Annotated in this window: 438 protein-coding genes, 6 tRNA genes and 2 pseudogenes (2 of these 446 running past the window's edge); 240 read left to right on the top strand and 206 right to left on the bottom strand. The window is 68.1% G+C overall.

Annotation, left to right across the window (positions count from 1 at the left end):
• Positions 1-95, bottom strand: partial view of an amino acid adenylation domain-containing protein gene (locus E0H45_RS30720; protein WP_165546646.1) — the 5' end (the start) only. Its footprint begins 2,800 nt before the window's first position; only the first 95 of its 2,895 coding nucleotides appear in the window; it begins with the start codon at positions 93-95; its stop codon lies beyond the left edge, outside the window.
• 125 nt (positions 96-220) lie between these two features.
• Here E0H45_RS30720 and E0H45_RS30715 point away from each other — a divergent pair, with 125 nt between their 5' ends.
• The 7 genes from E0H45_RS30715 (at position 221) to E0H45_RS30685 (ending at position 11,633) form a co-directional block, all read left to right on the top strand.
• Positions 221-2,098, top strand: coding sequence for a condensation domain-containing protein (locus E0H45_RS30715; RefSeq protein ID WP_131343649.1), 1,878 nt, complete (start codon positions 221-223; stop codon positions 2,096-2,098).
• 143 nt (positions 2,099-2,241) lie between these two features.
• The gene (locus E0H45_RS30710; RefSeq protein ID WP_165546645.1) at positions 2,242-2,919 is read left to right on the top strand and encodes a response regulator transcription factor; all 678 of its coding nucleotides are present in this window, start codon (positions 2,242-2,244) and stop codon (positions 2,917-2,919) included.
• Positions 2,920-3,201: 282 nt separating this feature from the next.
• Entirely contained in the window at positions 3,202-6,708 is a 3,507-nt protein-coding gene (locus tag E0H45_RS30705) for a non-ribosomal peptide synthetase (protein WP_131343645.1), read from the top strand.
• A gap of 9 nt (positions 6,709-6,717) precedes the next feature.
• Positions 6,718-8,139: a condensation domain-containing protein gene (locus E0H45_RS30700; protein ID WP_131343643.1), complete on the top strand. Its 1,422-nt coding sequence runs from the start codon at positions 6,718-6,720 to the stop codon at positions 8,137-8,139.
• Positions 8,136-8,420 carry an acyl carrier protein gene (locus E0H45_RS30695; protein ID WP_131343641.1) on the top strand — a complete coding sequence of 95 codons (285 nt, stop codon included), beginning with the start codon at positions 8,136-8,138 and terminating at the stop codon, positions 8,418-8,420. The genes E0H45_RS30700 and E0H45_RS30695 overlap by 4 nt, the downstream gene beginning before the upstream one ends.
• Positions 8,401-10,101 carry a condensation domain-containing protein gene (locus E0H45_RS30690; RefSeq protein ID WP_131343639.1) on the top strand — a complete coding sequence of 567 codons (1,701 nt, stop codon included), beginning with the start codon at positions 8,401-8,403 and terminating at the stop codon, positions 10,099-10,101. Before E0H45_RS30695 ends, E0H45_RS30690 begins: the two co-directional genes overlap by 20 nt.
• The gene (locus tag E0H45_RS30685) at positions 10,098-11,633 is read left to right on the top strand and encodes an amino acid adenylation domain-containing protein (protein WP_131343637.1); all 1,536 of its coding nucleotides are present in this window, start codon (positions 10,098-10,100) and stop codon (positions 11,631-11,633) included. Before E0H45_RS30690 ends, E0H45_RS30685 begins: the two co-directional genes overlap by 4 nt.
• Before the next feature lie 14 nt (positions 11,634-11,647).
• Here the strand turns inward: E0H45_RS30685 and E0H45_RS30680 are convergent, their stop codons facing one another.
• Positions 11,648-12,217, bottom strand: coding sequence for an N-acetyltransferase (locus tag E0H45_RS30680; protein ID WP_131343635.1), 570 nt, complete (start codon positions 12,215-12,217; stop codon positions 11,648-11,650).
• Positions 12,218-12,248: 31 nt separating this feature from the next.
• Here E0H45_RS30680 and E0H45_RS30675 point away from each other — a divergent pair, with 31 nt between their 5' ends.
• From E0H45_RS30675 to E0H45_RS30660, 4 genes are all read left to right on the top strand, one after another.
• Positions 12,249-12,455 carry an MbtH family protein gene (locus E0H45_RS30675; protein WP_131343633.1) on the top strand — a complete coding sequence of 69 codons (207 nt, stop codon included), beginning with the start codon at positions 12,249-12,251 and terminating at the stop codon, positions 12,453-12,455.
• The gene (locus E0H45_RS30670) at positions 12,452-13,660 is read left to right on the top strand and encodes an ATP-grasp domain-containing protein (protein ID WP_131343631.1); all 1,209 of its coding nucleotides are present in this window, start codon (positions 12,452-12,454) and stop codon (positions 13,658-13,660) included. Before E0H45_RS30675 ends, E0H45_RS30670 begins: the two co-directional genes overlap by 4 nt.
• A gap of 150 nt (positions 13,661-13,810) precedes the next feature.
• Positions 13,811-14,509, top strand: coding sequence for a response regulator transcription factor (locus tag E0H45_RS30665; protein WP_238155385.1), 699 nt, complete (start codon positions 13,811-13,813; stop codon positions 14,507-14,509).
• Positions 14,506-17,082, top strand: a complete 2,577-nt coding sequence (locus E0H45_RS30660) for a DUF4153 domain-containing protein (RefSeq protein WP_131343629.1) — start codon at positions 14,506-14,508, stop codon at positions 17,080-17,082. The genes E0H45_RS30665 and E0H45_RS30660 overlap by 4 nt, the downstream gene beginning before the upstream one ends.
• A gap of 138 nt (positions 17,083-17,220) precedes the next feature.
• On the opposite strand, the gene E0H45_RS30655 is transcribed toward E0H45_RS30660, so the two are convergent.
• The 6 genes from E0H45_RS30655 to E0H45_RS30630 form a co-directional block, all read right to left on the bottom strand.
• On the bottom strand, positions 17,221-18,093 hold the full coding sequence (locus tag E0H45_RS30655; RefSeq protein WP_131343628.1) for an LLM class F420-dependent oxidoreductase: 873 nt from the start codon (positions 18,091-18,093) through the stop codon (positions 17,221-17,223).
• 118 nt (positions 18,094-18,211) lie between these two features.
• A complete protein-coding gene (locus E0H45_RS30650) occupies positions 18,212-19,180 on the bottom strand; it encodes an aldo/keto reductase (protein WP_131343626.1) in 969 nt (322 codons plus the stop codon).
• A 38-nt stretch (positions 19,181-19,218) separates the two neighbouring features.
• Entirely contained in the window at positions 19,219-20,313 is a 1,095-nt protein-coding gene (locus E0H45_RS30645; protein ID WP_165546644.1) for a low temperature requirement protein A, read from the bottom strand.
• Positions 20,314-20,347: 34 nt separating this feature from the next.
• The gene (locus E0H45_RS30640) at positions 20,348-21,217 is read right to left on the bottom strand and encodes a helix-turn-helix transcriptional regulator (protein WP_131343622.1); all 870 of its coding nucleotides are present in this window, start codon (positions 21,215-21,217) and stop codon (positions 20,348-20,350) included.
• Positions 21,218-21,308: 91 nt separating this feature from the next.
• On the bottom strand, positions 21,309-21,632 hold the full coding sequence (locus E0H45_RS43005; protein ID WP_202872578.1) for a type 1 glutamine amidotransferase family protein: 324 nt from the start codon (positions 21,630-21,632) through the stop codon (positions 21,309-21,311).
• Positions 21,560-22,405 carry a helix-turn-helix domain-containing protein gene (locus tag E0H45_RS30630; protein WP_131343620.1) on the bottom strand — a complete coding sequence of 282 codons (846 nt, stop codon included), beginning with the start codon at positions 22,403-22,405 and terminating at the stop codon, positions 21,560-21,562. Before E0H45_RS30630 ends, E0H45_RS43005 begins: the two co-directional genes overlap by 73 nt.
• 140 nt (positions 22,406-22,545) lie before the next feature.
• On the opposite strand from E0H45_RS30630, the gene E0H45_RS30625 reads away from it, so the two are divergent.
• Positions 22,546-22,887: a carboxymuconolactone decarboxylase family protein gene (locus tag E0H45_RS30625; protein WP_131343618.1), complete on the top strand. Its 342-nt coding sequence runs from the start codon at positions 22,546-22,548 to the stop codon at positions 22,885-22,887.
• 84 nt (positions 22,888-22,971) lie between these two features.
• Here E0H45_RS30625 and E0H45_RS30620 read toward each other — a convergent pair whose 3' ends face one another.
• A complete protein-coding gene (locus E0H45_RS30620) occupies positions 22,972-23,445 on the bottom strand; it encodes a MarR family winged helix-turn-helix transcriptional regulator (RefSeq protein ID WP_202872577.1) in 474 nt (157 codons plus the stop codon).
• Between the two features lie 68 nt (positions 23,446-23,513).
• Between E0H45_RS30620 and E0H45_RS30615 the strand changes: the two genes are divergently transcribed.
• The 3 genes from E0H45_RS30615 to E0H45_RS30605 all read left to right on the top strand — a co-directional run bounded on the left by E0H45_RS30615 (position 23,514) and on the right by E0H45_RS30605 (position 25,615).
• Positions 23,514-24,305, top strand: a complete 792-nt coding sequence (locus E0H45_RS30615) for an SDR family NAD(P)-dependent oxidoreductase (RefSeq protein ID WP_131343616.1) — start codon at positions 23,514-23,516, stop codon at positions 24,303-24,305.
• A gap of 40 nt (positions 24,306-24,345) precedes the next feature.
• Positions 24,346-25,314, top strand: a complete 969-nt coding sequence (locus E0H45_RS30610) for an amidohydrolase family protein (RefSeq protein ID WP_131343614.1) — start codon at positions 24,346-24,348, stop codon at positions 25,312-25,314.
• Positions 25,315-25,399: 85 nt separating this feature from the next.
• Positions 25,400-25,615 carry a PNPOx family protein gene (locus tag E0H45_RS30605; RefSeq protein WP_131343612.1) on the top strand — a complete coding sequence of 72 codons (216 nt, stop codon included), beginning with the start codon at positions 25,400-25,402 and terminating at the stop codon, positions 25,613-25,615.
• Positions 25,616-25,637: 22 nt separating this feature from the next.
• Here E0H45_RS30605 and E0H45_RS30600 read toward each other — a convergent pair whose 3' ends face one another.
• Complete coding sequence (locus E0H45_RS30600) at positions 25,638-25,991, bottom strand: winged helix-turn-helix transcriptional regulator (RefSeq protein WP_202872576.1); 354 nt, start codon at positions 25,989-25,991, stop codon at positions 25,638-25,640.
• A gap of 196 nt (positions 25,992-26,187) precedes the next feature.
• On the opposite strand from E0H45_RS30600, the gene E0H45_RS30595 reads away from it, so the two are divergent.
• The 5 genes from E0H45_RS30595 to E0H45_RS30575 all read left to right on the top strand — a co-directional run bounded on the left by E0H45_RS30595 (position 26,188) and on the right by E0H45_RS30575 (position 30,557).
• Entirely contained in the window at positions 26,188-26,481 is a 294-nt protein-coding gene (locus E0H45_RS30595) for a DUF1330 domain-containing protein (protein WP_131343610.1), read from the top strand.
• Positions 26,482-26,546: 65 nt separating this feature from the next.
• A complete protein-coding gene (pdxR, locus tag E0H45_RS30590; protein ID WP_131343608.1) occupies positions 26,547-27,953 on the top strand; it encodes a MocR-like pyridoxine biosynthesis transcription factor PdxR in 1,407 nt (468 codons plus the stop codon).
• 96 nt (positions 27,954-28,049) lie between these two features.
• Positions 28,050-28,544 carry a hypothetical protein gene (locus tag E0H45_RS30585; RefSeq protein WP_131343605.1) on the top strand — a complete coding sequence of 165 codons (495 nt, stop codon included), beginning with the start codon at positions 28,050-28,052 and terminating at the stop codon, positions 28,542-28,544.
• A gap of 3 nt (positions 28,545-28,547) precedes the next feature.
• Positions 28,548-29,738, top strand: coding sequence for a methyltransferase (locus tag E0H45_RS30580; protein WP_202872575.1), 1,191 nt, complete (start codon positions 28,548-28,550; stop codon positions 29,736-29,738).
• A 411-nt stretch (positions 29,739-30,149) separates the two neighbouring features.
• Positions 30,150-30,557, top strand: coding sequence for a hypothetical protein (locus E0H45_RS30575; protein WP_165546643.1), 408 nt, complete (start codon positions 30,150-30,152; stop codon positions 30,555-30,557).
• 288 nt (positions 30,558-30,845) lie between these two features.
• Here E0H45_RS30575 and E0H45_RS30570 read toward each other — a convergent pair whose 3' ends face one another.
• Positions 30,846-31,307 carry a nitroreductase/quinone reductase family protein gene (locus E0H45_RS30570; protein ID WP_202872574.1) on the bottom strand — a complete coding sequence of 154 codons (462 nt, stop codon included), beginning with the start codon at positions 31,305-31,307 and terminating at the stop codon, positions 30,846-30,848.
• 371 nt (positions 31,308-31,678) lie between these two features.
• Positions 31,679-31,894, bottom strand: coding sequence for a hypothetical protein (locus E0H45_RS30565; protein ID WP_131343601.1), 216 nt, complete (start codon positions 31,892-31,894; stop codon positions 31,679-31,681).
• Positions 31,895-32,236: 342 nt separating this feature from the next.
• On the opposite strand from E0H45_RS30565, the gene E0H45_RS30560 reads away from it, so the two are divergent.
• Positions 32,237-32,896: an SGNH/GDSL hydrolase family protein gene (locus E0H45_RS30560; protein ID WP_131343600.1), complete on the top strand. Its 660-nt coding sequence runs from the start codon at positions 32,237-32,239 to the stop codon at positions 32,894-32,896.
• Between the two features lie 3 nt (positions 32,897-32,899).
• Here the strand turns inward: E0H45_RS30560 and E0H45_RS30555 are convergent, their stop codons facing one another.
• The 5 genes from E0H45_RS30555 to E0H45_RS30535 all read right to left on the bottom strand — a co-directional run bounded on the left by E0H45_RS30555 (position 32,900) and on the right by E0H45_RS30535 (position 39,259).
• Positions 32,900-34,120 carry an MFS transporter gene (locus E0H45_RS30555; RefSeq protein ID WP_202872573.1) on the bottom strand — a complete coding sequence of 407 codons (1,221 nt, stop codon included), beginning with the start codon at positions 34,118-34,120 and terminating at the stop codon, positions 32,900-32,902.
• Positions 34,121-34,180: 60 nt separating this feature from the next.
• Positions 34,181-34,897, bottom strand: a complete 717-nt coding sequence (locus E0H45_RS30550) for a DUF4386 domain-containing protein (protein WP_131343598.1) — start codon at positions 34,895-34,897, stop codon at positions 34,181-34,183.
• Positions 34,894-35,190 (bottom strand): hypothetical protein, encoded by a 297-nt coding sequence (locus E0H45_RS30545; RefSeq protein WP_131343596.1) that lies wholly within the window; start codon positions 35,188-35,190, stop codon positions 34,894-34,896. The genes E0H45_RS30550 and E0H45_RS30545 overlap by 4 nt, the downstream gene beginning before the upstream one ends.
• Positions 35,191-35,323: 133 nt before the next feature.
• Entirely contained in the window at positions 35,324-38,050 is a 2,727-nt protein-coding gene (locus tag E0H45_RS30540) for a winged helix-turn-helix domain-containing protein (RefSeq protein ID WP_131343594.1), read from the bottom strand.
• Between the two features lie 138 nt (positions 38,051-38,188).
• A complete protein-coding gene (locus E0H45_RS30535) occupies positions 38,189-39,259 on the bottom strand; it encodes a serine hydrolase (RefSeq protein WP_165546642.1) in 1,071 nt (356 codons plus the stop codon).
• Between the two features lie 211 nt (positions 39,260-39,470).
• Here E0H45_RS30535 and E0H45_RS30530 point away from each other — a divergent pair, with 211 nt between their 5' ends.
• Both E0H45_RS30530 and E0H45_RS30525 read left to right on the top strand, forming a co-directional pair.
• Complete coding sequence (locus E0H45_RS30530) at positions 39,471-40,418, top strand: hypothetical protein (protein WP_238155384.1); 948 nt, start codon at positions 39,471-39,473, stop codon at positions 40,416-40,418.
• A gap of 16 nt (positions 40,419-40,434) precedes the next feature.
• Positions 40,435-41,409 (top strand): hypothetical protein, encoded by a 975-nt coding sequence (locus tag E0H45_RS30525; RefSeq protein ID WP_131343590.1) that lies wholly within the window; start codon positions 40,435-40,437, stop codon positions 41,407-41,409.
• A gap of 22 nt (positions 41,410-41,431) precedes the next feature.
• Here the strand turns inward: E0H45_RS30525 and E0H45_RS30520 are convergent, their stop codons facing one another.
• Both E0H45_RS30520 and E0H45_RS30515 read right to left on the bottom strand, forming a co-directional pair.
• Positions 41,432-42,616 (bottom strand): flavin-containing monooxygenase, encoded by a 1,185-nt coding sequence (locus E0H45_RS30520; protein WP_131343588.1) that lies wholly within the window; start codon positions 42,614-42,616, stop codon positions 41,432-41,434.
• A 19-nt stretch (positions 42,617-42,635) separates the two neighbouring features.
• Entirely contained in the window at positions 42,636-43,658 is a 1,023-nt protein-coding gene (locus E0H45_RS30515) for a methyltransferase (RefSeq protein ID WP_131343586.1), read from the bottom strand.
• A gap of 89 nt (positions 43,659-43,747) precedes the next feature.
• Between E0H45_RS30515 and E0H45_RS30510 the strand changes: the two genes are divergently transcribed.
• The gene (locus E0H45_RS30510) at positions 43,748-44,911 is read left to right on the top strand and encodes a helix-turn-helix transcriptional regulator (RefSeq protein ID WP_131343584.1); all 1,164 of its coding nucleotides are present in this window, start codon (positions 43,748-43,750) and stop codon (positions 44,909-44,911) included.
• Between the two features lie 96 nt (positions 44,912-45,007).
• On the opposite strand, the gene E0H45_RS30505 is transcribed toward E0H45_RS30510, so the two are convergent.
• Positions 45,008-45,613, bottom strand: coding sequence for a TetR/AcrR family transcriptional regulator (locus E0H45_RS30505; protein WP_131343582.1), 606 nt, complete (start codon positions 45,611-45,613; stop codon positions 45,008-45,010).
• 70 nt (positions 45,614-45,683) lie between these two features.
• Between E0H45_RS30505 and E0H45_RS30500 the strand changes: the two genes are divergently transcribed.
• Both E0H45_RS30500 and E0H45_RS30495 read left to right on the top strand, forming a co-directional pair.
• Complete coding sequence (locus E0H45_RS30500; RefSeq protein WP_202872572.1) at positions 45,684-46,133, top strand: pyridoxamine 5'-phosphate oxidase family protein; 450 nt, start codon at positions 45,684-45,686, stop codon at positions 46,131-46,133.
• Positions 46,134-46,875: 742 nt separating this feature from the next.
• A complete protein-coding gene (locus E0H45_RS30495) occupies positions 46,876-47,373 on the top strand; it encodes an ester cyclase (RefSeq protein ID WP_131343580.1) in 498 nt (165 codons plus the stop codon).
• A gap of 336 nt (positions 47,374-47,709) precedes the next feature.
• Here the strand turns inward: E0H45_RS30495 and E0H45_RS30490 are convergent, their stop codons facing one another.
• The 4 genes from E0H45_RS30490 to E0H45_RS30475 all read right to left on the bottom strand — a co-directional run bounded on the left by E0H45_RS30490 (position 47,710) and on the right by E0H45_RS30475 (position 53,935).
• Positions 47,710-49,002: a glycoside hydrolase family 15 protein gene (locus E0H45_RS30490; protein WP_131343578.1), complete on the bottom strand. Its 1,293-nt coding sequence runs from the start codon at positions 49,000-49,002 to the stop codon at positions 47,710-47,712.
• 321 nt (positions 49,003-49,323) lie between these two features.
• Complete coding sequence (locus tag E0H45_RS43435) at positions 49,324-51,468, bottom strand: discoidin domain-containing protein (protein WP_165546641.1); 2,145 nt, start codon at positions 51,466-51,468, stop codon at positions 49,324-49,326.
• Between the two features lie 559 nt (positions 51,469-52,027).
• Positions 52,028-53,269 carry an ROK family protein gene (locus E0H45_RS30480; RefSeq protein ID WP_131343576.1) on the bottom strand — a complete coding sequence of 414 codons (1,242 nt, stop codon included), beginning with the start codon at positions 53,267-53,269 and terminating at the stop codon, positions 52,028-52,030.
• A gap of 171 nt (positions 53,270-53,440) precedes the next feature.
• Positions 53,441-53,935: a DUF4913 domain-containing protein gene (locus E0H45_RS30475; protein WP_131343574.1), complete on the bottom strand. Its 495-nt coding sequence runs from the start codon at positions 53,933-53,935 to the stop codon at positions 53,441-53,443.
• A gap of 219 nt (positions 53,936-54,154) precedes the next feature.
• Here E0H45_RS30475 and E0H45_RS30470 point away from each other — a divergent pair, with 219 nt between their 5' ends.
• On the top strand, positions 54,155-54,607 hold the full coding sequence (locus E0H45_RS30470) for a hypothetical protein (protein ID WP_131343572.1): 453 nt from the start codon (positions 54,155-54,157) through the stop codon (positions 54,605-54,607).
• A gap of 77 nt (positions 54,608-54,684) precedes the next feature.
• Here the strand turns inward: E0H45_RS30470 and E0H45_RS30465 are convergent, their stop codons facing one another.
• Positions 54,685-55,653 (bottom strand): quinone oxidoreductase family protein, encoded by a 969-nt coding sequence (locus E0H45_RS30465; protein WP_131343570.1) that lies wholly within the window; start codon positions 55,651-55,653, stop codon positions 54,685-54,687.
• 278 nt (positions 55,654-55,931) lie between these two features.
• On the opposite strand from E0H45_RS30465, the gene E0H45_RS30460 reads away from it, so the two are divergent.
• Genes E0H45_RS30460 through E0H45_RS30440 form a run of 5 tightly spaced genes read left to right on the top strand, consistent with a single transcriptional unit; the run spans position 55,932 to position 62,853 of the window.
• Positions 55,932-57,260, top strand: coding sequence for an ABC transporter substrate-binding protein (locus E0H45_RS30460; RefSeq protein ID WP_165546640.1), 1,329 nt, complete (start codon positions 55,932-55,934; stop codon positions 57,258-57,260).
• Positions 57,257-58,195, top strand: coding sequence for a carbohydrate ABC transporter permease (locus E0H45_RS30455; RefSeq protein WP_131343566.1), 939 nt, complete (start codon positions 57,257-57,259; stop codon positions 58,193-58,195). Before E0H45_RS30460 ends, E0H45_RS30455 begins: the two co-directional genes overlap by 4 nt.
• Positions 58,192-59,013, top strand: a complete 822-nt coding sequence (locus E0H45_RS30450; RefSeq protein ID WP_131343564.1) for a carbohydrate ABC transporter permease — start codon at positions 58,192-58,194, stop codon at positions 59,011-59,013. Before E0H45_RS30455 ends, E0H45_RS30450 begins: the two co-directional genes overlap by 4 nt.
• Positions 58,958-60,115 carry a LacI family DNA-binding transcriptional regulator gene (locus E0H45_RS30445; RefSeq protein WP_131343562.1) on the top strand — a complete coding sequence of 386 codons (1,158 nt, stop codon included), beginning with the start codon at positions 58,958-58,960 and terminating at the stop codon, positions 60,113-60,115. The genes E0H45_RS30450 and E0H45_RS30445 overlap by 56 nt, the downstream gene beginning before the upstream one ends.
• 56 nt (positions 60,116-60,171) lie before the next feature.
• Positions 60,172-62,853 (top strand): family 78 glycoside hydrolase catalytic domain, encoded by a 2,682-nt coding sequence (locus tag E0H45_RS30440; RefSeq protein WP_475009183.1) that lies wholly within the window; start codon positions 60,172-60,174, stop codon positions 62,851-62,853.
• 15 nt (positions 62,854-62,868) lie between these two features.
• Here E0H45_RS30440 and E0H45_RS30435 read toward each other — a convergent pair whose 3' ends face one another.
• The gene (locus tag E0H45_RS30435; RefSeq protein ID WP_131343557.1) at positions 62,869-63,420 is read right to left on the bottom strand and encodes a small multidrug efflux protein; all 552 of its coding nucleotides are present in this window, start codon (positions 63,418-63,420) and stop codon (positions 62,869-62,871) included.
• 192 nt (positions 63,421-63,612) lie between these two features.
• Here E0H45_RS30435 and E0H45_RS30430 point away from each other — a divergent pair, with 192 nt between their 5' ends.
• On the top strand, positions 63,613-64,548 hold the full coding sequence (locus E0H45_RS30430) for a LysR substrate-binding domain-containing protein (protein ID WP_337590425.1): 936 nt from the start codon (positions 63,613-63,615) through the stop codon (positions 64,546-64,548).
• A gap of 21 nt (positions 64,549-64,569) precedes the next feature.
• Here the strand turns inward: E0H45_RS30430 and E0H45_RS30425 are convergent, their stop codons facing one another.
• Entirely contained in the window at positions 64,570-65,322 is a 753-nt protein-coding gene (locus E0H45_RS30425; RefSeq protein WP_131343553.1) for an SDR family NAD(P)-dependent oxidoreductase, read from the bottom strand.
• 121 nt (positions 65,323-65,443) lie between these two features.
• Here E0H45_RS30425 and E0H45_RS30420 point away from each other — a divergent pair, with 121 nt between their 5' ends.
• The 5 genes from E0H45_RS30420 to E0H45_RS30400 all read left to right on the top strand — a co-directional run bounded on the left by E0H45_RS30420 (position 65,444) and on the right by E0H45_RS30400 (position 70,230).
• Entirely contained in the window at positions 65,444-66,448 is a 1,005-nt protein-coding gene (locus tag E0H45_RS30420) for an AraC family transcriptional regulator (protein WP_131343551.1), read from the top strand.
• A gap of 105 nt (positions 66,449-66,553) precedes the next feature.
• The gene (locus tag E0H45_RS30415; RefSeq protein ID WP_131343549.1) at positions 66,554-68,080 is read left to right on the top strand and encodes an alpha/beta hydrolase; all 1,527 of its coding nucleotides are present in this window, start codon (positions 66,554-66,556) and stop codon (positions 68,078-68,080) included.
• Positions 68,081-68,145: 65 nt separating this feature from the next.
• On the top strand, positions 68,146-69,348 hold the full coding sequence (locus E0H45_RS30410; protein WP_131343547.1) for a sensor histidine kinase: 1,203 nt from the start codon (positions 68,146-68,148) through the stop codon (positions 69,346-69,348).
• Positions 69,345-70,001, top strand: coding sequence for a response regulator (locus tag E0H45_RS30405; RefSeq protein ID WP_202872569.1), 657 nt, complete (start codon positions 69,345-69,347; stop codon positions 69,999-70,001). Before E0H45_RS30410 ends, E0H45_RS30405 begins: the two co-directional genes overlap by 4 nt.
• 67 nt (positions 70,002-70,068) lie before the next feature.
• Positions 70,069-70,230: a hypothetical protein gene (locus E0H45_RS30400; RefSeq protein ID WP_202872568.1), complete on the top strand. Its 162-nt coding sequence runs from the start codon at positions 70,069-70,071 to the stop codon at positions 70,228-70,230.
• Positions 70,231-70,292: 62 nt separating this feature from the next.
• On the opposite strand, the gene E0H45_RS30395 is transcribed toward E0H45_RS30400, so the two are convergent.
• From E0H45_RS30395 to E0H45_RS30380, 4 genes are all read right to left on the bottom strand, one after another.
• Complete coding sequence (locus tag E0H45_RS30395) at positions 70,293-71,132, bottom strand: alpha/beta fold hydrolase (protein ID WP_131343545.1); 840 nt, start codon at positions 71,130-71,132, stop codon at positions 70,293-70,295.
• A gap of 79 nt (positions 71,133-71,211) precedes the next feature.
• Positions 71,212-71,868, bottom strand: a complete 657-nt coding sequence (locus E0H45_RS30390) for an NAD(P)H-binding protein (protein WP_131343543.1) — start codon at positions 71,866-71,868, stop codon at positions 71,212-71,214.
• Positions 71,869-72,255: a GNAT family N-acetyltransferase gene (locus tag E0H45_RS30385; protein WP_131343541.1), complete on the bottom strand. Its 387-nt coding sequence runs from the start codon at positions 72,253-72,255 to the stop codon at positions 71,869-71,871.
• Between the two features lie 57 nt (positions 72,256-72,312).
• Positions 72,313-72,867 carry an NADPH-dependent F420 reductase gene (locus E0H45_RS30380; RefSeq protein ID WP_131343539.1) on the bottom strand — a complete coding sequence of 185 codons (555 nt, stop codon included), beginning with the start codon at positions 72,865-72,867 and terminating at the stop codon, positions 72,313-72,315.
• 357 nt (positions 72,868-73,224) lie between these two features.
• On the opposite strand from E0H45_RS30380, the gene E0H45_RS30375 reads away from it, so the two are divergent.
• From E0H45_RS30375 to E0H45_RS30365, 3 genes are all read left to right on the top strand, one after another.
• A complete protein-coding gene (locus tag E0H45_RS30375) occupies positions 73,225-73,746 on the top strand; it encodes a hypothetical protein (RefSeq protein WP_131343538.1) in 522 nt (173 codons plus the stop codon).
• Positions 73,668-74,057, top strand: coding sequence for a hypothetical protein (locus E0H45_RS30370; protein WP_131343536.1), 390 nt, complete (start codon positions 73,668-73,670; stop codon positions 74,055-74,057). Before E0H45_RS30375 ends, E0H45_RS30370 begins: the two co-directional genes overlap by 79 nt.
• 96 nt (positions 74,058-74,153) lie before the next feature.
• A complete protein-coding gene (locus tag E0H45_RS30365) occupies positions 74,154-75,191 on the top strand; it encodes a glycoside hydrolase family 43 protein (protein ID WP_131343534.1) in 1,038 nt (345 codons plus the stop codon).
• Here the strand turns inward: E0H45_RS30365 and E0H45_RS30360 are convergent.
• The 5 genes from E0H45_RS30360 to E0H45_RS30340 all read right to left on the bottom strand — a co-directional run bounded on the left by E0H45_RS30360 (position 75,106) and on the right by E0H45_RS30340 (position 82,643).
• Positions 75,106-77,247, bottom strand: coding sequence for an autotransporter (locus tag E0H45_RS30360; RefSeq protein ID WP_131343533.1), 2,142 nt, complete (start codon positions 77,245-77,247; stop codon positions 75,106-75,108). The two genes, E0H45_RS30365 and E0H45_RS30360, sit on opposite strands and share 86 nt — an antisense overlap.
• A 166-nt stretch (positions 77,248-77,413) precedes the next feature.
• Complete coding sequence (locus E0H45_RS30355; protein WP_131343531.1) at positions 77,414-80,029, bottom strand: RICIN domain-containing protein; 2,616 nt, start codon at positions 80,027-80,029, stop codon at positions 77,414-77,416.
• A gap of 151 nt (positions 80,030-80,180) precedes the next feature.
• Entirely contained in the window at positions 80,181-80,969 is a 789-nt protein-coding gene (locus tag E0H45_RS30350) for a hypothetical protein (RefSeq protein ID WP_131343529.1), read from the bottom strand.
• Positions 80,966-81,496 (bottom strand): SigE family RNA polymerase sigma factor, encoded by a 531-nt coding sequence (locus E0H45_RS30345; RefSeq protein WP_131343527.1) that lies wholly within the window; start codon positions 81,494-81,496, stop codon positions 80,966-80,968. Before E0H45_RS30345 ends, E0H45_RS30350 begins: the two co-directional genes overlap by 4 nt.
• Before the next feature lie 130 nt (positions 81,497-81,626).
• Positions 81,627-82,643 (bottom strand): expansin EXLX1 family cellulose-binding protein, encoded by a 1,017-nt coding sequence (locus tag E0H45_RS30340; RefSeq protein ID WP_131343525.1) that lies wholly within the window; start codon positions 82,641-82,643, stop codon positions 81,627-81,629.
• An 843-nt stretch (positions 82,644-83,486) separates the two neighbouring features.
• Between E0H45_RS30340 and E0H45_RS30335 the strand changes: the two genes are divergently transcribed.
• On the top strand, positions 83,487-83,780 hold the full coding sequence (locus E0H45_RS30335) for a hypothetical protein (RefSeq protein ID WP_131343523.1): 294 nt from the start codon (positions 83,487-83,489) through the stop codon (positions 83,778-83,780).
• A gap of 74 nt (positions 83,781-83,854) precedes the next feature.
• Here the strand turns inward: E0H45_RS30335 and E0H45_RS30330 are convergent.
• The 3 genes from E0H45_RS30330 to tenA form a co-directional block, all read right to left on the bottom strand.
• Positions 83,855-83,927, bottom strand: a tRNA-Lys gene (locus E0H45_RS30330).
• Between the two features lie 60 nt (positions 83,928-83,987).
• Positions 83,988-85,535: a phytoene desaturase family protein gene (locus E0H45_RS30325; RefSeq protein WP_131343521.1), complete on the bottom strand. Its 1,548-nt coding sequence runs from the start codon at positions 85,533-85,535 to the stop codon at positions 83,988-83,990.
• The gene (gene tenA, locus E0H45_RS30320) at positions 85,532-86,194 is read right to left on the bottom strand and encodes a thiaminase II (protein ID WP_131343519.1); all 663 of its coding nucleotides are present in this window, start codon (positions 86,192-86,194) and stop codon (positions 85,532-85,534) included. Before tenA ends, E0H45_RS30325 begins: the two co-directional genes overlap by 4 nt.
• Positions 86,195-86,286: 92 nt before the next feature.
• Between tenA and E0H45_RS30315 the strand changes: the two genes are divergently transcribed.
• A complete protein-coding gene (locus tag E0H45_RS30315; RefSeq protein WP_131343517.1) occupies positions 86,287-88,008 on the top strand; it encodes an aminotransferase class V-fold PLP-dependent enzyme in 1,722 nt (573 codons plus the stop codon).
• 138 nt (positions 88,009-88,146) lie between these two features.
• Here the strand turns inward: E0H45_RS30315 and E0H45_RS43795 are convergent.
• A pseudogene (locus E0H45_RS43795) lies at positions 88,147-89,157 on the bottom strand (ankyrin repeat domain-containing protein); the annotation flags it as partial.
• Between E0H45_RS43795 and E0H45_RS42990 the strand changes: the two are divergent.
• Entirely contained in the window at positions 89,147-89,299 is a 153-nt protein-coding gene (locus E0H45_RS42990) for a hypothetical protein (protein ID WP_202872567.1), read from the top strand. The pseudogene E0H45_RS43795 and the gene E0H45_RS42990 sit on opposite strands and share 11 nt — an antisense overlap.
• Here E0H45_RS42990 and E0H45_RS30305 read toward each other — a convergent pair.
• Positions 89,283-90,236: an SMP-30/gluconolactonase/LRE family protein gene (locus E0H45_RS30305; protein WP_131343516.1), complete on the bottom strand. Its 954-nt coding sequence runs from the start codon at positions 90,234-90,236 to the stop codon at positions 89,283-89,285. The two genes, E0H45_RS42990 and E0H45_RS30305, sit on opposite strands and share 17 nt — an antisense overlap.
• Before the next feature lie 143 nt (positions 90,237-90,379).
• Here E0H45_RS30305 and E0H45_RS30300 point away from each other — a divergent pair, with 143 nt between their 5' ends.
• From E0H45_RS30300 to E0H45_RS30290, 3 genes are read left to right on the top strand one after another with little or no spacing between them, the layout of a single operon-like run.
• On the top strand, positions 90,380-91,582 hold the full coding sequence (locus tag E0H45_RS30300; protein ID WP_131343514.1) for a sensor histidine kinase: 1,203 nt from the start codon (positions 90,380-90,382) through the stop codon (positions 91,580-91,582).
• Positions 91,579-92,199: a response regulator gene (locus tag E0H45_RS30295; RefSeq protein WP_131343512.1), complete on the top strand. Its 621-nt coding sequence runs from the start codon at positions 91,579-91,581 to the stop codon at positions 92,197-92,199. The genes E0H45_RS30300 and E0H45_RS30295 overlap by 4 nt, the downstream gene beginning before the upstream one ends.
• A gap of 13 nt (positions 92,200-92,212) precedes the next feature.
• Positions 92,213-93,205 (top strand): cation diffusion facilitator family transporter, encoded by a 993-nt coding sequence (locus E0H45_RS30290; RefSeq protein WP_202872566.1) that lies wholly within the window; start codon positions 92,213-92,215, stop codon positions 93,203-93,205.
• A 30-nt stretch (positions 93,206-93,235) separates the two neighbouring features.
• Here E0H45_RS30290 and E0H45_RS30285 read toward each other — a convergent pair whose 3' ends face one another.
• Positions 93,236-93,586, bottom strand: coding sequence for a thioesterase family protein (locus E0H45_RS30285; RefSeq protein WP_131343510.1), 351 nt, complete (start codon positions 93,584-93,586; stop codon positions 93,236-93,238).
• A 35-nt stretch (positions 93,587-93,621) separates the two neighbouring features.
• On the opposite strand from E0H45_RS30285, the gene E0H45_RS30280 reads away from it, so the two are divergent.
• Positions 93,622-93,909: a MarC family protein gene (locus tag E0H45_RS30280; protein ID WP_238155382.1), complete on the top strand. Its 288-nt coding sequence runs from the start codon at positions 93,622-93,624 to the stop codon at positions 93,907-93,909.
• Positions 93,910-93,961: 52 nt separating this feature from the next.
• Here E0H45_RS30280 and E0H45_RS30275 read toward each other — a convergent pair whose 3' ends face one another.
• The 6 genes from E0H45_RS30275 to E0H45_RS30250 form a co-directional block, all read right to left on the bottom strand.
• On the bottom strand, positions 93,962-94,735 hold the full coding sequence (locus E0H45_RS30275) for a hypothetical protein (RefSeq protein ID WP_131343508.1): 774 nt from the start codon (positions 94,733-94,735) through the stop codon (positions 93,962-93,964).
• A gap of 14 nt (positions 94,736-94,749) precedes the next feature.
• A complete protein-coding gene (locus E0H45_RS30270) occupies positions 94,750-95,238 on the bottom strand; it encodes a SigE family RNA polymerase sigma factor (RefSeq protein WP_131343506.1) in 489 nt (162 codons plus the stop codon).
• Between the two features lie 294 nt (positions 95,239-95,532).
• A complete protein-coding gene (locus E0H45_RS30265; RefSeq protein WP_165546638.1) occupies positions 95,533-96,606 on the bottom strand; it encodes a lipocalin-like domain-containing protein in 1,074 nt (357 codons plus the stop codon).
• Positions 96,607-96,973: 367 nt separating this feature from the next.
• Entirely contained in the window at positions 96,974-97,864 is an 891-nt protein-coding gene (locus tag E0H45_RS30260; protein ID WP_131343502.1) for a PhzF family phenazine biosynthesis isomerase, read from the bottom strand.
• Positions 97,864-98,244, bottom strand: a complete 381-nt coding sequence (locus E0H45_RS30255; protein WP_131343500.1) for a RidA family protein — start codon at positions 98,242-98,244, stop codon at positions 97,864-97,866. The genes E0H45_RS30260 and E0H45_RS30255 overlap by 1 nt, the downstream gene beginning before the upstream one ends.
• Positions 98,241-99,179 carry a DMT family transporter gene (locus E0H45_RS30250; protein ID WP_131343498.1) on the bottom strand — a complete coding sequence of 313 codons (939 nt, stop codon included), beginning with the start codon at positions 99,177-99,179 and terminating at the stop codon, positions 98,241-98,243. Before E0H45_RS30250 ends, E0H45_RS30255 begins: the two co-directional genes overlap by 4 nt.
• 96 nt (positions 99,180-99,275) lie before the next feature.
• On the opposite strand from E0H45_RS30250, the gene E0H45_RS30245 reads away from it, so the two are divergent.
• The gene (locus tag E0H45_RS30245) at positions 99,276-100,199 is read left to right on the top strand and encodes a LysR family transcriptional regulator (protein WP_131343496.1); all 924 of its coding nucleotides are present in this window, start codon (positions 99,276-99,278) and stop codon (positions 100,197-100,199) included.
• Here E0H45_RS30245 and E0H45_RS30240 read toward each other — a convergent pair whose 3' ends face one another.
• The 5 genes from E0H45_RS30240 to E0H45_RS30220 form a co-directional block, all read right to left on the bottom strand.
• The gene (locus E0H45_RS30240) at positions 100,200-100,610 is read right to left on the bottom strand and encodes a tautomerase family protein (protein WP_131343494.1); all 411 of its coding nucleotides are present in this window, start codon (positions 100,608-100,610) and stop codon (positions 100,200-100,202) included.
• A 29-nt stretch (positions 100,611-100,639) separates the two neighbouring features.
• On the bottom strand, positions 100,640-101,341 hold the full coding sequence (locus E0H45_RS30235; protein ID WP_131343493.1) for an alpha/beta fold hydrolase: 702 nt from the start codon (positions 101,339-101,341) through the stop codon (positions 100,640-100,642).
• A 252-nt stretch (positions 101,342-101,593) separates the two neighbouring features.
• Positions 101,594-101,669: transfer RNA gene (locus tag E0H45_RS30230), tRNA-His, on the bottom strand.
• Positions 101,670-101,748: 79 nt separating this feature from the next.
• A complete protein-coding gene (gene orn, locus E0H45_RS30225) occupies positions 101,749-102,369 on the bottom strand; it encodes an oligoribonuclease (protein WP_131343491.1) in 621 nt (206 codons plus the stop codon).
• Positions 102,370-102,420: 51 nt separating this feature from the next.
• Positions 102,421-103,320, bottom strand: a complete 900-nt coding sequence (locus E0H45_RS30220) for a class I SAM-dependent methyltransferase (RefSeq protein ID WP_131343489.1) — start codon at positions 103,318-103,320, stop codon at positions 102,421-102,423.
• A gap of 77 nt (positions 103,321-103,397) precedes the next feature.
• Between E0H45_RS30220 and E0H45_RS30215 the strand changes: the two genes are divergently transcribed.
• Positions 103,398-103,877 carry a GNAT family N-acetyltransferase gene (locus E0H45_RS30215; protein ID WP_238155381.1) on the top strand — a complete coding sequence of 160 codons (480 nt, stop codon included), beginning with the start codon at positions 103,398-103,400 and terminating at the stop codon, positions 103,875-103,877.
• Positions 103,878-103,899: 22 nt separating this feature from the next.
• On the opposite strand, the gene E0H45_RS30210 is transcribed toward E0H45_RS30215, so the two are convergent.
• From E0H45_RS30210 to E0H45_RS30200, 3 genes are all read right to left on the bottom strand, one after another.
• On the bottom strand, positions 103,900-104,103 hold the full coding sequence (locus E0H45_RS30210; RefSeq protein ID WP_130381366.1) for a cold-shock protein: 204 nt from the start codon (positions 104,101-104,103) through the stop codon (positions 103,900-103,902).
• A 97-nt stretch (positions 104,104-104,200) separates the two neighbouring features.
• Positions 104,201-104,455, bottom strand: coding sequence for a hypothetical protein (locus tag E0H45_RS30205; protein ID WP_202872564.1), 255 nt, complete (start codon positions 104,453-104,455; stop codon positions 104,201-104,203).
• A gap of 22 nt (positions 104,456-104,477) precedes the next feature.
• Complete coding sequence (locus E0H45_RS30200) at positions 104,478-105,032, bottom strand: dihydrofolate reductase family protein (RefSeq protein ID WP_131343487.1); 555 nt, start codon at positions 105,030-105,032, stop codon at positions 104,478-104,480.
• A gap of 180 nt (positions 105,033-105,212) precedes the next feature.
• Between E0H45_RS30200 and E0H45_RS30195 the strand changes: the two genes are divergently transcribed.
• Both E0H45_RS30195 and E0H45_RS30190 read left to right on the top strand, forming a co-directional pair.
• Positions 105,213-106,184 carry a 2-dehydropantoate 2-reductase gene (locus E0H45_RS30195; RefSeq protein WP_131343485.1) on the top strand — a complete coding sequence of 324 codons (972 nt, stop codon included), beginning with the start codon at positions 105,213-105,215 and terminating at the stop codon, positions 106,182-106,184.
• 158 nt (positions 106,185-106,342) lie between these two features.
• Positions 106,343-107,323: a LacI family DNA-binding transcriptional regulator gene (locus E0H45_RS30190; RefSeq protein WP_131343483.1), complete on the top strand. Its 981-nt coding sequence runs from the start codon at positions 106,343-106,345 to the stop codon at positions 107,321-107,323.
• 165 nt (positions 107,324-107,488) lie between these two features.
• On the opposite strand, the gene sucD is transcribed toward E0H45_RS30190, so the two are convergent.
• Positions 107,489-108,382: a succinate--CoA ligase subunit alpha gene (sucD, locus tag E0H45_RS30185; protein WP_131343481.1), complete on the bottom strand. Its 894-nt coding sequence runs from the start codon at positions 108,380-108,382 to the stop codon at positions 107,489-107,491.
• A gap of 15 nt (positions 108,383-108,397) precedes the next feature.
• A complete protein-coding gene (gene sucC, locus E0H45_RS30180) occupies positions 108,398-109,543 on the bottom strand; it encodes an ADP-forming succinate--CoA ligase subunit beta (RefSeq protein WP_131343479.1) in 1,146 nt (381 codons plus the stop codon).
• A 140-nt stretch (positions 109,544-109,683) separates the two neighbouring features.
• Here sucC and E0H45_RS30175 point away from each other — a divergent pair, with 140 nt between their 5' ends.
• Positions 109,684-111,027 (top strand): MFS transporter, encoded by a 1,344-nt coding sequence (locus E0H45_RS30175; RefSeq protein WP_131343477.1) that lies wholly within the window; start codon positions 109,684-109,686, stop codon positions 111,025-111,027.
• A gap of 520 nt (positions 111,028-111,547) precedes the next feature.
• Here the strand turns inward: E0H45_RS30175 and E0H45_RS30170 are convergent.
• Positions 111,548-111,805 (bottom strand): hypothetical protein, encoded by a 258-nt coding sequence (locus E0H45_RS30170; protein WP_131343475.1) that lies wholly within the window; start codon positions 111,803-111,805, stop codon positions 111,548-111,550.
• 122 nt (positions 111,806-111,927) lie between these two features.
• Between E0H45_RS30170 and E0H45_RS30165 the strand changes: the two genes are divergently transcribed.
• The 5 genes from E0H45_RS30165 (at position 111,928) to E0H45_RS30145 (ending at position 119,218) form a co-directional block, all read left to right on the top strand.
• Complete coding sequence (locus E0H45_RS30165) at positions 111,928-113,637, top strand: thiamine pyrophosphate-binding protein (protein ID WP_131343473.1); 1,710 nt, start codon at positions 111,928-111,930, stop codon at positions 113,635-113,637.
• 90 nt (positions 113,638-113,727) lie between these two features.
• A complete protein-coding gene (gene frc, locus E0H45_RS30160; protein WP_131343471.1) occupies positions 113,728-114,954 on the top strand; it encodes a formyl-CoA transferase in 1,227 nt (408 codons plus the stop codon).
• Between the two features lie 32 nt (positions 114,955-114,986).
• Positions 114,987-117,134: an acetate--CoA ligase family protein gene (locus E0H45_RS30155; RefSeq protein ID WP_131343468.1), complete on the top strand. Its 2,148-nt coding sequence runs from the start codon at positions 114,987-114,989 to the stop codon at positions 117,132-117,134.
• A 63-nt stretch (positions 117,135-117,197) separates the two neighbouring features.
• Complete coding sequence (locus tag E0H45_RS30150) at positions 117,198-118,697, top strand: Nramp family divalent metal transporter (RefSeq protein ID WP_131343466.1); 1,500 nt, start codon at positions 117,198-117,200, stop codon at positions 118,695-118,697.
• A 2-nt stretch (positions 118,698-118,699) separates the two neighbouring features.
• Positions 118,700-119,218, top strand: coding sequence for a hypothetical protein (locus E0H45_RS30145; RefSeq protein ID WP_131343464.1), 519 nt, complete (start codon positions 118,700-118,702; stop codon positions 119,216-119,218).
• Between the two features lie 531 nt (positions 119,219-119,749).
• Here the strand turns inward: E0H45_RS30145 and E0H45_RS30140 are convergent.
• The 4 genes from E0H45_RS30140 to E0H45_RS30125 all read right to left on the bottom strand — a co-directional run bounded on the left by E0H45_RS30140 (position 119,750) and on the right by E0H45_RS30125 (position 123,059).
• Positions 119,750-120,505, bottom strand: a complete 756-nt coding sequence (locus E0H45_RS30140) for a GntR family transcriptional regulator (protein ID WP_131343462.1) — start codon at positions 120,503-120,505, stop codon at positions 119,750-119,752.
• Between the two features lie 101 nt (positions 120,506-120,606).
• Complete coding sequence (locus E0H45_RS30135; protein ID WP_131343460.1) at positions 120,607-120,786, bottom strand: hypothetical protein; 180 nt, start codon at positions 120,784-120,786, stop codon at positions 120,607-120,609.
• A gap of 105 nt (positions 120,787-120,891) precedes the next feature.
• Positions 120,892-122,043 carry an NAD-dependent formate dehydrogenase gene (locus E0H45_RS30130; protein WP_131343458.1) on the bottom strand — a complete coding sequence of 384 codons (1,152 nt, stop codon included), beginning with the start codon at positions 122,041-122,043 and terminating at the stop codon, positions 120,892-120,894.
• A gap of 44 nt (positions 122,044-122,087) precedes the next feature.
• A complete protein-coding gene (locus E0H45_RS30125; RefSeq protein ID WP_131343456.1) occupies positions 122,088-123,059 on the bottom strand; it encodes a LysR family transcriptional regulator in 972 nt (323 codons plus the stop codon).
• Positions 123,060-123,228: 169 nt separating this feature from the next.
• Here E0H45_RS30125 and E0H45_RS30120 point away from each other — a divergent pair, with 169 nt between their 5' ends.
• Complete coding sequence (locus E0H45_RS30120) at positions 123,229-123,996, top strand: alpha/beta fold hydrolase (protein ID WP_131343454.1); 768 nt, start codon at positions 123,229-123,231, stop codon at positions 123,994-123,996.
• Here E0H45_RS30120 and E0H45_RS30115 read toward each other — a convergent pair.
• The 7 genes from E0H45_RS30115 to E0H45_RS30085 form a co-directional block, all read right to left on the bottom strand.
• Positions 123,978-125,054: an acyltransferase family protein gene (locus E0H45_RS30115; RefSeq protein ID WP_131343452.1), complete on the bottom strand. Its 1,077-nt coding sequence runs from the start codon at positions 125,052-125,054 to the stop codon at positions 123,978-123,980. The genes E0H45_RS30120 and E0H45_RS30115 overlap by 19 nt on opposite strands.
• A gap of 174 nt (positions 125,055-125,228) precedes the next feature.
• A complete protein-coding gene (locus tag E0H45_RS30110) occupies positions 125,229-125,930 on the bottom strand; it encodes a YdcF family protein (protein ID WP_238155379.1) in 702 nt (233 codons plus the stop codon).
• Entirely contained in the window at positions 125,923-126,696 is a 774-nt protein-coding gene (locus tag E0H45_RS30105) for a maleylpyruvate isomerase family mycothiol-dependent enzyme (protein WP_131343450.1), read from the bottom strand. The genes E0H45_RS30110 and E0H45_RS30105 overlap by 8 nt, the downstream gene beginning before the upstream one ends.
• Positions 126,697-126,755: 59 nt before the next feature.
• Positions 126,756-127,889: a DNA polymerase III subunit beta gene (dnaN, locus tag E0H45_RS30100; protein ID WP_131343448.1), complete on the bottom strand. Its 1,134-nt coding sequence runs from the start codon at positions 127,887-127,889 to the stop codon at positions 126,756-126,758.
• 111 nt (positions 127,890-128,000) lie between these two features.
• Positions 128,001-128,843, bottom strand: coding sequence for a S1 family peptidase (locus E0H45_RS30095; RefSeq protein ID WP_131343447.1), 843 nt, complete (start codon positions 128,841-128,843; stop codon positions 128,001-128,003).
• 72 nt (positions 128,844-128,915) lie between these two features.
• Positions 128,916-129,539 carry an AAA family ATPase gene (locus tag E0H45_RS30090; RefSeq protein ID WP_131343445.1) on the bottom strand — a complete coding sequence of 208 codons (624 nt, stop codon included), beginning with the start codon at positions 129,537-129,539 and terminating at the stop codon, positions 128,916-128,918.
• 151 nt (positions 129,540-129,690) lie between these two features.
• Positions 129,691-129,764 (bottom strand) — tRNA-Arg (locus E0H45_RS30085).
• Between the two features lie 162 nt (positions 129,765-129,926).
• Here E0H45_RS30085 and E0H45_RS43705 point away from each other — a divergent pair.
• The 3 genes from E0H45_RS43705 to E0H45_RS30070 all read left to right on the top strand — a co-directional run bounded on the left by E0H45_RS43705 (position 129,927) and on the right by E0H45_RS30070 (position 136,777).
• On the top strand, positions 129,927-131,414 hold the full coding sequence (locus tag E0H45_RS43705; RefSeq protein WP_131343443.1) for a PrsW family intramembrane metalloprotease: 1,488 nt from the start codon (positions 129,927-129,929) through the stop codon (positions 131,412-131,414).
• 627 nt (positions 131,415-132,041) lie between these two features.
• Positions 132,042-135,101, top strand: a complete 3,060-nt coding sequence (locus E0H45_RS30075; RefSeq protein ID WP_238155377.1) for a GTPase family protein — start codon at positions 132,042-132,044, stop codon at positions 135,099-135,101.
• Positions 135,098-136,777 (top strand): GTPase, encoded by a 1,680-nt coding sequence (locus E0H45_RS30070; protein WP_131343439.1) that lies wholly within the window; start codon positions 135,098-135,100, stop codon positions 136,775-136,777. The genes E0H45_RS30075 and E0H45_RS30070 overlap by 4 nt, the downstream gene beginning before the upstream one ends.
• Positions 136,778-136,827: 50 nt before the next feature.
• On the opposite strand, the gene E0H45_RS30065 is transcribed toward E0H45_RS30070, so the two are convergent.
• Both E0H45_RS30065 and E0H45_RS30060 read right to left on the bottom strand, forming a co-directional pair.
• Entirely contained in the window at positions 136,828-137,445 is a 618-nt protein-coding gene (locus E0H45_RS30065; RefSeq protein WP_165546636.1) for an SRPBCC family protein, read from the bottom strand.
• Positions 137,446-137,526: 81 nt separating this feature from the next.
• On the bottom strand, positions 137,527-138,021 hold the full coding sequence (locus E0H45_RS30060) for a single-stranded DNA-binding protein (RefSeq protein WP_131343437.1): 495 nt from the start codon (positions 138,019-138,021) through the stop codon (positions 137,527-137,529).
• Between the two features lie 149 nt (positions 138,022-138,170).
• Here E0H45_RS30060 and ettA point away from each other — a divergent pair, with 149 nt between their 5' ends.
• The 3 genes from ettA to E0H45_RS30045 all read left to right on the top strand — a co-directional run bounded on the left by ettA (position 138,171) and on the right by E0H45_RS30045 (position 140,800).
• Positions 138,171-139,853 (top strand): energy-dependent translational throttle protein EttA, encoded by a 1,683-nt coding sequence (gene ettA / locus E0H45_RS30055; RefSeq protein WP_131343435.1) that lies wholly within the window; start codon positions 138,171-138,173, stop codon positions 139,851-139,853.
• Between the two features lie 129 nt (positions 139,854-139,982).
• Positions 139,983-140,324: an ArsR/SmtB family transcription factor gene (locus tag E0H45_RS30050; protein ID WP_131343433.1), complete on the top strand. Its 342-nt coding sequence runs from the start codon at positions 139,983-139,985 to the stop codon at positions 140,322-140,324.
• Positions 140,321-140,800, top strand: coding sequence for an SRPBCC domain-containing protein (locus tag E0H45_RS30045; protein ID WP_238155375.1), 480 nt, complete (start codon positions 140,321-140,323; stop codon positions 140,798-140,800). The genes E0H45_RS30050 and E0H45_RS30045 overlap by 4 nt, the downstream gene beginning before the upstream one ends.
• Positions 140,801-141,000: 200 nt before the next feature.
• On the opposite strand, the gene E0H45_RS30030 is transcribed toward E0H45_RS30045, so the two are convergent.
• The 3 genes from E0H45_RS30030 to E0H45_RS30020 are packed head-to-tail and all read right to left on the bottom strand — an operon-like array spanning position 141,001 to position 143,150.
• Complete coding sequence (locus E0H45_RS30030; RefSeq protein ID WP_131343432.1) at positions 141,001-141,756, bottom strand: hypothetical protein; 756 nt, start codon at positions 141,754-141,756, stop codon at positions 141,001-141,003.
• A gap of 39 nt (positions 141,757-141,795) precedes the next feature.
• Entirely contained in the window at positions 141,796-142,668 is an 873-nt protein-coding gene (locus tag E0H45_RS30025) for an aminoglycoside phosphotransferase family protein (RefSeq protein WP_131343430.1), read from the bottom strand.
• Between the two features lie 41 nt (positions 142,669-142,709).
• Positions 142,710-143,150, bottom strand: coding sequence for a MarR family winged helix-turn-helix transcriptional regulator (locus E0H45_RS30020; protein ID WP_131343428.1), 441 nt, complete (start codon positions 143,148-143,150; stop codon positions 142,710-142,712).
• An 82-nt stretch (positions 143,151-143,232) separates the two neighbouring features.
• Between E0H45_RS30020 and E0H45_RS30015 the strand changes: the two genes are divergently transcribed.
• Positions 143,233-144,597, top strand: coding sequence for an FAD-dependent oxidoreductase (locus E0H45_RS30015; RefSeq protein ID WP_131343426.1), 1,365 nt, complete (start codon positions 143,233-143,235; stop codon positions 144,595-144,597).
• Here E0H45_RS30015 and E0H45_RS30010 read toward each other — a convergent pair whose 3' ends face one another.
• The gene (locus E0H45_RS30010; protein ID WP_131343961.1) at positions 144,598-145,056 is read right to left on the bottom strand and encodes a MarR family winged helix-turn-helix transcriptional regulator; all 459 of its coding nucleotides are present in this window, start codon (positions 145,054-145,056) and stop codon (positions 144,598-144,600) included. It abuts the gene before it with no gap.
• A gap of 148 nt (positions 145,057-145,204) precedes the next feature.
• On the opposite strand from E0H45_RS30010, the gene E0H45_RS30005 reads away from it, so the two are divergent.
• The gene (locus E0H45_RS30005) at positions 145,205-145,774 is read left to right on the top strand and encodes a YceI family protein (RefSeq protein WP_131343424.1); all 570 of its coding nucleotides are present in this window, start codon (positions 145,205-145,207) and stop codon (positions 145,772-145,774) included.
• Positions 145,775-145,801: 27 nt separating this feature from the next.
• Here E0H45_RS30005 and E0H45_RS30000 read toward each other — a convergent pair whose 3' ends face one another.
• On the bottom strand, positions 145,802-147,370 hold the full coding sequence (locus E0H45_RS30000) for an alpha-amylase family glycosyl hydrolase (RefSeq protein ID WP_131343422.1): 1,569 nt from the start codon (positions 147,368-147,370) through the stop codon (positions 145,802-145,804).
• An 11-nt stretch (positions 147,371-147,381) separates the two neighbouring features.
• The gene (locus E0H45_RS29995; protein ID WP_165546635.1) at positions 147,382-148,107 is read right to left on the bottom strand and encodes a sulfite exporter TauE/SafE family protein; all 726 of its coding nucleotides are present in this window, start codon (positions 148,105-148,107) and stop codon (positions 147,382-147,384) included.
• A 63-nt stretch (positions 148,108-148,170) separates the two neighbouring features.
• Between E0H45_RS29995 and E0H45_RS42620 the strand changes: the two genes are divergently transcribed.
• Entirely contained in the window at positions 148,171-148,797 is a 627-nt protein-coding gene (locus tag E0H45_RS42620; RefSeq protein ID WP_165546634.1) for a Crp/Fnr family transcriptional regulator, read from the top strand.
• On the opposite strand, the gene E0H45_RS29985 is transcribed toward E0H45_RS42620, so the two are convergent.
• Positions 148,790-149,389 (bottom strand): TetR/AcrR family transcriptional regulator, encoded by a 600-nt coding sequence (locus E0H45_RS29985; RefSeq protein WP_131343418.1) that lies wholly within the window; start codon positions 149,387-149,389, stop codon positions 148,790-148,792. The two genes, E0H45_RS42620 and E0H45_RS29985, sit on opposite strands and share 8 nt — an antisense overlap.
• Before the next feature lie 74 nt (positions 149,390-149,463).
• Between E0H45_RS29985 and E0H45_RS29980 the strand changes: the two genes are divergently transcribed.
• Genes E0H45_RS29980 through E0H45_RS29970 form a run of 3 tightly spaced genes read left to right on the top strand, consistent with a single transcriptional unit; the run spans position 149,464 to position 152,606 of the window.
• The gene (locus E0H45_RS29980) at positions 149,464-150,609 is read left to right on the top strand and encodes an acyl-CoA dehydrogenase family protein (RefSeq protein ID WP_131343416.1); all 1,146 of its coding nucleotides are present in this window, start codon (positions 149,464-149,466) and stop codon (positions 150,607-150,609) included.
• A 24-nt stretch (positions 150,610-150,633) separates the two neighbouring features.
• Complete coding sequence (locus E0H45_RS29975; RefSeq protein ID WP_131343414.1) at positions 150,634-151,854, top strand: acetyl-CoA C-acetyltransferase; 1,221 nt, start codon at positions 150,634-150,636, stop codon at positions 151,852-151,854.
• Positions 151,854-152,606 (top strand): SDR family oxidoreductase, encoded by a 753-nt coding sequence (locus E0H45_RS29970; RefSeq protein WP_131343412.1) that lies wholly within the window; start codon positions 151,854-151,856, stop codon positions 152,604-152,606. Before E0H45_RS29975 ends, E0H45_RS29970 begins: the two co-directional genes overlap by 1 nt.
• Here E0H45_RS29970 and E0H45_RS29965 read toward each other — a convergent pair.
• Positions 152,603-153,178 (bottom strand): TIGR03086 family metal-binding protein, encoded by a 576-nt coding sequence (locus tag E0H45_RS29965; protein ID WP_238155374.1) that lies wholly within the window; start codon positions 153,176-153,178, stop codon positions 152,603-152,605. The two genes, E0H45_RS29970 and E0H45_RS29965, sit on opposite strands and share 4 nt — an antisense overlap.
• Positions 153,179-153,232: 54 nt before the next feature.
• Here E0H45_RS29965 and E0H45_RS29960 point away from each other — a divergent pair, with 54 nt between their 5' ends.
• Positions 153,233-154,204, top strand: a complete 972-nt coding sequence (locus tag E0H45_RS29960) for a helix-turn-helix transcriptional regulator (RefSeq protein ID WP_131343410.1) — start codon at positions 153,233-153,235, stop codon at positions 154,202-154,204.
• On the opposite strand, the gene E0H45_RS29955 is transcribed toward E0H45_RS29960, so the two are convergent.
• On the bottom strand, positions 154,195-154,725 hold the full coding sequence (locus E0H45_RS29955) for a hypothetical protein (RefSeq protein ID WP_238155373.1): 531 nt from the start codon (positions 154,723-154,725) through the stop codon (positions 154,195-154,197). The two genes, E0H45_RS29960 and E0H45_RS29955, sit on opposite strands and share 10 nt — an antisense overlap.
• Before the next feature lie 247 nt (positions 154,726-154,972).
• On the opposite strand from E0H45_RS29955, the gene E0H45_RS29950 reads away from it, so the two are divergent.
• Complete coding sequence (locus tag E0H45_RS29950; protein WP_131343408.1) at positions 154,973-155,875, top strand: GNAT family N-acetyltransferase; 903 nt, start codon at positions 154,973-154,975, stop codon at positions 155,873-155,875.
• 91 nt (positions 155,876-155,966) lie between these two features.
• Positions 155,967-156,851 carry a GNAT family N-acetyltransferase gene (locus E0H45_RS29945; protein ID WP_131343406.1) on the top strand — a complete coding sequence of 295 codons (885 nt, stop codon included), beginning with the start codon at positions 155,967-155,969 and terminating at the stop codon, positions 156,849-156,851.
• Positions 156,852-156,858: 7 nt separating this feature from the next.
• On the opposite strand, the gene E0H45_RS29940 is transcribed toward E0H45_RS29945, so the two are convergent.
• Both E0H45_RS29940 and E0H45_RS29935 read right to left on the bottom strand, forming a co-directional pair.
• On the bottom strand, positions 156,859-157,314 hold the full coding sequence (locus E0H45_RS29940; protein ID WP_131343405.1) for a MaoC family dehydratase: 456 nt from the start codon (positions 157,312-157,314) through the stop codon (positions 156,859-156,861).
• 12 nt (positions 157,315-157,326) lie between these two features.
• A complete protein-coding gene (locus E0H45_RS29935; protein WP_131343403.1) occupies positions 157,327-158,082 on the bottom strand; it encodes an SDR family oxidoreductase in 756 nt (251 codons plus the stop codon).
• Between the two features lie 90 nt (positions 158,083-158,172).
• Here E0H45_RS29935 and E0H45_RS29930 point away from each other — a divergent pair, with 90 nt between their 5' ends.
• The 4 genes from E0H45_RS29930 to E0H45_RS29915 are packed head-to-tail and all read left to right on the top strand — an operon-like array spanning position 158,173 to position 159,904.
• Positions 158,173-158,598 (top strand): acyl-CoA thioesterase, encoded by a 426-nt coding sequence (locus E0H45_RS29930; protein ID WP_238155372.1) that lies wholly within the window; start codon positions 158,173-158,175, stop codon positions 158,596-158,598.
• Complete coding sequence (locus tag E0H45_RS29925; RefSeq protein WP_238155371.1) at positions 158,598-159,014, top strand: acyl-CoA thioesterase; 417 nt, start codon at positions 158,598-158,600, stop codon at positions 159,012-159,014. The genes E0H45_RS29930 and E0H45_RS29925 overlap by 1 nt, the downstream gene beginning before the upstream one ends.
• Positions 159,015-159,029: 15 nt before the next feature.
• Complete coding sequence (locus E0H45_RS29920; RefSeq protein ID WP_131343401.1) at positions 159,030-159,449, top strand: globin; 420 nt, start codon at positions 159,030-159,032, stop codon at positions 159,447-159,449.
• A 23-nt stretch (positions 159,450-159,472) separates the two neighbouring features.
• Positions 159,473-159,904: an OsmC family peroxiredoxin gene (locus tag E0H45_RS29915; RefSeq protein ID WP_130381255.1), complete on the top strand. Its 432-nt coding sequence runs from the start codon at positions 159,473-159,475 to the stop codon at positions 159,902-159,904.
• Positions 159,905-159,953: 49 nt separating this feature from the next.
• On the opposite strand, the gene E0H45_RS29910 is transcribed toward E0H45_RS29915, so the two are convergent.
• Entirely contained in the window at positions 159,954-160,937 is a 984-nt protein-coding gene (locus E0H45_RS29910) for a chitinase (RefSeq protein ID WP_131343399.1), read from the bottom strand.
• A 138-nt stretch (positions 160,938-161,075) separates the two neighbouring features.
• On the opposite strand from E0H45_RS29910, the gene E0H45_RS29905 reads away from it, so the two are divergent.
• The gene (locus tag E0H45_RS29905; RefSeq protein WP_131343397.1) at positions 161,076-161,771 is read left to right on the top strand and encodes a GNAT family N-acetyltransferase; all 696 of its coding nucleotides are present in this window, start codon (positions 161,076-161,078) and stop codon (positions 161,769-161,771) included.
• Here the strand turns inward: E0H45_RS29905 and E0H45_RS29900 are convergent.
• Positions 161,719-162,447, bottom strand: a complete 729-nt coding sequence (locus E0H45_RS29900; protein WP_238155370.1) for a mechanosensitive ion channel family protein — start codon at positions 162,445-162,447, stop codon at positions 161,719-161,721. The genes E0H45_RS29905 and E0H45_RS29900 overlap by 53 nt on opposite strands.
• Before the next feature lie 101 nt (positions 162,448-162,548).
• Here E0H45_RS29900 and E0H45_RS29895 point away from each other — a divergent pair, with 101 nt between their 5' ends.
• From E0H45_RS29895 to E0H45_RS29865, 7 genes are all read left to right on the top strand, one after another.
• Positions 162,549-163,553, top strand: a complete 1,005-nt coding sequence (locus tag E0H45_RS29895; protein ID WP_131343393.1) for a hypothetical protein — start codon at positions 162,549-162,551, stop codon at positions 163,551-163,553.
• Positions 163,554-163,606: 53 nt separating this feature from the next.
• On the top strand, positions 163,607-165,724 hold the full coding sequence (malQ, locus tag E0H45_RS29890; RefSeq protein ID WP_131343392.1) for a 4-alpha-glucanotransferase: 2,118 nt from the start codon (positions 163,607-163,609) through the stop codon (positions 165,722-165,724).
• A gap of 117 nt (positions 165,725-165,841) precedes the next feature.
• Positions 165,842-166,441 carry a lytic polysaccharide monooxygenase auxiliary activity family 9 protein gene (locus tag E0H45_RS29885; RefSeq protein WP_131343390.1) on the top strand — a complete coding sequence of 200 codons (600 nt, stop codon included), beginning with the start codon at positions 165,842-165,844 and terminating at the stop codon, positions 166,439-166,441.
• Positions 166,442-166,522: 81 nt separating this feature from the next.
• Positions 166,523-167,026 carry a hypothetical protein gene (locus tag E0H45_RS29880; RefSeq protein WP_131343388.1) on the top strand — a complete coding sequence of 168 codons (504 nt, stop codon included), beginning with the start codon at positions 166,523-166,525 and terminating at the stop codon, positions 167,024-167,026.
• Positions 167,027-167,094: 68 nt separating this feature from the next.
• Positions 167,095-167,385 (top strand): aa3-type cytochrome oxidase subunit CtaJ, encoded by a 291-nt coding sequence (ctaJ, locus tag E0H45_RS29875; protein WP_131343386.1) that lies wholly within the window; start codon positions 167,095-167,097, stop codon positions 167,383-167,385.
• A complete protein-coding gene (locus E0H45_RS29870; RefSeq protein WP_238155369.1) occupies positions 167,372-167,773 on the top strand; it encodes a DUF5130 family protein in 402 nt (133 codons plus the stop codon). Before ctaJ ends, E0H45_RS29870 begins: the two co-directional genes overlap by 14 nt.
• A gap of 1 nt (position 167,774) precedes the next feature.
• Positions 167,775-168,371, top strand: a complete 597-nt coding sequence (locus E0H45_RS29865; RefSeq protein ID WP_131343384.1) for a GNAT family N-acetyltransferase — start codon at positions 167,775-167,777, stop codon at positions 168,369-168,371.
• Here E0H45_RS29865 and E0H45_RS29860 read toward each other — a convergent pair.
• The 3 genes from E0H45_RS29860 to pepN all read right to left on the bottom strand — a co-directional run bounded on the left by E0H45_RS29860 (position 168,353) and on the right by pepN (position 172,430).
• Positions 168,353-168,904 carry a hypothetical protein gene (locus tag E0H45_RS29860; RefSeq protein WP_131343382.1) on the bottom strand — a complete coding sequence of 184 codons (552 nt, stop codon included), beginning with the start codon at positions 168,902-168,904 and terminating at the stop codon, positions 168,353-168,355. The two genes, E0H45_RS29865 and E0H45_RS29860, sit on opposite strands and share 19 nt — an antisense overlap.
• Before the next feature lie 343 nt (positions 168,905-169,247).
• Positions 169,248-169,778, bottom strand: a complete 531-nt coding sequence (locus tag E0H45_RS29855; protein WP_131343380.1) for a hypothetical protein — start codon at positions 169,776-169,778, stop codon at positions 169,248-169,250.
• Between the two features lie 78 nt (positions 169,779-169,856).
• Entirely contained in the window at positions 169,857-172,430 is a 2,574-nt protein-coding gene (gene pepN, locus E0H45_RS29850) for an aminopeptidase N (RefSeq protein ID WP_131343378.1), read from the bottom strand.
• A 111-nt stretch (positions 172,431-172,541) separates the two neighbouring features.
• On the opposite strand from pepN, the gene E0H45_RS29845 reads away from it, so the two are divergent.
• The 3 genes from E0H45_RS29845 (at position 172,542) to E0H45_RS29835 (ending at position 174,483) form a co-directional block, all read left to right on the top strand.
• On the top strand, positions 172,542-173,156 hold the full coding sequence (locus E0H45_RS29845; RefSeq protein WP_131343376.1) for a mycothiol-dependent nitroreductase Rv2466c family protein: 615 nt from the start codon (positions 172,542-172,544) through the stop codon (positions 173,154-173,156).
• An 81-nt stretch (positions 173,157-173,237) separates the two neighbouring features.
• The gene (locus E0H45_RS29840; RefSeq protein ID WP_131343374.1) at positions 173,238-174,005 is read left to right on the top strand and encodes a serine hydrolase; all 768 of its coding nucleotides are present in this window, start codon (positions 173,238-173,240) and stop codon (positions 174,003-174,005) included.
• A gap of 10 nt (positions 174,006-174,015) precedes the next feature.
• Positions 174,016-174,483, top strand: coding sequence for a ribose-5-phosphate isomerase (locus E0H45_RS29835; protein WP_131343372.1), 468 nt, complete (start codon positions 174,016-174,018; stop codon positions 174,481-174,483).
• On the opposite strand, the gene E0H45_RS29830 is transcribed toward E0H45_RS29835, so the two are convergent.
• Positions 174,447-174,629, bottom strand: coding sequence for a hypothetical protein (locus E0H45_RS29830; RefSeq protein WP_131343370.1), 183 nt, complete (start codon positions 174,627-174,629; stop codon positions 174,447-174,449). The two genes, E0H45_RS29835 and E0H45_RS29830, sit on opposite strands and share 37 nt — an antisense overlap.
• A gap of 10 nt (positions 174,630-174,639) precedes the next feature.
• On the opposite strand from E0H45_RS29830, the gene E0H45_RS29825 reads away from it, so the two are divergent.
• The 10 genes from E0H45_RS29825 (at position 174,640) to E0H45_RS29775 (ending at position 183,079) form a co-directional block, all read left to right on the top strand.
• The gene (locus E0H45_RS29825; RefSeq protein ID WP_131343368.1) at positions 174,640-175,467 is read left to right on the top strand and encodes an Fpg/Nei family DNA glycosylase; all 828 of its coding nucleotides are present in this window, start codon (positions 174,640-174,642) and stop codon (positions 175,465-175,467) included.
• A gap of 63 nt (positions 175,468-175,530) precedes the next feature.
• Positions 175,531-176,625, top strand: a complete 1,095-nt coding sequence (locus E0H45_RS29820; RefSeq protein ID WP_131343366.1) for a PP2C family protein-serine/threonine phosphatase — start codon at positions 175,531-175,533, stop codon at positions 176,623-176,625.
• 156 nt (positions 176,626-176,781) lie between these two features.
• A complete protein-coding gene (locus tag E0H45_RS43420) occupies positions 176,782-177,840 on the top strand; it encodes a hypothetical protein (protein ID WP_238155368.1) in 1,059 nt (352 codons plus the stop codon).
• A 193-nt stretch (positions 177,841-178,033) separates the two neighbouring features.
• A complete protein-coding gene (locus E0H45_RS29810; protein WP_131343364.1) occupies positions 178,034-179,053 on the top strand; it encodes a hypothetical protein in 1,020 nt (339 codons plus the stop codon).
• A 63-nt stretch (positions 179,054-179,116) separates the two neighbouring features.
• On the top strand, positions 179,117-179,770 hold the full coding sequence (locus E0H45_RS29805) for a class F sortase (RefSeq protein WP_238155367.1): 654 nt from the start codon (positions 179,117-179,119) through the stop codon (positions 179,768-179,770).
• 11 nt (positions 179,771-179,781) lie between these two features.
• The gene (locus E0H45_RS29800) at positions 179,782-180,243 is read left to right on the top strand and encodes a hypothetical protein (RefSeq protein ID WP_238155366.1); all 462 of its coding nucleotides are present in this window, start codon (positions 179,782-179,784) and stop codon (positions 180,241-180,243) included.
• A gap of 17 nt (positions 180,244-180,260) precedes the next feature.
• A complete protein-coding gene (locus E0H45_RS29795) occupies positions 180,261-180,680 on the top strand; it encodes an SRPBCC domain-containing protein (RefSeq protein WP_131343360.1) in 420 nt (139 codons plus the stop codon).
• A gap of 60 nt (positions 180,681-180,740) precedes the next feature.
• Positions 180,741-181,181, top strand: coding sequence for a nitroreductase family deazaflavin-dependent oxidoreductase (locus tag E0H45_RS29790; protein WP_131343358.1), 441 nt, complete (start codon positions 180,741-180,743; stop codon positions 181,179-181,181).
• Between the two features lie 174 nt (positions 181,182-181,355).
• A complete protein-coding gene (locus tag E0H45_RS29785; protein WP_131343356.1) occupies positions 181,356-182,078 on the top strand; it encodes a CDP-alcohol phosphatidyltransferase family protein in 723 nt (240 codons plus the stop codon).
• 164 nt (positions 182,079-182,242) lie between these two features.
• Positions 182,243-183,079 carry a DMT family protein gene (locus E0H45_RS29775; RefSeq protein WP_202872561.1) on the top strand — a complete coding sequence of 279 codons (837 nt, stop codon included), beginning with the start codon at positions 182,243-182,245 and terminating at the stop codon, positions 183,077-183,079.
• Here the strand turns inward: E0H45_RS29775 and E0H45_RS29770 are convergent.
• From E0H45_RS29770 to E0H45_RS29760, 3 genes are read right to left on the bottom strand one after another with little or no spacing between them, the layout of a single operon-like run.
• The gene (locus tag E0H45_RS29770) at positions 183,076-184,227 is read right to left on the bottom strand and encodes an AAA family ATPase (RefSeq protein ID WP_131343354.1); all 1,152 of its coding nucleotides are present in this window, start codon (positions 184,225-184,227) and stop codon (positions 183,076-183,078) included. The two genes, E0H45_RS29775 and E0H45_RS29770, sit on opposite strands and share 4 nt — an antisense overlap.
• Positions 184,228-184,257: 30 nt before the next feature.
• Entirely contained in the window at positions 184,258-185,430 is a 1,173-nt protein-coding gene (locus tag E0H45_RS29765; protein ID WP_131343352.1) for an ROK family protein, read from the bottom strand.
• A gap of 24 nt (positions 185,431-185,454) precedes the next feature.
• On the bottom strand, positions 185,455-188,877 hold the full coding sequence (locus E0H45_RS29760) for an alpha-N-acetylglucosaminidase TIM-barrel domain-containing protein (protein ID WP_131343350.1): 3,423 nt from the start codon (positions 188,875-188,877) through the stop codon (positions 185,455-185,457).
• 163 nt (positions 188,878-189,040) lie between these two features.
• On the opposite strand from E0H45_RS29760, the gene E0H45_RS29755 reads away from it, so the two are divergent.
• The gene (locus E0H45_RS29755) at positions 189,041-189,973 is read left to right on the top strand and encodes an NAD-dependent epimerase/dehydratase family protein (RefSeq protein ID WP_131343349.1); all 933 of its coding nucleotides are present in this window, start codon (positions 189,041-189,043) and stop codon (positions 189,971-189,973) included.
• A complete protein-coding gene (locus E0H45_RS29750) occupies positions 189,973-190,947 on the top strand; it encodes an RNA polymerase sigma-70 factor (protein WP_131343348.1) in 975 nt (324 codons plus the stop codon). The genes E0H45_RS29755 and E0H45_RS29750 overlap by 1 nt, the downstream gene beginning before the upstream one ends.
• Here E0H45_RS29750 and E0H45_RS29745 read toward each other — a convergent pair.
• From E0H45_RS29745 to E0H45_RS29725, 5 genes are all read right to left on the bottom strand, one after another.
• Complete coding sequence (locus tag E0H45_RS29745) at positions 190,936-192,825, bottom strand: ABC transporter ATP-binding protein (protein WP_131343347.1); 1,890 nt, start codon at positions 192,823-192,825, stop codon at positions 190,936-190,938. The genes E0H45_RS29750 and E0H45_RS29745 overlap by 12 nt on opposite strands.
• Positions 192,822-194,486: an ABC transporter ATP-binding protein gene (locus E0H45_RS29740; RefSeq protein ID WP_238155412.1), complete on the bottom strand. Its 1,665-nt coding sequence runs from the start codon at positions 194,484-194,486 to the stop codon at positions 192,822-192,824. Before E0H45_RS29740 ends, E0H45_RS29745 begins: the two co-directional genes overlap by 4 nt.
• A 320-nt stretch (positions 194,487-194,806) precedes the next feature.
• Positions 194,807-196,027 carry an MFS transporter gene (locus E0H45_RS29735; RefSeq protein WP_165546633.1) on the bottom strand — a complete coding sequence of 407 codons (1,221 nt, stop codon included), beginning with the start codon at positions 196,025-196,027 and terminating at the stop codon, positions 194,807-194,809.
• A gap of 396 nt (positions 196,028-196,423) precedes the next feature.
• Positions 196,424-198,205 carry a vWA domain-containing protein gene (locus E0H45_RS29730; protein ID WP_238155365.1) on the bottom strand — a complete coding sequence of 594 codons (1,782 nt, stop codon included), beginning with the start codon at positions 198,203-198,205 and terminating at the stop codon, positions 196,424-196,426.
• On the bottom strand, positions 198,198-199,259 hold the full coding sequence (locus tag E0H45_RS29725) for an ATP-binding protein (RefSeq protein WP_131343342.1): 1,062 nt from the start codon (positions 199,257-199,259) through the stop codon (positions 198,198-198,200). Before E0H45_RS29725 ends, E0H45_RS29730 begins: the two co-directional genes overlap by 8 nt.
• A 140-nt stretch (positions 199,260-199,399) precedes the next feature.
• Between E0H45_RS29725 and E0H45_RS29720 the strand changes: the two genes are divergently transcribed.
• The 4 genes from E0H45_RS29720 to E0H45_RS29705 all read left to right on the top strand — a co-directional run bounded on the left by E0H45_RS29720 (position 199,400) and on the right by E0H45_RS29705 (position 204,897).
• Positions 199,400-201,265, top strand: a complete 1,866-nt coding sequence (locus E0H45_RS29720) for a phage tail protein (RefSeq protein ID WP_131343340.1) — start codon at positions 199,400-199,402, stop codon at positions 201,263-201,265.
• Between the two features lie 345 nt (positions 201,266-201,610).
• On the top strand, positions 201,611-202,675 hold the full coding sequence (locus E0H45_RS29715) for a globin domain-containing protein (RefSeq protein ID WP_337590422.1): 1,065 nt from the start codon (positions 201,611-201,613) through the stop codon (positions 202,673-202,675).
• On the top strand, positions 202,672-203,355 hold the full coding sequence (locus E0H45_RS29710) for a DivIVA domain-containing protein (protein WP_131343337.1): 684 nt from the start codon (positions 202,672-202,674) through the stop codon (positions 203,353-203,355). The genes E0H45_RS29715 and E0H45_RS29710 overlap by 4 nt, the downstream gene beginning before the upstream one ends.
• 3 nt (positions 203,356-203,358) lie before the next feature.
• Positions 203,359-204,897, top strand: a complete 1,539-nt coding sequence (locus E0H45_RS29705) for a nitric oxide synthase oxygenase (protein WP_238155364.1) — start codon at positions 203,359-203,361, stop codon at positions 204,895-204,897.
• Between the two features lie 139 nt (positions 204,898-205,036).
• On the opposite strand, the gene E0H45_RS29700 is transcribed toward E0H45_RS29705, so the two are convergent.
• Positions 205,037-205,107, bottom strand: a tRNA-Gly gene (locus E0H45_RS29700).
• A 105-nt stretch (positions 205,108-205,212) separates the two neighbouring features.
• Here E0H45_RS29700 and E0H45_RS29695 point away from each other — a divergent pair.
• The 6 genes from E0H45_RS29695 (at position 205,213) to E0H45_RS29670 (ending at position 211,628) form a co-directional block, all read left to right on the top strand.
• Positions 205,213-205,285: transfer RNA gene (locus E0H45_RS29695), tRNA-Pro, on the top strand.
• A gap of 77 nt (positions 205,286-205,362) precedes the next feature.
• The gene (gene tig / locus E0H45_RS29690) at positions 205,363-206,754 is read left to right on the top strand and encodes a trigger factor (protein ID WP_131343335.1); all 1,392 of its coding nucleotides are present in this window, start codon (positions 205,363-205,365) and stop codon (positions 206,752-206,754) included.
• Between the two features lie 378 nt (positions 206,755-207,132).
• Complete coding sequence (locus E0H45_RS29685) at positions 207,133-207,756, top strand: ClpP family protease (RefSeq protein WP_131343333.1); 624 nt, start codon at positions 207,133-207,135, stop codon at positions 207,754-207,756.
• 30 nt (positions 207,757-207,786) lie between these two features.
• Entirely contained in the window at positions 207,787-208,398 is a 612-nt protein-coding gene (locus tag E0H45_RS29680) for an ATP-dependent Clp protease proteolytic subunit (protein WP_131343331.1), read from the top strand.
• A gap of 212 nt (positions 208,399-208,610) precedes the next feature.
• On the top strand, positions 208,611-209,909 hold the full coding sequence (gene clpX, locus E0H45_RS29675; protein WP_131343329.1) for an ATP-dependent Clp protease ATP-binding subunit ClpX: 1,299 nt from the start codon (positions 208,611-208,613) through the stop codon (positions 209,907-209,909).
• Positions 209,910-210,029: 120 nt separating this feature from the next.
• The gene (locus tag E0H45_RS29670; RefSeq protein ID WP_131343327.1) at positions 210,030-211,628 is read left to right on the top strand and encodes an alpha/beta hydrolase; all 1,599 of its coding nucleotides are present in this window, start codon (positions 210,030-210,032) and stop codon (positions 211,626-211,628) included.
• Here the strand turns inward: E0H45_RS29670 and E0H45_RS29665 are convergent.
• Genes E0H45_RS29665 through E0H45_RS29635 form a run of 7 tightly spaced genes read right to left on the bottom strand, consistent with a single transcriptional unit; the run spans position 211,591 to position 220,291 of the window.
• Positions 211,591-212,892: an aspartate aminotransferase family protein gene (locus E0H45_RS29665; protein WP_165546632.1), complete on the bottom strand. Its 1,302-nt coding sequence runs from the start codon at positions 212,890-212,892 to the stop codon at positions 211,591-211,593. The genes E0H45_RS29670 and E0H45_RS29665 overlap by 38 nt on opposite strands.
• A gap of 16 nt (positions 212,893-212,908) precedes the next feature.
• Positions 212,909-214,276 (bottom strand): hypothetical protein, encoded by a 1,368-nt coding sequence (locus E0H45_RS29660; protein WP_131343323.1) that lies wholly within the window; start codon positions 214,274-214,276, stop codon positions 212,909-212,911.
• Complete coding sequence (locus E0H45_RS29655) at positions 214,273-215,070, bottom strand: amidohydrolase family protein (protein WP_131343321.1); 798 nt, start codon at positions 215,068-215,070, stop codon at positions 214,273-214,275. Before E0H45_RS29655 ends, E0H45_RS29660 begins: the two co-directional genes overlap by 4 nt.
• The gene (locus E0H45_RS29650; protein ID WP_131343319.1) at positions 215,067-215,825 is read right to left on the bottom strand and encodes an amidohydrolase family protein; all 759 of its coding nucleotides are present in this window, start codon (positions 215,823-215,825) and stop codon (positions 215,067-215,069) included. The genes E0H45_RS29655 and E0H45_RS29650 overlap by 4 nt, the downstream gene beginning before the upstream one ends.
• Complete coding sequence (locus E0H45_RS29645) at positions 215,818-217,953, bottom strand: heparinase II/III family protein (RefSeq protein ID WP_131343317.1); 2,136 nt, start codon at positions 217,951-217,953, stop codon at positions 215,818-215,820. The genes E0H45_RS29650 and E0H45_RS29645 overlap by 8 nt, the downstream gene beginning before the upstream one ends.
• The gene (locus tag E0H45_RS29640; RefSeq protein WP_238155363.1) at positions 217,950-218,993 is read right to left on the bottom strand and encodes a Gfo/Idh/MocA family protein; all 1,044 of its coding nucleotides are present in this window, start codon (positions 218,991-218,993) and stop codon (positions 217,950-217,952) included. The genes E0H45_RS29645 and E0H45_RS29640 overlap by 4 nt, the downstream gene beginning before the upstream one ends.
• Before the next feature lie 2 nt (positions 218,994-218,995).
• A complete protein-coding gene (locus E0H45_RS29635; RefSeq protein ID WP_165546631.1) occupies positions 218,996-220,291 on the bottom strand; it encodes an ABC transporter substrate-binding protein in 1,296 nt (431 codons plus the stop codon).
• A gap of 190 nt (positions 220,292-220,481) precedes the next feature.
• On the opposite strand from E0H45_RS29635, the gene E0H45_RS29630 reads away from it, so the two are divergent.
• Genes E0H45_RS29630 through E0H45_RS29615 form a run of 4 tightly spaced genes read left to right on the top strand, consistent with a single transcriptional unit; the run spans position 220,482 to position 224,599 of the window.
• Positions 220,482-221,363, top strand: coding sequence for a carbohydrate ABC transporter permease (locus E0H45_RS29630; RefSeq protein WP_131343313.1), 882 nt, complete (start codon positions 220,482-220,484; stop codon positions 221,361-221,363).
• Positions 221,363-222,211, top strand: a complete 849-nt coding sequence (locus tag E0H45_RS29625; protein WP_131343311.1) for a carbohydrate ABC transporter permease — start codon at positions 221,363-221,365, stop codon at positions 222,209-222,211. The genes E0H45_RS29630 and E0H45_RS29625 overlap by 1 nt, the downstream gene beginning before the upstream one ends.
• 43 nt (positions 222,212-222,254) lie before the next feature.
• Positions 222,255-223,778, top strand: a complete 1,524-nt coding sequence (locus E0H45_RS29620) for a hypothetical protein (protein ID WP_131343309.1) — start codon at positions 222,255-222,257, stop codon at positions 223,776-223,778.
• Positions 223,775-224,599 carry a fumarylacetoacetate hydrolase family protein gene (locus E0H45_RS29615; RefSeq protein WP_238155362.1) on the top strand — a complete coding sequence of 275 codons (825 nt, stop codon included), beginning with the start codon at positions 223,775-223,777 and terminating at the stop codon, positions 224,597-224,599. Before E0H45_RS29620 ends, E0H45_RS29615 begins: the two co-directional genes overlap by 4 nt.
• An 82-nt stretch (positions 224,600-224,681) precedes the next feature.
• Here E0H45_RS29615 and E0H45_RS29610 read toward each other — a convergent pair whose 3' ends face one another.
• Entirely contained in the window at positions 224,682-225,533 is an 852-nt protein-coding gene (locus tag E0H45_RS29610) for an SDR family oxidoreductase (protein ID WP_131343307.1), read from the bottom strand.
• Positions 225,534-225,654: 121 nt separating this feature from the next.
• On the opposite strand from E0H45_RS29610, the gene E0H45_RS29605 reads away from it, so the two are divergent.
• The gene (locus E0H45_RS29605) at positions 225,655-226,554 is read left to right on the top strand and encodes an AraC family transcriptional regulator (RefSeq protein ID WP_131343305.1); all 900 of its coding nucleotides are present in this window, start codon (positions 225,655-225,657) and stop codon (positions 226,552-226,554) included.
• Here E0H45_RS29605 and E0H45_RS29600 read toward each other — a convergent pair.
• A complete protein-coding gene (locus E0H45_RS29600; RefSeq protein WP_131343303.1) occupies positions 226,544-227,578 on the bottom strand; it encodes a helix-turn-helix transcriptional regulator in 1,035 nt (344 codons plus the stop codon). The genes E0H45_RS29605 and E0H45_RS29600 overlap by 11 nt on opposite strands.
• Before the next feature lie 122 nt (positions 227,579-227,700).
• On the opposite strand from E0H45_RS29600, the gene E0H45_RS29595 reads away from it, so the two are divergent.
• The 4 genes from E0H45_RS29595 (at position 227,701) to E0H45_RS29580 (ending at position 231,353) form a co-directional block, all read left to right on the top strand.
• A complete protein-coding gene (locus E0H45_RS29595; RefSeq protein ID WP_131343301.1) occupies positions 227,701-228,063 on the top strand; it encodes a cupin domain-containing protein in 363 nt (120 codons plus the stop codon).
• Positions 228,060-228,434 (top strand): DUF1304 family protein, encoded by a 375-nt coding sequence (locus E0H45_RS29590; RefSeq protein ID WP_131343299.1) that lies wholly within the window; start codon positions 228,060-228,062, stop codon positions 228,432-228,434. Before E0H45_RS29595 ends, E0H45_RS29590 begins: the two co-directional genes overlap by 4 nt.
• A gap of 127 nt (positions 228,435-228,561) precedes the next feature.
• Positions 228,562-230,109, top strand: coding sequence for an alkaline phosphatase D family protein (locus E0H45_RS29585; protein ID WP_131343297.1), 1,548 nt, complete (start codon positions 228,562-228,564; stop codon positions 230,107-230,109).
• A 2-nt stretch (positions 230,110-230,111) separates the two neighbouring features.
• Positions 230,112-231,353 (top strand): hypothetical protein, encoded by a 1,242-nt coding sequence (locus tag E0H45_RS29580; RefSeq protein ID WP_131343295.1) that lies wholly within the window; start codon positions 230,112-230,114, stop codon positions 231,351-231,353.
• Position 231,354: 1 nt separating this feature from the next.
• On the opposite strand, the gene E0H45_RS29575 is transcribed toward E0H45_RS29580, so the two are convergent.
• Both E0H45_RS29575 and E0H45_RS29570 read right to left on the bottom strand, forming a co-directional pair.
• Entirely contained in the window at positions 231,355-231,957 is a 603-nt protein-coding gene (locus tag E0H45_RS29575) for an anti-sigma factor family protein (protein WP_131343293.1), read from the bottom strand.
• Complete coding sequence (locus E0H45_RS29570; protein WP_131343291.1) at positions 231,954-232,454, bottom strand: sigma-70 family RNA polymerase sigma factor; 501 nt, start codon at positions 232,452-232,454, stop codon at positions 231,954-231,956. Before E0H45_RS29570 ends, E0H45_RS29575 begins: the two co-directional genes overlap by 4 nt.
• Before the next feature lie 86 nt (positions 232,455-232,540).
• On the opposite strand from E0H45_RS29570, the gene E0H45_RS29565 reads away from it, so the two are divergent.
• Positions 232,541-233,050 carry a COG4315 family predicted lipoprotein gene (locus E0H45_RS29565; RefSeq protein WP_131343289.1) on the top strand — a complete coding sequence of 170 codons (510 nt, stop codon included), beginning with the start codon at positions 232,541-232,543 and terminating at the stop codon, positions 233,048-233,050.
• Here the strand turns inward: E0H45_RS29565 and E0H45_RS29560 are convergent.
• The 5 genes from E0H45_RS29560 to E0H45_RS29540 all read right to left on the bottom strand — a co-directional run bounded on the left by E0H45_RS29560 (position 233,044) and on the right by E0H45_RS29540 (position 239,466).
• Positions 233,044-235,089 carry a beta-galactosidase gene (locus E0H45_RS29560; protein ID WP_202872559.1) on the bottom strand — a complete coding sequence of 682 codons (2,046 nt, stop codon included), beginning with the start codon at positions 235,087-235,089 and terminating at the stop codon, positions 233,044-233,046. The genes E0H45_RS29565 and E0H45_RS29560 overlap by 7 nt on opposite strands.
• A gap of 60 nt (positions 235,090-235,149) precedes the next feature.
• Positions 235,150-236,001: a carbohydrate ABC transporter permease gene (locus E0H45_RS29555; protein WP_202872558.1), complete on the bottom strand. Its 852-nt coding sequence runs from the start codon at positions 235,999-236,001 to the stop codon at positions 235,150-235,152.
• A complete protein-coding gene (locus E0H45_RS29550) occupies positions 235,998-236,939 on the bottom strand; it encodes a carbohydrate ABC transporter permease (protein ID WP_131343287.1) in 942 nt (313 codons plus the stop codon). The genes E0H45_RS29555 and E0H45_RS29550 overlap by 4 nt, the downstream gene beginning before the upstream one ends.
• Entirely contained in the window at positions 236,936-238,315 is a 1,380-nt protein-coding gene (locus E0H45_RS29545) for an extracellular solute-binding protein (protein WP_131343285.1), read from the bottom strand. Before E0H45_RS29545 ends, E0H45_RS29550 begins: the two co-directional genes overlap by 4 nt.
• A 107-nt stretch (positions 238,316-238,422) precedes the next feature.
• Positions 238,423-239,466, bottom strand: a complete 1,044-nt coding sequence (locus E0H45_RS29540; protein WP_202872557.1) for a LacI family DNA-binding transcriptional regulator — start codon at positions 239,464-239,466, stop codon at positions 238,423-238,425.
• Between the two features lie 230 nt (positions 239,467-239,696).
• Between E0H45_RS29540 and E0H45_RS29535 the strand changes: the two genes are divergently transcribed.
• On the top strand, positions 239,697-240,512 hold the full coding sequence (locus tag E0H45_RS29535) for an oxidoreductase (protein ID WP_165546630.1): 816 nt from the start codon (positions 239,697-239,699) through the stop codon (positions 240,510-240,512).
• A 72-nt stretch (positions 240,513-240,584) separates the two neighbouring features.
• A complete protein-coding gene (locus E0H45_RS29530; RefSeq protein WP_131343281.1) occupies positions 240,585-241,175 on the top strand; it encodes a TetR/AcrR family transcriptional regulator in 591 nt (196 codons plus the stop codon).
• Positions 241,176-241,311: 136 nt separating this feature from the next.
• Here the strand turns inward: E0H45_RS29530 and E0H45_RS29525 are convergent, their stop codons facing one another.
• From E0H45_RS29525 to E0H45_RS29515, 3 genes are all read right to left on the bottom strand, one after another.
• Complete coding sequence (locus tag E0H45_RS29525) at positions 241,312-242,595, bottom strand: phosphodiester glycosidase family protein (RefSeq protein WP_131343279.1); 1,284 nt, start codon at positions 242,593-242,595, stop codon at positions 241,312-241,314.
• 76 nt (positions 242,596-242,671) lie between these two features.
• Entirely contained in the window at positions 242,672-243,133 is a 462-nt protein-coding gene (locus E0H45_RS29520; RefSeq protein WP_131343277.1) for a nitroreductase/quinone reductase family protein, read from the bottom strand.
• A complete protein-coding gene (locus tag E0H45_RS29515; RefSeq protein WP_131343275.1) occupies positions 243,130-243,561 on the bottom strand; it encodes a PPOX class F420-dependent oxidoreductase in 432 nt (143 codons plus the stop codon). The genes E0H45_RS29520 and E0H45_RS29515 overlap by 4 nt, the downstream gene beginning before the upstream one ends.
• A gap of 71 nt (positions 243,562-243,632) precedes the next feature.
• On the opposite strand from E0H45_RS29515, the gene E0H45_RS29510 reads away from it, so the two are divergent.
• Positions 243,633-244,160, top strand: coding sequence for a MarR family winged helix-turn-helix transcriptional regulator (locus tag E0H45_RS29510; protein ID WP_165546629.1), 528 nt, complete (start codon positions 243,633-243,635; stop codon positions 244,158-244,160).
• Positions 244,161-244,228: 68 nt separating this feature from the next.
• A complete protein-coding gene (locus E0H45_RS29505; protein WP_131343271.1) occupies positions 244,229-245,155 on the top strand; it encodes an AEC family transporter in 927 nt (308 codons plus the stop codon).
• Positions 245,156-245,227: 72 nt separating this feature from the next.
• Here the strand turns inward: E0H45_RS29505 and E0H45_RS29500 are convergent, their stop codons facing one another.
• Both E0H45_RS29500 and valS read right to left on the bottom strand, forming a co-directional pair.
• On the bottom strand, positions 245,228-245,896 hold the full coding sequence (locus tag E0H45_RS29500; RefSeq protein WP_238155361.1) for a hypothetical protein: 669 nt from the start codon (positions 245,894-245,896) through the stop codon (positions 245,228-245,230).
• 140 nt (positions 245,897-246,036) lie between these two features.
• Positions 246,037-248,577, bottom strand: a complete 2,541-nt coding sequence (valS, locus tag E0H45_RS29495) for a valine--tRNA ligase (protein WP_131343269.1) — start codon at positions 248,575-248,577, stop codon at positions 246,037-246,039.
• Between the two features lie 74 nt (positions 248,578-248,651).
• Here valS and E0H45_RS29490 point away from each other — a divergent pair, with 74 nt between their 5' ends.
• The 12 genes from E0H45_RS29490 (at position 248,652) to E0H45_RS29435 (ending at position 259,629) form a co-directional block, all read left to right on the top strand.
• Positions 248,652-250,010, top strand: coding sequence for a bifunctional folylpolyglutamate synthase/dihydrofolate synthase (locus E0H45_RS29490; RefSeq protein ID WP_131343267.1), 1,359 nt, complete (start codon positions 248,652-248,654; stop codon positions 250,008-250,010).
• Positions 250,007-250,351 (top strand): DUF4233 domain-containing protein, encoded by a 345-nt coding sequence (locus E0H45_RS29485; protein ID WP_131343265.1) that lies wholly within the window; start codon positions 250,007-250,009, stop codon positions 250,349-250,351. The genes E0H45_RS29490 and E0H45_RS29485 overlap by 4 nt, the downstream gene beginning before the upstream one ends.
• A gap of 37 nt (positions 250,352-250,388) precedes the next feature.
• Positions 250,389-250,799, top strand: a complete 411-nt coding sequence (gene ndk / locus E0H45_RS29480) for a nucleoside-diphosphate kinase (protein ID WP_131343263.1) — start codon at positions 250,389-250,391, stop codon at positions 250,797-250,799.
• Between the two features lie 185 nt (positions 250,800-250,984).
• Complete coding sequence (gene mreB / locus E0H45_RS29475; RefSeq protein WP_272949009.1) at positions 250,985-252,013, top strand: rod shape-determining protein; 1,029 nt, start codon at positions 250,985-250,987, stop codon at positions 252,011-252,013.
• Positions 252,014-252,024: 11 nt separating this feature from the next.
• Positions 252,025-252,969 (top strand): rod shape-determining protein MreC, encoded by a 945-nt coding sequence (gene mreC, locus E0H45_RS29470; RefSeq protein ID WP_131343261.1) that lies wholly within the window; start codon positions 252,025-252,027, stop codon positions 252,967-252,969.
• Position 252,970: 1 nt separating this feature from the next.
• Positions 252,971-253,504, top strand: a complete 534-nt coding sequence (gene mreD, locus E0H45_RS29465) for a rod shape-determining protein MreD (RefSeq protein WP_131343259.1) — start codon at positions 252,971-252,973, stop codon at positions 253,502-253,504.
• On the top strand, positions 253,501-255,555 hold the full coding sequence (gene mrdA / locus E0H45_RS29460) for a penicillin-binding protein 2 (protein ID WP_131343257.1): 2,055 nt from the start codon (positions 253,501-253,503) through the stop codon (positions 255,553-255,555). The genes mreD and mrdA overlap by 4 nt, the downstream gene beginning before the upstream one ends.
• A complete protein-coding gene (gene rodA, locus E0H45_RS29455; RefSeq protein ID WP_131343255.1) occupies positions 255,555-256,721 on the top strand; it encodes a rod shape-determining protein RodA in 1,167 nt (388 codons plus the stop codon). The genes mrdA and rodA overlap by 1 nt, the downstream gene beginning before the upstream one ends.
• A 70-nt stretch (positions 256,722-256,791) precedes the next feature.
• Entirely contained in the window at positions 256,792-257,508 is a 717-nt protein-coding gene (locus E0H45_RS29450; protein ID WP_131343253.1) for a sensor domain-containing protein, read from the top strand.
• A gap of 55 nt (positions 257,509-257,563) precedes the next feature.
• Positions 257,564-258,007: a carboxymuconolactone decarboxylase family protein gene (locus E0H45_RS29445; protein WP_202872556.1), complete on the top strand. Its 444-nt coding sequence runs from the start codon at positions 257,564-257,566 to the stop codon at positions 258,005-258,007.
• Positions 257,956-258,825 (top strand): sigma-70 family RNA polymerase sigma factor, encoded by an 870-nt coding sequence (locus E0H45_RS29440; protein ID WP_202872555.1) that lies wholly within the window; start codon positions 257,956-257,958, stop codon positions 258,823-258,825. The genes E0H45_RS29445 and E0H45_RS29440 overlap by 52 nt, the downstream gene beginning before the upstream one ends.
• A gap of 18 nt (positions 258,826-258,843) precedes the next feature.
• Complete coding sequence (locus tag E0H45_RS29435; protein WP_131343251.1) at positions 258,844-259,629, top strand: inositol monophosphatase family protein; 786 nt, start codon at positions 258,844-258,846, stop codon at positions 259,627-259,629.
• Here the strand turns inward: E0H45_RS29435 and E0H45_RS29430 are convergent.
• The gene (locus E0H45_RS29430) at positions 259,626-260,036 is read right to left on the bottom strand and encodes a DUF2000 domain-containing protein (RefSeq protein ID WP_165546628.1); all 411 of its coding nucleotides are present in this window, start codon (positions 260,034-260,036) and stop codon (positions 259,626-259,628) included. The two genes, E0H45_RS29435 and E0H45_RS29430, sit on opposite strands and share 4 nt — an antisense overlap.
• A gap of 79 nt (positions 260,037-260,115) precedes the next feature.
• Here E0H45_RS29430 and E0H45_RS29425 point away from each other — a divergent pair, with 79 nt between their 5' ends.
• Positions 260,116-260,568, top strand: a complete 453-nt coding sequence (locus tag E0H45_RS29425; protein ID WP_131343247.1) for an Lrp/AsnC family transcriptional regulator — start codon at positions 260,116-260,118, stop codon at positions 260,566-260,568.
• Positions 260,569-260,677: 109 nt separating this feature from the next.
• A complete protein-coding gene (gene pcaD, locus E0H45_RS29420) occupies positions 260,678-261,421 on the top strand; it encodes a 3-oxoadipate enol-lactonase (RefSeq protein ID WP_131343245.1) in 744 nt (247 codons plus the stop codon).
• Positions 261,422-261,430: 9 nt separating this feature from the next.
• Here pcaD and E0H45_RS29415 read toward each other — a convergent pair whose 3' ends face one another.
• The gene (locus E0H45_RS29415; protein WP_238155360.1) at positions 261,431-264,001 is read right to left on the bottom strand and encodes a S8 family peptidase; all 2,571 of its coding nucleotides are present in this window, start codon (positions 263,999-264,001) and stop codon (positions 261,431-261,433) included.
• Positions 264,002-264,136: 135 nt separating this feature from the next.
• Here E0H45_RS29415 and E0H45_RS29410 point away from each other — a divergent pair, with 135 nt between their 5' ends.
• Positions 264,137-266,068 (top strand): TIGR03960 family B12-binding radical SAM protein, encoded by a 1,932-nt coding sequence (locus E0H45_RS29410; RefSeq protein ID WP_131343243.1) that lies wholly within the window; start codon positions 264,137-264,139, stop codon positions 266,066-266,068.
• Positions 266,069-266,157: 89 nt separating this feature from the next.
• On the opposite strand, the gene E0H45_RS29405 is transcribed toward E0H45_RS29410, so the two are convergent.
• From E0H45_RS29405 to E0H45_RS29390, 4 genes are all read right to left on the bottom strand, one after another.
• Positions 266,158-266,526 carry a hypothetical protein gene (locus tag E0H45_RS29405; RefSeq protein WP_131343241.1) on the bottom strand — a complete coding sequence of 123 codons (369 nt, stop codon included), beginning with the start codon at positions 266,524-266,526 and terminating at the stop codon, positions 266,158-266,160.
• A 50-nt stretch (positions 266,527-266,576) separates the two neighbouring features.
• Positions 266,577-267,896 carry an HAD-IA family hydrolase gene (locus tag E0H45_RS43415; RefSeq protein WP_131343239.1) on the bottom strand — a complete coding sequence of 440 codons (1,320 nt, stop codon included), beginning with the start codon at positions 267,894-267,896 and terminating at the stop codon, positions 266,577-266,579.
• Between the two features lie 5 nt (positions 267,897-267,901).
• Positions 267,902-269,221 (bottom strand): M28 family metallopeptidase, encoded by a 1,320-nt coding sequence (locus tag E0H45_RS29395; protein WP_131343237.1) that lies wholly within the window; start codon positions 269,219-269,221, stop codon positions 267,902-267,904.
• A 322-nt stretch (positions 269,222-269,543) separates the two neighbouring features.
• The gene (locus tag E0H45_RS29390) at positions 269,544-271,814 is read right to left on the bottom strand and encodes a DUF8189 domain-containing protein (RefSeq protein WP_238155359.1); all 2,271 of its coding nucleotides are present in this window, start codon (positions 271,812-271,814) and stop codon (positions 269,544-269,546) included.
• 287 nt (positions 271,815-272,101) lie between these two features.
• Here E0H45_RS29390 and E0H45_RS29380 point away from each other — a divergent pair, with 287 nt between their 5' ends.
• Entirely contained in the window at positions 272,102-272,323 is a 222-nt protein-coding gene (locus tag E0H45_RS29380) for a hypothetical protein (RefSeq protein ID WP_131343235.1), read from the top strand.
• Here E0H45_RS29380 and E0H45_RS29375 read toward each other — a convergent pair.
• Complete coding sequence (locus tag E0H45_RS29375; protein WP_238155358.1) at positions 272,318-273,199, bottom strand: GNAT family N-acetyltransferase; 882 nt, start codon at positions 273,197-273,199, stop codon at positions 272,318-272,320. The two genes, E0H45_RS29380 and E0H45_RS29375, sit on opposite strands and share 6 nt — an antisense overlap.
• A 154-nt stretch (positions 273,200-273,353) precedes the next feature.
• Here E0H45_RS29375 and E0H45_RS29370 point away from each other — a divergent pair, with 154 nt between their 5' ends.
• Complete coding sequence (locus E0H45_RS29370) at positions 273,354-273,770, top strand: NUDIX domain-containing protein (RefSeq protein WP_131343233.1); 417 nt, start codon at positions 273,354-273,356, stop codon at positions 273,768-273,770.
• A gap of 84 nt (positions 273,771-273,854) precedes the next feature.
• On the opposite strand, the gene E0H45_RS42985 is transcribed toward E0H45_RS29370, so the two are convergent.
• The 4 genes from E0H45_RS42985 to E0H45_RS29355 are packed head-to-tail and all read right to left on the bottom strand — an operon-like array spanning position 273,855 to position 276,184.
• On the bottom strand, positions 273,855-274,133 hold the full coding sequence (locus E0H45_RS42985) for a hypothetical protein (RefSeq protein WP_202872554.1): 279 nt from the start codon (positions 274,131-274,133) through the stop codon (positions 273,855-273,857).
• Positions 274,121-274,468, bottom strand: a complete 348-nt coding sequence (locus E0H45_RS42980) for a P-loop NTPase family protein (RefSeq protein ID WP_202872553.1) — start codon at positions 274,466-274,468, stop codon at positions 274,121-274,123. Before E0H45_RS42980 ends, E0H45_RS42985 begins: the two co-directional genes overlap by 13 nt.
• The gene (locus tag E0H45_RS29360) at positions 274,469-275,347 is read right to left on the bottom strand and encodes a prephenate dehydratase (protein WP_131343231.1); all 879 of its coding nucleotides are present in this window, start codon (positions 275,345-275,347) and stop codon (positions 274,469-274,471) included.
• A 39-nt stretch (positions 275,348-275,386) separates the two neighbouring features.
• Positions 275,387-276,184, bottom strand: coding sequence for a lysophospholipid acyltransferase family protein (locus E0H45_RS29355; protein WP_130381086.1), 798 nt, complete (start codon positions 276,182-276,184; stop codon positions 275,387-275,389).
• Between the two features lie 180 nt (positions 276,185-276,364).
• On the opposite strand from E0H45_RS29355, the gene E0H45_RS29350 reads away from it, so the two are divergent.
• The 9 genes from E0H45_RS29350 (at position 276,365) to proB (ending at position 288,173) form a co-directional block, all read left to right on the top strand.
• The gene (locus E0H45_RS29350) at positions 276,365-278,605 is read left to right on the top strand and encodes a M64 family metallopeptidase (protein WP_131343229.1); all 2,241 of its coding nucleotides are present in this window, start codon (positions 276,365-276,367) and stop codon (positions 278,603-278,605) included.
• Positions 278,606-278,707: 102 nt separating this feature from the next.
• Complete coding sequence (locus E0H45_RS29345) at positions 278,708-279,208, top strand: anthrone oxygenase family protein (protein ID WP_131343227.1); 501 nt, start codon at positions 278,708-278,710, stop codon at positions 279,206-279,208.
• Between the two features lie 60 nt (positions 279,209-279,268).
• Entirely contained in the window at positions 279,269-280,144 is an 876-nt protein-coding gene (locus tag E0H45_RS29340) for a hypothetical protein (protein ID WP_131343225.1), read from the top strand.
• 23 nt (positions 280,145-280,167) lie between these two features.
• Positions 280,168-280,995: a TIGR03936 family radical SAM-associated protein gene (locus E0H45_RS29335; protein WP_131343223.1), complete on the top strand. Its 828-nt coding sequence runs from the start codon at positions 280,168-280,170 to the stop codon at positions 280,993-280,995.
• 153 nt (positions 280,996-281,148) lie between these two features.
• Positions 281,149-284,571, top strand: coding sequence for an Rne/Rng family ribonuclease (locus tag E0H45_RS29330; protein ID WP_131343221.1), 3,423 nt, complete (start codon positions 281,149-281,151; stop codon positions 284,569-284,571).
• 171 nt (positions 284,572-284,742) lie between these two features.
• On the top strand, positions 284,743-285,060 hold the full coding sequence (gene rplU / locus E0H45_RS29325) for a 50S ribosomal protein L21 (protein WP_131343919.1): 318 nt from the start codon (positions 284,743-284,745) through the stop codon (positions 285,058-285,060).
• Between the two features lie 12 nt (positions 285,061-285,072).
• Positions 285,073-285,333 (top strand): 50S ribosomal protein L27, encoded by a 261-nt coding sequence (gene rpmA / locus E0H45_RS29320; protein WP_112245816.1) that lies wholly within the window; start codon positions 285,073-285,075, stop codon positions 285,331-285,333.
• A gap of 140 nt (positions 285,334-285,473) precedes the next feature.
• Positions 285,474-287,057: a GTPase ObgE gene (gene obgE / locus E0H45_RS29315; protein WP_131343219.1), complete on the top strand. Its 1,584-nt coding sequence runs from the start codon at positions 285,474-285,476 to the stop codon at positions 287,055-287,057.
• Between the two features lie 3 nt (positions 287,058-287,060).
• Entirely contained in the window at positions 287,061-288,173 is a 1,113-nt protein-coding gene (proB, locus tag E0H45_RS29310; protein ID WP_131343217.1) for a glutamate 5-kinase, read from the top strand.
• On the opposite strand, the gene E0H45_RS29305 is transcribed toward proB, so the two are convergent.
• Positions 288,170-288,610, bottom strand: a complete 441-nt coding sequence (locus tag E0H45_RS29305) for a hypothetical protein (RefSeq protein WP_131343216.1) — start codon at positions 288,608-288,610, stop codon at positions 288,170-288,172. The two genes, proB and E0H45_RS29305, sit on opposite strands and share 4 nt — an antisense overlap.
• Positions 288,611-288,748: 138 nt before the next feature.
• On the opposite strand from E0H45_RS29305, the gene E0H45_RS29300 reads away from it, so the two are divergent.
• The 4 genes from E0H45_RS29300 to E0H45_RS29285 all read left to right on the top strand — a co-directional run bounded on the left by E0H45_RS29300 (position 288,749) and on the right by E0H45_RS29285 (position 291,675).
• Positions 288,749-289,258 carry a flavodoxin domain-containing protein gene (locus E0H45_RS29300; RefSeq protein WP_131343214.1) on the top strand — a complete coding sequence of 170 codons (510 nt, stop codon included), beginning with the start codon at positions 288,749-288,751 and terminating at the stop codon, positions 289,256-289,258.
• Positions 289,259-289,275: 17 nt separating this feature from the next.
• Positions 289,276-289,683 (top strand): spore germination protein GerW family protein, encoded by a 408-nt coding sequence (locus tag E0H45_RS29295; protein WP_131343212.1) that lies wholly within the window; start codon positions 289,276-289,278, stop codon positions 289,681-289,683.
• Entirely contained in the window at positions 289,680-290,153 is a 474-nt protein-coding gene (locus E0H45_RS29290) for an HXXEE domain-containing protein (RefSeq protein WP_131343210.1), read from the top strand. Before E0H45_RS29295 ends, E0H45_RS29290 begins: the two co-directional genes overlap by 4 nt.
• Before the next feature lie 259 nt (positions 290,154-290,412).
• On the top strand, positions 290,413-291,675 hold the full coding sequence (locus tag E0H45_RS29285; RefSeq protein WP_131343208.1) for a glutamate-5-semialdehyde dehydrogenase: 1,263 nt from the start codon (positions 290,413-290,415) through the stop codon (positions 291,673-291,675).
• A gap of 65 nt (positions 291,676-291,740) precedes the next feature.
• On the opposite strand, the gene E0H45_RS29280 is transcribed toward E0H45_RS29285, so the two are convergent.
• Positions 291,741-292,319, bottom strand: a complete 579-nt coding sequence (locus E0H45_RS29280) for a PadR family transcriptional regulator (RefSeq protein WP_202872552.1) — start codon at positions 292,317-292,319, stop codon at positions 291,741-291,743.
• Between the two features lie 65 nt (positions 292,320-292,384).
• On the opposite strand from E0H45_RS29280, the gene E0H45_RS29275 reads away from it, so the two are divergent.
• On the top strand, positions 292,385-293,272 hold the full coding sequence (locus tag E0H45_RS29275) for an alpha/beta fold hydrolase (protein ID WP_131343204.1): 888 nt from the start codon (positions 292,385-292,387) through the stop codon (positions 293,270-293,272).
• Here E0H45_RS29275 and E0H45_RS29270 read toward each other — a convergent pair.
• Positions 293,259-294,122 carry a winged helix-turn-helix transcriptional regulator gene (locus E0H45_RS29270; RefSeq protein ID WP_131343202.1) on the bottom strand — a complete coding sequence of 288 codons (864 nt, stop codon included), beginning with the start codon at positions 294,120-294,122 and terminating at the stop codon, positions 293,259-293,261. The two genes, E0H45_RS29275 and E0H45_RS29270, sit on opposite strands and share 14 nt — an antisense overlap.
• A gap of 81 nt (positions 294,123-294,203) precedes the next feature.
• Between E0H45_RS29270 and E0H45_RS29265 the strand changes: the two genes are divergently transcribed.
• Positions 294,204-295,409, top strand: coding sequence for an MFS transporter (locus E0H45_RS29265; protein WP_131343200.1), 1,206 nt, complete (start codon positions 294,204-294,206; stop codon positions 295,407-295,409).
• Here the strand turns inward: E0H45_RS29265 and E0H45_RS29260 are convergent.
• Positions 295,342-295,791 (bottom strand): Lrp/AsnC family transcriptional regulator, encoded by a 450-nt coding sequence (locus tag E0H45_RS29260; protein ID WP_131343198.1) that lies wholly within the window; start codon positions 295,789-295,791, stop codon positions 295,342-295,344. The two genes, E0H45_RS29265 and E0H45_RS29260, sit on opposite strands and share 68 nt — an antisense overlap.
• Positions 295,792-295,935: 144 nt before the next feature.
• Here E0H45_RS29260 and E0H45_RS43700 point away from each other — a divergent pair, with 144 nt between their 5' ends.
• From E0H45_RS43700 to E0H45_RS29240, 6 genes are all read left to right on the top strand, one after another.
• Positions 295,936-296,064 (top strand): hypothetical protein, encoded by a 129-nt coding sequence (locus tag E0H45_RS43700; protein WP_272949008.1) that lies wholly within the window; start codon positions 295,936-295,938, stop codon positions 296,062-296,064.
• 87 nt (positions 296,065-296,151) lie between these two features.
• The gene (locus E0H45_RS42610; RefSeq protein ID WP_165546626.1) at positions 296,152-296,310 is read left to right on the top strand and encodes a hypothetical protein; all 159 of its coding nucleotides are present in this window, start codon (positions 296,152-296,154) and stop codon (positions 296,308-296,310) included.
• 57 nt (positions 296,311-296,367) lie between these two features.
• Positions 296,368-296,943 carry a nicotinate-nucleotide adenylyltransferase gene (nadD, locus tag E0H45_RS29255; RefSeq protein WP_238155410.1) on the top strand — a complete coding sequence of 192 codons (576 nt, stop codon included), beginning with the start codon at positions 296,368-296,370 and terminating at the stop codon, positions 296,941-296,943.
• Positions 296,944-296,970: 27 nt separating this feature from the next.
• Positions 296,971-297,357, top strand: coding sequence for a ribosome silencing factor (gene rsfS, locus E0H45_RS29250; RefSeq protein WP_131343193.1), 387 nt, complete (start codon positions 296,971-296,973; stop codon positions 297,355-297,357).
• The gene (locus E0H45_RS29245) at positions 297,294-297,998 is read left to right on the top strand and encodes a histidine phosphatase family protein (RefSeq protein WP_238155357.1); all 705 of its coding nucleotides are present in this window, start codon (positions 297,294-297,296) and stop codon (positions 297,996-297,998) included. The genes rsfS and E0H45_RS29245 overlap by 64 nt, the downstream gene beginning before the upstream one ends.
• A gap of 344 nt (positions 297,999-298,342) precedes the next feature.
• Positions 298,343-298,415: transfer RNA gene (locus tag E0H45_RS29240), tRNA-Ala, on the top strand.
• A 59-nt stretch (positions 298,416-298,474) separates the two neighbouring features.
• Here E0H45_RS29240 and E0H45_RS29235 read toward each other — a convergent pair.
• The 3 genes from E0H45_RS29235 to E0H45_RS29230 all read right to left on the bottom strand — a co-directional run bounded on the left by E0H45_RS29235 (position 298,475) and on the right by E0H45_RS29230 (position 300,746).
• A complete protein-coding gene (locus E0H45_RS29235) occupies positions 298,475-298,924 on the bottom strand; it encodes a tyrosine-type recombinase/integrase (RefSeq protein ID WP_202872551.1) in 450 nt (149 codons plus the stop codon).
• Positions 298,854-299,246: a hypothetical protein gene (locus tag E0H45_RS42975; protein WP_202872618.1), complete on the bottom strand. Its 393-nt coding sequence runs from the start codon at positions 299,244-299,246 to the stop codon at positions 298,854-298,856. The genes E0H45_RS29235 and E0H45_RS42975 overlap by 71 nt, the downstream gene beginning before the upstream one ends.
• A 207-nt stretch (positions 299,247-299,453) precedes the next feature.
• The gene (locus tag E0H45_RS29230; RefSeq protein ID WP_165546625.1) at positions 299,454-300,746 is read right to left on the bottom strand and encodes a chloride channel protein; all 1,293 of its coding nucleotides are present in this window, start codon (positions 300,744-300,746) and stop codon (positions 299,454-299,456) included.
• Positions 300,747-301,035: 289 nt separating this feature from the next.
• Between E0H45_RS29230 and E0H45_RS29225 the strand changes: the two genes are divergently transcribed.
• Together E0H45_RS29225 and E0H45_RS29220 are read left to right on the top strand one after the other, a co-directional pair.
• Positions 301,036-302,097 (top strand): hypothetical protein, encoded by a 1,062-nt coding sequence (locus E0H45_RS29225; RefSeq protein WP_165546624.1) that lies wholly within the window; start codon positions 301,036-301,038, stop codon positions 302,095-302,097.
• 117 nt (positions 302,098-302,214) lie between these two features.
• Positions 302,215-302,754, top strand: coding sequence for a potassium channel family protein (locus tag E0H45_RS29220; protein WP_131343186.1), 540 nt, complete (start codon positions 302,215-302,217; stop codon positions 302,752-302,754).
• Positions 302,755-303,073: 319 nt separating this feature from the next.
• Here the strand turns inward: E0H45_RS29220 and E0H45_RS29215 are convergent, their stop codons facing one another.
• Positions 303,074-303,703 carry a tyrosine-type recombinase/integrase gene (locus E0H45_RS29215; protein WP_272949007.1) on the bottom strand — a complete coding sequence of 210 codons (630 nt, stop codon included), beginning with the start codon at positions 303,701-303,703 and terminating at the stop codon, positions 303,074-303,076.
• On the opposite strand from E0H45_RS29215, the pseudogene E0H45_RS43925 reads away from it, so the two are divergent.
• Positions 303,630-303,800, top strand: a pseudogene (locus E0H45_RS43925) (TIGR02391 family protein); the annotation flags it as partial. The gene E0H45_RS29215 and the pseudogene E0H45_RS43925 sit on opposite strands and share 74 nt — an antisense overlap.
• A gap of 919 nt (positions 303,801-304,719) precedes the next feature.
• Here E0H45_RS43925 and E0H45_RS29205 read toward each other — a convergent pair.
• The gene (locus E0H45_RS29205; protein ID WP_131343180.1) at positions 304,720-305,130 is read right to left on the bottom strand and encodes a hypothetical protein; all 411 of its coding nucleotides are present in this window, start codon (positions 305,128-305,130) and stop codon (positions 304,720-304,722) included.
• 107 nt (positions 305,131-305,237) lie between these two features.
• Between E0H45_RS29205 and E0H45_RS29200 the strand changes: the two genes are divergently transcribed.
• Together E0H45_RS29200 and E0H45_RS29195 are read left to right on the top strand one after the other, a co-directional pair.
• Complete coding sequence (locus tag E0H45_RS29200) at positions 305,238-305,618, top strand: hypothetical protein (protein WP_131343178.1); 381 nt, start codon at positions 305,238-305,240, stop codon at positions 305,616-305,618.
• A 104-nt stretch (positions 305,619-305,722) separates the two neighbouring features.
• A complete protein-coding gene (locus tag E0H45_RS29195; protein WP_131343176.1) occupies positions 305,723-306,070 on the top strand; it encodes a hypothetical protein in 348 nt (115 codons plus the stop codon).
• Positions 306,071-306,182: 112 nt separating this feature from the next.
• Here the strand turns inward: E0H45_RS29195 and E0H45_RS29190 are convergent, their stop codons facing one another.
• The 4 genes from E0H45_RS29190 to E0H45_RS29175 all read right to left on the bottom strand — a co-directional run bounded on the left by E0H45_RS29190 (position 306,183) and on the right by E0H45_RS29175 (position 310,377).
• Positions 306,183-306,665, bottom strand: a complete 483-nt coding sequence (locus tag E0H45_RS29190) for a hypothetical protein (RefSeq protein WP_131343174.1) — start codon at positions 306,663-306,665, stop codon at positions 306,183-306,185.
• 137 nt (positions 306,666-306,802) lie between these two features.
• Positions 306,803-307,837, bottom strand: a complete 1,035-nt coding sequence (locus tag E0H45_RS29185) for an FUSC family protein (protein WP_131343172.1) — start codon at positions 307,835-307,837, stop codon at positions 306,803-306,805.
• A 703-nt stretch (positions 307,838-308,540) separates the two neighbouring features.
• Positions 308,541-309,086, bottom strand: a complete 546-nt coding sequence (locus tag E0H45_RS29180; RefSeq protein ID WP_165546623.1) for a P-loop nucleotide/nucleoside kinase family protein — start codon at positions 309,084-309,086, stop codon at positions 308,541-308,543.
• Between the two features lie 361 nt (positions 309,087-309,447).
• Positions 309,448-310,377, bottom strand: coding sequence for an aminoglycoside phosphotransferase family protein (locus E0H45_RS29175; RefSeq protein ID WP_131343169.1), 930 nt, complete (start codon positions 310,375-310,377; stop codon positions 309,448-309,450).
• Positions 310,378-310,564: 187 nt separating this feature from the next.
• On the opposite strand from E0H45_RS29175, the gene E0H45_RS29170 reads away from it, so the two are divergent.
• The 3 genes from E0H45_RS29170 (at position 310,565) to E0H45_RS29160 (ending at position 312,747) form a co-directional block, all read left to right on the top strand.
• Positions 310,565-311,152 (top strand): GNAT family N-acetyltransferase, encoded by a 588-nt coding sequence (locus tag E0H45_RS29170; RefSeq protein ID WP_131343167.1) that lies wholly within the window; start codon positions 310,565-310,567, stop codon positions 311,150-311,152.
• A 117-nt stretch (positions 311,153-311,269) separates the two neighbouring features.
• Entirely contained in the window at positions 311,270-312,103 is an 834-nt protein-coding gene (locus tag E0H45_RS29165) for an AraC family transcriptional regulator (RefSeq protein WP_238155355.1), read from the top strand.
• 65 nt (positions 312,104-312,168) lie between these two features.
• Positions 312,169-312,747, top strand: a complete 579-nt coding sequence (locus E0H45_RS29160) for a dihydrofolate reductase family protein (protein WP_131343165.1) — start codon at positions 312,169-312,171, stop codon at positions 312,745-312,747.
• 27 nt (positions 312,748-312,774) lie between these two features.
• Here E0H45_RS29160 and E0H45_RS29155 read toward each other — a convergent pair whose 3' ends face one another.
• Positions 312,775-313,263, bottom strand: coding sequence for a GNAT family N-acetyltransferase (locus E0H45_RS29155; protein ID WP_131343163.1), 489 nt, complete (start codon positions 313,261-313,263; stop codon positions 312,775-312,777).
• A gap of 116 nt (positions 313,264-313,379) precedes the next feature.
• Here E0H45_RS29155 and E0H45_RS29150 point away from each other — a divergent pair, with 116 nt between their 5' ends.
• From E0H45_RS29150 to E0H45_RS29135, 4 genes are all read left to right on the top strand, one after another.
• Positions 313,380-314,327 carry a cyclase family protein gene (locus E0H45_RS29150; protein WP_131343161.1) on the top strand — a complete coding sequence of 316 codons (948 nt, stop codon included), beginning with the start codon at positions 313,380-313,382 and terminating at the stop codon, positions 314,325-314,327.
• Between the two features lie 131 nt (positions 314,328-314,458).
• Entirely contained in the window at positions 314,459-315,940 is a 1,482-nt protein-coding gene (locus E0H45_RS29145; protein ID WP_131343159.1) for a serine hydrolase domain-containing protein, read from the top strand.
• A 186-nt stretch (positions 315,941-316,126) separates the two neighbouring features.
• Complete coding sequence (locus E0H45_RS29140) at positions 316,127-316,615, top strand: DUF1269 domain-containing protein (RefSeq protein WP_131343158.1); 489 nt, start codon at positions 316,127-316,129, stop codon at positions 316,613-316,615.
• A 156-nt stretch (positions 316,616-316,771) separates the two neighbouring features.
• A complete protein-coding gene (locus E0H45_RS29135; RefSeq protein ID WP_131343156.1) occupies positions 316,772-317,563 on the top strand; it encodes an aminoglycoside phosphotransferase family protein in 792 nt (263 codons plus the stop codon).
• A gap of 165 nt (positions 317,564-317,728) precedes the next feature.
• On the opposite strand, the gene E0H45_RS29130 is transcribed toward E0H45_RS29135, so the two are convergent.
• Genes E0H45_RS29130 through E0H45_RS29100 form a run of 7 tightly spaced genes read right to left on the bottom strand, consistent with a single transcriptional unit; the run spans position 317,729 to position 323,115 of the window.
• Positions 317,729-318,160 (bottom strand): GNAT family N-acetyltransferase, encoded by a 432-nt coding sequence (locus E0H45_RS29130; RefSeq protein WP_131343154.1) that lies wholly within the window; start codon positions 318,158-318,160, stop codon positions 317,729-317,731.
• Entirely contained in the window at positions 318,160-318,768 is a 609-nt protein-coding gene (vanX, locus tag E0H45_RS29125; RefSeq protein ID WP_131343152.1) for a D-Ala-D-Ala dipeptidase VanX, read from the bottom strand. The genes E0H45_RS29130 and vanX overlap by 1 nt, the downstream gene beginning before the upstream one ends.
• Complete coding sequence (vanA, locus tag E0H45_RS29120; RefSeq protein ID WP_131343151.1) at positions 318,765-319,826, bottom strand: D-alanine--(R)-lactate ligase; 1,062 nt, start codon at positions 319,824-319,826, stop codon at positions 318,765-318,767. The genes vanX and vanA overlap by 4 nt, the downstream gene beginning before the upstream one ends.
• The gene (locus E0H45_RS29115; RefSeq protein WP_202872549.1) at positions 319,819-320,814 is read right to left on the bottom strand and encodes a D-isomer specific 2-hydroxyacid dehydrogenase family protein; all 996 of its coding nucleotides are present in this window, start codon (positions 320,812-320,814) and stop codon (positions 319,819-319,821) included. Before E0H45_RS29115 ends, vanA begins: the two co-directional genes overlap by 8 nt.
• 9 nt (positions 320,815-320,823) lie before the next feature.
• Positions 320,824-321,396 carry a VanZ family protein gene (locus E0H45_RS29110; RefSeq protein ID WP_202872548.1) on the bottom strand — a complete coding sequence of 191 codons (573 nt, stop codon included), beginning with the start codon at positions 321,394-321,396 and terminating at the stop codon, positions 320,824-320,826.
• Between the two features lies 1 nt (position 321,397).
• Positions 321,398-322,528, bottom strand: a complete 1,131-nt coding sequence (locus E0H45_RS29105) for a lipid II:glycine glycyltransferase FemX (RefSeq protein ID WP_131343149.1) — start codon at positions 322,526-322,528, stop codon at positions 321,398-321,400.
• A complete protein-coding gene (locus E0H45_RS29100) occupies positions 322,525-323,115 on the bottom strand; it encodes a M15 family metallopeptidase (RefSeq protein WP_131343147.1) in 591 nt (196 codons plus the stop codon). The genes E0H45_RS29105 and E0H45_RS29100 overlap by 4 nt, the downstream gene beginning before the upstream one ends.
• Before the next feature lie 87 nt (positions 323,116-323,202).
• On the opposite strand from E0H45_RS29100, the gene E0H45_RS29095 reads away from it, so the two are divergent.
• The gene (locus E0H45_RS29095; RefSeq protein WP_131343145.1) at positions 323,203-323,880 is read left to right on the top strand and encodes a response regulator transcription factor; all 678 of its coding nucleotides are present in this window, start codon (positions 323,203-323,205) and stop codon (positions 323,878-323,880) included.
• Entirely contained in the window at positions 323,873-324,997 is a 1,125-nt protein-coding gene (locus E0H45_RS29090; RefSeq protein WP_131343143.1) for a sensor histidine kinase, read from the top strand. The genes E0H45_RS29095 and E0H45_RS29090 overlap by 8 nt, the downstream gene beginning before the upstream one ends.
• Before the next feature lie 2 nt (positions 324,998-324,999).
• On the opposite strand, the gene E0H45_RS29085 is transcribed toward E0H45_RS29090, so the two are convergent.
• The gene (locus tag E0H45_RS29085; protein WP_131343141.1) at positions 325,000-325,647 is read right to left on the bottom strand and encodes a dihydrofolate reductase family protein; all 648 of its coding nucleotides are present in this window, start codon (positions 325,645-325,647) and stop codon (positions 325,000-325,002) included.
• 186 nt (positions 325,648-325,833) lie between these two features.
• Here E0H45_RS29085 and E0H45_RS29080 point away from each other — a divergent pair, with 186 nt between their 5' ends.
• Positions 325,834-327,147 carry a family 43 glycosylhydrolase gene (locus tag E0H45_RS29080; RefSeq protein ID WP_131343139.1) on the top strand — a complete coding sequence of 438 codons (1,314 nt, stop codon included), beginning with the start codon at positions 325,834-325,836 and terminating at the stop codon, positions 327,145-327,147.
• Between the two features lie 7 nt (positions 327,148-327,154).
• On the opposite strand, the gene E0H45_RS29075 is transcribed toward E0H45_RS29080, so the two are convergent.
• Genes E0H45_RS29075 through E0H45_RS29055 form a run of 5 tightly spaced genes read right to left on the bottom strand, consistent with a single transcriptional unit; the run spans position 327,155 to position 332,505 of the window.
• Complete coding sequence (locus E0H45_RS29075; RefSeq protein WP_131343137.1) at positions 327,155-328,651, bottom strand: sulfatase family protein; 1,497 nt, start codon at positions 328,649-328,651, stop codon at positions 327,155-327,157.
• A complete protein-coding gene (locus tag E0H45_RS29070) occupies positions 328,648-329,652 on the bottom strand; it encodes an aliphatic sulfonate ABC transporter substrate-binding protein (RefSeq protein WP_131343135.1) in 1,005 nt (334 codons plus the stop codon). Before E0H45_RS29070 ends, E0H45_RS29075 begins: the two co-directional genes overlap by 4 nt.
• A gap of 9 nt (positions 329,653-329,661) precedes the next feature.
• On the bottom strand, positions 329,662-330,480 hold the full coding sequence (locus tag E0H45_RS29065) for an ABC transporter ATP-binding protein (RefSeq protein WP_131343133.1): 819 nt from the start codon (positions 330,478-330,480) through the stop codon (positions 329,662-329,664).
• Complete coding sequence (locus tag E0H45_RS29060) at positions 330,477-331,295, bottom strand: ABC transporter permease (RefSeq protein ID WP_131343131.1); 819 nt, start codon at positions 331,293-331,295, stop codon at positions 330,477-330,479. The genes E0H45_RS29065 and E0H45_RS29060 overlap by 4 nt, the downstream gene beginning before the upstream one ends.
• Positions 331,279-332,505, bottom strand: coding sequence for an ROK family transcriptional regulator (locus E0H45_RS29055; RefSeq protein WP_131343129.1), 1,227 nt, complete (start codon positions 332,503-332,505; stop codon positions 331,279-331,281). The genes E0H45_RS29060 and E0H45_RS29055 overlap by 17 nt, the downstream gene beginning before the upstream one ends.
• Before the next feature lie 201 nt (positions 332,506-332,706).
• On the opposite strand from E0H45_RS29055, the gene E0H45_RS29050 reads away from it, so the two are divergent.
• A complete protein-coding gene (locus tag E0H45_RS29050; RefSeq protein WP_131343127.1) occupies positions 332,707-334,152 on the top strand; it encodes an FAD-dependent oxidoreductase in 1,446 nt (481 codons plus the stop codon).
• A 71-nt stretch (positions 334,153-334,223) separates the two neighbouring features.
• Here the strand turns inward: E0H45_RS29050 and E0H45_RS29045 are convergent, their stop codons facing one another.
• Both E0H45_RS29045 and E0H45_RS29040 read right to left on the bottom strand, forming a co-directional pair.
• Positions 334,224-335,246: a zinc-dependent alcohol dehydrogenase family protein gene (locus E0H45_RS29045; protein ID WP_131343125.1), complete on the bottom strand. Its 1,023-nt coding sequence runs from the start codon at positions 335,244-335,246 to the stop codon at positions 334,224-334,226.
• Positions 335,231-336,445, bottom strand: a complete 1,215-nt coding sequence (locus E0H45_RS29040; RefSeq protein WP_131343123.1) for a multidrug effflux MFS transporter — start codon at positions 336,443-336,445, stop codon at positions 335,231-335,233. The genes E0H45_RS29045 and E0H45_RS29040 overlap by 16 nt, the downstream gene beginning before the upstream one ends.
• A gap of 101 nt (positions 336,446-336,546) precedes the next feature.
• Between E0H45_RS29040 and E0H45_RS29035 the strand changes: the two genes are divergently transcribed.
• Positions 336,547-337,413, top strand: a complete 867-nt coding sequence (locus E0H45_RS29035; RefSeq protein ID WP_131343121.1) for a helix-turn-helix transcriptional regulator — start codon at positions 336,547-336,549, stop codon at positions 337,411-337,413.
• Between the two features lie 21 nt (positions 337,414-337,434).
• On the opposite strand, the gene E0H45_RS29030 is transcribed toward E0H45_RS29035, so the two are convergent.
• Entirely contained in the window at positions 337,435-338,109 is a 675-nt protein-coding gene (locus E0H45_RS29030; RefSeq protein ID WP_131343119.1) for a DUF4097 family beta strand repeat-containing protein, read from the bottom strand.
• Between the two features lie 147 nt (positions 338,110-338,256).
• Between E0H45_RS29030 and E0H45_RS29025 the strand changes: the two genes are divergently transcribed.
• Together E0H45_RS29025 and E0H45_RS29020 are read left to right on the top strand one after the other, a co-directional pair.
• Entirely contained in the window at positions 338,257-339,192 is a 936-nt protein-coding gene (locus tag E0H45_RS29025) for an ATP-binding cassette domain-containing protein (RefSeq protein WP_131343117.1), read from the top strand.
• Entirely contained in the window at positions 339,189-339,932 is a 744-nt protein-coding gene (locus E0H45_RS29020; RefSeq protein ID WP_131343115.1) for an ABC transporter permease, read from the top strand. The genes E0H45_RS29025 and E0H45_RS29020 overlap by 4 nt, the downstream gene beginning before the upstream one ends.
• Here E0H45_RS29020 and E0H45_RS29015 read toward each other — a convergent pair.
• From E0H45_RS29015 to E0H45_RS29005, 3 genes are all read right to left on the bottom strand, one after another.
• Positions 339,916-343,026: an AfsR/SARP family transcriptional regulator gene (locus E0H45_RS29015; RefSeq protein ID WP_238155352.1), complete on the bottom strand. Its 3,111-nt coding sequence runs from the start codon at positions 343,024-343,026 to the stop codon at positions 339,916-339,918. The genes E0H45_RS29020 and E0H45_RS29015 overlap by 17 nt on opposite strands.
• Before the next feature lie 76 nt (positions 343,027-343,102).
• Entirely contained in the window at positions 343,103-343,525 is a 423-nt protein-coding gene (locus tag E0H45_RS29010; protein WP_131343111.1) for an iron chaperone, read from the bottom strand.
• 217 nt (positions 343,526-343,742) lie between these two features.
• A complete protein-coding gene (locus tag E0H45_RS29005) occupies positions 343,743-346,055 on the bottom strand; it encodes a PQQ-dependent sugar dehydrogenase (protein ID WP_202872547.1) in 2,313 nt (770 codons plus the stop codon).
• Between the two features lie 124 nt (positions 346,056-346,179).
• Between E0H45_RS29005 and E0H45_RS29000 the strand changes: the two genes are divergently transcribed.
• Complete coding sequence (locus E0H45_RS29000) at positions 346,180-346,689, top strand: NUDIX domain-containing protein (RefSeq protein WP_202872546.1); 510 nt, start codon at positions 346,180-346,182, stop codon at positions 346,687-346,689.
• 90 nt (positions 346,690-346,779) lie between these two features.
• Here E0H45_RS29000 and E0H45_RS28995 read toward each other — a convergent pair whose 3' ends face one another.
• The 6 genes from E0H45_RS28995 to E0H45_RS28970 all read right to left on the bottom strand — a co-directional run bounded on the left by E0H45_RS28995 (position 346,780) and on the right by E0H45_RS28970 (position 353,010).
• Positions 346,780-348,834, bottom strand: coding sequence for a PQQ-dependent sugar dehydrogenase (locus E0H45_RS28995; RefSeq protein ID WP_131343106.1), 2,055 nt, complete (start codon positions 348,832-348,834; stop codon positions 346,780-346,782).
• A gap of 174 nt (positions 348,835-349,008) precedes the next feature.
• Positions 349,009-349,824 (bottom strand): MauE/DoxX family redox-associated membrane protein, encoded by an 816-nt coding sequence (locus E0H45_RS28990; RefSeq protein ID WP_131343104.1) that lies wholly within the window; start codon positions 349,822-349,824, stop codon positions 349,009-349,011.
• 1 nt (position 349,825) lies between these two features.
• On the bottom strand, positions 349,826-350,422 hold the full coding sequence (locus E0H45_RS28985) for a cell wall protein (protein ID WP_131343101.1): 597 nt from the start codon (positions 350,420-350,422) through the stop codon (positions 349,826-349,828).
• A gap of 12 nt (positions 350,423-350,434) precedes the next feature.
• Positions 350,435-350,668 (bottom strand): septal ring lytic transglycosylase RlpA family protein, encoded by a 234-nt coding sequence (locus E0H45_RS43410; protein ID WP_238155351.1) that lies wholly within the window; start codon positions 350,666-350,668, stop codon positions 350,435-350,437.
• A 285-nt stretch (positions 350,669-350,953) separates the two neighbouring features.
• Positions 350,954-352,465 (bottom strand): MFS transporter, encoded by a 1,512-nt coding sequence (locus E0H45_RS28975; RefSeq protein ID WP_131343097.1) that lies wholly within the window; start codon positions 352,463-352,465, stop codon positions 350,954-350,956.
• Positions 352,462-353,010 carry a TetR/AcrR family transcriptional regulator gene (locus E0H45_RS28970; protein ID WP_165546622.1) on the bottom strand — a complete coding sequence of 183 codons (549 nt, stop codon included), beginning with the start codon at positions 353,008-353,010 and terminating at the stop codon, positions 352,462-352,464. Before E0H45_RS28970 ends, E0H45_RS28975 begins: the two co-directional genes overlap by 4 nt.
• A gap of 316 nt (positions 353,011-353,326) precedes the next feature.
• Here E0H45_RS28970 and E0H45_RS28965 point away from each other — a divergent pair, with 316 nt between their 5' ends.
• Positions 353,327-354,313, top strand: a complete 987-nt coding sequence (locus E0H45_RS28965) for a TerC/Alx family metal homeostasis membrane protein (RefSeq protein WP_131343095.1) — start codon at positions 353,327-353,329, stop codon at positions 354,311-354,313.
• An 86-nt stretch (positions 354,314-354,399) separates the two neighbouring features.
• Here the strand turns inward: E0H45_RS28965 and E0H45_RS28960 are convergent, their stop codons facing one another.
• Positions 354,400-355,641, bottom strand: a complete 1,242-nt coding sequence (locus E0H45_RS28960; RefSeq protein WP_131343093.1) for an MFS transporter — start codon at positions 355,639-355,641, stop codon at positions 354,400-354,402.
• 247 nt (positions 355,642-355,888) lie between these two features.
• Positions 355,889-356,155: an N-acetyltransferase gene (locus E0H45_RS28955; RefSeq protein WP_131343091.1), complete on the bottom strand. Its 267-nt coding sequence runs from the start codon at positions 356,153-356,155 to the stop codon at positions 355,889-355,891.
• A gap of 26 nt (positions 356,156-356,181) precedes the next feature.
• On the opposite strand from E0H45_RS28955, the gene E0H45_RS28950 reads away from it, so the two are divergent.
• The 6 genes from E0H45_RS28950 (at position 356,182) to E0H45_RS28925 (ending at position 364,521) form a co-directional block, all read left to right on the top strand.
• A complete protein-coding gene (locus tag E0H45_RS28950; RefSeq protein WP_131343089.1) occupies positions 356,182-357,066 on the top strand; it encodes a phosphotransferase enzyme family protein in 885 nt (294 codons plus the stop codon).
• A gap of 346 nt (positions 357,067-357,412) precedes the next feature.
• A complete protein-coding gene (locus tag E0H45_RS28945; protein WP_131343087.1) occupies positions 357,413-358,411 on the top strand; it encodes an ABC transporter permease in 999 nt (332 codons plus the stop codon).
• Positions 358,408-359,349, top strand: a complete 942-nt coding sequence (locus E0H45_RS28940; protein ID WP_131343085.1) for a carbohydrate ABC transporter permease — start codon at positions 358,408-358,410, stop codon at positions 359,347-359,349. Before E0H45_RS28945 ends, E0H45_RS28940 begins: the two co-directional genes overlap by 4 nt.
• Before the next feature lie 30 nt (positions 359,350-359,379).
• On the top strand, positions 359,380-361,047 hold the full coding sequence (locus E0H45_RS28935; RefSeq protein WP_131343083.1) for a type 2 periplasmic-binding domain-containing protein: 1,668 nt from the start codon (positions 359,380-359,382) through the stop codon (positions 361,045-361,047).
• Positions 361,048-363,324, top strand: a complete 2,277-nt coding sequence (locus E0H45_RS28930) for a glycoside hydrolase family 95 protein (RefSeq protein WP_131343082.1) — start codon at positions 361,048-361,050, stop codon at positions 363,322-363,324.
• Positions 363,325-363,507: 183 nt separating this feature from the next.
• Complete coding sequence (locus E0H45_RS28925) at positions 363,508-364,521, top strand: ABC transporter substrate-binding protein (RefSeq protein ID WP_131343080.1); 1,014 nt, start codon at positions 363,508-363,510, stop codon at positions 364,519-364,521.
• Here E0H45_RS28925 and E0H45_RS28920 read toward each other — a convergent pair.
• The 3 genes from E0H45_RS28920 to E0H45_RS28910 are packed head-to-tail and all read right to left on the bottom strand — an operon-like array spanning position 364,518 to position 366,119.
• Positions 364,518-365,069, bottom strand: coding sequence for a dihydrofolate reductase family protein (locus E0H45_RS28920; protein WP_131343078.1), 552 nt, complete (start codon positions 365,067-365,069; stop codon positions 364,518-364,520). The two genes, E0H45_RS28925 and E0H45_RS28920, sit on opposite strands and share 4 nt — an antisense overlap.
• A gap of 4 nt (positions 365,070-365,073) precedes the next feature.
• Positions 365,074-365,496 (bottom strand): carboxymuconolactone decarboxylase family protein, encoded by a 423-nt coding sequence (locus E0H45_RS28915; RefSeq protein WP_131343076.1) that lies wholly within the window; start codon positions 365,494-365,496, stop codon positions 365,074-365,076.
• 20 nt (positions 365,497-365,516) lie between these two features.
• The gene (locus E0H45_RS28910; protein WP_131343074.1) at positions 365,517-366,119 is read right to left on the bottom strand and encodes a hypothetical protein; all 603 of its coding nucleotides are present in this window, start codon (positions 366,117-366,119) and stop codon (positions 365,517-365,519) included.
• A 225-nt stretch (positions 366,120-366,344) separates the two neighbouring features.
• On the opposite strand from E0H45_RS28910, the gene E0H45_RS28905 reads away from it, so the two are divergent.
• Positions 366,345-367,274, top strand: a complete 930-nt coding sequence (locus E0H45_RS28905) for an endonuclease/exonuclease/phosphatase family protein (protein WP_420323353.1) — start codon at positions 366,345-366,347, stop codon at positions 367,272-367,274.
• Here the strand turns inward: E0H45_RS28905 and E0H45_RS28900 are convergent.
• From E0H45_RS28900 to E0H45_RS28890, 3 genes are read right to left on the bottom strand one after another with little or no spacing between them, the layout of a single operon-like run.
• The gene (locus tag E0H45_RS28900) at positions 367,263-367,907 is read right to left on the bottom strand and encodes a response regulator (RefSeq protein WP_131343072.1); all 645 of its coding nucleotides are present in this window, start codon (positions 367,905-367,907) and stop codon (positions 367,263-367,265) included. The two genes, E0H45_RS28905 and E0H45_RS28900, sit on opposite strands and share 12 nt — an antisense overlap.
• On the bottom strand, positions 367,900-369,021 hold the full coding sequence (locus E0H45_RS28895; protein WP_131343070.1) for a sensor histidine kinase: 1,122 nt from the start codon (positions 369,019-369,021) through the stop codon (positions 367,900-367,902). The genes E0H45_RS28900 and E0H45_RS28895 overlap by 8 nt, the downstream gene beginning before the upstream one ends.
• Positions 369,018-369,503, bottom strand: a complete 486-nt coding sequence (locus E0H45_RS28890) for a hypothetical protein (RefSeq protein ID WP_131343068.1) — start codon at positions 369,501-369,503, stop codon at positions 369,018-369,020. Before E0H45_RS28890 ends, E0H45_RS28895 begins: the two co-directional genes overlap by 4 nt.
• Before the next feature lie 165 nt (positions 369,504-369,668).
• Here E0H45_RS28890 and E0H45_RS28885 point away from each other — a divergent pair, with 165 nt between their 5' ends.
• The 9 genes from E0H45_RS28885 to E0H45_RS28845 all read left to right on the top strand — a co-directional run bounded on the left by E0H45_RS28885 (position 369,669) and on the right by E0H45_RS28845 (position 380,534).
• Complete coding sequence (locus tag E0H45_RS28885; protein WP_131343066.1) at positions 369,669-371,348, top strand: sodium:solute symporter family protein; 1,680 nt, start codon at positions 369,669-369,671, stop codon at positions 371,346-371,348.
• Positions 371,349-371,371: 23 nt separating this feature from the next.
• On the top strand, positions 371,372-371,620 hold the full coding sequence (locus tag E0H45_RS28880; RefSeq protein ID WP_131343064.1) for a hypothetical protein: 249 nt from the start codon (positions 371,372-371,374) through the stop codon (positions 371,618-371,620).
• A gap of 96 nt (positions 371,621-371,716) precedes the next feature.
• Positions 371,717-372,484, top strand: a complete 768-nt coding sequence (locus E0H45_RS28875) for a phytanoyl-CoA dioxygenase family protein (RefSeq protein ID WP_131343062.1) — start codon at positions 371,717-371,719, stop codon at positions 372,482-372,484.
• Positions 372,481-373,401: a helix-turn-helix domain-containing protein gene (locus E0H45_RS28870; protein WP_238155349.1), complete on the top strand. Its 921-nt coding sequence runs from the start codon at positions 372,481-372,483 to the stop codon at positions 373,399-373,401. Before E0H45_RS28875 ends, E0H45_RS28870 begins: the two co-directional genes overlap by 4 nt.
• A 101-nt stretch (positions 373,402-373,502) precedes the next feature.
• Positions 373,503-374,363 carry a S1 family peptidase gene (locus E0H45_RS28865; protein WP_131343060.1) on the top strand — a complete coding sequence of 287 codons (861 nt, stop codon included), beginning with the start codon at positions 373,503-373,505 and terminating at the stop codon, positions 374,361-374,363.
• Positions 374,364-374,591: 228 nt separating this feature from the next.
• The gene (gene leuS / locus E0H45_RS28860; RefSeq protein WP_420323352.1) at positions 374,592-377,060 is read left to right on the top strand and encodes a leucine--tRNA ligase; all 2,469 of its coding nucleotides are present in this window, start codon (positions 374,592-374,594) and stop codon (positions 377,058-377,060) included.
• The gene (locus E0H45_RS28855; protein WP_131343058.1) at positions 377,060-377,464 is read left to right on the top strand and encodes a YjbQ family protein; all 405 of its coding nucleotides are present in this window, start codon (positions 377,060-377,062) and stop codon (positions 377,462-377,464) included. Before leuS ends, E0H45_RS28855 begins: the two co-directional genes overlap by 1 nt.
• 101 nt (positions 377,465-377,565) lie before the next feature.
• Entirely contained in the window at positions 377,566-377,760 is a 195-nt protein-coding gene (locus E0H45_RS28850) for a hypothetical protein (protein WP_131343056.1), read from the top strand.
• Positions 377,761-377,981: 221 nt separating this feature from the next.
• Entirely contained in the window at positions 377,982-380,534 is a 2,553-nt protein-coding gene (locus tag E0H45_RS28845) for an ATP-binding protein (protein WP_238155348.1), read from the top strand.
• Between the two features lie 625 nt (positions 380,535-381,159).
• On the opposite strand, the gene E0H45_RS28840 is transcribed toward E0H45_RS28845, so the two are convergent.
• Positions 381,160-381,678, bottom strand: a complete 519-nt coding sequence (locus E0H45_RS28840) for a pyridoxamine 5'-phosphate oxidase family protein (RefSeq protein WP_131343052.1) — start codon at positions 381,676-381,678, stop codon at positions 381,160-381,162.
• Positions 381,679-381,731: 53 nt separating this feature from the next.
• Here E0H45_RS28840 and E0H45_RS28835 point away from each other — a divergent pair, with 53 nt between their 5' ends.
• The 3 genes from E0H45_RS28835 to E0H45_RS28820 all read left to right on the top strand — a co-directional run bounded on the left by E0H45_RS28835 (position 381,732) and on the right by E0H45_RS28820 (position 387,862).
• Positions 381,732-382,574, top strand: a complete 843-nt coding sequence (locus tag E0H45_RS28835) for a DegV family protein (protein WP_131343050.1) — start codon at positions 381,732-381,734, stop codon at positions 382,572-382,574.
• A 961-nt stretch (positions 382,575-383,535) separates the two neighbouring features.
• Positions 383,536-384,858, top strand: coding sequence for a ComEA family DNA-binding protein (locus E0H45_RS43405; RefSeq protein WP_238155347.1), 1,323 nt, complete (start codon positions 383,536-383,538; stop codon positions 384,856-384,858).
• A gap of 745 nt (positions 384,859-385,603) precedes the next feature.
• Complete coding sequence (locus E0H45_RS28820; RefSeq protein WP_238155346.1) at positions 385,604-387,862, top strand: ComEC/Rec2 family competence protein; 2,259 nt, start codon at positions 385,604-385,606, stop codon at positions 387,860-387,862.
• Here the strand turns inward: E0H45_RS28820 and E0H45_RS28815 are convergent.
• Positions 387,852-388,403 carry a cysteine hydrolase family protein gene (locus E0H45_RS28815; protein WP_131343046.1) on the bottom strand — a complete coding sequence of 184 codons (552 nt, stop codon included), beginning with the start codon at positions 388,401-388,403 and terminating at the stop codon, positions 387,852-387,854. The genes E0H45_RS28820 and E0H45_RS28815 overlap by 11 nt on opposite strands.
• 69 nt (positions 388,404-388,472) lie before the next feature.
• Here E0H45_RS28815 and holA point away from each other — a divergent pair, with 69 nt between their 5' ends.
• Positions 388,473-389,471: a DNA polymerase III subunit delta gene (gene holA, locus E0H45_RS28810; protein WP_131343045.1), complete on the top strand. Its 999-nt coding sequence runs from the start codon at positions 388,473-388,475 to the stop codon at positions 389,469-389,471.
• Positions 389,472-389,580: 109 nt separating this feature from the next.
• Here holA and rpsT read toward each other — a convergent pair whose 3' ends face one another.
• Together rpsT and E0H45_RS28800 are read right to left on the bottom strand one after the other, a co-directional pair.
• Positions 389,581-389,841 (bottom strand): 30S ribosomal protein S20, encoded by a 261-nt coding sequence (gene rpsT, locus E0H45_RS28805; protein WP_131343044.1) that lies wholly within the window; start codon positions 389,839-389,841, stop codon positions 389,581-389,583.
• Between the two features lie 144 nt (positions 389,842-389,985).
• Positions 389,986-390,453 carry an SRPBCC family protein gene (locus E0H45_RS28800; protein WP_165546621.1) on the bottom strand — a complete coding sequence of 156 codons (468 nt, stop codon included), beginning with the start codon at positions 390,451-390,453 and terminating at the stop codon, positions 389,986-389,988.
• 153 nt (positions 390,454-390,606) lie between these two features.
• Here E0H45_RS28800 and E0H45_RS28795 point away from each other — a divergent pair, with 153 nt between their 5' ends.
• Positions 390,607-393,603 carry a S8 family serine peptidase gene (locus E0H45_RS28795; RefSeq protein WP_131343041.1) on the top strand — a complete coding sequence of 999 codons (2,997 nt, stop codon included), beginning with the start codon at positions 390,607-390,609 and terminating at the stop codon, positions 393,601-393,603.
• Between the two features lie 49 nt (positions 393,604-393,652).
• On the opposite strand, the gene E0H45_RS28790 is transcribed toward E0H45_RS28795, so the two are convergent.
• Genes E0H45_RS28790 through E0H45_RS28780 form a run of 3 tightly spaced genes read right to left on the bottom strand, consistent with a single transcriptional unit; the run spans position 393,653 to position 396,219 of the window.
• Positions 393,653-394,765, bottom strand: a complete 1,113-nt coding sequence (locus tag E0H45_RS28790; RefSeq protein ID WP_131343040.1) for a hypothetical protein — start codon at positions 394,763-394,765, stop codon at positions 393,653-393,655.
• Positions 394,762-395,271, bottom strand: a complete 510-nt coding sequence (locus tag E0H45_RS28785; RefSeq protein WP_131343039.1) for a SigE family RNA polymerase sigma factor — start codon at positions 395,269-395,271, stop codon at positions 394,762-394,764. Before E0H45_RS28785 ends, E0H45_RS28790 begins: the two co-directional genes overlap by 4 nt.
• A 33-nt stretch (positions 395,272-395,304) precedes the next feature.
• Positions 395,305-396,219 (bottom strand): phosphotransferase family protein, encoded by a 915-nt coding sequence (locus tag E0H45_RS28780; protein ID WP_131343037.1) that lies wholly within the window; start codon positions 396,217-396,219, stop codon positions 395,305-395,307.
• Between the two features lie 104 nt (positions 396,220-396,323).
• Here E0H45_RS28780 and lepA point away from each other — a divergent pair, with 104 nt between their 5' ends.
• From lepA to E0H45_RS28750, 6 genes are all read left to right on the top strand, one after another.
• A complete protein-coding gene (lepA, locus tag E0H45_RS28775; protein WP_202872544.1) occupies positions 396,324-398,213 on the top strand; it encodes a translation elongation factor 4 in 1,890 nt (629 codons plus the stop codon).
• Positions 398,214-399,122: an aminoglycoside phosphotransferase family protein gene (locus E0H45_RS28770; protein WP_131343035.1), complete on the top strand. Its 909-nt coding sequence runs from the start codon at positions 398,214-398,216 to the stop codon at positions 399,120-399,122.
• Between the two features lie 68 nt (positions 399,123-399,190).
• Positions 399,191-399,769, top strand: coding sequence for a TetR/AcrR family transcriptional regulator (locus E0H45_RS28765; RefSeq protein WP_202872543.1), 579 nt, complete (start codon positions 399,191-399,193; stop codon positions 399,767-399,769).
• A complete protein-coding gene (locus E0H45_RS28760; protein WP_131343033.1) occupies positions 399,766-401,151 on the top strand; it encodes an MFS transporter in 1,386 nt (461 codons plus the stop codon). The genes E0H45_RS28765 and E0H45_RS28760 overlap by 4 nt, the downstream gene beginning before the upstream one ends.
• A 40-nt stretch (positions 401,152-401,191) precedes the next feature.
• A complete protein-coding gene (locus E0H45_RS28755) occupies positions 401,192-401,818 on the top strand; it encodes an MOSC domain-containing protein (protein ID WP_131343031.1) in 627 nt (208 codons plus the stop codon).
• 175 nt (positions 401,819-401,993) lie between these two features.
• A complete protein-coding gene (locus E0H45_RS28750) occupies positions 401,994-403,226 on the top strand; it encodes an MFS transporter (protein ID WP_131343029.1) in 1,233 nt (410 codons plus the stop codon).
• Here the strand turns inward: E0H45_RS28750 and E0H45_RS28745 are convergent.
• From E0H45_RS28745 to kduI, 3 genes are read right to left on the bottom strand one after another with little or no spacing between them, the layout of a single operon-like run.
• Positions 403,205-403,960, bottom strand: coding sequence for an IclR family transcriptional regulator (locus tag E0H45_RS28745; RefSeq protein WP_131343027.1), 756 nt, complete (start codon positions 403,958-403,960; stop codon positions 403,205-403,207). The genes E0H45_RS28750 and E0H45_RS28745 overlap by 22 nt on opposite strands.
• A gap of 20 nt (positions 403,961-403,980) precedes the next feature.
• The gene (locus tag E0H45_RS28740; RefSeq protein ID WP_131343025.1) at positions 403,981-404,736 is read right to left on the bottom strand and encodes an SDR family oxidoreductase; all 756 of its coding nucleotides are present in this window, start codon (positions 404,734-404,736) and stop codon (positions 403,981-403,983) included.
• Positions 404,733-405,557, bottom strand: coding sequence for a 5-dehydro-4-deoxy-D-glucuronate isomerase (gene kduI, locus E0H45_RS28735; RefSeq protein ID WP_238155344.1), 825 nt, complete (start codon positions 405,555-405,557; stop codon positions 404,733-404,735). Before kduI ends, E0H45_RS28740 begins: the two co-directional genes overlap by 4 nt.
• 150 nt (positions 405,558-405,707) lie before the next feature.
• On the opposite strand from kduI, the gene E0H45_RS42605 reads away from it, so the two are divergent.
• The 5 genes from E0H45_RS42605 (at position 405,708) to E0H45_RS28715 (ending at position 408,565) form a co-directional block, all read left to right on the top strand.
• Positions 405,708-405,881 carry a hypothetical protein gene (locus E0H45_RS42605; protein WP_165546620.1) on the top strand — a complete coding sequence of 58 codons (174 nt, stop codon included), beginning with the start codon at positions 405,708-405,710 and terminating at the stop codon, positions 405,879-405,881.
• A gap of 63 nt (positions 405,882-405,944) precedes the next feature.
• Entirely contained in the window at positions 405,945-406,265 is a 321-nt protein-coding gene (locus E0H45_RS28730; RefSeq protein WP_131343023.1) for a hypothetical protein, read from the top strand.
• Positions 406,266-406,357: 92 nt separating this feature from the next.
• Positions 406,358-407,119 carry a sodium:solute symporter family transporter gene (locus E0H45_RS28725; RefSeq protein ID WP_238155409.1) on the top strand — a complete coding sequence of 254 codons (762 nt, stop codon included), beginning with the start codon at positions 406,358-406,360 and terminating at the stop codon, positions 407,117-407,119.
• A gap of 53 nt (positions 407,120-407,172) precedes the next feature.
• Complete coding sequence (locus E0H45_RS28720; protein ID WP_131343021.1) at positions 407,173-407,358, top strand: tautomerase family protein; 186 nt, start codon at positions 407,173-407,175, stop codon at positions 407,356-407,358.
• Between the two features lie 181 nt (positions 407,359-407,539).
• Entirely contained in the window at positions 407,540-408,565 is a 1,026-nt protein-coding gene (locus E0H45_RS28715) for an aspartate-semialdehyde dehydrogenase (protein ID WP_420323346.1), read from the top strand.
• Positions 408,566-408,671: 106 nt separating this feature from the next.
• Here E0H45_RS28715 and E0H45_RS28710 read toward each other — a convergent pair whose 3' ends face one another.
• Positions 408,672-410,267, bottom strand: a complete 1,596-nt coding sequence (locus E0H45_RS28710) for a peptide-N4-asparagine amidase (RefSeq protein ID WP_131343019.1) — start codon at positions 410,265-410,267, stop codon at positions 408,672-408,674.
• A gap of 108 nt (positions 410,268-410,375) precedes the next feature.
• Here E0H45_RS28710 and E0H45_RS28705 point away from each other — a divergent pair, with 108 nt between their 5' ends.
• Positions 410,376-412,211 (top strand): AMP-dependent synthetase/ligase, encoded by a 1,836-nt coding sequence (locus tag E0H45_RS28705; RefSeq protein ID WP_131343017.1) that lies wholly within the window; start codon positions 410,376-410,378, stop codon positions 412,209-412,211.
• Position 412,212: 1 nt separating this feature from the next.
• Here the strand turns inward: E0H45_RS28705 and E0H45_RS28700 are convergent, their stop codons facing one another.
• The 3 genes from E0H45_RS28700 to E0H45_RS28690 form a co-directional block, all read right to left on the bottom strand.
• The gene (locus E0H45_RS28700) at positions 412,213-412,890 is read right to left on the bottom strand and encodes an IMP cyclohydrolase (RefSeq protein ID WP_131343015.1); all 678 of its coding nucleotides are present in this window, start codon (positions 412,888-412,890) and stop codon (positions 412,213-412,215) included.
• Positions 412,887-413,762 (bottom strand): alpha/beta fold hydrolase, encoded by an 876-nt coding sequence (locus E0H45_RS28695; protein ID WP_165546619.1) that lies wholly within the window; start codon positions 413,760-413,762, stop codon positions 412,887-412,889. Before E0H45_RS28695 ends, E0H45_RS28700 begins: the two co-directional genes overlap by 4 nt.
• Before the next feature lie 157 nt (positions 413,763-413,919).
• A complete protein-coding gene (locus E0H45_RS28690; protein ID WP_131343011.1) occupies positions 413,920-415,932 on the bottom strand; it encodes an MDR family MFS transporter in 2,013 nt (670 codons plus the stop codon).
• Positions 415,933-416,114: 182 nt separating this feature from the next.
• Between E0H45_RS28690 and hemW the strand changes: the two genes are divergently transcribed.
• The 3 genes from hemW (at position 416,115) to E0H45_RS28675 (ending at position 421,226) form a co-directional block, all read left to right on the top strand.
• Positions 416,115-417,326, top strand: coding sequence for a radical SAM family heme chaperone HemW (gene hemW / locus E0H45_RS28685; RefSeq protein ID WP_131343009.1), 1,212 nt, complete (start codon positions 416,115-416,117; stop codon positions 417,324-417,326).
• Positions 417,327-417,420: 94 nt separating this feature from the next.
• Positions 417,421-419,793 carry a polysaccharide lyase 8 family protein gene (locus E0H45_RS28680; protein ID WP_131343007.1) on the top strand — a complete coding sequence of 791 codons (2,373 nt, stop codon included), beginning with the start codon at positions 417,421-417,423 and terminating at the stop codon, positions 419,791-419,793.
• Positions 419,794-419,873: 80 nt separating this feature from the next.
• A complete protein-coding gene (locus E0H45_RS28675; protein WP_131343005.1) occupies positions 419,874-421,226 on the top strand; it encodes a M60 family metallopeptidase in 1,353 nt (450 codons plus the stop codon).
• An 83-nt stretch (positions 421,227-421,309) separates the two neighbouring features.
• Here E0H45_RS28675 and E0H45_RS28670 read toward each other — a convergent pair whose 3' ends face one another.
• Genes E0H45_RS28670 through E0H45_RS28655 form a run of 4 tightly spaced genes read right to left on the bottom strand, consistent with a single transcriptional unit; the run spans position 421,310 to position 426,123 of the window.
• Positions 421,310-422,569, bottom strand: a complete 1,260-nt coding sequence (locus E0H45_RS28670; RefSeq protein ID WP_131343003.1) for an alpha-L-fucosidase — start codon at positions 422,567-422,569, stop codon at positions 421,310-421,312.
• Positions 422,566-424,218 carry a type 2 periplasmic-binding domain-containing protein gene (locus E0H45_RS28665; RefSeq protein WP_131343001.1) on the bottom strand — a complete coding sequence of 551 codons (1,653 nt, stop codon included), beginning with the start codon at positions 424,216-424,218 and terminating at the stop codon, positions 422,566-422,568. Before E0H45_RS28665 ends, E0H45_RS28670 begins: the two co-directional genes overlap by 4 nt.
• A gap of 10 nt (positions 424,219-424,228) precedes the next feature.
• On the bottom strand, positions 424,229-425,137 hold the full coding sequence (locus E0H45_RS28660; RefSeq protein ID WP_238155342.1) for a carbohydrate ABC transporter permease: 909 nt from the start codon (positions 425,135-425,137) through the stop codon (positions 424,229-424,231).
• Positions 425,134-426,123, bottom strand: a complete 990-nt coding sequence (locus E0H45_RS28655; RefSeq protein WP_238155340.1) for an ABC transporter permease — start codon at positions 426,121-426,123, stop codon at positions 425,134-425,136. The genes E0H45_RS28660 and E0H45_RS28655 overlap by 4 nt, the downstream gene beginning before the upstream one ends.
• A gap of 153 nt (positions 426,124-426,276) precedes the next feature.
• On the opposite strand from E0H45_RS28655, the gene E0H45_RS28650 reads away from it, so the two are divergent.
• The 5 genes from E0H45_RS28650 (at position 426,277) to E0H45_RS28630 (ending at position 433,196) form a co-directional block, all read left to right on the top strand.
• Positions 426,277-427,380 carry a hydroxyacid dehydrogenase gene (locus E0H45_RS28650; protein WP_238155339.1) on the top strand — a complete coding sequence of 368 codons (1,104 nt, stop codon included), beginning with the start codon at positions 426,277-426,279 and terminating at the stop codon, positions 427,378-427,380.
• A gap of 215 nt (positions 427,381-427,595) precedes the next feature.
• Positions 427,596-429,476, top strand: a complete 1,881-nt coding sequence (locus tag E0H45_RS28645; protein WP_238155337.1) for a DUF2264 domain-containing protein — start codon at positions 427,596-427,598, stop codon at positions 429,474-429,476.
• Positions 429,436-430,536 (top strand): LacI family DNA-binding transcriptional regulator, encoded by a 1,101-nt coding sequence (locus E0H45_RS28640; protein WP_131342997.1) that lies wholly within the window; start codon positions 429,436-429,438, stop codon positions 430,534-430,536. The genes E0H45_RS28645 and E0H45_RS28640 overlap by 41 nt, the downstream gene beginning before the upstream one ends.
• A 212-nt stretch (positions 430,537-430,748) precedes the next feature.
• Positions 430,749-432,071, top strand: a complete 1,323-nt coding sequence (locus tag E0H45_RS28635; protein WP_131342995.1) for an extracellular solute-binding protein — start codon at positions 430,749-430,751, stop codon at positions 432,069-432,071.
• Positions 432,072-432,176: 105 nt separating this feature from the next.
• The gene (locus E0H45_RS28630; RefSeq protein WP_131342993.1) at positions 432,177-433,196 is read left to right on the top strand and encodes a LacI family DNA-binding transcriptional regulator; all 1,020 of its coding nucleotides are present in this window, start codon (positions 432,177-432,179) and stop codon (positions 433,194-433,196) included.
• Between the two features lie 19 nt (positions 433,197-433,215).
• Here E0H45_RS28630 and E0H45_RS28625 read toward each other — a convergent pair whose 3' ends face one another.
• From E0H45_RS28625 to E0H45_RS28615, 3 genes are read right to left on the bottom strand one after another with little or no spacing between them, the layout of a single operon-like run.
• Positions 433,216-433,638 carry a VOC family protein gene (locus E0H45_RS28625; RefSeq protein ID WP_165546618.1) on the bottom strand — a complete coding sequence of 141 codons (423 nt, stop codon included), beginning with the start codon at positions 433,636-433,638 and terminating at the stop codon, positions 433,216-433,218.
• 37 nt (positions 433,639-433,675) lie between these two features.
• Positions 433,676-434,512 carry a hypothetical protein gene (locus tag E0H45_RS28620; RefSeq protein ID WP_131342989.1) on the bottom strand — a complete coding sequence of 279 codons (837 nt, stop codon included), beginning with the start codon at positions 434,510-434,512 and terminating at the stop codon, positions 433,676-433,678.
• Between the two features lie 3 nt (positions 434,513-434,515).
• On the bottom strand, positions 434,516-435,157 hold the full coding sequence (locus tag E0H45_RS28615) for a hypothetical protein (protein ID WP_131342987.1): 642 nt from the start codon (positions 435,155-435,157) through the stop codon (positions 434,516-434,518).
• Between the two features lie 134 nt (positions 435,158-435,291).
• Here E0H45_RS28615 and E0H45_RS28610 point away from each other — a divergent pair, with 134 nt between their 5' ends.
• Positions 435,292-437,868, top strand: a complete 2,577-nt coding sequence (locus tag E0H45_RS28610; protein ID WP_131342985.1) for a DUF3376 domain-containing protein — start codon at positions 435,292-435,294, stop codon at positions 437,866-437,868.
• Here the strand turns inward: E0H45_RS28610 and E0H45_RS28605 are convergent.
• The 4 genes from E0H45_RS28605 to E0H45_RS28590 form a co-directional block, all read right to left on the bottom strand.
• On the bottom strand, positions 437,843-438,667 hold the full coding sequence (locus E0H45_RS28605) for a DUF3097 domain-containing protein (protein WP_131342983.1): 825 nt from the start codon (positions 438,665-438,667) through the stop codon (positions 437,843-437,845). The genes E0H45_RS28610 and E0H45_RS28605 overlap by 26 nt on opposite strands.
• A 35-nt stretch (positions 438,668-438,702) precedes the next feature.
• Positions 438,703-440,238, bottom strand: a complete 1,536-nt coding sequence (locus E0H45_RS28600; RefSeq protein WP_131342981.1) for an NCS1 family nucleobase:cation symporter-1 — start codon at positions 440,236-440,238, stop codon at positions 438,703-438,705.
• 102 nt (positions 440,239-440,340) lie between these two features.
• Positions 440,341-441,111 carry an MBL fold metallo-hydrolase gene (locus E0H45_RS28595; RefSeq protein ID WP_131342979.1) on the bottom strand — a complete coding sequence of 257 codons (771 nt, stop codon included), beginning with the start codon at positions 441,109-441,111 and terminating at the stop codon, positions 440,341-440,343.
• A 23-nt stretch (positions 441,112-441,134) separates the two neighbouring features.
• Positions 441,135-441,521 carry an EF-Tu/IF-2/RF-3 family GTPase gene (locus E0H45_RS28590; protein WP_131342977.1) on the bottom strand — a complete coding sequence of 129 codons (387 nt, stop codon included), beginning with the start codon at positions 441,519-441,521 and terminating at the stop codon, positions 441,135-441,137.
• A 94-nt stretch (positions 441,522-441,615) separates the two neighbouring features.
• Here E0H45_RS28590 and E0H45_RS28585 point away from each other — a divergent pair, with 94 nt between their 5' ends.
• The 6 genes from E0H45_RS28585 to E0H45_RS28560 all read left to right on the top strand — a co-directional run bounded on the left by E0H45_RS28585 (position 441,616) and on the right by E0H45_RS28560 (position 446,805).
• Positions 441,616-442,257, top strand: coding sequence for a ThuA domain-containing protein (locus tag E0H45_RS28585; RefSeq protein WP_238155336.1), 642 nt, complete (start codon positions 441,616-441,618; stop codon positions 442,255-442,257).
• A complete protein-coding gene (locus E0H45_RS28580; protein WP_238155334.1) occupies positions 442,254-443,357 on the top strand; it encodes a Gfo/Idh/MocA family protein in 1,104 nt (367 codons plus the stop codon). The genes E0H45_RS28585 and E0H45_RS28580 overlap by 4 nt, the downstream gene beginning before the upstream one ends.
• Before the next feature lie 51 nt (positions 443,358-443,408).
• Positions 443,409-444,431: a heat-inducible transcriptional repressor HrcA gene (gene hrcA / locus E0H45_RS28575; RefSeq protein ID WP_131342974.1), complete on the top strand. Its 1,023-nt coding sequence runs from the start codon at positions 443,409-443,411 to the stop codon at positions 444,429-444,431.
• 25 nt (positions 444,432-444,456) lie between these two features.
• Positions 444,457-445,599: a molecular chaperone DnaJ gene (gene dnaJ / locus E0H45_RS28570; RefSeq protein ID WP_131342972.1), complete on the top strand. Its 1,143-nt coding sequence runs from the start codon at positions 444,457-444,459 to the stop codon at positions 445,597-445,599.
• A gap of 36 nt (positions 445,600-445,635) precedes the next feature.
• Positions 445,636-446,352: a 16S rRNA (uracil(1498)-N(3))-methyltransferase gene (locus E0H45_RS28565; RefSeq protein ID WP_131342970.1), complete on the top strand. Its 717-nt coding sequence runs from the start codon at positions 445,636-445,638 to the stop codon at positions 446,350-446,352.
• 123 nt (positions 446,353-446,475) lie between these two features.
• Positions 446,476-446,805 carry an ArsR/SmtB family transcription factor gene (locus E0H45_RS28560; RefSeq protein ID WP_131342964.1) on the top strand — a complete coding sequence of 110 codons (330 nt, stop codon included), beginning with the start codon at positions 446,476-446,478 and terminating at the stop codon, positions 446,803-446,805.
• Positions 446,806-446,809: 4 nt separating this feature from the next.
• On the opposite strand, the gene E0H45_RS28555 is transcribed toward E0H45_RS28560, so the two are convergent.
• Together E0H45_RS28555 and E0H45_RS28550 are read right to left on the bottom strand one after the other, a co-directional pair.
• Positions 446,810-447,946, bottom strand: coding sequence for a Gmad2 immunoglobulin-like domain-containing protein (locus E0H45_RS28555; protein ID WP_131342962.1), 1,137 nt, complete (start codon positions 447,944-447,946; stop codon positions 446,810-446,812).
• The gene (locus E0H45_RS28550; protein WP_238155333.1) at positions 447,943-448,452 is read right to left on the bottom strand and encodes a SigE family RNA polymerase sigma factor; all 510 of its coding nucleotides are present in this window, start codon (positions 448,450-448,452) and stop codon (positions 447,943-447,945) included. The genes E0H45_RS28555 and E0H45_RS28550 overlap by 4 nt, the downstream gene beginning before the upstream one ends.
• A 274-nt stretch (positions 448,453-448,726) precedes the next feature.
• On the opposite strand from E0H45_RS28550, the gene E0H45_RS28545 reads away from it, so the two are divergent.
• The 8 genes from E0H45_RS28545 to E0H45_RS28510 all read left to right on the top strand — a co-directional run bounded on the left by E0H45_RS28545 (position 448,727) and on the right by E0H45_RS28510 (position 455,095).
• Positions 448,727-449,653 (top strand): PhoH family protein, encoded by a 927-nt coding sequence (locus tag E0H45_RS28545; protein ID WP_238155408.1) that lies wholly within the window; start codon positions 448,727-448,729, stop codon positions 449,651-449,653.
• A complete protein-coding gene (gene ybeY, locus E0H45_RS28540; RefSeq protein WP_131290828.1) occupies positions 449,650-450,126 on the top strand; it encodes an rRNA maturation RNase YbeY in 477 nt (158 codons plus the stop codon). The genes E0H45_RS28545 and ybeY overlap by 4 nt, the downstream gene beginning before the upstream one ends.
• Before the next feature lie 7 nt (positions 450,127-450,133).
• Positions 450,134-451,438 (top strand): hemolysin family protein, encoded by a 1,305-nt coding sequence (locus tag E0H45_RS28535; RefSeq protein ID WP_131342958.1) that lies wholly within the window; start codon positions 450,134-450,136, stop codon positions 451,436-451,438.
• 11 nt (positions 451,439-451,449) lie between these two features.
• Positions 451,450-451,785, top strand: coding sequence for a cytidine deaminase (locus tag E0H45_RS28530; protein WP_131342954.1), 336 nt, complete (start codon positions 451,450-451,452; stop codon positions 451,783-451,785).
• Positions 451,769-452,698, top strand: coding sequence for a GTPase Era (gene era, locus E0H45_RS28525; RefSeq protein WP_131342952.1), 930 nt, complete (start codon positions 451,769-451,771; stop codon positions 452,696-452,698). Before E0H45_RS28530 ends, era begins: the two co-directional genes overlap by 17 nt.
• Positions 452,698-453,366, top strand: a complete 669-nt coding sequence (locus tag E0H45_RS28520) for a GNAT family N-acetyltransferase (RefSeq protein WP_131342950.1) — start codon at positions 452,698-452,700, stop codon at positions 453,364-453,366. The genes era and E0H45_RS28520 overlap by 1 nt, the downstream gene beginning before the upstream one ends.
• The gene (locus E0H45_RS28515) at positions 453,363-453,998 is read left to right on the top strand and encodes a DEAD/DEAH box helicase family protein (RefSeq protein WP_131342948.1); all 636 of its coding nucleotides are present in this window, start codon (positions 453,363-453,365) and stop codon (positions 453,996-453,998) included. Before E0H45_RS28520 ends, E0H45_RS28515 begins: the two co-directional genes overlap by 4 nt.
• 143 nt (positions 453,999-454,141) lie before the next feature.
• Entirely contained in the window at positions 454,142-455,095 is a 954-nt protein-coding gene (locus E0H45_RS28510) for a hypothetical protein (protein ID WP_131342946.1), read from the top strand.
• Positions 455,096-455,149: 54 nt separating this feature from the next.
• Here E0H45_RS28510 and E0H45_RS28505 read toward each other — a convergent pair whose 3' ends face one another.
• Positions 455,150-456,139: a GNAT family N-acetyltransferase gene (locus tag E0H45_RS28505; protein ID WP_238155332.1), complete on the bottom strand. Its 990-nt coding sequence runs from the start codon at positions 456,137-456,139 to the stop codon at positions 455,150-455,152.
• 41 nt (positions 456,140-456,180) lie between these two features.
• Positions 456,181-456,394, bottom strand: the 3' end of a protein-coding gene (locus E0H45_RS28500) for an oxidoreductase (RefSeq protein ID WP_131342944.1). Its footprint extends 770 nt past the window's final position; the window shows 214 of its 984 coding nt (coding positions 771-984); the start codon falls outside the window, past its right edge; the stop codon is at positions 456,181-456,183.

Raw genomic sequence — 456,394 nt, 5'->3', positions numbered from 1 at the left:
TGCTCGCGCCGCCGGCGGAGCTCGGCGAGCAGTTGCTGCTTGCGGTCGGACAGGGTCGTCGCGCGCGGGGTGCTGTCAGTCGCGTTCGATTCCATGGTGGGCTCCAGAGGACCGCTCGACGGATCGGCTCGGCACACAACCGACCGGGGGTTGACGTGATGACTATAGTAAAGTCCGACATTGATTATAGTCATACATCCTTGTTGGGGGAGGTCGACGGATGACGCAGTTGACCGAAGAGCTGGCCGCCTTGCCGCCCAGTCGCCGCGCCGCTCTGCTGGCGAGATTGCGGGCCGGCGGCTCCGGCCACGACACTGACATTCCGCGGACGGACGCGTCCCAGGTCGAGGCGCCGCTGACCGCGGCCCAGCGCAGCCTGTGGTTCGTCGAGCAGTTGAATCCGGGGACACCGACGTACAACCTGCCGCAGTACCTGCGCCTGCGCGGTCCGCTCGACGTCGAGGCGCTGCGCCGAGCCCTGGTCCGGGTAGTCGAGCGCCACGAGGCACTGCGCAGTCTCCTGCTGGAGCGCGACAGCGGTCCCGTTCAGCTGGTCCTGCCGCAGATCCTGGTCGAGCTGCCTGTGCACGACGCGGCAGGCAGGTCCACCAGCGACGTCCTGTCCGAGGCTGACCGGGTCTACGGCAGAACGGTGTTGCCTCTGGATCGGGCGCCGTTGTGGCGTGCGGCTCTTTACCGGCTCGCGCCCGACGAGCACCTGTTCGTCTTCGTCGTTCACCACGCGATCTTCGACGGACTGTCGTTCGGCGTCTTCGACCGTGACCTCGCGGCCTTCTATGCCGAGGAATGCGGCCGGGGGCCTGCCAATCTGCCGAGCCTTCCGGTCCGGTACTCCGACTACGCGAGATGGCATGTGGGCCGGCTCTCCGACGAGCGGCTGCGCGTGCTCCAGGACTTCTGGCGGACCGAGCTCGGCGGCGCCGAGACCGCGGAGCTGCCGACCGATCGGCCCCGGCCGGCCAAACCGACCGCGGCGGGTGCGGTGGCGGTCGGCCGGATCCCGGCCGACGTGTGCGCCGCGGTCCGGGAGCTGTCCAGGCAGCGGCGTACGACGGTCTTCGTGGTCTGCCTCGCGGCCTTCTGGGTGTTGCTGCACCGGCGTACCGGCGGGCAGGACGTCATCGTCGGTTCGTCGACGGCCGGCCGGAACCATGCGGCCGTCGCGAACTCGATCGGCTACTTCGTCAACGTGGTCGCGCTGCGCGGCCGGTTCGCCGACCGCCCGACCTTCGCCGAGCTGGTCGACCAGGCCACGCGCTGCATCACCGAGACCCTGGCCCACGGCGACCTCGGCTTCGAGGAAGTGGTGCGGGTGGTCGCGCCGGATCGGGACAGCGGTCGTTCACCGCTTTTCCAGGTCTCCTTCGCGGTCGGCGGAGACCAGGCCGGGCCGCCCCTGGCCGGCCTGCAGGTCGAGCCCTTGCAGATGCACCACGGCACCGCGCGCTTCGACATGGCCTGGGGCGTCACTTTCGGGGAGCATGCCGACGTGGGGGTGGAGTACAGCACCGAACTCTTCGACCTCGAGCATGTCGAAGGCCTGATCGAGGAGTACGCCGAGATCCTGCGGGCGTTCGCGCGTTCTCCCGAGGTACCGGTGTCGTCTCCGCATCCGGAGGACTCGTCGATCGACCAGTCCGTGCGGGAGGCGTGCCGACGGCATCCGGACGCGGTGGCGATCCGATGCCGCGACGGTGAGCTGACCTATGAAGGGCTGCTCGACTGCCTCGAGGCCGGGAGCGCTGCGGACGGCTGGCCGACGATCGTGCGCCAGTGTCTGGGATCGGCTGGAGACGTCGGCGAGGTGATCGCGGAGGCGCTGAGTCTGCGACCGGGTGACGAGTTGGCCGTCGATCTACTCGACCACGCCGAGCCCGGCCCGGAGCGTCTTGCGGCGGTCCGCCTGGCCCTGCTGGCCGGTGCGACCGTCCGGCTTCTCGACGGTGCGGAGCGCGGGTCCGCGGCTCCGGTGTTCCTGATCCGCCGGGCAGCGGCCGGCCCCACCGAGACGTGGACAATTCCCGCACGACCGGTCACGGTCCGTGAGGTTGCAGCATATGACACTTGTGTTGAATAGCATGCGCTCGTAGCCTGCTACGAACGCGGGCACACTCTCCGAGCTATAACAGTGGTAAATAGCTGATCAGATAAATGTTGTTCAGCGGTAGTTCTTGTGAGGCAAGAACGTTTTCCGACGTGTTTTCGGAGCAAGGGGGAACAATGTTCGGCAGTACTCGCTACAATGATTCGAGCCCGCCCCGGCCCATCAAGGTTGCGGTCGCCGCCGAGCATGCGCTGATCGCCGGTGCGATCACCACCCTGCTGCGGTCCGAACAGGGGATCGAAGTTGTCGCCGACCGAACGAGCGGCGGTCCGGCCGATCGAGGTCCGGCCGACATGACCGTGGTCACCGGTGGGCCGTCCGTCCTCGAGGAGTTCTGCCGGCCGGCCAGCGCCGATGCGTCGCACCCGGTGGTCGCGATCGCCGGGCCGGTGCCGCACCATGTCGTGCTGGGTGCGATCCGGCAGGGTTGCCGTGGAATCGTCAGCGATGCGGCGGTCGACACCGAACTCGCGCTGGCGGTGCGGTCGGTGGCGGGCGGCGGTGTGTTCCTGTCGCCGCTGATGGCCGGGCCGCTGCTGGACTGGCTGGCCGCCCAGCTGCCGGTCGATCGGACGCCGTTGCTGCACGCCAAGCTCTTGCTGACCGACCGGGAGCAAGAGGTGCTGAAGCAGTTGGGGGCCGGCCGGACCAACGCCGGTATCGCCGCCGCACTGGTGATCTCCGAGGCCACCGTCCGCACCCACGTCTACCGGATCCAGACGAAACTCGGTCTGCAGAGCCGGACCGAGGCGGTCATCCTGGGCTACCAGTTCCGGCTCGGCGTGGCTGCCTGACGACTGCCGTACGCACTCTGTTGACACGGCGTCGGCGGCTCGTTGACAAAAGCTCAGCAAAATCAATGACAGAAAGATCAGCGATCAGGCTGACGACTGTTTACAGGTCCCTTTCATAGAGTAATTGCCATCGACACGGACATTCTTCCAAAAATGTCCGACGGCTCTCTGAGAAAGGTGATCCAGATGTTTCCGATGGACATTGACTGGCCCTGGTAGACACCTCGCGGCCGCCGGCCGCACGACATCATTTCATCCGATGCCGCTCCAGGAGGTGTGGCCATGGCCGAGCTTGTGACAGTCCCGATCCGGCCCCGGCAGTCTGCGGTCTGGCTGGCTGAGCAGCTGACCGGGGTTGCTGGAATCTGGAACCGCAGTCGATCGATCCGCGTGACCGGTCGTCTCGACACCGATCTCCTCGACCGTGCGGCCGGCCATGTGGCCGCCCGGTACGAGGAGCTTGCCGTGGGCTTCCACGACGTCGACGGCCGTCCGGCCGCCGGCCTGAGGACCAGCCCGGCCATCCCTGTTCGTGTGGTCGACGCAGGCGACGACTGGTGTGAGCAGGCGACGTACGACGCCTGCTCGGCCTTCGACCTGGCTACCGGGCCGTTGGCCCGCCTGGTGGTGTACCGGCTCGGCCCCGAGGACCATGTGCTGGTCCTGACCGTGCACACGATCGCCGTCGAGGCACCGGCTGTGCCGGCGCTCCTGGCGGATCTCGGTCTCGCTTACCGAGCCCTGAGCGAGAGCGGAAACCTGGATGTCGTCCTGCCGCACCGGGGCGGCACCGAACCCGCGGCGAAGGACGGAGCCGACGTACTGTCGTACTGGCTCCAACGGCTCTCGGGCGTCCCGACCGTCACGAACTGGCCTTCGGACCGGTCCGCCTCGGAGTTCGGGAGCGGTGGTGCCGTTCGCAGCGTGCTGCCACGCGAGTTGTTCGCGCAGATCGAGTCACTCGCCGCCCAGCTCGATGTGCCGTGGCCGACGGTTCTGCTGACCGGACTCCGGGTGCTGTTGTACCGGCACACGCAGCAGACCGACCTGTTGATCGGCGTCCCGGCCGAAGCCGATCTGCTCGCCTGTTCACCTGACACTCTGTTGCCGGCCAGGCTGGACCTGGTCGATGACCCGGCGTTCCGCGACGCTGTTCTGGCTGAGGCCGCCGGGCACTGCGCGGATCGAGCCCGGACCGGATTGTCGCTGTCGTTGCTCTCGCGCGCGCTGCGTCCCGAGTCCGACCTCCTCTCCAACTCGCTGGTGCAGGTGGCGTTCACTGTTGCCGCCCCGGTGGACAACGGCACCTGGGGCGGTCTCGATGCGATGCCTGTCCAGCTGCCGGTACGGCGATCCGAGTCCGAGCTCGGCGTACAGGTCTCGGTGCTCGACGGCTCGGCGGAGATCGAGTGGACCTTCTCGGACAGCGTGCTCGACACCGGCACGGTTGAGGGATTCGCTGCCCGGCTGACTGTGCTGCTGGCCGACGCAGTGCGCGATACCACGCGAGCCGTGTCCGCTCTCGAGCTACTGACGTCGGCGGATCACCGCTACCTCGCGGAGGTCGAGGGCCGCAACACCGCGATCCGGCGGCCGAAGTCCATGGGTGAACAGATCGGTGTGTGGGTCGACTCCACGCCCGATGCCGTCGCCGTACGGCACAACGAAGCGCAGCAAACGTACCGGGAGCTGGCCGCCGTCAGCGACGCGGTGGCCGGGAACCTCGCCGGACTCCAGCTTCCGCCCGAGACCCCCATCGGTCTGTTGTTGCCTCGCGCTGTGGAACTGCCCGCCGTGATCTGGGGTGTGCTGAAAGCCGGCCATGTGTGCGTACCACTCGACCCCGAGCACCCGGTCGATCGCATCCGTTACGTGCTGGACGATGCGGGCGTTTCGCTCGTCCTGACAGCGGCGGAAGGGCGGCTGGATCTGCCCGAGGTGAAGCAGCTCGATGTCAGCGAGCTGGTCGTTCCGCAGACCGACCGGGTAGCGCGGCCGGTCGTCCAGCCGGACGCGCTCGCGTACCTGCTGTACACGTCCGGTTCGACAGGCCGCCCGAAGGGCGTCGGAGTGACGCACGGCGGGCTCGCGAACAACCTGTGGGCCACTCGGGAACTGATGCGGGTCGGGCACGGCCAACGCGTGCTCGCCGTCACGACGATCTCGTTCGACATCGCCATGCTGGAACTGTTCCTCGCGCTGGTCTCCGGCGGCGAGACAGTGATCGCGTCCCGCGAGGAGGCACGTGACGGTCAGGCGCTGATGGCGGCGCTCGACCACTGGCGGCCCGACATCATGCAGGCGACACCGTTGACCTGGCAGATGCTGTTCCTGTGCGGTTGGACCGGGGCTCCCCAGCTGACGGTGTCCTGTGGTGGCGATGTCGTACCGCCGCCGCTGGCGGCCCGGCTGACCGCCTGCACGAAGTCGTTCTGGCACACGTACGGGCCGACCGAGACGACCATGTACACCGCCTGCCAGCCGATCGAGACGGGTGACCAACCGCGGATTCTCCCGATCGGGCGGCCGCTGCCCAGGACCTGGCTCCGGATTCTCGACGGAAGCCTCCGTCCGGTACCGCCCGGGGCCGTCGGCGAGCTCTGCATCGGCGGCGCGGGCGTGGCCCGGGGGTACACCGGCCGCCCGGGTCTGACCGCGCGGCAGTTCGTGCCCGATCTCGACGTACCAGGCGCCCGGATCTACCGGTCCGGCGATCTGGCTCGCTGGCGGCCGGACGGCCGGCTCGAGCTGCACGGCCGCAACGATCGGCAGGTCAAGATCCGCGGGCACCGGATCGAGCCCGGCGAGATCGAGACCGTGCTGGCCTCGCACGCGGACGTCGAACTGGCGGCGGTCGCCGTCACCGGCCAGGGGGACGCCCGCCGCCTCGTGGCCTACCTGCAGGTACGGCGGGGCACGCAGCCGGCCCGGCTCCGCCAGGAGATCAAGGCGCTGGCGGTGGACCGGCTGCCCGCGGTGATGGTCCCCTCGGCGTTCGGCATCGTCGATCCGATGCCCGTGCAGGTGAACGGCAAGATCGATCGGGCCGCCCTGTCGCGGATGCTGCCGCCCCGGCCGGACGATGCCGGCTCGGAGGCGCCGGACGCCGACGAGGCCTGGGTGCTCGGCGCCTGGTCGCGGGTTCTCGACGACGACGTCCAAGGTGGGGATTTCTTCGCGGTCGGCGGGGACCTTCCCCGTGCGGCTCAGGTCCGTCACCTCGTCCGCCGGGAACTCGGACTCGACCTTCCGCTGCGGACCTTCGTCGAGGCCGCGACCGCGACGGCGCTGGCCCAACGACTTCGCCAAGCCCGGTTGGCGGGCGCGGTCCCGGCACCGGGGACGATCCGCTGGCTGACCGATGGATCCGGGCAGACCCCACTGGTGGTGGTCACGTCCGACGAACACGGCCGCGGCCTCGCCGAGAAGCTGGCAGGGAACGCGCAACGTCGCGTCGGAATCCTGGACCTGGCGGTCGACGACCCGGTCGCCGTACTCGCATCCGGATCGACAGCCGTCCTTGTCGCGGTCGGCGCTGACACGCCTGCGGTGCTCGCCATCCGGGACCAGCTCACGGAGCGCACTGGCCTGACCCCGCCGGTCCTGGTCGTGGACGCGCCGCCGCGGAATCCCTTGGGGCCAGGGCCGATCGCCTACGCGGCCGTCGAGGGACCCGACGAATGGATGGAGCAGTGGCGCGGGGCGACCGGCGAGGTCTTGATCGCACGAGTGCCCGACGACATCGACGTACCCCGACGACTTGCTGCCCTCGCGGCAGCCGTGGAGTGAGGAAGAGCGATGGCCACCGAGCTGATGGAACGTCTGCTGGCCCTGCCCGCCGACGAGCGTCGGGAGATCCTGCACCGCAGTCGCAACCCGCGCTCCGAACAGGTCGCGGTCGTGGAGCGTCCGAACCGCTTCCGGGCGTTGCCGACGCAGCAGGCGCAGTGGTTCCTCTGGCGGCTGGCCCCGGCCAACGCCGCCCACCATGTGCCGATGTGTCACGACGTCCGTGGCCCTCTCGATCTGAAGATCCTCGGGCAGAGCCTCGAGTACGTCGTTGCCCGCCACGAGATGCTCCGAACGAGGTTCGACGTCGACGGGACCGACCTGTTCCAGGTGGTCGGCGAACCTGGTCCGGTCGAGATCGGGTACGACGTCGTCGGGGACCGCGCGGCCGCCTTCGATCTCCTGAGCCGGCAGGCCGATCTACCGTTCGACCTGTCGTCGGGACCGCTGTTCCGGGTGCACGTCTGCCGGTACGCGCCGCAGCGGTACCTGCTGCTGTTCGCGTTCCACCACATCGCGATCGACGAGCACGGGTCGGCGGTACTGGAAGCCGAGCTCGGCCAGGTGTACAACGCGATCACGGCAACGGGCGAGCTTCCGGCCCTGAGCCCGCTGCGTGCTCAGTGCGGCGATGTGGCCGAGCGGATCACACCGGAGCATCTCGACGAAGGGGTCCGGTACTGGGCGGATGCGCTCGCCGGAGGTGTGCCGGTGTCGTTGCCGACCGACCGGCCGGCCGGTGCACGGCTCGTGCTGCCGGGCGCGGTGCTGCGGCAGCCGTTCCCACCGGGTGCGGCCGAGGCGCTCCGATCGTCGGCGGCCGCCGGGGGAGTGACCCGCTTCGCCGCGGTCGCTGCTGCCTTCGCGCGGTTCCTCGGTCGCTACAGCGAGGCTTCCGACATCGTCTTCGGGACCCCGGTCTCCTGTCGCGAGCAGGAAGGCGCCGACGGGCTGATCGGCTACTTCCTCAATTCGCTGCCGGTTCGGCTGCCGGCCGACGCCGACCTTCCGTACGGCGAGGCGGTCACCGTGGCCCAGCACACGCTCAACCAGGGACTGCGCCGTCGCGACGTCCCCTTCGCCCGGATGGTCGAGGCCGTCGGCGGTGCCCGCGGACCGTTCGACAACCCGTTGTTCGACACGATGCTGACCTACCTGCCGGTGGAGTCGGTCGGCCGAAGCCTGTCCCTCAGCAACAGCCTGGTGATCGAGTCGGTCGAGCTGCCGCTCTCGGGTGGCGTGCCGTACGTCTCCTTCACCGTGCTCGACCGGGGCGACGAGCTCGAGCTCGCCGTGCGATACCCCGTCGACCAGTACGACGAGACCACGATGCGCGGCTATGCCGTCGAGTACGCCGAGTTGCTCGCCGAGCTGTGCGGCGTACAGCACCAGACCCAGGACCCGCCAACCGATCGGACGGAATCGAGATGACAGACATTTCCCCGGCTGCGACCAGCGCGGCCGCACTGCCCGGTGAGCTCCGCGAACACTGCTACCGGCCGGTGCTCGGCGACACCCCGGTCGGTGCCACCGACGACTTCTTCGCACTCGGTGCCGACAGCATCGACCTGATGCGGGTCGTGACGGCCGCTCAGGACCACTACCGGGTCGAAATCGACGTGGCCGAGTTCTTCGAAGCGCCCACTCTCGACCGGCTCGCGCAGATCGTCGGGCGGGAGCTCGCCGCCGGTCGTGTCCAAGCCGCCTCCTGACCCGACCCGCGTACCGGAGCTGATCGCGATGTATCCATTGTCCTTCGGGCAGGAGCAGATGTGGCTCGTCGACCAGCTGCTCGGTCCCGCCGCACTGTCCGCGCCGGCGCTGAGCTTGCGGGTCACCGGCCCACTCGACGTACCCGCCCTGAGGCAGTCCTTCGCCACCATCACGGAGCGGCATGCCGTACTGCGGAGCACGTTCCACTTCGGCGGCGAGACCTGCCGGCAAGAGGTCGACGCCAGTACCGAGCCCGATTTCGCGCTGGTGGAGCTGTCCACCGATCCAGGCATCGTCCGCGAGAGGTGCGTGGACGAGGTCCGCCGCGGGTTCGACCTGACCCGCGACCGTCCGGTCCGCGTACGGGTGTACCGGCTGTCCGAGCAGGAGCATGTGGTCCTGGTCGTCCGCCATCACATCGTCTGGGACGCGGAGTCCGGCGTGATCTTCGCGCGGGAGCTCGAGAGCCTCTACCGGCGGGCGGTCGCCGGCGACGGGCCGGAGTTGCCTGTGCTGTCCACGCAGTACGGCGAGATCGCCCGGAGCCAACGGGACGAGCTGAGCGGCGAGCGGCTGGCGAGTCTGCTCGGCAAGGCCCGGGACGCGGTAGGCGAACCGCCGCCGGTTCCGCTCTCCAGCCGGCCGGGCCCCGCCGCGGGCGGCCTTCAGTCCATGCCGCTTCCGGACGAGGTCGCGGAGCGGGTCCTCGATGTTGCGCGCAGCTGCCGGCTGACGCCGTACATCGTCCTGGCGGCGCTTTTCCGGAGCTGGTGGGCCGGGGCGGTCGGCGTACCGGCCGTGCTGCTCGGTACGCCGGTTTCGGCCCGGACGAAGTCCGCCCACCAGGACCTGATCGGGTACTTCGTGAATCTCGTCGTCAGCCGGGTCGACGTGGAGGGTGCCACGACCGTACGCGAGCTGCTCGCGTACGAGCGCGCGGCCGTCCTCGGGACGTTGGCGACGCGAGAGCTGCCCTACGAACTGCTGGCGCGGTCGTACGGCCGGAGCGCGGACGACCCGTTGCTGCAGGTCTCCTTCACCTATCAGCAGGTCGACCTCCCGGCGCTCGACCTGCCGGGACTGCAGACCTCCCTGTTCGATCTCGAGGCGCCGGGGCTGCCGGCGCTACCGCTGATGGTCGCGGTGGGACGTACCGAGACCGGGATGCTGATGGAGTGGGCGCACCGGGACGAGCGCGATGCCGAGCTGGTTCGCCAGCTGGCGGCCGGATTCGTCGATGGGCTCGGAGCAGCGCTGAGCGATCTCGATCGCCGTCTCGACGAGCTGTCCTGGTCGCCCGTGGAGCTCACCGGCGGACTGTCGCCGGACCGCGGCGGAACGACTGTCACCTGGCTGGCGGACGATGCCGGCGCACCGCCGGTCACGCTGCTGGAGAAGGAACTGGCGGCCGCCTGGTCCGAGCTGATCGGGGTGGAGGTCGAGGGAGTGGAGACGTCGTTCTTCGGCCTCGGCGGCCATTCGCTGCTGGTTGCGAAGCTCGCCGTACGACTGTCGGAGCTCTTCGGAGTCCCGGTGCGGATCGCAGATCTGATGGAGCGGCCAACGATCGCGGCGCAGGCCGTCCTGATCGAAGGCCTGCTCGAGGCGCAGATCGCGAGCCTCGAGGTGGACGAGGTGGATCGCCTGGTCCAGGAGCTCGCCGCTCGGGAGATCCGATGACCGCCGAGGTCCTCGACGACCAGCAGCGGTGGCAGGGCAGCCACCTTTCCTTTGTGGACCGGTCGATTCCGGACCGGTTCGCCGAGCGGGCCGGGGCTCAACCGGATGCCGTAGCCGTTGCCGCAGGCACCGAAAGCCTCAGCTACGCGGAGCTCGATGCCGCATCGGCCGACCTGGCTGCGCGACTGCGAGCTGCGGGTGTACGTCGTGGCGCACGGGTCGCGTTCGCCGTACGGCGGGATCCGTGGCTGGTCGTGGCGATGCTCGGGATCCTCCGGGCCGGTGCGGCGTTCGTACCGCTGGAGCGTGGCATGCCGGCCGCTCGGGTCCGCGCGATCCTCGCCGACGCGGAGCCTTGTGCGATCGTGACCGACGACGAGGACACGGATGTCTTCGGATCGATTCCACGGCTGCCGGCCCGGTCCGCCGGCGGTTCGGACTCCGGCCCGGTGGAGGAACTGGCGGGCGACGACGTCGCCTACGTCCTCTACACGTCGGGCAGCACGGGAACGCCGAAAGGCGTCGTCGTGTCGCACCGGTCGGTGGTCGCCTTCGTCGCGGCGGTGGAGCAGTTGTTCCAGCTGACTGCTGCTGACCGGATCGTCGCCTTCGCGGCATCGGTGTTCGACGTATCGATCTTCGACGTCTTCGGGGCCTTGCTCACCGGGGCGCGGATCCAGGTCGCGACCGACGCCGACCGGCTGAACGTACGGCGCCTGCAACGGCTGCTCGAGGACGAGGCGATCACCGTCGCCGATCTGCCTCCGGCCGTGCTCGGCATGCTCGATCCGGTTCGCCTGCCCGACCTGCGGGTGGTGTTCGTCGGCGGCGAGGCGTACCCCGGTTCACTGGTGAACGCGTGGAACCGAGGGCGCCGATTCGTCAACGGCTACGGACCGACCGAATGCACCGTGACCATGGTGACCCACGACTGCGACGGCGTGTGGGACACCTCGCCACCGATCGGCCTGCCGATCGCGAATCACGTCGCCTACGTCCTGGACGAGAACCTCGAGCCGGTGCCGGACGGCGCTCCGGGTGAGCTGGTCATCGGCGGGACCGGCCTCGCGTACGGCTACCTCAACCGTCCGGGACACACCGCCCGCGTGTTCGTCCCCGACCCGTTCGGCGCCGACCCGGGCGCTCGGCTCTACCGGACCGGCGATCGGGTCCACCGGCTGCCGAACGGACGGCTGGTGTTCCTCGACCGCATCGATCGTCAGGTCAAGCTGCACGGTGTCCGGGTGGAGCCCGGCGAGGTGGAAGCGGCGTTGATGCGCGATCACGAGATCGCGCAGGCCTACGTCACCGTCTGGATCGACACGGACGGCCGCAAGCGTCTGGCGGCGTATGTCGCCTCCCGGGACGGGGCTGCGGTGGATCCACGACAGCTGCGGTCGCGGCTGTCCGAGCGGCTGACGAGCTCGATGATCCCGGCCGTGATCACCGTCCTGCCCACGCTCCCGCTGACCAGCAGCGGCAAGATCGATCACCGTGCGCTGCCCGCTCCGGTGTTCGGAGCGACGCCGTGAGAGCCCTGGTCAGATCAGTCGAGCAGTCGCTGCATCACGACGCGACGTCCGGACGCCGGGCGGATGTGCTCCTTGAACCCGTTGCGTTCGTACAGCTCGATGGTGCCGGTGTAGAGGGCGCCCGGCTTGCTGCCGCCTTCGGTGTCGACCGGGTAGCCCTCGATCGCCCGTGCGCCGCCCTTCCGGGCAGCCTCGACCGCGGCGGCCAGCATCGGGTCGAGGAGACCCTTGCGACGGAAACCGGCGCGGACGAAGAAGCACACCACCGACCAGACGGACTCGTCCTCCGGGTCGGCCGGAGCGATGGTCGTGGACCGGATCACCTTCGGGAACGTCGGACGCGGAGCCACCGAACACCAGGTCGCCGGCTTGCCGTCCGCATAGCCGATCAGGCCCACCTGCTGCCCGGATTTCACCATCGACTCGAGCTCGGCGCGATTCCCTGCGTTCCCGTTGGCAGTGAACTCCTTGCTGGTGAGCCGCCAGGTCATGCACCAGCAACCTCGGTACGTCCCGTTCGGACCGAACAACTCGGCCAGATCGTCCCATCGGGTCGCGTCCACCGCTTCCACCACCACATCCACCCGGACATGCTCTCATGAGCCAGGAGGCACGATGAGCGACCACAGCCAGCGCACCGTCGTACGCAACGAGGAAGAGCAGTACTCGATCTGGCCCGTCGGCCGTGAGCTGCCGCAGGGTTGGACAGAGGTGGGTGTGAGCGGTCCCGAACAGGACTGCCTGGACTACATCGAGCGGACCTGGACGGATCTGCGTCCGTTGAGTCTTCGCCGCGCAGTACAGGCACCGGACCAGTTATGACCGCGCGGAAGCCGACGCTGGCGGTCGTCTACGACCGTGGAGCGGTGCTGCCGTTCGAGATCGCGCGCAGCCTGCGGCCGCTCGCCGAGCTGGTGTTCGTCGTCCCGCCGTCCGACCATGCGCAGCAGGCATCGAAGGTACTGCGGGCCCTCGGCGAGGTGCGGGCGCTCGATGACGCGATGTCAGGCTCGCGACCGGACGGCGTGGTGACCTTCAGCGAACGGATGCTCGGCGCCACATCACGACTCGCGGCTGACTGGGGTCTGCCCGGCCACAGTTCTGACGTCGTCGAGCTGGTGACGGACAAGTATGCGCAACGGCGGCGACTGGCAGCCGCGGGTGTCGATCCGGTGCGCTGTCACCAGCTCACGCGTGCCGGGGACTGGGCGGCGGCATGCGACGACGTCGGTCTGCCTGCGGTGCTGAAGCCCAGTCATGGCGAGGCCAGCCGGGATACCTTCCTGGTCCATGATCGGCGAACCGGCGCCGACCTGGTGGATCAGCTGCTCAGGAGGACACCTGCGCTGGTCGTCGAGGAGTACCTGTCCGGCCGGCCCGCGCAAGGGGTCGGCGACTACGTCTCGGTCGAGAGCATCACGTCGTACGCGCAGACCCGCCACCTCGCCGTGACCGGGAAGTTGCCGCTCGTGGAGCCCTTCCGCGAGACGGGCCAGTTCTGGCCGTGCCAACTGTCGTCCGACGAGCAGGACGAGATCACGGCGTTGACCGGCAAGGCTCTCGAGGCTCTCGGGATCACGTTCGGCATCAGCCACACCGAGGTGAAACTCACCCCGCACGGGCCCCGCATCATCGAGGTCAACGGCCGCCTCGGCGGACATCTCGCCGACCTCGCACTCCGGTCGAGCAACCTGGATCTGGTCGCACTGGCCGCCAAGGTCGCGCTCGGAGAGAATCCCCGTTTCGAGAGCAACGCACCGACGGCCGTCCACTTCCAGCACTACAGCAGTGGCCCGGCCGACCGGGTCCGCGTGCAGTCGATCCCCGACGGCCGGGAAGTCTCCGCCCTGGAAGGCGTGGACCACTACCGAACCTTCGTCCAGCCCGGATCGATCGTCGCCGGAGGCACCGCCACCAACCAACTCGACTTCCTCGCCGGCCACGCACCGACCCACCCCGAAATGCTCACGATCCTCGACCAGGCGATCCCTCTGCTGACATTCGAATTCACCACTGACGTGAAGTGACGCACGGTCACGATCAGATCGAGGTCCTGCGGCCGGTGGCGTTCGGCGGCCTCGAGTTCGATGATGCTCGGGCGGCCGGTCCAGCAACCTGCACAGAACCTTCACGAGTCGTCGTGTCTGTCTGACCAGGTCGGCTCCTATGGTCGGAGCGTGGTAGTTGACGGAGTGGGCCGCCGGATTCTGGTGGTCGAGGATGAGCCGGTGATCAACCAGGCGGTGACTGACCGGCTGCGTGGGTCCGGGTACGACGTCGTGCAGGCGTGGGACGGGCCCGGAGCGGTCGAGCAGTTCGCGGCGAGCGCGCCGGACCTGGTGCTGCTGGACGTGATGCTTCCTGGGTTCGACGGGCATGAGGTGTGCCGGCGGATCCAGGCTGAGCGGCCGGTGCCGGTACTGATGCTGACCGCGCGCGACGACGAGGCGGACATCCTGGTCGGGCTCGGGCTGGGGGCGGATGACTACCTCACGAAGCCGTTCCGGATGCGGGAGTTGGTGGCTCGGGTGGCGGCTCTGCTGCGGCGGGTCGAGCGGGCTGCCGAGTTGGCTGCCCGACCGGCTGCCGAGGTGGGCAACTTGCGGATCGACTCGGCCGCGCGCCGGGTCTGGGCCGCTGGGGCCGAGGTCCATCTGACGCCGACCGAGTTCGATCTGCTGCTCTGTCTGGCGGCGACGCCGGGTGACGTCTTGACCCGGGAGAACCTGTACGCCGAGGTGTGGGGCTGGCCGGGTGCGTCCGGGACCCGCACGGTCGACAGCCACGTGAAGGCATTGCGAGCCAAGATAGGCGCCGACCGCGTGCGAACGGTCCACGGCGTCGGCTATGCCCTCGAGCCCGGGAGCACGACGTGAGCGGCCCGCTGATGGATCAGGTCACGTCGGTCAAGGTCAAGCTCGGCCTGCTCGTAGCGATCAGTGTGACGGTGGCTTCGATCGTCGCCGCGGTGGGGGCCGTCGGCGACGTACCTGTCTGGCTCAGCATCCCGGTCACGGTGGCCCTGGCCCTCGGCGTGACCCAGTTGCTGGCAGTCGGCATGACCTCACCCCTCCGCGAGATGACCGCTGCGGCCCGGCAGATGGCACGAGGCGACTACTCCGGTCGAGTCACCGCGACCTCGAGCGACGAGGTGGGGGAGCTGGCACGGGCCTTCAATCGGATGGCTGAGGACTTGGAGGCCGTCGACCGCCAACGCCGTGAGCTGGTCGCCAACGTGAGCCATGAGTTGCGTACGCCGCTCGCCGCGCTGTGTGCCGTACTGGAGAACTTGGTCGACGGAGTCGCCGAGCCGGACCCCGTCGCATTGCGGACAGCGCTCGACCAGGCAGAGCGGCTCTCGGCACTCGCCTCGGATCTATTGGATCTGGCCCGGGTGGACGCCGGTGCGGCTCGACTGTCCACCACACAGGTCGCGGCCGCGGAGTTGCTGGAGCAGGCCGTCGCCGAGGCTCGAGTGACTGGTCGTGAGGTGCGGTACGACGTGCGCGTCACGCCGCAGGACCTCAGTGTCCCGGCAGATCCAGCACGGCTGCACCAGCTGATCGCCAACCTGCTCGACAACGCGTCCAGGCACAGTCCTGCCGGTGGAGTCGTCCGGATCACCGCCGAGGCCACAGCCACCGGATGGCGCTTGGAAGTCTTGGATGACGGGCCAGGTGTCCCTGCCGTCGACCGGGACCGAGTCTTCGAGCGGTTCGGGACGCTGACGGAGGCGGGCGGTGGCGGTGGCACAGGTCTGGGTCTCGCGATCGCCCGCTGGGTGACCGATCTCCACGGCGGCACCATCCACTTCGTCGACCCCGCACCGGGTAGTACGGGTGCCCGCGTCCGCGTCGACCTACCGCACGAACCACGTCAACACATTCAGGTCGTCAAGCACGAACAACGGCAACACACTCAGGTCGTCAAGAGGGAGCCCGCCATGCCTAAGCCGGTCGAGACGCCCGCACCCGCTGCAGCGCCAGTGCGGGTGTCGGAGCCAGCGATGGATACGCTGTTCGGCAGGTTCTGGCCGGAGACCGGCCTGCCCGGCAACCTCCGTGCGGTCCTGTCCTGCTTGGGAGTCGGTCTGCTGGCCGGCATCGTCCTGCCATTCCGCGACATCGGTATCGGCACGTTCGTCGTACTGCTGGCAGCCGGGGGAGTGATCCTCGGCTTCAGCGTCAACCGCCGGTCCCGCTTCACGCAGGCCTGTGCTGCGCTCTGCGCGCTCTTGGCAGCGACAGCCGTACTTCGGGATGCGGAATGGATCGTGGTCCTGTGCCTGCTGGCGGGCGTCGCGGTCTGCATGGCCGGACTGGTGAACGGCCGCTCGCTACCGAGCTTCGTGCTGGCCGGCTTGGCCTGGCCGCTCGCTGGGCTCCGGGGACTGCCGTGGCTGGGTCGCTCTGCACAGGCCGTGAGAGGTCTGCGTACGAGTGCTGCGGCGCTGCGGACTGCGGTGTGGTCGTTGCTGGGGGTCCTGGTCTTCGGACTGCTGTTCGCGTCGGCCGATGCGGTCTTCGCCGAGTGGGCGGGCGTCGTCGTACCGGATCTGAATCTCGACACGTTCGTACTGCGTGCGTTCATTACCGTGGCGGTAGGTGGCGTCGTACTGGCAGCGACGTACGTGGGGCTGAATCCGCCCAGCGTCGAGCCTGCGGGCGCTCCGGTGCGGCCGGTCGCGCGCCGGTACGAGTGGCTGGTGCCGGTGCTGCTTGTGGATGCGGTGTTCCTGGTCTTCCTGGCAGCGCAGGCTACTGCGAACTTCGGTGGTCACGAGTACCTGGAGCGCATCACTGGGCTGACCTACGCGGAGTACGTCCACCAGGGCTTCGGTCAGCTCACTGTGGCCACTGCACTCACTCTGCTCGTGGTCTGGGCCGCCGCTCGCAAGGCACCGCGTGCCACGCCTGCTGACGTGGCCTGGCTGCGTGGGTCGCTCGGTCTGCTCTGCTTGCTGACCTTGGTGGTGGTCGCGTCCGCGCTCTACCGGATGCACGTCTACCAGGAGGCCTACGGCTTCACCGAGCTCCGGCTGCTCGTCGACGTCTTCGAGGGCTGGCTCGGTCTGCTCGTGATCGGAGTGATTGTGGCCGGCGTGACCATGAAGGCAGCCTGGCTGCCCCGGGCCGCGCTGCTCAGCGGCGCCGGCCTCCTTCTCGGGATCGCGGCCATCAACCCAGACGCATGGATCGCCCAGCACAACGTCGACCGCTACGCCGCGACCGGCAAAGTCGATTGGTACTACCTGCAAGGGCTCTCCGACGACGCCGTACCAGTACTCACGACGCTGCCGGACGACGTCGTTTACTGTGCTCTGACCGCTCGTGAGCCCAGCAAGAACGACTGGCTCGAGTGGAACCTCGGCCGCCACCGCGCCGACCCCCTCATCCGCGCCCACGCCGACGCCACTCCAGTGACCTGCCGAAGCGAGCCTGCGGGGTAGCAGGTTGGTCTCGGCATCAGGATGGACGACCCGCTCGTTGTCCAGGGAGGTTGGATCGTTTCCCGTCCGCGATGCGCTCCTCGAGGTGGGAGATCTCGTGCCCGTCGGTTCTCGTCGCAAGGGGCATGGAGTGGGTGGTCAGAAGGCTGCGGTGACTGGGATGACGTCCGAGCCGATGCGCTCCAGTACGTCGAGGCGTGGGACCTGCGGGACCATGCCGATGGCAGCGCTGAAGCCGAGGCCGTGGAGGCGGCCGAGTTCGTCGATCAGTTCGCTGGTCTTCTCGCCGTTCTCGCCGGTGTCGATCAGGTGGTAGACGGTCTTGGTGATGTCGTCGTAGTCGCGGCCCTCGTTCTCGCAGTGCTGTTTGAGGACGTCGAGTTTGTGTTCGAGATCAGGGGTGTTGAACACATTGCACGCCTGTGCGTACTTTGCGACCAGGCGCAGCGTCTTCTTCTCGCCGCCACCGCCTACCATGATCGGCGGATGCGGCTTGCTGAGCGCTTGAGGAACGTTCATCAGCCGTTCGGCCTGGTAGTGCTGTCCATTGAACGGGCCGTCGTTGTCGGACCACATCTGCAGCAGGTACTGGAGCGTCTCCTCCAGGCGCTCGAATCGCTCGGCGACAGGCGGGAACGGGAAGCCGAGACCACGCGATTCCTCCTCGTTCCAGCCGGCGCCGAGCCCGATCATGGCGCGCCCCCCGGACAGTACGTCGAGCGTGGTCATCGCCTTCGCGAGCAGGCCCGGATGCCGGTAGTGCACGCCGGTGATGACGGTGAGCAGTTTGGCGCGTTCGGTGTGAGCGGCCAGGAATCCGAGCGTCGTGTACGCCTCGAGCATGTCGTGCTCCGCCGGCCCCACACCGCGGATCTGGAAGAAGTGATCCATCACCGCGACGTAGCCGAAGCCGGCCTGGTCGGCCGTCCGGGCGACAGCCGCGAGCTCCGGTCCGAGCGCGGCCGCGCCGTTCGGCCAGGTGAAGTCAGGAATCTGCAGACCGAGTTCCATCCGGGGTGTCCTTCCGAAGTGCCAACGAGCTGATGTTGTCTCCACCTAACACCCGCGCCGAACCTCGTTCAATCGACGGCTTGGGTGGTACTGGCCGAGCGCTACTTCCCTGGAAGCGTCAATACCAATAGGGCTTCTGCGGGACGTAGGGCATCTCGAGCGTTTGGATCTCCTGGTCGGTGAGGTGGAGGTCCAGTGCGGTGACCGCTTGGTCGAGGTGGTGGGTTTTGGTGGCTCCGACGATCGGGGCTGCGACGACCGGTTTGGTGAGGAGCCAGGCGATGGCGACCTGGGCCATGGGGGCGCCGCGGGTTTCGGCTATCTGTTGTACGGCGTTGACGACGGGTTCGTCGGCGGGGCTGTCGAAGGTTCGGGCGACCTCGTCGGTCGATGAGCGCACCGTCTGGGTTCCCCAGGGACGGGTCAGGCGCCCCTTGGCCTGGGGTGAGTAGGGAATGCTACTCACTCCCAGGTCTGTGCACAGGGGCAGCATTTCGCGTTCTTCTTCGCGTTTGAGCAGGTTGTACTGATCCTGCATGGACACGAATGGCATCCAACCGTGGAGGGCGGCTGCGTGCTGGAGTTTGGCGAACTGCCAAGCCCACATCGATGAAGCCCCCAGGTAGCGGACTTTGCCGGCCTTCACCAGGTCGTGGAGCGCCTCCATGGTTTCCTCGACTGGGGTGTCGGGGTCGAAGCGGTGAATCTGGTACAGGTCGATGTAGTCGGTATCGAGCCGGGTGAGGGAGGCTTCGACTTGTTCGAGGATTGCCTTGCGGGACAGTCCTTGCCCGCCGGGTCCGTCGTGCATGTGCCCGAAGACCTTGGTTGCGAGCACGATGTCCTCGCGGCGGGCATAGCGTTTGACGGCGCGGCCGACGTACTCCTCGGAGCTGCCGCGCTGGTAGGTGTTGGCTGTGTCCCAGAACGTCACGCCGAGTTCGATCGCCTGGCGGAAGAACGGCTGTGCGGCGTCCTCGTCGAGGGTCCAGTTGTGCAGACCGTGGCTGGGGTCGCCGTAGCTCATGCAGCCCAGTGCGATGCGGCTGACCTTGAGCCCCGAGTTCCCGAGTCGGCTGTACTGCATGCGTACTCCTCAGTTGGTGGCAACAGCGGCGAGCTTGCTCATGTGGTCCGGTGCAGGGTTTGTGGGACGACGCGATGCTCGACGACGTTCAGGACGATCAGCAGCGCTGCCAACAGCGTGACGGAGGCGAGCGCGGGGATTGTGGGCGCCACTGCGATGAGGCTGAGACAGGCCGCGGCAGCGACCAGTCTGGGTGTGGCCAGAGTGTGGAACATGTGCCACCGTGTGAAGGCAAACGCACCGAGGTAGATACAGGTGCCGGCGAAGAGCAGGGTCGCGGCGTCGAGGTGCAAGGGTTCTGCTGGGTCCCGTACGGCGGCACCGATGGCTGCGGCGACGCCGATGATCCCAGCGATGAGCATCAGATGTCCGTAGGACAGTACGGGTCGGATGATCTCGATGCGCACTGTGGACGACTCGATCGCGTGGTGGATGGCTGTAGCGGAGAAGGCGAAGTACACCCACCACAGGCCGCAACAAACGGCGAACGCGGCGGCGAGGGCAGCGAGCCCGAGGGCGTCGAGCTGGTGTTCCGCGGCGGCGGCTCCGGTCGCGACCACCGTTTCGCCCAGGGCGATGATCACGAACAGCCCGAACCGCTCGGCGACATGGGATGCGTCGAAGGGCGCGGAGCTCAGGCGTTTGCGTGCCAGGAACGGAACGCTGAGGTCGGTCAGCGCGGCGACGGCCCAGACCGCCGTTCGCCCCGCCGGCGGCAGGAGGGCTCCGGCCACAAAGAGTGGTCCGGTGAGGAACGCACCCACGGTGAACGTGGTGAAGGCGGCGCGATGGGGCAGACCTTGGATCGCGAGCAGCAGACCGAATCTGGCTACCCAGTACGTTCCGCCGAACCAGAGGGCGGTGCCCTCGAACGCCCCAGGCAGGGACAGGGCGAGGATCAGGCCGCAGAAGGCGACACCGAACATTCCGAGTCGTCCTCGCACAGTGTCGATCTCGTGCAGGTTCGCGTGCATCGTGCCTCCGACCCACACCCAGAAGACCGGGATGAAGACGATGAGCGCACGGCAGACGCCGAGCCACGAATGATCGTGGTGCACCAGCTCCGACGCCGAGGTGACGGCGAAGACGAAGACGAGATCGAAGAACAGCTCGAGCCAGGTCACGCGCTTCACAGGGCCGACCTCCGCTGTGACTGGCAGCGTGACGTCACGTCGGGTTGCCGGTGGCCATGTGGGCGGGGTCGGCGGCCCAGGAGGCCAGCAGACGTAGGCCTTCGTGCGACGGCGTGCCCGGCTCGGCGGTCCAGACGATGATCTGGAGATCGGGATCGGCCGCCCAGGTGACGGCGTTCCAGTCGAGGTGCAGGTCCCCGACGACGGGGTGGTGCAGGTGTTTCGTGCCGGTGTCGCGGGTTGCTACATCGTGCGCTGCCCACCACCGTCGGAACTGGGCGTCCTGGATCGAGAGTTCGCCTACCAGTTCGGCCAGCTTTGCGTCGCCCGGGTTGTTGGCGTTGTGCATCCGCATCTGGGCAATGGCGAGCCGGGTGACTCCCTCCCAGTCCGCGTAGAGCTCGCGCATGGCCGGGTCGGTGAGCAGCAGCCGGATGTAGTAGCGCTGCTGGTCGGGGATCTTCCCGAAGTCGGTGATCATGGCGGCGCCCAAGGCGTTCCAGGCGACGATCTCGGTGCGCGGACCGATGACGAAGGCGGGTGTCAGCGCCATGTCGTCGAGCATCCGCTGAAGTTGCGGCTGCACCTTGGGACGCGGGCGGCGACGGTGTGGGCGGTAGTCGTCCTTGGCCGCGAGCTCGTACATATAGGCGCGTTGATCGTCGTCCAGGCGCAGCACCCGGGCAAGCGACTCCAGTACCGGCGGCGATGCCTGGATCCGTCCCTGTTCGAGGCGGGAGTAGTAGTCGGTGCTGATGGCGGCCAGTACGGCGACCTCCTCGCGGCGCAGCCCCGCGACACGCCGCGGGCCCGCCGCGGGCAGGCCGACGGCGGCCGGGTCGAGTTCGGCGCGGCGTGCCTTGAGGAATGCGCCGAGGTCGCTGCGGTGGAGATCGCGGTTCATGCCCTCAGCGTCGCATCGGTGATCGAGGTTGTCACAGGGAGAGTTCTGTCCCTCCCTGGCCGGGGGCCCGCGGCAGGGACGCGGCGCGGCGTCAGCCGAGAGCCTTGAGCAGTTCCTGGGCGAGCGGGACGGCCGAGCCGGGATTCTGGCCGGTGTAGAGGGTGCGGTCCACCTCGACGTGCGGGGTGAATGGCGCGGTATCGCGGTACTCGGCGCCGAGGTCGGCGACCAGGCGGTAGCCGTGGAACGGGGACTTGCCGTCGGCGTCGACGGTGGCCAGGAGTGCTGCTGGACCGTGGCACGCGGACCGTCCACAGGTGGATGAAGCGGGCGTCGGCCTCGTCAGTCCCCTGCTACCCAGGACGCCAGGACGCGTAGTGAGTCGGCGGAACGGCTGCCGGGTTCGGCGGTCCACACGACCAGATGCTGCTCGGGGTCGGCCGCGCTCGTGAGGGTGTCCCAGTCGAGAGTGAGCGCGCCGACCACCGGGTGATTCAGGTCCTTGGCTCCGACCCCGCGGCCGGCGACGACATCAGCGGCCCACCACGTTCTGAACTGCTCGTCCCGCGTCGACAGTTCGCCGACCAGGGTGCTCATCCGCGGATCGCCCGGAGTGCGTGCCGCCTCGGTCCGCAGTTGCGCCACAGCCCTCCGGGCGACGTTCTCCCAGTCCGGGTAGAGCGTGCGCATGGCGGGGTCGGTGAACAGCAGCCTGACGTAGGTTCGGTGCTTTTGCGGGATCTGTCCGAAGTCAGTGATCAGGGCAGCGGCCATCTCGTTCCACGCGAGGATGTCGGTGCGGCGACCGAGCACAAAGGCAGGGATCCCGGGCAGATCGTTCACAAGGCGCTGTAGGTGGAGCTGGACCGTCTGCCGGGCGCGCCGGTAACGGCGATGGAAGACATCGTTTCCGGCGAGTTCGAACAGGTAGCTGCGCTGGTCCTCGCTCAATCGCAGCGCCTGGGCGAGCGTGCCGAGAACCGGGCCCGTGGCCGGTGCTCGGCCCTGTTCGAGACGGGTGTAGTGCGCGGTGCTGATGGCCGCCAGGAGAGCCACCTCCTCGCGGCGCAATCCGGGCACCCGCCGTGGCTGCCGGCTGTCGGGCAGTCCCACATCTCCGAGAGCGAGTTCGGCCCGGCGAGCCTTGAGGAACTCTCCCAATTCACGGAGGTTCGAGCTCCTGGGCATGTGCTCCACGATGACATCCGACGCGGCTCGTGTAAGGGGGACAGTTCCCTCCCTGTTCCGTTTCGGCCAAGCACACAAAGATGGAACGCCGGAAGGAACCGACACCATGACGTCCTGGACCGACGACGAGGAGATGCAGCATGTCCGACACCAACGCCGGTCAGGAACCGTCTGGCGCGCAGAAGATGTTCGGTGAGTTCGCCCCGGGGCTCGTCCGCTTTACCGACGATGTGCTCTTCGGTGAGGTCTGGGAGCGCAGCGAGCTAGGCGCCAAGGAGCGCAGTCTCATCACGGTCGCCGCGCTGACCGCAGGCGGCAACACCGAGCAGCTCGTCTTCCACCTCGACTACGCCAAACGGAACGGCGCCACCGAGAGCGAGCTCATCGAGGCCATCACCCATCTGGCCTTCTATTGCGGCTGGCCCAAGGCCATGTCGGCGATGAGCGTGGCCAAGCAGGTCTTCGCCGCCGCAGACAAGTAGTCACAGGCAACAGGAGACATTCCCCTGCGAGGAACCCTCATCCACGCCACAGAGGTCCCTCACCTGCTTGCTCGAAGTTGCTCGTCAGGATGGTTCCGGGGGAGTCCACTCAGGGAGCGCTTGGATGACCTGGCCGAGGAGCTTGCGGAGTTGGCCGTACCGCTGGGGGCCGAGGGACTCGCGGACGTGTCTTTCCAGGTCGCTGATGATGCGTTCGGCCTTCTCGAGTTCCGCGTGGCCGTTCTCGGTGAGGTGAAGCTCCTGCACGCTGCGGTGCCGGGGATGCAATCGCCGTTCGATCAGCCCTCGCTCAATCAGCTTGGCCGTCAGGAGAGCTACCGCCTGCGGCGTGATGCCGACCAGGCGGGCGAGTTCGGCTCCGGTGATGCCAGGCGTGGTCCGCAGGGTCATCAGCACGGCGTAGTTCGAGCCGGACATGCCTACTGCGCGCAACGGCGGCTCCTTCACCGCCTGCATGGCCAGATCCGCCCTCCGCAACGCCCAGGTCACACGATCCAGCGTGTCAGGGTCATCGGTCGTCGAGCGGGACGTGTTCATGGACTCACTCTATTGCACCTGCGAAGCATCAAGTACTTGATAGATATCAAGTGCTATAGTCCATTGCCATGACACCTCGACCCAAGGCCTTGGTCACCGGCGCCAGCGGCGGAATCGGTGCCGCGTTGGCGCTGGCCTTCGCGGAGCGCGGCTACGACCTGGTACTGCTCGCGCGGCGGAGTGATCGCCTCGAAGAGGTTGCTGCCGGCACCGCTAGGTTCGGTGCCTCGGTGGAGACCCTCGTCGCCGATCTGTCCACTCCCGGCGGGCTGGCCGGCGCGGCCGAGCGGGCCGCGGCAGGCGACATGGATCTGCTGATTTCGAACGCCGGCGCTGCGGGCTATGCCCCGCTGCGCGATGTGTCCGCCGCCGAGGTCGATGCGCTGTGGCGGCTCAACTCGACTGCCCCGGTCACCCTCGCGCACGCCGTACTGCCGTCGCTGTTGGCCAAGGGCGGCGGCTCCATCGTGACGATCGCCTCGTTGCTGGCGTTCAGTTCGGGCGTGACCGCAGCCGCGCTGCCGGCCCGTACCCTCTATGTCGCAGCGAAGTCGGCGACGGTCGCGTTCACCCGCACGCTGGCGACCGAACTGGTCGGCACTGGAGTCCAGGCCACGGTGGTCTGCCCGGGGCAGGTTGCGACCGAGTGGTCTGGCGGCGCCAACCGCAACCGCCCGGACGCGATGTCCGCCGAGGACGTCGCCACTGCGACCGCAGTCGCGGTGGCCCGAGGCGAAGCCGTGTGTGTGCCGGGGTTGTCCGGACCCGAGGCGCTGGACCGACTACAGCAGGCTGAGCGCGCTCTCCTCACACAAGGAAGCCAATCCTCACTGGCCCACCGGTATGCCAAGTCGCTATGACCGCGCCCCCGTCCGTCATGACCGATATGCCGCAGGCGCCATGACGTCATCTGAGTCCCAATTCATCGACGTCCACGCGCATTTCGTCACGGAGTCGTACGTCCGCCAGGCGACCGCCGCCGGCCATGTCCATCCCGACGGAATGGACCGGTGGCCGGTCTGGTCGCCTGAGGCACACCTGGAGTTGATGGACCGCAACGCCATCCAGGCCGCTCTGCTGTCGATGTCCTCCCCGGGCGTGCACTTCGGAGATGACGACAGCGCCCGCAGGCTGGCCAGGGAAGTCAACGAGGACGCCGCTGGTCTGGTCGCCGATCATCCGGACCGGTTCGGGTTCTTCGCGTCTGTCTCGCTGCCCGATGTTGGGAGCGCCCTCGAAGAGATCGCCTACAGCTTCGATGATCTCAGCGCGGATGGCGTCGTACTGATGACCAATGCTCGCGGCAAGTACCTGGGGGACGGCAGCTTCGAGCCGGTCTTCGCGGAGCTGGACCGACGCCGGGCCGTCGCCTTCCTGCATCCCACCTCACCGGTGGGCTGGGAACAGTCGGCGCTCGGGCGGCCACGCCCAATGGTCGAGTACATCTTCGACACCGCGCGGACCGTGACGGATCTGCTCATGTCGGGAGTGCTCGAGCGATATCCGAACCTGACAGTGATCGTCCCGCACTGCGGTGGCGCGTTGCCGGTCCTGGCCGACCGCATCAACGAGTTCATGACGCAGTTCCTGGGCTCACCACAGCCGGACGCGCCCGACGCCGTGGAGCAACTGCGTCGCCTGTACTACGACATCGCCGGCCCAGCCTTCCCGCGCCAGCTTCCGGCGCTCCTCGAACTCGCCCTCCCGGACCGCCTGCTGTTCGGCAGCGATTACTGCTGGACTCCAGCCCCGGTTACCGACACACACATCGCGACCGTCGACGCCACCAGGCCGCCGGTCGAGGGAGCCACCTGGCGGTCGCTGACGACTGCCAACGCGCGGCGCCTGTTTCCCCGACTCGCCGGCTGAACGGAAACACGAGCGCGTCCACCATCGTGCAGATTGCGCTGACCGGCGTTGCTGCACTGAAATCCCACCCCTGGAAAGGCACCTCATGTCCATCACCGAGGCCGAACTCGAGTACCTGTCCACACAACGGCTAGGGCGCCTCGCCGAGCCCACCGACTCCGCCTGGGCACACGACCTCGCACAGACAGGGTTCGATGGCGCCATCATCCGCATTCACCCGAAACGGATCATCAGCTTCGGTATCGACGAGGCCGGAACCGATGTCTACGAGTACAAGGTCAGCAAGCGAACCATCGGCTGACCGGCGGTCAACGGCTCGACCTTCATGCGTCCGCAGGATTCTGATCGTTCTGTTCTTGCGCCTGCGCCCAGGTGATCGCCCATTCGTCGAGCGGTCGGAGGGCGTGACTGAGTGCTGCCCCCAGGCGAGTGAGCTCGTAGCCTTCGGCTGAGGGGGCGATGATCCCGCTTGCCGTGAGTTCGCGAAGTCGCTGGTAGAGGACGCTGGATGACATTCCTTCGCAATGTGCCAGCATCGCGCGGGCGCCGAGTGGACCCGCACGCAGCTCCCAGAGAATGCGCAGCGCCCACCGACGACCGAAAAGGTCCATCGCGGCCATGATCGGACGGCCGGTCGTCGATCCACGAACCGGTGTTCCTGGGCGCGGCGTCGGCATGACCCTCCTTGTGTTTCGTTATTCGAAACACTAGCATCTCTGAGGTTGTTTCGAATTTCAAAACAACCTCAACGGGAGCGCCGATGTCGCGAAACAGCCCTGCCGGAACCGCCGTACGCCGACCAGGCCGGCGCGCTGCTCGGGCGCCATGGCGATCACGACGCTCAGATGCACTCATCCCAACACTGGAGGTTCCATGCCCAAGGGCTACTGGGTCAGCGTTTACCGCACCATTTCAGACCCTGAGAAGCTGGCGGCTTACAACAAGCTGGCCGGTCTGGCCGTCCGTCCTGCGGGCGGGCGGACCATCGTCCGTGGCGGTCGGGTCGTCGCCCACGACGCCGGAATCGCCGAGCGCACCGTCGTGGTCGAGTTCGACAGCTTCGAGCAGGCCGTCGCGGCGCGCGAGAGTGCGGCCTACCAGGAGGCCCTGGTCGCCCTCGCCGACGGCGTCGAGCGCGACTTCCGCATCGTCGAAGGCATCGACTGACCTCGGCTCGCCCGCGCTGCAGAGGACGCTTCACCCTGAGGCGGTCCGTTGGCGAGAATGCCGGAATGGATCTCCATCTGCACCTGGGCGAGGAGGGCGGGCTGGTTGAGCAGATCTACGCACAGCTGTACGAGCGAATCAGCACCGACGCCTTGCCCGCAGGAACCGTGCTGCCGTCCTCTCGTGAGCTCGCCGCCCGGTTGTCGGTGTCGCGGGCGACGGTGGTCGCGGCGTACGAGCGGCTCGCCGCGTACGGGCTGATCCGCTCGCGCGCCGGAATCGGAACGATCGTCACCGAGCGACGCAGCCATGCGCCGGTCGCACCTGCCGCGTCCCCGCTCCGGCCGCGGCCGATCTGGGCCGCCGAGCAGCTCGCAGTTCCGGATCTCGCCGGATCGGAACCCGAATTCGACTTCGCGCCCGGCATCCCCGGGCGCACCCAGTTCCCGTTCGCACGATGGCGAGCGCTACTCAATGACCAGCTGCGCATGCGTACCGAGGTCAACTACGCCGACCCGGCGGGCTCGGCCCGGCTGCGTGACGTGCTCGCGCGACATCTGGTGGTGAGTCGTGGTGTCCGGACCGCGCCTGAGCAGCTCGTGATTACGACTGGTGCGCAGCAGGCGTTCGACATCGCCGCGCGCGTTCTGCTCGAACCGGGCGACACGGTGGCAGTCGAGGATCCCGGTTACCTGCCGGCCTACCGAGGATTCCTCGCGCACGGAGCCCGCGTCGTCGGGGTGCCCGTCGACAGCGAGGGTCTGGTTGTCGACCAACTCCCGGCTGAGGCGCGGATGGTCTACGTGACGCCGTCGCACCAGTTTCCGCTCGGCATGCCGATGTCCGAGTCGCGCCGTACCGCGCTACTCGCGTGGGCCGCCCGGCAGGACGCGGCGATCGTCGAGGACGACTACGACTCGGAGTTCCGCTTCACCGGACGTCCGCTCACGCCGCTGCAGGCGATCGACAGTGAGGGCCGCGTCCTGTACGTCGGGTCGTTCTCCAAGACGCTGCTGCCGGCTCTGCGGGTCGGGTTTCTCGGCGTTCCGGCGACGTTGGGTGAAGCCGCGCGCCGCGCGAAGCTCGTCGCCGACTACGGCACCGCCGGCCACCTGCAGGCCGCGCTCGCAGCCTTCATCGAGGAGGGCGGCCTGGCTCGCCACATCCGGCGGATGCGGCGAGCGTACGAGCGTCGGCATCACTTGCTGATCGGCACTCTGCGCGAGCAGTTCGCCGGCATCCTCGAGCCGATCGAGTCCATCGGCGGGACGCATATGGCCGCGCTGCTCACGCCCGGACAACCAGATGACACGGTCCTTGCCGCGCGCGCTCTCGCGGCGGGCGTGAGTGTTGGCACGATCTCGCGCTGGGGGATCGACCGCTCCGGCCCGAACGGCTTCATCTTCGGGTACGGCGCCATCGCGTCCGACCGGATCCCGGACGGACTCGCCGCGCTGCGACGCGTTATCTGATCGAGACTGGACTGGCGCAGAACACCTCGAATCGGCCGTACCACCGGCTCGGCGCCGTTCCTAAGCTGCCGCGGACACCCATTAACAGGAGGCCCGATGAGATCCCTGCGCATCGCCGCGTTCGCGATCGCCTGTGCCTGCGCCGTCGTCAGCACATCCCTGGCCAACGCGTCACCCCGCTGCCGGCAGATCGACGCGACGATCTACGACAAGGTCGTCACGGAGGGCTGCCCGCCCCCGGCCCAAGCCTGCGTCATCGGCACCGTCCGCGGTGAACACGGCTTCGACGCGAAGACCGTGTTCGTTCTCGGCTCCCGTGCCGATCCACCGTCGACATCACCCGGCTATCGCGCAGTCAGCGGCACGATCACGTACGCCTTCAAGGACGGGGCGACGCTCACGGCCCTCGAGACCAGCATCGGCAACATCGACACCGCCACCGGCCTCGGCCACGCCGGCGGCACCCAGGAGTTCACCGGCGGCACCGGCCGCTACGAAGGCGCAACCGGCTTCACCTACCTCAACCAACACTTCGAGACCGACCACTTCGTCACCCGAATCCAAGGCGAAGCCTGCCGCGCAAAGAGCTAGCCGATGGCAGCCGACCGCGGGACGGCCGCACGGCACGCGCAGCTGGTCGCGTCGCCGCATTACGTGCACTGCGACTACAGCGGGGTGACAGGTCCGGCGCGTTTGTCCAGACACCAGACCTCCGCGGAGCCCCTGCTGCTCGCTGACTCAGAAACGGAGAAATCTATGGCGCAGACCCAACTTGACCCCTCTCACGTAATGCAGGTGGGCATGGGGTTCTGGCCGTCGAAGACGCTCCTCTCGGCGGTTGAGCTCGAACTCTTCACAGAGCTCAGCGACGACGCGATGACCGCCGAGGCGATCCGCGTGGCGCTTGGACTTCATTCGCGCGGGATTCACGACTTCCTCGACGCGCTCGTCGCGCTCGGGTTCCTCGAACGCGACGGGGAAGGAAGCGAAGGCCGCTACTGCAACACCGCGGAAACCGCGGCCTTCCTCGACAAGCGAAGCTCCACGTACATCGGCGGCATCCTCGAGATGTCAAATGCACGGCTCTACGGCTTCTGGGGCGACCTGACAGAGGCGCTCAAGACGGGCAAGCCGCAGAACGAGGTGAAGCACACTGGCAAGCCGGTGTTCGAGGAGCTCTACAGGGACGAGGCGCGACTCGAGCAGTTCATGGACGGGATGACGGGCATATCGCTCGGCAACTTCCACGCGCTCGCCGAGACGTTCGACTTTTCACGCTATGAGACCGTCTGCGACGTAGGCGGCGCAACCGGACAGCTGTGCGCCGTGCTCGCCAGTCACCATCCACACCTGCGCTTGACGTCTTTCGACCTTCCGGTCGTAGCGCCGATCGCCGAGCGGGCGGTCGCTGCAGCCGGCCTGGACGACCGCATCAGCATCGCCTCCGGTGACTTCTTTGCCGACCCGCTTCCGAAAGCGGACGTGATAACGATGGGCCTGATCCTCCACGACTGGAACCTCGAGCGGAAACTGCAGCTGATCCGGGCGGCCTACGAGGCGCTCCCCGACGGCGGCGCCTACATAGTCATAGAGAACCTGATCGACAACGCCCGGCGCGAGAACGCATTCGGACTGATGATGTCACTCAACATGCTGATCGAGTTCGGTGACGCGTTCGACTTCACCGGCGCCGATTTCGCCGGGTGGTGCCGCCAGGCAGGCTTCCGCGACGTCGAGGTTCTGCCCCTCACCGGTCCCGCGAGCGCAGCGGTCGCCTACAAGTAGTGCGATTCTCTCGGCCGGGTTCAAGAGGCGTCCGCTGCTGATGACTCTCTTGTCATGGGGTAGCAGCAGCCATGGGGGAGCAGGAACGGTGGAACTGGTCTGATCGTCAGTAGATGCGTTGGCTTGACGCGGCAGCGGTTCTGCAGGGTCAGTCGTTCAGGAACGTCGTGCTGATCAAGTTGCAGATGCCTGATGCAGTATGGGTCGACGGCCGGCCCGGGTGGCAACGCCACGGACGTCGCTGCTGCTTTCGTGGGGCTGGCTGAGTTGGGTGAGGCACTCGGAAATGCCGCTCAGCGCCGAGAGGCGGCTGCGGGCGTAGTCTCAGAGGGCAGTGTGCGAGTGGCAGTGACCGTGAGCAGCGAGTTCGTGGCCTGCAGGCAGCGCGCATTGCCGATGAGAGGGAAGCCGATGGACGAGCTACCCACACCTTCAGCGCGGCCAGATGATTCAAGTAGCGCCGATGGGCGCGAGCACGACGCTGACTTGAGAGACGCGGCGTTGGACACGCGCGAGAAAGCCGTCGAGGCCCGGGAGTCTGCGCAGGTGGGCCGCGACCAGGAGAATCAAGCCATCATTGCGGCCGCCGACGAGCGCGATAGGGCGGCTGACGGCCGCGACGCGGTCGCCGATGAGCGCGACAGGGCTGCCAGCCTCGATTCATTCCTTCGTGACGCGAACTACAGCCCTGGACACAAGGCACGGATGTCGGCGGGTTTGGACCGGATGGATTCGAAGGACGACCGACTCTCGGCCGCCGATGACCGCAGCAATCTGACCCGAGATGACGTGGTGAGGCCAGAGCCCGAGGATGACTAGCCTCATTGGCCGGACACGTGAGCCGGTCGGGGATCGCCCGCCCCCGGCAGCATCTCCACCAAGAGACGGCCGTGCTTGCTGATGCGTCCACCGCGCAGGACGTCGTCAACCTCGTACTCGTCGCGCCCCTAACGGCCGTGCTTGGGGTGTTGGCGTCGCGCGGATCCTTGCGGGCCTACCTGTGGTGGCTTGGTTTTGTGGCGTACACCGTCTACAACTCTGCGATTTAGGCGGAGGGGCCCCGATCCCTCGGGGGACGTGACACTCAGGAGGGACCATCCGCCGTACTCACCGTTCGTTCGGCTCCGCGTCCAGGCCTCCGGCAGGTTCGAGGACGACGACGGGGATCTGACGGTCGGTGCGTTGCTGGTAGCGCCCGTACCCTCTGTGGATCTGGACGATCCTTTCCCACAGCGCCACTCGTTCGGGGCCGGTCGCGGTGCGCGCGATCAGGGTGCGTGTCGTCCCGCGCAGCGTGACCTGGACCTCGGGATCGGCGCGCAGGTTGTGGTACCACGCGGGATGCCGGTCGTCGCCGCCGAATGACGCCACCAGCACGACGCGGTCGTCCTCGGCAATCGGCGCCGTCAGGACCGTGGTCCGTCGCTGCCCCGTCTTCCGGCCGATGGTCACGAGCCCAACCACCGACATACCCGCGGCCCGGCCGAACACCCGGCCCTTCGACCGGAAGAGCACGGCCCCGTGCAGCTTGGTAAAGGCTCTGTAGAGGGCGTCCTTGGCTCGCATCATGATCACATCAGTATGGCGGCGTCCGGATGCCGGCTGTCGCCGCGTGTTGGTCAGCGGCCCAGGAGTTTGTCGAGCCAGCTGCCGCCTTGGCGTTCAGCCTTCGGGTGGCCAGGGCACCACAGGTCGGCGGGGACTGTCGCCTTGACTTGTGCGACGTGCTGCCCGCAGCCGGCCCAGGTGGTCTTGGAACAGGTCTTGCAGGTGACCGGTCGGCACATGGTGGTTTCTCCTTGTCGCGCTCGAGTGTACGACGTCAGGCTTGCGGGTAGCGCGGCTGATGAGCCACCTCACGAGCAGCCGCGGGAGTGCTGTCCACATAGCGTCCCGCGACAGCGAACTTGCCGTGCCTCGTCGTGCTCCAGAGACGAACATCACCGGTCGGTGGTGTCACCAGTCGGCTTCTCGTCGCCCGATTGGCCAGCAACTTCGGTCTCATCGGCGGAGGCCTCGGTGCGCCGGCGTTCCTTGTACAGCTCCACGCCCAGGTGCCGCAGGATGGCTTGCTCGGGTGACGAACCGATGGTCCTCCGGCGGGCCACGGTGCGCCGTGCGTCGCTCTGGATGCGGCTGTTCTCGATGTCGCTCATGGCCGGCTCCTTCCTCGCATTCTCAGCACACACCTGTCGCGAACAGTTCGGCAGGGCAGAAGTGCCCGCGGTGGGCGGACCGGACGACCCTGGTGACGAGCTTGCTGTCCTCCGACGATGGCGACGAGGACAGCGAACGAGGTCTGGAATTTTCCTGGTTTTCGGCCAGGTGAGTAGATCGGCGACCTGCTTGCGCGACATGCCGGCCGCGTGGCGCCTGCCTGATCGTCAGCATCTACCCGTTGCTCCACCGGGGCCGCGGCAAGTCCTCGACGCCCGAGCACCCGCAGAGGCAAGATGAACGAATCAACCGCCCCAACTGCCTCACCCCGCGGAGGCGACATGAACGAATCGACCGACCCGTACTGCCTTGCCCCCGGTGAGAGCGAGGCACTGCTCGGCGGCCATCCCTGGCGGCGCTTCGTCGTCCTCGGCGACAGCGTCGTCGAGGGTCTGTGTGAACCGGTCGACGGCTACAGCGACCTGCAGTGGACCGACCGCATCGCCGCCGAACTGCGCGCCGTACGCCCGGAACTCGCCTACCTCAACCTCGGCGTCAGCGGCCTGCGCAGCCGCGAGATCCTGGCCACCCAACTCGACCCGGCGCTGGCCTTCGGCCCCGATCTCGCCCTGGTCGTCGGCGGCGGCAACGACGCCTTCCCGGCAACCTACGACCCCGACCGGGTCGACCGCGCCCTGACCCTGATGATCACCGCGTTGCAGGACGCCGGCGCCGACGTGATGACGCTGGGCATGTTCGACATCTCCTACAGTTCGGCCGTCGCCGACTGGCTCAGACCAGGCCTCAGGGAACGAATGCAAACCCTGTCGACCCGGACCGCCGCCCTCGCCGACAAACTCGGCACCATCCACATCAACCTCACCGTCCACCCGCTGTCCACCGACCCCGGCCTCTACAGCTCCGACGGCCGCCACGGCAACGCCCGCAGCGACGCCATCGCCACCGCCGAGACGGTGCGGGCGCTCGGACAGCGGCTCTGAGGATCATCGGACGCGCTTGACCGGCAGGATGGCGGCGGCTCCGACGATGGCGCTGATCCCCGCGACGGTGTAGAGCACGGCGTAGCTGCCGCCGCCGATCGCCAGGATGGCCGGTGCGATCGCGGGCGCGACGAAGAACGGGAGCGCGCTGGCGATGTTGAACACGCCGAGATCCTTCGCAGCCGTGGCCCTGTCCGGCAGTACGTCGGCCACGAGCGCGAGGTCGACCGCCACGTAGAGGCCGAAGCCGAGTCCGCTGATGGCCATGCCGACGAGAAAGCCGTTGAAGTCGTCGGCGAGGGCGATCACGAACAGTGCCACGCCGTACACGATCGACGCGGTGACGACGAGGATCTTTCGTCGCCCGGTCCGGTCGGAGACCCGGCCACCGATGAGGGACGCGGCAACGAGGACGACGGACTGGACGAGGGTGCCGAGGAAGACCTGGTGCGGTACGTCGTCCTCGCTGCTGCCGAGCTGGTCGAGCAGGTAGTAGGCCTGGTAGGTGGTCAGGAGGGCGTAGGCCAGCAGAAGCATGAACCGGCTGGCGAAAGCCCAGGCGAAGTCCGGGCTCTTGCGGGGGTTGACGTAGAAGGTGCCGGCCAGTTGCCGCAATGACCAGGTTGGCTTGTCCGCGGGGTCGAGCCGGCGATCGTTCAGCGTGCTCACGAACAGCAGGACGAAGAACCCGCCGATCGCGCACGGGACCAGGAACATGGCCAGTCGGTTGCCGGTGAACAGTTGGACCAGGAAGGTGGCGCTCACCGACGCGATCGGCAGACCGATGCCCAGAACACCAGCGACCGAACCGCGTTGGGTGACGGGGATCTGGTCCGGCAGCACCGCCACCAGAGCGGCGAGCAGGGCGTTGAGGGACAGCTGGGCGAGGCACCATCCGATCAGGACGACCAGGACGTTGGGTGCCAGCGCGACGATGAGGATGCCCAGTGACCCGCCGACCAGGCCGGCGACCATCCAAGGCCGCCGCATACCCAATCGCGACGACGTACGGTCGCTCAGCTTGCCGAAGAACGGGTTTCCGACCATCGCCACGATGGAGCCGATCCCGGCGACGAGCGCGAGGCTGTTCGGTGCCTGCTCGATGCCCACCAGCGAGTTGACCTTCAAGGCCAGGGAGACCAGCAGTGGTGCGAGGAATATCAGCGAGGTCCCCATGGAAGCCAACGCGTACAGCGAGATGAAGCCCCAGCCAACGCGATTCACAGGCCCTCCGCACGGCAGTCGAGAACTGGCGTTTGGAGGGCCTGCTCCTCACGATAGCGGTCAGTCGACCTTGACGATGCCGGCGGTGACCGGCGAGGGCCTGAATCCCTTGACGAGCATCCAGGTGCCGACCGACAGCTCCCAGAAGGCGACCGGGACCGTCGCGAGCATCGTGATGGCGGAATCCTGCTCGTTGTGGCCGAACAGGGTCGCGACGTTGGCGGCGACGAGCAGCGGAGCCCCGATGAGGCCGACGGTGGGGATGATCCGCGGAACGAGACGCGACTGGTACATCAGCGTGCCGAGCAGGACCGCATTGATGGAGGCCATGAAGCCCGGACCGAACAGGAACGTCCACTCGCGGACGGCGACCAGGGCCTGGGTGCTGTCGACCGAGCCGGCACCGTGCTGGTCGAGGGTGACGACGGCGAGGAGGCTGACGACGCCGGTCATGATGATCGCCGCCTCGACGAGCCGGGAGGTGACGATGCCGAGGGCGAGAGCCTGGTTCTGGCGCTTGAGGATCGGGAACAGGGCCACGGCGCTGCCGACACCGGTGAGGGCGGTGACGAAGTCCAGGAGGCCGGCCCCCAGGAGTTCGGTGTCGTGCCCGGCAGCGATGGTGAGGTCGGGGTTCACCGCCGACCCGATGAAGAAGAAGGCCGGTAGGGACGCCGCGAAGGTGAGCAGGTAGAAGAAGCCCGCGGCGCGGGCGTGATTGCGGGTGGGGTCGCCGGAGGCGCGGGTGGCTGTCGTCGGTCGAGCTGTGGTGGTCATGGCTTGTCTCCAGTGTTCGAGGTGCGCGGATCTTCGGTGTTGGGATGCGACGCGGGGTCGGGCTCCACCTGGGCGACCGAGATGAGAGGGAGGCCGAGGTCGCGGAGGCCTTGCAGCAGCCCGTGCAGGGCGGCCTGGTCCACGACGGGGCCTCGGATGGTGGTGGTGCCGTCGGCTCCGGCGGTGAGGGTGAGCCCGTCGAACCACACCGACCACCGCGAGTCGAGACGCCCCTGGAGGCGGATCTCGTACCAGCTGCGGTCCTGCGGCCGGCCGGTGGCTGTGTTGCTCACGGGGTGCTCCTCTTGTCGATCCCGGCTGCCCGCCCTGTGGTGCGGGCCTTCCGGGTATCTGCAAGCTAGGAGCCGATGTGATGAATGAGCCTCACATCATGTGATGAAGTCGGTGATGATCTTCGGCCCGGCCTCAGCGGGCGGGGCTGTGCGACAGCAGGTTGAGCTGGTGAGCCCGGCGTACGGCGGCGCGGCGGTTGTTGACGCCGAACTTGGCGTAGATGTTCCTGGTGTGGGTTCGCACGGTGTTGAGCGACACGACGAGCTCCCGGGCGATGGAGGGGCCGTCGAGGTCACTGGCGAGCAGCCGCATGACGGCCAACTCGCGTTCGGTCAGCGGCTCGATGAGGTCAGCCCGGTGCGTGCCGACGTGCACGTCATGCGGCCCGAACGCTGCGTCCAGGAGTTGGCTCACGTACGCCCGGCCGGGACCGTGCCGGTCGAGGCTGGTGAGCAGCCTGGTCATCGGCGCCCCTTCGCTGACAAAGACCCGGACGTAGCCTTCGGGCTCGGCCAGGGCCAGCGCGCGTGCCAGCATCGCCGGTGCCTCGTCGTCACCGTCTGCCTGCCGCGCGAGCGCGAGGAGCGCCAGGAGTTCGATGACGGTACCTCTCCGGCCGCCGTCCTCGGCCGCCGTGAGCAGCCGTTCGAGCAGCCCGGCGGCATCGCGCAGCGCCTGCTGCGAACCCTCGGTGTTGTGCTGGGCGAGCAGGATCCGGGCCAGCGTCACGTGTTCGTACTCACGCAGGTACGACGCCTCGTCGTGCACGGTCACGCCGTACTGGCTCGCCCATTTCAGCGCGGCGACCACATCCCCGTGCGACGCCAGTACTCGCGCGCGCAGTGCTGGGACCGGTCGCACGTTGGGTGCGAAGTCGCCCAGGTACACGCGTTCCGCCTCCGCGAGCAACCCGAGCGCAGCGTCGACGTCGCCCTCGGCCTCCCGGAGCAGCGCCATCGCGACGCGCCACCGGTACGGGTTCTGCGGCAGGCCGGCCTGCTCGCCGAGGTCGTCACTACGCCGCAGGTACTCCGCGGCCGCGGCAAGATCGTTGCGCTCCAACGCGACCTGACTCAGACCGACGTACATGTCCCGGGTGCCCCGGAGGCCTGGATCGCGGACGGCGAGCTCGAGCGCGTTCTCGTACGTCCGTTGTGCCTGAGACAGCTTGCCCTGCGTGATCTCGAGGTCGGCGAGCGTGATGGAGCACCCCAGTACGTCGGCGATGTAGCCGAGCCGATGGAGCCCGTTCGCAGCGTCGGTGTAGCTGCGATGTGCGGCGTCGAGGTCGCCTGTCGTCCAGGAGGCGATCCCTGACACGGCATCGGCCGAAGCCCGGGTCAGGTCGTCGTGCTCGGGAGCACGGTCGACCGCCAGACGAGCATGCTCCAAGGTGCCGGCCGGGTCTCCCCCGATGAGCGCCAGCGCGGCCCAGTACTGCTCGACGCAGCCCGGTAGCCGGGCGAGCTCATCCTGATCGACAACCACGATCTCTGCCGACCCGGCCCCGGGTTCGGAGCCGCCGTCGAAACCAAGGCCGGTCAGCAACCGCTCGATGTCGCGTAACCGACGCTCGATGTCGCCGAACTCATTGCTGGCCATCAGTGCGCCGACGAACCCCATGGCGAGCACCGGCCGGTGTTCGACAACGGTGTCAGGAAGTTCGTCGATCCATCGGCGCAGGGTTGCTTCCTGCCGATTCCGTCGCAGCTCCGGAACGGCGAGCTCGACGAGATCGGCGGCGCGGTCGATGTCGCCGGCGGCCAGTGCGTGCCGGACCGCGGGCACCGGTTCGCCGGCTTCGTCGTACCAGTTGCCGGCTCGTCGATGCAGGTCTGCGACCTCGCCGCGCTCCTCGAGCAGATGGGTGCGGAGGACGTCTCCGAAGAGGTGGTGGTAGCGGTACCAACGCCGTTGATCGTCGAGCGGGACGAGGAAGAGGTTTGCCCGGTCGAGCTGCTCCAGCATCGCCTTGCCGTCGTGCTCACCAGTCACGGCGTCGCACAGAGGGCCGGTGAGACGGTCGAGGACGGACGTCTCCAGCAGGAACCGTCGTACCGGACCGGGCTGCCGATCCAGCACCTCTTCCACGAGGTAGTCGACGACGAACCGGTCGTCACCGGCGAAGCCCGCGATGAAGCCGGCGGCATCGCCACGGCCCTGGAGCGACAACGCGGCCAGTTGCAAAGCCGCGACCCACCCTTCAGTGCGTTCCTCGAGCGACGCGATGTCCTCGGCCGTGAGATGCAGGCCGGTCACGTCGTTGAGGTAGGTGGCCGCCTCGGCGCGGGTGAAGCGAAGATCGGCGGCGCGGACCTCGATGAGCTCACCGCGGGCGCGCAGGCGGGCCAGCGGCAGGCCAGGGTCCGCTCGGGTGCTGATCACCAACCGGACCTGCGGTGGCAGGCGGTCGACGAAGAAGCTCATCCCGGACCGGAGGCCAGGACCGTCGGCGAGGTGGTAGTCGTCCAAGACCAGCGTGACCTCACCCGGTAGCACGCTCAGCTCGTTGAGGACCACGACGAGCACCGCCTCGGTCGAGCTCTGCCCGGCCGCGAGCAACGGAAGTGCGCCGGCACCCACGCCGGGAACGGCACGGTCGAGCGCGGTCACCACGTAGGTCCAGAACGCGGAGGCCTCCTGGTCCCCCTCATCAAGAGAAACCCACGCAACCGCATGGTCGGAGGTGAGGCGGGTCAGCCAGGCGGCGAGGAGGGTGGTTTTGCCGAAGCCGGCTGGTGCTGAGATCAGGACCAGGCGCCCGGCGCGGGACAGGCGGCCGTCGAGCCGTGGCCGGGCGACCAGCCCGGTGCGTGGCGCAGGGGAGAACAGCTTGGTCTCGACGAGAGGTCCCGCCATCGCAACGCCCCCTTTGCGGTCGTCCCTCTGCGCACGAGCGTAGGACACCCTCGCCCACCACCCCCTACCCTGCCGCCCCAAGCTGGCGGAGGGAACGCCCATGACCAAGGCGACCGGACTTCGAGTACGGCAGTCGGATCAACCTTGGTCAGTGGCTTTCGGCCGTTCGAAGTGGTCGACGATCACGCGCCCGATCCGGCCGATCCGATCTTCTTCCTGCTCGTAGACGCCGCCGAGATCGTTCGCGAACACGGCGACAACGATGGGTCCCGAGGGCGAGTAGATGATGCCGACGTCGTTGGCGTCCCACGGCGGGTTGTCGCCTGTCTTGTGGCCGACCGGATGCTCGACGAATTGCGGCAGGCGGCGCTCACCTAGCTGCTGTTGTCGAAGTGCTCCCCGCAGCTCCGCACTGCTCTTGCCGGAGACGGCTGTCGCGTGCTCGATCGACTCCAACATGCGGCCGGCCTCGCGCGGCGTCATCTGACCGAAGTGCAGCGGCAGGCCGCGCTCCTGTGCCAACGCGCGCACCTCGCCGAGTGGTCGTGCCGCCAGCGAGGCCACCTCGCGCTCGATGGAATCAAGCCACTCCTGCGTCGTCCCGGCCCACTGCGGATCGCCGTTTCGCAACGCGTAGACCTGGGCGCGCGTGAGGGAGGCGTGACGCGCATCCGCGAGCACGTACGGGAGTCGATCGGCATCGAGGAGGCTCTGCGCCATGCGCGTCTGCGTGTACCCGGACGCGGCCAGCCAGGCGTTGAGATCGGCGACGCCCCCGACCCTGGCGAGCAGCAGATCGGTCGCGCTGTTGTCGCTCACCACGATCATCGCAGTCAGCAGATCCCGCACCGTCGGCTCCAAGCCTTCCTGGAAGTACCGGATAACGCCCGAGCCGCCGACAATGTCCGACCTCGTCACGCGGATCCGCTCGTCGAGGTCCAGCCGCCCGTCATCAGCGAGCTGATAGCACCTGATCGCGACAGCCAGCTTGATGACGCTTTGGGTCTCGAAGACGACATCGGCTCGAACCGCGGCCTCCTCGCCGGTCGTCAACCGCTTGACGTAGATCCCTATGCCCAGAGGCTTGCGTTCGCGCAGCGACTCAAGTTCCACGACGCCCGCTGGTGCCGTGTCGTCCGGAACCTGCAAGGTGAATCGCGCAGCTTCAGCTTCGAGCAGCCTTGTCAGCTCACTCGTCCGAATGCTCATCGAGGCATCATCGCATCGATCCCGTCGCTTCCGTTGTGCGTCGAGATGCGTAGCGCTTGAGAGGTGAAGAACGCGGGACATGCGCCGGATCGCGTCCTGGGCGGCTGTCCCTGCGATGCTGTCCGAGCGGGTAGCAACTTTTCGTGCCTGCCCGGTATCTAGTGGATAGAGCGTCCGGGGACGCCGAGGGGCGCGGGGAGGACTGGCGGACATGAAGCGACGAATGGTGGTTTGGGCTGGGGGCGCCGCGCTCGCGGCCGCCGCCCTCACGCCGGCCGCGGCCCAGGGCGCTGAGACATCAGGGACGGCGGGCACGACCGGGCAGCGTGCCGCCGCGGTCTGTGAGATCTGGCAGGGGTCGGTCACTGCGTCCGGGCAGCACACGTCGTCGGACGTGGCCGCGACCGCCCCGCCGTCGGTTCTGGACCAGCGGATCACCGAAGGGGCGTTCCAGCCCGGGCAGATCCGGCTCAGCGCCCGGACCACCAGCGAACCGAACGTCGCCGGCCCGGACCGGTACGGCTACGTGGTCATCGGTGACGCCCTCTACTGGAGCAACTACGCGATCAACGCGGCAACCGGCCAGATCGACCCCGACGAGCAGCACCTGCTGCGGCGGGTCGGCGGTGGTTGGACTCCGTTCACGATGCTGGAGACCTCGACGTACGAGACCATCGACGGCGACTTCAGTCGCTCGGTCGCCTACGGGATGCGCGAGAACGGCGTGCTGTACCGGTGGAAGATCGTCAACGGGACGTGGGCGAGCAACGGTTCGTACGCCGGGTTCGCCGCGGTCAAGTCGATGACGCTGATCAGCAAGGCCCCGACGTACGACACGTTCCTCGCGAACACCCGTGGTGGCGCGCTCTACACGATCCGGATCCCGTCGTCGGTGCCGATGCAGCCGATCGTCAAGCCGGTCCGGACCCGCACCTGGCAGGGCTTCGAGGTGCTTTCGGCTATGGCGTGCGGCCGGAACAGTACGCTCCTGGTCGGCATCGACAAAGACACCAAGTCCGGCTACCTGTACGCCGTCGGTCACGCGAACGGCCTGTCGACGCTGATCCAGTCCCTCGGCAAGGTCACCGGGACGTTCGGCGACCCGGTGTACTTCCGCTGGGTTCCGATTCCCGTCTACGACATCGCCAACGGCGACTGATCGAAAGGACCACGAGATGTTCCGCAAGGCCATCGGCCTCACCGGCGCCGCCGGTCTGGCACTGACCCTCGGCACGGCGATCCAACCGGCCCAGGCGGTCCAGACGAGTCAGGCGGCGCCGGCTACGGCCGCGGTGCCCACCACCGCCTCCGGAGCATCAGGGGCCTCCGCGGCCTGTGTCCTGGCAGTCGGCTCGTTCAACGCGCAGTGGGGTCAGAACAAGCAGATCGTCACTGCCACCGCACCACCGACGGTCGGGCCGGCGCTGCGCACCTCCAACATCTACCAGTCGCCGTTCGGCGTCGGTGTCACGCCCACGACCTTCAGTGAGACTCCGATGACGGGTGCGCGGATGGCCCGGGTCGGCAAGATCGTCATGGGCGGGTACCTGTACGACAGCTCGGCCATCGTCCGCTCCGACGGCTCGCTGATGCGGGGATCGAACGTGCTGAAGAGGTACGGCGGTGGCTGGGGCAACCTGCGCTTCCTCGTCCAGGCGCGGTACAAGGCGACGGCCGCGAGCAAGCCGTCGCGTACGACGCTGTACGCGCAGGACGCATCCGGCCGGTTCGGGCGCTGGACCGATCTCGGCACGGGTTTCCGCAACACCGGCTACGTCGGCGGACTCAGCACGATGAAGGCGTTCGCGCTGATCGCCACGACGGCGACGTACGACATGTTCCTGGTGAACAACCGGGCCGGCGGGCTGTACACGCTGAAGATCCCGACCACCAGCCCGCTCAAGCCGGTCGCGACCCCGGTCCGCACGTCGAGCTGGCAAAGCTTCGAGAAGATGATCGCGGCCCCGTGCGGCACGGGCTCGGTCGTCCTCGCGATCGACCGCGACAACGGCGGCTATTGGCTGTACACCGTCGGCCACGCGAGCGGTACCAAGACCGTGATCAAGGGCCTCGGCCGATCCACCCTCAGCTGGGGCGACTTCGACCACTTCCGCTTCGCCCCGGCGTACGACCCATTGAACGGCGGCTGACCAGCAAGGTCTCCAGGCCGGCTCACCCACCGACCCGGCCCGTGTTGCCGCGGATCGGGTCCTGGCTGCTTTGCTCGCTCCGCCGCAGTTCCTGGGCAATCGCTTTTGCCGCGCGTCGGGCTTGTTTGGCAGTGAATCCGATCTGTGACGGTCTCGGCACGAACCCGATGAACCGCAGGCCGTCCGCGGCGGGCTCTTCGCCAGTGGTCTTCGGCCAACCCCGCTCGTCGAGCACGCCGAGGTGCCCAACCAGCTGCGAGAGGCCTCTCCGGAAGCCGGTCGCGCAGACCATCGCGTCCGGGTTGATTCGCGTTCCGTCCGCCAGCGCCACGCCTGCGGCGTCGAGGGCCTCGACGCCGCGGACGATCTCGATGGACTTGTCCCGGATGGCCGCGATGACGTCCTTGTCCAGGATCGCCGGGGCCACGCCGAGCCGCGAGCTCCGCGCGAAGATGCCTTCGGCGGGCACCGGGAGTCCGAATTCGTGCAGGTCCCCGATGTCCATCCTCCGGCTGAACCGAGCGATCGCATCGGCGATCCGGACCGGGGCGTGGTAAAGCGGCGTCGCGATGAAGTCGCCCGGTATACCCCCGGGTCCCTGGCGGAGCATGATGTTGGGCGGCGTGCGAACGGCGAGCCACACCTTGGCCGCACCGCCCGTGGCCAGGTCGTAGGCGATCTCCATGCCGGAACTGCCCGGTCCTACCACCAGGACCCGTTTGCCGTTGTATGGCAACGGATTCCGGTACTGCGAAGAATGAATCAGACCGCCTGGCCACTCGTCGCGCCCCGGCCAATCGGGGATGAAGGGCTCGTGATCGAAGCCAGTGGCAACCACCACCTGGGAAGCTTCGACGTCGCCGGTGGAAGTTGCCAGCCGCCAACGCCCGTCGGCTCGGTCGAGCCGTGCTGCCGTGCAGCCCATGCACAGTTCGATTCCGTCTTCGTTCGCATGGCGCTCGATGTGGTCGATCACCTGGTCCCGTGTGGGAAAGGTCGGTGTCCCACTCGGGTAGGGACGGTTCGGCAGATGCGAGAACTGCCTGCCGGTGTTCAGACGCAGCCGGTCATAGCGACTGCGCCACGACGAGCCGACCTGGTCGGCCCGGTCGACGAGCAGCGGCTTGATGCCGCGATCGGCAAGGGCCACGGCCGCCGAGACACCGGACGTGCCTGCGCCGATGATCGCTACCTGGTGCGAGATCATCGCGAAACGCCCTTCCTGTTCAAGCGGTCTCGGCGACGATGACGCTGATCGGTCCGGCCAGCAGCCGGTGATCGAGACAGCGCCAGCCCGTGTCGTGCAGCCATGCGGTGCCTTCCTCGACGCTGTAGACGTCGCCGTCGTTGACGTGGATCGCGAACTCGCCAGCCATCAGCGCGGCCGGGAGCGGCTGGGTGTGGGTCGGGTCGGTCCAGAAGTCGGCGAGCAGCAGGCGGGCCCCGGGTTCGGCAGCGGCGCGGATCCGGTGCAGGATCGACTGGTTGGTCTCCGGAGCGAAGCAGTGCACCAGGTTGGCAAGCAGGAAGGCGTCGTACCCCCGCGGCAGGTCGTCGGCCACGAGGATGTCACCGACGTGGACGTCGAGGCGGTCCGAGTACGCCGTGGCGCGCAGCTGTTCCCTTGCGACGGGCGCAACGAAGGGGAGTTCGAAGACGGTCGCGGTGAGGGCCGGGTCGGCCGCGGCCAGGGCGATCGACCAGGAACCGGTGCCGCCGCCGATGTCCAGCAGCCGGCTTCCTGCAGGCAGCGCGGCCGCCTCGGGAAGGGCATGGCAGGCCGCGGCGGTGGCGGCGGCGATGCCGGCCGACATGATCGGTACCAGGTCGTCGTCGATCTCGAAGATCTCGTGGGCCGGCCGGCCGCGGCCGAGGGCGCCGGCGAGGTCCTCCCAGGCGGGGTAGCTGAGCCGGTCCCAGAACCTGAGCAGCGGCCGGAAGTCGGCCGGGGTCGCGCCGGACAGGAAGGTGGCCGCCACCGAGCTGTTCGCGTAGCGGTCGCCATGCCGCTCGAGCAGGCCGATCGCGACCATGGCGTCCGCGCTGATGCGTGCCGTACGCCGGGTGAGACCGGTGCGGGCGGCGAGACCGGCGAGATCCACCGGCCCTTCGCCCAGCGCCTCGAACACGCCGAGCTCGCACGCCGCGAACAGGTGCTTGCTGGCCATGAAGCCCTGCGCGATCTCGAAGATCCGGTTCGGCGTCATGTCGTGGAGATCCCCCGTGGGGGCTGTGTCTGTGGTCGTCATGCCCTCAGCGTGCGGAGCGGCTTCAGGTGGCCGCAATCCCACGATTCTGGGGGTGCCGCCGGACAGGGGCCGCGCCGTACTCTGCAGAGGTGACCGGGACTTTGGCACCGCGGATCCGCGACGAGATCCAGCGGCTGGGTGGCGGCGGAATGACGTGGGTGGACTTCGGCGCCGCTGTAGCCGATGTGCTCGCGACCGCCATCCCCTTCCACGCCTGGTGCTGCCACACGGTCGACCCGGGAACGATCCTGTTCACCGGCAGCGTCAACCGGAACGTCGGCTGCTCCGGCTCGTGGCTGGCCCATCACGAGTACGTCATCGAGGACGTCAACAAGTGGTCCTTCCTCGCCCGCAGCGGCCGGATCGCCGGTGCGACCAGCATCGACACCCACGGCGAGCTGTCCCGCTCGATTCGGCACCGGTCCCAAGAGAACCACGGATTCGGCGACGAGCTGCGCGTGTCGCTCGTTGCCGATGGCATCTACTGGGGCGCGGCGGCCTTCCTGCGTCGCGCCGACGAAGCCTGGTTCACCGAGGGGGAGGTGCGGACGCTGGCCACGTTGGCTCCCGTGATCGCGACCGGTCTGCGCCGCGCCATGCTGGCGCGGCCGATCTCGCCGTACGTCGGAGGGCCGGTGGACCACGGCCCAGGGGTGGTCGTATTCGACGAGCACGGCGAGCCGGAGTCGATCTCCGGCGCCGCGGAGCGGTGGATCGGCGAGCTTGTCGAAGACCCTCCACCGAGTTCACCGAGCGAGTCGAAGACGGTGCAGGCGATCGCTGCCCGGGCCCGCGCGATCACGCCCGGCACCGACCCCCTCGAGCTGGCCGCCCGAGCCAGGGTCCGGACCCGCTCCGGCGCCTGGCTCCTGCTGTACGGCACCCGGCTCAGCGGAGGCACCGGCGACAGGACCGCGGTGATCATCCATCCCGCCACCCCGCAGGACGTCGCGCCGGTCATCGCCCTCTCGTACGGCCTGACCGACCGGGAGTGCCAGGTGGCCGTGCAGTGCGTTCAGGGTCGGGTCACCAAGGAGATCGCCCGCGCCTTGACCATGTCGCCGTACACCGTGCAGGACCACCTCAAGTCGATCTTCGACAAGACCGGTGTGCGCAGCCGGGGCGAGCTGGTCGGGCAGATCTTCCTCGACCACTACGCGACCCGCTGGGAGGCCCCGGCCGGCGCGACACCTGGCCTGCTGGTGCGCGGCATCTCACCCGACGAACCCTCCGGTGGTTGCGCGGACGTCTGAAGACTGCGACCGGTGAGTCGAGATTCGACGTGCGTTCAGACATAGCGCGTCACGTCAGTTCACCGCGATGCCTCGGCAGTTCTTGGAGTGCATCGGCTAGGGATGTTTGCCGGCGGGCGGTGACGGCAGTTGGCCTGTGTCGGTCGCGATGGTGGTGAGCAGGGTCGCCGCGCGCCGGACCAGTTCGGTGCGGTTGGCGGCGCCGGCGTGGATCTGCATGGCGACTCCGTCCAGGACAGAAGTGATCAGTCGCGCGCGCATCCTGATCTCCTGATCGGTCAGTCCTGGGGACACCTGTCGGATGAGGACGCCGAGCTCACGGTAGAAGGCCTCGTAGATCTCATGGTTGAGTCGGCGGAATCGTGCGTCGTGGTACGCGAGCAGTGACATCGTGCCGAAGATGCTGCCTGCCCCCGTGGTCCAGTTCCGGACCAGTTCGTGTGCGGCCTCCGCCAGACCGTCGAGGGTCGTGGCCCGCCGTACGGCTGCAAGATCGTGCTCGAACTCGGCTCGGATGAGCGCCTCGAGCAGGTCGTCGCGGGTCGCGAAGTAGTACTGCAGGTTTCCCAGCTTCATGCCGGCCTTCGCCGCGACCCGCCGCAGGACGAACTGGTCGAACCCGTCCTCGACCAGCAGTCCTCGCGCCACGGCCAGTACGGCGTCGCGCCGCGCGGCTCCACGGTCGCTGAACAAGGGTGTCACCTTCGCACCTTACCGTCGGCTAGGTCGTTGACCTATAATTAGGTCAACGACCTAGAGGAGAGGTATTCGGATGCCAGATCGTATGACCCGGGCCGAGCGGGAGGCCTTTCTCATCGACGTACGTGTCGGGGTGCTTGCTGTCACGTCGGACGATCCGGACCGTGCGCCGGTCAGCGCGCCGGTGTGGTACGACTACTCGCCGGAGAACGGCGTGACCGTGATCATGAATGCGAAGTCCCGCAAGGGCGTCGCCATCGAGGCCGCTCGGCGGTTCGTCCTCGTCGTCCAGTCGGAGGCGACTCCGTACCGCTATGTCACGGTGGAAGGCCCGGTCGCCGAGATCCGGCCGCCCGACGTCACGAAGGATCTGCTTCCGATGGCGATCCGCTACCTGGGTGAGGACTTCGGTACGACGTACACGAAGGAATGGGAGGAGGCAGGCGGGCCGGAGAGCGATCTCCTGTACGTGATGAAGCCGCAACAGTGGAACACCGCGGACTTCACCAGCGACTTCGCCTGACGCATCGATCGGCTGTTTGCGTGCCGTCGAGGTCTGATTGGTCCTGATCGGGTCAGGACAGTCGTTGCGGTCCGCAATCCGACTGCTCTTCGTGGACGGACGCTGACAAGACCCTGGATCGGTAGTGCAGAGTCTCCGGAGTCGCGACTGTCCGGAGACAGACGGGGTGCGCTTCCCCGACACTCCGCCTGCCTTCATCTGCGCGACCGACGTCGCATCCCGGATCCGAACCCGAACCTTGAACTGATGTGATGTGATGTGACGCATAGTCACGATCCGGTGAAGGTCGCAGAGGGCAGCTGAGCCATCTGCCGGACGCACGCGATGGTGAGTCAGAAGGGCAAAGTGGTCAGTTTGTGGTTTGTTCCAGACACATCGAAGCCCAGGGCACCTTGGTGACCTGGGCTTTTGTGCGCCGCCAGGGACTCGGACCCCGAACCCGCTGGTGATCGGACGGCTCTACCTGATGTTGCGCCTCGTTGCCGAAACCTCTTTGCTACAAGTGTTTTGGAGGAAGTCGCGACCTTCATCGCTACCGTTCGACTCCAGACGTTACGCGTTGATTCCCGGCCCGTAAGTCAGTCCACGTGGTGGACCGTGTCTGCCCGGGTGTGGTCGCCGCTGATGCACGAGGCAAGGCATCTGGACGTGTCGTGGTCGGCGGCGGCTTCCCGGACGGTCGGGAAGGGATTCTCTGTCGGTCGGGAACGGTGCCCGGTGACGCTAGGTGCTGTCGGCGTCGGTGGTCGACGCCGCGGACTCCGAGGTGGTGACAGACATGGAAGACCGCAATCAGACCGAGCGGAACAAGGCCGTGATCAGGCGGTTCGTCGAGGAAGTCCAGAACGGCAAGGACTTCGACGCTTACGACGAACTCAACGACCCGGATTTCGTCAACCTCAGCAGCCCTCCGGGCGTCCCGTCGGATCGGGAAGGTGGCAAGGTGTTTCTTCAGGCGTTCGCCCAGGCGTACCCCGACGCAACGTTCACCATCAACGACATGATCGCCGAGGGCGACCAGGTCGTGACCAAGAAGACGATGTCGGGTACCAACACCGGGGAGTTCGCTGGCGTTCCAGCGACTGGCAGGCGCGTGACCTTCGAATACGTCGACATCATGCGTGTGCGCGACGGGCGGATCGTCCAGCACTGGAACATCCTCGACCAGCTCAGCTGGCTAACCCAGTTGGGCGTCATTCCGACACCTTCCAACGTGGCGACCGGGACGCTAGCAGATTAGGCGCGCGCTACGTGTCAAGCGCGACGCCGCGGACAGGATCATCGAATCCAACTCCTGAGGGCGGCTCGTGCGCGAGCTGAACGAACCCACAGCGCACGATCGTCAGTCGAAGCCTGGAGAAGGTGTGGACACAATGTGCGTGCTCGGTGAGCCGGTCACCGAGCACGGAGTCACCGAACGCCCATTCCACTTGGCGGCTGATGTATCCGGGAGGGTTGTGACACCACGCTCGGCGCGGGGTGGCTCACTTTCCGGCGATCGGGCCGCGGCGGTGGCGGGTGTGTGGGCCGCAGGTCCTCAAGGTATCCGTGGAGATTTGGGCCCCGCCGTGCCGCTTCAGTCGGCATGTGGCGGTGTCTTGATGCTGTGCTCTTGGAGTTGGGTGAGCGTAATGATCAACAGGGAGCCGGTCCAGCCGAGCGGCACGGTAGACGCGGGGTTGCCATCGCCGTCGACAAGTTCGGGCAGCTCGCCGAGGGTGTTGCGTTTGGAGAGCACCCAGTCGAGCACCGGCTGCGCCTTGCGGGTGTCGGCAAGGCCCGCCCAGGCCAATGCGAACAACGATGTGCTCGGGGTCCAGGTGGACTCGCCCCAGTCGAAGTCTGGATCGTTGCCGGGGACAACACCGCCGTTGGGCCGAACGAGTGCCTGATACGTCGTATCGAGCGCGGCGGCCAGGTCGGCCGGCGCGTCGTTGAATGGGGGCGCCATGAACGCCGCGGCGCTGTCGTGGCCGTGCTTCCCGTCGATGGTGCGCTGGTATCCGAGTGGGGCGAAGTGCTTGCTGATTGCGGTGGATAGGCGGCCGGCGGCGGCGGCCCACCAGGTGGCGTCGGCGGTGTGGCCGAGCGCGCGGGCGAGGTCGACGGCCGAGTTCAGCCCGCTGAGCAGGGGCGCTGCGGTGCCGATGTTCGCGGTCTCGGTGCCGAGTTCCCAGTAGTCCGGCGACGCGGGCGGCAGGCCTTCGGCATCGAGTGAGCCCGCGGTGTAGTTTGCGGCACGTTGGATCATCGGGTACAGGAACGCGAGCCGCGCCTGCCGGTTCTCGGCCGGGGCGGTCTGGTACCACTGCCAGGTTGCCCAGGGCACCCAGCCGTTGCCGTCGAGTTGCCATTCGCGACCGTCCGGCGGCCCTGACCCGTCCAGTTCGGTCCGGGCCTCCCAGGTTCCGTCGGCTCGCTGCGTAGCCGCGTTGTAGGTGAGGATCTGGTACGCCTCGCTCGAGTGTCCGGTGTGCGCGAACGCCGCCGACACGAAACTGGAGTCACGTGGCCACGAGTACTTCCAGATCGAGTGCCAGGCCGCTGCCGAGGCGCCGTTCGGCTGCACCAGCGCACGCATGGACAGCAGGGCCCGGGCGGCCGCGTCCCGCTGCGGGCCGAGCTCGCCGGGTACGCTGCCGCGCTCGAGCCACGCCCTCGATTCCGCGATCTGACGCAACGCGCCAGGCTCATTCGCCTCGACCGTGACCGGCTGCGTTCCGCCGGCCGGCATGTATCGCCAGTGCCCGCTCGGAAGCTGCAGCACGTTGCTCTGTGGGATGTAGCTCGCGCCATGGGCCTCAACGGGTGTGATTGCCTCGGTGGTCGTGCCGTTGTCGAACAGCCCCGCGGTGGACGCGGCGAGCACCGACGCAGGGACGCTGTGGTCGCACGTGGGGGGACCTCCGACGCCCTCGCCGCTCTTCGGATTGATGGGTCTCACTCTCCTTCGTTGGAGTGGTCATGGTGCTCGCGGTGCATCAGTAACGCTGTCCTCATCTGCGGGACCGCCTCGCGGCCGCGCGGGGCCGTTCTTGCGGCCACAGCTAGTTCGTCGCCGGCGCGCCTCAGGAGCGGCCCGATCTCGGCAGCCTGGGTTGCTGGCGGGAAGTGTGTCCGAGGTCTCCGGTCATCGGCCGTCGACCAACCATCCGACCGAAGCCCTCGGACACGATGCACGGCATCGCTGTCAGGTACCGCTGGCTGCGAAGTTGGTGATGTGGACGCCTGTGTTGTCAGAGTTGTAGGTCAGATTGACCCGCAGATAGCGTGCCTGAATGTCGACCGGATAACTGTCGCCCGCTGCGGTGGCCACCGTCGTCGTGTCCTTTGTCGCGATGGTTGTCCAGTTGGTGCCGTCGGTGCTGGCTTGGATGTTGTACTTGTAGTAGCGGGAACCGTCTGCGTAGTTGGTGATGGAGACATGGTTGAGGCTGTAGACGCGTAGCAGGTCGACCTGCCACCACTGCGGATAGGGGTCCGCGGCCCAGTAGGTGTCCGGGTCGCCATCCACGGCCAGGTCGGCGGTGTTCGCATCCTGCTCGCTTTGTGCGGTGGTGGGTTTGAAGAGCGCGATGTCCTCTTCAGCCGGGCTGGTTCCCACTGCGGTGAAGGTCAGTGTTTGCTCGGACTCCTTGCGGTGGCCGCCGATGGAGTTGCCTGTGGTGTTGGACCAATAGCGTGGTGGGGTGGTTTCGACCCGGCGACGGGAGTCGGCGGACATGGCCAGTACGAGCCCGCTGTATCGGTTAACGAGCCGGTAGGTGTTGGATGTGTTCGTGTTCTTGATGAAGAACCATTGCTGGCCGACGGTCGCCCGGTAGGGGGCGACGTATGGCGTGGTTCCCCACGCCCTGCTGGTCCTGATGTTGGAGTCGATGCCGAGCGCCTGGCCGGTGGCGGCGTTGGTGATCCGGTAGGAGCCGTCACCGTTGGAGGTGAAGGCCCATGCCGCGAGGTCAGAACCCTTCCGTGCGTCCACCGACGTAGTCACTGAACTGCCTGACACCTGGGTCAGGGCCAGGCCACCGCGGCTGCTGATCCGATAGGTCTTGAACGGGTCCACCGGTGGCGCGGCAGGATCACTGGACTCGATGGTGATGTTGCGGTATTCGGCGGCGCCGGACGGGCAGTTGTACTCGCAGTAGTTGCGGAACGTCTGGCCCACGATGTTGCCACTGCTGGCATTCACGCTGTCGGCGTACCAGTGGTACCAGTAGTCCCCGTACAGGGTGGAGCCGGTGTCGCCGATCTTGCGCCACTGCTGCGTCGACAAATCGTCGGTCACATAGAGCGGCTCGGCGTGCTTGGAGTCGTTCGGGTTGAACGGGTTGGCGCTGGCCATGTACAAGCCGAGATGAGCGTTGTAGGCGACGCTCATGTACAGCAGCGGCGATTGGGCCGGCAGAGTCCCGGCGGCGAGCTGTTCGCTGACGTAGCCCGGGTTCATGGGCTTGTAGTCGTCAGCTGGATCGGTGTATCCGTTGGGGTTGTCGGCGTCCACTGGAACGATGTTGCTTTCTCGGCCACCCACACCCGGCTCTGACCACGTGCCGTCGTACCACTTCCGCCAAGTGCCTGTGGCCATCTTCCCCGAGATCGGGGCACGGGCCACGTGCTCCAAGCGGTGGATCGCGCCGCCGCCGCCCGGCTTGTCGATGACCGACGAGCCGTAATAGACGTAGAAGTATCCAGAGGCCGTGTCGACGAACAGGCGCTGGTCGCCGTCGCCGTACTTGTAAGTCTTGTTCGGGAACGCCGCTGTGTCACCGCGCTTGGTGCTGTACGGCGAGGTCAACACGTGGCCGATGATGGTCCACGTGCGTCCCTGATCGGTGGACTTTGCGTAGTCGATGGAGTCGTAGTGCATCCCATCGCCGAACGGCTGCGGCGTGAACTCGTTGTGTACCAGGCCGATCCAGTTCCCGGTGTCTGGATCCACCCACATCCCCATCAGGTCGCAGTAGTTCGGCTGCGAGTAGCCGGACGGGGGTGGCGCGTAGGTCGACTCCACGCCGGTTGGGCTGTTGTTGCACCGCCACGTGGTGTTGCTGTTCTTGTCCACCGGATTGGCCGGGTCCGCCCAGTTGTTGAGCGTGGTGTTCGGTCCCGCGTCGTCGTAGTTCGTGCCGGAGAAGAACCGCCAGTGCCGTGGGTCATTGAGACCGTACAGCGCCGCGGCCTGCTGGGCGTAGAACGTGCCGTCCTTGTCGATGATTGGATAGGCAGGCGTGTCACTCGTGAACTGGTGCGACTTGGCTGGGCCGACTTCGATCGAATAGGTGGCGCCGGTCGAGGGTGTAACCGATTGACTTGCGTGGGCGACACCGCCCACCGCCGTCACCCCCAACGCGCTTAGCACCGCTACTAGCGTTCTTCCTGACCATGCCATGGGTTGTCCTTCCTGTGACGATGTACCGCCTGCTAACGGACCCCGCGGACTGGCGCAGCGGTCTACCTACGCCCAACGGGCCGTCGGCGGGAGCCGGCGTGATGACGCCGCCGGTCGACGTGGCGTGGGTAATGCGCATGTCAACGTGGCTCAGCCGACTAACCGCCCACGCCACGGCGGAGGGTGTGCCCGTCGTCGCGCCCCGAATGAGCGACTATTTGATGTCAGATAACTAACTGAGATAAGATAAGTGCCTTACATATAGGTTCGTCAAGTGGCAGCGCGAACTTGGCCGATCCCGCATCACGCCGGCGTGCCCGGGCGATGCGTGTCGTTGCGCGACCGCGCAAACCGGCCTCGCCTTCGAAGGACCTGCGCATTCGGACCAGGTCATGGCCACCGTCGGTGGCCCGGGAAGGTTCCGCGACGATGGCGAGTCCGGGCAGATGTCGCAGCCCCCGCCGGCAGGCAGCACCCGGGTGCGACAGCGGATGGGTGGCTGTCAATACCCCCGGATGGCGGCGGGGATCAACGGCGTCGCACTGTCCAGCGACGTCATCCGCTGATTCACGGTGTCCAGGGCGAGCCTCAGCGCACCATAGGCGACCGCATTGTCGCCCAGTTCGGAGGCCGCTAGCCGCGGTGTGTGCAGGCAGGTCTCGGCCAGTAGTGCTTCCAGTCGGGGCAGCAGCAGGTCGGCAGCATGGGAGAAGCTGCCGCCGAGCACCACCAGCTCCGGATCGACGGTGAGGACCATCGCTGCGACGCCCCGCGCCACATCGGCGGCAAACCGGTCCACCGCCGCGAGCGCCGCTGGATGTGCGTCACGGGCGGCCTGAAACACCCGCATGGCCGCCAGGTCAGAGTCCTCGGCGCTCATGGTCAGGGCGTCGATGGGGGTGGCGGCGAGCCGCCTGGCCGCGTCGTGCCAGCCCAACTCTCGCAGCATGCCGATTTCACCCGCGGCCCCACCCGAACCGGTATGCAGGCTCCCTCCGACGACAAGCCCCGCCCCAAGCCGCATCCCAACGAGCAGGTAGATCATGGTCTCGGCGCTGAAGCCGCGCCATCGTTCGGCGAGCGCGGCCAGGTTGGCGTCGTTGACCACCGCCACCGGGCAGGGCAGCGCCGCCGCCAATCGGGTTCCCGGATTGAGCCCTGTCCAGCCGGGCAGCAGGACCGACGTGATGGTGCCGTCGGGGGCAACGACACCCGATGTTCCCAGCGCCGCTGCCCACACGTCGTCCGGCTGAATACCGGCGGCCGAAAGTGCTGCGCGTAGCACCTGCTCTGCAATCGCGAGCCTGGCATCCGCAGTGTCTTCGGGCGAGACATCCACCTGCTGGCTCGACACGACGGTCGCAGCCAAATCGGCGATGATCACCCGGACCTGGCGCGGTCCGACGTCAAGCCCGACCGCGTAGCCGACCTCAGCACGAAAGCGGTACCGGCGGGCCGGGCGCCCCATTCGCTTGTCGCCAGCGTCGGCCTCGGTTTCGGCCAGCCAACCTTGCGCGCCAAGCTTCTCAGTCACGACCTGTGCGCTGCGCCACGACAGACCCGTGGCATCAGCGACTTCACGGAGCGGCCGTGGTTCGTTGCCCCGCAGCGCCGCTAGCACCGACAGTTCGTTGACCCGCCGTAACAGGGTCTGATCGGTGGCCGCGCGCGGAAACGATCCTGTCACGACAGCGGGACCCTCCAATTTGGCGTCGACGACAAGCAGCCATGTAATGATAAGCACTTAGATACCTCAGGTACAAAAGGCGCTGCGGCAACTATTTGCCGATCGATCAAGACACGCCTGCGACACACCATGCACTTCTGTACCAACGGACCAGTCCGTTAACTGGTTTGTGGAGAACTTGACCCGGGCGATCGCATTTCGGCGCGCATCGCGACTGCGGGGACCTGGTCAACCGCCGTACGTGAGTGGGTCGTACAGCTCGGCCGGGGGCGTGGCCCAGGACAGCGGCTCGAGCCCCTCGCCGCCGGAGTGGTGTCCGGCGACCGTGCATTTGCTGAAGGTGCCAGCGGGATTCATCAGGCTGTTCATGTGGAGGTAGCAGTGGTCGCGCCACCACACGCTCATGCCGGTGCCGGGTTCGAGCCGGAGCGCTTCCCAGGCACGCCAGAGCGCGGACAGCACGCACACGGCCTCGCAGTGCTTCCACCACTCGCGGCACCACGGTGTCTGGGCGCTGATGTTGCGCCGGTAGGCCTTGATCAGGAACTGGTCGACGAACTCGGGCAAGGTCTTGAAGTACGTCGCCGGCTCGGACTCGGCGGCGGCGTCCAGCGCGTCGCCGGCCGCGGCTGCTTCCGCCTCGAGCTCCTCGGCCTGGTCGTCGTCGAGCCCGTCGTGGTCGCCGCCCGTGGTGTCTTCCCACTCGGTGTCGGACAGCGTCACGGAGCCTCTCCTGTCGTGCGATGGTCGGGGCGGCGGTACGTCGGGCGCCGGGGCCGAACTGCAATGCCGCGAAGTCGATCTGATCGCCGGTGTGCGCAGCGAATTGTTCGGGCAGGTTCGCGAACAGGGGAGGGAGCGCCGGCCCGCCGGTGCCCTCAACACCGTTGGCCAGCACCAGCTTCCAGGCGGTCTCCACGACCTCGTCCACGCCACCGTCCGGTGGGTCACCGCGAGGCGCAGTACAAGATGATCCTCGGCCGGCGCAACACCGATCAGCCTCGTACGGTGGCGGACGGCAACATCCACCGTCCGCTCGAACCACGTGACGTAATCGGCCCACACCGTCCGCGGGATCCGCACCAACTCGTCGTAGGCCGCCTCGCCGTACAGCCGCTCGTACCACGCCCGGAACTGAGCTCCGGAAACCCGAACTCCGGCTCCGGCCAGACCTTCGGCGTCCGCAACGTCCGCATCCGCGCCGTCGTCGTCCACACGCCGGCCTCGCCCGGAGCCGCGGCGTCGATCACCGACGCCCGCCCGATCCCGGCCCGCCGCAACGCGAACCCGATCCCGAGCCCGGCTTGCCCACCACCCACGACCACAACGTCATGGTCGAACGGCGTTGCACGTACCCAGTTGGCGGGAGCCGGCCCGAAGTATCGCAGCAGATGATCCGTCACAACCACCAACCATAAGTCTACTGATCGAGTAGACATTCAAGGTTCCAGATGATGGTCAGAACGAACAGCTCACAGTGCTAGTACGAGCTTGCCGCGGTTGGTTCCGGCGGCGAGGCGGTCGAGCGCGACGCCGGCCTCGGGCAGCGGCAGTACGTCAGTGACGTCGATGCGGACCTGCTTCGCGGCGACGAGGTCGAGCGCGGCCCGGCCGAACTTGCTGACGAGTTCCGGAGCGCGCCGCGCCAGGTCCCCGATGTTGAACCCGCCGACAAACTTGTTGCTCTTCCACAGCGGGCGAACGGCCAGGGTCAGGTCCGGATAGTTGCCCGCGTCCCCGAACGCCGCCAGGCGTCCGAACACAGCCAGCACCTCAAGACTGTCCGCACGGGTCTCACCACCGACTGAGTCCAGCACCAGGTCGACTCCACGACCGCTCGTGAGTTCACGGACCCGTTCCGCGAACCCGGTACGCAGTATGACCTCGTCGTAGCCGAACTGCTGCGCATACTCAGCTTTGTCCGCGGTGCTGACGGTGCCGATGATCTGACCTGCTCCCAGCGCTTTGGCGATCTGAACGGCGACCGTTCCGACACCCCCGGCTGCTGCATGGATCAGCACCGTGTCCCCGCTGGCCAAGCGACCGGTCCCGGCCAGCAAGCCGTACGCCGTCGTCAGCACCGTCGGCGCACCGGCCGCGATCACGGGATCGAGGTCCCCGATCGGATAGGTGAATGCCGCAGGAGCGACGGCGTACTCCGCGTATCCGCCGAAGTTCGGCAGGTACGCCGTCACTTCATCACCGATATCGAACCCGTCGACCTCCGCGCCGACGGCCGCGATGACGCCGGCGGCCTCGAGCCCGGGGACGTCGCCGTCCGGCTCAGGTTCGCCGAAGTCGCCGCGCCGATGCTGAACCTCCGCGAAGTTCAACCCCGCATGAGACACGCGGATCAGCACCTCACCGACCAACGGCTCCGGCACCGGCCGCTCCAGCTCCACGATCTCACCGTTGATCTCCTTGAACCCGAATGCACGCATCCGATCACGGTTTCACAAGCCCTGGCAGACACCCGTGCAGTCTCGCCAGTCGATCACCACCGCGACGCCCTGTGTGTGTCAGTCGGGGCGACCGGATCCGGTCATTCTGCGGTGTTGACAGCGACTGATACCGGTAACAAGATGTTACCGGTATCAGCGCTGCTGCCGACGACCGTTCGGGGTCCGTTGAGGGCAGTGTTGCGCAGGATGTTTCCGGGCGGTTCGGAGGATCGCGGTCGGAATCTCCGTCGATGCCGTTCGGCGAGGAAGGGAAACCAATGCCAAAAGCAGGCGTACGAAATCGGCTGACGCGCCGCCGATTGCTCGGGCTGGCCGCGGTCTCGGCCGGCGCTGCGTTCTCCGGGCCGGTGCTGACCGGTTGCGGTAAGGATTCAGCGAAAGGCGGCGGCGGTTCGACCTCGCTGACGTTCATGAACCAGTCCCGCGGCCAGGCGAAGGCGCTGGACAAGTTGGTCGAGACCTACCAGAAGCAGACCGGCGTACGGGTGACGATCGACAGTCCCGGGCCGACGAATTTTCCGGCGAAATTGCAGTCGAAGTCGCAGTCGGGTGATATGCCGGACGTCTACTCGACGCTCACGCTGCCCGAGATGATTCCGTACTACAAGGCCGGCTGGGCGATGAATTTGGAGCCGAAGCTGACCGGTGAGTGGAAGGGCAACTTCTCGCCGATCGCGCTGGATCTGACCAGTGTGAGGGCCGGGTCGGTCAGTGGCCTGGACGCCGGTATCTACTCGGCGCACTGGGAGATCCAGACCATGGGGCTGCTGCTGAACACCAAGACGTTCGAGTCGGCCGGGACCGATCCGAAGGCTCCGCCGGCCACGACGGACGCGTGGATCGAGCAGCTGAAGACGGTCTCGGCCAAGTCCGGCAATGGTGCGTTCCTGATGGCTGCGTCCCTGGCGGATCGGTTCCTGCTGAGTCATGCCTCGAACTGGCTGACCGACGCCGAGATCGATGCGACGCTCGCGGGAAAGGCGAGTTGGAAGTCGGACGGCTGGCGTAAAGGTCTGCAGTTGCTGGCTGAGTTGAGGGACGCGGGAGTCATCGTCAACAAGACCCTGCCAGGCGGCAACGACGACAACCCGACGGTGGAGAAGGGCTTCTTCAACGTTCAGGACACGCCGGCGATCTTCGACGCGTCGGTCGCGATCGGGGTCGCGCGGGCCACCGCGCCGGACTTCACCGAGTACGTCTCGATGGGGATTCCGAAGGCGGCCGACGGCACGCAGAAGCCGCGGGTGTACGGCGGTGTCGGCAAGGGGGCGTGTATCAACCCGAAGGGGAAGAACGTCGATGCGGCGGTGAAGTTCGTGCAGTGGCTGACCGAGCCCGAGCAGGCGAAGGTGTTCGTCGACATGGTCGGGCTGATCCCGGCGAACCCGAAGGTCACCGCCGCCGATCTGCCGCCGCAGGTCGCCGGTTTCGCGTCGCTCGCCGACGCGATCGAGGTTGTTCCGTCACCGTTCAGCCCCGACGCCCGGACGGCATTGATCAGCGGGGTGCAGAGCCTGGTGCTGAAGGAGAAGACCGTCGACCAGGTGCTCGACGACATGGAGACGGCGCAGAAGAGGGCCAAGTGACCGCCCGTCCACTCGAAGCAGTCGAACTCGCTCGAGCGCACTCGAGAACCCGTCGTCGCGGTCCGCTCGCGCGGCGCCGGGAACTGATGGCGTACGCGTTCCTCTTGCCGGCGGTGCTCCTGCTGGCCGTCTTCACGCTCGTACCGTTCGTCCAGGCCGTCGTGCTGAGCTTTCAGCAATGGGACGGTGTCAGCACGGCCAGCCCGTTCGTGGGTCTGTCCAACTACAAGTTCGTCCTGCACGACACCGTCTTCTGGTCGTCGATGCGGAACGTGCTGATCTTCGGTGTGGCCGGATTCGTCCTCGGCAACGCGCTGTCGTTGGGGATGGCGATCGCGGTCAACCGGGTACGTCGCGGCAAGGCGTTCTTCCGGACAGCGTTCTACCTTCCAGGTGTCTTCTCCGTGGTGGTCATCGGGATGATGTTCTCGTGGCTGCTCGCTCCGAACGCAGGCATCGTGAACCGGCTGCTTGGTGGCGTCGGGTTGTCCGGCCTGCAGCACAACTGGCTCGAGGATCCCGGTACCGCGCTGCCGGCGGTGGCGGCGGTCTTCCTCTGGTATCACTGGGGATTCGGCTTCATTCTGTACCTGGCCGGCCTGCAGGACGTGCCCGTGGAGTTGTACGAAGCGGCCGACCTGGACGGCGCGGGCGGCTGGGCGAAGTTCCGGTACGTGACCTGGCCGGACCTGCTGCCGGTGACGGCGATCGTGTCGTTGCTGACGCTGCTCGGAGCGTTGCAGGTGTTCGGCACCGTGCAGGTCCTCACCAATGGTGGTCCGGGCGACCACACGATGGTGCCGACGCTGCGCATCTATCAGGAGGCGTTCACGAACCAGCGCTTCGGATCCGCGGCGGCGATGTCGGTGATCTTCGGCGGCGCGCTGGTCCTGCTCGCGATGCTGCATCTCTGGCTGTCGCGGAGGCGGAAATGAAGGGTCTTGCGAGCCGCGGTGGTCTGTACGGTCTGCTGGTGCTGGCCGCGGTCGGGGCACTGTTCCCCATGGTGTGGTTGCTGATCGGATCGCTGCAGACGAGCAGTGAGTTGTACCGCGGCAAAGATCTACTGCCGGCGAAGCCGCAGTGGTCGAATTACGTTACTGCGTGGACCGACGGTGACCTCGGCACCTATCTGCCGAACAGCATGATCTACACGGTGTCGGCGGTCGTCGGCATCCTGGTGGTCTCCAGTCTGGCAGGGTACGCGTTGGCCCGGATCGAGTTCCGAGGCAAGGCAGCGGTGACGTTCGCGTTGCTGGCGGTGATGATCATTCCGGCGCCGGCGTCGTTCATCGCGCAGTACAAACTGATGGTGATGCTCGGGTTGACCAACAGCCGGCTCGGCTATGTGTTGATTCTGATCTCGGCGGGCATTCCGATCTCCGCGCTGATCATGCGCGGGTTCTTCGCGAATCTGCCGAAGGATCTGGAGGAGGCGGCGGCGATCGACGGCAGTTCGGCGCTGAACACGTTCGCGCGGGTGATTCTCCCGTTGGCGCGACCGGGTCTGATCGCTGTCGCCGTGATTCAGGGACTCGCGGTGTGGAACGAATACCTGTTGGCGCTGGTCCTGTTCGACGACGACACGTTGATGCCGGTGCAGCGCGGGTTGATGAACTTCGTGTCCGCGGAGACACCGGTGCAGAACATTCTGCTGGCCGCCACGGCGATCTCCGTCCTGCCCGTGGTGGTGTTCTATGTCTTCGCCCAGCGGCAAGTTGTGCAAGGCATCAGCAGCGGAGCGGTCAAGTAGGCTTCGTGGGTCGGAGGGAGGTGGAGAAGAGTTGGCCGAGGAACCTGTGCCTGTAGTGCGGGCTACTCTCACCGATGTTGCGCTCGCTGCGGGGGTATCCAGGCAGACGGCGTCACGGGTCGCTCGTGGCGGCGAGAACGTGAACAAGCGGACGGCGGCCAAGGTCCGGCGCGTGATCAAGGCGCTCGGCTACCGGCCCGATCCGATCGCGCGGGCGTTGTCCACCGGGCGAGGACTCAGCGTGGGCCTGCTGACCCATCAGCTGACCGACCGGCAAATGGGGCTCGGTGCGATCTCGATCATGATCGGCGTCGAGCAGGCCGCGGCCGAGCTGGGGCTCGGCGTCAGTGTGGCCACGTTCGCGAGCTTCGATCGGGCGACTGTGCAGGACGGGATCGATCGGCTCGCCCGGGCCGGATGTGACGGGGTGATCTTCATGGCCCCGTGGGTGTCGGCCGCGAAGACGTTGGGCGCGCTGGACACCACGTTGCCGTTGGTGTCGACCAGTGAGGTCCCCGACTACGACGGTCCCGCCGTTCACGCTGACGCAACCAGGGCTTCCGCGGACGTGGTGGATCATCTGCTGTCGCTCGGGCATGAAACCGTTCATCACGTCGCCGGTCCGCTCGACTGGACCTCCAGCCGGCTTCGTCGACGCGGCTGGGAGAACGCGCTACGGAACGCCGGTGCCGAGATTGCCGAACCGTTGGCCGGCGACTGGACCGCTCACTCCGGGTACGAGGCCGGCCGACTGTTGGCCGATGATCCCTCGGTGACGGCGATCTTCACCGCCAACGACGAGATGGCCTTGGGGGTCGTCTACGCACTCAACGAGGCCGGACGCCGGGTTCCAGAAGATGTCAGTGTCGCAGGCTTCGACGACGCTCCTGGGTCGGACTACTTTCGTCCTCCCCTCACCACTGTCAGGGTCGACGACGCCGAGTACGGTCGCCAGGCTGTCGCGCAACTGATGCTTCAAGTCAACGGCGAGTCCGCGGCCCCTGCGACCATCCTGCCCCACGAACTGATCATCCGCGCCAGTACCGCACGCAGTCCGCGCCGGGCACCGCGCAAGGCAGCTGCACGTCGCGTTCCGCGCTGACGTCCACATCACGACCCATCCCGCGACTCGGCCGGTTCCGGCCGAGTCTCCGAAGCATGCCTGTTCAGCAGAGTGAGGAACACATGAGTCGTTCTCCGGACCGACTACGGATCGACAGCGGTGGCGACCAGTTCACTGTGTCCGGCCCGTCGCCAAGACTCTCGTGGCGGGTTCCACGGGCGTTTGCCGGCCAATCGGCGTACGAACTGGAAGCGGCCGTCGACGGCGCCCCGCTCGCTCGCGTTACGCAAGCGTCGGGCGAGCACTTGTTCATCCCGTGGCCGTGGGCGCCGCTCCAAAGCTGTCAGCGGGTGACGTGGCGCGTACGGGTGCGCGGCGACCAGGGCTCGTCGGACTGGTCCGATCCAGCCAGGTTCGAGGTCGGCCTCCTCGACAGCGACTGGATGGCTCAATGGATCTCTCCGGTCGAAGGTGCCGACGAGGGCTATGGCAAGCGACCCGCGTACGCGCTGTCGACGCGGTTCGAGCTGTCGGCCGACGTGGCGTCCGCACGGCTGTACGCCACCGCGCTCGGTGTCTACGAGGCGTTCGTGAACGGCCGACGGGCCGGAACCGCTGAGTTGACGCCGGGCTCGACGTCGTACGATCGCACGCTCTACGCGCAGGCGATGGATGTCACGGAATCCCTGCAGCCGGGCAGCAATGAGCTCGAGGTCTTGCTGTCGGACGGCTGGTACCGCGGCAAGACCGGCGGCTTCCGCCTGCCGTCCGGATGGGGTACGACGACGGCCGCGCGGCTGGAACTCCACGTCTGGCACCACGACGCATCCCGGCAGGTCGTTCGCAGCGACGCCACGTGGACGAGCTCACGATCGAGGATTGCCCGCGCCGACCTCATGGACGGGCAAGCGGTCGACCTCGGATCGCCGTCCGACGTACGACATCCGGTTCTGGTCGACCAGGTCGTTGCTCCTGACATCGATTGGTCGCCGGCGCCGCCGGTGCGGCGGATCGAGTCCCGGCCGCCGGTCACGATGCGGCAGACCGGCACCGGAGGCTGGGTGGCGGACTTCGGCCAGAACGCCTCGGGCTGGATCTCGCTTGCGGACCTCGGCCCGGCGGGAACTCGCACGATCATCGACTACGGCGAGTTCGTCGGGACCGACGGCGACCTGACTACCGCCCATCTGGACTCCGTCCTGCCAGAGGGCGGGCCGGTCCGGTTCCTGCAGCGCGACGAGGTCGTGTCCGCGGGCGACGGCGCGGTGTTCGAGCCCCGGCACACCGTGCATGGGTTCCAGTACGCGCGATTGCGGCGCGACGACGGTCGGGTCATCGACCCAGCGAGTGTGACGATGCACGTGGTGCACTCGGATCTCACCCGGACCGGAACATTCGAATGCAGCAGTGCCGACCTCAACCGCCTGCACGACATCGCGGTCTGGAGCTCTCGTGGCAACGCGGTGGATGTGCCCACCGACTGCCCGACCCGGGAGCGGATCGGCTGGACCGGTGACTACCAGGTCTTCGCTCCCGCAGCGACGCGGCTGTACGACGTTCACGGATTCACCCGGAAGTGGCTTCGCTCGGTCCGGGACGACCAACTGCCCGATGGACGGATCGCGAACTTCTCCCCGGACGGCCGGCGTACCAAGCTCAATCTCGAGGATCGCCTGGCCAGGACGACCGGATCGGCCGGCTGGGGCGACGCGATCGTGGTGGTCCCGATGGAGCTCTACGAGGCCTACGGCGATCGCGAGGTTCTGTCCGAGAACTGGGCCGCGATGGTTCGCTGGGTGGAGTGGTGTCTTGATGCCGCCCGCACCCATCGGCACCCGACCCGGATCGAGCGCTCAGCCGACCCGCTGCCTCACGAGCAGTTGATCTGGGACGGCACCTACCACTGGGGCGAATGGGCTGAGCCGACGCCCAAGGCGCCCGATGGGACGCCGATCGAGCCGCTGAGCGACCCGGTGGAGTCCGACAATGGCGAACTCGGTACTGCCTACCTCTACAGGTCGAGTGCGACCCTCGCGCGGATCGCCGAGATCCTTGGCCGGCCCGCGGAAGCGGCGCGTTACGCCGGGATCGCGAGTCAGGTGCGTGATGCCTGGCGCACGGAGTTCCTCGACGAGTCCGGGCGGACGGCAGGCGATACCCAGGCCGGCTACGTGCGGGCTTTGTGGTTCGGCCTGATTCCGGGGGAGTTGCGACAGAGCGCCGTACGGCGGCTGGTCGAGCTGATCCGGGCCACGGGCAACCATCTGGGGACCGGATTCCTGTCGACGGCGCAGTTGCTCCCGGTGCTCGCCGACCTGGGGTACGCCGATGTTGCCTATGACCTGCTCTTCCAGCGCACGTCCCCGTCCTGGTTGACGATGCTGGACCGCGGGGCGACGACGATCTGGGAAGAGTGGGACGGGATCGACGACGACGGGAACCCGCACGCTTCACTCAACCACTACAGCAAGGGCGCGGTCGTCCACTTCCTGCATACTCACGTCCTCGGCCTCCGGCAGGCCGAAGATTCCGTTGCCTGGGAATCATTTGTCGTTGCGCCGGTTCAGCATCGGGAGATCACGTGGGCCCGGGGCTCCTACGAAAGTCCTCAGGGTCGCATCGACGTCGCCTGGCGCATCGAGGGCGGAACCTTCCAGATCACTGTCGACATACCGCCCGGCTCCACCGCCGAAGTCGTCTTCCCGGACGGCGAAAGTACGACGCTTCCGCCCGGGCAATTCAGCGCGACCCGTCCTGCTCCAACTGGAACCTTCTGAAGGGATGGCGGACGGTCATTCGGCCTCGATCACGGTGACGAGGCCGGTTGCGGCCAGGGTGAGTAGGGCTGCCCACAGCACGATCGCGATCACCTGCCAGAGGATGACCCAGCGCTTGCTCACGCCCGTGGCGACCAGGGTCGCGGCGGTGAGATGGGTCGGCAGCGCCAAGGGACCCAGGAGGCTGGCACCGGGGACGCCGAACCGGACCAGCAACCGGCGCAGTCGCTTGTGGCCGTTGGATTGCTTCTCGGCGCGCTCACTCTCGTGCGCTTGCTCGTCCGTCGAGAGTGCTGCGGCGCCGGGGCGGCGGCTACGGCGCGCGAGGGCGGTGGCGCGGGCCCGGGAGCTGAGCAGTACGACGAGCACGACGGCGATGATGTTGCCCACCGCACCCGATATGCCGGCGACCACCGGGTGAATGCCCGCGAAGACGCCCAGTGCCGCCGATCCTTCGCCCTCGATGTACGGGATCGCGCCGGCGAGCGCGACGACAAAGGGCTGGACGAGCTCGGGTACTTGTCCAACGAGATCCTGGAACCACTCGTAGGGATTGGAACCTGACATTGGATGTCTTCCTGTTTGGGGCGCGTGGGCCCGTGACGCGTACCGCAAAGGTCGGACTCGACGTGATTCCTTCTGCGTAATGGGTTCTGTGTCATGGGATGGGCGGGCTGGGCCCGTCCCGTGGCGTGTTACGACGCTAAGGCGGTTGCCCTGCGGGCGTCCAAGACTTGTCCCGGCACCGGACGATAGGATCTGTCTATCGACATCAGCCCCCGCCTCCTGCGCTACTTCCTGGCCGTGGCCGAGGAACTCCACTTCGGTCGCGCAGCCATGCGTCTCTACATCTCGCAGCCGTCCCTGAGTCATCAGATCCGCAAGCTCGAGGAGGCGCTCGGAACCCCGCTCTTCGTGCGTTCGAGCCGTTGGGTGCAGCTCACCGCCGCAGGCCGGACGCTGCTCAAGGAGGCGCCGATCGCGTTGGCCGCACTGGAGCAAGCCCTGCAGCGCACTCGACTGGCCGGGTCAGGAGCCGCGGCGACGATCCGGTTGGGCTACACCCCGATCTCGAGCCTGGACACGCTCACGAAGCTCCTGGATGCCCTTCAGGAAGACCACCCCGATCTGACGGTCGAGGCCCGAGAACTCTTCAGCGCCGAGATCCCCGAACGAGTCTGCGCCGGCGACCTCGACATCGGTCTCGCCCTGGCACCGCAGCCCCTCGACGGGGTAGCTGGCGAGATCCTGCGCCAGGAGACGGTGTCCGCGCTCCTGAGCACTCGCCACCGCCTCGCTGCCGCGCCGACGATCCCGTTGACGGACCTCAGCGACGAGACGCTGCTGCTGTTTCCCCGCCGCCTCGCCCCGGCGTACTACGACGGCATCGTCGCCGCGTGCCACGAAGCGGGCTTCGCGCCCGATATCCGCGCCTTCGAGGACCCTCCGGTGAACGCGATGCTCGCCCGGCTCTCCAGCGGACGTGAGGTCGGCCTGGCCCCCGCGTCGTTCGCCGAGCACGCCGCGAAGGCCAGCACCAGCGTCACCGTTCGCGACGTCGTCGATCCGCCGATCCCCGCGGAGCTCTCGGTGCTATGGCCGACGAACGATCCTTCCCCTGCCATCGCAGGTGTTCTGGCCACCGCCCGCCGATGTGCTGAACGCCATGGATGGCTACGCAGCCCCATCGCGTAGCAGCGCCTGGCTCAGCGGCGCTCAGATCTGGTTCGTACCGCCGTCGACGTAGATGTTCGCGCCGACGACGTAGCTGCTTTGTTCCGAGGCCAGGAAGGCCACGACTGCGGCGGCCTCGTCAGGTTGACCCATGCGGCCCTTGGCCACGGTCGCGGCGACGTTCTGCTTGACGGCCCGGGCGGTTTCCTCGTCGCCGAAAGCGGCGGTGCCTCCGGGGGTCTCGATCCATGCCGGCGAGATCACGTTGACCCGGATGCCGCGGCCTTTGAGTTCGTTGGACCACGTGCGCGCGAAGGACCGGACGGCTGCCTTCGACGCCGCGTACGCGCCGAACGCTTCTACTCCACGGTCGCCGGCTGTCGAGCCGACCAGGACGATCGAGGCGCCGTCGTTGAGCAGCGGCAACGCCTTCTGCACGGTGAACAGCGTGCCTCGGACGTTGACCGCGAAGGTCTGGTCGAAGTGCTCCTCGGTGGTCTGCTCCAACGTCACGAACGTACCGACCGCCGCGTTCGCCACAAGCACGTCCAGGCCCTTGCCTCGGACCCGGACCGCGTCGTAGAGCCGGTCCAGGTCGGCCACGTTGGCGATGTCGCCGGCCACTCCTGTCGCCCGGTCCGTTCCGATGGTCTTGACGGCGGCCTCCAACTCGGCCTCGCGCCGGCCGGTGACGAACACGTACGCGCCCTCGTCTGCCAGCCGTACGGCGGTGGCCAGGCCGATGCCGGTGCTTCCTCCGGTGACCACCGACGTCTTGCCTTCCAGCTGTCCCATATGGGTGTCTCCATCACTTCTCGATGCCGATCCGTTCGACTTCGATACTGCGGGAGAGGGCGGATACGATCCATAATGCAGAGTCCATAGTTCTTTACGTATCGTCCAGGAGGTGTGCTCGGTGCTCGGCTTTCGGGATCCGGTGGCTGACGCGATCGGCCTGCTCCGTCCCCGCACAGTGATCGGGCCCAACCTCCGGGCCGCGGGAGAATGGGCGTTGCGCTTCGACACGTTCCTGCACGTGCGGATCGGCGGCCTCGTGCGCGGCACGTGCTGGTTGATCCTCGACGGGCACGAGCCGGTGCTGCTGCAGGAGGGTGACACCTTCATGCTGGGCAACCCTCCGCCGTACGTCCTGGCCAGCACGCTCGACGCGAGCCCGCGCCCCGCGGCGCCGGTGCTGGCGGGTGCCGAAGACGGGTTCGTGCGGATCGGCCCGGCCTCCGAGGAGGACCTCTACGTCTGCGTCGGGCACATCGCGTTCGACGACCAGAACGCGGCCCTCCTGACCGATCTCCTGCCGCCGCTGGTGATCGTCCGCGAGACCGATCCTCATGGCCGGCGGCTCGCGCAGTTGATCGATCTCCTGGCCACCGAGGTCGGCCTCACCGCTGCCGGCGGCCCGCTGGTGCAGAACCACCTTGCACAGATCCTGCTCGTGCACATGCTGCGCGCTCACGCCGCCCAGACAGACCGGCCCACCGGCTGGCTGGGCGCCCTGAACGAGGACGGCATCGGCGCCGCGCTGCGCGCCGTGCACGCGGACGTGGCGCACTCCTGGAGCCTCAAGGAGCTCGCCGAGATCAGCCACATGTCGCGTTCCGCGTTCGCCCAGGCCTTCAAGAGCCACGTCGGGATCCCGCCCCTGGAGTACCTGATCCAATGGCGCATGAGCCTCGCCCGCGACGCCCTCGCCCGCGACACGCTGTCGATCTCCGAGCTCGCACGGGCCACGGGCTACCAGTCCGAGAGTGCGTTCAGCACCGCGTTCCGCCGCGTGGTCGGCTCATCGCCCGTTCAGTTCCGGAACCAGGTACGGCAGGCCCGTCGATCGCCGGCCGGTACGACGGTTGTCCGTTCATCGGCCCAGCCTGGTGACGACCCTCGTGATGAAGCAGTGGCCTAGTACTTTCGGCCAGGTGCGAACCAGTCGCGCGCTTGATGTGGGAGGACGGCTCTGATCGGCAGAGTGAAGGCCGTCAGAACGTGTGCAGGCTGGAGGGAAGTCAGGATGCGAAAGGTTGTGACCATCGCCGTGGCTGTTGCCGCAGTGGCAGCAGCAACGGTCTCGGGGGTTTCGCAGGCGAGGACGGTGACCGCTGCGGACACTGCGACGCCCAAGCAGGGCATCAAGTGGGGGGAGTGCGACAAGGACGTCGGCGACGGGCTGCCGTTGCCGGAGGGAATGCAGTGCGGGACGTTGAAGGTCCCGCTGGACTACCAGAGGCCTGAGGGCCGCATGATCGACGTCGCGGTCTCGCGGTTGCCCAGTAAGAACCCGGAGAAGCGCCGGGGCATCTTGTTGACCAACCCGGGCGGTCCGAGCCCGGGGCTCGGTTACCTGGCCTTCCTGGTGACGGCGAAGCTGCCGCAGGCCGTGCTGGACAGCTACGACCTCGTCGGTTTCGACCCGCGGGGGATGGGCCGGAGTACGCCGGTGAAGTGTGACCTGACCGAGGAACAGCAGTTCTTCGGCAACATCCCGCCGTACGCGCGGAACGCGGCCGACGTCGCGAAGCGGGCCGAGCAGTCTCAGCAGATCGCCGAACAGTGCGCGGCCTCGGACACCGCCTGGATGCTGCCGTACGTCAGCGCCAAGAACACCGCGCGCGACATGGACAGCATCCGGACCGCGCTGGGCGAGGAGAAGGCGTCGTTCCTCGGTGCGTCCTGGGGCACCTACCTCGGTTCCGTCTACGCCACGATGTTCCCGAAGCGCACCGACCGTGTCGTCCTGGACAGCAACCTGGGTCCGGCCGGCTGGGACTACGAGAGTCAACGGCTGTGGTCGCAGGGTATGGACGACCGCTTCCCCGACTTCGCGAAGTACGTCGCCGCCAACCACCGCGAGTACGGGCTCGGCCGGACGGCGGCACAGGTGAAGGCAAAGTACTTGCAGCTGGCCGCGCGCCTGGACAGGACGCCGGTCAAGGGGCCGGACGTCGTGTGGGACGGGGCGCTGCTCCGGCTGATCACGTTCGGCTACACGTACGGCGCGACGCAGCTGGCCACACTCGCCGAGGTCTTCAAGGCCCTCGAGGCGAACCAACCGCCTCCGCCGCTGCCCGCGGGCGAGACCGCCAAGGCGACGGCGGCCGGCGTGGACAACCTCATCTCCGCGCGGTACTACATGATCTGCAACGACTCGCACTGGCCGACGTCGCTGCAGTCGTACCAGCGGAACGTGGCGATCGACCGGATCCGGCACCCGCTGTTCGGTGCGGCCGGAGCGAACATCAGCCCGTGCGCCTACTGGCCGAAGCCGGTCGAGGAACCTGTGAAGGTCGGCGACAACGGCCCGTCGAACGTGCTGATGGTGCAGAACCTCCGCGACCCCGCGACACCGCTGGCCGGCGCCAACGAGCTGCGGAAGGCGTTGGGCGACCGGGCCCGGATGGTGACGGCCGACCAGGGCGGGCACGGCGTGTACCTGCTGAACAAGAACCAGTGCGCGAACACGGCGGCGACGTCGTTCCTGCTGACCGGCCGGCTGCCGGAGCGCGACTACCACTGTTCCGCGGACGCAACACCCCGCTGATCGGTTCGTGACGCGTGGGCCGCGATGATGGTTGTTCCGCACGACGAGGAAGGACGGCGTACCCGGTGATCCGAAGCACCAACCGGACCTTGGGCCGCATCCTGGTCGTCCTCGAGGTGGTGGCCCTGGCGGGCTTCAACGGTGACGAAGCGGTACGCCGGTTGTTCGTGGACGACCAGGTCACGCCGGGCGGTGTCGCGTTCTTCGGGTCCGGGGCGGTGATCAGCACGCTCGCGCTGCTGCGGCGCCGGTACCCGGGAGCGATCGCGCAGCTCGTCGCGTCCGCGTTCGCGCTCTCGCTGATCTGCAGCGCGGCCGGCTTCTTCGCGAAGCCGGCCGCCCCGTTCGGAGGTGACGCCGAGACACTCGCGCTGGTACTGCTGATCGGAGCCGGTTGCCATCGGCTGCGATCCCTGGCGGCGGTCGCGGTCGCGATCGTCGGTGGCCTGGCGCTCGTGACGGCGCCGATGCTCCGCTACGGTAGGGATTCGACGACGCTCACCCTGGCGGTGTTCTGGACCATCCTGTGGGGCTGCGGCGTCGCGATCGGTCTGATGCTGCGGGATGCCGACGCGCGACGCGAGGCCGCCTTTGCGGCGGCGCGGAACCGGGAGCGGCTCGCGCTCGCCCGGGAGCTGCACGACCTGGTCGCCCACCACATCACCGGGGTGGTGGTCCGGACCCAGGCCGCCCAGGTGGTGCTTGCGGACGGCCCCGAACAGGGGTTGCTGCGCGAGATCGAGGGTGCCGGCGCCGAGGCGCTGGCCGCCGTACGACGTCTGGTGGCGATGCTTCGGAGCCCTGAGCAGACTGTGCCGCTCACCTCCGACGGGTTGGTGGAAGCTGTGGAGTCGGCCGTTGAAGGTCACGCGAACGTGGACCTGCGGCTGGCGCCGAGCCTGGAAGACCTGACCGTTGCACCGGAGACGGTGTCGACCGTGCATCGCGTCGTCCTGGAGTCGTTGACGAACGTCCGCAAGCACGCGCCGGACGCGCGGACGGTCACGGTTGCGGTAGAGCCCACAGTCGGGCAGGGCAAGGCTCTGCTGCGCGTCGAGGTCAGGAACGACGGGATCCGGCCGGGACGTGCGCGGCGCTCGACCGGTGGTTACGGACTGATCGGCATGGGGGAGCGGATCGGTGCGCTCGACGGCACGCTCACGGCTGGAGAAGAGGACGACCACGGCGAGCGCGGGTGGCGCGTCCTCGCTGAGCTCCCACTGCCTGGTGGAGTGGGAGCGGGACCGGAGAGGGGAACGGCACCGTGACATCGCGGACTGTGCGGGTGCTGCTCGCGGACGACCAGGCGCTGGTGCGTACCGGCTTCCGGCTCATCCTCGAGCGCGAGGCCGACATCGAGGTCGTCGGCGAGGCGGAGGACGGCAATCAGGCGGTAACACTCGCTCGTGAGCTGCGGCCGGACGTCACGCTGATGGACATCCGGATGCCGCACCTGGACGGCCTCAGCGCGACCCGGTTGCTCGCCGGACCGGAGGCGGTCGAGCCACTGCGCGTGCTGGTGGTCACGACCTTCGACCTCGACGAACTCGTGCACGAGGCGCTGCACGCCGGCGCGCGCGGCTTCCTGCTGAAAGACGCCGGCCCGCGGCTGCTCGTCGAAGCCGTGTACGCCGCCGCTAACGGCGATTCCCTGGTGTCGCCGTCGATCACAACCCGGCTCCTGAAGCACTTCAGTACGCCGAGCAGCAAGACGCGCCGCGCCAAGCCGCCGCTGACCGAACGCGAGCTCGACGTGACGCGGGCGGTCGCGCGCGGCCGGACGAACGCCGAGATCACCGACGAACTGGTGATCTCGCTGTCGACGGTGAAATCACACCTGTCCTCGATCCAGCGCAAGATCCAGGCCCGCAACCGCACCGAGATCGCTGTCTGGGCTTGGGAATCGGGCATCGTCCGCTGAGCGGCAACCGCACCGTACTCAGGTCAGCGGAACACCCGGAGGGTCGCGGTCCACGGCCGGGTCTGTGGTGGGTGGGCACGAACGCTCGACGAACCGCCGCCTCTCCCGCGGCGACGTGCTTCTGCTCGGCTACGACGCGTATCACCTGGTCGACCAGCTCATGACGCAGCCGCTCCAAATCATCCTCGCGGTCGATCGGCTCGTCGACTTCTACTCGGACCATCTGTAGGTCGGAGGGCGGTTGTGGAGGCTTGCCGGCTTGACGGGGTGATCCCTCCTTGTCGAAAGGATCTACGAGAGGAATGCGCTCAGTGCGGTGTTGACCTCGTCCGCGTGGGTCCAGAGGAGACCGTGCGGGGCGCCCTCGATCTCGACGTACTCTGCCTCGGGGAACGCGGCGTGGAAGCGGCGGCCGGTGGCATCGATGGGAAGGATGTTGTCGTTGGTGCCGTGCAGGATCAGCGTCGGCTTGCCGCTGGCGCGCACTGCCTCGAGGTCACCGCGGAAGTCCTCGATCCACGCCGCGACGACGGCGTACGCAGCCACCGGGGCGCTGCTGACCGCGACATTCCAGCTGCCGGTGACGGCCTCCTGACTGATGCGGGAGCCAAGGTTCTCGTCCAGGTTGTAGAAGTCGGCGAAGAACTGCGTGAACCATGCGTACCGGTCGCTTTTCGCTGCTGCCGCGATACCGTCGAAGACCTTCTGCGGTACGCCTTCGGGATTGTCGTCCCGGGCGACGAGGAACGGTTCCAGCGACGCGAGGAACGCAAGTTTCGCCACACGGTCGTGGCCGTACCGTGCCACGTAGCGGGCGAGTTCCCCGGTGCCCATCGAGAAGCCGACCAGCACGACATCACGGAGGTCCAGGGTTTCCAGGACCTTGTTCAGGTCTGCGGCGAACGTGTCGTAGTCATACCCGGAGGCGACCTTCGACGACTGCCCGAATCCACGACGGTCATAGGTGATGACCCGGTATCCCGCGGCAAGCAGCTCGCGTGTCTGACGCTCCCAGCTGTGCCCGTTCAGCGGATACCCGTGGATCAGGATGATCGGCTGACCCGACCCGTGGTCCTCGTAGTACAACTCGATCGGAGTGCTGTTCTCTTCACCGACGGCGATGTAGCCCATGATCTTCTCCTTTCGTGCGACCGGCCCACTGCGGTCGATTGCTGCAAGTTGCTGTTCCGTGGTTGGAACAGGGCAGGGTTCACACACTCCGGACGTTCGCTGCGACGGCCTCGTCGATGGGCGTCGTACCGCGATTCAGCTCGAGGATCTGGCGCGAGATCCGGGGCTCGCAGAGCAGCTGCGCCAAGGTGTCGGCGACGTCCTCTCGGGTGATGTCGTCGTGCACTTCCGCAGGACCCAGCGAGACTGTCCCAACTCCTGGGTCGTCCAGCAGGAGCGAGGGTCTCAGGATCAACCAGTCGAGCTCGCTCCGCGTGACCGCCACGTCCGCGGCCTTCTTGACCGCGAAGTAGTGCTCGACCTCTTCGCCCAGGTCGCGCTCACGCCACGATTCAGGGAATACCGACACCAGCGCGAACCGTCTGACACCTGCCTGTTCGGCCGCCTTCAAGGCGGTCGAGACCCCGTTGCCGTCGATCGCGTCGGTGATGTCACGCGCTCCGCCGTTGGAGCCTGCGGTATACACGATGACGTCAGAGCCTTCGAAGGCCTGGGCGAGCTCTTCGACCGACATCGCGCCGAGGTCGCCGACTGTGGCCTCGGCACCCTTCGACCGAAGATCGGCCTGCTGGCTCGCGCGACGCACGAGCCCACGGACCACGGCGCCGTGGTCGCGCAGCTTGTCGGTGAGGAGGTCACCGATGGCGCCGCTGATCCCGACGATGAACACTCGCATTCACAGCGCCTCTGCTACTGATCTTTTGACCAGTGCGATGTCGGCGGGTGTCGGCCGGTGGAACACCCCGCCATCGGCGACGAATTCCTCGCCGTGCTTCCTCAGGTGGCGAGCGAACAGCGGGCACACAGGCACGACGGTGAGGTTCTTGCGAATGCTGTCGGCGAGCGCCTCGCGCACCAGCAGCCCAGCCAGACCCTGTCCACCGAACTCCTGGTCTATCTCGGTGTGGAAGAAGATCCGGTCACCGTCGGGAGAATCGACGAAGTCGGCCCTACCGACGGGTGATTCGTCGGCGAGGTTCACCGTGTAGGAGCTGATCGGGCGAGTCACCTGGAGGCTGACGGTCACGGATGCACCGTTGTTGTCGATCAATCCATCAGCCACCTGGCCGTCCTTTCGTGAGACGCTGTCGCGGCTTGAGTCGACGTTCGCTGGCGAGAGTCAGAGCTGTTCTGGTGGTGCCATCCGGTAGACGAATTGGCCGAGCCCGGACTGGGCGATGGCGATGAGCAGTCCTGCCAGACCTTCTTGAGTGGCGGCCATACTCAGGTCGCCCACACGCACCGCCTCGTATCCGGCATCGAAACTCAGCTGGCTGACGATGCCTTCGGCTTCGTCGTCGCCGGACCACAGGTTGCTCGGCCGTACGCGGGCTTCGGCGATCTGCCCGAACAGAGAAGCGAAGTTGGTGTTGAACGCCTTCGCCGTTGGCCCTCCTGTGACCGACTTGACGTACTCGGCGTTGGACGTGAACCCGGCCGGAGGCCGGGCGTCGCCGTAGAGGTTGGTGGCGTCGAGCACCGTCTTGCCATCGAGCCCCTTGACGGACGACAGAGCCGCCTCCATGGCGGTACCCGGGACAGCGAGCAGCACCGCTTCGGCGGCGTCGGCGTCGCCGCCTGCACGCCCCAGCCGCGTCACCTTGTGCCCGGCACCTTCCCACAGGTCGGCCAGCCCGCCGCCGATGTTGCCTCGTCCGATCACAGTGATGTTCATGCTGCGCTCCTTGCCAGGCTGATGTGCGACGTAGACCGACCAGACCGGATCTGACCAGACTCCACGGGTCAGGCCGGAGCCCTGTTCCCGTGGCGTGGAACGACGCTACGACGGCCGTCCGGCGGGCGTCCAAGACCTGTCCTGACCCGGGACGATAGGATCTGTCTATCGATATCAGCCCTCGCCGTCACATCGGTGACCTGTCGCCGACCAGGCGCAGATGCCGGTGGCGGTGACGGCACGGACCTCGCCATCGTGGTCGTGGAACCTGGCGTGAGCCAGGTGCTTGACCCTTGACGTCGCGAAGGACCTCCAGGACGACCAGTTCCGGTACCTGAAGGTCCAGATATCAAACAGTTGCCGGACGTTCTCTACGGGATCGTGCGGGGCGTGTTCGAGCTGACCGAGTTCCACATCTACGGCGAACGGCACCAGATCGACAACCTGGTGAAGTCGGCCTCGATCACCTCCGCACAGGCCATCGCCGGCAAGATCATGACGGGCGACACCGTCGACGTCTCGGTCACCGCGAAGAAGCCGCTCCACCAGGTCACCGTCACCGTCCAAGGTCTGTCAGCGAAGGCGAATTCGGCGGACGGCGTCAACTGGACTGCCGCCGTCAAGCTCGACAACGTGCCCCCGGGCAACATCCGGCTCGCGGTCGACTACCTCGACGCCACCGGCAAGTCGGGACCGACCATGTACGGAACCACCGACGGATCGAAGCTCTACATCGCAGGCGATCCCGCACACTTCATCGACGTAGGCAAGGTCGCCACTGTTACCGCGTCCGACAAGCAATGGCCGGCACCGGGCTGGGCGCCGACGAGGTCGGTTACCTGCTGTTCGACCGCAACCCCGACACCTACAGCGACCTGAACAGTGGGACTGGCGCCTACTACGTCCTCGACGTCGGCGTGAACGCAACCGTCCAACCCGAGGAAGTGCTGTTTCTTCCGCGGGCCAGCCACCCACAGCGGGCCAACGGGACCGTCGTGCAAGGGTCGAACGACGGCCAGACCTGGACCGACCTCACCAAGCCGGTCACCGGAGCGGTAGCGAACACCTGGAGCGATCACGAGGCATCAGGCAACAGTCACTACCGGTACCTGCGCATCTACAACCCGGCGAACTGGTTCGGGAATCTGTCCGAGGTCGAGCTCTACGGAGAGATCAAGCCCGCTGGGTAGGTCGACCTTCGAGACGACCATCAGGGCGAGCGCCTACCGGGCTACGGTGGGCGCTCGCCCAGCACATCAGCGCTTTCAGCAAGCTCAGAAGGTCAGATGACGAACAACGGCGCGGATCGACGGCAACTACGCTACGTGGGCTACCTGTACGCGCATTTCAAGCGCGAATCGGTCGACGGCGAGCAGATCTACTTCGCCTTGAGCGAAGGTAACGACCCGCTGCACTTCGACGACCTCAACGGTGGCAAGCCGGTACTGCGCTCGTCCGTGGGAGAACGGGGCGTCCGCGACCCGCACATCGTTCGTGCTCCGGAAGGTGACCGGTTCTACCTCGTCGCGACCGATCTACGCCTCTACGCCAACCACGATTGGGATCGGCACCAGCGATGGGGCAGCCGCTCGATCGTGGTCTGGGAGTCGACGGACCTGGTGGACTGGGGTGAGGGGCGACTCGTCCAGGTCGCACCGCCCGAGGCCGGCAACACCTGGGCTCCGGAGGCGGTCTGGGACCCCGAGCAGGAGGCCTATCTGGTCCACTGGTCGTCGACACTGTACGACAACCCCGAACATCAGGGTGAGAGCTACAACCGGATCATGGGCGTGACCACTCGCGACTTCCGCGAGTTCTCCGAGCCGCACGTGTGGATCGACCGGGGATGGCAGACGATCGACGCCACCGTGATCGACCACGACGGCGTCTACTACCGGTTCCTCAAGGACGAACGCGGCCGCAGCGGCGACGCGCCGCATGGCAAGTCGGTCTTCTCCGAGACCGCGACGTCCCTGACGGCCGCGGAGTGGACGCCGCTGACCGAGGGCATCGGCCTCGGCGCGATCAGCCAGGGGGAGGGACCGTTGGTGTACAAGTCGAACACCGAGAACCGGTGGTACCTCTGGATCGACGAGTTCACCCCGCAGCGTCGCTACGTCCCGTTCGAGACAACCGATCTCGCCGGCGGTATTTGGACCCCCTGCAGGGATTACCGGCTGCCGGAAGATCCTTGTCACGGCGTCGTACTGCCAGTGACCGCGGAAGAGTACGAACGGCTCAGAGCCGCGTGGACCTCTGCGTCAACCGCCGACGTCCTCCGGGCCGCGGGCGAGCGCGTCGGAGGCGGACGACGATCAGGATGAAGGCGAGGAGCGCGAGGGCTCCGGTCGCGAAGGTGGCCGGGAGGCGCAGGGAGAAGCCGTCAGCCGCAGTCGTGGTGGTTGCCGGGGGCGTGTTGTGCGCGGTGGGCTGGTCGAGCGCTGCCTTCGCCTTGACGGGCTTCAGCGTGACGTCGTTGCCGTCGCCGCCCTTGTAGGTGATCTGGTACCCCGCGCTCCGGGCGCCTTCGGGGACGTTGGTGAACGCGCCGGCGATCGGGTCGGTGCCGTCGTTGGCGATCAGCAGGGTTTCCTTGGTGAGCTTGGCCGGCGGGGTGAGGTCGAGCTTTCCGGCCAGCGATACCCTGCCGGACACGCGGACCGGCGTACCGGTCGCTCGGGTGGACAATCGACCGTCGGGAGTCTGCTCGAAATCGCCCTTGACGGTGAACGTCCCGCCGGTGGTGCCGGCGTTGACGAGCCGGCCGCCCTGGAGGGTGCCGGAGAGCTTGGACTGACGGCTCAAGGTGAGCGTGGCGCGATCGCCGTACAGGACTGTGGTGCCGGAGGCCTGGCTGAGGTTTCGGAGTGTCTGGTTGCCGGCCTTGGTCAGATCGAGCTTGGCGCCGGACGTGGTGAGTATCACGGCGCTGCTGGACGTCAGGCTGCCGCCGGTGAGCGCTAGGACTCCGCGCGAGATCGTGGTGGTGCCGGTGTAGGTCAGCGCCCCGGCGAGGCGAGTCGTCGCTGCGCCGGCCTGAGTCAGTGAACCGGTGCCGCTGATCTTCGACAGCGTGATCGCCTTGCCGGCGTTGCGAACCACCAGCGAACCCTCGTTGACGACGCGGAACAACGCGGCCTTCGTCAACAGGCTGCCGTCACCTCCGGGCCGTCCACTTCCGAGGCGAAGGGTCGCACCCTTCTCGATCGTCGTCGAGCCGTCGTAGTACTGGTCGGCGGCGAATGTCACGTCGTTGCCACGGACCGCCTTGATCACGACGTCACCGGCGCCAGGCGACTTCAGGGTGTCGTGAAAAACACCGCCACCGATCGGGGCGCCGAGCGTGACCGGGCCGTTGTAGGCGAAGGTGAGTTTGGAGCGGAACCGCGCGGCCAGCAGGTTGATGTAGACGGTGTCCGCGGTGCCTGGCATGAAGATCTTGTGCGTACTGCCGTCGCCCCACTGGACGTCGGCGCCCTTGATGTTGGTGCCGCGCTTGTTCAGGTCGTGCGGGATCTTCCGCCAGTTGATCGCCGGGTCGCTCAGCGACGGGTCGGTGTCGCCACCACGGTCCGAGTAGCTGTACTGGCCGGTCAGGATCACTTTGCTGCCGGGGCGGGACTGGACGTTGATGTCGCTGCCGTACTCACGTTGGTAGAAGTTCTGCCGAATGGTGACGGTCTGGTGCAGCGGGGTGTCGATCGTCCAGGTGCCTTGGTTGAGGATGGCCCGGGCGTTCGGCAGCGCGACAGTGGTCTCCGGTTTGCCGGCGGACGCCTGGGTGCCGTTGTCGATCACGCCCGAGAACGGATTGGTGCCCGCCAGATCAAGGGTGCCCCAGAGGAACCGTGGTTGGCTGATCAGCCCGGAGCCGCTGATCGTGCCGAGGTTGAAGGACCGGGTGAGCGACAACCGCAGGGTGCCGTTCACCTCGATGTTGTCCTGGTTGAGCTGGTAGCCGGGCGTGCCGTACGGGAATCTGCCGATCAGTCCGGTGCCGCCGCCGTTGCCGTACTGCAGAGTCGCGCCCTTGTCGACGACGACCGCCGGCGGATCGGGGCGCGTGACCACGACGTACGGGTGGTTGCCACCGAGGATCCGGACCGTCTGCCGTTGACTTGCCTTGGGCAACGAGAAGTCGCTGTCCTTGGTGAGGATCAACGTGCCGCTGCCCGCGATCCGCAGCGTTCCTTCGCCGCGGATCGCCCCGTCGTACGTCGTGGTTCCATCGGGCACGTTCACCAAGGCATCACCGGTCAGGGTGACGTCACGGTTCGCCAGGATGTCGAGCGTGATGTCACCGCTCCCAGCCGCGGCAGCCGGCACGGGCTGTAGCCCCAGAGCGGCGAGCACAACCACAGCCCCGATCAGGCGTCTCAAGTCTGTCGTCCTCCTCGAATCCGGCGCCCACCCTAGTCAGCAATGCGACGCGGCATCGATGGATTCGGCAAAGCCTTTGGACAGCCTTGATGTCCGGCCATGACCGCAGCAGCCGCGCTCCGGGTCAGCCTGCTGGCAGGCTGGCCGGAGCTCAATGGGTTGTGGCTCAGGACGGGTCGCCGTACTGCAGGCCGCGTCCGTTGGTGCCGATGTAGACGCGGCCGTAGGTGTCGGGGTCACCGGTGATGATGCCAACTCCGCCGATGCTGCCCCACTGGTGGGCGTCGTCGTTGATGCGGACCCAGGTGGCGCCGTTGTCGGTGGAGCGGAAGACTCCGGTGACGTTCTTGACGGTGCCGATCAGGTACAGGGCCTGGTAGGTGGTGCCCGGCGCGGCCTTGCCGAAGCCGAGGGTGGACGCGGACTGCACCGAGGTGAGCGCGGTGAAGTTGCGGCCCCCATCGGTGGAGTGCAGCAGTCCCTTGCCGCCGCCGGAGATCCACAGGTCTCCTGCGATGCCGGGGACGGCCGTGAGCCGGCCGGCAGGCAGATTGCCCGCGCGGGCGGTGAAGGTCGCGCCGCCGTCGGTGCCGGCGTAGAGCGTGCCGCCCGTGAGTGAGTAGAACGTATTGGCCGCGGAGCGGTCGGCGACGACCACGGCGTCGGTGCCCAGGCCGCTGACCTTCGACCAGCTCGCTCCCTTGTCGGTCGAGCGGTACGGGGCCTGGCCGGCCTCGGTCCAGACGATGGTGGAGCCGTCCGCCGCGAGCGCGACATGGCCGCTGTTCGCGCTGCCCACCGGCTCTGCCATGAAGCCGTTCCAGCTGCTGCCGCCGTCGGTGGAGTAGGCGCCGTCCTGCGCGCCGCCAGTGCCGACGCGGACCATCACCGCGGGGGCCGACTGGGCGAAATCGATGTCGGTGCTGCTGCCCATCAGCGGGTTCTTCAGCCGTCCGGCGGGCACCTCGGTCAGGGAGTCGTGGCGGAAGCCGCCCTGGTCGCCCATGGAGGTGATGACGGCGGCGCCGCCGGGAGGGGCGATCGCGTCCGCCAGCGAGGTCTCCTCCAGCCCCCGGGCCCCGGCGGTCCAGTGGCTGGTACCGCCGCTGTCGGAGGCGCTCGCGTCCTTGCTGCGCCAGATACCGTTGCCGGTGCCGTACAGCACGTGCCCGGAGTCGAAAGGATCGATGGCCAGCGCGGTCATCCAGTGCCCGATGCCGGTACCGACGTAAGGAGCGGCGGAGGCGTCCCGCACCGACTTGTCAGCCAGCGCCTTCCAGGTCGTACCGCCGTCGGTGGTCCGGTACAGCTCGTCTTGGGGCCACCAGCGGTCGAGGGTGGTGACCATCACCGTGGACGGCTTCTGCGGGTCGACGGCCAGACCGGAGAACCCGTAACTGCCCTGGGACGGGGAGATGTTCTTCCACGCGCCGCCGGACGGCGTGTACTTCCACACCGAGCCCGCAGTCGCGTCGTTGGGGCCGATGTCGTTGCTGTACGTCAGGTACAGCGAACCGTCACGGGAGACGACACCGTGCTGCGGCATCTGGCCGGTGGGCCGCCCGGAGATGGCCTGCCAGCTGTTGCCGCCGTCGGTGGAGCGATACAGGGATTTGTCCTTGTCGTTGACGCCGACGTAGACCGTGTTGCTGCCGGCCGGGCCGTACGTCACGAAGGAGACGCCCGCGCCGCTGCTCGCCCCGTCCTTGACGGGGAACGAGGAGACCTGACTCCATGTCGTGCCGTAGTCGGTGCTGCGCCACAGGCCGTTCTTGCGGGTGCCCAGTAGCAGGGTGCCGTGGTCCGCGGGGTCGATCACGAGCCGCTCGCTCGCCCCGCGGCCGGGTTCGTTGCTGCCCAGCTTGAACGGCAGATCGGTGCGCTGGAAGGTGCGGCCCCGGTCGGTGGAGCGCAAGATCGCGCCGTTGCCGGCCCACTCGTTGGTGTAGGTGCCCGTCGCGAGGTAGAGCCGGTTGGGGTCGACGGGGTCGGTGGCCAGCGCATCTATGCCCAGCAGGTTCCAGTCCTTCTCGCCGAGCCAGTCGGTCAGCGGGATCCACTGCTCGGCCGCGGTGTCCCAGCGGTAGGCGCCGCCCATGTCTGTGCGCGCGTACAGCAGGCCCTTCTCGCGCGGGTTGAACACCAGACCGGTGACGTATCCGCCGCCCACCACCTGCGCGTTCTTCCACGCATAGGGTCCGGACCCGGGCGTCTCGGGCTGGTCCAACTTCACCAGCTTCCATTGCTGGTTGGTGCCGCCCGTACCCGGGAACTGGATGACTGCAGCCCCCTGCGCGGTGGAGTTTCCGGAGACGTCCAGGAGCTGGCCGCTCTTGCGGGAGGTGAAGGTGACGGCGTCGGATCCGCTCACCTCATTGAGCTTCCACTCCTGGGCGGTGGAGGGGCTGTCGGTCTGTTGCTCGGCGGTCGCCGCGTTGGCGGTCGAATCGCCCGCTATGCCCAGCACTTTGCCGCTGTTACGGTTCACCAACTCGTAGTAGCCGTTCCCGGTGGCCCTCAGCGTCCACTGCTGGTTGGCAGTGTGCTGGTCGGTCCACTGCTGGATACGGGCGCCGTCGGCGGTGGAGAAGCCATTGACGTCGAGCACCTTGCCGCTGCGCACGGAGACCAGCTGATAGTAGGCGTTGCCGTCGATCGTCGCGGCCTGCGAGTCCTGCTGCGCGAACAGGAGGCACGGTACGACGATGGCGGGCACGCCGACCAGCAGACCGGTGGCGGTCCAGCGGCCGCGGTAACGCCCGCGGCGCGTGGGGTTGTCCATGGAGGATGTACTCCTTGCCTGTCATTCACCGGAGGAAGACGGATCCAGGCAACGGAGCGGCCTGATCCGCCCCCTAGTGGTCACAGGCACGGCAAAGGTTGCCGCGGGCCGGGATCTTTTTGCTGCCGGCGATGAACGTGCGGGACCGTCCTCACCGGGGCGAGGCGAACCCTCCCCAGACTGCGACGGAACGACCTGAGCTCTGGGCGTGGACGTGGTAGCTGTCGCGCTTGACCTTGCGGACGCCGGTGGCGTGGTTGTACTGGACGGCGAACTCGTGTTGTCCGGCCGGCACGGTGCGGCCCGGCTTGAGGGCCCAGCGGTAGAGCAGCGCACCGCCGGACTCCTGAACGGTGACGGTGAAGTCGTCGCTCGGCAGGGTCTGCCAGTTGCCGGTGTTCCGCACGCCGCCGGTCTGGGCAACGCGCAGCTCCGCGGTGAGCGAGGTGAGCGGCTCGGTGGTCTTGAGAGTCAGGTTGTTCTGGGCCCAGTAGATGGTGCTGTGCACGTCCAGCGAGCCTTCGGACCACAACGGCCCGTCACTGACCCGGCTGCCAGCCGGCGGAGTCGGGCGCACGCTGCGCGAGGTGGTGGTCGGGGCCGGACCGGTAGTGGTGGTGCGGGTTGATGGCGTCGGAGCGGACGTGACAGTTGGGGAGGGGACTGTCCGGGAAGGGACCGTGGGAGTGGGGGCGGTGGCCGGCGGCGACTGAGCTCCGCCGATGGCGGCGACAGCGGCGGCGAGACCACCGGTCGCCAGGGTGGCGGCGGCGATGAGACCGACGATTGCCGCCCGGGGCCATGATCTCGCGATCGAAGGTGTGCGGTGCCGGACGTTGGGGTCGGCCGCGCCGCGCTCCACGCGCGCCAGGATCCTTGCGCGGTTGGGCTCGTGAGCCTCGGCGGCATCTCGCAGTCGTCGGCCGATCTCGTCGTTCACCGGTTCCTCCTTCCTGCCGCCAGTTCGCCGACCGCTTCCGCGCCGAGCACCGATTCCAGCTCGGCCATCCCCTTCGAGGTCTGGCTTTTCACCGTACCGACCGAGATGCCCAGCGCAGCAGCGGTGTCCTTCTCCGACAGGTCGAAGGCGTGGCGCAGGACCACGCACGCCCGCTTGCGGAACGGCAGCCGGGAGAGCGCGGCCCGGACGTCGAGCACGCCCGCAACGTCCGGCCCATCCACCAACTCCGTACTGCGGGACCAGAACAGCGCTACTCGCCGTCGCTCGCGGACCCTGCTCCGGATCCATTCCCGTGCCAGGTTGGCCACCACGCCGCGGGCGTAAGCGACCGGGTGTTGCGCTGCCCGCAGCCGGTCCCAGCGATGCCACAGAGCGACCAGCGCATCGGCGGCGAGGTCGTCGGCCACGTCCTTCTCGCCCGTCAGGAGGTAGGCGAGACGCGCCAGTTCGGCGTAGTGGCGTTCGAAGAAATCGTGGAACTCCGCGGCCGCGTCGTCGACCAGCATCTCCCGCGGCTGCCCTCTCCTTGCAATGTGCGCGTTGACAATCGGGCCGAGCGTAACAGTGCCCCTCACCGCCTGCCGGAGGGCGATCGCCCGTGGAGGAGACAGTCCTGACGATGGACGGGCGGCACGGTCAATGCCGGGCGAACTGGACTCGGGTCGGCTGCGCGACGTCCGGTTTGAGGGCGATCCCGTCGATGGTCAGCCGCTCACCGTAGACGTCGGTGACCCTGATCGCTCTGCCGCATCCGTCGCCGTCGGGGGCGAGGAAGTAGTTGTAGCCGGTGCGGTGGAGCTTTCGCCAGCCTTTGGCGGTCCGGACCTCGAGCGCGGCCACCGGGTTGCGGTGGCCGATCACCTGGACGCCGCACCAGTACGGACTGGAGCCGGACTTGTACCGGATCGAGACAGTGCCGGACGCGGCGGGGCTCACCAGCGTCCAGGTGATCGGGAGCCGGCCGACGGAGAGGTTGGCGAGTCTGGAGAACGCTTGTTGACTGAGGTCGAGTTGCCCGGGTGCACAGGGCAACGGGCACTCGTTGACAATCCGCACCGTGATGGAAGCCCCGTTGGCGGCGCGGACCAGGACGTACGCTCCGCATGCCTTGGCCGACTCGTAGTCGGTATGGTTCATCGCCGCGATCATGAGGTCGCCGGACGGGCCGTAGAGGCAGGCACCATTCCCGTCACCCGCCTCGTAGGCGGTCGCGACGCCCCGGTAACGGATGGCGGGCTTGATCCGTCCGGCCAGAGACCCCGTGGACACCGCGGATTCTGGACGCGGGGTGCTGGAAGGCGTGCGCGGGCTGTTGGCAGGCGTGCGCGGGCTGCGAGACGCGGTTGGCGGCCTGCTGGCGGTCGACGGGGTTGGGGTACCGCGGGGCGATGGCGGCGGGCTCGTTACCGGCGCCATCGTCGGTGCCGTCGTGGCGTCGGCCGCCATGGTCGGTGAGCCGGAATCGGCCGCGACGCTCGCCGAGGCAGCAAGAACGGACTCGTCGGCCGTACGCCGGGTATCAGCGCCGCCCTTGATGAGGAGCGCCGCGGCCAGGCAGACCACAACGCCGACGGCCAGCAGAACCAGCGGAATGCCGATGGCCCGCCGGCGCTTGCGCAGCGGCTCCGCCGCGCCGTGCATCGTTGTCCTCATGTCCATCCGTTCGGTAGATCCAGTCGACGTTCCACAGCGCAGTTGCCACCGGAACCGAAAAGGTTGCCGCCCGTGCCGACATCGCCACGGACATGGGTGGAGCAGCGAGGAACACCCGCCCACTGCGATCGTCAGGGCTGCCAAGGGCTGCACACTCGCAGGCGAGGTTGTAGAAGCGGCGAAGGGAACGCGGCCTCACTCGTCCTGATCGCGACCGGTGCTCTGCTGCCGCTGATCGCCTGGGCAGAGTGGATGAGGACAGAGCGTGCCCTCTGCGCGGGCCGGCCTCTCTCGGATGCACACCTCGGCCTCGCGCTCGCGGTCACAGTCGTTGGTGCTCAGGTCGCCTGCGCGGTGACGCCGTACGTCGCGGCGAGTCGGTGAGCGGCCATGCCCGCGCTGAAGTCGCGGGCGAGGCCGATGGACGGTCCTGCCGGATTCGCGCGCCGGCGCGACCCGCTCCTTCTTGACCATCAGCTCGTTGCCGGCTGACCAGCTCGTTCAAGGGTGACATCGAGCGTACGCGTGCGGCTTGGGCCGGCAGACCAGCATGCTCAGGTCCTGCGCGACGTACTGCCCCGCTTGCGCTAGCTGCAGGGACCGGTCGCAGACCCGGGGCACTGCACGGGAGCGGGTCTCGAGCGGCTTGGCCGGCTACGCGCCGAACTCGCGCCCTGCCGCCGTGTGCGGATGCGGACTTGAGATAGGCGCGTACGACGATCGGCTGTGCGCGTAGCCCCACCCCTGCGCCCCCGCCAGCACGGAAGAGGCGTTCGGCGGCCATTGTCCTGGATTGCGTGATCCTGGTTCTGCGGCGGGGGTTGGGAAGGCAATCTTCGGGTCATGGATGCTGAGAAGCTGGACGTTGAGACTGATGCTGCGCGAGGGCAGCTGCACTCTCAGGCCGAGCTGAGTCATTCTGCATCGCGTGCCCGTACGCTCATCGAGTTGATTGATGAGGTGCTCGATTCAGCGGCGGGGCTCAGCTCATTCCGGGAAGCCCGCTCGCCGATCGGCTCGGAGCTTCGCCGCAACCGTGGTCGCGTGCTCAAGGAGGGCCGTCTGGTCGCCCGCCTGACTCAGAAGCATCCGCGGCTTCCATCGGGTGCGCTCAGAACCGGTGCCGGTGATCGGTGATGAGGAAAACCCATCCCATAATGTGTACCAAGGATGAGTTCCTGGAGGCGGAAGGCCTCTGACCTGCAGTTTTGTGCGCCGCCAGGGACTCGAACCCCGAACCCGCTGATTAAGAGTCAGCTGCTCTGCCAATTGAGCTAGCGGCGCTTGGTGTTGCTTTCGAACGAAGAGGATCGTAGCAGGGGGATCGGGGAGATGCGAAATCGGTTAGCGGGTGAGGATGGTCATGGCTGCGTTGTGGCCGCCGAGGCCGGAGACGGCGCCGCCGCGGCGGGCTCCGGAGCCGCAGATCAGGAGGTTGGCGACGTCGGTTTCGGTGCCCCAACGGCCGGCGTCGGAGGGGTCCGTGGCCCAGGGCCATTGGAGGTCGCCGTGGAAGATGTGGCCGCCGGGCATGCCGACGGATTCCTCGATGTCGTACGGCGTCTTGGCCTCGATGCACAGGTTGCCGTCGGCGTCCCGGGCGATGCAGTCCTCGAGCGGCTCGGCAAGGTACGACTCCAGTCCGGCCAGCACACGCCGCGCGGACTCGGCCCGGGCCGAATCGTTGTCGGAGGCAAATAAACGGGCGGGGAAGTGCACGCCGAAGACGGTCAAGGTGTGGTGGCCGGAGGCAACGAGGTCGGGGGAGAGGATCGACGGGTCGGTCAGCGAGTGGCAGTACACCTCGGACGGCGGTACGGCGGGCAGTTCGCCGCCCGCGGCGGATCGGTACGCCGTCTCGAGTTGGCTGTAGTCCTCGTCGATATGGAACGTGCCGGCGAACGCCCGCGCCGGGTCGTCACCGGACTTCAACGCCGGCAGGTGACGCAGCAGCAGGTTGATCTTCAGCTGCGATCCCTCCGGCTTCTCGACACCGGTCTGACCACGCAGCGCTGCCAGCGTCGACGGCGCGACGTTCGACAGCACCCAGGAGCAGTCGACGGATCGCTCACCGTCGCCACCGAGCCACGTGACCGATCCACGGGTTCCGTCTGCTTCGACCGCGGTGACTGCTGCGTTGGTGACCACTGCGGCGCCAGCGCGCCGGGCAGCAGCGGCCAGGGCGTCGGTGACCGCGCCCATGCCGCCGACAGGCACGCGCCACTCGCCGGTGCCGTTGCCGATCAGGTGGTAGAGGAAGCACTTGTTCTGGATCAGTGACTCGTCGTGCAGCCCGGCGAACGTCCCGATGACGCCGTCTGTCGCGACCACCCCACGGACGGTGTCGTCGGCGAAGCGTCGCTCGACGGCCTCGCCGAGCGGCCGCTCGATCAGCTCGTCCCACAGTGCGCCGTCGACACGGGAGCGGAGGTCGGCCGCCGGCTGGAGCGGCTCCAGCAGAGTGGGGGCGACAGCAGCGGCCAGCGAGCTGACAGAACCGTAGAAGTCAGTCCACGCCTTGTACTCCGCTTCGCTACCGGTGAGCGCGCGGAACGAGTCCCTGGTGCCGGCGCCTTCCGGCCGCTCGACCATCAGGCCGACGTCGCGTCCAGAGCGGCGTACCGGGGTGTACGACGCGACCGCGCGGGACCGGAGCTCCAGGTTGAGGCCCAGGTCTGCGGCGATCTTGTCGGGCAGCAAACTGACCAGGTACGAGTAGCGCGACAGCCGCGCGTCCACACCCGGGAACACGCGCTCGCTGACCGCTGCGCCGCCGGTGTGCGACTGCTGCTCCAGGATCAGCGTGGAGAGCCCGGACTGGGCCAGGTACGCGGCGGCGACGAGACCGTTGTGCCCACCGCCGACTATGACGACGTCGTAGAAGTCCTTCATCCCACCGGCCAATCGAGCTTGTGGTACGCGGCGTCCCAGAACATCCATTCGTAGCGGCACGTCGTAGCGAAGTGCTGGTGACAACGTTCCCGCTCCGCGGCTCCCACGTCCAGCCCGTCCGTGACAGCGAGCACTGACTCGACAACCGCGTCGAACTCCTCAGACCCGTACGTCTCGATCCACTTCCGGTACGCCGGGTCCGGTGACGACCGCTTGAGCAGCTCCCGCCCCACGTCCCGGTAGATCCAGTAGCAGGGCAGTACGGCGGCCACTGCCTCGGCGTACGTACCTGTGGCGCACACAGCCGTCAGATAGGACATGTACGCCGTGGTGGTCGGACCGGATCCGGCCGCGTCCACGTCCTCCCCGGTCAGCCCCAGTGACGCCAGCAACGAGGTGTGCAGCTCCCGCTCGACCGCGATCGCGTTGGCGGCGTGCAGTGCGAACATGCTGACCGCGTCCTCGTCGAGTGCGCGGCCGGCGACCAGGCTGAGCGCCCGCGAGTAGGCGCGGAGGTAGTGGCTGTCCTGGACGATGAAGTACCGGAACGCGTCGTGGTCGAGGGTGCCGTCGGTGAGCCCGGTGATGAACGGGTGCCGGACGATCTCGTCGTACACGGACGCGGCCCCGCGGTCCCACAGCTCGCTGGAAAACGTCATCCCCACTCCTCGCCGTCGACTGGCACCGACCCTATCCAGAGGGCACGCACTCAGGACGAGACGCAGATCACTTCCTGGCCATACTCTGAGACATGAACACCCAGGGGGAACCAGCGGGGATGCCGCCGGAGTCGCCGTTGCTGCGGCGGATCCGGGCGTCGGTGATCGGTGACGACCAGGTGATGCCGGGGCCGTACGGTTCGCGCCGCGTCACGTACGCCGACTACACCGCGTCCGGGCGCGCGCTGACCTTCCTGGAGGACTTCATCCGCGAGGAGGTTCTCCCGCGGTACGCGAACACTCACACCGAGTCGAGCGGCACCGGCTTGCAGACGACCCGGCTGCGTGAGGACGCCCGGCGCATCATCCACAACAGCGTCGGCGGTGACGACGAGACCGCGCTGATCTTCTGCGGCTCCGGCGCGACCGGGGCGATCGACAAGCTGATCGGGATCATGGGCCTGCGGATCCCGGCCGAACTCGACGACACGTACCACCTGACCGACCAGATCCCCTCGGATCAGCGACCGGTCGTTTTCATCGGGCCGTACGAGCACCACTCGAACGAGCTGCCCTGGCGTGAGTCGATCGCCGACGTGGTGGTGATCTCCCAGGACACGGACGGTCACATCGACATCGACCAGCTCGAGGCGAGACTGCAGGAGTACGTCGACCGCCCGCTGAAGATCGGCTCGTTCTCGGCCGCGAGCAACGTCACCGGCATCGTCAGCAACACGCAGCGCGTCTCCGCCCTCCTGCATCGGTACGGCGCGCTGTCGTTCTGGGATTGCGCCGCGGCCGCGCCGTACGTCGAGATCGAGATGTACGGCGGACGCGACCAGGACCCGTTGTCGTACAAGGACGCAATCTTCCTCAGCCCGCACAAGCTGATCGGCGGCCCGGGGACGCCCGGCGTCCTGGTCGCTCGCCGCGAACTGCTCCGCAACCGGGTGCCCGACGTACCGGGTGGGGGCACCGTCGCGTATGTGAACCCGCTCGAGCATCGGTACCTGGACGACCCGGTGCATCGCGAGGAGGGCGGGACGCCGGCGATCATCGGGTCGATCCGCGCCGGGCTGGCGTTCCAGCTGAAGCAGGCGGTCGGGATCGACGTGATCCGCGCGCACGAGGACGCGTACCTGCGGCGCGCGGTCGAGGCGTGGAAGGCGGAGCCGAACCTGCAGATCCTCGGCAACCTGGACGCCGAGCGCCTGTCGATCGTGTCGTTCGTGGTCAAGGCGCGCTCGGGGCGGTACCTGCATCACAACTTCGTGGTCGCGCTGCTGAACGACCTGTTCGGCATCCAGTCCCGCGGCGGCTGTTCGTGTGCCGGCCCGTACGGTCACACTCTGCTCGGGATCGACCTCGACCGGTCACACGAATTCGAGGAGGAGATCCTGCACGGCTGCGAGGGGATCAAGCCCGGCTGGGTGCGGGTCAACTTCAACTACTTCATCTCCGACGCCGTCTTCACGTACGTCGTCGAGGCCGTCAAGCTCGTCGCCCGCGAGGGCTGGCGGCTGCTCGGCGACTACCGTTTCGACCCGGCCAACGGCCTCTGGCGGCACCACCGCGGCCCCGTCGAGCCGCCGATGCGGCTCTCCCAGGTCGGGTACGACGCCGACGGCAAGCTCAGGTACCCGCGCCACGACCACACGGCTCCCGAGTCCGCCCTCGACGACTACCTCGCCGAGGCCCGCGACCTCCTGTCGTCCTGCCAGCAGGACAGCACCGACCCCGAGGGCCACGTCAACACCGACTTCGACCACCTCCGCTGGTTCGAACTCCCGTCCCGCTGCCTCGCCCACGACTGAAGCGGTTGCACGGAGAGGTGGTGCCTGCTCCGCGCGACTCCTACGCGCTCCGGCGGCGCGGAGGGTTTTTGCGATCTTGTCGTAGCCGTGGGACTCGGCGTGGTGGAGTGGGGTGCCGCCCTCGGCGTCGGGCAGGTTGGGGTTGGCGCCGGCGTCGATGAGGGTCTTGACGATGTCCTGCCACTGCTGCGTGCCGTTGCCGAGGATGATCGCTTCGAGCAAGGCGGTCCAGCCGAGGTTGTTGACGTGGTTGACGTTGATCTTCGTCTTGACGACTCGCCGGACGTAGTCGACGTGGCCGCGTTCGCTCGCCGGGATGACTGAGATGCCGCCGAAGCGGTTCCTCAGCGTCAGGTCCGGGTTTGCGGGCAGCAGCGTCTCCAGCATCGCGACGCTTCCGGTGACGCCGGTGACCAGCCAGGCGGAGTCCTGCCGGTCGTCCTGTGCGTCGGGATCGGCACCGAGCGCGACGAGCAGTCGGGCCACCTCGACCCGGTCGTTGAGCGAGGCGAGCAGCAGCGCCGTACGGCGGTGGTCGTCGCGCGACTCGATCGGTGCACCGGCAGCCAAGGCTGCGGCGACCTTGTTGGCGTCGCCCGATGCCGCAGCGGCCAGCAGCGCTTCGGTCGCGGCGCGGGTGTCTCGGAGCTCGCCCGCAGTGTCGAGTGCGGCGCTGACCTCTGTCTGGCCGCGGTCCTTCGCGGCCTGCACTGGTGTGGCGCCGTCTTTGACGGCGGGCTTCGTGCGGTCGGCTCCGCCGGCGATCAGGAGCCGGACGGTATCGACGTAGGCCGGTGTGCCCTTGCCCAGGATGACTGCCTCGTGCAGGGCGGTCCAGCCGAGGTTGTTGACGTGATTGACCGCCACGCCGGCCTTGATCAGCCGGCCGACCACTGCAGCGTGACCACGCTCGGCCGCCCGGATCAGCGCCGTACCGTCGTAGCTGTCGAGGCTGCGGAGGTCGGCGCCATGAGCGAGGGTCAGGTCGAGGAGCTCGAGATAGCCCTCGCTCGCGGCGATCAGGAACGCGCTCTGGACGGTGTCGTCGACCGCGTTGACGTTCGCGCCCGCGGTGATCAGGCGCTTGGCCTCGGCCACGTCGTTCTTCCAGGCGGCGGCGATCAGCTGACTGTCGAGGGTGGACGGCACCGAGGCGCTCCTAGAAGGCGAGGGCGAACTGGTAGGTGATGCAGCAGACGTGCTGCTGGTCTCAGTGGAACACGCGGTGGTCACCGCCATCAGCAGGACGGCGACCACGGCGATCGGACGGCGGTTCATCGGCGCGGGTTGAGGGTGATGACCTGGTACGGCGGGACCGCGGTTGCCTCGTCGAACTTGCTGTCGACCACCAGCAGCCGTCCCTGGGCGAGCTTCGCGGTCGTCAGCACTCGGTCCGGGTCGGTCGGCGTCGCGGACACCAGCCTTGCGGTCCGGCCGTCGGCCGACAGCCGAAGCGTGCTCAGCACCTTGGAGAAGTTGCGTACGACCCAGAGGCTGTTGCCCTGCTGGACCAGGCCGTCGGCGTTCACGAGGTCCGCGCCGGCGGTATCGATCGCGGTGGCCTTCGCTGTCCGCAAGTCGAACCGCCACAGCTTGCCGACGTTGCCCTGGGCCACGACCAGCGCCCTGCGGTCCGGTGAGAGCACGATCCCGCCGAGGTTGAAGCCGGTCGCGGTCTCGATGGTCCCGGTCGCGTCGGCCCAGGTCGAGACGGTCCACCGGCCGTGCTGCTCGGAGACTCGGAAGATCTGCGGAGCGTTCGAGTTCGTGAAGTACGCCGCGCCGTCCGGCCCGATCACCAGGTCGTTCAGGAACGCGTTCGGAACGCCGGTCCGTAGGGCGGCGAGCAGCTGCCCGTCGCGGTCGTAGACCCACAGGTCCGGCGCGCCCGGGTGGTCGATCCCGTTCGGCCCGCCGGCGACGTACACCCGGCCCTGGGAGTCGACGTTCACACCGCGGGCGGTCCAGCGGCCGTCGGTGCCGTCGCCCTTCAGCCACTCGACGGCGTCGCCGGAGCGGAGCTGGCCGCGGTGGATCTCGCCGCCGGTGGTCTCGGACACGTAGTAGTTCTTGCTACGCGCGTCGTACCCGATGCCCTCGAACTTCGACCCGCCGGCGTCACCGGGCAGCTCGTACGTGGTCGGCCGGGTGGCGAAGGCCGTCGAGGCTCCGGCGCCGAGCAGCGTGGCGGACAGCGCGAGGGCGGCGGACAGCGAACGGACAGACATCTGGACCCCTAAACGGTCGGTGGACTTCGAGCTGCCTCCAGCCTCCGTCCGCCGGGCTCTCCGTACGACGGGTGTTCGGCCACCAATCGATAGCCGAACGGATGATTCGGAACCGGGTCTGAGCGGCCTACGATCAACTGAACATGTCTACTGCACACACCCCGTCGATCCTGAGTCACGCGACCTGCCTGGTGACCGCACTGCACGCGGCACTGGTGGTTCTCGTGCTGGCGTCAGCGATTCGGTACCTCACCGGTCACGGGTTCGACGACCGGGGACCGTGGGTGCTGATCGGGGCAGCGCTGCTGCTGGCGACGTACTCCGCGTACCGTCTGCTGCCCAGCCGGGTCTGGCTGGCGTTGCTGGTCGTGGAGTGGTGTGTGCTGGTGCTTCTGGCGCCGTCGTTCGCCTGGTGCGCAGTGCCGCTGTCTTTCGTTGCCCTGCGCATCCTGCCGTTCCGCCCGGCCTGTCTGGTCGTTGCGGGCATGGTGGCGGTCACCGTGGTGCAGTGGACCCGGATGACCGACCGGCTGGACCCGACGATCGTGCTGGGGCCGGTCTGCGTCGCAGTGCTTGCCGTGGGCGCCTATCGGGCGCTGGAGCGGGACGCACTGGCCAGACAGGCTCTGCTGGACGAGCTGCACGCAGCACAGGGCGATCTGGCCGACGCGCAGCACCAGGCCGGCGTCATAGCCGAGCGGGCGCGGTTGTCGCGCGAGATTCACGACAGCGTGGCGCAGGGCCTGTCGAGCATCAACCTGCTGCTGCAGGCGGCAGAACGCGAGTGGGACGACAGACCGGCCGCCGCACGCGAACACGCAGCCCAGGCCGCAGCCACAGCACGCGACGGGCTGGACGAGGCCAGGAGAGTGGTCCGCGACCTGGCACCGGCTGAGCTCGCTGCTGGTCTACCGGAAGCACTCCGCAAGACCTGTGAGCGTCTGGCGGCCCACGTCGACGTCGACGTCCGCGTGCAGGTCCACGGAACGCCGGTCACGCTCGACTCGGAGGTGGAGACAGCACTGCTCCGCACAGCCCGTGGAGCACTCGCCAATGTCCTCGAACACGCGCACGCCAAAGCGGCCGTGGTGACGCTGACATACCACCCGGACGCGGTGGTTCTCGACGTTGTGGATAACGGCCGAGGCCTTCCGCGATCTCATGTCAAGATCGATTCCGACCGTGGCCATGGACTGGCCGGGATCCGAGAACGGCTGAGACAACTGGGAGGAACGCTGGTGCTGGAGAGCGAACCGGGAGACGGTACGGCGCTGGCCGCATCGATCCCCCTATCTACGATGTCACTACCAACGATGGCGCCACCAACGACGCCGGAGCACCCATGATCCGGGTTGCCCTGGTGGACGATCATCCCGTGGTGCGCGCGGGAGTCCGGGCGCTGCTCGAAGGCCAGGAAGATCTGACCGTCGTCGGCGAGGCCTCGGATGCGCACAGCGCGGAACAGCTCGTCGCGGCCCTGCACCCTGACGTCGTACTGATGGATCTCAACCTCGGGGCCGGTGCCGGCGGAGCCGAGGTGACCGCGCGTCTGCGTGCCTTGGCGGAACCGCCGTACGTGCTGGTGCTGACGACGTACGACACCGAGGCCGACATCCTGAGCGCGATCGATGCGGGGGCCTCCGGCTACCTGCTGAAGGACGCGCCGCCGGAGGACCTTTTCCGCGCGATCCGCGGCACCGCCCGCGGCGAAACCGTGCTCGCTCCGGCCGTCGCAGCACGGCTGGTACGACGCTCCGGCCCGACGCTCACCGAGCGTGAGGTAGAGATCCTCGGCCTGCTCGCCACCGGCAAGTCGAACCGCGACCTGGCGAAGAAGCTGTATGTCAGCGAGGCGACGATCAAGTCCCACTTGGCGCACATCTACACGAAGCTGGAGGTGGACACCCGGGCGGCAGCCGTGGCACGCGCGATCGAGCAGCGCATCATCCGGCCGGTCAGCTGAGTAAGGTCTGACTGTGAGCAGCTCGGAGGACGACGCGTCCGGCGGCGAGAGCCTCCTGACAGTGCTGGTCGCGCTCGCCGCGAACCTGTTGATCGCACTCGCCAAGACGGTGGTCGCGGTGATCACCGGATCCGCCTCGATGACCGCGGAGGCGGCGCACTCCTGGGCTGACACCGGCAACGAGGTGTTCCTGCTGGTGGGCGAGCGGCGGGGGCGGAAGCCGGCCGACCAGTCGCATCCGCTCGGGTACGGGCGGGTCGGGTACATCTGGTCGATGTTCGCGGCGTTCGGGCTGTTCACGGTCGGCGCCGCGGTCTCGGTGTGGCACGGCATCCAGTCGCTGCAGCACGGTGAGGCGGAAGGTACGTCGTACGGCTGGGCGTACGCCGTGCTCGCGGTCTCGTTCGTGCTCGAGGGGATCTCGTTCACGCAGGCGTTGCGGCAGACCAAGGCCGGTGCGCTGGAGCGGATGGTGCGCCCGTGGCGGTACGTGCGGCTGACGTCGAACCCGGTGCTCCGGGCGGTGTTCGTCGAGGACCTGTCCGCGCTGATCGGCATCCTGATCGCGACGCTGGCGATCCTGATGCATCAGCTGACCGGCAACGCGGTCTGGGACGCGATCGGCTCGATCGTGGTCGGGATCCTGCTCGGCGGGGTCGCGCTGTTCCTGATCGGCCGGAACATGGACTTCCTGACCGGTGAGGCGGTCACGCCGCTGGCCCGGAACCGGGTGCTCCGCGCGCTGCTCGCGCACCAGGACATCGAGCGGATCACCTTCCTGCACATGGAGTGGGTCGGAGCGGACCGGATCTTCCTGGTCGCCGCGGTCGACGTCGTCGGCAACGACGTCGAGTCCGAGGTCGCCGCCCGCCTCTACGCGATCGAGGACGCGCTGAACGCCCGCCCGGAGATCCAGCAGGCGATCCTCACACTCTCCCGTCCCGGCGACCCGACCGATCTCCAGCCCGGCGAACTGCCCGCCTGGTACGTCGAGCGGCCCGTCTAATGTGCTGAGCCGGGAGCTCGACGGACGACACTAGGGCACGTTCGCGAGGAAGCGTTCGCGGTCGACCACGACGCGTTCGAGCTCGCCGTCCGCGATCAGTTGGCCGGCTGAGTTGGTGGCGCGGACCTGGAAGCGCAGGTGGCGGCCGTCCACCTCGGGACCGTCCGCGGCGACGTCGACGGTGTCGCCGACCCGGGTCGGCAACCGGTGGCGGATGCGGACCGACGTACCGACCGAGGTTTGACCGGGACCGAGCGCGCTCAGGGCGAGTTGGGCGGTCGTGTACTCCAGCCAGGTGATCAGGCGGGGAGTCGCGAGGACCTCGACGTCGCCGCTGCCCACGGCGAGTGCGGTGTCGGCGGCGGTCACCTCGTGGCGCACGGCAGGTCCTCTCTGAGCCGCGTACGCTCCCGACCGTGGAGCCCGTACACGTCGCGGTTTCGGCGGTGGCTGCATTGTTGCCGATCATGAACCCGATCGGCGCGTTGGCCACCTTCGCAGGTCTGACCGACGGCGTCGAGTGCGCCGCGATGAAACGCCAGGCGGTGATGACCGGCGTCTACGTCCTGGCGATCCTGACCGTCTTCGCCCTGCTCGGCACGTCCGTGCTGGAAGGGCTGGGCGCCCTGAGCCGAGTCATCGGCTTCCTCACGCTGGCAATTGGCGTCGAACTAGTAACCCACGGCGTACTCGCGGCGAAGTAGCGAGCCCATCGCGTCCTCCAACGAGGCGACGCGATGGGCTCACACCCCACCTCTACTTCATGCCCTTGGAGGGGGAGACCGGGGGGAGTTTCCATGCCTTGCTCTTGGCGAGGGCCGAGAGGTCCTCGACCGAGAGGAGCGGCTTGGGGCGGGTGTGCTGCTTGCCCTTCTCCGCTGGGCCGTTGTAGCTGGTCAGGCTGATGACGCGGCCGTCGTGGCGGTACAGCAGCACGTAGTTGTTGATGACGCCGTACTCCGCCTGGCGGCTGTCGCTGTACTCAGGCGACTCCTTGGAGGCGTAGAGGACCGACCCGTCAGGCAGGGTGGTGCACCCCGCGCGGTTGGGGACGCACGGGTTCTGCTCGCCTCCGCCGGACAGCAGTACGTCGACCCGGGCGGCGCCGTGACCGTCATTGACGACGTACGCCGCACCGGCGTAGTCGCCGCCGCCCCACGTCTCGGGGTTCGAGAAGGTCCGGCCGGGCGCCGAGACCAGGGTCTTGAGCGTCGCCAGCGTCTGCTTCGGGTTCACCGCAACAGGCTTGGCCGTCGGGGTGGCCTTGGCCGAGGGCTTGACCGAGGGTTTGGCGATCGGCACGGGCGAACCGGCGACCGCGGCGTTCGTGGGGGAGCCGGCCAGATGGATCCCGCCGGCGATCAGCCCCGCGGTAGCCAGCACGGCCCCAGCGCCGGACGCCGCGGCGATCGCCGTACGCCGGCGGCGCAGCCGCAACCCCTGCGCAACGCTGCGTTCGAGCAGATCAGGTGTGACGGGCTCGAGGTTCTCGGTGGCCCGGTGCATCAAATCGGTGAGTTGGGTGTTCATGGTTCTCCTCAGCGTCAGAGCGCGATCAACTGGTCGGCGCCGTCACCGAGAACCGCCCGCAGGCGGTCCAGGGCGCGGGCGGTGCGAGTGGTGATCGCACTGGTCTTCTTGCCAAGATCGAGCGCCACCTGCTCGACGCTGCGGTCTTCGAAGAACCGCAGCACCAGCACGGCCCGATCCAACGGCGCCAGCTCCGCCAAAGCGCTCTGCAAAGCCATCCGCAGTTCCGGATCCCCAACCCGCTCCGCAGTCTCCGGCAGGTCCGCGGTAGGCCGCTCAGACCAACTCTTCCGCCGCCGCTGCGAGATGTACGTCCGCACCAACGCAGTCCGCGCATAGGCGGCCGGACTGTCGATCCGCTGCCAAACCTTCAACAGATTGGCCAGCGTCTCCTGCACCAGGTCCTCAGCATGATGCCGATCCCCAGCCAGCAACCAAGCAGTCCGGTACAGCCGCGGTATCTGCACCCGCGCAAACTCCTCGAAGTCTTCAGTCGTACCCATCCACACCTCCTGTAGCTGCCTCTGCCACAAGAGACGCACTGAGGAGGCGGCCAGATCACACCCGAATCAGAAAACCTTCGAAAGAACCCATACCGAGAACGCCAAGAACCCCACCACAAACGTCACAAGTACAACGACGCCATACCCGAACCACGTGCTCCCGCTCAACTTCACCAGAGCATCCTCCCACGAGGCGAATCAGCTCCAAACGACCCCAGCCACCGACGCCGCCTAGGCCCCGTCCCCGGCTCGCTCGCGAGCCGGCCGAGAGCGACGTGAGGTCGCGCTGCTGAGCTATCGCCAGTCGCCGAGTTGTTCGACGTAGGCCTGCCCGGCGACCCGCTTGTCCCGGTACCAGCCGGTGACGCTCGCCGCACCTTCGAAGATGCCACCGAACGACTGGATCTCCTGTCCCTGCGGATTGGCGACGACGGTGAGGCTGGCATCCAGTGCGGGGATCTTCACGGTCCACCGGGTGCCGTAGCGCTTTCCGGTCGTCGGGCTGGTCCAGAAGGCGGAGGTGGTGTCGGCGAGTGGGTTCACAGCGAGGACCTCGTGGGTGCCGTCCGGGTGCAGCACTGTCGCGTAGGAGTGCTCGTTGCCTTGGGCAAATATATCCCAGAGGTTCACCCGGTCGCCGTTGGACAGCTGCACTGCCATCCACGTCCATTTCTGTGCGGTGGACCAGTCCCAGGTACCCCATTGGCGGTCCAGCCACGACTCGCCGGTTACCTGGTAGGTGTGGTTGTTCACGGTGAGGGTTCCCTGTGACGCCACGCTGGGCAGCGAGTAGTAGTAGCTCGTACCGCCGAGAAAGGGGATCAGCCCGGTCCCGTTGTTGTACATCACGGGGCCTCGCGCGTTGAGGGTCAGATCTATCGTGCCGGCCGGCAGCGTTGCGTGCAGGCGCATCCCATCCATTGGCCCGGACAGCGTCGCCGACGGTACGCGTGCGTCGAGCTCGGTGGTGGAGAAACTGGTCTGGTCAGGCGAGTAGGCCTGGCTGTGCGTGTAGTACTCGCCGGTGGTCTTGTCAGTGATCGCGATCAATGCCTGCGGTGTCTGGCCGTTGGTGATCTGGACCTCGTAGCCGAACCGGTGGCCGCCGGCGTTGAGGTGGCCGACGACGTACCACCATTCCTGGGTGGCTGTCGGATGCGCCGCCTGGTCGGCCGGCAGTTGCACGAATGTCGGAAACGCGGGTGCGGTCGATGCGGCCACCGACTTGCTGGTGGCTGCCGGGTCTGGACCGAGCTCGGCTGTCGCCTGCACCGGCAACACTGCGCCGGTCACGAGTGCACCGAACGCCAGAGCGGCGATCGCGACAATTGAACGGCGGTGCGAATTTCGCATGATGATGTTCCTCATCTCATAGTCAGCTACACAGGTGACGAGACAGCCGTGCAGAGCCGTGACACCGACCGCGTGTGACCTACACCTCCCGACCACCTGGTGGGAGTCGTACGCCGGGACGCTCAAGGCGTGGCTTCGAAAGGAGCCGTGATCTCCGAGGCGTGAGTGTGGACGAGCTGGGATGCGGTCGTCGATCTGGTCGCCGCAAAGCCTCGCGCCCACTGGTAGCCGACTGAGTAACCGAACACATCCACCTTCGCGCGGGTACTTCAGGGGGACGGATGTCAGAACGATCGGAGGCATAGGATGAAGATACGCAATATTCACATATATATGAAAGATGTGTAGATAGTGAACACAGTCCGGAAGGCGCGGGTGCAGGTCAGAGGTGCAGCTCGGCCCGGAACGCGATCGCCGCGTCACCGGCGATGGACGCCAGGACCTGACTCCCGCGGGTTCGGACGGTCACCCGGACCTCGCCGGGGCGGCCCATTGCTTCCCCTTGACGTCCGGTGAATGTCAGTACGCCGTCGGCGGCCGGGACGAGGCCGTGCCGAACCAGGTAGGCGCCGAGCGGTCCGTGCCCGTTGCCGGTCACCGGATCCTCGGAGATCCCGATCGCGGGTGCGAACATCCGGGACCAGGTCAGCAGCCGGGCCTCGCCCGTGGCCCGGGTGAAGGCGAAGTAGCCGTTGCTGCCCACCTCCTGGCTGAGAGTCGTCAACGCGGCCGCGTCGGGGCGGAGCCCGTCGACGACGTCACGGTCGCGGAGTTCCACCAGGACCTTCGAGTGCCCGGTCGACACGACCTGGACGGGACCGGCGCCGAGATCAGCGCGCCCACATCCCAGCGCGGACAGGAGCCGGTCGACCTGGTCGGGACGCAACTCGGGCCCGAAGGACGCGATGCCCTGGTCCATGCCGATGCTGACCCGGTCTCCCGCGCGCTGGATCTCGATCCCTTGGAGCAGCCCGGTTCCGGTCTTCTGGACCAGCGCCCCCGACGGGAGCCCGTACTCGACGGCCCGGGCGAAGTGGGTCGCGACGGTGGCGTGCCCGCAGGTCGGGACCTCGACCGTCGGGGTGAAGAAGCGGACCCGGACGTCGTGGTCGGCCCCATCGGCAGGCAGAACGAACGCCGTTTCGGAGTTGTTGAGTTCGCGGGCAACGGCCAGCATCTGTGCGTCGGACAGGCCCTCTGCCGACAGTACGACGCCCGCCGCGTTGCCCGTGAACGGCGTACGGGTGAACGCGTCGACCTGGTGCAGGATCATCAGCGGTGAACCCGCCACGCGACGGCGTCTGCGGCGACCTTGAAACCGTGGTGCAGTCCCGCCACCTGGAGCACCGCCCGGGCCGGACGGTGCGTGCCGAACTCCTCGGCGAAGACCGCATCGACAGCGTCCCAGTCGCCGATGTCCGTCACGTACAGCGTCACCTTGGCGATCGACGCGACCGTGCCGCCGGCGGCTTCGACGATCGACAGGAGCTGCAGTATCGCTTGACGCGCCTGGTCCGGTACCGGGGAGTCGGTACGGACGCCGCCGCCGACCGGCAGTTGTGCCGACACCCAGATCGTTCCGTCCGGCGAGATGGTCGACGGCGAGTAATGGCCGAACGGTTCGGGAGCACCCGAACCAGGTGTGTGCGTCACGCACTGGTTCCGATCTTGGGTTGAGAGGTCGGCGGGGCGACCGACGGAGGCTTGCGTGCGCGCCGGGTCATCGCGACGCCGATCAGGACGACGAGCATGCCCGCGGCGATCCGGACGCTGAAGTCCTCGCCGAGGATGACGGTGCCCAGTAGCACTGACACCACCGGCAGCAGGTAGCCGACCGACGCGGCGTTGGTGGCGCCCTCGTCCGCGATGATCCGGTAGGTGAGGTGGAAGGTGACGCCGGTGCTGAACACGCCCAGCACGATCACCGCGAGCACGGCCTTCAGGTCGAGATCGACCGGCGGCCGCAGACCGCCTGCCGGCAGCGAGAGCGCGGTCAGCGCCGTCGCGGCGCAGAGCTGCGCGGCGGACAGGGAGATCGTCGGGATCCCGCGGCCGGCCAGCTTGCGGCCCATGTAGGCGAACCCGACGGCGTAGCTCGCGGCGGCCGCGACGATGGCGAGCGCGCCGGCTCCCACCTGTCCGGTCTGCTGCCACGGCGCGAAGATCAGTGCCACACCGCCGAAGCCCAGGACCAGCCCGAGCAGCCGGATCGGGCGGATTCCCCGCTCGGTGCCGATCAGGACGCCGATCACCAGAGACCACAGTGGCGTGGTCGCGTTCAGGACACCGGCCACGCCGGAATCGATGGTCTGCTGGCCGATGCTGAACATCATGAAGGGGAAGGCGTTGCAGAAGAACGCCGCCACGATGACGTGTCCCCAGATCGCCCAGCCCCGGGGGAGCCGCCGACGGGTGCCGAAGCAGACCGCGAGCAGCGTGAGTGACCCCAGCACGCAACGCGCGAATGTCACTTGGACCGAGGACAGCGCGTCCAGGGCCAGCTCGATCCAGAGGAAGGTCGCTCCCCAGAGCAGAGCCAGTGTGGCGAGCCGCACCAAGGCTCCCGTCCTGCCGGTGGCGCCGCTCATGTGCTGTCTCCTTCACTCGGGCCTTCGCAGGTACGGTGCCTTGAGCAACCTGGAAGGACAAGCGAAAAGTTCCGAAGGTGGATTAAGCTCTGCTACATGCTTGATGCTCGGCGTCTGCAAGTCCTGCGGGCGGTGGTCAGCAGCGGTTCGGTGACGGCCGCCGCGGCGCACCTGGGTTTCACGCCCTCCGCGGTCAGCCAGCAGATGGCGGCGCTGGAGAAGGAAGCCGGCATCGCCTTGCTCGAACGGGTCGGCCGGGGAGTTCAGCCGACCGCGGCCGGCCGGCTGCTCACCGGACACGCGGCCGTCATCGGCCAGAATCTCGCCGAGGCGGAGAGCGCCTTGCGCGATCTGCGGGCCGGCCGGACGGGCAAACTCTCGATCCGCTACTTCAGTTCGGTCGGTCCGACCTTGCTCGCCCCCGCGCTGGCGCGGCTCCGGCAGGAGTACACCGGGCTCACCATCGACCTCAAGCTGACCGACAGCGACGACCCGTTCAAAGGCGTACAGCAAGACGGCACCGACCTGACACTCCTGGTCGGCCCGGGGGGCGCGGGGCGACCTGGCGTCCGTGTGGAACGTCTGCTCGACGATCCCTACCGGGCGGTGCTGCCGGCCGGGCACAGGCTCGCCGGCCAGCGGGTGCTGAACCTCGCCGACCTCGCCGAAGAGTCCTGGGTCGGCAGCGAACCGCCCGGCCCCTGCCTCGAGCCGGTCCTGAACGCCTGCGCCGCCGCGGGTTTCAGCCCCAACTTTGTTGCCAGGAGCGAGGATCACACGACGGCGCAGGGCTTCGTTGCCGCAGGCATCGGAGTCAGCCTCATCCCTCAGTTGGGCCTGAGCACGACCAGGCATCCTGGCCTCGCCGTCCGAAGAGTCCGCAACCCCGAGCCGATCCGGGCGATCTACACCGCGGTGCGCGACATCGCCCTGACCCAGCCCGCCGTACGCGCCCTCCTCGACGCACTCAACGACGCGGCCGGACGCCCACGCAGTCCCGTCGCGCAGCGCCCACTCTGATCACGGCTCGACGCGCGCTCCCGGCACAGTACCGAGCTCGACCAGTTGCGCCCGGCCGTTGCCCACGGACCAGTTGTCCAGGGCGTTCTCGACGAGAGTGATGACCACGTCCTCGGGCCGCACGCCGGCCTCGGCCAACAGGTCGGTGATCCGCCGGTACAGGTCCAGCTTGAGTTCCCGCGAACGCCCTTGGACGAGGGTGATCTGGACGTAGACGACATCCCGGCGGGCCACGCCGAGGTAGTTCGGGTCGAAGATCAACTCCTCCGGATCGTGCGGGGTGACGATCTGGAAGCGGTCGTCGGCCGGGATGCCGATCGCGTCGACCAGAGCCTGGTGCACCCCGTCTGCGATGGCGCGCCGCTGGAACGGCGACCGCTGGGCAGACAGGTCGATGTGAACGAGAGGCATGACGGTGTTCCCTTCCGAAGTTCCGCGATCTATCTATCCGTCTTCGTGCTCTCGTTCGTGAGTGAACTTTCCAGCAGGATCCGGGCGATGGTTTCGGGATCGGTGAGCATGAGGTCATGTGGACCGCTCAGGGCACGCGTCCGGTAACCGACGTCCGCGCCGAACCGGTTGAACGGATAGGTCAGCGGCTCACAGTAGAGAGCTGTTCCGGGGATTCGGTCGACTGCTCCGGTCAGGACAGTGGGCTCGGTGAAGGTGCGCAGTGGTTGTGGGAGCGTCCGCGCAGCCAGCCACGTTGCGGTGTCGGTGTCGCGGATGCCGAACGCCAGTGGAGGGGGAGCCGGGATTCGCCATCCGTCGCCCGCGGTCTTGGCCGCCGCACGAACCGCGGTGACGAACGACTCAGGGGCCAGGCTCACCAGGCTGGCGCCGTCGGCTCCTGCCCATCCGTCCACCAGGACGATGTGGCCGACGGAACCGGGTCGCGCGTCGGCCGCCTCCCGGACGACGAGACCCGCATAGCTGTGCCCGACCAGTACGACGTCGTCGTCCGGCGCAACCGAGTCGAGGACGTCGATGACAATCCGCGCATCGTCATGGAGCCCGTGGTCGCCGACGGCGCTGAGATCCGGGGTGAGCGTACGAGCCCCGGCGGCGTGCAGCAGCGGCACCACCAGGTCCCAGGCCCATGGACCGTGCCAGGCACCATGGACGAGAACGAAGGTCGTCACTGGTCGATCTCCTTCGTCGCGGAGGGCATGGCTGGAGCAGTGACGCCCAGCGCGATAGGGGTGCCTGTCATGGTGAGCTCCCGTTGCAGTGTGGTGTCTACAGACACTCGACGGGCTAGCCCGGTCAGCTGTGACGTGGCCGAATGTGACATGAGTCGCCCGCTGACACAGTCGGATTGAACCGTCCCAGGGTGTGTACGAAAAAACCCCAGGGCACGAGCCCTTCCGGGCCCCCGCTCTGGGGTTTTCTGTTGGGGTGAGTGACGGGACTTGAACCCGCGACCACCTGGACCACAACCAGGTGCTCTACCAGCTGAGCTACACCCACCATTGCCGTCCGAACCGCGACGGCTGAGCAATCATAGCGACGAACTGTCCGGACCAGAAATCGAGGGTGGACCAGCAGGTCAGGCCCCGGTTGTGCTGTCCTCGGCGGGTGCTGCGACGAGGCTGGCGGCGGCCCGGGCGGTGGAGGAGTCGGGGCCGGGTTGGGGCACGAACACGGTCTCCCGGTAGTACCTCAGCTCGGAGATGCTTTCGGTGATGTCGGCGAGGGCGCGGTGGTTGCCGGTCTTGGCCGGCGTCGCGTAGTACACGCGCGGGTACCACCGGCGTACGAGCTCCTTGATCGAGCTGACGTCGACGTTGCGGTAGTGCAGGTGTGATTCGACGCGGGGCATGTCGCGGACCAGGAAGGTCCGGTCGGTGCCGACCGAGTTGCCGGCGAGGGCCGCCTTGCGCGGCTCTTTGACGTACGACGTGATGAAGTCGAGCACCTGCTCCTCGGCGTCGGCGAGCGGGATGCCGCTGGCGAGCTCTTCGAGCAGCCCGGACGCGGTGTGCATGTCGCGGACGAAGTCACCCATCTGGTCGAGCGCGGCCGGTGGCGGCGCGATCACCAGGTCGATCCCGTCGCCGAGCACGTTCAGTTCGTAGTCGGTGACCAGAACCGCAACCTCGATCAAGGCGTCGTTGGCCAGGTCGAGGCCGGTCATCTCGCAGTCGATCCACACCAGCCGGTCGTTCATGGGCACCCACCTTACGGTGACGGGCCGACAGTGCGGCGACGGCGTGCCCTGTCAGCGCGGCGCGTGCCCCAGGTGGACGCTGCGGACGGACAGTACGGCGAGGTCGGAGCGCCGCCCGAGGTAGTGCGGTCCGTCCGGATCCAGCAACTGCCGCCAGGCGTCCAGATCCTCCGGAGTCAGCCACTCCTCGTCGGAAACTACGTGCCCGTGACCATGTCCGTGACCGTGTCCATGTCCCTGCTCGGAGCCGGTGAGCCGCTCGATCCGCGTCCGGAACGCACCTACGACGCCGTCCAGCCGCTCCGGTGACAACGGCGCCGGCGTCTCGGTCAGAACGCTCCGCGTCGTTGCCTCGGTGAGCCCGGCCCGGGTCAGCGCCTCGGTCCACCCGTACGGCATCGGCACCGACCCCGGCAGTGAGTCGCGCATCGCCTTGAACCACCGGTCCTGGGCCAGGTCGAGCCGTAGCTCCAGCCCGGGCTCGCCGACTCCGAGATCCCAGGGCAGGTGCCGTGCGGGCAGGCCGCCTTCGGCGAGCGCCAGCCGCCCACCGGGCGCGAGCAGCGAGGCCAGCGCGTCCACAGCGGCCTGCTGATCGGCAGCGTGGTGGACGGAGGCCGATGCCCAGATCAGGTCGGCCGGAGCGTCGATTGCCCGACGCAACGGCGCCGCCCCGTCGTCCATCGACGCCAGCTCGCACCGCACGAGGCCCGCAGTGTGCTCCCGTGCCTGCTCCAGTACGTCGGGATCCGCGTCGATCGCCACCACCGTCGCACCGGGCAACGCCTCCGCCAGCGCCTTGGCCATCCCGCCACCGCCGCAGCCGATGTCGGCGACGACCTTGGTGCCGTCCCGCACCAGACTGCGAGCCACTGCCGCGTTCCAGTCGGTCTCGCCCTCGGCCGATGCGCGCAGCCGTCCGGCCTCTCCAGCCCAATCGATCTCGATCATGACGACAGTCTCGTCCCCGTCGCCGACGCTGCCCACATCATGTTGCCGGTCCGGCAAATGGCGTTACCGTTGCGCGGGTGATCGCCACTGACCGTCTGGCGCTGCTGCCGCTCGAGGTCGAGTACGCCGCCCCGATGGCAGAGGTACTGTCCGACCCCGCCCTCTACACCTTCACCGGCGGCGAACCGCCGTCCGTAGCGGCTCTGGAGGCACGCTACCGCCGCCAACTGGCCGGTCCGGGACGTCCGGACGAGCAGTGGCTCAACTGGGTGATCAAGTACGAGGACACGCTGATCGGCTACGTCCAGGCGACCGTCATCGACGGTACGGCGGAGATCGCATGGGTGATCGGCACCGCTTGGCAGGGCCGCGGTTTCGCGAAGGAGGCCGCCCAGGGACTGGTCACCTGGCTACGGGCTCAGAGAATCGGCCGGATCATCGCACACGTGCATCCGGACCACACTGCGTCGGCTGCTGTCGCGGCCGCGATCGGTCTCGCTCGCACCGACGTACTGGAAGACGGCGAGTACCTGTGGAACACGGCAGACCCGGCGTGAACCGGGTCTGCCGTTTACAGCATCAGACCGGGCGGACGTTCTCCGCCTGCAGGCCCTTCGGGCCCTGCGCGATCTCGAACTCAACCCGCTGGTTCTCGTCCAGGGAGCGGAAGCCCTGCGTCTGGATCGCCGAGTAGTGCACGAATACGTCGGCGCCGCCGTCCTCCTGGGAGATGAAGCCGAAGCCCTTCTCGCCGTTGAACCACTTCACTGTTCCCAAAGCCATGATTTTCTCCTGATACGACAAAACGCCCGGCGGATCACAAATCCGCGGGCGCTTCGACACGAACGTGGAACTGCAAAACTGCTATCGAGCCAAAACCCTAGCACGCTGGATGAGCCGTCAGCCACCCCTTGCCACGCCGTACGTCGTACTCGTCCGGCGTACCCGGCCACGTGACCGCGCAGCCGGCGGTCCCGCACTCGCACGCGAACGGGTACGGCGGGAGCTCGGCCAGCCCGATGTCCGCCTGCCACAACCGCCCCTGACGACGCGCCGCGAGGTTCTCGTACCGCCGCTGCCGACTCGCCCTCAGCGGCCTCTCGGCGTACCAGCTGAGGGCGTCCCGCGCCAGCAAGCTCAGTCACCGGCCCAGCTTGCTAGGGCCGCACGTACGTCGCCAGCGATGCCGCGCCGGTCTGGACGACTGAGGCGAGCTGGAAGTGGACGGGTGTGTCGGATGGACCGAACAACTTCTCGCCGGTGCCGACGATCGACGGGAAGGTCATCAGCCGGTACTCGTCGACCAGATCGGTTGCCTGCAACGCCCGGATCACGCTGAGACTGCCGGTGACCGCGACGGTCCGCGACTCGGTCCGCACGTAGTCCGTCAGTGCGCCGTCCATCAGGGTCGAGTTGGGGAAGGCCGACAGGTCGGTCAGCGAGTGCGACGCGACCACCTTGGCCATCTTGTTCATCCGGGTCGAGAAGTCGTCGGTGCGGTTCGGCCAGAGCCGGCTGAACAGCTCCCAGGTGGTCCGGCCGAGCAGCAGTACGCCGGTGTCCATCAGTTCGCCGAGCCGGAACTTGTCGCCGCCGACGGTCTCGGGGCCGTGGCGGAACGCCCAGCCGCCGGCCGGCGTACCGCCGGAGCCGTCGGGGTCGGTGACGATGCCGTCGAGGCTGACGAATCCGGTGACGATGACGTGGCCCATGGTTCCTGCTCCCTGTGTCGAGTGATTCACGCAGGTACTTACCGCCGAGCAGGCCCCGATTCATCGCTGCGCATCGAACAGTTTTTGGCGAGCGCTTGCCAGGGAGTGTGATCTTGACCGCATTCAGCCTCCAGCCTACTGTATGCCGTATACAAGCCTCCCGGAAAGCAGGGACCTTTTATGAGAGTTGCGGTTCTCGGCGCCGGTGCGATCGGTGCGTACGTCGGCGCGGCGCTGCACCGTGGTGGGACAGAGGTCCACCTGGTTGCCCGCGGCGCGCATCTGGAAGCGATCCGGTCGAACGGTGTCACGGTGCTCAGCCCACGCGGTGACTTCACGGCCCGGACGCCGGCCACCGACGACCCGGTCGGGATCGGCCCGGTCGACTATGTCTTTCTCGGCCTCAAGGCGAACTCGTACGCGAGCGCCGGCCCGCTGCTCCAGCCCCTGCTGCACGACCACACGGTGGTGGTGGCAGCGCAGAACGGCATCCCCTGGTGGTACTTCCACGGTCTGAAAGGCCCGTACGAGGGCCGCCGGATCGAATCGGTCGACCCCGGTGGCGCCGTCACCCAGGTACTCGACCTCGACCGCGCGATCGGCTGCGTCGTGTACTGCTCGACCGAGCTCGAAGGTCCAGGCGTCGTACGGCACCTGGAAGGCACCCGCTTCTCGATCGGCGAACCCGGCGGCGGGCAGTCGGAGCGGTGTGCAGCCTTCAGTACGGCGATGATCGCCGGCGGGCTGAAGTGCCCGGTCGAGGACGACATCCGCAACGACATCTGGATCAAGCTGCTCGGGAACGCGGCGTTCAACCCGATCAGCGCGCTGGCCCGGGCGACGATGGTCGAGATCGCGAAGCACCAGGGCACCCGGCAGATGGTACGGCTGATGATGGAGGAGTCGCTGGAGATCGCCGCCGCGCTCGGCTGCCACCCCGAGATCTCCGTGGACAAACGGCTCGACGGCGCCGAACGTGTCGGCGAGCACAAGACCTCGATGCTGCAGGACCTCGAGAAGGACAAGCCTCTCGAACTCGACGTCATCCTCGCCGCGGTCGTCGAACTCGCCGACCTCACGGGCGTCAAAGCTCCCACCCTCCGCGCCGTCCACGCCGTAGCCGATCTGTTGGCGAGCAAGGTCGGCGTCTGAGCCAGGTGGGTCCGGCAAACAGCGACGCCGGACCCACCTGTTCCAGCTCGTCCGGCTCGCCGTACGACCGGCGTGTTGACGCAAACATGTCTAAACTCCTGCACCACGGGAGGTGCCGGGTGGAAGGAACCTTGGGGAGGCGGCGGCGAGGTCCGTCGATGGCTGATGTGGCGCGACTGGCCGGGGTGTCCGGACAGACCGTGTCCCGCGTCGCGAACGGCCGGCAGAACGTGGACGCAGTCACCCGGGCCCGGGTCAAGGACGCGATGCGCCAGCTCGGCTATCGCCCCAACGGCGCCGCCCGCGCCCTGCGAAGCGGCGAGTTCCGCAGCATCGGCGTGATCGTCTTCGAGCTCTCCACCTTCGGTACGACGCGGACGCTCGACGCGATCGCCACGGCTGCGACGGCGCGTGGCTACTCGGTCAACTTGATGCCGGTGCTCGCGGTCAGCCGCCAGGCCGTGGCGGACGCGTTCACCCGGCTGGGGGAGCAGGCCGTGGACGGCGTCATCATGATGATCGAGGCGCAGGTGCTCGACGACGTACAGCTGCCCGTCGGCTTGCCGGTCGTGGTCGTGCACGCGGGAGTCCACTACGACCACCCGGTCGTCGACACCGACCAGATGCAGGGTGCCCGGCTGGCGACCGAGCACCTGCTCGGGCTGGGGCACAAGACGGTGTGGCATCTGGGCGGACCGCCGTCGTCGTACGCCGCGGACCAGCGCCGCCGCTCGTGGGAGCAGACGCTCCGCGACCACGGTTGCGACGTACCGCCGCTGCTCATCGGCGACTGGTCGTCGGCGGCCGGGTACGACGCCGGCTGCCGGCTCGCCGCGGACGACGCCGTGACGGCGATCTTCGCCGCCAACGACCAGATGGCGCTCGGCCTGCTCCGCGCCCTGCACGAGCACGGCCGGACGGTGCCGAACGACGTGAGCGTGGTCGGCTTCGACGACATGGAAGAGGCGGCCCAGTTCTGGCCGCCTCTCACCACAGTCCGTCAGACCTTCGCCGACATCGGCCGCCGCAGCGTCGACACCCTCCTCGCCGAGATCCACGCCACGGACGACCACGCCCCGGTAGCAGTCCCCACCGAACTGATCATCCGCCACAGCACCGCCCCACCCCACTCCCGCTGACCGATCACCTACCCCAGCTGTCTTCGTACTGAGGTGTGGGTGATCGGCAGCTCGACAGGATGTGTCGGGTGGCTGGGTAGTGCACCTGAGCGTGAACGTGTTCGTGCGTACAGCGCTCGCCGGTGCTCTACCTGTCGAGCTGCAGGTCAACCCTGAAGGGGGGCGTCAGGCTGGCTGGTGGGTGGGGGAGAGGGCGGTGCGTAGTAGGTCTGCGGTTTCGGTGGGGGTTTTGCCTACGCGTACGCCGGCTGCCTCGAGGGCCTCCTGCTTCGCGGCCGCCGTACCGGACGAGCCGGAGACGATCGCGCCGGCGTGGCCCATCGTCTTGCCCTCCGGCGCGGTGAACCCGGCGACGTACCCGACGACCGGCTTGGTCACGTTCTCCTTGATGAACGCGGCCGCCCGCTCCTCGGCGTCACCACCGATCTCACCGATCATCACGATCGCGTCGGTGTCCGGGTCGTCCTGGAAAGCCCGCAGCGCGTCGATGTGCGTGGTCCCGATGATCGGGTCGCCACCGATCCCGATCGCGGTCGAGAACCCGAAGTCCCGCAGCTCGTACATCATCTGGTAGGTCAGCGTGCCGGACTTCGACACCAGACCGATCCGCCCGGGTCCCGCGATGTCGGCGGGAATGATCCCCGCGTTGGACCTCCCGGGGCTGATGATCCCCGGACAGTTCGGCCCGATGACGCGCGTCCCGTTGGCCTGTGCGTGCGCGAAGAACGCCGCGGTGTCGTGAACGGGGACGCCCTCGGTGATCACCACCACCAGCGGGATCCCCGCGTCGACGGCCTCGATGACTGCCCCGTGGGTGAACCGTGGCGGCACGAAGACCACCGACACGTCCGCGTCCGCCGCCTTCACCGCGTCCGCACACGACCCGTACACCGGGATCGAGCGTCGCGCGAAGTCCACCGACTGCCCGCCCTTGCCGGGCGTCACGCCGCCGACAACATTGGTGCCGGCGGCAAGCATCCGGCTGGTGTGCTTCTGTCCCTCGGACCCGGTCATGCCCTGCACGACGACCCGGCTCTTCTCGGTCAGGAATATGGCCATCTCGAACAGTCCCTTCTAAGCGGCGAGCTCGGCGGCGCGCGCCGCTGCGCCGTCCATCGTGTCGACCACGGTCACCAGCGGATGGTTGGCCTTGGCAAGGATCTTGCGGCCTTCCTCGACGTTGTTGCCGTCCAGCCGGACGACGAGCGGCTTGTCGGCCTGGTTGCCGAGCAGTGCCAGCGCCTGCACGATGCCGTTCGAGACCGCGTCGCAGGCGGTGATCCCGCCGAACACGTTCACGAAGACGCTGCGCACCTGCGGGTCGGACAGGATGATCCCGAGCCCGTTCGCCATCACCTCGGCCGAGGCGCCGCCGCCGATGTCCAGGAAGTTGGCCGGTTTCACGCCGTACGGCGAACCCGCGTATGCGACCACGTCGAGCGTCGACATCACCAGACCCGCGCCGTTGCCGATGATCCCGACCGAGCCGTCCAGCTTCACGTAGTTCAGGCCCTTGGCATGCGCCTCGGCCTCGAGCGGATCGCCGGCCGCCTTGTCGTCGAAGCCGGTGTGATGCGGGTGCCGGTACGCCGCGTTGTCGTCGAGCGTGACCTTCCCGTCGAGCGCCTCCAACGACCCGTCGCCGAGCTTCACCAGCGGATTCACCTCGACCAGCGACGCGTCCTCCGCGATGAACACGTCCCACAACCGCTGCACGACGGTGGCCGCTTCGGCCGGGAACCCGGCGGCCGTCACGATCTCCGCGGCCTTCGCCTCGTCGACGCCGGTCGCCGGGTCGATCCGCACCTTCGCGATCGCGTCCGGGTTGGTGTGTGCGACCTCCTCGATCTCCACACCGCCTTCGGTGCTGGCGATACACAGGTACTCGCGGTTCGCCCGATCGACCAGGAACGAGAAGTAGTACTCCTGGGCGATGTCCGCGGCCGGCGCCAGCAGCACGCGCTGCACGGTGTGACCCTTGATGTTCATCCCGAGGATCTCGGCCGCCTTCGCCTGCGCCTCGTCCGGGGTCGCGGCCAGTTTCACGCCGCCGGCCTTGCCGCGCCCACCGGTCTTCACCTGCGCCTTCACCACCACGCGCCCGCCGAGCGCGCGGGCCGCCTCCGCGGCGTCGGCCGCGTCCTCGATTACCCGCCCCAGCGTCACCGGAACGCCGTGCCGGGCAAAGAGCTCCTTGGCTTGGTACTCCATGAGGTCCACGTCGTCGCCTCCCAGAATGTGTGGTGACGACTGTATGCGGTATGCAATCGCGTCACAAGAGTGACGCCCCAGGTCTGGACAAGCTCCGGCGCGGAGGAGTACCACAGACTTCATACGGTATGCAGTAGTCAGGAGGCGATATGAATCACGTGACGCCCCGGGACCTACGTGACGTCTACGGCCGGCGGTACCGGATCGGCGAGGACGCCCGTGAACTGACCGGCCACTCGCGCCGCTGGCAACTCTGGGCGGCTTGGGCCTGCATGGTCGCGATCAGTCCGTTGCAGTACTCGTTCGGCACCGCAGCGCTCGGCCTGGCCTCGGACCGCGGCTGGGGTGCGGCCCAAACCTTGTGGCTGCTCGCAGTCTTCGTCGCCTGCCAAGCCCTCGTCGCGATCCCGGCCGCCTGGGCCCATCGGGTACGGCGGGCAACGCCGACGCAGCTCGTCATCGGTGGTGGTGTGCTCGCGGCGATCGGCCTCGTCACCCTCGCCCACGTGCACAGCTACGGCGCGGTCGTCGTCGGCTACTCGCTCCTCGGTGGCACCGGGGCGGGCCTCGTGTACGCCGCCTGCATCACCACGTCGGCGCGCTGGTTCCCGGACCGGCGTACGGCGACGATCGGATTCGTCACGGGAGGATTCGCGGTCGGCGCCGTACCGAGCATCTTCTTGCTGACTCGGGTGGAGCAGTCGATCGTGTACGACCTGACCGCTCTGGTGGCGGTGCTGGTCGTCCTGGTCGCCGGCGGTCTGCTGAAGGATCCGCCGCGGCACTGGTGGCCTGCGGACATCGACGCGCAGGCGTGGGCGATCGATCGGAAGCTGAACCGCAGCATCCCGCACAACGCGCCCGCGGTCCGGCAGTACCGTCCGGGTGAGGCGATGCGGACCGGCGCGCTGCCGCTGATGTGGTTGCTGCTGGCAATTAGTACGGCGTTGTCGCTGCTCGGCATCGGCTTCGTGGTGAGCTACGGCGTCAGTGCGGACCTCAGTCTGACGGTGGCTGCGACGGCTGCCGGAATGCTTGCCGCTGTCAACGGTCTTGGAAGATCGCTGGCAGGTCACCTGTCCGATCGATTCGGTCGCCGTCGGGTGCTGGCCGCCGTACTGATGATCGAAGGCTTCGCCCACGTCGGTCTGGTGGCAGTCGATGCCGGCTGGGCGTTCGTGGTCTGCGCGATGTTCGCGGGCCTGGGTGGCGGCGCGTTCTACGCGATCATGGCGAACCTCGTGCTGGAGTTCTTCGGCGAGAACAGCCTGCTGCAGAACCAGGCCATCCTGTACTCCGCGAAGGCGGTCGGCGGCCTGGTCGGCATCGGCGTCGCCGCTTCCGTGATCGCCGTCGTTGGTTACCGGCCGCTGTTCCTCGGAGCCGGGCTGCTCGGCGTACTGACTGCGCTGAGTGTGCGCCTCCTCAAACAACCCGGTCGGCCGGCGTTGCCCATGCGGCCCCAGCTCGGTACGCCGGTGGCGGGCGAGTGAACGGCTACGGGACGGTCCAGCGACCCGATCCGTGCGTGATGGAATTGGTGTCCCGCCTCGCGCGCGAACCGTGGACGGATCGCCCCGCGTGCGTGCATCCCGTCCTTAGTTCGGTCGCACGGGCAGCCCACGACCACAGCAGCTCAGCCGGTCGTCGGCAACTGCTGCCGCTCGCGCCACGCTTCATCAACACGAGCAGCGTTGGTTTCGAGGCATCGGCCCGTCTCGTCGCGTTGTGCGTCTCCACTGCGCTCGCGAGTGGCGAGCTGACCGGTGACGAGCGGCGGAGGATGGCGGCGGCCCATCGGACTGCGCTGCACCTCCTTGGTTCCGACGACGATCCTGGCGGAGCAGCGCGCTGGTGGTTGCCAACGCTCGGACGGCTGGGCTGGAGCGAGCCGTTCTACCGCACGTTCGTCGCCACGGAACAGGCAGCAGAAGCAGTCGCGGTCACCGCTCGTACTGCGAGAGGTGACCGCGACGTACGCCTGCGAAGCCTTCTGAAGCTGTGCCTCGCAACTCAGCCCAAGCCTTCGTGTTCGGCTTCCGCCCAGAAATCGTGGTCGTAGTCGTCGTCCGGGATCGTCACGAGTTCGTGCCGGCGAGGGGCGCGAACCTGCTGTTCGAGGCGCCGAAGGTCCGCCGTACACCGCTCCAGATCGTCGATCAGCCGCAGTACGTCGAGATGCGGGCCGACGCGATTCCTCAACGCCACAAGGGACTTCTCCAGTGCGAGGAGTGCGGCACGGGTCCGGTCGAGCTCGTCGGAAATCGTCATCACAGCCTCCTGCGTACGAACTCTGGACAACGGCTAGGCGCTGGGATAAGACTACGACTACACCATACGGTATGCAATCTACATCAAGCCGGATCACGGCCCTTCCGAGGAGTTGACTGCAGATGGCGCAGACAGTGTCGGAGACCCAACCCACAGCGGTGGTCAAGGAGCCGGAGACCATCTCCGGTGGTCACCTCGTCGCGAAGGCCTTGAAGGCCGAGGGGATCGACGTGATCTTCACGCTCTGTGGCGGTCACATCATCGACATCTACGACGGCTGCGTGGACGAGGGCATCGCGGTGGTCGACGTGCGGCACGAGCAGGTCGCGGCGCACGCCGCCGACGGGTACGCACGGGTCACCGGCAAGCCCGGCTGCGCGGTCGTCACCGCCGGCCCCGGTACGACGGACGCGGTCACCGGTGTCGCGAACGCGTTCCGCGCCGAGAGCCCGATGCTGCTGATCGGCGGCCAGGGTGCCCTGAACCAGCACAAGATGGGGTCCCTGCAGGACCTGCCGCACGTCGACATGATGACGCCGATCACCAAGTTCGCCGCGACCGTGGCGCACACCGCGCGGGCCGCGGACATGGTCTCGATGGCGTTCCGCGAGTGCTACAACGGCGCGCCCGGCCCGTCGTTCCTGGAGATCCCGCGCGACATCCTGGACAACTCGGTGCCGGTCGAGTCCGCGACCGTCCCCGAGGCCGGGCACTACCGGGCGTCCACGAAGAGCATCGGCGACCCCGCGAGCGTCGAGGCGCTGGCCGACTTGCTCGTCCGGGCCGAGAAGCCCGTCGTACTGCTCGGCACCCAGGTGTGGACCGCTCGCGGCAGCGACGCGGCGACCGAGTTCGTGCGGACCCTCGACGTACCGGCCTTCATGAACGGCGCCGCCCGCGGCACGCTGCCGCCTGGCGACCCGCATCACTTCCACCTGTCCCGCCGGTACGGCTTCAACAACGCCGACCTGATCCTGATCGTCGGTACGCCGTTCGACTTCCGGATGGGGTACGGGCGCCGGCTGCCGAAGTCCGCGACCGTCGTGCAGATCGACATGGACTACCGCACCGTCGGGAAGAACCGCGACATCGACCTCGGCCTGGTCGGCGATCCGGGCGCGATCCTGGCCGCCGTCACGCAGGCAGCGTCGGGCCGGCTGCACAAGACCGATCGCAAGGCCTGGTTCGCGGAGTTGCGCGCCGAGGAGGACGCGGCGTACCAGAAGCGGCTGCCGCGGCAGCTGTCCGACGCGAACCCGATCCATCCGCTGCGGCTGGCGCACGAGATCAACGAGTTCCTCACCGAGGACTCGATCTACATCGGCGACGGCGGCGACATCGTGACCTTCTCCGGTGGCGTCGTACAGCCGAAGTCGCCCGGCCACTGGATGGACCCGGGTCCGCTCGGCACGCTCGGCGTCGGCATCCCGTTCGTGCTCGCAGCGAAGTACGCGCGACCGGACAAGGAAGTGGTCGCGCTGTTCGGCGACGGCGCGTTCTCGCTGACCGGTTGGGACTTCGAGACGCTGGTCCGCTACAAGCTGCCGTTCGTCGGTGTCGTCGGCAACAACTCCTCGATGAACCAGATCCGCTACGGCCAGGAAGCCAAGTACGGCAAGGACCGCGGCCGGGTCGGCAACACCCTCGGCGACGTGAAGTACGACGAGTTCGCCCGGATGCTCGGCGGGTACGGCGAAGAGGTTCGCGACCCGAAGGACATCGGGCCGGCGCTGCTGCGGGCCCGCGAGTCGGGGCTGCCGTCGCTGATCAACGTCTGGGTCGACCCGGACGCCTACGCCCCCGGAACCATGAACCAGACCATGTACAAGTAAGGGGACCCGCATGAACGAGCGAAGCGAGTTCATCATTCAACACAGCCCAACTCGTGCCTCAGCCGCGCCCGGAGCGAAGCGAGGACGCGGATGAGTTCGGCCCTCGAGGGTGTCCGTGTTCTCGACATGACCCACGTGCAGTCCGGACCGTCCTGCACCCAGCTCCTCGCCTGGCTCGGCGCCGATGTGATCAAGCTCGAGGCACCGACCGGCGACATCACCCGCCAGCAGCTGCGCGACCTCCCGGACGTCGACAGCCTCTACTTCACGATGCTCAACTGCAACAAGCGCAGCATCACGCTGAACATGAAGTCCGACCGCGGCAAGGAGATCTTCATCGACCTGGTGAAGAACTCCGATGTCCTGGTCGAGAACTTCGCTCCGGGCGCGATCGACCGGATGGGCTTCACCTGGGAACGGCTCCAGGAGCTCAACCCCGGCCTCGTGTTCGCGTCGATCAAGGGCTTCGGCCCCGGCCGGTACGAGAACTTCAAGGCGTACGAGGTGGTCGCCCAGGCGATGGGCGGCGCGATGAGTACGACGGGGTTCGAGGACGGACCGCCCACCGCGACCGGTGCGCAGATCGGTGACTCCGGCACCGGCATCCACCTCGTCGCCGGCATCCTCGCCGCGCTGCTCCAGCGGACGCACACCGGCAAGGGCCAGCGGGTCACCGTGGCCATGCAGGAAGCGGTCCTGAACCTGACCCGGGTCAAGCTGCGCGATCAGCAGCGGCTGACGCACGGTCCGCTGCGCGAGTACCCGAACGACAACTTCAACGGCGAGGTGCCGCGGTCCGGGAACGCGTCCGGCGGCGGCCAGCCCGGCTGGGCGCTGCGTTGCGCACCCGGCGGACCGAACGACTACATCTACGTGATCGTGCAGCCGCCGGGCTGGGCGCCGATCGCCAACTTGATCGGCAAGCCGGAGCTGGCCGAGGACCCGGACTGGGCGACGCCGGCCGCGCGGCTGGACAAGCTCGACAAGATGTTCGCGCTCATCGAGCAGTGGACCGAGCAGCACACCAAGTTCGAGGTGATGGACAAGCTCAACGCCCTGAACGTCCCGTGCGGGCCGATCATGTCGACAGCCGAGCTGATCGCGGACGAGACGCTCGCCGACCTCGGCGCGGTGGTCGAGGTCGAGCACCCGCAGCGCGGCACGTTCAAGACCGTCGGCTGCCCGATCAGGCTGTCCGACTCCCCGGTCGACGTCCAGACGTCACCAGGCCTCGGCGAACACAACTCCGTCATCTACGGCTCGCTCGGTATCGACACGGCCGAGCTGTCCGAACTCAAAGCCGCCGGCGTGATCTGAAATCCGGCGTGATCTGAAATGGAGTGCGACGCATGACTTATGACAAGGCAGCAGTCCGGACCATCCTCGACCAGGCTCTGGCGGACGGCCGCACCTCGCTGAGCGCGCCGGAGGCCAAGCTGGTCGCCGACGCGTACGGCATCCCGACGCCGGGCGAGGGGCTGGCCACGACTGCCGAGGGCGCCGCCGGCCTCGCGGCCGAGATCGGTTTCCCGGTCGTGCTGAAGATCGTCTCGCCGGACATCCTGCACAAGACCGACGCCGGCGGCGTGGTCGTCGGGGTCGACACCGAGGATGCCGCGCTGGCGGCGTACAAGCAGATTGTCGACAACGCGACAGCCTACAAACCAGATGCAGACATTGTCGGCGTGCAGGTGCAGAAGATGCTGGTCACCGGCGGTGACGTGCAGGAGGTCATCGTCGGTGCGGTCACCGACCCGACGTTCGGCAAGGTGGTCGCGTTCGGGCTGGGCGGCGTACTTGTCGAGGTGCTGAAGGACGTGACCTTCCGGCTGGCTCCGCTGTCCGACGACGAAGCGCGGGCGATGGTCGACGGGATCGGCGCGCGCGAGATGCTCGAGGGCGTTCGTGGCGCGCGACCGGTCGACAAGGAGATTGTCGGCAATCTGATCAAGCGCGTGTCCGACCTCGTCACGGACTTTCCGCAGTTCGCGGAGGTCGACCTGAACCCGGTGCTCGCCGGGCCGGACGGCGCCACCGCGGTCGACTTCCGGATCATCGTGGACGCCGAGGCCGGGAAACCGGTCGAGCGGTACAGCCAGGAGGAGATCCTGACCGCGATGACCCGGATCATGAAGCCGCGCGCGGTAGCCGTGATCGGGGCGTCCAACGAGGACGGCAAGATCGGCAACTCGGTGATGAAGAACCTGGTCAACGGCGGGTACGCCGGGGACATCTACCCGATCAACCCGAAGGCCGACGAGATCCTCGGTCTGAAGGCGTTCCCGTCGATCACCGACGTACCGGGTGACGTCGACGTCGCGGTGTTCGCCGTACCGGCCAAGTTCGTCGGTGGGGCGCTCGAGCAGTGCGGTCAGAAGGGAGTCGCGGGCGCGATCCTGATCCCGTCCGGGTTCGCCGAGACCGGCGAGCAGGCGCTCCAGGACGAGGTCGTCGCGATCGCCCGCAAACACAATGTCCGCATTCTGGGACCGAACATCTACGGCTACTACTACCTGCCGGAAAGCCTGTGCGCGACGTTCTGCACGCCGTACGACGTGCGCGGGTCCGTCGCCCTGTCGTCGCAGTCGGGCGGGATCGGGATGGCGATCCTCGGGTTCAGCCGGTCCAGCCGGATGGGGGTTTCCGCGATCGTTGGGGTAGGCAACAAGGCCGACATCGACGAGGATGACCTCCTGACGTTCTTCGAGAGCGACGACAACACCAACCTGATCGCCATGCATCTTGAGGATTTGAAGGACGGCCGGGCGTTCGCCGAGACGGCGGCCCGGGTGTCAAAGAAGAAGCCGGTCGTCGTCCTGAAGGCCGGCCGTACCTCCATGGGCGCGCGGGCGGCCAGCTCGCACACCGGCGCCCTGGCCGGCAACGACAAGGTGTACGACGACATCCTGCGGCAGAGCGGGGTGGTCCGGGCGCCGGGGCTGAACGAGATGCTCCAGTACGCCCGCGGTATCCCGCTGCTGCCGACACCGAAGGGCGAGAACGTCGTCATCATCACCGGCGCGGGCGGTTCCGGCGTACTGCTGTCGGACGCCTGTGTGGACAACGGTCTGACGCTGATGGACATCCCGGCCGATCTGGACGCTGCGTTCCGGAAGTTCATCCCGCCGTTCGGTGCGGCCGGCAACCCGGTCGACATCACCGGGGGCGAGCCGCCGTCGACGTACCGGAACACGGTCGCGCTCGGGCTGTCCGACGAGCGCATCCACGCCCTGATCCTGGGCTACTGGCACACGATCGTGACGCCGCCGATGGTGTTCGCGAAGCTGGTCGCCGAGGTGGTCGAGGAGTTCCGGGCCAAGGGCATCGACAAGCCCGTGGTCGCCTCGCTGTCCGGTGACGTCGAGGTCGAGGAAGCGTCGCAGTACCTGTTCGACCACGGTGTGGTCGCGTACCCGTACACCACCGAGACCCCGGTCCAGGTCCTCGGTGCCAAGTACCGCTGGGCCCGCAACGCCGGGCCGCTCGGCATCAGTTGATTGGAGGCAGGAGCACGCGGGGGAAGTTGATCCGCTAGTTGGCGTCGAACTAAGGAGTCCGCCTTGGACGTCACGAGCAAGACCTCAGAAGTTCCCGAAGAGCCGGCCGCGGCAGCCGTGACCGAGAAGGTCTGGAAAGCGGGCAGGCTCGAACCGATGCCGATCCGGAAACTTCCGGACGCACCGCCCTCCATCCACATCCTCGGTCCGACCGTCTTCCTGGTCGCGCTGGGCGTGGGGATGGGGGAGTCGTACATGTGGCCCCGGCTCGTCCTGGTGTTCGGGCCGGACATCCGCTGGTTGTTCATGGTCGGTGTCACGCTGCAGGCGTTCGTGCTGCTGGAGATGGCGCGGTACGCGATGGCCACCGGGGAGAGCATCTTCTTCGGCGCGGCCCGGATCTTCAAACCGCTGATGTGGTTCTTCTACGCGGCGGCGATCCTGATCTACATGTGGCCGGGCCATCTGTCCGCCGGTGCGGCCGCGTTCGAGGAGATCTCCGGCGTACCTTGGCAGGTCACCGCGTGCGTGGCTCTGGTGTTCGTCGGTGTGCTGTTCAGCCTGCTGTCGGTGATCTACAACTTCCTCGAGAAGCTGCTCGGTCTGCTGATCGGGTTGCTGGTCGTCGGTACGTCGGTGATCGCGGCGATCGTCGGCAACTTCGACGACCTCGGCCGCACCCTGTCCGGGATGTTCGCGTTCGGGTACTTCCCGGACGACGCGATGACGTCGGCCTGGTTCCCGGTCGTGGTCGGTTCGATCGCGTTCGCCGGGCCGTCCGGGATGCAGCAGATGTGGTACACGCTGCAGCTGCGGGACAGCGGCGCCGGCATGGGCGCGCACATCCCGAAGATCCGCGGGCTGCGGGCCGCGAACGAGGCGGAGTCGATGCCGTCGCGCGGGTTCATGTTCGACACCGAGGATCCGGCCGAGATGGCGAAGTGGAAGGGCTGGCGCAAGTGGGTCACGTTCGACGCGCTGCTGCTCTTCTGGGGCATCACGATGCTGGTCACGGTCTCGTTCACCGTGCTGGCCATGTCGGCGGCTCGCGAGAACCCGAACGTCGCTTCGCTGATCGAGGGAGGTGACCGGGAAGCGGCGCTGAAGGCGATGTCGGACGCGTTCGCGTCGGCCGGTTCGCCGATCCTCGGGAAGCTGTTCTTCGCGTTCATCGCACTGATCGGGCTGAACGCGACCCTCGGTCTGTTCGACTCGTTCTCCCGCGGTCAGGCGGACATGACGTACTACTTCGTGCCGGGTGCCAAACGGTTCTCGATGTCGCGGCTGTATGCCGGGTTCCTGTGGGGCGTGATCCTGTTCGGCATCCTGATCCTGCTGTTCGGTCCCGCCGACGGCCCGGCCGGGATCCTGGACACGCTCGCGTTCCTGTCCACCTTCGCGATGGGCGCGTACTGCATCGTGTTGCTGCTGACGAACAACATGCTGCTGCCCAAGAAGATCCGTCCCGGCCCGGTGCGGAACGTGATCATCGGGTTCGGAGCGGTGTTCTACCTCGGGATGCTGTTCTACTGCCTGTTCCGCTTCGGCGTGGCTGTGGGCTGACCATGACTGATGTGAAGCAGTTGGCGGAGTACTGCGTTCCGGCCGCGTCGGTCGGCGCGGCAGCCGGACTCATCGCCGGTGGACTGGCCGCGTTCGTCGGCCAGCCCGCCGGTTGGGCAGTCGTCACCGGGCTCGGTCTCGGCGTACCACTGATCCTGTTCGGCTCCGGGTACGCCGTACTCGTTGCGCTGGGCAAAGTCCCCGCGGGCGTGTTCGCGCCGGCGGCGGTCTACTGGGTGATCGCGTTCCCGCTGGCGCTCCTGGTGCACTCGGTGGTCACCGCCTGGGTGATCACCGGTTCACCCGGCCTGCCACCGGAACCGTGGAAGTTCCTCGCCTTCCGTGCCCTGGTGAGCATGGGATTCGCGATCGGCTTCCTCTGGATGCAAGAACAGATCGGCCGCCTCTGGTGGCCACACATCCTCGACCGCAACGTCTACGCGCGGCGGGTCGTGGAGCAGTACACCCACCTGGCCACCGCCCTGGCAGCCCGCAAAGCCGCCACCGGCCGCAACCGCTAACCCCCACCAGTCGCCCGCAACCACCAGGCTGCGGGCGACTGGTGTGTGCTGAAGGGACACCGCTGCGCGGCGGCAGCTCGATTGCCGCCTTCGGCGGGTGCGCTTCTCGTGCTGACGGCGACTGTGACCGGCGCCGGGTACCGGGTTGGGTTTGAAAGAACACGCGTCACGGCGGCTCGCACTACCCGCTGGCCTGCAGCGGGGCTTTCCGGAACATTCTTGCCGCTCCGTGACGATTATGTTCCGGAAACACGGCCTGTTCGTCTTGCGGTAAGGGCAGCCGCCGCGGCGCCGCAAGGGCACAGGTGGGCGGAACCGCTGGCACTCACTAACCCCGCGGCAGGGTCACGAGTAACGACATCGCACGCCTGATCCCGGGCGTCCGCCACCGGTTACTGAGTGGCACACGTCCGGCCCGTTGCCACCGGGCCCTTGGTCGGAACGGGCCAGCGAACACCACTGCTATCGCGGAGTGATTCAGCTGGTTGTTGACCCGACGGGCAACGCCATGCCCCGGTCGCTGGATCGGCGTCAGTTCGTGCGGCGGCGGCGACGGGGGGAGGTGTCGGGTTCGGGGGTTTCGGCCGGCGCGGTTGTTGCTTGGAGGTCGTGGTAGGCCTTGCGGGTGTGTTCGGTGTGTTCGCGCATGATCTGGGCGGCCTTGTCTTCGTCGCCTTCGCTGATGGCCTTGACGAGACGGTTGTGCTCGCGCCAGGAGGCTGCGCCGCGGACGGGGGCGACGGGGGTGTAGTACCAGCGGACGCGGCGGTCGACCTGGGCGGCGAAGTCGACCAGGAAACGGTTGCCGGACATCTGGGTGATCAGGCTGTGGAGCTCGGCGTTCGTCCGGACCGTGCCGTCGATGTCGCCGGCCTCCTGGTACGCCGTGCCGATCTTGCACAGCTCGCGCAACTTGGCGACGTCGTCCTTCGACGCGTGCCGGGCCGCGAGCCGCGCGGACTCCGACTCCAGCGCCGCACGGGCCGCCAGCAACTGGTCGACCTCGTCCTCGGCCGGCACGTGCACCATCGCACCGAACCCGGGCCGCAGATCGACCCAGCCTTCGTTGTTCAAGCGCTGCAGGGCCTCGCGCACCGGCTGCCGCGAGACGCCCAGGATCCCGGCGAGCTCGACCTCGACCAGGTGCCGCCCGCGCTCGAGCGTGCCGTCGATGATCATCTCCGTGAGGGCCTCGTACACCGACTCCCGCAACGGCGTCGGCCGCTTGACGTGCCGCACACCGGCCGGTTCCGCGCCCGCCCCTGGCCCCGCACTGATCGTCGTCATGAGGTCCCTTCCGGTCCTACAGTCATGGCACTTGGTAGACAGTCTACCAAGTGCCATGCTCTGACATATACCGCCGGCGCCGGTTGCCCGGTACGCCGGGGTCAGGCCGCGGACTCGTCCGCGTTCCGGCGGCCGTCGTCGTGGGCGCCACGGGCATCCTGAGTGGTCAGCCCGGCGAGCTCGGCATCGAGATCGACCGGCTTGTTCAGCTCCTGCAGCTCCGGGGCATCCGGGAACTGCGGGCGAGCCGCCAGAGCGCCGAACCTACGTGTGAAGATCATTTCTACCCTTCCTTGAATTCTGGCTTCTGTATACATTCAACCAGGCGTACTGACCGGTTCTGCCCGCGTCTCACGTGATCCCGGTTACGTACGCCGTGATCCCGCTTACACCGTGGTGGAGTACGCGTGCGCTCCGGCACCGGCCAGTCGCCCTCCGTCGACGATCAGGTACTCGTCGCGGATCGGCGTACCGCTCAGCCAGGACTCCAGGATCTCCCGCGTGCCCGCGGCGTACCGGGTCTGCGCGGACAGCGACGAGCCGGAGATGTGCGGCGTCATCCCGTGGTCGGGCATGGTCCGCCACGGGTGGTCGGCCGGCGCCGGCTGCGGGTACCAGACGTCACCGGCGTACCCGGCCAGCTGCCCGCTCTCCAGCGCCCGCACGATCGCGTCCCGGTCGGCGATCTTCGCGCGGGCCGTGTTGATCAGGTAGGTGCCGCGTTTCATGCTGCCGAGCAGTTCGTCGCCGAACAGCCCCTCGGTCTCCGGGTGCAAGGGCGCGTTGATCGTGACCACGTCGCAGTGCGGGACCATGTCGGCTGCGCTCGGGTGGAAGGTGAGGTTGAGTTCGCGCTCCACCGACTCCGGCAGCCGGTGCCGGTCGGTGTAGTGCAACTGCACGTCGAACGGCGCCAGCCGCCGCAGTACGGCGGTCCCGATCCGGCCGGCCGCGACCGTGCCGACGTGCATCCCCTCGAGGTCGTACGAGCGTGCGACGCAGTCCGCGATGTTCCATCCGCCGTCGACCACCACCTGGTGCGACGGGAGGTAGTTCCGCACCAGCCCGAGGATCATCATCACCACGTGCTCGGCGACGCTGATGCTGTTCGAGTAGGTGACCTCGGCAACCGTCATGCCGGCGTCGATCGCGGCGTCCAGGTCGACGTGGTCGGACCCGATCCCGGCGGTGATCGCGAGCTTGAGCTTCGGCGCCTTCGCGATCCGCTCGGCCGTCAGGTACGCCGGCCAGAACGGTTGCGAGATCACCACATCGGCGTCGGGAAGCTCGCGGTCGAGGGCAGCCTCCTTGTCGGAGATGACGACGAGCGTATGGCCTTGGCTCTCGAGGAAACTGCGCAAGCCGAGCTCACCGGACACGCTTCCGAGCAGGGCGCCTGGTGTGAAGTCGATCGACTTAGGCGATGGCGCGGTCTGGCCGTCCGGGTAGCGTTCGATCGCAGGGATATCGTCGCGCGCGTAGGACGTCGGGTAGCCGGCAGCGGGGTCGTCGTACAGCACGCACACTAACTTCGCCATGGTAGGAATCTCCTTGTTCTGAAGGGATTTCCACCATCGCCGGGTCAAGGACCGACGGTCAAAGACTTGCTCGCTATGTCGAGATAGCCCGAACCCATCAAGTGCACGTCGAGCAGGCTGTCGAGGGCCTTGTGGACGCCGGCCTGCCGGGCGACGTCGAGCAGCGCGCGGGCGAGTACGGGTTCGGGGCTCCGCGCGGCGATCACCAGGCCGACGCGTGGCCCGTGCGCCGGGCGTTTGAGCGGTACGACGCGCATCCCGTCCGGTACGCCGAACATGTGCAACCACGCGTGCGAGATCACCGTCGACCAATGGTTGCCGTGCAGGTGACTGTAGAGACCGGAGACCGTGTCGCTCTCGATCGACGGTGTCGCGGTCGCGCCGTCGTCGGTGAAGTACCCGTTCATGATCCGGCGGTTGCGCATCTCGGGGGAGAGCAGGCAGAGCGGCAACTCGGCGACCTGCGCCCACGTCGCCACCGGCAGGTGCGCGAGATCGGTGTCCTTCGGGGTGAGCAGCAGGTACCGCTCCTCGTACAGCGGCGTCTTGCGCACCTGTCCGAGGGTGTCGTCGTCGAGATACGTCATTGCGACGTCCAGCTCGAACTCCGCCAGCTTCTGCGTGATGTCCCGCGACGACAGCGACTCGAGTGTGACGCGCGTGTTCGGGTGCCGCTCGCAGAACGGTGTCGTCAGGAGCGAGACGACCGGCATCGCGGTCGGGATCGCGCCGAGCCGGAGCGTGCCGTTCAGGCCGCCGCGCATCATCGACAGCTCGTGCCGGAGCGCGTCCTGCTCGGCGAGGATCCGCTGCGCCCAGAGCAGCACCCGCTCGCCCTCGGGGGTCAGGCCTTCGAAGCGGCGGCCGCGGCGCACGATCGGTACGTCGAGCTCCTGCTCGAGCTTGCGGATCGCGGCGGACAGCGACGGCTGGGAGACGTAACAGGCATCCGCCGCCCGGGCGAAGTGCTTCTCGCGGGCGAGGGCGACGAGGTACTCCAGCTGCCGGAGCAACATCAACGAGTCCGGATCGGTGTGCAGTCGCCTGTATACATAATCCAACTGTAGTGATGCTTCTGACGGGCGGGAAGGTTTCGTGGTCCTGTGAGGTGGATCACACTATGTCTGTCTGGTGGCCACTCGCTCGACGGTTGGGCAGAGACCTGTTCGGCAAAAGGAGTTTGTGATGGAGAAGGTTGTCTCGAAGGACGGCACCGAGCTCGCGTACGACACCTACGGCAGTGGCCCGGTACTCGTGCTCGTCGCTGGAGGGTTCACCGACCGCTCGCGGTACGTCGAGGACGCCACGGCGCTCTCCGCGACGTTCACCGTCGTGAACTACGACCGGCGGGGCCGTGGCGATTCCGGCGACACCCTGCCGTACGCGGTGGAACGTGAGTGGGAAGACCTCGACGCCGTGCGCACGGCGACTGGCGCGCGGTTCGCGTGCGCGTACTCATCCGGGTCGATGGTGTTGCTGCAGGCCGGGCTGCCGTTCGAGAAGCAGGCGGTCATGGAGCCGCCGTTCCGGGTCGATGGCGCGCCGCCGGCGCCGGAGCGCTACCTCGAGCGGCTCCAGGAGTTCGTCGCCGCAGGGAACCCGGGTGGAGCGGCCGAACTGTTCATGGTCGAGGCGGTCGGGCAGCCGAAGGAGGTGGTCGACCAGATTCGGCAGTCGCCGATGTGGGCAGGGATGGAGGCCATCGCGCACACGCTGGTGTACGACGCGCTGCAGTTGCGGGACAGCTCCGTACCGGTGGAGCTGCTGGCGTCGGTCGACGTACCGACGCTGGGGCTGTACAGCAATGCCAGTCCGGAGTGGCTGCGGCGGTCCGTGCAGGAGGCCGTTGCTGCGTTGCCGCAGGGCACGGTGGAAGGACATGACGGAACGTTCCACACGCTGCCGCCGGAGACGCTGGCTCGGGTGCTGTCGGACTACTTCCTCAGTGCGTGACCCGGTCGACCGGGGAGGACCCGGTCGAGGAGGCGCTTGAGACGTGGCGCTAGCGGCCGCTCTACGCCGTAGTGCAGGGCGGCCGCGACGCCGGTCATCAGGAGCATCGTCGCGACGACCAGGAGGACGTGGTTCACCTGGTCGCCGAGGCGCTCGAAGATGATGAAGCCGATGTGTGCGTGGACCAGGTACAGCGGGTAGGTGAGCGCTCCGAGGACCGCGAACCACGGCCGGCCGAGGCGATGGGTGCGCCGGAGTGCGACCGCGAGCATGATCGCGAAGATCGCGACGATGATCACGACGACGACCGGGCGGTGCAGCTCGGTGTGGTACCGGATCCCGACCCGGTCGGCGAACCCGATTCCCCGGTAGACCGCGTTGCCGAGCGAGATCGCGACGATGGCGATCGTCTGCGGCGTCGCGCCGTACCGGTGGATCAGGCAGAGCGCCATCCCGGCGATGAAGTAGTGCGCGAACTGCGTGTTCAGGACCAGGTCCGTTGCGTGCGGCAACAATCCGGCCTGGAAGACGAAGGTCGCGGCCAGCCAGGCCCAGCAGAAGGCCGTGACCCGGCGCGCGGTGATGCCGATCCAGGTGAGGACCAGGATCATCGCGTAGAACCGCAGCTCGGCCCACAGCGTCCAGTAGACGACGTCGACGTTCTCGATGTTCGGCAGCGAGTTGAACATCGTCAGATTCGCCAGGTACTGCGGAAGCGAGACCGGGAATCGCCCCTGGCCGAGGCCGATCGAGACGATCGTGGTGAGCGTGACAGCGATCCAGTACGCCGGATAGAGGCGGACCGCCCGCGAGATGACGAACGACCGCGGGCTGCGATCCCACGCACTGAGCAGGACCACGAACCCGCTGATCGTGAAGAACAGATCGACACCGAGGTACCCGTACCGCGCGACCACGTCCACGTGCGGGAAGCGCAGGTTGCTGAGTCCACCGGCGTACGCGGAGAACAGATAGTGGTACGCCATCACCGAGACCGCCGCGAGAATCCGCAACAGGTCAACCTCGTGGAGCCTGCCCCTGGTGGGTTCCACAGCCATCCTTTCGCTGAGTTCGTCACCCACTACAGCGGATGTGCACCGCCTGATCGTCAGCCCTGAGCCTGATCTGCCGTGCGACCGTCGGATGACGACCCTGCCCGTTGATAAGCCGTGTCGGTGACCGACGACACGCTGTTCAAGAGCTGGCTTCGACTAGCTGGAAGCGCAGATCGATCAGGTGGCGGCCGCGCGTACGAGCTGAGGATGGCGGGTGGCCAGTTCGTTGTAGGCGGCAAGTACTTCGGCGGGGATGTCGACGTGGTCGATGAAGTTGCGGCCGCGGGGGCCGTAGACGTCCGGTGACAGGCGGTGGATCTCGCCGAGGATCAGGGAGCGGAAGCGGTCGCGGGTCCAGATCTCGGGTCTGTCCGGGCCGGCGCTCACGCGGTCGGGGCCGATCCACGGGATGAGCGGTGCGCGGCTGATCAGCGTCGTACCGGCGAGGTCGGCGAAGGATCGCTCGAAACAGGCATGCGTACGACGTTGCATCGTCGGGTCCTGGATCAGCAGCAGCGTTTGCGGTGTACTGATCAGCTCCCGGGTGAACGCCGCGTTCTCGCCACAGTTGGTGGACCGATCCTCGACGGCGACGTCCTCGGGTGCGACGCCGGCGCTGGTCAGGAGATCGCGAAACACGTGCGACTCCGGCCGACCGGTTGTTGCCTCCACACCTCGTTGACGCAGGGCATCTTCGAGGAAGCTCGTCGAATGCCCGATGCCGCCACTCACCAGGATCGGCGCGCCGTACGCACGATGCGCCTCCGCGGCCGCCTCGACCGACTCCAGCACCGCCGAGCCCATCAACACCACCCGATCGACCGGCTGCTCGATCGGGTCGCGCCGCGCGAGGTACCTCGCGATTACATCCTCATCCAAAGCTGACGCGCTCCCAGTAGTACTCGAGAAGGTCCTTGTCGCCGTCCACCTCGATCATCTCGTCACGGCGTTTGTACAGATGCAGCAGGAGGTCGGTCACCGGGCCGCGGACGGTCACCGCGGCCGGCTCGGTGCTGTGGCGCCAGCGGATCGCGTCGCCGGTCAGGTCGACCACCCACGACTGCTCCGGCGCGGCGAACTTCAGCGTGCGGCCCGGCGCGAGCAGCTCGCGCATCCACGGGTGCACCTCGAAGTGGAGCGGGAGCGCCCCGAGCTCCATCCACTCGTCGATCCCGTCGATCGCGACCTCGGGATCCAGCTCGTACGCCACGCCGAGCGCCAGCGCTGCGTCGGCCCGGTGCATCACAGTCTCGTGTGCCATCCGCCGCGCGGTGAAGCGGGTCGTCGGCTCGTCGATCGGCATCCGGATCGGTACGTCGGGTCCGGCGGTGCGCAGCGCCTCGGCCAGCTCACGTGCGCCGTCGACGATCCACGCGGCGAGCTCGCGGACCGCTTCGTCGGTGCACGCGGACGCGTCGGCGTACCAATGCGTCGGGTCGCGGAACTCGTCGTCGGGCGGCGCCTCGCCGGTCCTGGCGATCACGGTCGCCTCGCGGTGCGCCCCGCCGACGTGACGGACCAACTGCCCGACGTTCCACCCGGGACACGACGGGACCGCAGTGCCCAGGTCCTTGCCCTCGCTCAGGTGGCCTGCCAGCAGCTCGGCCTGCTCGACGATCAGTGCGCAGTGCCGCTCGAACTCCATCTGCTACTCCTCCGCTAGGTCTGTGCCTTCTGGTCGGAGCCGTAGCTGGCAGCTTGACATCAGGTCGGCAGGCGCATCGGCATCAGGATGTAGGCGGAGTCTGCCGTCGGCGCATCGTCGGACGAGCGCAGGCCGGTCAGGTTGGCCGGTTTGGTGGGTTGGGTGAAGGCGAAATGCGCGAACGGGGTGCCCAGCGACGCCAGTCCGTCGAGCAGGTAGCCGGCGTTGAAGCCGGTCACGACCGGCTCGCCGGTGAGCGTGACCTCGACGGCCTCCGACGCCTGCGCCTCTTCACCATTGCCCGCGTCGAGCGCCGCCGTACCGTCTGCGAAGGTGAGCCGCACCGGCGCCGACCGCTCCGCCACGAGTGCCACGCGCTTGACGACCTCGACGAGCGCCGCCGTCTCCACGGTCACGGTGCTGGTGATCGCACTCTCGGCCGGAATCAGCCCGCGAACCCTCGGGAACTCGCCGTCGATCAGCCGGCTCGTCGCCCGCCGCCCACCACCCTCGAACCCCATCAACCCGTCGCCAGTGCGGGTCGAACCTAGCGCAAGCGTCAAGTCGTGACCGGACATCGCCTTGGCGACGTTCAAGAGCAGTTTGGCCGGAACCAGCACGTTCGCCTCGACGCCGGCGTCGGCCGGCTCCCAGGGGAACGTCCGGAGCGCCAGCCGGTAGCGGTCGGTCGCCAGCAGCGAAATGGCCGACCCGCGGATCTCCAGCCGGATCCCGGTGAAGACCGGGAGCGTGTCGTCCCGGCCGGCCGCGCTCACGACCTGCGCGACCGCGTGCGCGAAGACCTCCCCGTCGACCACGCCACTCACCGCGGGCATCTCCGGCAACGCCGGATACTCGTCGAGCGGCAAGGTGTGAAGGTCGAATCGGGCGGCCCCGCTACTCACCTGGACCCGAGCCGCCTCACCGCTCAGATCCACCGTGTCCCGGGGCATGCTCCGGCAGATGTCCGACAGCAGCCGCCCGGACACCAGCACCCGCCCCTCGTCGGCCACTTCGGCCGGCACGCTGACCTGCCCCGAGCTCTCGTAGTCGAACCCGGACAACGTCACCTGCCCGTCCCCGGCTTCGACGACCATCCCGGCCAGAATCGGCACACTCGGCCTGCTCGGCAGCCCACGCGCAACCCATCCAACAGCCTCGGCCAGCACCTCGCGCCCGACTCGAACCTTCATCCCAGCTCCTCCCCATCGACAAGCCCAACCCAATCAGCAGCCACCGACAGTTCCTGGGCGCGAACGATCCGGCCGCACACCAGGCGCGGCCGGATCGTCAACGAGCGAAGGTCAGTAGATGGTCACGCCGTACGCCGACGCGGCTTCGGTGACGGGCTGGAAGAACGTCGTACCTCCGCTGCTGCAGTCGCCGCTGCCGCCAGAAGTGATGCCGATCGCCTTCGTACCGTCGTACAGCGGGCCGCCGGAGTCGCCCGGCTCGGCGCACACGTTGGTCTGGATCAGGCCGCCGACCTTGCCCGCGCCGGAGTACCGCACCGTGACGTTGAGGGCTGTCACCGTGCCGCTGTGGATGCCGGTCGTCGAGCCGTCGCGGGTGACACGCTCACCGACAAAGGCGTTCGCCGCCGTGAAACCGCCCGGGTGGCTCAGCGAGGTGTTCGTGTACTGCACCAGCGCGTAGTCGTTGCCAGGGAAGCTGTAGCCGGCGGTCGGGCCGATCAGCGTGCTGTGGTTGGAGTTGGTGTACCAGCTCTTGGCGACCTTGCCGCAGTGGCCGGCAGTCAGGAAGTAGTAGCTGCCGCCCTTCTGCACGTTGAAGCCGAGCGAGCAGCGGTACTGCCCGCCGTAGATGGCGTCACCAGCTGAAAGGAGTGGTCTGAAGACACCGCTCGTGCGGTTGACCTGCACACCGTCGCGCTGCAGCGAGGCAAGGTCCTTGGCGGACACCGTGCTGTCGGCTGTCACGACAACCTTGCCCGCGGCCGCGTCGGTGTACCAGGCGACCCCTCGTACGGCGGACTGCTCGACAGCGGACTGCGCCGCGGCCAGCTGCGCAGCCGGAGACGGAGCCTTAGCCTCCGCCGGTACGGCGTACAGCGATGCTGCGACCGCACTGACGACGGCAATGAGTTGGCCAATGCGGCGCACGCGTGACGTACGTTCGATCCTCACGGGTTCCTCCTGAGGCATCACGGGACCGAGTGGGCGGGGTCCCTCAACACCCACACATGTTCCCGCGCGACGTCAGCTGCAACCAGACCTCACGTGGTGGTCACCGAACGCGACCTGCTCCACCTGATTGGCTTCGTGGCGTGACAGGACGACCGCCGACAGTGCCCCGGGGACCACGCTGCTCGGGTCACTCGCAGCCATCGCGACCACGTCCGGCCACCGCCTGCAATGGGTCTCCATGCTCGTCGACCTCACTACCCGTCCGCGGGCCCACTGGCCGGAGCGGGCCACGTCTCCAGGTACGTCGAGGAGGATCAGGTGCAGCGGCAGGCCTACTTGCCGGGCGCGCCGGCCGATCAGGCGCCGCGCCCAGGGGCGGGTCGCGCAGTCGTGGATCACCAGGGGCCCGCCGCCGGGGCGTATCGCGCTCAGGAGGGTCACGTAGTACACGAGATGCACGAGTGGTCGCCAGAGGGCGTAGGGGAGTGCTCCGAGGACGGGCATCCAGCGGTCGCGGATGTGTGCCGAGTCGAGCACTCGCACCGTCTTGTTGCCGGCCTTGTTGTTGTCGGCGAACACCCGGCGCAGGAACGTGCTCTTTCCCGCCCCGGGTATGCCGGCCAGCACCACGACAGCGTCAACGGCGTACCGCAGCTCCCGGCCTCGTAGTACTCCTTCGATGACTCCTGCATGCATCAGGTCCGTCCTTCCCACGCGTACCGGTAAGACGAACGGCGCGCGCGGATCGCCCCGAGAACGAACTGAGAAGTCGCTAGGAACTCCCTGAGAGCCGCAGCCCCTCGGGCGGACTCTGTGATCGCCATCACAAGCGATGTGAGGCCTGGAGCGCCCCCGGCAGGATTCGAACCTGCGACCCACAGATTAGAAGTCTGTCGCTCTATCCAGCTGAGCTACGGGGGCGAACGGCAGGGAAGAGTCTCTCAGATCGCCGGGTGATCTCGCCTCTGGGTTCCCGATCGTGCTGGTTCCGGGCGCGGCGAAGTACAGGGCTGTCGTTCCATCCCGGTAACGCTGAGTGGGTGGTCCTGCCGCTGGATCTGCACCCCAACTAGGCTGCGGGGCATGAGTTACCCCTCACCAGGCCAGTCCGGCGCGCCGCAACCCGCGGCGGGGTCGGCGTACTCGCCCGGCGGACCGTACCCGCAGCCCAACGTGCTCGGGAAACATCCCGTGCCCGGGCAGCGGCGGAACCGCGGCGTGCTGATCGGCATCGTGATCGCGGTGGTCTTCGCGATCGCGGGTCTGGTGATCTTCGGAATCGTGGCCAAGTCGACCGGCGCCGGCGGCTTCACCTGGGGCCTGGTGTTCGCGTTCGTCCCGGTCATCCCGGTGATCGCGCTCTACCTCTGGCTGGACCGGTACGAGCCCGAGCCGACGAAGTACATCGTCTTCGCGCTCTGCTGGGGCGCGTTCATCGCCACGCTGGCCGCGATCTTCATCAACACCGAGGTGTCGCACCGGCTGGCCGAGACCGGCGTCGGCGGCGACCGGTCCGCGGTCTTCGTCGCGCCGCCGGTGGAGGAGTTCGCCAAGGGCTCCGTGATCCTGCTGCTGGCGCTGGTCCGGCGCAAGGAGTTCGACGGCATCATCGACGGCCTGGTGTACGCCGGGATGGTCGGCGTCGGCTTCGCCTTCACCGAGAACATCCTGTACTACGGCCGCGTCTTCAACACGCTCTCCGAGGAGGCCGGCAGCGACGCCGGTCTGCGCGGTGCGTTCGCGCTGTTCATCATCCGCGGCGTGATCTCGCCGTTCGCGCATCCACTCTTCACATCGTTCACCGCGATCGGCATCGGCGTCGCGATCCGGCACCGAAGTACCGTCGTGCGGTATCTGGCCCCGGTGGTCGGGTATCTGGCCGCGGTCCTGGCGCATGCGGCGTGGAACGCGTCCGCGAGCTGGGCCGGCGGCGGTGGCTTCATCCTCGCGTACCTGTGCCTGATGGTTCCGCTCTTCATCTGCCTCGTGGTCTTCGCGCTGGTGATGCGGTCCCGGGAGGGGCAGATGATCGCGTCGAGGCTGTATGACTATGTGCGGTTCGGATGGCTGGTGCCGCAGGACGTACCACTGATAGCGACGCTGCGCGGGCGCAAGGCGCTGCGGCAGAACGCGCGGCGGTACGGCTCCCAGGCGGAGGTGGCCGCCAAGGCGTTCCAGCACAACGCCACCGAGCTGGCGTACCTGCGAGACAAGATCGTCCGCCAGGTGATCGGGCCCGAGGCGCTGGAGACCGAGAAGGGGCTCCTCGACGAGCTCCGGCAACGGCGCCCGAGCGTCCCGTTCCCCCCGATGCCGGCGTTCGCCCAGGCCGCCCCGCAGTACGCCGGTGCACCGGTGCCGCCCGGCGCTCCGATGGGACCCGGCGGGGCACTGCCCGGACCGGGTGGCCAGGGCGCGTACCCGCGCCCACAGGATGGTTATCCGCCTGCTCAGTCCGGGTATCCCTCTGGGCAACCCGGTCACGCAGCCGGTCCGCCCAGTTACCCACCGGGACCCCCTGGTCAACAAGGACCGCCGGGAGGATACGGTCCGTATCCACCACCGCAGTGACTGCCACCCGTCCACGCCGCCAAACGGGGATGACGATGACTTTGCTTCTGCGCTGTCCGACCGGGCACTCTGTGCTCGTGGGCGGACACCGTGGCTGACATCAGGTCAGCAGCAGGTGAAGGTTCGGAACCGCGGGTTCCGAACCAGGATCAGCCTGCCCAGGAGCTGGCCAACCTCATCGCCCAGTCAACCCCGAAGCCCCGAGGCTTCTGGCGCCGCCGACGCCGCAAGTCAGCCCCCGAAGAAGCTGTCCGGCCCAACCAGCCCACAACTCCTCCCGCCGACACGACACCCACGGGCTCAGACTCGGCGTCAGGTGACACGGCTGTCGTAGGCGCGCGATCTGGTGCCAGCGACACGTCCACCGAAGCCGCCAAGCCAGCCGCCTCGAACACCTCGGCTAAGCAGGCGTCCACCGAGTCAACGGAGAACACAGCCGCCGACACGACCAACAGCCCCGCCGACGACTCGACCTCAGCAACCGCGACGGGTGAGACCGGCTCCGCAGGCGAGGCCGGCTCGGCAGCTCAGGCGGGTGAGGACGGCTCGGATACGCAGGCGAGCGAGGCCGGCTCAGCGGCCCGGGCGGGCGACGGCGCGGGAGATGCTCCGGCTGGGGACAGTGCCGTGGGCACATTCACGGACGACAGCGCGACCGTAGAGTCGGCCGAGGACGGCTCGGGTAGCTCAGCTGAGGATGGCTCCGGCGCGCACGGCGAGGCTTCGGGTGGGTCGGCGGGTGCGGACGTCGTTTCTTCATCTGATGGAGAGGGTGGCGGCTCGACTGGTACGTCGGCGGCCGAGCGCGGCGGCGTACCTTCGAAGACCCCGGGCAACCGGCCGCGGTCCGCTGTCGGTGTCGTGTACGAACCTGACGAGTCTCCTGACGGCTTCCCTCTGGAATTCGGCAACATCATCGTCGGTCTCCCCAAGCAGCCGGAAACGTCCGGAGCCTCGGCCGACGCGGACGACACGGGCGACGGGCAGACCGGGGACGCGCAGGTCACGGTGCAGGCTGACGAACCAGCAGGCGCCGACGCGACAGCTGCTGGCGACGCAACAGTTGCCGGCGACGCCGAGTCCGTGCACGACGCCGCACCCGTTGCCGCGGATGAGCCCGCAGATGACGTTGCAGCTAACACTGAAGATGATGTGGCGGCTGACTCCGCTGATGACGCTGCCGACGAGTCTGCTGCTGGGACGGTCGACCAACCTCAGGACGACGCCGCAGACACGGATCCCGCCGCCGCGGATGACACGTCCGGCGAGTCGGCAACTGATTCGGCGAACGATGGCACCTCCAACGCGGCCGACGAAGCCGATGTTGTAGGCAGCGCGGCTGAAGACGCACCGGCGGATGAAGCTGCCGGGACGGACGCCGCAGACGAGAACCCGGCCGCGGCGGCGGGTGCTGCTGCCGCGGACGCGGCTGACGATGCTGGGGCTGAGGCTGCTGGGGAGTCGGCTGCTGAGGTGACTGCGGACGCTTCGGGCGATGACACGGGTGCGCCTGCTGGCGGCGATGACGCGGGTGCGGCTGAGGCCGATGCGGCTGGTGCTGTGGGCAACGACTCGAGCGGTGGGGATGAGGGCGACGCTGCCGGTGCCGGAGCGGATGAACCCGCTGGCGCGGGTGCGGCCGCTGGTGGCGAGAACCCGGGCGCGGCTGAGGCGGGTGCTGCTGGCGAGGAGGTGGCTGCGGCTGGTGCTGCGGGCAACGACTCGGGCGGTGGGGACGAGGGTGACGCTGCCGGAGCGGATGAGGCGGCTGACGGTACTGGGGCTGAGGCTGCTGGGGAGTCGGCTGCTGAGGAGACTGCAGACGCTTCAGTGGGTGACGCACGGGCGGACGCTGGTGGCGATAACCCGGGCGCCGCTGCTGCGGATGATGAGGCTGAGGAGGAGCTGACTGCGGAGCAGTTGGCGGAGCGGTTGGCGGCTGAGCAGGCTGCTATGGCTTTGATTACCGCGCTGATGAAGTTGCGGGGTGTGCTGGCGGGGAGCCAGTTGTCGCTGGAGGTTGTGGGAGCTGACGAGGCTCGGCAGCAGCAGAAGGCGATGCTGGATCAGCTGGACGACTACTTGTTGCCTCGGCTGGTGCAGCTCGAAGCGCCGATTCTGGCCGTGGTCGGTGGGTCCACCGGAGCCGGGAAGTCGACGCTGGTCAACACGGTGATCGGCAAGGTCGTGAGCGAGCCGGGTGTACTTCGGCCGACAACGCGGTCCCCGGTGTTGATCCATCATCCGGCGGATGCCGACTGGTTCGTCGGGGACCGGGTGCTGCCGGGGATGGCGCGGACGAGTTCGGACGAGCCTGGTGGGATGGAGGACGCGGGACAGTTGCGGCTGGTTGCGGCCGACAGCGTTCCGCGCGGGCTGGCGATTCTGGACGCGCCGGACATCGACTCCGTCGTCGAGGCGAACCGTGATCTTGCGACCCAGCTGCTCGCGGCGGCCGATCTCTGGCTGTTCGTGACGACCGCGGCCAGGTACTCGGACGCGGTGCCGTGGGAGTTCCTGCAGAGCGCCTCGGATCGCAGTACGGCGGTCGCGGTGGTGCTCGACCGGGCGCCGAGCGAGACGATCGACGACATCACCGGGCACCTCGCGCAGATGCTGCTCGAGCGCGGGCTCGGTGAATCGCCGCTGTTCTCGATCCAGGAGACGGTTGTCGATGGCAATGGAATGTTGCCGCAGCAGTCCGTTGCCTCGATCAAGGACTGGCTGGTCGACCTGGCGGCTGACGCGGAGGCGCGGGCGTCCGTCGTCCGGCGCACCCTGCAGGGCGCGGTCAGTGCGATGGTGAAGAAGACCCCGCCGTTCGCGGCCGCAGTCAGGGCACAGGCCGAGACCGCTGTCGAGCTCCGGACCTCGGTGGAGTCGGCGTACGACCAGGGCGTCAAGGACATCGCGAAGGCGTGCCAGGACGGGACGCTGTTGCGCGGCGAGGTGCTGGCGCGGTGGCAGGAGTTCGTCGGGACCGGCGAGCTGCTGAAGGGGCTGCAGTCCAACGCGGGCCGGTTGCGGGACCGGTTGAAGAGCTCGCTCGGCAACAAGCCGGCGGAGACCCGCGACGTCAGCGACGCGATCCAGTCCGGCTTGGAATCGCTGCTGCGTGAGCACGGGGCTGCTGCCGCGGAGCGCGCCGAGAAGGTGTGGGAGGCAACCGCTCCCGGTCGCCAGCTCCTGGCCGCCGCCGAGGCCGACCGAGCCGCTAACGGTGCCGAGGGCAACGGTGGGCGGTCGCTCGGTGCAATGTCGGAGGAGTTCCCGGCGGCGGCGAGCCGCACGGTGCGGGAATGGCAGACGTTCGTCCTCGATCTGGTCCGCAGTGAGGGCGCGGACAAGAAGTCGACGGCACGCATTCTGGAGTACGGCGTCAACGGGCTCGGCCTTTCGCTCATGGTGGTGGTGTTCGCCAGCGGGACCGGCATCCCGAAGGGTGCTCAGGCCAGTGCCGGAGCGGGCAGTGCGGTCGTCGGGAAGCGGCTGCTGGAGGCAGTTTTCGGCGACAAGGCAGTTCAGGGCATGGTCGATAGGGCGCGCGAGGATCTTGACGGTAAGGTTCATGCCCTGATGGATGCCGAATTCGCCCGCTATCTGGCTGTCCTTGACCAGCATCCGGTCGACGCCGAGACGGCCAGGCAACTGACGGAGGCCGCGCGCGCGGTGGAGGACTGCACGTGACGGAAACAGTGGATACGGTCGAGACCCCGACCCGGGCCGAGACCGATGTCCTGAAGAAGATCGACGCGCTCAAGGCCGCCGCGGAGGCCGGTGACGGCCGGCTGGATCCGGTGGTGCTCACCGAGGCCACGCAGATCGTCGACCGCGCCGGGCAGCGCCTGCGGATGTCGGGCGACCTGACCGTGGTCGCGCTCGCGGGCGCGACGGGCTCGGGGAAGTCGTCGCTGTTCAACGCGCTGACCGGGCTCGACCTGGCCGCGATCGGAACGCGCCGGCCGACCAGCTCGATGCCGCTCGCCTGTGTCTGGGGTGACGAACCGGCCGGTGAGGTGCTGACCTGGCTGGGCATCCCGCGCCGGCACCAGGTGCAGCACCGCAGCTCGCTCGAGGACGCACGGTCCGAGGACCTGGACGGGCTGGTCCTGCTGGACCTTCCCGACCACGACTCGACCGAGGTGGAGCACCGCTTGATCGTCGACCGGCTGGTGGAGCTGGTCGACATGCTGGTGTGGGTGGTGGATCCGCAGAAGTACGCCGATGCGGCACTGCACAACCGGTACATCAAGCCGTTCGCCTCGCATTCCGGGGTGATGGTGTTCGCGCTGAACCACATGGACAAGCTGACGCCGGAGCAGCGGAAGAGCTGCCTCGACGACCTGGACAAGCTGCTCAAGTCGGACGGTCTCAAGTCGCCGACGGTTGTTGCCACGTCGGCGGTCAGCGGTGACGGCCTGGAAGAGGTTCGCTCACTGCTGGTCAAGCGGGTCAGCAACAAGCGCTCCGCGCGTGTGCGGCTCGCGGCCGATGTCGATCGGGTTGCGGACCGGATGGCGAGCCAATGCGGCAACGCCAAGACGCCGGAGATCGCCGAGGCCGATGTCACCGAACTCGTCGACTCGCTCGCGGACGCGAGTGGGTTGACTGTGGTGTCGGACGCCGTACGGCGCTCGTACCTGCAGCGTGCCCGGGCTGCGACCGGATGGCCGCTGACCAAGTGGCTCGGACGGTTCCGTCCGGATCCGTTGCGGCGGCTGCATGGTGACCAGGTCTCGCGCGAGCAGGGCAAGGCGTTGCGCAAGTCCGCAGCGAGCGAGGTCGCGATCGCCCGCTCTTCGTTGCCTGCGGCAACTCCGGTGCAGCGGGCACGGATGGACGCCGCGGTCCGCACGATCACGAACAAGGCCGCCGAAGGGCTGTCGCGTCCGTGGGCGGACTCGGTGCGTTCGGCGATCCGGCGGCGCGAGGAGTCGCTCGGTGACGAGCTCGACCAGGCCGTCGCGCGGACCGACCTCGGTGTGTCCAGCAATCCAGGGTGGTGGGGCTTCGCCCGGGTGGTGCAGTGGTTGCTGTTCCTCGTGACGCTCGGCGGCGCCGCTTGGCTGGTCGCCTTGCTGGTGGCGCGGATCGCTGACATGAACGATCCGCCGCTGCCGGAATGGAACGGCATTCCCTACGCGTGGATCATGCTGGTCGGTGGTGGCGTCCTGGGGCTGGCGCTCTCTTTCGTCTGCCGGCTGGCTGCCACGAACGGGGCGCTGCGGCGGTCCCGGCAGGTGGCGACGGCGCTGCGGGCCGAACTGGTGAACGTTGCCGACAGCCACGTGGTTGCGCCGGCCCGCGAGGAGCTTGCGGCCTACACCAAGTGCCGCGACAGCGTCGCCACTGCCCGCCAGTAGTGGTCCTACCGGCGGGCAGGCAGCGCTCGACCGCACCTCCCAGGTGAGAGTTAGAGCTCGGCGTCTGGCGCGTACTGCGACAGGGAGATCTTGGCGGCGCTGAGGAGGTCCTCCTCGGTGGTGGTGCCGGATGCTCGGATGGCTTCGATCCAGGCGCGGACGGACTGCTCGTTGTAGTCGATGACCTCGGGGGAGTCGGCCATCTGGACCGGGTCGGTGTCGGCCGGGAGCTCGCCGGTGACGTAGAGGGCCAGGCCGAGCAGGGCGCCGTCCCAGCCCGGACCGACCCACAGCGCGCCGGAGCCACCGGGGGCCGGGGCCTCGCCCATCGAGTGCTCGAGCTCGAGCTCGGTGGAGGAGCCCGCGCCGGGCAGCAGCCGCAGCTCGAGCAGGCTGTTCGGGCCGCCGAAGGTCACCTTGAAGCTCTTCGGCGGATCGCACTCCAGGATGTCGCCGCCGGCGTTGCCCTCCAGCTGGAACGAGCCGCCGACCTTGAGGTCCCCGGTCACGGGCATGAACCAGCGCCGCATCCGCTCCGGGTCCGTCAGGGCGTCCCACACCTCCGCCGGCTCGGCCTGGTAGGAGCGGCGCATCAGCACCGTCACGGTCTCGCCGGTGCGGCTGACCTCGCGCTGGACCGCGTTGATGTGCTCGAGGATGTCGATCACGGATGGTTCCCTCTCCTGCTCGGCTGCTGAGTCGATCCTCAGAATGCCGGTCAGGACTTATATAAGTCAAGATTGAGATAGTCATGCCGCCTCCGCCGTCGCGGACAGCGGGAGGGGCGCGACGGAGTACTCGTCAGGCGGGTACGGCGCGGCGGTCGTCTCGGTCGGGCGCTCCGCCGACTCCGCGGGCGTGCGGACCGATTCCGCGCGCGGCGCGTTCTTCGCGAAGGTCGTCGTACCGCGGTTGAGGTCGTGGCCGAGAGAGAACGCTTCGAGGATGACGCGGCTGTGTTGTTCGCCGGAGTCGTCGGTCCATTCGTGGGTGCGGAGGCGACCGGTGACGATGACGGGCTGGCCGACCCGGATGGACTCGAAGGCGTTCTGCGCGAGGCTCCGCCAGCACTGCACCGTGTACCACGTCGTCGGCTTGTCGACGTAGGTGTTGAGGGATCTGTCGAACTGGCGGGGAGTGGAGCCGAGCCGGAAGCTCGCGTGCGGTGTCTGGCGGATCTCCTTGAAATCGGGTTCGCTGCCGATCCAGCCCAGAACAGTGAGATAGGTGTCACCGAGGCTCATGGCGGGTTCCTTCCGTTCGGAGAGCGTGTGCTGTCACCCGGAGAAGGTGCACCTGTCACACCCCGATCGGCGGCCCGAACTTGGCGTCTGTGGACAACCGTCACGGCCTGGTTGGGAAACGGGCCACCCGAGCACATAGGCTCTGGGGTATGGCGGAATTCATCTACACACTTCGCAACGTCCGGAAGGCGCACGGCGACAAGGTCGTTCTCGACAATGTCACGCTGAACTTCCTCACCGGCGCGAAGATCGGCGTGGTCGGGCCCAACGGCACCGGTAAGTCCTCGCTGTTCAAGATCATGGCCGGGCTCGACCAGCCCTCCAACGGCGAGGCCCGGCTCGCCGAGGGCGCGACGGTCGGGATCCTGCTGCAGGAACCGCCGCTGACCGAGGGTAAGACCGTGCTGCAGAACGTCGAGGAAGGCGTCGGCGACACCAAGCAGAAGCTGGACCGTTTCAACGAGGTCTCCGCCGAGCTGGCCGACCCGGACGCCGACTACGACACGCTGCTGGCCGAGATGGGTGACCTGCAGACCGAGCTGGACCATCGCAACGCCTGGGATGTCGACGCCCAGCTGGAGCAGGCGATGGATGCGCTGCGCTGCCCGCCGCCCGACGTGCTGGTGGACAACCTGTCCGGTGGTGAGCGCCGCCGGGTCGCGCTGTGCAAGCTCCTGCTGCAGCAGCCCGACCTGCTGCTGCTCGACGAGCCCACCAACCACCTGGACGCGGAGTCCGTGCTGTGGCTCGAGCAGCACCTGCAGAAGTACCCGGGCGCCGTCCTGGCGATCACCCACGACCGGTACTTCCTGGACAACGTCGCTGAGTGGATCCTGGAGCTCGACCGAGGCAAGACCTACGGCTACGAGGGCAACTACTCGAAGTACCTGGAGACCAAGCAGCAGCGGCTCGTGGTCGAGGGGCAGAAGGACGCGAAGCGGCAGAAGATCCTGGAGCGCGAGCTCGAGTGGGTCCGGTCGAACGCGAAGGCCCGGCAGACCAAGAGCAAGTCCCGGCTGGCGCGGTACGAGGAGCTCGCGGCCGAGGCCGAGCGGGCCAAGAAGCTGGACATCGACGAGATCAACATCCCGGCCGGTCCGCGCCTGGGCAGCACGGTGCTCGAGGTCTCCAAGCTGGTGAAGGGCTTCGGCGGCCGCACGCTGATCGACGGCCTGAGCTTCAGCCTCCCGCGCGCCGGCATCGTCGGCATCGTCGGCCCGAACGGCGTCGGCAAGTCGACGCTGTTCCGGATGATCGTCGGCGAGGAGCAGCCGGACGCGGGCACCCTGAAGCTCGGTGAGACGGTCAAGATCTCGTACGTCGACCAGTCGCGCGGCGGTCTGGACCCGAAGAAGACGGTCTGGCAGCAGGTGTCCGACGAGCTCGACTTCATCAAGGTCGCGAACTTCGAGATGCCGAGCCGGGCGTACGTCGCCTCGTTCGGTTTCAAGGGCCCGGACCAGCAGAAGCCGACCGGCGTACTGTCCGGCGGTGAGCGGAACCGGCTGAACCTGGCGCTGACGCTGAAGATGGGCGGCAACCTGCTGCTCCTCGACGAGCCGACCAACGACCTGGACGTCGAGACCCTGCAGTCGCTCGAGGACGCCTTGCTGGAGTTCCCGGGCTGTGCGGTGGTCGTGTCCCACGACCGGTGGTTCCTGGACCGCGTGGCGACCCACATCCTGGCCTGGGAGGGCACTGCCGACGACTCGGCCAAGTGGTTCTGGTTCGAGGGCAACTTCGCGTCGTACGAGGCGAACAAGATCGAGCGCCTCGGCCCGGAAGCAGCCCGCCCGCACCGCGTCACCTACCGCAAGCTCACGCGCGACTGAGCGACTGAGCGACCAGGTACGTAAGTACGCCGTCGAAGGACCCCGTCTCCGCACCGGAGCCGGGGTCCTTCGTGCTTTCCGACACTTAGCCCTTGCGCTAACTGTCGGGCCGGGACAATACTTAGCCTCATGGCACAGTATTTGGCGGAGGTCGACGGCGTCTTCGTGGCGCTGGCCGACCCAACACGGCGGAGGGTGATCCGGCGGCTGGGACAGGGGCCGACGAGCGTGGGGGAGCTCGCGGCGGAGTTCCCGATCACGCTGCCGTCGTTCATGAAGCACGTCCGGACGCTCGAGTCGAACGGCCTGATCCGCACGGTGAAGACCGGGCGCGTGCGGACCTGTGTGCTCAATCGTGAGCGGCTGGAACTGGTGGACGACTGGCTCGCCGAGCAGCGGCGGATCTGGGAGGAGCGCACCGACCGGCTGGAGCGTTTCGTCACAATGGAGGAACCGGTGGAGGAATCGTGAGTCGTGAACTGTTCGATCCGGAGCTGGATCTGCTGGTGGAGCGGGTGATCCGTGCGCCGCGAGAGGCCGTGTGGCGGGCGTGGACCGATCCGAAGCGGTTCGAGCAGTGGTGGGTGCCGGCGCCGGCGGTCTGCCGCGTCGAGCGGCTGGACGTGCGGCCAGGTGGGGCGATCGTGACGCGGTTCAGCGAGGACGGCAACGAGTTCGTCCCGCATCTCGATGCGGTCATTCTGGCCGCCGACGAGCTCGAGCGGATCGCGTTCACGAATGCGATCGACAGCACCTGGCGTCCGGCGGATCCACAGCCCATCGCGGTGACGGCCGACGTGTTCCTGGACGATCACCCGGACGGTACGGCGTACCGGATGGTCGCCCGGCACGGCGATCCCACGAGTCGCAAACGGCACGCGGAGCTCGGGTTCGCCGATGGTTGGGGGACCGTCATCGTGCAGCTCGCCGCATTGGTCGAGCAATGAGGCTAGTGCTGACGGAGTTCGTCACCCTCGACGGCGTGAGTCAGGGTCCGGGCTCGCCGACCGAGGACACGAGCCACGGCTTCACCCGCGGCGGCTCACGGCGCAGGAGGCGACGCCGAGCGGTCTGCTGCTGCTCGAGTACGAGACGGTCGGCGCTGCTCCGGTGGCGGAGTACGAAGGCGTGACGGCGTACCTCTGAATCAGCCGTCGCCGCCTCCGCCGTCGAAACCGCCGCCGTCGAAACCGCCACCGCCGTCGAAGCCGCCGAAGCCGTGTCCGCCCGCGTCTGCCCAGCCGCCGCTCGCGCCAATCTGCGTCTGGAAACTGGCGAGCGCGATGTAACTCGCGCCTGCACCGGCTGTGAAGTACCCCATACCGTACGGCGTGATCGCGGTGCCGGCCTCCCAGTACGGGACCTGGCGGCTGCCGTACCGGACGTAGCGGACCTCTGGCTCGTCACCGGCGCGGATGCGGGCGGCGTCCTGCGCACACGCCGGTACGGTCCGGGTGCCGATCTTCGGCTGGGTCCAGACGATGTCGAACTTCGACGGCCCGTGCTGCGGATTGAAGAAGCAAGGCACCCGCCGCTCCGGCACAGGTTGGCCTTGCAGGCGCGCCTGCACGCAGGTGATCGCGTACCGCCCTGTCGCCAACGTGTCGGTGACCGAGCTGATCCCATCGGCCTTTCGGATCCCATGGACGGCCCGCTGCGCCGCCTCGTACGCGTCGAGCGCGACCTGGTAGTCCGACCGCGCGTCCGGGTCCAGCGGGTGTCCTTCGACCTGCGTGTCCAGCCGCCGCAGCTCCTCGCCGAGCAGCGTTACGTCCTCGTCGGCCAGCTTGCGGATCTCCTCCAGTTCCTCGGCGTCACCGCGCTGTGCGGCTCGTCGGTCCCAGAGGTACCTGCCCGCGAGTGCCAGCCCTCCGCCCAACAGGGCGGTCAGCACCCACCACATCTTCCGACGGTAACGCTGACGAGCACCCGCGTCTGCGTGCTAGGCCGTTTGAGTCTGGTAGTCGGTCAAAACGTTGTTGATGACTTGGAGGTCTTCAGTGATGAGGGCCTTCCAGAGGGCCCAGCCGCGGGCGCGGGCCCACGTGCCCGAGTCGTGACCGGCAGCGTCACGGAACGCAGCGCGGGACGAGCCGGAGAAGAACGTGTAGGCGATGACCAGGTCGCAGGCGGGGTCGCCGACACCCGACGTACCGAAGTCGATCACGGCGGACAGCCGGCCGTCCCGGACCAGGAGGTTGCCGTGCGCGATATCGCCGTGGAACCACACCGGCGGCCGATCCCATGACGCCGCCAGCGCCGCATCCCACACCTCACGCGCAAGATCGGTGTCGATCCGACCCTTCAGTACGGCGAGGGCCTCGAGCGTCTCGTCGTGGTAGTACTCCGGCGGCGCGCCCCGATGGAAGCTGTGCGCACCGGCGAGTGGTCCACCGGTCGCGTCGACGTCCTGCAAGGCCAGGATGAACGCTGCGATCGACCGTGCGAACTCGTCCAGATCGGCAATGCTCTCGACCGATGCGGTCTCGCCCGGGATCCACCGCCGGATCGCCCAGGGGTGCGGATACCCCTCACCGGGCGCGCCCTTGGCCACCGCCTCGGGAATCTCGACCGGTAGCTGCGGGCCGAGAACCGGCAGCCACTGGTGTTCCTTGTCGACAGCGGCCACGTAGCTCGAGTGCGTCGGCAGCCGCGCGGTCAGCCCCGAGCCGAGCCGGTACGTCCGGTTGTCCCAGCCGTCGACCTTGACCGGGGTCACCGGCAGGTCGGCCCACTGCGGGAACTGCTGCGCGAGGAGTCGCCGTACCAGCTCTGCGTCGATGCCGGCCCGGCCGTCCTGGTGTAAATCCGTCACGCCCAGAAGGTTCCCGGAGCGCGGCGGCGACCTCAAACGCTTTAGCTGTCGGCTTCAGCGATCGAGTCGGCGAGGAACTCCGAGATCGTCTTCAGCTCCTCGACGGAGCGGGTCGCCAGTACGGCGTGCATCCGCTCGCCCTGTTCGGCGTACAGGGGCACGAGCTTGTCCTGGATCGCCTCCATCGACGGCGTGACGACCACCTTGCGCCGGTCGCGGGGATCTGGCCGGCGGGTGACGAAGCCGTGCGACTCGAGCCGGTCGACGACGCCGGTCACCGTGCCCGACGTCAGGCCCGTGTGTTCGGCGAGCTGGCGCGGCGTCAGCGGGCCGTACGTCTGCAGCAGCGTCATGAACTGGGAGTCGCTCGCGCCGAGTCCGACCTTCCCCGACACGGCGTGGTTGTACAGCACCACCTCGGCGATGAATCGGATCAGCCGCTGCTGGATCTCGCCGGTGAGCTCTTCGCGAGTACTGGTCATGGTCCGCCTCAGCATAGGGCTTGCATTTCTCTCGGATCTCCAAGATACTCGGATTATCAAGATACTTGAAGGGACGAGAGATATGAAGGTGCTGGTAATCGGCGGCGGGACCGGCGGCCTCGCGTTGGCGCACGGGCTGCAGCGGGCCGGGATCGAGGTGTCGGTGTTCGAGCGCGACGCGTTGCGGACCGACGGCCTGCACGGCTACCGGGTCGGCATCGACCCGGACGGCAGCCGGGCGCTGCATGCGCTGCTGCCGGAGGAGCTGTATGACACGTTCGTGGCCACGAAAGCGCGTGACCCGAAGTACTTCAACATGCTGACCGAGGATCTGAAGGAACTCCTCTCGCTGGAGCTGCCGGAGTCGACCGACCCCGTGGAGAGTGAGAAGTCGATCAGCCGGATGACCCTGCGTCAGGTGCTGCTGACCGGCCTCGACGGCGTCGTGGAGTTCGGCAAGGAGTTCACCCGCTTCGAACAGCACGGAGACCAGGTGACGGCGTACTTCGCCGACGGTACGAGCGCCACCGGCGATCTCCTGGTCGCCGCCGACGGTTCAGGATCCCGGGTACGTCGCCAGTACCTGCCGCAGGCGAAGACCGAGGAGACCGGGATCGTGGCGATCGCCGGCAAGCTGCCGATCACCGAGGAGAGCGCGAAACTCGTGCCGCCGAAGGTGTTCGAGGGGATTTCGCTGGTCAATGCGCCGCGTGGGTTCGCCTGCATCCTGCATGTGATGGAGTTCCAGTGGGACCACGACGGGAACGTCAAGGACGGGATCGGCGGCAACACCGAGGAGCTGATCCGGCACTGGCCGGGACTGCAGTTCGACAACACCCGCGACTACATCAACTGGGGATTGTCGGCGGCCAAGGACAAGCTCCCCGCCAACATCATGGAGTTGCGCGGCCAGGAGTTGATCGACGCGGCGTTGGCGCTGACGCCCGGGTGGCATCCGAACCTGCGCCGGCTGTTCGAACTCACCGACCCCGGCACGTGCTTCCCGGTCAGCATCTGGACCTCGGTCCCGATCGAGCCCTGGGAGAGTACGAACGTCACTCTGCTCGGTGACGCGATCCACACCATGACGCCGGGCCGCGGTGTCGGCGCGAACACCGCACTGCGCGACGCGGTGAACCTGTGCCGGAAGCTGATCGACGTCCGCGACGGCACGCAAGAACTCGTTCCGGCCGTGCATGACTACGAGGCGCGCATGATCGAGTACGGCTTCGATGCGGTCCTCAAGTCGCGCGCGCAGATGACGTCCGGCGATCCGGTGCACAAGCCTGGGATCGGCCGGCTGGCGCTGGCGGGCATGCGTACGGCGATGCGCACGGTCAACCACCTGCCACCGGCCAAGCGGCGGATGCGCGACCAGATGATGACCTACCGCGGCGCCAACCGCGACGAGCTGACCCTGGAGATCACACCCGCCCCGCAGCCCTGACTAACGCTGGCCGATGTGCTCGGAGACGGAGTCGAAGACACGGCCGACGGCGGCGAAGTCCTCGGGGCTCGCGAGGTCGACCAGGTTCTCCCGGACGCCGTCGACGTGGTACGGCGCGGCCTGCTCGAGCAGGGCGAACCCGGCGTCGGTCAGCTCGGCCCAGACGCCGCGCTTGTCGCTTGTGCACGACGTACGGCGGACCAGTTCGGCAGCCTCGAGGCGGCCGACGGTGTGTGTCAGGCGGGACCGGCTCTGGTGCAGCCGGTCGGCCAGGTCGGCCATCCGGAGCCGCCGGTCGGGCGCCTCGGAGAGCCGGACCAGGATCTCGTAGTCGTTGATGCCGAGGCCGAACTGGCGCAGGTCGTCGTCGAGCTTGGCCATCAGGCGTGCGGTGCCCAGCAGGTACGCGCGCCACGCGACCTGCTGCTCGGCGTTGAGCCACCGAGTCCCCCGGTCCATCTCAGTCTCCATCGTCACGGGAACAGTGTAGCGGGAATGTAGTTGACATTTAAACCGTTGATCCCTACTGTCGTAGTCATCGGTTGAAGTTTTAACTATAACGGCTGCGTCGCCCCCGACCAGTACGACCCCTTCCCGAGAGGACCCCATGAGCGACACCACCACCGGCACCCCGACCAGCACCATCCCCGGCCTGGTCGCCGGCACGTACGCCCTCGACACCGCGCACAGCGAGGTCGGCTTCACCGTCCGGCACCTGATGACCAAGGTCCGCGGCACCTTCCAGGAGTTCAGCGGCGAGATCGTCGTCAAGGACAGCATCGAGGACTCCACCACCAACGTCGCGATCGAGCTGGCGTCGGTGCACACCCGCAGCGAGCAGCGCGACGGTCACCTGCGCTCCGGCGACTTCTTCGACGCCGAGAACAGCCCGAAGATGACCTTCGTCAGCACCGCGATCAAGCCCGAGGGTGACGACTACGTCCTGGCCGGCGAGCTGACCATCAAGGACGTCACCAAGGCGATCGAGCTCGCGGTCGAGTTCCTCGGTGTCGACCAGAACGCGTACGGCCAGACCATCATCGGTTTCGAGGCCTCCGCGTCGATCAGCCGCAAGGAGTGGGGCATCGACTTCAACGTGCCGCTCGAGGGCGGCAAGCTGCTGATCGGTGACAAGGTGGACATCCACCTCGACATCCAGGCCGCACTGCAGGCCTGATCCAGGCACTCCGCACGGCCCCGCACCTCACGAGGTGCGGGGCCTTTGGTCTGTGACCACGATTCCTTCGTTCGGGCGCAGGCTGTTGACCGAGGCGTCTGCCGGCGGATGGGTCGATAGCAGGATCCGGGCAGTTGTGGGCAGCGTGATCGGCTGACTGCTGCTGGAGAAGTTCAGGGCGACCAGTACGACGTTGTCGCTGGTGCGGCGTTCGAAGACCAGGACTTCGTCCGAGACCGACACTGTTCCGTAGGAGCCGGATCGGAGTGCCGTCGACGTCTGCCTGAGCTGCAGGAGCGAGCGATAGAGCGTCAGCATCGAGTTGTCCGAGGTCTGCTGCGATGCGACGTCAGTACCCGACGGATGGGGCTCAGTCGGTAGCCAGGGCGTCACGTGCTCAGGGCAGAAGCCCACGTGCGGCGTGGGCGCCCAGCGCATCGGCGTACGTTGCGGGTCTCGGCCCATCGCGTGGTCCGGTAGCCGACGTGCCAGCGGGTCCTGGAGTTGTGACTCGGGGATCGCGATGTCGCACATGCCGAGCTCTTCGCCGTAGTACAGGATCGGGGTGCCACGCAGGGTGAGCAGCAGCATGGCCGCGATCCGGGCCTGGGCCGGGCCGATTCGGGTGGCAATCCGGCTCCGGTCGTGATTGCCCGTCGTCCAGTTCGGCCAGGCGTCTGCGGGGAGGCATCGCTCGTACTCCTCGACCAGACCGGCGATCGCGACCGGAGTCCAGGGGGTCGAGAGCAGGTGGGTGTTCGATGGAAGGTGGATGCCTGCGCGGTGGTAGCGCGCCAGTTTGTCGAAGGGTAGATACAGCTCGGCCGTGAGTACATGCTCAGCCAGGACTGCTCGTAGTTCGGTGATGACGTCCACGATGTCGGGCTGGTCGGTGGAGTGGACAGGCAGGAGTGAGAGGTACGGGTCGGTTCCCGGCTGCCAGTCCGGGTTCACCGGGTTGTCGCGCCAGCCCGGGTCCATCAGCAGTTGCCGGAACGCGTCGATGCGGAACCCGTCGACACCACGCTGCAACCAGGTGCGAAGTACGTCGTACTGCGCTTTGCGGACTGCTGGATTGCGCCAGTTGAGGTCCGGCTGCTCGGGGAGGTAGGCGTGGTAGTAGTACTCGCCGCGGTTGGCATCGAAGGTCCAGGCTGAGCCGCCGAAGAGCGACAGCCAGTTGTTCGGCGGGCCGCCGTCGGGCGCGGGGGAGCGCCAGTAGTACCAGTCGGTGTGATCACGGCTGGAGCGCGATGCCTCGAACCAGGGGTGCCGGTGGGACGTGTGGTTCGGGATGAAGTCGACGAGGACCCGGAGCCCGTGCCGGTGCGCGGTCTCGATGAGTTCGACGGCGTCGGCGACGGACCCGAACAGCGGGTCGACGCCGGTGTGGTCGGTCACGTCGTAGCCGAAGTCCTCCATCGGCGACGGGTAGAACGGGGAGAGCCAGATCGCGGAGACGCCGAGGTCGGCCAGGTAGCCGAGGCGGGCGGTGATTCCGGCGAGGTCGCCGATGCCGTCATTGTTGCTGTCGGCAAATGAGCGCGGGTAGATCTGGTAGATCGCGCCGGTCTGCCACCACGGTTGGTCGGTCATGAGCACCTGTTTCATTGGAAGGCTGCAGCAACCGTGGCTGCGGCAGTAAGTGCGAGCAGGGTGAGCAGTGCGGTCTCGTAGCGGGCCGGTGTGAGGAGTCGGAAGACGAGCTTGCCGAGGGCCCAACCACACACGCCTGCGCCGATCAGGACCGGGACGCCGGGCGGTGGGTGCCAGGTGCCGGTCAGGCCGAGCAGTGCGAGCGAAAGGGGCAGCCGGATCAGGTTGGCGGCAACGATGGTGTCGCGGATCGTCCTGGCGTCGTCGTGACGGTGCATCAGGTAGAGAAGCAGCGGTGGACCACCTGCCGTTGTCGCCGCGGTCAGGGCGCCCCAGGTGAATCCTGCTGCCGAGCCCAGCCAGCGGCTGTTCACAACGACCCGGCGCCGCCGTAGGCGGTGGATGATCGCTACGACGACGCTGGCTGCGATGGCCACCTGCAGCGCCTTTGTGGGCAGCCGTGCCAGCAGCACTGTGCCGACGGCCAGACCGGGGACTGCGGAGAGGCAGACGACGCGCAGGTCGGCCAGCGCCGGCTGCGGGCGACCGCGATTGCCGAACAGCGTCAGGCTGTCGACGACGGCACCGACGATGGTGATGGTGGTGACTGCCTGCACCGGTCCGAGCAGTGTGGACAACGCGGGAGCGCTCAGCAGGGCGAAGCCGAAGCCCGTGCTCGACTGCAGGCCGGCGCTGACCACGAGCACAACGGCGATCACTGCGAGGGATTGCTGCACGCAGAGGACGGTAGGAAAGACGCGGCAGGCCGTCTGTATCGGTTGATACATCAGAATGGGGCTGTGACCGACTACCGGTTGGCTGACGTTCCGTTGTTCGCGGCGCTCGCTCCCGAGGTATGTCGTGAGCTCGAACGGCTGAGCAGCGTCCGGCAGGTCCCGCGGGGGACCGTCCTGGCTGTCGAGGGCGAGCCGGTCGAACGCCTCTTCGTCGTACATGCCGGCCGCGTCGCGGCCTATCGGCACGCCGAGTCGGGCCGTCAGGCCCACATCCGCACCGACGAGGCGCCGGTGGTGATCGACAAGGCCACTGCGATCGCCGGAGACTCCCATTTGTTCACCTGGACGGTCTTGGCGGATGCGGTCGTGCGCAACCTTCCACGCGAGGTCTTCGGGGAGTTGCTGCAGACCGAGGCGTCGGTTGCGCTGCAGGCCGCGCGGCACCTGGCGACCCAGGCCAATCAAGCGCGTGCCGACTACCTGACCGCGGCGACGGACAGCGCGCAAAGGCGGGTTCTGCAACGGCTGCGGTCGCTGTCCGATCGCTCTGGGACCGTACGGCTCCCGGACGGGCAGGCGGGGTTGGCGGATGAGCTCGGGCTTACGCGGGTGACCGTCAGTCGGGCGCTACATCAGCTGATCGACGACCGCCAGATCAGCATGCGTGGACGGACTATCCGGCTTAGCTGAGCACCATGCGGTGGGCGAGGTCTGCGTAGAGCTTGCCCAGGGCGGCTGGGTCGCCGCGGTGGGGTGTGTACCAGCGGGCTACGTCGATGGACAGCGAGAGTACGGCGAGGGTTGTGCCGGGCAGGTCGGGGACGGCGAAGGTGCCGTCCTGTACGCCGTCTGCCAGCACCTGCTCGATCTGGGCGGAGATGGCGCGGCGGATCGTCGCGACCTCGGCCAGGTGTTCGGGGCTCAACGCTGCCAGCTCGTACTGGACGACGCGCGCGATCGTGTGGTGTTGCGCGTGCCAGGCGGTGAAGGCGGCGACCAGCGAGCGCAGCCGGTCGGCGGGGGTCGGGCCGGTGTCGGCGGAACGCAGTACGTCCAGGGCTGCGTTGTGGCCGTACAGGCTGATCTCGAAGAGCAGGCGCTCCTTGGACGGGTAGTGCACGTACAGGGCAGCCGGGCTCATCCCGGCGCGGGATGCGATGTCGCGGGTCGTCGTGGCCTGGTAACCGCGTTCCGCGAACGCGTCGACGGCGCCGGTGAGCAGCCGGCGGGCTGCGGCCGGCTGAACGTGCTCCCACACGAGGGGATCGGTGACTGCGGACACGTTGACACCTTGCACCAAACGCGTGAAGCTAAGCAAGCGCTTAGCCAGAGATCTCAGACCTTGGGGAGGCCTAGATGGATCGCGTCATCTTCAACGAGGACCACCACGCATTCCGGGCCAGTGCGAAGGAGTACTGCGACCGTTCGCTGGTGCCGCGGATGGAGCAGTTCCTCGAAGAGAAGACGATCGACCGCGCCGCCTGGCTGGAGGCCGGTAAGCAGGGCTTCCTCGGGCTGGACGTGCCGGAGGAGTACGGCGGTTCGAGCGTCGGCGACTACCGGTTCAACCAGGTCTTCGCCGAGGAGGTCTCGAAGGTCTCCGCATCGCTGTCGAGCTGCTTCGGCATCCACTACGACTGCGCCGCGCCGTACTTCGTCGACCTCGGCACCGAGGAGCAGAAGCAGCGCTGGCTGCCCAAGTTCTGCTCCGGTGAGTACGTCGCCGCGATCGGGATGACCGAGCCGTCGGGCGGCTCCGACCTCGCCGCGTTGAAGACGACCGCGAAGAAGGCCGACGGCGGCTGGGTGCTGAACGGCTCGAAGACCTTCATCACGAACGGCGACATGGCCGACCTCGTCATCGTCGCCGCCCGGACCGACCCGTCGAAGGGCGCGAAGGGCATCACGCTGTTCGTGGTCGAGGAGGGAATGCAGGGCTTCGCCCGCGGCCGGAAGCTCGACAAGGTCGGCCAGACCGAGTCCGGTACGTCGGAACTGTTCTTCGAGGACCTGTTCGTCGGCGACGACAACGTGCTCGGTGAGCTCGATCGCGGCTTCATCCACATGATGGAGCGCCTGGCCCAGGAGCGGATCGGCGCCGCCGTGTCGAACATCGCCCACGCGACCCAGATCCTCGACGAGACGATCGAGTACGTGAAGCAGCGCAAGGCGTTCGGGCAGTCCGTCGGCTCGTTCCAGTACAACAAGTTCCTGATCGCCGAGCTCGTCACCAAGGTCGAGGTCACGCAGGCGTACGTCGACAACGGCGTGGTGGCGCACGACGAGGACCGGCTGTCCGCGGTGGATGCCGCCAAGGCCAAGTGGTGGAGCGCCCACGTGCAGAACGAAGTCCTGGACGCGTGTGTCCAGTTGCACGGCGGGTACGGCTACATGAACGAGTACCGGGTCGCCCGCGCCTGGCGCGACGCCCGAGTGACGAAGATCTGGGCCGGCTCGAACGAGATCATGAAGGAACTCATCGGCCGCGACTTGGGCCTGTGAACTGGCCTCTAGGAAGGACCTGCAATGCCTGAAGCAGTCATCGTGTCCACGGCCCGCTCGCCGATCGGCCGTGCGCACAAGGGGTCGCTGACCACGATCCGGCCGGACGACCTCGCCGTACAGATGATCAAGGCGGCGGTCGACAAGGTCGGGCTGACCGGTGACCAGATCGAGGACCTGGCGCTCGGCTGCGCGGAGCCGCACGACGAGCACGGCGGCAACATGGCCCGTCGCGTCGCGGTCCAGCTCGGCTGGGACAACACGCCGGCGACCACGGTCAACCGGTTCTGCGCGTCGTCGACGCAGACCGCGCGGATGGCGTACCACGCGATCAAGTCCGGTGAGGGCGACATCTTCGTCAGCGCCGGCGTCGAGTGCGTCTCGCGGTACAAGAACTTCGGCTCGGCCGGGGTCGGCGACCCGAGCTCGTTCAACGAGGTCTTCACCGACGCGGTCGCGCGGACCGAGAAGTACGCCGAGACCAACGACACCTGGCACGACCCGCGCGCGGACGGGCTGATCCCGGACATCTACATCTCGATGGGCCAGACCGCCGAGAACGTGGCGACGCTGCGGGGCATCAGCCGCGCGGACCAGGACGTCTTCGGTGTCCGCTCGCAGAACCTGGCCGAGAAGGCGATCAACAACGGCTTCTTCGAGCGCGAGATCACGCCGGTGACGCTGCCCGACGGGACCGTGGTGAGCAAGGACGACGGGCCGCGGGCCGGTACGACGCTGGAGAAGGTCAGCCAGCTGAAGCCGGTGTTCCGCCCCGACGGCACCGTGACGGCCGGCAACTGCTGCCCGCTGAATGACGGCGCCGCCGCGGTCGTGATCATGAGCGACACCAAGGCGCGCGAGCTCGGCCTGACGCCGCTGGCGCGGATCGTGTCGACCGGTGTCAGCGGCCTGTCGCCGGAGATCATGGGCCTCGGTCCGGTCGAGGCGTCGAAGCAGGCGCTGGCGCGGGCCGGGATGAGCATCGGCGACATCGACCTGGTCGAGATCAACGAGGCGTTCGCGGTCCAGGTGATCGGGTCGGCGCGTGAGCTCGGCATCGACGAGGACAAGCTGAACGTGCACGGCGGCGCGATCGCGCTCGGCCACCCGTTCGGCTCGACCGGTGCGCGGATCATGACCACGCTGGTCAACGGCCTGCAGTTCGAGGACAAGCAGTTCGGTCTCGAGACGATGTGCGTCGGCGGCGGCCAGGGGATGGCGATCGTTCTCGAGCGCCTCAGCTGATGGCGCTCGACGGCCGGACAGCAATCGTCACCGGAGCCTCCCGCGGTATCGGGCTGGCGATCGCGCAGCGCCTGGTGGCCGATGGCGCTCGCGTCGTCATCACCGGCCGGACCCAGGAGACTCTCGACCAGGCGGTCGAGACCCTGGGCGGCCGGAAGCACGCGCTGGCCGTGGCCGGCAAGGCGGCCGACCCGACGCACCGGGGCGCTGTCGTGGCGGCAGCGGTGGCGACGTACGGATCGGTGGATCTGCTGGTCAACAACGCCGGCATCAACCCGATCTACGGGAAGCTGCTGGACGTCGACCAGACGGTCGCGGCCAAGATGGTGGACACCAACGTGCTGGCCACGATCGCCTGGGTGAAGGCCTGCCGGGACGCCTGGATGCGCGCCCACGGCGGGGCCGTGGTCAACCTGTCCTCGGTAGCTGGTCTGGGGCCCTCGCCGGGCATCGGGTGGTACGGCGCGACCAAGGCGATGCTGTCCCGGGTCACACAGGAGCTGGCCGTCGAGCTGGCTCCGGAGATCCGGGTGAACGCCGTGGCCCCGGCGGTGGTGAAGACCAAGTTCGCCGGAGCCCTCTACGAAGGGCGCGAGGACAAGGTGGCGTCGACGTACCCCCTGCGTCGGTTGGGCCGGCCGGAGGACGTCGCCTCGCTGGTGTGGTTCCTGCTGTCCGACGAGGCGTCGTGGATCACCGGCCAGACCATCACGATCGACGGCGGCCTGATGCTGAACGGCGGGATCGCCTAGGGCTGGCGACCCTGCCAAGCCGCCAGCTGGTCGTACGGCGACGCGTCGGCGGGCACCTGTACTACCGGGCCGAACGGCACGTGTCCGCCGCGCTGCTCGGCTGGAACGGCCTTGCGCACCATCGGAAGCACCTGTGTCGCCAGAGCGTCGTCCAGCTGGTCCAGACGCCCAGTGGCCTTCGCCAGGTCCCAGGAGTGCGTGGTGAGCTCACCTGTGTACGCAGCGATCGCGGCTGCGCCGGGCAGAGTGCCCCACGGCAGCTTGCAGGTCTGACCGAGTACGGCGTCGTCGGTCACGGTGTCGTCCAGGGACACCCGGCGTTCCTTCCATGCGGCCGGTACGTCGTCGACACCAGTTGTCACCACCGGAATCGTCAGCGGATCGCCGCCACGCAGCGCCAGGTCGATACGGGCGATGACGGTCAGCAGATGGCCGAGCAGCGTGCGTACGTCGTACTCGTCGCACGGGGTCGGTAGGTCGAGGCTGTCAGGTCCCGTGGCGGTGACGAGCTGCTGCGTCTGATCGAGTGCACGGACGAACAGCGGTCGGGGGTCGTTCACAACGTTGGTCATGGAGACAGCTTCGCGGGCTATATACGACATCTTCTGTCCCATATTATTGGCGGTATGCGAGCGGACCGGTTGTTGCAGATCATCCTGTTGCTGCAGCGGCATGAGCGGTTGAGTGCGCGGGACCTTGCTGAGCGGCTGGAGGTGTCGTCGCGGACAGTTATGCGTGACATGGAGGCGTTGTCCGCGGCCGGCGTACCCGTGTACTCCGAGCGGGGGCGCAACGGGGGTTGTGTGTTGCTGCCGGGGTACCGCGCCGATGTGAGTGAGTTGACGCCGCGGGAGGCGCAGGCGTTGTTCGCGTGGTCTGGGCGGGCGGCGTTGTCGGAGGAGCTCGGGCTGCAGGATGCGCTGCACTCGGCGATGGGGAAGCTGTCCGCGACGTTGCCGGTGGAGCTGCAGGGGGACGCGGACGCGTTGTCCGGTGCGATCGTCGTGGACCGGCGGCGGTGGTTCGCGGAGGCGGAGGACACCGGTGCGTTGCCCGTACTGCGGCAGGCGGTCGTCAAACGGCGACGGGTGCGACTGCGGTACGCGTCGGCGAGTGAGGGCGTCCAGCAACGAACTGTGGACCCGTGGGGGCTCGTCGAGCAGGCGGGTCGGTGGTACCTGGTGGCAGCGCATCGTGGGGCAGCGCGGATGTACCGGGTGTCTCGGGTCGAGCAGGCCGACGTACTCGAAGAGGCGGCGGAGCGGCCCGACGGGCTGGACGTCCGTGCCGAGTGGGAGCGGCTGCGGTCCGGACTCGAGCGGCAGGCACCTGTCGGGGTCGACGTACTGGTCCGGGTACGGCCGGAGAAGGTGGAGCTGATCCGGCGGATCGCCTCGCCGATGCTCACCAAAGGGGAGGTTGCGCGCGACGTGCCGTCCGACGACGAGTGGCCGCACCTGCGGCTGCACTTCCGGGTCCGGGAGGCCGCGTGCGGCGTACTGCTCGGATTCGCAGGCGACCTGGAGGTCCTCGGACCCGACGACCTGCGGGCGCGGATGCTGGAGCTGGCCCAGGCCGCGCTGGCGACCTACGGCTGACGGGTGGCCACGAACGTCTGGCGCAGAATGACGTTGCCTTCGGCATCGAGGTCCTCGTTGCGCCAGTGGAAGCCGGTCGCGGTGATGCCGGTGAATTCCCAGCGGGTGTTGGCGATCTGTGACTCGAGGGTGATGGTGTCCGCGGTCGCACGCGCGATGAACGGCATCACGAACGCCGCCTTCGGGCCCATCCAGGTCGAGCGGAACGCCTGCAGTTCCGGATCGTAGATGCGAACCGACAGCCCCCACTCGCCGTCGCCGTCGGTGGCTCGCGCGGCCCGGCTCGGCGTGATCCAGACGTCCGCGACCGCGCGGCCGTCGAGCGCCCAGGCGAAGTGCCACTCACCCTTCGTCTGCCGGGTGATCGCGCCGCTGTCGTCGTACCAGGCGACGTCGAGGTCCCAGCTGCCGATCAGCGGTGCGAACGGGCGGAACGCGTCGGCGAACTCCGGGCGCGGGTTGTCGGCGACCATCAGGCCGGCGAGGGTGCGGGCGGCTGCCGCTCCGTCGGTCATCTGCATGGTGGCTGTTTACGCCTGACGCCTACGAGAGGTCAAGGCTAAATGCGGACGCCCCGCCGCCGGTGACCCCGTCGCGTGGAACCACGATGGCACTTCCGGCGGTCGGGGCGATCAGTCCGACAGCACCGCGCCACTTTAGTACGAGTCCGCTACACAGCCGAATCACAGGACTCTCGTCGCCGTTGCGATCGCGTTGCGCCTTGTTAATGCGTGGCGTGGGTAAGGCAGGCTGGCTAGGGTCCGGGGCATGAGGACCCGGGCGGTGGTACGGCAGGCCGTGGCAGACGACGCTGAGGCAGTGGCAGCGGTACGACGGGTGGTAGCGCCGTACAAGGTCATGTCGCCCGCGGCGACGCGGCACATGCTCACGGTTCAGTTGCCCGGGGAGCGGTTCCTGCCGCTGGTCGCCGAACGTGACGGCGAGATCGTGGCCTGGGCGTCGGCCGGCCTGAACGTCTGGACGAGCGATCCGGGCCAGGCCCACTTGAGCATCTTCGTGCATCCCCAGCATCGCAAGCAGGGCATCGGCAGCGAGCTCGCCGAGCGACTGCACCAGCACCTCACCGAGGTCGGCGCGGTCCGGGTGCGGACGTTCGTGCAGCCCGACGGCCTCGAGTTCGCCCGCAACCTCGGGTACGACGGAACGCGTCAGATGCACTTCTCCGGCGTCGAGCTGACGTCGTTGCCCGAGCAGCCGGAGACGCCCGAGGGGATCGAGCTCGTCGCCTTCGACACCGTGGACCCGCAGGCGGCGTACACGGCAGACAGCATCGCCTCGCTCGACGAGCCGAGTGACTCGCCGCTGGACTCGGTCGACTACGACCAGTGGCTGGAGGAGATCTGGAACGGGCCGGCGATGGACAAGTCGCTCAGTGTCGCGGCGATGGCCGGCGACGAGATGGCGTCGTTCACCGTGGTCGAGACGCACGGTGACCGGATGTGGTCGGGCATGACCGGCACGATTCCGGGGTACCGCGGGAAAGGGCTGGCGAAGCTGGTGAAGTCGGTCGCTCTCCGGCGCGCGGCGGCCGCCGGGGTCGCTGAGGCGTACACGTCCAACGATGACGAGAACGGCCCGATGCTTGCCATCAACAACTGGCTCGGGTACCGGCGGGTGCAGACCGAGCTGGGTCTGCTCAGAACCCTCTGAGACGGAGCTGTGATCCGTTTCCTTCCGGTATGCACCTGAGAAAACGTTACCTTCCGGGGGACTTCGTCGTTGGAGTTCCCAAGGAGATCGGATGGAGATCAGGGCAGCGGGTCCGGGGGATGTCGACGCAGCGGTGGCGATGCACGATGCGCTCGTCCCGTATCTGGTGATCACGCGCAGTGCACTGACCCGTCGGCTGGCGACGCCGGCCGACGTCGGGCGCGGGTCGTTCGTGGCGGTGGACGACGGTGGCCTGGTGGGCTGGGCGTCGAGCGGACTGATCGGCGGATCGGATCCGCTGGACGGCGAGCTGCGGTTGCTGGTCCGGCCGGAATACCGCGGCCAGGGGATCGGCACGCGGCTGCTCGAGGAGATTCACGCCGACCTGCGGGCGGCGGGAGCCACGTCGGCGCGGGTGTTCGCCGACCCGGGCAGTGTGGACTGGGCGGCGCGGTTCGGTTACCGGCAGACCCGGCAGGTGCACTACGCGGGCATCGATCCGCGCAAGGCGCCGGACCTTCCCGAGGTCCCGAGCGAGGTGGAGCTGGTCCCGTTCACCGAGGTCGATCCGCGGTTGCTGCACGCCGCCGACGAGGTTGCCCAGCGCACCAAGCCGGGCGACGCGAAGATCTCCTCCCAGCCGTACGACGGATGGCTCGCCGATATCTGGAACTCACCGGACCTGATGCGCGCCATGGGCGTCGCCGTCAGGCACGAGGGCCGGATCATCGCGTTCACCCGTAACCACGGCGACGGCACCAAGATCTGGTCGAGGATGACGTCCACCCTGCCGGAGTACCGCGGCCGCGGCCTCGCCAAGCTGGTCAAGGCCGCCGCGCTGCACCGCGCCGCCGAGGCCGGTGTCACGGCCGCTTACACGGCGAACTACGACGGCAACACCCCGATGCTTGCCGTCAACGAATGGCTCGGCTACCACCGCATCGCCACCCACGCAGTCCTGATCTGCCCGCTCTGAAAGGACGCTACGGAACGAGCAGTACGACGGTTTCTGCGACGCAGGCCGGCTTGGTGGAGTTCTCCAGTTCGATCACCCAGTTGAGGGAGACCTGGACACCTGCCGGGGTCTGGACGGCGTTCGCGATCGAGGCGCCGGCGCGGACCCGGCCGCCGACCGGGACCGGGGCGGGGAAACGGACCTTGTTGACGCCGTAGTTGAGTTTTGCGGTCACACCCTCGATCTTGAACAGCTCCTCGCCGAAGCGGGCGATCAGGCTCAGCGTCAGGTACCCGTGCGCGATCGTTCCGCCGTACGGACCCTTGGCGGCCCGCTCGACGTCGACATGGATCCACTGGTGGTCACCGGTCGCCTCGGCGAACTGGTTCACCTGCTCCTGGGTGATCTCCAGCCACTCGGTCTCGCCGAGCGGCGTACCGACGGCGTGCACCACCTCGTCGACGCCGTCGAACGTCTGCGGCATGTCGGCTTCCCCTCAGTTCCGTGGTCCGCCGGCGACGTACAGGACCTGGCCGGACACGAAGCCGGCCTCCTCGCTGCAGAAGAACGACGCCGCGGCGGCGATGTCCTCCGGCTTGCCGGTCCGGTTCACCGGGATGGTGGCAGCGGTCGCTTTCTTGAACTCTTCGAAGTCGACGCCGACCCGCGCCGCGGTGGCCGCGGTCATGTCGGTCTCGATGAAGCCCGGCGCGATCGCGTTCGCGGTGACGCCGAACTTGCCCAGCTCGATCGCGAGCGTCTTCGCCAGACCCTGCAGACCCGCCTTCGCGGAGGCGTAGTTGGCCTGGCCGCGGTTGCCGAGCGCCGAGGTCGACGAGAGGAAGACGAGCCGTCCGTACTTGGCCTCGACCATGTGCGCCTGGCAGGCCTTCGACATCAGGAAGCTGCCCTTGAGGTGCACCGACATGACCGTGTCCCAGTCGTCCTCGGACATCTTGAACAGCAGGTTGTCCCGCAGTACGCCGGCGTTGTTGACCAGGATCGTCGGCGCGCCGAGCTCCGCGACCACCCGCTCGACCGCGGCCGCGACCTGGTCGGACTGGCTGACGTCGGCGCCGACGCCGATCGCCTTGCCGCCGGCCTCGGTGATCGCCTTCACGGTCGCCTCGCAGGCGCCCTCGTCGAGGTCGATGACCGCGACGGCGTTACCGTCCGCCGCGAGCCGCTGCGCGACGGCCGCGCCGATTCCCCGGGCCGCCCCGGTCACGATCGCCACCCGCTGCGTGCTCATCCACCACTCCAATCGGTGCACTGGTCTGCCGGAGATGACATTACCCACGGTCAGTCACCGGGGTAGTGCCCCGGATGACATGATCGTCGTGTGGATCATCACAACCGCCACGTCTACCTGTGCCCGTTGCGCTGGGGCGACATGGACGCGCTGGGTCACGTCAACAACGGCCGGTACGTCGACTACCTCCAGGACGCCCGCGTCGATTTCCTGTTCCGGACCGCCAAGGAGCTCGGCGCCGACAACCTCGAGACCGGCCTGCTGGTGGCCCGGCACGAGGTGCAGTACCGCGCGCCGCTGCACTTCCGGCCCGAACCGGTGCGGATCGAGCTGTGGATCAGCGAGATCCGGGCCGCGTCGTTCACGGTCGACTACGAGATCCTCGACGCCGAGCCGGAACGCCGTACCTATGTCGAGGCGAAGACCAAGCTGGTCCCGTTCGACTTCGCGGCCAACCGCCTGCGCCGGATCACCCCGATCGAGCGCGAGGCTCTCCAGAAGCTGGTGGGCGCCTGATGTACACACACCCGGTGCTGGTCCGCTGGTCGGACATCGACTCGTACGACCACGTGAACAACGTGCGGTACTTCGACTACCTGCAGGAGGCCCGGATCGCGTTCCTCGGGCAGGTGATGGAGACCACGGGCGACTTCTTCGCGCAGTACCCCTGTGTGCTGGTCAGCCAGACCGTCGACTACCTGCGGCCGATCCTGCTGCGGCACCCGCCGTACGACGTGGACGTGTGGATCGCGTCCGTCGGTACGTCGTCGTACACGCTCGGCTCGCGGATCGTCGACCGCAGTGGCGAGTCGGAGGACGTGTACGCCAAGGCGGAGTCGGTGATCGTCGCCGTGGACGGTACGACGCACGCCAAACGAGCCCTCGGAGACCCCGAACGGGCAGCCCTGCTCAAGCATCTTGTGACTACTTGAGAGACTGGGTCCGAGATGACTGAGCAGCAGAGCTTTTACGACGCCGTTGGTGGGGCGGACACCTTCCATCGATTGGTGGCAGCGTTCTACCGCGGTGTTGCCGCCGACCCGGAACTGCGGGCGATGTACCCGGAGGAGGACCTCGGTCCGGCCGAGGAGCGCTTCCGGATGTTCCTGGAGCAGTACTGGGGCGGCCCCAAGACGTACTCCGACCAGCGTGGGCACCCCCGGCTGCGGATGCGGCACGCGCCGTTCGCAGTCACCCCGAGTGCGCGGGACCGGTGGCTCGGCCACATGCGGGCCGCGCTCGACGAGATCGCCCTGTCCCCGGAGCGGGACGAGGAGATCTGGCGCTACATGGTGATGGCCGCGCACAGCATGGTGAACACCGACGAACCGCAGTACCCGGGCGCGATCGACGTGTCCGGCCGCTGAACCTTCTAAGGAGAATCACGAGCATGGCTGCTACCCGTACCGCCAAGGCCCACTGGGAAGGCTCGCTGCTGGAGGGCGGCGGTCAGGTCAACCTGGAGTCGTCCGGTCTGGGCTCCTTCGACGTGACCTGGGCCGCGCGCACCGAGCCGGAGGCCAGCGGCCGGACCAGCCCCGAGGAGCTGCTCGGCGCCGCGCACTCGGCGTGCTTCTCGATGGCGCTGTCGCACGCGCTCGCGCAGGCCGGCAACCCGCCGGCGTCGCTGGACACGCAGGCCGACGTGACCTTCCAGCCCGGTGAGGGCATCACCGGTATCAAGCTGTCCGTGAACGGCAACGTCCCCGGCCTGACCGCCGACGAGTTCGCCGAGTTCGCCGAGGGCGCGAAGAAGAACTGCCCGGTCTCGCAGGCGCTGACCGGGACGACCATCACCCTGGACGTCACCTTCACCGCCTGACAGCACCACAGTGCCCCGGAGAGCCTGGCTCTCCGGGGCACTGGTCTTTTCAGAGGTGGTACTGCGCGATCACCTTGGTGAAGTCGTAGGCCTTCTGGGAGATCCCGCTGCACGAGTCGCCGTCGCCGCCGCTCGAGCACGGCCGGTCGCGGTTGATCGACCAGAACGTGAACCGGGCCAGGTGGTGCTGCTGCGCGTACGACAGCAGCGTCTTGAAGTCCTGCAGCCGGACTGTCTCGCCGGCGACGTCGGTCTTGCCGTTCATCGACGAGATGCCCATCCGCCGGTACGCCGCGTCGTCGGAGTACCCGTACGCGCTCTTGAGCTTCTTCTTCAGCCCCTCGGACGCCTTGATCGACAACGTCGCCATGTTCGTCGACCCGCCGTCGAAGTCGAACGGCATCAGCACCCAGCCGTCGTTCGCGAGTCCGGCGGACGCTGCCTTGTTGATCAGCCCGGTGCCCCACGAGTCCGGGCCGCTCTGGTCGGTGCCCATCGTGATGTAGGTCTTCAGGCCGGAGTTCTTGGACTTCACGATTTTCAGGGCGTCGACGACCCGCTGCTGCACGGTGTTGTTGTGGAACTCGGTGTCCTCGATGTCGATGTCGATCGCCTTCAGCTTGTAGGCGTCGATCACCTTCTGGTACGCCCCGGCCAGCGCCGAGGCCGAGCTGCATTTCTCACCGAGCTTGTTGCCGGACCAGCCGCCGAACGACGGGATCACGTCACCGCCGGCCGCGCGGATGCTGTTGATCGCCGACTGGTCGGACCCGCCGGTCAGCGCACGATCGCCGTCCCACTTCGGGTTGCAGCCACCGTCGGACAGTACGAACGCCAGCGTGAACCACTTGTTCCCCGCGGCCTTCATCACGTCGGTCGGCTTCTGCGGGTTGCCCCAGCCGAGATAGAGGTACGGCGCCGCCGGCATCGCGGCCGGGTCGGCGGCCTGCACTTGGTGCGTACTCGCCTGCGCAACGGCGGCGAAGCCGGTCACCAGGCATGCGGCGGTCACCGCGCTCACGAGGATCTTCATGACTCTCCTTGGATCGGGGGACGGTCAGAGTCTTCGAATCAATAGGAAGGTTTCCTAATGATTCTGCTCGATCATGGCCCTCCGGTCGCGACGCGTCAACAGGTGAAATCTGTCGGTGCGGCCGAGCAGACTGCTCGCATGCCCGATGCCTTGCTCGACAACCACCTGACCTTCCTCGCTGCCCACCGCGGTGCGGTTCGCCGGTCCACCGACGCGATCGAGGTGGTCGGGGAGTCGGAGGAGTTCTCCGCGTGGATACCGCTGACGCCGGACGCTTCGTTGCCGACCGGTGCCTCGACCGTTCGGTTGGTGCCGTCGAGCGGTGCCGGGTGGGAGGAGCGGTTGGCCGCGGCGGGGTTCAAGGCTGCCGAGGTGCTGGTGCACATGGAGGCGCCGGCCGGGTCAGCGGTTGGAGAGCCGGTGGCCGCGATCGACTCGGAGGCGGACGCGGTGGGGTTCGCCGAGGTGCAGAGTGCGGCGTTTCTCGAGGTGGGGGAGCCGGACTACGACTGGTGGCAGAAGATGTTCGCCGAGCAGGCCCTGAAGAACTACCGGGAGCCCGGCCAGTCGCTCTACCTGCTCCGCGTGGACGGGGATCCGGCCTCGATCACGTTGGTACTGCGGACCGGGCCGGTCGCCGGCGTCTACGCGGTCGCGACCAAACCGCAGTACCGCGGCCGTGGTCTGGCGACGAGGCTGCTGGCGCAGGCGCGCCGGGACGCGGCCGGTGGGCGGCTCACCTTGCAGGTGGTCGAGGGTTCGGACGCCGAGCGCCTGTACCTCAGCCTCGGCTTTCGTCCTGCGTACCGCTCGCCACACTTTCGTCGGCCTTAGATTCTTCCTTCTCGGTGCCGGAGCCGACGCCGGAGTCGGCGGCGCTGTTCGGGTCGCGGGTAGTCAGGTTGCCGACCCGGAGCACCTCGCCGTTGCGGACGTACCAGGTGGTGCCGTCCTCGCCGCGCAGGGTCGTGATCCGCAGGCCGACCGCGACGACGACGCCGGTCGCCTTCTCCATGTCGATCAGATCGCCGACGCCGTACTGGTCCTCGAAGATCATGAACACGCCGGCCAGGAAGTCCTTCACGAGCGTCTGCGCGCCGAAGCCGAGCGCCACGCCGATGATGCTCGCGGACGCGATCACCGGCATGATGTTGAAGCCGAGCTCGGCGAGCACCATCACCACCAGGACGGCGGCCAGCACGATCGTCACGATGCTGCTCAGGAGTGAGCCGATCGTCTGGGCGCGCTGGGCGCGGCGCTCACTCGCGAGCGTGTTCTCGACGAAGTCCTGACCGATCCTGGACTTCGACAGAACCCCCGCGACGGCGCCGTTGCCGGTCCGGCGGGCGAATTTCCTGATCACTTTGTGAAGCACCCAGCGGAGCACGAAGAAGCCGAGGATCAGGCCGGCGATCCGGGCAGGCACAACCACGACCTGGTCGGTCACCTCCAGCTTGCCGTCGTTGCCGGTCCGGAAGAACGTCGGAAAGGCGTCCGGCAGGCTCAGCAACGGTGAAAACAGGGGGTGACTGACTAAGGACACAAGGTAGCTGGTCAGAATAGGCATCTCGCCGCCTGATGTTAGTAGGGCTGACAAGGAGACGCGATCGCATGTCGAGCCGGCTGGACGACGAGCTTTCCAGGCTCGTGAGCGCTGGTGTGCTGCGCCAGTACCAGGCCGACTCGATCCGGGACGCCGCTGACGCGGAGCTCGACGCAGTGCTGGCCGACCCGGGTCGACCGCGGCAGCAGCAGGAGCCTGCCGGTCCGGAGCCGGCCAAGGCGAAGGAGCCACCCGCTCCTGCCCACACCAGCGCGCTGGTCGAGGTGCTCGGCTACATCGGTGGCGCGCTGCTGCTCGGCGCGGTCGCGCTCCTGACCTTGGCGAACTGGGGTGAAATGGGCCGTGCCGCGCGGATCACCACCGGTACGGCGGCCGCGGTTGTCCTGCTCGGTTCGGCCGTGGTGCTGGCGCTGCTGCGGCGCTGGGGACAGTTGAGTTCGGCGCTCGCCGCGTTGGGGTGTTGCGTGGCCGGGTTCGCGACGTTCGTGGCCGTCGAGGGGGAGGCCGGACGGGTCGTCGGGGTGGCGGTCGCGCTGGCGCTGGCGGCCGGCGGGTTGTGGTGGCTGAAGGAGCCTTCGTTGCTCGTGGCAACGTTCGGGATCCTGGCGGTCGGTGTGTTGGTGATCACGGCAGACGTCCTCACTCCGGACACCGGCTCGGCCGCCAACAGCGCCGGGATCGCCGGGACCGGTTTCATCCTGGTCGCGTTCGTGTTCGCGATGCTCGGCCTGGTCCGCGATCAGGTGACGTCGTGGTCACTGGCCGGAGCCGCGATGTTCAGTTCCTCGATCTGCTGGCTGGTGCAGGATCGCGGCGAGATCATGGCGCTGGCAGTCGGTACGGCGGGGCCTGCGGCGTTGCTGGTCGCCTACGGGCGGACACGGCGTTCGGCGTACGCCGTGGTGGGCTGCTCGATCCTCCTGGTCATCTGGCCGACCGCCCTGTACCAGCTCACCGACAACCTGGCCGGTGTGGCCATCGGACTCGTCGTAGCCAGCGGAGTCCTCCTGCTCGCCGTACTCATGCTCAGCCGCCGCCGCTCGAACGAGTAACGCAACGCGCGCCGTTTGGCCGTTGGTGCGGTTGATGCGGCAGACTCGCTGGGGTGACAGCTCCCACTCCGGCCCTTGTCGAGCTAGCGGTTGCCCATGGCGTGGCGACGGAGTACTGGAACTGGCAGGGCGAGCATGTGATCGTCTCCAGTGAGGTCGTGGCCGACGTACTCGCGGCACTCGGTGTGGATGCGTCGACACCGGAGAAGGCGGCGCTGGCACTAGCTGAGCACCAGGAGGCGCGCTGGCGTCGTACGCTGCCCGCCACCGTGGTGATGCGGGAGGGCTGGACCCCGTGGTTCGCCGTACACCTGCCGCACGGGTCGTCGGCGGAGGTGTGGGTCGACCTCGAGGACGGCGGTCAGCGGCGGGACATCCCGCAGCAGGACCACCTGGTTGAGCCGGTGTGGATCGACGGGGTACAGGTCGGCGAGGCGACGTTCCAGCTGCCGGGGGACCTGCCGCTCGGGTACCACCGCCTGTGCGCACGGATCGGTAGCAACCCCGAGATCTCGGTCAGCACGCTGATCGTGACGCCGCGGAAGCTGGAGCCGGAGAACCTGCACCGGACGTGGGGCTGGGTGCTGCAGCTGTACTCCGTTCGTTCCCGGCGCTCCTGGGGCATCGGAGACCTGCACGACCTGGCCGACCTGGCCGCATGGTCGGCGCACGACCTGGGTGCCGGCTTCGTACTGGTGAACCCGCTGCACGCTGCGGAGCTGGCAGGCCGCATGGAGCCCTCGCCGTACCTGCCGGCGTCGCGGCGGTTCGCGAACCCGATCTACCTACGGATCGAGGACGTCGACGAGTACGGCGACCTGGCCCCGGCGGAGCGGGACCGGGTCCGGACACTGGCGCTGCAAGCGCGGGCGCTCAGCGAGGACTCGACGGCGCTCGACCGGGACACGGTGTGGGCGGCGAAGCGTGAGGCACTACAGGTGCTGTTCCGCGTGCAGCCGTCGGTGGGACGGATCGCGGAGTACGGCGCGTACTGCGACCGGGAGAGCCAGGGGCTGATCGACTTCGCCACCTGGGCCGCGATCGCCGACGTGCACGGGCCCGAGTGGAGCAAGTGGCCCGAGGAGCTGCAGGAGCCGACGTCACCGGACGTTGTTGCCTTCCGCAACGAGAACCCGGATGCGGTGGAGTTCCACTGCTGGCTCCAGTGGCAGCTCGACGAGCAGCTGGCGCGGACACAGGCCCGTGCGAAGGCGGCCGGCATGTCGCTGGGCGTCGTACACGACCTGGCCGTTGGTGTGCATCCGGACGGTGCGGACGCGTGGGCGCTGCAGGACGTGCTGGCGCGGGACATCCACGTGGGTGCACCGCCGGACGCGTTCAACCAGCAGGGCCAGGACTGGTCGCAGCCGCCGTGGCGGCCCAACGCGCTGGCTGAGACCGGGTACGCCGCTTGGCGGGACCTGGTGCGTGCGGTGATGCGGCACGGCGGCGGGCTGCGGATCGACCACATCCTCGGGATGTTCCGGCTGTGGTGGGTGACGTCGCCGGAGCGGCCTACCGAGGGCACCTACGTGCGGTACGACCATGAGGCACTGGTCGGCATCCTCGTGCTGGAGGCGCAGCGTTCCGGCGTGACGGTGATCGGCGAGGACCTGGGGACCGTAGAGCCCTGGGTGCGCGACTACCTGACAGAACGCGGCATTCTCGGTACGTCGGTGCTGTGGTTCGAGCGGGATGCCAACGGGAAGCCGCTGGCACCGGAGCGGTGGCGGGAGCTGTGCCTGGCCACTGTCACCACCCACGACCTGCCGCCGACCGCTGGGTACCTCGCCGGTGACCACGTGGAGCTGCGGAACCGCCTTGGTCTGTTGACTCGCCCTGTGGCGGAGGAGCTCGCTGTCGACGAGGCGGACCGTGACGCTTGGCTCGACGCGCTGCGCGAGCGGCACCTGCTCAGCAACACGGACGGCGAAGTAGCGCGGATCGTCGAGGCCATGCACCGGTACGTCGCGCACACGCCGGCCAAGCTCGTCGGTGTCGCGCTGACGGATGCCGTCGGAGAACGCCGTACCCAGAACCAGCCCGGCACCACGGACGAGTACCCGAACTGGCGGGTGCCGCTCGGCGGGCCGGAAGGCGAACCGGTGCTGGTCGAGGACCTGCCGAACAACCAGCGCCTCCGTCGCTTGATCGGTGCACTGAATATCTAGCTTTCCGTATTCACCTGCTCACGAACCGTTGACAATAGATTTGAACGGTTGTTTTCTATTGAGCAGGAGAGGCGCCCTTCCTTCACTGTCCACCGCCCCAACAGTGCAGGAGTTCGCATGCTGCGAAAACGGAAACTCAGCATGGCCGGAATTGCCGTCGGAGCATTCGCTTTGACGGTGTGTACGTCGGTTCCGCTCGCCTACGGCCACGGGTTCACCACCGGCCCGGCCAGTCGGGCCAAGAACTGTCAGGACGGGGTCGTCACGAACTGCGGGCAGATCCAGTGGGAGCCGCAGAGCGTCGAAGGCCCCAAGGGATTCCCGCAGAGCGGTCCCGCGGACGGGAAGCTCTGCTCGGCAGGGCTCGGTCAGTTCGCCGAGCTCGACGACCAGCGCGGCGGGGCCTGGCCGGCCACGCAGCTCCAGGGCGGGCAGGGGTTCACGTTCTCGTGGCACCTGACCGCGGCGCACTCGACCACCGACTTCAAGTACTACATGACCAAGCAGGGCTGGGATCCGACGCAGCCGCTGACCCGGTCCGCACTCGACCTGAATCCGTTCCTCACCGTCGCCATGAACGGCACACGGCCACCCAGCGACGTGTCGCACCCGGGCACGATCCCGACCGGTCGCACCGGAAGGCACATGATCCTCGCGGTCTGGACGATCGCCGACACGGCAAACGCCTTCTACCAGTGTTCGGATGTTAATTTCTGATTCAACCTGAGGTTTCGGCAATATCTTTCTTGGGCAGTGCACTCCTTGAAATAACCGCCCCATATTTCAAGGAGTGTCCCCATGAAGTCATTGCTCCGTCGTGTCGTCGTCCCTCTGGTCGCCGTGGTCGTCGGCCTGCTGCCCGGTGTGGTGGCGGTCGAGCAGGCGTCCGCCCTGACCAAGCTGACGCACTCGCAGGCGACCGCGATCTTCAGCGCCGCCGGCATCACTTGGTCGTCCAGCGGCAACTGCTCCGACTGGAACAACTCGACCTGTACGTCGTTCACCAACATCAACGACTCGACCGTCTACGGCGTACGCACGCTGAAGCAGGCGAGCGGGTGCGCGGTGAACATCACCGGTGGCACCGAGGTCGGCCATGCCAGCGGCACGTACAGCCACCGGAACGGGTACAAGGTCGACATCTCGAAGTACACGTGTGTCGGCAACTACATCCACAACACGTTCACCCGGATCGCCGACCGCGGTGACGGCGCCGCCCAGTGGCGCTCCGGCGCCGGCAACATCTACGCCGACGAAGGCAACCACTGGGACATCACCTACTACAACTGCGGCGGCTGCTGACAGCTGTCCTGAACCTGTACGGGAGGGGTGTCGGCCTCTCCCGTGCAGGAGGTACTAGGCTTCAGGCCGTGATTGTCGAATTGTCCGGGCACTCGTTGCTGGTGTTCGTCGGGATTCCTGTGCTGGTCATCGCCGTGCTGGCGCTGCTGGTGTTCGCGTCGTCGATCGCGAACGGGCCGCGGTACCGCCCTGGCCTGTCCTGGTGGGCCCCGCCGGTCTGGATCAACGGACCGACGGCGACCAAGCCGGACCCGGCCAACCTGCCCGAGCTGCCTGAGCTGACCAGCGCGCCGGGTGCCACCGCGACTGCCGCCACCGGCGTCGCCCGCACGCTCGGAGGCGCAAGTGCCAGCTGGTGACGCATTCACCCCGGACCAGCTCTACGACATCGAGCGGGCCGTCCGGTACGCCGAGGAGACCTCCGGCCTGCACTTCTCGGTGTACGTCGGCGGCGCGGACTCGGAGACCCGCCCGTTCGCCATCGAGCTGCTGAACGAGCTGGACGACCCGGACCACACGGTCCTGGTGTACGTCGACCCAGCCGGCCGGCGCCTCGAGATCGTCACCGGCGAGCAGGCCAAGCGGCAGCTGTCGGACTCGTCCGCGGGCCTGGCCGCGCTGACAATGCAGACGTCGTTCGCCACCGGCGACCTGACCGGTGGTCTGGTCACCGGCGTACAGCAGCTGGGTACGCACGCGCATCAGGCGCCGATGCTGCACGCCAACGACGAGGCGCACAAGCTCTGACGTGGCCGCGCTCCAGCCACATCGCATCGACCTGGGCGATGTAGTCCTCCGCCCGTTCGTCGCGTCCGACGAGCCCGCAGTGGCGCTGGCCCTGCAGGACCCCGGGATCCTGCGCTGGACCGCGGGTACGGCGGTGATCAGCTCACCCGCCGACAAGCGTGCTCGCCGCTGGCTGGAGCCGCGCATCGACGGCTGGGCGCGTGGCAACGCCGTCTTCGCGGTCGCGGACGCGGCGACCGATCAGGTGCTCGGCAGCGTCACGCTCCGGGACGTCCACCGGGTGCCCGACCAGGCCGTCGCGGCGTACTGGGTCAGCCCGCTGGCCCGGGGCCGCCGACTGGGCGCTCGCGCACTCGACGCGGCCGCGCGGTGGGGCTTCGTGGCCGACGGGCTCCGGCTGCACCGCATCTCGCTCGACCATTCCCTCGTCAACGAGGGGTCATGTCACGTCGCACTGCGCGCCGGGTTCCAGCTCGAAGGCGTGATGCGCGACTACTACGTCGAGCCGACGGGGCAGCGCCACGACTCGCACCTGCACGCCCGGCTCGCGACCGACGCAGCGCCTGACCTAGGACGACCTCAGCCTGCTGGTTCGTAGGTCGGGCACGGGCTCTGGTACGCCGCCTGAGTGCGCGGGTCCAGGCACAGGTTGAGGATCTGCTCCGAGGACGTGCCGGGGCCGAGGTACACCACCCAGGTGCCGGTGACCGGCGCCAGCGAGCTGTTGGTGATGCCCGGGTACTGGCCGTCGACCAGCATGGCTTTCGCCGGTATACCGGCCCGTGTGATCTTGGTTGCGGTGTCCTTGGCCATCTGGCCCGCGTCGGCCGGGTACTTGTCCAGCATCGCGATCCACTGGCCTTGCTTGAACTTCGGTGACGTCGGTCCGGTGTTCACAGCCGGCGGTGTGGTCGTCTGAGCCTTCGCCGACGGGTTGGGTGCCGCCGCGGACACCGGAGGCTTCCGGTCCGCCTTCGTGGCGCTCCCAGTGGCACTGGCGGTCGGCTCGGCCGGTGCGGCGGCGCCGTTGTCGGTACCCGAACCCATCCGCAGCCCGTCGGCCGGCGAATCCGACGCCGTACCCCTGGTGAGGATGAACGCGAACACCGCGACCATCGCCAGGCTGGCCACGATCGCCGCTCCGATGGCACTGTGCGAACGCTGTGCCTTCCGCGGGCGCGCCTCGGGCGAGCTCCGCCTGCCTGCGGGCCGCTGCTGTCTCCGGGCAGCCCGAGCGGGTGGCTTGCGGTGGTCGACGCGTGTCACGGCAAGGGCCCCTCCCCAGACACCCTGGATGGATACATCCGGTGCAGCTTAAACCGAACTGCCGAAGAAGTGAGCGTCTCTCAGGTGGCGAGAATCTCTTTCTCCACAAGGGAATCGCGCACCGCGCACGCCCCCTCACGATCCGCCGACGAACAATCGTTTGACCCTCACCGAATGCAGTCGAGCGGTTGCGAAATCGCGATATCGCCTAGGTGCCGGAGGGGATGCCGTTGGGGAGCGGTTTGGGGCGGGTGTCGAGGGCGTCGTCGAGCCAGGAGTCGACGTCGACGTCGGCAGAGAGGATGTGGTTCACGTACGCCGTGCGCTCGTGACTGAGCACCTCCAGCTCCCACACGCACGGAGCGGCTCCGATCGGCGCCGGCCGGAGGTCGTCGACATCCATGCCGCTGAAGATGCTGAGCCGGGACTGGAAGTCCTTCGCCCAGCTCTGCACCACCAGGTAGATGCCGTCGTCGCCGAGGTGCAGTACGACGACGCCGAGTCCGACGGACCCCATCGCGTCGTCGAACTCGAGCTGGCGCGTGGCGGTGCTGCGGGCGATGTCGACCATCTGGTCGTCCCACTGCCTTCCGCGCGCCGTGACGACGTACGGCTTCACGAGGCGGTTGGCGTAGCGCCAGGGCATCAGTGGGGTGATGGGGCGTGGTCGGTACGCGTCTGCGAGTCCGGTCAGCGCAACAGCTGCCGCACCGGCCAGGGCGGGGTCAGAGGCGGGCACCGGTCCAGTCTTACCGCACCGCGAGGTTCAACGCGACAGGGCCGGTCGCGTATGAGACCGGCCCTGTCAGAACGTCGATCAGGCGACGTTGTCCTGCGCCTGCGCGGCGATCGCGCGAGTCAGATCCGCCTGGGCCTCGGTGACGTACCGGAGCGTCGGAGCGTCGACGGACGACGACTCCACGGCCAGCCAGCCGGTCAGCGCGTCCAGCGCCGCCTGGTCGGCCAGGTGCCGCGGCGACAGATACACCAGCACGTTCTCGCCCATCGACGAGCCCAGCCGGGTGTACACGTCCTTGGCCGCGTTCAGGTACTTGTCGACGTACGGCCGCAGCAGGTCCTCCTGGCCCGGCTGCTGGAAGCCGAGGATGGTCCGGAACTGGGTCTCGTTCGGAGTGTCCTCGGACTCGACGGCGATCCGCCAGGCCTCTTCCTTCGCCTCCACGGTCGGCCGGGCGGCACGGGCCTGGGCGGCCCGCTCCTGACCGGTGATCGTGGTGTCGCGGGTGAGCTCGTCGTCGATCTCGTCCGCACCGATGCGGCCGAGCCGGGACAGCGCGACGATCAGCGTCCAGCGCAGGTCGGTGTCGACGACCAGGCCCTCCGGCAGGTCGCGACCCTCAAGCCACCCGGCGAGCCGGTCGGCACCGGCGTCCGAGAAGACGGCCGAGCTGTAGGCCCGGACGAACGCGAGTTGGTGGTCGCTGCCCGGCTCGGAACCGGCCACGAGACCAGCCAGCTCCTCCTCGAACTGCGCGCGCAGGGCGGGCCGGTTCTGCGGGGCGGCGTACTGGTTGATGGCGCTGCTCGCCTGGTTGAGCAGGGAGCGGACGCCGGTCAGGTCGGTCTCGGCCCGGATGCCGCGCAGCACGATGCCGACGTACTGGCTGGCCGGCATCTCTGCGTCCCGGGTCATGTCCCACGTCGAGCCCCAGGCGAGCGCCCTCGGCAGCGACTCGGTGAGCTGGTCGATCGACTCCACCAGCGTGGCCCGCGACCGCTCGTCCAGCCGGATCTTCGCGTAGGTGAGGTCGTCGTCGTTCAGCAGCACCAGGTCCGGCTGGGTCGCGCCGGTGAGCTCGGGGAGCTCGGTCCGCGGCCCGTCGATGTCCACCTCGAACCGCTCGGTCCGGACCAGGCCCTCGTCGGTACGCCGGTACAGGCCGACCGCCAGCCGGTGCGGCCGCAGTACCGGGAACTTCTCGGTCGCGGTCTGCTCGATCGCGAAGGAGGTGAACGCACCTGCGGAGTCGACGGCGAAGTCGGCGCGCAGCGTGTTCACGCCCGCGGTCCGCAGCCACCGCTCGGTCCAGTCGTCGAGGTCGCGGCCGGACGCCTTCTCCAGCGGCTTCAGCAGGTCGGTCAGCTCGGTGTTGCCGAACGCGTGGTCGTGGAAGTACTCCTTCAGCGCGGTGACGAAGGTGTCCTCACCGACGAACGCGACCAGCTGTCGCAGCGTCGACGCGCCCTTGGCGTAGGTGATGCCGTCGAAGTTCACCTCGACCGCGTGGAAGTCGATCATGTCGGCCGCGATCGGGTGTGTCGACGGCAGCTGGTCCTGCCGGTACGCCCAGTTCTTACGGGCGTTGCAGAACGTCGTCCACGCGTCGGAGTACTTCGTCGTCGCGACCACCTGTGCCCAGTGGCTGGCCCACTCGGCGAACGACTCGTTCAGCCACAGGTCGTCCCACCAGGTCATCGTCACCAGGTCGCCGAACCACATGTGCGCCAGCTCGTGCAGCACCGTGTTGGCGCGGGCCTCCAGCTCCGCGTGCGTCGTACGGCTGCGGAACAGGTACTCGTCCCGCAGCGTCACGCAGCCCGCGTTCTCCATCGCGCCCATGTTGTACTCCGGCACGAAGGCCTGGTCGTACTTGTGGAACGGGTACGGCGTACCGAACGCTTCCTCGAACAGTGCGAAGCCCTGCTTCGTGACCTCGAACAGGTCCTCGACGTCCAGCGCCTCCTTCAGCGACGGACGGCACAGCAGCGACAACGGGTACGTACCGTGCGGACCCTCGTACACGTCCGTCACCACGTGGTACGGACCCGCGACGACAGCGGTGATGTACGTCGAGATCCGCTCGGTCGGCGGGAACTCCCACCGGGCCAGCTCCTCGCCGTTCTCACCCTGGTACGGCGTGGGCTCGGGCGTCGGGGCGTTCGAGATGACGACCCAGCGGGCCGGTGCGGAAACGGTGAACGTGAACGGGGCCTTGAGATCGGGCTGCTCGAAGGTGGCAAACACCCGGCGGGCGTCGGGCACCTCGAACTGGGTGTAGAGGTAGGTCTCCTTGTCGGCCGGGTCGACCGAGCGGTGCAGCCCTTCACCGGTCCGTGAGTACAGGCAGTCCGCCGCCACGGTGAGCTCGTTGCGCTCGGCCAGCCCGTCGAGCTGGATGCGGGCGCCGTCGTACACCACGTCCGGGTCGAGGGTGACGCCGTTCAGCGTGATCTCGCGGACCTTGTCCGCGATCAGGTCGGCGAACGTGCTCGCGCCGGCTACGGCGGTGAACGTGATGGTGGTCACCGACGGGTAGGTCGGTGCGCCACTCGGGGCGTTGGCCAGATCGAGCTCAATCGCGTAGCTCACGTCGCTGACCACGCCCGCACGGGAACGCGCCTCGTCGCGCGTCAGGTTGGTTCCAGGCATGTCGGCATCCTATGCACCTGGCTGACGGCTTGGATGCGGGTTTCCCCCCGACATTGGGTATTGGATACCGAGTCGGTATAACCGTTCCTTCAACTTTGTATGATGGTGAATATGACTGCCTCTGCAGATTTCTGGTTCGACCCGGCCTGCCCCTGGGCCTGGATGACGTCCCGCTGGATGCTCGAGGTCGAGCAGGTCCGGGATGTGAAGACGACCTGGCACGTGATGAGCCTCGCCGTCCTGAACGACGGCCGCGACGACCTTCCGGAGAAGTACAAGGCGAATCTGGTCAACCTGCGGGGCCCGGTCCGGGTGCTGATCGCCGCCGAACAGGCGCACGGCAACGAGGTGCTGCTGCCGCTCTACACCGCGCTGGGCCGGCGGATCCACATCGAGGGCCGCGGCATCGGCGACGGCAAGGGTGACGTGGTCGCGGAGGCGCTCGCCGAGGTCGGCCTCCCGGCGTCGCTGATCGAGGCCGCGGACACCGACCGGTACGACGACGCGCTGAAGAAGTCGCACCACGCCGGCATGGACCAGGTCGGCATGGAGGTCGGTACGCCGGTGATCTCGGTGGAAGGCACCGCGTTCTTCGGTCCGGTGGTGACCCCGGCGCCCAAGGGTGAGGCGGCCGGCAAGCTCTGGGACGGCGTCCGTCTGGTGGCCGGCACCGAGGGCTTCTTCGAGATCAAGCGCACCCGGGACCGCGGCCCGATCTTCGACTGACGGTTCAGGGGTTGAACTGGAGCCGCCTGGCCGGTGAAAGTTGCTCACGCAGGAATCCGTCCAGTCGTGAGTAGGTTTCAGATGACCTTGCCCCTGACCCTGACCGCCGGCATCGCGGTGTTCGACCGTGAAGCATCGCAGTTCGTCCACCAGCAGGACGCCGACCGGCAGTTCCGGTCGGCGTCGGTGGTGAAGCTGCTGATCGCGCTGGACTTCTTCTGGGACCGCGGTCCGGAGTACGACGTACCGCCCGCCGACCGGGAGCGGCTCGAGGTCATGCTGCGGAGCAGTGACGACGACGCGGCGAGCTACTACTGGGAGCAGCTCGGCGGTGCGGCCGTTGTCGACCGCATGGTCGAGCGGCTCGGTCTGACCCACACAGCCGGCCCGCCGGCCAGCCACCCGGGCTTCTGGGGGTACGTCGCGATCACGGCCGCCGACACCGTACGGATCTACCGCTACCTGCTGGAGGACGCTCCGGTGTCCGTGCGCGAGTACGTGATGGGACAGCTGCACCAGGCGACCCGCCACGGAACCGACGGCTTCGACCAGTACTTCGGGATCGCATCGGTCTTCGAGACGGGCTACAGCATCAAGCAGGGCTGGTCCGGGTTCCACGGATCCAGCGGGTACCGGTCCGACAAGGCGAAGCCGCAGTCCGTGGTGGACCTGGTCAACGACGCGCTGCACACGACCGGCACGGTCGGGGCGGACGACCGGAGCATCGTCGCGGTGTTCACACTCCACCCGAGTGGTACGCCGTACGAGCAGGCCTACGCCGCTGTGACGCAGCTGACTGCGGGCCTGACGGTGCCGGGCGGCGTACGCGTGCCGGCGAGCGGACAGTAGATTGCTCGCCATGCGAGTGCACATCGGCTCCGACCATGCCGGCTTCGAACTGAAGAACCACCTGGTGCAGCACCTGACCGCTGCCGGGCACGACGTCGTGGACCACGGTCCTGCGGTGTACGACGCCGTCGACGACTACCCGCCGTACTGCCTGCGCACCGGATTGGCGGTGGTCGACGAGCCGGGCAGTCTGGGCATCGTCGTCGGTGGCTCGGGCAACGGCGAGCAGATCGCCGCGAACAAGGTCAAGGGCGTCCGCGCGGTGCTGGCCTGGAGCACCGACACCGCACGTCTCGGCCGCGAGCACAACAACGCCAACGTGATCAGCGTCGGCGCCCGGATGCACTCCGAGGAGGAGGCCACGGGGTTCGTCGAGACGTTCCTGGCGACCGACTACTCCGGCGAGAAGCGGCACACCCGTCGGATCGAGATGCTGTCCGGCTACGAGTCGACCGGCGAGCTCCCGCCGCTGCCCTGATCGTCATGCTCGTCCGCGTCGGTCTTCGGCAGCACCGGCCGGCGTACGACGGGCTGACGGGGGCGGGACACGTCACGCGCCCGCATACTCCGGCCCGTGCCGACCACGGCCGGCGTGGGTGTCTTGGAACCACCTGTCGTCCCCATATGAGGAATCATGCCTGAAGGTCACACGCTGCACCGGCTGGCGAACGACGTCTGGGACGCGTTCGGCGGCCGCCCGGTCCGGGCGTCGAGTCCGCAGGGCCGGTTCGCCGAGGGCGCGGCGCTGCTCGACGGGCACCTGCTGCGTCAGACCGAGGCCCATGGCAAGCACTTCCTGGCCGACTTCGAGGGCGCGGGCTGGCTGCACATCCACCTCGGGCTGATCGGCAAGATGGACATCCGGCCGGCGCCGGTGCCCGTGCCCGTCGGCCAGGTCCGGCTCAGGCTGCAGAACGGCACGTCGTACGCCGATCTGCGCGGCGCGACCGTGTGCGAGGTGATCACCGACGAGGAGCGCGACAAGCTGCTCGGCCGGCTCGGTCCGGACCCGCTGCGTGACGACGCGGATCCGGACCTGGCATGGAACCGGATCCACCGTAGCAAGCTGCCGATCGGTCAGCTGCTGATGAACCAGGACGTGCTGAGCGGGGTCGGCAACGTGTATCGCGCCGAGGTGCTGTTCCGGGCCAAGCTGAACCCGATGACGCCCGGCAACGTGGTGAAGAAGCGCGAGTGGCAGGGCATGTGGGACGACCTGCTCGCGCTGATGAAGTACGGCGTGGAGACCGGCCGGATCGACACCGTCGCCGACGACCACACACCGGAGGCGATGGGGCGTGACCCGCGCCGGGACGACCATGGTGGTGAGGTGTACGTCTACCGGCGCCAAGGGCAACGGTGCTACGTCTGTCAGTCGGTGATCCGGACGAAGATCCTCGCGGGTCGTAACTTGTTCTGGTGTCCCCGATGCCAGCGAACCGGACTCACTCGCAAGAGCTGAAAGCCATCAGTTGTGTTGCGAATTGATGCGCGGACCGATCGGTACCGTTATGTTCTTCACACCATGAGGAAGAGCGGCGGACTTGCGCTGGTGCGACGCATCGGCCGCCGGGTCGAGGCGCTCGGCCGTCGTGCCCGTCGTTCGCACCGGGTGGCGTTCGTCGCCCTGGTGCTGGTGCAGCTGGTGATCTCCATCGCGAGCGAGATCTGGATGACCTTGGTGCCGGCGTCCTTCCTGATCGTCCCGCTGGTCGTCGGCGGCGTTCTGCTGCGGTTCGGCGAACTGGTGGCACTGACCGGGATCACGACGGCGTTCGGCGCGTACGTCGTCCTGTCCCGCGGAATGACGCTGCCCCGGATCGGGTTCGTGCTGGTGCTCCTGATCGTCGGCTGGATCATGATCACCAGCGCCAAGGTGCGCAGCCGGCTGGGCGTCGCCGGCACCCGGAGCGAGTCGATGCTGATGGAGCTGCGGGACACGCTCACCGCGCAAGGAGAGATGCCGCCGTTGCCGCCGGGCTGGCGGGTCGAGGTCGCGATCCAGTCCGCCGGCGGGTCGACGTTCTCCGGTGATTTCGTGGTGTCGACGATGCACGGCGACCTGCTCGAGGTGGCGCTGGTCGATGTCTCCGGCAAGGGCATCGACGCGGGGACGCGGGCGCTGCTGCTGTCCGGAGCGTTCGGCGGACTGCTGGGCGTCGTACCGGTGGAGGAGTTCCTGCCGTCCGCGAACCGGTATCTGCGGCGCCAGGACTGGGACGACGACTTCGCGACCGTGGTGCATGTCGTGCTGGACCTGCAGACCGGCGAATTCGACGTACGGACCGCCGGGCATCCGCCCGCGATTCAGTTCGATGCGTGGTCGGGGCGGTGGCAGACGCGGGACGCGGACGGGCCGTTGCTCGGGCTGATGGAGTCGCCGGAGTTCGAGGTGAACCACGGGCTGCTGAAGCTCGGGGACGCGTTGTTCCTGTACAGCGACGGGATGGTCGAGACGCCGCGGCAGGACATCGGCCGCGGTACGGACCGGCTGGCGGGATTCGCGGAACGGCTGGTAGGGCAGGCGTTCCTGGGGGCCGCCGCGGAGCTGGTCGCCTCGGCCGGCGGAACGGGTGACGACTCGGCGATCGTCATCATCCACCGCATGGCGCATGCCTGAGGCAACTAAGTCTCTCGTTGTCATCCCCCGTTTTGTTGACTTGGGCAACGAGAGGGTCATACTGCTGAAGAGATGTCCGCCCGGGCTATGGCTGCAGGTGAGACAGGGGGACTGGGGATGGTTGTCAAGGGGGTTCGTGCTCAGGCTGCCGGAATTGTGGCGGCTGCTGGAGCGCTCACAGTTCTGATCGGCGCTGCCGCGATGGTCGTCCGGCCGGGCGCGGATGCTGCGCCGGACGGTGCGGCGATGGCTGGTGCGGCGATGGTCGCGCCGGGGAACAACGGGACCATCAAGATCGACGGGGTGGAGGTCGGCGACAGGCCGCCGCAGAACAATCCGCACCAGGGGTGTTCGTTCACCGTCGAGTTCTACAACTTCGACCAGGGGCCGTACAACGCGCAGGTGATCTTCCAGGACCAGGCGCCGACGGCCAACGGCGGGCTGCAGGTGGTGTCCGGTGACCTCACGCCGTTCATCGGCGGTGATCCGGCGGGTGGTGGTAACGACCTGGACGCTCGGCCGGTCTACACGCTGAAGTTCACCGGTCAGCCGCATCCCGTCCAGGGGTACCACGTCAAGATCACCATCCACGCCCCCGGCTCACAGGGCAGCGACACCAAGCACAAGGTCTTCTGGGTCAAGGGCTGCGACGCCCCACCACCCACCACGCCTCCGACGACGCCACCCACGACGCCGCCGACGACGCCACCCACGACGCCGCCGACGACGCCACCCACGACGCCGCCGACCACGCCGCCGACGACGCCGCCGACCACGCCGCCGACGACACCTCCGACCACGCCGCCGACGACACCTCCGACCACGCCGCCGACGACACCTCCGACCACGCCGCCGACGACACCTCCGACGACGCCGCCGACCACGCCGCCTACGACGCCTACGACGCCTCCGACCAAGCCGACGGTGCCTCCCGGCACCCCGTCGGGCACGGTGCCGAGCAGCGTGCAGCCCACGACGCGGCGGCCGTCGACGAGTTCGACTACGCCGGCGCCGACGCGCCACACGAGTTCGGCGACCTCCGGCGTACCGACTGCTGTGGATGCCGGCCTGCCCGGTCCGCCGACCAGCGCGGTCGCGGCGACCACCGACAGCCGAACGAGCGAAACCGGCGGCATTCTGATGACGCTCGGAGGCATGCTGCTCGCGGGTGGTGCGATCGCCTCCCTCCGCCGCCACGGCCGCCACGCCAGGTAGCCCGGGCAACGACCGGATCACGCACCGGCGGGTCACCACGATCCATCCGTGATTGTTGTCCACAGGCCTCGCCGCGAAGGCCTGTGGACAACCACGCACGACACGGGGTCAATCGTTACCGAACAACCTTGACTGCTGTAACGAAACCGAAATACTTCTCTAGGCTTACCCCTGCACTCGTTCGAGGATGGACATGACCCACACGGGCGTTCGCTCCCGGGCTGCCGGCATCTTCGCCGGCGCCGGAGCCCTTTCCCTGCTCCTCGGCGCTACGGCTCTGCTCGTCGCGCCGTCCGCCAACGCCGACCAGACCGGCGGTCACAACCCGCCAGGCAACAACAGCACCATCAAGATCGAGGGCAAGGACATCAGTTCGCCGCCCGACAACAATCCGCACCAGGGTTGCGAGTTCCGGGTCGAGTTCTACAACTACGACAAGGGCGCCGACTACTACGCCACCGTGACGTTCGCAGACCAGGCGCCTACGGCTGACGGCGGAGTGACGGTCGTCTCCGGCGACCCGCATCCGTTCATCGGCGGGGACGATGCCGGTGGCGGCAACGACCTGGATGCGAGTGTCCTGTACACGCTCAAGTTCACGGGCGAGCCGCATCCGAAGCAGGGCTACCACATCAAGATCACCGTCGAGGCGCCTGGCTCGATCGGCAACAACAAGAAGTACAAGGTCTTCTGGGTGGAGGGCTGCACCACAACGCCTCCGACCACCCCGCCGACGAGCCCGCCGACCACGCAGCCGACGTCGACGGACACTCCGCCCACCACGCCGCCGACCACGCCTCCGACGACTACGGACACGCCGCCGACGACTCCGCCGACCACGACGGACACCCCGCCGACGACTCCGCCCACGACTCCGCCCACGACTCCGCCCACGACGACGGACACGCCGCCGGTGAGCCCGTCGGAGACGCCGTCCACGACGCCGACCTCTCCGGGTACGTCGACCAGCCCGTCGGACACGCCCCCGACGGTCACCGAGTCGACGCCGGCCTCCGACGTCCCGAGTGACACCCCGACGGTCGGCGTACCGACCGAGGTCGACGCCGGCTTCGGCGGACCGAACGCCAACTCGGTTGCCGACAGCAACAGCCCGTTCGGTCTCGCGGGTGGTCTGCTGCTCGCCGCCGGCGGTGCGATGCTCGCCGGTGCCGGAATCGTCGCGCTCCGTCGACGCGGGACGCACAGCGCCTAGTAGTGACCTGACATGAGCTCTGCCCGTCGACGCGGCCGCCCTGCTCCACTTCGGTGGAGTGGGGTGGTCGCGCTCGTGGGTGTCGGCGTACTCGGGGCCGGTGCGTACCTGCAGTTCGGCGGTGACGAGCAAGCCGGTGCGTCACCGTCGTCGACGCTGCCGACCCCGTCGGCCACCTCGGCGAGCTCGGCGACCTTGGCTGCACCGACGACGCCAACTGCGGGCTTGGGTAAGCCTGCAGCTGTCCCCAGCTCGTCGGCCGGCAGTACGGCGACAGCGCGCGCCGGAAGGCCTATGGGCATCAGCATCCCGCGGCTGGGCGTTACGGCCCCGGTCCTCGCGATCGACGCCGTACATGCCGCGTTGACCCCGCCGTCCGACCCGTCCAAGGTCGGCTGGTGGTCCGGGGGAGCGCAGCCCGGGAGCAAGCGCGGTTCCGCCATCATCACCGGCCACACGGTCCACAACGGCGGCGGCGCGTTCGACAACCTCGGCAAGTTGGTTCCGGGGTCCGTTGTGCGGGTGTCGACAACTCGCGGTCAGTTGGCGTACCGGGTTGCCGCTGTGGCGACGTACCGGAAGGCCACGCTGGCGAAGCGTGCCGGGCAGTTGTTCGACCAGAGTGTTCGCGGGCGGCTCGTCCTGGTGACGTGCGAGGACTGGAACGGCGAGGTCTACCTCAGCAACGTGGTCGTCGTCGCCCTGCCGATGGCGTAGCCTGCTCCGTCGTGACGATCGATGGGCTGGGCGACACGTTCGGCGCTCGCGCGGATCGGGCGGCGCCGGAGGTCTCGTTCGAGGAACTGGTCGCGATGATGCCGGACGCGTTGCGCGAGGTCTTCCCGCCGTACCGCTGGCAACTCGCGAAGCTGTGGGAGCTCGATCTGAAGGTCGAGCCGGTCGAGATCGCGGACCTGGTCTGGATGTTCGACCTGCCGCTGTGGCAGCTCGAGGGCGAGAGGTTCAAGGTCACGCCGCATCAGGTCGCGGAGACGCCGATGAACTTCCGGGCCCACTACCAGCGGGTGATGGACGCGGATCTCGACTTCCCGATCAACCTGGTCGCGTACCGCGGCCGGCTGGTCGTGCTGGACGGCGTACACCGGCTGCTGAAGGCGCATTTCCTGCGCCGCCGGTGGATCGAGGCGACGATCGCGACCGCGACACAACTGCGGTCCTGCGCCGTTTGATTGGCAGGATGGTCGGCATGGACAGCGTTGAGCGTGAGGTGTACGTCGAGGCTCGGCCGGAGGTGGTGTGGGCCGCGGTGACGCAGCCGGAGAGCTTCGCCCGGTGGTACGCGTTCGGCGGCGCGGAGATCGACCTGCGGCCGGGAGGGCGGTTGGTGATGCGCTGGGACGAGCACGGGGAGTTCTTCGGGTTCGTGGAGAAGGTCGAGCCGGGCCGGCGGTTCGCGTACCGGTACGCCGTCGATCCCGGTGTGGAACCGGCGCCGGGCAACGCGAACCTGGTCGAGTTCACCCTCACCCCGGAAGGCGAGGGCACCCGCCTGCTGGTCGTCGAATCGGGCTTCGAGCGACTGGACAACCAGCAAGACACCGACCAGTCCGCCCAGGCCTGGGACAACGCCCTCGCCACCCTGACCGACCTGGCCCCGACGCTCTGACCGGGCGGTCCGACGCGCCGGGGGTGTCGATGTTGATGTGTCACTATTATCATTGGTGACATGACATCGAACACTGACGACTACGCTCCGAGCCCCACCAGCTGGGTGCGGGACCAGGTCGAGAAGGTCACCGCGGCCGGGACCACCGAAGCGGTCGACATCAAGGGTATGAAGGTGGTGCTGCTGACCATGCGCGGCGCCAAGTCCGGCAAGATCCGGAAGGTCCCGCTGATGCGGGTCGAGCACGATGGTGTGTACGCCGCGGTCGCCTCGCTCGGCGGCGCTCCCAAGCACCCGGTCTGGTACTACAACCTGAAGGCCGACCCGAAGCTCACCCTGCAGGACGGCGAGACCACCAAGGAGTACGTGGCCCGCGAGATCGAGGGCGTGGAGTACGACGAGTGGTGGCCGCGAGCGGTCGCCGCCTACCCGCCGTACGCCGAGTACCAGACCAAGACCACCCGGAAGATCCCGCTCTTCCTGCTCGACCCGGTCGAGTAGTCCCAGCGCCCCGTGACTGACTAAGTCCTTGCAAAGATCTGGCGGGAGATGACGGTCGGTCACTGGGGCGGGACCAGGCTTGTGAGACGCTGGCGACGGCGGGGTCTACCTCGACCTGGCCCGACGCTCTGCGTCGCCTGAGTTCTGGGAGTTGTCCTGACCACACACGACGCGGTGCAGGAACCGTTCGTCGGGTCGACGCGGCTGCGTCTGGCCGGACTTGCACTGCATGCCTATACCGCGAGCGGAACGGTGCTCGCGTTGCTGATCGTGATCGCCGCCATCGACGGCGACGCCGTCCGGGCGCTCTGGCTCGGGCTCGCGGCCCTGGTGATCGACGGGACCGACGGGATGCTCGCACGCCGGCTGCGGGTGAAGGAAACCATCCCGTGGTTCGACGGCGCGATGCTGGACAACATCGTCGACTACCTGACGTATGCGTTCGCGCCGATCGTGCTGCTGTGGACCGGTGGCTACCTGCCGTCCGGGACCTGGGGCGCGGTCCTCGGCGCACTGCCGCTGCTTGCTTCCAGCTACCAGTTCTGCCGGGTCGACGCGAAGACCGAGGACCACTTCTTCCTCGGCTTCCCGAGCTACTGGAACGTGGTCGCGTTCTACGTCGTGGTGCTCGGCCTCAGCCCGGTCAGCACCGGCATCATCCTCGTGGTCTGCTCGGTGCTCGTCTTCATCCCGGTGAAGTACGTGTACCCGTCGCGCACGAAGGCGTTCCGCTCGCTGAACCTGTTGACGACCGCGATCTGGCTCGCGTCGTACGCCGTACTCCTCGCGCAGATGCCGAACCCGAACGCGATCGTGGTCGGGATCTCACTGGCCTACCTGGTCTACTACGGCGGCCTCAGCCTCTACCTCACCTGGCGTCGCAGGGTCGTTTCCTAGGCCATGCCTCCCAACCTCACGCCTACTGCGCGGCACTCGGCACGGCACCTCGCCGCACGTGAGCAAAGGCCACGATGCTCCGCATCGAGACCTTCGCTCCCGCACGCCGATGCACCGCACCGAGCACCTGCTCGCTACGACGTGAGGTTGGGAGGCATGGCCTAGTGGTTCTCGGTCTCGGCGCGGCGCTCAGCGCCGCGGTGCTGTTCGGCGTTGGCGCGATCCTGCAGGCCGTCGGTTCGCGGAAGGTGCCGACCGAGTCGGAGCTGAACCCGCGGCGGCTCGGTGGGTTCGTGGTCGCGCTGCTCAAGCAGCCCGCGTTCCTCGGTGCGCTGGCGCTGAACCTCGCCGGCTTCGGACTGCACTTCGTCGCGCTGCGGCTGCTGCCGTTGTACCTCGCGCAGGCCGGGATCGCGGTCAGTCTGGTCGTGACCGCGTTGCTCGCGACCCGGCTGATGTCGGACAAGCTGAGTGCGCTCGAGTGGTCCGCGGTGATCGGCGTCTGCGTGGGGCTCGGTCTGCTCGCGGTGGCGGCGGGCGATGCGGGCGACAGCGCGCAGCATCACGGGCTCACGATCGGCATCATCGTGGGGCTCGTCGTCATCGCCGTACTGGGTGCCGTCGCCAGTCGTTCGCAGCATGGTGTCTCCACGGCGCTGCTCGGCCTGCTCGCCGGTCTCGGGTACGCCGGGGTTGCGATCTCGGCGCGCTTGTTGCAGGACGGGTCGATGAGCGAACTCGTCCGGAGCCCGACGCTGTACACGCTGCCGATCAGCGGGGCGCTCGCGTTCATCCTCTACTCGCTGGCCCTCCAACGCGGTTCGGTGACGCTGGCCACCACGCCGATGATCGCGTTGCAGACCATCACGCCGGCCGCTGTCGGCGTCTTCGTCCTCGACGACGCCGTACGCGCCGGATGGTGGCCGGCCGCCATCGCCGGCTTCGTCCTGTCCGCGGCCGGGTCCGTGATCCTCGTCCGTTTCGAGAGCGTCAAGCCCTAACGCGTCGGCCACTTCCACGGCGGCTCGTCCAGTGGGCCTTGGCCGGTGATGGTCGTCGCGCCTTTCCCCTTGACGAGTTCGATCGTCTGGAGATCGGGGGAGAGGGCCTCCATCGACGCGATGAACGGGCGGGAGTGGGTGACGACGATGACCTGGGTCTCCTTCGCCGCGGTGACCACCAGGTTGGCCAGCGCCGGCAGGAGATCGGGGTGGAGGCTGGTCTCGGGCTCGTTGAGGACGAGCAGTTCGGGCGGTCTCGGGGTGAGCAGCGCGGCGACCCACAGCAGATATCTGAGGGTGCCGTCGGACAGCTCGGCGCCGGAGAGCGGACGCAGCAGTCCGTGCTGGTGAAAGGCGATCTCGAAACGGCCCGCGGTGTTGGTGATCTGGACGCGGCTCCCGGGGAACGCGAGCTCGATCGCCTCGTCCAATGCCCCTCGGGGACCCAGCTCCCGAACCGTCTGCAAGGCCGCTGCCACATCCGCGCCGTCCGCGGAGAGTACGGCGGTGCGCGTGCCGACCTGTACCCGGCGGGCGGGTGCTGTCGCGTCGGTGCGGAAGTGGTCGTAGAACCGCCACCCCCGCAGGCGTTCCCGCACCAGCAGCAGCTCGGGCGCGCGCTCCGGGTCCGCGAACTCGCTCAACATGCTGTCGAACGTCTGGAGCTGGTGCCCGCCGCGCTGCCATTCACCACTCGCCGTACGGATCCGCACCTCGTGGTTGGTGCGCTCGACCAGCAACGCCGCCGGCCGCAGGAACGGCCCCGCCCACAAGGCTTCGCGCTTGATCTCCGGATCCAGATCGAACTCCGATCCGTTCGGGATCGGCAGCCCGAGATCCATCAGATAGCCGTAGTCGTCCCCCGCGAACCCCATCCGCAACGTCACCGGCCCGGTCCGCCGGGTGCCTTGCGTGGGCCGATCCTTCCGGACGTGCTCCGGTCCCGCCCACAGCGTCGACTGCAGCCCGCCCTCTCGCGCCAGCGCCGCCACCGCACCGTTGCGCGAAGCATCAGCCAGCAACCGAAGCGCCCGGTAGAGACTCGACTTACCCGTCCCGTTCGCCCCTGTCACGACGTTCAGACCGCGTAACGGCATGACCACCCGCCGCAGCGACCGGTAGTTCTCCACCGCCAGCGTCGTCAACATGCCCTTCACGGTACCGGCGCCCTAGGACAGTCAGGCGCGGTCCGGCGAGCTGTGCCACAGGACGCCGAGTTCGTGCAGCATCGCCGCGGCTGCGGCGCCGTGCATCTTGCTCTGGTCGGCCATCGTCGAGAAGCGTGGCCGACGTACGTCGACCGCGGGCAGACGGCGCGCGAGCTCTTGCTCGATGGCGTCGAGGAGCCGTGCGCCCGCCCGGCGTACCGGGCCGTCGATCACCACGTCCGGGATGTCCAGGATCGCCGCTTGTACGCAGACCAGGGCACCGAGGCTACGACCGGCGTGGTCGACCCGTTCGGCGAGCGCTCGCAGCGCCGGGTCCTCGCCCGGAGACGAGACAGCGTCGAGATCCTCGACCGAGGCGTCGCCCAGGATCGCGGGCAGGTTCGCCACCGTTTCCAGGCAGCCCGTACGGCCGCATTTGCAGCGCCGGTCGCTCACGCCGACGTCGATGTGCCCGACCTCGCCGGCCCGCTGCCGCTCACCCAGGTGCACGCGCCCGTCGAGGATGATCGCGGACCCGATACCACCGGCGATGTGCAGCACGATGACGCTGCCACCGGCCTGACTCTGGTGCGACAGTTCGGACATCGCCACCGCGGTCGCGTCGTTGACCAGTACGACGTCGTACCCGAGGGCCTCCTGCAGCGGTCCGGCGAGGTCGACGTCGGTCCAGCGCAACTGGATCGACTCGACGATGCCCTGCTCCGGTGACAGCATCGCGGGAACAGCGACACCAGCGGCGAGTACGGCGCGCCCGTCGTCGGCTGCGAGTTGACGCAGGAAGCTGTCCAGGACGCGGATCACGTCGTCGACGCCGGGGTTCGGTGGCAGGTCCACCCGGCCGGTCGAGCCGATCACCCCGTCCAGTCCCACCACCCCTGCGACCACTTCGGTCGGCCGCAGGTCCGCCATCAGCAGGCACTGCCGGTCGGTGTCGACGCGGAGCGGCTTCGCGGGTTTGCCACGGCCGCTCGGCGTCCCGACCTCCTCGACCACCAGGTGCTGTGCCATCAGGGACTCGACGATCTCCGACACCACCGCGCGCGCCAGCCCGGTCGAACGCGAGATGTCCGCGCGGGACATGCTGCCGTCACCGATCAGCACCGTTTGCAGGACCAGTCGGGTGTTGCGCTCGCGGAGAACGCCGGGCGTCACCTTCTCGGTGATCCGTATCGCCTTCGTCATCCCTGCCTTCCGCTGAGCGCCGCATCAGCCCACGCCGTACACCGCCAGCTCCTGGAGGTGCAGCGTGTAGGCGTTGGCGGTGTTCCCGGAGCCGGTCACCCGGACGTACCGGTACTCGCCTGACACGTCGTACCGATCGCCCAGATCAGTCTGCGCCTTGTGGGTCACCTTTTCGGCCAGCCGGGTCCACGTCTGCCCGTCCACGCTTCCGTCGACACGATAGAGGTACGAGCGGCCGTCCGCGTAGTACGGCGTCACCCGGACGCTCGACAGCGCGTGAGCGGCGCCGAGGTCCACCTGCAGCGACGACGGCTGGCCGGCGCACTGCTGCGGAGCACAGAACCAGCCAGTGCTCAGGTTGCCGTCGAGCGCGTCAGCCGGCACGTGGCTCCCGTCCGTGCTGGTGGCGGTTGCCGGCTTCCCGTAGCTCAAGGAGATCGGTGGCGGTGCGGAGCACGTGGCCGTCGGAACGCCGAACGACACGGCGTCGAAGTAGCGGTTGGCGTCGTACTGGTGCACCTGCAACCGCAGTTGCCGTACGCCGGTGACATCCGCGTCGACCACGGCCGCCTTCGTGCCGGTGCCGGTGATGCCGCTGCGCAGTACGCCGGTCTCCGACAGCAGCCGGCCGTCGCCGAAGACGCGGACGACCGCATCGCCGTCGGCGGTGTGGTTCATCGCGTCGTCGATGCCGACCACCGTGGTGAACCGTCGGCAGTCGCCGCCGAGCTCGAACCGTACGTCGGCGTTCGAGTTGGTGCCGAGACCCTTGCTGTAGGCAACACCGTCGAGCAGGATCGGCTGGCCGTTACCCGACGGCGTCGCGGGCGTGACGGTGTCCCGTGCGACCGGGTACAGGCCGTCGTGGTTCCGCGAGGACGAGAACTCCAGATCGCTCAGCTGGTACCGGCCGTCCGCGGCCACCGGCAGTACGGCGGTCGCCTTCCGGAGCTCGGACTGGTCGGACCGCATCGTCACCTCCAGCGACACCTGGCTGGGCAGACCATCACCACCGCGGACAGTCCAGGAACGTGTGACCGTGCCACCTGGTCCGATCTCGCTCGGTGCGTCGCCCACTGGTTCGACTGCTGTCCCAGCAGGCGCTGAGATGTCGAACGCCAGCCCGGTCAGCGCGGCGAAGTAGTTCGTGTTCGTCACTGTCGCGGTGACGCGTGCAGACCCTGACGCGTCCACAGTCCCGGTCGGGCGCAGTGCCAGCGTCAGGTCGTAGTCGTCGTTGCGGAGCCGGTCCAGCAGCTTGGCGGCTTCCGCGTAGGTGTCGCCGGTCGGCTTGGTGCGGTAGGCGCTGCGATCGGACGACCACCGTTCCGCCACGTCGTACCAGTCGATCGCCGGTGCTGCAGTGCCTGTGCTGAGAGCGGTCTTCAGTCCGTCGAAGTACTGCTGCCAGCGTGGGGCGTAGTAGCCGTCCAGCAGGCCGGACCACTCGCGGTACGCGTAGTCCTGCAGGTCGGTGGTGCGCAGTCCCCACGAGGTGAGCTGCTTGCGCGCGTCGTACTCGAGTTGCGCGGACTCGGCGCTGTTCGCGCCCCAGCTCTTGGCCTTGGCGAGCCAGCTCCCGATCAGGTACTGCTCGTTGGTGCCGACCAGGTCGTCGACACCAGCGATGTAGCCGAGCCACGTGTCGGTCAGCTGCGAGAAGCGCTGGAGGTCGCCGGCCTGGTACGCCGATCGGATCTGTGGCAGCAACGTACGGGACCTGTCGGCGACGGACTGGCGAGCGACCTCCAGCAGGTCATTGCGGTACGCCGGGTTGTTGCGCAGCGACTCATCGACCGCGAGCAGAGCCGGCAGCGCACCCGCGAATGCCGCCGGATCGTAGGCGAAGGCAGCCTGCGCCCAGCTGTGCGGCCGCTGGACCGTCAGGCTCGGGATCGCCGCGAACAGGCCGCCGTGTCCCGAGGAACGGCCGCCGTTCGGGGGAATCGAGTAGGCGGTCCCGGCCAGGATTTGCCAGGCCTTCCGGGCCATCGGATCGGTTCCGCCGTATCGCGCGTCCGCGTAGTCGGCGAACCACTGGTCGAGGTCCACCGGGCCGTCGTGCCACGGCAGCTCGGCGAGGAACTCCATCGCGACGGCGTTGTTGTAGCTGGCCTCGGGCATGATCGCGATGCCGGACAGGGCCGACCCCGGCTTCGCCAGCGAAGCCCAGAACCGCTCGTTCCAGGCGCGGATCGGAGCACCCATGGTCGAGTTCCCGCCGAAGTTCCAGATCGAGCCGAACGCATACGGCGTACCTGACCAGTCGGTCTCGCGGTCAGGGCTCAAGGCCCGGTCGGACAGGCCGTCGACGACCAGCATCCGGCTCCGGTCGATGGCCGCGATCGTCTCCGGGCGCGGGTTGCTCTGCCAGCCGAGGATCGCCCAGATAGCGCCTGGATGTGCCTTGTCCAAGGCGTTCTGCACGGCCACGGACGCCTGGCCGACGGAGATGCTGCCGGGCCGGCCGCCCTCGTGCAGCAGATCCATCTTGAACATCGACGACTTGCCCAGCAGCCGCTCCTGCACCTGGTAGAAGCGCGCCGCGACCTGACTGAAGAGGGGATCGGTCGGCGCCAGCCAGTCCGGCCGGTCCAGTCCGACCCAGGTGCCCTGCGGAACCGTGGTGGCACCGGGGTTCTTCACCTCGAAGTCCCGCGGCACCGTTCCGAAGTAGCCCGGCAGAACGGGCGTGATCCCGAGAGATCGCATCCGGTCCGCGATCCGTCGGCCGAGGTCCGTGCGGGCCCGGATCACGTCGGCGCTGACGGGCGCGGTGAAGTTCGACATGTTCTGCAGCAGCCACCACGGCTGGTACCCGGGGCTCGGGATCCACGCGCGCAGCTCGTCCGCACGGTAGCCGAACGACTGCAGTGCCTCGTAGTAGACGGCCTCGGTGCCGATCGGCATGAAGATCTCGTTCACGCCGTGCAGCGCCTGGACGTCGATCAGCCGTTCCCAGTCCTCGAACGTCCGGTACGGCCCGGAGTACCCGTCCTCGGTGTCGTTCCCGGCGAACCGGTGCTTGACCGCCGACGACTTCTCGATCGGTTCCGGCGGCGCGGGCAGCACGCGGGGGAGGTCGAGTTGGTCGCCGGTCCAGGAGATGTCCGCCTTCACGACGTGTTTGAGGTACCAGTTGAACCCCATCAGCAGGGCCGACGTACTGCTGCCCTCGACCACCGGGCGCGCGCCGCGGCCCGTGATCCGGAACGTGTCGCGGCCCTCGGAGGCCCGGATCGTCGCCAGGGTGATCTGGCTCCCGTGCCGCGTGCCGACAAGGCGGCGGATCGCGTCCCTGGCCGGGCCCGTGTCGAACAGCGGGCGCTCGGCCGGACTCGGCTCCGGCGGGTCTGCCAGCGCGGGCGTCGCGCCGAGAAACAGCGCCGTACTCACCGCTGCGGCCGTCGCGGCGAGCCATCGCCGGACTCCGGTACGTCGGTTCATCAGCCTGACCTCCGATTTTGATCGCGGCCCAAACTAAATGGCCGGACGCAACCGGTCAACAGCTCACCGACGACTTCCGAAATATTCTTCCCAAACTCGTCATGTCACGGACGGCGGTGCTGTCTCGTCTCGGGAGCGAAACCGGATGAGGAGTGTGTTGAGGATGCGGGTGTTTGTTGCTGGTGGAAGCGGTGTGCTGGGTCGGCGGTTGGTGCCGCAGCTGGTGGCTCGTGGGCATCAGGTGACGGCCAGTACGACGAGTGCGGCGAAGCTGGAGCTGATCGCGGCAGCGGGTGCTGAGGGTGTGGTGATGGACGGGCTGGACGGAGCCGCTGTCGGCGAGGCTGTCGCGCTGGCGAGGCCGGACGTGATCGTGCATCAGATGACTGCGATCTCGATGACGCACGCGGGCAAGCCGGACATCAAGCATCCGGACCGCTGGTTCGCCCAGACGAACAGACTGCGCACCGAGGGCACTGACCACCTGCTGGCTGCGGCCGAGGCGGTAGGCGTCCCGCACTTCGTTGCGCAGGCCTACGCGAGCTGGAACGGCATTCGCGAGGGCGGTTGGGTCAAGACGGAGGAGGACCCGCTGGACCTCCTGGAGGGAACAGCGGCGTACGTCGGCCTCAAGGCGCTGAGCCGTATCGAGGACCTCGTGCTGAACATCGGTGGGGCTGTCATGCGGTACGGCGCCTTCTACGGGCCGGGGGCCATCGACGACCAGGTGGAGCTGGTGCGCAAACGCCAGTACCCGCTTGTGGGGCGCGGCACTGGCTACAGTTCCTGGGTGCACCTCGACGACGCTGCGAGCGCTACCGTCCTGGCTGTGGAGCAGAAGGCCACTGGTGTGTTCAACATCGTCGACGACGTCCCGGCGCCGGCCAGCGACTGGCTGCCGTACCTGGCAGAGTGCGCCGGCGCGAAGCCACCGCTGCGCGTGCCGGTGTGGCTGGCGCGGCGGCTGGCGGGAGACCAGGCCGTGGTGATGATGACCGAGGGACGCGGCTTCTCCAACGCCAAGGCGAAGCGGGAGCTCGGCTGGGAGCTGCAGTACCCGTCGTGGCGGCAGGGCTTCAAGGCAGAGCTGGCCTGATGCGCGCCCGCGTCGAGGAGTTCGAGGAGCTGCGACCGCTGCTGTTCTCGATCGCCTACCGGATCCTCGGCAGCGTCAGCGAGGCAGAGGACGCCGTACAAGACACATGGCTCCGGTACGCCGGGTCGCGGACGGAGCCGGTGTCGTCGAAGGCCTTTCTGTCCGCGGTCGTCACCCGCATCTCGGTCGACGTACTGCGGTCCGCTCGTCACCGGCGAGAGGAGTACGTCGGGCCGTGGTTCCCGGAGCCGTTGCTGTCCGACCCGTACGAGGACCCGGAGCGGGCGGCTGAGCTGGCTGACTCGGTGTCGATGGCCGCGCTGCTCCTGCTGGAGCGGCTGTCACCGCTGGAGCGGGCGGCGTTCGTGCTGCGGGAGGTGTTCGGCTTCGGGTTCGCGGAGGTGGCGTCGGCCGTGGGGCGCTCGGAAGCGGCGTGCCGTCAGTTGGTGGTCCGTGCCCGTCGGCACATGGACGCGGGGCGGCCGAGGTTCGCCGCTGACCAGCGGGAGCGGGAAGAGCTGGCGGTGCGGTTCTTCGAGGCGTTCAAAGAGGGTGCTGTCGGCAACTTGATGGAGTTCCTGGCCGCGGATGTGCAGCTTGTCGGCGACGCGGGCGGCAAGGCGCCGCAGTGGGGCCGAGGTGTCGTTGCCGGCGCCCGCAACGTGGCAGGCATGCTGGCTGCGCTGGCTGGGCCCTTCCTGCAGATCGGTGGCGTTGTGGAACCGCAGGTGGTGAACGGTCAGCCCGGCGCGATCTTCCGCGACGGCGACGGCCGAGTGGTCAACACGTGGGCGCTCGACATCGTCGACGGGCAGATCCAGGCCATCCGTGCGGTGGTGAACCCGGACAAGCTCCGGCACGTCGGACCGGTCGCCGACGCGTGGGCCGTCGTACAGGAGACGAATGCGGCCCTCCGGACAACAGACTGGGCGCGTGGGGAGAACCCCACGCGCCCAGGGCTGTCAGGCCAGTGAGTCTTCCCAGGCCTGGTGGAGTCCGGCGTAGTGGCCGTCGTCCATGGTGATGAGTCGGTCGGGCGCGCCGTCCTCGATGATCCGGCCGTGCTCAAGGACCAGGACGCGGTCGGCGGTCTCGACGGTGGACAACCGGTGCGCGATGACGATCGCCGTACGGTCGGCCAGGATAGTCCGCAGCGCCCGCTGGATGAGGCGTTCGCTGGGGATGTCCAGGCTGGACGTCGCCTCGTCCAGGATCAGTACGGCCGGGTTCGCCAGGAACGCCCGGGCGAACGCGACCAGCTGACGCTGACCCGCCGAGAGCCGGGAACCACGCTTCTCGACCGCGGTCTCGTACCCGTTGGGCAGCGCCGTGATGAAGTCGTGCGCGCCGATCACCTTCGCGGCCTCGACGACCTCCTCCATCGTCGCGCCCGGTTTGCCGAACCGGATGTTGTCGGCGACCGAGCCGGTGAACAGGAAGTTCTCCTGCGTCACCATCACGACCCGCTCGCGCAGGTCGTCCTCGGCCAGGTCCCGGAGGTCGACACCGTCGAGCAGCAGGTGCCCGCTCGTCGGGTCGTAGAACCGCGCCACCAGTTTGGCGATGGTGGTCTTGCCGGCACCCGTCGTACCGACCAGGGCCAGGGTCTGACCGGCCGGCACGTCCAGCTGTAGACCGGGCAGCACCGGTACGCCGTCGACGTACTCGAAGCGCACGTTCCGCAGCTCCAGATGACCGTGGGCCGGACCTGGCTTGGCCGGCTTGATCGGCTCCGGCACGTCCGGTGTCTCGTTCAGTACGCCGGACAGCTTCTCCAGCGCCGCCGAAGCGGACAGGAACGTGTTGTAGAACTGCGTGATGTCCTGCAGCGGCTCGAAGAACTGCCGCAGGTAGAGCAGGAACGCGGTCAGTACGCCGACCGTCACGTGCCCGTGGTACGCCTGGTAACCGCCGTACGCCAGGATCGCGACGATCGTGATGTTGCCGACGCCCTTGATCGCCGGCATGAAGACCGCGTTCAGCCGGAACGCCTCGAGGTTCGCCTTCCGGTACCGGTCGTTGACGCCGTGGAAGATCTCCTCGTTGCGCGGCTCCCGGCGGAACGCCTGCACCGCGCGGATCCCGGTCATCGACTCGACGAAGTGCACGATGACCAGGACGACGGCCTCCCGCGTCTGCCGGTAGACCGCCGCGGACCGCTTCCGGAACCACGCTGTCAGGATCAGCAGCGCCGGGAACGACAGCAGGGCGAGCAGACCGAGCTTCACGTCCAGCGTGAGCAGGATGATCGACGTGCCGACCAGCGTCAGCACCGCGGTGACCAGGCTGTCGAACCCGCTCGCCAGCATCTCGTCGATGACGCCGACGTCGGACGTCAGCCGGGAGATCACCCGGCCCGAGGTGAACTTGTCGTGGAACGCCGGGCTGAGCCGCTGGAAGTGGTCGAACACCCGCTTGCGCAGCCCGAGCAGGATGGTCTGACCGAGACGGCCCGAGCGCATCAGGAACAGCTGCCGCGCAAAGGCCTGGAGCAACGCCGACGCCAGGACGACGATGACGATCGTGACCAGCTCCTGGGAGCCCTCGCCCGCCAGGATCGGCGGGATGCCGTTGTCGATGCCCAGGTGGACCAGGTACGGCACGGCGAGCCGGGCCGCGTTCTCGACGATCACGATCGCGACCAGCAGCCAGATGAGCTTCTTGTACGGCCGGAGCAGCTCACCCAGCAGCTTCCGGGAGTCCTCCTTCAGCCGGATGCTGGTCGCACGAGAGATCTCCCGGTCGGGGTCCTCCTCGAACAGACCCCGCCACTTCTGCTCCTCCGGCTGCAGCTCGTCCTGGGCCTTCTCCGGTTCCGAGGCCTGAGGAGGTGTCTGCTGGGTCGTTGTCATGCGTGCACCTCCTCTTCCTCCGCTGCGAGCAGGTGCCGGTACGCCGGGACCGTTGTCAGCAGCTCGTGATGGGTTCCTACGTGGGTGACCGTGCCGTTCTGCAGCAGGGCCACCTGGTCGGCCAGCATCACGGTCGACGCGCGGTGCGCGACCACGATGCCGGTGGTCTCGGAGAGCACGTTCTGCAGTGCTTCCTCGACCAGCGCCTCGGTGTGTACGTCGAGAGCGGACAGGGTGTCGTCCAGCACCAGTACTGCGGGCTTGGCGAGCACTGCACGAGCCAGTGCGAGCCGCTGCCGCTGACCACCCGACAGCGACATGCCCTGCTCACCGACGCGTGTGTCCAGACCCCAGGGGAGGTCGTTGGCGAACTGCGCCTGAGCGATGTCCAGCGCCTGCTGGACATCTGCCTCGGTGGCGTCCGGACGGCCGAGGGTCAGGTTCTCCCGGACGCTCATGGAGAACAGGGTGGGGTCGTCGAACGCGGACGCGACAGCCGTCCGCAGCGACACCAGGGACAGGTCCCGGATGTCGTGCCCGTCGATGGTGATCCGTCCGGCAGTCACGTCGTACAGCCGGGGGACCAGAGCGGTCAGAGTGGTCTTGCCGGACCCCGTGGCGCCGACCAGTGCGAGCGTCGTACCGGGGGTCAGGTCCAGGTTGATGTCGTGCAGCACCTCGGTGGAGTCGTCCGAGAACCGGAACCCGACGTGCTCGAAGCGCAGGTGACCACGCGGGTGCGTGAGCTCCTCCGGGCCCTCCTTGATCACCGAGTAGGTGTCCAGGATCTCGCTGATCCGGTCTGCCGCGGTCATCGACTCCTGCGCCATCGCCAGGATCGCGCCGAGCGAGGTGACCGGCCAGACGAGGGACAGCATCAGCGTGATGAACGCGACCAGGGTGCCGAGCGTGATCGCCTCCCGGCCGACGGCGAGCGCGCCGAGCAGCAGGACGATCACCAGGGTCAGGTTCGGGATGACGCCGAGGAAGCTCCAGAACCGCGACGAGAGCCGCACCTTCTCGACCTCGGTGTCGTACAACGTGGTCGCCTCGTCGTCGAACTGGCCCTGGACGTGCGGCCGCCGGCCGAACGCCTTGATCACCCGGAAGCCGAGCGCCGACTCCTCGATCCGGGTGGCCAGGTCGCCCTGCTGGTCCTGGACCTTGCGGGAGATCCGCAGGTACTTCTTCTCGAACTTCAGCGACACCATGACGATCGGCACGGCGGCCACCAGGACCACGAGGCCGAGCGGCCAGTACAGCTGGAGCAGCAGGATCGTGACCACGACCAGCTGCAGGATGTTCATCACCAGGAACAGCAGGCCGAAGCCCATGAACCGGCGGATGGTGGACAGGTCGGTGGTGACGCGGGAGAGCAGCTGACCGCTCTGCCAGCGGGTGTGGAACTCCATCGGCAGTGACTGCAGACGGACGTACAGGTCGTGCCGGAGCGTGGCCTCGAGGTCACTGACGGTCCGGGACTGCGCCCAGCGGCGCATCCAGACCAGGATGACCTCGGAGATGCTGAGCCCGAGGGCCAGTAGTGCGAGTGGGACCAGCATGCTCAGCTCGCGGCGGGTGACCGGACCGTCGATGATGGCTCGGGTGACCAGCGGTACGGCGAGACTGACGCCGACGCCCAGCATGGCGGTGGAAAACATCACCGCGAGGCGCCAACGGTGTGGCTTCAGGTAAGGACGGAGCCGCCACAGGTTGCGGCTGCGTTCTGGGGCACGGGTGGTAGGGGCTGCAATCGACGGCGCTTGGACAGTGTGCTCTGAGGGCATCTGGACGGGCGCACTTCCCATCTACTTCGAGTCAAAGGGGTTTTGCGACCTGAAAACGGCGCACTTTCCAGTATCGCTCAGTAGGTAAGCGCTTGTCGCGCGAATTCCATTCCCTGCCGATGAATTACCACTTGTTGCAATAGGCCGTCGTGGCCCCAGGCGGAAGGGGGTCCCGGACCTATCGCGATTCGCTATCACTGGCGGGCCATCGATCGCGCCGCTTCCGGCAGATCGCGGAGTCCGCGGAGCGGGGACGCGGCGGCGATCACGAGCCCGGCGAGCATGCCGGCGGTCGCGATCAGCAGGGTGGGACGGATCTGCAGGGCGGTGGCCAGGACGCCGGAGGCCGCTGCGCCGACCGTCTGGCCGCCGATGACCAGGGTGCGCCAGGACGCGGTTACCTGCCCCACGAGGTGCGGCGGCGCGAGCGCCTGGCGCAGGGTGCGTTGCGGCACGGCGAACAGGGACATTCCGAGTCCGGCGAGTACCTGTCCGAGGAGGATCACTGGTGTCACGCCGGTGAACAGGGCGACGCCGTTGAGTGATGCGAGGACCACACCGGACAGGTAGGAGCGGCCGAGACCGACCAGGCGGCACCAGGCGGGGGCGATGAAGGTACCGGCCACCGCAGCAGCTCCGAACGCGGTCATGGACAGACCGACGAACGCAGGTGACTTGTGCAGCTCACGGATCAGGAAGAGAACCACCAGCGGGCCCGACATCGATCCGGCCATGGCAGCGATACCTGCCGAGATCACGAGCGGCCTGAGCATCCGGTCGCCGAAGAGCACCCGCAGACCCGCCGACAGCCGCACCTCGGACCGCTCGGGTGCGGGTGCACGGCTGGGCTCGCGGAGCAGGTACGCCGCGATCGTGGACACGACGTACGACGCGGCGTCGACGACGATCGCGAACGGTGCCGTGAGCACCTGTACGAGGAATCCGGCCGCGGACGGTCCGAGCGTGGAGGCGAGGTTGAGATTGAGCAGCGCCGCGCTGTTCGCCCGCATCAGGTCCTCACGTGGCACCAGCCACGGGATCATCGTCTGCGACGCGGTGTCGGACAGCAGGGTCAGCACTCCGGTCAGTACGGCGACGGCGTACAGCTGCTCGATGTGCAGCCACCCCATCGCTGCGGTCGCAGGCACCGAGCCGAGTAGGAGGAGCCGTCCGACGTCGGTCCAGATCAGCACGCGACGCAGCGACCACCTGTCGACCCAGACGCCGGCCAGCAGCCCGAACACCAGATGCGGTGCGATCGACAACGCGGACAACGCACCCATCTCCACGGCCGAGGCCTGCAGGGTCACCACAGCCACCAGCGGCAGCGCGACAGTGGTGACCGCACTGCCCGACGCGGACACCAGTTGTCCGATCCACAGCTTCCGGAACTCGCCCCTCACGACCCAGGCCATGCCTGTGAACCTGTCACTCCGCAGAGTCACCCGACTACGCCTGTTCGCCCGGAGCAGACACGGTTCACTCCAGGCGAAACAGTGCGAGAAGTGCGGTCGCCAGCTCAGGACCTCTGGCCGGATCGGGAGGACCTTTGGACCAAGGCAGCGTCGATCACGGAGGGTTACGGTGAGCGGAGATCCCCGGGGGACCTCGGGGACACGGGGGAGACCGATCATGTCGCAGCACTAAGGGCGTGCTGGTGCTGGGCCGGAGCGCCGTGCTTGTGAGCCCCAAACTGGTTCGGGGAGTCCTGTCTACCCGGATCGGGAGGTAGGACTCCCCGATCCGCGCGCAGACGCTCCCCAAACCAGTTTGGGGAGGAGCGCCGCCTGTTCGCCGTCAGCCGGGCCTGTTCACTCCACGCGAAACACGGGACCTCTTGCGGTGAAGGGGAGGGATGCGCTGCGGGGGATCAGCCAGGCGTGTTCTCGGCGGACGCGGACGACGTCGCACTGGCCGTCGGTGATGAGGAGGATCGGGCCGTGGGGCGGGAAGTCGTCCGCACGCTCCAGCAGATCCACACCGGGTTGCAGAACGGTCCCGCCGCGACCGTGGACCTTCACGCGGCCGGCGATGTCGTCCACCGGCACGTAGCCGGCGTCGTACGCCGCGGCGTCGCAGTACACCACTCGCGCGGCCGGTACGTCGCGGGCGCATGAGTACGACGCGATCGCTCCGAGCGCCTTGCCGAGCAGCTCGCGGTCCATCGAGCCCGAGGTGTCCAGGACGACGCCGTACGTCGGGAGCCGTTCCAGTTCGACCGGGCGGATCCAGCCGGGGCGTGGGATGTCCGGCGTACCGGATTGGCGTCGGGAGGCCCGTGCGTACGTGCGGGTCTTCTCGACCGCGGGGACGTGCTCCTCGAACCAGCGGGCGAGCTGTGCGTCCCAGGCGAGTGGCGGGTGGTCCAGCGCGCGGATCTCCTCGACCAGTCCGGCGGGCAGCGTGCCGCGTGCTGGGTCGTGGTACGCCAGTCCGGTGCTCAGGGCGCGTCGGTAGATGTCGTCCAGACCGGCAGCCCGTGCAGCCTCACCGGAGTGCGGGAGCGGGTGGCCGAGTACGTCACCCAGGCCGACGCCGCGGAGCGTCGCCAGCTTGCGGTAGCGGCGCAGGTCCGTGGTGATGCGGTCGTAGACCTCCTCGGCGGACATACCCTTCAGCGCCAGGTCGTGGAGCGCACCGTCGGGCATGGTGCCGACACCCATCTCCAGGAGCCAGCCGTTGATGACCAGGTCGGCGGCGACGTTCCACAGGTACGGGTCGCGGCCGCCGACACGCTCGCCGTGCCGCAGCGCGGCGTGCAGCATCTCGTGGGCCATGACGAACCGCCACTCGCTCAGCGTCAGGCTGGTCAGCGGGTTCACGTAGATCTCGCCGGCGGACGCGTTGACCGCCGCGACCCGGATGTCCCAGCCGCGGGCGAGCTCAGCCTCCGCGACGATCGTCATGCTCGCAGCGATCGCACCGAGCAGCGGGTACGACGAAACGAACCAGCCGAGTGCCAGGTCCCACTTGTCCCGGCCGCCGCCTGCGGTCAGTGACGAGCGTGCGCCACCAGCAACCTCGACAGCCGCAGCAGCCGCGGCGGACAGACCTGCGGCGAACAGCTCACCCCAGTTCGGCGGCTTGCCCCAGCCGTTCCAGCGGGCGGTCTGCACATCAGGCGCATGACCGGCCACTCCCAGACGCTCGTACTCGGCCGGTACGTCGGTGCGCCGCCACAGCCGCGCCAGCGCGTCCTCCTCCAGTGCGGGGAAGTCCGGCGGCAGCTCAACGACCGGCGTACCGAGTTTGAGCGACTGGAGGTAGCGGTTGACCGCCACGTCGTTCGCGGCGCCGGCGGCCTGGTCAGGTGCTGGCAGGTCGCGTTCGGCGTGGCCGAGGCCCAGGTGGATCAGTAGGTGCGCGAAGACCCACGACCACTGCTCTGGTGTGGCCCGGCGCGTCCGGTGCGTGCGGATCTGACCGTTCGAGTCGATCGTCGCCCAGCCGTCCGCCGGGCAGCTGTCGTCCCTGAGCGGGCTGTGCGTCCAGTCCGCCATCGGCGCGAACAGCGGGTGCCGCGCGATGATGCCCCAACCGGACTGGATCGCCTCCCACGCCGGGTCCCGCTGTGCCTTCTTCCGCTTAGGCACGTGCCGCCACCAGCCGCGGCAGGTCGCGGCTGACTTCGACCAGGAACCACGTCGGCAGCACCGGGCGGCCGTCGTCGTCGGCAGCGATCACCACCTGCGCCACCTCCAGTGAGATCTCCGCCAGTTCGACCAGCAGCGCCTTACCGCGGTGCGCGAGCTGACGAGCGGCAGGGCTCGCCGACGCCTTGTCCGCGGACAGCTCCTTGATCAGCCGGGCACGGAACGTCTCGGCCAGGAAGTACAGCAGGTCCCGGTCCTCCGGGGCGGACGGCCAGCCGGTCTCACCCTTCAGTACGGCGTCCAGCCCGAACGCGTGCCGGACCGTCTTCACGTACGCGCGGAACGCCGACGCGTGCGCGGCGGACAAGGTGCCGAAGGCAAGGACCCGGAGCGTCTCGTCGGACACGTCGTCGCCGTACGAGTGCAGGGCGTCCGACAGCATGTGCCAGCTGCGCGGTGTCGAGAACGGCTCCTCGGTCTTCGGCGGCGCGGTCCACAGGTGGTCGGGGCGGTTGCGCAGGTAGTCGAGGACCCACGGGTGGATGCCCGCCGTACCCGCCCACTGCAGCCAGTCGGTCGCGGACGCGCGCAGGTGGATGTGCACGAGGCGGTTCACCAGGGCGCTCGCCATCGGCCGGGCCAGGGCGTTGTCGGTGGCCCGGTTGCCGGCACCGATCACCACGGACCCCTCGGGCAGCTCGTACTCACCGATGCGGCGGTCCAGGATCAGAGAGTAGAACGCCTTCTGCACCTCGGCCGAGGACGCGTTCAGTTCGTCGAGGAACAGGCAGTACGGCTCGTCGCGGGCGATCGCCACGGGTGGTGCGAACCGGCTGCGGCCGTCGACGATCTGCGGTACGCCGATGAGGTCCTCCGGCGCGAGCTGCGTGCCCAGGAGCGTGACGCATTCCAGACCGAGCGATTCCGCGAACGCCCGTACGAGGCTGCTCTTCCCGATCCCCGGTGCGCCCCAGAGGAAGACCGGGCGTACGACTGCCACGTGCAGCAGTACTTCGGGCAGTTCGGCTGCCGATACCGTGATTCCTGCCTGCATCAGTCCCTTTCGTTGCTGGTCAGCCTTTCAGGATCCTCTCGAGGTCACGGTGTGTCACCCTGTTTTCCGGGGCGCTTCCGTTACTGGTGGTTACTGGCTAGGGTGCGGCGCGAGGTCATCGGAGTACTGGGGGGTCTCTCGTGCTGGGGTTTCGGGTCAAGGCGGCCATGGTGTGTGCCGTCGTACTGCTGCCGTTGACGGCGTCACAGGTGATGGCAGCCGATCCACCGCAGCACCTGGGCGAGGGCGTCCTCGTTCCCGGGCGTACGGCGACGGACGTCGGTATGTCGGGCGCCCGCGTGGTCGTTTCGAACCCTGTCTACGAGACGAGTAACAACGGGACCACGTGGACAGCCTCTGGTGGCTCGAACGTCGGCAAGCCGCTGCAGGTGGAGGGGCCGGCCCTGCTGACGTTCGACGGGACCACTGCGAAGGTCGGCGGGCTCACGTTCCCCGCTGCGGACGAGGTGGTGCTCGGAAAGGGTGGCAAGCTCGTCTCGCACCGTGCACCGGCTGCTGCGACCGCTGAGGTGTACGACGTCGCGAGCAAGGCCAAGCTGGCCGACGTCGCGCAGCCGTTCGCCATGTCCGGCGACACGGTGTGGAAGGTGACCGAGCCGGGTCACCTGGACGGTAAGAACCTGACCACTGGTGTCGTGAAGACCGTGCTGGTCGCCAGCGCGTGCACCGTCGGCCCGGACGATGTCAACGGCCGATGGGCGGTGCTGAGCGGTTGTAACCAGGTAGTAGACGTCAACGGGCCGCAGCCGCCGCGGAACCTGACTGTGGCCGCGGACGCCCAGCTGGGCAACGGATTCACCGTGCAGACCTCCGGCTCCGACCTGCTGGTCACTGACCTCAACGACCCGGCCCTGGGACAGCGCCGCTACGGGCCGATCCGCACCACTGCCCCCAGCTTCCGGGCAGACGGCTCCGGTCTGGCGAAGATCGTGTACGCCGACGCGACCAGCAAGCCCCGCGTGATCACCCTGTCCTGGCTGACCGCCGACCCGCAGCAGCACCCGGACAGCGTCGCGCCCGTACTGACCAGTGCCTCCGCAGGCGATCGCATCCGCGACAACACGAGCCTGTCCTTCGAGTGGGCGTACGAGGACCCGCAGGACCCGAACTCACCTGCGACCGGAGTGGACAGCTACGACCTGCGAATCCAGCAGCGCCCCAACCGCACCTCGCCGTACGGCGCTTGGAACCAGGTGCCCGCGTGGCAGGGGCTCAAGACCACTGGGGCGAGTCTGAGTGCACCGATCGGCACTGACACGTGCTGGCAGGTGCGTGCGCGCGACTACGCCGGCAACGTGAGTGCCTGGAGCACGTCGTACTGCAGTGAAGTGGACGGTACGGCGCCTTCGCTGGTCACATGGCGCATCGGCGACCGCGTGCAGCTGAGCGGGTCCGCGACAGTGCGCTGGGCCTACAAGGACGACACCGACATCACGTCGTACGACGTGGTCTACAAGGTGGCCGCACCGGGTGCCGCGCTCGGCAAGTGGATCTACCCCGCTGTCTGGCAGAACACGCGCATCACGGGGGTCACCTGGTCGCCGAGACTCGGCTGGGACGAGTGCTTCATGGTGCGCGCCCGCGACTACCTGGGGAACGTGTCCGCCTGGTCCGCACCGATCTGCTCGGTAGCACCCGAGGACGACCGCGCTCTGACCTCGGCCGGTACCGTCACGCGCTCCACCAGCACTTTGGCCTTCCAAGGCACCACGACCATCCTCAAGGCCAACGGCGCCTACCTGACCAAGGCCACCGAGGCCGGCCTGCGCATCGCCCTGGTAGCGATTCACGGCCCGGGCCAAGGCCGCGTGGACATCTACCACGCGAACATCAAGATCGGTACGGTCTCTCTGGCCGCGGCGACCACCAGCCGCACGGTCACCTACCTCCCTGCAACCCCTTTCCGTACAGGGATTCTCAAGATCGTCTCCACCTCCACGGCCCCGGCCGGTGTCGACGGCATCGCCTTTCTCCGGGCGCCGTAGGGATTTCGGCACGTCTCAGTCCGGTTCGCGGTTTCAAGCCGTTCGGCGCGGGTAGGTTGCGGGCTGGAGACACCACGAAGGCCATTAAGACTCGGGGGCTGGACTGGGAGGGAACCCTTGTCGACGCAGTGTCTGTCGGCCGATTCGGCCGGCGACCGGCAGTACCTGATGCCCGTTTGCGGGCCGCACGTTTCAGTCGAGGAGCTGCCTTCTCGAGCCGGATAGCGAACCCCTATGGATGCCAACGCCCTCCAGCGCAGCTGGGACCGGGTGACAGAGCACGGAGAACAGGTACCGCTGTACTTCTACTCGCACTTGTTCGTGTCCTATCCCGAGGTGCGGCCTATGTTTCCGCTCTTCATGTCGAACCAACGGGACAAGTTCGTCGGCGCCCTCGGCCGGATCGTCAGCCATGCCGATCAGATCGAGAACGACACGGCGTTCCTGCAGCACCTCGGCCGCGACCATCGCAAGTACGCCGTCGTCGCGGACCACTACAACGCGGTCGGCGCCTCGTTGTGCGCGACCCTGAAGCACTTCCTCGGACCCGAGTGGGACGAGGAGCTCGCCGGGCACTGGACTGCGGCCTACCAGGTGATTGCCCGGATGATGGTCGAGGCGGCGGAGACCTCCTCGGAGTCCACCCCTGACTGGTGGGACGCCGACGTGGTCTCGGTCGAGCGGCGGACCATGGACCTCACGTTGCTGACGGTCCGGCCGCGGCGCGCGTTCCAGTTCCTTCCGGGCCAGTCCGTCTCGATGGAGATCCCGCAACGGCCCCGGTTGTGGCGGTACTTCAGTCCGGCGAACGCCCCGCGGAGGGACGGTTCGATCGACCTGCACGTGCAGCAGATCGACGGCGGGCAGGTGAGCCCGGCCGTGGTGCGGACTCTGAAGGTCGGCGACGTCGTGAAGCTGGGTGCGCCGGTCGGCGAGCGGTTGACCCGGCGTGAGGCCGACGTACGGGACCTGCTGATGGTCGCCGGCGGAACCGGTCTCGCCCCGTTGCTCGCGGTCCTCGAACAGATCGACAACGAGTGGGAACGGTCGCGCACCGCCCCGCGGGTCCACCTGCTCCACGGAGTGCGGATGCCCTGGCACCTCTACGACCGTCCCCGGCTACGAGAACTGGCTCAGACACGGCCGTGGTTCGACTACACGGAAGTCGTGTCGGACGACGCGTCCTATCCCGGCACGCGCGGGAAGGTCGGCATGGTCGCGTCCCGGCAGGACGTGTACGGGCGGACGGCGATGGTGTGCGGCGGGCCGCAGATGGTCGCGCACACGCTGGAGCGGCTGGCCGGCGCCGGCATGGACCCCGAGCACATCAAGTACGAGCACTTCTACTACGCGCCTGTGGATGAGCACACGGGCACGCCAGCGCTCACCAGGTCAGGAGACATCAAGTGACGAACGGAAAGCACCGCCACGGCTCTCCGCACTACCAGACCCCGGATGCGATCCGGGGTGAAACGTTCCGGCGGAGACTCCGGGGCCTCGATTCGGACCAGGTGTACGGGTACATCGACCTGCTCGCCGACCAGGTGCAGGCGACCGCGAGAGAGGTCAGCGAGTGCCGCGCCGAGAACGAACGGCTCCAGGGGGAGCTGCGGCGAGCCCGGGCGGAGGTACGGCGTGTGCAGAGTGAGCTGGACGAGTACGAGCAGGTCGGCGAGCGCGTGAACGACCAGATCGTCCAGCTGTTCAGCCAAGCGCAGTTGGTGGCCGAGGAGATGGTCGAGGACGTCAGCCGCGACACCCGCGAGCGCATCGGTCAGGCGCGCGCGCACGAGCGCCGGATCGTCGAGGAGGCCATGGACACGGCCGGCCAGCAGGTCCGCTCGTACGCCCAGAACGCGCAGTCGCGGATGCAGTCGATCGTCGACTCGTTCTCGAATGAGGTCGAGCGGCTCGGGAGCTCGGGGCAGGCCGGCGAGCAGGCGACCCGCCAGAAGGATGCCTGGTTCGACGACCTGAGCGACTGGCAGGTCCGCCTGCAGAACGGGCACGCGAACGGAAACGGGCACGCGAACGGGAACGGGCACGGGGGAGTGAACGGTAGCGGCCCGAGGTCTCCAGGCTCGGACTGACCCGTGCGAACTCTTCCGAACCCCGCCCGGACGGAGGACGACCGCGCGGAAACCCCGACAAGCCGGCGGGCGGCACGAGGCCGCCGGCCCCTGGCTCTGCCACTCGCAGTCCTCGGACTGGCCGTGGCAGGCGCCGCCCTCGGCGTGATCGAACTCGGCCGGAACGTGCCCATCGGCGTCCCGACCGAACTGGCGATCGCGCTCAGCCTGGCAGGTCTCCTGCTCGCGGTGGGAATCTGCGTCCGCCATGTCGTCTCGGTCGGTGGCGCGGAGCAGCTGCTCCAGGTCGCCGGCGCGCGGTGGGGCACGGCCCGACGAGCCCGCCGTACGGCGTCACGACCTCCGGTGACGGTCGCGCCGCCCAGCCACCCGCCAGTGCCCGGTCACCCGCCGGTGAGCCGGTCCGAGCCGGAACCCGACCTCGAGACGGTTCGGGCCGCGGCGAAGGAGTTCCTCGAACTCTTCTACGCCGAGGACCCGCACGCCGGGCCGATGGAGCCCCGGATGGCCGAGGTGATGCGCGAGATCGACACGACCGGCACCTACTGGCACACCGCCGAGGAACTCACCTTCGGCGCCCGCGTCGCCTGGCGCAACAACAAGCGCTGCATCGGCCGGCTGTACTGGCGCAGCCTGCAGGTGCGCGACCTGAGAACCGTCACGGACGCAAGCAGCGTCGCCAGGCACTGCTTCGAGCATCTGAGTACGGCGCACAACGGCGGCAAGATCCGGCCGATGATCAGCGTGTTCGCCCCCGAGACGCCGTCGCGGCCCGCCCCGAGGATCTGGAACGAGCAACTCATCCGGTACGCCGGGTACGAGCAACCGGACGGGCGTGTGCTCGGGGATCCCCGCTACCGCACGTTCACGAGCAAACTGATCCAGCGCGGGTGGCGGCCGCCGGAACGGCAAGGGGCCTTCGACCTGCTCCCGCTGGTGGTGGAGACCGTCGAGGAGGGGCCGCGGATGTTCCAGCTCCCGGGGCAGGCGGTCCACGAGGTTCTGCTCGAGCATCCCGAGCTGGCCTGGTTCACCGATCTGGGACTGCGGTGGCACGCGGTCCCGGTGATCAGCAACAACCGGCTGGTGATCGGCGGTGTCTCCTACCCGGCCGCGCCGTTCAACGGCTGGTACATGGGCACCGAGATCGGGGCCCGCAACCTGGGGGACAGCGACCGCTACGACATGGTCCCGGAGGTCGCTGAGCGGATGGGGCTGGACACCTCGCACGACGCGACCCTGTGGCGGGACCGGGCCCTGGTCGAGATCAACCGGGCGGTCCTGCACTCGTTCAACGCGAGCGGCGTGACAGTGACCGACCATCACACCGAGTCGCGCAGGTTCCTCATCCACCTGGAAAAGGAGGAGCGCGCCGGCCGCGGCTGCCCGGCCGACTGGAGCTGGATCGTCCCGCCGATGTCCGGCTCCCAGACCCCGGTCTTCCACCGCTACTACGACGCCGACAACCAGGTCCCGAACTTCGTCAACGACCCCGAAGCCACCTGCCGAGCCCTCCGAGGCGGCCCACCCGCCTTCCCCTGAACCACGCACCCAAACCCGACCCCGGTCCAGGGGGTGCGGGTGGCGAAGCCCCCGCCCGCGCCGAGCGAAGCGAAGGCGCACAACAGAAGAGGGCGAGGCACCCTGCGCTTTCCGCAGGCATACCTCGCCCTCTCGACCGAGCGGGTGACGAGAATCGAACTCGCGTAGTCAGTTTGGAAGACTGGGGCTCTACCATTGAGCTACACCCGCGTGCTGAACATGATTCCACATGAGGTGGGTTGGACTCAAAACGGTATTGCCGGGCCCCGGTGGCGCGAGCACTGGTTCCGGTCGACTACACTCGACCGGTCACTGCGGGGCGTAGCGTAGTGGCTAGCGCGCCTGCTTTGGGAGCAGGAGACCGCAGGTTCGAGTCCTGTCGCCCCGACAAACCCGTGTAGCACCGCTGCAGCGCGGGCTGTCGCGCGTGCTGTGAATGTCACCGAATCAAGGAGAACCGCCACCGTGAAGAGCACCGTCGAGTCCTTGAGCCCGACCAAGGTCAAGCTCATCGTCGAGGTGCCGTTCGAGGAACTCAAGCCGAGCCTCGACGCGGCGTACAAGAGCATCGGCCAGCAGATCGTCGTGCCGGGCTTCCGCAAGGGCAAGATCCCGCCGCAGGTCATCGACCAGCGCGTCGGCCGCGGCCCGGTGCTCGAGGAGGCGATCAACGACGCCCTCCCGAAGCTCTACTCGCAGGCGGTCAGCGACAACCAGGTCAAGGCGATCGGCCGGCCTGAGGTCGACGTGACCGAGTTCAACGACAAGGAGAGCCTGCAGTTCTCCGCCGAGGTCGAGGTCCGCCCGGAGATCACCCTGCCGGACCTGGAGGGCCTGGAGGCCGAGGTCGAGGACATCGCGATCTCCGACGACGAGGTGACCGAGCAGATCGAGTCGCTGCGCCAGCGGTTCGGCTCGCTGAACCCGGTCGAGCGCGCGGTCGGCGACAACGACTTCATCACCCTCGACCTGTCGGCCAGCAAGGACGGCGAGAAGGTCGAGGAGGCGCAGGCGACCGGCCTGTCGTACCAGGTCGGCAGCGGTCAGCTGCTCGACGGCCTGGACGAGGCCGTCATCGGCCTGAGCGCCGGCGAGAAGAAGACCTTCGTCACCCAGCTCGTGGGCGGCTCGCTGAAGGGCGAGGACGTCGACGTCGAGGTGACCGTGACCGCGGTCAAGGAGCAGGAGCTCCCGGAGTTCGACGACGAGTTCGCGCAGACCGCGTCGGAGTTCGACACCGCCGACGAGCTGAAGGCCGACGTACAGACCCGGCTGGAGCGCGGCAAGCGGCTCGAGCAGGCCGGTGAGGCGCGCGACGCCGTGCTGGAGAAGATCCTGACGCTGGTCGACGTGCCGGTCCCCGAGGGCCTGCTGACCGACGAGCTGGCCGCCCGCAAGGAGAACCTGGAGCAGCAGCTCGGGTACTCCGGGATGACCATGGAGCAGTTCCTCGAGGGCGAGGAGCAGACCCAGGACGAGTTCGACGAGGACCTGAAGAAGCGGTCCGAGGACGCGATCAAGGCGCAGTTCGTGCTCGACCTGGTGGCCGAGCAGCAGGAGCTGAGCGTCAACGACCAGGAGCTGACCGAGCACATCGTCCGGCACGCGCAGCGTTCCGGCGTCAGCCCGGACCAGTTCGCGCAGCACGCGGTCGAGAACAACCTGGTCCCGAGCCTGGTGTCCGAGGTCGTCCGCGGCAAGGCGCTCGCGTACCTGGTGGAAAACGCCAAGGTCACCGATGCTTCCGGCAACACGGTGGAGCTGAAGACCCTGCAGCCGGACGGCTCGTACGCCGACCCGGACGCCGCCGACGACGAGGCCGCCGAGGCCCCGGTCGCGGAGCCCGCGCAGGCCTGAGCAACGTCTCGCCGTACGGCCCGGATCCCCTCAGGTGGGGTTCCGGGCCGTACGCATGTTCGCCGGACGATCGCGACGCGACCGTAAGAAATCTGGCCTAGCGTGGCTGGTGAAACGATTTCCCGGAGTGTTTTGGGTCGAACGCGGAGGGGGCAGGGGTGACCGCGCTGCTGCAGGAGCCTGAGGTACGGCGGGAACCGGAGTTGCCGGATCGCCGCGAAGTACCTGACGAGGCAGCGGTCGACGAGTCCGGATCCGTTGTCCTGTGCGGCTGGTGAATGCGCCCGAATTCGCTGACAGCAGACGAACGGTGCGCCGTGAGCGAACACCTCCGGCCCAGCCTTAGGTCTGTCGCTCTCGCCCAGTAGTGTCGGGTTCGTGAACGAGACATTTGCAGCCAGCCCCACCGCCGCGGGCGGCAACGGATCCGGCGGAGACGAAAACGACATCTACCGTGAGTTGCGGAAGAACCGGATCATCTTCCTGGGGTCCGAGGTTCGCGACGACAACGCGAACGCGATCTGCGCGCAGATGCTGCTGCTGAACGCCCAGGACCCGAACGCGGACATCTGGCTGTACATCAACTCGCCGGGTGGCTCGGTGGACTCCGGCATGGCGATCTACGACACCATGCAGTGGATCTCCAACGACGTCGCCACGGTCGGGATGGGCCTGGCCGCCTCGATGGGCCAGTTCCTGCTCTGCGCCGGCGCGAAGAACAAGCGGTACGCGCTGCCGCACGCGCGGATCATGATGCACCAGCCGTCCGGCGGCATGGGCGGTACGGCCTCGGACATCAAGATCCAGGCCGAGCAGTCCCTGCACCTGAAGGCGCTGCTGTTCCGGCTGATCTCCGAGCACACCAGCCAGCCGCTCGAGCAGGTCGAGAACGACGCCGACCGGGACCGCTGGTTCACCGCCGACCAGGCCAAGGAGTACGGCTTCATCGACCACGTGGTCACCAGCGCCGCCCAGCTCAGCTCGGGCAGCCCGAACTCCTGATCTCCCACTCCGTCAGTTAAGGACGCACCAATGAACTACTTCATCCCGCAGTGGGAGGAGCGCACGTCGTACGGCATGCGCAGGATCGATCCGTACACGAAGCTGTTCGAGGACCGGATCATCTTCCTCGGCACGCCGATCACGGACGAGATCGCGAACGCCGTGATGGCGCAGCTGCTGTGCCTGCAGTCGATGGACTCCGACCGCGACATCAGCATCTACATCAACTCCCCGGGCGGCTCGTTCACCGCGCTCACCGCGATCTACGACACGGTCCGCTACATCAAGCCGGACGTCCAGACGGTCTGCCTCGGCCAGGCGGCGTCCGCCGCGGCGGTGCTGCTGGCGGCCGGTACGCCGGGCAAGCGGCTCGCGCTGCCGAACAGCCGGATCATCATCCACCAGCCGGCCACCGAGGGTACCTACGGCCAGTCGAGTGACATCGAGATCCAGGCGAACGAGATCCTCCGGCTCCGCGCGCTGCTGGAGACGATGATCTCCGAGGCCAGCGGCAAGGACCTCGAGGAGGTGTCCCGGGACATCGAGCGGGACAAGTTCCTCACCGCCGAGCAGGCGATCGAGTACGGCCTGATCGACGACGTCCTGCAGACGCTCAAGACCCCGGTCCCGGCCGGCGTCTGAACGGGTTCAGTTCGGCCCGGACCGGTCTGACCGGTTGTCAAGAGCAAGACGCGTTCGCCACCGGCGTAGTCACAACCCGGTGGCGAGCGCGGTTTTTCGGCCCCGGACGGGGTACCGTCGAAATCGGATCGGGGCACTGAGACCGTCCCGGTTCCTGCGGCCCACGCCCTCCTTGGCCCATGGTTCGACTCGCATAGAAGGGATCTGCCCCGGTGGCACGCATTGGTGACGGCGGCGACCTGCTCAAGTGCTCGTTCTGCGGCAAGAGTCAGAAGCAGGTCAAGAAGCTCATCGCCGGTCCCGGCGTCTATATCTGCGACGAATGCATCGATCTCTGCAACGAGATCATCGAGGAGGAGCTGAACGAGGGCTCCGAGGTCGGTCTCACCGAGCTGCCGAAGCCGCGCGAGATCTACGACTTCCTCAACGCGTACGTCGTCGGTCAGGACGTGGCCAAGAAGGCACTCGCGGTGGCGGTCTACAACCACTACAAGCGGGTCCGCGACGGCCAGGGCGCCTCCAGCGCCGGCCGGCACGCGAAGGACGAGGCCGTTGAGCTGGCCAAGTCGAACATCCTGCTGATCGGCCCGACGGGCTGCGGCAAGACCTACCTCGCCCAGACGCTCGCCCGGATGCTGAACGTCCCGTTCGCGATCGCGGACGCGACGGCGCTGACCGAGGCCGGGTACGTCGGTGAGGACGTCGAGAACATCCTGCTGAAGCTGATCCAGGCCGCGGACTACGACGTCAAGAAGGCCGAGACCGGGATCATCTACATCGACGAGGTCGACAAGATCGCCCGCAAGAGCGAGAACCCGTCGATCACCCGGGACGTCTCCGGCGAGGGCGTGCAGCAGGCGCTGCTGAAGATCCTCGAAGGGACGACGGCGAGCGTGCCCCCGCAGGGCGGCCGCAAGCACCCGCACCAGGAGTTCATCCAGATCGACACGACCAACGTGCTGTTCATCGTCGGCGGCGCGTTCGCCGGCCTGGACCACATGGTCGAGCAGCGGGTCGGCAAGAAGACGCTGGGCTTCAACACCTCGCGTGAGCCGGAGAAGCCGAAGGAGCTCGGCGGGTACGCCGACGTGATGCCGGAGGACCTGCTCAAGTTCGGTCTGATCCCCGAGTTCATTGGCCGGCTCCCGGTCATCACGACCGTCTCGCCGCTGGACCGCGACGCGCTGATCAAGATCCTGTCCGAGCCGAAGAACGCGCTGGTCAAGCAGTACCGGCGGCTCTTCGAGATCGACAACGTCGAACTGGAGTTCGACGAGGACGCGGTCGAGGCGATCGCGGACCAGGCGCTGCTCCGCGGCACCGGTGCCCGTGGCCTGCGGGCGATCATGGAAGAGGTTCTCCTCAACGTGATGTACGAGGTGCCGAGCCGCGAGGACGTCGCGAAGGTCGTCGTCACCGGCGAGGTCGTGCTGGAGAACGTGAACCCCACGCTGATCCCGCGCGACCAGATCGAGCGCACCAAGCGCGACCGCCGCGAGAAGAGCGCGTAAGCCCTTCACGTGTAAGTAGTTCACGCTTCAGCAGGAGGCCGGGTCCGTCAGCAGACGGGTTCCCGGCCTCCTTCTCGTGGTGGACGCGACGGGAGGACCGGCCCGCCTACGGTCGGTGACATGACGCCCAGAAGAATCCTTCGAAGACTGTCTGTTGCCGGCGTGGCCCTGGTCCTGCTGACGCCGATGACGACCGCAGTGGCCCAGGCGAAGTCCGTCGTACCGAAGATCGCGTGGGGTACCTGTGGAACCGATCAAAAACTGAAGCCGTTCCAGTGCGCGACTGTCGAGGTCCCGACCGACTACGACAACCCACACGGTCCGACCACCACGATCGCGTTGACCCGGCTGCCGGCCGGCGACCCGGCGCACAAGGTCGGCACGCTGTTCACGAATCCCGGTGGCCCCGGCGGCTCCGGTGTCGACCTGGTGCAGCAGGTTGGTCAGCAGATCTACACCCCGGAGGTTCGGGCGAAGTTCGACATCCTCGGGTTCGACCCGCGCGGCGTGAGCCGTTCGGATCCGGCCACCTGTTATCCGACCGCGGCCGAGGAGTCGGAGGCGCTGGCGAATCTCCCGGCGTTCCCCGTGACCGCGAAGGAAGAACGCCGGTTCATCGTGGACGCTGCGAAGCTGGCGATCAACTGCCGGACCACGTCGCCGGACCGGCTCGCGCACTACTCGACCGCGAACGTTGCCCGGGACATGGACCTGCTGCGGCAGGCGGTCGGCGACCAGAAGCTGTCGTACGTCGGCTACTCGTACGGCACGTACCTCGGTGCGACGTACGCCAAGCTCTTCCCGAACAAGGTCCGTGCGCTGGTCCTCGACGGCACGCTGAGCCCCGAGTGGTACTCCGGCTCGAACGGCGACCCGAACCCGGTTGGTGTCCGCCTGAAGCAGGGCGAGGGCGCGTACGACACGTACGAGCAGTTCCTCGCCGAATGCAAGAAGGCCGCCGCGAACTGTGTGTTGAACGAGCTCGGCGACCCGAAGACCGTCGTGGAGAGCACGCTGGAGCGGCTGAAGACCCACCCGGTCGTCGTCGCCCTGCCGGACGGCTCCACGCTGACAGTGACGTACGCCGTGGCGGTGGCGATCACGTTCTCGAACCTCTACGACCCGGCCGGTTTCCCTGCGCTCGCAGAGATGTGGGCCCAGCTGAACCAGCAGTCCACCGCGAAGAAGGCAGCGAAGGCGCCGGACGCACTGATTGAGTGGAACCGCCGCAAGGAGGACTACACGACCTCGATCGGCAGCGCGCTCCAGCCGTGCGTCGAGGCGACGCAGTCCGGCCGCCCGCTGGCGTACCCGTCGTACGCCGCTGCCGCCGACAAACGCGCCCCGCACTTCGGCCGCTACCGCGCCTGGATCGGAATCCAGTGCGAGTTCCTGGGGATCCGCGACACCGACGACTTCCGCGGCCCGTGGCAGAACAACGTGAAGCAGCCCGTCCTCGTGTTCGGCACGCGCCACGACCCGGCCACGCCGTACGAGGCCACCCGCCCGTACGCCGACCTGTACCCGGACGCCCGGATGGTCACTGTCGAGGGCTACGGGCACACCACGATCGGCAAGAGCACGTGTGCCGACGCGATGATCACCGACTACCTGACCCAGCTGAAGGCCCCGGCGGACGGCGCGACCTGCAACCAGGACCGTAAGCCCTTCGATCCGTTGCCTACAGGGAAGAAAGCACTGACTCCGCTACCGCGATAGTTTCGTCGACCTGGTCCGCGGTGTGCTCGGTGGACAGGAACCACAACCCTCGCGGGACGATGCTGATCCCGGCAGCGAACAGCCCCGCGTGGAACCGAGTCATCGCGGCCCGGTCGCAGGCAGCGAACGTGCGGTAGTCCGTGACCGCGGCCTGGTCCGTGATGTACGTCTGGAACACCGGACCGGGCCCGTCCACGAGCAGCGGCACCCCATGCTTCGAAGCTGCCGCGCGCAGGCCGGCCATCAATCGTTGGCCTGCCGCGGTCAGCGGTGGGTACACGGCGTCGCGGTGCTCGTCGAGATGACGCAGTACGGCGTCGGCCGCCGCCATCCCCACCGGATGCGAGTTGAACGTCCCGGCGTGGGCGACCTTGCCGTCCGCGATCGTCCCCATCACCTCGGCCGAGCCGACCAGTGCGGACACCTGCATACCGCCGGCCATCGCTTTCCCGAACGCGGCCAGATCGGGTACGACGCCGAGCAGTTCGCCCGCCCCGCCCGGAGCGACCCGGAACCCGGTAATGATCTCGTCGAAGATCAGCAACGACCCGTGCTGCTGGGTCAGCTCCCGTAGTCCTTCGAGGTAACCAGGTGCTGGCGTGATGCAGCCGGTGTTGCAGAGCAGCGGCTCGAGGATGACCGCGGCGATCTCGTCCGCGCTGCGCGCAAACACCTCAGCGACAGCAGGCAGATCGTTGTAGGGCAGGACGATCAGGTCGTCCGCGTCGTGCCGCGGCTGTCCCGCCGTACCGCCGACCGCGGTGGGGTGCCGGGCGTCGCCGGCCAGGGCGAGGTCCGGGTGCACGCTGTACAGGACCGGGTCGAGCCAGCCGTGGTAGTTGCCCTCGAACTTCACGATCTTCGGGCGCCCGGTGTGGCCGCGGGCCAGCCGGATCGCGCCGTGCACCGCCTCCGAACCGACGCTGTTGAAGCGGACCAGTTCCGCCGCGGGCACCATGCTGCACAGGCGTTCGGCGACCTGTGCCTCCAGTTCGTGCTGGGCGGCGTACGCGACGCCACGGCGTACCTGGTCGGAGACTGCGTCGGCGACAAGTGGTGCGGCATGGCCTAGCAGGTTGGGGCCCTGGCCGAGCACGTAGTCCAGGTACCTGTTGCCGTCCACGTCCCACAGCTCCGCGCCGCGGGCATGGTCCACGAACAGGGGCCGGTCGGCGCGCCGTGCGTCGCTGGAGACACCGCCCGCGATCACCTGTCGGGCGCGCGCGTACAGGCGGTCTGCTTGGTCGTGACGGCGAGTCTGCACAGGCTTCTCCAAAAGGTCAGTCGAGCTTCTCGGTGAGCAGGCGGAACTGCTGGCGTGGCCGGCCGCCAGCGGTCGAGCGAGCCGGTGGCAGCGGCCAGGCGAGACCTGCCTCGACCAGCTCCTTCAGCATCCGGCGTCCGGTCCTTTGGGTGACCTGCATGATCGCGGCGACGCTCTCGACGTCCACGACCACCTGCCGGCCAGGAGTCGAGCTCATGGCAGAGGCGATCGACGTGACGATCTCCAGCGCCCGCTGGTCGATCGGCGACGTGCCGTCGACAGGTGCGGAGTCAGTCGTCGCAGGGCCCGGCTCGAGGTCCACCCGGTCGCTGCTGCCGTCCAGGTACACGGCCACCTTGCCGCCTGCCGCGACCGAGTCCTCAACAGCCATGAGTGCGTTTGCCTCAGCAGCACGAGCGGTCTGGCCAGTGCCGGCGCCTACAGCGACAGGTACGCCGAGCTGTGCAGTCAACGCACCCAGGAAGGGTGCAACCGCGAACTGTTCAGTCAGGCGCAGAAGAGCGCCGTACGTCGTGGTGACCAGGAAGAGCGTGTCGGACCGGCGCGTGACTGACGCACCGACCTGGCGGGCCTCGGACAGCAGCTTCTGGTGCGTCGACAACGCCAGCTCCTGCTGCCAGTAGTCACCCGACTCGGCCCGTGACGCACCGGTCGGAATGACCTGTACGGCGATCATCGCCAGCTGATGCGCTCCCATCCTGGTGCCCTGTCCGAGCAGTACGGCGGTCTCCAGCGCATCCCGCACGCTCGACCGCGTCGGAGCGATCCGCATCACCGGTACGCCGTCCGCGCGCAGCTCACGTTCCACGGCCAGGATCGTGGTCAGCGCCACCGTGGTGTGCTGGCGTTCCCACTTCTCCCGGTGGAAGGCCGCGAATCCCGCGACCGATTCGGGGCCCTCGTACGGGACGTCGTACACCTGGGCGGTGTCGAGGCCGATCTCGCTGTACGCCTCGGAGACGTCCGCGAGCGAGAGCGAGTCGATGCTGACCCGGCTCAGGTCGACGTCCTTGATCGTCAACGAGGCCCTTAGCAGGGCGGCGTACAGCGCGGCGCCGGTCAGTGGCAGGTGGGTCGACGGGACGGTGAGCCAGTGGCCGGTCGTCGCCAGGTCGAACGCCCACGGGCCGGGGAACACCGCCGCGTCGATCCGGTCCCGCAGCCGCAGGTAGCGCTCCTCGGCCTCGGACAGGTCGTCGTACCCGCCGGTCAGGAACCGCACGCCGTGCACGGACCGCTCTGCGACCTCCTGGCCGACCTCCGACATCGTCTTGACCAGTCGGCGCGGTCCGAACAGCCCGACCGTCACCGCGGGCAACCGCTCGCCGGACACTGGTTCGGACTGCTGCATCTCTTCCGTCATTGGCCAACCCCTCGTTCTCCCGGCAGCGGCCGCCACCGGAACAGCTTGCGGGCGTTCCCGCTGAGAACATCTTGGCGTTGACTCTCCGTCAGTGGTGCACAGACCACCCGGCCGAGCGACATGCGTTGGTCGATGAAGGGGAAGTCGGACCCGAACAGGACCCGCCCGCTGCCCACCTGGTCGACCATCGCGCGGATCAGCGGCCCAGTCATCTGCGAGCCGCACACCTCCAGCCAGAGCGAGTCGTACCGACGCGCGGCCTCGATCGCCTCGTCCACCCCGGCCGGTGTGATCCCGGCGTGCCCGAGGACCACCGACGTACCCGGGTAGCGCTCCGCGACCGCCTCGAACAGCCGCGGCGCGTCGTACGGCGACTGGTGCTCGGAGTGACTGAGCACGGGGCAACCGGTGGACTCGGCGAACTCCCACACCGCGGCGTACCGCGCGCCGGTGACCGGGTACCGGTGCAGGCTCGGATGCACCTTGATACCGACGAACCGGTCGTCGCCCGCGAGCCGCTCGAGCTCGCGCTCCGGCTCCTGCCACGGGTTGATGACCGCGTACGCCGCGATCCGGTCCGGGTACGCGTCGACCGCAGCGAGCGACTGCGAGTTGCCGAGGTGGGCGTCCTGCTGGATCGCGCGGTTCGCCGCGAGCACGGTGACGTCGGTCCCGGTCCGATCCATCACCGCGACCATCGTCGCGGCGTCCGACTCGGGGATGAAGAACAGCGAGTACGGGCCGAGGTGCGCGTGCACGTCGACGATCCGATGCTGCGGCAGGCGCCCGATCATGCTCGTACTCCGTGCAGCAGCCGGCGCGCGTTCTCCGAGCCGACCAGGCGTACCGTCGCGTCGTCGAGACCGGACCACGCGAGCCGGACGATGCTCTCGCCGGGATCGCGGACCCCTAGACCGGTCGCGAACAGCAACCGGTCGGCGAGGTCGTTGGCGGCGAGCCACTCGACGCCCTGGTGCGCGGCGAAGTCGACGAGATCGATGAAGACATTGGTGTGGCCGACCAGCGCGGCCCAGAGTTCGCGGAGCTTGCGGTAGCCGAGGTTCGACACGACGATCGGCAGCTCCGGGAAGCGGGTCGCGATTGTGGTCAGGTCCGGCCAGGAGAGTTCCGCGGCGTCGACGCACAGCGGCAGGCGGTTGGTCTGAAGTGCGTCGTACAGCTCGTCGAGCAGAGCGGGGGAGAAGCCGTGCGACGCGGGGTGGATGCGGAAAGCCGCGACGCCGTCGTCGACCGCGCGATCGACCAGGGCAGTGAGGGAGTCGAGCTCGCCGGATGTCGCGGGGACCGCGGTCCAGCACGCCAGTACGCCGCGGTCGGCCAGGCTGTGCGCGATCGCGGAGGCTTCCGCGTTGCCGCCGATCGGGTGGTGCAACCACGAGGCCATCGCGCTCACCAGGGCGCCGGACAGCGCGTAGCGGTCGAGGTGCGCGGCGATCGCGTCCCGGTCGGTTGGCGGGAGCAGCGAGGCAGGATGCGCGCCGGTGACGATCCGCGCGTCGAACCACCCGCTCGTCACATCGTCACTCATAGCGAACCCCGTCAACAGTCCACGCCCCGGCGTACGGAAGAGTCAAGTGCGCCCACTCGTCCTCGACGACTGCGTCGACCGGCATCCCGTTGAGCCTGATCTCGCCGCGGGCCCGAATCCACAGCCCGCAGCGTCCTGAACAGGTCACCTCGAAGTGCATCCTGTCGCCGGACGGCCTGGCCAGTACGTCGACGTCGTCAGCCGCCCGAAGGAGGGTCGGCAGCGTCCGCACCCGCCATCCGGTTGCCCAGGACAACTGACCGTCGACGGTGCGTGTCCACGTGGACTGCCCGATCCGGTCGACCGTCCCGTCGAGGGCGACCACCAGCTCACCATCGACCCGATCCACCGACACGTCGCCCGGTTCAGCCCCGGCGTGCGGCACCAGTACCGTCGTGAAGTCGCCGGTCGACCGTGTCAACGTGAGCGAATGCAGCGGGCCGTATTCAGCCGCCCGACGCTCCAGCACCGGATGACGAGCCACACCTTCGGTCAGCTCAACTGCAGCAGGTTCACCGGCGTCGATCAGCAACAAGCCCGGTCCGTCGGGCGCGGAGGCGTCGTACGCCAGCGGCCCCACTTCACGCCACGGGTGCAGCGCATGCCAGCAAGCACGGAAGGTGCGCTCGTCCGGCGCGTGGTCGGTGACAACGACGTACGACGGGCTCTCGCGGACCAGTGCGACCGTTCGGCTCTGCTCTACACCATTGCCGTGGTGGCGGCCGGAGAAGACGGCGAGCACGTTGGTGTCGACGAGTGGGTCGACGAGCACACCGCGGTCCGTCGAGAGCTCCTGGTCGTCGACGAGGACGGTGTTGTGGCCGCGGCCCGACTGGAACCACGTCAGGTACTCCGGATCGTCGTAGCTCGGCGGACCACCCGCCTCCCAGAGCAACGGCTGCTGCCACCCGTCCAGCACCAGGTCCAGTACGGCGCGGTGTGAGTGCGACTCCAACTCGTGCTCGACGTGCGGGCCGTGGTTGATCACCGCACGCAGCTCAGGGCTCCGCAGGATCGTGTACCCCGACTCCGGCAGCACAGTCGCCTGTGGCAACTCAGGAACCGCGCCTGGCGACAGCCAGCGATCCTGACGCTCCGGCCAAGCAGGAAACGTCGCCACCTCCGTAGCGAACTCCGACGGTGACATCCACTGCGCTGCAACCCGCGCGAAGACAGGCTCGTTCAGCAGGTAGCTGCCGCGCAGCAACGACGCTGCCGGCCACTCGATCCCACTGTCCTGCAAATGCGGCAGCCAGCCACCCGACGACACCAGCTCGCACATCCACGTATGCATCGCGGCAAAACGGGGATGCGCCGCCACTGCCGGGTCGATCCGCGCAGCAGTCTGCAGAGCCGTCAACACCATCCGGTGGTACCCAGGTGAGCGTTCGTAGTGCCCACCGTCCGGATAGATGTCCAGCAGCAGGTGCTCCTCGATCCGCTGCCGCGCACGGTCCGCCCACGCCGCGGACTCCACGAGAGATGGCAGTACGGCGCTGAGGTGCAGCAGCTCCGTCGCGCACACCAGTTGCCAGTTCCCGTGCCGGAAGACGTCGTGTTCGTCGTACGACCAGCGGGCTCCGCCGACGAGTGTCGCGACCAGCCGACCCCACACACGGTCGGACAGCGGCGAGGACGTCAGGACCTCGAGTGTCGGCAGCAAGCTGCGACAGCGGGCCCAGGTGCCGAGTGAGTACCAGATGACGTCGAGCCCCGGCCATTCACCGGTCACCGAGTCGCGCTGCTCCACCCACTGATCGAGGTGCTCCTCGAACGCGCGCAGGTAGCGCTCGTCACCGGTCAGCAACCACGCCTGCGCTCCAGGCGCGAGCCATCCGAGGTAGTGGAAGCCGTACAGCAGCGACCGACCACGTCCCTTCCCGGTCACATCCACGCCGTCCAGCAGCGGAGCAGCAGCTGCCAGTACGGCGTCCGCGGCAGGCGTGGACCGAGTCGCCTCAGCCCATTCCGGCAACGGCCAGGCCGGCCGCCTCAGCTGCTCACCCACAAACGCGCGGAGACCCGCCAGATCGCCGGCAGGTGAGCCGAACGCCTTGATCAGCTCGTCCGTCCCGATCCGATTGACGCGCCCGTCGATGTGCCGAGGCTTCTCAGGTCCTCCGCTCATGCGACCAGCATGGAGACGTCGACGGGCTGGCGCGTCTCGATCGACAGGTGCGCGGCCTCGAGTACGGCGGTGACGTTGCGGCTGCTCTCGATCGTGATCAGCGGTTCCCTGCCGGTGCGGCAGCAGTCGACCCAGTGCGCGATCGCATCGGCGTACGCACCGGACGGGATGCCGTGCATGACCCGCTGCAGCATGTTCCGCGGATAGCTGTAGCTGTCCGGCTTGGCCAGTACGACGTTCTCCCGCTGCCGATCCAGCTGCACCACACCGTTGTCCGCCACCACCGCGACGTACGAGTCGACCGTCGTCGGGAACGTGTTCGGGTAGATCCACGCGGACTCGAACGTCGCCACCGCGCCGCGCGAGTACTCCGCCTGGATCTGGATCGCGTCCGGCGTCTCGATCCCGAGCGACCGGAGTTTGCCCCAGCGCGCGGTCGCGTAGACCCGGCGCACCTGGTCGCGCAGCAGCCACGACACCAGGTCGATGTCATGGCTGGACAGGAACCAGGCGCAGGTCGTGCGATCGGCCCACGACAGCATCTCGGTCGGCACGAAGATCGTGTCGTCCTTGCGCGCGTACGCGACCGCGGCGTCGCCGAGGTCCGCGAGCAGCTCGTAGGCCTGGGCGTACGCCGGAACCCACCGGTGGTTGAACAGGCACATCGCGATCACGCCGTTCTCGCGGATCGCCTTCACCGCGGCATCGGCCTCCGCGACCGACGTGGTCATCGGCTTCTCCACCAGGATGTGCTTCCCGGCCTCCGCGGCGCGGACCATCATCTCGCCGTGGACGTCGTCCGGCGTGGTCAGCACGACGGCGTCCACGGCATCGTCGGCGAGCAGGGTGCCGAGGTCGGGATGGATCGCCGGCCGTGGCGCACCCCGCTCGGCGATCTCGTCCGCAAGCTGCGCGGCCGGGTCCGCCGATCGGCTGGTCACCGCCGTGATCTCGGCGTCGGCCCGGCCGGACAACGACAACGCGTTGCCACGCCCCATGATCCCGGCGCCGACGATCCCGATCCGGAGCTTCTCCGTCACGTCTACTTGCCCTTCGCCAGTGTGTCGTTCCACGCCTTCTCGGCGTCGTCCAGTGCCTGCTTCGCCGACTTGGTGCCGGACATGAACGCCCGCACCTGGTCGTCGAACAGCTGCCGCAACTGCTCGTCGTTGCCGGACCCCATCGAGGCGTCCACGCTCTGTTTGAAGGTGTCGACCAGGATCTTCCGCGCCTGGTCGGCCGGCGTGGTCCCGGTGATCTCGGTGAAGAACGGGTCCGCGAGCGCCTTCACCGAGGACGGGTAGATCGGCACCAGCTTGCACAGCGCGAGCTGCTGCTCGGGCGCGGCGACGTACTTGAGCCAGGCGGCCGCGGCAGCCTGGTTGTCCGACTTCGCGGGGATACCCATCACCTGCTGGCCGGGCATGTAGAACTTGCCGTCGGCACCGGTCACCGGCGGTCCGACCGTGATCGACGAGTAGACCGCGGGCGCGTTCTTCTCGACGTTCAGCAGTGAGCTCGACACAGCGGCCGGGTTGAACGCGATCCCCTTGTTCTCCAGCGACTGCGGCATGTCCCGCGGGTTCTCGCTGAGGCTTCCGGGGGCGATCGCGCCCGAGCTGAAGAGCGGCTTGAACTTCTCCAGCAGCGCGAGGGCCTCTGGGGTGTTGAAGGCGGCCTTCTTCGCGTCCTCCGACAGCAGCGGGATGCCGTTCGCCTGCACCACGCTGGAGTACGCCATGAAGTTGGTCGCCGACTTGCCGGTCGCGTCGTGGTACGTCTTCGCCAGCGTGAGCGCGTCGTCGTACGTCTTCGGCGGCTTGGCCGCGTCGAAGCCGGCCTTGGCCAGCAGATCCTTGTTGTAGAACGCCAGCGACGTGCCGCCGTTGTACCACGGGATCGCGATGCGCTTGCCGTCGACAACCAACGGCTCGGTCAGGTTCGGCAGGTACGCGGCGACGTCCTCCTGGCTGAACAACGAGCCCAGGTCGGCCATCGAGCCGGCGAACAGGCCGGTGGTCGAGGAGGTGAAGTTGACGACGTCCGGCACCTTGCCGCTGGCGATCGCCGCCAGCAGTTTGGTGGTGATGTCGGCACCCGGTACGTCGACCCACTTGATCGAGACCTTCGGGTGCTCCTTCTGGTAGGCGTCGATCCACTTCTGGATGTCCGGCCCGTAGTTCTTCTGCAGGTTGATCGTCCACCACTCGACGTCACCGGAGTAGGCGTCGCCGGACTGTTTCTGGTCGTCACCACCGCCCGCGGGACTGCCGGACATACAGCCGGTGAGTGCGAGGACGAGCGTGGCGACAACAGCGGTGAGTCGGAGTCGGGCCATCATTGGCTCCTCGGGAGGGAATGTCCTAAACCTGGCTTACAGACACCAGAGTGTTCGCCATCTGATCGCGCGAGTCAACGGAAGATGCCGAAATTTTCTGGAGTTACCGCTTCCGAGCCGGTGGGTTCTGCGTTACGGTTCCGGTCAGCTTGGTATCTGAAATCCGGGTTTCAGACACGAGGAGCAATGTATGCCGGGTCTCCGTGGCCGCGTGGTGGGTCAGCATTGGTACACGCCGTACGTGTTCATGCTGCCCGGGCTGCTGTTCTACGCCGCGATGTTCGCGTGGCCGGCCGTGATCGCGATCCAGCTCGCGTTCTCCGACTACGACATCGTGCATCCGGTGCGCTTCTCCGGGCTGGACAACTTCGTCCGGCTGGCCCACGACCCGCGGGTCTGGATCGCGCTGCGGAACTCGCTGCTGTTCGTGCTGATGTTCCTGCCGCTGACCGTGGTCGCGCCGCTGTTCCTGGCGATGCTGGTGAACCTCAAGCTGCGCGCGATCCAGGCGTTCCGGATGCTCTACTACCTGCCGGTGATCACGTCGATGGTCGCGGTGGCAGTCGCCTGGCGGTACGTGTTCAACCGCGAGGGCGTCGTGAACTGGGTGCTCGGCCTGTTCGGCGCCGGGCCGATCGACTTCCTGCTCGACCGGCACTGGGCGCTGCCCACGGTCGTGCTGCTGGAGGCGTGGAAGAACGCCGGTCTGTTCATGATGATCTACCTGGCCGGGTTGCAATCCGTCCCGTCGGACCAGATCGAGGCGGCGACGATCGACGGTGCGAACGCGTGGCAGCGGCTGCTGCACGTCGTCGTACCGTCGCTGCGGCCGACGTTCGCGGTCACGCTCGTGCTCAGCATGCTCGAGGCGATGCGTGCCTTCGAGTCGGTGTACGTGCTGACCCGCGGCGGGCCGCTCGACTCCACTCTCACCCTCGGCTACTACATCTGGTCGAAAGCCTTCGAGGACTACGACATGGGCTATGCGAGCGCCGTCGGCCTGCTGCTGTGGGCGATCATGATCGTCCTGGCCGGCTTCAACCTGCTGGTGACGCGGCGGAGGGACGTCTGATGGCCAGGCGGCTTTACCGGCGTACGCCGAGGATCAGTGCGCGCCGCGTCGGCCTCTACGTCCTGCTGATCGTGGTCGCCGCGTTGTTCATCGGGCCGTTCCTGATCCTGCTCAGTGCCGCGACCAAGCCGGCCAGCCAGGACGTGTTCGGGTTCCCGCCCGACCTGATCCCGCGGCCGCCGGTACTCGAGTGGTTCCGCGAGGCGTGGACGACGATCCCGTACGCACGCTTCCTGGTGAACTCGGTGCTGTACGTCGGCATCACCGTCCCGGTGTACCTCGTGGTGTCCGCGCTGACGGCGTACCCGCTGGCCAGGATCGCGTTCCGCGGCCGCGGGGTGTTCTTCATGCTGTTCCTGTCGATCATGTTCCTGCCCGGCGAGCTGATGCTGATCCCGCGGTTCCTGGTGATGAGCGAGCTCGGGCTGACCGACACGTTCGCCGCGGTGATCCTGCCCGCGATCCTGTCGTCGCTCGGGATCTTCCTGCTCCGCCAGGCGTTCTCGCAGATCCCCGACGAGATCGTCGAGGCCGCCCGCGTCGACGGCGCGAACGAGTTCGCGATCTTCTGGCGGATCTGCGTGCCGATCGTCGCGCCGACGCTCGCCGTACTGGCGATTCTCGGGTTCGTGTCGGTGTGGAACAGCTTCATCTGGCCGCTGGTGGTCCTGACCAGCCAGTCCAAGTTCCCGATCGCACTCGGGATCGCCTACCTGAGCGGCGTCTCCGGCACCGACGTCCGCGGTCTCGCCGCCGGCACCGTCATCTCGCTGGTCCCGGTCATCCTCGTCTTTCTCCTGCTGCAGAAACGCATCCTCAACAGCATGGGCGGCGCAGTCAAAGGCTGACCCACCCACTCACCCGCCCAACCCCTTCGTTTGTGAGGCACCGATGCACCCTGAGCTCAGCCGCCGCACGCTCCTACTCACCACCGCCGCGGGCGGGGTCGCCGCCTGGGCCGGTCTCCCGGCCCTGTCGGCCTCCGCCGATCCACTCGTCTACGACTCTCCGGCCGCGTTCGACGCGGCGCAGGCGGGATATCTCGCGTCCAACGCCCAGGACAACGAGGCCGGCTTGTACGCCTGGGGCGAGTCCTACTTCCTGCTCGGCCTGCTGCGGATGTACGAGGCCTACCAGGACGAGCGCTACCTGCGAACGTTCGAGGACCGCGCCCGCCACCTGATGAAGACCACCGACCACGCTCGCCACGTCCAGGACTACGCCGGCCGGTCCGGCAAGGTCTGGCGCACGGCCGGCAACTACACCGCCGGCCACGGCGTGCTCCCCGACGGCAACGGCGCTCCGGCAGTTCAACTCCGCTGGGCCGGCATCAGGTCGGCCGAATCGACCGCCGAGGTCCTGAATGTTGCCAACGGCACCTTCGACCTCGTGCTCCGCAACCCCGCCACGACGACCGTCGTGACGCTACCCGCCGTCAGCCTCGACCCGGCGTCGCCGACGTACGTCGTGACGGCGGTCAACAACGCCTACAACGCGTCGCTGCGCTGGACCGCGGTAGATCTGCGAACGGCTCCCGCAGCCGCGCCCGCACCGGCGGCGACCACGATCGCGTTCAAGTCGCAGTACTACGTCTTCGCGGTGCACACCGGCATGATCGCCTTCCCGCTGGCCCGCTACGCCCGGATGGTGCTGCAGTCCGCGAAGCTCCGGCGCGGTGAGCGGCAGGAGTTCGCGAGGGAGGTTCTGGACGCGGCGACCGCGGCGGTCGCGTTCCATGACCCGGAGTGGGTGTCGCGCGCAGACGGCACCGGCGACTACGTGTGGCCGAAGGGGGCGCCGATCCCGTTCGACGGCACGATCCAGCCGTACAACCAGAGCCAGGGCATCGGTCAGGTGCTGGTCGAGCTGTTCCGCGTGACCAAGCAGCCGCGCTACCGGACCCGGGTCCTGCAGATGCTGAAGGCGTACGAGCCCGCGCTACGACTCGTTGGCGACGCCTACGTCTGGACCTACTGGCCGCCGTACAGCCAGCTGTACACCGGGTACCCGAAGACCGCGGGGATCTCGGAGTACACGCCGTCGTACCCGGCCTCGACGCAGATCGAGGACCTGAGCCACGCCGCGATCAGCACCGAATTCGTGCATGCGGCGTACGACGCGGGGATCGCCGGCGGACCCGCGACGGACATCCAGCGCTTCACGAAGACGTTCACGCAGAAGCTGATCCGGTCCGCGACCGAGGTCTGGTACCGGGTCGACGGGACCGGCGATGCGGTACCGGCGAACGCGGTGCAGTGCGCACGCTGGGGTGCCTATGCCGAGCAGGATCTGCTGGTCTATCAGCAGTCCTTGCGCGTGTACGACGCCGCACAGCTCGTCCCGGTGCAAGGCTCGCACGCATTGGGTATCGCCTACCTGAACTGGGCGAAGAACTCTGGTTGGAGGAACAAGTGAGACTGCTCCGGATCCACACCGACGACGGACTGCGCGACGCCGTACTCGCCGATGACGGCCGGGTGGTGACGTTGCCGGGTACGTCGGAGGCGTTCGACCCGGACCGCTGGCGCGAACGAGCCGCCGCGGCAACCGACCCGGCGGTGGAGTTCGAGGCGGTGCGGCCGGCCGCGCCGCTCAGCCCCGGGAAGATCGTGTGCGTCGGACTGAACTACGCCGACCACGCGGCCGAGGGCGGGCAGGCGGCGCCGGCCGAGCCGATCCTGTTCATGAAGGCGCCGGACACCGTGGTCGGCGCGCAGGACGACGTGGTGATTCCGCGCGGCGGCGAGAAGACCGACTGGGAGGTCGAGCTCGGCGTGGTGATCGGCCGTACGGCGTCGTACCTCGCCGACGAAGCCTCCGCGATGGAGCATGTCGCCGGGTACGTGCTGGTGAACGACGTGTCCGAGCGGCACTTCCAGCTCGAGCGCGGCGGGCAGTGGGACAAGGGCAAGAACTCGGCGACGTTCTGCCCGCTCGGTCCGTGGATCCTGACCGCGGACGAGGTGCCGGATCCGCAGGCGATCAAGCTCGGGCTGGACGTGAACGGCGAGGCGCTGCAGGACAGTTCGACGGCCGAGATGATCTTCGGCGTCGCGCACCTGGTGCACTACATCTCGCAGTTCATGACGCTCTACCCGGGCGACGTGATCAGCACCGGCACGCCGGCCGGCGTAGGCGCGGGGCAAAAACCACCACGCTACCTACGCGCGGGCGACGTACTGCGGGTGTGGGCGGACGGCCTGGGGGAGCAGCGGAACAGGCTCGTCGCGGCTTGATGGTTCCGCCACGCAGGCACAACCCGATGGTTTGACGTTCGAACCGCGCCGAACCGGGGGTTCTGCCTGCGTGGCGGTCCCGTCAGCCCTTCAGCGCGTTGGCGATCGTCTCCGCGATCGGGGTGGTGGGGCGGCCGATCAGGCGGGCGAGGTCGGAGCCGCGGCCGGCGAGGAGGCCGCGTTCGATGGCCTTGTCGACGTCGACGAGCACCGGCACGAACGGCGCCGGGATCCCGGCAGCCGTCAGCACCTGGGTGAGATCCTCGGGGGAGACTTTGTTGTAGGCAACGTCCTGACCGGACTGCTTGGACAGCTCCGCGGCGTACTCGGCCTGCGTCCAGGCCGTGTCGCCGTTCAGCTCGTACGCCTTCTTCTCGTGCCCTTCGCCGGTCAGTACGACGGCAGCCGCCGCCGCATAGTCCCGCCGCGACGCCGACGCGATCCGCCCGTCACCCGCAGCACCGACGACTCCGTTCGCCAGCTGTACGGCGATCTGGTCCGTGTAGACCTCGCTGTACCAGCCGTTGCGCAGGAACGTGTACGGCAGCCCCGAGTCGAGGATCGCCTGCTCGGTGGCGATGTGGTCCGCGGCCAGATCGAAGTCCGCATCCGGTCCGCCGAGGACGCTGGTGTACGCGATCCGCGCAACGCCGGCGTCCTTCGCGATCGCGATGATCGCCTTGTGCTGGTCCAGGCGGTTCGGATCGATGCCCGAGATCAGCAAGAGGGTGTCCCCGGCACCGATCGCCTTCCCCAGCGCGTCCGGGTCGTTGTAGTCGGCGATCCGCACCTCGACGCCGCGGTCCGCGATCGGTGCCGCCTTCTCGGCGTTCCGTGCGACCGCGACGACCTGGCCGGCCGGGACCCGCTGCAGCAGCTCATCGATGACGAGACTGCCCAGGTGACCCGTGGCGGCGGTGACGACGATGCTCATCCGTACTCCTAGTCGTTGAGGTTCTGTCACCGACAGTAGGCGTCGTGGGCGAGCGGATCTATGTCCATAGAGCGCTGGTTTATGTCTTATCGTCTTGATCGGTGCGCGTATGATGAGCACCATGGATGTGCTCGCAGATGTCGTCACCGCGATGCGGACCGGCCCGGCCACGTCCGGGCGCACCGACGTCCGGGGTCCGTGGGGGCTGCGGATGGTGCACTCCTTCGGCGCCACCTTCCACCTCGTCCTGCAAGGTACGGCGTGGTTGCTGCCGCCGGACGGAGACCCGATCCCGCTCGGCCCGGGTGACGCGGTCCTGCTGCCGCGCGGCGTCGAGCACGCGATCGCCGACCACCCGGATTCGCCGCTGGTCGATTTCGACCCGTCCGTCGAGGAGCCGCCGCAGGGTCAGGGCGCGCGGTCGTTGCTGCTGTGCGGGACCTACCGGCTGGACCGCGAGCGCCCGCACCCGGTGCTGAGCAGGCTGCCCGACGTGGTCGTCGTACCGGCGAACCCGGGACGCCACCGTTCGTTGCATACGGCAATCAGCATCCTCGGCGAGGAGCTCGACGCGCAGCGGCCCGGCGCGGCTGCCGTCGTACCGGCGCTGGTGGATGCGTTGCTGGTGCTGATTCTGCGGGCCTGGATGGAGAACAACGACTGCCCGACGGCTGGGGGCTGGTCGCGGGCGCTGACCGATCCCGCGGTCGTGCAGTCGCTGGAGCTCATCCACGAGCGGCCGGGCGCCGCGTGGACCGTCGCCGACCTGGCGTCCGATGTCGGGCTGTCGCGGGCCGCCTTCGCACGGCGGTTCACCGAGGCGGTCGGGGAGCCGCCGCTGACGTACCTGTCCCGCTGGCGGATGACGACCGCGGCCCGGCTGCTCCGGGACCACGATCGCCCGCTCGCCACGGTGGCGAAGGAGATCGGCTACACGTCCGAGTTCGCGTTCGCGAAGGCGTTCAAGCGCGACTTCGGCGTACCGCCGGGGACGTATCGCCGGCAGGTCGTCACGGCCTGATCTCCGGCCTCAGGGTCGCCACCAGTTCACCACGGCTACGGACGCCGACCTTGGCGAACGCCGACTTCAGGTGGTCCTGGATCGTGTGCGGCGAGATCGACAATCGATCGGCGATCGCGCCGGTGGTGTGCCCGGAGATGATCTCCAAACAGATCTCCCGCTCCCGCGTGGTCAGGCCGTACGCCGCGAGCAGCATGCCGACCAGGTGCTGACCCGAAGCAGGCTCGATCGTCACCACCACTTCGTCCTCGCTTTCACCCAGCAGTCGGCTGCCCTGCATGAGGACCCACTCGCCGGACGCGGTCTGCACCCGTGCCTGGAAGGTTCCGGAGGCGCGGGTGCCCGTGACGACGGCCCGGAGCAGTACGCCGAAGCGTCCCGGTGCGATCTCGTCCAGCTCGTTCTGCCAGGTCCGGGCGGCCGCGGTGATCGCCCGTGGCTCGCCTGTCGGGCCGGTGACGACGATCGACGGGCCGACCCCTCCGCGGTACCCGTGTGCGTCCGTGCGTACGGCGACCCGCGTCGCCGCGCCGATGACCGGCGCCACCGACCCCAGGAACTCCACCTCCCGATCGCTGAAGTCCGGACCGCTGCGGACGAACCCGGCCGCACCCCAGCAGTCCCCGTCGACGACGAAGGTCGTCCGGACCTCGTGCTCGATCCCGAGCGGCCGCCACACCTCGTTCAGTCGCCGGTGACCGACGACCTCGCGGTACGGCAGGTCCGAAAGCCGCGCGACCTGGCGTGACGTGCGGGCCAGTTCGGCGAACGAGTTCGGCACGGTTCCGGTGTACTCCGTCTCCGCCAGCCGCGGCTCGTACTCCGCTGGGATGCGGGCCGCGCCGCTGGTCATCGAGCTGATCACCAGCGTGCCCGGATCCATGCCGCCCCAGCAGGTGAGCTCGCTGCCGACGATCTGTTCGACCACCTCGATCGCGGCCGCGTGCAGTTCGGCGACGCCCATCCCCGAGGTCGCCAGTGCCGCGATGTCCCGGCGCGCGGCCCGCGCCCGGCCCTCCCACATGCGCTCAGTATGCGCCGACGTACCACTGCCGACTATCCCCGAAATGTGGGGATTCCGGCGCCCCTGACGAGCCCATCCGCGCGGGATACCTCTGTCGTCCGCCGGTTCCTACCGTCGCAGTCATGAACGAAACAGTGCATCTCAGCAATGCCGGCAGCGGTGTCGAGTACGCCGCCCCGGACGCGACCGTGACGGTGAAGATCGGTGCCGAGCACACCGGCGGGCTGTACGAGCTGTTCGAGATCGACGCGCCGCGCGCCGACGCCTCGCCGCCGCACAGCGAGTCGTGGAGCAAGGCGTTCTACGTCCTGCAGGGCCGGATCCTCGTCCAGGCAGGGGATCAGGGCTACGACCTCGGCCCCGGCGCCTCGATCAGCATCCCTGCCGGCACCGTGAACACGTTCTCCGTGCTCACGCCGTCGGCGAAGTTCCTGACCATCAGCCAGACCGCCCGGATGAGCGCGTTCCTCGCGGACCTGGCATGAGTACGGCGGCGCAGGTCCTCGCGATCGCCATCGCGGTCATGCTGGCGTCGGTCTGGCTGATGGAGTCGTTCTTCTACCGCCATCCGCGGCTGTATCCGCTGTTCCTGCTGGAACGCCGGGACTTCGACGCGGTCAAGTTGTGGATCGTCAACCTCGGGTTCTACAACCTCACGACCGGAGTCGCGCTGGCGCTCGGGGTCGTCCTCGCCCGGACCGGGCACGTGCCGCAAGGGGAGGCGCTGGTCGCGTTCACCGCGGGGCAGCACGTTTTCCTGGCGCTCGTCCTGCTCGCAACGGAGCGGCGACTCTGGTTGAACACCTTGCTGGAAGGGGTTCCGGCCGCCGTACTGCTGCTACTCGTTCTGCTGTAGGAAATTTACCAATTCTGCGCAATCATGGGCACGGAGCACCGCACACACTCAAGGTTCCCGAATGGTCACCCGCAGTTCGACCGATCCGGGGGCCTACCGCCCTGAGTACCCGTGAAGGTGAGGCCTCATGAGCCCAATCAGTCGCAGGACCCTTGTTCTCGGCGGACTCGCCGCGGCTGGGGCCGGCGCCCTCCCGGCTGCCGCCCAGTCCTCGGTGATCACCGCCACCGCCGCCGTCCCGTACCCGTTCCAGCTCGGCATCGCGTCCGGTGAGCCGGACGCGAACAGCGTCGTGCTCTGGACCCGCCTGGCGCCATCGCCGCTGAATGCCGACGGCCAAGGCGGCATGGCGAACGCAGATGTCGCCGTCGACTGGCAGGTGTCGACCACCGACACCTTCAGCACGCTGGTCGCGTCCGGCACGGTGACAGCGAAGTACGCCTCCGCCCATTCGGTGCATGTCGTCGCAGGCGGCCTCAGCCCCGACGCCGACTACTTCTACCGCTTCCGCGCCCAGGGCCACCTGTCACCCGTCGGCCGCACCCGCACCGCTCCGGCTGTCGGCACCAACGGGCGTGACCTGGTCATGGCGTTCACCTCCTGTGCGCACTACGAGGAGGGCTACTACACGGTCTACCGGCGAATGGCCGAGGAGAACCCGGGCCTCATCCTCTTCCTGGGGGACTACATCTACGAGTACGGCGCAACCGCAGGCAGGCCTCGACTGCACGCGGGAGCGAGCGAGATCGTGTCGCTCGCGGACTACCGTCGCCGGTACGCGCAGTACAAGTCGGATCCCGACCTGCAGGCCGCGCACGCGGTCGCGCCGTGGCTCGTCGTACCGGACGACCACGAGGTGGAGAACAACTACGCCAACATGGTGCGGGCGGACAGTACGCCGTCTCTCACGACAGCGCAGTGGACCGCTCGGCGGACCGCGGCGTACCAGGCGTACTACGAGAACATGCCGCTGCGGCCGGGGCAGGCGAACAGCGGCAACTCGATCCCGTTGTACCGCCGGCTGCGGTGGGGGAGTCTCGCGACGTTCCACATGCTCGACACGCGGCAATACCGCAACGACCAGGCCTGCGGCGACGGCTGGAAGGTGTGCTCCGACGCCGATCTCGCGACCCGCAGTCTGCCGGGCAACGCCCAGGAGACGTGGCTGCTCGACGGTCTCAACCAGCACTACGGCACGTGGGACATCCTTGGCCAGCAGGTCTTCTTCGCCCGCCGGTTCGACTCGGCCGGTGCGGGGAGCATGGACTCGTGGGACGGCTACCGCGCCTCGCGGGCCCGCATCCAGCAAGGCTGGATCGACCGCGGAACCCGCAACCCGGTCGTCCTGACCGGTGACGTCCATCGCGCGTGGGCCAGCGACCTGAAAGCCGACTACAGCAACGCGAACTCGGCCGTCATCGGGTCCGAGCTGGTGACGAGCTCGGTCACCTCGAGTGGCGACGGCGACGGGGCCACCACGATCCCGAACCTCGCGGACAACCCGTGGCTGCGGTTCTACCAGAACCGTCGCGGCTACGTCCGGACGACGATCAGCCCGACCCAGTTGCGGGCCGACTTCCGTGCGGTGGCGAAGGTTTCGGAGCACGACGGCGCGGTGAGTACGGCGAAGTCGTTCGTCATCCAAGAGGGTCAGCCCGGACTGCAGGCGGTGTGACGATGAAGAAGACGCTTGCTATTACTGCCATCGCGGCGACGGTGCTGACCTTCACCGCGACCACCGCCGAGGCGCACATCGCTGCTCCCACCTGGGTGGCGGCGAACAGCGTGTCCACCGGCGACCAGGACGCAGCCTCGGTTGCGATCAACCGCAACGGGTACGTCGCCGTGGCGTGGGAGGACGACCGTGACACCGACAACGCGACCGACAACGTGCACAGCGAGATCTACTTGCGGCTGTTCCACAACGGCACTGCGGTGTACGAGACGAAGCTGTCCGCGGGCGGAAGCAGCGGTGTGACGAACTGGCGGCACCTGCACCCGGACGTCGGCCTGGACGACAAGGGCAACGCGGTCGTGGTGTGGCAGGACGACCCGGACGGCAACGGGTACTACAACATCCCGTACCGCGTCGTGAACACCGCCGGCACCGTGACAGCGTCCGGCAACTCGAACAGCAGTTCCACCGGCCAGCAGGTCAACCCGCGAGTCGCTGTCGACCCGGACGGCGCTCCGTCCGGTGCGGCTGTCGCGTTCACCATGGCGTGGGAAGACATCCAGACCGGTACGCCGGCAACGGTGAAGGCAGCCGGCTTCACCGGGCCGACCACACGCGCCTGGGAGGTGACCGCCTCGCAGACGACCGGCCAGCACCACAACCCGGATGTGGCCGTGTCGGCGTCAGGTGACGCGGTCGTCGTGTGGGACGAGGACGGCGATGCCAACGCCGACTACAACATCGGACTGATCCGGCTGGGCCGTACGAACGGTGCAGCCACGCTGTCGCGCCGGGTCGCCAACTCGAACACCACAGGTCAGCAGACGCATCCGGCCGCGGCAGCCAACTTCAACGGCGACTTCGCGGTCGCGTGGGAGTCGGCCGGTGCTGTCGTAACGCGTTCGTTCAACAGTGTGGGCACAGCCAGGTACGCCGACGTACAGGCTGCTACTGCTGGTGTGGCACCGTCGATCGGCATCGACGACCAGGCGCAGACGGTCGTCGGCTGGACAGTGGCGGGCACTGATCCCGACGTGTGGGTACGTGGCTTCGGTACTGACGGCACCGACACGGGTCGACTGTCGGCGCAGCGGCTGAGCTCCGTGGCCACAGGTCGGCAGGAGCAGATGACAGTCGCGGTCTCGCCGTACGCCGAAGTAGCGGTCGCCTACACCGACGACAACGACGGAAACACCTACGACCAGGTCTACCTGGGCACGGGAATCTCCAACAACAGCTGGTGAATCAGTGCGTCGTGGGGGACACCGTGCTCAGTACGGTGTCCCCTGCGTCGACCACTTCGAGGTGGTCGATGTCGCGCAGCGGGATCGACGTACTGGCGGGGACCTGTGCGTGGTAGCTGCCGTTCGCTGCCCACCAGCCGGCCGTCTCAACGGTTCCGTCACGGCCGTGGACGACGAGCATGCAGTGCTCGTACGGCTGCAGGTCGGTCAGCCGGAGCTGGATGTCCGTACCCCAGCCACGACTCACCAGCTTGGCCGTGGTGTCGAGACCGCCGACCCCGTCCGTCGCTGTCCACGTTGCTGACGCCGGCGCGGACAGCAGGCCCCAGCTGGCCACGCCAGAGATCGCCGCCACTGCTGCAGCGGCCGGCACCCACCACGGCCGCCTCTTTCTGCTCAGCTGAAGCGGCGCAGGTTCCGGCTGCTCCGCATCGATGTCCTCAACCGGTACGGCGTGCAGCAGCCCAGGCAGATGCGCGAACTGCAGCAACGTCTCGCGGCACGCCGTACACGTCACGACGTGCTCCTCGACCGCGCGACGCTCGGACGCCTCCAGTGCACCGAGCACGTAGGCGCCGATCGACATCGTCTCCGGGCACGTCATGAGCCGGTCACCCCTCGTTCCTCCAGTGCAGCGCGCAAAGCATGCAGCGCGTAGTAGCTGCGCGACTTCACCGTTCCCGGCGGTACGCCGAGGACGACGGCCGCCTCGTTGACGGTGCGGCGGCGGTAGAACAGCTCGACGATCACCTGCCGGTGGTCCGTGCTGAGACCCCGCAGTACGTCGATCACCTGCCAGATCTGCAGCACGCGGTCGATGTCGTCGGTGAGAGCCGGGAACTCGCGGTCCTCGATCGGTACCTCCGTCACCCGCGCGCTCTGCCGACGGCGGCCGGAGATCACCAGGTTGCGGGCCACCGTGAACAGCCAGCGCCCGGCCCGGTCCGGGTCCAGGTCGGCCGCATGCGTCCAGGCTCGCGCCATCGTCTCCTGCACGATGTCCTCGGCGTACTGCCGGTCGCCCACGGAACGCAGGACGTACCCGAACAACGGCCGCCGGTACTTGTCGTACAACGCGCGGATCACCGTGTCGTCATCCACACCCAGGAACTACGCGGTACGACGATAAAAGGTTCAACTGAACCGCCGGGCCGGATCTCGCGTATTCATGAGCGAGAGGAGATTCGATGAAAACCACAATCTTGTTGCTAGGAGCAACGGTGGCGGCGCTCGGCGCGCTGACCGCCTGCGGTGACGACTCCCAGCCCGCCGCCGGTGACGCCGGTGGCGCTGCGGCGGCGGTCTCGGTCAAGGACGTCAGCGGTGTCGGCCAGACGCTGGTCGACGCCGCCGGGAAGACGCTGTACTTCGCCGACCAGGAGGCGGGCGGCACGATCAAGTGCACCGACAGCTGCCTGAGCTTCTGGATGCCCGCCACCGGGTCTGCCGCCGACGCGAAGTCGGTGACCGGCCTCGCCACCATGAAACGCTCCGACACCGGCGCGGACCAACTCACCTTCCAGGGCAAACCGCTCTACACCTTCAAGCTCGACACCGCCGCCGGTGAGGCCAAGGGCAACAACCTCGCCGACGCCTTCTCCGGTATCGACTTCACCTGGCACGCCGCCGCCACCTCGGCTGCCGCACCGACCCAGGCCCCGTCCAGCTCCGGCAACGACGGCGGCTACGGCTACTGAGGTTCGACCAGGATCCGCACGTCCCACGGCCCCAACTCGAGCTTGCCGTTCGCCGGTTGATCAGCGAGTACGTCGTGCATCGCCGCGGGCACCGTGATGCCGACGCTCTCCCACGACCAGTTGTGGACGAACCGGAGCCGCCGGCCGTCCCTGGCGGTCGCGGACGTGACGGTCACGCTGCTCGGCAGGTCGGTCCAGGACGTCGGCTTGAGCCATCGGAAGAGTGCTGCGGCGAGCTCTGGGTTCGGCACCGTTCCGACGTAGGTGATCCGGCCGGCGCCGCGGGCCGCGGTCGTCATCGCCGGCCACTGCCCGAAGTGCGGGTGTTCGTAGCCCGCCAGCACCTCGGCGCCGTCGACCTGGAGCCCGTCGACCCAGCGTGTGCCCGCGGCGGAGGCGCCGAGTTGCAGGCCGACGCCGCGCACGGGCACGTCTGCGCTGACGTTGCTGTACTCGTCGTACCAGACACCGGCCGCGGCTGCGAGTCTGGCGGGCTGGACGTCGGTGCGGGCCCGTGCGTCGAGGTCGGCGTACCCCGTGCGCGGTCCGACGACCAGATGCCCGCCCGCCTCGGCGTACGCGACCAGCTGGTCGAGCAGGTCGTCGCTACTCAGGTAGAGCGCTGGTACGACGAGTACCGGGTGCTCCTCGACCGAGCCGGTGAACTGGCTCGTGTGCAGGATGCGGACCTGTAGGCCAGCGTCGAAAGCCCCACGGTAGAAGGGATCGAAGAACCCGTGGTACGAGCGTTCGTCCGGGCTGCCGTCCTGCTGCGCGAGCGCAGGGTACTTCTGCATCAGCCACTTGCTGGGTAGTGAGTACAGCATGGTCACGTCGCTGTCCGGGGTCAGGTCGGCCACGAGTGAACCGGCGGCCTCGAACTCTGCACCGAGCTGCGCGACCTCCCGGTACGTGCGGCCCGGCTGGCCGCTGTGGGGGAGGACTCCACCCCAATAGGTCTCCGCCCCGAAGTGCAGTGTGTGCCAGTGCCAGTATTCGATCAGCTTGGCGCCACGTGACACCAGCGCCCACGCCGCTTGCCGCCACTGACCGTCGTACGCCGGGCGATTGTTCCAGGGGTAGCCGATGGACTGTGCGTTGGTCTCGGTGACGAGGAATGGGCGCTGCTGGGACGAGTACATGCGGTCCGCGCTGAGGTAGAGCGCCCACGTGCTGGTGGTGGTCCAGCCCTGCGCGGCTACCTCGGTCTGGGGGTGCATCAGGCCGTCCTGCATGGCGTAGTACGCGTTGCCGGAGGTGACGTCCAGACGGCGTACCAGCTCGTCGTCGGCGACGGCAGGGCGCTCGTAGGCGATGCAGGTGGTCACGAACTGATCCGGTCGCGAGTACTCGCGGACGATATCGGCCTGCCAGCCGATGAACTCCGTCGTCTGATCCGCCTGGAACTGCCGCCACGCGACGTCGTACTGCGGTTGGACGTTGCCGTCCGGTGTCCACAGGTCTGCCCAGTCCGAGAGCCGGTGCGACCAGTAGACAAGGCCCCACGCGTCGTTCAGCTTCTGCACATCGCCGTACCGCTGCCGGAGGCTGTCGACGAAGCGCTGGAAGACGCCGTGGTTGTGGAGCAGCTCGTTCCCCGGCTCGTTGTCGACCTGGAACCCGATCACCGCCGGGTGCTCGGCGTACCGTTCGGCGATCCGGCGGATCATCCGCTCGGCGTGGAACTTGAAGCCGGGATGGGTGAAGTCCACCTCCTGCCGCGCGCCCCATCCGATCCGCTGACCCGTCTTCCGCTCACCGGTGATCTCCGGGTAGAGCCTGGCCAGCCACGGCGGCACGGCGTACGTCGGGGTGCCGAGGACGACCGCGATACCGCGGTGGTGCGCGCCGTCGAGGACGGGCTGCAGCCAGTCGAGGTCGAAGCAGCCGTTCTCCGGCTCCCAGGTCGACCAGACCGACTCGCCGACCCGGATCACCGAGAAGTGCGCGGCGGCCATCAGGTCGAGATCCCGCTCGAGGCGGTCGTACGGCTGGTACTCGTGATAGTACGCAGCTCCGAAGAGCACCCGCTCTTGCACGCGTTTCTCCTAGGGTAGAAGGGAAATGAGGGGTTGTCTGATGGTTCCACCAGACAACCCCTAGGCCTTCACGCCGCCCGCGGCCAGGCCGGACTGCCAGTACCGCTGCAGCAGCAGGAACGCCGCGATCAGTGGGACGACGGAAAGGAACGAGCCCGTGATCACCAGCGAGAGCACGGCTCCGGTCGTGCCGCCGCCCGCCCCGGCCTGTGACGACCACGCGGCCAGGCCGACCGTGATCGGGTACAGATCGGGGTTGTTGAGCATGATGAGCGGCAGGAAGTAGTTGTTCCAGGTCGCGACCAGGGTGAAGAGCAGCACCGTGACGACGCCCGGGGCGAGCATCCGGAGCGCGACCTGGAAGAAGATCCGGAACTCGCCGGCACCGTCGATCCGGGCCGCCTCGATGATGCCGTCCGGTACGGCGTCCTGGGCGTAGATCCGCATCAGGTACAGGCCGAACGGGCTGACCAGCGACGGCAGGATGATCGCCAGCGGCGTGTTCACCAGACCCGCCTTGCTGAACAGCAGGTACGTCGGGATCGCGAGCGCCGTGGTCGGCACCATGATTGCCCCGAGCACCAATCCGGACATCGCCGCGTTGCCCCGGAACCGGTACTTGGCGAAGCCGTACCCGCCGAGGGCGCACAGGAAGGCCGCCCCGCCGGCACTGACCACCGAGTACAGGACGGTGTTGCCCATCCAGCGGGTGAACACCCATCCGCCGTTCGTCACGGTCTCGCGGACGTTGGAGAAGAACGAGAAGTCGTGCGCGAACCACAGGCCGAAGCTGGAGAACAGATCGCCGACGTTCTTCGTCGAGGCGATCAGCAGCCAGAACAGCGGCAGCAGGAAGTAGATGAGGAGCACCACCATGGCGATGGTCAGCAGGTTGCTCCGTCGGCCCGTCATGACCGGCTCCTTCTGGTGGTGATGAAGAGGACGGCGTACGACGCGACGACGATCACCGCGCCGAGCAGGAACGAGACCGCTGCGGCGTAGTTCACTTCCTGGCCGGTGAACGCGAGCGAGTAGCCGTAGAGGTTCGGTGTGTATCCGCTGTCGATCACGCTCGGCGCCAGCCGCTGCATCAGCTGTGGCTCGCTGAACAGCTGGAAGCTGCCGATGACCGAGAAGATCAGGCACACCAGCAGAGCGGGCCGCAGCGCCGGGATCTTGATGCTCCACGCGGTCCGGATCGCGCCGGCGCCGTCGACGGCCGCCGCTTCGTACAGGTCGTGCGGGACGGCCCGGAGTGCGGCGTACAGGATGATCATGTTGTAGCCGGTGAACTCCCAGGTCACGACGTTCGCCAGCGAGCCGAGCATCCAGCCGGACGTGAGGAACTTCGGTGCGGCCAGCCCGAGACTGTCGGCGAGCTGCGCGAACGGCCCGAAGTCGGGGCCGTACAGGTAGCCCCACATGAGTGCGGCGACCACGCTCGGTACGGCGTACGGCAGGAAGATGCCCAGCCGGAACACCTTCGCCATCCGCAGCAGGCCGCTGTCGATCGCGAGCGCCGCCAGCAACGCCACGACGAGCATGATCGGCACCTGGATCACGAAGAACAACGCGACCCGGCCGACGCCGTGCAACAGGCGCGGATCGGTGAGCGCCCGGGTGTAGTTGCTCAGCCCGGCGAACACCGTCCCGCCGATCAACCGCTCCTGGAAGAGGCTGAGGTACGCCGCGTAGGCCAGCGGGAGAACCAGCATGGCGACGAACACCAGCATGAACGGCGCGACGAAGAGGTAGCCGGTGGAGGCATGGCTCACGCCACGCCACCGCCGACGGACCTCCCCGCGGCCCGGGGCCTGTGCCTCGAGCCGCTCGGTGGTGTTGACGCTCATGGGTTGACCTTGAAGCCCTGGTTCTGCGCGTACTTCGTGATCCGGTCCTGCCACTGGTCGAGCGCCGCGCTGCTGTCGGTCTTGTTCGCGAACGACTTGCCGACCGTCTCGTTCCAGTCGCTGACGGTCTGGTCGAGGAACGGCGGCCACTGGAACTTCGTGTCCACCGTGTCGCTGATCCCGGCGAACAGCTTGTTCACCGGCTGACCGCCGTAGAAGGGCAGCGGCTTGTCGACGAAGGAGGTGTCGGCCAGCAGCGCTTTCGTGACCGGGAAGAGGAACTGCTGGGTCGCGAACATCTTCGTCGACTCGGGGTCGGTGTTGATGAACTCGGCCAGCTTGGCGGCCGCGATCGGGTTCTTCGTGCCTTGGACGACGGCCGTCGTCGAGCCACCCCAGTTACCGGAGACGTTCTTGCCGGCCTCCCACTGCGGGAGTGGTGCGGCGCGCCACTTGCCGCTGGTCGCCTTCGCGCTGCCTTCCAGGAAGACCGGGCCCCACGCGGCGGTCAGCCAGGTCGCGTAGCTGCCGCGGTTCAGCGCCTGGTACCACGCGTCGTTGAAGTCGGCATCGGCCGACACCGCGCCGTCCTTGATCAGGCCGCCCCAGTAGTCGGCGACCTTCTTGGACTCGGCGCCGTTCAGATCGACCTTGATCGAGTCGGCGGTCGGGCTCTCGAACGGCTTCACCCCGGCCTGCCACAGCATCCCGAACCACACACCGGCCTGGCTCTGCGCAAGATTCGTCATCGAGACCTTCGGGTCGGCGGCGTGCAGCTTGCGGGCCGCCGCGGCGAACTCCTCCCAGGTCTTCGGTACGCCGATGCCGTACTTGTCGAAGATGTCCTTGCGGTACAGCATCCCCATCGGCCCGCTGTCCTGCGGAACGGCCCAGACCTGACCGCCGGAACCGACCACCTGCTGCCAGGTCCACGGCACGAACTTGTCCTTCAGCGCCTCGGCGCCGTACGGGCGCAGATCCATCAGGCTCTTGGTGAGTGCGAACGTCGGGATGTACTGGAACTCGATCTGGACGGCGTCCGGGAAGCCGGTCCCGGCTTTCAGTGCGGTCCGCAGCTTGGTGTACTGCGGGGTGCCCTGGCCGGCGTTGACGACCTTGACCTTGATCGCTGGGTACTTCTTCTGGAACAGGTCGACCTCCTTCTGGATGTTCGGCACCCAGGTCCAGAAGGTGAGCTCGGTCGGCGTGGACATCGCCTTGTCGATGTCGGCCTGGCTGACGGCCGGCGCCTGACTCGCAGTGCCGGACGACGATCCGCCACCTCCGCCACAGGCGGCGAGAGCCAGGGCGGCCAGGGCGAGGGCGGTGCCGACGGCGGTGCGTCGGCGGATATTGAACAGTCTGGTGATGAACACGGCGAACAACTCCTCGAGACGTGGCAAGGCGGTGCCCGGGCACGGGCTTCGGCCGGCGTGCCTGACAGGGGTACGGCGAGCTGGGCGCCGTCTGTGGTGCGGCTGGGTCAGCGCGCGGTAGTGGGCGCTGCGGTGGAGTGACGGACGACAAGCCGGAGCGGTGGTGGCTCCGGGAGCAGAGAGTGGTCGCCGGTGGGTGACTCGATCTCTGTGACCAGGTTCGCGATCCCGCGGGCGACGTGGACGTCGAAGTCCTGCGGGACGGTGGTGAGTGGCGGCGTCAGGAACGCGGCCGTCGGGATGTCGTCGAAGCCGACGACGCTGACGTCCCCGGGGACCGGCCGGCCGGCCTCGGACAGTGCCCTCAGGACACCGATGGCCATGTCGTCGTTGGCGACGAAGACCGCGGTGACGTCGTGGTTCGCGGCCAGTTCACGGCCGGCCGCATAGCCGGAGGCAGGGAGCCAATCGCCTTCCAGTACAGGTGGTTCGGGGGCGCCGGCGTCGGCCAGGGCCTGTCGCCAGCCGGCCAGCCGGTCGCGGGCGGCCCACCAGCGCTGCGGGCCGGCGACGTGCCAGACCGTGTGATGCCCGAGGCCCAGCAGGTGTTCGGTAGCGGTCCGGCCGGCGCCGATGTTGTCGCCGCCGGTGTCCAGGCTCGGCTTCGCGCTGAGCCCGGGGAACCGGCCGAAGCTCAGCACCGGGATGTCGACGTCGATCGGTACGTCGTCGCCTTCGTCGATCGGTTCGGACAGGATGATCCCGTCCACACCCTGCTCGAGCAGGTGCTCGACGACATCGGCGACGGTGTCGCCTTCGAGGGTGTTGACGATGCTCACCGAGTAGCCGGTCGTCCGGAGGGTCTGTTCGATCGCCACCAGTTGGGTCGACGGCCCGAACAACGCCGTACCCAGACAGACCACGCCGATCCGCTTGGTCCGGCCGGAGTTGAGCGCCCGGGCCGCGTCGTTGCGCCGGTAGCCGAGCTCCCGCATGGCGGCCTGGACCCGGAGCCGCACCTCTTCCTTGACGTACGGCTCCCCGTTCAGAACCCGCGACACAGTCTTCTGCGAGACCCCGGCAAGCCGCGCGACATCCATGCTGCCGGGACGCCGCGAGCGGCCGCTGCCGCTCACCTTCGCCTCGCTCATGGCCCGCCACCTTATCCCGGACGATCGTTCTGACTGCGTAGTCATAATGTGTCTACGTAGTCAGAACGTCAAGACCTCGCGCCCGGCTCCTGGTGGTCCTCGGCTCGCCCCTCATTGAGAGTACGACCATAATTTTAATTTCCGGAAAGTCTTGCTCCTGGCACTCCGCCAACGTATGTTCGTACGAACGTAAGGCATACGAACATAATTCAACCCAGGCGGAGCCCGTGATGACAGCAACTCGCCAGGTCGCGCTCGTAACCGGCGCCACCTCAGGCATCGGCAAGGCGACAGCGATCGCGCTGGCCGCCGCAGGCTTTGAGGTGATCGGAACCGGCCGCAACACCGCGCGCCTCACCGCGCCTGCCGGGGTGACCTACCTCGACCTCGACGTGACCAGCGACGAATCGGTCGCCTCGGCGGTCAAGCAGGTGATCGACCGGTTCGGGCACGTCGACGTCCTGGTCAACAACGCCGGCGTCGGCTCAACCGGCGCAGGCGAGGAGTTCTCGATCACCCAGACGCAGGACATCTTCGACATCAACGTCTACGGCGTGATGCGGACGACCAAGGCAGTTCTGCCGCACATGCGCGCCCAAGGCCGCGGCCGCGTCATCAACGTCTCCTCCCTCAGCGGATTCGTCCCCAGCCCGTTCATGACCGTCTACGTCTCGACCAAGTACGCGGTAGAGGGCTACTCCCAGTCGCTGGACCACGAGGTTCGCGAGTACGGCGTGCGGGTCCTGCTCGTCGAGCCCGGCCCGATCAATACTCCGTTCGCAGGCCACAGCGTGGAGGCCGACACCCCCATGCCGATCTACGCGGCGGGACGGCGCAACTACGACAAGCTGCTGGCGAAGAACCTCAGCAGCGGCGACGACCCCGCCGTCGTCGCCAAGGTGATCGTCGGGGCGGCCACCGACCGGAACCCGCAACTACGGCGCACCGCCGGTACGACCGCCCGGACCGTCAACGCGGTGTACCGCGTCGCCCCGGCCCGGATCTTCGACCGCGTCATCCGCAGATTCAACCGGATGCCGAGCTGATCGCCCACCTGCGCGAGGGTCGCATCGGCCAGCCGTATTCGGGGCGTAAGCCCGGCTGAGATGGAGGAGCACATGGTGCGGTACACGCAAGAACACAAGCAGGAAACACGGCAGCGAATCATCGCGACGGCCGGTCGGCGGCTCAAGCGAGACGGCATCGACGGCTCCGGAGTCGCGACGCTGATGAAGGACGCGGGCCTGACCAACGGCGCCTTCTACGCTCACTTCGCATCCAAGGACAACCTCGTCGACACCGCGATCGCCGACCAGTTGGACACACTGCACACGAACATCGTCGAGCAGGCCGAGCCCGGCCTGGCCGGCCTCGAACAGATCGTGCGCTGGTACCTGTCGCCCGACCACCGGGACGACCTCGGCGGCGGCTGCCCCAACGCCGCCCTGCTCGACGAGATCGCGCGCAGCGGCGACACGACCAGGCAGGCGTACACCGACGGCGTCCTGGTCGTCATCGACGGCCTCGCCGCCCGCATGACGCCCGAGGACCCGCTCTCGGCCCGCGTGAAGGCGCTCAGCCTCCTCGGCCTGATGGCCGGGACGCTGCAGCTCGCCCGCGCCCTGACGGACCGAAGGCTCTCCGACGACCTCCTCGCGCAGGGCCTCCGCAACGCCTTGGCCCTGGTGGACCCCGAGCTCCCACTCTGACCGACACTTCCGCTGACAAGCCGGCACACCCGGCGACGTCGCCCTCCCGTCAGGAAAAACGATGACCGAGCACGCCGGTCGGCCAGGTGCTCATCGTTCAGTTGACTAGCCAGGTCTCGACCGTGGTGCACCAGGCCTAGGGGACGAAGACGATTGCGTCGCCGACTGAGCGTTCGGCGCCGCCGGTGCTGCTCGGGTGGTTGACGACGGTGCCGTCGCCGAGTGCCATCGCGGTGGAGCCGCCACCGTCGAGGTTGATGGCGTCGTACAGGCCGAGTGCCTTGGCGACCGCGGCGGTCTCGTCCATCGTGGTGCCGACGCTGGTGGTCTGGCGGCCGTCGATCGTGGCGAGGACGATCTTGCCGCCGCGCGTCGTACCGGCGATCGTGCGCGGGTTGCGATCGAAGAAGCTGCCGCTGCCGTCCGGTACGACGATCTCGCCGTTCTTCGTCAACTGGTAGCGACCCGTCACGCCGTACAAGCCGCTGCGCAGCGGGACCTTGCGACCGCTCTCGTCCGCTACCGCGAGATCCGTGCGCAGGCAGCCCTTGGCCAGCTTGAGGAGCGCGACGGTGTCCTGGCCGGTCGCCTGCAACGAGGTCTGGCTCGGGCTGAGCGCCGTACCGCGCGTGGTCGACGTACGGACGACGCAACCGCGGCGGTCGAGTACGACCTCGACGCCGGCGCCGGACGGAGTCGCGGCGGCGAACTCGGGCGTGAACCGGACGACGTCACCCGGCTCCGTGCACGTGGTCTGGTCGGGCAGCGTCGCGCACGCGGCCGGGATCACCGGCGGGTGGTTGAGGAACTCGAGCGGGAGCTCGACGCCGGTGAAGTAGTTGCGGACCGTGCCGGTCCAGCGCAGGTGGCCGGTGACAACTCTGTTGCTCTTGGCATCGATGACGAGGTTGGCCTCGGTCGGGTCGGCGAGCGGCTCGCTGAGCAGCTTGCCGTCGAACAGGCCGAGCCCGACCGGGTCGCCTGGGTACTGCGGGTTCGCGGTGAAGGTGAAGAACGACGCGTTCACGCCGGCCAGCGCGCCCGACGACTTCACCAGGTCCGAGGTCTTCTCGACCCGCGCCAGGTCCGGGCCGTACGTCGCCTTCAGGTGGCCGTCGGCCGTCCGCGGGTCGATCGTGAGCACGTTGACGACCCAGGGGCCGCGCGTCGTGGTGTTGATCTGGTCGGCCGGCGCCGGGTCGGTGCCGCGAACGATCCGGGTCAGCGTGACGCCGCGTGCCAGCGTGCGGTCGGTCCGGGTCTCGACCAGATCGGCGTCACCGATCGGCAGGCCCTGCGCTGTGGGAGTCACTTGTTCGCGCACCGGCGCGGCGCCGGCGGTCGACAATCCGGTAGTCAGTACGCCGAACACCGCGGCCGTGCTGACGGCGGCCTTGAACACTCGAGCGGAAGTAGTCATACCGCCCATCCTCCGAGGAGGCGGTGGAATCTTTCTAGACCTCGCTCTGACTTGTCAGCATCTTCCAGGTGACGGTTCAGCGCCGCTCGACGAGCCGGATGATCGGTAGCTCCCGATCGGTCTGCTTCTGATACTCCGCGAATCCGGGCGACGTTGTGGTGATGCGCTCCCACGCCTCCGCCCGCTCCGCTCCGTGCAACTGCTCGGCGCGGACCTCGATCGCCGCGCCGTCGACCTCGATGCGGACCTGGTCAGGGTTCGCGGCCAGGTTGTAGTACCACGCCGGGTTGCCGGCCGCGCCCGCCGCGGAGGCGACAATCAGCCGGCTGCCGTCAGCGTCCGCGAACCAGGCGACCGGCGTCGCCCGCTCGGCACCGGACTTCCGCCCGATCGTCCGCAGTACCAACGCGTCGCCGCCCCTGAACTTGCCGCCGCCGCGCCGCCGGATGCGACGGGCGTTGAACCTGTTGAACCAGTGCAGGAGCCGGCCGCCGGGTTGCCTGGAGCCGCGGGTGCCGGGGCGAGTGTCGAAGCTCATCGGCTCGTCACCGCCTCGCGCGTGTGCTCGGTGCGCGTCGTGGTGACCTTGTCGTCGTAGCTGAACGGCCGGCCGTCGAGGTTGAAGCTCCACGAGATCGTCGGCGTGATCCGCAGATATCTGCCGGCGCCGAACTGGCCGGTCCGCTCGACGAGCTCGGCGGTGCCGTAGATGCGCAGGTAGCGCGGGGTCCACGGGTCGACCGAGAGCAGGTCGTCGAGGATCACGGCGACCTTGGTGTGGCCCGCCTCGATGTTGCGGAACTTGCGGGTCTTCAGCGGTTCCATGCCGCCGCCGATGTACAGATAGGCCCCGTCGTACTCGAACCCGACCGGTACCGCGTCCGGCTGCCCATCAGAGCCGACCGTGGCGAACCGGGCGATGCGCTGGGACCGCAGGTAGTCGAGTTCCTCGTCGCTGAACGACATCGAATCTCCTCGATAGTTTATGGCATTTACTGTATGCGTCATTAACTATACATCCCATGTACCGTGGAGGGGTGAGTGAGACGCAGATTCCCCCGGGACCGGCCCGCGTCCGGCGGGGCGGCGGGCGGTTCGCCGGGTTCGCGCAGGTCCACGGCGCCGGTGTGGACCCTGCGGAGCTGGATGTCGCTGCTGGACTGATCCAGCTGACCGGACTGATTCAGGGCCTCTACGCGGGCATCTCCGAGCGGCACGACCTGACGCCGGTGCAGGCGAAGCTGCTGTGCGTCCTGCTCGACGGACCCAAGGGCATGGCCGAGCTCGCGCAGTGTTTCGGGGTCGAGAAGGCCGCGCTCACCGGTCTGATGGATCGCGCCGAGAAGCGCGGCCTGGCCGAGCGCTCACCGGTCCCTGGCGATCGTCGCGCCGTGCGGGTGACGTTGACGGATCCCGGCCGACGCGCCGCGATCGCCTTCCACGCCGAGGTCGGCGAGGCCCTGAACGAGCTGATCGGGCATCTCAGCGATGCCGATCGGGAACACTTCCGGGCAGTCATGGCCGGCATCATCACGAGGTGCCGCACGTCACCATCCAGCTCCTGAGCACCCAGACGTCACGGACAGCGCTTACCCCTACGATCGACGGGTGTCCACCCCGCTGAGAAGCTGAGATGTCTGCCGTCGTCGGTGCCTTCGGCGCACTGGTCGCTGTGGCCTTGCTCGGGTACGTCGTCGGCGTCTTCGGCGTACTGAAGAAGCAGGACGAGCTCGTACTGTCCCGGCTGGCGTTCTTCGTGGCGACTCCGGCGCTGCTGTTCACGACCGTCGCGCGGGCGGACCTGCGGGCGATCTTCTCGGTGGTGCTCGTCACCAACCTGGTGAGCCTGTTCGTGGTGCAGGCGCTGTTCCTGTTGATCGCCGGGGTGATCTGGCGGCGGACGCGGTCCCAGGCGACGATCGGTGTGCTCGCGTCGTCGTACGTGAACGCGGGCAATCTCGGCGTACCGGTGGCGGCGTACGTGCTGGGGGACGGTGCGTTGGTGGCGCCGATCGTGTTGTTCCAGGTGCTGATCATGGCGCCGATCGCGTTCGCCGTACTGGACGGTGACCGGCAGGGGAGCGGGCGGCGGGTGTCGCTGCGGACCGTGGTCACGCGGCCGTTCCGCAATCCGTTGACGGTGGCGTCGCTGCTCGGACTGCTGATGTCGGTGCTCGGCGTGCGGTTGCCGGAGGTGGTGATGCGGCCGATCGACCTGGTCGCGGCGGCGGCGGTTCCGGTCGCGCTGGTGGCGTACGGCCTCAGCCTGAGCGCCGGCACCAAGGACTCGATCACAGTACGGCGGGACGTCGTACTCGCCGTTGCACTGAAGACGTTCGTACAACCACTCGCGGCGTACGCGATCGCCCGCTGGGCCCTGGACCTACACGGCACGGCCCTACTGGCCCCGACCCTCCTGGCCGCACTCCCCACAGCCCAGAACGTCTACGTCTACGCCGTCCACTACCGAGCCAGCCGAACCCTGGCCCGAAGCGCAGTCCTCCTCAGCACCCTGCTCTCAATCCCCGTAATGATCCTCATAGCCGGCCTACTCACGTGAGCCGGGAGTGGGGACAGGCCCATATCGGCCTGGTCACCGCCAGTGGACCGCCGGAGGTAGGCGATGACCCGCCTACCTCATCGCTTTGAAGGCTTCTTCGGCTATGGGTTCTACCTGGTCTACTGCTACGCCTTCGTTGGCGGACTGGGCGATGACAGTGAGGGTGTTGGAGCCGCGGTAGCACTGGGTCGGGAGGTTGCCGGCGGCTTCGATGCAGGTGGAGCTGCCGATCTTCTTGATCTTGTCCGCGCTCGCACCGGAGTCCGCGACGACCTTGTCGATGTCGACCCGGCCGCGAAGTGCGATCAGGACGTAGAACCGGTCGCCCTCGAGACTGCCGTACGCCTCGACCATCACCTTCTTGCCGTCGTTGATCCGGCTCAACGCGTCGCGGGTCTGATCGAGCTGTGCCTGACTGCGGATCTCGGGGTCGGTGATCCGGTCCAGACCCGCGACCTTGGCCGGCGGAGTGATCGCCCGCTCGGCGTTCAGTCGGCTGAGCGGGCCGAGACCCCACAGATACCCGAGCACCGCCAGCACGATCAGCACGACCACCGCACTACCAACAGTCACCCACGGCCCACGAACCTTGAACCGCCGCAGCCTCTTCTTCTTCACAGGCTGCACAACCGAATCATGCGCCGCGACGCTCGTTGCCCCAGCTGGGACAGGGGCCAGTTCGGTGGTGTCCGCGTCGGAGGCCCGGTCCTTGGGATCCGCCGGGCTGGTGGGGTCGCTCATCGATTGGCTCCTCGGACGTCAGGGTCACGGGGTGCAGCGGTCAGCTCGTCCCGATGGTTCCACATCATGACAAACCGTAGTCGAACCTCCGAACGCACAAGTGCCCGCCTCCACCAGGAGACGGGCACGTGCGCATGACTTCAGAGCGTCGCGACGACCTTGACCGCGTCGGAGTCGTCCGCGTGCCAGACGATCTCGCCGGTAATCCGCCCGGCGGCGCGCAGATCCGGCTCAGCGCGCTCCGCGAGCGCCAGCCGCGCGGCCGGCCCGGTGACCTCGACCTTGGAGACCTCGGTCTTCATCGAGACCTTCTCCTCGGACTTCGCGCCGCGGATGCCCGCGAGCACCTCGGAGACGGCGTCCAGCACCTCGGGCTCCTGCGCCGCGACCGCGAGATCGCCGTCCGGCGTCGGCCACGACGACAGGTGGATCGAACCCTCCTGCCACCACGACCAGACCTCCTCGGTCGCGAACGGCAGGTACGGCGCCAATAGCCGGAGCTGCACGGACAAGGCAACCGCCAGCGCCGCCTTCGCCGAGGCAGCCGCGGCGTCACCCTGACCGCCGTACGCACGCTCCTTGACCAGCTCGACGTAGTCGTCGCAGAACGTCCAGAAGAACCGCTCGCCGATCTCCAGCGCCCCGGTGTAGTCGTACCGCTCGAAGGCCGCCGTGGCGTCGGTGACGACCGCCCGCAGTTGCTGCAGCATCGCCAGGTCGATCGGCTCGGTGACCGCGGACGGGTCGACCGTGGTCGCTCCGAACCCGAGAACGAACTTCGACGCGTTCAGGACCTTGATCGCGAGCCGGCGCCCGACCTTCATCTGCGACTCGTCGAACGGCGAGTCCATTCCCGGCCGCGCCATCGCCGCACGCCAGCGCACGGCGTCCGATCCGAACTTCTCCAGGATCTCCGACGGGACGACCGCGTTGCCCTTGGACTTCGACATCTTCTTGCGATCCGGGTCGACGACGAATCCGGAGATCAGCGACCGTGCCCACGGCAGTGAGCCGTTCTCGAAGTGCGCGCGGACGATCCGCGAGAACAGCCAGGTGCGGATGATCTCGTGCGCGTGCGTGTTCAGGTCCATCGGGAAGGTACGGCGGAACAGGTCGTCGTCACGCTCCCATCCGCAGACGATGTGCGGCGTCAGGGACGACGTCGCCCAGGTGTCCATCACGTCGGGGTCGGCCTCGAACCCGCCCGGCTTGCCGCGCTGCGACTCGTCGTACCCGCGCGGCGCCTGCGAGGTCGGGTCGATCGGCAGCTCGGCCTCGGACGGCATCAGCGGGTGGTCGTAGTCCGGCTCGCCGTCGTGGTTCAGCGGATACCAGACCGGGAACGGGACGCCGAAGTACCGCTGGCGGGAGATCAGCCAGTCGCCGTTCAGGCCCTCGACCCAGTTCAGGTAGCGGTGCCGCATGTGCTCCGGGACCCAGGCGAGCTCGTTGCCGCGCTCGATGAACTCCTGCTTGAGCGCGGCGTCGCGGCCGCCGTTGGTGATGTACCACTGCCGGGTCGAGACGATCTCGAGCGGCTTGTCGCCGTTCTCGTAGAAGTTCGCCATCCGCTCGGTCTTCTTCGGCTCGCCGTCCAGATCGCCGGACTCGCGCAGCTTGCCGACGATCAGTTCGCGGGCGCTGAAGACGGTCTTGCCGGCCAGCTCGGCGTACAGCTCCGAACCCTCGAGCCAGGCCGGGGTGTCGCGCAGCAGCCGGCCGTCGCGGCCGATCACCGTGCGGACCGGGAGCTGCAGCTCGCGCCACCACTGGATGTCGGTCTGGTCGCCGAAGGTGCAGCACATCGCGATACCGGCGCCCTTGTCCATCTCGGCGGCCTCGTGTGCCAGGACCGGGACCTCGACACCGAACAGCGGCGACTTCACCGTCGTACCGAACAGGTGCTTGTAGCGGTCGTCGTCCGGGTGCGCGATCAGCGCGACGACGGCCGGGATCAGCTCCGGCCGGGTGGTCTCGATGTAGATCGGGCCGTCGGCGCCGTGGAAGGAGACGCGGTGGTAGGCGCCCGGATACGACCGGGCCTCCATCTCGGCCTGCGCGACCGCGGTCTGGAACGTGACGTCCCAGACCGTCGGCGCCTCGGCCAGGTAGGCCTCGCCGCGGGCGAAGTTGCGCAGGAACGCGCGCTGCGACGTACGCCGGGAGTCCTCGGAGATCGTGGTGTAGAGGTACGACCAGTCGACGCTCAGGCCGACCTGCCGCCACATCGCCTCGAACGCCTGCTCGTCGATGTGCGTGAGCTCACCGCACAGGTCGACGAAGTTCTGCCGGGAGATCGGGATCTGCTTCTTCGGGTCCGGCTTGGCCGGCGGGGTGAAGTCCGGGTCGTACGGCAGCGAGGGGTCGCACTTGACGCCGTAGTAGTTCTGGACCCGGCGCTCGGTGGGCAGGCCGTTGTCGTCCCAGCCGATCGGGTAGAAGACCTTCTTGCCGCGCATCCGCTGGTACCGCGCGACGAGGTCGGTGTGGGTGTAGCTGAAGATGTGCCCGACGTGCAGCGACCCGGAGACCGTCGGCGGCGGCGTGTCGATGGAGTAGACATCGGCACGCTCGGCGGTGCGGTCGAAGGCGTAGGTCTGCTGCTCCTTCCATACGGCAGCCCACTTCTCCTCGAGGCCGTCGAGGCTGGGCTTGTCTGGAACACGGGACGTCTGGCTCATGCGCACAATGTTAGTGGTTGTCAAGGGGTGCTCCGACCGGTTATCCACACGCCCCTCCTAGACTGGGCGTTCTGATGAGCAACCTCTCCTTCGCCGAGGTATCGGCACGGCTCCAGCAGCGCTGGCCGGAGCACAAGATCGAGCCCACCCTGGAGCGCGTGCGGCGGCTCGTCGAGCTGCTCGGCGACCCCCAGAAGGCCTACCCGGTGGTGCACCTGACCGGGACCAACGGCAAGACGTCCACGGCCCGGATGATCGACACCCTGCTGCGCGAGGCCGGGCTGCGTACCGGCCGGTTCACCAGCCCGCACCTGGAGTCGGTCCGGGAGCGGATCACGCTGGACGGCGAACCGATCAGCGAGCAGCGCTTCGTCGAGGCCTACGAGGAGATCGCGCCGTATCTCGACGTCGTCGACGCCGAGCAGGAGCACCCGCTGACGTTCTTCGAGGTGATGACCGGAATGGCGTACGCCGCATTCGCGGACGCCCCGGTCGACGTCGCGATCATCGAGGTCGGCCTCGGCGGCAGCTGGGACTCCACCAACGTCGCCGACGGCACGGTGTCGGTGATCACCCCGATCGCGGTCGACCACGCGCACCTGCTGGGCGCGGATCCGGTCACCATCGCGGGAGAGAAGGCCGGCATCATCAAGCCCGGCGGTACGACGGTGATGGCGCAGCAGAGCCTGGACGTCTTCGAGGTCCTGCTCCGCAGGGCGGCCGAAGTAGGCGCGCAGGTCGCCCGCGAGGGGATCGAGTTCGGCATCGTCAGCCGGGCGCTCGCGGTCGGCGGCCAGGTCGTCTCGATCAAGGGCCTCGGCGGCGAGTACGACGACCTGTTCGTCCCGCTGCACGGCGAGTACCAGGCGCACAACGCGGCCACCGCGGTCGCCGCGGTCGAGGCCCTGCTCGGCGCCAGCCCGGAGACCGAGGGCCGTGTCACCACGGAACTGCTGCAGGCCGGCTTCGAGCAGGTCACCAGCCCCGGCCGGATGGAAGTCGTCCGGAACAGCCCGACGATCGTCGTCGACGCCGCGCACAACCCGCACGGCGCCGAGGCGACCGCGGCCACGGTCTCGGAGGCGTTCCAGTTCCAGCCGCTGATCGGCGTACTGGGCTGCATGAAGGACAAGGACGTGTACGGCGTCCTCGAGGCGTACGAGCCGATCATGGAAACGGTCGTCTGCACCCGGAACAGCTTCGTCGAGCGGTCGATGCCGGCCGAGGAGCTGGGACAGCTGGCCGCCGAGGTGTTCGGCGAGGAGCGCGTTCTGGTCCGGCCGCACCTGATCGACGCGATCGACGACGCGATCCGGCTCGCCGAGGAGGAAGCGGTCGCGCTCGGCAGTGGCGGCGTACTGATCACCGGATCGGTCATCACCGCCGGCGAGGCGCGGGCGCTGCTGGTCCGCAAGGGGAAGGGCGAGCAGTGAGGTCGCTCGCGTCGATCGTGCTCGCGTTCGAGTCGATCGTGCTCGCTCTCGTCACGCCGGTGATGATCTCGGTCGCGGACATCCGCCCCGCGATCGCGGTCCCGGTCTGTCTCGGCCTGGCGCTGCTCGCGATCGTGTCGGCCGGCCTGCTCCGGTTCCAGGCCGGGTACGTCCTCGGTTCGGTGGTCCAGGTCGGCGCGGTCGGACTCGGCTTCGTCGTCTCCGTGATGTTCGTCCTCGGCGCCTTCTTCGCGGCCTTCTGGGTCGCCGCCATCGTCCTCGGCCGCCGCATCGAAGTGGCCAAGAAGGCGCATGAGGCACACGAGGCACCGAGCAGTTAGGCTCAGCCGCCCGATTACTTCGAGAGAGAGTTGACAGATGTCGCAGCGCACCCTGGTCCTGCTCAAGCCCGACACGGTCCGCCGAGGCCTGGTCGGTGAGGTGCTGGGCCGGTTCGAGGCCAAGGGGCTCCGGATCGTCGCCATGGACCTGCGCACGATCGACGGCGAGCTGGCCGACCAGCACTACGCCGAGCACGTCGACAAGGCCTTCTACCCGCCGCTGCGGGACTTCGTCACCAGCGGCCCGATGGTCGCGCTGGTCCTCGAGGGCGACGAGGCGATCGAGGTCGTCCGCGCCCTGAACGGCGCCACCGACGGCCGCAAGGCCGCCCCCGGCACCATCCGCGGCGACCTCTCCCTCTCCAACCGCGAAAACCTCGTCCACGGCTCCGACTCCGAGGAATCCGCCACCCGCGAGATCAAGATCTGGTTCCCCGACCTCCCCTGACGGCGTCGCGGACAGCGGACCTGCGGGAACTGGAGAAGGTCGCCGAATCGCTGTAGTTGCAGGTCGTTGCGGACTGCAGGTGCATGGACCGATACGATCAGTCCTGGGCGGACCGGTCGTGTCGGTCCACGGGCTGTGCGCGGGCGGCGCTTAGCCTGAAGGCGGGTCGATCGGGAGGTGCCGCGGTGGCGAACAGCATGCTGGGCCGCGACATGGCGGTCGATCTCGGAACGGCGAACACGCTGGTGTACGTGCGCGGCCGCGGCGTCGTACTGAACGAGCCTTCCGTCGTGGCGACCCGGACGGACGAGCCGCGCGAGGCGGTCGCGTTCGGGCACGAGGCGAAGAAGATGATCGGCCGTACGCCGGGCAACATCACCGCGATCCGGCCGCTCAAGGACGGCGTGATCGCCGACTTCGACGCCGCCGAGCAGATGCTGCGGTACTTCATCCAGCGCGTGCACCGCCGCAGGTACTTCGCGAAGCCGCGGATCGTGGTCTGCGTCCCGTCCGGGATCACCGCGGTCGAGCAGCGCGCGGTCCGCGACGCCGGGTACATGGCCGGCGCCCGCAAGGTGTACATCATCGAGGAGCCGATGGCCGCCGCGCTCGGCTCGAACCTCGAGGTCCGCGACGCCACCGGCAACATGGTCGTCGACATCGGCGGCGGTACGACGGAGGTCGCGGTCATCTCGTTCGGCGGCATCGTCACCAGCCAGTCGATCCGGGTGGCCGGTGACGCCATCGACAAGGCGATCGTGAACTACTGCAAGAAGGAGTTCTCGCTGCTGCTCGGCGAGGCCACCTCGGAACAGATCAAGATGACGATCGGGTCGGCGTTCCCGACCACCGATGGCCCGGACAGCGAGATCCGCGGCCGGGACATGATCTCCGGCCTGCCGCGGACCGTGAAGGTGTCGTCGGCGGACATGCGGCAGGCGATCGAGGAGCCGATCACCGCGATCGTCGACGCGGTCAAGGCCACCCTGGACAAGACCCCGCCGGAGCTGGCCGGCGACATCGTCGACCGGGGCATCGTGCTGACCGGCGGCGGCGCGCTGCTGAAGGGGATGGACGAGCGACTGCGGCACGAGACAGGCATCCCGATCCACGTCGCCGAGAACCCGCTGGACGCGGTCGTCCTGGGCGCCGGCAAGTGCGTCGACAACATCGAGACCCTCAACCGCATCCTGGTCACCGACAACCGGCGCTGAGGTAGCAGGCGATGCTCAAAGACCTCGGTACCCCAACGACCAGGAGCGCATTCCGGTCGGCGGGGGAGACCCCGTTGCGTTCGGCCGGTACGCCGCGTGACGTTCGCCGCCGCCGTACCGTGCTGGTGCTGGTGATCCTGGCCTGCTTCACGCTGATCGTGCTGGACGCCCGCCGGTCGGCCGGATCGCCGGTCGAGCCGCTGCGGGAGGCCGCGGCCGGCGTTTTCGGCCCGCTCGAGTCGACCGCGACCTCGGCCCGGCAGCCTGTGGACAACCTCCGCGACAGATTCGCGGAAATGGATAGGCTGAAGGCCGAGAACGAAAAACTGAAGAAGGACAACGAGGACCTGACCCGGGAGCTGACCACCTCCGACTACGCCCGCAACCGGGCGCAGGAGCTGGACAAGCTGCTCAAGGTCGCACCGGCGTACACGATGACGCCGGCCCGGGTGATCGGGATCGGTGGCGCGCAGGCGTTCAGTCACACGGTCACGATCGACGCCGGGACGGCGGACGGCGTGCGCACCGACATGACGGTGCTGAACGGGACCGGTCTGGTCGGCCGGGTGGTGCGCACCACCCAGGGGACCGCGACCGTGCTGCTGATCGGCGACCGCAACTCGACCGTGGGCGGCCGGCTGAACGCGTCGATGGCGCTCGGTTTCGTCTCCGGACGCGGCGAGGTCGGCGGCACCCTCGACTACAAGCTGATCGACCCGAAGGCGCGGCCGAAGGTCGGCGACCGGATCGTCACCTGGGGCTCCAGCGGCAACGCGCCGTACGTGCCGGGAGTCCCGATCGGCGTCGTCACCTCGGTGACGGCGAACGAGGGGTCCCTGGGGTCCACCGCGACCGTCAAGCCGTACGTCGATCCGACCCGGATCGACACCGTCGGCGTGGTGACCGGGCCACCCGCCCGGCCGCCGCGCACCCAGATCACCGGAAAGGGGAACTGACGTGATTGCACTACGGATCGGGTTGGCTGCCCTGTTCCTGATGATCGCCGTCACCGTCCAGACGTCCGTGCTGACGAACATCGCGGTCGCCGGCGTGACGTGCGACCTGACGCTGATCGTGGTGATCGCGCTGGCGCTGTCCCGCGGGTCGGAGTGGGGCGCGATCGCCGGATTCGTGGGCGGTCTGATGCTGGACATCGTGCCGCCCGCCGACCACACCGCCGGACGCTGGGCGTTGTCGCTGGCGATCGCCGGCTACATCGCCGGGCTGATCCGTCGCGAGACCTCCGGCAGCCCGGTCGGGCCGCTCGGCGTCGCGCTGACGGTCGTGCTCGGGACGGCGGTCTCGTTCTTCCTCTACAGCGCGACCGGATCGCTGCTGCACGACCCGTCGGTCGACTGGGGCGAGTTCGGCGTCCGCCTCGGCATCGCCGCCGGGTACGACGTGGTCGGCGCGATCGTGGTGATCCCGCTGGTCATGTGGATCATGGGCCGCGTCCAACCCGCCCGCGAACGCCGCCGAGTCGCCCCATGAGCTGGGACGGTTTCGAGGCTCCGCTCAAGGCACGGCTTCGGTTGTTCGTGATCGGGGTGCTGGTCTTCTCGTTGCTGTGCACGTTGTTCGGCCGCCTCTGGTACATGCAGGTGATGTCGAGCGCCGACTACAGCCAGGCGGCGACCGCGCAGCACATCAGGCAGGTCCTGGTCCCGGCGCCGCGCGGCACGATCGTCGACTCACAGGGCCGGACCCTCGTCGGCAACCGGGTCTCGGTGGTGATCACGGTCGACCGCTCGGTGCTCGCCAAGCTCCCGGAAAGCCAGCAGAACGTCGTTCTCGCCCGCCTCGCGAAGGTGCTCGGGCAGAAGCCGAAGGACCTGAAGGCGCGCACGATGTTGTGCGGTGAGCCGGGCGCGTCCAAACCACCCGCCTGCTGGAACGGCACGCCGTACCAGCCGATCCCGGTCGCGAAGGACGTCAGCGAGCAGGTGGCGATCGAGGTGATGGAGCGCCGCGAGGACTTCCCCGGGATCGCCGCGGACTCACAGACACTGCGCGCGTATCCCTCGCCGTACAAGGTGAACGCGGCGCACATCCTCGGATACCTGTCGCCGATCACCACCGAAGAGCTCGAGGACATGGACAAGGCCGGGCAGGACTCGGTCCCGCACCGCTCGGACCTGGTCGGCCGGGCCGGCGTCGAGCGGTCGTACGACAAGCTCCTGCGCGGTACGCCGGGGGAGAAGGACGTGATCGTCGACGCGGTCGGGTACACCACCGGTATCAAGAAGCAGACCGCTCCGGTCCCGGGCGCGACGCTGGTGACGACGATCGACGCGCGCATCCAGGCCTCGGTCGAGGCCCAGTTGAAGAACGCGATCATGACCGCGCGGAAGCAGACCGATCCGGTCACCCACCGCAAGTACGTCGCCGACTCCGGCGCCGCGGTCGTGATGGACACCAAGACCGGCCGGGTCGTCGCGATGGCCAGCTACCCGACGTACGACCCGGGGGTCTGGGTCGGCGGCATCACCCAGCGCGAGCTGGACGCGCTCTACTCGACCAAGTCCGGGACGCCGCTGGTGTCCCGCGCGCTGCAGGGCCAGTTGGCGCCCGGGTCGACGTTCAAGCCGATCACCACGGCGGCCGCGATGAGCGCCGGGTACAGCCCGAAGACGCGGCTCGACTGCTCGTCGTACTTCGAGGTCGGCAACCGCCGGTTCAAGAACTACGAGTCCGCGTCGTACGGGATGATCGGCTTCGACCAGGCGCTGGCGCTGTCCTGTGACACGTTCTTCTACCGGATCGCGTACGCGCTCTGGCTCAAGGAGGGCGGCAACTCCAGCGACACCAGCACCCGCGACCCGCTGGTCGAGATGGCGCAGAAGTTCGGGCTCGGCAAGCCGACCGGGGTCGATCTGCCCGGTGAGGTGAGCGGCCGGATCGCGGACCGCAAGTGGAAGAAGACGTACTACGACTCGCAGAAGGACTACTACTGCAAGATCGCGGCCAACCCGCCCACCGGGACGTCGGCGTTCCTGAAGCAGTTCGCTCGCGAGTTCTGCGTCGACGGGTACAAGTACCGCGCCGGTGACGCGGTGAACTTCGCGATCGGCCAGGGCGACACCACGATCACGCCACTGCAGCTCGCGACCGTCTACTCGGCCCTGTCGAACGGCGGCACGCTGTACGAGCCGCGCGTCGTCCAGTCCTGGATCGGCGCGAACGGCAAGCCGCACGAGATCAAGCCGGTCGTGAAGTCGAAGCTCCCGGTCGCGAGTTCCACGCTGCGCTACATCGACACCGCGCTGAAGGGCACCACCAAGACCGGTACGGCGGCGTGGAAGTTCCAGGGCTTCCCGCTCGACAAGATCCCGGTCCGCGCCAAGACGGGTACGGCCGAGGTGTACGGCAAGCAGACCACGTCGTGGCTCGCGTCGTACACCGATCGGTACGCCGTGGTGATGATGCTCAGCCAGGCCGGTACCGGTTCGGGCGCCGGCGGTGACGCGGTCCGCAAGATCTACGAGACGTTGTACAACATCAAGCCCGCGCCGCCCGTCGGCCAGGAAAAGCCGAAGCAGTGATGGCGTTCCTGACTCCGATTCGGACCCGGCCGCGGATGGACCGCCGGTCGACGGTGTGGCACGTCGACTGGGTCCTGGTGTTCGGCGTGGTCGCGCTGTCGTTCATCGGCGCCCTGCTGATCTGGTCCGCGACCCACAACCGGACTTCGCTGACCGAGGGCAAACCGGACGCGTTCCTGCTCCGGCACGCGCTGAACTTCGCGATCGGCCTGGTCCTGGCGATCGGCGCCGCGATCACCGACCACCGCCGGGTCCGGATCCTCGCCCCGCTGCTGTACGCCGCCTCGGTCGTCGGACTGATCCTGGTCCTGGTGCCCGGCGTCGGCTCGACGATCAACGGTTCCCGGTCGTGGATCCAGTTGCCGTTCATGTCGATCCAGCCGAGTGAGTTCGCCAAGCTGGCGGTGATCGTCGGTATGGCGCTGCTGATCGCGGAGAAGAGCGAGACCGACCGCAACGAGGACGCGCGGACCCTCGACGTCGCGCAGGCGGTCGGGGTCGCCGCCGTACCGGTGATCCTGGTGATGCTGCAGCCGGACCTCGGGACCGTGATGGTGCTGGGGTCGATCGTCTTCGGGATCATCGCGGTGTCCGGCGTACCGAAACGCTGGATGCTGGGGCTGCTCACCTCCGGCGTGCTGGTCGCGGCGATCGCGATCAAGCTGCAGGTGCTGAAGGAGTACCAGATCGCCCGCTTCACCGCGTTCGCGAACCCGTCGTCGGACCCGCAGGGCATCGGGTACAACGTGAACCAGGCGCGGATCGCGATCGGGAACGGCGGGGTGTTCGGGCAGGGCCTGTTCCACGGCGGCCAGACGCAGAACGCGTTCGTCCCCGAGCAGCACACCGACTTCGTGTTCACGGTCGCGGGCGAGGAGCTCGGGCTGATCGGCGCCGGCGGGATCATCGTGCTGTTCGCGATCATCCTGTTCCGCGGGCTGCGGATCGCGGTGACCGCGCGGGACGCGTTCGGCCGGCTGGTGGCGACCGGGATCGTCTGCTGGTTCGCGTTCCAGGCGTTCGAGAACATCGGGATGACGCTCGGCATCATGCCGGTCACGGGCCTGCCGCTGCCGTTCGTGTCGTACGGCGGTTCCTCGATGTTCGCCTGCCTGCTGGCGGTCGGCCTGCTGCAGAACATCCACCTCCGCTCGCACCGCTACTGATCGCTCGACTGACCCGTCAGGTACGCTGCTCCCTGCTCGGCCCCCGCCCAGAGCCCCGCTGGAAGGCCCGATGACCAGGTTCGTTGTGCTAGTCGCCGTCTTGACGCTGTCCCTTGCCGCCTGTGGCGGTGAGGAGGACAAGCCCGCCGCCGGTCCACCGGCGACCACACCGACGCCGACGCCCAGTGCCACCGCGTCGACGTCGGCCGCGCCCGTCAGCCGGACGACCACCGAGCTCACCAAGGCGCTCCTCGAGCTGGCCGATCTGCCGACCGGCTTCGCGGAGGACAAGGACGAGGCCGAGGAGGACGCGAAGCCGTTCTCGTCGTCGAGCAGCCGGTGCAAGACGCTGGTGAAGTACCTGAACGCCACCAAGGCGCCGGGCTCCAAGGCGAGCGTGACCCGCACGTTCACCGGCGGTCAGGAAGGCCCGTACATCGACTACGGCCTCGACTCGATGGGCACCGCGGACGAGGTCACCGATCTCCGGGACGCGTACGCCGAAGCCGTCGACTCCTGCGCCAAGGTGACCCTGAAGACCGACGGCGCCGGCAGTACGTCGATGAAGGTCGAGAAGATCACCGCCCCGCAGTACGGCTCCAAGCCCTTCGCGTTCCGCCTGACCGGCACCAGCGGCCCGAAGCGCGGCCTCGAGTACGCCGCCGTCGTCACGGGCGTCGAGGACGTGATCATCTCCGTGGGCGTCCTCGCCGGCCAGGGCACCGAGCTCGACCCGGCCACCGAAGCGGCTGTCACGAAGGCCCGGCACGTCCTGAAGCCCGCGTGATCGGTGTCACACGCGTAGTCGTCACGTAGGCCTGCCGATCCGCCGTCGTGTTGGCATGGACGAGCGGATGAACTTCAGCAAGGTCTCGCCGGCCGGCTTCCGGGCCGTGTTCGGCGTGGAGAAGTACGTGCAGGGCGTGGTGGACCACGGGTTGCTGCACCTGATCAAGATCAGGGCGTCGATGCTCAACGGGTGCGCGTTCTGCCTGAACATGCACACGACGGCCGCGTTGAAGGACGGCGAGACCAGCCAGCGGCTGTTCGGTCTCGCGGCCTGGCACGACTCGTCGTTCTACGACGACCGGGAGCGCGCGGCGCTGGCGTTGACCGACGCAGTCACGGTGCTGGAGCGCACCGGCGTACCGGATGACGTGTGGGATGCGGCGCTGGCGGAGTTCGGCGAGGAGGGGGCTGCGAACGTGCTCCTCGCGATTGGCACTATCAACCTGTGGACCCGTCTGAACGTCGCGACCCGGAAGCAGCCGGAACTGGCCGGTTGATCCTGCAGGAGTACGAGTCGGCGCGCGGCATGCTCGCCGGACTCGCCTACCGGATGCTGGGCAGTTGGCACGACACCGAGGACGTGCTGCAGGAGACGTACGTCCGCTGGTCCGCCGCCGACCGCTCCGACGTGGCCGAGCCGCGCCGCTACCTGACACGGGTGGTGACGCGGCTGTCCGTCGACGTACTGCGAACCCGGCAGGCGCGCCGCGAGAGCTACATCGGCGAGTGGCTTCCCGAGCCGGTCCCGGCGAACGCCCTCGACCTCGACGACGTGTCGATGGCGCTCCTGCATCTGATGGAGCGCCTCACCCCGCCGCAGCGCGCGGTCTACGTACTGCGGACCGCGTTCACCCTCCCGTACGACGAGATCGCCGAGATCCTCGGCCGTACGCCGGACGACTGCCGCCAACTGCACCGCCGGGCCGGGCACGCCCTGGCCGACGACCGCCCACGCTACGAGCCGACCGCCGCTGAACAGCGCCGCCTGCTCCTGGATTTCGTGGCTGCCGCCCGCGACGGCGACCTGCAGCGCCTCGAGTCGATGCTCAGGGACGACGTCATCTCCTGGACCGACGCCAACGGCGGCCGCCGGGCCGCCCGCAAACCCGTCACGGGCCGCGAGAAGGTCGCCACCTTCTTCACCCACATCTACGGGCGTCCCGACATGACGTTCACTCCGGTGGACCTGATCACCGGCCCCGGACTGAAGGTGATTGTCCGAGGCAACCATCACCTGTTGACCCTGGACTTCGACGGCACCGCGATCACTGCCCTTCGGATCGTGGCCAACCCGGAGAAGCTTTCCGCCGTGTGACGCGTGTTAGATGACCGCATGAGTTCTGATCTCGAGTTGGCGATCGCTGCGGCTGCGGCTGGGGCTGCTGTGGTGCTGAGCAAGTACGGCACTGTTGTCGCGCGGCATGACAAGTCGGCGACGGACTTCGCGACGGACGCCGACCTTGAGGCCGAGCGCGCGATTCTCGAGGTGATCCAGAGTGCGCGGCCGGCGGATGGGATCCTCGGCGAGGAGTACGGCGCCAGTGGGGAGGCTGATGCGTCGAGGCGCTGGCTGGTCGATCCGTTGTGCGGGACGCTCAACTTTGCCGCCGGTACGCCGCTCTTCTCGGTCAACGTGGCGCTGCAGATCGACGGCCGGGCCAGCGTCGCTGCGATCGCGGATCCGGTCTCTGGCGAGATCTTCTGGACTGATGGCGAAACCGCGAGCGTCCGTCGCGACGGTTCCGATGTTCCGCTGGTTCCGTCGGCGGACTCGCTTCTGGTGGACGTCAACCTCGACCCGATCACGGACGGCGGGTTTCTAGGGCCGCGGCTGCTTGCGGATCCCGCCGTCCGAGCGGTGTTCGGTCAGCGAGTTCTGTCGACGACGTTGGCGGTCGCGTGGGTGGCCGCGGGCCGGCGTACGGCGTATGTGACCGACGGCAACCTCCGCGACAGCGTCCATTTCACCGCCGGCCTCGCGCTATGTCGCGCCGCCGGTTGCGTCGTCACCGATCTGCGTGGAGGTCCGCTCCACTCAGGTCTGGGAGTCGTCGCTGCGGCCGACGAGAAGAGCCACGCGAGCCTGCTCGAACTCATCGCCCCACACCTGCCCAACTAGCGGTAGAGGGGGAGCGCTCCGGTCAGGGAGTCGATGGAGGCACGCGGACCGTACAGGGCCAGGCCCAGGTATTGGATGTCCTCGGGCTTGGTGCCGGCGAGTGTGGTGGACATCTGCTCGTACGTGCGAGCCTGCTGGGCGACCTGGTGCATGTCGTGGATGGTGACGTCGGCGCGGGCGGCAGCCTCGGCCCGGAGCGTGCTGAGGGTGTCGGTGGGGGCACGAAGGATCGGGATCGGGTACGCGCACATGCCGGTGTGGGGGCTGCCGGCGGCGTCGGTCGTGTCGGGACCGACGGTGTCGTCGTGGTGCCTGCCGACGCCGACGCCGAGCAGGGCGGCGGTGTTGAGGGCGACACCGATGGGGGCTTCGGCCGCGATGATCACGACCATCTTGTTCGTCAGCACGGCGGTTACGTTAGCTCGATGGGCGGCCGATCTCGGCGTACTCCGAACATCGTTCGGCAGATCTGGGAAACTGGGCGGCATGGACGAACTTGATACGGCGCTGCTGCGGATGCTGCAGAACGACGCCCGCCGGACCAACCGGGACATGGCGGCCGAGCTCAAGATCGCGCCGTCGACGTGCCTGGAGCGGATCCGCGGCCTGCGCGATCGCGGCGTGATCAGCGGGTACCACGCGGCCGTCGACCTGAAGGCGATCGACCGATCCACCCAGGCGATCATCTCGATCAAGCTCCGCCCGCAGGCGATGGCCGTCGCAACCGCATTCCAGAAATACGTGATGGACCTGCCGCAGACGCTGGACATGTTCATGGTCTCCGGCGGCTCGGACTTCCTCGCCCACGTCGCCGTCAAGGACACCGAGGCCCTCCGCGATCTGGTCCTCGCCCTCGCCAAACGCCAGGAAATCGCCGACATCCGCAGCTCGGTCGTCTTCGAGCACCACCGCCGCACCACGATCATGCCGCTCGACTGAGGACCCTCGCCGGGGACTGGGAACAAGCAATAGCCTGTTCCCAGTCCCCAAGGGGTGTGCCAGGTTGTGCTCGCGGCCGCGTGGGCGAGGGTTTCGTAGGGTGGGGGATATGCGACTGAACTACGTGGAGACAGGACCGGCTGACGCGCCCGTAGTGTTGCTCGGGTCGTCGCTCGGGGCGGATCAGGGGATGTGGGCGCCGCAGGTCGACGTACTGGCCAAGCGGTTCCGGGTGGTGGCGTTCGATCACCGGGGTCACGGCGGGTCGGAGGTCCCCGACGGGCCGTACACGATCGACGACCTCGGCGGTGACGTCGTCGAGTTGCTGGACACGCTCGAAGTGGAGCAGGCGTCGTACGTCGGCATCTCGCTCGGCGGCGCGGTGGGCCTGTGGCTCGCGCAGAAGGCCCCGGACCGCTTCCACCGCTTCGTCGTGATCTGCCCGCCGTCGAACCCGGCCGCGAACCCGCAGATGTGGATCGACCGCGCCGCCCAGGTACGTGCCGAGGGCACCCAAGCCATCACCGACGCAACCCTCGGCCGCTGGTTCCTCCCGGAATTCGAGGACATCGAGCCTGTACGTCGGATGCTGCAGGACTGCCCCGCCGAGGGCTACGCCGCCTGCTGCGAGGCCCTCAGCACCACCAACCTCCTCCCCGGCCTCGACACGATCACCGCACCGGTCCTCGTGATCACCGCCGACTCCGACACCTCCATCCCACCCGAAACCGTCGTACCCCTGGCCTCCCAGATCCCCGGCGCCCACCTCGAAATCATCGAAAACGCCGCCCACCTGGTCACCTGGTCCCACCCCGACGTCGTCAATCCGATGCTCCTGGCTCACCTGAGTTGACCCGCGGGACTACTCCGGTTCGTACGTCCAGGTCTCGTGGGTCGTGGTACCGGGCTTGTACTGACGCGGTGGGCGGGTCTGGCCGTCGAGGCCCGCTTGCCAGTCGCTCCGCGGTTCGAGGTACTGCCGTACCTGGGTCGGCAGCTTGATGCCGGCGCCGATCGGCATCACCTTGAACCGCGAGGCGGCCAGGCCCCAGAATGCCTCCGTGCCGGCGGGTCCGTTGTACTGGGCAACGACCTCGGCCAGCTGGCGATCGGACACGACGCGACGCCGTAGACCATCGAAGAAGTGGCCGGACCGGGTGTCCACCAGACCGTAGACGTACGGGCTCCCGTCCAGACTGCCGTCCTCGGCGTTGACCTTGCCGAGGAACGACACCATGAACGCGGTGAAGTCCTTCGGAGCGATCGTGCGGTGACCGATGCGGCCGACGTACAGGTCCTTGATCTCCGGACGGAGCTGCCACGTGAGCAGCTCCTGACCACCGGGGCTCTTGTAGTGGTAACCCACGAAACCGACGAATCCACTGGCGTCCGCTCGCGGAACGGAGACGCTGACAGGCTTTGCCCGTCGAGCGTCGATGGTCACACCGGTGGCGCTGTGAACGTCGAAGCCCGGCTCGACCATCCGGTACAGCTGTCCCTTGGCGCCGAAGATCGTGGCCTCGAGGATGTGGCTGCCGCGCGGAACGCGTGCGGTGCTCCGGCCGGTAGCGTCGACGGTGCTGCCGCTGCCGACATTCCAGAAGGAGACGTACGCCCGGGCCGCCGGTGCCGGCGCGCCGTCCGGGCCGAGTACGCGCAGGGCAACGTCGTAACTCTCGATCTCCTTGTCGATCACGAGCGGTACGACGACCTGCTGCGCGGCGCCGGTCGCGGTGATCCGGCCGCTGTAGACGCCGTCCGCACCGGCATGCGTGGTGTCGGAGACGACCTGGACGGACGCCTCGCCTCCGGCCGGGACGGTGAGCGTGTTCGCGCTGAGCCGGAGCGCACCGGCGGGAGCAGGTTTGCCACCGATCGACAGATCGGCCGTCAGTTCGAGGGTGATCGGGGTCGTGCCGAGATTGCGGTAGGTCAGAGGCTTGCTGACGGGCTTGTCGTCCGCGTGCGGCCACAACGCCGTACCGAAGGAGATGCTGCCCGTCGTCGCGACCACGGACTGAGTGACGGCGCGGGTGAGGTCGACCCGGCCGGCGCCTTGCTCGTACGGTGCCAGGCTGGGATTCGGCTTCGCGGCTGACATCAGGGCGCTCTTCAGTTCGGACGCCTTCCAGGTGGCGTGTTGCTGAACGAGCAGCGCGGCGGCACCGGAGACGTGCGGCGTTGCCATCGACGTACCGGACATGCGGCTGTAGCGCTCGCCCACCGGCTCGCCGAGGACGGCTCCGGCCGCGCGGGCCGCGACGATCCCGACACCGGGGGCGGTGATGTCGGGTTTCACGGCGCCCGCGGGAGCCGGTCCCTGACCGGAGAAGTCCGCGAGCGACTCCTTGCTGTCGACCGCTCCGACGGTCAGCGCGGCCGCGGCGGTACCGGGCGACTCGACCGACTCGGGACCGCCGCGGTTGCCCGCGGCCACGACGAACAGCGTGCCGGTGGTCCGGGTCAGCCGATCGACGGCCTCCTCGATCGGATCGATCTCGTCGCCGCCCGGGCTGCCGAGACTGAGATTGACGACCGGAGCGTGCTGGGACACCGCCCACTCGATGCCGGCCAGTACGGCGGACTCGGAGCAGTCGCCGGTGTCGTCACAGACCTTGCCGTCCAGCAACTTCGCGTCGGGAGCGACACCGCGGTAGCCGTTGACGCCCTTGCCCGCGATGGTGGACGCGACGTGCGTGCCGTGGCCGGCGACGTCGGCCGCCGGGGACGGCGTGAAGTTCTTGGTCGCCAGCACCTGGCCGGCGAGATCCGGGTGCGTGCTGTCGATGCCGCTGTCGAGGACCGCGACCTTGACGCCCTTTCCGGTGTAGCCCGCCTTCCAGGCGGCCGGAGCGCCGATCTGGGGGACGCTGTGGTCGAGCGACATCCGCAGCTTTCGGTCGAGCCAGATCTTGGTCTGCTGTCCTTGGCCTTGGAGGAAACCGGCCGCGGCGTGCTTCGGAACGACCAGCGCGGTCGCGGAATTCAGCTCCCGGACCGTTGTCGCCTGCCGGGTAGCTCGCGGTCGGCCGCTGACGATGAGCGGGATGTCTCCTCGGGCGGCGTCGTCGTACCCGTCCCGGAACAACAGGTCCAGGTCGAAGAGCCGCTTGTCGAGTTGCCCGGTCCTTACGGCCTCCCGGACGTCGGACGGGATCACGGTCCACTGCGTGCCGGTACGCCGACTCTCGAAGGTGACCTGTTCCCGTCCGGCGGCCCTCTCGATCGAGACCTGATCGCGGTCCCCGCCGCGCAGGACCACCCGGTCACCCGTGATCAGTGTGACGACCCGGTCTTTGCCCCGGGTCGCCTTGTTCTGGGTGGCCTTGTTCTGGGTGGCCGCAGCCTGTCCGGTCGCAGGTAGGACCGCCGCACCCGACCCCACTGCCAACCCAACCGCCAGCGCGACTGCCGGCCATCGTCTTGTCCGCACGTGAATCCCCTTCGTAGTCAGCGGTTCACTCCGGGGATGTCCGGCCGGACCGCGGGCATTTCATCGCCGATTCCGGCGTACCGGGGCTGCGGCGTTAGTCTGGTAGGCGCTCTGACCTGCTGACTGGAAGTGGCTATGACTGTCGAATCGCTGTTCCCGCGCCTGGAGGCTCTGCTGCCGGGTGTGCAGAAGCCGATCCAGTACGTCGGTGGTGAGCTGAACTCCGTCAGTAAGGAGTGGGACGCGGTCAGTGTCCGGTGGGCGCTGATGTACCCGGACGCGTACGAGGTCGCGCTGCCGAACCAGGGCGTGCAGATCCTGTACGAGGTGCTGAACGAGCGCGACCACATCCTGGCCGAGCGGACGTACTCCGTCTGGCCGGACATGGAGAAGGTGATGCGGGACCACGAGATCCCGCAGTTCACGCTCGACAGCCACCGGCCGGTCCGGGCGTTCGACGTGTTCGGGCTGTCGTTCTCGACCGAGCTCGGGTACACGAACATGCTGACCGCGCTCGACCTGGCCGGGATCCCGCTGCACGCGGTCGACCGGACCGACGAGGACCCGATCGTGCTGGCCGGCGGGCACGCCGCGTTCAACCCGGAGCCGATCGCGGACTTCATCGACGCCGCGGTACTCGGTGACGGCGAGGAGATCGTGCTGGCGATCTCCGAGGTGATCCGGGAGTGGAAGGACGAGGGTCGCCCGGGCGGTCGCGACGAGGTACTGATGCGGCTGGCGAAGTCCGGCGGTGTGTACATCCCGAAGTTCTTCACCGTCGACTACCTGCCGGACGGCCGGATCCAGCGCGTCGTCCCCAACCGCCACGGCGTTCCGTTCCGGACCGCGAAGCACACGGTCATGGACCTCGACGCGTGGCCGTACCCGAAGAAGCCGCTGGTCCCGCTCGCCGAGACCGTGCACGAGCGGTACTCCGTGGAGATCTTCCGCGGCTGTACCCGGGGCTGCCGGTTCTGCCAGGCGGGCATGATCACCCGGCCGGTGCGCGAGCGCAGCATCACCACGATCGGCGACATGGTCGAGAACGGGCTGAAGCAGTCCGGGTTCGAGGAGGTCGGCCTGCTCAGTCTCTCGAGTGCCGACCACAGCGAGATCGCCGAGGTCGCGAAGGGCCTGGGGGACCGATACGAGGGCAGCAACGTGTCGCTGTCGTTGCCTTCGACAAGGGTCGACGCCTTCAACATCACGCTGGCCAACGAGTTCTCCCGCAACGGCCGGCGCAGCGGTCTGACCTTCGCGCCCGAGGGCGGGTCGGACCGGATGCGCAAGGTGATCAACAAGATGGTCACCGAGGAGGACCTGATCCGCACGGTCGCGGCGGCGTACAGCCACGGCTGGCGGCAGGTGAAGCTGTACTTCATGGTCGGCCTGCCGACCGAGACCGACGAGGACGTGCTGGCGATCGCCGCCCTCGCGAAGCGGGTGATCGAGACCGGCCGCGAGGTGTCCGGCCGGCGCGACATCCGGTGCACGGTGTCGATCGGCGGGTTCGTGCCGAAGCCGCACACGCCGTTCCAGTGGGCCGCCCAGCTCGGCGCGGAGGAGACCGACGCGCGGCTGGCGAAGCTCGGCGCGGCGATCCGGTCCGAGAAGGGCTACGCGAAGGCCATCGGTTTCCGGTACCACGACGGCAAGCCCGGCATCATCGAGGGACTGCTGTCCCGCGGCGACCGGCGCGTCGGCCGGGTGATCGAGGCGGTCTGGCGCGACGGCGGCCGTTTCGACGGGTGGAGCGAGCACTTCTCGTACGACCGCTGGATCGAGTGCACCGCGAAGGCGCTCGCGGACGAGCCGGTCGACCTCGCCTGGTACACGACGCGGGAGCGCGAGTACGCCGAAGTACTGCCGTGGGACCACCTGGACTCGGGACTGGACCGCGACTGGCTGTGGGAGGACTGGCAGGACTCGCTCGAGGAGGACGGCGCGATCGAGGTCGAGGACTGCCGCTGGACCCCGTGCTTCGACTGCGGCGTCTGCCCGCAGATGGGCACGGAGATCCAGATCGGCCCCACCGGCAAGAAACTCCTGCCGCTGTCCGTCGTCTGATCGTTCGAGGGGAGATCCCCTCGCGTTGTGGGTTCTCCCCTGTAACACCAGGGGAGAACCCACACGAGCAGGGGAGATCCCCTCGTGTGTCAGTTGCAGTAGTACGCCGGGGTTGGGGTTGTCTCGGTCTGGTCCTGCCAGTGGGCCACGCCGACGTAGTACCCGCAGCCGGTGCCTTCGTCGAACCAGGCACCGCCACCGGAGTACGCGTACGTCTCCGCGACCGTGCTGAACGGCCCGCTCGCGCTGTCGCCCTTCTGCAGCTCGACGCGCACCTCGGTCACGCTGTTGGAGCAGCCCTCCAGGCCCACGGCGACGTACAGCATCAACGCCGAGTACCCGACCGACTTCGCCGTCACCAGATCGCATGCCGAGGTCGACGCCTGGGCCGGCGCTGCGACCGTCAAACCTGCCGCAGCCGCCGCAACGGCCGCGACCGTACCTACGAGTTTCCGCATCTGACCACCCTCCAGTTGGAAAACTACAGAGGATCAGCAGGTTAGGTCACTCAGTTACGAGACGTCGACCCTTTCGGTGCGGCGGAAAGAAGCAGATCGGTGAGCAAGAGTTCGTCAGCGCTGCCCAGAACGAGGTCGGCCTCGGCCACCGCGGCGGGAGTGACGAACGGATTGGGTACGGCGACCGCGTACATGTCGGCTGCCTGTGCCGCAGCCACGCCGTGGGCAGTGTCCTCGACAGCGATCGCCGATGAGCCAGGAACGCCGAGACGCTGCAGGGCCAGCTCGTAGATCGCCGGATCGGGTTTGTGCGTCTCGACCTCGTCGCCAGTGACGATGTGGTCGAACAGTTCGATCGCACCGACCCGTTCCAGGTGGCCGACCACCCACTTGCGCGGCGAGCTGCTCGCGATCGCCACGCGAAGGCCCAGCTCCCGCGCCGCCGCGATCCAGGCCCGGATCCCCGGCCGGAAGTCGAGCTCGGCATGCATCCGCTCCCTGTGCGCGAGGCGGCGCGCGTGACTCGCCGTACGGTCGAAGTCGGTGCCGACGGCGGCGGCGAGGATCGCGTACCGGTCCTCGCTGATATCGCCGCCGTGGCCGGGCCAGAAGCCGTCCAGCTCGAGCTCGAGACCGTGGTGCGCCCACTCGGCCTGCCAGCTCTCGACCATCGTGGTCTCGGTGTCCATCAGCAGGCCGTCGAAGTCGAACACGATCGCCTCGACCTCGACCGGCACGAGCCGCGTGGCGAGCCGGTGGATCTGGGCCGCGCTCAGCCCCAGCCAGGACAGGTACGCGTGGACGCCGCCGAGGTCGTCCAAGTGCTCGAGCGACCCGAGGATCATCTCCGGACGGGTCCGGGTGAACTCCGGTCCGTCCTGGATCCCGAGGTGCACCTCGCTGATCGCGTAGTCCGCCGCGATCTGTTCCCGCGGTACGCCGGCCAGGTCGAGGAGCACCGCGATGGTCAGACCGGTCCGGTCCTTGCCTGCCTTGCAGTGCACCACGACCGGGCGATCCGCCGGCGCGTCCGCGATCGCGCTGAAGATCCGGCCGATGTGGGTCGCGTTCCGGGTGAGGCTGTTGCGGTAGACATCGACCAGCCGCGGTTCCGCATCCGCATCACGCAGCCGCTCGGCCTCCGGATCGATCCACGGGATTCTCTGGTACGCCGGTGTGCCCTCGAGCGGATGCGGTTGCTTCATTTCCCAGTCGGACCGCAGATCAAGAACAAGTCCCGCGTCGAGCGCCTCGAACTCGGCCAGGTCGGCGGCGTCGAGGACATCGCTGCGTACGACGGCCCTCGGACGGGTCTGGACGCCGTACCGCGTCGGAAGTCCGCCAACGTCACGCGCATTCGGGCTCCACATACCTGTCAGCTTAGAACAAGACCTCCTAACGACTCGAAATCGTGCCAGGATCCGTCGAAAGCCTTGTGGTGCAAGGCGGAATCCGTGCCGATCGCGAAGACGTCGATCCGGCCCGGGCCCCAGGAGACGACCGAGCCGGCCGGGCGTGGGCGGACGGCCGCGGGCTCCAGCCAGCCGGCCAGCGCGGCGATGTTCATCCGCAGGATCTCGGTGGCGAACGACCAGTCGATGAAGTTCAGGGTGTCGTTGGCGGAGTGGATGTGACCGTTCGCGCTGTCCGCGCCCTCGATCGTCAGCACCGCGGGCATCCCGGTGTCGATGAACGGGACGTGGTCGCTGGCGAACGGATTCAGCGAGGTCTCCACCTTCAAGCCCGTGTACGTCGCGGCGGCGGTCGCCAACGCACTGATCTGCGCGGTCGACACCTGTGCGCCCTCGAGGAGAACGGTCGGTGTAGCGGTGTTCTTGGTCCCGATCATGTCCATGTTCAGTACGGCGCGGACACGGGACCGCTCGGCCGGCGGCAGCGTTGCGACGTACTGCTTGCTGCCGAACAGGCCCTCCTCCTCGCCACCGAACAGGATCAGCCGAATGTCGTGTTTCCACGATCGGCTTGTCAACAATCGACCGAGCTCCAGCACCCCGGCCGAACCGCTGCCGTTGTCGTCGGCTCCCGGAGCTGCCGCGGCCGGGCCGCCCGCCAGGTTGATCGAGTCCAGGTGGGCGGTGACGATCACCAGTCCACGGCTGGATCCGATGCCGGCCCGGTCGCCGATCAGGTTTGCGGAGCGGCCGGCACCGACGGTGACCGGCGTCCGTGACGTTTGGTAGCCGAGGGCAACCATCCGGTCGGCGGCGAAGTCCGTCGCCTGCGTGAACGTCGTACTCAGCGAATGCCTGGTCGGCAGGCTCGCCAGCCAGGTCAGGTCGCTCTGGTACGACGCCGTGGACACCTCGGCGACGAGTTGCGCAACGGCCGGGTCGGCGCGCGCCGGGACGACGGGAGGGGTGTCGACAACCGTCGTACCGGCTCGCAGGGGCTCGATCCGCCAGCAGTGGTTGGACCGTCGACGGGGCTTGTCGGCGGCCGAGATCACCAGGTGCCGGCCGTGGTCGAGCAGGGGAGTGACGTCCGGGTAGTCGTCCTGGAAGCTGCGGCCCACCTGTGTGACGAGGAGCAGTCCAGGAGCGGTTCGGGAGGCCCGGCCGAGGCGTTGGTCGGCCGGGACCCAGAGGAGCGTGCGCTCCCCGAACCGCGCCGACTGCGCGCCGCCGGCGGCATCCGCAGTCGGTACGACCAGATAGCGCACAGGGCCTGTGGTCATGGTTGTCCCCAAGCGATCTCTAGGCGGTCTGGTGTTGCCGAGACGATGCGCCCAGACCCGGACTCCTGTGGACTTCCCTGGAAGGGGTTGTCACTGGCCGGGGCGGCGGCGAGGCGGCCGTCAGGGGTCCAACGACCGGCCGGACCTGCCTGTGGGGCGTCGCCGCGGCCGATCATCAGTGGAACGAACGTTCCGTCTGCGCGGAACTCCACCCCCCGCCGGCCGCGGGCCGGCGGGAAGGCGTAGTCGTCGCGGCGGTAGACGCTGATTCCGTCGTGATCCTCCTCGGCGGAATGCGTCCAGTGCCCGACAGGTGTGGTGGTCAGAGCCCCACCCCCTGCTGGATCGTGGCGGGCGAGTCGGGAACCGTCACCCTGAAGTCACTGATGACGCCGCCGAGTGGCTCGTAGCCGTTCCAGGCCGAGCCGTCCCACCACTTGTGGTAGAGCTGCTTGTCGGTGCCGGTGACGAACACGTCGAGCCGGTTCGTGTCCCACGAGACCACGCGCGGCTCGTCGGTGCAGATCCCGCCCAGGTACTCGTACCCGGTCAGCGACGGTCCCCACGCGGACCCGTCCCACCACTTGTGGTAGAGCGCCGAGTCGGTGCCGAGCACGAACACGTCCAACCGGTCCGGACCCCACGAGACAACGGTCGGCGCCGTCGTGCACACGCCGCCCATGTACTCCCAGCCCGACCACGACGAGCCGTCGTACCACTTGTGGTACAGCGCCGAGTCGGTGCCGATGACGAACATGTCGAGCCGGTTCTCGCCCCAGGCCACCACCCGCGGCGGCGAAGCGCAGACGCCGCCGAGGTACTCGTAGCCGTTCCAGGCCGAGCCGTCCCACCACTTGTGATAGACCGCGTTGTCCGTGCCGAGCACGAACACGTCCAGCCGATCGGAGCCCCAGGCAACGACTTCCGGCGGGCTCATGCAAATCCCGCCGAGGTACTCGTACCCGTTCCAGGCCGTGCCGTCCCACCACTTGTGGTACAGCGCCCGGTCGGTGCCGAGGACGAACGCGTCGAGCCGGTTCGGGCCCCAGGTCGCCAGCCGCGGCGGGCTCATACAGACGCCGCCGAGGTACTCGTACCCGTTCCAGGCCGTGCCGTCCCACCACTTGTGGTACAGCGCGTGATCGGTGCCGAGGACGAACGCGTCCAGCCGGTTCGGCGCCCAGGACGCGACTTCAGGAGCGCTCATACAGATACCACCCTGGTACTCGTAACCGGCGACGGACGGTCCCCAGGCCGATCCGTCCCACCACTTGTGATACATCGCCAGGTCGGTGCCGAGCACGAACGCGTCCAGCCGGTTCGCGCCCCACGCCACGACCGATCCGGCCGGTTCCGGCGTACCCGTACCGCCGAAGTCGGGCAGATCCTTGCGCACGGTGTCCAGACACGCGTGCATCCGCGTCACCTGGTCGTTGGTGAACATGACCATGCCGCGGTCGTCGGTGTAGTCCATGTAGTCGTAGAACAGGTCGCCGTTCGGCCCGTTGCTGCACGTCACGTGCGGGAACGTCGGTACGCCGAAGTTCGGGCCGGCGGCGTTCGGGGTGTCGGCGCACTCGTCGCTGCCGCTGCAGCCGCTGCCGTCGTCGCCCCAGATGTGGAACAGGTTCAGGTAGTGCCCGACCTCGTGCGTCGCGGTCCGGCCGAGGTCGAACGGCGCTGCCGCCGTACCGTTCGTGCCGAAGCCGCTGTGCAGGATGACCACGCCGTCGGTGTTCGCCGGGCCGCCGGGGAACTGCGCGTACCCGAGCAGGCCGCCGCCGAGCTGGCACACCCAGATGTTCAGGTAGTGGGCGGTGTCCCACGGATTGATCCCGCCGGTCGCCGACGACTTCACCCTGTCGTCGGTGCCGAAGCTCGCCGTACTCGTCTGCGTCCGGGTGACACCGGTCGTCGGGTTCCCGTTCGGGTCCTCGGTGGCCAGGAAGAACTCGATCCGGGTGTCCGCGATCAGGCCGCTGAACACGCCCGGCACGATGCTGGTGTCCGGGTTGGTGGCGCGGTAATCGCGGTTCAGTACGTCGATCTGGCTGTCGATCTGGGCCTGCGAGATGTTCTGTGCGTTGGTGTTCCAGACGACGTGGACGACACAGGGGATCCGGGCGATCCCGGTGAACCGTTGTTGCGCGGCGACGTAGTCCACCGTCGCGGTCTCGAGTGCCGACCGCGAGGCGGCGTACCCCGGTGAGGTCGACAGCAGCCGCCGGTGCACCTCCATCACGCCGCACTGGCGACGGTTCGGGAACTCGGTCCGTCCGCCGTCGGTCGCGCCGCTCATACCGGCACCACCGGCCTGGCCGCCGCCCGACATCCCGGCACCGCCAGGCGTTCCGCCGCCACTCATTCCCGCACCGCCGGGCGATCCTCCACCGCCCATGTCCGCGGCCGGCGATCCGCCACCGCTCATGTTCGTCGCCGGCGTACTGCTAGAAGCTGGTCCGCCGATCGGCATGCCGTTCGCCGTGGGCTGTTCGCTGGTGGTATGCCCGTTCGACTCGGTCGCCGGAGCCTCTCCCGGCATCCGGTAGTCGTCCCGGTGCTTGTCCGCCCGCCCGTTGGCCTTCCTCGGCATCTCTCCCCCTTCCGCGGGGGCGCACGAGCAGGCCGGCGTACGCCGAACCGAAGAGACCACCCCCAGCGCACCCCTCGACCGAAGACGGTCCTGCCGCCTTCCCCCACCGAACAGTCGGCCCCCAAGTCGCTGCTCTGGATTCACGATCCGCTCATCACCGCCCGTGCACAAGCCTTCGCGTATCGGCAGTCAACTTCGCGCGATCCGCTGTGGTGGTTGACGAATTTCAAGCGCTTGGAGGGGGACCGGGTGCGACGGCCGATGCGTCGGGGTGCGACGCTGTGGTCGTGATCGGGTCTCGGAAGCTTGCCGTCTGGCTGGTGCTGACGGTCGCTGTGGCCGTGGTGCTGCTGTCGTGGGTGTTCCCGGACGCGAGCGAACACCGCGGCCGGATCCACGCGGTTGGCACCCACGTTGTGGTCTGTGCCGCCGAGCACCCGCACGACGGACGGGCACAGGTGCTGGATCACCTGGCCGACTGCGCCTACCGCGCCATGCGCAAGCTATAGGAGCGTTCGCTCCCACATCGTGCGTTGGGCGACCGGGCGGAAGCCGAGTTTGGTGTTGACGGCGATCATCGGCGCGTTCTCCGGGGCGTTCCAGGTGTGGAGTACGGCGGGGAGCGAGACGCCGGCCTGGAGGGCGCGGAGGTTGGGGCCCTTCACCGCGACACCGAGACGGTTGCCGCGGTGCGTACGACGTACGTAGGTGTCGTACTGGTTGAGCCGGTCCGGGGTTTCCGGCGTACCGCCCATCTGCGTGTACGCCGCCAGCTCGCCGGAAGCGGTGTGGACGGCGGCCGTGGTGTACGTGAACCGGCCCTGGGCGATCCGGCGGTCCTCTGCGTCACGTACCAGTTCGGGCGTCCAGCGAACCGCCTCGGAGGTGCGCTCGCCGGTCGGCACGTCCTCGCTCATCCCGCTCAGCAGCTCCACGAACTGCTCGAGCCACTCGTCCGGCGTGTGCTCCCGCCACTGCACGATCTCGTACCCGTCGACCGGCTGCTCCACCACGTCGTTCAGTGGCAGTTCGGCGACCTGATGCAGCTCGGCATGCTTCTTCACGAACCCCCGCGCCGCCGCGAACGCCGTACCCGGGCTTTCTCCGGTCACCGGATCACCCGCCACGTTCGTCCCCGACACGATCCGTCGGCCGTCGGCCCGGGCGCGTTCGATCGCCGCGTCGAGCAGCTTCGTCGCAACCCCACGCCGCCGGTACGCCGGAGCGACCGCGAGCTCCACGTCCACGGTGTCGGTGTTCCCCACCAGCCACCAGTCGAGCCACGCGACCCCGAGCCAGGTGTCCCCGTCCACCAACCCGAGCCCGTCCGCCCGCACCTCAGCATGCTCCCGAGCCATGAACACCCGAGCCTCTTCCAGCCCCATCCCAGCAGGAAACTCCAACTCCTCCCGCCGAACCCCGAACTTCACCTCATAAAACCGCCGAAAAGCCCCAACATCCCGCCCATCAACCGTCAAGATCTCCACCCCGCGACCCTATTCCGAGCACATCCGCGCCGCCGCGAATTACCATCCCTCGATGGACCCGGCACCGCAGCACCACTTCGGCGTCTACGCGCGGATCCGCGACGCGGACCGCATCCTCCTGGTCCACAAGACCCGCGGCCCGTACACCGGCCTCCTGGACCTCCCCGGCGGCAGCCCCGAACCGGGGGAGTCGTGGCCAGAAACCCTGGAACGCGAACTCCACGAAGAGCTCGGCCTTCACCTGACCGCAGCCGGCCACTTCAAGCCCTTCGCCCTACACGTCCGAACGACCTCCACCGGCGAACCCATCAACTTCCACCACCACGGCGTCTACCTCGACCTACCGCGGCCAACCACCGCACCGGCCGCGATCACCTCCCCGGACACGGCCGGCTGCCGCTGGTTCAACACCCGCACCGACGACGAGACCCACTTGAGCCCCGTCGTACACGCCGTCCTGGCTCTCTGACCTGCTCGGCCTCCAACTGGGAACAACCGATGGGTAGTGGGGACACGCAATAGCCTGTTCCCAGTGCCTTGGGGGTGTGCCGGGTTAGCCGGGGTGAGTGGTGACCGAGTCGAGGATCTCGTTGGCGAGTTGTTCGGGGGAGCGGGGTTCGGTGACGTCGAGGTGGTTCAGGGCGAGTTGGTCGACGACGGCGAGCATTCTCGTCTGGTAGCCGAGCGACCGGGCGAGGAACTTGTCGACCAAGTAGCGGCCCTCGGCGGGCAGATCGTCGTACCTGCTGGTGCAGTGCATGCGGGCCGCCAGGACACGCTCATTCGCGCTGAGCCAGACAGCAGGGGTGTACGGCGTGGTCAGCCGCGCCACGTTTGCGGGCCAGACCCCGGATCCCTCGAGCACCAACCCCGCCGCCGCAGTTGACGACTCGTGACCAGCTCCTCGATCCGCGGCCACATCCGCTCGTAGTGGGCGAGCAGAGCGTCGACCAGCTGCTCGCCGGTGAAGGACCGATAGTGCTCGACGACATGCGCCGGAACCTCGTGGTTCGGTGTGGCCCACGGCCGCCCGGGATGCCGGCCGAGCTTGTCCGTGGACAGGTAGTCGAACCCGAGTCTCCCTGCCAGAACCTGGGCAACCGTCGACTTCCCGACGTTCGAGGTCCCACCGACCAGCACCACGCGGACGTCGTGCAGCGAGCCCATCTAGTGGTGGGGGCGGAGGGCTCGGTTGGCGGCGGGTTCGGCTATTTGGGCGCGGAACTCGTTGGCGGGGTAGACGCCGAGGATGCGGACCTCTACCGAGAAGAAGGCGAGTTCCTCGAGGGCCAGCGCTACGTTCGGGTCCTCGGGATGGCCTTCGATGTCGGCGTAGAACTGGGTGGCGAAGAACATGCCGCCCAACTGGTACGACTCCAGCTTGGTCATGTTGACGCTGTTGGTCGCGAAGCCGCCGAGGGCCTTGTACAGCGCGGCGGACACGTTCCGCACGCGGTAGACGAACGACGTGATGGTCGGACCGGACCCGACCGGCGGGACCTCGGGTTCGCGGGACAGGACCAGGAAGCGGGTCGTGTTGTGGTGCTCGTCCTCGACGTCGGAGGCCAGCGTCTCGAGCCCGTACAGCCCGGCCGCGGCCCGCGGCGACAGGGACGCGACGGTCGGATCACCCAGCTCCGACACCTCCCGCGCAGCACCGGCGGTGTCGTCGGCTACGACCGTCGACCACCCGTGCTCGCGGATGATCTTCCGGCACTGCCCGAGCGCGTGCACATGGCTGCGAACGGTGCGGATCTGGTCGAGCGACGTACCGGGAACACCGAGCAACTGGAAGTGGATCGGCAGGAAGTACTCACCGACGATGTGCAGCCCGGACTCCGGCAGCAGGTGATGGATGTCCGCGACCCGGCCGGCGATCGAGTTGTCCACCGGGATCATCGCGAGTCCGGCACGTCCGCTGCTGACCGCCTCGAGCGCGTCCTCGAACGTCGTGCAGGGCAACTGCTCGCGGTCCGGGAACATGTCGGTGCACGCCATCGCCGAGTTGGCGCCTGGCTCACCCTGATAAGCGATCGGTCCGTCCACGATCTCCCAGGGTAGACCCCTCGGATCTCAGTACCCGGATCAGGTGTCCGACTTGCGGACCTTCTCCGGCGTCCCGGTCACCGCGCGGCCCTCGAGCGCCTTCGCCTTGGTGGCGTACATGTCGAGGTACTCCTGCCCGGACAGCTCCATGATCTTGTACATGATCTCGTCGGTGACCGCCCGCAGGATCAGCCGGTCGCTCTCCATGCCCTCGTACCGGGAGAAGTCCAGCGGCTCACCGAACTTCACCGTCGGCGAGGCGAACGACGCGACGATCTTCCCGGGCGGGGCGACCACGTCGGTCCCGATCACGCCGCACGGGATCACCGGCACCTTGGCCTCGAGCGCCAGCCGAGCGACGCCGGTCCGGCCCTTGTACAGCCGCCCGTCGTGCGAGCGGGTGCCCTCCGGGTAGATCCCGAACAGCTCGCCGCGCTCCAGCACCTTCATCCCGGCCCGCATCGCGCCCTCGGACGCCGACCCGCCGGAGCGGTCGATCGGCACCTGGCCGGTGCCCTTGAAGAACCCGCGCTGGAACCGGCCCTTGATGCCGGCCCCCGTGAAGTAGTCGGATTTCGCCACGAACGTGACTCGCCGCCGCAGCACCAGCGGCATGAAGATCCAGTCGGAGTACGACAGATGGTTGCTGGCGATGATCGCGGCGCCGGTCTCCGGGATGTTCTCGGCGCCGACCACGTTCGGCCGGAAGATCCGCCGTACCGGCGGTCCGACGACCACGTTCTTCAGCACCCAGTAGATGCCCTTGCCGTCGCCGTCGCCGGCATCCACGACCGCAGGGTCCGGCTCCCGCCGCGGCGACTGTGCCGGTTCCGTCATCGGTGTCCCTTCCGTAGAGGTCACGCAAGAGGTCACGCAGCCTCACGCGTTCCCCGACCCCTCATGATGCCGCACGATCGCCCGGTTGGCTCGTACGTCGCCACGCGGGAACTCCTCACACTCCGCGGCCGGCCTTCGTAAGCTGCTCACGGCACCGTCGCCCAGGTGGGGGAGAGAACCATGCGCACGAAGCGCCTGACCGCAGTCCTAGCACTGCTAGCTGGGGTCCTGATAACCCTGCCCGCGAGAGCGGCCGCCCCGGACGCGACCGTCGTACCGATCCAGGTGACCGGCCCGGCGGCGTCGCGGTTCAACCTGGTGGTGATGGGCGACGGCTACACGGCGGCCGAGCTGCCGAAGTTCCGCGAGCAGCTCGACAAGCACCTGAACATCCTCTGGAGCATCGAGCCGTTCAAGTCGTACCGGAACTACGTCAATGTGTACGCCGTCGAGATCGCGTCCCCCGAGTCCGGCGTCGACTGCGATCCCGGTCTGACCGACCCGAAGCGCGACACCCCGCTGCAGATGGGATTCTGGGGCGGGTGCAACCCGGGTAGCGTCCAGCGCCTGCTGACGGTCAGCCAGGCGGCCGCGACGCAGTACGCCGACCTCGTTGCGGGGACCACGAGCGCCAACCGGCAGATCCTTGCTATCGGCAACAGCGACACCTACGGCGGTGCGGGCGGGACGTACGCCACGGCGTCCGGGGGCAACGCGCTCTCCGCCCTGATCACGCCGCACGAGCTCGGGCACTCGCTCGGCGGGCTGCAGGACGAGTACGACTACTACGCCCGCGGCGAGCGCGGTGCGCCGTACCAAGGTCCTGAACCTTCCTCGATCCACCACACGTTGCTGACCGAGCAGCAAATGCTGGAGCGGCACACGAAGTGGTGGCGCTGGCTGGGGGAGAAGTCCGAGTCCGGCGGCACGATCGGCCGCTACGAGGGCGGCATGTACGCCGGATCGGGCGTCTGGCGGCCCAGTGCGCACTCGATGATGAAGGCCCTCGGCTACTACTTCGATCAGCCGTCGCGCGAGCGGATGACCCAACGCCTCTCCGCCAAGGCGAACCTTTTCCAGGACAGCGCTCCGGCCGGCCCGGTCGCCGCTGACCAGGTCGTTTGGCTGCAGACCTTGCACCCGGTCGACCATGAGCTCGACGTGACCTGGGCCGTCGACGGTACGGCGCTGCCGACCGCGAACGCCCGTACCGTCGACCTGTCCACGCTCGACCTCGCGCCCGGGCCGCACACGCTTTCCGCGACGATCGTCGACCCGACCGAGTTCATCCGCGATCCCGCCGTACGCCCGACGGCCACTCGCTCGTGGACCGTCGACCCCTCCCTCCCAGCCGCTGCGCAATCGTTTGAGCCGACGTTCACCGGGTCCACGTCGACCGAGCACCCGGTCGGTGCCGACGAGGTCGTGTACGCCGAGACCCAGCAGTCCGTCGGGGCCATCACCTGGAAGGTCGACGGCCGGACGGTCGCGAACCCGGGCAACGACCGCGACCTCGATCTCGCACCGCTGAAGCTGACCGGGCGGCACACGCTGACCGCGCAGTCCGGCTCCGAAACACTCAGCTGGGACGTCGACGGCGTACAACCGGTCGTGACGTCGACGATGTCGAAACCGCTGCTCACCGTGCAGAAATCGAGCGGGCCGGAGTACATCTACAACGACGCGTTCACGATGGGTCTGGCCGCGACGGACGACAGCGCGGGGTACGTCGTACTGGAGTTCCGCGTCGACGGGGACGGTTGGTACAACTACTACGGCTGGCCGACCGATGCGTCCGCGCCGTTCCGGTTCACCGCCGAGGGGACCGCGATCGACCAGCTCGTGTACGGCAAGCTCGGCGTACCGCGGATTGTGCCGTGGGACGACGTACCGCCTGGGTACGGGCGTCATCAGGTCGAGTACCGCGCTATCGATGCCACCGGCAACGTCGGCGACCCGCGCCGGTTCGCGGTCACGCTCTTGCGTCCGGCACCAGCGTGTACGACGACACTCACCGGGGTGCACGACGGACCGCTGTACCTCAGCAAAGGCGTCACGTGCCTGACCGACGCGACCGTCAAGGGCGCTGTCCTGGTCGCCGCAGGCGCGTCCCTCGTTGCCACCGATTCGCGAGTCAACGGCCCTGTCCGTGCCGATCGGGCAGCCGACCTGCACCTGCTGCGTTCCACGATCGGCGGGCCGGTCAGCGCGAGCGGCATCACCCGCAGCCTGGTCGCGGTCGGCAGCACCGTCCAGGGACCGCTATCCGTCACGAACAGCCGCACAACCGACCCGGTCGCGCTCGCCGGGAACACCGTCAACGGTCCGCTCACCTGTTCGGCCAACACCCCGGCGCCGACCAACTTGCAGGCACCGAACCGGGTCTCCGGGCCGCGCTCCGGGCAGTGCGCGAAGCTCTGAGCCGGGCGGACATGCAGGTGAGTTTCGCCGACATGTTCCCGGCGCCCGGGGTCCTCTAACTTTCTCGGTGCGGGGACTTCCCGCCGTACCGAAGGAGTGAGAGTGAACGGACTGCGGGTGGCTTCGTTGATGGCGGCCACGATGACGACGGGCCTGGTGGCCGGGGTGTACGGGATCTACGCGAACGCGTTCATGCCCGGCCTCGCGAAGACCGACGACAAGACTTTCGTCGCGGCCTTCACGGCCGTCGACCGGGCGATCGTGAACCCGCTGTTCCTCGGCCTCGGTTTCGTCGGCGCACTGCTCTTCACAGGGCTCGCCGGCCTGCTCAGCCTCAAGGAGAACGCGCTGCCGTGGATCGCGGTCGCGTTCGTGCTGTACCTGGTCACGATGATCCTCACGATGGCGGTGAACGTCCCGTTGAACGATGCGCTGAAGGCGGCCGGCGACCCGGCGACGATCGACGTCGCGGCGGCCCGCGCGGCGTTCGACGAGTCCAAATGGGTGGCCTTCAACCTGGTCCGGACCCTGCTCGCGCTGGTCTCGTTCGGCTTGCTCGGCTGGGCCCTCTACCTGACCGGAAAGTCCGCCGCCCAGCCGTGACCTTATTTGCAGTTATTTCCAGGTACGGTTCGTCGCGAATCGCGACCTGGGGAGGCACAGGTGGAGGACTCGACGGACTGGTGGGACCATCGGCCGGTCTTCTCGACCACCGACAAGACATCCCGCATCACCGGACTCGCCCCTGGTGAGCGACCTGGACGCGTGACGGCACGCCTGCTGGTCACGGCGGTCTTGTGCTTCCTGGGCTGGGGCGCCGTGAGCCTGCTGGGTACGTCGTGGTTGTGTGGAGGGACCTCCGCGCCGGCCGATACCTGTGCGGTCGATGTCCCCGGCAACCTCCCGACCGGCTGGTTCATCGCCGCGGCGGTCGTCGTGGGCTACTTGGTCCTCCACGTCACGGTCGATCAGACCGAACAGGCGCGGCAACAGCTCGGGCAGCGCCGGGCAGCCGGGTTGTTCAGGGCGGCCCCGGTCCTGGCCGGGATGTCCGTCGGTGCCGGTCTTTCGGTCGTCACCGCCGTCGCGCCCGACCCGTCCGAGATGTTCCGGCGTACCGTCCACGGCCTGATCGGCACCGAGGCCATCGCGATCTCGGCGGTCGTGGCGGTGGTGACGGGCCTCTGGTTCGTCACCGTGGCGGTTCGGCTGCCGTCGGCACTGCTGCACGCACGGCAGCGTCAGGTGACCATCGAGCGACTGCGGCGCGACGGGCGCCGGTACGCCGGGACGGTGAAGCTCGGCCGCATCGTGCTCTGGCTCGGGAACAACCCCGAACTGGAGGTCACGATCGCGTACGACTCGCCCGCCGGCTCCCACGAGGTTCGGGCGCGGATGCGGACCTCGCCCGACCGGGTGCCCGCGGACGGCAGCCGGGTCGTCGTCTTCGACGACCTCCGAGGCGTCGTTCACGTCGAGCTCGATCCCGAGGCCGAGCCGGCCTTCGAGCCGGAGGCGCGGTACGCCCCGTCGGAGTGATCGGGTTCTGAGAGACTGTGCGCGTGCCACCAGTTCAAGCTCCGCCGTCGCAGCAGCTTCCCGCGGTCCAGAAGTTGCGGGTGAGGTTCGCCAAGCGTGGGCGGCTGCGATTCACCTCACACCGCGACTTCCAGCGGGCGTTCGAGCGCGCCGTACGGCGCGCCGAGCTCCCGGTGGCGTTCTCGCACGGTTTCAGCCCGCACCCGAAGATCTCGTACGCCGGTGCCGCGCCGACCGGGGCCGCCTCCGAGGCGGAGTATCTGGAGATATCGCTCACACACGAGCGGGACGCCGACCAGGTCCGGGCCGCCCTGGACGAGGCGCTGCCGCCCGGTCTGGACGTCCTCGAGGTGGTCGTCGCCGGGCCGGGGGCGCTGGCCGAGCGGCTGGAGGCCAGTGAGTGGCAGATCGCGTTGCCGGGAGCGGATCCGGAGGCAGCCGCCGCAGCGGTGCGGACGTTCCTCGAAAAGGACGAAATTCTGGTCGAGCGCATGACCAAACGAGGGCTTCGCTCGTTCGACTGTCGGGCTGCTGTTCTCCGACTCACCGTCGCGAGTGAACCGGGGCCGGTTGCGGCGTGTGCGATACTGCAAGTGGTGTTACGGCACGGAACCCCGGCCGTGAGACCCGACGACGTTCTCGCCGGCGTGCTCGAGGTAGCGACGCTCCCGGTGACGGGCCCGGCTCTTTTGACCAGGCTCGCCCAGGGCCCGCTTACCACGGACACCGGCACGGTGGAAGATCCGCTCGCTCGTGACCGCGACGCCAACCAGGCGACCGCGACCGGCCAGGCAGATCCCCGCCAGACGCACACAGCGGAGGGCGACGCCGCCGCTCCCTCTGTGCCCTGAGCGCGGGCGGAGCGGATCCAGCAGGCTTCCGCCGTACCGCGCCCGTGCACCATCTGAGGGCCGGTGAGGCGAACCGTGACCGCCTTGTGGCTGCGCCGGACCCGTGACAGGGGTCGCCGGATGCGCCGGAAGGCTTGAGGAGACCCGCACTACATGCTCGACAACGAGCCGACCACCGAAGCAGCCGGAACGGCTGCCCCCGCCCAGTCCGCCGCCACTCGCAAGACTGCGAAGACGGCCGCCGCGAAGAAGACCACCACGACGCGCAAGCGCGCCGCGAAGAAGACGGCCGAGCCCGCCGCGGAGGCCGCTGAGCCGGCCAAGAAGACCGCGAAGAAGACGGCTGCCAAGGCGACCGCGAAGAAGGCTCCGGCCAAGAAGGCGGCGCAGAGCCCCGCCAAGACCGCCGCGACCGCCAAGAAGACGGCCAAGCGCACCACGAAGAAGGCCGCCTCCCAGGACACGTTCCCGGAGCTGTTCGCGCCGCCCGCGGAGCCCACCGCCGAGGCCGCTACGGCCGAGGCGACTGCTCCGGCCAAGAAGACCACCCGCAAGCGCACGACCAAGAAGGCCGCCGCGACCCCGGCGACCGACGCCTCCGCTGACGCCTCTGCGACCGCGAACCCCGGTTCCTCGGCGAACCCCGGGATCGGCGAGCACGGCGGCGCTTCGGGTGCTGCGGCTGAGGCACCGGCTGCGCAGCGCAGCTCTCGGCGCCGTACGACGAAGTCCGCCGCGGCACCGGCCGACTCCGCGGCGTCCGACGCCCCGACCACGGCTCCCGACGCTCAGGCGGCGGCTCCCGTGACTCAGACGGCTCCCGAGGCCGCGGCTTCCGTGAACTCCGAGACGCAGGCCGAGGCGCCGAGCACCCGGCGTTCCCGCCGTCGGCCGGCTGCCGCGGCGGCGGTGCTGTTCCAGGCGCCGACCGACGTACCGCAGGCCGACGAGACCGCGACCGCGAAGACCACCCAGTCCAAGGCGACCCAGCCCAGGTCCGGCCAGTCCAAGACGGCCCAGCCCGCCCAGGCGGCGAGCGGCGCGGCGGACACGGCGGATGCGGCAACCCAGAGCGCCCCGGAGCCGGGTGTCGACGAGCAGCCGACCGGCACGCGCCGCCGCCGGAGCCGTCGCGGCCGCGACGCCGAGGCCCGCGAGAACGCGGCCGAGCCGACCACCGACGACGCACAGCCGCAGGCCGTGACCGCCGAGGCCGATGGCGAGGCCGCCCCGAAGACCGAAGGCCGGTCCAGTCGCCGAGCCAACGCCCGGACGAGGGCCGCCGCCAAGAGCGACGAGACCGACACCGACACCGACGACACTGACGCCGACGCGGAGGCTGCCGACAGCACCGCCGACGGCCAGGGTGAGGACGGCGAGGAGGGCACCCGTCGTCGCCGCCGTCGTCGTGGCGGTCGCCGTCGTCGCAAGTCCGGTGACGCGGACGGCGCGGACGACAGCGCCGACGAGCAGTCCGACGACGACCAGGACGACGAGTCCGAGCAGGACACCGACGCCCAGACCGCTGACTCCGACTCCGACGCCGAGGCTGACACGGACGAGGACGGCGAGGCGGGTAGCAGTTCGTCCCGCCGTCGCCGCCGGCGTCGCCGCCGCAAGGGCGAGGACGCCGCGACGTCCCCGGACGACCCGGACGAGACCGTCGTGCGGGTCCGTGAGCCGCGCAGCAAGAACAGCGCGAACGAGGTCACCGCGATCGAGGGCTCGACCCGTCTCGAGGCGAAGAAGCAGCGTCGCCGCGAGGGCCGCGCCGCCGGCCGCCGCCGCGCACCGATCGTCACCGAGGCCGAGTTCCTGGCCCGGCGCGAGTCGGTCGAGCGGACGATGGTGATCCGGTCCCGCGAGGACGTGACCCAGATCGCCGTTTCCGAGGACAACGTCCTGGTCGAGCACTACGTGACGACCGCGGAGCAGACCTCGCTGATCGGCAACGTGTACCTCGGTCGCGTGCAGAACGTGCTGCCCAGCATGGAGGCCGCGTTCATCGACATCGGCAAGGGCCGCAACGCGGTGCTGTACGCCGGCGAGGTGGACTGGGCGACCCTTGGTGGCGCCAACGGCCCCCGCAAGATCGAGCAGGTGCTGAAGTCCGGTCAGTCGGTCCTGGTCCAGGTGACCAAGGACCCGATCGGCCACAAGGGCGCCCGCCTCACGAACCAGATCAGCCTGCCCGGCCGGTACGTCGTGTACGTCCCGCGCGGCGGCAACGGCGGCATCAGCCGCAAGCTGCCCGACACCGAGCGGAGCCGGCTGAAGACGATCCTCAAGGACATCGTCCCCGACGAGGCCGGCGTGATCGTCCGGACCGCCGCCGAGGGTGCCTCGGAGGAGGAGCTGACCTCCGACGTCAGCCGCCTGCAGGCCGCCTGGGACGAGATCGACAAGAAGTCCAAGAACGGTCAGGCCCCGCAGCTGCTGTACGGCGAGCCCGACCTGCTGATCCGCGTCGTACGGGATCTGTTCACCGAGGACTTCGCCAAGCTGGTCGTCTCCGGCGACCGTGCCTACGACCAGGTCCGGGAGTACGTCGAGGGCGTCGCGCCGCACCTGGTCGACCGGCTCGAGAAGGCCCAGAGCGACGTCTTCTCGGACTACCGGATCGACGAGCAGATCAAGAAGGCGCTGGACCGTAAGGTCTGGCTGCCGTCCGGCGGTTCGCTGATCATCGACCGCACCGAGGCGATGACGGTCGTCGACGTGAACACCGGCAAGTTCACCGGGTCCGGCGGCAACCTCGAGGAGACCGTCACCAAGAACAACCTGGAGGCGGCCGAGGAGATCGTCCGGCAGCTCCGGCTCCGCGACATCGGCGGCATCATCGTCATCGACTTCATCGACATGGTGCTCGAGTCGAACCGGGACCTGGTGCTGCGCCGGCTGGTCGAGTGCCTGGGCCGCGACCGGACCAAGCACCAGGTGGCCGAGGTCACCTCGCTCGGCCTGGTCCAGATGACCCGGAAGCGGATCGGCACCGGCCTGCTCGAGGCGTTCAGCGAGAACTGCGACCACTGCGGTGGCCGCGGGCTGATCCTGCACGACGAGCCCAAGGAGTCCCGTCGCCGCGACGGCCGCAACGGCCAGAACAACGGCCAGAGCAACGGCAACGGTCAGGACCAGAAGCCCGCGCAGGCGGAGGAGGGCGGCCGGAAGAGTTCGCGCCGCCGCCGCGGCAAGGGACGGGGCGAGGACGAGCCGACCACCGAGCCCGAGGCGGCGCAGCACAACGGCGACGCCGCCCAGAAGCTGGCCCAGATCGCCGCCGCCTCCGCGAAGGCGGACGAGCAGACCGACGGTACGCCGGAACCCACCGGCTACCCGGTGTCCGCCGGCGCCGACGAGCACGTGAGCCCGGAGGCCACCGGCTTCCCGGCTCCGGAGACGGCCACCCAGGCCGCCTCGGAGACCGCTGAGGCACCGGCTGCCGAAGCATCGGACGCCACGCAGAACGGCGCCCCGAAGACCACCCGGCGGCGGCGTAGCAGCCGCAGCCGGAGCAAGACCGCTACCGACAGTGAAACGACCGAACCCTCGGAGCTCGTCACCACCGGTAGCTGACGCGATGTGACACGGGTCCCGCAGCGGGCGGGCAAGCCAGTTTGACCCGCTTGTGACGGGACCCGTAAACTTGAGCGTCGGCGCGCGGTTCCGCGTGCCATGTTTGTGTGGGCCGCCAGGTCTGTGCAGGCCCCCGTTAGTTTTCCGATCCAGCAGAGAGTGAGATCCACGGTGTACGCGATCGTGCGCAGTGGCGGCACCCAGCAGAAGGTCGCCGTCGGCGATGTCATCGAGATCGACAGCCTGACCGACCAGGTGGGCGACACTGTGTCGCTGCCGGCGGTCCTCGTCGTGGATGGCGACACCGTGACGGCCGACGCTGCGGCGCTGGCCAAGGTGGCCGTGTCGGCCGAGGTTCTGGGCCGCACCAAGGGCCCCAAGATCCACATCCTCAAGTACAAGAACAAGACCGGTTACCGCAAGCGCCAGGGGCACCGTCAGCACTACACCCAGGTCAAGGTCACCGCGATCGACGCGAAGAAGAAGTGAGCTGATCAAGACATGGCACACAAAAAGGGAGCAGCGTCGACCCGTAACGGTCGCGACTCCAACGCCCAGCGCCTCGGCGTGAAGCGGTTCGGCGGTCAGCTGGTCAACGCCGGCGAGATCATCGTCCGTCAGCGCGGCACCCACTTCCACCCGGGCAACCTGGTCGGCCGTGGCGGCGACGACACGCTGTTCGCGCTGGCCGAGGGCCACGTGGAGTTCGGCACCCGGCGCGGTCGCCGCGTCGTCAACATCGTCCCGGCCCCGGCGGAGTAACACCGCCACCCGGACGTATCAGCAGCTCTGCAAAGGGCGGGTCGCGGAATACCGCGTACCCGCCCTTTTGCTGTGTATGAAGCATCAGACTCCCCGCTCCGCTCGGAGGGCGGGGGGACGACAGGAAGTAGAGAACACCGATGGCCATCCCCAGCTTCGTCGACCGCGTTACGGTGCATGTCACCGCGGGCCGCGGCGGAAACGGCTGCGCCTCGGTGCACCGGGAGAAGTTCAAGCCGCTCGGCGGCCCCGACGGCGGGAACGGCGGCGACGGCGGCAGCGTGATCCTGCGCGTCGACCCGGACGTCACGACGCTCGTCGACTACCACCGCTCCAGCCACCGCACCGCCACGAACGGTGCCCAGGGCAAGGGTGACAACCAGGCCGGGGCCAATGGCGGCGACGTCGTGCTGCCGGTCCCGGACGGCACCGTCATCAGTGCGGCGAACGGCTACGTACTGGCCGATCTCGTCGGACCGGGTGCGGAGTTCGTTGCGGCGCAGGGCGGCAAGGGCGGTCTGGGCAACGCGGCGCTGGCGAGCAGCTCGCGGAAGGCGCCCGGGTTCGCGCTGCTCGGTGAAGAGGGCGAGGAACGCACCCTCGTCCTGGAGCTGAAGGTCGTCGCCGACGTCGGCCTGGTCGGGTTCCCGAGCGCCGGCAAGTCGTCGCTGATCGCCGCGATCAGCCGCGCGCGGCCGAAGATCGCCGACTACCCGTTCACCACCCTGATCCCGAACCTCGGCGTGGTCGTTGCCGGTGACACCACGTTCACCGTCGCCGACGTACCCGGTCTGATCGAGGGTGCGAGCGAGGGGCGCGGGCTCGGGCACGACTTCCTGCGGCACGTGGAGCGGTGCGCGGCGCTGGTGCATGTCATCGACTGCGCGACGTACGAGCCGGGCCGGGACCCGTTGAGCGACCTCGACACGATCGAGGCGGAGCTCGAGGCGCACGGCGGGCTCGAGGACCGGCCGCGACTCGTTGCCCTGAACAAGATCGACGTACCGGACGCCCGCGAGATCGCTGAGATGGTGCAGGCCGAGCTGGCGGAGCGCGGGTACCGGGTGTTCCCGATCTCGACCGCTTCGCACGAAGGCCTGGAGGCCTTGAAGTTCGCGATGGCCGAGATCGTCGTACGGCGGCGTGCGGAGCAGGCGAAGCCCGACACCACGCGGATCGTGATCCGGCCGCAGGCACAGGGCGGACCCGAGTTCAAGGTGAAGAAGCTGCCGGACGACGGCGGCTGGCTGGTGCAGGGCCAGAAGCCCGAGCGCTGGGTGAAGCAGACCGACTTCGCGAACGCGGAGGCGACCGGGTACCTCGCCGACCGGCTGAACCGGCTCGGGGTCGAGGAGGAGCTGCTCAAGCTCGGTGCGAACCCGGGCGACGCGGTCGTGATCGGGGACGGGCCGAACGCGATCGTGTTCGACTTCGCGCCCGACGTCATGGCCGGTGCGGAGATCCTCGCCCGGCGCGGTGAGGACCACCGGCTCGAGGAGGATCGTCCCGCGGCGCAGCGGCGGCGGGCGAAGGACACCGAGTACCACGCCTTCCGGGAGGGCGAGCGGACCGAGGACTGGTCGGAGTACGGCCAGAACTGGGACGCCGACGAGGTCGACCTGTCCCCGGCCGAGGCGAAGCGAGCAGCGGACGCTGCGGCGAAGCTGGCGCGCAAAGAGGCGCGCGAGCTGGCGGCGCAGGAGGAACTCGACCAGAACGGTTGATCCATGACACAGCGCGCGGAGGCGTTGAACGCCACGCGAATCGTCGTGAAGGTCGGCTCGTCGTCGCTGACCCAGCGCGGCAAGATCGACCTCGAACGGCTCCGGCTGCTCGTCGACGCCATCGCGGCGCGCCGGGTGGAAGGCGCCGAGGTCGTACTTGTCTCGTCCGGCGCGATCGCCGCCGGCCTGGCCCCGATGGGGTTGCGCACCCGGCCGCGTGACCTGGCGACGCAGCAGGCCGCTGCTTCGGTCGGCCAGGGGCTGCTGATGGCCCGCTACAGCGATGCCTTCGCGGCGCACGGTTTGAGGGTCGGCCAGGTGCTGCTGACGGTCGACGACGTGACGCGCCGATCGCACTATCGCAACGCCTACCGGACGTTTGCCCGGTTGCTCGAGCTGGGCGTCGTACCGATCGTGAACGAGAACGACACGGTCGCGACCACCGAGATCCGCTTCGGCGACAACGACCGGCTCGCGGCGCTGACCAGTCACCTCGTGCACGCCGACCTGCTGCTCCTGCTGTCCGACGTCGACGGGCTGTACGACGGGGATCCGCGCAAACCTGGTACGTCGATGGTCACCGAGATCCGTGGTGCCGCCGACCTGGAGCCGCTCGCGATCGGGAAGTCTGGCGCGTCGGGCGTCGGTACGGGCGGTATGCAGACGAAGGTCGAGGCGGCCGCAATCGCTACGGAGGCAGGGATTCCGGTGATCCTCACCTCTGCCGCGAGAGTCGGTGAGGCGCTCCGCGGGGAGCCCGTCGGCACGCTGTTCCATCCGACCGGCCGGCGCCGCAAGACGCGCCTGCTGTGGCTGGCACACGCCACTTTGGGGCAGGGCATCCTGCGGTTGGACGAAGGAGCAGTCCGTGCGGTCACGCAGCGTCGCGCGTCTCTGCTGCCGGCCGGAATCACTGCGGTAGAAGGGAACTTCTCCGCCGGTGACCCGGTCGACCTCGTGTCGCCAACAGGGGTCGTCATCGCCCGCGGACTCGTGAACTACGACGCCTCCGAGCTCCCCGACCTCCTGGGCCGCTCAACACGGGACCTTGCTCGCGAGCTGGGTTCGGCGTACGAACGCGAAGTCGTCCACCGCGACGACCTGGTTCTCCTCTAACGCCGCGCGCGGCTCCCGTCCGCCACCAGCACGACGAGTTGGACGATCATGGCCACGATCGACCCGACGAACCCGATGCCCAGCATGATGCGCACGAGCATCGCCCAGTCGAACGAGGTATCGCCGAAGTCGAACGGGAAGACCTGCCAGACGCGAATGATCGCCACCAGGCCGATGCCGGTGATGACCAGGTCACCCAGCGACTTCAGCCGCGGTGGGTCCACGAGCAGATAGACGACGTTCGCGCCGAGTCCCGCGATCAGTGACGCGGTGACCCAGCCGAGGATCTGCTGGGTTTCGGACGTCAGGAACGGCACCTGCTGCCAGCCCGGCCAGAAATGGATGGCGTAGAGCGCTGCAGCGTTGAACACGATGGCGAACACATAGCCGGTCCGCCGGCCGGCCCGTGAGGGGCGGCGTCCGGTCCGCTTCAGCATGATCGCACCTCCTCGCTACAAGCTTCGCCGGAACGACAGCGACTGTCCTGCCCCAAAGGTCCTGTCCTGCGAGGTCCGTAGGCCCTGCTGCTCGTCCATCGTTTCGGTGAGGCTGGGACAGAGGTGTGAGGAGCCGACATGAACGTCTTGGTTGCGTACGGCAGTAAGAACGGGTCGACGGCGGGGATCGCCGACATGATCGTCGCCGCGTTGCAGGCGGAAGGGCTGATGGCGCAGGCTCGTCCGGCTGCCGATGTCCGGTCGGTGGAGGAGTACGACGCTGTTGTGCTGGGCGGGGCGCTCTACGCGGGTCGGTGGCATCGTGATGCGCGCACATTCGCGCGTCGGCACACCAAGGCGCTTCTGGGCCGACCGGTCTGGCTGTTCAGCAGCGGCCCGCTGGACGATTCTGCTGATATCGGCGAGATCCCTCCCGTGGCTCAGGTCGCCAAGGTGTTCGAGCGCCTCGGCGCTGTCGAGCACGTGACCTTCGGTGGCCGCCTCACCGAGGAGGCCGGCGGATTCATCGCCAAGACCATGGTCCGCAACGGTACGGGCGGCGACTTCCGCAACCAGGAGCGGATCGCTGACTGGGCGCACACCATCGCCAGTCAACTGCGGGCCGGCGCACCTGCCGAGACGAAATGAGCCAGGAGGTGAAAGGGATGGCGAAGTCTGACGAGACGCGGGCGGACGTGCTCGACGTCCTGCGCGGAGTGGTGGACGGCGTCAAGGCCGGAACGGTCTTCGGTGCTCCGGTGCGTCACAAAGGAATCACCGTGCTTCCGGTCGCACGGATCAGTGGTGGTGGAGGTGGTGGTCGTGGTGACAACAGCAACGGCCGCGCGGCCGACGGGTCCGGCGGAGGCCTCGGGCTGTCCGCGAGGCCGGTCGGCGTCTACGTGCTCGGCAACGACAAGGTCACCTGGTCACCCGCGATCGACGTCACCAAGGTCATCCTGGGTGGCCAACTGGTCGGAATCGTCGCGCTGCTGACCCTCCGCACCTTGTTCAAGATGATCCGCGACCGCCGCCAACAGCCTCTGCCGGAAGAACCTACGATGACCGAGTGAAACTCGCCTGGGGTCTGCTCGCCGCGTGGATCGTGCACGACCTCGAGGAGCTGGCGACGATGCCGTCCTTCTCGCAGCAGCCCGATCTGCCGGCACCGCTCACGAAGGTGCTGCCGATGTCGCGCAGCGAGGCGGCCACGGCCATCGGGCTGACTGGCGTCGCGATCGCGGCCGCCTCCGCCGCGGGTGCGGCCACCGGCGGACGCAGCAAGTTCTTCCAGGCATCGCTGATGGGCTTCGGCCTCCACGCCGGCACCCACCTCGCCCAGTCCGCCGTACTGCGCCGCTACACGCCCGGCCTGATCACTACGCCTCTGGTGGTGATCCCGTTCAGCGTGTGGGCCTGGCGACGCCTGAAGACCGAGGGCGTACCGATCGCCCCGACCGATCGCCGCCTCACCCTCGCCCTCGCCGCGATCGTCCCGCTCTCCCACGCGATCGCCCGCCTTCCCCGCCTCCGACGAACCTGAAGCCGATCGCCACGCCATCACAATGCGCGACCGTGACCGCCGCCACGCTCGGCCGCGCGTCCTGTGAGCGATTGTGATGGCCTGGCGATCCGCGGATCCCCACCACTCATCAACCCGGCCGGACGGGCTGCCTGTCGGGATGCCCACGCGTGGTCGTGGCGAGGAACTGGCGGTTGATGAATGGCGGGCGTCCGGGGGTTGGGGTCGTCTGGTGAGATCGGCGTCCTTCTTCGTGAGTGCGGGGCAATACGATGAAGGGGTGAGCGAGATCATCGAGTTGGCTCGGCGGGCGCGGGTGGCGTCGTACGCGTTGGCGGAGGCGTCCCGGGCGACCAAGGACGCGGCGTTGCACGCGATGGCGGCGGCGTTGCGGGCGAACACGGACGCGATCGTCGCGGCGAACGCGAAGGACGTGGCGGCTGCGCGCGATGCCGGTACGCCGGAGTCCACGGTCGACCGGCTGGCGCTGAACCCGGCGCGGGTCGACGCGATGGCGGCCGGGCTGGAGCAGCTCGCGGGGCTGGCGGATCCGATCGGTGAGGTGGTCCGCGGGTACACGCTGCCCAACGGACTCGAGCTCCGGCAGGTGCGGGTGCCGTTCGGCGTCGTCGGCATCATCTACGAGGCTCGGCCGAACGTGACGGCCGATGCCGCGGGCATCTGCCTGAAGTCCGGAAACGCGGTCCTGCTGCGAGGTTCGTCGTCCGCAGCCGCGTCCAACGAGGCGATCATCGCCGTACTGCGGGACGCCGCGGAGTCGACCGGTCTACCGGCCGACATCGTGCAGGGCGTGCCGACGGATCGGGCCGCGGTGAAGGAGCTCATGCAAGCACGCGGCATGGTCGACGTACTGATCCCGCGCGGTGGCGCCGGGCTCATCCAGACCGTGGTCAGCGAGTCGTCCGTACCGGTGATCGAGACCGGGGTCGGCAACTGTCACGTGTACATCGACGCGGAGGCGGATCTCGACCTCGGGCTGGAGATCCTGCTCAACTCCAAGACCCAGCGCCCGAGCGTGTGCAACGCCGCCGAATCCCTGCTGGTGCACGCATCGGTGGCCGACGAGTTCCTCGCCCGTGCACTGCCTGCGCTCGCCGAAGCCGGCGTCACCGTGCACGGCGACCCCAAGGTAGTTGCAGCCAGCAACAACCAGCCGCCGGCGGGTGCGGTGGTGGAGGCGAGTGAGGAGGACTTCGGGACGGAGTACAACTCGCTCGATCTGTCGGCGGCCGTCGTGGACTCGCTCGAGGACGCGGTGCAGCACATCCGCCGGTACAGCTCGGGTCACACCGACGCGATCATCACCCGCTCGCAGGCGGCCGCGCGCCGGTTCACGACCGCGGTCGACTCGGCGGCGGTTGTGGTGAACGCGAGCACACGCTTCACCGACGGCGGCGAGTTCGGCTTCGGCGCCGAGATCGGCATCTCCACCCAGAAACTCCACGCCCGCGGCCCCATGGGCCTCCCCGAAATGACCTCCACCAAGTACGTAGTCACCGGCGAAGGCCAAATCCGCACCTAACCACTCACCGGCCCCCACCACCACCCCACCCCGTCACACCCCGACCCTCTTGTTCCGAGGTGGTGTCAGGCCGGGCCTGGGGTCCAGGTGAGGGTGCCTGTTCGGAGGTCGTGGAGGACTGCATCGATCCACTTCGCCTCAGCAACGGCGACCGCGACCTGGTACTCCGTCTCGAGCAGCGCGAACCGGGGAATCGGCTGCCCGTCCACCTCCGTCCGCAGCTCCAGTTGCAACTCCGCGATCCGCTTGGTCAACCGCTCGCGCCGCTGACCAAGCAACTCACCCGCGGTCTCCGGCGGTAGCAGCATCACGAACGACAACCCAGCTGGAAACTCCGGGAACTCGTTTCGCGGCGTCGTCAGGATCTCCGCCAACCACTCCAGGCAGACCTCCCGCCCCTCGTCGGTCAGGTGGTAGACCGTCCGCTCCGGATACCGCTCGTCCTGCTCCGTCGCGCCGGCCGTGATCAGACCGGCCTCCTCCAGACGCACGATCATCCGGTACAGGCTGGTCCGCTGCCCGACGTTGACCACCTGGTCCTTGCCCCATTGCTTGATCAGCCGCTGGATCCCGTACGGATGCAGCGGCCCGTTCTCCAGCAGGCCGAGGATCGCCAGCGCCAGCGTTGAGCGTCGAAAAGTCACCTCTCCACCATAGGGGACAAAGAAACTAGTTGCAATGTAACTAGACCGCATGTAACTATCGATCCATGAGAGCAGCAGAACTGACCCAAGGCACCGCCACCTCCCGCGACGGCACCGAGATCGGCTACTACAAGACCGGCGAGGGCCCGGCCGTCGTCGTCCTGCACGGCAGCATGGAGTCGGCCCGCAGCCACACGCTGTTCGCGGAGGCGCTGGCCGACGAGTTCACCGTCTACCTCCCGGACCGCCGCGGCCGCGGACTCTCCGGCCCGCACCAGCCGGACCACAGCGTCCGCACCGAGATTGAGGACCTGGACGCCGTTCTCACTGCGGCCGGAGCCGAGCGCGCGTTCGGCATCAGCGCCGGGGGAGCAGTGGTCCTGGAGGCAGCCCGCACCCTCCCAACGCTCAAGCAGATCGCGCTCTACGAGCCCGCGATCGTCGCCGACGGCGCGCCGCATCGCGAGTGGCTGGCACGGTTCGACCAGGAGATCGCCCGCGGCGACGTCGCCGGAGCGATGGTGACGAGCATGTTCGGCTTCGAGATGGCGCCGGCGTTCCTCAAGGTGATGCCGCGCGGTCTGCTGCGCTGGATGACCGAGAAGATGATGTCGAAGGAGGAGCGCCAGGCCGACGCCGGCGCGATCACCATGCGCCAGCTGGCCCCGACGATCCACGTCGAGGGCACGATCGTCGCCGAGTTGGGCGGCACCTTCGACAACTTCCGCACCGTCGAGGCCGAGGTCCTGCTCCTCGGCGGCAGCAAAGGTCTTCCCGGCCTCGGGCCCGGCCGGGCATCCCTGGAGAAGGTCCTACCGCACTGCCGGCGGATCGAGTTCGACGGCTACGACCACGGCTCGTCTTCGGACCCCGGCGGCGTCAACCCGAACGGCAAGCCCGAGGTGGTACGCCGCATCGCCGCCGAGGTGAAGGCCTTCTTCAAGCAGTCGTGAGCGCCCAGTCGACGGCATCCGCGACGTCGGTGACCGGGTATCGCACCGCCTGCACCACCCGGTCCGCGCCCACCACCAGCACGACCCGCTTCAACCGCTCGTACCCGCCGGCCCGGAACGTCGGCAACCGCAGCGCCGCCACGAGTTCCAGATCGAGGTCGGACAGCAGTAGGTGTGGGATTTCTTCCGCCCGAGCGAACGCCTGCTGCTCGTCGGTCCGCTGCGTACTCACCCCGCGGACCGCGATCCGCTGCGACGCGAAGTCGACGTACCGGCCCGCGAAGAGCCGATTCTCCAACGTGCATCCGGCCGCCCCGGCGATCTCGTCCCACCCGTCCGGTAGCCGAGTCGGCCGGCCGGTCGCCGGGTACCCGAAGAGCACGGTCGCCCGCGCGTCCGCATCCACCACATCAACCGTCGTACCAGCGATCGACGGCAAAGCGACGTGCGGCACCCGTTGACCCACGAGCTCCTGCAGGCGCTGCGCCGGCGGCTCGTCCGCGGCGTTCGTCCCGGTGAGCGACCCGTCGCCGAGCAGCCAGCGATCGCCCCAGTCCTGCAGTGCGACGAGGACCGGCAGTAGTGCGCGCCCGCGCGGCGTCAACTCGTAGGCGTAGCGCGTCGGCCGGTCCTGGTACGCCGACCGCTCGACGATCCCGCTCTCCAGCAGGCCGTTCAGCCGCTCGGTCAGCACTTTCCGCGAGATGTGCAACGACCCCGCCAGTTCGTCGAACCGCGCCAGCCCACGCGCCAGATCGCGGACGATCAGCAGTTCCCAGCCGTCGCCGACGACGCCGAGGGACTGCGCGATCGCGCAGTCCGGCTCGGGCGAGAAAGTGCTCCGCCGCACGTCCGCCCTCCTTGGAATCCCGGTTGCCGGCACGCCGGCGGGTCGAGTAAGTTCCCAACAGGAACTCACTGTACCGGAGGGGTGGACGTGTACTGGCGCCGGATCGCGGAGCTGCCCACCTGGCTCAAGGCGGTGATGGTCGGCCAGCTCGTCAACGGGGCCGGTGCGCTCGCCTGGGTCTACCTCACGCTCTACCTCGTCGAGGACCGCGGCATGTCGGCGCAGCAGGCCGGTTTCGCCGCGGCGGCGTACGGTGTCGGCCTGGTCGGCGGCAACCTCGGCGGCGGCTGGTTCGGCGACCGGTTCGGTCTGCGTACGGCGGCGCTCGCGAGCCAACTGCTGTGGGCGATCTCGTGCATGGCGATGCCGCTCGTGCCGGGTGCTTCGATTGCGGTCGTCGCGGCGCTGGCCGGTCTCTTCGGCGGAGCCGGGCGCCCCAACCTGAGCGCCCTCGTCGCGACCGCGCTCCCGCCCGAGCGTCGCCGCGAAGGCATCGCGCTGTCCCGCACCGCATCCAACGCCGGCTTCACCATCGGACCGCCGCTCGGCGGCCTGCTCGCGGCGTACGACTTTTCGCTGGTCTTCGTCGTCGACGCCGTCACCAGCCTGGTCATGGCCGCGATCGTGTGGCGCTGGGTCCCGAGCGCGCGCCGTACGTCGGGGCCGTCGGCAACCGGTCTGTGGAAGTCGGTCCTGAGCGACCGCCCGGTCCTGATGGTGCTCGCGACGATCGTGGTGGTCGACACCGTCTACCGGCAGATCTTCGCCACCATGCCCCTGCTCCTGCGCGATGCGGGTACGCCGGCGGTCGCATACGGCGTACTGCTCGGGGCGAGTTCGGTCGTCATCGTCCTCTTCGAGGCGCCGATCGCCGTACGCCTCCAGGGTCACCGGGCGACCCGGGTAATCGCGGCCGGGTTCGCGTGTATCGGCCTGGGGCTCGCGATCCTCGGCGTCTGGCCGGTGCTGGCGGGCGCCGCGCTCGCGATCGTGGTGATGACGGCGGGGGAGATGCTCTACAAGCCGACCGCCACTGCCTACGTGGCCGACGCGGCGCCGGAGGGGATGGTCGGGCGGTACTCGAGCCTGTACGCCGCCGCGTCGATCAGCGGCATGTTCCTCGCGCCGGCGATCGGCGGTACGACGTACCAGCACGCGCCGCAACTGCTCTACCCGGTGGCCGCGGGCCTGGCGCTGGCTGCGGGCGCCGTACTGCTGCTCACCCGGGCAAGGGTGCGGGACGTCCTTCCCAGCGAGTCGACAGCACAACCGTCGTCCGGGTCCTGACCACGCCGTTCACGCGGCGCAGCGAGCCGACGACCGCCTCCAGTTGCGTCACGTCGGCCACCCGGACCTTGACCACGAGCTCCTGGTCACCGGCGACGAACCAGCAGTCCTCGACCGCAGGGATCTCGCGGACCTGCTCGACGATGTCGTCGGTCTCGACGTCGTCGCGCTGGAACAACCCGATCAGCGCGCTCGTGCCGAGGCCGACCTGCTCCGGGGCGACCACCGCGCGGTAGCCGAGCAGTACGCCGCGCTCCTCGAGACGTCGTACCCGCTCCTGGACGCTCGGGCCGGACAGGCCGACCACCCGGCCGAGCTCGGCCCAGCTGGAGCGGCCGTTCAGCCGGAGCGCCTCGATCAGCTGCCGATCGATCGCGTCCATGACGCCTCCTGTTCACCGCAGATTCTAAGGTCAGGAATGTCCTGTGCCTTCAATTCGTTTGTGAGAGCGTAACTCTTACCGTACAATTTGAGGTACCGGGGACAGTCCGCCCCGGTTCCGCCGTACCAACCCTGTGAAGGAACCATGATCACCCCCGAAGTTGCCCGTGCCCGTATCGACGAGATGCACCGCGCCGCAGCGCAGGCCCGCCGCGTGCACGCCGTACCGTCTGCCTGGCGCCGGTTGCTGACCCGTAACGGCCGCCACAGCTGACCTTCCTATCGCGACCGGTGTCCCGCGGCGAGTGTCCGGGGCCACCGGTCGCTGTCGTTCCGGCGGTCACGAGATAGGCTCTGCCTCATGTTCACGCTCCTGGTGCCGCAGGTCGCGGCTCTCGAAGAGGCCGCGGTCGAGGCCTCGCACATCTCGAAGTGGTGGTACGGCGGGTTCGCGCTCTTCGTCCTCGTCCTGCTGCTGCTCGTCACCGTCATCATGGGCAAGGGCCGGCCGCACAGCTGAGCGGCTTGGTGAAAGGCTGACGTGGCTTTTGTGGAGCGGGTACGACGCATCGGCGTGATGGGTGGCACGTTCGACCCGATCCATCACGGGCACCTGGTCGCGGCCAGCGAGGTGCAGTCGTACTTCGACCTCGACGAGGTGATCTTCGTCCCGACCGGCCAGCCGTGGCAGAAGTCGGACCGGAAGGTCTCCCCGCCCGAGGACCGGTACCTGATGACGGTCATCGCGACCGCGTCGAATCCGCGGTTCTCGGTCAGCCGGGTCGACATCGACCGGCCCGGTCCGACGTACACGATCGACACCCTGCGCGACCTGTCCGCGCTGTACCCGGACGCCGAGCTGTTCTTCATCACCGGTGCCGACGCGCTCGCCCAGATTCTGACCTGGCGGGACGTCGACGAGATGTTCAAGCTGGCCCAGTTCGTCGGCTGTACGCGGCCCGGTACCGAGCAACTCGAACTGCCGCTGGACCAGCTGCCGATGAATCGGATCACCCTGCTCGAGGTGCCGGCGCTGGCGATCTCGTCGACCGAGTGCCGCGCCCGGGTCGCCAAGGGCAACCCGACCTGGTACCTGGTGCCGGACGGCATCGTCCAGTACATCGCCAAGCGTGAGCTCTATACCAACCGTTAGACCCAGCAGTTTTAAGGACGGGACCACATGCCAGCCAGCGAACGCGCCATCGAGCTGCTCACCGCGGCCGCCGAGGCGGCCCATGACAAGAAGGCCGAGAACGTTCTCGCCTTCGACGTGTCCGAGCAACTCGCCATCACCGACGCGTTCCTGGTCGCGTCCGCCTCCAACGACCGCCAGGTGCGCGCGATCGTCGACGCGATCGAGGAGAAGCTCCGCGTCGACTTCGACGCCAAGCCGGTCCGCCGGGAGGGCGCCCGCGAGGGCCGCTGGGTGCTGCTCGACTACCTCGAGATCGTCATCCACGTCCAGCACGACGAGGAGCGCTCGTTCTACTCGCTGGAGCGCCTGTGGCGCGACTGCCCGGTGATCCCGCTGCCGTCGCCCGTCCCTGGTTCGGCTTCGGCGGAATGAGCGCGGGCCGACTGATCGTCTGGCGGCACGGCCGGACGGAATGGAACCTGCAGGACAAGATCCAGGGCCAGGCCGACATCCCGCTCGACGCGGTCGGCGTAGCACAGGCACGCGCCGCGGCCGCTCGACTCGCGTCGCTCGCGCCCACGCGGCTCTTCGCCAGCGACCTGCAACGTGCCGCGTCCACCGCGGGTGAGCTCGCCGCACTGACCGGTCTGAAGATCGAGTACGACGAGGCGCTCCGCGAGATCGACGTCGACGACTGGGCCGGCCTCACCATGGCCGAGCTCGCCGCCGTCAACCCTGAGGCCGCCACCCGGATCCGCAGCGGCGAACCGCAGCGCCGCGGCTCCAACGGCGAAACCATCGAAGAAGTCGCGGAGCGCTTCGCCGATGCGCTGTCCCGCATCTCGTCGGAGGGATCCTCCGAGGACACCATCGTGATCGCCACCCACGGCCTCGCCGCCCGCGTCGGCATCTGCCTGTTCCTCGGCATCCCGCAAGCCAACTGGCCCGCCTTCGGAGGCCTCGCCAACTGCAACTGGGTCTCTCTGCTCCCGGGCCGCGCCGGCTGGCGAATCGAAGAATGGAACGCCGGCTCCCTCCCCGAACCAGTAATGAGCGACGACCCCCAACGCTAAGAAGTACTGGTGTCCTGCGCCGGGCGCTCGTGGTGCAAGCCCGGCCTCGTCGCAGTGGCAGTCCTCCCCAAACCAGTTTGGGGACGCCCGCGGTTTGGTTCGGGGAGTGCTACTGCCCGATCCCGGGGGACAGGCCTCCCCAAACGCTCGGGCCGCTGCTTCGGGAGCCTCCGGGCCGCGCCGCGACGTACCGCAAGCAGTGGAGAGACCGTGCAGATCAAGCTCTCGTCATACCTGTCTGGAGACCGCAAACGGACTGTCATCTACCTCACCAGCCCCACGAGGGAACCGATTTTTCTTTGCAGGCACTCATCCGCTAAGCTTTCGGAGTCGCAAGACACCGCGGGGCTTTGGCGCAGTTGGTAGCGCGCTTCCATGGCATGGAAGAGGTCAGGGGTTCGAATCCCCTAAGCTCCACCGCAGGTCAGAGGCCGGTTTCCCACTCGGGAAACCGGCCTCTTTCATGACCTGAGTGACTAACTGAGTGACTCACGGTTTCGGGGCAGGATCTCGTCCATCGCTTCGGCCCCCTCGGTCAGCACCGGCCGCAACTCGTGCCAGTACACGGTCTCGGTCACCTGGGTGCTCTTGTGCCCGACCAACTGCGAGATCTGCTCGATCTGCACACCGCTGGCGCTGAGCAACGACACGAAGCTGTGTCGCAGCTCGCGAGGCGTCCAGTCCGCCGCGTTCAGTCCAGGTGTCAGGGCGACCACGCGACGGAAGGCGCGCCGGACGTTGGCGGCGTCCAGCTCGGTGCCGATCGAGGTGCAGAACACGAGGTTGTGATGCCTCCACCGATCGCCAGCAGTGGCCCTTGCGATCTCCTGGTGTTGTAGGTGGTCCGTCAGCGCCTCAACGCATCGTTCCGGAAGCCGGAGGGTCCGGCGAGACTTGCGCGTCTTCGTGTCGCCTCGCTCGCGCACCGATCCGCCACACCTCGATCGACGGCGGCCGGGGCGGTTCGGCGTACTGCGCTCCCTTCAAGTCCACGTGATCCCAGGTGAGAGCCCGCATCTCCTCCGTGCGTGCGCCGGTCAGCAGAGACACCACGATGTATGCGTGCATCCGGGTCGCCGTCGCGACGTCGAGCAGCCTCGACGCCTGCTCAAGCGTGAGGGACTTCGACGGGCGGCCGTCCTTCGCGCCACGAGCTTGCTCCGGTCCGCTTCCGATCAGTGATGTGCCGGCCTCCGAGGCGAAGCTCCAGGAGTGCGTGACTAACTGAGTGGCAACGGCGTGGTGCATCCCTGGACAGTTGCGCACGTCCACGGACGGCAACTTGAGCCACGCAGCGGGCCGTTGAGGGCCAGGCTGTGAAGGGCATGGAAGAGGTCAGGGTTCGAATCCCCTAAGCTCCACCGCAGGTCAGCGGCCCTTTCCCGATCGGGAAAGGGCCTCCTCTGTTTGACCTGGGAGGCACAACGGGAGGTGGGTAGGCACCCGATGAACGGATCATTGGTTTGTCTTCCGACTCGTCTGTGGGTTGCTGCGCCGGCGGGTGGCTGCGACGTACCTCACCGACTCCACGGCGAGGAATGCGGTGATGACGGCGATGAGGACGGGTGCGGTCTGCAGCGCGCCCAGTTGGCTCATGAACGCGGCGAGCAGGACCAGCGCGAACGGCGCGGAGACCAGGGCTCCGGGAACCGCGGCGAGCATGCACGTGAATGCGAGTCCCAGGGGCATGTCGGGGAAGACTTGGTGCACGAACACTCCGGCCGTGCCGCCGACGAAGAGCGCTGGGAAGATCGGGCCGCCGACGAATCCGCTCGCCTCACAGACGGCGAAGGTGAGGATCTTGGCGATCACGAGGGCGGCCAGGAGGCCCGCGCCGAGTGTCTCGCCGGTCTGCAGCACGGTCTTGAGCTGGTCGCTGCCGGTGAACATCGTCAGCGGCAGGATCACGCCGACGACACCGAACACCAGGCCACCGATCACCGGCCGCACGATGGCCGGCACTTTGAGCCGGCCGAACATCCTTGCTGCCAGCTTCATCACGGCGCCCAGCAGCGTCACCACCATCGCCGCGAACAGGCCCAGGCCGAGTCCGGCCAGCAACTGCCAGTCCTCGAAGGTGAAGGCGGGCACCGCGTAGGCATCAAGGAAGAAGGCGCCCGCGACGACGAAGTAGATCGCGAACGAGACGCTGGAAGAAACGATCGTGGCGGCCAGCGTCTTGGCCATCCGTTGCCCGCCCGGGCGGGAGACCTCCAGGATGAGCATCACCACGATCAGGGTGCTGGAGAACAGTCCGCCATAGGCGCCGGCGAACCCGGCCCTGGTGTTCACCTGGCTGTCTTCATCGTTGAGCCGGCGTCGTCGGGCGGTCCACTGCGCGGCGCCGCCGCCCATGGCTCCGAGTGCCTGCTCCGGGCCGAGGCTGGCGCCTCCGATCAACGAGGCAGCCGAGACGACCACCACCCCTGGCACCGATCGGCCATCGACGTGGCCGTGCTCGAGGTCATCGATCAGGCTCGGGATCTTGTCTGGCAGGTGGGTCCACCGGCGCAGGAGGCCGACCACGACTCCGGCCGCCGCCGTGACGGCCAGCCACCACCACTGTCCGCCGAACCATCCCGGATCCGAGACCGTGTACCACTCGTCCCCAAGCCCGATCAGTCCCATGAACAGCAGGGCGACGCAGGCGCCGAAGACGCCGAGTCCGAGCGCATTGACCATCAGCACCCAGAACTGTGGCGTCTGAGGGAACGGCGGCGCCGGTGCCGATCCTGACGTGGCGCTCATGAGGTGTGGTTCCTCTGCCTGGTCCGCATGTGGGCCCCCCTCAGTAGAGACAATCCCCGGCACCGCGGTCTCACTCCGTGTCCGCCGGTCCGCCTTCGCCGCGACATGCCGACAACTCGTCGCCGGTTTGGGTACCGCGATCTCAGGATGTCGGATCGGTCGGGGCGGGCGGGTCATCCCACTGGGGTGATGCAGCCTCTGCGAGGCGCGGCGAATCATCAGTAACGATTGCCAACGACGGTGCGGCTTGCGTTCCGTCATCCACGGCCACGGAGGTACTCCAACGGGGGTGGCATCCCAGTCTGAGTTTGGGGGTCGAGCCATGACGTTTGTGGAGAGACACCGCCTCATTGGGGGACGGTCGGAGCAGGAGTTTCTGAAGATCAGCTGGGAAGGGGAGATCTTCGGTGCCGCCTTGTTCGAGGGGATCGCTGACAGGTATCCCGAGTACGCCGACAATGCGACCGCGGTCGCGACGATGGAGTGGTACAACGTCCACCGCGCCGAGGAGTTCGGCCACGGCGCCGGCGTGAGCGTCACCCTGGAGCAGGCCGAGAAGCTGGGCCGGCAGGGAATGGACATGGCGCGCAAGAAGTCGTTCGAAGACGTGGCGAAGGAAACAATGAAGGAAACCCCCTACGCCGACAAGCTGTACAGCGAGATGGGCGAGCACGCCAAGAACCCTGAGCTGAAGGCCTTCGCCGACGACCTCATGGTGCACGAGCCCGCGCTGCGGAACTGGATCAAGTCCGAGCTGGACGGGAACTCCGACGGCGCCGCACAGGTCTACGCCTACCTCGAACGCCACGGAATCAGCAGGCAGGAAGCGGTGACCCCGCGCAAAGACAGAGAAGCGGTCCATGGGGACACCCAACAGCTGGTGCTCGCGTTCTTCCCCAGCGAGGACCGCGCCGACGAGGCGGCCATGGTGATGAGGAACTGGGACGAGGCCACCGAGTACATGAAGCTCGACGGCGTCGGCGTACTCGTCATGAACGACAAGGGCAAGCTCAAGGAGCACAAAGCCGGGAAGCGTGCCGGGAAGAAGGGCATGGGGATCGGCGTCGCCCTGGGCGTCATCGCGGCGATACCGACCGGCGGTCTGTCCCTGCTAGGAGGTGCGGTCGCAGGTGTCGTCGGGGGCGGATTCATCGGCGAGTTCTTCCACAAGGGTCTCAAGATCTCCGACGAGGACGCCGCGCGTATCAGCAGCGAGCTCGAGGCAGGTCACGCAGCAGTAGGAGTGCTGGCCTGGGAGTTCGAGGCCGATGCCGTGTCACACAAGCTCAGCGAGCTGGGCGGAACACCACAGACCCACGAGGTGGCCGAACTGCCGGCAGAGACCCACTGAGCACGCGGCCGCCGTGGAAAGCAGCCGGCCACCGGCGAGCTCCTATCGAGCTCCCCATGCAAACGCTGAAGGTCGACAGGTCTTCAGGTCCACCGGCGCGTAGCAGGAGGGCGCCGGATGACCAGCGCTGAACCCATCACCCCGCGGCACCGCCGCTGGCTCATCGTGCGGGGGCTGCTTCGGGCCTTCGCGTCGGCGACGGTCATGGTGGCGCTCTACTACGTGCTGCCACTCGACCGCGGGGGCGACGCGCATGTGCCTGTGAAGCTCGCGATCGGCATCGCGGTTCTGGGAGGAGTAACGGCCTGGCAGATCCGGGCGATCATTCACTCGCGGCACCCCGCTATCCGGGCAACCGAGTCACTGGCGGTGGTCACGCCCCTGTTCCTGCTGTTCTTCGCCGCCAACTACTTCATCCTCAGCCGCAACGACCCAGCGATGTTCACTGAGCCGCTCAACCATTCCAACGCGCTCTACCTGACCGTCACCATCTTCACCACAGTTGGATTCGGCGACATCTCCGCCAAGAGCGAGACCGCCCGCCTCGTAGTCACCACACAAATGCTGTTGGACCTGGTCGTGCTGGGGTGGGGCATCCAGGTACTCCTGGCTGCCGTGAAGTGGGGCAGGGCACACCCGGACGAGAGCGAGAGGTGAGCTAGCGCGTGTCACTCGTGGTGCTGCTCGATCCGACCGGGGCGGCTCGTGGTGGGACCCGAGACCGAGACCTGCACGTGAGACACCGTCAGGGCTACTCATAACCCAGAAGTCGCAGCTCTGGCGCTCGGAACAGGTCCGGAGTCTTGAAGATGAGTGACTAACTGAGTGACAACCGTCTCGCTCCGACGCGAACATCCCTGGACGTCCATGGACGCCCGGTTGGGTCGGTCAGAAGGGCATTCGAGGCGCGTCTGTGAATGGCATGGAAGAGGTCAGGGGTTCGAATCCCCTAAGCTCCACCGCACGAAACCGCAGGTCAGGAGGCACTTTCGCCCCCTGGCCTGTTTGCGTTAGAGGCCCCAGCGGGAGAGATTTGGGAGAAGCGCTCGCCTCCCACCAACTTGGCCGCCAGGGTCTCAGCCTCCTGCTGGGCCTTCTCGATGGTGTCCTTGATCACGGGCACCCACGTGAGCAGCTTCTCTCGCTCGCCATCGTCCAGGGCGAGTACCGACGTAACCCATCGGTCCTCTAACGCTTCCGAGATCTGGCGCTCCATCTCGGGCGTCACGTGGTCGTAGACGCGACCCATGCCCTTCATCTTGTGACCAAGCCGAGCGCGGCGAGCGACCTCCTCGATGCCGTCCTCGGTCAGCCAGGTGGCGTGCGTGTGCCGCCTCTCGTGGAACCGGAAGCCAGAAAGGATCGCAGGCACGTGGCGCACCGAAGTCGGGTTGCTCGGATCGGCACCATCCCACGCGGGCCGCCAGAAGCGCTGGCGGAAGTTCGAGTGGTACCAGGGCTTGCCTTGCAGCGAGGTGAACACGAACGAACTCCCACTCGATCGGGTCGCGACGCTCGTCGATCGCGAGCTTGTCACTGATGGTTTCTCACGGAACTCGGGCAATGGCAGGACGCGGCTCTGGCTACCTGGCAATCGCGAGACCAAAATGTGGAAGTCGAGACAGGACGGTCTTTACCACCTCGCGATTGGAGCCTACACGGGCATCCGCAACGTGGTCGCGCACTCGCGTCGGCCGGACTGATCCGAACAGCAGGCCTTGGAATATATAGCCGTCCTGTCGACCGTAGCCCGTTGGACCGACGAGACCGAGGTCCTCATCCCGTAGGTTCAGCCTTCGTGCGACAAGTTGTAGCGGGCCCATCTGTGATCCGCCAATAGATGCGCGACACATGTCCGCCAACTGATGTGCGACAAGCTAGACGTCTGGCGACCAACTGAGGCAGCCGACCAATGCACGGATCTGCCGAATTGCGGACGTTGCTTGCGTCCTATGACGGCAGTCCGATGGAGTTCGCTCTGCTTGGAGTCTGGGCGCGGCCGCGTCGAGTTCATGAGGAGGCGCGGGGCTCAATGGTCGGCGACAGGACCGAGACCATGTCGCACTCCGTAATCTCATGCACGACCGTCGAAGGCAGGCTCAGCACGTGAGCCCTTCCCTCGACAGACACGGTGAGTTGGGCGGCACCACTCGGTGCACCGGGCCATGGACAACCATTGCTGCCTTCAGGCTTGTAGGCCTGCACCAAAGCAGCGCCCGGAGGCAGTGCGCCGGCAGCAGCGGAGGGTCCGGGGCCCACGATGCGCCACCACGGCAGCTCCACCGGATGACTCCCGGAAAGGTTGCACGTGCTGGTCCCCGTGTTGACTGCCTTCACGGTGAGATCAGCGAAGGTGACTGACAAGGGAGCACTCGCGCATGAGACCACGGCGGTCGTCGAACCCTTCGTGGAGTCACTGGCAGGGGCGCTACACGCGCCAAGGCCTAGACACATGACCGCTAGCAGTGCCGGGGCAGTGCTCGAGTTCGTTGTCACATCCATAAAGATGCTCGTCACCACCCAAACGTTGCACACCCCGTTTACCGCATATGCCGCGATCCGCGTGCGCAGCCGATGATGGGATGTTCAGGAGCAAGGTCATTTTGGCGGGTACCGACCTAGTCAATCCAGATTGCGATAGCGCCACCAGGTGCCGTCGACGGGCGAGAACGGCTGCGGAGAAGTTGCTCGTAGGAAGCGCTCATCCAGCGCCTTCACCTGGACCGAGATGCGATCGGCTCGTCTGCCGCCTCGGCGCATCAGTGATTCAAGCTCGTCACGTGCGTCGAGACCCTCGGTGCCGTCACATGCGGGACAGCCGATCGAAGTTTCGTCGACGCCGACTTCGACCCGCTTGACGATGTGCCCCCACCTCCGCAGCAGCCATTGCGTGTGGAGGCCATCGGCCGTTCTGGCCTCGCGGGGCCGATGAGGCATCCCGCGTGAGTCGTTCTTAGTCATCTGCTGCGCCGTAACGTGACGCGACCCGATGCGGTTTTCGGACAGGTACGTCGGCCGCGGACGCAGCGTCACGCGATGCACTCATTTGCCGCGATCCGCGCGGTCGTGCCGATGTTGGTGAGAGGTCCAGGACGGCAGTGCGGAGAGCGGTGCGAGCTCGGCGGTGTGATCATGGGCTCGTGGGCCAGAAGAAGTCACGACAGTTCGATGAGACCAGCGCACGTGGCGACGGTGCTCCGGAATCCAGCGGCGGTTGGCTGACGTGGCCGCGGCCGGTAAATGATCGCGAGTGGGTCGACGTCGACGGGAGTGCCTGGCGGATGCGTGGCGGCCCGCTGGATGTGAAGCAGGCGAGACGGCTCATGAAGCGCCCAGACGTTCACGTCGTGCGCGCTTACGAGCTCAATGTGACCGAGGTGCGCGGCGCCCAGCGCGATGCCTTACTGGCACGCGTGGAAGAGTTCTTTGCCGGGAACGCGCCTCCCAATAGCGAGTTCGAACTAGGCGACTTCCGCGATCAGAACCACCGGGTCATGCTCATGGTTCAGGAGAGCTGCTGACAACAACGTCCTCATCTGCCGCATTCCGCGCGCTCACGCCGATGACAGGTCGGGTCGTTCACTGTTGCGATTGACTGGTAACCGTTGCGCACCCTAGGAGTTCGATGGGCGTCTGTTCAGTTGTTCACGAAGCGGCTCTCGCCATCGACGCTGCGTTTGGAAGCGATGATCCGCGAGTGAAATCGGCTACCCAGGCGCTCGCTTCGATGCCCCACTGGTCAGAACAGCGACGACTTGATCTCTGGCAGGAGCACGTCGAAGCGGTCATCCCGGTCGCTGACCAGAGCAGCCTTCCGATGAGGTTGGTCGAGGAGGTCTTCGAGTTTGGCCGGTTCAATCTCTACGGAGCCTTCCAGGCGGAGGAGACCGCCCAGGAGTTCCGCAGGCTGGTAGCGCGGTTGTCCCGGCATGGCGTCGTGCTCAACGAACACCAAGACGTCTCGGAGTGGTAGGCCGAGCCGACTCTGTTTGGAGCTCTGCCGGTGCATTCTCCTAGCCGCCGACAGCGTGCGCTGCGGTAACCGGATCTGCCGCGATGCGCTCGTGCCTAGATGAGGGCGTTGATCACACCGCCGGAACGAGAGCCCTCACGGCGGTACGCATCTCGTCCTCGACTGAAAGTCGAGCATCCGGGCTGGTCTCGTGGTCTCGACGGTCGAGCAAGGTCACGAGCGTGCGGTCCAATGGCCCCTGGTCTTCCCACGCCGGGATGCGGACGTAGAAAGGCCCTTCGAAGAAGTGGAGGGGAAGGTTCCAGTACCCGAACGCGGTCAGCAGCAGTCGGTATTCGTCATCCGCATCTGTGGGCACAGGCACGCGGATCCCGTACTCCGCGAGCATCTCGCGTATCGGGTGCTCGGCGTCACTTCGGATCGCTCCGCGCTCAAGTGAAGCCACCTCGACCGTCGCTGAGCCGGTGAAGCCGGCCGCGACGAGATCCTCGGCGAGAACGACGGCATCTTCGACGCGAAGCCCATCGGGTAGGACGAACTCGACGGCCACGCGGTGGAGACGGGCAACGAGCTCCCGGCCCACGGTCTCAGTCATGGACGGGATCATCTCATCGGACCGAACGCACGCACATGCCGCGATCCGCGCGGTCATGGGGATTTGCGTGTGCCTTGTTGCGGGCGCCGGTTCTCATCTGAAGGCCCCGCCGCGTGGCGACCGGCCAGGGTCAGCGATCAGGCATCCGGCGCATTGCTTGCCAGTTCTGGTTGTGGGTATCGCCTGGCCAGCCTGTCCGCGATGAGATGGAGGGCGGCCAGGCCGACAATCAGCAGGGCGACACCGGCGAGAATCTGGAACCCGCGTTCCTCGGCTTCGTGCGCGACGTCCCCTGGAGCGGCCAGGAACAAAACGAGCGCGAACGTGTACAGGCCGTACATCCGCCAGTACGTCGCCCGCTGCAGCACCGCGAGCAAGACTGCGACCACGGCGAGCGCGGTCATGGCCCACGGGGGCGGGGCGATGATCGCCACGACCACCGCGGCGGCCGCACCGACCGCGGTGCCGAGCGCCTTGTCTTGAATCCGCTCACGGTGTCCCATCAACACGTACATGATCAGGACGAGGACCGGTTCTGGCACCCAGTACGGCTCGGTCCACGACAGCGCCACCCCTACAGCTGCGGCGGCACCCATCACCGCGCCGAAGGCGAGCGCGATGACGGCGGTGACTGGCAGCGAGTACCGGGCGCCCTCGACCACCGCCGGAGCACCGAAGCGACGCACGATCACGATGCCGTACCCCGTGCCCACCGCGACGATTGCGCCGAAGGTGACCGCGGATGTGGCGGTCGAGACCGGCGTGACGAAGGTGGCCGCGAAGGGAGCCATCAGCAGCGGGGCGAACCAGCCGAACCGGTACCCGGCACCAGCGATTGCGCCCGTTGCCGCCAGCAGCGCCGCCCACCACCAGTCGTATGCGGTGTATGCGCCCAGCCCGGCAACGATCCCGACCAGCGGCGTCACGTAGAGCATCCTGCGTGTCCCGCCGAGCTTCGCACCGACAGCGCCCCACACCACGCCGGTGAACAACGCCGAGACACCCAACTCGCCCACCAGCACGCCGACCACGACCGCAGGTAGCACCACCCCGACCAGCACCGCGCCGAGAAGATGGAGGATCCGACGACCACCCGACGGCCCGTCCGCCGCAGGTCCCGCAGCCTCGGTCGGCTCTTGGTCCCCGGGGCCGACATTCTCACCATCACCCATGTCCACCACCCACCCAAGAATCCGCCCGGTCCCGTGGTGACTCTACGCGCCGACCAACGACCGAGCCACCCGACCGCCGAGCCACTCGACCACCGCCCGGACGGCTCCAGAACGGAAGGGCACGGAACCTAGCCTCGCGCGCGAACCGACCACGCTCGATGGCGAGCCGCACGCCCAGCACCACCACCGCCAGCAGCAACCAGACGCCCACAGCGAACCAGAGCGTGAGGGCAGAGGGGACCGCCCGATGGTCTGAGTAGAGATCGATGGAGACGACGCCGGAGGCCATCACGACCGCCCCCAATGCCGGCCGGATCGCATCCTCCACCCGCCGCATCCGGTGCGGCCCAGACGCCGGGAACCGTCCCGCCGGGCCGGACAACGCCTAGAGTCTCGCGCGGTGCCGCCCCTTGATCGCGTGCCCTGCGGACATCCGGAGCAGCCGCGATCCGCGCATTCGACTGTCGCACATCACCTGGCGGACGAGTGTCGCGTATCTGTCGACGGAGGACAGGCCTGCGTCGAGCGATCTCCTGACAAGTTTCTCTACGTCTTCAAGACAGGCCGCTTCAGGGCCCGAAAGTGCGCCGCCACCGGTCGATGACAGTAGAACTCGCCATCAACGATCGACACCCTGTCGATGTACTACTCGCCGAAACAGCCGGCCACCCGCCACCCGCGGTGGATGCCCACTCCCGCTCAGCTATGGCTTCAGGTAGACGTTGACCTCGGGCAGCACTTCGGACAGCGGTCGGTGCATGTCCAACTGGAGGTAGTTGTCCGAGGGACGTTGAATGCGGTCCATCCCGTCGCGGTACAGCGCCTCGCCGTCCACCAGTTCGTCACCGAGGTCCACGGGCGGCCAGTCCACCCCGCGACGGTGGGTCCTCAGCCTCGGCCGCCGACGAAGCCTCTCGTCGACGACCTTCAGATCACGAACCTGGCACTCGATGTATCTGTAGCTCGCATCGTGCTGACTGGCGATTTCCATGCCCTCGGTCAGGATCCTCGGCCAGAAACACGGGCTGTCCATGACTACGGGATGCCCTTGAGCTAGCACGTGACGTGCCTGCGCGTACATCACCTCGTACGCCGCTTTGGTACTACTGGCCAGGTCGAAGCCTGCGTCGAGAACAGCGGACTTGATGACATCGTAGTCGACGGCAACCGCGCCGAACGCGTCGACGACGTGGGTGGCCACGGTGGACTTCCCAGAACCTGGAACGCCCGACATCTGAAGCAGGAACATCGCGTCCCAATCCTCCATTCGTCGCCGTTGCAGCGCCTCGACCGCGACGTCTGCGTGCCTTATGGCGAGCCATCCTAGCAACGCGATACTAGCGACCCACGGTTGGATTTTGGGAGCGAACCACGCGTAGCAACGGTCCTGAAGTGGACCCAACCCGCAGCAGCCCGGAAGGCGAAAACGCCTTGTAGGTAAGGGAATGAGTGTTGTTCCACGTAGGTCATCGGTGCGACTCCCGCCCATGGCATGGAAGAGGTCAGGGGTTCGAATCCCCTAAGCTCCACAGCAGATCAGAGGCCGGTTTCCCACTCGGGAGACCGGCCTCTTGCATGCCCTGAGTGTCTATCGATTTGCGGGAAGCAGGTCATCCATCGTCTCGGCTCCCTCGGTCAGGACCGGTTGCGAGCACCTTTCCGATGGCGTGCCGCGCGTAGTTCGCGATCGCCGGGTTGGTGTCCTTGTGGTACCGCAACACGATCAGGGCCTGGGACAGCACGCGCCCGCGTCCGCGGAGCCATGTCGCGTCGTCCACGTCCAGCGCCGCGCGGAACTCGTCGTGGACGTTCGCGGGCAGCAGGTACCACACGGGGAACAGGTCGCACGCCGGATCGCCGACACCGCACGTCTCGAAGTCGAGCACCGCGGTCAGCCGGCCCTCCGCCGACACGAGCAGGTTGCTCGGCGTCAGGTCCGAGTGCACCCACACCTCGCGCCCGTCGTACGGCGCCGCGAGCGACTCCTCCCACGACGCCAGTGCTGCGCGGGTGTCGATCAGGCCATCCAGCTCGCCGATCGCCTCCCGCGTCGAGGAGTCCATCGATTCCATCGGAGCGCGCGTCCGGCGCTCGCCCGGGTACGCCGGCGGCCGGTCCGGCAGGTCGATCCGCCGGAACGCATCGACGAACGCCGCGAGGTCCGTCGCCAGCCCGCGTGGGTCGGCGAGCGCGCCGGGGGACGGGTGCGTACCGGTGAGCCAGCGATGGACGGACCACTCGCCCGGGAATGCGTCGGTGGGTGAGCCGATCGCCTCGACAGAAGGGATGGCCACAGGCAGGAACGGCGCGATTGTCGCGAGTTTCGCCTGCTCCCGTTGCACTATGTCGGTGTTCGAGGGGCGGAGCGCCAGCCGTACGGACAGGTCGGTACCGAGGCGGTAGATCGCGTTCACCAATCCACTGGAGTCGACCGGCTCCAGCGGCAACGCGGCCCACTGCGGGAACTGCGCGGCCAACAGTTCGCGAACGAGCGGCGTGTCGATGTCGGCCTGCTCGGCTTGGATCTCGCGGGGACTCACGAGCCCATCCGACCGATCCGACCCGTCCGCCGTCAACCGGGTTATCCAGACCCTGCCGGGCGGTGGATCCCCGCGACGCCAATCATGCTGGCCTCTTACATGACCTGAGTGACTACTGGTTTCGGGGCAGGATCTCGTCCATCGCTACCGGACGCAGAACGTCCGCAATTGGGGTTACGTTGTCGGTATGTCCGACTTCACGATCAAGGCGCTCACGCCGGAGACGTTCGACGACTTCGCCGCTCTCGTCGAGCGGAACAAGGGCATGTTCGCCAGTTGCTGGTGTACGCATTTCCATCCCGACTGCGCGGAGAAGGGCCAGACCGCCGAGGGGAACCGGGCGCTCAAGCACCGTCTGGTGGCCGACGGGATCGCGCACGCAGCGCTGGTCTACGACGGCGACCGTGCCGTCGCCTGGGCGGAGTACGGATCACCCGAGGAGCTGCCCAACATCCAGCACCGCAAGGAGTACGTCGCCACTGCCGAGCGACTGCCCGACTACCGGGTCACCTGCATCCTGGTCGAGCGCAGCTTTCGCGGTCAGGGCCTGGCGACGATCGCCCTGCGCGGAGCCGTCGAGCTGATCGCCCAGGCCGGCGGCGGCCTGGTTGAGGGCTACCCGCACGACACCGGCGGCGTCCGGAAAAAGAACTCCTCGTTCCTCTACAACGGCACCCGCACGATGTACGAGCGCGAGGGCTTCACCTACGACCGACCCAAGGGCCTGGGCAACTGCGTGATGGTGCGCGAGATCACCCCGAGCAGGCGCGACTGAACCGGTCCCTCGCTCCACGCGGGCGATCGTCCGGGATCGGCGCCGGGTCGATGCTGGTGCCGGCGCGGCTGGGCCGTCCTGGTGCGCGATGCCCCGGACGTCGGCGATGCTGTGGGGATGGAGTACGTGTCCAGAGTGCCGCGACCGCCGCTGGACGGGCTGATCGACGACCTTTACTACCTGGAGGGTGCGCCGCCGTACGCCCTGCTGAGGCTGCCGGCAAGTCCGGCGGCGTTGCTCATCGTCAACCTCGGGGCGCCGTTCCGCATCCGCGCCGGCATCGACACGGCCGAGTACGCCGACGGCTGCGTGATCACCATGCCCACCCGCGCGTTGGAGTTCGGCTACCCAACCCGGACCCGGTCCGTCGGCGTGCACTTCAAGCCGTGGGGGCCGGCGCCGTTCCTGCCGATGCCCGCGGCCGAGCTGTGTGACCGGCCGGTGACGGTAGAGCAGGTTTGGGGCCGGCCCGCCGTTGCTGAGCTGCGAGACCGGCTGGCCACGGCGGACGGACCGCACGAGATGCTGACGCTGCTCGAGGAGGAGTTGATGCGACGGCTGTGCGAGACCGCCGGCCTGGGGCTGGTCCGCCATACGAGCAGTGTCATCGCGGCGACCAGCGGGGCGGTGGCGATCGGCGACCTGAGCGTGGCAGCCGGTGTCAGCAGCACTCATCTGACACAGCGGTTCAAGGAGCTCATCGGAGTCACGCCGAAGCGGCTGGCCCGCAGCTACCGCTTCGTCGCCACCGTGCTCGCGATCAACCCCGCCGAACCGGTCGACTGGGGCGACCTCGCCGGCGGCGCAGGTTACTTCGACCAGGCCCACTTCGGCCACGAGTTCCGGGCGTTCACCGGGCTCACGCCGACCCGGTACGTCGAAGTCCGGCGGCAGTTCCTGCGCGAACATCCCGGCCACGTGCTGGAGGGCTGGCCGCTGCCGGCCGATTGATTTCTTACAAGAGCCACAGCTCACGACACGCTAATTTGGGGGCACCCGAACCAGAGGAGAGCCCCGTGGGCAAGGTGGTCATGTACAGCTCGGTGTCGGTGGACGGCTTCGTCGCGGACGAGAACGACCAGCCCGGACCGCTGTTCGACTGGTTGACCAGCGGTGACGTCCCGTTGGACGAGAGCGGCGTGGTCAAGGTGTCGCAGGTGTCCTACGACTACACCCGGGCGTACTGGGACCAGATCGGGGTGACAGTCGCCGGCCGCCACGTCTTTGACCTGACGGACGGCTGGGACGGAAAGCCTCCGGGCGGGATCGACCACGTGGTCGTCGTGACGCACCGGCCGCAGCCCGAGGGCTGGGACCCCGAGGCGCCGTTTCACTTCGTCGACGGCATCGAAGCAGCCATGGCCAAAGCGCAGGAGCTTGCCGGTGACCGCATAGTCGAGGTCGCCGCCGGCGACGTCGGTGGCCAGGTGCTTGCCGCAGGTCTGGTCGACGAGGTGCGCATGGACGTCGTACCCGTCGTGCTCGGGTCCGGCAAGCGCTACTTCGGGTCAGTCGACGCGCAGCACCTGTTGGAGGATCCTGACGTGATTCAGGGCAACCGGGTGCTTCACCTGCGCTATCGGGTGCGCCGCTGACCGATCTGAGCAAGAGCCGAATTCGGCTTACTGGTCGAGGGTGGCGCGAAGTACGACGCTCTGCTCGATGAAGCCGAGCTTGTCGTAGAACGCGCGGGCGGACCGGTTGGCGGCGTAGGCGGTGACGGAGATGGCTGCGGCAGACTGGGACCGAGACCAGGTCGTGAAGTGGCGGACCATGGCTTGGCCCACTCCGGTGGAGCGAACAGGTTCGTCGACGTAGAGACTGCGGATCTCGGCAGTACGTCGGCCGAAACGGGTTGGCGACGGCGCTGTTAGGTAGCCGACCAGATGTCCGGCGATCATCTCGTCCTGCCGTGCGACGAGGACGAGGGCGGACTCGTTGTTCATGAGGCGGATGAAATCTTCTCGCCCATGTTGGTCTGGCCAACTGATGTCGACGAGAGCGTCGTGGGTACCGGCATCCTCGGCGAAAAGGCGCGTCTCAAGGCGAATCAAGTCGTCGAGATCGCTCGCGGCCGCGACATCGACGCGAATGCTGGGCTGATCGGGCATCGGCCCATGCTAACCAGCGTGTCACGCCACCGTGGGTGGGCCGTGCTCCTCCCGGCTGTTGGCCTGGCGATGTAGTTTCATGCCAGTTCAGCGGCCTTGGAGGAGTTGATGGTGGGATGACGGTAGGGCGACCCACGCAGGACGAGGTGCTCGGGTACTTCGACACGTTGTCGAACTGGGGGCGGTGGGGCGACGACGACGAGCTCGGCACTCTGAACCACATCACCGACGACGTTCGGCTGGCGGCGGCGCGGGCTGTGCGTCACGGCCGGAGCGTGTCGTGCGGCTGGGAGATCGCCGTACCGGAAGAAATGGAGCGGTCGACGACGGCGTGCCCGTGCGCCGCCGAGATGCCGGGCGCCGAGAACATGCCGGACGCGTTCCACAACGACCGCCGCTGGGGTTTCTCGAACGAGCGGCTCGGCATCTTCTTCCACGGCAACACGATCACCCACATCGACTCGCCGTGCCATCTCTTCTGGGACGGCAAGATGTACAACGGACGGTCACACGAGTTGGTCGACGCCGCGACCGGATCGGCCTGGGCTGCCGTCACGGCGGCGGCGAACGGGATCGTCACGCGTGGCGTCCTGCTGGACGTTGCGAAGGTCCGTGATGTGCCGTGGCTGGAACCGGGCGAGGGCGTGTTCCCCGAGGATCTCGAGGAGGCAGAGCGCCGCCAGGGTGTGCGGGTGCAATCCGGCGATGCGGTACTCCTGAGGACCGGCTACGGCCGCGCCCGACACGAGGCCGGTGCTGCGGGCGGTATTACGCAGGCCGGCTGGCACGCGTCCTGCCTGCCGTGGCTGCAAGAACGCGAGGTCGCGCTGATCGGCGCTGACACTCCTCAGGACGTACAGCCGTCGGGGTACGACGACGTGTTGATGCCGGTGCACGCCGTGAGCCTCGTCGCGATGGGTCTGTGGCTGCTCGACAACTGCGACCTGGAGGCGTGCGCGACGACAGCTGCCGAGCTCGGCCAGTGGGATTTCCAGCTCGCGGTCGCACCGGTCCGCTTCGCCGGTACGTCGGGCAGCCCGGTCAACCCGATCGCCACATTCTGACCGCAGAACTCGCGCCCGGCAGCAGATCAGAGGCCGGTTTCCCACCTCGGGAGATCGGCCTCTTGCATGGCCCGGGAGACAAGTCGGGAAACTACGACTCCGGCCGCCGCAGTACGGCGTACTGTCGAGACATGGACGTGGGGGCGGGCCTTCGGGGGAATGTGGAAACAGGGTTGTGGCCACTGGTCGAGGCCTTTGTCGACTCGCACGATGTGGCAGGCCTTGCCGTTGCGGTGGTGCGCGATGAGAAGGTCGTCTCGCGTGGGTTCGGCGTCCGTGACGTCGGGACCGGTACGCCGGTCACACCCGAGACGATGTTCCACCTGGCGTCGGTGTCAAAGCCCTTCGTCGCGACCGCGATCGTGTCCGTGGCGACCGCTCGCGGCGCCGGCGAACCGGTGCTCGATCTGGATGCTCCGATCACCAAGTGGGTGCCTGAGTTCACGCTCGCCGACGGTCGGGAAGGGGAGGTCACAGCTCGGCACCTGTTGAGCCACTCGAGCGGACTCCCCGACGTCGACGACTACTGCTGGCACGATCCTCAGCTCGGCGACGACGCGCTCAGCGAGTTCGCTCGCAGCATCTCGGACTGGCGGCTGCAGTCGGAGCCAGGCTCGGCATTCTCCTATTCCAACGCCGGGTTCGAGCTTCTCGGGCTGTTGCTGGCCAGGGTCACGGGCAAGACGTTCGAGCACGCCGTCCGGGACCTGGTCCTGGCACCACTCGGAATGCGGAACAGCACCTTCCTGCGCGGCGAGGTGCCTGCGGACCTGGCCGCCAAACCGCACGTCGGGATGCCATTGGTGGTGCCCGAGGGCTCGTATCCGTACACCAGGCGCCATGCTCCGAGCTCGACCTTGCACTCGAACGTGGTCGAGATGTGTCGCTGGATGGTGGCGCACTTCGAGCCGGCCGGGGGATCCGACGGGCAGTGGGCGCGACTGGATCCTGGACTGGTCGAGCAGATGTGGCAGCCGGTGATGCCGGTGGAGCGCCCACCGTGGATGGATTCGGTAGGACGCAGCTGGTTCGTGGGCAGCTACCGCGGGTGTCGAACGGTGAGCCACGGCGGCGCGGATCCCGGGTTCGGGTCGAAGGTAGTGCTGGTGCCTGAGCTGCGGACAGGCGTTGTCGTGCTGGCCAACTCCAACAGCATCCCTGCTTCGGACATCGCCGCGGCGGCGCTCGATATCGCCCTCGCCGACGTACCGCTCTCGGCGAAGCCTGACGGGATGACCGACCTCCGTGCCTTCCCGCGCTCGGTCGTCGGACCTGTCGCCGAGGTGCTGACAACGTCGGGTCCGGACGCCGCCAAGGTGGAGTTCCGCCGACTGGCCGCGGTCGAGCCGGCCGAGTTCGACCTCGACGACGGGGGGTTCGTGGACGCCACGTGGGGAGCGGTCGAGCTGCACCGCCCAGGCCTGGTCTGGCCCCTCCTGCGAATGTGGACCGACTTACGTCCGGACTCTTCCGATGCATGGACGATGACCGGATGCGCCCATCAGCTGGACGGGCAGCTCGATCTGGCAAGGAGCGCCCTCCGACGTGCCATCGACCTCGACCCCGAGAACGACGACGCCGCGCAGATCTTGAGCAAAGTCCCATCTGCCTGACCCGGGTAACTACTGGGCGAGGCTGTCAGATTCATCCCCGTGGGGTGACGTTGCCACGTTTGTCGGCGGCGACGATGGGGTGCGGCTGGCGCGTGGGCGAGTGTCACGCCGGCCGCGAACTGGACAAGAACAGCGCAGTAACCGTGTTCGCCCGCGCTCGGTTTCATTGACGGCAAGGAGTGGACCATGGCCGCCTTTACGGTGTGGAAGTTCGACAGTCCGGGTGGAGCTGGGCACGCTGCCTCGATCCTCAAGGGCTGTGAGGCAGATGGGCTGGTGAAGGTCCTCGATCACGCGGTCGTCTCGTGGCCCAAGGATGAATCGCATCCGATCACCAAGCAGAGCCACGAGGAAACCTGGCGCGGAACCGGGTGGGGGGCATTGTGGGGAGTGCTCCTCGGTGCCCTCTTCTTCGTGCCCGTGATCGGTGGCGTGGCCGGGGCCGCGATCGGCGCGATCAGCAAGATGACGCAGGACGCCGGGATCACCAAGGAGCAACTGCACAAGATCCGCACCGAGGTGACACCAGGAACCTCGGCCCTCTTCGCGGTCACCGAGGAAGGCGACCTCGACCGGGTCGGCGAGCGCTTCCACGGCATGCACAGCAAGCTGATCGACACAAACCTCACCGAGGCCGAGCGCGAGGTCCTACTAGAGACCTTCGGCGGCAAGTAACACTGAGCCACCCCGCTGAGCAGCCTCAGGAAACCGCAGCACCCCTAGGAGCCTCCGCCGGCTTTCTTGCATGTACCCGCGAAGCCTCAGGCAGACGGCTGCCAGTAGGGGTGAGGCTCGTGGTCGGGGGGGCGGGCTTGCGTGGGAGCATGGGCTGTGGAAGACGAGCGCCGCCTTGACGGGGGCATCAATGAGGTCTCGCAGATCGGGGAGACGATCCGGCGTCCGGTCCGGCCTTGGTCGGCGTCTGTCCATGAACTGCTCGAGCATCTCGAAACCAGCGGTTTCGCCGGAGCTCCGCGATTCCTCGGTATCGACCAGGACGGTCGAGAAATCCTTTCCAAGGTGTCGGGTGAGACCCCTTGGCCACCCAGTCCGATGCTGTTCGAGCCGGCGTTGCTCGACAGCGCGGCCGCCTTGTTACGCAGGTACCACGACGCCGTCGAGGGCTGGAGTCCGGCGACCGGCGCTTGGCAATCGCCACCTGTTCCGGCCGGCGAACCCGAAGTCATCTGCCACAACGACACCGCTCCCTGGAACCTGATAGCCCGAGACGGCGCGATCGTGGCCTTCGTAGATTGGGACACTGCGGCACCCGGTCCGCGAATGTGGGATCTCGCGTCTCTGGCCTACACCCTCGTCCCACTGGCCGCGCCCGAGAATCTGGAACCCATGGGCTGGCCGAGCCCAACTCCCGTGCACGAACGACTAGCGCGAATCCGGGACGCCTACGGCTGCACGCAAGATCAGTGGCACACGTTCCTCGACACCATCCCCGTTCGCGTCCAAGCCGCCTACGACACGATGCGTATCTGGGCATTCGAAGGACGCCCCGGCTGGCAGGCGCAATGGGAACAGCCCGAGCCATGGCGACACGGCGCCGGATACCTACGCGACCTCAAGTACATCGAGAACTCCCTTGAGAGTTGGCGAGCGACGCTCGAGTAGGCACGTGGTCTCCGGCGGAACTCAGTGGTCGTGGTTGAGGTCCGCCTATCTCAGCCGTATGTAGGTGGACAGGTGGTGTTGGGTGGTGGGGTAGTGCACCTGAGCGTGGTGGTGTTGGGCGCGTACGGTGTCTCGGGGTGCTCTACCTGTCGGGAGTGCACATCGTCAGTGGGGGAGGGTGTGGAGGAAGCGGGTCGGGGTGATGGTGTAGTTGTGGGATTGGTAGAAGGTGTGGGCTTGGGTTCGGTGGGGTGAGCTGGTCACTTCTATGCGGAGGCAGCCGTGGTGGGTGGCGAAGGACTCCGCGGCCGCGACAAGGCGGGCGCCGATGCCTTGGCGGCGAGCCTGGGAGGAGACGACCAGGGCTACGATTCGGGCCCAGGTGCCGTCGCGTTCGAAGAACGGGCAGGTGTGTACGGCGATGACGCCTAGCAGGCCCTGGTCGGTGTCGGCGACGTAGACCGCTCCGGCGGGGTCGTCGGACCAGCTCTGGATCCGCGCCGCCGTCGTTGCCTCGGCGGCTTGCGGATAGCCCAGCTGGTCCAGCAACTCGTTGATGGCGGAAGCGTCAGTACTGCGTGCCTCGCGGATCTCCATCAGGCGATCGGGAAGTCGAAGTACGTGTCCGGGTACGGCTCGTCCAGCAACGTGTAGTGCCACCATTCGTGGTCGCACCGGCTGAAACCCGCGGACTCCATGATGGAGCAGAGGTGCTGGCGATTGAGCGCTTCGAGCGAGGTGATGCCGGTTGCGCCGTGGTGCGAGATCGAGTCCATCAGGTCGTGGTTGCCGCCCATCGGAGCCAGTTCGCCGGTCGACAGGTCGTACAGCGTGAGGTCGACGGTGCTGCCGCGGCTGTGGCCGGACTTCGTTGCTACGTAGCCCTTTTCGAACATCTCAAGACGGTCGATGTTCGGATAATGCCGCGGCTTCGTCCTCCTGTCCTCAGGCTGCTCGGCCCAGCGCAAGAAGTTGTCCACGGCACGTTGCGGACGATAACCGTCCCACAGCAGAAGGCCGAAGCCGAGCGGCTCCGCCTTCTCGCGTGCTCTCTCGAGCGCCGCGCACAGGGCCTTGGTGCCGACGATGCGGTTCACCAGGTAGCCGTCCACCGGTTTGCCGGTGAAGTTGTCCCACGTGGCGTACTTGGAATCCCACCGAATCCCGGACGCCACCTCGTCCACAAAGGCGAAGTCTGCGTTCACTGGAGCTTCCCGGTCAGGGTCACCGACACCAGCCGGTCGATCACTTCACTCAGCGGTACGCCGGCGGCCGCCATCATCCTGGGATAGCGGCTGTACGACGTCATACCGGGCATTGTGTTGACCTCGTTGAGGACCGCCTTCCCGTCAGCGGTGAGGAACATGTCGACCCGCGCCAGCCCACCGCATCCCAGCGCGCGGTACACGGCCTGCGCGGTCTCCTGGATGAGCGCGCGCGATTCCTCCGAGATGTCGGCGGGTACGACGAACGTCGAGTTCTCGGAACCGCTCTCCGGCGAGTCCTCCTGGTGGATCTTGAAGAAGCCGTGCGACAGCGCGATGCGATCCAGTTCGCCGGTCATCATGCCCAGTTCGTTCCCGAGGACAGCGCAGCCCACCTCGCTGCCGACGACGGCTTCTTCGATCAGGACCTTCGAGTCGTACTGGCCGGCGGTTTCCAGTGCTTCCGGCAGCTCCGCGCTACTCGACACCTTGTTGACGCCGAAGGACGAACCCGAACGGGCCGGCTTCACGAAGACGGGATACAGGAGCTCCTCGGGATCGAGGTTGGCCGTGGCGATCCAGAAGTTCGGCGTCGCGATGCCGGCGCTGCGGGCGACGGTGTAGGTCAGGGATTTGTCGATGCATTGCAGGGAACTCTGCAGATCGCAGCCCACGTAGGGGAGACCGGAAAGTTCCAGCAGGCCCTGGATCACGCCGTCCTCGCCACGTTTGCCGTGCAGCACCGGAAACACCAGATCCAGGTTGATCGTCCGGTACTGCCCCTGCCTGATCCGCGAACCCAGCCGATCGGACTCCAGCACGAGCAGGCCCTGCACGCTACTGTCCGGTGACAGGACCACCGGACGGCAGTTGCCGTTCTCCCAGTCCGGTCCGGGTCCGTCGCAGAGTTTCCAGGCGCCGCGCTCCGTGATCCCGATGTAGAACGGCTCGTACTTCTCGAGGTCGAGGTTCTTCGCGATCTCCTGCGCGGACTTGACCGAGATGTGGTGCTCCTCGGAAATGCCCCCGAAGAGGACGGCGATCTTCAACCTATCCATGCTGTTCCCTGCTTCCGAAGTTCAGGCAATTGATGATGGAGTTCTCGACCGTGTCGCTGAGTGCGTGGTCGGTGTAGTAGGCGGTGTGCGGGCTGATGAGCACGTTCGGCAGTTTCTGCAGCCGCAGCAGCAGTTCGCTCTCGACGGGTTCGTCGCGGCGGTCGGCGTAGAAGATTCCTTCCTCGCCTTCGAGTACGTCGAGTGCGGCGCCGCCCAGCCGCCCGCTCTCGAGGGCGGCGACCAGCGCCCCGGTATCGAGGAGCGCTCCGCGTCCGGTGTTGACCACGAACGCGCCGGGTTTCAGCTGCCCGATCCGCCGGCGATCCAGGAAATGATGGGTTTCCGCGGTGAGCGGCGTGTGCAGCGTCACGATGTCGCTCTGCAGCAACAGCTCGTCGAGCGGAACACGTGTTCCGGGATGCTTGTCATAGGCAAGCACCCGGCACCCGAAACCGCGCAGCCGGTCGACCACCGCACTGCCGATGCGACCCGTTCCGACGACCCCGACGGTCAGGTCGCGGAGCTCTCGCCCGCGGGTGGCACTCAACCGATAGTCATGTACGTCGGCGCGCCGGAGGACCGACTTCATGTTCCGCACCGCCATCAGCATCAGCATGATCGTGTAGTCCGCGACGCTGTCGGGCGAGTACGAGACGTTCTCGACGCAGATGCCGACGCGTTCGGCGTACCGCACGTCGATGTGGTTGTAGCCGACGCTTCTGGTGGAGATGTAAGTGACGCCGACCCGGCTGAGGGCGAGCAGTGTGGAGTTCGTGACTCGTGTCTTGTGGCCGACGCTGACGCATCGACTGCCGAGGGCAAGTTCGAGGTTAGCCTCGGAGACCGCCGCCTCGGTGATGATCGGAGCGATGCCGAAGCGCGGCGCCAACTCCCGGAACAAGGCGGCCTCGTCCGGCTCACAGCCGAAGACGGTGATGCCCGCGACGGTGCCCCGTACCGCAGTCGCAGCCGGTTCGCTGTAGGTCATGCCTCCAAGTCAAGAGGAGGTGGTGTTGCCGTCCCGTATGCGGTTTTCGATATGCCGACGAAATGTCTCCGGGTTGCGCCACCAGCGCCGCGACGCCAACGCGGCCAGCCCGGCACCGGCGGCGTTGAGCAGTACGTCGTCTACGGACGACACCCGATCGAGCCGCAGCGCGTACTGCGCGATCTCGACCAGCATCGAGCAGCCCGCCGCGAGTGCAAGGACCCGCGGTACCGACGCCAGCGCCGGGAACCGAAGCGGTACAAAGAACCCCAGCGCTGCGAATACCAGCAGGTTGCCGACGATCCCTCCCGTCGACATCGTGAGCAGGTCCCGCAGCGGTATCAGGCTGACCCGACCGGGCACTTCGCCGGCGTGGCTGCCCGGCAGCATGGTCATCCAGACCCACGGCACCGTCCCGTAGACGATGCCGACTTCGGCAATCGACGTACGCCAAGGTGCTGACGTCATACGGCGGAGGGCCAGAACGCACACCACGAGAACGGCCAACGGCGCCGCGGCGACCGTGAGGAGGACGACGCCGTTGAAGGTATCGACCAGGTGGTGCCAGTCCTTGACGATCACGCTATCTTCGCTTGCCTCTCAGGTACTCGCGCCGCCTCATGTAGAGGTCGAAGGCTCGATACATCACCGGCCGCAGGGGCAGATCCCACTCGCCGACGTACCGTACCGCCTGACCGCCGGTGCCGACCTTGAACTGGATCAGTCCGACGTGCGGGTCGTCGACGTCGAGGGTCGGGGTGATACCGCGGAGGTCGTAGACGTCGCAGCCGGCCGCGAGCGCGTCGCGGATCATCGCCCACTGGCAGGCGTTCGAGCCGCGCACCTCCCGCTTCTCCGTGGCGGAGGCGCCGTACGAGTACCACGCGTAGGCCCCGACCCGGACGAGAATGGTGGAGGCGACCAGATCGCCCTGGTGGTGGGCCAGGTAGAGCCTGATCCGCTCGGGATCCTCCGCGCTCATCGCGGCGAACATGGTCTCGAAGTACCGCAGCGGCCGCGGCACGAAGTGATCGCGCTCGGCGGTATGCACATACAAGTCGTGGAACGCCTTCAAATCTGAGCCAACCGTGACCTCGACGCCTGCCTTAGCCGCTTTCTTGATGTTTCGGCGCCAGAGCTGATTCATCCCCCCGAGTACGTCGTCCTCGCTCCGCCCCGCCAGCGGAACCTCGTACTTGAACTGCGGCTGCCCGGCCCCGAACCCGTCCTCCGGGCTCTGCGGCAGCCAACCCACGTCGCGCAGCCAACCAGCCACCTGCGCACCGATCGGATCGACGCGCCCGCCAGGCACGTCCATGAGCCGCTCGACGCCCGGGTCCGCGATACCGGCCTTGACCTGAGCAGCGGTCCATACATGAGTGCGCAGCGGCGGCACGAGCCGGATCGCGAACGCGCCCTGCGCCTTCAGGTACGCCGCCAACGGGTCAAGCCACCTGCTGAGATCGCCGGTCCAGTCGATGGACGGACCCTCGGGCAGATAGGCCAGCGTATGGCGCTCGAGGCGCGGTACCGGCCGGTGCAGGACGAGCCCGGCGCCGACGAGCCGCCGCCCGTCGTACCAGCCGAGAGACTCGCTCCGCCACTCGGTCTTCACGCGTCCCCACGCCGGGGTCTGCAGGAAGCTGACCGACCGTTGGGCCTGCACGAACTCCAGATGCTCGACCGAGCCGATCGGCGCGACAGTCAGCGTCACCCCTGCATCCTCGGATCGTGCGTCGGGTCGGCGTACCTGGGCGGGCAGCCGCGCGTGACGGCCTCCGGGCGCAGCTCGTAATGCCACGGCTCGTTGTCGTAGATCTGGCACAACCCATACCTGAAACCATGCTCGGACAGCCACGCCGTGGCGTCGGAGCGCCCGATGTCGATTGCCTGCCCCGACACGTGCGGCGACGTCGTAGGAGTGGCGACCCAGCGGGCAGCTTCCCGCTCCGAGCCGTACTTCGAGACCGCCTCCTGGAGCAGGTGCTGCTGGTACGCCGGCGTACGCCAGCCGCTGTTGACGAAGAACTTGACCCCGTCATCCGCGGCGTCCGTCGCGGCCTTGCGCAGGGCAACGAGCAGCGCCGGATCGAGGTTGGTGACCGCGGGGACGTCGTCGAAGACCGTGACACCGTCAGGTACGGCGCCGTCCGTCTCACCGAGCGTGGATCCGGCCGGAAAGGACGGAAAGGCGAGCGACTGGTGGATGAACACGCCGATGATCGCCACGTTGGCGACCAGGAGCGTCGCACGGATGGTCATCTTCGTACGGCGGCCTGCTGCCGGTGCGCTGACGGACATGGGTCCAGTCAAAACAGGCAGGTGTTGTCAGCGCGTATCCGGTTTTGGATACGCGGGCGATATGTGCCGCCTCGTACCATCGAGACTGTGCGGGTACTGATCGTCGAGGACGAACCAGAGATGGCCGACGCCATCCGGGCCGGCCTGCGCCTGGAAGCGATCGCCGCCGACGTGGCCGGTGACGGCGACACCGCGCTGGAACTGCTGAGCATCAACAGCTACGACATCGCCGTCCTCGACCGCGACATCCCCGGCCCGTCCGGTGACGAGATCGCGAAGCGGATCGTTGCCTCCGGCAGCGGTATGCCGATCCTGATGCTGACCGCGGCCGACCGGATGGACGACAAGGCGTCGGGGTTCGAGCTCGGCGCCGACGACTACCTCACGAAGCCGTTCGAACTGCAGGAGCTGGTCCTCCGGCTCCGGGCGCTCGACCGCCGCCGCGCCCACAACAGACCGCCGGTGTGGGAGATCGCGGGACTGCGGCTGGACCCGTTCCGCCGCGAGGTCTACCGCGACGGCCGGTACGTCGCGCTCACCCGGAAGCAGTTCGCCGTCCTCGAGGTCCTGGTCGCTGCCGAAGGTGGGGTCGTCAGCGCCGAGGATCTCCTCGCGCGGGCCTGGGACGAGAACGCCGACCCGTTCACGAACGCCGTACGGATCACTGTCTCGGCCCTGCGTAAACGCCTCGGCGAGCCCTGGCTGATCGCCACGGTCGCCGGCGCCGGCTACCGCATCGACACCGGAGCTGAGCGCCGTGAATAGAGAGCCCGGTCTGAGCGTTCGGCTCAAGCTGACCCTCAGTTATGCGGGCTTCATCATGGTGGCGGGTGCTCTGCTGCTCGCGGTCGTGTGGGTGTTCCTGCTGCGTTACGTACCCGACGTGACCATGGGCCCGATGCGCACACCGGATCGCTCCGACCTGATGCGTGCCTTCATCCCGAAGGTGACCATGATGTTGGCGTTCCTGCTGGTCTTCGGCCTCGCCGGAGGCTGGATTCTGGCCGGCAGCATGCTCGCGCCGCTGACTCGCATCACCAATGCGACCCGCCTGGCCGCGAACGGCTCGCTGTCGCACCGGATCCACTTGGAAGGCCGCACCGACGAGTTTCGCGAGCTCGCCGACGCCTTCGACGTCATGCTCGCCCGCATCGAGGCGCACGACGCCGAACAGCAGCGGTTCGCGGCGAACGCCTCCCACGAACTGCGCACTCCGCTGGCGATCACGCAGACGCTGCTCGACGTGGCCCGCAAGGACCTGAACCGCGACACCGGCGAACTCGTCGAGCGCCTCCACTTGGTCAACACCCGGGCGATCGACCTCACCGAGGCGCTGCTCCTGCTCAGCCGCGCCAACCAGCGGACCTTCATCCGGGAACCTGTCGACCTGTCGCTCCTGGCGGAGGAGGCCACCGAAACACTTCTCCCACTCGCTGAGAAGCGCGGCCTCACCATCGAGACCTCGGGGGAGGTGGCCCCCACCATGGGTTCGAACTCGCTGCTCCTGCAGCTGACGACGAACCTCGTGCACAACGCGATCGTCCACAATCTGCCGGACCAGGGCAGCATCTGGGTCACGACCGGCGTCGGCCCCCGGACCGTGCGGCTCGCCGTCGAGAACACCGGCCAGAAGCTCACCGCACACATGGTTTCCACGCTGGTCGAGCCGTTTCAGCGGGGTGCCGAGCGGACCCGCTCCGACCACGCTGGTGTCGGCCTCGGCCTGGCCATCGTCAACAGCATCGCCCAGGCCCACAACGGAACCCTCACCCTCACGCCCCGCGACGGCGGCGGGTTGCGCGTCAGCGTCGAACTGCCCCTGCGGAAAGTCGACAAGAGCCGGACGCGACGAGCCCGAGGCGCCGCGGGGCCGGAAAGCTGATCTCAGCGGGCCTTGGCCGTGAGGGTCAGGTGGGTGATGCCGCTCGGGCTCGTGACCGCCTCGATGTCGTAGGTGTCCTCGAGCGCCTCCAGTCCGTCCCACAGCCGGACGCCGCGGCCGAGCAGGATCGGGACCTGGGCGATGTGCGCGTAGTCGATCAGGCCTTCGGCGAGGAACTCCCGTACGACGGTCGGCCCGCCACCGACCCGGATGTCGCCACCGTTCGCCGCGGCGCGGGCCTGCTCGATGACCTCGCTCGGAGTGGCGTCGACGAAGTGGTACGTCGTGCCGCCCTCCATCTCGATCGACGCGCGCGGGCGGTGCGTGAGTACGAACACCGGCTGGTGGAACACCGGGTTCGGGCCCCACCAGCCCTTCCACTCCGGGTCGTCCTGCCATCCGGGCGGGCCGAACTTCCCGGCGCCCATGATCTCGACGCCGATCCCGGGCTCGTGCCGCTCGGCGAACGCGTTGTCGGCGCCGAGGGTGCCACCGGGCAGGCCGTCCGCCGCGTGGAAGAACCGGGTGCCGACCAACCACTCGTGCAGCCGCTCGCCGGCGTGCCCGAACGGGGCCTCCAGGGACTGACCGTCCCCGGTGGCGAAGCCGTCGAGCGAGATCGCGAGGTTGTGAACACGGACTTCGGACATCGGAATGCTCCTTCGTTTCGGCGCCGCCTTCCGGCGCCCTTACGGGAAGGTCGACGCCAACCGCCCCGTCTTGACATCACCACACCGAGAATCTGTTTTTGCCGCTTGTTCACCGTCGAAATGAGTCTGATTAGCGTGTGCTCCGGGTGGGGCACGGTGTCCTGCTCGCTCAAGGAGGATGCGCAGATGGAGAGAGCTCACGTCAACAGGAGGACAGTTCTGGGCGGGCTGGCTGGGGCCGTCGGCGCCGCGGCATTACCCGGCGGAACGGCGTACGGAAGCACTTCCACAGAGGTGAGCCCGCTGCAGCGGCGGTACCCGGCGGCCTGGCCCGAGCTGGAGCCGTACGGCGCGGCTGACACCCGGCTCGACCTGTGGCCGCGGGACGACAACTCCTTCGTGCTGCCACTCGAGCTACGGCCTCGTGACGAGGAGCTCGGGCGGGTGTGGATGCGGGACACATATGTCAACTGCTTCACGGTCGACGGCCGCCCGCTGTACGTCGCAACAGGTACGACGCGGGTACCGGGGCGCCCCGCGGCCGGCCCGTGGAACGACGGCATCTTCGTCTGGACCGCACCGTCGCTGCACGGCCCGTGGCGGCTCGCCGACACGAGGGGGATCCGGCCCGACGCGGAGTTGGGCAAGGTCTGGTCACCCGAGTTCGTCGGCGAGAACGCACCGGGCCGTACCGTCGTCGCTCCGTGGCAGGAGTACTGGTACGACGACCAGTTCGGCAAACGTGGAAACGCCTGGGCTCCCGAACTGCACTACTTCCGCGGTACCTGGTACATCGTCGCCTGCATGGGCGACCACTCCCGCAAGGTCGGATCGTTCCTGCTGATCAGCGAGGGCGGAGTCGAGGGCCCGTACCGAGTTGCCCAGGGCAACCTCGCCAAACCGTTCGGCGAATCATTCATCGGCGGCCCCAGCTTCGTCCTGCCCGGCGCCTACCACCACATCGACGGCGGCCTGTACTCCGAGGGCGACGACGCGTGGCTCGTCCTGCACAACAACCTCTATGCGCGGTTCCGCGACGATATGGAGGGCATCGTCCCCACGACCGACCTGCCGACGTTCCAGCAGAGCCCGTACTCGCCCGAGCCCTACCTCGAGGGTGCGTACGTGCTGAAGTACGGCGGAAAGTACTACCTCATGCACGCCGCCTGGGACCGCGCCTCGACGAACCCGGACGGCAGCGCACGCAACGCGTACGACCCGCCCGCACCAGGCCGCGTCCAGTACCAGTACGACCTGATCATGGCGGTCTCCGACCATTTCGAGGGCCCGTACTCGAACCGCTGGACCGCGGGTGTCGGTGCCGGCCACAACAACATCTTCGTCGACGCCGCCGGCCACCTGTGGGCGACCTTCTTCCGGAACCCCGCGTTCGGCTACTGGGCGGACCCCACTCGCATCGCGGACGCCGCAGTGCCCGGAGTCGTCCGGATGGAGTGGACGGGCCCGAAGAGCAACCGCCTGTACGTGGGCCGCCGCTGACGAGCTACTACTTCTGGTACGTCGTTTCGTCGAGGCCGCTCATGGTCGGGTCGTAGCCGACGTCGCCCACGTCGTACATGGACGTCATCCAGTGGTAGAAGTTGTCGCCCCGCTCCCGCAGTACGGCGTACAGCCGCCGCATCATCTGCGACCGTACGCAGGCCTGCTCCGGGTGCTCGTACACGTTGAGCAGTTCGTCCGGATCGAGCTCCAGGTCGTAGAGCTCGTTCACCGAGTCCGGATTCACCACGAGCTTGTACCTGTCAGTGCGCAGCATCCGTTGTGGGTAAGGGAAGTGATGCCCGTGGAACTCGCACACGATGTCGTCGTCCCACTCGGTCTGCTCGTTACTCACCAGCGGCAGCAGACTCCGCGAGTCGACGGCGGCCTTGGGGTCGGCTCCGGCCAGTTCGAGGATCGTGGCGGTGCAGTCGAGCAGGCTGACGAATTCGTTCCGTACGACGCCCTCCGGCTGCCCCGGCACGCGGATCAGACCGGGAGTGCGGTAGATGTCCTCGTACATCGCCGGCCCCTTGTCGTGCAGCCGGTGCGAGCCGGTGAACTCCCCGTGGTCGCAGGTGAAGAAGACCGAGGTGTCGTCGGCGAGCCCGAGCCGGCGCATCGCGTCCAGTACCCGGCCGAGCTGGAGGTCGATCAGGGCGACGTACCCCTGGTAGACCGCGATGAGTTTGCGTGTGGTCTCGATCGGCATGGTGTCGAACGTCCAGTGCGCGCTGTAGTTCTTCTGCACCATCGGCTTGCCCTGGAACGTCTCCGCCACCGATCGCGGCAGCTCGACGTCCGCGGGATCGATCAGGTCGAAGTACTCGTCCGGCAGGATGTACGGCAGGTGCGGCCCGAAGAAGTGCAGCGCGAGGAAGAACGGCTGCTCCCGCTCACGGACGTCCGCGGCGTACCGCTCGAGCATCTCGATCGCGCGGGTGGCGAGGTAGTGCTCGAAGGTCGCCTCCACCGGCTGGTGCAGCCGGGCGGCGAGCAGGTTGCCGGGCCCGCCGTTGGGCAGTGTCCCGCGGATCCGGTCCGAGATCTCGTACGGCGGCAGGCCCCGCTCCTCGAGGTAGGCCAGGTAATCGGGATGATCCACCGGGTTGTGCCAGCCCGGCAGATCGGGGCCGTCGAACCCGAAGTCGCCGGCCGACTTGTTGGTGCCGACATGCCACTTGCCGATCAGTCCGCAGTTGTAACCCTTCTCGCGCAGCGCCTGCGAGAACGCGAACTGCCCGTCGGCCAGGTCCTCGAGGTACCCGACGTTCCGCTCGTAGTTCGCCAGCAGTTTGTGCCTGAACGGCGCCTGGCCGGTGAGCAGGCTGGCGCGGGCCGGCGTACAGATCGCCGTGGGCGTGTACCAGCGGTCGAACCGGGTCCCGGTGCGGGCCAGCTCGTCGAGGTTCGGGGTCGTCCCCAACCGGTTGCCGTAGGCACCGAGGGTGTCGGCCCGGTGCTGGTCGGTCATCAGGAAGAGGATGCTCTTCGGCTCGCTCACTTGGCCGCCGCCGTGGTGAACAGGTCGCCGGTGTAGTAGGTCTTGGGATCGGCCTTCGACTTCAGCTTGCCGGCCTGCACGAAGTAGTCGGCCATCCCGTTGAGCCACTTGCCGATCGTGCCGTCCTTGGTCTTCGCGTCCAGTTCGTCGACCGACAGCACCTTGACGTTGCCCGCGTCGGCCTTGACCTGGTCGACCGGCACGCTGAGCATCTTCGCGGTGAGTTCGATCGACTTGTCCATGTTGGCGGAGCGGTAGGCCATCGCGTCCCGCAGTACGGCGATCGTCTTCTCGGTCTTGTCCTGCTGGCCGGACACGACGTCGTTGCCGGCCACGAACGCGGTCGGGAACGAGACCTGGGACTCGAAGTCGGAGTTCTTGGCGAGCTCCGTCAGATCCGGGACCTGCTTCTTGATGGTTCCGATGGCGGGGTACCAGAAGCCTGCCGCATCGATCTTCTTGGACGCGAACGCCGACACGATCGTCGAGGCGTCCATGTTGACGACCTTGACGTCCTTCTTCGTCATACCGGCCTTCTGCAACGCGAGCGTGAGGATCATGTCTCCCGACGTGCCTTCCGGTACGCCGACGGTCTTGCCGCGGAGCTGGTCGATCGAGGTGGTACCGGAGCGTGCGATCACCCGGTCGGCGTTGCCGAGGGTGTTGATCGCGACGATCTTCGCCTGCCCGGACGCCGGCAGCCAGAACGCACCCGGGCCGATGTAGCCGAAGTCGAGGTCGCCGGTTCCGAGGGCCTGGATCTGCAGCGGGCCGTTCGTGAACACCTTCGTATTCGCCTTCAGACCGTGCTTCTTCCACAGCTTCTGGTCGTTCGCGATCGCGAGCAGGCTGGTGCCGTTGTAGTCCGCGATGTAGCCGAAGTTGACCTCCTGGAGGTCGCCGCTCGCGCCGTCGTCCGAGCCGCCTCCGCAGCCGGACAGGGCGAGCGCCAGGGCGGCGGTGCCGGCGGCCAGGGCCGTCAGCTTGCGTGGGAGTGACATGAGACGTCCTTAGGATCGAGCCGTCGCGGGGGACGGCAGGGAGGTTCCGGAGCCGGCCGCGGTGCGGCCGTCCTGGTGGTACACGGAGTGCCAGACCCGGTTGCGCAGCGCCGCGAACTCGGGGCTGAGGCGGAAGTCCTCCGACCGGGGGTACGGCAGGTCGACGTCGACCACGTCGTAGATCCGCCCCGGCCGGGCGGCCATCACGATGACGCGGTTCGCCAGGAAGACCGCCTCGTCGACGTCGTGGGTGATGAACATGACCGTGCGCTGCTCCTGGCTCCAGGTGTCGAGGAGCTGCTCCTGCAGCTTGACCCGGGTCAGGGCGTCCAGGGCCCCGAACGGCTCGTCCATCAGCAGAATCGACGGGTTCACGGCGTACGCGCGGGCGATCGCGCACCGCTGCCGCATACCGCCGGACAGCATCTTGGGCAGCGCGTCGGCGAATTCGCCGAGCCCGACCATGTCGATGAAATGCTGGGCCCGTTCGCGCCGCTCGGCCTTGCCGGCACCTGCGGTCTTGAGCCCGAACTCGACGTTCTTGCGCACGGTTAGCCAGGGGAAGAGCGCGTACTGCTGGAAGATCACGCCGCGCTCGGGCCCGGGTCTTGACACCGGTACGCCGTCGACGAGCGCGCGCCCCGAGGTCGGTTCCTCCAGGCCGGCGAGGATGTTCAGCAACGTGCTCTTCCCACACCCCGACGGCCCCACGACGGTGATGAACTCGTTGTCGGCGATGTCCAGCGACACCTGGTCCAGCGCGGTGAACATGTCCTTGCCGAGGGCAAAGGTCTTGGTGACCGACTGTACGGAGATCTTGGCGGTCATCGGCGCTCCTGCCATCCGGTGAGTTTGCGTTCGGCCAGCAGCAGGACGCGGTCCATCAGCAGGCCGAGGATCCCGATCGAGATCAGGCCGACGAAGATCGTCGGCAGGTCGTAGTAGAGCTGCGCGTTCTGCATCCGGAAGCCGAGGCCCTGCTGTGCGGCGATCAGCTCGGCGGCGACCAGGGTGGCCCAGGCCGACCCCAGACCCACCCGCATGCCGACGAGGATGAACGGCGTCGACGCGGGCACCACCACCCGGGCGAAGATGCCGGCGTCCTTGGCGCCCAGCACCCGGGCCGCGTTGATCAGCGTGCGGTCGACGTTGACCACGCCCTGGAACGTCGAGATCACGCAGGCGAGGAACGCGGCCAGGAAGATGACGAAGATCTTCGGGGCCTCGCCGATCCCCATCAGCACGATGGCCAGCGGGATGATCGCCAGCGGCGGGACGGTGCGGAAGAACTGGATCCACGGCTCGACCAATCCGCGGACCACGGCGTACCAGCCCATCAGGAACCCGACGGGGACGGCGGCGGCGGTGCCGAGCGCGAACCCGATCAAGACCCGCGTCAGGCTGGCCAGGACGTCCTTGCCCAGTGTGCCGTTGCCGATCAGGGTGATCGCCTGCGCGACGACCTCGGGAGGGGTGGGCAGTTTGAGTCCGGCGAGAGCCAGCGCCCACCACACCGCGATCCCGAGGCCGACGGAAACCGCGTTCAGCAGCAGCGGAAGACCACCGGCCCGGGCGCGCCTGCGTCCTCCGGCGCGATCGCGCGGCTTCGCGCCGCGGGCGGTCTGGTCACTGATGACGGCCATCGACCACTCCTCGGATCTGCGTCTCTGGGTAGCCCGCCAGGAGCGGCGAGCTGTGGAACACCGCGGCGAGGGCGCCGAGAGCGCCGTCGTCGTCGGCGAGGTGCGCCGCCCGTACGCCGGGGGAGGCGGCGCCCGGAAAGAGTTCGTAGGCGACTGTCGCGGCGGCCTGCTGGACGATCACCGGCGCGAGCCGGGTGATCTCGCCGCCGATCACGATCTCGGCGGGGTTCAACGCCATCGCGACGGCGGCGAGAACGCGGCCTACCGCCGCGGAGGCGTCGCGCAGTATCCGGTCGGCCACCGGGTGCGAACGGGCGACCGCGGCCGCGAGGTCGTCCAGACTCTCCACCGGGAGCCCGGCGGCCCGGCAGGCGGCCAGGATCGCGGGGACCGAGGCGATGGTCTCGAGGCAACCGTTCTTGCCGCAGCGGCAGGGGTCGCCGTCGGCTCGCACCGTGACGTGGCCCAGTTCGCCGGCCAGTCCGGCGGAACCGGACACGAGCCGGCCGCCGACCACGAGCCCGCCACCGACTCCGTCGGACAGCCGGACGTAGAGGAGGTGCTCGATCGCCTTCGCGCCGAAGATCGCCTCGGCGAGCGCCGCCAGCCGGGTGTTGTTGTCGACGACCACCGGTGCGCCGAACCGCTCGCAGAACGCTTCGTCGACCGAGGCCTCGTGGAAGCCGTCGGCCGCGGCCCGGTGGGACGGATAGTCGCGCACGCCTGGTTTGCCTGAGTACGGCCCCGGGATGCCGATGCCCACGCCCTGCAGGGCGCCGTAGTGGACGCCGTACTCGTCGCTGAGTCGCTCCACCAGGCGGAACGCGACGTCGAGCCGGGTCGGCCAGTCGACGTGGTCGTCGTACCGGTCGGAGCCCGAGGCCACGATCTCGTGCGAGGCGTCGGCCACGATGACGTGCACGCGGCGATGCCCGAAGTCGACGCCCATGAACTGTCCGGATGCCGGATCCAGCGCCAGCCGCTCGGCGGGCCGGCCGCTGCCCTCACGGTGCGCCGCGTCGGTGTCGGTCACCACGATGGCGCCTCGCTGCAGCAGGCTTCCGGTGATCTCGGACAGGGTGGTCCGGGACAGGCCGACGGCACGGGCGATCTGGTTCCGGCTGAGCGCGCCCTGCTCGCGCAGCACCTGGAGGACCCGTTCTTCGTGGGTCCTCCGCACCAGCGCCTGCACTCCTGGATAGGTCTGCACGGTCGTGACGCTAGGAACCCGGAATTATTCCGTCAACAGTCCGACAAAATTCGGCTTCCTTTTCGACGGCCCCGGACGCAATTCCCGGCCGGCGGCTGCGACAGGGCGGTGTCAGCGCCGTGCAAGGCCGTCTCAGGGCCCTGTGCGCGGGCGGTGACACGGTCGTCGTGTGCCTCAGGCGAGCGAATGAAGGAGAAACATATGTATGACGTGGTGATCGTGGGGGCCGGGCCGGTCGGGCTGTTTCTGGCCTGTGAGGTCGGGCTCGCGGGGTGTTCGGTGCTGGTGATCGAGCGGGAATCGGAAGGGCAGTCGCCGTGGCGGGCGCACCCGTTGGGGATGCGGGGGTTGTCGGCGGCGTCGGTCGAGGCGTTCTCCCGGCGCGGGATGCTCGCGGAGCTGAAGACCGCGTCGGGCGCCGGCGACGAGCCGCCTCGGGCCGGCGGACATTTCGCGGGGATGATGGTCGACGCGGACCAGGTCGACGAGTTGCCGTTCCGGCTGCCGAGCCTGGTCACGGGGCCGATGCTGACGAGCCTCGAAGCGGTGGAGTCCGTGCTGGCCGAGCGGGCCGCCAAGTTGGGCGTCGAGATCGAACGCGGTACAGCGGTCTCGGGCGTCACGCAGTACGACGACCACGTGGTCGTGAGCGCCGGTGAGCGCGAGTACGCGGCGCGGTGGGTGGTCGGTTGCGATGGCGGGCACAGCGTGGTGCGCGCGCTCGCGGGGTTCGAGTTCGCCGGGACCCCGCCGGAGTTCACCGGGTATGTCATGCACGCGACGCTCGCCGATCCCGAGAAGCTGAGGCCGGGGTTCAACCTGACGCCGACCGGCATGTACCTCGTGATGCAGGCTGACGGGCATGTCGCGATGATGGACTTCGACGGCGGCGCGTACGACCGCTCGCAGGAGCTGACTCGCGGCCATCTCCAGGAGGTACTGCGTCGCGTGTCGGACACCGACGTGACGGTCATCGACGTACGGCTGGCGTCGAGTTTCACCGATCGCGCGATGCAGACGACGACGTACCGGAACGGCCGTGTGCTGGTCGCGGGCGATGCCGCGCACATCCACGCGCCGCTCGGCGGGCAGGGGCTCAACACCGGCCTCGGCGACGCGATGAATCTGGGGTGGAAGCTTGCGGCGACGGTGCGCGGGCAGGCGCCGGACGGGTTGCTCGACACGTACACGAGCGAACGGCATCCGATCGGTGCCGCGGTGCTCGACTGGACGCGCGCGCAGGCGATGGTGATGAGGCCCGGTCCGTCGGCCGGGGCGATGCAAGGACTGATCCGCGACCTGCTCGGGACCCGCGACGGGGCGACGTACGTGTCTCGCAAGCTGTCGGGACTGGCGCTCCGGTACGACGTCGGCAGCGAGCATCCGCTCGTCGGGCGCAACGCTCCGGACTTCCAGTTCGAGGACGGCACGCGCCTCGGCGACCTGCTGCAGGACGGGCGCGCCGTCGTACTCGACTTCCGCGGAAACCTCCAGGATTCCGTTGCAGGTAAGGACATCCGGTACGTCGCTGGGCCCGTTCTGGACGATCTCGGCCTGGACGCGGTCCTCGTCCGGCCCGACGGCGTCGTCGCGTGGGCCGGCGATCCGGAACCATTCGAGGACGCCGTGCGGAGGTGGGCGGCATGACCATCACACTCCGGGCGTGCACCCGACCGTGGCGGGGCATGCCGCCCTTGCCGCAGCCTGGCTCCGCCTGGTCACGGCTGCAAGAGTGCCTTGATTGCCTGGCGTCGGTCCATCGCCTCGTAGGCCTTGGCCGCATCGGTCAGGGGGAGGGTCAGGTCGAACACCTTGCCGGGGTCGATCTCGCGCCGGGAGATCAGGTCGATCAGCGTGGGCAGGTACTGGCGGACGGGCGCGGGTCCGCCGTGCAGGTGCACGCCGGAGAAGAAGAGCTCGTCACCGGGCAGCGTCACGTCGTGGGCGACACCAACGTAACCGACGTGACCACCGGGGCGGGTGGAGCGGATGGCCTGGAGCATCGACTCCTGCGTACCGACGGCTTCGATGACGCTGTGCGCTCCGTAGCCGTTGGTGAGCTCCTTGACGCGCGCGACCCCCTCGTCCCCGCGTTCGATGACGATGTCCGTCGCGCCGTACTCCAGGGCAAGGTTCTGCCTGGACTCGTGGCGGCTCATCGCGATGATGCGTTCGGCGCCGAGTTGCTTCGCCGCGAGTACGCCGAGGAGCCCGACCGCACCGTCGCCCACAACCGCCACCGTCTTGCCCGGTCCCGCTTCGGCCGCGATCGCGGCGAACCAACCGGTCCCGAGCACGTCCGACGCCGCCAGGAAGGAGGGGATCAGATCGGCGTCGGGCAGGCCACGGGTCGGGACCAGAGTGCCGTCCGCGAGCGGTACCCGGGCCAGTTCCGACTGGGTGCCGATGGCACCCATCGGCTCGGCGTGGACGCAGCGTGACTGGTAGCCGGCCTGGCAGATCTCGCAGGTGTTGTCGGAGGCGAAGAACGAGCCGATGACGAAATCACCGGGCTTCACAGTGGTCACTTCGGAGCCGATCTCCTCGACGACACCGACGTACTCGTGGCCCATCGGCGTCGGCCCGTCGAGCTTGTCCTGCCCGCGGTACGGCCAGAGGTCGGAACCGCACACGCAGGTCGCGCTGAGCCGGATGATCGCGTCGGTCGGCTGCTGGATGATCGGGTCGGGGCGGTCCTCGACGCGGACGTCGCCGGGACCGTACATCATGACTCCATGCATGGCTGGGAACCTTTCTGGTTGGTGATCAGTGCGATCAAGGACGCAAGGGTGAGGGCAACCACGATGGCTGCCATGGGTACGGCGGTACTCGCACCGCCGAGGCCCGCGAGTGGGGCGACGACTCCGGCGGTGCACCACTGCAGGAAACCCAGCAGCGCCGAACCGGTACCGGGATGCTCCGGAATCTGAGCTGACGCCAGTGCCCCGGCGTTCGGGCCGACGAATCCCTGGGCGGACATCAGGACGAAGAAGCCGACGAGCGCCACCACGAGCGGCATGCCGAACCAGAGCGCGCCGACGAGCAGGAGAGCTCCCGCCAGACCGGTCACCACCAGTCCGAGGAGGACGATCTTCCGGGTCGGGACCCGATCGGCCAGTCGTGCGGCGAGCAGTGTCGCGATGGTCAGTCCGACGGCGTTGAACGCGAAGTCCACCGAGTACGCGACCGGGGAGAGACCGTTCATCGACTGCAGCGCGAAGGCCGACGTGGCGACGTACGCGAAGATCGTGCCCATCGAGAACGCGAACACCAGCAGGTATCCGAGGAAGCCGCGGTGGCGCAGGACGCGACCGGCCAGCCGGACGGGATGGTTTCCACGCCGGAGCGTCTCGGGTACGCCGAACGCGACCGCCGCCACCATCAACGCGGCGAGCGTGGCGACGACCCAGAACGACACCCGCCAGTGGGTGAAATGCAGAACGGCTGCCCCGAGCAACGGTCCGACGATGGGCGCGATCCCCGCGACACCGGCGACCATGTTCATCGCCCGGACCAGCCGCGCTCCGGAGGTCAGGTCCACGACGATTGACCGGGCGATGACCATCGCCCACCCGCCACTGAACCCCTGCAGCAGCCGGGCAACCATCAGGACGCCGATCGTCGGGCTGAACGCGCACAGAACCGACGCAGCCGTCAGCACAACGAGCGAGATCAGCAACGGGCGACGCCGGCCGACCCGGTCCGAGAACGGTCCGCCGAGAAGCTGGCCCAACGCCATACCGACGAAGAAGGTGGTCAGAGTCAGCTGCACCTCGGTTGCGCCGGTGCCGAGATCGCGGGCGACCAGCGGGAAGGCCGGCACATACATGTCGGTGGCCAGCGGTGCGATCGCGGTGATCAGCACGACCGTGGCAAGCACCGTGGCGGTCAGCGAGGCGTCACGGCTGGTCGGCTGCGGCCGGGTGACGGTGAGGGGCATGTCTCCATGCAAGCGCCGGGAGAGACGCTGAAGAAGTCACGCTCGAGAGGTGTACCAGCAGTACATCCCTCACGAGGTACGCCGCCGGTACTGTCGATGACATGGACAACAAGGCCGAGGTCCGTGAGTTCCTGACGTCACGACGGGCGAAGCTGACGCCGTCGGACGTTGGCCTCCCGGCGGCCGGCCAGCGCCGCGTGGCCGGTCTGCGGCGCAGCGAGGTGGCCACGCTGGCCGGCGTGAGCGTCGAGTACTACGCGAAGCTCGAACGCGGAACGATCGCGGGCGCCTCGTCGGCGGTGCTCGAGGCGATCGCCCAGGCGCTCCGGCTCGACGAGACCGAGCGCGCGCACCTTCTCGATCTCGCCCGGGCGGCCGACGGCATCCCGACCTCGGGGCGCCGTCGTCGCCGTACGACGCCGCAGACGACCTCCCGGCCCAGCCTGCAGTGGGCGCTGGAGGCGATCACCGACGGTGTCGCGTTCGTCCGCAATCCGGCGCAGGACCTGCTCGCCACGAACGCCCTCGGACGGGTCTTCTACTCGCCCGTGATCGGCGAGGGCGGCCGGACGCCGAACCTGGCCCGCTTCCAGTTCCTCGACCCGGCTTCGCGCGACTTCTACCCGGACTGGGACCTGTTCGCGCACATGTGTGTCGGGGTCATGCGCGCCGAGGCCGGCCGCGATCCGCACGACCGCACCCTGCAGGACCTGGTCGGCGAGCTGTCGACGCAGAGCGAGACCTTCCGCCGGCTGTGGGGCTCGCACGACGTCCGAACCCACGGCACCGGCACCAAGCGATTCCATCATCCCGAGGTCGGCGAGCTCACCTTCGCCTACGAGGAGCTCGCCGTCACAGCCGAGCCCGGCCTGGTCCTCTTGGTCTACACCGCCGAGCCGGGCTCACCGTCCGCGGAGAAACTGCGACTCCTCGCCTCCCTCGCCGCCGACCGGACTCCGGCACAGTAGGGGCGATCCGCGGGTCGCGGATCAGGCGCGGCGGAGGGTGATGTTGCCGCCGTGGGTGCGGGCGCGGACGGTGACGGTGCGGGCGGCGTTCTCGACGGACTCCAGGTCGTTGAAGACCCGGCCGACCGAGGTGTGCGCGTCCAGTGCGGCCGCGGTGCCCTCCGGGACGCCGACCGCGACCTCGCCGGTGGCGGTGTAGAGGTCGAGGGAGCCGGTGCCGAGGGTGCCGACGCGGATGTCGCCGTTCGCGGTCCGCGCGTTGACCTCGGTACCAGCCGCTTCGACGGTGATGTGGCCGGTGGCCGACTTGGCGCGCAGGGTGCCGGCCACCTTGCCGACCCGGATGTTGCCGTTGGCGGTCTTCAGCTCGCACGAGCCGACCTCGCCCTCGACGACGTACTCGCCCTTGGCGGTGTACCCGTGGACGTCGGAGCCGGTCGGCAGCTCGATCAGGACCTCGACCGCGCCGTACCGCTTGCTGAACACGGACCGCAGCTTCGGGTGCTTGACCTGCAGCTTCCCGTCGGTGAACTCGATGACAACCTGCTCGGCGGCCTTCACGTCCAGCTCCCAGGTGGGGTCGACCGGCCGGACCTCGACGACCGTGTCAGTACGGTCGCTCGCCTTGACGGTGATGTCGCCGAAGATGATGTCGACGGCGGCGGAGATCGGTGCGGGGGTGCTGAAGGTAGCCATCTGAGTGCTCCTGAGTCGTGATCCGGTTGATGACGACAACTCTGGCCGGGCGCCCTGACAAGGCTCTGTGATCCCGGCGGACACGCGGCTGACACCGTGTAGGCGGCGTGTCAGGAGCGTGTCAGGACGCCCGCCGAAGGTGTTCCCATGACAACTTCGGCGATTGCGGTCACTGGACTGCGCAAGGCATTCGGCGACAAGACCGTGCTCGACGGGATCGACCTCGACGTCCCCGCGGGCACCGTCTTCTCCCTGCTCGGCCCGAACGGGGCCGGCAAGACGACCACGGTGAACGTGCTGACCACGTTGACCAAGGCTGACGGCGGTACGGTCCGGGTGGCCGGACACGACGTCGCGACCGACGCGAAGGCGGTCCGGTCCGCGATCGGGGTCACCGGCCAGTTCGCGGCCGTGGACGAACTGCTGACCGGTCGCGAGAACCTCCAGTTGATGGTCGACCTGACCCGCGGCGCGGGCGACGAGATCGTCGGCGGACTCCTGGAGCGCTTCGACCTGGCGGAGGCTGCGGACAAGGCCGCGGCGACGTACTCCGGCGGCATGCGCCGCAAGCTCGACCTGGCGATGACCCTGGTCGGCAACCCGCAGATCATCTTCCTGGACGAGCCGACGACGGGCCTCGACCCGCGCAGCCGGCGCACCATGTGGACGATCATCCGCGAGCTGCTCGCGGACGGCGTGACCATCTTCCTGACCACGCAGTACCTCGACGAGGCCGACCAGTTGGCCGACAAGATCGCGGTACTCGACAAGGGCCGTTTGGTTGCCCAGGGCACCCCGGAGGAGCTCAAGCGGCAGATCCCCGGCACCCACGTCCGGTTCCGGTTCGGCTCCGTCGAGGACCTCGACACCGCCGCCCGGATCATGCCCGACTCGACCCGGGACGACGACGCGCTGACCCTGCGGGTCCCCAGCGACGGCGGCACCCAGTCGGTCCGCAAGCTGCTCGACCGGCTCGACGAGTACTCGATCGACGCCGACGAGTTCTCTGTCAACACCCCTGACCTCGATGACGTATTCCTCGCCCTGACGGGCCACGACACCGCGGAGGTAGTCGCGAAATGAAGAACCCCTCGATCGTGATGCTGCGCCGCAACCTCAAGCACATCGCGCGGAACCCGACCTCCGTCTTCAACGCGGTCCTGATGCCGGTCGTGGTGATGCTGATGTTCGTCTACATGCTCGGCGACGCGTTCAGCGTCGGCGTCCCGTACGTCGACTACGCGACCCCCGGCATGCTCCTGCTGGCGGTCTGCTACGGGCTCGGCGCCGTGGCGACAGCCGTGAACTCCGACATGACCAAGGGCATCATCAACCGCTTCAAGGTGATGGACGTGCCGCGGGGCGCGGTCCTGACCGGGCACGTGATCTCCAGCGTGATGACCAACCTGATCGCGATCGCCGCGATCATCGGGGTCGCGTTCGCGCTCGGCTTCAACCCGTCGGCGAGCTTCGCCCAGTGGCTCGGCGTGATCGGTCTCGTCGTCCTGCTCGGGCTGGCGACCGGCTGGCTGACCGTTGCCCTCGGCCTGTTCGCGAAGACCCCGGAGACCGCAGGTCTGGCCTCGGTGCCGCTGGTGATGCTGCCGTTCTTCAGCAGCGCGATCGTGCCGGCGGACAAGATGGGGCCCGGCGTGAAGCAGTTCGCGCAGTACCAGCCGTTCACGCCGATCATCGAGAGCCTGCGCGGGCTGCTGAACGGCGCGCCGCAGACCGGCGACCTGATCGCCGCGTTCGCCTGGTGCCTCGGGATCGCCGTGGTCGGGTACGTCTGGGCGACCTCGACGTTCAAGAAGCGAGCGTGACCTCGACGAGCTCTCGCCAGCTCGCTTGCCGGCCCTCTTCCGTCGCCTCGGTGAACTTCGCGTCACCGAGGCGACGGCGCGTCTCCTGCTCCACCTTGGCGACATCGGGGTTCGACCGGTCGGGCAGTCCCCGGACGACGGCACTCGCGGCGAGCAGGCGCGCGGCCTGCTCGTCCTGATCGGTGCGCAACGCCAGATCCGCGATGCCGACGAGCATCTGGGCGATCCCGGGGGCGTGCCCGCTCTCCGTCGCTGCCTGGAACGCCGCGCTCCGGTGCTGCCAGGCCTGGTCGAGATCCGTGGCCAGGTAGCCGAGTACGTCCTGGATCATCGAGCGCAGGTTCGCCCGCTCCGCCTCGTGACCGAGCATGGTCGTCGCGAGGTCGAGCTGCCGGCGCGCTTCCTCGAGGTCGCCGCTCCAGCGCGCGAGCTCCGCCTTGCACAACGTCAGCTCGATCAGCGCCTCCGGCCAGGCGACGCGTTCTGCTTGCCGCAACGATTCCGCCATGGCGGTCGCGCTCGCCTCGTGGTCGTCCATGAGCCAGTACAGCTGCGCCTGCCGCGACCGCATCTTGACGACATCCTCGGTGGCCCCGACCTCCGCGGCGACCGCGATCGCCTGCTCGTAGTACTCGCACGCCTCGGCGAACTCCCCGCGGACGGCGACCCGGTCCGCCAGCTCGGTCAGCGCGAACGACATCCCCCAGCGCTCGCCGATCGCCCGGAACTCGCGGACCGCCGTCTCCAGCGCGACATCCGCGTCCACATCGCCGTCGCCGAGCATGATCCGCATCTTGCCGGTCTGCAGCCGCGCAAGCGCCCGTACCCAAGGGTCTTCGTCGGTGAGCAGCGGCTCGAAGGCGGACACGAACTCGGACGGCCCTTCCAGCAGGCGTTCGAGGGCTTCCGACATCGTCACCGCCGGATGCGAGTACTTGATCCGCCGGCTGACGTCGGCGGACTTGCGGATCCATTCCTCGGCGTTGCTCTCGTCGCGCCCGCGCCCCGACGTCATGAAGCCGGTGACGAACGCGTACACGACCGCACGGGTCTCGTCCGGGACCTCGCCCGGGATCGTGGGGGCCGCCATCAGGAACTCGCTGCCCTCGACCTTGTGCCCGGCGAACCACCAGTACCACCCGGCGGCCGCGGCGAGTCGCATCGCGCCTGCCGCGTCCCCGGCTGCGAGCACGGCCCGCATCGCCGCGGCGAGGTTGTCGTGTTCGCCTTCGACGATCGCCAGCCATTCGAGCTGCTCGGTCCGGCGCAGGTGCGGGTCCGCGGTCTCGGCCAGCTCGGTGAAGTAGGCGAGATGGGTACGGCGGGTCTGGTCGGTCTCGCCCGCTTCCTCGAGACGTTGCTGGGCGTACTCCTTGATCGTGCCGAGCAGCCGGTACCGCGGCGCGCCCTCGTCCTTCGTGACCACCAGCGACTTCTCGGTCAACGCGGTCAGCAGGTCGAGGACCTCCCACGACTCGACCTCGCCACCTGCGCAGACCTGCTCGGCCGCCTCCAGGCTCGCACCGCCCGCGAACACCGAGAGCCTGCGCAGGGCCGCCCGCTCGGCGTCCGACAGCAGCTCCCAGCTCCAGTCGACCACTGCGCGGAGCGTGCGGTGGCGGGGGAGTGCCGTACGACTGCCACCGGTCAACAGGCGGAACCGGTCGTCGAGGCGGTTCGCGAGCTGCTCCAGCGACATCGTCCGCAACCGGGCCGCGGCCAGCTCGATCGCCAGCGGCATACCGTCGAGCGCCCGGCAGATCCGGGCCATCGTCTCCAGATCCAGGGCGAGGTCTGCGCGGACGGCCCGTGCGCGGTCCTGCAGCAGACGGACGGCGGGCGAGGCGGCGATCTCGCTGCTGTCGGTGGGGAGTGCGAGTGGCGCGACCGGCCACAGCGCCTCGCCGGTGATACCGAGGGGTTCCCGGCTGGTCGCGAGGATCCGCAGCCGCGGGCACTCGCCGAGTACCCGGTGCGCGAACGTCGCCGCGGACTCGATCACGTGCTCGCAGTTGTCCAGGATCAGCAGCATCGCCCGCTCGCGGACCGCGGCGATCACCCGGTCCGTCGGGGCCGCGTCCGGTACGTCGCCGAGCAGCGCGTCCCGCAGCGCGAGCGCGCCGAGCGTCGCTTGCGCCACGTCCCCGTCGGCGCCGATCGCCGCGAGCTCGACCATCCAGGCGCCGTCGGGCAGGTCGCCGAGCACAGACCGCGCGGTCTCGGTCGCGAGCCTGGTCTTACCCGATCCACCCGGTCCGATCAGCGTCGTCAGGCGGTGCCCGGCGATCAGGTCGCGGACGGTGGCGATATCGGTTTCCTTGCCGACGTACGTCGTGAGTTCTTCGCGGAGGTTCGTGTTCCGCTTCTCGTCCCGGCGTACCAGCTCGCCGCGGAGGAGGGCGACATGCAGGGCGGACAGCTCCGGTGAGGGGTCGACGCCGAGCTCGTCGGCGAGGGTTTCGCGGGTGCGCTCGTACACGCGGAGCGCCTCGGTGTCGCGGCCGGAGGCGACCAGGGCGCGCATCAGGGCGGCGACGAGGCGTTCGCGGACCGGGTGAGCGGCGACCAGGTCGGTCAGCTCGGTGACAAGGTCCGCGCCGTGACCGAGGGTGATCTCGGCGTCGTACCGGTCCTCCATCGCGGTCAGGCGGAGGCCGTCGAGCCGGGTCACGGCCGCGTCGAACGCGCCGCTCTCGGTCAGCCCGACGTCCTGCATCGCCGGTCCCCGCCACAGCGCGAGCGCCTCACGCAGCAGCCGGACGCCCTGAGGGTCCTGGTCGGTGCGAGCGCGGGTGACGAGACGTTCGAACCGTACGGCGTCCACCGCGTCGGGATCGATCTGCAGCCGGTAACCGTCCGTGTGGCCTTCGACTGAGCCGTCCGGGAGCACCTTCCGCAGCCGCGACACCAGCCGCTGCAAGGCGTTCGCGGCGTCCGCCGGCGGCTGCTCACCCCAGATCCAGTCCACCAACGTGGCCTTCGGAACCACCCGCCCGGCCTCGAGCGCAAGCACGATCAACAGCCCACGCAACCGCGCCCCCGGCACGTCGACAAGGCCCTCATCGCCCGCACGCACCTCAAATGGCCCCAACATCCCGATCTGCACCCAGCAGATCTTGCCACGCACCCAGCGCTTACCTGACCACTTCCCCGTGCGGGCCGCCGAAGGTCTAGCTGACGGCCTGCTTGATCAGCGCGACGAGCCGCTTCTCGACGGCCGGTGTCAGCTTTGTGATGGCGTACGACGTCGGCCACATGTCCCCGTCGTCGACGTTGGCGGAGTCCTGGAAACCGAAGGTGGAGTAGCGGTACTTGAACTTGGCGGCGTCCTGGAAGAAACAGACGATCTTGCCGTTCTTCGCCCAGCCGGGCATGCCGTACCAGAGCTTCGGGGTGAGTTCCGGCGCGATCTGGGGGATCAGCTCGTTCAGCCGCTCGGCGATCACGCGGTCGGCGTCCGCCATCGTCGCGATCTTCGCGGCCTGCGCCACCGCCGGGTCCTCCTTGCTCTTCAGCGCCTTCGCGTGCTCCTTCATCGCGTCTCGCTCGGCGTCGCTGAACCCGTCGTACGACTTCTTCTTCGTGGTGGCCATCGGACTCTCCCTTGGTGGTTGCCGTCTTCAACACCCCAAACACTAGAAGCCCCCGGACACCCCCGCTTCTCGAAAACTGATCGATCCTGAACCCGGACAAACTCGCCTACCTCCGCACCCAACTGAACGCCTGAGGCCGCTCAGCTGTAGAGGCAGAACGGGTGGCCGGCCGGGTCGAGGAGGACGCGGACGTCGGCCAGAGGAGCGATCCGGCAAATCAGCGTTTTCGGTAGGCGGCGGTGTAGGTGGTGTTCACCGCCGGTGCGGTGATGGTGTGGTTCTGCGGTCCTCCGTCCGACCACGACGTGAAGTTGTACGTGAACTTGTTGAACTGTTGTGGCGACGGGGCGCTGACCGAGTTCGCCGAGCCGACCACCACGGTCACGGAGAACGGGGTCGAGCGTGGCGCCTCGTTGACGACCATGTTGGTCAGGTTGAGCCCGCCCGGGTTGGTCCGGAACGTGAGTACGACGGTCCGCGGGTCCAGCCGGACCGAAGTCGTCGAGGTCAGACCTCCGGAATCGGTCGCGGTCAAGGCCAGTTCGAGCCAGCACGGATAAGAGTGGTCCGGTGTCGTGAAGTTCCCCGACGACACACCGTTGATCGTCTCCAGCAGGTGCGCGTGGCAGTCGGACGGCGTAAAGCAGTGATGCATGGTCAGCTGCCAGCTCAACTTGGACGCAGGCACCGACCCGTCCTGTACGTCGGTCGCGTGGCCGGTGAAGCCGATCTGGTCACCGACCTTCCAGGTCAGGCTCGATGCGGGCGAGTCGATCACCGCCGTCGGCCCTGTGTTGCCGGCCGTGACCGTGACGGACGCCGTACCTGTTGCTCCCTGGTTGTCCGTCACTCGGAGGCTCGGGTGGTAGGTCCCCGCTGTGCTGTACGTGCGCGTCGCTGTCGCGCCGGTCGCGTCGCCGAAGGTGCCGTCACCGTTGAGATCCCACGAGTAGCTGAGCGGCCCGCCCTCGGGATCGGAGGAGGCGGTGCCGTTGAAGTTCACAGTCAGCGGGACCGCACCACTGGACGGGGTTGCCGTGAAGGACGCGGTCGGCGGCTGGTTGGCGGCCGTGAAGGTGATGCGGTGTACGGCGCCACTCTCCATGTCGACGTAGAACAGGTCGCCGCCCGGACCGATCTTCAGGTCGACCGGATGGCCCGCGGCGCCACCTGTCGGGTCGACACCGACGAACGACCGCAGTCGGGCCGGATCAGGTAGGCCGTTCGTACCGGGCAGCATCGCCCAGATCTCGTTCCGCGAGTGGTCGGCGAAGAACAGCGCTCCGTTGTACTCCGACGGATACGACCCACCCTGGTAGAACGCGATCCCGGTGATCGACGAGCCGCCGGTGCGGCAGCCGGTGTAGTTCACCACGCAGGCGCTGTGGTTGTAGGCGTAGTACGGCGCAACGACCGAACCGGGCGACGAGTACAGCGACGAGCACGACGACAACCCGGCGCCCTGGTACCCGCCCTGGGCGGCCGCCCCCTCGTAGCAAGGCCAGCCGAAGTTGTTGGCTGTCGTCGGGGACACGACGCGATTGATCTCCTCCCAGGAGTTCCACCCGACATCGCCGATCCACAGCTCGTCGGTCCCCGGGCGCTGCGTCATCCGGAACGGATTACGTGCGCCGTAGGCAACGATCCGCCGGGCGTTCGGGTCCGTCGAGGAGAAGAACGGGTTGCCGGATACGCCGGCACCAGTGCTGGGGTCGAGGCGCAGGATCGCACCGTCCAGCGTGGCCGGACCGCTGGGACGGCGGATGCTCTGACTGCGCAGCGCACCACCTTGCGCGTTCGGTGCTGTCAGAGCGGTGCCGACCGAGCCCGGCGGATCCCCGCAGGGGTTCGCCTGATCGCCGGCGTAGGTCGCGCCGTACTGGCCGTAGTCGACGTTGTTGAAGCTGGCGCCGTCGCCGCCACTGACGTAGAGGTAGCCGTCGCGCCCGAAGAGCAACGTGCCGATCGAGTGGCTGGGGAACTGCTGGCACCAGTCGTTGATCAGCACCTGCTCGGGGCCTGTCATGACGTTGCCGCTGATCTGCAACCGGGACAGCCGCGCCGACACGAGGCAGCCGTCAGTGGTCGGGCCGGGAGGTGTCGGGCAGGCGTCGTTCCACCGTGGTGCGGTTCCGCCGATTGCCGCGTCGTACGCATAGAGCACGTAGATGTACGGGCTGGCGGGGAAGTTCGGTGGTAGGGCGAGACCGAGGAGACCGCGGTCCCAGTAGTCGCCGACCTGGAGCGACAGGTCAGCGACAGTGACCGGACTGGTGTCCGTGAGGCTCTGGAAGATCTTGATCACGCCGTTCTTCTGACCGACGACGATCCGCCCGTCCGGCGCGAACTGCAGCACCGTCGGGTTCGTCAGGCCGCTCAGGACGACCGTGTCACGGAACCCGGTGGGCAACGTCTCCGCACGGGCCGCGCCTTGACTGAGTACTGCGGCGACCAGGAGCATCGCGGCCGCCATGCTGATCCGTCCGCGCCCGCGCGCGGTCCTACCGAGACCCCACATCTCGTCCCCCACTTCCCAGCGCCTCAGACCCCTCCGCGCGCTGTCTGCTGGTTCAGAATGCGCCGATCCACGCCAACCGTCGAGTGGGTAGCTGCCCGCAGCCGACCGAGCTCAGCAGGTAGCCGACACTGGAGACGTGAATCGACAGAACGATCTCGCCGCCGAAGGTGCGCCGGAGCAGGAGTTCAATCCGGGGATCGCGGCCCGGATGCCACGCAAGACAGCCGCCGGCGGCGCACTCATCCGCGACCACGCCGGCCGGATCCTCTTCCTCGAACCGACGTACAAGCCGACGCTCGACATCCCCGGCGGCATCGTCGAGTTCGACGAGTCGCCGTACGAGGCCTGCTGCCGTGAGGTCAAGGAGGAGATCGGCCTCGACCTGGAGATCGGCCGCCTACTGGTCGTCGACTGGGTCCCCGCCCACGGCCCGTGGTCCGACTCCCTCGCCTTCGTCTTCGACGGCGGCGTCCTGGACGACATCCCCCTCACCCTCGACCCCACCGAAGCCCAAGCCCACCACTACCTCACCCTCACCGAAGCAACCCCCCGCCTCCGCCCCTCCATGACCCGCCGCCTAACCCTCGCCCAACAATCCCTAACCACCGGAGCCCCGGTGTACGCGGACTTCGGCCACCCCATCTGAGTCGAGAGTGCACATCGCCCGCGCCAGACCGCGATGGGCCGCCCGCAGGGTGAGCCGGCTCCCGGGTGGCGGGAGCCGGCTCGCTGCGGACTATGGGAACTTCAGCCGCACGATGACGTTGTCGATCGTGGACGGTGTGCCGCCGTTCTTGTCGTTGTTGGTGGAGGTCAGCCACAACGCGCCGTCCGGCGTGCGGGTGATGCTCCGCAGCCGTCCCCACCGGCCGGAGAACAGCGCCTGCGGTGTACCGACCCCGGTCCCGGCCGAGTTGATCTTCGTGACCCACAACTGCTCGCCGGTCACACCCGCGATGTAGATCCAGTCGTTGACGATCTCGATGCCACTCGGCCCGGCCTGCGACGTCGACCACGTGCGCTTCGGCGCGATGTACCCGCCGCAGTCGCCGATCGTGCCCTCGCACGCGGGCCAGCCGTAGTTGCCGCCCTTCTGGATCAGGTTGAGCTCGTCCTGACTGTTCTCACCGAACTCCGCCGCCCACAGCTGACCGCGCGAGTCCCACGCCAGGCCTTGCGGGTTCCGGTGCCCCCAGCTCCATACGTACCGCGCGTTGCCGCCCGTGCTGTAGAAGGGGTTGTCGCTCGGCGCGCTGCCGTCCGGGTTCATCCGCAGGATCTTCCCGTTCAGCGAGCCCTTGTTCTGCGCGTTCCCGGAATTCTTGGCGTCACCAACGGTCGCGTACAGCTTCCCGTCCGGACCGAACGCGATCCGCCCGCCGTTGTGGTAGCGGTTCTTCGCGAGTCCCGTGAGTACCGGCGAGGACGTCGTACCGAGTTGCCCGTTCTCGTACTTCATCCGCACGATCCGGTTGTCGCCGGACGCCGTGTGGTAGAAGTACACCCAGTGGTCGCTCGCGAAGTTCGGCGACAGCGCGATCCCGAGCAGACCGCCTTCTCCGGTGGTCGTGACCACGCCCGGCACCTTCCCGAGCGTCGTCTTCTGCCCGGCCGCCGTCACCCGCAGGACCTCGAACCGGTCCCGCTCGGTGACCAGCGCGGACCCGTCCGGCAGGAACGCCACACTCCATCCGAGATCGACCTTCGCGATGTCCTTGTCGTACGCCGGAATGCCGCCGGCGCCCGTGGTCGCCGTACGGACGGTGACCGCATTGCTCGCAGCGGACGCGTTGCCGTCAGGGTCGCGGGCCTTCACCGTGAACGTGTACTCAGTGTTCGGCGTCAGCCCCGTCACGGTCGCGGTCAGCGAACCGGTCGACGCAACCTTCGTCGAGCCCTGGTACACGTCGTACCCGGCGATGCTCCCGCTGTTGTCGGCGGACGCATTCCACGCCAGCGACACGCTGTTCGCGGTGACGCCGGTCGAGTGCAGGTTCCCGGGCACGGTCGGCGGTTGCGTGTCGCCGCTGCCCGGCGTGGTGAACGTGACCACGTTGCTCTGCTGCGAAGCGTTGCCCGCGGCATCGAACGCGCCGACCGAGATGTCGTACGCCGTGTTCGCCGTCAACGTGTCGACGGTCGCCGACAGCGTGTTGCCGTCGACAACCTTCAGCACGTTGCCGCCGCGGTTGATCTCGTACCGGACCACGCCGACGTTGTCGGTCGCCGCGGTCCAGTGGAACGTCGCTGCGTTCGACTTGACGTCGCTGGCGGTCAGGTCGCCGGGCGCCGACGGGGGAGTGGTGTCGTCGGTGGTCGGGGTGACGGTCAGCTTGTCGGCGTTCGGTCCGCCGTCCGCACTGGTCGCGCGGGCGCGGATCTTGTTCGTGCCGGCGACGAGCTGGAGGCGGACGGTCTTGGTCTGCCAGGTCGTCCACGCGCCGGTGCCGGGGAACGTGATGCCGACGGCGCCGGGCTGCCCGTTGACGGTGAAGTCCATCGGCCGCGTGGCCGCCGTACCGTTCGCGTACCGCAGCGTCACATCGGCCGGGCCGGCCGGTGCCGTTACGGTCCACTCGACGTAACTGCCGACGAGGTTGTCGTAGTTGACGAAGCCGGTGCCGGTGTAGCCGGTGTGGTTGGACTCGACCACACCTTGCGAGACGGTGGCGTCTTCGGCCTGGTAGTCGGTGGCCGCCGCGGTCGCGGCCATGGTCACAGCTGGGGGAGCGCTGAGCCCGAGCGTGGCGACAGCCAGCGCGGTCACGGCCCAGATCAAGCGGGGTTTCATGAGGTCTCCTGGTGTTCCGGGGCGGAGGAGCTGCAGGGGACTAACTGTTAGGAAAGCTTCCTAATGATGCGGGTCAATGTCAACAGCGACCGCCAGGCCATCACAATGCAGCCGCTCCCGCCACGACGAGCGTGACGGGAGCGGCGGAGGGGCAATTGTGATGGCCTGGCGGTCCTACCCAACAGCAGCGAGCACCGTGGGACGGTAGAGCGTCAAGCCTTCCTCATCGACGACGGCGACCCGGATGGACTCCGGTGTGGAGTCCCGGTGCGGTACGGCGAAGACGGCGGTCGCCCGGCGGCCGTCGTACCTGGCGGCGTAGCTCACGAACCGCCAGTCCTCGTCGTCCCAGTAGTCGTGGATGTCGGAACGCAGCAACCCGTCGACCGCGCGGTACGCCGGGCTGAGCAGGACCCGCCGCTGCGTCGCGGCGAGCGGTGTGTCGTCGGACGCCGTACCGGCGTACGGGTGGCTGAGCCCGATCCGGAACCTCCGCAGCGGCAGCAGCCAGTACCGGTCGAGCTCGGCGGACAGCATCGCGAACGCCGCCGCCTCGACGACGAGCACGAGCACACCCGCGCCCGCCGACCACCACCCGGTCGTCGCCGTCGCCGCCATCACAGCAGTTGCCAGCAGCAACAAGGCACGTGCGATCGCCCGCGCTCCGACGGGTCTCGCCGACGCCTTCATGCATCCACAGGATGCCTCGGGTACGACGATCTTCGAGTAGATCAGGAACCCGGTGAAGCCGGCCGCCAGCGCCACCGCGGCGAGCGCCTCGACGGTCCAGACGGGCGGCAACAGGAGGCCCAAGGCCACCAACGCCTCGATCCCGGCAACCCCGCGGTACGCCGTGATCGCCCGCGTCTCGCCGACGAGTCGAGGTAACGCCGTACGCTCGGCCTGCTTCGGATCGGCGAACTTGCCGTACGACGACCAGAGCAGGAGCAACCCGATCAAGAGCGGCTGAGCAGCCGCCAAGGTGCCCATGTCAGTTCGACGTGTAGATGGTCGCGATGTCGATCTCGTTGGTCCCCGGTCGCCAGGCGCCGATCACCTGGGCGTGCCGGCCGACCTTGAGCATCGACAGGTCCGACACCGCGGGCGTGCCGTTGTACACGGCCGCGGTCGTGCCGGACTGCACGTGCCCGACGACCTTCTGCCCGTGGTGATCGAACTGGACGCCGTTGCGCCCGATCGCGGTGATCGCGACGGTCAGGTTGACGATGTTGACCCAGATCGCCTCGGCGGCCAGGATCCCGTCCGGCAGCAGTACGCCGCGCGCGTACAGGCCGTCGCCGATCCGGGCCTGGTCGATCGTGGTCGGGCGGAGCTTCCAGACACTCGTCACACCGGTCAGCTGGATCCGGTGCAGCCGGCCGTCGGATCCCTGTACCTGCAGGAGATCCTGGTTCCGGCCGGTGATCACACCTTCGGCGAAGTTCGGGTCCGGTTGGCCGGCGTCGGGAGACTGCGCGGCGAACGCGGCCTCGGGGGCGAGCGAGCCCATAGCGCTGGCGGCGACCAGTCCGGTCGCGCCGAGGGCCGCACGGGTGAGCAGCGAGCGACGGTCCATCGTTGTGGTCATCTCACTCACTCCTCAGCCGACGTCGATGTTCGCGGGGATCAGACCGGCGCTCAGGCTCGCGATCGCCGAGAACGCGGCCGGAGTGAGGTCGAGCAGGCGGTTGGCGGCACACGTCCCGCCGCAGCAGGCTTGCTCACCGCAGAACAGGTCGGTCTGCGGACCGCAGTCCGCGATCGAGGTGACGACCCGTTTGCCGTTGCACAGGTTGGTGGTGGCGTGCCGGAAACCGCAGGTACGCCGGGTCATTCCGGTGAACCCGCAGCGGTCCGGACGGGTGATCGCGAGACACGCGTCCGACGTATTCGGCCACGCGTGCTGGAAACTCCCGGAATTACACGTGCCGCAGGCACCGTGACCGGTGCTCGCGCAAGGTCCCCATGCGTTTCCGCAACAGAACCACGATGCTTCGCCGTTGAATCCGGCCATGACAGATTCCTCCAGGTCTAGGGGCGGTAAGACCTACTGGAACTCTTTTGTACTCCGATCCGGCGGAATCTCCCAGAGGTAATCGAAGAAACGGAAACTTTTTGCCTAGTGTTCGTGCGTCGAGCTCGTGCTGAGCTGCTGGCCGCGGAGGAGGAACCAGGCGACGACCGCGGTGGTCAGCAGGACGGCAGCGCCGACGCCGGCGGCGATGGAAACCCCGTGGGCAAAGGACTCTCGTGCCGCGTCGAGCAACTGAGCCGCAGCCTCCGGCGGAAGCTGTGCAGCGGCCTCGACCGCTCCACCCAGCGACTCGTGGGCCGCGGCAGGAGTGCCCGCGGGACCGGTGAAGTCGCGGTAGACACCGGTGACGATCGACCCGAGCACCGCGATCCCGAGGGCCGCACCGAGCTCGTACGCCGTCTCGGACACCGCACTCGCCGCGCCCGCTTCCTCCTTCGGTACGGCGGCCAGAATCACGTCGGCGGTGACAGTGAACGAGAACCCGGCACCCGCCCCGACTGCGAGCAATGCCGCACCGAGCAACGGATACCCGGTGTCTTGGCTGATCGTGGTGAGCGCCGCGAGCGCCAGACCGATCGCCGCGAGACCACCGGCCACGACCGCGCGCACCGAGAACCGGCGTGCCACACGCCCGGCGAGCAGACCGGCGACGATCGCACCGATCGCAGCAGGCAGCTCCGCGAGCCCGGCCTCGATCGGCCGCCGCCCCTGCACCAGTTGCAGGTACTGCGACAGGAAGAAGATCAGCCCCGAGAGCCCGAGGATCGTCAGCAGATCGGCCAGTACGGCGCTGCTGAAACCACGGCTGCGGAACAACCGCAGGTCCAGCAACGGGATCGGGAGCCGACGCTGACGACGTACGAAACCGTAGAGCGCGATCGCGCCGGCCACGCCCGCGGCCAGCGGGATCCAGTCGAACCCGTGGGCCGCGAACTCCTTGATCGCGTAGACGATCCCGATCATGCCGACCATCGACAGCACGACGCTCGCCAGGTCCCACGGACCCGGCTTGGGGTTACGCGACTCCGGCAGCAGCTTGGCGCCGACGACGACCAGCACGGCCATCACCGGCAGGTTGATCAGGAATACCGAACCCCACCAGAAGTTCTCCAGCAGTACGCCGCCGACGATCGGGCCGATCGCCATTCCCGCCGACGCCGCGGCGCCCCAGATCCCGATCGCGACACTGCGCTCCCGCGGGTCGTGGAACAGGTTGCGGATCAGGGCGAGCGTGGCCGGCATCAGCGTCGCGCCCGCGACCCCGAGCAGTGCTCGCGCCACGATCATCAGCTCGGCCGAGTTGGCGTACGCGTTCAGCACCGAGATCGCGCCGAACGCCGTCGCGCCGATCAGCAGGATGCGCTTGCGGCCGATCCGGTCGCCGAGGCTGCCCATCGACACGAGCAGGCCGGCGAGCACGAACGAGTACGCGTCGCCGATCCACAGCAGCTGGGTGCCCGACGGCTGCAGATCCTCGGAGAGGAACGGAGTCGCGAGACCGAGCACCGTTGCGTCGACCGCGACGAGGAGCACGGCCAGCACGAGTACGCCGAGCGCCAGCCAGCGCCTCGGCCGTGTGATCGCTTGCTGCTTCATTTCTCTCTCCGTACTGCGCCACCGAGCAGCAACTCGGTGACGTTCGAACTGAAGTCGTTGGGAGCCACCCGGCCTTCGCAGATGGCCCAGGCCGCGGAGACCAGCAGCCCGTAGAGCGCTTCGGTCAGCCAGACCGGGCTGAGGTCGATCCGGAACTCGCCCACTTCCTGACCGCGCCGGAACAGCGCGACCACACGCGCGTCGAGCCGGGTCCAGCCCTCGTTCTGCTCGTCGCCCTCGAACAACTGGTTCTCGGAGTACAGGAACGCGAGCAGTCCCGCGGCAGGTTCCAGCTCTCGCACCAGCCGACGTACGGCGTCCGCGGCCGGACCGTCATCGACGGCCGCTCTCGCCGCCGCGGCCTCGCACTCGGCGATGCCGAGCTCCTCGAGCGCCCGGACCAGCGCGTCCCGGCCGGCGAACTGCCGGTTCAGGGTCGCGCGGCTGATCCCGGCGGCCCGAGCCACCTCGTCCATGGTCGCCGAGGACTTCCGCATCAGCAGACTCGCGGCGGCCCGCAGTACTTGCTCCCGATCAACAGCCATGAGACGAGCATACCTCAAATGAGACATCAGTGTCTCATTGAGATCTCTAGCATTGGAGCCTGTATGCGGTATACGATCGCGGAGAACGTGTCGGGTGTGACCTGGTGAACGGTGAGATAGATCGGGACCCTATACACTTGCCACGTTTGTGGAGGGGAGTATCCCGCCACGGCAGCGTCGTCATCACGGGAGGCCTGGACGGCCGAACCGGTGCTGCCGGCCCGGACTGGTTCAGTACGAGATCAGCCGGGTGGGAGAGACCTCCGGACCAAGCCAGCTGTTCGCCGACGTCCGGAGGTTCGTCATGGTCTCTGTCATGTCCCCTGCCGTCTGGGTGCTGACGATCGCCGGGTTGCTCGCGATCGTCGCGTTCGACCTGATCGTGATCGCGCGCCGCAACCACACCGTGACGATCAAGGACGCGACCCGCTGGGTGCTGTTCTACGTCGGCCTGGCCGGGCTGTTCGCGCTCGGGCTGTTCCTGTTCAGCCCCGGGCAGTCGGGCAGCGAGTTCGTCGCCGGGTACATCACCGAGTACAGCCTGAGCGTCGACAACCTGTTCGTGTTCGTGATCATCATGGCGCGGTTCGCCGTACCGAGCCTGGCGCAGGACAAGGTGCTGTACATCGGCATCGTGGTCTCGATGCTGCTCCGGGCGATCTTCATCCTGGCCGGCGCGGCGGCGATCTCGGCGGCGAGCTGGGTGTTCTACATCTTCGGCGCGTTCCTGGTCTACACCGCGGTCCGGCTGGCGATCGAGGGCGAGAACGACGAGTCCGACTTCCAGGAGAACGTCGTGATCCGCGGGATGCGCCGGATCCTGCCGCTGCAGCACGACTATGACGGCGCCAAACTCGTCTCCAGGACCAGCGGCCGCCGGATGCTCACCCCGCTCGTGATCGTGATCTCCGCGATCGGGATGGCGAACGTGATCTTCGCGCTGGACTCGATCCCGGCGATCTTCGGGCTCACCCAGGACGCGTACGTCGTGCTGACCGCGAACGCGTTCGCGCTGATGGGCCTGCGGCAGCTGTACTTCCTGATCGGCGGCCTGCTGGAGCGGATCGTCTACCTGAACGTCGGCCTGTCGGTGATCCTCGCGTTCATCGGCGTGAAGCTGATCATCGAGGCGCTGCACGGCTCGCACATCGACGACATCGGCGCCATCCACCTGCCGCACATCGGCATCCTGACCTCGCTCGGCTTCATCGTCGGCACGCTGTTCGTCACCACGGTCGCCAGCCTGGTCAAGTCGGCCCGCGACAACCGCCGCGAAGCGATCCGCATCAAGATCGACGAGTGAAGGCCTTGTACCGCCGCGCAGACATAACCCCGAATTTCGGCGGGTTCGGACGCTGATTCCGGGGTTGTGCCTGCGTGCAGGTACCGTCAAACCACCTGCTCCTCGGTCGTACGGGCCTCCTTGAGCCGCAAGTACAACGCCGGGATCGGCAGCCAGATCAGCGCGGACGCGAGCAGTGCGCCGCGCAACGACGTACGGCCGAGGGCGCCGAGCGGTGGGCCGCCGACGACCTGACCGATCGCGTTCGCCTGCGACACCATCGAGATCACGGTCGCCCGGGAACGGGAGTCGACGTGCCGGTTCAGCCAGGCGGAGTGGATCGGACTCGTGACGGTGTCGGCGATCTGCCGCAGCCAGAGCGCCGCGAGCGCGAGCCAGAAGTGCCCGGCGAACGCGAACAGGAACATGCCGAGGACGTCCAGGGCGGCGAGCGTGGCGAGGATGCCGGTCGGGTGCGAGGCCTGGAGGCGTTGGGCGGAGAAGCGATTCAGCAGCAGGGACGCGCCCAGCGAGAGGACGGTGCCGGCCAGCGCCAGGGCGGTGAACCAGAGCGCCGGGTCCGACGTACCGAACAGGTTCGGGAAGTCGAAGGTCAAGAGCTTCACTGTCCACAGCCGGTCGAACGCCTCACTGGACAGCCCCGCGATCAGGCTGATGACCACCAGTGTCCGTACGACGGGACGCCGCCGGGCGACCGCCAGACCGTGCATGAACGTCTCGGCCATTTGCCGAAACGTCTCGCGCTCCTCGCGCGGCGTGCGATGGAAGTTCTGCTCACGCATGAACAGCGCGAGCAGCAGGCCGAGCAGCATCGTCCCGGCGCCCGAGAGCACCATCGGCAACGGCAGGCTGATGAGTCCGAGAGCGCCGGCGGTGACCGTGCCGGCGATCTGTGCGGCCAGCTCGAACTGCTGCGCACGGACGAACACCCGGCCGGCCCGTTCGGTGCCGATCTCGTCGGTGATCCAGGCCTGGTCGGCGCCGGACGTGAACGTGTAGCCGACACCCCACAGCACCTGCGCGGCGAGGATCGCCAGGAACGCGGGCACCAGGCCCTGGAGCAGGAGGCCGGCGCCGATCAGCACGAAGCCGATCACGATCGAGAGCCGGCGGCTGTACAGGTCGGCGACGATGCCGGTGGGGATCTCGAAGAGGAAACAGGTGAGCTCGAGCGTGGTCCCGACCAGGACCATCTGCAGCGGGTCGAGACCGGCATCGCGGACGTAGTAGACGAGGCTGAGCGTGAACGACAGAGCGGCCAGGAAGGACCAGGCGGCGTTGTAGACGTAGTACGTCCGAATGGGGTCGGCAGACCGGTAGGAAGACATCGCGAGTGGCTCCTGAAAGCGCGTGCGGGCAGGGCGAAGCGCTGACCGACTGGGTCAAACGCTTGCGTGGCGCACGGACGGCGGCAGAGCCGCGGTGGTGCGCTTTCAGGAGCGAGTACGCATGGCGAACACAGTAGGGGAGAAGCGGCGCGTCTGCCTTCGAATTAGCCGACCCCGGTTGGTGATCAGGGGTACCATCAGTAATGCCTGGCCCGGCCGTTCCCCCGTGATGGTCGGGTCAGGTTTCTTATCGGCCTTCGGCCGGCTTCCGGTAGCGCGGCTGCCGCTCGACGAGGCGGTAGCCGGCCCGTTCGTACAGCGCGACGCTCCCGGTCGGGTTCTCCAGCACGGTCCACAGCGACGCCTCCCGTACGCCGGACTTCCATAGCGCAGCGTGATTGGCCCGGAGCAGCGCCGACGCCGGCCGCGACCTCGTCCCACCACCGCATCCCGGTAGACCCGACCACGACCCCGTCAACGACCGCCCGCCCGTCCACAAATTCCACACGACCAACTATCCCAACCTGCCAGGATGAACGAATGGTCGCCTTGGGTGATGTGGTGGACGCATTGGGAATCGAGTCGACGCGAGTGGAACCGACCCGACCCGGTGACGAGGACTCGGCCCGCAACGGCAACTGGCATCTCTGGACCACCGAAGGCGAGCACCACATTCTCCGCTGCTACCACCTGCTGAGGACTGAAGAGGACCTCACTTTCGAGACCCAGGTGCTCGATCACCTCACAGCCCGCGGATGGTGCGTCCCGGCGCGGATCGCCGGCCCGATCCGGTACGACGGGCGCCTCTGGGCAGTCACCCGCTTCGTGCCAGGCCAACCCCACCAGGACGAGACCGCAGCGCAGCAGGCCGAGCGCGGCGAGGTGCTCGCCCGGCTGCACGCCGATCTGGGCGACCTCGACCTCGGCTCGCGGCCCGGGTTCTTCCAGGCCGCGGACCTGGACGCGATGGGGGAGTTCCAAGGCTGGGACCGCGGCGTCGAACTGCTCCGCGAGCAGCGGCCCGACCTTGCCGACCGGGCCGCACGCGCGATGTACGGCGCCGAGGAGCTGGTGCGGGAGTACGACCTGTTGGGACTGCCGCAGACCATCGTGCACGGGGACTTCGCGAGCTGGAACCTGCACTTCGACGACGACGGTCGTCTCGCCGGGGTGATCGACTTCGATCTGTGTCACCTGGACAGTCGTGTCTGGGAATTGGTGATTGCCCGGACGGGGCCGGAGTTGCTGGGTGGTTATCAGCGGGCCGCGGCCGATCCGCTCGACGGGCATGAGCTGGCTGCGATCGGGCCGTTGCGGGTTGTGTTCCGGGTGTTGATGGTGATGGCCGAGCTCTGGAACGGCCGGCAGGCGGGCTGTTTCGACGAGGCGATGATCGCCCGGCAGCTGGCCGCGGCCAGGTCTTGACATAGACCGTCGCCGGCAGGTTGACTGCGATATAGTTAACAGAAGAAATAAATTATCGATCGACCCGGTGCCGGTGGCTCAGAGCGACCCCGGGCGTGATCGACGGATGCCCGGATCCGATGGCGAGCCATCGGACCCTTTGTCGTTCCGTTACCGGTAGTTGCTGGGGGCAACGCCGGAAAACCCTTGCTGGCAAGGGATCTGAGCGCATCGGTCACCGTCCGGTATCGACCCGGGCAGGAAGTCTTCCGCTCCGCCGGGGTTGTGTGTCATCCTCCGGGATAGCGAAACCCGAGATCCTATCGGATATCGGTTCCACTCCAGCGCGTGAGGGAAAGGATGCGGAGTGAGCGCAACCTTCGAGGTGAAACCGGCACCGGTGGCACCGGCACCGCCGGCGGCGGCAACCGCCCGGAAACCACCGCGAACGAGTCGCCGGACCCAGGCCTGGCGCAGTCTCCGGCGGCACTGGCAGCTCTACCTGCTGGTCGTCGTACCGCTCGCGTACTTCGTGATCTTCAAGTACGTCCCGATCGCGAACGCGGTGATCGCGTTCAAGAACTACAGCCCGATCAAGGGCCCGTGGGGCAGCGACTGGGTCGGCTTCCGCAACTTCGAACTGTTCTTCCAGAACCCGGTGTTCTGGACCCTGGTGAAGAACACGTTCCTGCTGTCGGTCTACACGGTGCTCGCGAGCTTCCCGATCCCGATCATCCTGGCGATCGCGCTGAACGAGATCCGCAACGGACGGTTCAAGAAGCTCGTCCAGCTGGTCACGTACGCGCCGTACTTCATCTCCACCGTGGTCGTGGTGTCGATGACGATCCTGGTGCTGTCGCCGCGGCTCGGGTTCGTCAACGACGCGATCGGGCTGTTCGGCGTACCGTCCGTGGACTTCCTCGGCAAGCCGGACTACTTCCGGCACATCTACGTCTGGTCCGACGTGTGGCAGACCACCGGGTACTCCGCGGTGATCTACCTGGCCGCGCTGTCCGGGATCGATCCGGCGCTGCACGAGTCGGCGCGGATCGACGGCGCCAGCCGGCTGCAGCGGATCCGGAACGTGGACCTGCCGGGCATCATGCCGACCGCGGTGATCATCCTGGTGCTGGGCGTCGGCAACATCATGTCGATCGGGTTCGAGAAGGCGTTCCTGCTGCAGAACCCGCTGAACACCGCGCAGTCCGAGATCATCGCCACCTACGTCTACAAGACCGGTCTGCTGAACGCCGACTTCAGCATGGCGACCGCCATCGGGCTCTTCAACTCGGTGATCAACCTGTTCCTGCTGCTCGGCGTGAACTTCGCCGCCAAGCGCATCACCGGAAACGGACTGTGGTCATGAGCGTCACGTTGCAAGGATTCCGGCGTACGGCGGAGAAGCGGTCGGAGCGCACCACGATCGAGGAGACGCGCACCGACAGGATCTTCCTGATCGGCGTGCGGATCATGCTCTGGATCGCGCTGATCGTCGTCGCGGTGCCGCTGGTCTACATCGTCGCGAACTCGTTCAGCAGCCCGTCGGCGGTGAGTGCCGGCCGGGTGCTGCTGTGGCCGATCGAACCGAGCCTGCAGGCCTACAAGACCGCGCTCGGCGACCCGCAGATCATGCGGGGCTACCTGAACTCGTTCATCTACGCGGTCGGCGGCACGTTGATCAGCGTCACGCTGACGATCGCGATCGCGTACCCGTTGTCCCGCCGGACGTTCTTCGGCCGGAACGTGATCATGAGCGTGCTGATCTTCACCATGCTGTTCTCCGGCGGCCTGATCCCGACGTACCTGGTGGTCCAGGACCTCGGCCTGCTGAACACCCGCTGGGCGATGGTGATCCCGAGCGCGATCGGGGTCTGGCAGGTCATCATCGCGCGGACGTTCTTCCGGAGCACGATCCCGGACGAGCTGTACGAGGCGGCCACCATCGACGGTGCGAGTGACCTGCGCTTCCTGTGGTCGGTCGTGCTGCCACTGTCCAAACCGGTGATCGCGGTGATCGCGCTGATGTACGCGATCTTCCAGTGGAACAGCTACTTCGACGCGCTCATCTATCTCAAGGACCCCGGCCTGTACCCGCTGCAGATCGTGCTGCGGAACGTGCTGATCCTGAACCAGGCCGGCGGTCCGGCCTCGCAGAACCTGGCGCAGCAGCTCGAACAGCAACAGCTGGCCAACGTCTTGAAGTACGCGCTCATCGTCATCTCGAGTCTGCCCGTACTGATCATCTACCCGTTCGTCGCTCGCCACTTCACCAAGGGCGTGATGGTCGGCGCGGTCAAGGGCTGAGACGCCCACCTCCAGAAGGGAAACCCAGAAATGCGCTCATCCGTGAGCAAGGTCGCCGCGCTCGGCGTGGCCGGCGTGCTCGCCCTGGCGGCGTGCAGCTCGAACAAGTCGGACAAAGGGGCCGCGAACGAGACCTCCTCCGACGGCAAGGTGATCATCGACGCGTTCGCACCGGCCGACCCGTCCAACGGCACCAACCTGGACACCAACGCCGTCACCAAGCTCGTCAGTGACAAGTTCAAGATCCAGTTCCGCTGGCAGACGACGACGTTCGACGCCGGTCCGGCCAAGGAGAAGCGGCAGATCGCGCTGGCCAGCGGCGACTACCCGGACCTGTTCCTGCTCATCCCGTGGGTCGACGGCTTCACCCAGGCCGAGGTGCTGAAGCTCGGCCAGCAGGGTGTCGCCCAGCCGCTCGAGAACCTGATCAAGGACAACGCGCCGAACATCCAGAAGGCCCTGGACTCCAACAAGACGTTCAAGGAGATGTCGACGGCGCCCGACGGGCACATCTACGCGCTGCCGCAGTGGTCGGACTGCTTCCACTGCATGTACCCGGACAAGCTGTGGATCAACAGCACCTGGCTGAAGAAGCTCGGTCTGCAGGTTCCGAAGACCACCGACGAGCTGCGCACGGTGCTCGAGGCGTTCAAGACCAAGGACCCGAACGGCAACGGCAAGGCCGACGAGATCCCGATGACGACCGACACCCAGGACAGCAGCCTGATCGCGTACCTGATGAACGCGTTCGCCTACGACCCGGTCGGTGCGAACAACGGCGTACGGTCGCTGCTCACGCTGAACGGCGACAAGGTCGTCACGCCGGTGACGTCGGACCAGTGGAAGGAAGGCCTGAAGTACATCCGCGGCCTCTACAAGGACGGGCTGATCGACCAGGCCGCGTTCACGCAGAACGCGCAGGCGCTGCAGGCGCAGGGCAACAACCCGAAGGCCGTCGTACTGGGCTCGGTGCCGGTGCTGTGGCCGGGCATTTTCGTCCAGCTCGGCTCCAAGGACGGGCGGGACAAGCAGTACGACGCGGTGCCGCCGCTGACCGGTCCGGAGGGTAAGAGCTACACCGGCCTCAACTACCCGAGCTCGACCGGCTACACGTTCATGCTGACCAACAAGGCCAGCAAGGAGGCCCAGGTCGCGGCGATCAAGATGCTCGACTGGATCTACAGCGACGAGGGCCGTGAGGTCTCGCTGATGGGCCCGGAGAACGTCGGCTGGCGCAAGCCCAAGGCCGGCGAGATCGCGCTGGACGGTCAGCCGGCCTGGTACCGGTTCTCGGGCGACAAGCAGCCGAAGAACCTGTCCTGGGACGCGATGGCGCAGTACAACATCACGTTGGCGTTCCGGAACTCGCAGGTCGTGCCGAAGGACATCTACTCCTCCGACGGCCTGGAGCGGCGGCTGTTCCAGGCCACCAAGCAGTACGAGGGCCACGAGGACAAGGCGCAGTGGTTCCCGCAGACCTCGGTCTGGCCGGACCCGAGCCTGAGCGGTGAGCTCGCGACGCTGCAGACCAACCTGAACACCTACGTGAACCAGAACCAGCTGGCCTTCATCACCGGTTCGAAGAACATCGACACCGACTGGGACGCGTACGTGAAGGGGCTCGAGAGCACCGGCATGCCGCGGTACCTGGAGATCAACCAGCAGGCCTACGACAAGTTCAAGTCCGGGAGCAAGTAGTTGTCCCACCTCCTGTGGTTCCACACCCCTGCAGCAGACTGGTTCGAGGCGTTGCCGCTGGGCAACGGGCATCTCGGCGCGAAGGTGTACGGCCGGGTCGCCGACGAGCGGATCGCGCTCAACCTCGACGACGTCTGGTCCGGTGACGGTCCGCGCACGCTGACCGTCCCGGACGGGCCGGCGGTGCTGGCCGACGTACGCCGGTTGTTGCTGGAGGAAGGCGATCAGCTGGCGGCCACCGAGCGGACCCGCGCGTTGCAGGGTCCGCTGGTGGAGTCGTACCAGCCGCTCGCCGACCTGGTGATCCGGTCGGCCGGTACGGCGACGGAGTACCGGCGGACGCTCGACCTGAGCACCGGCGTCGTGGGCGTGGACTACACAGTGGACGGCACCCGGTTCCGGCGTGAGACCTTCGTGTCCGCGCCGGACCAGGTGCTGGCGTGGACGATCACGGCTGATCAGCCGGGTGCGATCTCGCTGGATCTGAGCTTGGAGAGCCAGCACCCGATCGCGGTGGAAGTTGCCGATGGCACCTATGGCGTCGTCGGTCGGGCGCCGTCGGATCTGACGATCGAGTACCGGGAGAGTCCGGACCCGATCAGGTACGAGGACGGGCGCGGGATCGGGTTCGGTGTCGCGCTGCGTGCCTTCGCCGGGGGTGGTGGCGTCACAACCTCGGCTGCCGGCGTCGCGGTCCGGGGTGCCGACCGCGTCACCATGCTGCTGTCGGCGGCAAGCACCTTCGAAGGCTGGTCGGTGCGGCCCGGCCGCGATCCTCTGGTCGCGTTGCAGGAGGCGGTCGCAATACTCGATTCGGTTGCCGTGGACAAGCTTCGGGAGCGGCACGTCGAGGATCATGCGGCTTTGTACGACCGGGCGTCGCTGGAGCTCGGCCGACCGGTGGACCTGCCGACCGACGAGCGGGTCGCGGCGGTCGCTGCCGGGGGCAACGATCCGGATCTGGTCGCGCTGGCCTTCAACCTCGGCCGGTACCTGTTGATCGCGTCCTCCCGCCCTGGGACGCAGGCGGCCAACCTGCAGGGCATCTGGAACCAGGACCGGCGGCCGATGTGGGCCAGCGACTGGACCAACAACATCAACACCCAGATGAACTACTGGCTCGCCGACCTGACCGGGTTGAGCGAGTGCTTCGACCCATTCACCGATCTGCTCGAAGGCCTGGCTTCGTCGGGCGCCGAGACGGCTCGGATCTTGTACGACGCTCCTGGCTGGGTGTCGCATCACAACGCGGACATCTGGATGGCGACCTGGCCCGTCGGCGGCGGCGGGGACGATCCGGTGTGGTCGATGTGTGCGACGTGTGGGGTGTGGCTGACGGCGCATCTCATGGAGCATTACCGGTTCTCAGTGGACGTGGACTTCCTGCGGGAGCGGGCGTACCCGGTGATCGCGGGTGCCGCGGAGTTCGTACTGGCGATGCTCGTCGACGATGGCGAGGACTTGCAGTTCATCCCGTCGACTGCGCCGGAGCATCATTTCGTGCTGCCCTCCGGTGCGAAGGCATCGGTCGACCTCACGTCGACGTACGACATCTGGCTGATCCGCGAGCTGTTCGCGAACCTGGTCGAAGCGGAAGGTGTGCTTGGGCTGAGCTCGTCGTTGGCCGAGCGCGCCGCGGCCGCTCGTGATCGGTTGCCTGCGATCCGGGTAACACCGGACGGACGGCTGCACGAGTGGCCGACGGACTGGGAGCCGTCGGAGCCGCAGCACCGGCACCAGTCGCATCTGTACGGTCTCCACCCGGGCGCCGAGATCGACCCCGCGCGTACGCCGGAACTCGCCGCGGCGGCTCGTGCGTCTCTGGAGTTGCGGACCGCGGGTGCCACCAACGGTGGTTGGACCGCGGCCTGGCTGGTGGCGCTGTGGGCGCGGCTGTTCGAGTCGTCGCGGGCCGTCGAGGTGATCCAGGACTACTTGGGCCGGCTCGTCTCGGGCAACCTGCTGCACCGCGACGGCGACATCTTCCAGATCGACGCCAACTTCGGCCTGACCGGCTGCATCCCCGAACTGCTCCTGCAGAGCCACACCGACGTCATCCGCCTCCTGCCGGCGCTGCCCGCGGGCTGGCCCGACGGCTCGTTCCGCGGCCTGCGAGCGCGGGGCGGCCTGTCCTTCGACGCCACCTGGCGCAACGGCCGCCTGGCCGAGGTCGCCGTACACGCAACCCACGTCGGCACCCACCGCATCGCCCTAACCCCCAACACCACCCTCACGATCACCCTCACCCCCGGCGAGTCCCGCACCCTGCCCCTCTGAGCCCCACTTTGTGCACCACATCCGCGCGCCCGACGCCCCGCCGTACGGACGTGGTGCACAAAGTCGCCCTCGACCTTCTTTGGGCACCGGCCAACCGTTTTCGGTGCGGCGAGATGGTTGGCGCGTGCTCAAAGTGGACCTGGTTAGGGTTGCCTTAGTTGGGTTGTTGTAGGGTCAGCGGCTGTGAAGAGGCTGATCGGGATTGTCGTGGCGTCCGCTGTGCTGGTGCTGGCCGGGTGTGGCGGCGGGGACACCAAGAGTGCGGACACCGGCGTCGGTGACAAGGAAGTGGCGACCGGCGGGCGGTTGTTCAAGACCGCCGACGCGGAGACCGCGAAACTCGGCTCGGACGCCGCGCCGGGGGCGTTCCCGCGGACGGTGAAGCACGCGCTCGGCTCGACCGACATCCCCGCGAAGCCGTCGCGGGTGGTCGTCCTGGACAGTGGCGAGCTGGACGACGTACTGGCGCTGGGCATCACCCCGGTCGGGATGGCGACGACGGCGGGACAGAGCGGCGTACCGTCGTACCTCGCCGACAAGGCGCAGGGGATCAAGACGGTCGGCGGGATCAGCGAGCTCAACCTCGAGGCGATCGCGGCACTGAAGCCGGACCTGATCCTGGGCAGCAAGCTGCGGGCCAACGACCTGTACGAGAAGCTGAGCGCGATCGCGCCGACGGTGTTCAGCATCCGGCCCGGGTTCCCGTGGAAGGAGAACTTCCTGCTGGTCGCGGACTCGGTCGGCGAGGAGGACAAGGCGACCGCGCTGCTGAACGACTACCAGAAGCGCGCCGACGAGGTGAAGTCGAAGGTGCAGGGTACGCCGACGATCTCGCTGGTCCGGTTCCGTCCCGGTGAGATCCGTCTGTACGGCAACCTGTCCTTCATCGGCGTGATCCTGAAGGACGTCGGCCTGCCGCGCCCGAAGATCCAGGACGTGCAGGACCTCGCCGTCGAGGTCTCCCAGGAGAACATCGGCCAGGCCGTCGGCGACTGGATCTTCTACTCCAGCTACGGCAAACCCGACACCACCGACGAGACCAAGGTTGTCAACGGCAACCTTTGGAAGTCCTTGCCCGCCGTCAAGGCCGGCAAGTCGGCCCGCGTCGACGACGAGGTCTGGTTCCTCGGCCTCGGCCCGATCGGCGCGATGGGCGTCCTGACCGACCTGGAGAAGCTGCTCGGCCCGAAGGGCTAGTTCGTTACCTGGTAGTGGAGGTGGACGACGCCGCTGGCGAAGCGTCGTTCGGCTGCGAGTTCCAAACCGACCTTGAGACCGTCGGGGAGGGCTCGCGTGCCGCCGCCGACGATGACCGGGACGAGGAAGAGGTGGATCTCGTCGACCAGGCCGGCCAGGAGAGCCTGGCCGCCCAGGTTCGCGCCGCCGATCGAGATGGCGCTCGGCGAGGACTGTTTGAGCTGGGTCACGCCGTCGGGAGTGAAGTCGCGTTCCAGGCGGGTGCGGGTGGTGGTGACCGCCGGCAGGGTGCGGGAGTAGACGATCTTGTCGGCGGCTCGCCAGATCTCGGCGTACTCCCGGCTCACCGGTGCCGGGTCGTCGGCGGTCTCCCAGTAGGACATGGTGGCGTACATCCGGCCGCCGTACAGATAGGTGCCGATCGGACGCTCGAGCTGGTTGACGTAGGCGTGCACCTCCTCGTCCGGCGCGGCCCAGTCGAACGAGCCGTTCGCGTCGGCGATGTACCCGTCGAGCGAGGCGATGGCCGAGTAGACGAGGTGTGCCATGAGCTCATCCTTCCGTGACCGGTAGCAGGTTGCGTTCGGCGAAGACCTTCTTGGCGACCGTGATCGCGTTGATCGCGCGCGGGAAGCCGGCGTACCCGGCGGTGTGGATGAACGCCTCCACGATCTCGGCCGGGGTGAGGCCGACGTTGAGGGAGGTCTTGATGTGCACCTCCAGTTCGGGTTCGCAGCCGCCGAGCGTGGCCAGGATCCCGAGGGTGACGAGCTGGCGTTGCCGGGGAGCCAGCGCCGGCCGGGAGTAGAGGTCACCGAAGCCGAACGCCACGATGTGATGCGCGAGCGCCGGGGCGATGTCCCCGAGACTGTCCATCACGGCAGGCGCGCCGCCGCCGTCGATACCGCTCAGAACCTCCAGCCCACGCTGGTACCGCGCCTGCTCTTCCGCACTGCCGATGTCAGGAGCCGTCATGTCCCGACGGTAACCGGTGATCAGTCCTGGACGCGGCCGCGGTTGGTGACGTGGATGTGTGGGGCTCGTTGGGCGATGGCGGTGACCAGGTCGTCGTACGGGAGGGACCGGGCGAGGATCTCGTGGGTGCCGGGCCAGGGGCAGGACGGGCCCCAGGCCTTCGTGCTGCGGGGGAGTGCGTCCTCGTCGACGAGCATGACCACCAGCCGCGGCTCCCACGTCTCTTCGCTGTCCTGGCGTTCGAGCCGGCAGACGCCGCGGATCTCGCCCCACGGGATCGTGCGCGGCTGCTCACCGCCGAGGTAGATGCCGGCCTCGTCCACGGTCAGCAGTACGTCGTCGGCGTCCTCCTCGCGGCGCTCCTCCAGCGCGGTGATCGCACCGACCACGAGCAGGATCGGCAGCCCGACCGCGAAGATCAGCGGCGTACCGCCCCAGCTCAGCCACACCGCCTCGAGCGGCTCCCGGATCGAGGCGCCCCGGATCGCCTGCACCACGACGATCGCGAGCGTCAGCGCCACCATCAGGCCGAACACCACGGTGCCGAGCGCGAGCGCGGTCTTCGTCGTACCGAGCCCGTGGCGCTTGACGACGAACGGCTCGGTGATCTGCGCTGACGGCATACGGGCATTGTGCGATGCGGTCACCCGAAGGCACCAGAGCTCTCATGGATTCCTCATCATTACGGTGCCGGACGATCGTCCGTACGGATGAAATCGCCGTACCTGACGGTGCACGGACTTTGGTCCGGCCCGGCCGTCCGCAACAATCGCTGCATGCCGGACCGCCAATCAGCTGTCGCCGCACGCAAACCGCCGCCGCCGAGCACCAGCGCGCGGCGGAGGAAGATGGGTGGCATGTGGAGGCGCGGCCGGGTGATCGCGGTGCTTGCGATCCTGTCGGTGCTGCCGCTGCTGTTCCACCGTTACGTTCCGAACTCGGTCGGCAACCTCGGCAGTCTGCTCGACACCTTCCTGCCCTGGGTCGGCCTCGCCGTACCGGTCCTCGCTGTCGCGGCTCTCGTACGGCGGTCCGCAACGGCCGGTGTCGCGCTGCTGGTCCCCGCGCTCGTGTGGGGCCTGATGTTCGGCGACCTGCTCGTCCCGGGCAAGGGTGGCGGGGGAGCGTACGACCTGCGCGTGCTGACGCACAACGTCGACGCCGCCAACCCGGACCCGGAGAAGACCGCGCAGGACCTGATCGCGGCCGACGCCGACGTGATGGCGCTCGAGGAGCTCACCGCGTCGGACCTGAAGGTCTACAAGGCTGCTTTCGCCAAGCTGTACCCGTACCAGGTGTCCCGCGACACGGTCGCCCTCTGGTCGAAGTACCCGGTCGTCGAGACCAAGTCCGTCGACGTCGGCTTCAAATGGACCCGTGCGCTCCGCGCGGAGGTCAGCACGCCGGAGGGCAAGGTCGCCGTGTACGTCGCACACCTCGCCTCGGTCCGCGTCGGCACCAGCGGCTTCACGTCGGACCAGCGCAACGACACGATCAAGGCCCTCGGCCGGCAGATCGCCGACGAGCACCTCGCGGGCGTGATCGTGATGGGCGACTTCAACGGTACGGCGAACGATCGCAGTCTCGCCCCGCTGACGGCCGGCCTCCGCTCGGCGCAGGGCGCGGCCGGCACCGGCTTCGGGTTCACCTGGCCGGCGAAGTTCCCGATGGCGCGGATCGACCACATCCTGGTGCGCGGCGTCACCCCGACCAAGGCCTGGGTGATGAGCTCGACCGGCAGCGACCACCGGCCGGTCGTCGCCGAGCTACGGATCTGACGCGATCCCCTTGCGATAGGCGTATCGCACCGCCTCCGCGCGGTGCCGGGCGCCGATCTTCGCGAACGTGTTGTTGATGTGCGTCTTCACGGTCGCCTCGCTGATGAACAGCTGCCCGGCGATCTCCGGGTTGCTCAGGCCCTGCGCGATCAACCGCAGTACCTCGGTCTCCCGGGCCGTCAGCCCGTCGCTGTCCGGGGAGGCTGTTGGCGTGAGCCCCGCGATCAAACGCTTCGAGACCTCGGGATCGAACGTGGACTGCCCGGCCGCGGTCGACCGCAGCGCGGCGCCGATCTCGGCGCGGCCCGCGTCCTTGGTGAGGTAGCCGCGGGCTCCGGCGCGGAGCGCGTTCGCGATCGAGGCGTCGTCGGCGTACGTGGTCAGCACGAGTACGGCGACGTCCGGGAAGTCGGCCGTGATCCGCGCGGTCGCCTGCGTCCCGTCCAGGACCGGCATCCGCAGGTCCATCAGCACCACGTCCACGTTGCCCCGGGCAACCAGGTCGACGGCTTCGACGCCGTTCGCGGCCGCGCCGGTCACCTCGACGCCGTCGATCAGCCCGAGCAGAGCGACCAGTCCTTCCCGTACGACCTGCTGATCGTCCGCGACGACCACTCGGATTGGGTCAGTCAACCTCTGCCACCACCAACCAGTCGTCGCCGTCCGCACCGGCTGTCAACGTCCCACCCACCAGAGCCAACCGCTCCCGCATCCCTGCCAGCCCAAAGCCCTCACCACTCGTCACACCCTTGTTCCGCACGGACAGCCGTACGCCGTCCTGATAAGCGAGTTGCACCTCCACTGCCTGACCAGGTGCATGTTTGGCCGCATTGGTCAGTGCCTCGCGAGCTGCACCGAGCAGGGCGACCGTGACACCGGAGTCGAGCCTCTTCTGCGCACCTGTGACGGACAGCCGCGCACGGGCTCCATGGTCCTTCTCGTGGTGCTCTGCGAGCTCAGCAAGCGCTGCAGGGAGCTCAGGCACCTCATCTGCCCGCAGCGCAGCTACAGCGTTCCGCGCCTCAGTCAGCCCCTGTACGGCGAGCCGGCGCGAGCGACGTACCCGCTCCAACGCACCGGCCGTGTCACCACGCTCATCCAGCAGCGCCTCGGCCACCTCGAGCTGAACGCTCAATGCGCCCAGCGAATGCGCCAGTACGTCGTGCAGGTCCCGAGCGATCCGCCCGCGCTCCTCCAGCGTGGCTGCGCGGGCGTGCTCGCTCTGGGCCAACCGGGTCTGCTCAAGCAGTTGCTCGGTCTGCCGCGCTTGCACCTCGTACTGTCGCCGGTTCAACCCGAAGGCGGTCAGGACGGCGGTCCAGAGCAGCTGGGAGAAGTACCAGGTGTCCGGCTGCCCGAACCACCACGCCGACCCCGCGTAGGCCGCCGCGACACCGATGCCGACAGCAACGATCGGCTGGTTGCCGCGTCGCCCGAAGTCGATCACGGCGATGTCGGTGATCGCGACCAGCACCAGGACCAGGGCGTTCGACTGCGGATAGCCCGCGATCAGCGCGTTGCTGACCGCGACGGTGGCTAGCAGTGCTAGCGACACGTACGAGCGAGCCGTCATCAGCACCGAGCCGACCACGAAGAGGGCGAAGGTCACACCGAGCACGACCCAGACCCACGCGGCCGCGGGGCGTGCGGTGGCCAGAACGGCGACCGCGACACCTGTGGTGAGCAGCCGGCCGACCCAGCCGCTCTCTCCGTGCGGACGCGGCGGCAGCAGCGCCTTCAGCTTCACTGGGTGGTGTACTCCTCGGCCATGTGGCTCGCCTTGCTCTGGATGATTAGCGACTGGGTCAACAGGTTCGCACCCATCGAGACCATCAGCGCGCCGCCGCCGGCGACCGTGGCGCCGAGCAGGTGGCCGAGTCCCGCGAGCCCGAGCCGGACGACCAGGTAGGCCACCATGATGCCGAGCCCGGGCATCCCGAGGCGGAAGAACACCTTCCCGGCGCGCCGCTCGACCTGTGCGACCCGGCCCGAGCCGACACCGGCGACGAGTGCGACCGCGGCGCCGGCGACGAGCAGTACGACGTCGACGACGCCGAGGCCGGTGTGCCGGTCGTACAGCTGGTAGACCCCGACCCCCATCAGCACGACAGGGCCGCGCCACACGTCGGTGTCGGAGTTCTCCAGCTCGGACCAGGACAGCCGCCGGGCGAGCACGGCCACCACGACGGCGATCACGACGAGTGCGTTGGGCAACGTTCCGAAGCTCATGCCACGGACGGTAGGTCTGCCGGTCTTTCCAGGGGACCGACCACGGGTGGAGATCCGGGTGGAGACCGGTCGACCGCCGGGTCGCCGCCTGTTTGATTGAAAGTAGGAGTAACGTTCCTGAGCGGTAACAACACGATCTGTCACACCCGGCGGTCCGGAGGCCCGATGCTTGCCCAACAATCCATCCTCAGACTGGATGCCACGGCGATCGACTACATCATCATCGCCCTGTACTTCGTGTTCGTGCTCGGCATCGGGTACCTGGCCAGACGCGCGGTGTCGAACAGCCTGGACTTCTTCCTGTCCGGCCGGTCGCTGCCGGCCTGGGTCACCGGCCTGGCGTTCATCTCGGCCAACCTGGGTGCGATCGAGATCATGGGCATGTCGGCGAACGGCGCGCAGTACGGCATGCCGACCGTGCACTACTTCTGGATCGGCGCGATCCCGGCGATGCTGTTCCTCGGCGTCGTGATGATGCCGTTCTACTACGGTTCGAAGGTCCGCAGCGTGCCGGAGTTCATGCTGCGCCGGTTCGGGAAGCCCGCGCACCTGGTGAACGCGATCAGCTTCGCCCTGGCGCAGGTGCTGATCGCGGGCGTGAACCTGTTCCTGCTGGCGACCATCGTGAACGTGCTGCTCGGCTGGCCGATCTGGGTGTCGGTGATCGTCGCCGCCGTGATCGTGCTCAGCTACATCACGCTCGGCGGCCTGTCCGCGGCGATCTACAACGAGGTGCTGCAGTTCTTCGTGATCGTCGCCGCGCTGCTGCCGCTGACCCTGATCGGTCTGCACAAGGTCGGCGGCTGGCAGGGCCTGGTCGACAAGGTGACCGCGTCGCCGGGCGGTAGCGAGCAGATGTCGGCCTGGCCGGGCAACGCGCTCAGCGGGTTCAGCAACGACTTCCTGTCGGTGATCGGCATCGTGTTCGGCCTCGGCTTCGTGCTCTCGTTCGGCTACTGGACGACGAACTTCGTCGAGGTGCAGCGGGCGATGGCGTCGAAGAACATGTCGGCGGCCCGGCGGACGCCGATCATCGGGTCGTTCCCGAAGATGTTCGTGCCGTTCATCGTGATCATCCCCGGCATCATCGCCGCGGTCATCGTGCCGGAACTGGCGCAGTTCAAGGCCACCGGCAGCGGCGAGGTCGACTACAACGACGCGATCCTGCTGCTGATGCGGGACCTGCTGCCGAACGGCATGCTCGGCCTCGCGATCACCGGTCTGCTGGCGTCGTTCATGGCCGGTATGGCGGCCAACCTGAGCTCGTTCAACACCGTGATGTCGTACGACATCATCGAGCGCTACGTCATCAAGGACCGGCCGGACGACTTCTACCTGCGGACCGGCCGGTGGGCGACCGTGGCGGGCACGCTGATCGCGATCGGCACGGCCGCGATCGCCTCCGGCTACAGCAACCTGATGGACTACCTGCAGCAGCTGTTCTCGTTCTTCAACGCGCCGCTGTTCGCCACGTTCATCCTCGGTATGTTCTGGAAGCGGATGACCGCGGCGGCCGGCTGGATCGGCCTGGTCAGCGGTACGGCGACCGCGATCCTGGTCTTCGTCCTGTCCGAGACCGGTGTCATCAACCTGCCCGGTCAGGGCGCCAGCTTCGTCGGCGCCGGCGCGGCCTTCGTGGTCGACATCCTGATCAGCGTCCTGGTGAGCACGGTGACCCGGCCCAAGGAGGAGTCCGAGCTGGTCGGCCTGGTGTACTCGCTGACACCGAAGGAGCAGCGCACCGAGGTGAGGCTCCGGGGTGACCACGGCTGGTACCGCAGGCCGGTCCTGCTGGCCGGCATCTCGCTGGCGATGACCATCGTCCTGAACATCGTCTTCGGCTGAGGGTCGGCGAAAGGAGCACTGTGATGGCAGACAAGAAGAAGGCCGGGGCGTTCGACATCCGGATCGTGATCGCGACCCTGGTCGGGATCTACGGCCTCGTGCTGACCGTCCTCGGCATCGTCGAGAAGCAGCCCGAGATCGACAAGGCAGCCGGGATCAACATCAACCTCTGGGGCGGCATCGGGATGCTGGTGTTCACCGCCGTGTTCGTGCTGTGGGCCCGGCTGCGGCCGATCGCCGTACCGATCGACTCGGAACCGGCCGACGAGTAGCCATGTCCGTTTGACGAACATCGGCGTCCGGTCGGGTCCTCCCGTCCGGGCGCCGGCGTTCGTAATCTCGAAGTACCCGATCAGGAGGAATTCGAGATGACGATCACGTCTGAGAAACCGGAGCTGGCCACGCTTGCGCAGCAGTACGCCGCCGAGGGCTTCGTGCTGGTGAAAGGCCTGCTCAGCAAGGAAGAAGCAGCGCACTACCGGCAGCGCAGCCACGACCTGCTGGCGCAGCTGAACCGGACCGACGACCCCACCTGGGGCGCCGCCCGGGACATGAGCGAGGCGCCGACGAAGCTGCAGCACCTGCACGACGCGCAGTTCTACGACGCCGAGTTCTCGAAGCTCCTGGTGGACCCGCGGTTCACCGACGTGGCCGCCGCGGTGATGGGTGTGGACGACGTGCAGTTGCACCACACCAAGCTGTTCGTGAAGCCGCCGGAGAACGGTTCGCCGTTCCCGCTGCACCAGGACCACCCGTTCTTCCCGCACACCTACCACCGGGTCGGGGCGGCGATCTTCCACTTCGACGACGCGCCGGTCGAGAAGGGCTGCGTTCGGGTGATTCCGGGCAGCCACAAGGAGGGACCGCGGGAGCACAGCCCGGAGGGGTCGTACCACCTGCTGGAGCCGTCGTTCGACGCGGCGACGCCGCAGCCGGCCGAGGCAGGCGACGTACTGTTCTTCACGTACCTGACCGTGCACGGGTCCGGGGTGAACACCAGTGACGAGGCGCGCACCACCTGGCTGATCCAGTACCGCGACCCGTCGGACCCGCCGACCGTCAAGACGCACGAGTGGTCGCTCGGCCAGGGCATGATGCTGCGCGGAGTCGACCCCACTGGCAGGAGCGCTGTTTGACCCTCCCTTCGACGCTGACCGGTGTTGCCGGCGCGGACCGGTTCGTCGACCTCGCGGGACTACTGGAGTCCTGCGAGGTCGACGGCTTCCGCGCGGACTTCCTCAGCTGGGGTCACTACCGGCCGGAGTACTGGCGCAACTACTGGCACAGCCACTCGTTCCACGAGGTCTGCCTCGCGTACTCCGGTGAGGGCCGCTTCAACAGCGGTACGGCGGAGTACGACGTCGTACCGGGCTCCGTCTTCCTGGCCCGCCCTGGCGACGTGCACGAAATCGAGTCGAGCCGGACGGCGCCCCTGGGCATCGCTTTCTGGGGCTTCACGTTCCGTCCAGCCGCCTCTGCTCCCGGCGCGCCGCATCTCCCCGGTTGGTGGTCCGGGCTCACTCGGGCCGACGGACCGGTCATGTCGGATCGTGCCGGCTCGTTACCGTCCCTCATCACCGCACTCGCGACAGAGGCAGCTGCGCCGATCTCCGGCTACAGCACAGCGCTCGGCGCCCTCGGTGCCACTCTGGTGCTGGAGACCGCGCGAGCCTTCGCCCTGGACGACGACCTAGCCGTGGAACCAGTCCGGCGTGACAGAGGACCGCTGGTCGTCGACGCCATGCAGCGTCATCTCCGCGACAACCTGTCCCGCCCGATCACCGTCCGGGACGTAGCAGCCGCCGCACACCTGTCCGAGCGTCACGCGGAACGCCTGTTCACCCAACAGACCGGCGCCTCCATCATGTCCACGCTGCGCCGTCTCCGCCTCGAGCTTGCCGCCCAGCTCCTCATGGACCACACCCTGTCCATCACCGAGGTAGCAAGAGCCTGCGGCTACTCCGACGTACGTCCGTTCTCCACAGCCTTCAAACGCAAGTACGGCCGGACCCCCGGCAACCACCGCCGCGCCGGCGGCACCGAATTCATCTAGACCGACCGTGGTGACAGAGCGTAGTCAAACGACGTCTGGACAGCGCGTTGAGTCATTGCTCCAATGCATTCAGGCATTCCGCCGTACCCCTGGAGGGGCATATGAGGCATCGACTCAGCCGCATCATCGGCATCTGCGCACTGGCTCTCGGACTGGCTGTCTCGCCCGCCCTGTCCGCCAGCGCGATCACCGGTGGACAACCCGACGGCAACGCGCATCCGAACGTCGGTCTGATCCTGTTCTACCAACCGGACGGACGCTTCCGGTGTACGGGGACGCTCGTCTCGCCGACCGTGGTCGTGACCGCGGCCCACTGCACAGTGGGCACCCTAGGGAAGACCCTGGTGACGTTCGACTCGGTGATCGCCGAGCAGCCGCCGTCGCCGTTCCCGGTCGCTGCCGACCCGGCGAAGGGCTACACGCAGGCTGAGCTCGAAGCGGCCGGCTACAAGTCCGGTACGGCGTACACGCACCCGAAGTACTCCGACTTCACCGACTTGGCCAACTGGAACGACGTCGGCGTGATCGTGCTCGACCGCCCGGTCACGAACATCGCCCCGGCCAAGATCGCGCCCGCCAACTACCTCAACGCCTACCAGCAGCCCAAGCTGAACAGCACGATCTTCCGCTCCGTCGGCTACGGCACGGAGGTCCGCAAGGCCGACTCAGGTCCGCAGAAGCCGACCCCGATGTCGTACCCGCTGCTGCGGCGCTGGGCCGACGAGCCCGGCCAGAAGCTCACCCCGCAGATTCTGCAGGTGAACGGCAACGAGCACGACAACCGCGGCACCGGCGGCACCTGCTTCGGTGACTCCGGCGGCCCGACGTTCCACGGTGGCTACCAGGTGACTGTGACCAGCTACGGCTACACGCAGAACTGCCGCTACCTCGACGGGCTGCAGCGGATCGACATCAAGGTCGTCCAGGACTGGCTGAAGACGTTCGGCGTACCGATCGGCTGACAGCACCCGGTGCCGCGGCTGTCTCGGACGGTCGCGGCACCGGTGCTAAAGTGGTCCTATGCGAGTGAGCCTGCTCCTTAGTTAGCCGTGCTGGCATCCAGGCGCCGAAGCGCCGGTCAGTGCGGCGTCCCCTCCTGTGCGAGGGGCTTTTTTATGTCCAGGGGTGCCTTCTGGCACATTTAGGCTCAACAAACACACGAAGTATGGAGTAGGACCGTGAGCGAGCAGGTGGAGGACGCCCAGATCGACAGGGGCGGCTACGACTTCAACGCCATGCAGGCCAAGTGGCGTCCGGTGTGGGAGAAGCTGGATCCGTTCAAGGCGAAGGACGACGGCTCGGCCGAGCGTCGCTACGCGCTCACGATGTTCTCCTACCCCTCCGGCGACCTGCACATGGGCCACGCCGAGGTGTTCGCGCTGCACGACGTCCTGGCGCGCTACTGGTTCCAGCAGGGGTACGACGTACTGAACCCGATCGGCTGGGACTCGTTCGGTCTGCCGGCGGAGAACGCCGCGATCAAGCGCAACGAGCACCCCGCGACGTACACCTACGGCAACATCGAGACGCAGGCCGAGTCGATCCGGCGTTACGCGCTGAGCTTCGACTGGTCGCGCCGGCTGCACACGTCCGACCCGGAGTACTACCGCTGGACGCAGTGGCTGTTCCTGCGGCTGTACGAGCGCGGTCTGGCGTACCGCAAGGCGTCGTACGTCAACTGGTGCCCGAACGACCAGACCGTGCTGGCCAACGAGCAGGTCGTCCAGGGACGCTGTGAGCGTTGTGGCTGGGAGGTCACCAAGCGGGAGCTGACCCAGTGGTACTTCAAGACCACTGACTACGCCCAGCGGCTGCTGGACGACATGGAACTGCTGCAGTGGCCGGAAGAGATCCTGCTGATGCAGCGCAACTGGATCGGCCGCTCCGAGGGCGCGTTCGCGGACTTCCAGGTGGAGGGCCGCGACGAGCCGATCAAGGTGTTCACGACCCGGCCGGACACGCTGTTCGGCGCCACCTTCATGGTCGTCGCGCCGGACGCGAAGCTGGCCGCCGAGCTGGTCACGCCGGAGCAGCAGACCGCCTTCGACGAGTACCTGACGAAGGTGAAGGCCACCACCGAGATCGAGCGGCAGAGCACCGAGCGCGAGAAGACCGGTGTCTTCCTGGGCTCGTACGCGATCAACCCGGTGACCGGCAAGCGGATCCCGATCTGGGCGGCCGACTACGTGCTGGCCGACTACGGCACCGGCGCGATCATGGCGGTCCCCGGCCAGGACACGCGGGACTGGGAGTTCGCGGAGAAGTTCGACCTGCCGATCGTCCGCACTGTGCAGCCTCCGGCTGACTTCGACGGGAAGGCCTTCACCGGCGAGGGCGCCGCGATCAACAGCGCCAACGACGAGATCAGCCTGGACGGTCTGGAGATCGCCGACGCCAAGTCGCGGATCATCGACTGGCTGGAGAGCAAGGACCTGGGCGAGCGGACGATCAACTACCGCCTGCGCGACTGGCTGCTGAGCCGCCAGCGGTACTGGGGCTGCCCGATCCCGATCATCCACTGCCCGTCCTGTGGCGAGGTCCCGGTCCCGGACGACCAGCTGCCGATGGAGCTGCCCGACCTGCGTGGCGCCGACCTGCAGCCGAAGGGTGTGTCGCCGCTGGCGGCGGCCCGCGAGTGGGTCGAGGTCGACTGCCCGAAGTGCGGTGGCAAGGCCGAGCGTGACACCGACACGATGGACACGTTCGTCGACTCGTCGTGGTACTTCCTGCGCTACCTGTCGCCGGAGTACACCGACGGCCCGTTCGACCAGGCCACCGCCGAGCGGTGGATGTCGGTGTACCAGTACGTCGGCGGCAAGGAGCACGCCGTACTGCATCTCCTGTACGCGCGGTTCTTCGTGAAGGCGCTGCACGACATGGGCCTGCTGAGCGTCGTGGAGCCGTTCACCCGGCTGCTGAACCAGGGCCAGGTCATCAACCAGGGCAAGTCGATGAGCAAGTCGCTGGGCAACGGCGTGAACCTGGGTGACCAGATCGACGAGTTCGGTGTCGACGCGGTCCGGCTGACCATGGTGTTCGCCGGTCCGCCGGCGGACGACATCGACTGGGCCGACATGTCCCCGGGCGGCTCGCTGAAGTTCCTGCAGCGGGCCTGGCGGCTGGCCGGAGCGGTCGAGTCGCCGGTCGGCTCGGACCCCTCGACCGGTGACGTCGAGCTGCGCAAGCTGACCCACCGGACGGTGGCGGACGCGGCCGAGCTGATCGACTCGCACCGGTTCAACGTGATGATCGCCCGCGTCATGGAGCTGGTGAACGCGACCCGGAAGGCGATCGACTCCGGTCCCGGTGCGGCCGACCCGGCGGTGCGCGAGGCGGTCGAGGCGGTGGCGATCGTGCTGAGCCTGGTCGCGCCGTACACGGCCGAGGAGATGTGGGAGGAGCTGGGCCACGAGCCGACCGTCGCCAAGGCGGGCTGGCCGAAGGTCGACCCGGCGCTGCTGGTCCAGGACTCGGTCACCTGCGTGGTGCAGATCGCCGGCAAGGTGAAGGACCGGCTGGAGGTCGCGCCGGACATCTCCGACGCCGACCTGGAACAGCTGGCGCTGGCGTCCGAGGCGATCCAGAAAGCGCTGGACGGCCGCGGCACCCGCAAGGTGATCGTGCGGGCGCCCAAGCTGGTCAACATCGTCCCCGCCTGATGGATTCGGTTCTCCTGGATCTCAACACCGGTGCTCGTGAGGTCGTCCTCGACCTCACGAGCCGGTGTGACCAGTTCGTCTCCGGTCGCGGTGACGGCCTGCTGCACGTGTTCGTGCCGCACGCGACCGCCGGTATCGCGATCCTCGAGACCGGCGCCGGCAGCGACATCGATCTGCTGGCGGCGCTCGAGGACCTGTTGCCGCGCGACTTCGAATGGCAGCACCGGCACGGCTCACCCGGACACGGTCGCGACCACGTGCTGCCGGCCCTGATTCCGCCGTACGCGACCGTGCCGGTGCTGAGGGGCCGGCTGACGCTCGGGACCTGGCAATCGATCTGTCTGGTCGACACCAATCGCGACAATCCCGACCGGCATGTCCGGCTGTCGTTCCTGGCCGGTTAGTGGACTACCCGGTAACAAGCATTTCCGGGATTTTGGTGACTTATCGTGATGTTGCCGATCGCGTTACGTTTGCGAAACACGACTCCGCTTGAATTGTCGCCATGGCTGCCCTTGACACGCTGCGCGACGTCACCACTGAGCTCCTGGTTCGCGCCACCCGCGGCATTTCTGTCGGCAGCCTGCTGAATGCCGACTCGGGCCGCGCGGATACCCGCGCCCGGATCGACGACTGGGCCGGCGTGCTTTCCCTGTACGCCCCCGAAAATGAATCCCGCTCGGTTCGTGCGACTGCTTGAAACGCGCATTTCTGAGTTCGCAGGGATTTCTCCGGGCCGCCGAATCCGTTGCCAGAGTCAACGAATGGTGTGACCCAGGCCGCATCCCGCACGCCGATCACCTCCGGCGAGTTCCCGTCCGTCACGCTATGTTGTGTCAGGAACGTGAGGCCTAAGAGGGGTGACAGGCTGTGTCGGACACGGATGGCCGGGCGGACGGTCGGCGAGGTTTCGCCGATCTGTTGCTCGACTTGAGGGTCCAGGCCGGCCTCTCCCAGGAGGAGCTGGCCGACCGGGCCGGGCTGAGCGTCCGGTCGATCCGCGAGATGGAGGCCGGCCGGGTCGCGCGCCCGCGCAAGGACTCCGTCCGCCTGCTCGCCTCGGCGCTCGGTCTGCGGCCCGACGACACCGATCACTTCCTCGCGGCCGCGGGGCATGGCTCGGTGCGTCCCGTCGTACGAGCGGTGGCGCCGTCGCCGCCGGTTGTGTCGGTCGCGGACGCCGTACCGACCGGCCTGCGCTGGCGTGGCACCCGCCCGATCCCGGACGGTCTCGTCGGTCGTGAGCAGGAGCTGTTCGAGCTCGAGTCGCTGCTGCGGCAGAACCGGCTCGTCACGCTCGTCGGCCCCGGCGGGGTCGGCAAGACCGAGCTGGCGCTCGCCGCGGCCGACCGGTTCTCGGGCGCCGACACGACCGTCGTGGTCGTCGACCTCACCACCGTCCAGCGTGATGCCGCCGTACCGTCGGCGATCCTGGACGCCTTCGGCACAGCACCGGGTACGTCGGACCTCGACGACGTACTGTCCGGACGTCGGCCCGGCGACCTGGTGATCGTCGAGGACAACGCCGAGCACGTCCTCGACGGCGTTGCGACGGTTGCCAACCGGATGGTCCGCAGCTTCCCGGGGATCGGTGTGCTGGTCACGTCCCGGATCCCGCTCGGCCTGCCGGACGAGGTGGTACGTCGCGTGCAGGTGCTCGGCGTACCGGCCAACGACGAGGACTTCGAGGCGATCGCGGCGTCGCCGGCGGTCGAGATGTTCTGCCGCCGCGTCGCGCGGGTGCGGCCGGGCTTCACGCTGGCCCCTTCGAATGCCCCGACTGTGGCGCGGCTGGTCAGGCGACTGGACGGCCTGCCGCTCGCGCTGGAACTGGCAGCCGCGCGGGCCGGGTCGCTGTCGGTGGAGGCGATTCTCGCTGCGCTCGACGACCGGTTCCGGTTGCTGTCCGGTCCGCGGCGGTTCGGTGCGCCGCATCAGCGGACGCTGGCAGACACCATCGCGTGGAGCGTCGACGCACTCTCGGACCCGGCGCGGCAGCTGCTGTACCGGGCGTCGGTGCTCGGTTCACCGTTCACGCTCGAGGCTGTCGCGGGTGTCTGCACGGGCACTCCGATCGACGAGAGCGACGTACCGATGCTGCTCGCCGAGCTGGTGGAGAAGTCGCTGCTGCAGCCGGTGCACGAGTTCGAGCAGTTGTACGGCGCGCGGTACAAGCTGCTGGAGACGATCCGGGAGCACGCGTACGCCGGGCTGTCGTCGCGGGGCGACGACCTCATCGAGTTCCGGAACCGGGCGGTCGAGTGGTGTACGACGTACGTCTCGGGGCTCGAGGGCGCCTGGTCGTCACCGGATCGCGACCGGCGGTACCGGGCGGCGCATGCGAACTCGGCACTGTTCGAGGTGGCGCTGGAGCGAGCGGGCGAGCTGGGGGAGTGGGACACCGCGGCGCGAATCGTGCTCGGGTTCCGGATCGCGTGGCAGTACCAGGCGAGCGTCGCCGAGAGCGGGATCCGGTGGGCGACGCTGTGCGCCGAGAACGTGTCCGACAAGGAGACGAGCGGGCGGCTGCTCGCCATCGCCGGCCGGCTGTCCAGTCTGACCGGTGACATCCGTGGTGCGCGTCGGCACTACGAGGAAGCGCGTACGCGGATCCCGGGCGAGACGGAGATGGGTCTGGTCGCCCGAGGCGGCTGGGTGTCGTCCGGGTCGCACCTGCTCGATACACAGAGCCTGGCCGAGATCCCTGCGCTGGTAGATGACGCTCGCAAGCATGGCGACGTACAGCGGTCTGCCACCGTGCAGGCGACCTGTGGACTGGCGCTGCTGCGGTGGGGTCGTTTGGTGGAGGCCAAGGAGCTCCTGCTTGCGTGGGAGGCCGCGCTGGTCAATCCGGGTGTCTACCCGGACGAGATCGCGTACATGGCACTCAGCCGCGTCGACCTGGAGCTGGGGAACCTGTCCGGCGCCCGTCACTGGGCACAGCTCGCCCGCGACAGCCAGGCGTCGGACGACCCGGAGCGCACCAAGGTCGCCGGGTGCCTCGCGATGGTGGAGTACCACGACGGGCGGTACGACGAGGCGCGGGCTCTGCTCGACCAAGCCGACGCCGACATCCGCGGGCACCGTGGGTACTTCGACTACCTGGTGATGCTCTACCGCTCCCGGCTGGCTCGTGCCGCCGGTGAGGCCGAGCAGGCGCGCCTGACGATCCTGGACGCGCTGAACCGGCTGCTGCTCGAAGGGCGGGTCGTCTACCTGCTCGAAGTACTGCCGGAAGCTGTGGCGGTGCTGCACGCACTGGGACGCTCGGACGCCGGAGACGCTGTATGCGGCCAGTTGCTGGCCTGGCAGGAGTCGATGGACCCGCCGATGCTGCCGACCGCGTGGGCGGTCCTGCAGGAGTCCTGCGAGAGCGCATCGGTCGCGGACGGGTGGCCGGAGCCGGACCCGTCGGCCGCCGTACAGCGGCTGGCCAACGACGTACTCGCTGCGCTTTCGTCGCCGCTTCTATGACGCGGATCTGCTGAAGCTGCCGGGTAACTGCCGGTTGTTCTGCCTCGTCCTGACATGGCTGCCGGACAAAGAATTACAGCCGTAGGGCAGGTTCCACGAAGCAGAGACCGACACCGGTTACGGCAGCGAAAGGGTGGTGAACCATGAAGAGGCCATGGCACACCGCTCAACTGCCTCGCCCGGCGAAGGCGACGCGGAGGGCCTCCGGTGGCTGGTTGGTGGGGGCGCCGACCGGCGGCCGAGAGCTCCGGAGTGCTGTGAGTGTGGATCTGTCCTGCCTGTACCGGGCGCGGTGCACCGTCAGGGCACTGCTTCCGGGGCGGGGTCCCAGCACAGGGTCAGGCACACGAGACAGGGGACGAGTGTCACGACCCGGTTGGCGCGGGTACCGGTGGGTTTGGTCACCCACCGGCGGGCCGGCCGCTGGGACCTCCCGGGACCTCGACGAGCTCGCGGTCAGGCCGGTTCGCACGGAGCCGGATACGGGGAGTAGCTCGCCGAGGACCCACCAACTTCGGCTGACAACCAGGGGGAGTCAGCAGAACGAGCCGGGCTGGTGACGCACAGGGGACGTCAGTAGCCCGGCACAACCAAAGCGAGGTGAAGGCCCCGGGAGGGGTGGTCTTCACCTCGCTGGTGTTTCCAGCACAGCCGACTTGTCGAACGCGTAGCCGACCATCCACGAAGGCTGGAGGCGGCAGTAGACGATGTCGTCGCCCCAGCTCGACGGCGAGCTGCCGTAGTGGTTGGTGAGGTGCTCCTCGATCTCGGCGAAGTCCGGGTGGTCCGCGGTCAGGAACTCGACGTTCCCGTGGCTGAACACCCCGATCCGCTCGCCGTCGACGTACGAGATGCTCGCCGCCGGCCGCTGCTTCAGGTGCCGCGCCTTCGCCGCCGACGCCGCGGTCGTGAACACCCATCGCGCGTGCAGGAAGTGCCCGTCCACCGCGCTGATCCGCGGCTCACCGCGCGCGGTCACGGTGGCCAGGTTCAGCGTGCACATTCCGGTCAGAACCTGCACCAGTTCCCCCGCGTCCAGCCGCCGCGGCCCCGTGATGATGTTGCGCAGATGCTCCGTCGACCGCTCGTACGCCGCGTCGAGCAGCTCTTGCAACTGTGTGACTTCGCTCGCTGTCTCCTTCATCTTGTCGAGTTTGGCACTGCGCTCGGACATTAACTGTCCGGTAACCTCGCTGCATGGCAGCCCGCGTGCAGGTCGTCACCGACTCCACGGCCGGTCTGTCCACGCACGAGCTGCTCCGCCACCCGCTGACCGTCGTACCGCTCCAGGTCGTGATCGGCGGGACGTCGTACGACGACGGCGCCACCTCGGCGGACGCGGTCGCGGAGGCGCTGAAGACGTTCACACCGGTCTCGACCAGCCGGCCGGCGCCCCAGACGTTCGCCGACACGTACGCCGCGTGCGCCGCGGACGGCGCCGAGGCGATCGTCTCGATCCATCTGTCCGGTGATATGTCCGGCACGTTCGAGGCCGCGATGATCGGCGCCAAGGAGTCCCCGGTCCCGGTCCACGTGGTCGACTCCCGCTCGCTCGCCATGGGCCTCGGGTTCCCGGTCCTCGCCGCGGCCGCCGCAGCCGCCGCCGGCGAGGACGCCATCGCTGTCGAAGCCGCCGCCCGGGCCCGGATGAAGTCCATCTCGTCGTACTTCTACGTGGACACCCTCGAATACCTCCGCCGCGGCGGCCGCATCGGCGCCGCACAGGCTCTCCTTGGTACGGCGCTCGCGGTCAAGCCACTGCTCACCATCAGCGGCGGCCGCATCGTCCCGCTCGAAAAGGTCCGCACCTCCAGCCGAGCCATCGCCCGCCTCGCCGACATCGCCGTCCAACGCGCCGGCGACACCCCCGTCCAGGTCGCCGTCCACCACCTGGCCAACCTGGAAAAGGCCCAAACCCTCGCCGACGACCTAGCCACCCGCCTCCCCCAAGCCGACGAAATAGTCCTCCGAGAAGTAGGCGCCGTAATAGGAGCCCACGTAGGCCCCGGCCTCCTAGCCGTAGTAATAAGCCCCCACTAGCCCCCACTAGCCCCCGCCCCACTAGCCCCGGCCCACTGGCCCCGGCCCACCACCCTCGCCGCCCGCGCTGGCCGCCACCCCCTGCATACGCGCGCCGCGCCCCTGAGCGCGCGGCGCGCCCCGAGCGGGTGCTGTGAACAGGCAGTGGGCCCTGGCGACAGGCTATTTCCTGTCCACCGCCCCCACAGGATGGCGCCCGCCCCACGACCCAGCCGCCGCGGTCCGCCAGCGACCAACGCTCTCACGCGGATGACGAGACTTCGCGTCCGCCACCGCACCCCGACCTGGGTGCTGCGAACAGGCACCGGGCTCTGGCGACAGGCTATTTCCTGTTCACCGCCCCCGCCGGACGTCCCCAGTCCCACGAGCCGGCCAACCTCGCCGCGTCCGGCCAGCGGCCGACGCTCGCAGGTGGACGGCGAGACGTCCGCCTGCGCGCCCCGATCTGGGGTGCGGTGAACAGGCACTGGGCTCTCGGGACAGGCTATTTCCTGTTCACCGCCACCGCGGGATGTTCCCAGTCTCACGAGCCGGCCAACCTCGCCGCGGCCGGCCAGCGGCCGACGCTCGCAGGTGGACGGCGAGACGTCCGCCTGCGCGCCCCGATCTGGGGTGCGGTGAACAGGCACTGGGCTCTCGGGACAGGCTATTTCCTGTTCACCGCCACCGCGGGATGTTCCCAGTCTCACGAGCCGGCCAACCTCGCCGCGGCCGGCCAGCGGTCGACGCCCTCAGGCGGACGGCGAGACGTCCGCGTGCGCGCCCCGATCTGGGGTGCGGTGAACAGGCACTGGGCTCTCGGGACAGGCTATTTCCTGTCCACCGCCCCCGCAGGATGTCTCCAGCCCCCACGAGTCGGCCCACCTGAGCGCCCCTCCTGCTCCCGACGAGAGCAGGAGGTTTCTCCACAGCTTTCAAGTCGCGGTCTCAGGAGCGCCCTGGACTCGTACCTTCTTTGGGCGTGAAGGTCTTCCGCCGCACCCCACCCTTCGACCCGGCCGCCCGAGCCCGAGCCCTCGCCCGCCTCACCCCCCGCCCTCCACACCACCCCCACCCAACCGCCACCCACCTTCACACCCCGTACGCCGACCAAACCCCAGCCGAACAGCCCGCCGCCGCGCAGACCCAAGCCGGGCAGACCCAAGCCGGGCAGACCCAAGCCGGGCAGACCCAAGCCGGGCAGACCCACGCCGGGCAGACCCACGCCGGGCAGACACCCTCCGCGCAGACACCCGCCGGACAGACACCCGCCGCCGGTCGGACCGCTGACCGTCGGACCGCCGCCGACGAGATGGCCGGAGGGCAGACGGCCGCCGAGCGGACCGCTCACCTGGGCGACCCGGACGGTGCGCCAACTACGGCTGATCGCGGCGTACGCCGCAGCGGCAGGCAGCCGAGCGACAGGCAGAGCCGAGACGAATACCCGGAGGAGCGTGATGAGGTGCGAGGCGGATGGACCCCCGAACAACCCCGACCCGATCGACTACGCGACGCCCGCTGGTCTCTCACCCCACGCCACATCGCCGTCCTGGCCGTAGTCCTCATCCTCGGCCTGACCTGGGCCGCCTGGACCTTCCTCCGAGCCCGCCCCGAAGCCCTCCCCGACACCCGCCCAACCACCACAACCACAGGCTCCGCAGTAAGCCAGCCACCCGGGGCCCAACCAGGCCCCGCCTCGCCGCAAACCCAGCCAGCCGCCAACCAAACCGCCGCCGCCACCAACCAGACACCCGGTGCCAACCAAACCGGGGGTGTCAACCAGATGCCAGGCGCCAACCAAACATCCGGCGCCAACCAAACTCCAGGCATCAACCAGACGCCCGGCGCCGGGACCTCGGCCGGCCCACTCGTGGTGGTACACGTCGCAGGGAAGGTCCGCCGCCCCGGCCTCATCCGCGCCCCAGCCGGCTCCCGCGTAGCCGACGTTCTCACCCTCGCGGGCGGCCCACTCCGAGGCGTAGACCTCACCACCCTCAACCTCGCCCGCCAGGTAACCGACGGCGAACAAATCATCGTCGGCGCAACCACCCAACCCCCACCCACGAACCAACCACCATCGACCAGCGGCCCCAGCCCAACCTCAGCCCGCGACGCCCCCGTCAACCTCAACACCGCCACCCTCGACCAACTCGACGCCCTCCCCGGCGTAGGCCCCGTCCTGGCCCAACGAATCCTCGACTACCGCACCCAGAACGGCCCCTTCACCACCATCGACCAACTCCAGGAGGTCCCCGGCGTAGGCCCCAAGAAGTTCGACTCCCTAAAACCCCATGTCCGCACCTGACCCCGCCAACCACCCACCCGAGCCAACCCGCACGCCAACCCCTCCGCCAACCCGCACGCCAAGCCCCGGATCAAACCCTCCACCAAATCCTCCGCCAACCTCCGCGCAGCCCTTCACGCGAAGCCCTGCACCAAACCCTCCGCCGCCCATCACGCCAAGCCCCGCGCCAAACCTCGCACCAACCCCTCCGCCACCCTCCACGCCAAGCCCCGGGTCAACCCGCACGCCAACCTCCGCGCCAACCCCTGCTCCAAGCTGCGCGCCAATCCGCAGGCCAACGTCTGTGCCTGGCCCCGCGCTAACTGCCGCACCTGTTTGCGCGGCTGCGGGGGCTGGTGAGTCGACGACTGCGGATGCTGAACTGATCTCCGCGGATGCGGCCGAGGTTGAGCGGCTCGATGCGCGGTTGCTCGTCCCGGCGGCTGTGGGTTGGCTGGCTGCAGCGGTGCTGGTCGGTCAGTCGCCGATCGTGGCTGGGATCGTCGCCGGGTTCACGCTCACGCTCGCCGCGACATTGGCCGTGCGACTCCGGCTGACCGTCCGGCGGTCGAACCGCGGCTCTGGAACTGCAGTAGTCCGGCATGCCAGCCGCTGGGCGAACTGGAGTCGCCTCTGGGTGAGCCCGAGTCGCCGGCAGCCGAGCCGGACATCCTCGACCGGCGGCTCGGCGACTGATCCGGCGCGTGGTCCGGCGCCTGGTCCGGCGGCGACTGGTCCTGTGGCGACTGGTTCGGCGAGTAATTCGGTGACTGATTCGGTGACTGGCTGGGCGGCTCGTCGGGCGGCTGGTTGGGCGGTTGTTGGTTCGTTGGTTGTTTTGGGCGGGCTGGCGATCGCCTCCGGGCTGCACACCGCTGCCCTCCGCGCAGGACCAGTACAAGAACTCGCGACCCGTTCGGCGACGGTCACCGTCCGGCTCAAGATCGACGGGGACCCGTCACTCCGGCAGAGCACCACCAGCAGACGGCCGCCGTACGTCGTCGTCAGAGCGACCATCGAGGAGATCCGCAGCCGCGCCGGCTCGGGACACGCGATCCGGGAACGGGTGCGTACGCCGGTGCTGGTGGTGGGGACTGCGAAATGGGAGCACGTCAGGTACGGGCAGCATGTTGACGCGAGCGGGAGGCTTGAGCAGGTAGAAGGTGGCGCCGAGGTAGCCGCGATGCTCTCGACGCGCTCACCGCCGAGGACTGTAGACGAGCCGCCGTGGTGGCTGCGCGCAGCTGAGCGAGTTCGGGCAGGACTGCGGGACGCGGTCGCAGGTGAGCCCGAGGACGTTCGTGGGCTCGTGCCTGCACTCGTCATGGGCGACGTGTCTGGCGTGTCGGCGGACCTGAACGCGGACTTCCAAACCACCGGCCTGACGCACCTGTCCGCCGTCTCCGGGACGAACCTGACACTCCTGCTCGCGTTCCTCCTGCCGCTGGCGCGCCTGATCGGCGTGCGGGCTCGTGGGCTGACCGTGGTCGGGTTGTTGACGGTCGTCGTGTTCGTCGTCCTGGCCAGACCACAGCCGAGCGTCCTTCGGGCGGCTGCGATGGGACTGATCGCGTTGGCGGCGATGACCAGTGGGGGAGGGCGGCGCCGCGCCGTGCGCAGTCTGTCGGTCGCGGTGATTGTGTTGCTGCTTCTGGACACGTCGCTCGCGCGCTCGGCCGGGTTCGCGTTGTCGGTGCTCGCTACTGCGGGCATCATCCTGCTCGGACCCGGTTGGCGGGATGCGTTGGCGAAGTGGATGCCTGGCTGGTTGGCCGACGCGATCTCGTGCCCGCTTGCCGCGCAGCTCGCCTGTACGCCGGTCGTCGGGTGGCTGTCGGGTGAAGTGTCACTGATCGCCGTCGCCGCCAACCTGTTGGCGGGACCAATGGTTGGCCCGGCCACGATTCTCGGCTTCGTCGCTGCCGGAGTCGCACTGGTGAGCAGTCAGCTGGCGCAAGTCGTCGGCTGGGCCGCCGGATGGCCGGCCCGCTGGATCATCCTGGTTGCCCGCGAAGGGGCGGATCTCCCAGGTGCCGCCAATGCGTGGCCGGCGACCGTCGTCGGTGTCGCCGTACTGACGGTGCTCTGCCTGGCGCTCGTGCTGGGCCTGCACCGCATCCTGGCTCGCCCGATAGCGATGATCGTGGCGGTGATTCTGCTCGCGGTCGTCGTACTGCGTCCCGTCGGATCGCTCGGCTGGCCGCCCGACGACTGGCTGTTCGTCGCTTGCGATGTAGGCCAGGGAGACGGTCTGGTGTTACGGGCGGGTGACCGTACGGCGGTTGTGGTCGACACCGGGCCGGATCCGGCGGCGATGGATCGGTGTTTGAAGGAGCTGGATGTTCAGTACGTCCCGGTCGTCGTGCTGAGTCACTTTCATGCGGATCATGTCGGCGGGCTGGCCGGCGTACTGAACGATCGGCGGGTGGAGGAGATCGAGGTGACGCCGTACTTCTCGCCGCGCGCTGAGTACGACCGGGTGGTTGAGTTGGCGTCGCGGCATGGGGCGGCTGTGCGTACGGTCGGGTTCCGGGAGCAACGGGTCGTGGGGAAGGTGAGCTGGACGACGCTGTGGCCGGCGAAGGTGCCGGCCTTGCCGGCGTCGGGTACTTCGTCGGCGACGTCCACGGATGAAGGGTCGCCGGAGAACAACGCCAGCATCGCGATGATGGTCGAACTCGACGGTCTCCGGATCCTGCTCACCGGCGACCTGGAACCCGAGTCGCAGCGCGCTGTCGTGGCGACTGGGGCTGATCTGCGAGCGGATGTGTTGAAGGTTCCGCACCACGGTTCGGCCCAGCAGGACCCTGGGTTCATCGCCGCTGCGAACGCGCGGTTGGCGGTCATCTCCGCTGGGCGGGACAACGACTACGGGCACCCGGCGCCGAGGACCCTGGAACTCCTCTCCCACAACGTGACCCGAACCGCCACCACCAACGTCAGCGGTCCCTTGATCGTCACCAACACCAACAACCACCTCGCTCTGACCACCAACCCACACCTACAGGATGGAGTTAGAAGGTGACGGCGGAGGTTGGGGTGGTGTTTTCGGGTTGGTCGCCTAGGGACCAGGCGGCTACTCGGGAGACAACGTGGGCTGGGATCTTGTCCGCTACGCCGGGGACGGCGGGTACGTCGTACGTGGCGTGGGCGTCATACGGGAGGACGACTCGGTAGCCGCGGGCGAGTGCGGTCTTTGCGGTCGCGTGTACGCACATCTCCGACATGACGCCGCAGATGGCGAGTGACCGTACGCCGGCTGACACGAGGATCTCCCCGAGCGACGTCGCGTCGAAGCCGTCGTCACGAGGCTTCCGGAGCACGTGCTCGCGGGGACCCGGCTTCAGCGGCAGGTACAGCTCCCAACCGGGCGTTCCGGGCTCGTCGTCTGCGCCGGGCGGGCCGTCGTTCTGCAGGTGTACGACGACAGCGCCTGCAGCCCGGGCGCGGTCCAAGAGGTCTCCCGCCCGATCCAGGAGTGCAGGTGCGCCAGGTACCGCGTCGGGGCCGGAGACGAACGCGGTCTGCAGATCGACGAGAACCAAGGCGTCGACGGGTGAGGTCATGGCGCCATCCTCGCCGGTTTGGTGCGGGGCCGCACCGGGATTGTCCGGAGGGCGTGGGATGCTGACGGGGTGGCTGCTCGTAAAGGTTCTGCGCCGAAGCTGGGCGATGTGCTGCTGGTGACCGGGACCGAGTCGTTCCTGGCGGATCGGGCTGTGCGGTCGGCGATCGCGGCGGTGTCGAAGAAGGCGGAGGCCGACGGCGACAGCGCGGTGGAGGTGACGGATCTCGAGGCGTCGACGCTGGACGTCGGGGTGTTCGCGGAGCTGACCGGGCCGTCGTTGTTCGCGACCGAGCGGGTGCTGGTGCTGCGCGGGCTGGAGAACCTGCCGAGTGAGATGGCGCCGCATCTGATCGAGTACGCCGGCTCGTCGTCGGACGACGTACTCGCCGTGCTGGTGCACTCCGGTGGGCAGAAGGGGAAGGGCGTTCTCGACAAGTTGCGGAAGGCATCAGTCACCGAGGTCGTCGCGACGGCGCCGAAGGCGTGGGAGCTTCCGCAGTTCGTGGCGGGGGAGATCCGGCTGCACGGTGGCACGGTCGACGAAGGCGCGGCGTCGGCGCTGGTGGACGCGGTCGGTCACGACCTGCGGGCGCTGGCGGGGGCGTGTTCGCAGCTGGTGTCTGACTCCGGCGGTCAGGCGGTGACGACTCAGCTGATCGGGCAGTACTTCGGTGGGCGTGCGGAGGTCACGAGCTTCGCGGTTGCGGATGCGGCGATCGCCGGTCGGACGGAGCCGGCGCTGGAGCAGCTCCGGTGGGCGTTGGACTGCGGCGTGGCGCCGGTGCTGGTGACGAGCGCGATGGCGGGCGGGTTGCGGGGGCTGGCGAAGTACTCGAGCGCGCCGAGTGGGATGCGGGAGGCGGACCTGGCGCGCGAGGTCGGCGTACCGCCGTGGAAGCTCAAGCAGCTCAAGCAGCAGTCGCGCAGCTGGACTCCGGGTGGTCTCGCGACCGCGATCAAGGCGGTCGCGCAGGCCGATGCGGACGTCAAGGGCGCCTCGGGCGACGCCGGCTACGCCCTGGAACGCATGGTCCTGACCATCACCCGAGCCCACGGCCGCCGCTAACCACTCTCACACACTCTTTGCTGGGTGGTTTGGGTACGCAAAAACGATCGGCCGGTCGAAGGGACCGGGCCGATCGTTGGCGGGGCGCGTCGGGGACGCGGCCCTGGCGTTAGAGGGAAGCGGCCTTCTTGAAGATGGCCGACTTGCGGTTCGCCGCCTGGTTGGCGTGGATGACGCCCTTGCTGACGGCCTTGTCGAGCAGGCGACCGGCCTTGCGGGCGGTCTCGTTGGCCTTCTCGGCCTCGCCGGCGTCGACGGCCTCGTGGAACCGGCGAACTGCCGTCTTGAGGGTCGACTTCACCGACTTGTTGCGAAGTCGCGCAGCCTCGTTCTGGCGGTTGCGCTTGATCTGGGACTTGATGTTCGCCACGGAGCAGTGCCTCGATCAGGAGTATGCGGTCATTCGGAAGGTGTTACGGCGCACGGCTGAGCACCACCCGTGAACGCGCGAAGGGCCAGATTACCAACAAGCCGTCCCCTCCTCCAAACCCGCTCCCGCCGGGCCGGGGGTGATTCAGGCTCGTGCGGTCGTCTCGGCGGCGGATTTCAGCCGGATCAGCGTCGTGTGGATGCCGTGAATGTTGCGTGGGGCGCGGTTGCCGAAGACGGGCCGGAAGAGGAGCTTCAGGACCAGCGGGCGGTGGTCGGTCCAGGATTCGGTGACCTCGCAGCCGGTCGCAGTGGGGGTGAACTCGTAGTCCCAGCGCGAGATCGGGATCGGGCCGAAGGTGATGTCGAAGGTGAACCGGCGGCCGGGCTGCGCGGTCACCACCTGCCCGAAGGTGAACCACCGCACGACGCCTACCCGGTTGTGCCCGACGAACCGTGCGCCTGGCACCGGACCGTCGGAGGACTCACCCAAGGACCAAGTGACGCGGGTGCACTCGGGGCTCCACTCGCTCATCCGGGGGAGATCGCTGACCAACCGATACAGTGCGTCAGCGGACGAACGCACTGTGATGGACTCGGTCAGATCCGGCATCGGGTTTTCCCTTGCTGTCGGCCGTCGCCTGGTGTGCACAGCGTGACACTGTCGGCGGCTGACGGCATACTCAAGGCCCCGTGACGCCTGCGCGCCGGGACGTCCGCGAGCCAAGGGCTCCACCATCGCTCCGTCCAAGCCTGGAGGAACTGCGTGACCCGCAAACGCCCGGCGATCGTTGTCGCCACCGCACTGATCGCCGCCTGCGCCGGCGTACCCGTGCTGGTGAATGCCGCGAGTGCCAGCCAGCCGGCGACAAGCCCGGCCGCCGACCCGGAGGTCAAGCGCTCCGAGACCGGCTCGTACATCGTCCAGCTCGACGACTCCCCGGTCGCCGAGTACGCCGGCGACATCGCCGGCCTCGCCGCGACCAAGGTCCTGCCCGGCGGCAAGCTGCTGAAGACCGCGGCGCCGGTCGTTGACTACGTCAAGCATCTCGCCGGCGAACGCAACGCGGTCCTGAACCAGGTCCCGGGTGTCAAGAAGCTCTACGACTACAGCTATACGTACGCCGGATTCTCCGCCGAGATGTCGTACGACGACGCGGTTAAGCTGGCCAAGTCGTCGGGGGTGAAGAGCGTCGAGCCGAGCGAGATCGAGCACGCCGACACTGTCGACACCCCGCGTTTCCTCGGCCTGTCGGGCAAGGGCGGCGCCTGGCAGCAGGCGGGCGGCATCGACAAGGCCGGCGACGGCGTGATCATCGGCATGATCGACTCCGGGTACGTCCCGGAGCGGGCGAGCTTCGCGCCGATGAAGACCACGAAGCAGTCCGACGCGATCGTCGCGAAGAAGTGGAAGGGCACCTGCCAGGCCGGCGAGGAAGCGCCCGTCACCTGCAACAACAAGGTGATCGGCGCCCGGTACTTCGACAAGGGCATCGGCACCCGCCCGATCCCGGACGAGTTCAAGTCACCGCGTGACTACGGCGGCCACGGCACCCACACCGCCAGCACCGCGGCCGGCAACTACGGCGTCGACATGACCGTCATGGGCCGCGACTACGGCAAGGGCTCCGGTATGGCGCCGCACGCCCGCCTCGCGATCTACAAGGCGCTGTGGGCGGTCGACGCGACCGGCGGCGGCAGCGGTACCGACGCCGACATCGTGGCCGCGATCGACGCGGCGGTCTCTGACGGTGTCGACGTCATCAACTACTCGATCTCCGGCAGCGGATCGACGTACGTGAACGCCACTGGTCTCGCCTTCCTGCGGGCGGCCAAGGCGGGCGTGTTCGTCGCGACCAGCGCCGGAAACACGGGTCCGGGCGAGGCGACCGTCGGCAAGACGTACCCCTGGGTCACGTCGGTTGCCAACGGCACCCATGACCGCGACATCCAGACCACCGTGACGCTCGGCGACGGCAAGTCCTACACCGGTGCGGGCATCGGTTCCGGTACGCCGCAGACGCCGGTGGTGCTGGCCAAGGACGCCGGCCTGCCCAACGCGGACCCGGCCAACCTCCTCCTCTGCCAGGCGGGCACGCTCGACCCGGCGAAGGCCACCGGCAAGATCGTGGTCTGTGACCGCGGTGGGAACGCCCGCGTCGACAAGAGCCTGCAGGTGAAGAACGCCGGCGGTGTCGGCATGATCCTGCTCAACATCACCCCGGGCACGCTGGACGCGGACCTGCACTCGGTCCCGACTGTCCACCTCGACGACAAGGCCGCGCCGGCGGTCAAGGCGTACGTGAGCGGCACCGCGAACCCGACCGCGACCATCGGGCCCGGTACGCCGGTCCGTGTCAACGCCCCGAAGGTGGCCAGCTCCTCGAGCCGTGGTCCGTCCCCGGCCGGCAACGGCGACCTGCTCAAGCCGGACATCATGGCCCCGGGCACGAACGTGCTGGCCGCGACGACCGCGTTCAGCGCGGCCGGTGGCGAGTATGCGTTCATGAGCGGTACGTCGATGTCCACGCCGCACATCGCCGGCATCGCGGCGGTGCTGAAGAGCAAGCACCCGACCTGGTCCCCGATGGCGATCAAGTCGGCGATGATGACGACCGCCACCGACAAGGACACCAGCGGCAAGCCGATCCAGAACGACTCCGGCTCGCCGGCGAACCCGTTCGGCTACGGTGCCGGCGAAGTGCAGCCGAAGCTCGGTATGGACCCGGGCCTGGTCTACGACTCGACGTACACCGACTGGACGAAGTTCGTCTGCGGCTCCGGTCAGGTGCCCAGCACGCACGAGCTGTGCGCGAACGGCAAGATCGACCTCAGCGACCTGAACTACCCGACGATCGCGATCGGTGACCTGGCCGGTAAGCAGACCGTGACCCGGACCGTGACGAACGTCGGCCAGGTCCCGGAGGTCTACTTCCCGAAGGTCGAGGGTCTCAAGGGCCTGAAGGTGACCGTGACGCCGCGGATCCTGATCACGCTCCCGGGCCGCAGCACGACGTACAAGGTCACGATCGAGAACAACGGTGCGCCGCTGGAGCAGTACTCGTTCGGCCGGCTGGTGTGGAAGTCGGTGAAGCACTCCGTCGCGAGCACGCTGGCGATCAAGCCGCTGACCGTGAAGGCGCCGGTCCAGGTCAACGGCACCGGTACCGCCGGTTCGGTGCAGGTCCCGGTCACGGCCGGGTACGCCGGAACGCTCGAGACCACCGCGCTGGGCCTGAACCCGGCCACGGTCGGCGAGGCCGCGCTGAAGAACCCGGGTGGCGTGTCGTTCCCGACGACCGCGCCGAAGGTCAACGACCACGTCGCGAAGTTCACCGTGGACGTCCCGGCCGGTACGACGTACGCCCGGTTCTCCACGTTCGACGCGGACTACCCGGCCGGCACCGACCTGGACGTGTTCGCGTACAAGGCCGGTACGACGACTCTGCTCGGCAGCAGCACCGGTGGCTCCGCTGAGGAAGAGGTGAACCTGTCGCAGCCCGCAGGTGGTCAGGTGGACGTGTACGTCGACCTGTACGCCGGAGCGAACGAGCAGCAGGTCAAACTCGACCACTGGGAGCTGCAGAAGGCCGCAGGCAACCTGACTGTCACACCGGCCAGCCAGCCGGTGACAGTGGCCGGCCAGACCTCAGTGACTGCGAACTGGACCGGACTGACTGCCGGCACCAGGTACCTGGGCCAGCTGCACTTCACCGACGGCGCCGACGGTTCCGGCTCCACCGTCGTACGCGTAGACAGCTGACAACGACGAGGGCGGCCCGGCACATCACCGGGCCGCCCTCGTCCGTCTGTTACGGCTCGTGGATCGTCCAGCCGTCCGCCTTCTCGACCAGCAGTTTGCACTCGCCCGACGTGACGTCACAGCGGAAAAGTTGATTGTGGACGATGCCGCCGGCAGCAACCGTCTCGGTGAGCGTCAGCAACTGGGTGCCGTTCTCGAAGACCGGCAGCGGCAGGGTGTCAATCATCCTGTCCTTCAGCTTGAGCTTGGTGACCTGACCGGTGTTGATGTCGATAGCCTCTGCTCGCGCGCTCTGGATCATGGTCCGGCCGTCGGGCGACAGCACCGGGTAGAGGTGCGCAGACCCCTCGGCGCAGTACTCGCGCAGTACCTTGAACCCGTCGTCGCGCAGCGCACCGGCCTTGAGGCACTGCTTCCCGTCGACCTTGGCCGACACGACGACGGTCCCGGCCGCTGCTGGAATCGCTGCGCTGCCGTCGAAGCCGGCGATGGACACCGGTCGCTGCTGACCGGATGCCGGCTGCCAGACGACCAGTCCGGCCTTCCCCCGGTCCATCCACAGGCCGTCCTGGTTCCAGCCCAGGATGGTCGGTCGCCCGGCCTCGGCGGGCAGCTGTGCGACCTGCCGACCGGACTGGACGTCGATGACGATCACCTGGCCGCGGGTGTTGGAAAGGTAGTGGTACATCGCGAGCTGCTTGCGATCCGGGGAGAGCGTCTGACCGTCGGACCGGTCCGGGCCGAGCGCCCGGTAGGTGCCGTTCGGCCGGAGGATGAGGGGCTGGAACTGGCCGGGCTTGGGCATCAGCGAGCCCAGCCAGCCACCGTCGACCCGCCCGAAGAAGAAGCCGTCGACCCCCTTCGGAATGCGCACCTTCTGCTTGCCGTCGTGGAGCGCGTTCTCTTCGTACACCGTGTACGGAACCTGGGGAGCGGCTCCGGAGACAGGTGGCGCCGGGCGTCGCGCCGGATCGGGTCGGTCGCCTCGGGTCAGAAGGGACGCCGCCAGTACGACGACCACGACGATCGCTGCCGCGGCTGCGAGGACCGGCCAGTGGCGGCGTCGCTCGGGTGGTTCGAGGCCCGGGCCCTGGGCGTTGTCGGGGACCGTGGCGGCCTGGGTGTGCAGGTAGTCGCGGAGGCGGGTTTCGGTGTCGGTCATCGGAGTTCCTCGAGGCGTTCGGTCAGGACGGCGAGACCGCGCGAGGACGTGGCGCGGGCGGAGGACTCGCTGATCCCGAGAATCTGGGCGATCTCGGCGAAGGGGAGATCGAGGTAATAGCGCAGGACGAGGACCTCGCGCATCCGCCGCGGCAGTCCCTGGAGCGCCTGCTGTACCTGGGTCCGTTCCTCGCTCAGTACGACGGCGCTCTCGGCGGAGGCGTTCGGCTCCTGGTGCGGTGGGATGTACAACCGGGCGACCTTGCGTCGCCGCAGTACTGACCGGCTGCGGTTCACCACCGCCGTACGCAGATAGGCCAGGGCCGCATCGGGCCCCCGCAACGGCCAGCGCCGGTACAGCTCGGCAAAAGCCTCCTGTACGACGTCCTCCGCCGCCTGCCGGTCGTCGACCATCAGCACTGCCAGCCGGACCAGTCCGGCCCAGTGCTGCTGGTAAAGCGCCGACACGGCCGCCTGCGCAGGCGCCGGGCGTCCGATGCTCACCATTTGATTCGTCACACCGCTAGAGACGCGCGTCGCTCAGAAACGCTGCGTGCGTTCGCGCACCCAGTCCAGGTGCACCAGAGCGCTCTCGCGCTGCCACGTCCGAACCGTCGGTAGCCCGGGTGGCGCCGGCTGCGCCGCACCCCACCACAACCCGCCACCGATCGCCGCGATGAACGCCGTGATTGCCTCGGCGTCCGAAGAGTCCGGCAGCTCCGGGAGCGTGACCGAGCCGCGCATCTCGGCGTACAGGATGACCGTGTCCGCCCAGCGCGGTGCCAGCGCCGGGTGCGCCCAGTCGATGAACACCACACGGTCGTCGGTCAGGATGATGTTGTCCGCCCGCAGGTCCCAGTGCGCCAGTGCCTTCCCCTCGGCGAGTGCCTTGATGCCGGTCCGCGCCAGCTCCGCGAACTCCTCCACCCGGCCCTCCATCCAGGAAGGTACGTCGAGACCGTCCTCCAGCACCTTGTCCCACCGGCTCAGGAACTCCCTGCTCCGCACAGCCGCGACAGGTGCGTCCGGCCACGGTGACGGGTCCAGCGCGTCGGTCAGCTCCACCAGTGCGCCCAGCACTCGGTCGGCGTCAGCCTGCTCCCACGGGTGCGCGGGAAGTCGCCCCTCGATGTCCTCGAAGAGCATCCCGACCCAGTCGCCGTCGTCGTACACGTCGAGGAGGACCGGCGCCATCGGGACTGTGCCGATCCCCTGCATCGCGGTGATCTCCTGGCGGAACAGCTCCGGCGTCTTCGGGTTGAGCGCCGTACCGACGGTCTTGACGAACGCCCGGCGGCCGGAGGCGGTCACCAGGCGGGCCGCAACGCCGGGGGAGAAGCCGCCCTGCTGGGTGACCGCCGACACCACGACGGACCCGAGCGAACGCTCCACCCAGGCCCGCACCGCGGCGGGCAGCTTCTCGAAGGGCAACCGGACCCCAGCAGCATGCGCCATGCGTCACCACGCTAGCGGGCCTGCGCCAGTGATTTTCGAATCCGCTGGACCCACGTGGGATGATTGACCGGATATACCCTTCGAGACCAGAACTGGACCCCTCCGTGCCCGTTGGCCCCACGAAAGTGCCGCAGCCGGGTCGTACCGACCCGTCGCTGATCCGGAACTTCTGCATCATCGCTCACATCGACCACGGCAAATCGACGCTGGCCGACCGGATGCTGCAGATCACCGGGGTGGTCGACGACCGCTCGATGCGGGCCCAGTACCTGGACCGGATGGACATCGAGCGCGAGCGCGGCATCACGATCAAGTCGCAGGCGGTCCGGCTCCCGTTCGAGCCCCGCCCGGACTCCCCGGGTGGCCTGCTGGCCCCGGACGGTACGACGTACATCCTGAACATGATCGACACGCCGGGCCACGTCGACTTCACGTACGAGGTCTCGCGGTCGCTCGAGGCCTGTGAAGGCGCCGTCCTGCTGGTCGACGCCGCGCAGGGGATCGAGGCGCAGACGCTGGCGAACCTCTACCTCGCGCTGAACGCCGACCTGCACATCATCCCGGTGCTGAACAAGATCGACCTGCCGAGCGCACAGCCGGAGAAGTACGCCGCGGAGCTCGCCCACATCATCGGATGCGACCCGTCCGACGTGCTCAAGGTGTCCGCGAAGACCGGTGAGGGCGTCGAGGAGCTGCTCAGCGAGATCGTCGCGCAGGTGGAGCCGCCGAAGGGCGTGAAGGACGCGCCGCCGCGGGCGCTGATCTTCGACTCGGTCTACGACACGTACCGCGGCGTGGTCACCTACGTCCGGGTGGTCGACGGCGAGCTGACGCACCGGGACCGGATCAAGATGATGTCGACCGGCGCGGTGCACGAGATGCTCGAGGTCGGCGTGATCTCCCCGGAGCCGATGAAGACGCCGAGTATCGGCGTGGGCGAGGTCGGTTACCTGATCACCGGAGTGAAGGATGTCCGCCAGTCCCGGGTCGGTGACACCGTCACCGCGTCCGTCCACGGCGCGACCGAGCCGCTCGGCGGCTACAAGCACCCGCAGCCGATGGTGTACTCCGGGCTGTTCCCGATCGACGGCGACGACTATCCGACGCTGCGCGACGCGCTCGAGCGGCTGCAGCTGAACGACGCGGCCCTGCAGTACGAGCCGGAGACGTCGGGGGCGCTCGGGTTCGGGTTCCGCTGCGGCTTCCTGGGACTGCTGCACATGGAGATCGTCCGCGAGCGGCTCGAGCGCGAGTTCGACCTCGCGCTGATCTCGACCGCGCCGAACGTGGTCTACCGGGTCGAGATGGAGGACGGCAAGGAATTCGTCGTCACCAACCCGAGCGAGTTCCCCGAGGGCAAGATCGCCGACATCTACGAGCCGGTGGTGAAGGCGACGATCCTGAGTCCCAAGGACTACATCGGCGTCATCATGGACCTCTGCCAGACCAAGCGCGGCAACCTCGGCGGCATGGACTATCTGTCCGAGGACCGGGTCGAGCTCCGCTACACCCTGCCGCTGGCCGAGATCGTCTTCGACTTCTTCGACCAGCTGAAGTCGAAGACCAAGGGCTACGCCTCCCTCGACTACGAGCCGACCGGCGAGCAGTCGGCGGCGCTGGTCAAGGTGGACATCCTGCTGCAGGGCGAGACGGTCGACGCCTTCTCGGCGATCGTGCACCGCGACAACGCCTACTCCTACGGTGTCGCGCTGGCCGGCAAGCTGAAGGAACTGATCCCGAGGCAGCAGTTCGAGGTGCCGATCCAGGCCGCGATCGGGTCCCGGATCATCGCCCGCGAGTCGATTCGCGCGATGCGCAAGGACGTGCTGGCCAAGTGCTACGGCGGTGACATCACCCGGAAGCGCAAGCTGCTCGAGAAGCAGAAGGAAGGCAAGAAGCGGATGAAGATGGTCGGCCGCGTCGAGGTCCCGCAAGAGGCCTTCATCGCCGCCCTCCGCACCACGGACACCGGCGAGAAGGCCGGCAAGAAGTAGGTGCCTGTCCAGATTCCTGAAGGTCTGCTCGTCGTTGCCTCGCGTGGGCCGGACTGGGCGGATTGGCTGGATCGGCTGCCGCGGCTGATGCGGGATCTCCTCGACGAGTGGGATCTGCGCGTTGACGGTACGGCGGCGTACGGGAACTGCGCGATCGTCGTACCGGTGCTTGCGCAGGGGAAGCGGGCCGTGCTGAAGGTGCAGTTCCCGCACTGGGAGGCGGAGACCGAGCACCTGGCGCTGCGGACCTGGGCCGGCAACGGCGCCGTACAACTGCTGCGCGCAGACCCGCGCCGGTTCGCGCTACTGCTCGAACGCCTGGAGCCGCGGGACCTGACGACGATCGACGCGCTGGATGCCTGCGAGATCGTTGGCGGCACCTACAAGCGGCTGCATGTTCCGGCGGGGCCGCAGTACCGGACGCTGTCCGGGGAACTGAAGCGCTGGGTGGAGCGGTTCCGGCAATTGCCCGCGTCGGCGCCGGTGCCGCACCGGTACGTCGAGCAGGCGATCTCGCTGGCCGAGGACTTCATCGCCGACCCAGCGACCGACGGCCGGCTGATCCACACCGACCTGCACTACGAGAACATGCTCGCCGCGGACCGTGAATCGTGGCTGGTGATCGACCCGAAACCGCTGTCCGGCGACCCGCACTTCGAGGTCGCGCCCCTGATCTGGAACCGGTGGGACGAGGTGGAGGCCGCCCACGACCTGCGCTTCGCGGTCCGGCAACGGTTCTGGACCACGATCGACGCAGCCGGCTTCGACGAGGGCCGCGCCCGCGCCTGGGTGATCGTCCGGCAGATGCTCAACGTCCTCTGGACCCTGGAGTCCACCAGCACCGACGAGTCCCTGCCCCAGGACTGGCTGACCCGCAACATCGCCATCGTCAAGGCCATCCAGGACTGACCCCGATCGACGTGAGGTAGCAGACACCGGCTTGAAGTTAGTAGTTACTACCTACTAACTTCGGCGGTATGCCGACACGGATGAGCGGGCAGGAGCGGCGCGAGCAGGTCCTCGGGATCGCTGAGGAGGAGTTCGCGGCCGCGGGGTTGTACGGCGCTTCGACCGAGACGATCGCGCGGCGGGCCGGGATCACGCAGGCGTACGTGTTCCGGTTGTTCGGGACGAAGAAGTTGTTGTTCCTGGAGTGCGTGGACGCCGCGTTCGAGCGGATGCGGCTGGCGATGGTCGCGGCTGCCGGTGGGGCGAGCGGGGTCGAGGCGCTGGCGGCGATGGGGCAGGAGTACAACGACATGCTCGCCGACCGCACCACGCTGCTGCTGCAGTTGCAGGGCACGGCCGCGGCGGCAGCGGGTGACGGTGAGGTGCGGGACGCCGTACGGGCGAGCTTCGCGCGGTTGTGGCAGTCCGTCGCCGACACCGCGCAACTGGACCCGGTCACGGTCAAGGCGTTCCTTGCCTTCGGCATGCTTCTCAACACGAACGCCGCCCTGGATCTACCGCAGGTCGACGAACCGTGGTCCCACCAGGCGAGAACCCGCATCAAACCAGGCCTCTTCGCCCACATCACCACCGATACCAACCGATGAGCACGAAACAGAGCAGCCTGGTGCGGGCTCCGGGGATGCTCGCGCGGTTCTTGGTCTTCGTCGGACTGGTCGGGGCGGTGATCGGGAGTCTCGGCGCTCCGTTGATCACGGCGGTCGCCGAGGAGTACGACGTTTCGCTCGCGGCCTCGCAGTGGACGCTGACGATCGCGTTGCTGGCGGGTGCTGTGGCGACGCCAGTGCTCGGGCGGCTCGGGTCCGGCCCGCGGCGGCGCACCGTCGTACTGGTGATCCTCGCGGTGGAGGTCGTCGGCAGTCTGCTGACGGTGATCCTGTTGCCGTTCGCGTTCCTGCTCGTCGGCCGGGCGCTGCAGGGCTCCGGAATCGGGCTGGTCGTGCTGATGATGGCGATCGCGCGGGACCACCTGGACGAGCAGCGGGCCGCGCGGACGATCGCGCTGCTGTCCGTCGCCTCGACTGCGGGCATCGGGATCGGCTACCCGTTGTCGGGCCTGCTCACCGACGTCGCCGGCGTTCGCGCGGCGTACGGACTCGGCCTCGCGATCACCGTAGCCGCCTTCGCCGCGGCCGTCTTCGCCCTACCGCAGGCCCCGGACCGGCCGTCGTCCCGTCTCGACATCCGCGGCGCGATCCTGCTCGCGATCGCGCTGCCGGCCCTCCTTCTCGTCATTGGTGACACGGGGCTCTGGCGCCACCACGCAGGCCTGGCCGTCGCGATCCTCGTTGCCGCACTAATGCTCCTGATCGGCTGGACCTTCCTCGAGGTCCGCACCGAGAGTCCGCTTGTCGACATCAAACTCCTCCGGCATCCCGCGGTGGCCGCCGCCAATCTCGTGATGCTCACCGGCGGCGTCGGCATGTACCTGCTCTTCAGCCTGATCACCCGCTACGTGCAGACACCCGCGGCGGCCGGCTACGGCTTCGGCCTGAACACGTTCCAGGCCGGCCTCGTCCTGGTCCCGTTCTCGCTCCTCGGCTTCGTCGCCGGCCGGATGATCCCGGCCTGGCGCGACCGCCTCGGCGCCAGGTTGTTGCTAGCAGCAAGTACTGCGGTGGTTCTCGCCGCGTTCGTACTCTTCGCACTCGCCCGGTCACACCTGGTCGAACCGATCCTTGCTATCGGCATCCTCGGATTCGGCGTCGGCGCGTTCTCGGCCGCGATGCCGGTCGTCATCCTGGCGGTGACGCCGGCCGCCGAGACCGCGAGCGCGATGAGCGTGAACGCCGTCGTCCGGAGCGTCGGCTTCTCCACGGGCAGCGCACTCGGCGGCCTGATCCTGGCGACTCACACGACGGGCGTCTTCCCCCGCGAGTCCGGGTACGGCGCGGCCGCCTGGATCGGAGCCGCCGCCACCGCGGCCACCCTCCTGATCATCGCCGTGCTCCCGCTCAAGCGCGCTTAAACGGGTGGATCCCACGCCGCTGCCGGGAGAAGATGCCGGTATGCGGTTGTTGACGGTCAATGTGGTGGAGAAGCTGATCCCGGGTCCGAAGGAGACGGGACTCACCGCGATCGACAAGCGCCCGCAGCCCGGCCGGGTCCGGGTCGGCGAGCTCGGTCTCGCCGGCGACCGGGTCTGTGACACCAAGAACCACGGTGGTCCGGATCTCGCGCTCTACGCGTACGCCGAGGAGGACGCCAACTGGTGGGCCGCCGAGCTCGGCCGCGACATCCCGACCGGTCTGTTCGGCGAGAACCTGCGGACCGAGGGGCTCGACATCAGCGGCGCGCTGCTCGGTGAGGTGTGGCGGATCGGCGACGAGGTCGAGGTGATGGTCCGCGCGCCGCGCATCCCGTGCATCACGTTCCAGCACCGCATGCAGGAACCGCACTGGGTCAAACGCTTCCACCAGGCCGGCTGCCCCGGCGCCTACCTGAAGGTGCTGCGCGAAGGCACGATCGGCGCCGGCGACCCGATCCAGATCCTCAGCCGCCCGGATCACGAGGTCACCATCGCGGAGATGTTCAGCCCGCAGGATCCCGCGAAGCTCCGGCGCATGCTCGACTCCGGCGTAGACCTGATGGACGAACTCCGCGACACCGCACACCGCGTCCTGTCCCGCGAGTGAGCCCCCCGTCGACCCGCCAACCCGCATTTGACTGGCAGACCCAGCAAATGCGGGGTTGCACACCCGTTTCACGGGTCAATAACCCCCAATTTGCTGGGTCTGCCAAGCAAATTGCTGGGTCTGCCAAGCAAATTGCTGGGTCTGCCAGGGAAATGCGGGGAGAGGAGCGGGTGTGGTGACGGGGGTGCTTCCGGAGGCGGGGCCGTTGCGGCCGTTGGCGTTGGCGACGCTGCTGAGTCGGGTCGGTAATGGGCTACTGATGACGGTCAGCGTGCTGTACTTCAACCGCATCATCGGGCTGTCGATCGCGCAGGTCGGGCTCGGTCTTACGGTGGCCGGGTTGTTCGGGCTGCTGTCCGCCGTACCGCTCGGGCACCTGGCGGATCGTCGCGGACCTCGCGGGTTGTTCGTCGTACTGAGCCTGATGGTGTGCGCGCTCTCGCTGGTCTACCTGTTCGTCCACAACTTCTGGCAGTTCCTGGTCGTGAGCATCGTGCTGACGATGATCGACCGCGGCGCCGGAGCCGTCCGCGCCGCGTTGATCGCCGCCGTCACGCACGGCGCCGGCCGGGTCGCGGCCCGCGCGTACCTACGGGCCGTCACGAACATCGGCATCATGGCCGGCGCGGGCATTGGCGCGTTCGCGCTGCATTTCGACACGGGTACGGCGTACCGCCTGATGTTCGTGCTCGACGCCGTGCTCAGCAGCGTCGCGGCGTTCGTCGTACTGGCGATCCCGCGGGTGGCGCCACAACCCCACGACGACGACGGGCCGGTGTGGATCGCGTTGCGCGATCGTGCGTACCTCGCGGTCGCCGCGCTCAACGCGGGCATGAGCATCCACTTCGCCGTACTCGATGTGGCGATCCCGCTCTGGGTGGTTGATCACACGGACGCGCCGCGCTGGACGGTGGCGCTGCTGCTGATCATCAACACCGTGGTCGTCTCGCTGTTCCAGGTGCGCTCGTCGCGCGGCATCGCCGACCCGACGACGGCCGCCCGCGCCACCCGTACCGCGGGGTTGTTGCTGTTGGCATCGATGGTCCTGATGGCCGGCGCGACCTGGGGCAACGCAGCGATCGCGGTCGGTCTGCTCGCCGTCGGTGCTCTGGTTCAGGTGATCGCCGAACTGCTGCAGTCCTCGGGGTCGTTCCTGCTCAGCTTCGACCTGGCGCCAGACCACGCCCAGGGGCAGTACCAGGGCGTCTGGAACACCAGCATGTCGATCAGCAGCATGGTCGCGCCGACAGTCCTCGCCCTGCTCCCACTCGGCCTGGGCGTCCCCGGCTGGATCATCCTCGGCGTCTGGTTCGCCGTCGTCGGCATCCTGTCGGTCCCGGTCGTACGCTGGGCCGCGGCGCGTCAGGCGGCCGGCCAGGTGGTGGGTCAGGTCGTGGGTTCGCGGTAGCCGAGGGCTGCGGAGATCTTGCGGGCGGCTTCGATGGCGGCCGGTGCCATCAGCGCGACCTGGGCGATCGACTGTTCCAGTGAGAGCGTGGAGATGCTGACCGCGGCGATCGCGGCGCCGGTGTGGTCGTGGATGACCGCGGCGACGCAGCGGATGCCGGGCTCGTTCTCCTCGTCGTCGAGCGCGTAGCCGCGGGACCTTGTCTGGGCGAGATCGGCCTTCAGTGCGGCCGCCGACGTGTGCGTCAGGGGAGTGCGCGCGGGCAGACCGGTCCGGGTGATGTGGACGTCGAGCGCCTCGTCGTCCTTCTCCGCGAGCAGTGCCTTGCCGATGCCGGTGCAGTGCAGCCAGATCGCCTTGCCGACTCGTGAGGGCATCCGGTACGGCTTCGGGCCGTCGAGCCGCGCGACGTAGATCGCCTCGTCACCGTTCAGCAGTCCGACGTGGACCGTGCACCGCGTCTGCGCGACGAGGTCCGCGAGCACCGGGCGAGCCACGGTGGCGAGGTCGACGTTCGTGAGTGCGTGACCGGCCAGCCGGAGCGCCTTCGGCCCCGGGTGGTACGACCCGGCGTCGGACTGCGTGACGAACTCGTGTTCGACGAGCGACGCCATGATCCGGTGCACGGTCGACTTGGCCAGGCCGGTCGCGTTCACCACGTCGGTGAACCGCGAATGCTCCAGTACGGCGTCCAGCACCATCAACGTCTTGTCGATGGCCGAGGGCGAACTCATGTCGGACATCCTGCCACTCCTCACCTCGCCAGCCAGCCACCGTCGACGGCGAGCACGTGCCCGTTGACATAGTCCGCCGCCGACGACGCGAGGAACACAGCGGCTCCGACGACGTCCTCCGGCTGTCCCCAGCGGCCGGCCGGGATGCGCTGCCGGATCGTGGCCTCCCGCTCCGGGTCCGCGCGGAGCTCCGTGGTGTTGTCGGTGCTGATGTACCCGGGCGCGATCGCGTTCACCTGGACTCCGGCCGGTCCCCACTCGTTGGCCAGCGCCCGGGTCAGCCCCGCCACCGCATGCTTGCTCGCGGTGTACGCCGGGACGGTGATCCCGCCCTGGAAGCTCAGCAACGACGCGATCGTGACGATCTTCCCGGTACGCCGTTCCGCCATCGAGGCCCCGATCGGGCGCGTCACCGCCCACGTGGAGTTCAGGTTCACGTCGATCACGTGCTGCCAGTCCGCGGTCGTGGTCTCGGCCGCCGGCGCCCGCCGGATCGTGCCGGCGTTGTTGACCAGGATGTCGATCCGGCGTTCCCGAGCCAGCTGGACAGCGGCCGCCTCGACCGCGGCTGGGTCGGCGAAGTCGGCGATCACCACGGACGCGTCGCCGCCGCCGTTCTGCTTGATCGCCTCGAGCGTGTCCTCGAGCGCGGCGTCGCGAGCCATCAGGATCAGCTCGGCACCGGCAGCGGCGTACCCGGCGGCGATGGCCGCGCCGATCCCACGTCGCGCTCCGGTGACAAGCGCCGTACGTCCTTCGAGACTGAAGAGCGTCACCGCAGGTCCCGTACGTCGACACCGTCCATGTCGCCGAACGCCTGGTTCTCGCCGGCCATCGCCCAGACGAAGCTGTACGACGACGTGCCGCAGCCGGAGTGGATCGACCAACTGGGGGAGATGATCGCCTGACGGTCCGCGACCAGCAGGTGCCGGGTCTCCTCGGGCTCGCCGAGCAGGTGCACGATCCGCTCGGTCTCCGGGAGCCCGAAGTACAGGTAGCACTCGGTACGGCGGTCGTGGGTGTGCGCGGGCATCGTGTTCCAGGTGCTCCCCGCGTGCAGCGTCGTCACGCCGAGGACGACCTGGCAGCTCTGTACGCCGTCCGCGTGGATGAACTGGTCGATCGTCCGGCGGTTCGCGGTCTGCTGATCGCCGAGCTCGAGGCGGTTGCCCTCGCCGGGGTTGACCTGCGCGGTCGGGAAGCTGGTGTGCGCCGGCGCGGAGAAGACGTAGAACGCCGACTCGGGTCCTTCGAAGACCACGTCGCGAACGCCGCGTCCGACGTACAGGCAGGCACCGGTGGTCAGCTCGTACTTCGTTCCGTCGGCGGTGACCGTGCCGGGTCCGCCGACGTTGACGATGCCGGCCTCGCGGCGTTCGAGGAAGAACTCGCTGCGCAGTTCGGGGTAGGTGCCGAGCGTCAGCGGCCCGTCTGTCGGGCGGGCGCCGGCGAGCACGATCCGGTCGTGGTGGGTGAGCACCGCGGTGACGGCGCCGGGGACGAAGAGGTCGTCCACCAGGTAATGGCGGCGCAGCGCGGCCGTGTCGAAGCCGGGCAGCTGCTCGGGATGGGTGGCGTGCCTGATCTGCAGAGTCACGGAACTAGGTTCTACTCAGCAGAACCGCCTGTCAATCGCGGTCGAGCCTTGGAACTGAGGCTGGAAATGTTCCAGGTTCCGTCTCTTGACACACGGTTCTGGTCAATGGAACCTTCCAGTCACTCGCCCAACGCCCCTGGGAGGATCCCGATGACCGCTCTGGACTGGTCGGTCCTGGTCGGCTACTTCGTGTTGATGGTGCTGATCGGAATCTGGTCGCGCACCAAGATCAAAACGGTCGTGGACTACTTCACGACCGGAGGCCGGATTCCCTGGTGGTTGTCCGGTATCTCGCACCACATGTCCGGCCAAGGGTGGGGCTGATGGTCCATCGCCTACTGCGGGGCACTCGGCACGGCACCTCGGCGCACGGGTGCAAAGGCCACGATGCTCCGCATCGAGACCTTCGCCCCCGCACGCCGAGGCACCGCACCGAGCACCTCCTCGCTACGGCGCTGGACCATCAGCCCCACCCTGAGCGCCGTCATGTTCGTCGCGTTCGCGGGCCTCGGCGCCGCGCTGAAGGTCGTCGACATCGCGTCGAAGTGGGTCGCGATCGCCGCATTCGTGTTCTGTCGGTTGCGTTGGGTAGTGTTCTCGCCGGTTGCGATAGCCAAGCAGCCGGCAGATGCAGGACCAGCCACAACCGCGGCCGGACGGGCCGTGGCAGTGCGGGGAGCCTTCTTGCGCAGTCGGGCACGGCCGTGAACCGCGAACCTCAACCCGCAAGGGTTGAAATCCCTCGCTTTCGGGCGACGGGAGGACGTCAACAAGACGTTCGAGTACAACTCGGCGTGAAGATGCGGGACCTGGCGGCGCGGCTCTCCACGGCCGCGCCGACCGGGTCCGCCGCGAAGAAATCCGCCCTGCTCTCCTCTGCGCTGTGGCTGGTCTGGCCGTTGATCCTGTTCATCCCGATGTGTGCGGCGCCGCTGCTGGTGCATCCGGGGAAGCCCGAGCAGTCGTACGTCGCTCTCGCGCAACTGCTCCTGCCGACCGGACTGATCGGGCTGGTGCTGGCCGGGTTCTTCTCGCACACGATGGCGATGGTGGCGTCCGATGCGAACGCGATCTCGTCGGTGATCACGCGGGACCTGGCGCCGGTGCTGGTGCCGCGCGTCCGGCAGCTGACCGACGCGGCGGCGTTGAAGATGGCGCGGATCGTCACGTTCACGTTCGTCACGGTGAGCATGCTGATCGCGATCGCCACGAACGGTGAGGGCGTCGTACTGAAGATCGTCGTCGACCTGGTCGCCGCGACGATGGGACCGATCGCGATCCTGCTGATGCTCGGGCTGCTGCCGTGGTTCCGGCGCAGCGGGCCGCGGGCGGCGCTGGCGTCGTGGGCGATCGGCCTGATCGTCTGGGCGATCGTCAAGTGGGGCGTGGGTTCAACCGACACCACCCTGGTCGTGGCGTTGCCGTTGGCAACTTCCTTGGTGGTGTACGTCGGACTCGGCCTGCTGGCGCCGGAGAACCGCGCGGACGTCGACGACCTGGTCGACTCGCTGAACACCGACCCCGACGAGGTCACCACCCGCCAGTCGGCGGCCCTGGCCTGAATCTGAAACACTGTCCCACGTCACGGAACCGTCCACTCTAGGAGAAGGCCCCTATGCCGAACATCACCGTCGAACTCCTCTCCGGCCGCACCCTCGACCAGCGTCGCGAGTTCGTCGCCGCTGTCACCGACTCCGCGATCGCCATCCTCGGCGCCAAGCGCGAAGCCGTCCGCATCGTCTTCACCGAGATCGAGAAGACGGACGTGGCCAACGGCGGAACCCTCGCCTCGGACGTCTGATCCACCACCGCGCCCGCCCCACCCCGCCCCGCCCCGCCCCGCGCGTCTTTGGGCACCCACCAACCGTTTTCGCGCCCCCGGAATGGTTGGTGGGTGCTCAAGGTCGGCGATTCGGGCGGGGTGGGTGCCGGATCGTGGAATTGAGGGTGGGGTCCTGGGGTGGGCCGTTAGGGTGATCGGCATGCGAGTTGGTGTGTTCGGTGCTACGGGTCAGGTCGGCGGCGTGATGCGGGAGTTGCTGGTTGAGCGCAACTTCCCGGTGGACGAGGTGCGGTTCTTCGCCTCGGCCCGGTCGGCGGGGAAGAAGCTGGCGTTCGGGGACCGGGAGGTTGTCGTCGAGGACTCGGCGACGGCGGACTTCTCCGGGCTCGAGCTCGCCTTGTTCTCCAACGGGAAGACGGCGTCGAAGGAGCTCGCCCCGAAGGTCGCGGCGGCCGGTGCCGTCGTCGTCGACAACTCGTCCGGCTGGCGGATGGACCCGGACGTGCCGTTGGTGGTGTCCGAGGTGAATCCAGAGGACCTCGACACGATCCCGAAGGGCATCGTCGCCAACCCGAACTGCACGACCATGGCCGCGATGCCGGTGCTGGCCCCGCTGCACCGGGAAGCCGGTCTGACCCGCCTCGTCGTCTCGACCTACCAGGCTGTCTCCGGCTCCGGCGGCGTCGGCGTGAGCGAGCTCGAGGACCAGGCCCGCTCGTTGGCCGAGGTGGGTGGAAAGCTCGCCCGCGGCGCCGACGGCATCACCCTCCCCGAGCCCAAGGTGTACGCCGGGCCGATCGCCTTCAACGTGCTCCCGCTGGCCGGCTCGATCGTTGCCGACGGCACCGGTGAGACCGACGAGGAGCAGAAGCTCCGCAACGAGAGCCGGAAGATCCTGCACCTCCCGGACCTGCCGGTCGCCGGCACCTGCGTCCGGGTCCCGGTCTTCACCGGCCACTCGCTCAGCATCCACGCCGAGTTCGCCGAGCCGATCACCCCGGAGCGCGCCACCGAGATCCTCGGCGCCGCACCGGGCGTCACCGTCACGGACCTCCCGACCCCGCTGCTCGCGGCCGGCCAGGACCCGTCGTACGTCGGTCGCATCCGCCAGGACCAGTCCGTCCCAGGCAACCGCGGACTCATCCTGTTCGTCTCGAACGACAACCTCCGCAAGGGCGCCGCCCTGAACGCCGTCCAGATCGCGGAGCTCCTCGCCCAACGCTGATCTGCGTACCGAAGAACGGGTAGTCCTCACTCCAACGCGCCCACCTCGCGCGGCGGCTCGCTGCAGTCGCGCCGCCGGGGCCGACCACTACCCGTTCTTCGGTACCTCAGCAGCGGTAGAAGTCCTTGGTGTACACGCCGTTGACTGCGGTCAGGGTGTGGTCGTAGCAGCCGTGGCCGATGGCGCGGAAGCGGACGGTTTGGGTTCCGGTTGCGTGCCGCTGGTCTCGCGGTACGCCGTAGATCCAGGACGCGCGGCCGTCGTACGTCTCGGTGCTGGTCCTGGCCGGTGTGCGGATCGTGTCGTGGATCTTCAGGTCCGTGACGACGTCGTACCCGCCGGGGACCGTTGCGTTGGGCAAGAAGGTGAGTACGCCGTTCTTGCCGTAGTCGAGGTCGGTGCGCTCGACGCGGCCGTTGCTGATCGTCGTCGCGGTATCGCGCCAGTTCGCGTCCAGCGCGTCGCGGGACTCACCAGCGTCCCAGGTGTGCTTCGAGACATTGCTCAGCGTGCGTTGGACGCTCGTACGGACGCGGCCGGCCGAGGTGTCGACGTACCCGCTGATCGTGAGGTTGCGAGACGCGTTCGTGGTGACGGAGCCGGCCTCGTTCGGTGCTCCGGTCACGTCGTCGGTCTTCGCCAGCGGGCTGACGGCGTACGACGTGAGGCCGCCGGTCGTCTGCGCGCGGTGGGCGTCGGTCCACACGTGCAGGTTCGGGACCGTGAACCACCCGGATTGGCCGGCTGGTACGCCGTCGACGTGGACGCGGAACTCATGCGGCTTGCCGTCGGTGAGCAGTCCGGCGAACGGCGTGAGGTCGTAGGTCAAGGGCCTGATGTCGAACGCGCGCGGTGCGGGGGACGGGCGCCACGAGTACGGGTTCGACCAGCCGCCCGTGTAGATGTACGGGTACGGCAGCGCGATCCCGGCGAGTTTGCCGTCGATGCTGACGTCGACCTCGCGGTACGGCGATCCGTCCGGGCACGAGTACCCGGTCTCGGCCGGCGCGGACGTGTCCCAGAACTCCTCGCAGCCGCCGCCGGATCCGGTGACGTACACCTCGCCGAGGAGACGGGTCGTGTTGCGGGGCAGGGTCGCCGTACCGATCAGGTCGGAGTCCTGGCGCGTCTGGTTCTGCAGGGGGAGTACGTCGTCAGCGGTCCGGGCAGCCGGGGTGTGGCGATCGGTCGTGTAGAAGTCGAGCGTGACGGTGATGTCGAGGACACCGGTATACGTGTCGTCGACGACGTTGCCGAGCTCCATCACGACGGGTTGCGACGTCCGCAGGAGCGGGCTGTACGACGTGACGTCCTTCTCGACGTCCCACGCGATACCGTCCGCGCTCGGCTCCGGGGTCGACGTACGGAAGACGCCGACGCCGCCGATCGTGATGTGCCCGAGGCGGTCGTACTGGACGCCCTTCACCTCGCCGTGCATCCGCAGCACGACCTTGGACCACGGACCTGCACAGGCGGCCGGCGGCGTGTAGGTCGCCTGGTACGGGTCGAAGTTGCGGAACTGGTTCCGGACGATCTGCACCTCGCAGTGCCTGGTGTCCGGTACGGCGACCTTCGGCGCGGGGGTCCGCGGGTCGTCGTAGTCCGACCCGAACTCCGCCGGCGGGGTCACCGCGTGGGCCGGAGCGCCGAGGGCGAGGAGTAGAACGGATAGTGAGACGAGAGCCACCGACCGTATGCGCATGTTGCGGAAACGTAATGGAGAAGGTGCAGGTGGGCAAGCGAGTGCCATGGTCAGGCACGGTGCCCAGCGATTACCCTCCAGTCACTTGACCCCCTACGGAGGCCAGTTATGAAGCCTGTCGCCGATTCCGGCCAGCTCGCGCTTCTCAGCAACCGCAAGGACACCATGGCCCAGATGTTCCTGGACCGGGTGGCGGCGACGCCTGAGCGGGAGGCCTTCCGGTTCCCGCGCGGGGAGCAATGGAAGTCGGTGACCTGGAGGGAGACCGAGGCGCTGACCCGCCGGCGCGCCGCCGGCCTGATCGCCCTCGGTGTGGAGCCGGAGCAGCGGGTCGCCGTCGCGTCCAGCACCCGGATCGAGTGGATCGAGTGCTACGTGGCCGCCGTACTGGCCGCCGCCGCGACCACCACGATCTACCCGTCGACGATCTCGTCCGACGTGGCGTTCATCGTGGCCGATGCGGACGTCCAGGTGGTGTTCGCCGAGGACGCGGAGCAGGTGGACAAGCTCCGCCAGCACCGCACCGAGACGCCGTCACTGCGCAAGGTCGTCTTGCTCGACGGGACGCCGGAGGAGAGCGATGGCGACTGGGTGATCGGGCTCGGCGAGCTCGACATCCTCGGCGACGTGTACCTGGCCGAGCATCCGTCGATTGTCGACGATCGGATTGCAGGCATTAAGCCGGGCGACCTGTGCACGTTGATCTACACGTCCGGTACGACGGGACGCCCGAAGGGGGTCCGGCTGCCGCACTCGGTGTGGACGTACGAGGGCGCCGCGGTCGAGGGGATGCGGGTGCTCTCTCCGGACGACCTGCAGTTCCTGTGGCTGCCGTTGTCGCACGTGTTCGGCCAGGTGCTGCTCGCCGTACAGTTCCAGCTCGGGTTCGCGACCGCGGTCGACGGACGGATCGACAAGATTGTCGACAATGCGGCTGTCGTCCAGCCGACCTTCATGGCGGCGGCGCCGCGGATCTTCGAGAAGGCGCACGGGCGGATCGTGACGATGATCCAGTCCGAGGGCGGGGCGAAGGCCAAGCTGTTCGACTGGGCGTTCGGCGTGGGTGCCAAGGTCTCGGCCCTGCGGCAGGCCGGCAAGGAGCCGGGCGGGTTGCTGGGCGCGCAGTACGCGGCGGCCGACAAGCTCGTGCTGTCGAAGATCCGGGCGCGCTTCGGCGGACGGATCCGGTTCTTCGTGTCCGGGTCGGCCGCGCTCGACAAGTCGCTGGCGGAGTGGTTCCACGCTGCTGGGCTGCTGATCCTCGAGGGGTACGGGTTGTCGGAGACGTCGGCGGGATCGACGCTGAACCGGCCGACGCAGTACCGGCTGGGGAGCGTCGGGCCGGCGTTCCCCGGGACCCAGTTCAAGATCGCCGAGGACGGGGAGATCCTGATCAAGGGCGACGGGGTGATGAGCGGGTACCACAACCAGCCCGAGCAGACCGCCGAGGTGCTCGGCGCCGACGGCTGGTTCCACACCGGCGACATCGGGCACTTCGAGGACGAGTACCTGTTCATCACGGACCGCAAGAAGGACCTGTTCAAGACCTCCGGCGGCAAGTACGTCGCGCCGCAGGTGATCGAGGGCCGCTTCAAGACGATCTGCCCGTATGCGAGCCAGTTCATCGTGCACGGCAACCTGCGCAACTTCGTCTCCGCGTTGGTCACCCTCGACCCGGACGCGATCGAGGGCTGGGCCGCCGCGAACGGCCTGGCCGGCAAGCCGTACGCCGAGATCGTCACGTCGGACGCCGCACACGCGATGGTCCAGGGGTACGTCGACGAACTCAACGCCGGCCTCAACCGCTGGGAGACCATCAAGAAGTTCACCGTCCTCGACCGCGACCTCACCGTCGAGTCGGGCGAGATGACCCCGAGCCTCAAACTCAAACGCAAACACGTGGAAGCCCAGTACGCCGACGTACTCGACAAGATGTACGAGTAGGTCAGCGGGAGTTCGTGCGGACGTCCGCAAACGTTGTCTGGTCGAGCCGGACCGTCACGATCGCGACGCGCAGCGACGGGGTGAGGATGCTCCAGAGCGCGTCGCTGATCGTCGACCAGGCGTCCGGAACGGCGACCGTCGCGGGTCGGCCGTTGGTGATGATGTCGGACGCGGTGCCGGCGTACGTCGTCGTGGTGAGGGCTGTGCCCGGTGGGATGCGGGCCACGTAGAGCGACGGGTGCTCGGTGAGCTCGGGCGCACCGTCGTACGCGCGGGCGGAGCCGATCACGACCTCCGTCAGGTCTGTGCCGGTGACCGTGGCGCTTGCGGTGATGCGCGGGGTGCGGATCGGTGGGTCGGGTTCGTAGGTCAGGTGTCGCAGGGCGAGCTGGAGATCGGGTAGCTGCTCGCGGGCGGCGGTCAGTTCACCGACCTGGGTGCCGTTGCCGACGATGACCCAGTCGTCTCCGCGGGTCGCCGCCGTGTAGTGGCGCAGGTCGTCGACCGGGCCGCCGGAGGTGTCGCGGACAACGATCTCGCGGTCGTGGACGACGAGTTCGCGGGCCTGGGACGCGGGGGAGCGGCCGGTCAGCCAGTAAGTGAAGAACGGGACGCCGTCCACGTCACGGCCGATGGCGAGGCCGCGGCCCGGGTACTCGACCGATTCGATGAGGCTCATCGGGCCAGGAACCTGCGGATCGCCTCGACGTACTCGCCGGGCTGTTCCTCGTCGATGGAGTGCGCCGAGCGGTCGAAGATCTCGAGCGTCGCCCGCGGCAACCGGGTCGCGAGGTCGCGGGGCATGTCGAAGCCGACGTGGCGGTCCCAGAGGCCGGCGAGGATCAGGACGGGTACGTCGAGGTCGGCGAGATCGTCGGCGAGCTCCACGCGTTCGTTGCCGACCAGCGCCATCGCCATCTCCGGGTTGGACCCGGGCGCGTTCTCGTCGTCGGACGGGATGTTCGCGGGGTCGTGGTAGAAGAACCGGGCCGCGTTAGCGCTCCCCGCGATCGCCCCGAGCGCGGCGACCGTACGCTCGATCGGATCCGTGACGCCGTCGAGCTGTGCGCGGAGCGCCGTCCGCTCGTCAGGCGTGAGGAACGGGTCGACGGCACCCGGCCGCATCGTCCACAGTCCCGGGTGCAGCGGATCGGTGATCGGTGGCGCCTGCAGGATCAGCCCGTCCACATGGTTGCTGTGAGCAACGGCGTACTCCGCGGCCAGCAAGCACCCGAAGGACACGCCCCACGGCACGATCCGCTCGACGCCCAGCGCCGTACGCAACTCCTCGAGATCCGCGACCAGACGCTCCATCATGTACGTCGACGCATCGTCCGGACGCGCCGAACGCCCGCACCCGCGCTGGTCGTAGAACACCACCGGCGCCAGCTTCGCGACCTCGTCCCCTACGGACCGCTCGATCGAGTACGAACTCTCCCCAGGCCCACCGTGCACCAGGACCAACGGCACCCCACCGTCCCCCGCCCCAGCCACCCGCACCCAATGCTCAACCCCACCAGCAACAACCGTCCGCACCCCATCGCTCAACATGGCGGCGAGCATACGCGTGCGTGGTTCCGCCGGCGGACTGTGGCGGGAGGCGTCGGTGGTGGTAGGCGCGGGGTCTGTGAACCACCGATGGAGGCTGAGCACAGGCAATAGCTTGTTCACTGACCCCGGCGGTTGGGCTCACACCCGATGGCCTGCTTCAGGCGGTGGGGGTCAGGGCGGCGTGTTTGCCGGTGGTGAGGGATTGGCCTTGGTCGATCATTTGTTCGGCGATGCGGTCCACGGCGTGCGAGAAAGCCTCGGAGTTCTCCGGGTCCCAGTCGGTCAGGCGGTGCAGCATCCAGATGCGGAACGCGCCGACGAAGCGCTGGAACATCTCCAGGCCGAGGGTGGTGAAGCGGTAGTGGCCGAGGGTTTCGGACAGGTAGCCGTCGGCAACCAGTTGGGTGGCGAGCGGTTCGAAGGCGCCGGGTGGGACGCGGAGGTCGCCGGTGATCTCGGCCAGGGTGGCGGAGCCGGACTCGGCGCCGCCGCGGAAGACGCGCATGATCATCCAGGCCTGTGCGGCGCTCAGCGGAATGCCCGACTCGGCGAGTACTTCGGGTGCCGGGTTGCGCTTGTGATGCTGTACGACGAGGGCGGCCAGCTTCTGCAGTTCGTGTTCGGAGTCGAACGACGCCGGTGCCCCGAAGTTCTCGCCCACATCCGAGGCGGCCATCCGCGCGGTGTCGCGGAGCGGGACCTCCTTCAGTAGTAGGGCGGTCAGGAAGCCCAGTCCGGCGACCGGAACCGCCCAGAGAAACACGACATGGAGCGAGTCGGCGTACGCCGCGGTGATGACAGGGCGCGCCGCGTCGGGAAGGGACCGGACGCCTTCAACCGTTGTCGCGACGCGGGGATCGACCTGCGCCGTCTGGGCCGCGACGCCGAGCTTCTCCGGCAACTGATGTGCGTAGATCGAGCCGAAGACCGCGACGCCGAAGGAGCTGCCCATCGTCCGCAGGAAGCTCACGCCGGAGGTCGCGACGCCGAGGTCCGAGTAGTCGACCGTACTCTGCACGACCACGGTCGGTACCGGCATGCAGAGCCCCACGCCCAGTCCCAGGACGACCATGAACCCGGCGGTCTCGACGTACGACGTCTGGTTGTCGAGGAGCGACAGCAGAAAGAGGCCGGCGCCGATCAGGATCGTCCCGAGGATCGGGAACAGCCGGTAGCGGCCGGTCTTGCTGATGGTCTGGCCGACCAGCACCGAGGCCACCAGGAGTCCGCCCATCAACGGCAGCATCTGAAGCCCGGACTCGGTCGCAGACGCGCCGTGGACGAACTGCAGGTACGTCGGCAGATACGTGATCCCGCCCAGCATCGCGAACCCGATGATGAAACTCATCAACGCACACACCGTGAACACGCTGGACCGGAACAACCGCAACGGCAGCAGGGGTTCCGCGGCCCGTTGTTCCACCAGCACGAACAGGACGAGCGCGAGCACCGACCCGGCCGCCATCGCGATGATGACCGTGGACGTCCAGGCGTACTCGTTGCCGCCCCACGTGGTCACCAGCGTCAGCCCGGTCGCGGCGAGCCCGATGAACAGGATGCCGAGATAGTCGATCTTCGGCCCGACCGGCGCCTTCACCGACGGCAGTGCCACGGATGCGACGGCCAGGACGATGATCCCGAGTGGCAGGTTGACGTAGAACGCCCAGCGCCAGCTCAGGTGGTCGACGAACAGTCCACCGAGCAGCGGCCCGGCGACGGTCGCCACCCCGAAGACCGAGCCCATCAGGCCCTGGTACTTCCCGCGCTCGCTCAGCGGTACGACGTCCGCGATCACCGCCATCGCGGTGACCATCAGCCCGCCTGCGCCGAGACCCTGGATCGCGCGGGAGCCGACCAGCCACAGCATCGAGTCGGCCATCCCGCAGAGCGCGGAGCCGCCGAGGAACAGGACGACGCTGATCAGGAACATCGGCTTGCGCCCGTACAGGTCGCCGAACTTCCCGATCAGCGCGGTCATGATCGTCTCGGCGAGCAGGTACGACGTGACCACCCAGGACAGATGGTTGGCGCCGCCGAGGTCGCTGACGATGGTCGGCAGCGCGGTCGCGACGATCGTCTGATCGAGGGCCGCGAGCAACATTCCGAGCATGATCGCCACCACGACCGCGTTCCGGGTGGCACGTCCGACAGGCTGAGCCTCGGTCTCCATGAGCCGAATGTAATCGGATGGGCACACTCCGCCACGACAGAACCGCGGCGATCCCGTGAAGAAATCCTCGGCGTACCGACGGACGGGTAGTGGTCGGGTTGTCGAGGCGGCGGCGAGCGCTGCGAGCGTTGGGTCGGGCTGCGTGTGGCCGACCACTACCCGTTGGTCCGTACGATGGGGGCGTGCCGTCGACATTGCCTGAGGGGGAGGTTGCGCCCAGGGATGGGGCGTTGCCGGATGCTGCTGTCCGGGAGGCTGCCGGGCGGCCGTTGGGGTTCTACCTGCACGTGCCGTTCTGTGCGTCGCGGTGCGGGTACTGCGACTTCAACACCTACACCGCCAAGGAGTTGGGCGGCGGCGGTTCGCAGGCGTCGTACGCCGAGACCGCAGTTGACGAGGTCCGGATGGCACGGCGGGTGCTGGGGGATCTGGACCGTCCGGTCGACACGGTGTTCTTCGGGGGCGGTACGCCGACCCTGCTGCCGGCCGCCGATCTGGGGAAGATGCTGGCCGCGGTGCGGGACGAGTTCGGTCTCGCGCCTGGTGCGGAGGTGACGACCGAGGCGAATCCGGAGTCGGTGGACCCGGCGTACCTCGAGGCATTGCTGGAGGTGGGATTCACCCGGGTGAGTTTCGGGATGCAGAGCGCGTCGTCGCACGTACTGCGGATTCTCGACCGGCAGCACACGCCGGGACGCGCGTTGCAGGCCGTCAAGGAAGCGACCGCGGCCGGGTTCGAGCATGTGAACCTGGACCTCATCTACGGGACGCCGGGGGAGTCGCTCGACGACTGGCGGGCGTCGCTCGAGTCGGCGTTGTCGGCGCAGCCGGACCATGTCAGCGCGTATGCGTTGATCATCGAGGACGGCACGCAGCTCGCGCGGCGGATCCGGCGCGGTGAGCTGCCGATGCCGGACGACGACGACCTGGCCGACAAGTACGTGCTGGCCGACGAGCTGCTGTCGGCCGAGGGGCTGCGGTGGTACGAGGTGTCCAACTGGGCCCGCAGTACGGCGGCGCGCTGCCGGCACAACGAGCTGTACTGGCGTGGCGACACCTGGTGGGGGATCGGGCCGGGCGCGCACAGCCATGTCGGCGGGGTGCGCTGGTGGAACGTCAAGCATCCGAGCGCGTACGCCGAGCGCATCAACGCCGGCGAGAGCCCGGCGCACGCGCGGGAGACCCTCGATGAGGAGACCCGGCGCGTCGAGCGGGTGCTGCTCGAGGTCAGGTTGTCGGCAGGTCTGCCGCTGGACGTGCTCGACGAGCCCGGTCGCGCCGCACTGGACCAGGTGATGGCCGACGGGCTGGTCGTGGTGTCCGGCGACCGGCTCGTGCTGACCGACCGCGGGCGGTTGCTGGCCGATGCGGTGGTCCGGGACCTGCTCCCGTGAAGTGATCACAACTGATCACAGTCACCTGTTGACGACTGTTATGAGCAGACGGCAGTCTTGGCGGTAAGCGTTTACTACCGTTCGAGGAGTCGCGATGCCGCCCTTCATCCGTCGACGGCTGTTGCTTCAGGCCGGGCTCGCCGCCGGCGCGCTCAGCACGCTCGGGTTACCCACCCGTGCGTTCGCCGAGGACGAGTACGACGTACTCCGCTCACGCTGGGCCGAGCTCAACACCGGCGGGGCGATCGACACGGCCGATCCGGCGTACGCCGATGCACTCGCCAACCTGAGCACGCAGGCGCAGCAGTACGCCGACACGATGATCACGGCGGCCGACCGGACGGCGCTCTGGCCGGATCTGCCGCTCAGTTCGACGAGTGGGAACTTCTCGATCAGCTATACGCGCCTGAAGACGATCGCGCTCGCACGCGCGACCACAGGCACTGCGCAGACCGGCGAACTGTTGAGCGGCGCCCTCGACTTCCTCAACGCGAACGCCTACAACGAGACGCTCAAAGAGACCGGGAACTGGTGGTTCTGGGAGATCGGTGCGCCGCGGGCCCTCCTCGACACCTGCGTCCTCGCGTACGACGTCCTGTCCGCTGAGCAGATCACCAAGTACCTGACGGCCGTCGACCGGTTCGTCCCGGACCCGAACCGGCGTACCAACTCGCCCACGCTCCGCGAGACCGGCGCCAACCGCGTCGACAAGGCGCTGATCGTCGCGCTCCGCGGCATCGTCGGAAAGTCGGCCGACAAGCTGGCCGCCGCCCGCGACGCCCTCAGCGACGTCGCCGAGGCCGGCAAGAACAGCGTCTTCACCTATGTCACGAGCGGCGACGGCTTCTACCGCGACGGCTCGTTCGTCCAGCACGGCAACCTCGCGTACGTCGGAACGTACGGCAACGTCGCGCTCGGCGGGGTCGCGAACCTGATCGCCCTGCTCGGCGGCTCCACCTGGGAGATCGCCGACCCGAACCGCGCCGTACTCCTGGACGCGGTCGACGCGAGCTTCGCGCCCTTCGTCGTCGACGGTCTGATGATGGACGGCGTCTCCGGCCGCGCGATCTCCCGCGAGCGGGCCGGCGACCATCGCAACGGCCACGGCACCACGTCGACCGTCCTGCTCCTCGCGAGCGGCGTCGCTGAGCCGTATGCCTCGCGCTACAAGGCGCTGGCCAAGGGCTGGATCACCCGCGACCGCCTCAACGACTACCTCCCGGGCGCGTCGATCCCGGAGATCTCCCGGGCGAAGGCGCTGCTCGACGACAGCGGCGCCGTCCCGGCACCGGCTGTCCCGCGGCACTTCCAGTTCTACAACCAGGACCGCGTCGTGCACCGCCGCCCGGGCTGGACGTTCGCGATCGCGATGTCGTCGAAGCGGATGGCGCGCTACGAGTGGGGCAACGGCGAGAACCTCCGCGGCTGGTACGTCGGCGACGGCATGACGTACCTCTACAACCGCGACCAGTCCCAGTTCAACGACGCGTACTGGCCGACGGTCGACGCGCAACGCATGCCTGGTACGACGGTCAGTACGCAACCCCGCCAGCCGGGCGGCTCCGGGAGCGGCACCGGCACAGTCGCGGCGTACGCCGATTGGGTCGGTGGAGCGTCGTACAAGAACATCGCCGGTGCGGTCGGCATGCACCTGATCAACCACGACAAGTCCTTGCAGGCAAGGAAGTCCTGGTTCTGCCTCCGCGAGTCGATCGTTGCCCTCGGCGCCGGAATCACCGGCACCGACGGGTTTCCGGTCGAGACGATTGTCGACAATCGGAATCTCCACGAGGACGGGACGGCCGCGCTGCTGCTCGACGGCAGCGCAGCAACAGACCGGACCTACGACGACCCGCAGTGGGCGCACCTGGAGGGCGTCGCCGGCTACGTGTTCCCCAGTGGAGGGCAACTCAGGATCCAGCGCGAGGACCGCACCGGATCGTGGTCCGAGATCAACATCGGCAACGACACGGCGGGCTCGACGACGCCGTACACCCGCCGCTACGCCAAGCTCATCCTGGAACACGGGACCGAGACCGGGGACTACGCGTACGTCGTGTTGCCCAACGCGACCAGCCGGCAGACGGCCGAGCGCGCGGCCGATCCGGGGATGACCGTGCTTGTCAACAATCCGAATGTCCAAGCGATCCGGTCCCACCGGGAGAACCTGCTCCTGGTCAACTTCTGGACAGCCGGTTCCGTGTCCGAGGTGACCGACGGGCGGCGATCGGTGGCCAGTGACGGGCCCGCGTCCGTGGTGATCGGCAGCGAAGGCCGGACGACGACTGTCGCCGTGTCCGATCCGAGCCGGACCGCGCAAACCGTCCGGCTGACGATCGACCGTCAGGTCGGCGGCGTGATCGCCAAGGATCCGGCCGTCACGGTAGTTGCTACCGGCAAACAGCTGGTGCTGGACGTCGCCGTCGGTGGCACGAAGGGCGCCACCCACACCGTGTCCTTCAACTGAGTTTCCGCAAGCAACCGGGGTCGGCAAGCCGCGCCGGCCGGGTCGCCGGGTGCTGGCAAGTTCAACCAGGAGGTTGTTCGATGATGCCGCACGCCCGCCCGCAACAGTTCGCGGGGCAGCTCACCAGGCGACGTGTCCTTCAAGTAGCCGGAGCCGGTCTCGCGCTGGCCGCCGTACCAGCGGTGGCGAGAGCGCAGACCACGTACACCTTCACCATCCCCGCGTTGCCGTCGGCGCGCACGACCGAGCTCGACCGCACGCAGAACTCGCTGAGCGCCAGCGAGCTCCGCTCCACCGGCTTCTATCTGCCCGCGGACACCGCCCTCAATGTGGTCGTCCACGCCGGGAGTCTGGCGCCGACGCTCGTGATCGGCGCACCCGACGCCGACGCGCGCAAGGAGTTCAAGTCGCCGCGCGACTACCCGCTCCAGGTCGGCCGCAACACCGTCACCGACGCCGGCGGTGGCGTCGTCTACCTCAAGCTGATCGGCGAGACCGGCCAGGCGAAGGTCACGATCGGCGAGGAGGCGCAGCCGATGCCGTACTTCGTCCTCGGCCGCACCGGCGAGGCCGACTTCCAGCGCCGGCTCGACGAGCGCACGACGCCGTACGTCGAACTTCTGAGCCCGCACGCGATGATCACCGTCGAGCGTGCCTCGGCCCTGACGTATCGGACCGAGAACCACACCGACCTGCTGTCCACGTACGAGGACATCATCCGGATCGAGGACGCCACCAGCGGGTACGACGGATCCGCGCCGGAGCACGCCCGTCTGGCGCACCGTTACCACTTCGTCGGGTACCCGTCCGCGATCACCGGCGTCGGGGCGTACGCGACCCACGGCCACATGTCGTTCCCGCCGCCGATCCAGGATCGGATGCTGACGGTCGCGGCTCTGCGGACGCGCGGCTGGGGCATCTACCACGAGCTCGGCCACCAGCATCAGCAGATCACCTACAAGCCGAGTTCGCTGACCGAGGTGACGGTCAACATCTACTCGCTCGCGGTGAACGCGGTCTTCGCCACGAAGTACGGTCAGCAGCCGAGGCTGCACGCACCGGACGCGAAGACCGGGCTCACCCCGTGGCAGAGCGCTCCCGGCAAGCTGCGGACGCCGGGCGTGAACTACGGCACGACGTTCGACCCGTACGAGAAGCTGGTGATGTTCGAGCAGCTCCGGCTGGCGTTCGGCGACAGCTTCTGGCCGAACCTGCACAAGCTCGTCCGGGTCGAGCGCCCGTACGCGAGCGACTACACCGACGAGGTACTGCGGCTGCGCAACCTCGTCGTTCTCTCCAGCCGCACCGCCGGCCACGACCTGAGCGACTTCTTCCGCGCCTGGGGTGTTCCCGTCGACGCTGAGGCGACTGCTCAGATCACCGCCCTGCACCTGACCCCGCCGCCCGTCGACCCGTCAACAATCCGACAGTAGCCAAAAGGACGAAGGCACCCACCGGGTCGAGGTGGGTGCCTTCGTCGTACCGGGGGAGCGCCCGTCCTTGGCGAGCTCCGGGCTCAGTCCTTCAGGAAGAGCTCGATCACGCAGCCGTCGACCTCCGGTGCACGGTTCGGCAGCTTCAACGTCAGAGTGTTGTCAGGGAGCCCGGTCAGGTACGTGTGCCCGGGCGCCGCCGGATCGACGTCCATCCGCTTGATCTCGGACGCGTCGTGCAGGAACTGCGCGTACTCGACCCGATCGCCGAGCCCCGGCAGGTGGAGGTGACCCATCGGCCACGCGAACACGTGCAGGTAGAGCCGCCGGCCGTTCTGCGTGTAGCGGCAGTCCGCCGGCGGAACGTACGTGCTCGGCCCGCAGTCGCGGATCGAGCGCTCGTGCAACCGCATCCAGGAACCGATCCCGGACAGTACGTCGAGGGCGCCCGGCTCCCACGCGCCGCGGCCGTTCGGGCCGACGTTGAGCAGCATGTTGCCGCCCTTCGAGACCGCGTCGACCAGCATCCGGATCAGCAACGCCGGCGACTTCCAGTCGTGGTTGTCGCGGTGGTACCCCCAGCTGCCGTTGAGAGTGTGGCAGGCCTCCCACGGCAGCTGTGTACCGTTGCCAGCGGCAACCTCGTTCCCCGGCGGCTGGACCTGCTCCGGCGTGGTGAAGTCACCCGAACCGAGCCCGAGCCGGTTGTTCACCAGGATCCCGGGCTGCAGTTCGCGAACCATCGCCAGCAGTTCTGCGGACCGCCACTCGTCCGGACCCTTGGCATTGAACCCGCGGTCGGCGTACGAGAAGTCGAACCACATCACGTCGATCTTGCCGTACCCGGTGAGCAGTTCACGGACCTGCCCGTGCAGGTAGTCGGCGTACTTCGAGACGTCGCGGTCCGCCGTACGGTCGATGAAGTCGACGTCCTTGCGCTGCGGGTGGTACAGGTCGACCGGGAACTCCGGGTGGTGCCAGTCGAGCAGCGAGTGGTACAGCCCGATCTTGAACCCGCGCTCGCGGAACGCGTCGACCATCGGCGCGAGCAGATCCTTGCCCCACGGCGTGTTCGGCGCCGAATAGTCGGTGAGCTTGGAGTCCCACAGGCAGAACCCGTCGTGGTGCTTGGTGGTGATCACCAGGTAGCGCATGCCCGCGTTCCAGGCGTCGTCAGCCCAGCGCACCGGGTCGTACAGGTCCGGTGAGAAGTGGTCGAAGTACGGCTGGTAGTCGGCGTCGGTGAGCTGTTCGTACGACTTCACCCACTCGTGCCGCGCCGCGGCCGCGTAGATGCCCCAGTGCACGAACAGCCCGAACCTTGCCTCGGTCAACCAACTCATCGCGGGCTCGCACCGCCGAGGGCCGACTCGAACTCGCCGCGGATCTTGTCGCCGCCGTCCTTGGCCCACTTCTTGAGCGCGGTGTCGAACGCGCTGATCGGCTTCCGCCCGGCGATCACGTCGTTGCGGACGTCGGTCAGCGCCTGCCCGATGTCACCGCCGGACTTGTCGTTGGTCGGCGAGATCAGCGATGCGGTCGGGTCCTTGACGACCATGCCGATCAGCTTGGTCAGGTCCTCGTGCGCGCGCTCGACGTACGTCGGGAACTGTGCGTTGTAGAGCGCCTGCGGCGGGGCGGTGATGTACTTCCACGGCACCGTCAGCTCGGCCTCGCCCTTGCTGGTCAGCGTCGGATTGCCCTTCGCGTCGCGGGTGAAGTCGACGCCTTCGACGCCGTACGTGAGCAGCAGGTTCTCGGTGCTGCCGAACGGTGCGGCGAAGAAGTTCGCCACCGCGAGCAGTTCCTTGGCGCGCGTCTCGTCGGCCTTCTTCATCAGCGTGTAGGCGAACAGGATGTTGTCCGACCAGGTGTTCGCCTTGCCGCCCTTGGGCGCCATCGGGACGACCGCCCGCGGGTCGTTCTTCGGGTCCAGCCGGGACATGTCCTTGACGTAGCCGGAGTACGCCGGGAACCCATCGTACACGAGCGCGCCCTTGCCGGACCGGAACGCGTTCTTCCGGGCGGTGCCGTCGATTCCGTCGGAACCCGGCACCGTGACCCCGGCCTTGACCAGCTGGACGGCGAACTCGAGCGCCGCCTTGTACTCCGGCGTCTCGAAGCTGCGGACCAGCTTGCCGCCGTCCTCCTTCCAGCCGTTCGGTACGCCGAACATCTGCTGGACCATCGTGAAGAACGTGTTGCCCTTCGAGTTCACGATCGCCCACTGACCCTGCTGCGGCTTGGTCAGCTCCTTGCACGCGGCCAGGAAGTCCTCGGCGGTGGCCGGGTACTCGACGCCGGCCGCGTCGAAGAGCCGCTTGTTGTAGAAGCCCGCGCCGCCGGTGATGCTGCGCGGGATCGGCAGCCCGTAGATCTTGTCCTGCACCACGCACGCCTGCCAGATCACCTGCGGGATGTTGGCCAGGTTCGGGTAGTCCTTGACCTTGTCACCGGACAGGTACGGCGTCAGGTCCGTGCACTTTGCCGACAAAAAGGCCGGTAGATTGTTGACAAGAGTGGAATCCGACAACAGGACCAGGTCCGGCAGTTCGTTGGCGGCCAGCACGGTCTGGAACTTCGTCGCCCAGTCGCTGTCCGGGACGATGGTCAGGTCGAGGGTGCCGCCGAGCTTCTGCTCGACCGCCTGCCAGGCCGCGTTCTTGTCCTTGGCCGGCGGCAGCGGGTCGAAGATGTCGGTCATCACACTCACCTTGCCGCCGGACAGCGGCGGCGTCTTCACGGTGGTGACGAGGTCCTTCGGATAGGTCAGGTAGCCGGGCGGTACGCCGTCCGCGGTGCCGGCCAGATCCGGCTTCGGTCCCTCGAAGGCGACGTACGTCGGGAGCGTCACGGTGGAGGCTCGCGCGGGGCCGGCCGTCGTACTGCCGTTGCTGCAGGCAACCAGCGTCGGCACGCCGGTGGCACTCATCACGGCGACACCTACGGCGCTGCGCAGGAAGTTCCGGCGACTGAGGGAAGGGGTGGTCACGATTGGTCTCCTAACCTTTGATGGCGCCGGTGAGTACGCCCTTGGTGAAGTAGCGCTGCAAGAACGGGTAGACGCAGAGGATGGGCACGAGCGCCACGACGACGACCGCCATCTGCACGGCCTGGATCGACGCCACCGCCTCGCCGGGGGACTCGGTGGCGCCGCCGACCGGTTGTCCCTGCAGGACGTAGAGGCGCAGGACGAGCGGCAACGGCCACTTGCCGGTGTCGCTGAGGTAGAGCAGTGCGTTGAAGAACGCGTTCCAGTGGCCGACGGCGTAGAACAGCGCGACGACGGCGAGGACCGCCTTCGACAGCGGCAGCACGATCCGGATCAGGATCGCGAGGTCGCCGGCGCCGTCGATCCGCGCGCTGTCGAGCAGCTCGGCCGGGATGTTCTGGAAGAAGTTGCGCAGTACCAGGAAGTTGAAGGCACTGACCAGGCCGGGGACGATCAGCGACGCGTACGAGTCGTAGAGCCCGAGCGCCTTGATCAGCAGGAAGTTCGGGATGATGCCGGCCCCGAACAACATTGTGAACAATACTGCTGTCAACACGAACCGCCCGCCGACGATCGGCCGACTGAGTCCGTAGGCGAGCGCGATCGTGACGACCAGGTTCAGCGCCGTACCGATGATCGTGATGCCCGCGCTGACCAGCAGCGCATGACTCACCACGCCACCGGCGAAGATCGTCCTGTACGCCGCCAGCGTCGGCTCGCTCGGGAACAACGGGATGATGCCGCCGCGCCTGGTGATCTCGGACTCGCCGGCCAGGCTGGTCGCGACGATGTTGACGAACGGGTAGAGCACGAGCAGGCAGACGATCGCGATCACCACACCCTTGATCGCCAGCCCGGCCTTGGTCGGCGCCTCCATCCACGGCGGCCGCTGCGAGGTCCTCATCTGCGAGGTCTTCATCGCGAATAGATCCCTTCGTGGCCGAAGCGGTGGGCGAGTTTGTTGGCGCCGAGGATCAGGACCAGTCCGATGACGCCCTTGACCAGGCCGACAGCGGCGGCCGGACCCCATTGGCCGTCGAGTACGCCGTGGAAGTAGACGTAGGTGTCGAGCACCTCGGCCGCGTCGGCGCCGACCGCGTCGCGTTGCAGCAGGATCTGCTCGAAGCCGACCGAGAGAATGCTGCCCAGGTTGAGGATCAGCAGCAGCAACGTGACCGGCACGATGCCCGGCAGCGTCACGTGCCACAGCCGCCGCCACCGGTCCGCACCGTCGATCGCGGCAGCCTCGTAGTGCTCGGTGTCGATGTTGAGCAGCGCGGCGAGGTAGATGATCGTGCCCCAGCCGGCGTCCTTCCAGATCAGCTGCAGCGTCACCAGCCAGGGGAAGAAGCCGGAGCTGGTCATCAGGTCGACGCGCGGCAGGCCGAGCTCGCCGAGGAGCTGCGGGAGCAGGCCGGTGCCGCCGATGAGTTGCTGGCTGATCGAGATCAGGATCACCCAGCCGATGAAGTGCGGCAGGTACACGACGCTCTGCACGAACCGCTTGATCTTCGGGCTGATGATGCTGTTCAGCAGCAGGGCGAGGCCGATCGGCGCGGGGAAGAACAGGACCAGCTGCAGTACGGCGAACTTCAGGGTGTTCAGCAGTGCGCGGTAGAAGTCCGGCTCGGCGAACACGCTGAAGTTGCCGAGGCCGACCCACGGACTGTCCTTGAAGCCGAGGTACGGCTGGTAGTCCTGGAAGACGATCACGTTCCCCAGCAGCGGCACGTAGTGGAACACCACGAAGAACAGGAAGCCGGGCAGGACCAGCAGCAGCATCACCCGGTCGCGGCGCAGCCGGGCGCCCAGGCTCGGTCCGGCCTGCGCCCGGCGTGCCGCCCGACGCGCGGCGCGGTCCCCGCTGTCCGGCGCGCGGCCGGAGGATCGGCTGACGCGATGCATGATGCGCCTCCTGATAGTAAGCGTTTGCTGTCCCGGGTGGCAGTAACGATGAAACGTTCACTGCCTTGCTGTCAAGCGCTTGGGGAAGATTGTCTTGACCTTCACCGGATCCAATGCCTACGGTTTCCAGTAACCGTTTACTAGGAGTGATCCGTGCCGAATCCTGAACCCGACCGGGGCAGCAGTCCGCGGTTGCGCACGCTCGTGGCGATGCCCGCGGACACCTGGTCGGAGGTACTCACCCCAGCAGTCCGCGACCGCCTGGCCGCCGTCGCCGAAGTCCTCGGCCTCCACGACGACGCTGCAGAAGGTGCTGCAGGCGGTGCTGGTGGCGCGGTGAGCGGCCGGGTCCGGGAGGGGGTGCCGCGGTTGGAGACGTCGTTTGCGGAGGTGGCCGAGGAGTTGGCCGCGGCCGAGGTGCTGCTGACGGGGTGGGGGTGCCCGCGGATCACCGCCGAGGTGCTCGACGCGGCGCCGAAGCTGCGCGCGATCGTGCACGCGGCCGGGACGATCAAGACATTCGTCGATCCGGTCGTCTTCGAGCGCGGTGTGGAGGTCTCGTCGGCGGCAGCGGCGAACGCGGTCCCGGTCGCCGAGTTCACGATCGCGGCGATCGTGCTCGCCGGGAAGCGGGCGTTCCGGCATCGCGACTGGTTCCGGACCTCGGGGGTGAAGCGGCCGTTGCCAGGGGCACCGATTCTCGGCACGCTCGGTACGACGGTCGGCGTGCTCGGAGCGTCGCGGATCGGGCGGCTGGTGCTGGAACGGCTGCGCGGCCTCGACGTCGACGTACTGGTGAACGATCCGTATCTGAGTCCGGCGGAGGCTGCGGAGTTCGGGGCGCGGTGGTGCGAGTTGCCGGAGCTGTTCGCGGCCAGCGATATCGTCAGCGTGCACGCCCCGTTGCTGCCGGAGACCGAGAGACTGGTGTCGGCGGAGTTGCTGGCCGCGATGCCGGACGGCGGGGTGCTGATCAACACCGCGCGGGGCGGACTGGTCGATCATGTGGCGCTCGAGCGCGAGTGTGTCTCCGGGCGCCTGGACGCGATCCTCGACGTCACGGACCCCGAGCCGCTGCCGTTCGATTCGCCGATGCTCCAACTCCCGAACGTCTTCATCACGCCCCACCTGGCCGGTGCCATGGGCAACGAGTCCACGAGACTCGGCGAGGCGGCAGTCGCCGAGATAGAACGCCTGGCCGCCGGCCGACCGCTGGCCCACGGGATAGCCCGCGACGACCTCGGCCGGATCGCATGACGCCCGAGTCACCGTCCAGCCGCTCACCGCACCGCGTGGGACCGGATCCGGCTGGACGCCCGCAGCCCCCAACCCGAGGGGATATCCCCTCCGGTTGTGGGTTCTCCCCTCGCATACCACCGGAGAACCCCCAACAGCAGGGGATATCCCCTCCAGTGGAGGCGGTGCGGGCGGCGCGGGTAACACAGGAGACTGGGGCGACTGGGGCAAAACGCGTGGCGGGGGCGGGGGGTGGGTCGGGGCGGGTGTGGTTGCCGGGGACGGATCGGTTGTTGTCTTCGCGGACTGGGTATGCGCGGGAGACGTGGCTGGCGGTGGCGGATCATCTGTTGGACTCGTTGGTGCCTTGGTTTTCGGTGAGTGGGGCGCAGGTGCGGTTGCCGGGGCGGGGGAGTTGGTCGGGGGCGGATTGTGACGGGCTGGAAGGGTTTGCGCGGTCGTTCCTGCTGGCTGCGTTCCGGATCGCTGCCACAGATGGGGATGATCGGCTCGTTGAGCGGTATGCGAGGGGGCTGGTGGCGGGTGCGGCGGGTGAGTGGCCGCGGTTGACGCCGTGTTCGCAGCAGATGGTGGAGGCGGCGGCGATCGCGGTCGGCCTGCACGAGTCGCGGGCGTGGCTGTGGGACAAGCTCGACGTACGTGAGCAGCAGGTGGTGGTCGACTGGCTGAGCGGGTTCGTCGGCTCACGGACGTGGGACAACAACTGGCGGCTGTTCCAGGTCGTCGGAGAGCAGTTCCTCGCATCGGTGGGAGCGCCGTACTCGCAGGACGACATCGATGCGGGCCTCGATCGGATCGAGGATTGGTACGTCGGCGACGGTTGGTACTCGGACGGTCCGGGGCAGAACTTCGATCACTACATCGGCTGGGCGATGCACCTGTACCCGGGTCTGTGGACGCGGATGGCGGGACCGTCCGCGGACGGTCGTCTCGCTGTCTACCGCGAACGTCTGCACCGGTTCCTCGAGGACGCCGTACACCTCACCGGTTCCGACGGCGCACCGATCCACTTCGGTCGTTCGCTCTGCTATCGCATGGCCAGCGCAGCGCCGTACTGGATGGGTGCGCTCCTTGATGCGACGCCGCTGACACCCGGCCAAACCCGCCGCCTGTGCTCCGGCACCTTGCGCCACTTCGTCGACCACGGCGTCCCCGACGACCGGGGACTCCTGTCGCTCGGCTGGCATCACCACTTCCTCCCCACCACGCAGCCGTACTCCGGACCCGCGTCGCCGTACTGGGCCTCCAAGGGGTTCCTCGGCCTCCTGCTGCCGGCCGACCACGACGTCTGGACCGCCCGCGAGTCCGCCCTGCCCCTCGACGAACACGACCAGGTACGGGCGATGCAGGCCCCCGGGTTCCTCATCCAGGCAACCAAACACGACGGCATCGTCCGCCTCCTGAACCACGGCAGCGACCACGGAGCCGAGGGTGACGCCCACTACAACCGCCTCGCCTACTCGAGCCGAACAGGCCCCGAGTTCACAGACGAACAGCTCGACAACCACATCACCCTCGACGGAACGGCAGGCGGCCACCGGACGCGGATCCACCGCATCGGTGTCGCAGAAGCATCAGCGGCCTCGTGGTGGCAAGCAGGTCCTGCACGGATCGAGGTGGCGAGTGTGGTGCACGGCCCGATCGAGGTGCGGTGCGTGCTCGTCAACGGCCCGGAGGGCGTGGTCCGGCATGGCGGCTATGCGGTGGCGGGCACCGACCTGCCCGAGGCCGACGTGAAGGCAACGTGGGCGCAGGCGACTCGCGTCGACAGGCTGACGTCGGTGGTGGTCGGGTTGCATGGGTACGAGCATGCCGCCGTACGACGAGGGCTCGGCACGAACGCGTTCGGTCCGCACTCGGCGACGCCGTACCTGGAGGCTCCGTACGACGGGAAAGGTCCGCTGGTGCTGGTGTCCGCGGTGGTACTGTCCGGCGACATGGTCTGGCCGCGGCAACTGGCCGAGAGCATCGACGTGACGGTGCATGGGCTGCACGTCACCGTCCGGTTCGCCGACGGTACGACGGCCGACGTACAGCTGGGTGAGGAGGTGGGTGATGGCGGCGGAACCACCCCGGTCGCGGGCGCGCCGGCGTGACCCCGAGTCCGCCCGGACCATCCGGGACGTGGCGGCCCGCGCGGGCGTCTCCACTGCGACCGTCTCCCGTGTTGTCAACGGCAACTATCCGGTCGCGGCCTCGACCCGCGCCGCGGTCGAACGCGCGATGCGGGATCTCGGGTACGTCGCGAACGCGCACGCCCGCGCTCTCGCGGGGTCCACCACCCGCGTGGTCGGCATCGTGGTCAGCGAGATCGTCGATCCGTTCTTCGCCTACATCGCCCGCGGCGTCCAGTCCGAGGCGCTCGCGTCCGGCCGCCTCTGCCTGGTCTGCTCGACCCAGGGCGGTGAGTCCGCCGAGCTGCGGTTCGTCGACCTCCTGCTCGAGCAGCGCGCCGATGCCGTGATCCTGGTCGGCGGCGCCGTCGAGGACAAGGAGTACTTCGCCGCGGTCGGGCAACGCGCCCGTCAGCTGGCGAACAACGGCTCGAGTCTCGTCCTCTGCGGACGGCCGGGGCTGGAGGACGGCGTACCGGCGTACGCCGTCGAGTACGACAACACCGGGGGCGCGGCGGCGATCACCGATCACCTGCTCAGCGCCGGCCACACCAAGATCCTGTATCTCGGCGGGCCGACGACCCTGTCCACGACGACCGCCAGGCTTCGGGGCTTCCGGCAGGCGTTCGCCGCGCGCAAGCTCGAGCACGACCCGAACCTCGTCCGGACCGGCGCGTTCGGCCGGCAGTGGGGGTACCAGCAGACGCTCCGGGCCCTCGACGACGGGCTCGACTTCACCGCGATCTTCGCCGCCAACGACATCGTCGCCGCAGGCGTGTACGCCGCCCTGCGCGAGCGCGGCCTGCGCATCCCGGACGATGTGTCGGTGGCCGGGTACGACGACGTACCGGTGGCGACCGAGCTGCAGCCGGCGTTGACGACCGTGCGGGTGCCGCTGGAGGAGCTCGGGCGGGCCGCCGTACGGGCCGGGCTTGCGGGTCAGCAGCCGAGTGCGGACCCGTTCGCGCATCAGCAGCCGATGACCACGCTCGGCACCGTCGTCGTGGTCCGCGACTCGGTCGGACCACCCGCGTCGCGCTGATCACTCACAGCGAACTCCCAGCACCGGGGCACTGGGTGATCGCGAAGATTCGCAGCGTGACCAGGGCTGACACTATGTCAGGACCTGTCTGGCCTCGTGTCTCAGTGTGACGACGGGATGCTTGACATATCCACTGTGGACGCTTGAGACTCAGCTCACTTTCGCGATCCGAGAGCGCTCTCAACCCCCGTCCGAGTTTCAGGGAGCTTCGCATGCGGCCCAGTGCCCGCTATCGCCCCGTAGCCGGCGTCCTGGCCTGCGCAGCGATCCTAACCGCCGCTGCCTGCGGCGGCGGTTCCGGTACCCCCGAGTCCGCCGGCGCCGAGTCCGACGGGCCGAAGGTCGAGCTGACCATCGCCACCTTCAACGAGTTCGGGTACGCCGACCTGTACGCCGAGTACGAGGCCGCGCACCCGAACATCACGATCGTGGAGCAGCACGCCAAGACCGTCGACGACCACGTCAAGAACCTGGACGCGAACCTCGCCCGCGGCACCGGCCTGCCCGACATCGAGGCGATGGAGGTCAGCTGGATCTACAAGTACCTGGCCAAGGACGACAAGTTCGTCGACCTGCGCAAGTACGGCGCGGACGACCTGCGGGACCGCTGGCTGGACTGGAAGGTGGCCGGCGCGACGACGCCGGACGGGAAGATCATCGGCTACGGCACCGACATCGGCCCGGAGGCGATCTGCTACCGCCGCGACCTGTTCGCGAAGGCCGGGCTGCCGACCGACCGGGCCAAGGTGGCCGAGCTGTTCCAGGACTGGCCGTCGTACTTCGCGGCCGGGCGGAAGTTCAAGGAGCGGGTCCCGGGTTCGGCCTGGTACGACTCCGCGGTGCTGACCTGGGAAGCGATGCGCAACCAGCTGATCCAGGCGTACTACTCGAACCAGGACCGCTTCCTCGGTGACGAGAACCCGCTGCTGAAGAGCACCTGGAACCAGGTGGTCGCGGGCAGCAAAGACGGCCTGTCCGCGCGGCTGCCCGCCTGGAGCGACGCCTGGAACGCGGCGTTCCGCAGCGACAAGTTCGCGACCATGGCCTGCCCGGGCTGGCTGCTCGGCGTGATCCAGGACAACGCTGGTGCCTACGGCAAGGGCAAGTGGGACGTCGCCGACGTGTTCCCCGGCGGCGGTGGCAACTGGGGCGGGTCGTACCTGACCGTGCCGGCGCAGTCGCCGCACCCCGAGGAGGCCGCCAAGCTGGCCGCCTGGCTGACGGCGCCGGAGCAGCAGGTGAAGGTGTTCAAGAAGATCGGCTCGTTCCCGTCCACACTCGACGCCTACAACGACCCGCAGGTGAAGTCGCAGGTCAACGCGTACTTCAACAACGCGCCCGTCGGGCAGATCTTCGTCAACCGGGCCCGGAACGTGATCCTCAAGCAGCACAAGGGTCCTCGCGACGGCGAGATCAATCAGATCTTCAGCGCCGCGCTGTCCCGCGTCGACGACGGCAAGCAGACACCGGACGCCGCGTGGAAGCAGGCCCTTGCCCAGGCGGAGAAGGTCGCCGACACCCGCGTCGGCAACTGAACATATCTGCCAACACGCCACGTCCGGCGGCCAACGACCGACGCGCGTTCGGCCAGCGAGGTACTACGGTGTGAACGCGGGCCAATCGAGAACTGAGGAGGGCCGATGAACGAGTCTGGTTCTCCGACCTTGGAGCAGGTCGCGGCGCTCGCCGGGGTGTCGCGGGCAACGGTCTCGCGGGTGGTGAACGGATCGCCGAAGGTGCTGCCGGACACGGTCGCCACGGTCGAGCAGGCGATCCTGCAACTCGGCTACGTACCGAACCGGGCGGCCCGAGCGCTGGTGACGCGGCGGACCGACTCGATCGCGATCGTCGTACCGGAACCGGACAGCCGGGTGTTCTCCGACCCGTTCTTCGCCGGCATGCTGAGCGGCGTCAGCCGGACACTCGCGCCGACGTCGTCCCAGCTCGTGCTGCTGATCGAGCCGGCACCGGAACCGACCGGGGCCGACGACCAGCGGCTGCTGCGGTACCTGCGCGGCGGGCACGTGGACGGCGCGATCATCATCAGCCACCACGGCCGCGACAACGTGCTGCAGGAGCTCGCGCAGTTGCCGCTGCCGATCGTGTTCAGCGCGCGGCCGCTCGGGGTCGACGTACCGGTGGCGAGTGTGGACGTGGACAACGTCGCCGGCGCCCGGACCGGGGTCCAGCACCTGCTGTCGATCGGCCGCCGCAAGGTCGCGACGGTCGCGGGGCCGCTCGACATGACCGCCGGCATCGACCGCCTGACCGGCTACCAGGAAGTGATGAAGGAAGCCGGACTGCCCGCGATGATCGCGTACGGCGACTTCACCGCCGACGGTGGTGAGCAGGCGACACTGCGCCTCCTGGACGAGCACCCGGACCTGGACGGCCTGTTCGTGGCGTCCGACCTGATGGCGACCGCAGCCCTTCGCGTCCTCTCGCAACACAACCGCCGCGTCCCCGCCGACGTAGCGGTGGTCGGCTTCGACGACTCGGTCCTCGCCACCACGACCACCCCCAGACTCACCACAGTCCGCCAGCCGGTCGAACAACTAGGCGCCCGTCTGGCGGAAATCCTCCTGGCCAAGATCGCCGGCGCCGACCTGACGGCCGCCGAGATCTACGACACCGAACTGATCGTCCGCGACAGCGCCTGACCAGACACTCGCCGGCGGGCTACGGCTCGGGGGTGACGCCTGTTACCTGGCCGTGCTGATCGGTGGTGTAGCGGCCCGTGCTGAGATCGACCAGAACGAGTCGATTCCCGAACGGGTCGGACACCGTTGCGACGCGACCCACCGGGATGTCGGCGGGGCCGCCGAGCAGCTGACCACCGGCCGCCGTGATCGCCTCGATCGCCTGGTCCACCGATCGCACCAACCAGTTGGGCCCGGGTGGCAAACGCGTCGAGATCACGATCTCGGTCGCCGACTCCGGGCAGCGGAGGCCGGCCTGCCCGAGGTCGTCGTTGCGCCACAGCAGGTCATGTCCCAGCCGGTCCCGGTAGAACCGGAGGCCCGCGTCCAGGTCGGGGACCGTGAGGACGACCGCATCAAGGCTGCGAAGTACCGGTCGGGTCGCAGGAGCGTCAGCACTCATGAACGACATCGTCGTTCGGGGGTCCGACATTTTCCGGCTAGGGCGGGTCGTTCTCGAACTGGAACTGGACCCGGATCGAGTTGTCCAGGGGGAGGACCAGCGTGGTGTTCGACGCGGACCAGTTCGCCGGCACCAGGAACAGCCGGTCGTCGCCGACCACGAGCAGACGTAGGCCCCGATAGCGGTAGTTGAACGTCTGCCCCGCGCCCGCGCGCAGCGTCGTCTCTTCGATGCCGGGGGAGCGCAGCGCGAGCTTCTCCTTGGTGTCGAGGATGACCACGGGGAAGCGGTTCAGGTGATGGGCGTCCGACTTGGCCAGGCCGCGGCCGGAGTACTGGGCGGTCGTCGCGGTCGCCCAGAAAGCACACGTGACTGTCGCAACAGCCAGGAGCGCGATGAGGATCCGTTGTGGACCGACGGACGGATCGGCCTTGCGGCGGAGATAGGTGAGATAGGCAAGCGTCGCGGCGGCCAGCCCGATGACGGCGGGCACGATGAGGGCGTAGTACGCGATGCCGCCGATCAATGGATAGGCGAGCAGGCCCGCCACACCGACGACAAGCACCAGTACGGCGATCCGCGCAGCCCGCCGTACGCCGGTCGGCGTCGGGTGGATCGCGTTGTGGACAAGCAGTGCGGCGACAGCCAGCAACGTGATGACGAGCAACGGGACGAGCAGCGGTTGCGGACTCCGCATCACGTAGTCCTGCGTACTCAGCCCGATCGTGTCGACGTCGATCCCGAAGTACTCGAACTGCGACCGCGCCGACACGTACCCGAAGTAGAACAGCAGCGCGCTGACCAACGTCACCGGTGTGACGATGCCCGCCGCGAAACTGATCCACCGCTCAGCCTGCGACCGCTCGTCCGCCATCCGTCAGCCGTCCGACGGCGTCTCAGCCGGCGTCTCGACCGGCGTCTCGGGCGTCTCGCTCGGTTTCGGGCCGCCGAGCGCGCGTGAGTCGAAGCCGATCTGGCTGATGCCGCCAGGCTTGAGTGCCGTGCAGTCTTCCGCGGTTGCGCAGGTCGCGTCCGCGGTGATGATCAAGGTGGCGTGGTGTCCTTCGGCGTTCGTCACCTGCCGGACTCCGGCGAAGCAGGCCGGTGTGTCGCCGGAGCGGATCTGGTGCCCGGTGCACTCGGGGCTCTGGCCGCCACAGGCGGACTGGTCGATCTCGAAGTACGCGACGTCCTGGCTCAGAGTGGGTTCGCGGTAGGTCACCGTGGCACCTTGCGGAAGCTCCAGTCCGGTCAGACTGACCCCGACGCATTGCTTGGCCTGGTCGTCCGGCTGGTTCGCCTCGGCTCCCGGTCCGATCGGAAGCGTTGCGATCTCGACCGACGGCTTGTTCTCGCGCGGCTGCGTCGACTCGGCGCCCGTCGGCTCGGGGGCCGGCTCGCTGGTGCTGTCGGAGGTCGCGGTCCCGTCCGGTGGCGACGTACCTCCGTCACCGGACGTGTCGGAGCACCCCGCCGCCAGCAATGCGACTACAGAAACCAGCACAGTCCAGGCGCGCATCACGACCACCCCTACGAACAGAATGACCCTGCGTGCAGAACGCCACAACCTTTTGTTCACTCTCCGCTGCGACAACTGATCATCCGTGATATCTCTGAGTGAGCTCCGCTCCTCAGTCCAGGCCGGGAGGCCCCATGACCGACCACGAGGTCCGGATCGCGCTGGTTCTGAACGGTGGTGTCAGCCTGGCGGTCTGGATGGGCGGGGTCACGCACGAGCTGGATCTGATCCGGCGCGCGTCCGGCGGCGACGACGCACCCGGCCCGCAGCCGTACGACGCGGTACTCGCGGATCGCTGGCGGGAGTTGTGCCGGCGCGGCGAGGAACGGCGCCGGGTGGTGGTCGACGTGATCGCGGGGACGAGCGCCGGCGGTGTGAACGGTTCATTGCTGGCGACCGCGATCGCGAACGGCTCGACCCTCGACCCCGACGGCGGCAACGGTCCGTGGCTGCGGCAGAAATGGATCGGTCTCGGGTCGCTCGACGTCGGCAAGCTGGTGCCGTCCGCGGGAGCGAAGTCGACCTCGGTGCTCGACGGCAAGTACTTCCTGCGGCAGCTCGAGGACCTGCTCAAGGGCGTGGCCGACGCGGGCGAGAGCGACGCGGAGGAGCCGGTGACGTTGTTCGTCACGGCGTCGGGGCTGGGTGTGCAGCAGTTCGAGGCGAAGGACGCCGCGGGCCAGGCGTTCGTCGTACCGGATCATCGGTACCTGTACGGCTTCACGAGTGAGGAAGCGCCGACGTACGACGGTGCGCAGCGGAAGTTCACCCTCGAGGACAGGAACGAGCTGAAGGACACCGAACTGCTTGCGCGGGCGGCCCGTGCGTCCGCGTCGTTCCCGGCCGCGTTCGGTCCGGTACTGGAAACGCCGGAGCTGGCCGCGCAACCGCCGCGGATCCAGCCCGGCCCGGCCGAGGCCGGATCCTGGCTCGTCGACGGCGGCGTCCTCGACAACGCGCCCTTCGGCCCGGTACTCGACGTCGTCGCCCGGCGTCCGGTCAACGGCAAGGCGACCCGTTATGTGCTGTACGTCGTACCGTCGGCCGGGATCGGGCACGCGTCGACCGCATTGTCCGGGGCCAAGGAGCCGAGCTGGCGGGTGTCGGCGTTGTCCGCGGTGCAGTTCCCGCGGGAGGTGGACTTCCGCTCCGACGTCGAGCAGCTGGAACGTCTGCTGCTGGAGGCGGACGCGTCCTGGTCCGACAGCCAGCGCCTCTTCGACCGTTGCCTGAAGCAACCAGATGAGCGAGCCCGGCTGAAGGCGGCGGCCGAGGCACTGCAGCCGGCGTACTCGCGGGGACGCGCGGCCGGCGGCGTGTGGGAGGCCGTCACGATCGCGAGCCACGACCAGTCGACCGTGCTGGACGCCGCGACCGCGCTCTCGGAATCGCAGATCGACGAGATCCTCACCACCGAGCATCCGTGGGTCCCGGCCCCGGACGGCTCCACGGCGGCCCTCCGGGACGATGCCGACGGCAACCCGAGCTGGTTGTGGGGGACCGGCGCCGCCGAGCGGATCGTCCGGCTGATCCTGCGCTCGCTGCGGATCCGGATCAGCGCGGCGCCGCAGAGCGAGCGCGCCGACCTGGACAAGCGGCTGACCGCGGCCAGCGACTGCCTGATGAAGGTCCAGGCGGTCCGCGACGCACTCAACGTACAACTAGCTGCTGCGAATCTCGATCTCCGTCCGGCCGGCGGCGCGGAAGCGGTCGCGGTCGGGCTGAACGACATCTTCGAGCAGCTGCAGATCCAGCGCGCGCTCGGCGACGCGTTCGCCACCCTGATCGCGGTGATCGGCTGGGAGCTCGTCGACATCGCGCTCGAGGTCGAGATCGTTTCCCGCTGTACGTCGGCACGCACGCCGCAGCAGCGCAGCGCCCCGTTCCAGTTCCTCCGCCTCGGGCCGGACATCCCGCTCGCGGTGCTCGACGAGTTGCAGGAAGGATCGATCGCCAACCAGCTGAACGACCGCATCCTGTACGGCAGTCAGGTGGGCCACTTCGGTGCCTTCGGAGCGGCCGACTGGCGGCGGTGGGACTGGCTGATGGGCCGGTTGCACTGCGTCGCGCACCTCGGCGCGATGCTCGGCGCGGACGCGGACTGGATCCGCGAGACCCAGCGTCAGGTCCTGCAGGCCGAAGGCTGGCAGCTCGACGCGGTCGCCGAGCGGATCGAACGGCTGGCCAGGGACTTCCCGGTCGATGCCGGCGTCGGCGCGCTGGTGACGATGCGGGACGAGCTGAACGCGTCACCCGAAGGCCGGGCGATCACCAAGGGGATCGCGGACCGGATGGTCGACGTCTCCGGCGGTCTCGGCCCGCAGGTCGGCAGCTGGGTGAAGGCAGCCGCGGGCCGCAAGCATCAGCCCGGTTCGTGGTTGCTGCGGACCGCGCGCTGGTTCACCGAACCGGCCCGGCAGACGGTGTGGGACCGGATGGTGCGCGGCGCCAAGCTGAGCCCCGCACATCGACCCGCGATCTTCGAGCCATGGTTGCCTGCGGCAACTGCTGCGGCCGGCGTCGTACTGCTGGTGATCTCCGGAGGCGTCGACGCCGTCCGGATCCCGGCCGCGGTGCTCGCCGGCGCGGTGCTGGCACTCAGCGCGGCGCTCGGCGTGATCACCTGGTACGTACGCCGTGCCCGCCGCCGGATCCGCGCGTGGATCGAGCAGCGGATACCGGAAATCAGTCGAGGGTCACGAAATCGATGAGTTCCTCGACGCGGCCGAGCAGCGCCGGGTCGAGGTCCGCGAAGCTGTTCACCTTGGACAGGATGTGCTTCCAGGCGGCGGCGACGTCGGCCTGATCGGTGGCCGGCCAGCCGAACGACTGCAGCACGCCCTTCTTCCAGTCCTGCCCGTGCGGGATCCGCGGCCACGCCTTGATGCCGACCGACGACGGCTTGACCGCTTCCCAGATGTCGATGAACGGGTGGCCGACCACGTGCACGTACCGGTTCGACACCTGGGCGGCGATCTTCGACTCCTTCGACCCCTCGACCAGGTGGTCGACGAGTACGCCGAGCCGCCGGCCGGGAGCGGGCTGGAACCGGTTGACGATCTCGACCAGGTCGTCGACACCTTCGAGGTACTCGACCACGACGCCCTCGATCCGCAGGTCGTCGCCCCACACCCTCTCGACCAGCTCCGCGTCGTGCCGGCCCTCGACATAGATCCGGCTGGCCCGCGCCACCTTCGCCCGGACGTTGTCGACGGCCACCGATCCCGAGGCGGTCCGCGTCTTCTTCGCCGGACCGGCCTTCTTCGGCGGCTTCAGGCTGACCGGTTTGCCGTCGATCCAGAACCCGGGACCGAGCGGGTATGTACGGATCTTGCCGTGCCGGTCCTCCAGGTCGACGACACCGTGCTCCCAGCGCACGATCGCCCCGACGAACCCGGAACTCGGCTCCTCGACGACCATCCCCTTCGCGATCTCGACCTCGACCGTCCGCCCGTTCTTGGGCTTACGCCAGTCGCCCGCCAGTACGTCGTTCCCATACCTGTCAGCCACCTGCTCATGTTAGGTCCCGTCTGGTGATCCAGCGCCTAATAAGTGGGAGCCGCATGCGTAGCAGTTGACTGGCGGCTCGGCGCGGTGAGTGTGAGAACGAAGTACGTCAGGAATCCGACCACGAGTCCTACTGCCCAGGAGTAGTCGTACAGCGGCTTGAGGAACGGGATCAGGCCGTCCTGGGGGAACGGGCCGGCGCCCGGGTTCGAGTACGCGCCGCCGACCGCGAGCAGCGAGCCGAGCAGGGTGGCGACGACGCCGCGCCAGTTCCAGCCGGCGGTGTACCAGTAGCGGCCGCTGGGCCGGTAGAGGTCGGCGAGGTTGAGGTTGGTCCGGTCGATCACCCAGTAGCCCGCGATCAGTACGCCGGCCACCGACGCGAGCAGACCGCCGTAGAACGACAGCCACACGAAGATGTAGATCGACGGGTCCGAGATCAGCCGCCACGGCTGGATCAGGATGCCGATCACCCCGGTCAGCAGACCCGCGGTCCGGAAGTTCAGCCACCGCGGCAGCGCGTTCGCGAAGTCGTACGACGGACTCACGACGTTGGCCGCGACGTTGCAGGACATCGTCGCGAGGATCGCCATCACCAGGCCGATCGTGACGATCACCGGGTTCTCGAACCGGCGGGTGAGCTCGACCGGGTCCCAGATCGCCGAGCCGTACAGCACCACGGTGCCGGACGTGGTGATGATCGAGACCAGCGCGATGAACGACATCGTGGTCGGCAGGCCGATGATCTGGCCCCAGACCTGCGCCCGTTGGCCCTTCCCGAACCGGGTGAAGTCCGGCATGTTCAGCGACAGCGTGGCCCAGAACGCGATCATGCCCATCAGCGACGGCGCGAAGATCTTCCAGAAGTCGGCGTCCCAGCCGAGTTTCGACGGCTGCGACAGGATCGGGCCGAACCCGCCGGCCTTCACCAGGATCGCCACCATCAGCGCGACGAACGCGACCGTCACCAGCGGCGCCGCCCAGTTCTCGAACCGGCGCAGCCCTTCGATACCGCGGAAGATCAGCACCATCTGCAAGGCCCAGAAGAAGAGGAAGCTCAGCCACATCGTCCACGGGTGCCCGCCGATCGCGGACGCCTCGGTCCAGCCCTTGCCGAACAGCTCGCCGACGATCACGTAGATCGCCTGCCCGCCGATCCAGGTCTGGATCCCGAACCAGCCACAGGCGATGAAGGCCCGCAGCAACGCCGGGAAGTTCGCGCCGCGGACGCCGTAGAACGCCCGCGCGAAGACCGGGAACGGGATGCCGTACTTCGTTCCCGCGTGACTGTTCAGCAGCAGCGGGACGAGGACGATCAGGTTCCCGAGGGTGATCGTGAAGAACGCCTGCAGCCAGTTCATCCCGATCGCGACCAGACCGGACGCGAGCAGGTAGCTGGGGATGTTGTGCGCCATCCCCATCCACAGCGCGGCGTAGTTGTACGTCGTCCAGGTGCGCTCGGGCAACCGTGTCGGCGCCAGCTCCGCGTTGGCGTACGCGCTGTCGGCCAGTACGTCAGGATCAGCTAGTTCGACGCGTCCGTCGGGGTGAACCGTCTGTTCGGTCGTGGCCATGAAGTCCCACCCCATCCGGTCGGGCGATGTCCGTTCCGAACAAGTTGCGGGACGGGGTGACTTCGTGTCAACGGACAACTACCGAAAGAGCAGGAGTTCGGGTCAGCTTGGGCCGAGGAGCGGGAGGCTCGGGCGTTGCGGCGTACCGAGAGCCTGGTAGCCGCGGCGGATCGCGTCCTGGAGCTTGTCGACCGGCCACGGCCAGTCCTCGGTGTGCTTCAGCGCATCGTCGAGGGGTGTGCCGTTGTGGTGCAGGGTCGAGATCGTGTTCGCGACCTTGCCCAGGTCCATCGCCTGGTCGGTGGCGAACTCGACATCGACGACCGCACCGTGGCCCGGGACGATCTTCGCGTCCGCGGTCATCATGCCGATCGCGCTCTGGACCGTGTCCGGCCATTCGAGCGGGAACGAGTCCTCGCCGTACGACGGCGGCGCCGACTCCTCGAGCAGGTCGCCGAGGAAGAACACATTCACGTCCGGTACGCCGACGACGGTGTCGCCGGAGGTGTGTCCGTTGCCGACGTACAGCAGTTCGACGCGACGGTCGCCGAGGTCGATGACCTTCGCGACCGCGAACGTCGTACCGGCGAGCTTCTCCTCGGCGGCGGCGTTCTCGTGCAGGTAGACGGTCGCGTCGGTGAAGACGCTGTTGCCGGCGACGTGGTCGAAGTGCGCGTGGGTGTTGACGACCGATTTGACCGGTACGTCGGTGAGCTCGCGGATGTGCTCGCGGAGCTGCTCGGCCTCCTCGGTCGTGGCGCGTGTGTCGATCACCAGTGCGCCGTCGGCGCCGACGACGAGGCCGACGTTCAGGTCCCATTCGTCGTACCGGCGGACCCAAGTGCGATCGCCGATCTCCGCCCAAGCGCTCATGGGCTCGAGATTACTTGCCCCGATCACTTGCTCAGTACGTCGCCCCTGGCCACCTGGTGCTTCTCGATGCCGCGGAGCAGCAGCCCGACGTTGTCGCCGGCCGTTGCGGTCTGCAGGGTCTTGCGGAACATCTCGACGCCGGTCACCTCGACCTGCAGCATCGGCTGCCCGGCCCGGCTGAGCAGCACCTGCTCGCCGACCGTCACCGTCCCGGCCTGCACCCGCCCGGTCACCACGGTGCCGCGACCGGTGATCGAGAACACGTCCTCGACCGTCATCCCGAACGACCCCACCGGCAGGTTGTCCTGCGGCCGCGGCGGTCCCGGAAAACTGTTCGGCTCCGCATGCCCACGCGCAAGCATTTCCTGCGGATCCATCGGGTTAGACCGCTTCCAGAACTTCCAGCCCATCCATCGAGACTAGCGGGTTGGCAAGCCCTCTCCTGGCGACTTAAGGTCGCAAGTGTTCCGATCGGAACTCCGAAACTTTCGAAGGGTGGTCGGTGTGACGACACGACGTGCTGTGGTGGTCCGGGGCGGCTGGGAAGGGCACTCCCCGGTCGAGGCGACCGACCTGTTCATCCCGTTCCTGCAGGAGAACGGCTACGAGGTGACCGTCTCCGACAGCACCGAGGCGTACCTCGATCTCGACAACGTCGACCTGGTGCTGCAGTGCGTCACGATGAGCGAGATCGAGCCCGAGCACTTCAAGGGCCTGGAGGCGGCGATCCGGCGCGGCACCGGGTTCGCCGGCTGGCACGGCGGCATCGCGGACTCGTTCCGCAAGAACGTGGACTACAGCTTCATCACCGGCGGGCAGTTCATCTCGCACCCGCACGGGTTCACCGACTACCGCGTCGAGGTCGTCGCCGACCACCCGATCGTCGAGGGCATCACGCACTTCGACGTGCACACCGAGCAGTACTACATCCATTACGACCCGACCAACAACGTGCTCGCGACGACGACGTTCGAGTCGCACCCGGACTACCCGTGGATCGAGGGCGCCGTGATGCCGGCCGTCTGGACCCGCACGTGGGGTGCGGGCAAGGTCTTTGTCTGCACAGTGGGCCACAAGCTCGACGACCTGGAGACGCCCGAGGTGCGCACGATCATCGAGCGGGGGCTGCTGTGGGCGAGCAAGTGACTGGGCCGGTAACACGCGTCGGCATCGTCGGCACCGGCGTCATCTCCGGGACGTACCTGGACCACCTGGGCAAGCTCCCCGGCGTCGACGTGGTCGCGGTCGCCGACCTGGACCTGGCGCGTGCTCAAACGATTGCTGAGAAGAACCCGGCTATCCGCGCGGTCTCCCCGGACGAGCTGTACGCGGCTGACGACATTGAGATTGTCGTCAATCTGACGATCCCGGCCGCCCATGCCGCTGTGCACCAGGCCGCGCTGGCAGCCGGCAAGTACGTGTACGGCGAGAAGCCGTTGGCCATGGACCGCACCGAAGCGGAGCCGCTGCTGAAGTACGCCGCCGCCAACGACCTCCGGATCGGCTGTGCACCGGACACGGTGCTCGGCACCGGCACTCAGACGGCTCGTGCGGTGATCGACCGCGGTGACATCGGCACCCCGCACGCGGCGACCGCGTTCATGGTGACGCCCGGCCACGAGTTGTGGCACCCCGCGCCCGAGTTCTACTACCAGCCGGGCGGCGGACCGGTCCTCGACATGGGCCCGTACTACGTGACCAGCCTGGTCACGCTGCTCGGCCCGGTCGTCCGGGTCACCGCCCGCGCGGGCCAGTCGAAACAGCAGCGCAAGATCCACACCGGGCCGCGGGCCGGGACCGTGTTCGACGTGGAGGTGCCGACGCACGTCACCGGCGTGCTGGAGCACGAATCGGGCGCGCTGACGACCGTGCTGATGTCCTTCGACGTGTGGGCCGGGCGGCTGCCGCGGATCGAGGTCCACGGTACGGACGGCAGCCTGTCCGTGCCGGACCCGAACGGGTTCGACGGGACCGTCGAGATCGTGACTCCGGAGCAGCGCGAGTGGACCGAGGTGCCGGTCGCCGGTGGGTATGCCGGAGCCGGGCGCGGGGTCGGTGTCGCGGACATGGCCCGGGCGTTGCGGACCGGCGAGCCGCACCGCGCGAGCGGGGAGCTGGCGTACCACGTGCTCGACGTACTGGAGTCGTTCGTGGACTCCGCCGTACAGGATCAGCCCCTCGATGTGGCCAGTACAGTGACACGTCCCGCGGCCGTTCCGTTGGGAGCGTCGCCCGAGACCGCCTAGACTGGCACTCTGAATGATTGAGTGCCAGGACAGTCGGAGAGGGTGGTGCGCGTGCTCGACGAACGCAAGCTGGATGTGCTCCGCGCCATCGTCGAGGACTACGTGGCCACCCATGAGCCGGTCGGTTCGAAGACACTGGTCGACCGGCACAACCTCGGCGTCTCACCGGCCACCGTGCGCAACGACATGGCTGCGCTGGAGGAGGAGGGGTACATCACCCAGCCGCACACCAGCGCCGGCCGGATTCCGACCGACGCGGGGTACCGGCTGTTCGTCGACAAGCTGAGCACTGTCAAGTCGCTGTCGATCGCCGAGAAGAAGGCGATCACGTCGTTCCTGGCCGGAGCGGTCGACCTGGACGACGTCGTCCGCCGTACCGTCCGGCTGCTCGCCCAGATCACCCGCCAGGTCGCCATCGTGCAGTACCCCTCGCTGAACCGGTCGAGCGTCCGGCACATCGAGGTCGTCACGATGAGCCCGCGGCGGTTGCTGCTGGTGCTGATCACCAGCAACGGCAGGGTCGAGCAGCGGCTCGTCGAGCACCCGAACGACGTCGACGAGCAGCTGATCGCGGACCTGCGGTCCCGGTTGAACACTGCACTTGCCGGCCAGCGACTGACCGACGCAACGACGTCCCTGGCCGGCGTGCCGGAGCTGTTCGCGCCGGCCGACCGGTCGATCGTCGCGGCGATCGTCACGACTTTGCTGGAGGCTTTCACCGACGAGGTCGGCGAGCAGCGGATCGCGGTCGGCGGCGCCGCCAACCTGACCCGGTACGGCGACGACTTCGAGCGGAACGTGAAGCCGGTGCTGGAGGCGCTGGAGGAGCACGTCATCCTCCTGAAGCTGCTCGGCGAGGCAACCAACCCGCAGACGCTGACCGTTCGCATCGGTCACGAGAACCCGTTCGAGGAACTGGCCACCACGTCGGTGGTCGCGACCGGGTACGGGTCGCAGTCGGAGGCGCTCGCCACCCTCGGCATCGTCGGCCCGACCCACATGGACTACCCGAGCACGATGGGCGCAGTACGCGCCGTCGCGCGGTACGTCAGCCAGATCCTGGCCGAATCCTAATCAAGACAACCCCCTGGTCTGGAGTATGAGCACCGATTACTACGCCGTCCTAGGTGTCAGCCGTGACGCTTCAGCGGACGAGATCAAGAAGGCGTACCGCAAGCTGGCACGCCAGTACCACCCGGACGTGAACGACTCCGAGGACGCGCACCAGAAGTTCCAGGAGATCGGGCGCGCGTTCCAGGTGCTCAGCGACCCGCAGAAGCGGCAGATGCACGACCTCGGCGGCGATCCGTTCGCCTCCGCGGCGGGTGGACCGGGCGGCGCCGGCTTCGGCCAGGCGTTCACGTTCACCGACATCATGGACGCGTTCTTCGGCCAGACCGGCGGGGCGACCCGCGGGCCGCGGCCGCGGACCCGGCGCGGTCAGGACGCGCTGATCCCGCTGCGGATCGACCTGGCCGAGGCCGCGTTCGGTACGACGCGGGAGCTGAAGGTCGACACCGCCGTACTGTGCCCGACCTGTAGCGGGTCCGGCGCGGCGGCCGGGTCCGAGCCGGTCACCTGCGAGATCTGCCACGGGCGCGGCGAGGTCACGCACACGCAGCGGTCGTTCCTCGGCGAGGTGCGGACGATGCGGCCGTGCCCGAACTGCCGCGGCTACGGCACCACGATCCCGAGCCCGTGCGTCGAGTGCTCCGGCGACGGGCGCGTGCGCTCCCGCCGTACCGTCACCGTGAAGATCCCCGGCGGTGTCGACACCGGGACGCGCGTGCAGCTGTCCGGTCAGGGCGAGGTCGGTCCCGGCGGCGGTCCGGCCGGCGACCTGTACGTCGAGATCGAGGTCGAGCCGCACGACATCTTCACCCGCAACGGCGACGACCTGCACTGCACGGTGACGCTGCCGATGACGGCGGCAGCGCTCGGCACGACGATCGACCTGCCGACGCTCGAGGGCGAGACGACCCCGCTGGAGATCCGTCCCGGCACGCAGTCCGGCACGGCGATGACGCTGACTGCACGCGGCGTACCGCGGCTGCGGCACGCCGGTCGCGGCGACCTCATCGTCCAGGTCATCGTCGAGACGCCCACCAAGCTCGACGACGCCCAGGCCGAGCTGCTCCGGCAACTCGCGGCGGTCCGCGACGAGGAACGCCCGCAAGGCCAGGTCCAAGCCACTCACAAGAGCGTCTTCGGCCGCCTCCGCGACGCCTTCGGCACCCACTAGATGACATCGCCCGGGGCACGGGGAGGTGTTCGGTAGGTGGGGGTCGCGGTGTTCTTCTGCGCTGACCTCGGCGGGGACGAGCTGGTGCTGGACGGGGCCGAGGGGCGACATGCGGCCGTCGTACGGCGGATCGGACCGGGAGAGCACGTTCGGCTGACGGACGGGCGGGGGACCTGGGCCGAAGGGGCCGTGGTTGCCGCGTCCAAGGGCGGTTTGACGGTGGCCGTGGACGCGCGGGGGAGCGTACCCGCGGCGGCTCCGCGCGTCGTCGTCGTGCAGGCGGTGCCGAAGGGCGAGCGGGCCGAGCTGGCGGTGGAGATGCTGACCGAGGTCGGCGTCGACGTGATCGTGCCGTGGAACGCGGAGCGCAGTCAGTTCCGGGCGAACCCGGAGCGGGTCGAGAAGACGCTCGCGAAGTGGCGGGCGTGGGCGTTCGAGGCGAGCAAGCAGTCGCGGCGTACCTGGTTCGCCGAGGTGGCCCCGATCGCGACCACGGCTGAGGTCGCCGAGTTACTGGCCGACGCGGCGCTCCCCGTCGTACTGCACGAAGAAGCCACCACGCCGCTGGCCGCGCTGGACTTGCCGTCGTCCGGGGACGTGGTCATCGTGATCGGCCCCGAGGGCGGGATCGCCCCGGCGGAGCTGAAGGCGTTCGCCGTCGACCCCGTCCGCCTCGGCGACACCGTACTGCGAACCTCAACAGCCGGCGTCGCCGCAGCCGCCGCCCTCCTGTCCCGCTCCCGCTGGGCCTGACCCGCAACTGCTCGCGGCGGGGTAAGAAACCGTCGCTCGGTGACGATTAGTTTCCCGGCCGGCAACCCTCGCTAAGCTGTTAGACAGGAACCGAACACAACTGTACGACAGGGATCGAACACCATGTCCGTCGAGTCAGCTCGCGCCCGCACGCTCAGCCATGTCGATCCGGCCGAGGTGCCGTTGCAGGCTGCGCTGGATGCGCTCGCGGACCCGGTGCGGCGCTCGATCCTGCGTGACCTCGCCGTTCACGACGACTGGACCCGCGCCTGCGGCACGTTCGACCTCCCGGTGAAGAAGGCCACCGCCAGCCACCACTTCGCCGTACTCCGCGCCGCCGGCCTGATCGAACAACGCGACGAAGGCGCCCGCCGCCTCAACCGCCTCCGCCGCGAAGAGTTCACCAACGCCTTCCCCGGCCTCCTCGCCGCCACCATCGACCGCGCGGACTGAGGAACTACTTCACGACGATCGACTTGGTGTCGGTCGACGTCATGGTTCCGTCGGCCGCGGAGATCTCGAAGACCTCGAGGGTGTAGGCGCCTGGGGGGAGCTTGGTCACGCTGAAGGCGAACGGTGCGAACTTGTAGGCCTCACTGGTGTTGGCCGCGCCCTTGGCAACGATCGCTCGGGTCTTGACCGAGACGATGCGCCAGTTCACCTGGGCCTCGAAGACGGACGCGATGCCGGTGACCTTCACGGGAGTTGTGACGACGGTGTTGTCGTCCGGCGCGGTGACCCAGATGAACGCCTGCACCTCAGTGGCTTGCGCTCGGCTCAGAGGCTGGCTGGTGTCGACCTGGCCGAACAGTTTGCCGGCGGCCCGGCCCTGCTCGGTGACCTGGACTCGCGTGCCTCCAGCGTCCTCCAGAGCACCCTGGACCGTGTAGACGAGTTGTTGCGTCGCGACCTTGGCGAGATCGGGGTCGAGGGTGGCCTTTGGCAGTTGCTTGAAGTCGACCGTGACGACGCCGTTCGAGCGGGTGACGGTGTTCAGGGCCGCGCCGCGCCAGACCGAGTAGTAGTCCGGGTCGTTCGGCTGCTTGGTGGTCATGATGCGGACCGCCTGTTCGGCGGGACGGCCGCTGACCTTGGCCCAGGTGCGGTACAGGCGGGCGGCCGACTTCTTCTGCGCGCCGACCTGCTCGCCGAGCCAGTAGACCGGGACGACGGTGCTCTTGACCGCTGGTTCGGGTACGCCGCGATCCGTCGGCGACGCGGTCTTCGCGGACGGCGAGGTGCTTGGGGCCTCGGTGGGGGCCTGGGACGGCTCGGGGGAGGCGCTCAGCTCCGTCGGGGTCGGGCTGGGCAGTACGCCGGTCGCGGTGGTCGTCGTACTGGAACCGGCTACTGCGTCCCCGTCGTTGGCGGTGTTGTCCGGGCCGTTGAGCATGGTGAAGGCGCCGATGGCGGCGGCGGTGCCGGCTGCGGCGAGGCCGGCGGTCAGGAGCCAGGGGCGCCGCGCGGCGGGACGCTGGGCGTGCGCGCGGGCGCGGATCTCCGGCAGTGCGTCGGACGGCTCGATCCGGTCCGCCTCCTCGTGGAGGGACCGCCGCATCAGCTCGTCGAACGGGTCGTTCGAGTTGTCGTTCATACGTTCTGCTCCAGGAGCTGGCGCAGCGACTTGCTCGCGCGCGCGGCGTGGCTCTTCACGGATCCCCGGCTGATGCCCATCGTGTCCGCGATCTCGGCCTCCGAAAGGTCACCGTAGTAGCGCAGGACCATCACTCTGCGTTGCTTTTCCGGGAGGGTCCGCATCGCCTCGATCACCCGGTCTGTCTCCGCGGTCCGCAGTACCGCATGTTCGGCGCTCGGCTCGTCAGGCAGCGACTTCGGGGTGTGCTTGTCCACCACCACCAGGTGGCGCTGGCGGGAGCGGCAACGGTTCACCACGGCGGTCCGCAGGTACGCGAGCGCCTTGTGCGGGTCACGCAGCCGGTGCCAGCGGCCGTGCATCGCGACGAACGCGTCCTGCACGATCTCCTCCGCCGTACCGGTGTCGCGCAGCAGCAGGGCGCCGAGGCGGACCAGCGAGGTGTAGTGCGCGGTGTAGACAGCCGTCAGCGCCTCGTCGGCATCCCACGAGGACTCATGTGTCACGCACTCTTCGTACACCACGGCCGGTTGTGCCACGAAAAGACGACGCAAAGACCCCGTCCCAGGTTGACAACAACGCCGCGGCGGAGCGTGTCCCGCGGGAATTACAAGTGAGGGTGTCGGTGCGGACGGCTAGCATGGGGGAACTACTTCATCGGCATCAGGAGGGAACAGGCTGTCCAGGCCACGCAGTATCGAACCGGAGGCGCGCCCGAACGGGGCAGCGACCGCCAGCGCGCAGGCGTCGCACAAGATCGTCGTGCCGAACAGCATCGACATGGTGGCCCTGCTCGGAGCCCGGGACGAGTTCCTCCGCATCGTCGAGAAGGAGTTCGCCGCCGACATCATGGTCCGCGGCAACGAGATCACGCTGAACGGCGAGCCGGCCGAGCTGGCCCTGGCCGAGCGGCTGATCGACGAGCTGATCGCCGTGATCCGCACCGGGCACGGGCTGACCGCCGACTCGGTCGAGCGCAGTATCGCGATGATCAAGCAGGCCACGGCCGAGAGCCCGGCCGACGTGCTGACCCAGAACATCCTGTCCAGCCGCGGCCGGACGATCCGGCCGAAGACGCTGAACCAGAAGCGGTACGTCGACGCCATCGACAAGAACACCATCGTGTTCGGCATCGGCCCGGCCGGTACCGGCAAGACCTACCTGGCGGTCGCCAAGGCGGTCCAGGCGCTGCAGGCCAAGGAGGTCAACCGGATCATCCTGACCCGGCCGGCCGTCGAGGCCGGCGAGCGGCTCGGATTCCTGCCCGGCACCCTGTCGGAGAAGATCGACCCGTACCTGCGGCCGCTGTACGACGCCCTGCACGACATGCTCGACCCGGAGTCCATCCCGCGGCTGATGACCGCCGGCACGATCGAGATCGCGCCGCTGGCCTACATGCGCGGCCGGACGCTGAACGACGCCTTCATCATCCTGGACGAGGCGCAGAACACCTCGCCGGAGCAGATGAAGATGTTCCTCACCCGGCTCGGGTTCGGTTCGAGGATGGTCGTCACCGGTGACGTCACCCAGGTCGACCTGCCGAACGGGATGCACTCCGGCCTGCGAGTCGTGCAGGACATCCTGGAGGGCGTCCAGGACCTGACGTTCTGCCGGCTGACCTCGCACGACGTGGTCCGGCACAAGCTGGTCGGGCGGATCGTCTCGGCGTACGAAAACTATGAAGGTAGTGCTGACAACCACCGATGAACGTCGAGGTCAACAACGAGTCCGGGGTCGAGATCGACGCACACGGACTGATGCGGCTCAGCCGGTTCGTGCTGTCGTCGCTGCGGCTGCACCCGGAGTGTGAACTGTCGATCAAGCTGGTCGACGAGGACACCATGGCGCGATATCACGTCGAGTTCCTGGACCTGCCGGGTCCGACCGACGTGATGTCGTGGCCGATGGACGAGCTGCGGCCGGGTTCCGACGGCGATGCCGACGAGGACCTGCCGCTCGGGCACCTCGGCGACATCGCGCTGTGCCCCACGGTCGCCGCCGCGCAGGGCGCGAAGGCCGGTCACGGTACGTGGGCGGAGCTCGAGCTGCTGACGGTGCACGGCATCCTGCACCTGCTCGGGTACGACCATGCGGAACCCGCCGAGAAAGCGGAGATGTGGGACATCCAGGGCCGCCTGCTGGAAGCATGGCGCGCACCTGGAAACCGGCTAGAGGCGTGATACCACGATGACTTCCCACGACCTTGTTCTCCTGGTTGTGGCGGCGGTGCTCGTTCTGCTGGCCGGGCTGTTCGCGGGGGCCGAGGCGGCACTGTCGTCGTACTCGAAGGTGCGGGCGAACGAGCAGGTCGAGCTGGGCAACCTGCGGGCGGTCCGGCTGCGTGACCTGCTGTCCGACGCCCCGCGGTACCTGAACTCGCTGCTCCTGCTCCGGCTGATCTGCGAGATCACCGCGATCGTGCTGGTCACCCAGGCGCTGTCCGGCGTTCTCGAGGTCACCTGGGAGCACGTCCTGATCACCGCCGTGGTGATGGTGCTGGTTTCGTACGTGATCATCGGGGTCGCGCCGCGGACGCTCGGCCGGCAGCACTCGGACCGGTTCGCGATCATCTCGGCCGGCCCGGTGATGGCGCTGACCCGGATCCTCGGGCCGCTGCCGAAGTTCCTGATCCTGATCGGTAACGCGCTGACCCCGGGCAAGGGATTCGCCGAGGGCCCGTTCGCGACCGAGGCCGAGCTGCGGGCGCTGGTCGACTACGCGGAGAAGTCCGCGGTGATCGAGTCCGGCGAGCGGCAGATGATCCACTCGGTGTTCGAGCTCGGTGACACCATCGTCCGCGAGGTGATGGTGCCGCGCACGGACATGGTCTACATCGAGCGGCACAAGAAGCTCCGCCAGCTCACGTCGCTGGCGCTGCGCTCCGGGTACTCGCGGATCCCGGTGATCGGCGAGTCGCTCGACGACATCGTCGGCGTCGTCTACCTCAAGGACGTGATGCGCCGGGTGTACGACAACGCCCAGGCCGAGTCGACCGAGCGGGTCGAGTCGGTGATGCGGCGGTGCATGTACATCCCGGACTCCAAGCCGGTCGACGAGCTGCTCCGGGAGATGCAGGCGGCCCGGATGCACGTCGCGATCGTCGTCGACGAGTACGGCGGCACGGCCGGCCTGGTCACCATCGAGGACATCCTGGAGGAGATCGTCGGCGAGATCACCGACGAGTACGACGAGGACCCGGACTCGGTGCAGCAACTGTCCGACGGCGCGTACCGGGTGTCGAGCCGGTTGCCGATCGACGAGCTGGGCGAGCTGTTCGGCGTACCGCTGGACGACGACGACGTCGACACCGTCGGCGGCCTGATGGCCAAGCTGCTCGGCAAGGTGCCGATCCCCGGCGCCGAGGTGGGGATCGAAGGTCTGTCGCTGACCGCGGAGCGGCCGTCCGGCCGCCGGAACCAGGTAGGTACGGTTCTCGTACGGCGTGAGGAGCCGACTCCCGCGCCGCAGGACCAGAACCACCAGCACGCCTGACCTAGGAGCTCTTGTTGTCAGACCTTTCGGCGGAGGACGCCAAACTCGTCACGCTCGCCCGCGCTGCCCGTGCACGGACGCGGGCCGCTGAAGGAGCCGCCGTCCGCGACTCCGACGGCCGGACGTACGCCGCCTGCACGGTCGCGCTCGACACGGTCGAGCTGACCGCGCTGCAGCTGGCGGTGGCGATGGCGCTCGCGTCCGGCGTGAAGGGTCTCGAGGCGGCCGCGGTGGTCACCGAGTCCGATTCCGCCGATGTGGGCGTCGTACGGCACTTCGCCGGCGCCAACATTCCCGTAGTACTTGCCCTTGGCACTGGAGAGGTCCGCGATGTCGTCCACACCTGAGAACTTCAAAGCGGGTTTCGCCTGCTTCGTCGGCCGGCCGAACGCGGGCAAGTCCACCCTCACCAACGCCCTGGTGGGGAAGAAGATCGTCATCACGTCGTCGAAGCCGCAGACCACGCGGCACGCCGTGCGCGGGATCGTGCACCGGCCGGACGCGCAGCTGATCCTGGTCGACACCCCCGGTCTGCACAAACCGCGCACGCTGCTCGGTGAGCGGCTGAACGACCTCGTGAAGACCACCTGGGCCGAGGTCGACGTGATCGCGGTCTGCCTGCCGGCCAGCGACAAGATCGGCCCCGGCGACCGGTTCCTGGCGGCCGAGGCGGCGAAGGTCGCGAAGACCCCGAAGGTCGCGCTCGCCACCAAGGCCGACCTCGTCGAACCCGACCGGATGGTCGAGCACCTGGCCGACATCCAGGCGCTCGGCGAGTCCTCCGGCATCGAGTGGGCGTCGATCGTTCCGGTGTCCGCGACGTCCGGGTACCAGGTCGATCTGGTCGCCGACGAGCTCGTGAAGCTGCTGCCTTCCGGTTTTCCGCTCTACCCGGACGGCGACATCACGGACGAGCCGGAGGAGACGCTGGTCGCGGAACTGATCCGCGAGGCGGCGCTGGAAGGTGTCCGGGACGAGCTCCCGCACTCGATCGCGGTGACCATCGACGAGATGAACCTCCGCGAGGACCGTCCCGAGGACAAGCCGCTGCTCGACATCTACGCGAACATCTTCCTCGAGCGGGAGAGTCAGAAGGGCATCGTGATCGGCCACAAGGGCGCCCGCCTGCGCGAGGTCGGCGCGGCCGCCCGCCACCAGATCGAAGCCCTGCTCGGTACGCCGGTGTACCTCGACCTGCACGTCAAGATCGCCAAAAACTGGCAGACAGACGCGAAGAACCTGCGCAAACTGGGATTCTGATGATCCTGCAGAATCCCGTGTACGCCGCTCTGACCGGGCCGCACGCGTCGTTCGCCGAGGTCCGCGGCAACGCCCGCCGCTACCCGTCGGCGGTCGCGCCGTTCCTGGCGCTGCCTGACAGCCCGACCGAACAGGACTGGTCGGACGCGGCCGAACTCGTCGGACCTGGCACCGTGGTCGCACTGATGCGCCCCGACTTTCCGCTCCCGGACACGTTCAAACTGGACCGCCGGATGGACTTGGTGCAGTTCGTGGCGCCGGCGTCCCTTCCGGCAGCGGAGCCCGAAGCGGTCGTCCTCGGCATCGACGACGTGCCGGACATGCTCGGCCTCGTCGCCCTGACCGATCCGGGCCCGTTCCGGAGCCGTACGATCGAGCTCGGCACGTACCTCGGGATCCGCCGCGACGGCGAGCTGATCGCGATGGCCGGCACGCGGTTCGCGCTCCCCGGGCACACCGAGATCAGTGCCGTCTGCACCCACCCGTCGTACCAGGGCCAAGGCCTGGCCAGCCGCCTGATCCGCGCGGTCGCCGCACACATCACCGCAGCCGGCCGAACCCCGTTCCTCCACACCGGCGGCACCAACACCAACGCGATCCGCCTTTACCGAGGGCTGGGTTTCGAGCTCTCCAACGAAATGAAGGTCACCATCGTCGAGCCGGTATGACGGACCTCGCCCACGTCTACTGGCTCGGTGGCGGCACCGGTGCCGGCAAGTCGACGATCTCCCGGCACTTGGCGGACCGGTTCGGCCTGCGCCGCTACGACACCGACCGGGCGATGGGCGACCACACAGCGCGCAGCGATCCGCGCGCGACGCCGTACCTGCAGGACTTTCTCGCGATGGACATGGACGAGCGGTGGGCGAACCGCTCGCCGGAGGTCATGCTCGACACGTTCCACTGGTTCCGCGGCGAGGCCTTCGACCTGATCGTCGAGGATCTACTCAGCCTGCCGCCGGAACCCGTCGTGGTGGAGGGGTTCCGCCTACTCCCGGAGCTGGTCGCCCCGCTCCTGACCGACCGCCGACAGGCCGTGTGGCTCCTACCGACGCCCACCTTCCAACGGGCCGCCTTCGAGCAGCGCGGGTCCCGCTGGTCGATCGCAGACCGAACCAGCGCACCGGAACGGGCCTTGAGCAACTTGCTCGAACGCGACCGGATGTTCACCCAACGAGTCGCCGCTGACATCGACCGCCTCGATCTCACCGGCCTCGTGGTTGACGTCGATCGCTCAGAAGACGAGCTGGCAGCCGGCGTCGCGGAGTCGTTCGGGGTTTCACCCTCTCCAATGAGATGAAGGTCACAGGGGTCCAGGCGGTCTAGCCTGGAACCGTTGCAACAAGGTGCAATCGCGGCGCCTTCCGTCCCCTGCGCACGTTATGCTCGCGCACGATCTCGAGGCTCATCGAGGTCATTCATGTCCTGAGGGGGACTCCCAGTATGAAACTGCAGCGCTTCGCGCTCGCCCTGGCCGGGGTCGGCATGCTCGCCGCCACGGCCGCCGCCGTCCCGGCCACCGCCGCCGTCCGGTCCAACCCGACGCCCGCGATCGCCGACCCGGCCAAGGGCAACCTGAAGACCACGCCGAACACCAAGCTCGCCTCCGGGGGATGCGTGCAGGATGTCGGCTTCAACACGCCGACGCCGGGGATCAACGACGTCCTGATCACGCCGGCCAAGCCCCCGCGCGGTGAGTTCTTCGGGGAGTTCAAGTTCGTCGGCACCCGTCTCAACACGACGTGGTACGGCGTGCAGACCGACGCGCACTTCTACTACCACAGCCTGTTCGTGCAGAACGGCACGCTGTACCGCGGTGTCACCTACTTCGACACCGAGAACGCGCGGCCGACGTACGCGCGGATCGGCTCCGGCTGGACCAGCTTCACCCAGCTCGTGACATCGAACTACGCCATCACCGCGCCGAACCGCTCGTACCTGTACGGGCTGAGCACCAACGGCAGCCTCTACCGCTACGCGGCGTCGGGTGCCACCTTCCGGGCACTTGGCCACTTCCCAGGCTTCAAGGGCTTCAAGGCGATGACCGTGGTGGCGGAGAACCCGTCGTACGACACGCTGCTGATGACCACCAAGGCCGGTGCGCTGTGGACGGTCCGGATCCCGGCCGCCGCCTCGACGAAGCCGATCCTGAAGCTGGTGCGGAGCACGGGCTTCGCGGCGTACGAGTCGCTGGCCGCCAGGGGCTGCGGTGACAGGGGCGGCTCGCTGGTGACCGGTTTCGACAACGACACCGACTCGGCGTACCAGTACGCGATGAGCAAGTTCAACGGCTCGAAGACCGCGGTCACGTCCTACGGCCGGGTCACCGGCGGCACCATCCCGGGCACCGGCATCTTCCCGATCACCGGCCACTGGAACCAACTCGTGGGCGAGTGAGCGTTATGCAGTAGAAGCCGGGGGCGTCGCTGGTTGCGGCGCCCCCGGTCTGTTTCAGACCGTCTTCTGGTAGGCCAGGAAGCGGGCGACGATCTTGTAGTTGAGTTGTTCGTTGATGCCGATCATGTGGTCGTTGGACTCGGCGTTCCAGGTGTCGACCTGGGCCAGCGCCGGCTCGGCGTCGCGGAGGTTCAGGAGCATCGCGGACTTCAGCAGGGCGCCGAGTCGGTGGCCGCGGTGCTCGCGGGCGACTGCGGTGTCGTGCTGGTGGCCGACGTGCGGGCGCTCGCGCTCGACCGCGATCACCGTGTGCCCGGCGAGAGCGCCGGTGGCCTTCTCGCGGGCGACGACGCGGTGGAGCGTGTGGTCGCTCTTAGTCTGCGCCTCCTCGTACGCGCGCAGCCGCTCGCTGCTGTAGACGTCGTCCTCGATGTCCAGGTCGTCCTTCGGGGCGTCGTTGATGGACGCGGTGACCGCGATCATCCCGTCGAGCATGTCGTCCGGCAGCGCACCGGTGAGCGTGACCACCTCGTACGCCGTCGAAGCCGCGACTGCCTCGTCGTACAGCGACTGGACGATCGACCAGTCGAGGCCCGTCAGGTCCTGGCGGCGATTCACCTCGACGGCCTTCTGCTCGTAGCCGTGCTTGTTCGCCAGCGCGACCGCCTCGGGCAGGTCGAAGCCGCCGTACCCGATGATCGTGCGTCCGTTGTCGCGACCGAGCTGCTCGACGTACTCGATCAGCGCCGCCTCCACCGCACCGTCACGATGGTCCGGATGGACGGCCACGTCGAACCACACATGGTTCGTGTTGTCGTACGTCGGCAGCGACACGACGAGCAGGCCCATCGCCGTGCCGTCGTCGTCCCGCGCCAGGAACGCCTGTTCGGGATCCATGTCCCAGCCGTAGCGCAGCATGTCCGCGAATCCTCGTGGGGTCGCCACGAGCATCTCCGGGCAGTCCTGCTTCATGGCAGCGCTCTGTACGGCGACTGCGTCGATGCACCCGGCCTCGTCGTCGGGTGACAGTCTGATGATGTCCACGTCCACAGCGTCCACCGTGACGGCCGGTTACCGCACCTGGTTTATCCGAGGTCGAGAAGTTCCTCGCTCAGCTTCCACAACCGCCGCGCGTTGTCCCGGTCGATCGCGTACGGCAGTACGCCGAACGCGCCCGGAGTCACCGCCAGCACCTCGGTGTCCGGTACGTCGGACGTGTGCACCGCCGCGATATCGACGTCCTCGCAGTACACCCCGCCGTACACGTCGAGCTGTGGGCTCACCGCGCACCACACCTGC

Origin of the sequence: Kribbella soli, from assembly GCF_004331345.1 — a bacterium.
In the GTDB taxonomy this organism is placed as follows: Bacteria; Actinomycetota; Actinomycetes; order Propionibacteriales; family Kribbellaceae; genus Kribbella; species Kribbella soli.
The sequence above is the reverse complement of the archived record's forward strand: the minus strand, read 5'-3'. Positions and strand labels throughout refer to the sequence as shown.

Coding starts and splice junctions, on each gene's coding strand:
- E0H45_RS30715 (WP_131343649.1), top strand. CDS start 221: ATGACGCAGTTGACCGAAGAGCTGGCCGCCTTGCCGCCCAGTCGCCGC.
- E0H45_RS30710 (WP_165546645.1), top strand. CDS start 2,242: ATGTTCGGCAGTACTCGCTACAATGATTCGAGCCCGCCCCGGCCCATC.
- E0H45_RS30705 (WP_131343645.1), top strand. CDS start 3,202: ATGGCCGAGCTTGTGACAGTCCCGATCCGGCCCCGGCAGTCTGCGGTC.
- E0H45_RS30700 (WP_131343643.1), top strand. CDS start 6,718: ATGGCCACCGAGCTGATGGAACGTCTGCTGGCCCTGCCCGCCGACGAG.
- E0H45_RS30695 (WP_131343641.1), top strand. CDS start 8,136: ATGACAGACATTTCCCCGGCTGCGACCAGCGCGGCCGCACTGCCCGGT.
- E0H45_RS30685 (WP_131343637.1), top strand. CDS start 10,098: ATGACCGCCGAGGTCCTCGACGACCAGCAGCGGTGGCAGGGCAGCCAC.
- E0H45_RS30675 (WP_131343633.1), top strand. CDS start 12,249: ATGAGCGACCACAGCCAGCGCACCGTCGTACGCAACGAGGAAGAGCAG.
- E0H45_RS30670 (WP_131343631.1), top strand. CDS start 12,452: ATGACCGCGCGGAAGCCGACGCTGGCGGTCGTCTACGACCGTGGAGCG.
- E0H45_RS30655 (WP_131343628.1), bottom strand. CDS start 18,093: ATGGAACTCGGTCTGCAGATTCCTGACTTCACCTGGCCGAACGGCGCG.
- E0H45_RS30650 (WP_131343626.1), bottom strand. CDS start 19,180: ATGCAGTACAGCCGACTCGGGAACTCGGGGCTCAAGGTCAGCCGCATC.
- E0H45_RS30640 (WP_131343622.1), bottom strand. CDS start 21,217: ATGAACCGCGATCTCCACCGCAGCGACCTCGGCGCATTCCTCAAGGCA.
- E0H45_RS30630 (WP_131343620.1), bottom strand. CDS start 22,405: ATGCCCAGGAGCTCGAACCTCCGTGAATTGGGAGAGTTCCTCAAGGCT.
- E0H45_RS30625 (WP_131343618.1), top strand. CDS start 22,546: ATGTCCGACACCAACGCCGGTCAGGAACCGTCTGGCGCGCAGAAGATG.
- E0H45_RS30620 (WP_202872577.1), bottom strand. CDS start 23,445: ATGAACACGTCCCGCTCGACGACCGATGACCCTGACACGCTGGATCGT.
- E0H45_RS30615 (WP_131343616.1), top strand. CDS start 23,514: ATGACACCTCGACCCAAGGCCTTGGTCACCGGCGCCAGCGGCGGAATC.
- E0H45_RS30610 (WP_131343614.1), top strand. CDS start 24,346: ATGACGTCATCTGAGTCCCAATTCATCGACGTCCACGCGCATTTCGTC.
- E0H45_RS30605 (WP_131343612.1), top strand. CDS start 25,400: ATGTCCATCACCGAGGCCGAACTCGAGTACCTGTCCACACAACGGCTA.
- E0H45_RS30600 (WP_202872576.1), bottom strand. CDS start 25,991: ATGCCGACGCCGCGCCCAGGAACACCGGTTCGTGGATCGACGACCGGC.
- E0H45_RS30595 (WP_131343610.1), top strand. CDS start 26,188: ATGCCCAAGGGCTACTGGGTCAGCGTTTACCGCACCATTTCAGACCCT.
- pdxR (WP_131343608.1), top strand. CDS start 26,547: ATGGATCTCCATCTGCACCTGGGCGAGGAGGGCGGGCTGGTTGAGCAG.
- E0H45_RS30585 (WP_131343605.1), top strand. CDS start 28,050: ATGAGATCCCTGCGCATCGCCGCGTTCGCGATCGCCTGTGCCTGCGCC.
- E0H45_RS30580 (WP_202872575.1), top strand. CDS start 28,548: ATGGCAGCCGACCGCGGGACGGCCGCACGGCACGCGCAGCTGGTCGCG.
- E0H45_RS30575 (WP_165546643.1), top strand. CDS start 30,150: ATGGACGAGCTACCCACACCTTCAGCGCGGCCAGATGATTCAAGTAGC.
- E0H45_RS30570 (WP_202872574.1), bottom strand. CDS start 31,307: ATGATGCGAGCCAAGGACGCCCTCTACAGAGCCTTTACCAAGCTGCAC.
- E0H45_RS30565 (WP_131343601.1), bottom strand. CDS start 31,894: ATGAGCGACATCGAGAACAGCCGCATCCAGAGCGACGCACGGCGCACC.
- E0H45_RS30560 (WP_131343600.1), top strand. CDS start 32,237: ATGAACGAATCGACCGACCCGTACTGCCTTGCCCCCGGTGAGAGCGAG.
- E0H45_RS30550 (WP_131343598.1), bottom strand. CDS start 34,897: ATGACCACCACAGCTCGACCGACGACAGCCACCCGCGCCTCCGGCGAC.
- E0H45_RS30540 (WP_131343594.1), bottom strand. CDS start 38,050: ATGGCGGGACCTCTCGTCGAGACCAAGCTGTTCTCCCCTGCGCCACGC.
- E0H45_RS30535 (WP_165546642.1), bottom strand. CDS start 39,259: ATGAGCATTCGGACGAGTGAGCTGACAAGGCTGCTCGAAGCTGAAGCT.
- E0H45_RS30530 (WP_238155384.1), top strand. CDS start 39,471: ATGAAGCGACGAATGGTGGTTTGGGCTGGGGGCGCCGCGCTCGCGGCC.
- E0H45_RS30525 (WP_131343590.1), top strand. CDS start 40,435: ATGTTCCGCAAGGCCATCGGCCTCACCGGCGCCGCCGGTCTGGCACTG.
- E0H45_RS30520 (WP_131343588.1), bottom strand. CDS start 42,616: ATGATCTCGCACCAGGTAGCGATCATCGGCGCAGGCACGTCCGGTGTC.
- E0H45_RS30515 (WP_131343586.1), bottom strand. CDS start 43,658: ATGACGACCACAGACACAGCCCCCACGGGGGATCTCCACGACATGACG.
- E0H45_RS30500 (WP_202872572.1), top strand. CDS start 45,684: ATGCCAGATCGTATGACCCGGGCCGAGCGGGAGGCCTTTCTCATCGAC.
- E0H45_RS30465 (WP_131343570.1), bottom strand. CDS start 55,653: ATGCGTGCATTCGGGTTCAAGGAGATCAACGGTGAGATCGTGGAGCTG.
- E0H45_RS30460 (WP_165546640.1), top strand. CDS start 55,932: ATGCCAAAAGCAGGCGTACGAAATCGGCTGACGCGCCGCCGATTGCTC.
- E0H45_RS30450 (WP_131343564.1), top strand. CDS start 58,192: ATGAAGGGTCTTGCGAGCCGCGGTGGTCTGTACGGTCTGCTGGTGCTG.
- E0H45_RS30445 (WP_131343562.1), top strand. CDS start 58,958: ATGTCTTCGCCCAGCGGCAAGTTGTGCAAGGCATCAGCAGCGGAGCGG.
- E0H45_RS30440 (WP_475009183.1), top strand. CDS start 60,172: ATGCCTGTTCAGCAGAGTGAGGAACACATGAGTCGTTCTCCGGACCGA.
- E0H45_RS30435 (WP_131343557.1), bottom strand. CDS start 63,420: ATGTCAGGTTCCAATCCCTACGAGTGGTTCCAGGATCTCGTTGGACAA.
- E0H45_RS30425 (WP_131343553.1), bottom strand. CDS start 65,322: ATGGGACAGCTGGAAGGCAAGACGTCGGTGGTCACCGGAGGAAGCACC.
- E0H45_RS30415 (WP_131343549.1), top strand. CDS start 66,554: ATGCGAAAGGTTGTGACCATCGCCGTGGCTGTTGCCGCAGTGGCAGCA.
- E0H45_RS30395 (WP_131343545.1), bottom strand. CDS start 71,132: ATGGGCTACATCGCCGTCGGTGAAGAGAACAGCACTCCGATCGAGTTG.
- E0H45_RS30390 (WP_131343543.1), bottom strand. CDS start 71,868: ATGCGAGTGTTCATCGTCGGGATCAGCGGCGCCATCGGTGACCTCCTC.
- E0H45_RS30380 (WP_131343539.1), bottom strand. CDS start 72,867: ATGAACATCACTGTGATCGGACGAGGCAACATCGGCGGCGGGCTGGCC.
- E0H45_RS30370 (WP_131343536.1), top strand. CDS start 73,668: ATGGCCGGCACCGGGCTGGGCGCCGACGAGGTCGGTTACCTGCTGTTC.
- E0H45_RS30365 (WP_131343534.1), top strand. CDS start 74,154: ATGACGAACAACGGCGCGGATCGACGGCAACTACGCTACGTGGGCTAC.
- E0H45_RS30355 (WP_131343531.1), bottom strand. CDS start 80,029: ATGGACAACCCCACGCGCCGCGGGCGTTACCGCGGCCGCTGGACCGCC.
- E0H45_RS30345 (WP_131343527.1), bottom strand. CDS start 81,496: ATGCTGGTCGACGACGCGGCCGCGGAGTTCCACGATTTCTTCGAACGC.
- E0H45_RS30340 (WP_131343525.1), bottom strand. CDS start 82,643: ATGAGGACAACGATGCACGGCGCGGCGGAGCCGCTGCGCAAGCGCCGG.
- E0H45_RS30335 (WP_131343523.1), top strand. CDS start 83,487: ATGGATGCTGAGAAGCTGGACGTTGAGACTGATGCTGCGCGAGGGCAG.
- E0H45_RS30325 (WP_131343521.1), bottom strand. CDS start 85,535: ATGAAGGACTTCTACGACGTCGTCATAGTCGGCGGTGGGCACAACGGT.
- tenA (WP_131343519.1), bottom strand. CDS start 86,194: ATGACGTTTTCCAGCGAGCTGTGGGACCGCGGGGCCGCGTCCGTGTAC.
- E0H45_RS30315 (WP_131343517.1), top strand. CDS start 86,287: ATGAACACCCAGGGGGAACCAGCGGGGATGCCGCCGGAGTCGCCGTTG.
- E0H45_RS30305 (WP_131343516.1), bottom strand. CDS start 90,236: ATGTCTGTCCGTTCGCTGTCCGCCGCCCTCGCGCTGTCCGCCACGCTG.
- E0H45_RS30300 (WP_131343514.1), top strand. CDS start 90,380: ATGTCTACTGCACACACCCCGTCGATCCTGAGTCACGCGACCTGCCTG.
- E0H45_RS30295 (WP_131343512.1), top strand. CDS start 91,579: ATGATCCGGGTTGCCCTGGTGGACGATCATCCCGTGGTGCGCGCGGGA.
- E0H45_RS30275 (WP_131343508.1), bottom strand. CDS start 94,735: ATGAACACCCAACTCACCGATTTGATGCACCGGGCCACCGAGAACCTC.
- E0H45_RS30270 (WP_131343506.1), bottom strand. CDS start 95,238: ATGGGTACGACTGAAGACTTCGAGGAGTTTGCGCGGGTGCAGATACCG.
- E0H45_RS30265 (WP_165546638.1), bottom strand. CDS start 96,606: ATGAGGAACATCATCATGCGAAATTCGCACCGCCGTTCAATTGTCGCG.
- E0H45_RS30260 (WP_131343502.1), bottom strand. CDS start 97,864: ATGATCCTGCACCAGGTCGACGCGTTCACCCGTACGCCGTTCACGGGC.
- E0H45_RS30250 (WP_131343498.1), bottom strand. CDS start 99,179: ATGAGCGGCGCCACCGGCAGGACGGGAGCCTTGGTGCGGCTCGCCACA.
- E0H45_RS30245 (WP_131343496.1), top strand. CDS start 99,276: ATGCTTGATGCTCGGCGTCTGCAAGTCCTGCGGGCGGTGGTCAGCAGC.
- E0H45_RS30240 (WP_131343494.1), bottom strand. CDS start 100,610: ATGCCTCTCGTTCACATCGACCTGTCTGCCCAGCGGTCGCCGTTCCAG.
- orn (WP_131343491.1), bottom strand. CDS start 102,369: ATGAACGACCGGCTGGTGTGGATCGACTGCGAGATGACCGGCCTCGAC.
- E0H45_RS30220 (WP_131343489.1), bottom strand. CDS start 103,320: ATGATCGAGATCGATTGGGCTGGAGAGGCCGGACGGCTGCGCGCATCG.
- E0H45_RS30210 (WP_130381366.1), bottom strand. CDS start 104,103: ATGGCTTTGGGAACAGTGAAGTGGTTCAACGGCGAGAAGGGCTTCGGC.
- E0H45_RS30200 (WP_131343487.1), bottom strand. CDS start 105,032: ATGGGCCACGTCATCGTCACCGGATTCGTCAGCCTCGACGGCATCGTC.
- E0H45_RS30195 (WP_131343485.1), top strand. CDS start 105,213: ATGAGAGTTGCGGTTCTCGGCGCCGGTGCGATCGGTGCGTACGTCGGC.
- E0H45_RS30190 (WP_131343483.1), top strand. CDS start 106,343: ATGGCTGATGTGGCGCGACTGGCCGGGGTGTCCGGACAGACCGTGTCC.
- sucD (WP_131343481.1), bottom strand. CDS start 108,382: ATGGCCATATTCCTGACCGAGAAGAGCCGGGTCGTCGTGCAGGGCATG.
- E0H45_RS30175 (WP_131343477.1), top strand. CDS start 109,684: ATGAATCACGTGACGCCCCGGGACCTACGTGACGTCTACGGCCGGCGG.
- E0H45_RS30170 (WP_131343475.1), bottom strand. CDS start 111,805: ATGACGATTTCCGACGAGCTCGACCGGACCCGTGCCGCACTCCTCGCA.
- E0H45_RS30165 (WP_131343473.1), top strand. CDS start 111,928: ATGGCGCAGACAGTGTCGGAGACCCAACCCACAGCGGTGGTCAAGGAG.
- frc (WP_131343471.1), top strand. CDS start 113,728: ATGAGTTCGGCCCTCGAGGGTGTCCGTGTTCTCGACATGACCCACGTG.
- E0H45_RS30155 (WP_131343468.1), top strand. CDS start 114,987: ATGACTTATGACAAGGCAGCAGTCCGGACCATCCTCGACCAGGCTCTG.
- E0H45_RS30145 (WP_131343464.1), top strand. CDS start 118,700: ATGACTGATGTGAAGCAGTTGGCGGAGTACTGCGTTCCGGCCGCGTCG.
- E0H45_RS30140 (WP_131343462.1), bottom strand. CDS start 120,505: ATGACGACGATCAGTGCGGGGCCAGGGGCGGGCGCGGAACCGGCCGGT.
- E0H45_RS30135 (WP_131343460.1), bottom strand. CDS start 120,786: ATGATCTTCACACGTAGGTTCGGCGCTCTGGCGGCTCGCCCGCAGTTC.
- E0H45_RS30130 (WP_131343458.1), bottom strand. CDS start 122,043: ATGGCGAAGTTAGTGTGCGTGCTGTACGACGACCCCGCTGCCGGCTAC.
- E0H45_RS30125 (WP_131343456.1), bottom strand. CDS start 123,059: ATGTTGCTCCGGCAGCTGGAGTACCTCGTCGCCCTCGCCCGCGAGAAG.
- E0H45_RS30120 (WP_131343454.1), top strand. CDS start 123,229: ATGGAGAAGGTTGTCTCGAAGGACGGCACCGAGCTCGCGTACGACACC.
- E0H45_RS30115 (WP_131343452.1), bottom strand. CDS start 125,054: ATGGCTGTGGAACCCACCAGGGGCAGGCTCCACGAGGTTGACCTGTTG.
- E0H45_RS30105 (WP_131343450.1), bottom strand. CDS start 126,696: ATGGAGTTCGAGCGGCACTGCGCACTGATCGTCGAGCAGGCCGAGCTG.
- dnaN (WP_131343448.1), bottom strand. CDS start 127,889: ATGAAGGTTCGAGTCGGGCGCGAGGTGCTGGCCGAGGCTGTTGGATGG.
- E0H45_RS30090 (WP_131343445.1), bottom strand. CDS start 129,539: ATGCATGCAGGAGTCATCGAAGGAGTACTACGAGGCCGGGAGCTGCGG.
- E0H45_RS43705 (WP_131343443.1), top strand. CDS start 129,927: ATGAGTTACCCCTCACCAGGCCAGTCCGGCGCGCCGCAACCCGCGGCG.
- E0H45_RS30060 (WP_131343437.1), bottom strand. CDS start 138,021: ATGAGCCTCGGTGACACCTATCTCACTGTTCTGGGCTGGATCGGCAGC.
- ettA (WP_131343435.1), top strand. CDS start 138,171: ATGGCGGAATTCATCTACACACTTCGCAACGTCCGGAAGGCGCACGGC.
- E0H45_RS30050 (WP_131343433.1), top strand. CDS start 139,983: ATGGCACAGTATTTGGCGGAGGTCGACGGCGTCTTCGTGGCGCTGGCC.
- E0H45_RS30030 (WP_131343432.1), bottom strand. CDS start 141,756: ATGTGGTGGGTGCTGACCGCCCTGTTGGGCGGAGGGCTGGCACTCGCG.
- E0H45_RS30020 (WP_131343428.1), bottom strand. CDS start 143,150: ATGACCAGTACTCGCGAAGAGCTCACCGGCGAGATCCAGCAGCGGCTG.
- E0H45_RS30015 (WP_131343426.1), top strand. CDS start 143,233: ATGAAGGTGCTGGTAATCGGCGGCGGGACCGGCGGCCTCGCGTTGGCG.
- E0H45_RS30010 (WP_131343961.1), bottom strand. CDS start 145,056: ATGGACCGGGGGACTCGGTGGCTCAACGCCGAGCAGCAGGTCGCGTGG.
- E0H45_RS30005 (WP_131343424.1), top strand. CDS start 145,205: ATGAGCGACACCACCACCGGCACCCCGACCAGCACCATCCCCGGCCTG.
- E0H45_RS30000 (WP_131343422.1), bottom strand. CDS start 147,370: ATGACCGACCAACCGTGGTGGCAGACCGGCGCGATCTACCAGATCTAC.
- E0H45_RS29980 (WP_131343416.1), top strand. CDS start 149,464: ATGGATCGCGTCATCTTCAACGAGGACCACCACGCATTCCGGGCCAGT.
- E0H45_RS29975 (WP_131343414.1), top strand. CDS start 150,634: ATGCCTGAAGCAGTCATCGTGTCCACGGCCCGCTCGCCGATCGGCCGT.
- E0H45_RS29970 (WP_131343412.1), top strand. CDS start 151,854: ATGGCGCTCGACGGCCGGACAGCAATCGTCACCGGAGCCTCCCGCGGT.
- E0H45_RS29965 (WP_238155374.1), bottom strand. CDS start 153,178: ATGACCAACGTTGTGAACGACCCCCGACCGCTGTTCGTCCGTGCACTC.
- E0H45_RS29960 (WP_131343410.1), top strand. CDS start 153,233: ATGCGAGCGGACCGGTTGTTGCAGATCATCCTGTTGCTGCAGCGGCAT.
- E0H45_RS29955 (WP_238155373.1), bottom strand. CDS start 154,725: ATGCAGATGACCGACGGAGCGGCAGCCGCCCGCACCCTCGCCGGCCTG.
- E0H45_RS29950 (WP_131343408.1), top strand. CDS start 154,973: ATGAGGACCCGGGCGGTGGTACGGCAGGCCGTGGCAGACGACGCTGAG.
- E0H45_RS29945 (WP_131343406.1), top strand. CDS start 155,967: ATGGAGATCAGGGCAGCGGGTCCGGGGGATGTCGACGCAGCGGTGGCG.
- E0H45_RS29940 (WP_131343405.1), bottom strand. CDS start 157,314: ATGCCGCAGACGTTCGACGGCGTCGACGAGGTGGTGCACGCCGTCGGT.
- E0H45_RS29935 (WP_131343403.1), bottom strand. CDS start 158,082: ATGAGCACGCAGCGGGTGGCGATCGTGACCGGGGCGGCCCGGGGAATC.
- E0H45_RS29925 (WP_238155371.1), top strand. CDS start 158,598: ATGTACACACACCCGGTGCTGGTCCGCTGGTCGGACATCGACTCGTAC.
- E0H45_RS29920 (WP_131343401.1), top strand. CDS start 159,030: ATGACTGAGCAGCAGAGCTTTTACGACGCCGTTGGTGGGGCGGACACC.
- E0H45_RS29915 (WP_130381255.1), top strand. CDS start 159,473: ATGGCTGCTACCCGTACCGCCAAGGCCCACTGGGAAGGCTCGCTGCTG.
- E0H45_RS29910 (WP_131343399.1), bottom strand. CDS start 160,937: ATGAAGATCCTCGTGAGCGCGGTGACCGCCGCATGCCTGGTGACCGGC.
- E0H45_RS29905 (WP_131343397.1), top strand. CDS start 161,076: ATGCCCGATGCCTTGCTCGACAACCACCTGACCTTCCTCGCTGCCCAC.
- E0H45_RS29895 (WP_131343393.1), top strand. CDS start 162,549: ATGTCGAGCCGGCTGGACGACGAGCTTTCCAGGCTCGTGAGCGCTGGT.
- E0H45_RS29885 (WP_131343390.1), top strand. CDS start 165,842: ATGCTGCGAAAACGGAAACTCAGCATGGCCGGAATTGCCGTCGGAGCA.
- E0H45_RS29880 (WP_131343388.1), top strand. CDS start 166,523: ATGAAGTCATTGCTCCGTCGTGTCGTCGTCCCTCTGGTCGCCGTGGTC.
- pepN (WP_131343378.1), bottom strand. CDS start 172,430: ATGCCTGGAACCAACCTGACGCGCGACGAGGCGCGTTCCCGTGCGGGC.
- E0H45_RS29845 (WP_131343376.1), top strand. CDS start 172,542: ATGACTGCCTCTGCAGATTTCTGGTTCGACCCGGCCTGCCCCTGGGCC.
- E0H45_RS29840 (WP_131343374.1), top strand. CDS start 173,238: ATGACCTTGCCCCTGACCCTGACCGCCGGCATCGCGGTGTTCGACCGT.
- E0H45_RS29835 (WP_131343372.1), top strand. CDS start 174,016: ATGCGAGTGCACATCGGCTCCGACCATGCCGGCTTCGAACTGAAGAAC.
- E0H45_RS29830 (WP_131343370.1), bottom strand. CDS start 174,629: ATGGGGACGACAGGTGGTTCCAAGACACCCACGCCGGCCGTGGTCGGC.
- E0H45_RS29825 (WP_131343368.1), top strand. CDS start 174,640: ATGCCTGAAGGTCACACGCTGCACCGGCTGGCGAACGACGTCTGGGAC.
- E0H45_RS29820 (WP_131343366.1), top strand. CDS start 175,531: ATGAGGAAGAGCGGCGGACTTGCGCTGGTGCGACGCATCGGCCGCCGG.
- E0H45_RS29810 (WP_131343364.1), top strand. CDS start 178,034: ATGACCCACACGGGCGTTCGCTCCCGGGCTGCCGGCATCTTCGCCGGC.
- E0H45_RS29795 (WP_131343360.1), top strand. CDS start 180,261: ATGGACAGCGTTGAGCGTGAGGTGTACGTCGAGGCTCGGCCGGAGGTG.
- E0H45_RS29790 (WP_131343358.1), top strand. CDS start 180,741: ATGACATCGAACACTGACGACTACGCTCCGAGCCCCACCAGCTGGGTG.
- E0H45_RS29770 (WP_131343354.1), bottom strand. CDS start 184,227: ATGTTGACGACGCTGGCGGTGGAGAACTACCGGTCGCTGCGGCGGGTG.
- E0H45_RS29765 (WP_131343352.1), bottom strand. CDS start 185,430: ATGACGAAGGCGATACGGATCACCGAGAAGGTGACGCCCGGCGTTCTC.
- E0H45_RS29760 (WP_131343350.1), bottom strand. CDS start 188,877: ATGAACCGACGTACCGGAGTCCGGCGATGGCTCGCCGCGACGGCCGCA.
- E0H45_RS29755 (WP_131343349.1), top strand. CDS start 189,041: ATGCGGGTGTTTGTTGCTGGTGGAAGCGGTGTGCTGGGTCGGCGGTTG.
- E0H45_RS29750 (WP_131343348.1), top strand. CDS start 189,973: ATGCGCGCCCGCGTCGAGGAGTTCGAGGAGCTGCGACCGCTGCTGTTC.
- E0H45_RS29745 (WP_131343347.1), bottom strand. CDS start 192,825: ATGACAACGACCCAGCAGACACCTCCTCAGGCCTCGGAACCGGAGAAG.
- E0H45_RS29740 (WP_238155412.1), bottom strand. CDS start 194,486: ATGTTTTCCACCGCCATGCTGGGCGTCGGCGTCAGTCTCGCCGTACCG.
- E0H45_RS29735 (WP_165546633.1), bottom strand. CDS start 196,027: ATGGCCTGGGTCGTGAGGGGCGAGTTCCGGAAGCTGTGGATCGGACAA.
- E0H45_RS29725 (WP_131343342.1), bottom strand. CDS start 199,259: ATGCAGGCAGGAATCACGGTATCGGCAGCCGAACTGCCCGAAGTACTG.
- E0H45_RS29715 (WP_337590422.1), top strand. CDS start 201,611: ATGTTTCCGCTCTTCATGTCGAACCAACGGGACAAGTTCGTCGGCGCC.
- E0H45_RS29680 (WP_131343331.1), top strand. CDS start 207,787: ATGAACTACTTCATCCCGCAGTGGGAGGAGCGCACGTCGTACGGCATG.
- E0H45_RS29670 (WP_131343327.1), top strand. CDS start 210,030: ATGACGCCCAGAAGAATCCTTCGAAGACTGTCTGTTGCCGGCGTGGCC.
- E0H45_RS29660 (WP_131343323.1), bottom strand. CDS start 214,276: ATGACGGAAGAGATGCAGCAGTCCGAACCAGTGTCCGGCGAGCGGTTG.
- E0H45_RS29655 (WP_131343321.1), bottom strand. CDS start 215,070: ATGATCGGGCGCCTGCCGCAGCATCGGATCGTCGACGTGCACGCGCAC.
- E0H45_RS29650 (WP_131343319.1), bottom strand. CDS start 215,825: ATGAGTGACGATGTGACGAGCGGGTGGTTCGACGCGCGGATCGTCACC.
- E0H45_RS29645 (WP_131343317.1), bottom strand. CDS start 217,953: ATGAGCGGAGGACCTGAGAAGCCTCGGCACATCGACGGGCGCGTCAAT.
- E0H45_RS29635 (WP_165546631.1), bottom strand. CDS start 220,291: ATGGCCCGACTCCGACTCACCGCTGTTGTCGCCACGCTCGTCCTCGCA.
- E0H45_RS29630 (WP_131343313.1), top strand. CDS start 220,482: ATGCCGGGTCTCCGTGGCCGCGTGGTGGGTCAGCATTGGTACACGCCG.
- E0H45_RS29625 (WP_131343311.1), top strand. CDS start 221,363: ATGGCCAGGCGGCTTTACCGGCGTACGCCGAGGATCAGTGCGCGCCGC.
- E0H45_RS29620 (WP_131343309.1), top strand. CDS start 222,255: ATGCACCCTGAGCTCAGCCGCCGCACGCTCCTACTCACCACCGCCGCG.
- E0H45_RS29610 (WP_131343307.1), bottom strand. CDS start 225,533: ATGAGCATCGTCGTCACCGCCGCCACGGGTCACCTGGGCAGTCTCGTC.
- E0H45_RS29605 (WP_131343305.1), top strand. CDS start 225,655: ATGGATGTGCTCGCAGATGTCGTCACCGCGATGCGGACCGGCCCGGCC.
- E0H45_RS29600 (WP_131343303.1), bottom strand. CDS start 227,578: ATGTGGGAGGGCCGGGCGCGGGCCGCGCGCCGGGACATCGCGGCACTG.
- E0H45_RS29595 (WP_131343301.1), top strand. CDS start 227,701: ATGAACGAAACAGTGCATCTCAGCAATGCCGGCAGCGGTGTCGAGTAC.
- E0H45_RS29590 (WP_131343299.1), top strand. CDS start 228,060: ATGAGTACGGCGGCGCAGGTCCTCGCGATCGCCATCGCGGTCATGCTG.
- E0H45_RS29585 (WP_131343297.1), top strand. CDS start 228,562: ATGAGCCCAATCAGTCGCAGGACCCTTGTTCTCGGCGGACTCGCCGCG.
- E0H45_RS29580 (WP_131343295.1), top strand. CDS start 230,112: ATGAAGAAGACGCTTGCTATTACTGCCATCGCGGCGACGGTGCTGACC.
- E0H45_RS29575 (WP_131343293.1), bottom strand. CDS start 231,957: ATGACGTGCCCGGAGACGATGTCGATCGGCGCCTACGTGCTCGGTGCA.
- E0H45_RS29565 (WP_131343289.1), top strand. CDS start 232,541: ATGAAAACCACAATCTTGTTGCTAGGAGCAACGGTGGCGGCGCTCGGC.
- E0H45_RS29555 (WP_202872558.1), bottom strand. CDS start 236,001: ATGACGGGCCGACGGAGCAACCTGCTGACCATCGCCATGGTGGTGCTC.
- E0H45_RS29550 (WP_131343287.1), bottom strand. CDS start 236,939: ATGAGCGTCAACACCACCGAGCGGCTCGAGGCACAGGCCCCGGGCCGC.
- E0H45_RS29540 (WP_202872557.1), bottom strand. CDS start 239,466: ATGAGCGAGGCGAAGGTGAGCGGCAGCGGCCGCTCGCGGCGTCCCGGC.
- E0H45_RS29535 (WP_165546630.1), top strand. CDS start 239,697: ATGACAGCAACTCGCCAGGTCGCGCTCGTAACCGGCGCCACCTCAGGC.
- E0H45_RS29530 (WP_131343281.1), top strand. CDS start 240,585: ATGGTGCGGTACACGCAAGAACACAAGCAGGAAACACGGCAGCGAATC.
- E0H45_RS29525 (WP_131343279.1), bottom strand. CDS start 242,595: ATGACTACTTCCGCTCGAGTGTTCAAGGCCGCCGTCAGCACGGCCGCG.
- E0H45_RS29520 (WP_131343277.1), bottom strand. CDS start 243,133: ATGAGCTTCGACACTCGCCCCGGCACCCGCGGCTCCAGGCAACCCGGC.
- E0H45_RS29515 (WP_131343275.1), bottom strand. CDS start 243,561: ATGTCGTTCAGCGACGAGGAACTCGACTACCTGCGGTCCCAGCGCATC.
- E0H45_RS29505 (WP_131343271.1), top strand. CDS start 244,229: ATGTCTGCCGTCGTCGGTGCCTTCGGCGCACTGGTCGCTGTGGCCTTG.
- E0H45_RS29500 (WP_238155361.1), bottom strand. CDS start 245,896: ATGAGCGACCCCACCAGCCCGGCGGATCCCAAGGACCGGGCCTCCGAC.
- valS (WP_131343269.1), bottom strand. CDS start 248,577: ATGAGCCAGACGTCCCGTGTTCCAGACAAGCCCAGCCTCGACGGCCTC.
- E0H45_RS29490 (WP_131343267.1), top strand. CDS start 248,652: ATGAGCAACCTCTCCTTCGCCGAGGTATCGGCACGGCTCCAGCAGCGC.
- ndk (WP_131343263.1), top strand. CDS start 250,389: ATGTCGCAGCGCACCCTGGTCCTGCTCAAGCCCGACACGGTCCGCCGA.
- mreC (WP_131343261.1), top strand. CDS start 252,025: ATGCTCAAAGACCTCGGTACCCCAACGACCAGGAGCGCATTCCGGTCG.
- mrdA (WP_131343257.1), top strand. CDS start 253,501: ATGAGCTGGGACGGTTTCGAGGCTCCGCTCAAGGCACGGCTTCGGTTG.
- rodA (WP_131343255.1), top strand. CDS start 255,555: ATGGCGTTCCTGACTCCGATTCGGACCCGGCCGCGGATGGACCGCCGG.
- E0H45_RS29450 (WP_131343253.1), top strand. CDS start 256,792: ATGACCAGGTTCGTTGTGCTAGTCGCCGTCTTGACGCTGTCCCTTGCC.
- E0H45_RS29445 (WP_202872556.1), top strand. CDS start 257,564: ATGGACGAGCGGATGAACTTCAGCAAGGTCTCGCCGGCCGGCTTCCGG.
- E0H45_RS29435 (WP_131343251.1), top strand. CDS start 258,844: ATGAGTTCTGATCTCGAGTTGGCGATCGCTGCGGCTGCGGCTGGGGCT.
- E0H45_RS29425 (WP_131343247.1), top strand. CDS start 260,116: ATGGACGAACTTGATACGGCGCTGCTGCGGATGCTGCAGAACGACGCC.
- pcaD (WP_131343245.1), top strand. CDS start 260,678: ATGCGACTGAACTACGTGGAGACAGGACCGGCTGACGCGCCCGTAGTG.
- E0H45_RS29410 (WP_131343243.1), top strand. CDS start 264,137: ATGACTGTCGAATCGCTGTTCCCGCGCCTGGAGGCTCTGCTGCCGGGT.
- E0H45_RS29405 (WP_131343241.1), bottom strand. CDS start 266,526: ATGCGGAAACTCGTAGGTACGGTCGCGGCCGTTGCGGCGGCTGCGGCA.
- E0H45_RS43415 (WP_131343239.1), bottom strand. CDS start 267,896: ATGTGGAGCCCGAATGCGCGTGACGTTGGCGGACTTCCGACGCGGTAC.
- E0H45_RS29395 (WP_131343237.1), bottom strand. CDS start 269,221: ATGACCACAGGCCCTGTGCGCTATCTGGTCGTACCGACTGCGGATGCC.
- E0H45_RS29390 (WP_238155359.1), bottom strand. CDS start 271,814: ATGCCGAGGAAGGCCAACGGGCGGGCGGACAAGCACCGGGACGACTAC.
- E0H45_RS29375 (WP_238155358.1), bottom strand. CDS start 273,199: ATGGGGCTGGAAGAGGCTCGGGTGTTCATGGCTCGGGAGCATGCTGAG.
- E0H45_RS29370 (WP_131343233.1), top strand. CDS start 273,354: ATGGACCCGGCACCGCAGCACCACTTCGGCGTCTACGCGCGGATCCGC.
- E0H45_RS42980 (WP_202872553.1), bottom strand. CDS start 274,468: ATGGGCTCGCTGCACGACGTCCGCGTGGTGCTGGTCGGTGGGACCTCG.
- E0H45_RS29355 (WP_130381086.1), bottom strand. CDS start 276,184: ATGACGGAACCGGCACAGTCGCCGCGGCGGGAGCCGGACCCTGCGGTC.
- E0H45_RS29350 (WP_131343229.1), top strand. CDS start 276,365: ATGCGCACGAAGCGCCTGACCGCAGTCCTAGCACTGCTAGCTGGGGTC.
- E0H45_RS29330 (WP_131343221.1), top strand. CDS start 281,149: ATGCTCGACAACGAGCCGACCACCGAAGCAGCCGGAACGGCTGCCCCC.
- rpmA (WP_112245816.1), top strand. CDS start 285,073: ATGGCACACAAAAAGGGAGCAGCGTCGACCCGTAACGGTCGCGACTCC.
- obgE (WP_131343219.1), top strand. CDS start 285,474: ATGGCCATCCCCAGCTTCGTCGACCGCGTTACGGTGCATGTCACCGCG.
- proB (WP_131343217.1), top strand. CDS start 287,061: ATGACACAGCGCGCGGAGGCGTTGAACGCCACGCGAATCGTCGTGAAG.
- E0H45_RS29305 (WP_131343216.1), bottom strand. CDS start 288,610: ATGCTGAAGCGGACCGGACGCCGCCCCTCACGGGCCGGCCGGCGGACC.
- E0H45_RS29300 (WP_131343214.1), top strand. CDS start 288,749: ATGAACGTCTTGGTTGCGTACGGCAGTAAGAACGGGTCGACGGCGGGG.
- E0H45_RS29295 (WP_131343212.1), top strand. CDS start 289,276: ATGGCGAAGTCTGACGAGACGCGGGCGGACGTGCTCGACGTCCTGCGC.
- E0H45_RS29275 (WP_131343204.1), top strand. CDS start 292,385: ATGAGAGCAGCAGAACTGACCCAAGGCACCGCCACCTCCCGCGACGGC.
- E0H45_RS29260 (WP_131343198.1), bottom strand. CDS start 295,791: ATGGACGCGATCGATCGGCAGCTGATCGAGGCGCTCCGGCTGAACGGC.
- E0H45_RS43700 (WP_272949008.1), top strand. CDS start 295,936: ATGATCACCCCCGAAGTTGCCCGTGCCCGTATCGACGAGATGCACCGC.
- E0H45_RS42610 (WP_165546626.1), top strand. CDS start 296,152: ATGTTCACGCTCCTGGTGCCGCAGGTCGCGGCTCTCGAAGAGGCCGCG.
- nadD (WP_238155410.1), top strand. CDS start 296,368: ATGGGTGGCACGTTCGACCCGATCCATCACGGGCACCTGGTCGCGGCC.
- rsfS (WP_131343193.1), top strand. CDS start 296,971: ATGCCAGCCAGCGAACGCGCCATCGAGCTGCTCACCGCGGCCGCCGAG.
- E0H45_RS42975 (WP_202872618.1), bottom strand. CDS start 299,246: ATGCACCACGCCGTTGCCACTCAGTTAGTCACGCACTCCTGGAGCTTC.
- E0H45_RS29230 (WP_165546625.1), bottom strand. CDS start 300,746: ATGAGCGCCACGTCAGGATCGGCACCGGCGCCGCCGTTCCCTCAGACG.
- E0H45_RS29220 (WP_131343186.1), top strand. CDS start 302,215: ATGACCAGCGCTGAACCCATCACCCCGCGGCACCGCCGCTGGCTCATC.
- E0H45_RS29195 (WP_131343176.1), top strand. CDS start 305,723: ATGGGCGTCTGTTCAGTTGTTCACGAAGCGGCTCTCGCCATCGACGCT.
- E0H45_RS29190 (WP_131343174.1), bottom strand. CDS start 306,665: ATGACTGAGACCGTGGGCCGGGAGCTCGTTGCCCGTCTCCACCGCGTG.
- E0H45_RS29185 (WP_131343172.1), bottom strand. CDS start 307,837: ATGGGTGATGGTGAGAATGTCGGCCCCGGGGACCAAGAGCCGACCGAG.
- E0H45_RS29180 (WP_165546623.1), bottom strand. CDS start 309,086: ATGTTCCTGCTTCAGATGTCGGGCGTTCCAGGTTCTGGGAAGTCCACC.
- E0H45_RS29170 (WP_131343167.1), top strand. CDS start 310,565: ATGTCCGACTTCACGATCAAGGCGCTCACGCCGGAGACGTTCGACGAC.
- E0H45_RS29165 (WP_238155355.1), top strand. CDS start 311,270: ATGGAGTACGTGTCCAGAGTGCCGCGACCGCCGCTGGACGGGCTGATC.
- E0H45_RS29155 (WP_131343163.1), bottom strand. CDS start 313,263: ATGCCCGATCAGCCCAGCATTCGCGTCGATGTCGCGGCCGCGAGCGAT.
- E0H45_RS29150 (WP_131343161.1), top strand. CDS start 313,380: ATGACGGTAGGGCGACCCACGCAGGACGAGGTGCTCGGGTACTTCGAC.
- E0H45_RS29145 (WP_131343159.1), top strand. CDS start 314,459: ATGGACGTGGGGGCGGGCCTTCGGGGGAATGTGGAAACAGGGTTGTGG.
- E0H45_RS29140 (WP_131343158.1), top strand. CDS start 316,127: ATGGCCGCCTTTACGGTGTGGAAGTTCGACAGTCCGGGTGGAGCTGGG.
- E0H45_RS29130 (WP_131343154.1), bottom strand. CDS start 318,160: ATGGAGATCCGCGAGGCACGCAGTACTGACGCTTCCGCCATCAACGAG.
- vanA (WP_131343151.1), bottom strand. CDS start 319,826: ATGGATAGGTTGAAGATCGCCGTCCTCTTCGGGGGCATTTCCGAGGAG.
- E0H45_RS29115 (WP_202872549.1), bottom strand. CDS start 320,814: ATGACCTACAGCGAACCGGCTGCGACTGCGGTACGGGGCACCGTCGCG.
- E0H45_RS29100 (WP_131343147.1), bottom strand. CDS start 323,115: ATGTCCGTCAGCGCACCGGCAGCAGGCCGCCGTACGAAGATGACCATC.
- E0H45_RS29085 (WP_131343141.1), bottom strand. CDS start 325,647: ATGTCCGAAGTCCGTGTTCACAACCTCGCGATCTCGCTCGACGGCTTC.
- E0H45_RS29080 (WP_131343139.1), top strand. CDS start 325,834: ATGGAGAGAGCTCACGTCAACAGGAGGACAGTTCTGGGCGGGCTGGCT.
- E0H45_RS29070 (WP_131343135.1), bottom strand. CDS start 329,652: ATGTCACTCCCACGCAAGCTGACGGCCCTGGCCGCCGGCACCGCCGCC.
- E0H45_RS29065 (WP_131343133.1), bottom strand. CDS start 330,480: ATGACCGCCAAGATCTCCGTACAGTCGGTCACCAAGACCTTTGCCCTC.
- E0H45_RS29060 (WP_131343131.1), bottom strand. CDS start 331,295: ATGGCCGTCATCAGTGACCAGACCGCCCGCGGCGCGAAGCCGCGCGAT.
- E0H45_RS29050 (WP_131343127.1), top strand. CDS start 332,707: ATGTATGACGTGGTGATCGTGGGGGCCGGGCCGGTCGGGCTGTTTCTG.
- E0H45_RS29045 (WP_131343125.1), bottom strand. CDS start 335,246: ATGCATGGAGTCATGATGTACGGTCCCGGCGACGTCCGCGTCGAGGAC.
- E0H45_RS29040 (WP_131343123.1), bottom strand. CDS start 336,445: ATGCCCCTCACCGTCACCCGGCCGCAGCCGACCAGCCGTGACGCCTCG.
- E0H45_RS29035 (WP_131343121.1), top strand. CDS start 336,547: ATGGACAACAAGGCCGAGGTCCGTGAGTTCCTGACGTCACGACGGGCG.
- E0H45_RS29030 (WP_131343119.1), bottom strand. CDS start 338,109: ATGGCTACCTTCAGCACCCCCGCACCGATCTCCGCCGCCGTCGACATC.
- E0H45_RS29025 (WP_131343117.1), top strand. CDS start 338,257: ATGACAACTTCGGCGATTGCGGTCACTGGACTGCGCAAGGCATTCGGC.
- E0H45_RS29020 (WP_131343115.1), top strand. CDS start 339,189: ATGAAGAACCCCTCGATCGTGATGCTGCGCCGCAACCTCAAGCACATC.
- E0H45_RS29015 (WP_238155352.1), bottom strand. CDS start 343,026: ATGTTGGGGCCATTTGAGGTGCGTGCGGGCGATGAGGGCCTTGTCGAC.
- E0H45_RS29010 (WP_131343111.1), bottom strand. CDS start 343,525: ATGGCCACCACGAAGAAGAAGTCGTACGACGGGTTCAGCGACGCCGAG.
- E0H45_RS28995 (WP_131343106.1), bottom strand. CDS start 348,834: ATGAAACCCCGCTTGATCTGGGCCGTGACCGCGCTGGCTGTCGCCACG.
- E0H45_RS28990 (WP_131343104.1), bottom strand. CDS start 349,824: ATGGGCACCTTGGCGGCTGCTCAGCCGCTCTTGATCGGGTTGCTCCTG.
- E0H45_RS28985 (WP_131343101.1), bottom strand. CDS start 350,422: ATGACCACAACGATGGACCGTCGCTCGCTGCTCACCCGTGCGGCCCTC.
- E0H45_RS43410 (WP_238155351.1), bottom strand. CDS start 350,668: ATGACCCGGCGTACCTGCGGTTTCCGGCACGCCACCACCAACCTGTGC.
- E0H45_RS28975 (WP_131343097.1), bottom strand. CDS start 352,465: ATGAAGCAGCAAGCGATCACACGGCCGAGGCGCTGGCTGGCGCTCGGC.
- E0H45_RS28970 (WP_165546622.1), bottom strand. CDS start 353,010: ATGGCTGTTGATCGGGAGCAAGTACTGCGGGCCGCCGCGAGTCTGCTG.
- E0H45_RS28965 (WP_131343095.1), top strand. CDS start 353,327: ATGTCCCCTGCCGTCTGGGTGCTGACGATCGCCGGGTTGCTCGCGATC.
- E0H45_RS28960 (WP_131343093.1), bottom strand. CDS start 355,641: ATGTCTTCCTACCGGTCTGCCGACCCCATTCGGACGTACTACGTCTAC.
- E0H45_RS28950 (WP_131343089.1), top strand. CDS start 356,182: ATGGTCGCCTTGGGTGATGTGGTGGACGCATTGGGAATCGAGTCGACG.
- E0H45_RS28940 (WP_131343085.1), top strand. CDS start 358,408: ATGAGCGTCACGTTGCAAGGATTCCGGCGTACGGCGGAGAAGCGGTCG.
- E0H45_RS28935 (WP_131343083.1), top strand. CDS start 359,380: ATGCGCTCATCCGTGAGCAAGGTCGCCGCGCTCGGCGTGGCCGGCGTG.
- E0H45_RS28920 (WP_131343078.1), bottom strand. CDS start 365,069: ATGGCACACCTCGTCTACTCGGCCATCGCCTCGCTCGACGGGTACATC.
- E0H45_RS28915 (WP_131343076.1), bottom strand. CDS start 365,496: ATGACGGCTCCTGACATCGGCAGTGCGGAAGAGCAGGCGCGGTACCAG.
- E0H45_RS28910 (WP_131343074.1), bottom strand. CDS start 366,119: ATGCCGTCAGCGCAGATCACCGAGCCGTTCGTCGTCAAGCGCCACGGG.
- E0H45_RS28905 (WP_420323353.1), top strand. CDS start 366,345: ATGGGTGGCATGTGGAGGCGCGGCCGGGTGATCGCGGTGCTTGCGATC.
- E0H45_RS28890 (WP_131343068.1), bottom strand. CDS start 369,503: ATGAGCTTCGGAACGTTGCCCAACGCACTCGTCGTGATCGCCGTCGTG.
- E0H45_RS28885 (WP_131343066.1), top strand. CDS start 369,669: ATGCTTGCCCAACAATCCATCCTCAGACTGGATGCCACGGCGATCGAC.
- E0H45_RS28880 (WP_131343064.1), top strand. CDS start 371,372: ATGGCAGACAAGAAGAAGGCCGGGGCGTTCGACATCCGGATCGTGATC.
- E0H45_RS28875 (WP_131343062.1), top strand. CDS start 371,717: ATGACGATCACGTCTGAGAAACCGGAGCTGGCCACGCTTGCGCAGCAG.
- E0H45_RS28865 (WP_131343060.1), top strand. CDS start 373,503: ATGAGGCATCGACTCAGCCGCATCATCGGCATCTGCGCACTGGCTCTC.
- E0H45_RS28855 (WP_131343058.1), top strand. CDS start 377,060: ATGGATTCGGTTCTCCTGGATCTCAACACCGGTGCTCGTGAGGTCGTC.
- E0H45_RS28850 (WP_131343056.1), top strand. CDS start 377,566: ATGGCTGCCCTTGACACGCTGCGCGACGTCACCACTGAGCTCCTGGTT.
- E0H45_RS28840 (WP_131343052.1), bottom strand. CDS start 381,678: ATGAAGGAGACAGCGAGCGAAGTCACACAGTTGCAAGAGCTGCTCGAC.
- E0H45_RS28835 (WP_131343050.1), top strand. CDS start 381,732: ATGGCAGCCCGCGTGCAGGTCGTCACCGACTCCACGGCCGGTCTGTCC.
- E0H45_RS28815 (WP_131343046.1), bottom strand. CDS start 388,403: ATGACCTCACCCGTCGACGCCTTGGTTCTCGTCGATCTGCAGACCGCG.
- E0H45_RS28800 (WP_165546621.1), bottom strand. CDS start 390,453: ATGCCGGATCTGACCGAGTCCATCACAGTGCGTTCGTCCGCTGACGCA.
- E0H45_RS28790 (WP_131343040.1), bottom strand. CDS start 394,765: ATGACCGACACCGAAACCCGCCTCCGCGACTACCTGCACACCCAGGCC.
- E0H45_RS28785 (WP_131343039.1), bottom strand. CDS start 395,271: ATGGTGAGCATCGGACGCCCGGCGCCTGCGCAGGCGGCCGTGTCGGCG.
- E0H45_RS28780 (WP_131343037.1), bottom strand. CDS start 396,219: ATGGCGCATGCTGCTGGGGTCCGGTTGCCCTTCGAGAAGCTGCCCGCC.
- E0H45_RS28765 (WP_202872543.1), top strand. CDS start 399,191: ATGCCGACACGGATGAGCGGGCAGGAGCGGCGCGAGCAGGTCCTCGGG.
- E0H45_RS28760 (WP_131343033.1), top strand. CDS start 399,766: ATGAGCACGAAACAGAGCAGCCTGGTGCGGGCTCCGGGGATGCTCGCG.
- E0H45_RS28755 (WP_131343031.1), top strand. CDS start 401,192: ATGCGGTTGTTGACGGTCAATGTGGTGGAGAAGCTGATCCCGGGTCCG.
- E0H45_RS28745 (WP_131343027.1), bottom strand. CDS start 403,960: ATGAGTTCGCCCTCGGCCATCGACAAGACGTTGATGGTGCTGGACGCC.
- E0H45_RS42605 (WP_165546620.1), top strand. CDS start 405,708: ATGACCGCTCTGGACTGGTCGGTCCTGGTCGGCTACTTCGTGTTGATG.
- E0H45_RS28730 (WP_131343023.1), top strand. CDS start 405,945: ATGCTCCGCATCGAGACCTTCGCCCCCGCACGCCGAGGCACCGCACCG.
- E0H45_RS28725 (WP_238155409.1), top strand. CDS start 406,358: ATGCGGGACCTGGCGGCGCGGCTCTCCACGGCCGCGCCGACCGGGTCC.
- E0H45_RS28720 (WP_131343021.1), top strand. CDS start 407,173: ATGCCGAACATCACCGTCGAACTCCTCTCCGGCCGCACCCTCGACCAG.
- E0H45_RS28715 (WP_420323346.1), top strand. CDS start 407,540: ATGCGAGTTGGTGTGTTCGGTGCTACGGGTCAGGTCGGCGGCGTGATG.
- E0H45_RS28710 (WP_131343019.1), bottom strand. CDS start 410,267: ATGCGCATACGGTCGGTGGCTCTCGTCTCACTATCCGTTCTACTCCTC.
- E0H45_RS28705 (WP_131343017.1), top strand. CDS start 410,376: ATGAAGCCTGTCGCCGATTCCGGCCAGCTCGCGCTTCTCAGCAACCGC.
- E0H45_RS28700 (WP_131343015.1), bottom strand. CDS start 412,890: ATGAGCCTCATCGAATCGGTCGAGTACCCGGGCCGCGGCCTCGCCATC.
- E0H45_RS28695 (WP_165546619.1), bottom strand. CDS start 413,762: ATGTTGAGCGATGGGGTGCGGACGGTTGTTGCTGGTGGGGTTGAGCAT.
- E0H45_RS28690 (WP_131343011.1), bottom strand. CDS start 415,932: ATGGAGACCGAGGCTCAGCCTGTCGGACGTGCCACCCGGAACGCGGTC.
- E0H45_RS28680 (WP_131343007.1), top strand. CDS start 417,421: ATGCCGCCCTTCATCCGTCGACGGCTGTTGCTTCAGGCCGGGCTCGCC.
- E0H45_RS28675 (WP_131343005.1), top strand. CDS start 419,874: ATGATGCCGCACGCCCGCCCGCAACAGTTCGCGGGGCAGCTCACCAGG.
- E0H45_RS28670 (WP_131343003.1), bottom strand. CDS start 422,569: ATGAGTTGGTTGACCGAGGCAAGGTTCGGGCTGTTCGTGCACTGGGGC.
- E0H45_RS28660 (WP_238155342.1), bottom strand. CDS start 425,137: ATGAAGACCTCGCAGATGAGGACCTCGCAGCGGCCGCCGTGGATGGAG.
- E0H45_RS28655 (WP_238155340.1), bottom strand. CDS start 426,123: ATGCATCGCGTCAGCCGATCCTCCGGCCGCGCGCCGGACAGCGGGGAC.
- E0H45_RS28640 (WP_131342997.1), top strand. CDS start 429,436: ATGGCGGCGGAACCACCCCGGTCGCGGGCGCGCCGGCGTGACCCCGAG.
- E0H45_RS28635 (WP_131342995.1), top strand. CDS start 430,749: ATGCGGCCCAGTGCCCGCTATCGCCCCGTAGCCGGCGTCCTGGCCTGC.
- E0H45_RS28630 (WP_131342993.1), top strand. CDS start 432,177: ATGAACGAGTCTGGTTCTCCGACCTTGGAGCAGGTCGCGGCGCTCGCC.
- E0H45_RS28625 (WP_165546618.1), bottom strand. CDS start 433,638: ATGAGTGCTGACGCTCCTGCGACCCGACCGGTACTTCGCAGCCTTGAT.
- E0H45_RS28620 (WP_131342989.1), bottom strand. CDS start 434,512: ATGGCGGACGAGCGGTCGCAGGCTGAGCGGTGGATCAGTTTCGCGGCG.
- E0H45_RS28615 (WP_131342987.1), bottom strand. CDS start 435,157: ATGCGCGCCTGGACTGTGCTGGTTTCTGTAGTCGCATTGCTGGCGGCG.
- E0H45_RS28610 (WP_131342985.1), top strand. CDS start 435,292: ATGACCGACCACGAGGTCCGGATCGCGCTGGTTCTGAACGGTGGTGTC.
- E0H45_RS28600 (WP_131342981.1), bottom strand. CDS start 440,238: ATGGCCACGACCGAACAGACGGTTCACCCCGACGGACGCGTCGAACTA.
- E0H45_RS28595 (WP_131342979.1), bottom strand. CDS start 441,111: ATGAGCGCTTGGGCGGAGATCGGCGATCGCACTTGGGTCCGCCGGTAC.
- E0H45_RS28590 (WP_131342977.1), bottom strand. CDS start 441,521: ATGGGCTGGAAGTTCTGGAAGCGGTCTAACCCGATGGATCCGCAGGAA.
- dnaJ (WP_131342972.1), top strand. CDS start 444,457: ATGAGCACCGATTACTACGCCGTCCTAGGTGTCAGCCGTGACGCTTCA.
- E0H45_RS28560 (WP_131342964.1), top strand. CDS start 446,476: ATGTCCGTCGAGTCAGCTCGCGCCCGCACGCTCAGCCATGTCGATCCG.
- E0H45_RS28555 (WP_131342962.1), bottom strand. CDS start 447,946: ATGAACGACAACTCGAACGACCCGTTCGACGAGCTGATGCGGCGGTCC.
- E0H45_RS28545 (WP_238155408.1), top strand. CDS start 448,727: ATGGTGGCCCTGCTCGGAGCCCGGGACGAGTTCCTCCGCATCGTCGAG.
- ybeY (WP_131290828.1), top strand. CDS start 449,650: ATGAACGTCGAGGTCAACAACGAGTCCGGGGTCGAGATCGACGCACAC.
- E0H45_RS28535 (WP_131342958.1), top strand. CDS start 450,134: ATGACTTCCCACGACCTTGTTCTCCTGGTTGTGGCGGCGGTGCTCGTT.
- era (WP_131342952.1), top strand. CDS start 451,769: ATGTCGTCCACACCTGAGAACTTCAAAGCGGGTTTCGCCTGCTTCGTC.
- E0H45_RS28520 (WP_131342950.1), top strand. CDS start 452,698: ATGATCCTGCAGAATCCCGTGTACGCCGCTCTGACCGGGCCGCACGCG.
- E0H45_RS28515 (WP_131342948.1), top strand. CDS start 453,363: ATGACGGACCTCGCCCACGTCTACTGGCTCGGTGGCGGCACCGGTGCC.
- E0H45_RS28510 (WP_131342946.1), top strand. CDS start 454,142: ATGAAACTGCAGCGCTTCGCGCTCGCCCTGGCCGGGGTCGGCATGCTC.